447 protein-coding genes, 9 tRNA genes, 2 other RNA genes and 1 pseudogene (2 of these 459 cut by a window edge) are annotated in these 449,808 nt (G+C 60.7%); 237 read left to right on the forward strand and 222 right to left on the reverse strand.

Annotation, left to right across the window (positions count from 1 at the left end; all coding sequences use genetic code 11):
• From AAC850_RS00770 to AAC850_RS00800, 7 genes are all read left to right on the forward strand, one after another.
• Positions 1-888, forward strand: partial view of an MFS transporter gene (locus AAC850_RS00770; RefSeq protein WP_340586434.1) — the 3' portion only. It extends 675 nt beyond the left edge of the window; the window shows 888 of its 1,563 coding nt (coding positions 676-1,563); its start codon lies beyond the left edge, outside the window; it ends in the stop codon at positions 886-888.
• Positions 881-2,269 carry an alpha-amylase family glycosyl hydrolase gene (locus tag AAC850_RS00775; RefSeq protein WP_340586437.1) on the forward strand — a complete coding sequence of 463 codons (1,389 nt, stop codon included), beginning with the start codon at positions 881-883 and terminating at the stop codon, positions 2,267-2,269. The genes AAC850_RS00770 and AAC850_RS00775 overlap by 8 nt, the downstream gene beginning before the upstream one ends.
• A gap of 463 nt (positions 2,270-2,732) precedes the next feature.
• Positions 2,733-3,716, forward strand: coding sequence for a hypothetical protein (locus AAC850_RS00780; protein WP_340586440.1), 984 nt, complete (start codon positions 2,733-2,735; stop codon positions 3,714-3,716).
• Positions 3,717-3,747: 31 nt separating this feature from the next.
• Positions 3,748-4,224, forward strand: a complete 477-nt coding sequence (locus AAC850_RS00785) for a hypothetical protein (RefSeq protein ID WP_340586441.1) — start codon at positions 3,748-3,750, stop codon at positions 4,222-4,224.
• 72 nt (positions 4,225-4,296) lie between these two features.
• Entirely contained in the window at positions 4,297-5,361 is a 1,065-nt protein-coding gene (locus tag AAC850_RS00790; protein WP_340586444.1) for a hypothetical protein, read from the forward strand.
• A gap of 47 nt (positions 5,362-5,408) precedes the next feature.
• Positions 5,409-10,508, forward strand: coding sequence for a hypothetical protein (locus tag AAC850_RS00795; protein ID WP_340586447.1), 5,100 nt, complete (start codon positions 5,409-5,411; stop codon positions 10,506-10,508).
• Positions 10,509-10,576: 68 nt separating this feature from the next.
• Positions 10,577-12,508, forward strand: coding sequence for a proprotein convertase P-domain-containing protein (locus tag AAC850_RS00800; protein WP_340586450.1), 1,932 nt, complete (start codon positions 10,577-10,579; stop codon positions 12,506-12,508).
• A gap of 89 nt (positions 12,509-12,597) precedes the next feature.
• Here the strand turns inward: AAC850_RS00800 and AAC850_RS00805 are convergent.
• Positions 12,598-12,683 (reverse strand) — tRNA-Tyr (locus AAC850_RS00805).
• A 146-nt stretch (positions 12,684-12,829) separates the two neighbouring features.
• On the opposite strand from AAC850_RS00805, the gene rlmB reads away from it, so the two are divergent.
• Positions 12,830-13,615, forward strand: a complete 786-nt coding sequence (gene rlmB, locus AAC850_RS00810) for a 23S rRNA (guanosine(2251)-2'-O)-methyltransferase RlmB (protein WP_340586453.1) — start codon at positions 12,830-12,832, stop codon at positions 13,613-13,615.
• A gap of 107 nt (positions 13,616-13,722) precedes the next feature.
• On the opposite strand, the gene AAC850_RS00815 is transcribed toward rlmB, so the two are convergent.
• The 9 genes from AAC850_RS00815 to AAC850_RS00855 all read right to left on the reverse strand — a co-directional run bounded on the left by AAC850_RS00815 (position 13,723) and on the right by AAC850_RS00855 (position 23,910).
• Complete coding sequence (locus AAC850_RS00815; protein ID WP_340586454.1) at positions 13,723-13,995, reverse strand: HU family DNA-binding protein; 273 nt, start codon at positions 13,993-13,995, stop codon at positions 13,723-13,725.
• 236 nt (positions 13,996-14,231) lie between these two features.
• Complete coding sequence (gene lon / locus AAC850_RS00820) at positions 14,232-16,622, reverse strand: endopeptidase La (RefSeq protein ID WP_340586457.1); 2,391 nt, start codon at positions 16,620-16,622, stop codon at positions 14,232-14,234.
• Between the two features lie 151 nt (positions 16,623-16,773).
• Entirely contained in the window at positions 16,774-17,655 is an 882-nt protein-coding gene (locus AAC850_RS00825) for a hypothetical protein (RefSeq protein WP_340586459.1), read from the reverse strand.
• A 40-nt stretch (positions 17,656-17,695) separates the two neighbouring features.
• Positions 17,696-18,034: a YbaB/EbfC family nucleoid-associated protein gene (locus AAC850_RS00830; RefSeq protein ID WP_340586462.1), complete on the reverse strand. Its 339-nt coding sequence runs from the start codon at positions 18,032-18,034 to the stop codon at positions 17,696-17,698.
• 17 nt (positions 18,035-18,051) lie between these two features.
• Entirely contained in the window at positions 18,052-19,932 is a 1,881-nt protein-coding gene (locus AAC850_RS00835; protein WP_340586465.1) for a DNA polymerase III subunit gamma/tau, read from the reverse strand.
• A 49-nt stretch (positions 19,933-19,981) separates the two neighbouring features.
• An RNA gene (gene ffs / locus AAC850_RS00840) (signal recognition particle sRNA small type) lies at positions 19,982-20,076 on the reverse strand.
• Positions 20,077-20,148: 72 nt separating this feature from the next.
• Entirely contained in the window at positions 20,149-20,430 is a 282-nt protein-coding gene (locus AAC850_RS00845) for an ETC complex I subunit (protein ID WP_340586468.1), read from the reverse strand.
• A 15-nt stretch (positions 20,431-20,445) separates the two neighbouring features.
• Positions 20,446-22,878: an ATP-dependent helicase HrpB gene (gene hrpB / locus AAC850_RS00850; RefSeq protein WP_340586471.1), complete on the reverse strand. Its 2,433-nt coding sequence runs from the start codon at positions 22,876-22,878 to the stop codon at positions 20,446-20,448.
• 9 nt (positions 22,879-22,887) lie between these two features.
• Complete coding sequence (locus AAC850_RS00855) at positions 22,888-23,910, reverse strand: polyprenyl synthetase family protein (RefSeq protein ID WP_340586473.1); 1,023 nt, start codon at positions 23,908-23,910, stop codon at positions 22,888-22,890.
• A gap of 95 nt (positions 23,911-24,005) precedes the next feature.
• On the opposite strand from AAC850_RS00855, the gene AAC850_RS00860 reads away from it, so the two are divergent.
• Positions 24,006-24,299 (forward strand): chorismate mutase, encoded by a 294-nt coding sequence (locus tag AAC850_RS00860; protein ID WP_340586476.1) that lies wholly within the window; start codon positions 24,006-24,008, stop codon positions 24,297-24,299.
• 19 nt (positions 24,300-24,318) lie between these two features.
• On the opposite strand, the gene AAC850_RS00865 is transcribed toward AAC850_RS00860, so the two are convergent.
• The 4 genes from AAC850_RS00865 to AAC850_RS00880 all read right to left on the reverse strand — a co-directional run bounded on the left by AAC850_RS00865 (position 24,319) and on the right by AAC850_RS00880 (position 27,628).
• Complete coding sequence (locus AAC850_RS00865; protein WP_422723163.1) at positions 24,319-25,788, reverse strand: sensor histidine kinase; 1,470 nt, start codon at positions 25,786-25,788, stop codon at positions 24,319-24,321.
• Positions 25,739-26,416, reverse strand: coding sequence for a response regulator transcription factor (locus AAC850_RS00870; RefSeq protein ID WP_340586478.1), 678 nt, complete (start codon positions 26,414-26,416; stop codon positions 25,739-25,741). The genes AAC850_RS00865 and AAC850_RS00870 overlap by 50 nt, the downstream gene beginning before the upstream one ends.
• Before the next feature lie 88 nt (positions 26,417-26,504).
• Positions 26,505-26,828: a hypothetical protein gene (locus AAC850_RS00875; protein WP_340586481.1), complete on the reverse strand. Its 324-nt coding sequence runs from the start codon at positions 26,826-26,828 to the stop codon at positions 26,505-26,507.
• 83 nt (positions 26,829-26,911) lie between these two features.
• Positions 26,912-27,628 carry an SIMPL domain-containing protein gene (locus AAC850_RS00880; RefSeq protein ID WP_340586483.1) on the reverse strand — a complete coding sequence of 239 codons (717 nt, stop codon included), beginning with the start codon at positions 27,626-27,628 and terminating at the stop codon, positions 26,912-26,914.
• A 109-nt stretch (positions 27,629-27,737) separates the two neighbouring features.
• On the opposite strand from AAC850_RS00880, the gene AAC850_RS00885 reads away from it, so the two are divergent.
• Both AAC850_RS00885 and AAC850_RS00890 read left to right on the forward strand, forming a co-directional pair.
• The gene (locus AAC850_RS00885) at positions 27,738-29,555 is read left to right on the forward strand and encodes an ABC-F family ATP-binding cassette domain-containing protein (protein WP_340586485.1); all 1,818 of its coding nucleotides are present in this window, start codon (positions 27,738-27,740) and stop codon (positions 29,553-29,555) included.
• A gap of 76 nt (positions 29,556-29,631) precedes the next feature.
• Entirely contained in the window at positions 29,632-30,933 is a 1,302-nt protein-coding gene (locus tag AAC850_RS00890) for a hypothetical protein (protein WP_340586488.1), read from the forward strand.
• A 30-nt stretch (positions 30,934-30,963) separates the two neighbouring features.
• Here AAC850_RS00890 and AAC850_RS00895 read toward each other — a convergent pair whose 3' ends face one another.
• Positions 30,964-31,437 carry a DUF6456 domain-containing protein gene (locus AAC850_RS00895; RefSeq protein ID WP_340586490.1) on the reverse strand — a complete coding sequence of 158 codons (474 nt, stop codon included), beginning with the start codon at positions 31,435-31,437 and terminating at the stop codon, positions 30,964-30,966.
• Positions 31,438-31,556: 119 nt separating this feature from the next.
• Here AAC850_RS00895 and AAC850_RS00900 point away from each other — a divergent pair, with 119 nt between their 5' ends.
• Both AAC850_RS00900 and AAC850_RS00905 read left to right on the forward strand, forming a co-directional pair.
• Positions 31,557-32,129: a helix-turn-helix domain-containing protein gene (locus AAC850_RS00900; protein ID WP_340586493.1), complete on the forward strand. Its 573-nt coding sequence runs from the start codon at positions 31,557-31,559 to the stop codon at positions 32,127-32,129.
• Positions 32,130-32,142: 13 nt separating this feature from the next.
• A complete protein-coding gene (locus tag AAC850_RS00905; RefSeq protein ID WP_340586495.1) occupies positions 32,143-33,336 on the forward strand; it encodes a glycosyltransferase in 1,194 nt (397 codons plus the stop codon).
• On the opposite strand, the gene secF is transcribed toward AAC850_RS00905, so the two are convergent.
• The 3 genes from secF to yajC are packed head-to-tail and all read right to left on the reverse strand — an operon-like array spanning position 33,333 to position 36,270.
• Positions 33,333-34,310: a protein translocase subunit SecF gene (gene secF / locus AAC850_RS00910; protein ID WP_340586498.1), complete on the reverse strand. Its 978-nt coding sequence runs from the start codon at positions 34,308-34,310 to the stop codon at positions 33,333-33,335. The two genes, AAC850_RS00905 and secF, sit on opposite strands and share 4 nt — an antisense overlap.
• A 15-nt stretch (positions 34,311-34,325) precedes the next feature.
• The gene (gene secD / locus AAC850_RS00915) at positions 34,326-35,927 is read right to left on the reverse strand and encodes a protein translocase subunit SecD (protein ID WP_340586501.1); all 1,602 of its coding nucleotides are present in this window, start codon (positions 35,925-35,927) and stop codon (positions 34,326-34,328) included.
• Between the two features lie 22 nt (positions 35,928-35,949).
• Positions 35,950-36,270, reverse strand: a complete 321-nt coding sequence (yajC, locus tag AAC850_RS00920; protein WP_340586504.1) for a preprotein translocase subunit YajC — start codon at positions 36,268-36,270, stop codon at positions 35,950-35,952.
• A 192-nt stretch (positions 36,271-36,462) separates the two neighbouring features.
• Here yajC and AAC850_RS00925 point away from each other — a divergent pair.
• The 5 genes from AAC850_RS00925 to accC all read left to right on the forward strand — a co-directional run bounded on the left by AAC850_RS00925 (position 36,463) and on the right by accC (position 39,550).
• Positions 36,463-36,539: transfer RNA gene (locus AAC850_RS00925), tRNA-Pro, on the forward strand.
• 128 nt (positions 36,540-36,667) lie between these two features.
• Positions 36,668-37,081 (forward strand): holin family protein, encoded by a 414-nt coding sequence (locus AAC850_RS00930; protein ID WP_340586506.1) that lies wholly within the window; start codon positions 36,668-36,670, stop codon positions 37,079-37,081.
• Positions 37,082-37,173: 92 nt separating this feature from the next.
• Complete coding sequence (gene aroQ / locus AAC850_RS00935; RefSeq protein ID WP_340586508.1) at positions 37,174-37,608, forward strand: type II 3-dehydroquinate dehydratase; 435 nt, start codon at positions 37,174-37,176, stop codon at positions 37,606-37,608.
• 75 nt (positions 37,609-37,683) lie between these two features.
• Positions 37,684-38,175 (forward strand): acetyl-CoA carboxylase biotin carboxyl carrier protein, encoded by a 492-nt coding sequence (gene accB, locus AAC850_RS00940; RefSeq protein ID WP_340586509.1) that lies wholly within the window; start codon positions 37,684-37,686, stop codon positions 38,173-38,175.
• 10 nt (positions 38,176-38,185) lie between these two features.
• Positions 38,186-39,550 carry an acetyl-CoA carboxylase biotin carboxylase subunit gene (gene accC / locus AAC850_RS00945; RefSeq protein ID WP_340586510.1) on the forward strand — a complete coding sequence of 455 codons (1,365 nt, stop codon included), beginning with the start codon at positions 38,186-38,188 and terminating at the stop codon, positions 39,548-39,550.
• Positions 39,551-39,556: 6 nt separating this feature from the next.
• On the opposite strand, the gene AAC850_RS00950 is transcribed toward accC, so the two are convergent.
• Together AAC850_RS00950 and AAC850_RS00955 are read right to left on the reverse strand one after the other, a co-directional pair.
• The gene (locus AAC850_RS00950; RefSeq protein WP_340586512.1) at positions 39,557-39,988 is read right to left on the reverse strand and encodes a GFA family protein; all 432 of its coding nucleotides are present in this window, start codon (positions 39,986-39,988) and stop codon (positions 39,557-39,559) included.
• 1 nt (position 39,989) lies between these two features.
• The gene (locus AAC850_RS00955) at positions 39,990-40,457 is read right to left on the reverse strand and encodes an Lrp/AsnC family transcriptional regulator (RefSeq protein ID WP_340586514.1); all 468 of its coding nucleotides are present in this window, start codon (positions 40,455-40,457) and stop codon (positions 39,990-39,992) included.
• Positions 40,458-40,660: 203 nt separating this feature from the next.
• Between AAC850_RS00955 and AAC850_RS00960 the strand changes: the two genes are divergently transcribed.
• Genes AAC850_RS00960 through AAC850_RS00970 form a run of 3 tightly spaced genes read left to right on the forward strand, consistent with a single transcriptional unit; the run spans position 40,661 to position 44,438 of the window.
• Positions 40,661-42,328: a histidine kinase dimerization/phospho-acceptor domain-containing protein gene (locus AAC850_RS00960; protein WP_340586517.1), complete on the forward strand. Its 1,668-nt coding sequence runs from the start codon at positions 40,661-40,663 to the stop codon at positions 42,326-42,328.
• Positions 42,329-42,358: 30 nt separating this feature from the next.
• The gene (locus tag AAC850_RS00965) at positions 42,359-43,351 is read left to right on the forward strand and encodes a polysaccharide deacetylase family protein (RefSeq protein ID WP_340586520.1); all 993 of its coding nucleotides are present in this window, start codon (positions 42,359-42,361) and stop codon (positions 43,349-43,351) included.
• 49 nt (positions 43,352-43,400) lie between these two features.
• The gene (locus tag AAC850_RS00970) at positions 43,401-44,438 is read left to right on the forward strand and encodes a LacI family DNA-binding transcriptional regulator (RefSeq protein ID WP_340586523.1); all 1,038 of its coding nucleotides are present in this window, start codon (positions 43,401-43,403) and stop codon (positions 44,436-44,438) included.
• 70 nt (positions 44,439-44,508) lie between these two features.
• On the opposite strand, the gene AAC850_RS00975 is transcribed toward AAC850_RS00970, so the two are convergent.
• Positions 44,509-44,585: transfer RNA gene (locus tag AAC850_RS00975), tRNA-Pro, on the reverse strand.
• 141 nt (positions 44,586-44,726) lie between these two features.
• On the opposite strand from AAC850_RS00975, the gene AAC850_RS00980 reads away from it, so the two are divergent.
• A complete protein-coding gene (locus AAC850_RS00980; protein WP_340586526.1) occupies positions 44,727-45,125 on the forward strand; it encodes a thermonuclease family protein in 399 nt (132 codons plus the stop codon).
• 20 nt (positions 45,126-45,145) lie between these two features.
• Here the strand turns inward: AAC850_RS00980 and AAC850_RS00985 are convergent.
• The 3 genes from AAC850_RS00985 to AAC850_RS00995 form a co-directional block, all read right to left on the reverse strand.
• Positions 45,146-45,221, reverse strand: a tRNA-Ile gene (locus tag AAC850_RS00985).
• A gap of 98 nt (positions 45,222-45,319) precedes the next feature.
• A complete protein-coding gene (locus AAC850_RS00990) occupies positions 45,320-46,705 on the reverse strand; it encodes a M20/M25/M40 family metallo-hydrolase (protein ID WP_340586528.1) in 1,386 nt (461 codons plus the stop codon).
• A 119-nt stretch (positions 46,706-46,824) separates the two neighbouring features.
• The gene (locus tag AAC850_RS00995) at positions 46,825-47,346 is read right to left on the reverse strand and encodes a DUF421 domain-containing protein (protein WP_340586531.1); all 522 of its coding nucleotides are present in this window, start codon (positions 47,344-47,346) and stop codon (positions 46,825-46,827) included.
• A 132-nt stretch (positions 47,347-47,478) separates the two neighbouring features.
• On the opposite strand from AAC850_RS00995, the gene ettA reads away from it, so the two are divergent.
• The 4 genes from ettA (at position 47,479) to AAC850_RS01015 (ending at position 52,656) form a co-directional block, all read left to right on the forward strand.
• On the forward strand, positions 47,479-49,152 hold the full coding sequence (gene ettA / locus AAC850_RS01000; RefSeq protein WP_340586534.1) for an energy-dependent translational throttle protein EttA: 1,674 nt from the start codon (positions 47,479-47,481) through the stop codon (positions 49,150-49,152).
• A gap of 92 nt (positions 49,153-49,244) precedes the next feature.
• Entirely contained in the window at positions 49,245-50,687 is a 1,443-nt protein-coding gene (locus tag AAC850_RS01005; RefSeq protein ID WP_340586539.1) for a GGDEF domain-containing protein, read from the forward strand.
• A gap of 100 nt (positions 50,688-50,787) precedes the next feature.
• Positions 50,788-51,297 carry a hypothetical protein gene (locus AAC850_RS01010; protein ID WP_340586543.1) on the forward strand — a complete coding sequence of 170 codons (510 nt, stop codon included), beginning with the start codon at positions 50,788-50,790 and terminating at the stop codon, positions 51,295-51,297.
• Between the two features lie 213 nt (positions 51,298-51,510).
• The gene (locus AAC850_RS01015) at positions 51,511-52,656 is read left to right on the forward strand and encodes an RcnB family protein (protein ID WP_340586545.1); all 1,146 of its coding nucleotides are present in this window, start codon (positions 51,511-51,513) and stop codon (positions 52,654-52,656) included.
• 79 nt (positions 52,657-52,735) lie between these two features.
• Here the strand turns inward: AAC850_RS01015 and AAC850_RS01020 are convergent, their stop codons facing one another.
• The gene (locus AAC850_RS01020; protein ID WP_340586547.1) at positions 52,736-53,287 is read right to left on the reverse strand and encodes a cytochrome b; all 552 of its coding nucleotides are present in this window, start codon (positions 53,285-53,287) and stop codon (positions 52,736-52,738) included.
• A 77-nt stretch (positions 53,288-53,364) separates the two neighbouring features.
• Between AAC850_RS01020 and AAC850_RS01025 the strand changes: the two genes are divergently transcribed.
• Positions 53,365-54,048, forward strand: coding sequence for a prolyl hydroxylase family protein (locus AAC850_RS01025; protein ID WP_340586549.1), 684 nt, complete (start codon positions 53,365-53,367; stop codon positions 54,046-54,048).
• A gap of 5 nt (positions 54,049-54,053) precedes the next feature.
• Here the strand turns inward: AAC850_RS01025 and AAC850_RS01030 are convergent, their stop codons facing one another.
• On the reverse strand, positions 54,054-55,682 hold the full coding sequence (locus AAC850_RS01030) for a lysine--tRNA ligase (RefSeq protein ID WP_340586552.1): 1,629 nt from the start codon (positions 55,680-55,682) through the stop codon (positions 54,054-54,056).
• Between the two features lie 142 nt (positions 55,683-55,824).
• On the opposite strand from AAC850_RS01030, the gene AAC850_RS01035 reads away from it, so the two are divergent.
• A complete protein-coding gene (locus AAC850_RS01035) occupies positions 55,825-56,667 on the forward strand; it encodes a mechanosensitive ion channel family protein (RefSeq protein ID WP_340586555.1) in 843 nt (280 codons plus the stop codon).
• On the opposite strand, the gene AAC850_RS01040 is transcribed toward AAC850_RS01035, so the two are convergent.
• Positions 56,668-57,690 (reverse strand): hypothetical protein, encoded by a 1,023-nt coding sequence (locus AAC850_RS01040; RefSeq protein WP_340586558.1) that lies wholly within the window; start codon positions 57,688-57,690, stop codon positions 56,668-56,670.
• A 185-nt stretch (positions 57,691-57,875) separates the two neighbouring features.
• On the opposite strand from AAC850_RS01040, the gene AAC850_RS01045 reads away from it, so the two are divergent.
• Positions 57,876-60,629 carry an ATP-dependent DNA helicase gene (locus tag AAC850_RS01045; RefSeq protein ID WP_340586561.1) on the forward strand — a complete coding sequence of 918 codons (2,754 nt, stop codon included), beginning with the start codon at positions 57,876-57,878 and terminating at the stop codon, positions 60,627-60,629.
• A complete protein-coding gene (locus AAC850_RS01050; protein ID WP_340586564.1) occupies positions 60,626-61,159 on the forward strand; it encodes a SixA phosphatase family protein in 534 nt (177 codons plus the stop codon). The genes AAC850_RS01045 and AAC850_RS01050 overlap by 4 nt, the downstream gene beginning before the upstream one ends.
• Before the next feature lie 12 nt (positions 61,160-61,171).
• Here the strand turns inward: AAC850_RS01050 and AAC850_RS01055 are convergent, their stop codons facing one another.
• From AAC850_RS01055 to rpmF, 5 genes are all read right to left on the reverse strand, one after another.
• Positions 61,172-61,609, reverse strand: coding sequence for a MerR family transcriptional regulator (locus AAC850_RS01055; protein ID WP_340586566.1), 438 nt, complete (start codon positions 61,607-61,609; stop codon positions 61,172-61,174).
• Positions 61,606-61,905: an integration host factor subunit alpha gene (locus AAC850_RS01060; protein WP_340587221.1), complete on the reverse strand. Its 300-nt coding sequence runs from the start codon at positions 61,903-61,905 to the stop codon at positions 61,606-61,608. Before AAC850_RS01060 ends, AAC850_RS01055 begins: the two co-directional genes overlap by 4 nt.
• 107 nt (positions 61,906-62,012) lie before the next feature.
• On the reverse strand, positions 62,013-62,978 hold the full coding sequence (locus AAC850_RS01065; RefSeq protein ID WP_340586570.1) for a beta-ketoacyl-ACP synthase III: 966 nt from the start codon (positions 62,976-62,978) through the stop codon (positions 62,013-62,015).
• Positions 62,975-64,057: a phosphate acyltransferase PlsX gene (gene plsX, locus AAC850_RS01070; protein WP_340586572.1), complete on the reverse strand. Its 1,083-nt coding sequence runs from the start codon at positions 64,055-64,057 to the stop codon at positions 62,975-62,977. The genes AAC850_RS01065 and plsX overlap by 4 nt, the downstream gene beginning before the upstream one ends.
• 27 nt (positions 64,058-64,084) lie before the next feature.
• Positions 64,085-64,267, reverse strand: coding sequence for a 50S ribosomal protein L32 (gene rpmF, locus AAC850_RS01075; protein WP_197921703.1), 183 nt, complete (start codon positions 64,265-64,267; stop codon positions 64,085-64,087).
• Between the two features lie 208 nt (positions 64,268-64,475).
• On the opposite strand from rpmF, the gene AAC850_RS01080 reads away from it, so the two are divergent.
• Positions 64,476-64,868 (forward strand): MAPEG family protein, encoded by a 393-nt coding sequence (locus AAC850_RS01080; RefSeq protein ID WP_340586580.1) that lies wholly within the window; start codon positions 64,476-64,478, stop codon positions 64,866-64,868.
• On the opposite strand, the gene AAC850_RS01085 is transcribed toward AAC850_RS01080, so the two are convergent.
• Entirely contained in the window at positions 64,865-65,530 is a 666-nt protein-coding gene (locus AAC850_RS01085) for an MBL fold metallo-hydrolase (RefSeq protein WP_340586582.1), read from the reverse strand. The two genes, AAC850_RS01080 and AAC850_RS01085, sit on opposite strands and share 4 nt — an antisense overlap.
• 115 nt (positions 65,531-65,645) lie before the next feature.
• Complete coding sequence (locus AAC850_RS01090; RefSeq protein WP_340586585.1) at positions 65,646-66,098, reverse strand: hypothetical protein; 453 nt, start codon at positions 66,096-66,098, stop codon at positions 65,646-65,648.
• A gap of 132 nt (positions 66,099-66,230) precedes the next feature.
• Between AAC850_RS01090 and AAC850_RS01095 the strand changes: the two genes are divergently transcribed.
• Positions 66,231-66,692 (forward strand): GNAT family N-acetyltransferase, encoded by a 462-nt coding sequence (locus tag AAC850_RS01095; protein ID WP_340586587.1) that lies wholly within the window; start codon positions 66,231-66,233, stop codon positions 66,690-66,692.
• Here the strand turns inward: AAC850_RS01095 and AAC850_RS01100 are convergent.
• Positions 66,689-67,321, reverse strand: coding sequence for a S24 family peptidase (locus AAC850_RS01100; RefSeq protein ID WP_340586590.1), 633 nt, complete (start codon positions 67,319-67,321; stop codon positions 66,689-66,691). The two genes, AAC850_RS01095 and AAC850_RS01100, sit on opposite strands and share 4 nt — an antisense overlap.
• Before the next feature lie 147 nt (positions 67,322-67,468).
• Here AAC850_RS01100 and AAC850_RS01105 point away from each other — a divergent pair, with 147 nt between their 5' ends.
• Together AAC850_RS01105 and AAC850_RS01110 are read left to right on the forward strand one after the other, a co-directional pair.
• Entirely contained in the window at positions 67,469-67,657 is a 189-nt protein-coding gene (locus AAC850_RS01105; RefSeq protein WP_340586593.1) for a hypothetical protein, read from the forward strand.
• Positions 67,647-68,006, forward strand: a complete 360-nt coding sequence (locus tag AAC850_RS01110) for a hypothetical protein (RefSeq protein ID WP_340586595.1) — start codon at positions 67,647-67,649, stop codon at positions 68,004-68,006. The genes AAC850_RS01105 and AAC850_RS01110 overlap by 11 nt, the downstream gene beginning before the upstream one ends.
• Positions 68,007-68,080: 74 nt before the next feature.
• Here AAC850_RS01110 and AAC850_RS01115 read toward each other — a convergent pair whose 3' ends face one another.
• From AAC850_RS01115 to AAC850_RS01145, 7 genes are all read right to left on the reverse strand, one after another.
• Complete coding sequence (locus tag AAC850_RS01115) at positions 68,081-69,514, reverse strand: aldehyde dehydrogenase family protein (RefSeq protein ID WP_340586597.1); 1,434 nt, start codon at positions 69,512-69,514, stop codon at positions 68,081-68,083.
• Between the two features lie 21 nt (positions 69,515-69,535).
• Positions 69,536-71,191, reverse strand: a complete 1,656-nt coding sequence (locus AAC850_RS01120; RefSeq protein ID WP_340587222.1) for an acetolactate synthase large subunit — start codon at positions 71,189-71,191, stop codon at positions 69,536-69,538.
• A 72-nt stretch (positions 71,192-71,263) separates the two neighbouring features.
• Complete coding sequence (locus AAC850_RS01125; RefSeq protein ID WP_340586600.1) at positions 71,264-72,208, reverse strand: D-2-hydroxyacid dehydrogenase; 945 nt, start codon at positions 72,206-72,208, stop codon at positions 71,264-71,266.
• Positions 72,205-73,644 carry a cysteine--tRNA ligase gene (gene cysS / locus AAC850_RS01130; protein WP_340586603.1) on the reverse strand — a complete coding sequence of 480 codons (1,440 nt, stop codon included), beginning with the start codon at positions 73,642-73,644 and terminating at the stop codon, positions 72,205-72,207. Before cysS ends, AAC850_RS01125 begins: the two co-directional genes overlap by 4 nt.
• A 212-nt stretch (positions 73,645-73,856) precedes the next feature.
• Positions 73,857-74,366 carry a DUF2939 domain-containing protein gene (locus tag AAC850_RS01135; RefSeq protein ID WP_340586606.1) on the reverse strand — a complete coding sequence of 170 codons (510 nt, stop codon included), beginning with the start codon at positions 74,364-74,366 and terminating at the stop codon, positions 73,857-73,859.
• Positions 74,363-76,183 carry a cobaltochelatase subunit CobT gene (gene cobT / locus AAC850_RS01140; RefSeq protein WP_340586607.1) on the reverse strand — a complete coding sequence of 607 codons (1,821 nt, stop codon included), beginning with the start codon at positions 76,181-76,183 and terminating at the stop codon, positions 74,363-74,365. Before cobT ends, AAC850_RS01135 begins: the two co-directional genes overlap by 4 nt.
• Positions 76,184-76,236: 53 nt before the next feature.
• Positions 76,237-76,944, reverse strand: coding sequence for a DUF4197 domain-containing protein (locus AAC850_RS01145; protein WP_340586610.1), 708 nt, complete (start codon positions 76,942-76,944; stop codon positions 76,237-76,239).
• Between the two features lie 52 nt (positions 76,945-76,996).
• Here AAC850_RS01145 and AAC850_RS01150 point away from each other — a divergent pair, with 52 nt between their 5' ends.
• From AAC850_RS01150 to AAC850_RS01180, 7 genes are all read left to right on the forward strand, one after another.
• Positions 76,997-79,168, forward strand: coding sequence for a primosomal protein N' (locus tag AAC850_RS01150; RefSeq protein WP_340586613.1), 2,172 nt, complete (start codon positions 76,997-76,999; stop codon positions 79,166-79,168).
• A gap of 75 nt (positions 79,169-79,243) precedes the next feature.
• Positions 79,244-80,221: an ArsR/SmtB family transcription factor gene (locus AAC850_RS01155; RefSeq protein WP_340586615.1), complete on the forward strand. Its 978-nt coding sequence runs from the start codon at positions 79,244-79,246 to the stop codon at positions 80,219-80,221.
• Entirely contained in the window at positions 80,218-81,159 is a 942-nt protein-coding gene (gene metF / locus AAC850_RS01160; RefSeq protein ID WP_340586617.1) for a methylenetetrahydrofolate reductase [NAD(P)H], read from the forward strand. The genes AAC850_RS01155 and metF overlap by 4 nt, the downstream gene beginning before the upstream one ends.
• A complete protein-coding gene (locus AAC850_RS01165; protein WP_340586619.1) occupies positions 81,156-82,202 on the forward strand; it encodes a homocysteine S-methyltransferase family protein in 1,047 nt (348 codons plus the stop codon). The genes metF and AAC850_RS01165 overlap by 4 nt, the downstream gene beginning before the upstream one ends.
• Positions 82,203-82,225: 23 nt before the next feature.
• Complete coding sequence (gene metH, locus AAC850_RS01170) at positions 82,226-84,829, forward strand: methionine synthase (protein ID WP_340586622.1); 2,604 nt, start codon at positions 82,226-82,228, stop codon at positions 84,827-84,829.
• An 82-nt stretch (positions 84,830-84,911) separates the two neighbouring features.
• Complete coding sequence (locus AAC850_RS01175; protein WP_340586624.1) at positions 84,912-86,543, forward strand: tetratricopeptide repeat protein; 1,632 nt, start codon at positions 84,912-84,914, stop codon at positions 86,541-86,543.
• A gap of 98 nt (positions 86,544-86,641) precedes the next feature.
• Complete coding sequence (locus AAC850_RS01180; protein WP_340586627.1) at positions 86,642-88,216, forward strand: cryptochrome/photolyase family protein; 1,575 nt, start codon at positions 86,642-86,644, stop codon at positions 88,214-88,216.
• Positions 88,217-88,359: 143 nt separating this feature from the next.
• Here the strand turns inward: AAC850_RS01180 and AAC850_RS01185 are convergent, their stop codons facing one another.
• From AAC850_RS01185 to AAC850_RS01195, 3 genes are all read right to left on the reverse strand, one after another.
• On the reverse strand, positions 88,360-89,112 hold the full coding sequence (locus AAC850_RS01185) for a CPBP family intramembrane glutamic endopeptidase (protein WP_340586630.1): 753 nt from the start codon (positions 89,110-89,112) through the stop codon (positions 88,360-88,362).
• Positions 89,113-89,187: 75 nt separating this feature from the next.
• Positions 89,188-90,222, reverse strand: a complete 1,035-nt coding sequence (locus AAC850_RS01190) for a bifunctional transcriptional activator/DNA repair enzyme AdaA (protein WP_340586633.1) — start codon at positions 90,220-90,222, stop codon at positions 89,188-89,190.
• A complete protein-coding gene (locus tag AAC850_RS01195; RefSeq protein WP_340586635.1) occupies positions 90,215-90,685 on the reverse strand; it encodes a DUF1203 domain-containing protein in 471 nt (156 codons plus the stop codon). The genes AAC850_RS01190 and AAC850_RS01195 overlap by 8 nt, the downstream gene beginning before the upstream one ends.
• Before the next feature lie 66 nt (positions 90,686-90,751).
• Between AAC850_RS01195 and AAC850_RS01200 the strand changes: the two genes are divergently transcribed.
• From AAC850_RS01200 to AAC850_RS01240, 9 genes are all read left to right on the forward strand, one after another.
• Positions 90,752-92,344 (forward strand): trypsin-like peptidase domain-containing protein, encoded by a 1,593-nt coding sequence (locus tag AAC850_RS01200; RefSeq protein WP_340586637.1) that lies wholly within the window; start codon positions 90,752-90,754, stop codon positions 92,342-92,344.
• Positions 92,345-92,480: 136 nt separating this feature from the next.
• Positions 92,481-93,044, forward strand: coding sequence for a F0F1 ATP synthase subunit delta (locus AAC850_RS01205; RefSeq protein WP_340586640.1), 564 nt, complete (start codon positions 92,481-92,483; stop codon positions 93,042-93,044).
• A gap of 23 nt (positions 93,045-93,067) precedes the next feature.
• Positions 93,068-94,597, forward strand: coding sequence for a F0F1 ATP synthase subunit alpha (gene atpA, locus AAC850_RS01210; RefSeq protein ID WP_340586643.1), 1,530 nt, complete (start codon positions 93,068-93,070; stop codon positions 94,595-94,597).
• Positions 94,598-94,624: 27 nt separating this feature from the next.
• A complete protein-coding gene (locus AAC850_RS01215) occupies positions 94,625-95,494 on the forward strand; it encodes a F0F1 ATP synthase subunit gamma (protein ID WP_340586646.1) in 870 nt (289 codons plus the stop codon).
• A gap of 12 nt (positions 95,495-95,506) precedes the next feature.
• A complete protein-coding gene (locus tag AAC850_RS01220) occupies positions 95,507-95,839 on the forward strand; it encodes a hypothetical protein (RefSeq protein ID WP_340586648.1) in 333 nt (110 codons plus the stop codon).
• Between the two features lie 43 nt (positions 95,840-95,882).
• Positions 95,883-97,340 carry a F0F1 ATP synthase subunit beta gene (atpD, locus tag AAC850_RS01225; RefSeq protein WP_340586651.1) on the forward strand — a complete coding sequence of 486 codons (1,458 nt, stop codon included), beginning with the start codon at positions 95,883-95,885 and terminating at the stop codon, positions 97,338-97,340.
• 5 nt (positions 97,341-97,345) lie between these two features.
• Positions 97,346-97,603 (forward strand): ATP synthase F1 subunit epsilon, encoded by a 258-nt coding sequence (locus AAC850_RS01230; protein WP_340586653.1) that lies wholly within the window; start codon positions 97,346-97,348, stop codon positions 97,601-97,603.
• Between the two features lie 235 nt (positions 97,604-97,838).
• Positions 97,839-98,804 carry a phosphatase PAP2 family protein gene (locus AAC850_RS01235; RefSeq protein ID WP_340586655.1) on the forward strand — a complete coding sequence of 322 codons (966 nt, stop codon included), beginning with the start codon at positions 97,839-97,841 and terminating at the stop codon, positions 98,802-98,804.
• A 144-nt stretch (positions 98,805-98,948) separates the two neighbouring features.
• Positions 98,949-100,439 (forward strand): ArnT family glycosyltransferase, encoded by a 1,491-nt coding sequence (locus AAC850_RS01240; protein ID WP_340586658.1) that lies wholly within the window; start codon positions 98,949-98,951, stop codon positions 100,437-100,439.
• On the opposite strand, the gene AAC850_RS01245 is transcribed toward AAC850_RS01240, so the two are convergent.
• Positions 100,440-101,345, reverse strand: coding sequence for a DMT family transporter (locus AAC850_RS01245; protein ID WP_340586663.1), 906 nt, complete (start codon positions 101,343-101,345; stop codon positions 100,440-100,442).
• Positions 101,346-101,512: 167 nt separating this feature from the next.
• Between AAC850_RS01245 and AAC850_RS01250 the strand changes: the two genes are divergently transcribed.
• From AAC850_RS01250 to AAC850_RS01265, 4 genes are read left to right on the forward strand one after another with little or no spacing between them, the layout of a single operon-like run.
• The gene (locus AAC850_RS01250; RefSeq protein WP_340586666.1) at positions 101,513-102,520 is read left to right on the forward strand and encodes a glycosyltransferase family 2 protein; all 1,008 of its coding nucleotides are present in this window, start codon (positions 101,513-101,515) and stop codon (positions 102,518-102,520) included.
• The gene (locus AAC850_RS01255; protein WP_340586669.1) at positions 102,517-104,196 is read left to right on the forward strand and encodes a hypothetical protein; all 1,680 of its coding nucleotides are present in this window, start codon (positions 102,517-102,519) and stop codon (positions 104,194-104,196) included. Before AAC850_RS01250 ends, AAC850_RS01255 begins: the two co-directional genes overlap by 4 nt.
• Positions 104,197-104,199: 3 nt before the next feature.
• Positions 104,200-104,970, forward strand: a complete 771-nt coding sequence (locus AAC850_RS01260) for a class I SAM-dependent methyltransferase (RefSeq protein ID WP_340586672.1) — start codon at positions 104,200-104,202, stop codon at positions 104,968-104,970.
• The gene (locus AAC850_RS01265) at positions 104,967-105,923 is read left to right on the forward strand and encodes a lysylphosphatidylglycerol synthase transmembrane domain-containing protein (RefSeq protein WP_340586675.1); all 957 of its coding nucleotides are present in this window, start codon (positions 104,967-104,969) and stop codon (positions 105,921-105,923) included. The genes AAC850_RS01260 and AAC850_RS01265 overlap by 4 nt, the downstream gene beginning before the upstream one ends.
• Here AAC850_RS01265 and AAC850_RS01270 read toward each other — a convergent pair.
• Positions 105,871-107,001: a glycosyltransferase gene (locus tag AAC850_RS01270; RefSeq protein WP_340586677.1), complete on the reverse strand. Its 1,131-nt coding sequence runs from the start codon at positions 106,999-107,001 to the stop codon at positions 105,871-105,873. The two genes, AAC850_RS01265 and AAC850_RS01270, sit on opposite strands and share 53 nt — an antisense overlap.
• A 184-nt stretch (positions 107,002-107,185) precedes the next feature.
• Here AAC850_RS01270 and AAC850_RS01275 point away from each other — a divergent pair, with 184 nt between their 5' ends.
• Positions 107,186-108,718, forward strand: coding sequence for a TadA family conjugal transfer-associated ATPase (locus AAC850_RS01275; RefSeq protein WP_340586680.1), 1,533 nt, complete (start codon positions 107,186-107,188; stop codon positions 108,716-108,718).
• Between the two features lie 32 nt (positions 108,719-108,750).
• Here the strand turns inward: AAC850_RS01275 and AAC850_RS01280 are convergent, their stop codons facing one another.
• Entirely contained in the window at positions 108,751-108,981 is a 231-nt protein-coding gene (locus AAC850_RS01280; protein WP_340586683.1) for a hypothetical protein, read from the reverse strand.
• 74 nt (positions 108,982-109,055) lie between these two features.
• On the opposite strand from AAC850_RS01280, the gene AAC850_RS01285 reads away from it, so the two are divergent.
• Both AAC850_RS01285 and AAC850_RS01290 read left to right on the forward strand, forming a co-directional pair.
• The gene (locus tag AAC850_RS01285) at positions 109,056-109,982 is read left to right on the forward strand and encodes a DMT family transporter (protein ID WP_340586684.1); all 927 of its coding nucleotides are present in this window, start codon (positions 109,056-109,058) and stop codon (positions 109,980-109,982) included.
• Positions 109,983-110,056: 74 nt separating this feature from the next.
• The gene (locus AAC850_RS01290) at positions 110,057-110,185 is read left to right on the forward strand and encodes an Entericidin EcnA/B family protein (RefSeq protein WP_340586686.1); all 129 of its coding nucleotides are present in this window, start codon (positions 110,057-110,059) and stop codon (positions 110,183-110,185) included.
• Positions 110,186-110,245: 60 nt separating this feature from the next.
• On the opposite strand, the gene AAC850_RS01295 is transcribed toward AAC850_RS01290, so the two are convergent.
• The 8 genes from AAC850_RS01295 to AAC850_RS01330 form a co-directional block, all read right to left on the reverse strand.
• A complete protein-coding gene (locus AAC850_RS01295; RefSeq protein WP_340586687.1) occupies positions 110,246-110,839 on the reverse strand; it encodes a DUF938 domain-containing protein in 594 nt (197 codons plus the stop codon).
• Positions 110,836-111,303, reverse strand: a complete 468-nt coding sequence (locus tag AAC850_RS01300; RefSeq protein WP_340586689.1) for an ABA4-like family protein — start codon at positions 111,301-111,303, stop codon at positions 110,836-110,838. The genes AAC850_RS01295 and AAC850_RS01300 overlap by 4 nt, the downstream gene beginning before the upstream one ends.
• Positions 111,300-112,001, reverse strand: a complete 702-nt coding sequence (locus AAC850_RS01305) for an NAD-dependent epimerase/dehydratase family protein (RefSeq protein WP_340586691.1) — start codon at positions 111,999-112,001, stop codon at positions 111,300-111,302. Before AAC850_RS01305 ends, AAC850_RS01300 begins: the two co-directional genes overlap by 4 nt.
• Positions 111,994-113,154: a deoxyguanosinetriphosphate triphosphohydrolase gene (locus AAC850_RS01310; protein ID WP_340586692.1), complete on the reverse strand. Its 1,161-nt coding sequence runs from the start codon at positions 113,152-113,154 to the stop codon at positions 111,994-111,996. Before AAC850_RS01310 ends, AAC850_RS01305 begins: the two co-directional genes overlap by 8 nt.
• An 83-nt stretch (positions 113,155-113,237) precedes the next feature.
• The gene (locus tag AAC850_RS01315; protein WP_340586693.1) at positions 113,238-113,930 is read right to left on the reverse strand and encodes an aspartate/glutamate racemase family protein; all 693 of its coding nucleotides are present in this window, start codon (positions 113,928-113,930) and stop codon (positions 113,238-113,240) included.
• A 68-nt stretch (positions 113,931-113,998) separates the two neighbouring features.
• Positions 113,999-115,453, reverse strand: a complete 1,455-nt coding sequence (locus tag AAC850_RS01320; protein WP_340586695.1) for an NAD(P)(+) transhydrogenase (Re/Si-specific) subunit beta — start codon at positions 115,451-115,453, stop codon at positions 113,999-114,001.
• A complete protein-coding gene (locus AAC850_RS01325) occupies positions 115,454-115,735 on the reverse strand; it encodes an NAD(P) transhydrogenase subunit alpha part 2 (protein ID WP_340586696.1) in 282 nt (93 codons plus the stop codon). It lies immediately after the preceding gene.
• 5 nt (positions 115,736-115,740) lie between these two features.
• Complete coding sequence (locus AAC850_RS01330) at positions 115,741-116,862, reverse strand: NAD(P) transhydrogenase subunit alpha (RefSeq protein ID WP_340586698.1); 1,122 nt, start codon at positions 116,860-116,862, stop codon at positions 115,741-115,743.
• A gap of 355 nt (positions 116,863-117,217) precedes the next feature.
• On the opposite strand from AAC850_RS01330, the gene AAC850_RS01335 reads away from it, so the two are divergent.
• A complete protein-coding gene (locus tag AAC850_RS01335) occupies positions 117,218-118,636 on the forward strand; it encodes a sigma-54-dependent transcriptional regulator (RefSeq protein ID WP_340586699.1) in 1,419 nt (472 codons plus the stop codon).
• On the opposite strand, the gene folP is transcribed toward AAC850_RS01335, so the two are convergent.
• Together folP and AAC850_RS01345 are read right to left on the reverse strand one after the other, a co-directional pair.
• Complete coding sequence (folP, locus tag AAC850_RS01340) at positions 118,633-119,745, reverse strand: dihydropteroate synthase (protein WP_340586702.1); 1,113 nt, start codon at positions 119,743-119,745, stop codon at positions 118,633-118,635. The genes AAC850_RS01335 and folP overlap by 4 nt on opposite strands.
• 213 nt (positions 119,746-119,958) lie before the next feature.
• Positions 119,959-121,098 carry a site-specific DNA-methyltransferase gene (locus AAC850_RS01345; protein ID WP_422723164.1) on the reverse strand — a complete coding sequence of 380 codons (1,140 nt, stop codon included), beginning with the start codon at positions 121,096-121,098 and terminating at the stop codon, positions 119,959-119,961.
• Positions 121,099-121,312: 214 nt separating this feature from the next.
• On the opposite strand from AAC850_RS01345, the pseudogene AAC850_RS01350 reads away from it, so the two are divergent.
• A pseudogene (locus AAC850_RS01350) lies at positions 121,313-121,579 on the forward strand (sulfotransferase family protein); the annotation flags it as partial.
• Positions 121,580-121,606: 27 nt separating this feature from the next.
• On the opposite strand, the gene AAC850_RS01355 reads toward AAC850_RS01350, so the two are convergent.
• Entirely contained in the window at positions 121,607-122,245 is a 639-nt protein-coding gene (locus tag AAC850_RS01355) for a ribonuclease HII (protein WP_340586703.1), read from the reverse strand.
• On the opposite strand from AAC850_RS01355, the gene AAC850_RS01360 reads away from it, so the two are divergent.
• The 6 genes from AAC850_RS01360 to AAC850_RS01385 all read left to right on the forward strand — a co-directional run bounded on the left by AAC850_RS01360 (position 122,244) and on the right by AAC850_RS01385 (position 127,099).
• Entirely contained in the window at positions 122,244-123,446 is a 1,203-nt protein-coding gene (locus AAC850_RS01360) for a PQQ-dependent sugar dehydrogenase (RefSeq protein WP_340586705.1), read from the forward strand. The genes AAC850_RS01355 and AAC850_RS01360 overlap by 2 nt on opposite strands.
• 66 nt (positions 123,447-123,512) lie before the next feature.
• A complete protein-coding gene (locus tag AAC850_RS01365) occupies positions 123,513-124,034 on the forward strand; it encodes a GNAT family N-acetyltransferase (RefSeq protein ID WP_340586707.1) in 522 nt (173 codons plus the stop codon).
• 27 nt (positions 124,035-124,061) lie between these two features.
• Complete coding sequence (locus AAC850_RS01370) at positions 124,062-124,607, forward strand: DUF1285 domain-containing protein (RefSeq protein WP_340586708.1); 546 nt, start codon at positions 124,062-124,064, stop codon at positions 124,605-124,607.
• Positions 124,604-125,206, forward strand: a complete 603-nt coding sequence (locus AAC850_RS01375) for a CoA pyrophosphatase (protein WP_340586710.1) — start codon at positions 124,604-124,606, stop codon at positions 125,204-125,206. Before AAC850_RS01370 ends, AAC850_RS01375 begins: the two co-directional genes overlap by 4 nt.
• Positions 125,199-126,368 (forward strand): CCA tRNA nucleotidyltransferase, encoded by a 1,170-nt coding sequence (locus tag AAC850_RS01380; protein WP_340586712.1) that lies wholly within the window; start codon positions 125,199-125,201, stop codon positions 126,366-126,368. Before AAC850_RS01375 ends, AAC850_RS01380 begins: the two co-directional genes overlap by 8 nt.
• A gap of 236 nt (positions 126,369-126,604) precedes the next feature.
• Positions 126,605-127,099: a hypothetical protein gene (locus AAC850_RS01385; protein ID WP_340586714.1), complete on the forward strand. Its 495-nt coding sequence runs from the start codon at positions 126,605-126,607 to the stop codon at positions 127,097-127,099.
• Positions 127,100-127,159: 60 nt separating this feature from the next.
• Here the strand turns inward: AAC850_RS01385 and parC are convergent, their stop codons facing one another.
• Complete coding sequence (gene parC / locus AAC850_RS01390) at positions 127,160-129,457, reverse strand: DNA topoisomerase IV subunit A (protein WP_340586715.1); 2,298 nt, start codon at positions 129,455-129,457, stop codon at positions 127,160-127,162.
• A gap of 105 nt (positions 129,458-129,562) precedes the next feature.
• Here parC and AAC850_RS01395 point away from each other — a divergent pair, with 105 nt between their 5' ends.
• Positions 129,563-130,123 (forward strand): type 1 glutamine amidotransferase domain-containing protein, encoded by a 561-nt coding sequence (locus tag AAC850_RS01395; RefSeq protein WP_340586717.1) that lies wholly within the window; start codon positions 129,563-129,565, stop codon positions 130,121-130,123.
• A gap of 63 nt (positions 130,124-130,186) precedes the next feature.
• Here AAC850_RS01395 and AAC850_RS01400 read toward each other — a convergent pair whose 3' ends face one another.
• Genes AAC850_RS01400 through AAC850_RS01410 form a run of 3 tightly spaced genes read right to left on the reverse strand, consistent with a single transcriptional unit; the run spans position 130,187 to position 132,695 of the window.
• Complete coding sequence (locus AAC850_RS01400; RefSeq protein ID WP_340587224.1) at positions 130,187-130,516, reverse strand: 2Fe-2S iron-sulfur cluster-binding protein; 330 nt, start codon at positions 130,514-130,516, stop codon at positions 130,187-130,189.
• A 5-nt stretch (positions 130,517-130,521) separates the two neighbouring features.
• Positions 130,522-131,610, reverse strand: a complete 1,089-nt coding sequence (locus AAC850_RS01405) for a cysteine desulfurase family protein (protein WP_340586719.1) — start codon at positions 131,608-131,610, stop codon at positions 130,522-130,524.
• 44 nt (positions 131,611-131,654) lie between these two features.
• Positions 131,655-132,695, reverse strand: a complete 1,041-nt coding sequence (locus AAC850_RS01410; protein ID WP_340586720.1) for a cysteine desulfurase family protein — start codon at positions 132,693-132,695, stop codon at positions 131,655-131,657.
• A 102-nt stretch (positions 132,696-132,797) separates the two neighbouring features.
• Here AAC850_RS01410 and AAC850_RS01415 point away from each other — a divergent pair, with 102 nt between their 5' ends.
• Positions 132,798-133,454 carry an alpha/beta hydrolase gene (locus AAC850_RS01415; protein WP_340586722.1) on the forward strand — a complete coding sequence of 219 codons (657 nt, stop codon included), beginning with the start codon at positions 132,798-132,800 and terminating at the stop codon, positions 133,452-133,454.
• Positions 133,455-133,609: 155 nt separating this feature from the next.
• Positions 133,610-134,296, forward strand: a complete 687-nt coding sequence (locus AAC850_RS01420; RefSeq protein ID WP_340586724.1) for a TonB family protein — start codon at positions 133,610-133,612, stop codon at positions 134,294-134,296.
• Position 134,297: 1 nt separating this feature from the next.
• Here AAC850_RS01420 and AAC850_RS01425 read toward each other — a convergent pair whose 3' ends face one another.
• Positions 134,298-134,504: a hypothetical protein gene (locus AAC850_RS01425; protein WP_340586726.1), complete on the reverse strand. Its 207-nt coding sequence runs from the start codon at positions 134,502-134,504 to the stop codon at positions 134,298-134,300.
• A gap of 93 nt (positions 134,505-134,597) precedes the next feature.
• Between AAC850_RS01425 and AAC850_RS01430 the strand changes: the two genes are divergently transcribed.
• The gene (locus tag AAC850_RS01430) at positions 134,598-136,469 is read left to right on the forward strand and encodes a DUF885 domain-containing protein (RefSeq protein ID WP_340586728.1); all 1,872 of its coding nucleotides are present in this window, start codon (positions 134,598-134,600) and stop codon (positions 136,467-136,469) included.
• 58 nt (positions 136,470-136,527) lie between these two features.
• Here the strand turns inward: AAC850_RS01430 and AAC850_RS01435 are convergent, their stop codons facing one another.
• The 3 genes from AAC850_RS01435 to AAC850_RS01445 all read right to left on the reverse strand — a co-directional run bounded on the left by AAC850_RS01435 (position 136,528) and on the right by AAC850_RS01445 (position 139,130).
• On the reverse strand, positions 136,528-137,034 hold the full coding sequence (locus AAC850_RS01435; RefSeq protein WP_340586730.1) for a DUF937 domain-containing protein: 507 nt from the start codon (positions 137,032-137,034) through the stop codon (positions 136,528-136,530).
• A gap of 1 nt (position 137,035) precedes the next feature.
• On the reverse strand, positions 137,036-137,392 hold the full coding sequence (locus tag AAC850_RS01440) for a hypothetical protein (RefSeq protein ID WP_340586732.1): 357 nt from the start codon (positions 137,390-137,392) through the stop codon (positions 137,036-137,038).
• A 118-nt stretch (positions 137,393-137,510) separates the two neighbouring features.
• On the reverse strand, positions 137,511-139,130 hold the full coding sequence (locus AAC850_RS01445) for a phosphoenolpyruvate carboxykinase (RefSeq protein ID WP_340586734.1): 1,620 nt from the start codon (positions 139,128-139,130) through the stop codon (positions 137,511-137,513).
• A gap of 321 nt (positions 139,131-139,451) precedes the next feature.
• Here AAC850_RS01445 and AAC850_RS01450 point away from each other — a divergent pair, with 321 nt between their 5' ends.
• The 7 genes from AAC850_RS01450 to AAC850_RS01480 are packed head-to-tail and all read left to right on the forward strand — an operon-like array spanning position 139,452 to position 144,688.
• Positions 139,452-140,177 (forward strand): response regulator transcription factor, encoded by a 726-nt coding sequence (locus tag AAC850_RS01450; RefSeq protein WP_340587225.1) that lies wholly within the window; start codon positions 139,452-139,454, stop codon positions 140,175-140,177.
• Complete coding sequence (locus tag AAC850_RS01455) at positions 140,170-141,741, forward strand: stimulus-sensing domain-containing protein (RefSeq protein ID WP_340586736.1); 1,572 nt, start codon at positions 140,170-140,172, stop codon at positions 141,739-141,741. Before AAC850_RS01450 ends, AAC850_RS01455 begins: the two co-directional genes overlap by 8 nt.
• Before the next feature lie 10 nt (positions 141,742-141,751).
• A complete protein-coding gene (locus tag AAC850_RS01460) occupies positions 141,752-142,171 on the forward strand; it encodes an HPr kinase/phosphorylase (protein ID WP_340586737.1) in 420 nt (139 codons plus the stop codon).
• Between the two features lie 44 nt (positions 142,172-142,215).
• Positions 142,216-143,124 carry an RNase adapter RapZ gene (gene rapZ / locus AAC850_RS01465; protein WP_340586738.1) on the forward strand — a complete coding sequence of 303 codons (909 nt, stop codon included), beginning with the start codon at positions 142,216-142,218 and terminating at the stop codon, positions 143,122-143,124.
• 55 nt (positions 143,125-143,179) lie between these two features.
• On the forward strand, positions 143,180-143,584 hold the full coding sequence (locus AAC850_RS01470; protein WP_340586739.1) for a PTS sugar transporter subunit IIA: 405 nt from the start codon (positions 143,180-143,182) through the stop codon (positions 143,582-143,584).
• 14 nt (positions 143,585-143,598) lie between these two features.
• Positions 143,599-143,874 carry an HPr family phosphocarrier protein gene (locus AAC850_RS01475; RefSeq protein ID WP_340586740.1) on the forward strand — a complete coding sequence of 92 codons (276 nt, stop codon included), beginning with the start codon at positions 143,599-143,601 and terminating at the stop codon, positions 143,872-143,874.
• Positions 143,875-143,887: 13 nt separating this feature from the next.
• A complete protein-coding gene (locus AAC850_RS01480) occupies positions 143,888-144,688 on the forward strand; it encodes a TrmH family RNA methyltransferase (protein ID WP_340586742.1) in 801 nt (266 codons plus the stop codon).
• Here the strand turns inward: AAC850_RS01480 and AAC850_RS01485 are convergent.
• Positions 144,685-145,413, reverse strand: coding sequence for a hypothetical protein (locus tag AAC850_RS01485; RefSeq protein WP_340586743.1), 729 nt, complete (start codon positions 145,411-145,413; stop codon positions 144,685-144,687). The two genes, AAC850_RS01480 and AAC850_RS01485, sit on opposite strands and share 4 nt — an antisense overlap.
• Entirely contained in the window at positions 145,410-146,852 is a 1,443-nt protein-coding gene (locus AAC850_RS01490; protein ID WP_340586744.1) for a DNA recombination protein RmuC, read from the reverse strand. Before AAC850_RS01490 ends, AAC850_RS01485 begins: the two co-directional genes overlap by 4 nt.
• 93 nt (positions 146,853-146,945) lie before the next feature.
• Here AAC850_RS01490 and AAC850_RS01495 point away from each other — a divergent pair, with 93 nt between their 5' ends.
• Complete coding sequence (locus tag AAC850_RS01495; protein ID WP_340586746.1) at positions 146,946-147,350, forward strand: four-helix bundle copper-binding protein; 405 nt, start codon at positions 146,946-146,948, stop codon at positions 147,348-147,350.
• A 114-nt stretch (positions 147,351-147,464) separates the two neighbouring features.
• Entirely contained in the window at positions 147,465-149,549 is a 2,085-nt protein-coding gene (locus AAC850_RS01500) for a spermine/spermidine synthase domain-containing protein (protein WP_340586748.1), read from the forward strand.
• A 77-nt stretch (positions 149,550-149,626) separates the two neighbouring features.
• Here AAC850_RS01500 and AAC850_RS01505 read toward each other — a convergent pair whose 3' ends face one another.
• Positions 149,627-150,193, reverse strand: a complete 567-nt coding sequence (locus AAC850_RS01505) for a peptide deformylase (RefSeq protein WP_340586749.1) — start codon at positions 150,191-150,193, stop codon at positions 149,627-149,629.
• A gap of 35 nt (positions 150,194-150,228) precedes the next feature.
• A complete protein-coding gene (gene recR, locus AAC850_RS01510) occupies positions 150,229-150,825 on the reverse strand; it encodes a recombination mediator RecR (RefSeq protein WP_340586750.1) in 597 nt (198 codons plus the stop codon).
• A gap of 59 nt (positions 150,826-150,884) precedes the next feature.
• On the opposite strand from recR, the gene fmt reads away from it, so the two are divergent.
• The 3 genes from fmt to AAC850_RS01525 are packed head-to-tail and all read left to right on the forward strand — an operon-like array spanning position 150,885 to position 153,645.
• The gene (gene fmt / locus AAC850_RS01515) at positions 150,885-151,775 is read left to right on the forward strand and encodes a methionyl-tRNA formyltransferase (protein ID WP_340586752.1); all 891 of its coding nucleotides are present in this window, start codon (positions 150,885-150,887) and stop codon (positions 151,773-151,775) included.
• Positions 151,772-152,536: a tRNA pseudouridine(38-40) synthase TruA gene (truA, locus tag AAC850_RS01520; RefSeq protein ID WP_340586753.1), complete on the forward strand. Its 765-nt coding sequence runs from the start codon at positions 151,772-151,774 to the stop codon at positions 152,534-152,536. Before fmt ends, truA begins: the two co-directional genes overlap by 4 nt.
• A complete protein-coding gene (locus AAC850_RS01525; RefSeq protein ID WP_340586755.1) occupies positions 152,533-153,645 on the forward strand; it encodes an alcohol dehydrogenase catalytic domain-containing protein in 1,113 nt (370 codons plus the stop codon). Before truA ends, AAC850_RS01525 begins: the two co-directional genes overlap by 4 nt.
• A gap of 15 nt (positions 153,646-153,660) precedes the next feature.
• Here the strand turns inward: AAC850_RS01525 and AAC850_RS01530 are convergent, their stop codons facing one another.
• From AAC850_RS01530 to AAC850_RS01545, 4 genes are all read right to left on the reverse strand, one after another.
• Complete coding sequence (locus tag AAC850_RS01530; RefSeq protein ID WP_340586757.1) at positions 153,661-155,862, reverse strand: transglycosylase domain-containing protein; 2,202 nt, start codon at positions 155,860-155,862, stop codon at positions 153,661-153,663.
• A 234-nt stretch (positions 155,863-156,096) separates the two neighbouring features.
• Entirely contained in the window at positions 156,097-157,044 is a 948-nt protein-coding gene (locus AAC850_RS01535; RefSeq protein ID WP_340586758.1) for a leishmanolysin-related zinc metalloendopeptidase, read from the reverse strand.
• Positions 157,045-157,241: 197 nt separating this feature from the next.
• On the reverse strand, positions 157,242-158,897 hold the full coding sequence (locus tag AAC850_RS01540; protein WP_340586760.1) for a M28 family peptidase: 1,656 nt from the start codon (positions 158,895-158,897) through the stop codon (positions 157,242-157,244).
• A 97-nt stretch (positions 158,898-158,994) separates the two neighbouring features.
• Positions 158,995-159,978 (reverse strand): AAA family ATPase, encoded by a 984-nt coding sequence (locus AAC850_RS01545; RefSeq protein ID WP_340586761.1) that lies wholly within the window; start codon positions 159,976-159,978, stop codon positions 158,995-158,997.
• Between the two features lie 71 nt (positions 159,979-160,049).
• Here AAC850_RS01545 and AAC850_RS01550 point away from each other — a divergent pair, with 71 nt between their 5' ends.
• From AAC850_RS01550 to AAC850_RS01570, 5 genes are read left to right on the forward strand one after another with little or no spacing between them, the layout of a single operon-like run.
• Positions 160,050-160,409 (forward strand): DUF1428 domain-containing protein, encoded by a 360-nt coding sequence (locus AAC850_RS01550; RefSeq protein ID WP_340586763.1) that lies wholly within the window; start codon positions 160,050-160,052, stop codon positions 160,407-160,409.
• Positions 160,409-161,206: a VOC family protein gene (locus AAC850_RS01555; protein ID WP_340586764.1), complete on the forward strand. Its 798-nt coding sequence runs from the start codon at positions 160,409-160,411 to the stop codon at positions 161,204-161,206. The genes AAC850_RS01550 and AAC850_RS01555 overlap by 1 nt, the downstream gene beginning before the upstream one ends.
• A complete protein-coding gene (locus AAC850_RS01560) occupies positions 161,206-161,688 on the forward strand; it encodes a VOC family protein (RefSeq protein ID WP_340586766.1) in 483 nt (160 codons plus the stop codon). The genes AAC850_RS01555 and AAC850_RS01560 overlap by 1 nt, the downstream gene beginning before the upstream one ends.
• Positions 161,689-162,294 (forward strand): glutathione S-transferase family protein, encoded by a 606-nt coding sequence (locus AAC850_RS01565; RefSeq protein WP_340586767.1) that lies wholly within the window; start codon positions 161,689-161,691, stop codon positions 162,292-162,294.
• 40 nt (positions 162,295-162,334) lie between these two features.
• A complete protein-coding gene (locus AAC850_RS01570; protein WP_340586768.1) occupies positions 162,335-163,192 on the forward strand; it encodes an oxygenase MpaB family protein in 858 nt (285 codons plus the stop codon).
• Here AAC850_RS01570 and AAC850_RS01575 read toward each other — a convergent pair.
• Entirely contained in the window at positions 163,189-163,779 is a 591-nt protein-coding gene (locus tag AAC850_RS01575; protein ID WP_340586770.1) for a J domain-containing protein, read from the reverse strand. The two genes, AAC850_RS01570 and AAC850_RS01575, sit on opposite strands and share 4 nt — an antisense overlap.
• A gap of 55 nt (positions 163,780-163,834) precedes the next feature.
• Here AAC850_RS01575 and AAC850_RS01580 point away from each other — a divergent pair, with 55 nt between their 5' ends.
• The 5 genes from AAC850_RS01580 to AAC850_RS01600 are packed head-to-tail and all read left to right on the forward strand — an operon-like array spanning position 163,835 to position 167,141.
• Positions 163,835-164,113, forward strand: a complete 279-nt coding sequence (locus tag AAC850_RS01580) for a BolA family protein (protein ID WP_340586772.1) — start codon at positions 163,835-163,837, stop codon at positions 164,111-164,113.
• Positions 164,110-164,817 (forward strand): glutathione S-transferase, encoded by a 708-nt coding sequence (locus AAC850_RS01585; RefSeq protein ID WP_340586774.1) that lies wholly within the window; start codon positions 164,110-164,112, stop codon positions 164,815-164,817. The genes AAC850_RS01580 and AAC850_RS01585 overlap by 4 nt, the downstream gene beginning before the upstream one ends.
• A 13-nt stretch (positions 164,818-164,830) precedes the next feature.
• Positions 164,831-165,718, forward strand: a complete 888-nt coding sequence (locus tag AAC850_RS01590) for a pirin family protein (protein WP_340586776.1) — start codon at positions 164,831-164,833, stop codon at positions 165,716-165,718.
• Between the two features lie 26 nt (positions 165,719-165,744).
• Entirely contained in the window at positions 165,745-166,245 is a 501-nt protein-coding gene (locus AAC850_RS01595; protein WP_340586777.1) for an FKBP-type peptidyl-prolyl cis-trans isomerase, read from the forward strand.
• A 2-nt stretch (positions 166,246-166,247) separates the two neighbouring features.
• Positions 166,248-167,141, forward strand: coding sequence for an alpha/beta fold hydrolase (locus AAC850_RS01600; RefSeq protein ID WP_340586779.1), 894 nt, complete (start codon positions 166,248-166,250; stop codon positions 167,139-167,141).
• Here the strand turns inward: AAC850_RS01600 and AAC850_RS01605 are convergent.
• A complete protein-coding gene (locus AAC850_RS01605; RefSeq protein ID WP_340586781.1) occupies positions 167,138-168,220 on the reverse strand; it encodes a DUF2332 domain-containing protein in 1,083 nt (360 codons plus the stop codon). The genes AAC850_RS01600 and AAC850_RS01605 overlap by 4 nt on opposite strands.
• A gap of 42 nt (positions 168,221-168,262) precedes the next feature.
• Between AAC850_RS01605 and hisG the strand changes: the two genes are divergently transcribed.
• The 8 genes from hisG (at position 168,263) to AAC850_RS01645 (ending at position 177,026) form a co-directional block, all read left to right on the forward strand.
• Positions 168,263-168,943 (forward strand): ATP phosphoribosyltransferase, encoded by a 681-nt coding sequence (hisG, locus tag AAC850_RS01610; RefSeq protein WP_340586782.1) that lies wholly within the window; start codon positions 168,263-168,265, stop codon positions 168,941-168,943.
• Positions 168,943-170,238 carry a histidinol dehydrogenase gene (hisD, locus tag AAC850_RS01615; RefSeq protein WP_340586784.1) on the forward strand — a complete coding sequence of 432 codons (1,296 nt, stop codon included), beginning with the start codon at positions 168,943-168,945 and terminating at the stop codon, positions 170,236-170,238. Before hisG ends, hisD begins: the two co-directional genes overlap by 1 nt.
• Positions 170,235-170,687 carry a transcription antitermination factor NusB gene (gene nusB, locus AAC850_RS01620; RefSeq protein WP_340586786.1) on the forward strand — a complete coding sequence of 151 codons (453 nt, stop codon included), beginning with the start codon at positions 170,235-170,237 and terminating at the stop codon, positions 170,685-170,687. Before hisD ends, nusB begins: the two co-directional genes overlap by 4 nt.
• 22 nt (positions 170,688-170,709) lie before the next feature.
• A complete protein-coding gene (gene thiL / locus AAC850_RS01625) occupies positions 170,710-171,579 on the forward strand; it encodes a thiamine-phosphate kinase (RefSeq protein ID WP_340586788.1) in 870 nt (289 codons plus the stop codon).
• A gap of 133 nt (positions 171,580-171,712) precedes the next feature.
• Positions 171,713-173,872 carry a sodium-translocating pyrophosphatase gene (locus AAC850_RS01630; protein WP_340586790.1) on the forward strand — a complete coding sequence of 720 codons (2,160 nt, stop codon included), beginning with the start codon at positions 171,713-171,715 and terminating at the stop codon, positions 173,870-173,872.
• A gap of 156 nt (positions 173,873-174,028) precedes the next feature.
• Positions 174,029-175,219 carry a GNAT family N-acetyltransferase gene (locus tag AAC850_RS01635; RefSeq protein ID WP_340586792.1) on the forward strand — a complete coding sequence of 397 codons (1,191 nt, stop codon included), beginning with the start codon at positions 174,029-174,031 and terminating at the stop codon, positions 175,217-175,219.
• Entirely contained in the window at positions 175,216-176,100 is an 885-nt protein-coding gene (locus AAC850_RS01640; RefSeq protein WP_340586794.1) for a cupin-like domain-containing protein, read from the forward strand. The genes AAC850_RS01635 and AAC850_RS01640 overlap by 4 nt, the downstream gene beginning before the upstream one ends.
• A gap of 32 nt (positions 176,101-176,132) precedes the next feature.
• Positions 176,133-177,026: an acyl-CoA thioesterase gene (locus AAC850_RS01645; RefSeq protein ID WP_340586796.1), complete on the forward strand. Its 894-nt coding sequence runs from the start codon at positions 176,133-176,135 to the stop codon at positions 177,024-177,026.
• Positions 177,027-177,040: 14 nt separating this feature from the next.
• On the opposite strand, the gene AAC850_RS01650 is transcribed toward AAC850_RS01645, so the two are convergent.
• Both AAC850_RS01650 and uvrC read right to left on the reverse strand, forming a co-directional pair.
• Positions 177,041-177,853: a universal stress protein gene (locus tag AAC850_RS01650; RefSeq protein ID WP_340586798.1), complete on the reverse strand. Its 813-nt coding sequence runs from the start codon at positions 177,851-177,853 to the stop codon at positions 177,041-177,043.
• Between the two features lie 66 nt (positions 177,854-177,919).
• Positions 177,920-179,875 carry an excinuclease ABC subunit UvrC gene (uvrC, locus tag AAC850_RS01655; RefSeq protein WP_340586799.1) on the reverse strand — a complete coding sequence of 652 codons (1,956 nt, stop codon included), beginning with the start codon at positions 179,873-179,875 and terminating at the stop codon, positions 177,920-177,922.
• Positions 179,876-179,952: 77 nt separating this feature from the next.
• Between uvrC and AAC850_RS01660 the strand changes: the two genes are divergently transcribed.
• From AAC850_RS01660 to AAC850_RS01670, 3 genes are all read left to right on the forward strand, one after another.
• Positions 179,953-181,242, forward strand: a complete 1,290-nt coding sequence (locus AAC850_RS01660; RefSeq protein WP_340586801.1) for an APC family permease — start codon at positions 179,953-179,955, stop codon at positions 181,240-181,242.
• A gap of 4 nt (positions 181,243-181,246) precedes the next feature.
• A complete protein-coding gene (locus tag AAC850_RS01665) occupies positions 181,247-182,428 on the forward strand; it encodes a BaiN/RdsA family NAD(P)/FAD-dependent oxidoreductase (protein ID WP_340586803.1) in 1,182 nt (393 codons plus the stop codon).
• Positions 182,429-182,541: 113 nt separating this feature from the next.
• On the forward strand, positions 182,542-183,648 hold the full coding sequence (locus AAC850_RS01670; RefSeq protein ID WP_340586804.1) for a GGDEF domain-containing protein: 1,107 nt from the start codon (positions 182,542-182,544) through the stop codon (positions 183,646-183,648).
• A 15-nt stretch (positions 183,649-183,663) separates the two neighbouring features.
• Here AAC850_RS01670 and AAC850_RS01675 read toward each other — a convergent pair whose 3' ends face one another.
• Positions 183,664-186,591 carry a TonB-dependent receptor gene (locus tag AAC850_RS01675; RefSeq protein ID WP_340586806.1) on the reverse strand — a complete coding sequence of 976 codons (2,928 nt, stop codon included), beginning with the start codon at positions 186,589-186,591 and terminating at the stop codon, positions 183,664-183,666.
• A gap of 234 nt (positions 186,592-186,825) precedes the next feature.
• Here AAC850_RS01675 and infA point away from each other — a divergent pair, with 234 nt between their 5' ends.
• The 5 genes from infA (at position 186,826) to AAC850_RS01700 (ending at position 188,970) form a co-directional block, all read left to right on the forward strand.
• Positions 186,826-187,077: a translation initiation factor IF-1 gene (infA, locus tag AAC850_RS01680; protein WP_047094177.1), complete on the forward strand. Its 252-nt coding sequence runs from the start codon at positions 186,826-186,828 to the stop codon at positions 187,075-187,077.
• 11 nt (positions 187,078-187,088) lie between these two features.
• Positions 187,089-187,682, forward strand: a complete 594-nt coding sequence (locus AAC850_RS01685) for a Maf family protein (protein ID WP_340586810.1) — start codon at positions 187,089-187,091, stop codon at positions 187,680-187,682.
• Positions 187,675-188,643 (forward strand): Rne/Rng family ribonuclease, encoded by a 969-nt coding sequence (locus tag AAC850_RS01690; protein WP_340586812.1) that lies wholly within the window; start codon positions 187,675-187,677, stop codon positions 188,641-188,643. The genes AAC850_RS01685 and AAC850_RS01690 overlap by 8 nt, the downstream gene beginning before the upstream one ends.
• On the forward strand, positions 188,640-188,804 hold the full coding sequence (locus tag AAC850_RS01695) for a DNA gyrase inhibitor YacG (protein ID WP_340586814.1): 165 nt from the start codon (positions 188,640-188,642) through the stop codon (positions 188,802-188,804). Before AAC850_RS01690 ends, AAC850_RS01695 begins: the two co-directional genes overlap by 4 nt.
• A gap of 91 nt (positions 188,805-188,895) precedes the next feature.
• A tRNA-Phe gene (locus tag AAC850_RS01700) sits at positions 188,896-188,970 on the forward strand.
• A gap of 30 nt (positions 188,971-189,000) precedes the next feature.
• Here AAC850_RS01700 and AAC850_RS01705 read toward each other — a convergent pair.
• Positions 189,001-189,918, reverse strand: coding sequence for a bestrophin family ion channel (locus AAC850_RS01705; RefSeq protein WP_340586816.1), 918 nt, complete (start codon positions 189,916-189,918; stop codon positions 189,001-189,003).
• Between the two features lie 207 nt (positions 189,919-190,125).
• On the opposite strand from AAC850_RS01705, the gene AAC850_RS01710 reads away from it, so the two are divergent.
• The gene (locus AAC850_RS01710; protein WP_340586818.1) at positions 190,126-190,647 is read left to right on the forward strand and encodes a hypothetical protein; all 522 of its coding nucleotides are present in this window, start codon (positions 190,126-190,128) and stop codon (positions 190,645-190,647) included.
• A gap of 100 nt (positions 190,648-190,747) precedes the next feature.
• Here AAC850_RS01710 and AAC850_RS01715 read toward each other — a convergent pair whose 3' ends face one another.
• Positions 190,748-191,152 carry a hypothetical protein gene (locus AAC850_RS01715; protein WP_340586819.1) on the reverse strand — a complete coding sequence of 135 codons (405 nt, stop codon included), beginning with the start codon at positions 191,150-191,152 and terminating at the stop codon, positions 190,748-190,750.
• A gap of 221 nt (positions 191,153-191,373) precedes the next feature.
• Between AAC850_RS01715 and purC the strand changes: the two genes are divergently transcribed.
• Together purC and AAC850_RS01725 are read left to right on the forward strand one after the other, a co-directional pair.
• Complete coding sequence (gene purC, locus AAC850_RS01720) at positions 191,374-192,183, forward strand: phosphoribosylaminoimidazolesuccinocarboxamide synthase (protein WP_340586821.1); 810 nt, start codon at positions 191,374-191,376, stop codon at positions 192,181-192,183.
• Positions 192,184-192,333: 150 nt separating this feature from the next.
• Positions 192,334-195,195 (forward strand): M16 family metallopeptidase, encoded by a 2,862-nt coding sequence (locus AAC850_RS01725; protein WP_340586823.1) that lies wholly within the window; start codon positions 192,334-192,336, stop codon positions 195,193-195,195.
• A gap of 59 nt (positions 195,196-195,254) precedes the next feature.
• Here the strand turns inward: AAC850_RS01725 and AAC850_RS01730 are convergent, their stop codons facing one another.
• The gene (locus AAC850_RS01730; RefSeq protein WP_340586825.1) at positions 195,255-196,484 is read right to left on the reverse strand and encodes a bifunctional alpha/beta hydrolase/OsmC family protein; all 1,230 of its coding nucleotides are present in this window, start codon (positions 196,482-196,484) and stop codon (positions 195,255-195,257) included.
• 128 nt (positions 196,485-196,612) lie between these two features.
• Here AAC850_RS01730 and purS point away from each other — a divergent pair, with 128 nt between their 5' ends.
• Both purS and purQ read left to right on the forward strand, forming a co-directional pair.
• Entirely contained in the window at positions 196,613-196,849 is a 237-nt protein-coding gene (purS, locus tag AAC850_RS01735; RefSeq protein ID WP_340586826.1) for a phosphoribosylformylglycinamidine synthase subunit PurS, read from the forward strand.
• Complete coding sequence (gene purQ / locus AAC850_RS01740) at positions 196,846-197,511, forward strand: phosphoribosylformylglycinamidine synthase subunit PurQ (protein ID WP_340586828.1); 666 nt, start codon at positions 196,846-196,848, stop codon at positions 197,509-197,511. The genes purS and purQ overlap by 4 nt, the downstream gene beginning before the upstream one ends.
• Positions 197,512-197,513: 2 nt before the next feature.
• On the opposite strand, the gene AAC850_RS01745 is transcribed toward purQ, so the two are convergent.
• The 4 genes from AAC850_RS01745 to glmU form a co-directional block, all read right to left on the reverse strand.
• Positions 197,514-199,862 (reverse strand): putative bifunctional diguanylate cyclase/phosphodiesterase, encoded by a 2,349-nt coding sequence (locus AAC850_RS01745; RefSeq protein WP_340586829.1) that lies wholly within the window; start codon positions 199,860-199,862, stop codon positions 197,514-197,516.
• A gap of 70 nt (positions 199,863-199,932) precedes the next feature.
• Positions 199,933-201,756, reverse strand: a complete 1,824-nt coding sequence (gene glmS / locus AAC850_RS01750) for a glutamine--fructose-6-phosphate transaminase (isomerizing) (RefSeq protein ID WP_340586831.1) — start codon at positions 201,754-201,756, stop codon at positions 199,933-199,935.
• Between the two features lie 21 nt (positions 201,757-201,777).
• Positions 201,778-202,089 (reverse strand): hypothetical protein, encoded by a 312-nt coding sequence (locus AAC850_RS01755; protein WP_340586833.1) that lies wholly within the window; start codon positions 202,087-202,089, stop codon positions 201,778-201,780.
• The gene (gene glmU, locus AAC850_RS01760; RefSeq protein ID WP_340586835.1) at positions 202,086-203,444 is read right to left on the reverse strand and encodes a bifunctional UDP-N-acetylglucosamine diphosphorylase/glucosamine-1-phosphate N-acetyltransferase GlmU; all 1,359 of its coding nucleotides are present in this window, start codon (positions 203,442-203,444) and stop codon (positions 202,086-202,088) included. The genes AAC850_RS01755 and glmU overlap by 4 nt, the downstream gene beginning before the upstream one ends.
• A gap of 62 nt (positions 203,445-203,506) precedes the next feature.
• On the opposite strand from glmU, the gene AAC850_RS01765 reads away from it, so the two are divergent.
• Together AAC850_RS01765 and AAC850_RS01770 are read left to right on the forward strand one after the other, a co-directional pair.
• Positions 203,507-204,184 carry an HAD-IA family hydrolase gene (locus AAC850_RS01765; RefSeq protein ID WP_340586836.1) on the forward strand — a complete coding sequence of 226 codons (678 nt, stop codon included), beginning with the start codon at positions 203,507-203,509 and terminating at the stop codon, positions 204,182-204,184.
• A gap of 79 nt (positions 204,185-204,263) precedes the next feature.
• Positions 204,264-205,319, forward strand: coding sequence for a hypothetical protein (locus tag AAC850_RS01770; protein WP_340586838.1), 1,056 nt, complete (start codon positions 204,264-204,266; stop codon positions 205,317-205,319).
• Between the two features lie 49 nt (positions 205,320-205,368).
• Here AAC850_RS01770 and AAC850_RS01775 read toward each other — a convergent pair whose 3' ends face one another.
• The 4 genes from AAC850_RS01775 to AAC850_RS01790 are packed head-to-tail and all read right to left on the reverse strand — an operon-like array spanning position 205,369 to position 208,332.
• On the reverse strand, positions 205,369-205,728 hold the full coding sequence (locus AAC850_RS01775) for a DUF2794 domain-containing protein (RefSeq protein WP_340586839.1): 360 nt from the start codon (positions 205,726-205,728) through the stop codon (positions 205,369-205,371).
• Positions 205,728-206,462 carry a serine O-acetyltransferase EpsC gene (gene epsC, locus AAC850_RS01780; RefSeq protein ID WP_340586841.1) on the reverse strand — a complete coding sequence of 245 codons (735 nt, stop codon included), beginning with the start codon at positions 206,460-206,462 and terminating at the stop codon, positions 205,728-205,730. Before epsC ends, AAC850_RS01775 begins: the two co-directional genes overlap by 1 nt.
• A gap of 29 nt (positions 206,463-206,491) precedes the next feature.
• Positions 206,492-207,097, reverse strand: a complete 606-nt coding sequence (locus AAC850_RS01785) for an HdaA/DnaA family protein (RefSeq protein WP_340586844.1) — start codon at positions 207,095-207,097, stop codon at positions 206,492-206,494.
• A 20-nt stretch (positions 207,098-207,117) separates the two neighbouring features.
• Positions 207,118-208,332 carry a heavy-metal-associated domain-containing protein gene (locus AAC850_RS01790; RefSeq protein ID WP_340586846.1) on the reverse strand — a complete coding sequence of 405 codons (1,215 nt, stop codon included), beginning with the start codon at positions 208,330-208,332 and terminating at the stop codon, positions 207,118-207,120.
• Positions 208,333-208,463: 131 nt separating this feature from the next.
• Between AAC850_RS01790 and purM the strand changes: the two genes are divergently transcribed.
• Genes purM through AAC850_RS01805 form a run of 3 tightly spaced genes read left to right on the forward strand, consistent with a single transcriptional unit; the run spans position 208,464 to position 211,731 of the window.
• Positions 208,464-209,561 (forward strand): phosphoribosylformylglycinamidine cyclo-ligase, encoded by a 1,098-nt coding sequence (gene purM, locus AAC850_RS01795; protein ID WP_340587226.1) that lies wholly within the window; start codon positions 208,464-208,466, stop codon positions 209,559-209,561.
• Positions 209,554-210,531 (forward strand): phosphoribosylglycinamide formyltransferase, encoded by a 978-nt coding sequence (gene purN, locus AAC850_RS01800; protein ID WP_340586848.1) that lies wholly within the window; start codon positions 209,554-209,556, stop codon positions 210,529-210,531. The genes purM and purN overlap by 8 nt, the downstream gene beginning before the upstream one ends.
• 39 nt (positions 210,532-210,570) lie before the next feature.
• The gene (locus AAC850_RS01805) at positions 210,571-211,731 is read left to right on the forward strand and encodes a sulfotransferase family protein (protein WP_340586849.1); all 1,161 of its coding nucleotides are present in this window, start codon (positions 210,571-210,573) and stop codon (positions 211,729-211,731) included.
• 11 nt (positions 211,732-211,742) lie between these two features.
• On the opposite strand, the gene AAC850_RS01810 is transcribed toward AAC850_RS01805, so the two are convergent.
• The 6 genes from AAC850_RS01810 to AAC850_RS01835 form a co-directional block, all read right to left on the reverse strand.
• Positions 211,743-212,165: a nuclear transport factor 2 family protein gene (locus AAC850_RS01810; protein WP_340586852.1), complete on the reverse strand. Its 423-nt coding sequence runs from the start codon at positions 212,163-212,165 to the stop codon at positions 211,743-211,745.
• A gap of 141 nt (positions 212,166-212,306) precedes the next feature.
• On the reverse strand, positions 212,307-212,729 hold the full coding sequence (gene ndk, locus AAC850_RS01815; protein WP_340586854.1) for a nucleoside-diphosphate kinase: 423 nt from the start codon (positions 212,727-212,729) through the stop codon (positions 212,307-212,309).
• 90 nt (positions 212,730-212,819) lie between these two features.
• Positions 212,820-213,317, reverse strand: coding sequence for a hypothetical protein (locus tag AAC850_RS01820; RefSeq protein ID WP_340586855.1), 498 nt, complete (start codon positions 213,315-213,317; stop codon positions 212,820-212,822).
• A gap of 53 nt (positions 213,318-213,370) precedes the next feature.
• The gene (locus AAC850_RS01825) at positions 213,371-213,808 is read right to left on the reverse strand and encodes a DNA polymerase III subunit chi (protein WP_340586857.1); all 438 of its coding nucleotides are present in this window, start codon (positions 213,806-213,808) and stop codon (positions 213,371-213,373) included.
• Entirely contained in the window at positions 213,805-213,960 is a 156-nt protein-coding gene (locus AAC850_RS01830) for a DUF2256 domain-containing protein (RefSeq protein ID WP_340586858.1), read from the reverse strand. The genes AAC850_RS01825 and AAC850_RS01830 overlap by 4 nt, the downstream gene beginning before the upstream one ends.
• Positions 213,961-214,002: 42 nt before the next feature.
• The gene (locus AAC850_RS01835; RefSeq protein WP_340586860.1) at positions 214,003-215,466 is read right to left on the reverse strand and encodes a leucyl aminopeptidase; all 1,464 of its coding nucleotides are present in this window, start codon (positions 215,464-215,466) and stop codon (positions 214,003-214,005) included.
• Positions 215,467-215,600: 134 nt separating this feature from the next.
• Between AAC850_RS01835 and AAC850_RS01840 the strand changes: the two genes are divergently transcribed.
• The 8 genes from AAC850_RS01840 (at position 215,601) to AAC850_RS01875 (ending at position 225,016) form a co-directional block, all read left to right on the forward strand.
• Positions 215,601-217,841: an LPS-assembly protein LptD gene (locus AAC850_RS01840; RefSeq protein WP_340586861.1), complete on the forward strand. Its 2,241-nt coding sequence runs from the start codon at positions 215,601-215,603 to the stop codon at positions 217,839-217,841.
• Between the two features lie 140 nt (positions 217,842-217,981).
• Positions 217,982-219,331: a peptidylprolyl isomerase gene (locus AAC850_RS01845; protein WP_340586862.1), complete on the forward strand. Its 1,350-nt coding sequence runs from the start codon at positions 217,982-217,984 to the stop codon at positions 219,329-219,331.
• Positions 219,332-219,335: 4 nt separating this feature from the next.
• Positions 219,336-220,271, forward strand: coding sequence for a 4-hydroxythreonine-4-phosphate dehydrogenase PdxA (gene pdxA, locus AAC850_RS01850; RefSeq protein WP_340586864.1), 936 nt, complete (start codon positions 219,336-219,338; stop codon positions 220,269-220,271).
• Positions 220,264-221,106, forward strand: coding sequence for a 16S rRNA (adenine(1518)-N(6)/adenine(1519)-N(6))-dimethyltransferase RsmA (gene rsmA, locus AAC850_RS01855; RefSeq protein WP_340586866.1), 843 nt, complete (start codon positions 220,264-220,266; stop codon positions 221,104-221,106). Before pdxA ends, rsmA begins: the two co-directional genes overlap by 8 nt.
• A gap of 66 nt (positions 221,107-221,172) precedes the next feature.
• Entirely contained in the window at positions 221,173-222,384 is a 1,212-nt protein-coding gene (locus AAC850_RS01860) for a hydrolase (RefSeq protein WP_340586868.1), read from the forward strand.
• Positions 222,381-223,394, forward strand: a complete 1,014-nt coding sequence (locus AAC850_RS01865; protein WP_340586870.1) for an arginine N-succinyltransferase — start codon at positions 222,381-222,383, stop codon at positions 223,392-223,394. The genes AAC850_RS01860 and AAC850_RS01865 overlap by 4 nt, the downstream gene beginning before the upstream one ends.
• Positions 223,391-224,644 (forward strand): N-succinylarginine dihydrolase, encoded by a 1,254-nt coding sequence (locus tag AAC850_RS01870; protein WP_340586872.1) that lies wholly within the window; start codon positions 223,391-223,393, stop codon positions 224,642-224,644. Before AAC850_RS01865 ends, AAC850_RS01870 begins: the two co-directional genes overlap by 4 nt.
• Before the next feature lie 117 nt (positions 224,645-224,761).
• Complete coding sequence (locus tag AAC850_RS01875; RefSeq protein ID WP_340586873.1) at positions 224,762-225,016, forward strand: hypothetical protein; 255 nt, start codon at positions 224,762-224,764, stop codon at positions 225,014-225,016.
• Here the strand turns inward: AAC850_RS01875 and AAC850_RS01880 are convergent, their stop codons facing one another.
• From AAC850_RS01880 to mscL (AAC850_RS01895), 4 genes are all read right to left on the reverse strand, one after another.
• Complete coding sequence (locus AAC850_RS01880; RefSeq protein ID WP_340586875.1) at positions 225,017-225,763, reverse strand: CPBP family intramembrane glutamic endopeptidase; 747 nt, start codon at positions 225,761-225,763, stop codon at positions 225,017-225,019.
• A gap of 61 nt (positions 225,764-225,824) precedes the next feature.
• Positions 225,825-226,169, reverse strand: a transfer-messenger RNA (tmRNA) gene (gene ssrA / locus AAC850_RS01885).
• A gap of 19 nt (positions 226,170-226,188) precedes the next feature.
• Entirely contained in the window at positions 226,189-226,656 is a 468-nt protein-coding gene (gene mscL / locus AAC850_RS01890; RefSeq protein ID WP_340586876.1) for a large conductance mechanosensitive channel protein MscL, read from the reverse strand.
• An 88-nt stretch (positions 226,657-226,744) separates the two neighbouring features.
• Entirely contained in the window at positions 226,745-227,215 is a 471-nt protein-coding gene (gene mscL / locus AAC850_RS01895; RefSeq protein ID WP_340586878.1) for a large conductance mechanosensitive channel protein MscL, read from the reverse strand.
• Positions 227,216-227,351: 136 nt separating this feature from the next.
• Between mscL (AAC850_RS01895) and AAC850_RS01900 the strand changes: the two genes are divergently transcribed.
• From AAC850_RS01900 to AAC850_RS01920, 5 genes are read left to right on the forward strand one after another with little or no spacing between them, the layout of a single operon-like run.
• Entirely contained in the window at positions 227,352-227,957 is a 606-nt protein-coding gene (locus AAC850_RS01900; RefSeq protein ID WP_340586880.1) for a LemA family protein, read from the forward strand.
• Complete coding sequence (locus AAC850_RS01905; protein ID WP_340586881.1) at positions 227,954-228,811, forward strand: TPM domain-containing protein; 858 nt, start codon at positions 227,954-227,956, stop codon at positions 228,809-228,811. The genes AAC850_RS01900 and AAC850_RS01905 overlap by 4 nt, the downstream gene beginning before the upstream one ends.
• Entirely contained in the window at positions 228,811-229,485 is a 675-nt protein-coding gene (locus AAC850_RS01910; RefSeq protein WP_340586883.1) for a TPM domain-containing protein, read from the forward strand. Before AAC850_RS01905 ends, AAC850_RS01910 begins: the two co-directional genes overlap by 1 nt.
• Before the next feature lie 21 nt (positions 229,486-229,506).
• Positions 229,507-230,055, forward strand: coding sequence for an NUDIX hydrolase (locus tag AAC850_RS01915; protein ID WP_340586885.1), 549 nt, complete (start codon positions 229,507-229,509; stop codon positions 230,053-230,055).
• A gap of 2 nt (positions 230,056-230,057) precedes the next feature.
• Entirely contained in the window at positions 230,058-230,894 is an 837-nt protein-coding gene (locus tag AAC850_RS01920; protein ID WP_340586887.1) for a kinase, read from the forward strand.
• 193 nt (positions 230,895-231,087) lie between these two features.
• Here the strand turns inward: AAC850_RS01920 and AAC850_RS01925 are convergent, their stop codons facing one another.
• From AAC850_RS01925 to AAC850_RS01940, 4 genes are all read right to left on the reverse strand, one after another.
• Positions 231,088-231,633: a response regulator transcription factor gene (locus AAC850_RS01925; protein WP_340586889.1), complete on the reverse strand. Its 546-nt coding sequence runs from the start codon at positions 231,631-231,633 to the stop codon at positions 231,088-231,090.
• A gap of 199 nt (positions 231,634-231,832) precedes the next feature.
• A complete protein-coding gene (locus AAC850_RS01930; RefSeq protein WP_340586891.1) occupies positions 231,833-233,617 on the reverse strand; it encodes an ATP-binding cassette domain-containing protein in 1,785 nt (594 codons plus the stop codon).
• Positions 233,607-234,080: a lasso peptide biosynthesis B2 protein gene (locus AAC850_RS01935; protein WP_340586892.1), complete on the reverse strand. Its 474-nt coding sequence runs from the start codon at positions 234,078-234,080 to the stop codon at positions 233,607-233,609. The genes AAC850_RS01930 and AAC850_RS01935 overlap by 11 nt, the downstream gene beginning before the upstream one ends.
• 251 nt (positions 234,081-234,331) lie before the next feature.
• Complete coding sequence (locus tag AAC850_RS01940) at positions 234,332-237,682, reverse strand: amidohydrolase family protein (RefSeq protein ID WP_340586893.1); 3,351 nt, start codon at positions 237,680-237,682, stop codon at positions 234,332-234,334.
• Positions 237,683-237,896: 214 nt separating this feature from the next.
• On the opposite strand from AAC850_RS01940, the gene AAC850_RS01945 reads away from it, so the two are divergent.
• Positions 237,897-240,119: a CHASE2 domain-containing protein gene (locus tag AAC850_RS01945; RefSeq protein ID WP_340586894.1), complete on the forward strand. Its 2,223-nt coding sequence runs from the start codon at positions 237,897-237,899 to the stop codon at positions 240,117-240,119.
• Between the two features lie 20 nt (positions 240,120-240,139).
• Here AAC850_RS01945 and AAC850_RS01950 read toward each other — a convergent pair whose 3' ends face one another.
• From AAC850_RS01950 to AAC850_RS01965, 4 genes are all read right to left on the reverse strand, one after another.
• Positions 240,140-241,114, reverse strand: a complete 975-nt coding sequence (locus AAC850_RS01950) for a FecR domain-containing protein (RefSeq protein ID WP_340586895.1) — start codon at positions 241,112-241,114, stop codon at positions 240,140-240,142.
• Positions 241,115-241,117: 3 nt separating this feature from the next.
• Positions 241,118-241,552 (reverse strand): hypothetical protein, encoded by a 435-nt coding sequence (locus AAC850_RS01955; RefSeq protein ID WP_340586896.1) that lies wholly within the window; start codon positions 241,550-241,552, stop codon positions 241,118-241,120.
• 89 nt (positions 241,553-241,641) lie between these two features.
• Positions 241,642-242,862: a saccharopine dehydrogenase family protein gene (locus tag AAC850_RS01960; RefSeq protein WP_340586898.1), complete on the reverse strand. Its 1,221-nt coding sequence runs from the start codon at positions 242,860-242,862 to the stop codon at positions 241,642-241,644.
• Between the two features lie 138 nt (positions 242,863-243,000).
• A complete protein-coding gene (locus AAC850_RS01965) occupies positions 243,001-243,357 on the reverse strand; it encodes a UrcA family protein (protein ID WP_340586900.1) in 357 nt (118 codons plus the stop codon).
• 268 nt (positions 243,358-243,625) lie between these two features.
• On the opposite strand from AAC850_RS01965, the gene AAC850_RS01970 reads away from it, so the two are divergent.
• The 7 genes from AAC850_RS01970 (at position 243,626) to AAC850_RS01995 (ending at position 252,319) form a co-directional block, all read left to right on the forward strand.
• Complete coding sequence (locus AAC850_RS01970) at positions 243,626-245,203, forward strand: winged helix-turn-helix domain-containing protein (RefSeq protein ID WP_340586902.1); 1,578 nt, start codon at positions 243,626-243,628, stop codon at positions 245,201-245,203.
• A 483-nt stretch (positions 245,204-245,686) separates the two neighbouring features.
• The gene (locus AAC850_RS01975) at positions 245,687-247,111 is read left to right on the forward strand and encodes a site-specific DNA-methyltransferase (protein ID WP_340586904.1); all 1,425 of its coding nucleotides are present in this window, start codon (positions 245,687-245,689) and stop codon (positions 247,109-247,111) included.
• Positions 247,112-247,178: 67 nt separating this feature from the next.
• Positions 247,179-247,793: a DUF5681 domain-containing protein gene (locus tag AAC850_RS01980; RefSeq protein WP_340586906.1), complete on the forward strand. Its 615-nt coding sequence runs from the start codon at positions 247,179-247,181 to the stop codon at positions 247,791-247,793.
• The gene (gene terL / locus AAC850_RS01985; protein ID WP_340586908.1) at positions 247,790-249,250 is read left to right on the forward strand and encodes a phage terminase large subunit; all 1,461 of its coding nucleotides are present in this window, start codon (positions 247,790-247,792) and stop codon (positions 249,248-249,250) included. The genes AAC850_RS01980 and terL overlap by 4 nt, the downstream gene beginning before the upstream one ends.
• Before the next feature lie 84 nt (positions 249,251-249,334).
• On the forward strand, positions 249,335-249,766 hold the full coding sequence (locus AAC850_RS13950) for a phage terminase large subunit family protein (RefSeq protein ID WP_422723165.1): 432 nt from the start codon (positions 249,335-249,337) through the stop codon (positions 249,764-249,766).
• A gap of 161 nt (positions 249,767-249,927) precedes the next feature.
• Complete coding sequence (locus tag AAC850_RS01990; RefSeq protein ID WP_340586909.1) at positions 249,928-250,893, forward strand: flavin reductase; 966 nt, start codon at positions 249,928-249,930, stop codon at positions 250,891-250,893.
• A gap of 145 nt (positions 250,894-251,038) precedes the next feature.
• Positions 251,039-252,319, forward strand: coding sequence for an NAD(P)/FAD-dependent oxidoreductase (locus AAC850_RS01995; protein WP_340586910.1), 1,281 nt, complete (start codon positions 251,039-251,041; stop codon positions 252,317-252,319).
• Here the strand turns inward: AAC850_RS01995 and AAC850_RS02000 are convergent.
• Genes AAC850_RS02000 through AAC850_RS02090 form a run of 19 tightly spaced genes read right to left on the reverse strand, consistent with a single transcriptional unit; the run spans position 252,316 to position 269,645 of the window.
• Positions 252,316-253,848: a FadD3 family acyl-CoA ligase gene (locus tag AAC850_RS02000; protein WP_340586911.1), complete on the reverse strand. Its 1,533-nt coding sequence runs from the start codon at positions 253,846-253,848 to the stop codon at positions 252,316-252,318. The genes AAC850_RS01995 and AAC850_RS02000 overlap by 4 nt on opposite strands.
• Positions 253,849-255,051, reverse strand: a complete 1,203-nt coding sequence (locus AAC850_RS02005; RefSeq protein WP_340586913.1) for an acetyl-CoA C-acyltransferase — start codon at positions 255,049-255,051, stop codon at positions 253,849-253,851.
• On the reverse strand, positions 255,044-255,427 hold the full coding sequence (locus tag AAC850_RS02010; protein WP_340586915.1) for a nuclear transport factor 2 family protein: 384 nt from the start codon (positions 255,425-255,427) through the stop codon (positions 255,044-255,046). The genes AAC850_RS02005 and AAC850_RS02010 overlap by 8 nt, the downstream gene beginning before the upstream one ends.
• Entirely contained in the window at positions 255,427-255,894 is a 468-nt protein-coding gene (locus tag AAC850_RS02015) for a MaoC family dehydratase (protein WP_340586917.1), read from the reverse strand. The genes AAC850_RS02010 and AAC850_RS02015 overlap by 1 nt, the downstream gene beginning before the upstream one ends.
• Positions 255,895-255,898: 4 nt before the next feature.
• Positions 255,899-256,681, reverse strand: a complete 783-nt coding sequence (locus tag AAC850_RS02020) for an SDR family oxidoreductase (protein WP_340586918.1) — start codon at positions 256,679-256,681, stop codon at positions 255,899-255,901.
• The gene (locus AAC850_RS02025) at positions 256,678-257,856 is read right to left on the reverse strand and encodes an acyl-CoA dehydrogenase family protein (protein ID WP_340586919.1); all 1,179 of its coding nucleotides are present in this window, start codon (positions 257,854-257,856) and stop codon (positions 256,678-256,680) included. The genes AAC850_RS02020 and AAC850_RS02025 overlap by 4 nt, the downstream gene beginning before the upstream one ends.
• A complete protein-coding gene (locus AAC850_RS02030) occupies positions 257,853-258,908 on the reverse strand; it encodes an acyl-CoA dehydrogenase family protein (protein ID WP_340586921.1) in 1,056 nt (351 codons plus the stop codon). The genes AAC850_RS02025 and AAC850_RS02030 overlap by 4 nt, the downstream gene beginning before the upstream one ends.
• 1 nt (position 258,909) lies before the next feature.
• Positions 258,910-259,815 (reverse strand): SDR family oxidoreductase, encoded by a 906-nt coding sequence (locus AAC850_RS02035; RefSeq protein ID WP_340586923.1) that lies wholly within the window; start codon positions 259,813-259,815, stop codon positions 258,910-258,912.
• A gap of 2 nt (positions 259,816-259,817) precedes the next feature.
• Entirely contained in the window at positions 259,818-260,270 is a 453-nt protein-coding gene (locus AAC850_RS02040) for a nuclear transport factor 2 family protein (protein WP_340586925.1), read from the reverse strand.
• Complete coding sequence (locus tag AAC850_RS02045; protein WP_340586926.1) at positions 260,270-261,421, reverse strand: acetyl-CoA C-acetyltransferase; 1,152 nt, start codon at positions 261,419-261,421, stop codon at positions 260,270-260,272. Before AAC850_RS02045 ends, AAC850_RS02040 begins: the two co-directional genes overlap by 1 nt.
• Before the next feature lie 12 nt (positions 261,422-261,433).
• The gene (locus AAC850_RS02050) at positions 261,434-262,366 is read right to left on the reverse strand and encodes an acyl-CoA dehydrogenase family protein (protein WP_340586928.1); all 933 of its coding nucleotides are present in this window, start codon (positions 262,364-262,366) and stop codon (positions 261,434-261,436) included.
• Between the two features lie 9 nt (positions 262,367-262,375).
• The gene (locus AAC850_RS02055) at positions 262,376-263,539 is read right to left on the reverse strand and encodes an acyl-CoA dehydrogenase family protein (protein WP_340586930.1); all 1,164 of its coding nucleotides are present in this window, start codon (positions 263,537-263,539) and stop codon (positions 262,376-262,378) included.
• 1 nt (position 263,540) lies between these two features.
• Entirely contained in the window at positions 263,541-264,290 is a 750-nt protein-coding gene (locus AAC850_RS02060; RefSeq protein WP_340586932.1) for an enoyl-CoA hydratase family protein, read from the reverse strand.
• Positions 264,290-265,378, reverse strand: coding sequence for an NAD(P)H-dependent flavin oxidoreductase (locus AAC850_RS02065; protein WP_340586934.1), 1,089 nt, complete (start codon positions 265,376-265,378; stop codon positions 264,290-264,292). The genes AAC850_RS02060 and AAC850_RS02065 overlap by 1 nt, the downstream gene beginning before the upstream one ends.
• Positions 265,379-265,383: 5 nt before the next feature.
• Positions 265,384-266,283: an enoyl-CoA hydratase gene (locus tag AAC850_RS02070; protein ID WP_340586935.1), complete on the reverse strand. Its 900-nt coding sequence runs from the start codon at positions 266,281-266,283 to the stop codon at positions 265,384-265,386.
• On the reverse strand, positions 266,280-267,083 hold the full coding sequence (locus AAC850_RS02075) for a CoA-transferase subunit beta (protein ID WP_340586937.1): 804 nt from the start codon (positions 267,081-267,083) through the stop codon (positions 266,280-266,282). The genes AAC850_RS02070 and AAC850_RS02075 overlap by 4 nt, the downstream gene beginning before the upstream one ends.
• Entirely contained in the window at positions 267,083-267,964 is an 882-nt protein-coding gene (locus AAC850_RS02080) for a CoA transferase subunit A (protein ID WP_340586938.1), read from the reverse strand. The genes AAC850_RS02075 and AAC850_RS02080 overlap by 1 nt, the downstream gene beginning before the upstream one ends.
• Complete coding sequence (locus tag AAC850_RS02085) at positions 267,961-268,884, reverse strand: VOC family protein (RefSeq protein ID WP_340586939.1); 924 nt, start codon at positions 268,882-268,884, stop codon at positions 267,961-267,963. The genes AAC850_RS02080 and AAC850_RS02085 overlap by 4 nt, the downstream gene beginning before the upstream one ends.
• Before the next feature lie 5 nt (positions 268,885-268,889).
• Positions 268,890-269,645 carry an SDR family oxidoreductase gene (locus tag AAC850_RS02090; protein WP_340586941.1) on the reverse strand — a complete coding sequence of 252 codons (756 nt, stop codon included), beginning with the start codon at positions 269,643-269,645 and terminating at the stop codon, positions 268,890-268,892.
• A 170-nt stretch (positions 269,646-269,815) separates the two neighbouring features.
• On the opposite strand from AAC850_RS02090, the gene AAC850_RS02095 reads away from it, so the two are divergent.
• Genes AAC850_RS02095 through AAC850_RS02125 form a run of 7 tightly spaced genes read left to right on the forward strand, consistent with a single transcriptional unit; the run spans position 269,816 to position 276,520 of the window.
• A complete protein-coding gene (locus AAC850_RS02095; protein WP_340586942.1) occupies positions 269,816-271,030 on the forward strand; it encodes an acyl-CoA dehydrogenase family protein in 1,215 nt (404 codons plus the stop codon).
• Positions 271,031-271,039: 9 nt separating this feature from the next.
• A complete protein-coding gene (locus tag AAC850_RS02100) occupies positions 271,040-271,864 on the forward strand; it encodes an alpha/beta fold hydrolase (RefSeq protein ID WP_340586944.1) in 825 nt (274 codons plus the stop codon).
• Positions 271,851-272,627, forward strand: a complete 777-nt coding sequence (locus AAC850_RS02105) for a fumarylacetoacetate hydrolase family protein (protein ID WP_340586945.1) — start codon at positions 271,851-271,853, stop codon at positions 272,625-272,627. The genes AAC850_RS02100 and AAC850_RS02105 overlap by 14 nt, the downstream gene beginning before the upstream one ends.
• 10 nt (positions 272,628-272,637) lie before the next feature.
• Positions 272,638-273,582: an acetaldehyde dehydrogenase (acetylating) gene (locus AAC850_RS02110; protein ID WP_340586947.1), complete on the forward strand. Its 945-nt coding sequence runs from the start codon at positions 272,638-272,640 to the stop codon at positions 273,580-273,582.
• The gene (gene dmpG, locus AAC850_RS02115; protein ID WP_340586948.1) at positions 273,579-274,634 is read left to right on the forward strand and encodes a 4-hydroxy-2-oxovalerate aldolase; all 1,056 of its coding nucleotides are present in this window, start codon (positions 273,579-273,581) and stop codon (positions 274,632-274,634) included. Before AAC850_RS02110 ends, dmpG begins: the two co-directional genes overlap by 4 nt.
• A complete protein-coding gene (locus tag AAC850_RS02120; protein WP_340586950.1) occupies positions 274,627-276,087 on the forward strand; it encodes an FAD-dependent oxidoreductase in 1,461 nt (486 codons plus the stop codon). Before dmpG ends, AAC850_RS02120 begins: the two co-directional genes overlap by 8 nt.
• Positions 276,080-276,520: a nuclear transport factor 2 family protein gene (locus AAC850_RS02125; protein ID WP_340586952.1), complete on the forward strand. Its 441-nt coding sequence runs from the start codon at positions 276,080-276,082 to the stop codon at positions 276,518-276,520. Before AAC850_RS02120 ends, AAC850_RS02125 begins: the two co-directional genes overlap by 8 nt.
• Positions 276,521-276,551: 31 nt before the next feature.
• On the opposite strand, the gene AAC850_RS02130 is transcribed toward AAC850_RS02125, so the two are convergent.
• Entirely contained in the window at positions 276,552-278,786 is a 2,235-nt protein-coding gene (locus AAC850_RS02130) for a TonB-dependent receptor (protein ID WP_340586954.1), read from the reverse strand.
• Positions 278,787-279,056: 270 nt separating this feature from the next.
• On the opposite strand from AAC850_RS02130, the gene AAC850_RS02135 reads away from it, so the two are divergent.
• Complete coding sequence (locus AAC850_RS02135) at positions 279,057-279,695, forward strand: nuclear transport factor 2 family protein (protein WP_340586956.1); 639 nt, start codon at positions 279,057-279,059, stop codon at positions 279,693-279,695.
• A gap of 27 nt (positions 279,696-279,722) precedes the next feature.
• On the opposite strand, the gene AAC850_RS02140 is transcribed toward AAC850_RS02135, so the two are convergent.
• From AAC850_RS02140 to AAC850_RS02150, 3 genes are read right to left on the reverse strand one after another with little or no spacing between them, the layout of a single operon-like run.
• A complete protein-coding gene (locus AAC850_RS02140) occupies positions 279,723-281,405 on the reverse strand; it encodes an FAD-dependent oxidoreductase (protein ID WP_340586958.1) in 1,683 nt (560 codons plus the stop codon).
• 12 nt (positions 281,406-281,417) lie between these two features.
• Positions 281,418-282,194 carry an SDR family NAD(P)-dependent oxidoreductase gene (locus AAC850_RS02145; RefSeq protein WP_340586959.1) on the reverse strand — a complete coding sequence of 259 codons (777 nt, stop codon included), beginning with the start codon at positions 282,192-282,194 and terminating at the stop codon, positions 281,418-281,420.
• Positions 282,191-283,420, reverse strand: coding sequence for an NADH:flavin oxidoreductase (locus AAC850_RS02150; RefSeq protein WP_340586961.1), 1,230 nt, complete (start codon positions 283,418-283,420; stop codon positions 282,191-282,193). Before AAC850_RS02150 ends, AAC850_RS02145 begins: the two co-directional genes overlap by 4 nt.
• Positions 283,421-283,524: 104 nt before the next feature.
• On the opposite strand from AAC850_RS02150, the gene AAC850_RS02155 reads away from it, so the two are divergent.
• The 13 genes from AAC850_RS02155 (at position 283,525) to AAC850_RS02215 (ending at position 298,098) form a co-directional block, all read left to right on the forward strand.
• On the forward strand, positions 283,525-284,283 hold the full coding sequence (locus AAC850_RS02155; RefSeq protein ID WP_340586962.1) for an SDR family NAD(P)-dependent oxidoreductase: 759 nt from the start codon (positions 283,525-283,527) through the stop codon (positions 284,281-284,283).
• 21 nt (positions 284,284-284,304) lie between these two features.
• Positions 284,305-284,811, forward strand: coding sequence for a nuclear transport factor 2 family protein (locus AAC850_RS02160; RefSeq protein ID WP_340587227.1), 507 nt, complete (start codon positions 284,305-284,307; stop codon positions 284,809-284,811).
• Positions 284,812-284,944: 133 nt separating this feature from the next.
• Positions 284,945-285,817: an SDR family NAD(P)-dependent oxidoreductase gene (locus AAC850_RS02165; protein WP_340586964.1), complete on the forward strand. Its 873-nt coding sequence runs from the start codon at positions 284,945-284,947 to the stop codon at positions 285,815-285,817.
• An 11-nt stretch (positions 285,818-285,828) separates the two neighbouring features.
• Entirely contained in the window at positions 285,829-287,463 is a 1,635-nt protein-coding gene (locus AAC850_RS02170) for a class I adenylate-forming enzyme family protein (RefSeq protein WP_340586966.1), read from the forward strand.
• Entirely contained in the window at positions 287,463-288,335 is an 873-nt protein-coding gene (locus AAC850_RS02175; RefSeq protein WP_340586967.1) for an amidohydrolase family protein, read from the forward strand. The genes AAC850_RS02170 and AAC850_RS02175 overlap by 1 nt, the downstream gene beginning before the upstream one ends.
• Positions 288,336-288,438: 103 nt before the next feature.
• Positions 288,439-289,566, forward strand: coding sequence for a Rieske 2Fe-2S domain-containing protein (locus AAC850_RS02180; RefSeq protein WP_340586968.1), 1,128 nt, complete (start codon positions 288,439-288,441; stop codon positions 289,564-289,566).
• Positions 289,566-291,083 (forward strand): amidase, encoded by a 1,518-nt coding sequence (locus tag AAC850_RS02185; RefSeq protein WP_340586969.1) that lies wholly within the window; start codon positions 289,566-289,568, stop codon positions 291,081-291,083. Before AAC850_RS02180 ends, AAC850_RS02185 begins: the two co-directional genes overlap by 1 nt.
• A complete protein-coding gene (locus AAC850_RS02190) occupies positions 291,080-291,841 on the forward strand; it encodes an SDR family NAD(P)-dependent oxidoreductase (protein WP_340586970.1) in 762 nt (253 codons plus the stop codon). The genes AAC850_RS02185 and AAC850_RS02190 overlap by 4 nt, the downstream gene beginning before the upstream one ends.
• Positions 291,841-293,112, forward strand: a complete 1,272-nt coding sequence (locus AAC850_RS02195; protein WP_340586971.1) for a spinster family MFS transporter — start codon at positions 291,841-291,843, stop codon at positions 293,110-293,112. The genes AAC850_RS02190 and AAC850_RS02195 overlap by 1 nt, the downstream gene beginning before the upstream one ends.
• 58 nt (positions 293,113-293,170) lie before the next feature.
• Positions 293,171-293,650: an Lrp/AsnC family transcriptional regulator gene (locus AAC850_RS02200; RefSeq protein ID WP_340586972.1), complete on the forward strand. Its 480-nt coding sequence runs from the start codon at positions 293,171-293,173 to the stop codon at positions 293,648-293,650.
• Positions 293,647-294,114: an Lrp/AsnC family transcriptional regulator gene (locus AAC850_RS02205; RefSeq protein WP_340586973.1), complete on the forward strand. Its 468-nt coding sequence runs from the start codon at positions 293,647-293,649 to the stop codon at positions 294,112-294,114. The genes AAC850_RS02200 and AAC850_RS02205 overlap by 4 nt, the downstream gene beginning before the upstream one ends.
• Positions 294,115-294,241: 127 nt before the next feature.
• The gene (locus AAC850_RS02210; protein ID WP_340586974.1) at positions 294,242-295,321 is read left to right on the forward strand and encodes an aromatic ring-hydroxylating dioxygenase subunit alpha; all 1,080 of its coding nucleotides are present in this window, start codon (positions 294,242-294,244) and stop codon (positions 295,319-295,321) included.
• A gap of 221 nt (positions 295,322-295,542) precedes the next feature.
• A complete protein-coding gene (locus AAC850_RS02215; protein WP_340586975.1) occupies positions 295,543-298,098 on the forward strand; it encodes a TonB-dependent receptor in 2,556 nt (851 codons plus the stop codon).
• A 92-nt stretch (positions 298,099-298,190) separates the two neighbouring features.
• Here the strand turns inward: AAC850_RS02215 and AAC850_RS02220 are convergent, their stop codons facing one another.
• On the reverse strand, positions 298,191-298,943 hold the full coding sequence (locus tag AAC850_RS02220; protein ID WP_340586976.1) for an SDR family NAD(P)-dependent oxidoreductase: 753 nt from the start codon (positions 298,941-298,943) through the stop codon (positions 298,191-298,193).
• Positions 298,944-299,024: 81 nt separating this feature from the next.
• Here AAC850_RS02220 and AAC850_RS02225 point away from each other — a divergent pair, with 81 nt between their 5' ends.
• Complete coding sequence (locus AAC850_RS02225) at positions 299,025-300,089, forward strand: alkene reductase (RefSeq protein WP_340586977.1); 1,065 nt, start codon at positions 299,025-299,027, stop codon at positions 300,087-300,089.
• Between the two features lie 9 nt (positions 300,090-300,098).
• Here the strand turns inward: AAC850_RS02225 and AAC850_RS02230 are convergent, their stop codons facing one another.
• A complete protein-coding gene (locus AAC850_RS02230; RefSeq protein WP_340586978.1) occupies positions 300,099-300,791 on the reverse strand; it encodes a Crp/Fnr family transcriptional regulator in 693 nt (230 codons plus the stop codon).
• A gap of 78 nt (positions 300,792-300,869) precedes the next feature.
• Here AAC850_RS02230 and AAC850_RS02235 point away from each other — a divergent pair, with 78 nt between their 5' ends.
• The 13 genes from AAC850_RS02235 to AAC850_RS02295 all read left to right on the forward strand — a co-directional run bounded on the left by AAC850_RS02235 (position 300,870) and on the right by AAC850_RS02295 (position 314,113).
• On the forward strand, positions 300,870-302,684 hold the full coding sequence (locus AAC850_RS02235; RefSeq protein ID WP_340586979.1) for an acyclic terpene utilization AtuA family protein: 1,815 nt from the start codon (positions 300,870-300,872) through the stop codon (positions 302,682-302,684).
• A gap of 16 nt (positions 302,685-302,700) precedes the next feature.
• Positions 302,701-303,507: a Coq4 family protein gene (locus tag AAC850_RS02240; RefSeq protein ID WP_340586980.1), complete on the forward strand. Its 807-nt coding sequence runs from the start codon at positions 302,701-302,703 to the stop codon at positions 303,505-303,507.
• Positions 303,508-303,524: 17 nt separating this feature from the next.
• Positions 303,525-303,956, forward strand: coding sequence for a cupin domain-containing protein (locus tag AAC850_RS02245; protein WP_340586981.1), 432 nt, complete (start codon positions 303,525-303,527; stop codon positions 303,954-303,956).
• Positions 303,957-304,028: 72 nt separating this feature from the next.
• Positions 304,029-304,835, forward strand: coding sequence for a class II aldolase/adducin family protein (locus AAC850_RS02250; RefSeq protein ID WP_340586982.1), 807 nt, complete (start codon positions 304,029-304,031; stop codon positions 304,833-304,835).
• Positions 304,832-305,644, forward strand: coding sequence for an SDR family oxidoreductase (locus tag AAC850_RS02255; RefSeq protein ID WP_340586983.1), 813 nt, complete (start codon positions 304,832-304,834; stop codon positions 305,642-305,644). The genes AAC850_RS02250 and AAC850_RS02255 overlap by 4 nt, the downstream gene beginning before the upstream one ends.
• Positions 305,634-307,235 carry a flavin-containing monooxygenase gene (locus AAC850_RS02260; protein ID WP_340586984.1) on the forward strand — a complete coding sequence of 534 codons (1,602 nt, stop codon included), beginning with the start codon at positions 305,634-305,636 and terminating at the stop codon, positions 307,233-307,235. The genes AAC850_RS02255 and AAC850_RS02260 overlap by 11 nt, the downstream gene beginning before the upstream one ends.
• Before the next feature lie 52 nt (positions 307,236-307,287).
• Positions 307,288-308,202, forward strand: a complete 915-nt coding sequence (locus AAC850_RS02265) for an alpha/beta hydrolase (RefSeq protein WP_340586985.1) — start codon at positions 307,288-307,290, stop codon at positions 308,200-308,202.
• Positions 308,203-308,241: 39 nt separating this feature from the next.
• Positions 308,242-309,024 carry a glucose 1-dehydrogenase gene (locus tag AAC850_RS02270; protein ID WP_340586986.1) on the forward strand — a complete coding sequence of 261 codons (783 nt, stop codon included), beginning with the start codon at positions 308,242-308,244 and terminating at the stop codon, positions 309,022-309,024.
• Positions 309,025-309,041: 17 nt separating this feature from the next.
• Entirely contained in the window at positions 309,042-309,797 is a 756-nt protein-coding gene (locus AAC850_RS02275; protein WP_340586987.1) for an SDR family NAD(P)-dependent oxidoreductase, read from the forward strand.
• Positions 309,798-309,904: 107 nt separating this feature from the next.
• Entirely contained in the window at positions 309,905-310,915 is a 1,011-nt protein-coding gene (locus AAC850_RS02280; protein WP_340586988.1) for a rod shape-determining protein, read from the forward strand.
• An 809-nt stretch (positions 310,916-311,724) separates the two neighbouring features.
• Positions 311,725-312,030: a DUF3489 domain-containing protein gene (locus AAC850_RS02285; protein WP_340586989.1), complete on the forward strand. Its 306-nt coding sequence runs from the start codon at positions 311,725-311,727 to the stop codon at positions 312,028-312,030.
• Between the two features lie 2 nt (positions 312,031-312,032).
• Complete coding sequence (locus AAC850_RS02290; RefSeq protein WP_340586990.1) at positions 312,033-312,452, forward strand: DUF2924 domain-containing protein; 420 nt, start codon at positions 312,033-312,035, stop codon at positions 312,450-312,452.
• Positions 312,449-314,113, forward strand: coding sequence for a recombinase family protein (locus AAC850_RS02295; protein ID WP_340586991.1), 1,665 nt, complete (start codon positions 312,449-312,451; stop codon positions 314,111-314,113). Before AAC850_RS02290 ends, AAC850_RS02295 begins: the two co-directional genes overlap by 4 nt.
• A 238-nt stretch (positions 314,114-314,351) precedes the next feature.
• Here the strand turns inward: AAC850_RS02295 and AAC850_RS02300 are convergent.
• A tRNA-Ser gene (locus AAC850_RS02300) sits at positions 314,352-314,442 on the reverse strand.
• A gap of 164 nt (positions 314,443-314,606) precedes the next feature.
• Here AAC850_RS02300 and hspQ point away from each other — a divergent pair.
• Positions 314,607-314,987, forward strand: coding sequence for a heat shock protein HspQ (hspQ, locus tag AAC850_RS02305; protein WP_340586992.1), 381 nt, complete (start codon positions 314,607-314,609; stop codon positions 314,985-314,987).
• A 54-nt stretch (positions 314,988-315,041) separates the two neighbouring features.
• Positions 315,042-315,656 carry a hypothetical protein gene (locus AAC850_RS02310; RefSeq protein ID WP_340586993.1) on the forward strand — a complete coding sequence of 205 codons (615 nt, stop codon included), beginning with the start codon at positions 315,042-315,044 and terminating at the stop codon, positions 315,654-315,656.
• Here the strand turns inward: AAC850_RS02310 and AAC850_RS02315 are convergent.
• Entirely contained in the window at positions 315,646-316,548 is a 903-nt protein-coding gene (locus AAC850_RS02315) for an ABC transporter permease (RefSeq protein WP_340586994.1), read from the reverse strand. The two genes, AAC850_RS02310 and AAC850_RS02315, sit on opposite strands and share 11 nt — an antisense overlap.
• 84 nt (positions 316,549-316,632) lie before the next feature.
• On the opposite strand from AAC850_RS02315, the gene AAC850_RS02320 reads away from it, so the two are divergent.
• Complete coding sequence (locus AAC850_RS02320) at positions 316,633-317,310, forward strand: GcrA family cell cycle regulator (RefSeq protein WP_340586995.1); 678 nt, start codon at positions 316,633-316,635, stop codon at positions 317,308-317,310.
• Positions 317,311-317,661: 351 nt separating this feature from the next.
• On the opposite strand, the gene AAC850_RS02325 is transcribed toward AAC850_RS02320, so the two are convergent.
• Positions 317,662-318,438: a helix-turn-helix transcriptional regulator gene (locus tag AAC850_RS02325; RefSeq protein WP_340586996.1), complete on the reverse strand. Its 777-nt coding sequence runs from the start codon at positions 318,436-318,438 to the stop codon at positions 317,662-317,664.
• A 302-nt stretch (positions 318,439-318,740) separates the two neighbouring features.
• Here AAC850_RS02325 and AAC850_RS02330 point away from each other — a divergent pair, with 302 nt between their 5' ends.
• Complete coding sequence (locus AAC850_RS02330; RefSeq protein ID WP_340586997.1) at positions 318,741-319,259, forward strand: DUF1993 family protein; 519 nt, start codon at positions 318,741-318,743, stop codon at positions 319,257-319,259.
• Here the strand turns inward: AAC850_RS02330 and AAC850_RS02335 are convergent.
• From AAC850_RS02335 to AAC850_RS02365, 7 genes are all read right to left on the reverse strand, one after another.
• Positions 319,256-319,939, reverse strand: coding sequence for a spermine/spermidine synthase domain-containing protein (locus tag AAC850_RS02335; protein WP_340586998.1), 684 nt, complete (start codon positions 319,937-319,939; stop codon positions 319,256-319,258). The two genes, AAC850_RS02330 and AAC850_RS02335, sit on opposite strands and share 4 nt — an antisense overlap.
• Before the next feature lies 1 nt (position 319,940).
• Positions 319,941-321,017, reverse strand: a complete 1,077-nt coding sequence (locus tag AAC850_RS02340; protein ID WP_340586999.1) for a succinylglutamate desuccinylase/aspartoacylase family protein — start codon at positions 321,015-321,017, stop codon at positions 319,941-319,943.
• 141 nt (positions 321,018-321,158) lie between these two features.
• Positions 321,159-322,220: a class I SAM-dependent methyltransferase gene (locus AAC850_RS02345; RefSeq protein ID WP_340587000.1), complete on the reverse strand. Its 1,062-nt coding sequence runs from the start codon at positions 322,218-322,220 to the stop codon at positions 321,159-321,161.
• Positions 322,221-322,398: 178 nt separating this feature from the next.
• On the reverse strand, positions 322,399-324,681 hold the full coding sequence (gene pnp, locus AAC850_RS02350) for a polyribonucleotide nucleotidyltransferase (RefSeq protein ID WP_340587001.1): 2,283 nt from the start codon (positions 324,679-324,681) through the stop codon (positions 322,399-322,401).
• A 172-nt stretch (positions 324,682-324,853) separates the two neighbouring features.
• Positions 324,854-325,123 carry a 30S ribosomal protein S15 gene (rpsO, locus tag AAC850_RS02355; protein ID WP_340587002.1) on the reverse strand — a complete coding sequence of 90 codons (270 nt, stop codon included), beginning with the start codon at positions 325,121-325,123 and terminating at the stop codon, positions 324,854-324,856.
• A gap of 27 nt (positions 325,124-325,150) precedes the next feature.
• Entirely contained in the window at positions 325,151-326,131 is a 981-nt protein-coding gene (gene truB, locus AAC850_RS02360; RefSeq protein ID WP_340587003.1) for a tRNA pseudouridine(55) synthase TruB, read from the reverse strand.
• Positions 326,124-326,810 carry a site-2 protease family protein gene (locus tag AAC850_RS02365; RefSeq protein ID WP_340587004.1) on the reverse strand — a complete coding sequence of 229 codons (687 nt, stop codon included), beginning with the start codon at positions 326,808-326,810 and terminating at the stop codon, positions 326,124-326,126. The genes truB and AAC850_RS02365 overlap by 8 nt, the downstream gene beginning before the upstream one ends.
• Positions 326,811-326,907: 97 nt before the next feature.
• Between AAC850_RS02365 and AAC850_RS02370 the strand changes: the two genes are divergently transcribed.
• Positions 326,908-328,494, forward strand: coding sequence for an AbgT family transporter (locus AAC850_RS02370; RefSeq protein WP_340587005.1), 1,587 nt, complete (start codon positions 326,908-326,910; stop codon positions 328,492-328,494).
• Positions 328,491-328,982: a flavodoxin family protein gene (locus AAC850_RS02375; protein WP_340587006.1), complete on the forward strand. Its 492-nt coding sequence runs from the start codon at positions 328,491-328,493 to the stop codon at positions 328,980-328,982. The genes AAC850_RS02370 and AAC850_RS02375 overlap by 4 nt, the downstream gene beginning before the upstream one ends.
• 7 nt (positions 328,983-328,989) lie before the next feature.
• On the opposite strand, the gene AAC850_RS02380 is transcribed toward AAC850_RS02375, so the two are convergent.
• The 11 genes from AAC850_RS02380 to pspF form a co-directional block, all read right to left on the reverse strand.
• On the reverse strand, positions 328,990-329,517 hold the full coding sequence (locus tag AAC850_RS02380) for a hypothetical protein (protein ID WP_340587007.1): 528 nt from the start codon (positions 329,515-329,517) through the stop codon (positions 328,990-328,992).
• Between the two features lie 19 nt (positions 329,518-329,536).
• Positions 329,537-330,118: a thymidine kinase gene (locus AAC850_RS02385; protein ID WP_340587008.1), complete on the reverse strand. Its 582-nt coding sequence runs from the start codon at positions 330,116-330,118 to the stop codon at positions 329,537-329,539.
• 60 nt (positions 330,119-330,178) lie between these two features.
• Positions 330,179-330,571: a 30S ribosome-binding factor RbfA gene (gene rbfA / locus AAC850_RS02390; RefSeq protein WP_340587009.1), complete on the reverse strand. Its 393-nt coding sequence runs from the start codon at positions 330,569-330,571 to the stop codon at positions 330,179-330,181.
• Positions 330,571-331,110, reverse strand: coding sequence for a DUF1697 domain-containing protein (locus AAC850_RS02395; RefSeq protein WP_340587010.1), 540 nt, complete (start codon positions 331,108-331,110; stop codon positions 330,571-330,573). Before AAC850_RS02395 ends, rbfA begins: the two co-directional genes overlap by 1 nt.
• On the reverse strand, positions 331,110-331,547 hold the full coding sequence (locus AAC850_RS02400; RefSeq protein WP_340587011.1) for a PaaI family thioesterase: 438 nt from the start codon (positions 331,545-331,547) through the stop codon (positions 331,110-331,112). The genes AAC850_RS02395 and AAC850_RS02400 overlap by 1 nt, the downstream gene beginning before the upstream one ends.
• Before the next feature lie 42 nt (positions 331,548-331,589).
• On the reverse strand, positions 331,590-334,112 hold the full coding sequence (gene infB / locus AAC850_RS02405; protein ID WP_340587012.1) for a translation initiation factor IF-2: 2,523 nt from the start codon (positions 334,110-334,112) through the stop codon (positions 331,590-331,592).
• A gap of 31 nt (positions 334,113-334,143) precedes the next feature.
• Complete coding sequence (locus AAC850_RS02410) at positions 334,144-334,887, reverse strand: DUF448 domain-containing protein (RefSeq protein ID WP_340587013.1); 744 nt, start codon at positions 334,885-334,887, stop codon at positions 334,144-334,146.
• A complete protein-coding gene (nusA, locus tag AAC850_RS02415) occupies positions 334,868-336,532 on the reverse strand; it encodes a transcription termination factor NusA (protein WP_340587014.1) in 1,665 nt (554 codons plus the stop codon). Before nusA ends, AAC850_RS02410 begins: the two co-directional genes overlap by 20 nt.
• The gene (rimP, locus tag AAC850_RS02420; RefSeq protein ID WP_340587015.1) at positions 336,532-337,092 is read right to left on the reverse strand and encodes a ribosome maturation protein RimP; all 561 of its coding nucleotides are present in this window, start codon (positions 337,090-337,092) and stop codon (positions 336,532-336,534) included. The genes nusA and rimP overlap by 1 nt, the downstream gene beginning before the upstream one ends.
• Positions 337,093-337,246: 154 nt before the next feature.
• Entirely contained in the window at positions 337,247-337,537 is a 291-nt protein-coding gene (locus AAC850_RS02425; protein WP_340587016.1) for a hypothetical protein, read from the reverse strand.
• An 82-nt stretch (positions 337,538-337,619) separates the two neighbouring features.
• Positions 337,620-338,645: a phage shock protein operon transcriptional activator gene (pspF, locus tag AAC850_RS02430; protein ID WP_340587017.1), complete on the reverse strand. Its 1,026-nt coding sequence runs from the start codon at positions 338,643-338,645 to the stop codon at positions 337,620-337,622.
• 154 nt (positions 338,646-338,799) lie between these two features.
• Here pspF and AAC850_RS02435 point away from each other — a divergent pair, with 154 nt between their 5' ends.
• The 13 genes from AAC850_RS02435 to AAC850_RS02495 all read left to right on the forward strand — a co-directional run bounded on the left by AAC850_RS02435 (position 338,800) and on the right by AAC850_RS02495 (position 343,290).
• On the forward strand, positions 338,800-338,955 hold the full coding sequence (locus AAC850_RS02435; protein ID WP_340587018.1) for a hypothetical protein: 156 nt from the start codon (positions 338,800-338,802) through the stop codon (positions 338,953-338,955).
• Positions 338,952-339,791, forward strand: coding sequence for a phage shock protein PspA (pspA, locus tag AAC850_RS02440; RefSeq protein WP_422723166.1), 840 nt, complete (start codon positions 338,952-338,954; stop codon positions 339,789-339,791). Before AAC850_RS02435 ends, pspA begins: the two co-directional genes overlap by 4 nt.
• Before the next feature lie 2 nt (positions 339,792-339,793).
• The gene (gene pspB / locus AAC850_RS02445) at positions 339,794-340,090 is read left to right on the forward strand and encodes an envelope stress response membrane protein PspB (protein ID WP_340587019.1); all 297 of its coding nucleotides are present in this window, start codon (positions 339,794-339,796) and stop codon (positions 340,088-340,090) included.
• Positions 340,087-340,464, forward strand: a complete 378-nt coding sequence (gene pspC, locus AAC850_RS02450) for an envelope stress response membrane protein PspC (protein ID WP_340587020.1) — start codon at positions 340,087-340,089, stop codon at positions 340,462-340,464. The genes pspB and pspC overlap by 4 nt, the downstream gene beginning before the upstream one ends.
• 26 nt (positions 340,465-340,490) lie before the next feature.
• Positions 340,491-340,802, forward strand: coding sequence for a hypothetical protein (locus tag AAC850_RS02455; protein WP_340587021.1), 312 nt, complete (start codon positions 340,491-340,493; stop codon positions 340,800-340,802).
• Entirely contained in the window at positions 340,802-341,149 is a 348-nt protein-coding gene (locus tag AAC850_RS02460) for a hypothetical protein (protein WP_340587022.1), read from the forward strand. Before AAC850_RS02455 ends, AAC850_RS02460 begins: the two co-directional genes overlap by 1 nt.
• Positions 341,149-341,463, forward strand: coding sequence for a hypothetical protein (locus tag AAC850_RS02465; RefSeq protein WP_340587023.1), 315 nt, complete (start codon positions 341,149-341,151; stop codon positions 341,461-341,463). The genes AAC850_RS02460 and AAC850_RS02465 overlap by 1 nt, the downstream gene beginning before the upstream one ends.
• A complete protein-coding gene (locus AAC850_RS02470; protein ID WP_340587024.1) occupies positions 341,463-341,756 on the forward strand; it encodes a hypothetical protein in 294 nt (97 codons plus the stop codon). Before AAC850_RS02465 ends, AAC850_RS02470 begins: the two co-directional genes overlap by 1 nt.
• Positions 341,756-342,007 (forward strand): hypothetical protein, encoded by a 252-nt coding sequence (locus AAC850_RS02475; RefSeq protein ID WP_340587025.1) that lies wholly within the window; start codon positions 341,756-341,758, stop codon positions 342,005-342,007. Before AAC850_RS02470 ends, AAC850_RS02475 begins: the two co-directional genes overlap by 1 nt.
• A gap of 21 nt (positions 342,008-342,028) precedes the next feature.
• Positions 342,029-342,274, forward strand: a complete 246-nt coding sequence (locus tag AAC850_RS02480; protein WP_422723167.1) for a hypothetical protein — start codon at positions 342,029-342,031, stop codon at positions 342,272-342,274.
• A gap of 24 nt (positions 342,275-342,298) precedes the next feature.
• The gene (locus tag AAC850_RS02485) at positions 342,299-342,703 is read left to right on the forward strand and encodes a SufE family protein (protein WP_340587027.1); all 405 of its coding nucleotides are present in this window, start codon (positions 342,299-342,301) and stop codon (positions 342,701-342,703) included.
• Between the two features lie 4 nt (positions 342,704-342,707).
• On the forward strand, positions 342,708-343,055 hold the full coding sequence (locus AAC850_RS02490) for a YbaN family protein (RefSeq protein WP_340587028.1): 348 nt from the start codon (positions 342,708-342,710) through the stop codon (positions 343,053-343,055).
• Between the two features lie 76 nt (positions 343,056-343,131).
• On the forward strand, positions 343,132-343,290 hold the full coding sequence (locus tag AAC850_RS02495; RefSeq protein ID WP_340587029.1) for a YqaE/Pmp3 family membrane protein: 159 nt from the start codon (positions 343,132-343,134) through the stop codon (positions 343,288-343,290).
• A gap of 70 nt (positions 343,291-343,360) precedes the next feature.
• Here AAC850_RS02495 and AAC850_RS02500 read toward each other — a convergent pair whose 3' ends face one another.
• Genes AAC850_RS02500 through AAC850_RS02510 form a run of 3 tightly spaced genes read right to left on the reverse strand, consistent with a single transcriptional unit; the run spans position 343,361 to position 344,759 of the window.
• Positions 343,361-343,762, reverse strand: a complete 402-nt coding sequence (locus AAC850_RS02500; RefSeq protein ID WP_340587030.1) for a hypothetical protein — start codon at positions 343,760-343,762, stop codon at positions 343,361-343,363.
• 10 nt (positions 343,763-343,772) lie between these two features.
• Positions 343,773-344,291, reverse strand: a complete 519-nt coding sequence (locus tag AAC850_RS02505) for a sterol desaturase family protein (RefSeq protein WP_340587031.1) — start codon at positions 344,289-344,291, stop codon at positions 343,773-343,775.
• 42 nt (positions 344,292-344,333) lie between these two features.
• Positions 344,334-344,759 (reverse strand): acyl-CoA thioesterase, encoded by a 426-nt coding sequence (locus AAC850_RS02510; protein WP_340587032.1) that lies wholly within the window; start codon positions 344,757-344,759, stop codon positions 344,334-344,336.
• A gap of 99 nt (positions 344,760-344,858) precedes the next feature.
• On the opposite strand from AAC850_RS02510, the gene leuC reads away from it, so the two are divergent.
• From leuC to AAC850_RS02555, 9 genes are read left to right on the forward strand one after another with little or no spacing between them, the layout of a single operon-like run.
• A complete protein-coding gene (leuC, locus tag AAC850_RS02515; protein WP_340587033.1) occupies positions 344,859-346,295 on the forward strand; it encodes a 3-isopropylmalate dehydratase large subunit in 1,437 nt (478 codons plus the stop codon).
• Complete coding sequence (locus AAC850_RS02520) at positions 346,282-346,797, forward strand: DNA-deoxyinosine glycosylase (protein ID WP_340587034.1); 516 nt, start codon at positions 346,282-346,284, stop codon at positions 346,795-346,797. The genes leuC and AAC850_RS02520 overlap by 14 nt, the downstream gene beginning before the upstream one ends.
• A 6-nt stretch (positions 346,798-346,803) precedes the next feature.
• A complete protein-coding gene (locus AAC850_RS02525; RefSeq protein ID WP_340587035.1) occupies positions 346,804-346,959 on the forward strand; it encodes an isopropylmalate isomerase in 156 nt (51 codons plus the stop codon).
• Positions 346,959-347,564 (forward strand): 3-isopropylmalate dehydratase small subunit, encoded by a 606-nt coding sequence (leuD, locus tag AAC850_RS02530; RefSeq protein WP_340587036.1) that lies wholly within the window; start codon positions 346,959-346,961, stop codon positions 347,562-347,564. The genes AAC850_RS02525 and leuD overlap by 1 nt, the downstream gene beginning before the upstream one ends.
• A gap of 35 nt (positions 347,565-347,599) precedes the next feature.
• Positions 347,600-347,923 (forward strand): DUF1476 domain-containing protein, encoded by a 324-nt coding sequence (locus AAC850_RS02535; protein WP_340587037.1) that lies wholly within the window; start codon positions 347,600-347,602, stop codon positions 347,921-347,923.
• 4 nt (positions 347,924-347,927) lie between these two features.
• Positions 347,928-348,161, forward strand: coding sequence for a BolA/IbaG family iron-sulfur metabolism protein (locus AAC850_RS02540; protein ID WP_340587038.1), 234 nt, complete (start codon positions 347,928-347,930; stop codon positions 348,159-348,161).
• Positions 348,162-348,192: 31 nt separating this feature from the next.
• Positions 348,193-348,537: a Grx4 family monothiol glutaredoxin gene (gene grxD / locus AAC850_RS02545; RefSeq protein ID WP_340587039.1), complete on the forward strand. Its 345-nt coding sequence runs from the start codon at positions 348,193-348,195 to the stop codon at positions 348,535-348,537.
• A gap of 52 nt (positions 348,538-348,589) precedes the next feature.
• Positions 348,590-349,498 carry a hypothetical protein gene (locus AAC850_RS02550; RefSeq protein WP_340587040.1) on the forward strand — a complete coding sequence of 303 codons (909 nt, stop codon included), beginning with the start codon at positions 348,590-348,592 and terminating at the stop codon, positions 349,496-349,498.
• Positions 349,499-349,505: 7 nt separating this feature from the next.
• The gene (locus tag AAC850_RS02555; protein ID WP_340587041.1) at positions 349,506-350,123 is read left to right on the forward strand and encodes an SOS response-associated peptidase; all 618 of its coding nucleotides are present in this window, start codon (positions 349,506-349,508) and stop codon (positions 350,121-350,123) included.
• Between the two features lie 519 nt (positions 350,124-350,642).
• Here the strand turns inward: AAC850_RS02555 and AAC850_RS02560 are convergent.
• The 4 genes from AAC850_RS02560 to AAC850_RS02575 form a co-directional block, all read right to left on the reverse strand.
• A tRNA-Arg gene (locus AAC850_RS02560) sits at positions 350,643-350,719 on the reverse strand.
• Positions 350,720-350,963: 244 nt separating this feature from the next.
• The gene (locus AAC850_RS02565) at positions 350,964-351,176 is read right to left on the reverse strand and encodes a PspC domain-containing protein (protein ID WP_340587042.1); all 213 of its coding nucleotides are present in this window, start codon (positions 351,174-351,176) and stop codon (positions 350,964-350,966) included.
• A complete protein-coding gene (locus tag AAC850_RS02570; RefSeq protein WP_340587043.1) occupies positions 351,173-351,301 on the reverse strand; it encodes a hypothetical protein in 129 nt (42 codons plus the stop codon). Before AAC850_RS02570 ends, AAC850_RS02565 begins: the two co-directional genes overlap by 4 nt.
• Before the next feature lie 41 nt (positions 351,302-351,342).
• Positions 351,343-351,471 (reverse strand): hypothetical protein, encoded by a 129-nt coding sequence (locus AAC850_RS02575; protein ID WP_340587044.1) that lies wholly within the window; start codon positions 351,469-351,471, stop codon positions 351,343-351,345.
• A gap of 223 nt (positions 351,472-351,694) precedes the next feature.
• Here AAC850_RS02575 and recF point away from each other — a divergent pair, with 223 nt between their 5' ends.
• Complete coding sequence (gene recF, locus AAC850_RS02580) at positions 351,695-352,780, forward strand: DNA replication/repair protein RecF (protein ID WP_340587045.1); 1,086 nt, start codon at positions 351,695-351,697, stop codon at positions 352,778-352,780.
• Here the strand turns inward: recF and AAC850_RS02585 are convergent.
• Complete coding sequence (locus AAC850_RS02585; protein WP_340587046.1) at positions 352,777-353,520, reverse strand: arylesterase; 744 nt, start codon at positions 353,518-353,520, stop codon at positions 352,777-352,779. The genes recF and AAC850_RS02585 overlap by 4 nt on opposite strands.
• Before the next feature lie 27 nt (positions 353,521-353,547).
• Between AAC850_RS02585 and AAC850_RS02590 the strand changes: the two genes are divergently transcribed.
• Together AAC850_RS02590 and AAC850_RS02595 are read left to right on the forward strand one after the other, a co-directional pair.
• The gene (locus AAC850_RS02590) at positions 353,548-354,258 is read left to right on the forward strand and encodes an ABC transporter ATP-binding protein (RefSeq protein ID WP_340587047.1); all 711 of its coding nucleotides are present in this window, start codon (positions 353,548-353,550) and stop codon (positions 354,256-354,258) included.
• Positions 354,255-356,765, forward strand: a complete 2,511-nt coding sequence (locus tag AAC850_RS02595; RefSeq protein WP_340587048.1) for an ABC transporter permease — start codon at positions 354,255-354,257, stop codon at positions 356,763-356,765. Before AAC850_RS02590 ends, AAC850_RS02595 begins: the two co-directional genes overlap by 4 nt.
• 92 nt (positions 356,766-356,857) lie before the next feature.
• Here the strand turns inward: AAC850_RS02595 and AAC850_RS02600 are convergent, their stop codons facing one another.
• Together AAC850_RS02600 and AAC850_RS02605 are read right to left on the reverse strand one after the other, a co-directional pair.
• Positions 356,858-357,319 (reverse strand): DUF805 domain-containing protein, encoded by a 462-nt coding sequence (locus AAC850_RS02600; protein WP_340587049.1) that lies wholly within the window; start codon positions 357,317-357,319, stop codon positions 356,858-356,860.
• A 144-nt stretch (positions 357,320-357,463) separates the two neighbouring features.
• Positions 357,464-360,175 (reverse strand): TonB-dependent receptor, encoded by a 2,712-nt coding sequence (locus tag AAC850_RS02605; RefSeq protein WP_340587050.1) that lies wholly within the window; start codon positions 360,173-360,175, stop codon positions 357,464-357,466.
• Between the two features lie 357 nt (positions 360,176-360,532).
• On the opposite strand from AAC850_RS02605, the gene typA reads away from it, so the two are divergent.
• Complete coding sequence (gene typA / locus AAC850_RS02610) at positions 360,533-362,368, forward strand: translational GTPase TypA (RefSeq protein ID WP_340587051.1); 1,836 nt, start codon at positions 360,533-360,535, stop codon at positions 362,366-362,368.
• Between the two features lie 104 nt (positions 362,369-362,472).
• Positions 362,473-363,642, forward strand: coding sequence for a glycosyltransferase family 4 protein (locus AAC850_RS02615; RefSeq protein WP_340587052.1), 1,170 nt, complete (start codon positions 362,473-362,475; stop codon positions 363,640-363,642).
• Here AAC850_RS02615 and AAC850_RS02620 read toward each other — a convergent pair.
• From AAC850_RS02620 to AAC850_RS02630, 3 genes are all read right to left on the reverse strand, one after another.
• Complete coding sequence (locus AAC850_RS02620; protein WP_340587053.1) at positions 363,634-364,080, reverse strand: hypothetical protein; 447 nt, start codon at positions 364,078-364,080, stop codon at positions 363,634-363,636. The genes AAC850_RS02615 and AAC850_RS02620 overlap by 9 nt on opposite strands.
• 31 nt (positions 364,081-364,111) lie before the next feature.
• On the reverse strand, positions 364,112-364,570 hold the full coding sequence (locus tag AAC850_RS02625; protein WP_340587054.1) for a hypothetical protein: 459 nt from the start codon (positions 364,568-364,570) through the stop codon (positions 364,112-364,114).
• Positions 364,571-364,638: 68 nt separating this feature from the next.
• On the reverse strand, positions 364,639-365,535 hold the full coding sequence (locus tag AAC850_RS02630; protein WP_340587055.1) for a PadR family transcriptional regulator: 897 nt from the start codon (positions 365,533-365,535) through the stop codon (positions 364,639-364,641).
• Positions 365,536-365,671: 136 nt separating this feature from the next.
• On the opposite strand from AAC850_RS02630, the gene AAC850_RS02635 reads away from it, so the two are divergent.
• The gene (locus AAC850_RS02635) at positions 365,672-366,991 is read left to right on the forward strand and encodes a replication-associated recombination protein A (RefSeq protein ID WP_340587056.1); all 1,320 of its coding nucleotides are present in this window, start codon (positions 365,672-365,674) and stop codon (positions 366,989-366,991) included.
• Complete coding sequence (locus tag AAC850_RS02640; RefSeq protein WP_340587057.1) at positions 366,981-367,853, forward strand: hypothetical protein; 873 nt, start codon at positions 366,981-366,983, stop codon at positions 367,851-367,853. Before AAC850_RS02635 ends, AAC850_RS02640 begins: the two co-directional genes overlap by 11 nt.
• 9 nt (positions 367,854-367,862) lie before the next feature.
• On the opposite strand, the gene AAC850_RS02645 is transcribed toward AAC850_RS02640, so the two are convergent.
• Entirely contained in the window at positions 367,863-368,804 is a 942-nt protein-coding gene (locus AAC850_RS02645) for a glutaminase (protein ID WP_340587058.1), read from the reverse strand.
• A 105-nt stretch (positions 368,805-368,909) separates the two neighbouring features.
• On the opposite strand from AAC850_RS02645, the gene AAC850_RS02650 reads away from it, so the two are divergent.
• Positions 368,910-368,985: transfer RNA gene (locus AAC850_RS02650), tRNA-Thr, on the forward strand.
• Between the two features lie 43 nt (positions 368,986-369,028).
• Here AAC850_RS02650 and AAC850_RS02655 read toward each other — a convergent pair.
• Positions 369,029-370,333, reverse strand: a complete 1,305-nt coding sequence (locus AAC850_RS02655; RefSeq protein WP_340587059.1) for a UDP-glucose dehydrogenase family protein — start codon at positions 370,331-370,333, stop codon at positions 369,029-369,031.
• Positions 370,334-370,437: 104 nt separating this feature from the next.
• Positions 370,438-370,905, reverse strand: a complete 468-nt coding sequence (gene queF / locus AAC850_RS02660; protein ID WP_340587060.1) for a preQ(1) synthase — start codon at positions 370,903-370,905, stop codon at positions 370,438-370,440.
• Between the two features lie 105 nt (positions 370,906-371,010).
• Between queF and AAC850_RS02665 the strand changes: the two genes are divergently transcribed.
• From AAC850_RS02665 to AAC850_RS02710, 10 genes are all read left to right on the forward strand, one after another.
• On the forward strand, positions 371,011-371,556 hold the full coding sequence (locus tag AAC850_RS02665) for a hypothetical protein (RefSeq protein WP_340587061.1): 546 nt from the start codon (positions 371,011-371,013) through the stop codon (positions 371,554-371,556).
• 36 nt (positions 371,557-371,592) lie between these two features.
• Entirely contained in the window at positions 371,593-372,462 is an 870-nt protein-coding gene (locus AAC850_RS02670; RefSeq protein WP_340587062.1) for a sulfurtransferase, read from the forward strand.
• Entirely contained in the window at positions 372,459-373,670 is a 1,212-nt protein-coding gene (metC, locus tag AAC850_RS02675; protein ID WP_340587063.1) for a cystathionine beta-lyase, read from the forward strand. The genes AAC850_RS02670 and metC overlap by 4 nt, the downstream gene beginning before the upstream one ends.
• Entirely contained in the window at positions 373,670-374,893 is a 1,224-nt protein-coding gene (locus tag AAC850_RS02680; RefSeq protein WP_340587064.1) for a mechanosensitive ion channel family protein, read from the forward strand. Before metC ends, AAC850_RS02680 begins: the two co-directional genes overlap by 1 nt.
• Before the next feature lie 66 nt (positions 374,894-374,959).
• Positions 374,960-375,577, forward strand: coding sequence for a hypothetical protein (locus tag AAC850_RS02685; protein WP_340587065.1), 618 nt, complete (start codon positions 374,960-374,962; stop codon positions 375,575-375,577).
• Between the two features lie 70 nt (positions 375,578-375,647).
• Positions 375,648-376,403, forward strand: coding sequence for a uroporphyrinogen-III C-methyltransferase (cobA, locus tag AAC850_RS02690; RefSeq protein WP_340587066.1), 756 nt, complete (start codon positions 375,648-375,650; stop codon positions 376,401-376,403).
• Positions 376,400-376,696, forward strand: coding sequence for a DUF2849 domain-containing protein (locus tag AAC850_RS02695; protein ID WP_340587067.1), 297 nt, complete (start codon positions 376,400-376,402; stop codon positions 376,694-376,696). Before cobA ends, AAC850_RS02695 begins: the two co-directional genes overlap by 4 nt.
• The gene (locus AAC850_RS02700; protein ID WP_340587068.1) at positions 376,696-378,330 is read left to right on the forward strand and encodes a nitrite/sulfite reductase; all 1,635 of its coding nucleotides are present in this window, start codon (positions 376,696-376,698) and stop codon (positions 378,328-378,330) included. Before AAC850_RS02695 ends, AAC850_RS02700 begins: the two co-directional genes overlap by 1 nt.
• On the forward strand, positions 378,323-378,775 hold the full coding sequence (locus AAC850_RS02705) for a DUF934 domain-containing protein (protein ID WP_340587069.1): 453 nt from the start codon (positions 378,323-378,325) through the stop codon (positions 378,773-378,775). The genes AAC850_RS02700 and AAC850_RS02705 overlap by 8 nt, the downstream gene beginning before the upstream one ends.
• The gene (locus AAC850_RS02710; RefSeq protein ID WP_340587070.1) at positions 378,768-379,559 is read left to right on the forward strand and encodes a phosphoadenylyl-sulfate reductase; all 792 of its coding nucleotides are present in this window, start codon (positions 378,768-378,770) and stop codon (positions 379,557-379,559) included. The genes AAC850_RS02705 and AAC850_RS02710 overlap by 8 nt, the downstream gene beginning before the upstream one ends.
• Before the next feature lie 60 nt (positions 379,560-379,619).
• Here the strand turns inward: AAC850_RS02710 and AAC850_RS02715 are convergent, their stop codons facing one another.
• The 32 genes from AAC850_RS02715 to AAC850_RS02870 all read right to left on the reverse strand — a co-directional run bounded on the left by AAC850_RS02715 (position 379,620) and on the right by AAC850_RS02870 (position 412,828).
• Complete coding sequence (locus AAC850_RS02715) at positions 379,620-380,024, reverse strand: hypothetical protein (RefSeq protein ID WP_340587071.1); 405 nt, start codon at positions 380,022-380,024, stop codon at positions 379,620-379,622.
• A 116-nt stretch (positions 380,025-380,140) separates the two neighbouring features.
• On the reverse strand, positions 380,141-381,328 hold the full coding sequence (locus AAC850_RS02720) for a cupin domain-containing protein (protein WP_340587072.1): 1,188 nt from the start codon (positions 381,326-381,328) through the stop codon (positions 380,141-380,143).
• A gap of 101 nt (positions 381,329-381,429) precedes the next feature.
• Positions 381,430-382,110: a hypothetical protein gene (locus tag AAC850_RS02725; protein ID WP_340587073.1), complete on the reverse strand. Its 681-nt coding sequence runs from the start codon at positions 382,108-382,110 to the stop codon at positions 381,430-381,432.
• Between the two features lie 108 nt (positions 382,111-382,218).
• Entirely contained in the window at positions 382,219-383,127 is a 909-nt protein-coding gene (locus AAC850_RS02730) for an NAD-dependent epimerase/dehydratase family protein (RefSeq protein WP_340587074.1), read from the reverse strand.
• Between the two features lie 13 nt (positions 383,128-383,140).
• Positions 383,141-384,274, reverse strand: a complete 1,134-nt coding sequence (gene proB / locus AAC850_RS02735) for a glutamate 5-kinase (RefSeq protein ID WP_340587075.1) — start codon at positions 384,272-384,274, stop codon at positions 383,141-383,143.
• A 72-nt stretch (positions 384,275-384,346) separates the two neighbouring features.
• Complete coding sequence (gene obgE, locus AAC850_RS02740) at positions 384,347-385,411, reverse strand: GTPase ObgE (protein WP_340587076.1); 1,065 nt, start codon at positions 385,409-385,411, stop codon at positions 384,347-384,349.
• A 233-nt stretch (positions 385,412-385,644) separates the two neighbouring features.
• Positions 385,645-385,720 (reverse strand) — tRNA-Ala (locus AAC850_RS02745).
• Positions 385,721-385,813: 93 nt separating this feature from the next.
• A complete protein-coding gene (locus AAC850_RS02750) occupies positions 385,814-386,761 on the reverse strand; it encodes a hypothetical protein (RefSeq protein ID WP_340587077.1) in 948 nt (315 codons plus the stop codon).
• A 161-nt stretch (positions 386,762-386,922) separates the two neighbouring features.
• Positions 386,923-387,702 (reverse strand): Bax inhibitor-1/YccA family protein, encoded by a 780-nt coding sequence (locus AAC850_RS02755; RefSeq protein WP_340587078.1) that lies wholly within the window; start codon positions 387,700-387,702, stop codon positions 386,923-386,925.
• A 129-nt stretch (positions 387,703-387,831) separates the two neighbouring features.
• A complete protein-coding gene (locus AAC850_RS02760) occupies positions 387,832-388,632 on the reverse strand; it encodes a pyrroline-5-carboxylate reductase family protein (protein WP_340587079.1) in 801 nt (266 codons plus the stop codon).
• A gap of 10 nt (positions 388,633-388,642) precedes the next feature.
• Entirely contained in the window at positions 388,643-389,149 is a 507-nt protein-coding gene (locus AAC850_RS02765) for a type III secretion system chaperone family protein (protein WP_340587080.1), read from the reverse strand.
• Between the two features lie 147 nt (positions 389,150-389,296).
• Positions 389,297-390,910: a tetratricopeptide repeat protein gene (locus AAC850_RS02770; protein WP_340587081.1), complete on the reverse strand. Its 1,614-nt coding sequence runs from the start codon at positions 390,908-390,910 to the stop codon at positions 389,297-389,299.
• 71 nt (positions 390,911-390,981) lie between these two features.
• Positions 390,982-392,700, reverse strand: a complete 1,719-nt coding sequence (gene ftsZ, locus AAC850_RS02775) for a cell division protein FtsZ (RefSeq protein WP_340587082.1) — start codon at positions 392,698-392,700, stop codon at positions 390,982-390,984.
• Between the two features lie 119 nt (positions 392,701-392,819).
• Positions 392,820-394,115 carry a cell division protein FtsA gene (gene ftsA, locus AAC850_RS02780; protein WP_340587083.1) on the reverse strand — a complete coding sequence of 432 codons (1,296 nt, stop codon included), beginning with the start codon at positions 394,113-394,115 and terminating at the stop codon, positions 392,820-392,822.
• Positions 394,115-395,026 (reverse strand): cell division protein FtsQ/DivIB, encoded by a 912-nt coding sequence (locus tag AAC850_RS02785; RefSeq protein ID WP_340587084.1) that lies wholly within the window; start codon positions 395,024-395,026, stop codon positions 394,115-394,117. Before AAC850_RS02785 ends, ftsA begins: the two co-directional genes overlap by 1 nt.
• A complete protein-coding gene (locus AAC850_RS02790) occupies positions 395,026-395,985 on the reverse strand; it encodes a D-alanine--D-alanine ligase (RefSeq protein WP_340587085.1) in 960 nt (319 codons plus the stop codon). The genes AAC850_RS02785 and AAC850_RS02790 overlap by 1 nt, the downstream gene beginning before the upstream one ends.
• Before the next feature lie 3 nt (positions 395,986-395,988).
• Complete coding sequence (murB, locus tag AAC850_RS02795) at positions 395,989-396,945, reverse strand: UDP-N-acetylmuramate dehydrogenase (RefSeq protein ID WP_422723168.1); 957 nt, start codon at positions 396,943-396,945, stop codon at positions 395,989-395,991.
• Between the two features lie 4 nt (positions 396,946-396,949).
• On the reverse strand, positions 396,950-398,386 hold the full coding sequence (murC, locus tag AAC850_RS02800) for a UDP-N-acetylmuramate--L-alanine ligase (protein ID WP_340587086.1): 1,437 nt from the start codon (positions 398,384-398,386) through the stop codon (positions 396,950-396,952).
• Entirely contained in the window at positions 398,383-399,576 is a 1,194-nt protein-coding gene (gene murG / locus AAC850_RS02805; protein ID WP_340587087.1) for an undecaprenyldiphospho-muramoylpentapeptide beta-N-acetylglucosaminyltransferase, read from the reverse strand. The genes murC and murG overlap by 4 nt, the downstream gene beginning before the upstream one ends.
• Positions 399,573-400,805, reverse strand: a complete 1,233-nt coding sequence (locus AAC850_RS02810; RefSeq protein ID WP_340587088.1) for an FtsW/RodA/SpoVE family cell cycle protein — start codon at positions 400,803-400,805, stop codon at positions 399,573-399,575. The genes murG and AAC850_RS02810 overlap by 4 nt, the downstream gene beginning before the upstream one ends.
• Positions 400,802-402,178: a UDP-N-acetylmuramoyl-L-alanine--D-glutamate ligase gene (gene murD / locus AAC850_RS02815; protein ID WP_340587089.1), complete on the reverse strand. Its 1,377-nt coding sequence runs from the start codon at positions 402,176-402,178 to the stop codon at positions 400,802-400,804. Before murD ends, AAC850_RS02810 begins: the two co-directional genes overlap by 4 nt.
• Entirely contained in the window at positions 402,175-403,245 is a 1,071-nt protein-coding gene (mraY, locus tag AAC850_RS02820; RefSeq protein ID WP_340587090.1) for a phospho-N-acetylmuramoyl-pentapeptide-transferase, read from the reverse strand. The genes murD and mraY overlap by 4 nt, the downstream gene beginning before the upstream one ends.
• Before the next feature lie 23 nt (positions 403,246-403,268).
• The gene (locus AAC850_RS02825; protein WP_340587091.1) at positions 403,269-404,726 is read right to left on the reverse strand and encodes a UDP-N-acetylmuramoyl-tripeptide--D-alanyl-D-alanine ligase; all 1,458 of its coding nucleotides are present in this window, start codon (positions 404,724-404,726) and stop codon (positions 403,269-403,271) included.
• The gene (locus AAC850_RS02830; RefSeq protein ID WP_340587092.1) at positions 404,723-406,195 is read right to left on the reverse strand and encodes a UDP-N-acetylmuramoyl-L-alanyl-D-glutamate--2,6-diaminopimelate ligase; all 1,473 of its coding nucleotides are present in this window, start codon (positions 406,193-406,195) and stop codon (positions 404,723-404,725) included. Before AAC850_RS02830 ends, AAC850_RS02825 begins: the two co-directional genes overlap by 4 nt.
• On the reverse strand, positions 406,195-407,958 hold the full coding sequence (locus AAC850_RS02835; RefSeq protein WP_340587093.1) for a peptidoglycan D,D-transpeptidase FtsI family protein: 1,764 nt from the start codon (positions 407,956-407,958) through the stop codon (positions 406,195-406,197). Before AAC850_RS02835 ends, AAC850_RS02830 begins: the two co-directional genes overlap by 1 nt.
• The gene (locus AAC850_RS02840; RefSeq protein WP_340587094.1) at positions 407,955-408,494 is read right to left on the reverse strand and encodes a hypothetical protein; all 540 of its coding nucleotides are present in this window, start codon (positions 408,492-408,494) and stop codon (positions 407,955-407,957) included. Before AAC850_RS02840 ends, AAC850_RS02835 begins: the two co-directional genes overlap by 4 nt.
• Positions 408,491-409,441, reverse strand: coding sequence for a 16S rRNA (cytosine(1402)-N(4))-methyltransferase RsmH (gene rsmH / locus AAC850_RS02845; RefSeq protein ID WP_340587095.1), 951 nt, complete (start codon positions 409,439-409,441; stop codon positions 408,491-408,493). Before rsmH ends, AAC850_RS02840 begins: the two co-directional genes overlap by 4 nt.
• On the reverse strand, positions 409,438-409,932 hold the full coding sequence (locus AAC850_RS02850) for a division/cell wall cluster transcriptional repressor MraZ (protein ID WP_340587096.1): 495 nt from the start codon (positions 409,930-409,932) through the stop codon (positions 409,438-409,440). The genes rsmH and AAC850_RS02850 overlap by 4 nt, the downstream gene beginning before the upstream one ends.
• A gap of 198 nt (positions 409,933-410,130) precedes the next feature.
• Positions 410,131-411,000: a motility-associated ABC transporter substrate-binding family protein gene (locus AAC850_RS02855; protein WP_340587097.1), complete on the reverse strand. Its 870-nt coding sequence runs from the start codon at positions 410,998-411,000 to the stop codon at positions 410,131-410,133.
• Positions 410,984-411,382: a hypothetical protein gene (locus AAC850_RS02860; RefSeq protein WP_340587098.1), complete on the reverse strand. Its 399-nt coding sequence runs from the start codon at positions 411,380-411,382 to the stop codon at positions 410,984-410,986. Before AAC850_RS02860 ends, AAC850_RS02855 begins: the two co-directional genes overlap by 17 nt.
• 18 nt (positions 411,383-411,400) lie before the next feature.
• Positions 411,401-412,414, reverse strand: coding sequence for a cysteine synthase A (locus AAC850_RS02865; protein WP_340587099.1), 1,014 nt, complete (start codon positions 412,412-412,414; stop codon positions 411,401-411,403).
• A 96-nt stretch (positions 412,415-412,510) separates the two neighbouring features.
• Positions 412,511-412,828: a 2Fe-2S iron-sulfur cluster-binding protein gene (locus AAC850_RS02870; RefSeq protein WP_340587100.1), complete on the reverse strand. Its 318-nt coding sequence runs from the start codon at positions 412,826-412,828 to the stop codon at positions 412,511-412,513.
• 83 nt (positions 412,829-412,911) lie between these two features.
• On the opposite strand from AAC850_RS02870, the gene AAC850_RS02875 reads away from it, so the two are divergent.
• Positions 412,912-413,529: a DNA-3-methyladenine glycosylase family protein gene (locus AAC850_RS02875; RefSeq protein ID WP_340587101.1), complete on the forward strand. Its 618-nt coding sequence runs from the start codon at positions 412,912-412,914 to the stop codon at positions 413,527-413,529.
• A 23-nt stretch (positions 413,530-413,552) separates the two neighbouring features.
• On the opposite strand, the gene AAC850_RS02880 is transcribed toward AAC850_RS02875, so the two are convergent.
• Entirely contained in the window at positions 413,553-415,880 is a 2,328-nt protein-coding gene (locus AAC850_RS02880) for a TonB-dependent receptor (RefSeq protein ID WP_340587102.1), read from the reverse strand.
• A 219-nt stretch (positions 415,881-416,099) separates the two neighbouring features.
• Between AAC850_RS02880 and AAC850_RS02885 the strand changes: the two genes are divergently transcribed.
• The 3 genes from AAC850_RS02885 to AAC850_RS02895 all read left to right on the forward strand — a co-directional run bounded on the left by AAC850_RS02885 (position 416,100) and on the right by AAC850_RS02895 (position 419,839).
• A complete protein-coding gene (locus AAC850_RS02885; RefSeq protein ID WP_340587103.1) occupies positions 416,100-418,067 on the forward strand; it encodes a S9 family peptidase in 1,968 nt (655 codons plus the stop codon).
• Between the two features lie 82 nt (positions 418,068-418,149).
• Positions 418,150-418,965, forward strand: coding sequence for an SDR family oxidoreductase (locus AAC850_RS02890; protein ID WP_340587104.1), 816 nt, complete (start codon positions 418,150-418,152; stop codon positions 418,963-418,965).
• A 46-nt stretch (positions 418,966-419,011) separates the two neighbouring features.
• Positions 419,012-419,839: an SDR family oxidoreductase gene (locus AAC850_RS02895; RefSeq protein ID WP_340587105.1), complete on the forward strand. Its 828-nt coding sequence runs from the start codon at positions 419,012-419,014 to the stop codon at positions 419,837-419,839.
• A 4-nt stretch (positions 419,840-419,843) separates the two neighbouring features.
• Here AAC850_RS02895 and AAC850_RS02900 read toward each other — a convergent pair whose 3' ends face one another.
• A complete protein-coding gene (locus AAC850_RS02900; protein WP_340587106.1) occupies positions 419,844-420,146 on the reverse strand; it encodes a 4a-hydroxytetrahydrobiopterin dehydratase in 303 nt (100 codons plus the stop codon).
• Between the two features lie 62 nt (positions 420,147-420,208).
• On the opposite strand from AAC850_RS02900, the gene ccmA reads away from it, so the two are divergent.
• Positions 420,209-420,793, forward strand: a complete 585-nt coding sequence (gene ccmA / locus AAC850_RS02905) for a heme ABC exporter ATP-binding protein CcmA (protein WP_340587230.1) — start codon at positions 420,209-420,211, stop codon at positions 420,791-420,793.
• On the forward strand, positions 420,790-421,452 hold the full coding sequence (locus AAC850_RS02910; protein WP_340587107.1) for a heme exporter protein CcmB: 663 nt from the start codon (positions 420,790-420,792) through the stop codon (positions 421,450-421,452). Before ccmA ends, AAC850_RS02910 begins: the two co-directional genes overlap by 4 nt.
• A 6-nt stretch (positions 421,453-421,458) precedes the next feature.
• On the opposite strand, the gene AAC850_RS02915 is transcribed toward AAC850_RS02910, so the two are convergent.
• Positions 421,459-421,812: a hypothetical protein gene (locus AAC850_RS02915; protein ID WP_340587108.1), complete on the reverse strand. Its 354-nt coding sequence runs from the start codon at positions 421,810-421,812 to the stop codon at positions 421,459-421,461.
• Between the two features lie 157 nt (positions 421,813-421,969).
• Here AAC850_RS02915 and AAC850_RS02920 point away from each other — a divergent pair, with 157 nt between their 5' ends.
• Positions 421,970-422,389: a hypothetical protein gene (locus AAC850_RS02920; RefSeq protein ID WP_340587109.1), complete on the forward strand. Its 420-nt coding sequence runs from the start codon at positions 421,970-421,972 to the stop codon at positions 422,387-422,389.
• Between the two features lie 61 nt (positions 422,390-422,450).
• Here AAC850_RS02920 and map read toward each other — a convergent pair whose 3' ends face one another.
• Complete coding sequence (map, locus tag AAC850_RS02925; protein ID WP_340587110.1) at positions 422,451-423,278, reverse strand: type I methionyl aminopeptidase; 828 nt, start codon at positions 423,276-423,278, stop codon at positions 422,451-422,453.
• A gap of 53 nt (positions 423,279-423,331) precedes the next feature.
• Positions 423,332-424,189: a DUF4163 domain-containing protein gene (locus AAC850_RS02930; protein ID WP_340587111.1), complete on the reverse strand. Its 858-nt coding sequence runs from the start codon at positions 424,187-424,189 to the stop codon at positions 423,332-423,334.
• 48 nt (positions 424,190-424,237) lie between these two features.
• Here AAC850_RS02930 and AAC850_RS02935 point away from each other — a divergent pair, with 48 nt between their 5' ends.
• From AAC850_RS02935 to glnA, 5 genes are all read left to right on the forward strand, one after another.
• Positions 424,238-425,620 (forward strand): leucyl aminopeptidase family protein, encoded by a 1,383-nt coding sequence (locus AAC850_RS02935; RefSeq protein WP_340587112.1) that lies wholly within the window; start codon positions 424,238-424,240, stop codon positions 425,618-425,620.
• 97 nt (positions 425,621-425,717) lie between these two features.
• Positions 425,718-426,086: an SH3 domain-containing protein gene (locus tag AAC850_RS02940; RefSeq protein ID WP_340587113.1), complete on the forward strand. Its 369-nt coding sequence runs from the start codon at positions 425,718-425,720 to the stop codon at positions 426,084-426,086.
• Entirely contained in the window at positions 426,086-427,018 is a 933-nt protein-coding gene (gene argC / locus AAC850_RS02945) for an N-acetyl-gamma-glutamyl-phosphate reductase (protein WP_340587114.1), read from the forward strand. Before AAC850_RS02940 ends, argC begins: the two co-directional genes overlap by 1 nt.
• A 304-nt stretch (positions 427,019-427,322) precedes the next feature.
• The gene (locus AAC850_RS02950) at positions 427,323-427,661 is read left to right on the forward strand and encodes a P-II family nitrogen regulator (RefSeq protein ID WP_340587115.1); all 339 of its coding nucleotides are present in this window, start codon (positions 427,323-427,325) and stop codon (positions 427,659-427,661) included.
• Positions 427,662-427,725: 64 nt separating this feature from the next.
• Positions 427,726-429,135 (forward strand): type I glutamate--ammonia ligase, encoded by a 1,410-nt coding sequence (gene glnA, locus AAC850_RS02955; RefSeq protein ID WP_340587116.1) that lies wholly within the window; start codon positions 427,726-427,728, stop codon positions 429,133-429,135.
• 99 nt (positions 429,136-429,234) lie between these two features.
• Here the strand turns inward: glnA and AAC850_RS02960 are convergent, their stop codons facing one another.
• Positions 429,235-429,900 (reverse strand): hypothetical protein, encoded by a 666-nt coding sequence (locus AAC850_RS02960; RefSeq protein WP_340587117.1) that lies wholly within the window; start codon positions 429,898-429,900, stop codon positions 429,235-429,237.
• Positions 429,897-430,103 carry a helix-turn-helix transcriptional regulator gene (locus tag AAC850_RS02965; RefSeq protein ID WP_340587118.1) on the reverse strand — a complete coding sequence of 69 codons (207 nt, stop codon included), beginning with the start codon at positions 430,101-430,103 and terminating at the stop codon, positions 429,897-429,899. Before AAC850_RS02965 ends, AAC850_RS02960 begins: the two co-directional genes overlap by 4 nt.
• A 137-nt stretch (positions 430,104-430,240) precedes the next feature.
• Here AAC850_RS02965 and AAC850_RS02970 point away from each other — a divergent pair, with 137 nt between their 5' ends.
• The 3 genes from AAC850_RS02970 (at position 430,241) to AAC850_RS02980 (ending at position 432,616) form a co-directional block, all read left to right on the forward strand.
• A complete protein-coding gene (locus AAC850_RS02970) occupies positions 430,241-430,885 on the forward strand; it encodes a lysozyme (RefSeq protein ID WP_340587119.1) in 645 nt (214 codons plus the stop codon).
• Positions 430,886-430,960: 75 nt separating this feature from the next.
• Positions 430,961-432,031, forward strand: a complete 1,071-nt coding sequence (locus tag AAC850_RS02975) for a hypothetical protein (protein ID WP_340587120.1) — start codon at positions 430,961-430,963, stop codon at positions 432,029-432,031.
• Positions 432,032-432,043: 12 nt separating this feature from the next.
• Positions 432,044-432,616, forward strand: a complete 573-nt coding sequence (locus AAC850_RS02980) for a fasciclin domain-containing protein (protein WP_340587121.1) — start codon at positions 432,044-432,046, stop codon at positions 432,614-432,616.
• Here the strand turns inward: AAC850_RS02980 and AAC850_RS02985 are convergent.
• The 4 genes from AAC850_RS02985 to AAC850_RS03000 form a co-directional block, all read right to left on the reverse strand.
• Positions 432,610-436,833 carry a translocation/assembly module TamB domain-containing protein gene (locus AAC850_RS02985; protein ID WP_340587122.1) on the reverse strand — a complete coding sequence of 1,408 codons (4,224 nt, stop codon included), beginning with the start codon at positions 436,831-436,833 and terminating at the stop codon, positions 432,610-432,612. The two genes, AAC850_RS02980 and AAC850_RS02985, sit on opposite strands and share 7 nt — an antisense overlap.
• Positions 436,833-438,929: an autotransporter assembly complex protein TamA gene (locus AAC850_RS02990; protein WP_340587123.1), complete on the reverse strand. Its 2,097-nt coding sequence runs from the start codon at positions 438,927-438,929 to the stop codon at positions 436,833-436,835. Before AAC850_RS02990 ends, AAC850_RS02985 begins: the two co-directional genes overlap by 1 nt.
• A 43-nt stretch (positions 438,930-438,972) precedes the next feature.
• On the reverse strand, positions 438,973-439,824 hold the full coding sequence (locus AAC850_RS02995; protein ID WP_340587124.1) for an arginyltransferase: 852 nt from the start codon (positions 439,822-439,824) through the stop codon (positions 438,973-438,975).
• Between the two features lie 173 nt (positions 439,825-439,997).
• Positions 439,998-441,218 carry a threonine ammonia-lyase gene (locus AAC850_RS03000; protein ID WP_340587125.1) on the reverse strand — a complete coding sequence of 407 codons (1,221 nt, stop codon included), beginning with the start codon at positions 441,216-441,218 and terminating at the stop codon, positions 439,998-440,000.
• A 103-nt stretch (positions 441,219-441,321) separates the two neighbouring features.
• On the opposite strand from AAC850_RS03000, the gene AAC850_RS03005 reads away from it, so the two are divergent.
• From AAC850_RS03005 to AAC850_RS03015, 3 genes are all read left to right on the forward strand, one after another.
• On the forward strand, positions 441,322-442,215 hold the full coding sequence (locus tag AAC850_RS03005) for an NAD(P)-dependent oxidoreductase (protein ID WP_340587126.1): 894 nt from the start codon (positions 441,322-441,324) through the stop codon (positions 442,213-442,215).
• Complete coding sequence (locus tag AAC850_RS03010; protein ID WP_340587127.1) at positions 442,212-443,915, forward strand: amidohydrolase; 1,704 nt, start codon at positions 442,212-442,214, stop codon at positions 443,913-443,915. Before AAC850_RS03005 ends, AAC850_RS03010 begins: the two co-directional genes overlap by 4 nt.
• 79 nt (positions 443,916-443,994) lie before the next feature.
• The gene (locus tag AAC850_RS03015; RefSeq protein ID WP_340587128.1) at positions 443,995-444,231 is read left to right on the forward strand and encodes a hypothetical protein; all 237 of its coding nucleotides are present in this window, start codon (positions 443,995-443,997) and stop codon (positions 444,229-444,231) included.
• Positions 444,232-444,339: 108 nt separating this feature from the next.
• Here the strand turns inward: AAC850_RS03015 and tatC are convergent, their stop codons facing one another.
• From tatC to argS, 8 genes are all read right to left on the reverse strand, one after another.
• Positions 444,340-445,191 carry a twin-arginine translocase subunit TatC gene (tatC, locus tag AAC850_RS03020; protein ID WP_340587129.1) on the reverse strand — a complete coding sequence of 284 codons (852 nt, stop codon included), beginning with the start codon at positions 445,189-445,191 and terminating at the stop codon, positions 444,340-444,342.
• Between the two features lie 3 nt (positions 445,192-445,194).
• Entirely contained in the window at positions 445,195-445,686 is a 492-nt protein-coding gene (tatB, locus tag AAC850_RS03025) for a Sec-independent protein translocase protein TatB (protein ID WP_340587130.1), read from the reverse strand.
• A gap of 24 nt (positions 445,687-445,710) precedes the next feature.
• The gene (locus tag AAC850_RS03030) at positions 445,711-445,953 is read right to left on the reverse strand and encodes a twin-arginine translocase TatA/TatE family subunit (RefSeq protein ID WP_340587131.1); all 243 of its coding nucleotides are present in this window, start codon (positions 445,951-445,953) and stop codon (positions 445,711-445,713) included.
• A 34-nt stretch (positions 445,954-445,987) separates the two neighbouring features.
• Positions 445,988-446,656, reverse strand: coding sequence for an SMC-Scp complex subunit ScpB (gene scpB, locus AAC850_RS03035; RefSeq protein ID WP_340587132.1), 669 nt, complete (start codon positions 446,654-446,656; stop codon positions 445,988-445,990).
• Complete coding sequence (locus AAC850_RS03040) at positions 446,653-447,456, reverse strand: segregation and condensation protein A (RefSeq protein ID WP_422723169.1); 804 nt, start codon at positions 447,454-447,456, stop codon at positions 446,653-446,655. The genes scpB and AAC850_RS03040 overlap by 4 nt, the downstream gene beginning before the upstream one ends.
• Positions 447,457-447,458: 2 nt before the next feature.
• Positions 447,459-448,478, reverse strand: coding sequence for a beta-N-acetylhexosaminidase (gene nagZ / locus AAC850_RS03045; protein WP_340587134.1), 1,020 nt, complete (start codon positions 448,476-448,478; stop codon positions 447,459-447,461).
• Positions 448,479-448,562: 84 nt separating this feature from the next.
• Positions 448,563-449,273 carry an SPOR domain-containing protein gene (locus AAC850_RS03050; RefSeq protein ID WP_340587135.1) on the reverse strand — a complete coding sequence of 237 codons (711 nt, stop codon included), beginning with the start codon at positions 449,271-449,273 and terminating at the stop codon, positions 448,563-448,565.
• A gap of 3 nt (positions 449,274-449,276) precedes the next feature.
• On the reverse strand, positions 449,277-449,808 hold the 3' end of the coding sequence (argS, locus tag AAC850_RS03055) for an arginine--tRNA ligase (protein ID WP_340587136.1). The gene runs 1,217 nt beyond the window's last position; 532 of the gene's 1,749 nt are visible here — the last part of the coding sequence; its start codon lies off the right edge, out of view; the stop codon is at positions 449,277-449,279.

The raw sequence follows: 449,808 nt of genomic DNA on the forward strand, positions 1-449,808 counted from the left end.
ATGGCCGTCTTCGAGGCCGAGCGTGAGGTGGAGCAGGCCGCGGGCGTTAGCGCCCTCGCCGCCAAGGGTTACACCGGGCCGCTCGCATGGATAGCAGCGGGCGCGCTCGTCGCACTGTTGGTTGGCCCCCTCGAACTGGAGAAGGAAATTTTCCTGCTCGGCGGCTTGTTGGCGACCTACGGGGTCCTGAGCGGTATCGGCATCTGGTTGGCGAAGCAGGGCAAGAGCGCCAACATGCTCTCCAGCATCGTCGGCGATTTTTCCGGAATGCCCGACACGATGAAACGGCTCGCGCTGGTGCAGTTCTTCAGCTGGTCGGCGCTTTTCATCATGTGGATTTATTCGGGCCCGATCGTCTCGCAATATTACTTCGGCAGCGCCGATCCGACGACCGAGGCCTACAACCAGGGCGCGAACTGGTGGAACCTGATTTACACTGTGCAGAACGGCGTCGCCGCCGTCGCCGCGCTGCTGGTCCTCCCTGCTCTAAGCCGCAAATACGGCAAGGCGCGCACGCATATGACCTGCCTGCTGCTCGGTGCTCTCGGCTTCCTCGGGTTCTTCGTGCTGCGTGAACCGAACCTGCTGATCATCTGCGAAGTGCTGAAAGGGATAGCCTGGGCCTCGATCCTCGCCATGCCCTACGCCATTCTCGCCAGCGCCCTGCCGCAGAAGAAGCTCGGTATCTACATGGGGCTGTTCAACATCTTTATCGTCGTGCCGCAATTGCTGGTCGCGACGGTGATGGGCAGCGTGATGAATGCGTTCTTCCCGGACGAGCCGATCTGGACGATGCTGTTTGCCGCCGCCAGCTGGACGCTCGCCGCCTTCGCCATGCTCCGCGTGACGGTGCCTGGCGAGGACAAGCGGGACACGGTCGATGCGTAAGCTGGCCACTGCAATTGCACCCCTGCTGCTCGCCGCTTGTGGCGGAGATGATCTGGCCACCACCGATCCATGGGCCCCGCAGTCCTTTGTGCAGATCGAGAACCCGGAGTGGAGCCGCGACGCTGTACTCTACCAGATCAACACACGCCACTTCACGCCGGAAGGCACCTTCGCAGCGGCCGAGCAGCAATTGCCCCGGCTGCGCGAGCTTGGCGTCGACATCTTGTGGCTGATGCCGATCCATCCGATCGGGGAGGTCAACCGCAAGGGCACTCTGGGCAGCCCGTATTCGGTGCAGGACTATTACGCGGTAAACCCCGAATTCGGGACAGAGGAGGAATTCCGCAGCTTCGTCGATGCGGCGCATGAACAGGGCTTCCACGTCATTCTCGACCTCGTGGCGAACCACACGGCCTGGGACAACCAGCTCGCCGCCGATCATCCCGAATGGTACGAAAAGACCTGGGAAGGCGACTTCCGCCCAACCCCGTGGTGGGACTGGTCCGATATCATCGACCTTGACTGGTCGCAGCCCGGCGTGCGCGAGCATGTCGGCGGCGCGATGGAATATTGGGTGCGCGAGTTCGGTATCGACGGCTACCGCGCCGATGTGGCGGGATATGTCCCGGTAGATTTCTGGGAGACCATGCGCACAAGGCTCGACGCCATCCGTCCTGTCTTCATGCTTGGCGAGGTTCAGCAAACCGCATTTCACCGCGCCAGCTTCGATGCCACCTATGCCTGGGACTGGCACCACACGAGCAAAGCTATCGCTCGCGGTGATGGCAACGCCACCAGCCTGTTCGGCTATTATGCGGAGAACGAGAGCCTGTGGCCGCGCGAAGCCATGCGCATGACCTATATCGAGAACCACGATTCCAATGCGTGGGAAGGGACGATTTACGAGAACTACGGACCCGCGCTCGAGGCAATGACCGCACTCGCCTTCACCGGCGAAGGCCTGCCGCTGATCCACAACGGCATGGAGGCCTGCAACGCCAAGCGGCTGGAATTCTTCGAGCGTGATCCGATCGACTGGAGCCAGGGCGACGATTGCACCTACGGCGCGCTACTGGCTGACCTGATCGCTTTCCGCGATGCCAATCCGGCGCTGCACAATGGCAAATGGGGTGCACGGATGCATCAGGTGGTGAACGACCAGCCGCAGCAGCTGTTTGCATGGGTGCGCCAGCAGGATGGCAACAAGGTGGTTGGCCTGTTCAACCTGTCAGGCAATCCGGTCACAGCGACGCTGGCGGACGGGTTGGCCGCCGGGTCCTACAGCGAATTCCGCACGGGCGAGGATGTGACACTGGCTGAGGGCGACACTGTTTCGCTTCCTGCATGGGGCTTCAGATTGCTTTCTCGAAGCTCAAACTGAAGCAGACCTTGGTAAACTGGTTTAATTTTGAACATGTTGCTTGGCTTATCTCACACTATTTCTAATTTCCGCTGAAATTATTCTAAATCCATCCGCACTCCACAATTGGACTGATCTGGCTGCCAGAGTTTTCATCCGGCTACATCACGATCAGGTGATAACTAGGTCGAATCTGCTTTATATTTTTCATTTATCAGGCTGATTTTTAACCTTTTATACTGCCTCCATGTTCTGGCGCCCCCATTTTGGCGAAACCATTGAGCGCGGCACACTACTCCGGCCAACGTGATACAGGCGGTACGCAAGCGCGAGTTCTGCCTCCAACCTCCCTGAAAAGTTACATCATTTTACGAAAATGTATCAAAAATTAACGCTGAAACCGGCGTAAATCCAACATTGTTATCGATCTCATTCGCCACTGCGTTAACTTTTTTTTAGCGGTGTTTACCTAGTTCTCTGCGGCATGAAAAAAACGGTCGCAAAATTTTTGCCTCTCGCAGGCACTACCATTCCTATTGCTCTAATTCTGGCCAGCCAGCCCGCTTATGCAGAGGGCGTGTCTGCCGGGACGCTGATCGAGAATACGGCGAACGCAACGTTCGACGATGGCTCGGGCACGAGAACGATAGATTCAAACACTGTGGTCGTGCAGGTCAACGAGCTGCTCGATGTTACGGTTACGTCACTGAACACCGGACCAGTTGCGGTCACACCGGGCTCGGCAGTTCTGACCTTCGAGATCACCAACACGGGCAACGGGCCGGAGGCATTTCAACTGTCCGCCAATCCGTCGGTCGCGGGCAATGATTTCGACACGGTAGTCGACAACATCGCCATCGATCGGAATGGCAACAATGTTTACGATCCCGGTATCGACGAGATCCTGACAGGACCAGCCACCACGGAATTGCTGGACGCGGAAGCCAATCTCACCGTCTTTGTTCTTGTCACCGTTCCCGATGGCGTAGCTGACGGGGAAGAAAGCGATGTCGATCTGCTTGCAGAAGCGGTCACAGGCACCGGCACGCCGGGTACCACGTTTGTCGGTCAGGGCGTAGACGGCACGAATGCGATCGTCGGCCTAACCGGCGCAGACGACAATGCCATCGGCTCGATGGTTGTCGGCCTCACCAGCGTAGACCTGATCAAGTCGGCAACGATAAGCGACCCATTCGGCGGATCTGCAGCAGTTCCTGGCGCGATCGTCACCTATACCGTGACAGCCAATGTTTCAGGATCCGGTGCCGTCGATGAACTCATAGTCACGGACCGATACCCTGCCGGAACTCGCTATCGCGCGGGCTCGCTTGCCCTCGATGGTACCTCGCTCACCGACGCTGTGGGCGACGATGAAGGCGACGCCGATACCACGCAAATCTCTGTCGATCTCGGGACCGTCGCCGGTGGCACAGCACGTGTCATCACCTTCGACGTCATCGTAAACTAAATTCGAGTTATCGAGCATAAAGGCTTCAGATATGTTGAAAAAATACTTCATTCCAATCACCGCCACTCTCTTGGCGATCTCCGCTCCTGCAATGGCGGCGCAGGATAGCCCGCTGGTGCTGGAAGGCGATGTCCATCTCGTGCGCGTCGTGACTGATGAGAACGGTGTGCAAACGACCGAGATGGTCGAGCCCGATGTGATCGTCCCTGGCGACCGGCTGCTGTTTACGACTGACTACCGCAATATCGGCAGCGACCCGGTCAACGATTTCGTACTCACCAACCCGGTCCCGGCAGCTGTCCGCCTCGCGCCCGATGCCGATACCGGTCTGGAGGTGTCTGTCGATGGCGGCGAAAGCTGGGGTGCCCTGGCAACGCTGACAGTGGAGTCAGAGACTGGTGAAACGCGCGCGGCCGAACATGCCGACGTCACCCACATTCGCTGGACGCTCGGCGTGGTCGAACCCGGCCAGAGCGGCCGCTTGGAATATCCCGCCATCATTCGCTGATGAGCTGGATTTAACCGTCACTCCCGCGGGCGGCAGGATTTGCGCGGGGCTAAGTAAGAGAGGAACAGTACAATGAAACGCACAAAGCAGTTGCTGGGTGCGGTGAGTGCAGGAGCACTCGTCGCCGTCAGCACCGTACCTGCGATGGCAGCCGATCTCGGCACCGACGCAGGCACGGGGATCCAGAATACAGTTACGGTAAGCTTCAGAGTCAATGACGTCCAACAAACCGATGTCCAGGACACCGATACGCTGACCGTTGACCGCAAGGTCAATGTCCTCGTCGCCGATGTCGGTGGCACGACTACCGTTGTGCAGGACCAGCAGAATGCTGCCGTTGCCTTCCAGGTAACGAACACGACCAACGATACAGTTGATCTTGTCCTGTCGGTGGATCAGTCCACGACCGACAATTTCGATATCGCGAACGTGCAGTTCTACGTCGAAGACGGCACCACTGCCGGGTTCCAGGCGGATGAAGATACGCTTGTGACCTATCTCGAAGACGTGGCCGAAGACGAGACCCGCACGGTCTATGTCGTCGGCGATATCGACCAGGCCGGACTTGCTGCAGGTAACACTGCCGTGGTCAATCTGGTTGCAGACGTGCACGCAACTGCAGCCGGTACCGGCACAGGCGCGGGCGCGAAGTTCACTGACACGGCAGGTGCAAACACCACCGGTGTCGATACGGTTCTCGCCGATGCCGCGGGTACGGTCGACAACGCCAATGCCGGCGATCACTCGGATGCCAACACATTCGTGGTGGCAGGTGCAGGCGTGACAGTCAGCAAGACCAGCCGCGTGATCAGCGATCCGGTCAATGGAACAACCGATCCGATGGCGATCCCGGGTGCAGTTGTTGAATACTGCATTGCGGTCGTAAACGGCGGCAGCTTTGCAGCGACCAACATCACAGTATCTGACCCGCTGCCTACGCAGGTGACGTTCGCGCCGAATTCCTACGGCACGACCGGCGACATCGTGATCAATGGATCGGCATCGGCCGGCGTTTGCTCCGGCGGCACGCAGACCGACAAGTCGTACGACTTGACGACTGCTACGGTTTCGAATGCTCTGGAAAACATTCCGGCAGGCGAAACCCGTTCGCTCTACTTCCAGGTCACGATCGACTGATCGCGAACGAGTAGAACGACGTGCGTTTTGGTTCTTCTCTTCGTCGTTTGGCGGCAGCACTCATGGTAGTGCTGTCGCCATTCGGCGTGCCCGAAGGATCGGCAAGCGCACAAAGCACGATCGACAATATTGCCGAAGCGAGCTGGGTATTCGGGGGCACGGTTTCCGGGACCGAATCCAATATCGTTTCGATTCCTGTCGAAGACAGCACACCGATAATCTCGACATTCCACCAGGTCCGCGACGGTTCATTCGACCTGAGCTATTATGCACCGGTGTGTGCGGTCAACGCAGGTCGCCAGGCTGCTCCGCAAAATGCGGCGCAAGTTACCTCGACAGTCAGTCGGACCAGCGTCATAACCGCGGGCGAAGACCTGATTTTTCGGGTTGATGCCGCCTCGGCCAATCTAGATTCGCAACGGGTTGAAAGCCTGCAGGCGACGCTTCGGACATCGTCAGGCGATAGCGAACAGATCACGATATACGAGACTGGTCCGAACACGGGTCAGTTCGTTGGCCGCATTCCGACCATCAGGAATGTGGGACAGCCCGCACGCGACGATTGCCGCCTGAGCCTTGACGATGGAAACACCATCGAGATTTCCGTCACCCGACCGGGCCAGACCGCAGTCATCGTCAGTGCAGATGTCGATGTCCTCGCCGATCCCTTCGGCGTCGTGTTTGACAGCGAGACCGGCGAACCCGTTACAGGGGCGGTCGTTTCCCTGGTTGATGCCCGGACCGGGCAGCCGGCAGTGGTCTTCGGACCCGATGGCGTAACTCCGTGGCCCTCGACCGTCATTTCGGGAGAGCCGGTTACCGATGCGGCAGGCAATGTCGTTCAGATGGGGCCGGGTGAATACTGGTTCCCGTTCACATCTTTGGGCCAATACCGGCTGACGATCGAGCCGCCTGCCCCTTACACCGCGCCATCCATCGTGACTCCCGGACAATTGGCAATGCTGACCCGGCCTGATGGACGCGCATTCGTCATTCTCGATGCCTCCTACGGCGGCGAGTTTACCCTTACCGACCCGACACCGGTCCAGATCGATATTCCGCTCGATCGTCCGAGCCTCTCCGTCAGCCTGACCAAGACGGCCTCACGCCAGACTGCTGAGCCGGGCGATGTGGTGTTCTACACCATTGAAGTCCGCAATCAGGATGCAACGCGCGCCAAGCGCGATGTGACCCTCGTCGATACGCCCTCGCCCTGGCTGCGCCTGCGCCGCGACTCCATCCGCATCGACGGGCAAAGCTCGCCCGACGCCATCGAGATTGCGCCTGACGGCAGCCTGCTGACCATCGCTCTTGGCGATATTGCCGGCAATGCCACCCGCCGTGTCGTATATGCGATGACCGTGCGCCCCGATGCAGCGCCCGGCCTTGCGGAAAACCAGGTGCAGGCAACGGATTCACTTGGCCGCACTTCCTTTGCAACCGCATCGGTCGATATCGAGCGCGACACGATTGCCGGCCGGATGACCATTATCGGCCGCATCACCGCCGGTCCTTGCTCGGTCGACGACCCACGGGTCGGCATCCCCGGCGTTCGTGTCATGATGGAAGACGGCAGTTTTGCCATTTCCGATGCCGACGGACGCTATCACTTCGAAGGCGTCGTACCCGGCACCCATGTCGTGCAGGCAGCCGGGATGACTTTGCCGGAAGGCGCCGAGTTCGTCGATTGCCATCGTTCCACTCGCAACGCCGGTAGCGCCTCCTCGCGCTTTGTGACTGGCTGGGGCGGCTCGCTGATGGTCGCAGATTTCCACGCGGTCGTTCCGCTGGAATATATGGAACTGATCACCGCTGAAGCTCCCAGCGACGATCCAGCGTTCACCGCCGAACCGGTAACAGGTAATCTTGGTGCTGATACAACCGCATCAACAACTGGATCGACCGATGGCGCGGTAGGTGAACCGGCGCGCGCACCACGGACCAACTGGCTGGCGCTGGGCGATGGACCCGATGGCTGGCTCTCCCCTGAACTCGACCACAATCCCCGTGCGCCCGCGGTTCACGCCGCCATTCGACATCGCCAGGGAACCACGGTGACCCTTATGGTCGATGGCAATCCGGTCGAGCCACTGGCGTTTGAAGGAACCAGGAATGCGGTTGAAGGCGATTACGCGGTCAGCCTGTGGCGCAATGTGACGCTTTCCGACGAACGCACTGTCCTGACCGCACGATTCGTCAATTCCGAAGGCCAGGTGGCCGACACGATTGAACGCGTGGTCTATTTCACCTCGACACCCGCACGTGTCCAGTTCCTGCCGGACCATTCGAGTCTTATAGCAGACGGCCGCACGCGTCCGGTCGTGGCAATCCGGGTGCTGGACCACAATGGGCGTCCGCTTCGCGAGGGCGTGTCCGGCGAATTCACGATTGCCTCGCCTTATCAAAGCGCCGAACAGCTCGAGCGCCAGCAACTCGACCAGCTCACAGGCATCGGTCAGACCTCTTCGGCGCGCTGGCTCGTTACGGGCAACGAGGGCATCGCCCGCATTGAACTCGCCCCGACCATGGTCAGCGGATCGCTGCGCCTCGATTTCCGCTTCGACGACGGCGAAATCGCGCGCGATCAGGCGGTTGAAGCCTGGATCGAACCGGGCGACATCGAATGGACCATCATCGGTCTTGCCGAGGGATCAATCGGCGCTCGCACCGTGGCGGACAATATGGAGCGGTCGGGCCGCTTTGACAGCGACCTCGGCGACAACGCGCGCGTGGCGCTCTATGCGAAGGGTCGCGTGCTGGGCCGCTATCTGGTCACGGTCGCCTACGACAGCGCCGACCAGCGCGACGACCAGCGCCTGCTCGGGACTATCGATCCCAACGCCTATTACACGGTCTTCGCTGACGCATCGAGCCGCCGCTTCGATGCCGCGAGCCGCGAGAAACTCTATGTCCGTATTGAAACCTCGAGCTTTTATGCTCTCTATGGCGACTTCGAGACCGGCTTCAACGAAACGCGCCTCGCTCGGTACAACCGCACGGCAACTGGCGTAACCGGGGAAGCACGTATCGGCCAATTCGGCGTGCAGGCTTTCGCCGCCGAGATCGGCACACGCTTCCGCCGCGATGAAATCCAGGGCCAGGGTATTTCCGGTCCTTACAGCCTGTCGAGCCGCCGCCTGGTAGCGAACAGCGAGCAGGTGGTGATCGAAACACGCGATCGCTTCCGTTCCGAACTGGTCGTGGAAAGCCGCACGCTTACGCGCTTTATCGATTACGATATCGACCTGCTTTCCGGCACGATCAGCTTCAAGCAGCCTATCCTGAGCCGTGATGTAAACCTCAATCCGCAATTCATTGTAATCGATTATGAAATTGATGAACTTGGCGACGGCGAACTTAATGCCGGACTGCGTATCGACTGGACCAGCGACGATGGTGATCTGCGCATCGGTGCAACTGCCGTCACTGACAAAGGTGATGGGCCACGAACCGAAATGGGCGGCATCGACCTGCGCGCACGCATAGGGACGGCAACGGAAATCCGCGCAGAAGCCGCGCTTAGCCGTTCGCAGGGCGACACCGCGACAGGCTGGTCAGTAGAACTGCAGCACCAGACCAACGCCCTCGACATTCTTGCCTATGCCCAGTCACTCGATGGCGAATTCGGTGTCGGTCAACAAAATGGCGTTGAACTGGGTCGCCGCAAATTCGGTTTCGATGGACGGCTGCGTCTCGACGAGCATTTCTCCATCCTCGGAAGCGCATGGCAGGACGACGCAATCGATGACGATAGCCGCCGCCGCGCCGTTCAGGTGCAGCTGGGCTACCAGTCCCAGGACACCGATCTTACCGTAGGTATCGCCTATTTCGACGATCGACTGGCTGACGGAACGCGCAATCGGTCGACGGTCCTTGAAGGCGGCGTGACTCACCGCTTGCTCGACAACGACCTCGAGGTGAGCGCCACGAGCAGTCTTGCGCTGGATGCTACAGAATCGATTGACCTGCCCGCTCGCCATCGTCTGGCCGCGCGCTATGCGATCACCGATAATGTGCGTCTTGTCGGTCTGTACGAAATCGCTGAGGGCGAAAATGTGGAAGCTCGCACCATTCGCGGCGGTTTCGAAATTGTGCCCTGGCAAGGTGGGCAGATTACCTCCTCGCTCGGACAACAGCGTATAGATGAGTTCGGCAATCGCAGCTTCGCTGCTTTTGGCTTGGCGCAAACGCTTCAAGTAAGCCCGGAGCTTTCGATCGATGCGACGATTGATGGTAGTCACACGCTTGGCGGGTCGCCAGATGTGTCTGACGTCGTCAATCCGCTTCATCCCGTGTCCGGTGGTGGCCAGTTTGGCCCGGGCGGCGCGCTGTTCGAGGACTTCACCGCTGTCACCCTGGGCGCTGCATGGCGGCGTGATCGCTGGAGCGCGACAGCGCGCGGCGAGTACCGCGATGGCGAATTTGCCGACCGTACCGGCTTTACCTTCGGCGCGATCCGTCAGCTTGGCGAAGGCAGCGTGGTCGGTTCGGGCTTCACCTGGACCGAAGCGGATGGCGAGAATGGCGCGACCAGTGAAATTTTCGATGCCGCCCTCGCTTACGCGCACCGTCCCGACGATTCCGAATTCGCCATGCTCGGCAAGCTGGAATATCGCAGTGACGAGGTCACTGGTGCAGTCTTTGGCGAGACCGGTGCAGCCGGTCGCACCGCCCTCACGGTCAACGGCGATGCCGTTTCCCGCCGCCTTATCGCAAGTGTTTCGACCAATTGGTCGCCGCGAGGTTGGGAAGAGGATGAGAACGGCGTCGATCAACAGGTCCGCCGTGACGAATTCGGTCTGTTTGTCGCCGTGCGTCATAATTTCGATGAGTTCGAAGGATTCGACCTGTCGGGAACGTCATTGCTTGCAGGTGCAGAAGCGCGGATCGGCATCGGTGACCGGGTCGAGGTCGGCGCCATGGGAACAGTGCGCACCAATCTCGATGACAATGTCACCAGCTTCGCGGTCGGTCCGCAAATCGGATTCGTACCTGCAGACGGCGTTCTGTTGACGCTTGGCTACAATATCGAAGGTTTCCGCGACGAGGATTTCTCCGCCGCACGCAACACCGATCGCGGTGTCTATGCCGCAGTACGGATGAAATTCGACGCCGACACCTTCAGCTTCCTGGGATTGGGCCGATGACCACGCAACCTCCCCTTCCTGCCACAATTTTACGTCGGATTAACCATAATCGGCCAGGGGTGCACCTGATGATCACGCGCATCTTTTTCTGGTTGGCAGGTGTGCTGGCAACGCTGCTCTTCGCCGATGCGGCACAGGCACAGCAGACGTTTACCTACGTCAATACGGTCAACGGCACGATCAGCCCAACAGCATCGCCCTGCACCAACCCGCTGGTGCGCACTTACAATGTCACCCAGAACTTCGTTCTTGCAGATGTCGATATCGGAGCGCGCGGCGCGCACACATATCGCGGAAACTTGCGGTTTACGCTTCAACATCCGGACGGCACCCGAGTACGGGTGGTCAATGAGAACGGAAATATTTTCGGCGACAATTTCAACTGGCGCCTGAATGACGAGGGCACGCAAGTCGTAAACTCGGATGGCAATGGCAACAATTATTCAACGGCAGCCGTGAACGGTGGATTCCAGCACAATTTCATCCCTAACGCAGCCCTCTCCGCCTTCGATGGCAAGAACAGCCAAGGCACCTGGCGGCTCGAAATCTGTCATGCATCCGGTCCCAATCGTACTGGCGAATTCTATCACTCCGAACTCTATCTCACTTCGCAACCGACCGGACCGTTTGCAGATCTCTCGCTGCAGAAGACGGTCAACAACTCCTCGCCCGCAAGCGGATCCAATGTCGTTTACTCGGTAACTGTGAGCAACGCGGGAAATTCCACCCAGTCTGCAACCGCTACGGTCCTCGACCAGCTGCCGCCCGGTGCATCCTATCTCAGCCACTCCGGCAGCGGATCCTATGCGCCTGCTACCGGCATCTGGAGCCTACCGACGCTTGCTCCGGGTCAATCGACCACATTGACGATCACCGCGTTGGTGACAGCAACGGCAGGCGCCACAATTACCAACGTTGCCGAAGTCAGGACATCGGACAGGAACGATTTTGATTCCACACCGGGCAATGGCTCTATTGCAGAAGACGACAACGACTTCGCCAGTTTCACTGTCAGCGGCACACGCCAGGCGGGCATCCCGCCTACGCTGGCGTGCCCGGATGGTTTTCTGACCTTTGATTGGGCGGGACGAAACTGGCCAGTAGGCAGCACCACGAACAATTATACGCTCACGGGTCTCGGCGCATTCAACTGGTCACTTTCCTCACCCGCACCGTGGCTGGACGTGGCCTCGCTGGGCGGCCAGCATCCCCGTTTGACGACTGCGGCGCAGAACACGACGTCGCTTTCGAAAGCGATCGACTTTGACAATGCGACGCAGTTTGCGACCACGACCGTCACGCTCGGCCAGCCTGTCGATGGTGCCCAGTTCACGATCTTCGATGTCGATTACGCAGCGAACGATTTTGCTGACAGGGTGACCGTGACGGGCCGCTTGGGAACTGATGTTGTCATCCCGGTACTGACAAATGGGACTGCCAATTACGTGATCGGAAACTCAGCCTATGGCGATGCCGGTTCGGCAGCCGATCAGCCCAATGGCAATGTCATAGTCACCTTCGATCAGGCTATCGATTCAATCATCATCGAATACGGAAACCACGCATTGGCTCCGGCCAATCCTGACGGACAGGCAATCCAGATGAGCGGCGGGATCCAGATCTGTCGACCGTATACCGATCTCATCGTGGTCAAGAGCAGTGCTCCGGTCGAGGATCCGGTGAACGGAACCACAGATCCCTTGGCCATACCCGGCGCCCGTATCCGGTATTGCATTCAGATCACCAATACCGGTTCTGCAACAGCCACGGCAATTACGGCGGTCGATAATCTCCCGACCGAAGTAACATACCTGGCGGGCACGATCCTCTCTGGCTTGACCTGTGAGGCTGCGAATACCGCTGAAGATGATGACGCGGCCGGGGCCGACGAAGCCGACCCTGCAGGAGCAAATTTTGCCGCCGGAACTGTGACCTACTCACGGGCCAGCCTGTCAGGCGGCAGCACTGCGGCGTTCACTTTCGAAGCTACGATCAATTAGGGCTAAGGCCAGGCAGTCTGCTTGAAGACAACGGGAAACCGGTTGTGGACCGACTACGGCCCTTGCCTTGTGCCAACTGAAGGCGGCGGTGGTGGACAGGGCTGGATTCGAACCAGCGTACGCTTGCGCGGGCAGATTTACAGTCTGCTGCCTTTAACCACTCGGCCACCTGTCCACACCGGTGCCGGAATGCGGGATTTCGCCCGCGGGATGAGGCGCCTTGATGCGGCGCCTTCCAGCCGAGAGGCGCCCCTTTGGCGAAGCACTGCTTGCCTGTCAATGGGGCTGCTGGCAGGAGCGCTCGCAAGGAAAGGCAAAACTATGGCCAAAGCTGGCAAGAAGAAGCTGCGCGGACGCGCCGGACGCATGCAGGGTGGACGCGGATCAGGCCGTGCTACGAAGGGAAATGTGCGCTTGTGGGGTCGCCACGCGGTGGAAGCTGCGTTGATGAATCCGCGCCGACAGCATCGCAAATTATGGGCCACGCTCGACGGGATTGATTCGCTCGACGGCGAATTGCCGCCCGATTTCCCACTCGAGCGCGCCGAAGTGGCGGACCTTGCCCGACTGGTCGCCAAGGATGCGCCGCACCAGGGGCTGGTTCTTGAATGTGAAGCCCTGCCCGACCTCCACCTGGCAGACGTCCTCGACGGCGATGCGGCCCGGCCGATCGTCGTACTCGACCAGGTCACCGATCCGCACAACGTCGGCGCCATACTGCGTTCGGCCGCTGCCTTCAACGCTGCTGCCATCGTGACACAGGATCGCCATGCCCCGCCCGAAAGCGGCGTGGTCGCCAAGTCCGCATCAGGCGCGCTGGAGACGGTTCCGTGGGTGCGCGTCGTCAATCTCGCGCGCGCCTTGGAAGAAATGGCGGAAGCAGGCTACTGGCGGCTCGGACTGGCCGGAGAGGCCGAGGCAAATTTCGCGGAAGCCTTGCCAGCTGGCCCGATAGCCGTGGTTCTCGGCGCAGAGGGTGAAGGGATGCGGCACAATGTGGCGCAGCACTGCGACGCCCTCACCCGCCTTCCTATCAGCGAGGCGATGGAGAGCCTGAACGTTTCGAACGCCGCCGCAATTGCCCTGTACGCTATTGCCACTCGGTAGCCGGCGGCCGCTCGGTCACAAAAGCAAAGGGCCGCCCCATCGGGACGGCCCTTTTCTTAAGTCAAGCGCCGCTCGGGTCGCTCGACTTCCCCCCACCCTCGAGTGGATTAGTTCACTGCGTCTTTCAGACCCTTGCCAGCCTTGAATTTGGGCTGTGTGGATGCCTTGATCTGCATCGGTTCGCCAGTACGCGGATTGCGGCCGGTCGATGCCTTTCGCTTGGCGCAGGAGAACGTGCCAAAACCGACCAGGCGAACCTCATCGCCTTTCGAAAGCGTGCCTGTGATGGTGTCAAACACGGCTTCAACCGCCTTCGTCGAATCGTTGCGCGAAAGGCCGCTGGACTCTGCGACGGCTCCGATCAGTTCGTTCTTGTTCATTGTCAGGTAGACCCCCTCACTCAATGTGAATGTCAGCAATTTTGGAATCGCGGACGCGATGGCGGGAATTGAGCGAGTTTTGCCGCCGCTGTCAAAGGCATTCCCGGCGAGGAACGGCCTTTTTTCAGACGAATCGAAGAAAAAGCGTTTGTGGGTTACCAGAATTTACCCAAAGCGCCGGATTTCAGGCGAATTTCGAGCGGTCGACGAATCGTGCCGACTGCTCGAACCTGCGTTCAATGTGCGGTTGTTGTCGGAGTCGCGCCGCTCGACGGGCCATGCGGCTGGCTCGCCAAATCATCTTCCTCGGTCCATTCGATCGGTGCCGGGATAGCGGTAAGCGCCTGTTCCAGGACCTGGTCGACATGGCTGACCGGGATGATCTCCAGCCCTTCCTTCACATTGTCGGGAATCTCGGCGAGATCCTTCTCGTTCTCTTCGGGGATCAAGACCGTCTTGATGCCGCCGCGCAATGCAGCGAGCAGCTTTTCCTTCAAGCCACCGATGGGAAGCACGCGGCCACGCAGCGTGACCTCGCCCGTCATCGCGACGTCGGGACGCACGGCAATGCCGGTGAGCGTGGAAACGATGGACGTGACCATCCCGATACCCGCGCTCGGACCATCCTTGGGCACTGCCCCTTCGGGCAAGTGGATATGGATGTTCTTGCGCTGAAAGATGCTCGGCTTGATGCCATAGGCAGGCGCGCGGGCCTTCACGAAGCTGAAGGCTGCGGCGACGGATTCGTTCATCACTTCGCCCAGCTTGCCGGTGGTCTTGGCCTCGCCCTTGCCCGGCGTAGTGACGCTTTCGATGGTGAGCAATTCGCCTCCGACCGAAGTCCACGCGAGGCCCGTAACGGCACCGACCTGCGGTTCTTCTTCGGACATGCCGTGCTTGAATTTGCGCACACCGGCAAAGTCGCCAAGATTTTCGGGTGTGATGGCGACGCTCTCGACTTCCTTCTCGAGGATCTTGCGCAGGCTCTTGCGTGCCAGATTGGCGATTTCACGTTCGAGCGTACGCACACCGGCCTCACGCGTGTAATAGCGGATCAGGTCGCGTAGGCCGTCCTCGGTCAGCTCGAATTCCCCGTCCTTCAGGCCATGGTCCTCCACCTGCTTGGCGATCAGGTGACGCTTGGCGATCTCGACCTTCTCGTCCTCGGTGTAGCCCTCGAGACGGATGATCTCCATCCGGTCGAGCAGCGGTTGCGGCAGGTTGAGGCTGTTCGCCGTGGTGACGAACATGATGTCCGACAGGTCGATATCCAGCTCCAGGTAGTGGTCCTGGAACTTGTTGTTCTGTTCGGGGTCGAGCACTTCGAGCAGCGCCGAAGCCGGATCACCGCGGAAGTCCTGTCCCAGCTTGTCGATCTCGTCGAGCAGGAACAGCGGATTGCTGGTGCCGGCCTTTTTGAGGTTGGACACGATCTTACCCGGCAATGAGCCGATATAGGTGCGGCGATGGCCGCGGATTTCGGCTTCATCGCGCACGCCGCCCAGCGACTGGCGGATGAACTCACGCCCCGTGGCGCGTGCAATCGATTTGCCGAGGCTGGTCTTGCCGACACCGGGAGGGCCGACGAGGCACAGGATCGGGCCCTTCAGCTTGTTGGTGCGCGCCTGCACCGCGAGATACTCGACGATGCGGTCCTTGACCTTGTCGAGCGCATAGTGATCGGCATCCAGTACTTCCTGCGCCTTGGCGATGTCTTTCTTGAGGCGGCTTTTCTTGCCCCATGGCAGGCCGAGCAATACGTCGAGATAGTTGCGTACCACGGTCGCCTCGGCGCTCATCGGCTGCATAGAGCGAAGCTTCTTCAGCTCGCTCTCGGCCTTGGCCTTGGCTTCCTTGGAAAGTTTGGTTTCCTCAATCTGCTTGGCCAGTTCGGCCAGCTCGTCGCCGTCCTCGCCATCGCCGCCCAGCTCGCTCTGGATCGCCTTCATCTGTTCGTTGAGGTAATATTCGCGCTGCGTCTTTTCCATCTGTCGCTTCACGCGACCACGGATCTTGCGTTCGACCTGCTGGACCGAAAGCTCGCTCTCCATGGCGGAGAACACCATTTCCAGCCGCTTCATCGCGTCGGTTTCGGCGAGCAGCATCTGCTTCGATTCGACCTTGGCCGAAAGGCTGGCGGCAATCGCATCTGCCAGCTGGCCGGCATCCTCGATATCGGCGAGCTCGCTTTCGATATCTTCGGGAAGCTTCTTGTTGGTGCGGGCGTAGTCGGAAAACTGTTCGAGCGCGCTGCGCATCATCGCCGCGACGTCGGTGCCGCTGGCGGTGGTTTCATCAAGCGCCGCGGTCTGGGCGAGATAGAAATCGCCATCGAGCCGCATGTCGCTCATCTTGGCGCGCGCCTTGCCTTCGACCAGCACGCGGACTGTGCCATCGGGCAGCTTGAGCATCTGCTGCACCTGCGCGACCGTGCCGATATCGTAGAGATCACCGCGTTCGGGATCATCGGTGGCGGGATCGGTCTGCGCGACGAGGAAAATATCGCGCTCTGCCTCCATTGCCGCTTCAAGCGCCGCCACCGACTTGTCGCGCCCCACGAACAGCGGGACGACCATGCCGGGAAAAACGACGATGTCGCGCAGGGGAAGAAGGGGGTAGGCGTTCATGCAAATATCCGTGTGTTGGGCAGCAATTCAGGCGCTGCTATGTCTTGGCACGGAATATGGGGGCGCAGGTGCGAAGCTGCAACGGGTGTGGATGGTTAGGTGTGGATTGGAAGGCAATTGTGCGAACAACGCGTAATCGTCAGGTTGTTACTTATATCATGTTGGTAAACCAGAAGCCGTAGGTTGGCTCGCCATTTGCATCGAGAGCCGGGTCAAAGCGGGCGTACTCGACAAGCGCGGCGCATGCGACTGCTTCGAAATCTTCATCACCTAGCGCGTTGGGCGAACGACAGCGTAAAACTCTACCATCTGGTCCCACAAGTAGGACCACGGGAAAGGCTGTGTTGCGGCTTCGGCGAAGCCCTGTGCGTGGATAGTGGTTTCTCACTCGCGCCCTCCACCTGTCCTCAAGCACGGGTGTAGGTGAGGAAACCGACCGTCGCAGTTCTTCAGGCTCTATTCCCCAAGTTTGAACAAGGTCAGCCATGCAAGTATCCATAGCCTGAAGAGGAGCGTCCATCTCGCCCGTGTGAAGCACAACGGTTTCATCGAAAACACTGGCAACTTGAATGCCTGAGATTTGTGGCAGGCCGTCGATCGGCTCCTCATCTGCGTTTGGAGGGATTTGCGACGGGCGGGACCGCAACAGATCAAGGGAAAGCATGGTAACAAACGCTCGAACGCTTCCATCTTGGCTGACAAAAGTTTCCGCTTCCTGGTCGAAAGGTTCGCGCGCCGGGAAGATGGAGATGTGAGGGCTTCGGTCTGTCAATTCCAAGTGGCTGCTGCCTACCGACAGACGAGCTTGGCCCACCGGCGCAATTCGGCGGAGTTCGAACCAAACTTCTCTCTCTCCGTCCACGAAACTCCGGAACAAGGAACAGCTGTCTTCCGCGTAATCCACTATCCAAGGTCTGGCAGCGTTGTATTCTCTCGTTGCCGAAGGCCGTGCTGCTTGGTCCTGCGCAGCCGCTGGATGACACACCAACAATAAACTGGCGATGACCGCTAAAGTGTTCTTACGGTTACGCATTTTGCCAATATGACGCTCAGACGAATAGCCGTCAACATGCTCACATCCCCGGCAGGTTGAACCCTGGCGGCAGGCCCAGCCCTTGCTGCATCTCTGCCATGTGCTCGCCCGCCTTGCGGTCGGCCTTGTCGCGGGCGTCATTGAAGGCGGCGGTGACGAGGTCTTCGAGGATCTGCTTGTCTTCGGGCTTGATCAGGCTTTCGTCGATCTCGACGCCCAGGATGCGGCCGCGTGCACTTGCGCGCACCTTGACCAGCCCGCCACCGGCGGTGCCCTCGACCTCGATCGTGTCGAGCTTGACCTGCGCATCCTGCATCTGCTGCTGAATCTTGTTGGCCGCTTCCTGTGCAGCCTTCATCATTTCTTCCATGTTTTCCATCGGGTGTTCCTCAAGTTTCAGGCGCGGCGCGACCAGTCTTCGCGCCCGCGCGGGGGATCTGTTGTTTCAACCAATTGCGCATCGGGGAAGGCATCGAAAGCAGCAGCAACCAGCGGGTGGTTGCGGATACGCTCTGCCTCGGCCTTTCTCGCGGCTTCGACAGCTTCGTAGAACGTCGGCTGGCCTTCGCCATCGCTGCGTACCACTTCCCACTTCCCGCCGATGCTTTCCTGCAATCCCTGCCGGACCTGCTTGGTGATATCCTCGTCATAGCCGGGTGGCTGGGTGTATTCGAGCTTGCCCGGCGCCAGCGAAATTACGCGGATTTGGGCCTTGAGCAGGCTGGCAAAGGACAGCGAGCCGGGCGCGCCCGAGTTTTCGATCCGGTCGACCAGCTCGTTCCACGAAAGAGACGCGGTTGCACCTCCGCCTGCCGCGCCACCCTGCGCACCCGCTCCGCTTCCGCCGCTTAGCGCGGCATCCTTAAGCTGTTTGGCGAGCTTCCCGGGATCGGGCATGTCGGCGGCGTGGAGCACGCGCAGCAGCGCCATTTGCGCCGATACGAGCGGGTCAGGCGCGCTCTTGACCTCGTCATGGCCCTTGAGCAGCAATTGCCACAGGCGGTGGACCTGTCCGGCCGACAGCCGTTCTGCCCATGCACCGATAACTTCGCGCTCCTCGGCAGAAGGCGCATCGACCTCGCCGATCTGGCCGATGGCAACGCGGTGGGTGAATTCCATCAGCGAGCGCATCAGTGCCAGCGGCTCCACCCCGAGCGCATATTGATCGGCAATTGCGTCGAGCAGTTTCTGCGGCTCGCCTTCAAGCAGGTGCTGGAACAGCCGCCGCTGCGCCCCGCGGTCGGCCAGACCGAGCATGTCGCGCACCTTTGCAGCGCGCACCATGGTTTCCGAGCCATCGCCATCCATATCGGCATGAGCAATCGCCTGGTCGAGGATTGACAAGCCGTCGCGCACCGAGCCTTCCGCTGCCGCCGCGATCATCGCCAGCGCCTCGTCCTCCGCGCCGACACCTTCCTGCTCGCAAACAAAGGCGAAATGCTTTTCGAGCAATTCGGCCGGAATGCGGCGCAGGTCGAACCTTTGGGTCCGGCTGAGAACGGTAACGGGCAGCTTCTCGACTTCGGTGGTGGCGAAAAGGAATTTTACGTGTTCGGGCGGTTCTTCCAGCGTCTTGAGCAGCCCGTTGAACGCGGCCTTCGACAGCATGTGAACTTCGTCGATTATGTAGATCTTGAAACGCGCGCTGACGGTGGCGTAGCGGACCGCCTCGATAATCTCGCGAATGTCATCGATGCCAGTGTGGCTGGCAGCGTCCATTTCGATCACGTCGATATGGCGGCCTTCGGCGATTGCGGTGCACGGTTCGCACTGGCCGCAGGGATCGATGGTTGGTCCGCCCTGCCCATCCGGCCCGACGCAGTTGAGCGCCTTGGCGATCAGCCTTGCGGTGGAGGTCTTGCCGACCCCGCGAACGCCGGTCATCAGGAAGGCGTGGGCCAGCCGGTCGCGCTCGATCGCATTGCCCAGCGTGCGCACCATCGGTTCCTGCCCGATAAGCTGGCTGAAGGTTTGCGGGCGATATTTGCGCGCTAGCACACGGTAAGGCTGGGCCGTTTCGGCAGGCGGTTTTGGCAAAGGTGCCGCATCGCCGCCTTCCAGTGCGGCAGGCTTTTCCGGAGCCGGAGTTGCAGCGACGGGGGGCTCTACGTCAGGCGCATTGTCAGCCGTGGGTTGCGAAGAAATTGCTGGTTCGGGCTCCCCGAACAATGCGTTCTGGCCCGCAGCTTCGAGTTCGGCGGCGGAGGGCTTTGCCTCCGCCTCTTGCGTATCATCGGCCCATGGCGGGGTATCCGGGTTTTCCGGGGAATCACTCATGCAGCAAGACTAGGCGCTCACCGCACGAATGTCATTGCAACAATGTCGTGGAAAAGGAGCCGAGCGACCCGCTGCCATCTACCTGGGCTGCTTCCTTCCGGATCTGACCCGGTGAGCAGACGCGAACGTCCACCCGACTCCCGCGGCGCATATGGCGAGGTGTCGGCGGAAATTCAACCCGAAAGGTTCACATGCCCCAGCCCGACCGCGCAGCGCTTAGCGGAAGTTGTCGGCGTAGGCCTGGAGCTTCAGTTTCTTTGGTGGGACCGTATGGACGCGGGCGGCGATGCCGTATTTCTCGGCATAGGCCTGCGCGGCCTCGCAAGTCGGGAATTTAAGCTGCACTTGCTGGCGCGTGTCGCCACTGCCGGCCCAGCCCATCAGCGGATCGGGCTTTTTCGCTTCTGCGGGCACGAAATCGAGCACCCACTGATCGATGAGCGCCTTGCCCGATTGCATCGCGCTCTTGGGGCGCTTGTAGATACGTGCTTCTGCCATGGATGAGCCTCTAGGTCAGTCGTTCGAGTTTTTGAAGGCGTTTTTGGTCTTGAGGCTCGGCTTTTCGGTCCACGGCTCCTCCGGCCAGCGGTGCTTGGGATAGCGGCCCTTCATTTCCTTGCACACATCTGCCCAACTGCCGCGCCAGAAACCCGGCAGGTCGCGGGTTGCCTGGATCGGCCGACCGGCTGGGCTGGTAAGATGGATGAGCAGCGGCGTGCTGCCGATCATCGGATGGCGATCAAGCCCGAACAGCGCTTGCACCCGCACCTCGACACTGGGCGCATGTTCGCCTGCATAATCGATGGCATGGCTGGTGCCAGCCGGGCTGGTGAAGTGGCGCGGGGCGCGCTTATCGAGCTGCTGGCGATCCTCCCAGGACAGCAAGTTGAGCGCACCCTCTGCGTAACGCGAAGGCGGCAGGTCGAGGTTGCGGCGTCCTGCCAGCAGCGGGGCAAGCCATACGTCAGCACGCTGCGCCAACTCCTCATCCGAAAACGCTTCTATTCGCGCAAACCGCGCTCGCGTCAGCAATCCGCGCGGGAGAAGTTCCCCCAGCTTCTCCACGGCCTTTTCCACAAGGATATCCACAATCGCTTCAGGGTCCGGGTCAGGATCGGGGCCGCTTGCCAGCGCAATCGCGCCCAGACGCCGCTCACGCCGTGCTTCCACCCGATTTTCGGCGTTATTCCAGATGGCTGTCGTGCGTTCGTCAATCAGATTCGCAAGATGTTTTTCGACATCTGCGCGCTGCAATTCAGCCGCTGCGGTGATGCGCGCGCCCTTGGCTTGCCCCGTTGCATCCGCAATCACCAGCCATTCTGCACGCGCCAGTGAGGATGCAGGGTCAAGCATGAACCCGCGCCCGCCAGCAGAAATCCAATGCTCGCCTGACGAATCGCGCCGCCGCGCCACGAAATCAGGCCTTGCGAGGGCAATAAACACCGCCGGATCGAGCGACTGGCTCTTCCCGCTTGCGACCAGCCGTTCGGCTGCCCTCGCCCAGTTCCGCGCCAGCTTTCGCGATGCCTCCGCCCGCTTGCCCCGATTGGTATTCCAGCGCAGCAAGCGCGCAGCCAGATCCTCTCCGCGACCGCCCAGCCCGCGTTCCTGCGCCAGCAATACCAGCCGCGCGGCATCCTCGGCCTGCGATGATTTGGCACCGAACAGGATTGCAGCTGCGCCTTCTGGGTCGAGTGGCAAGGACGCCACCTGCTCGCCCCAAGATGTGATTGCGCCGCCCGCATCCAGCGCGCTCATCTTCTCCAGCCTCTCGCGCGCACTCGCCACCGAAGCCTCCGGCGGCGGATCGAGCCATTGCAGGCTCGCCGGATCGGTTACGCCCCACGCAGCAAGGCTGAGCACGAGCGGTGCGAGGTCCGCGCTAAGCATCTCAGGTGTATCGAATTCGGGCCGCCCGGCGTGGCCTGCCTCTTCCCACAGTCGATAGGCGACACCGGGTCCTTGCCTCGCAGCACGCCCGGCCCGCTGCGTCGACGCTGCCTGGCTGGCGCGCTGGGTGACAAGATGCGTGGTGCCGGCCGCCCTGTCGAACTGTGCCTTGCGTGCCAGCCCGCTGTCGATCACGACCGAGACACCATCCAACGTCAGCGAAGTCTCTGCAATGCTTGTGGCAAGCACGATACGCCGTTGCCCGCCTGCATCCCGCCGGATCGCGGCGCGCTGGTCTTGTGGTTGAACCTGTCCATGGAGCGGCAGGACCGGCACGTTCGGCAGCTTGTCAGCCAGCCTTTCGCGCGTTCGCTCGATTTCACCAACACCGGGGAGGAAGGCGAGGATATCGCCGTCCTGCTCGCGCCACGCGGTGAGCACGGCGGAGGTCATGGCATCCTCAATCCGCTTTTCCGGCGCTGCGCCCAGCCATTTGATGTCGAGCGGATAGGCCTTGCCCTCGCTCGCAATAACCGGGGCGTCGCCGCCCATCAGCTTTGCAAATCGCGCGCCATCGATGGTCGCGCTCATCACGCACATGCGCAGGTCTTCGCGCAGCACGCCCTGCGTCTCCAGCGCCAGCGCGAGGCCCAAATCGCTGTCGAGATGCCGTTCATGCGCCTCGTCGAACAGCAAGGCGGAAACGCCTGCCAGCCCCTGATCTTCGAGCAGACGGTTCACCAGGATCGCCTCGGTTACGACAAGAATGCGCGTCGCCTTGCTCGTCTTGCTGTCGAGCCGGGTGAGATAGCCAACCCGCTCGCCCACCTTCTCGCCAAGCAAGTGCGCAATGCGTTCTGCTGCCGCGCGCGCAGCCACGCGGCGCGGACTTGTGAGGATGATTTGTCCGTCACACCATTCCTCGTCCAGCAATGCAGGTGCCACCGCAGTAGTCTTGCCGGCACCCGGAGGAGCGACAAGCACGGCAGAAGGCCCCGCGCGCAAGGCTGCAAGCAGGTCCGGCAGGACAGCGTGAATGGGAAGTTCAGCGGTCACGCGACCGCCTTAATAGCCCCGCGCGACTGCGAATTGCGCCGCTTCCACCATTGCGCGGCGGGCGGCGGTGTCGGGGAATATCGAAAGTGCGTCGCAGGCCCGCTGTGCATAATGGCGGGCGCGTTCGCGGGTTGCGGAAACGCAGTCGTGCTTGCGGATGAGTTCAATCGCACGCGCGAGGTCTTCGTCCTCGGTGCAGAAGCCCGCGATGGCATCACGCCAGAAACGGCGCTCTTCCTCGTTTCCGCGGGCGTAGGCGAGGATGACGGGCAGCGTCATCTTGCCCTCGCGGAAATCATCGCCGCGCTCCTTGCCCATTTCGGCAGCTTCGGAATCGTAGTCGATGGCATCGTCCACCAGCTGGAAGGCGATGCCGAGATTGCGGCCGTAATCCTCGAGCGCCATTTCTTCTGCCTCGCCGCATTCGGCGACGACCGCGGAGATGCGGCTCGCAGCGGAGAACAGGGCAGCGGTCTTGGCGCCGATGATGTGGAGGTAACGCTCTTCGCTGGTTTCGATCTTGCGCTGCGCCGTCAGCTGATCGACTTCACCCTGAACAATGATCGCGCTGGCGCCGGAAAGGATCTTCAGCACCTTCAGGCTGCCGTCCTCAACCATCAGTTCGAACGCGCGGCTGAACAGGAAATCGCCGACCAGCACGGTTGCGGGATTGCCGAATACGATATTGGCGGCTTCCTTGCCGCGGCGCATTTCACTCCCGTCGACCACATCATCATGCAGCAGCGTGGCAGTGTGGATGAATTCGACTGCCGCAGCCAGCTTGTGATGGCGGGTGCCCTGATATCCGACAACCTCAGCGCCGGCGAGCGTAAGCATCGGACGCATCCGTTTACCGCCACCCGCAATCAGGTGGCCTGCAAGCGCCGGAATCAGCGGAATTTCGCTCTGCATACGGTCGAGAATGATGGCATTGACCGCGTTCATCGGCGTGGCGGTCAGCGACAGGATCGGCGCGAGCGAAGGCCGCTCTTCGCCGCTGGCGCGCTTCAGGGGGACGACGTTGTCGCTCATGGTTTTCCAATGGGGATGTCAGAGGGTGTTGGCAAGCTGGCATTTCTGCCGCATTGGATAACGAAACTTGCCAATTCGCGAGACAAAGCGCCTCCATGACCGATCCCGCCACCGACGAACAACTTGCCGCCTTCCGTCGCAGCATCGACAATATCGATGCGGCGCTCATTCACATCCTGGCAGAGCGGTTTCGCATCACGCAAGCCGTCGGCCAGTACAAGGCGAAGACAGCCCTCCCCCCTGCCGATCCGGACCGCGAAGCCAGGCAAATCGAACGGCTGCGAACACTCGCGGCAGAGGCCGATCTCGATCCTGAATTCAGCGAGAAATTCCTGCGCTTCATCATCGATGAAGTGATCCGCCACCACCAGAAGGCGCGCGGCGAGTAAGTCCGCTTCACCGGATCGACTAAGCGATATTGCCCACGCGCGGCAGGGTCAGCTTCACCAGCAAGCCGCCAAGATCCTCGCTCTCGTGCAGTGAGACGCTTCCACCGTAGATTTCCGCCACATCGCGCACGATGGCGAGGCCCAGGCCGGTGCCCGGCTTGCCCGTATCGAGCCGCGCACCGCGCCCGAATATCTCGTCACGCGCCTTTTCGGGAATGCCCGCGCCATCGTCCTCTATCCAGATTTCGCAGACCTCGGCGTCAGGTTCGGCATCGATCGTTACGAACACGCTGCCGCCGCCGTACTTCGCCGCATTCTCGATCAGATTGCCGAGCAATTCATCGAGGTCCTGTCGCTCCATCGCGACTTCTGCATCCCTGCCGTCGATATCGAAGCGAACGTGGTGGTAGAGCCGCGAAACGGCACGCTCCACGCCGCGCGCGCTTTCCATGGCGTTGGTCCGCGCAAGGCCGGTCGCCCTGCGTCCAACTGCGCGGGCACGGGCGAGGTGATGGTCGACATGGCGCTGCATCGTGTCGGCTTCGCGCAGCACCGTCTCATCCAGATCGGGCGATTGCGCGTGCGCGGCATTGTTGAGGACGGTGAGCGGGGTCTTGAGCGCATGGGCCAGATTGCCCGCATGGGTGCGTGCTTCTTCCGCCTGCTTTTCCGAGTGAGCGAGCAGCGCGTTCAGCTCGTCCACCATCGGCTGCACTTCCAGCGGCAAGGGTTCGGTCACGCGGTTGGTGCCGGTCGAGCGGATACGCGCAATGGCCTGACGTACGCGGCGCAAGGGTCCAAGGCCGTACCAGGTCTGTGCCATCGCCATCAGGAACAGGCCGATCCCGAGGATGGCGAACGACCAGGCCAGCGTGGCGCGTACGGTGGCGATCTGGTTGTCGATATCCTCGCGGCTCTGCGCCACGACGAATTGCCAGTTCACATCGCTTCCCGGCAACTGGATGGTACGTTGGGCGATGCGCAAAGGTTCGTCTGGAAATTGATCTGAATCGTAGAATATCGGGTCCGCCGCGTCGACATCGCGTACAATCAAACGGTCGTCCCACAGGCTGCGCGAGGGATAGGGCTCGTAACCCTCCCCGCTGATCTGCCAATAGGAACCGCTGCCAGGCTCCAGGTAATTCTGGTCGCCCAAAATCGAATTGAACGTGACGCCCCACACCGGATCGACTTCCGCCGATCGCAGCATGGAATTGAGCGGGATGGTCAATCGGCTATCGAATTCGCTCTGCAACTGGCTGGTCAGCACCCTGTCGAGCGCGACACCGCCGACCGACAGCAGGATAACGATCCAGCCAGCCGCGATCAGCATCATGCGCCTCGAGAGGCTGCCGGTATGCGTGACAGCTTCAGGCGCGCCGGCGTCCTCCGCCAGCGCGTCCTCTTCCTCTAGGGAGACATCTCCGGCGACCTCTCCGCTATTCGCGGGGAGCGTCGTCGGGGTCGTCGAGGCTGTAACCGAGGCCACGGATTGTCGTGATCACTTCTGCGCCAAGCTTCTTGCGGATGCGGGTGACAAACACTTCGATCGTGTTCGAATCCCGGTCGAAATCCTGATCGTAGATATGTTCGATCAGTTCTGTGCGGCTGACCACCTTGCCCTTGTGGTGCATGAGGTAGCTGAGCAGCTTGTATTCCTGCGCCGTCAGCTTGACCGGCTCTCCTGCCAGCGTGACGCGACCGGAACGTGTATCCAGCCGCACCTGTCCGGCAGTCAGCTCGGAAGAGGCATTGCCCGATGCGCGGCGGATCAGTGCACGGAGGCGGGCGATCAGTTCTTCGGTCTGGAACGGCTTTGCAAGATAATCGTCCGCGCCTGCGTCAAGTCCGGCGACCTTGTCGCTCCAGCTATCGCGCGCAGTCAGCACCAGCACCGGGAAGGTGCGGCCTTCCTTACGCCACATGCCGAGCACGGTCAGTCCGTCAATCTCGGGCAGGCCGAGGTCGAGGATAACCGCATCATAGTCTTCGGTACTGCCCAGAAAATGGCCATCTTCGCCATCGGTCGACAGATCGACCGCATAGCCGTTCTGTTCCAGTGTTGATTTGAGCTGTTGGCCGAGTGTCGGCTCATCCTCAACGATCAAAATCCGCATTGATTCATCCCTGCTTGCACGAGCGCATTGTGTTGCTCTTGCAACATGAACGCGTCAAGCAGACCTGCGGTTTCCAATGGGGAGAGGATTAGCGCGAAACGCGCAGGACACGCGCCGTCTGGGCATCAACATCGACCCAGATCATCCGGCCGTTACGGATGAACTTCAGGCGATAGGCCTGTGCGGTCGGATCATATTCGAAGCCGATATATTCGTCACCCGAGCGCATTTGCGGGATAATCCGCCGTTCGATCTCGCGAATTGGCATGTTGCGCCCGGCCTGCATTTCGGCGCGGGCACTGTTCTGGTCACCACGGCCACGGTCCTGCGCTTGCGCCGATACAGCCGATGGAACGGCTGCCAGCGAAATCGCCAGCGCAATGGCGGCAAGAATGGCAGGGGGGCTTTTCATGTTGGCTATGTGCCTAAAGCAGCAGCCTTGAACAAGAAGTGAATTCCCCCGATGCCGGGCGTTCAGCTTGATCGCATTTAAGCTCAGGGCACCATCTGGTAACTGAAATTCACGGTAATTCCAGCCTGCACCTGTCCCGGCCTTACCGGTGTCATGCTATCCCGCGATGCGCCCGTTAAGACAATCTCGGACTGGTACGGCATCGGCTGGCTGCCCATCACATTTTCGCTGATTTCGAGGAGGCGGACATTTCCGAAGCCCGACATGCGCGCATAATCGAATGCGCGGGTGCGGGCGTTGGCGTATGCGGCCTGGCGTGCCTGCTCCACCGCGGGCTCGGGATCATCCACCGCCCAGCCGATGCCGCCGATATCAGTTGCTCCGGAAGCCACCAACGCGTCCAGCACTTCGCCTGTCCGGTCGATATCGCGCAGTTTCACCGTCACCCGGTTGGCAACGCGGTAGCCGCGAAAAACCTGTTGCTGGGTCGACTGGTTGTAACTGTATTCCGCGTTGAGATTGACACCGCTTGTCTGGATATCGTCCTCGTCAATGCCAAGCGCCTCGATCCGGTCGATCACCCGGTTCATCGCCCGCGCATTGGCGCGCATTGCTTCGACCGCTGTCGGCTCTACTGTTGTGACACCAGCGCTCAGATTGGCGATATCGGGATCGAGCGACACCGTCTCGGTAACCGACAAGTTCACCACCGGCCCTTCGCTGGCAATCTGGACCTGCGCAAAAGCGGGAGTGGCGATCAACGGGGTGGCGCACAGCGCCAGGGCATAACGAAGCATCATTGTCTCTCCAATTTGCAGCGTGATTACAGGAATTTCGCAAGGATAACGCTCATTGCGGCAATCACGTTCCTTGCCAGTAGCGCCGCTGGGCACTACCTGCCGCGCCACTATGGCCGAACCACCGATCCTCTCCCTTGAAGGGCTGGGCCTGCAACAGGGCGGGCGCTGGCTGCTGGGCGATCCGGGCGAAAGCGACGGGCTGGACCTGCACATCGGCCCGCGTGACCGGATGGCGCTGATCGGGCGCAACGGCGTGGGCAAGACCACGCTGCTGCGGCTCATCACCGGAGAGGTCGAAGCAGATCGCGGCGTTCGCAAGGTCAAGCCTCACGCCAATATCGTGTGGCTGGAGCAGGAACCGGACTTTTCCCGGCACGCAACGCTGATGGATTTTGCCTTGTCGGGCGATCACGCTCCGCCCGAGCACGCAGTGGAATCCATTGCTGGCCAGCTTGGCATCGACATGACGACAGATGCGGCGACCGCAAGCGGGGGCGAGCGCCGCCGCGCCGCAATTGCCCGCGCGCTGGCACAGAAACCGGACCTGTTGCTGCTCGACGAGCCGACGAACCACCTCGACCTTGCCGCGATCGACTGGCTGGAAAGCTGGCTCGACCGCTACAAGGGCGCCTTCATCGTCATCAGCCATGACCGGACCTTCCTCAAGCGCCTGACCCGCGCCACATTGTGGCTCGACCGGGGTGCGCTGCGCCGCAAGGAAGTCGGCTTCGGTGGCTATGAAGCATGGGAAGAGCAGGTTTACGCCGAGGAAGCGCGCGCGGCGGAAAAGCTGGATGCGAAGCTCAAGATCGAAGCGCACTGGCTGGAACGCGGCGTCACCGCACGACGCAAGCGCAATCAGGGCAGGCTCGAGAAACTCTGGGATATGCGTGCGCAGCGTGCCGCGATGATTTCTCCCGGCGGCACGGCCAAGCTCAAGCTGGCGAGCGACGAGGATTTCAAAAGCAAGTCCGTTATCGTCGCGGAGGACATCAGCAAATCCTATGGCGACCGCCCGATCATCAAGCCCTTCTCGCTCCGCATCCAGCGCGGCGACCGGATCGGCCTTGTCGGGTCCAACGGCGCGGGAAAGACCACGCTGCTTAAGCTGCTGACCAAGGAGATCGAGCCCGACAGCGGAACCGTGACGCATGCGCGCACGCTTTCGGGCGTTATGATCGACCAGCAACGATCATTGCTCGATCCGCAGAAAAGCGTGCGCGATGTGCTGGCAGAGGGCGGCGACTGGATCGACGTGCGTGGCAACCGCAAGCATGTGCAGGCCTATCTCAAGGACTTCCTGTTCGATCCCGGACTGGTCGACGCCAAGATCGGCACATTTTCCGGCGGCGAGCGCAGCCGTTTGCTGTTGGCGCGCGAATTCGCCCGCACGTCCAACCTCCTCGTGCTGGACGAGCCGACCAACGACCTTGACCTGGAAACGCTCGACCTGCTGCAGGAAGTGATCGCCGACTACGAAGGTACGGTGCTGCTTGTCAGCCATGATCGCGACTTTCTCGACCGCACGGTGACGGTGACACTCGGCCTTGATGGCAGCGGAACGGTCGATATCGTGGCTGGCGGCTACGAGGATTGGGAAGCCAAGCGCAAGAAGCGGCCAGCGAAAAAGAATGGCTCTCTAAATGACGCAGAGGCAGCGGGGAAGACCGCCCCGCCCGCTCCGCCACCGCCGAAATCGACCAAGCTGTCTTACAAGGATCAGCGCGATTACGAGCACCTGCCGTCCCGCATCGAGGAACTGGAAGATCTGATCGCCAAGGGCGAGGCCGCGCTGGCCGACCCCGATCTTTACGCGAAAAACCCTGACAGATTCTCCCGCATCAATGCCTCGCTGCAACTGGCGCGCGAGGAAAAGGATGCCGCCGAAGAACGCTGGTTGACCCTTGCGGAGCAGGTCGAAGCCTGACGTCGGGCGCGCGTAAACAAGCCATTAACCACGTCTGCTCATAGCGTTTGCACCTTAGCACGGCAAAAGACGCTTCATGGGCACTGCTGCTTCTTCCGCGCTTCGGACCGATCCTGCTGTCAACGGGCCTGCTTACGGCAGTCTCGAGGCGCTTGGCGGCCCGCGCAAGTTCAAGAAGAAGCCGGTCCTCGTGCTCGATCCCGATGAGCTCGAAAAAGCCCATGCGATGTTCCACGAAGCATCTGCTGAAATGCTCGGCGAAGATGTAGAACGCGCACCGCGTGCAATCGGCATCCTTGGTCTTGCTCCGATGGTGGACGACGATCCCGAGGAAATGGGCGAAGCCGACGATGTCGAGGCTGGCGCCGAGGACGATCTGCCCACGCCCGACGCTGTTCTCGCGCTCACCCGCCGCAAGACTCCGCCGCCGCCGGTGGATGGTTTTGCCGAGGACGAACCGTTCGAAGATTCGGGCGACATGGGCAGCATGGACGGAATGATCAATTCGGCGACGGGCGGTTCGATCGATGATGACATCGACCTCGAAAACCGCATCTTCCCTTCGCTTCCAATACAGCCCGATCTGGCGGAAGAAGAAGACGTTGTTCCCGCATCCGCCGAACCGGTCGAAACTGCCAAGCAGGATTCGCCCATCGAGCCTGTCGAACAGGCCGAACCGCCGGTTCCGGTCGAAGAATCCATGCCGGAGCCGGAGCATGAGTTCGCGCCAGAGCCGGAGCCGGAAACAGCCTTCCCCGAACCAGCTTCGGATGAACCGGACCCCGTAGAAGCAATGGCAGAAATGCCCGAAGAGCTCGACGAGCTCCCGGCCGAGCCTGTTGATGCGTTCGCCAGTTGGAACGCAGAATTCCCGCGTGACGCCGTGCACTTGGATGCTGCAACCGACTTGCCATTCCCGTCCGAGGACTGGTCGGAGCCTGAACAGCAAGATTTCGATCCCGCGCCCGAGCAAGAGCCCGCGCCGGAGCCATCAAACGAAGCTGCATCCCTTCCGGACCTGCCGCCCGAACCCGGTTTCGAACTGCCGCCGGAACTTGAGGTCGCGGCTGAGGCCGACGAAGCCAGCGAAGAAACGTGCGAAGACATCTCTTGGGATGAAGTCGCTGCTGAAGACGACAATTCCGATTACACCGTCACCGATAATGACCGGGTCGATGGCTATGCCTTCATGCGCGATCCGCGTTCGCGCCGGTCCGCCGTCTTGGCGGCACAAGAAGGCCGCCAGAGTGCATTGCGCGCCAGGCTGCTGCGCGAGGCCGCCGAAGACGCTGCCGAGGCCGAACGCGCGAATGGCTCAAAATCGCTGCTTGCTGCGATGTGGAACTGGTTGCGCAGCCTGTTCACCCGCAAGGGCTAAGCCACCCAGCGGCATGCGACCTGCGCCCGCTCACGTGATCCGATAGAAATCCGCGACCCTGTCGAGCGCCAGCCGCAGTACCAGCTTGCCGCTGCGCGCAGGCCACTTGAGCGCCTTCTCGGCAACCGGAAGCGTTTCGCCAGCGCACGCCACGCGCCACAGGATATCTTGCAGCCCCTTGCCGGCCTGCGCCAGCGCGCCATCGAAACGCGATCGCGCCGCGATCTGGCGTTCGGTCTGTGTCAGGCCTTCATCGCCCGTACCGCGGATACGCACCGGGTCCCACCGCATGGTGATGTTTGGCCCCATCTGCGCGCGCTCGTAATCGGCGCGTAACCGCTCACCGGCGTCGAACAGGCGATCTTCCAGATGCCCATGCGCGTGAAGCCAGCCGAGCGGGCTTTCTGCGACATTTACCGTGACGCTGCGGCGCTGGCGGGCGACCCCGCCGCTGCGGCGCGGACCCTCGGAAGTTAGTTCACGTTCGACGAACTCGCGCTGCATGCTTTCCCCTTTTTCGACAGGCACGCCCCTTGCAAAATCGAATCGGTTGTAGGAAAGCACTATTTCCAACCAATTCGGTTAAATGAGTCGAATTGGAGCGCAGTCAGGAGCAAGAGCGCGTGATCAATCGCATCCGGGATATCCGCAAGAGCAAGGGCATGACGCTCGCCAAGGTCGCCGCCGCCTGCAACCCGCCCACCACCGCGCAGACCATCGGTCGATTGGAAACCGGAATGCGCAACCTTTCGTTGGACTGGATGAACCGGATTGGCGCGGCACTCGGCGTGGATCCGGAAGCATTGGTGAAAGCCGACAAGACGGCCCAGCCGCAGGTCATCGCGCGCCTGACTACGGCCGGTGCCGAAAGTCTCGCCACGCCGCGTGATGCCATACTGCCGACAGAACTTGTCGATAGCGGCGCACTGCTGTGTCTTGAAATCGAGGCAGGCCAAGGTGAATACCGGCCCGGCGACCAGCTGTGGATGCGCCAGCTTTCGCCGGAAGACGCAGGTCAGTTGGTCAATCGCGACGTGCTTGCGCCGCGATCGGGCGGACGCTTTGCCTTCGGACGGTTGATCGACCGGCAAGGCTCGCTCATCGGACTGCTGCCGCCGGGCATCGGACAGCGCCAGATCGTTATCGACAGTCCTGCGTGGATTGCCGTTGCGGAAATGCTGGTCCGCAAGCTGTAGGGGCAGAGCGCCGATGCCCCGCATCCTCTCTATCGCCACGCTTTTTCCCAACGCCTTCCTTCCGCGATTCGGAACGTTCGTAGCGCGGCAGATGGAAGCGCTGGCGGCGCGCGAGGGGTGGGATGTAACCGTCATCAATCCCATCGGCGTCCCTCCTATCGCGGCGGGCCGGTACAAGGCACTGGCCGAAGCCGCGATCAGCGGTGTGGAAGGTGGAGTCGACGTACGCCGCCCGCGCTTCACGCTTATCCCCGCGGTCGGCGGCCCGTTCAATCCGGCGATGATCGTAAAAGCCGTGCTCCCGCTGGCGAAGCGCCTGCATGAAAGCACGCCCTTCGATCTTGTCGACGCGCAGTTTTTCTATCCTGATGGTCCTGCTGCTGCACAGATCGCCAGGGCTCTCGACCTGCCTCTCAGCATCAAGGCGCGCGGGGCGGATATTTCGCATTGGGGACAACAGACCTACGCGCTCAAGATGATGAAGGCGGCGTCCGAAGCGGCGGCGGGAATTCTCACCGTAAGCGCCGCTCTGCGCCGCGACATGGGTGCGATCGGCTTGCCCGAGAACAAGATCACGGTTCATTACACCGGCCTCGACCGTGACCTGTTCTGTATCGGCGAGCGTAAGGAGCAACGCCTCCAGCTCAGCGAGCAATTCAACATCCAGTTGGCCGAGGACGAGTCGCTGTTGTCATGCGTGGGCGCCTTGATCCCGCGCAAGGGACAGGAACTGGTGCTGCGCGCCATGGCCCGCTTGCAGGGCGTGCATTGCGCCTTCGTCGGGACCGGGCCGGATCGCGATGCGCTTGGCAAACTCGCCTACGAGCTGGACATACCGCACCGTGTGCATTTCCTCGGCAGCCTTGATCACGGGGCGCTGCCGATGGTGCTCGGGGCGAGCGATGCCATGGTCCTGCCGTCCCTGAGCGAAGGACTGGCCAATGCCTGGGTAGAGGCGCTCGCCTGCGGCACACCGCTGGTGATTACCGATGCAGGCGGAGCACGCGAGCTCGTCACAACACCCAGCGCCGGACGGATCGTCAAACGCGACAGCGACGCAATCGCCGACGGGATCGTGGAAGTGCTGCAAGCCGGTTACGATCGCGAAGCCGTCGCCGCCAATGCCGCGCGCTTCAGCTGGGAGATGAATGCGGCGGCACTGGCAGAATATTACGACGACCTGATAGCGGCCGATAGCGCGGACTAGATCTCGCCGCGGGCCTTGCGTTCCTGACGGTCGGCCACGGTTTCCTGCGGCACGAAGCTGTCGCTCGTCACACCCAGCCAGATCAGGATCGGCGCGGCCATGTAGACCGAGCTGTAGGTACCCACGAAAATGCCCAGCGTGATTGCTGCGACCAGACCGAACAGGCTTGCCGGACCGAACAGCAGCAGCGGCAGCAGCGCGACGAGCAGCGTCAAACTGGTCATCACGGTACGCGCCAGCGTCTCGTTCACCGACAGGTCGAGCAACTCTGGCAGCGGCATCTTGCGATACTTCTTCAGGTTCTCGCGGATACGGTCGTAGACGACGATGGTATCGTTCAACGAGTAACCGATGATCGCGAGGATAGCGGCGATGATCTGCAGGCTGAATTCGAGCTGGAACAGCGCGAACATCCCCAATGTTAGCGACACGTCATGGAACAGCGCGAACAGTGCGCCAACCCCGAATTGCCATTCGAAGCGCACCCAGATGTAGAGCGAGATCGCCAGCATCGCGCCGAGCAGTGCCCAGACCGAACGCTCGCGGAATTCGCCTGCGACCTTGCCCGAAACCGTCTCGTTCGCATCGCGGCGGACGTTTTCGAATTCGGACTGGATTTCGCTTACCACCTCTTCACCGATTGCATTGGCGGCACCCGGCTGGTCTTCAGTGCCTTCGGGCAACTGGACGCGGATCGACACGGAGTTGGCATCACCAAACCGCTGGATCGTTGGCTCACCATAGCCGAGCGTGCCGAGCTGCTGGCGCAATTCGGAGATCGGCGCGGTTTCGCGGTCTTCAAAAGTGACGCGCACTTCCTGTCCACCGGCGAAGTCGACGCCGAAGTTGAGGCCTTGAGTCAACACCAGACCCCAGCTCGCGATGATCAGCAGGATGCTGACCACGTAGAAGGGAATGCGGTATTTGAGGAACTTGATGTTCGTGTCGTCGGGGACGAGCTTGAGCAGTCGCATGATTGTCTCCTTCCCCTAAACGATCAGTTCGGTGGGGCGCTTGGCACGCAGCCAACTCGCAACCCACATGCGTGTGAGGAACACAGAAGTGAACACTGTCGTGATCAGGCCGATGATCAGGACGATGGCGAAGCCGCGCACCGGCCCTGAGCCGAAGCCCAGCAGCAGCGCACCGGCAATGAAGTTGGTGATGTTCGCGTCATAGATCGCACGGCTGGCTTCCTTGTAACCATTCTCGACCGCAGCGATGACGCGCCGACCGCGATTGCGTTCTTCGCGTATTCGGGCGTTGATAAGCACGTTCGCGTCGACCGCCGCACCCACCGTCAAAACGAAGCCCGCAATGCCCGGCAGGGTCAGCGTGGAATTGATCAGCGCCATGATCCCCAGGATCATCAGCACGTTCAGCACAAGCGCGACCGTGGCGTAGACGCCGAAGCGGCCGTAGCTGGCGATCATCAGCAGGATGACCAGCAGCGAGCCTACCGCCATCGCGATGCCGCCCTTGATGATCGAATCGCGGCCAAGGTCCGGCCCGACGGTACGTTCCTCGATCACGGTGAGGTCGACCGGCAGCGCGCCCGACCGCAACTGAATGGCGAGACTGTTGGCAGTCTCGACCGAGAAGCCGCCGGAAATCTGCGCCGAACCACCGAGGATCGGTTCGTTGAAGTTGGGCGCCGAGATCACATGGTCATCGAGGATGATGGCAAAGCGCTTGCCGACGTTCTGCGTGCTGAGCTGCGCAAAACGCGCCCCGCCTTGCGGATCGAACTGGATGTTGACGACAGGCTCGTTTGTCTGCGGATCGAAGCCCTGCTGCGCGCCGGTCAGCCGGTCGCCGCGAATACCGCCAAGCCGCCTTACGGCCTCGAAGCCGCCGGCGAAGTCGGAGTCTTCTGCATACGGTACGATTTCGCTGCCCGGATTGGCAATTCCCTGCGCCACATCGCTGGGCAGCGCATTGGCATCGACCAGCTTGAATTCGAGATTGGCGGTCTGGCCGAGCAGGTCTTTCAGCGCCTGCGGGTCTTCGAGGCCAGGCACCTGCACCACGATACGCGTGTCGCCCTGCCGGATGATCGTCGGTTCGCGCGTGCCGAGCGCATCGATACGGCGGCGGACCACTTCGGTCGCGCTTTCCATCGCGCCTTCAACCGCCTCGTCCAGCCCTTGCTCGGTCTGGGTGAGAATCATGCGGTTGCCATCGACCACGTCCAGCCGCCACTCGGCAACCAGGCCCGAACCATTGAGCACGTCGCGCAATTCCTCACGCGCGCGGTCGATGTCGGACGGGTCTTCCAGCATGAAGGACAGCCGGTTGTTCAGCGTCGAAACGTCACCGATGTTGATGCGCGGTTCGGCATTGGCCATCAGGTCACGAACCGATTCCTCGGTCGATTCAAGCCGCTGTTCGGCAACCTGCGAAGGGTCTGCCTCGAGCAGGATGTGGCTGCCACCGGCGAGGTCGAGCCCGAGATTGATCTCGGGCTGGTCGTCGAGGAAGCTCGGCAGGTTCATGCCTGTCAGGCTGGCGATGGAAGGTAGCGCGGCGACCGCGAATACCAGCGTAATCGCCCACAGCATGATGCGCTTCCAGAGCGGAAAATCGAGCATGGACTTGGGTCCCCGCCTTCTCTCAGTCGTTAGCCGGCTTGCCGCCGGGCTGCAGGATGTCGCCGATAGTGGATTTCACCACCTTGATGCGTGTGCCCTGCGCGATTTCGACCTCGGCATAGTCATCTTCGACCTTGGTCACCTTGCCGACGATACCGCCCGCGGTCACGACCTTGTCGTTCTTCTTGAGCCCGCCGATCTTCTGCTGGTGCTCTTTTGCGCGCTTCATTTGCGGGCGGAACAGCAGGAACCAGAAAATCAGCACCATGCCGATGATCGGCAGGAACTGCACCCAACCCGGCGGTGCGTCAGCTGCACCGGCAGCGGCGAGAATATCAAGCATGTGTTCGATCCATCCGGAACGTGAGTGAAAACCAGAGTGCCGAAAAGATGAAGGCCAATGCGGTTTTCACCGCGACTTGCCCGCTCCCTCCCCGACGTGTGGGGGCCGCGCCTAGCAGCATTGCCGATAGGTGGCAATCGAGGCGCTTGCTATCAAGGCCCGTGCTTTCTATAGGCGCGCTTCCACTGGTTTCGGGAAGTAGCGCAGCCTGGTAGCGCATCACACTGGGGGTGTGGGGGTCGCAGGTTCGAATCCTGTCTTCCCGACCAGTGGTTTCACCCCCCTATAGCAATCCACGCGGCGAATCGCTGAGATCAGCCGCGCACACGCATCTTTCCTACACTAACCGATACGGTTCACCGCCCATTGCGAATCCAACCGCAACGGAGCATTACCTATGGCCATCGTCGAATCGCTTATCGGACCCATCGCCTCGATCATCGACAAGATCATTCCCGACAAGGAAGCGCGCGAACGCGCCAAGATCGAACTTATCCGCCTCGAAGGCACGCAGGACATGCAGCAGATCGAGGCGCGGCTGTCGGCCATTGTGGCGGAAGCGAATTCCAACGACCCGTGGACCAGCCGGGCGCGGCCCAGCTTTCTCTACGTGATGTATACGATCATCCTGTTCTCGCTCCCCATGGGAGTCCTCTCGGCCTTTTCCGCCGACGCGGCCAGCCAGATCGGCGGAGGCATCACCGCCTACCTTCGCGGCCTGCCGGACGAGCTTTATGCCCTCTTCGGCACCGGATATCTCGGCTACACGGCTGCGCGCCAGTGGGGCAAGGTGAAGGGCGTGGAGAAATAGTCCCTGGACTGTGCTCCATGTGCTCCACATTAGGTGAGCAAGTGTGACTTTGCCCTTGGCCGCCGCCCATCGCAGCGGCTAAGGGCCAAGCCATGACAGACACGATATTCATTCTCAACGGCCCCAATCTCAACCTGCTGGGGGTGCGCGAGCCCGAAATCTACGGGTCGGAAACGCTGGACGACCTCGCCACGCGCGCAGAGGAACGGGCGAAGACGCTCGGCCTTGAAGTCGATGTGCGCCAGTCCAACCACGAAGGGCATCTGTGCGACTGGTTACACGAAGCGCAGGCAGAAGGGGCCAAGGCGGTCATCCTCAATGCCGGCGCGCTCACCCACACCAGCCTTGCGCTATATGATGCGATCCGCTCGATCCGCACGCCGGTAATCGAAGTGCATATTTCGAATCCCGCAGCGCGCGAAGCTTACCGCCACAAGAGCTACGTCGCGATGGCCGCCATGGGTTCGATCGCCGGATTTGGCACCTATGGATACGAACTGGCGCTGGAAGCAGCAGCAAAGCTGTAACGCGCAAGACTTGCCATGGCGCGCGGCAGGTTATAGCTCCCGCGCCAATCTGTTTTACTCTGAATTGGGGATTTCATGGCCGAGAAAAAGGCTCCCGCGCCGCGTCGCAGTGGCATGAGTGTTGATCCGAAGCTCGTTCGCGAGCTGGCGGATATGCTGGGTGATACCGGCCTCACCGAAATCGAGGTTGCCGAAGGCGACAAGCGGATTCGCGTGTCGCGGGCTGGCTCGCCTGCTGCAGCGCCTGCACCAGTCATGGCGGCACCTGCTCCGATACCGGCGCCCGCTCCGGCGGCTGCGGCCGATGCGCCAGCCGCACCGGCGGCAGACATTGCCAATGCCATTAAATCTCCGATGGTGGGCACCGTTTACCTCGCACCCGAACCTGGCGCAGACAATTTCGTTGCCGTGGGCGATGCTGTGAAGAAGGGTGATACCTTGCTCATCGTGGAAGCGATGAAGGTGATGAACCCGATTACCGCTCCAGCCGATGGCACGGTCCAGCAGCTGTTGATTGACAGCGGAGAGCCGGTCGAGTTCGACCAACCGCTCATCGTCGTCTCCTGAGCCTGCCTGTATGAGTATCTCACGCATATTAATCGCCAACCGCGGTGAAATCGCCCTGCGCATTCATCGTGCAGCGCATGAAATGGGTATCGAAACCGTAGCGGTGCACTCCACCGCCGATGCCGATGCCATGCATGTGCGGCTTGCCGACCATGCAGTGTGCATCGGCCCGCCTGCTGCGTCCGAGAGCTATCTCAACATCGCCGCGATCATTTCGGCTGCGGAAATCACCGATGCCGACGCAATTCATCCCGGCTACGGCTTCCTGTCGGAGAATGCGCAGTTCGCCGACATCGTCGAAGCGCACGACATCAAGTGGATCGGCCCCAAGCCCGAACATATCCGCACGATGGGCGACAAGGTGCAGGCGAAGAAGACTGCCGGCGCGCTCGGCCTGCCACTGGTCCCCGGATCGGATGGCGCGGTGTCGGATTTCGACGATATGCGCCGTGTCGCGGAAGAAATCGGCTTTCCTGTAATCGCCAAGGCCGCTGCAGGCGGTGGTGGCCGTGGGATGAAGGTCATTCCCAACGCCGACAAGCTGGAATCGCTCGTCCGGCAGGCCATGAACGAGGCAAAGTCCGCGTTCGGCGACGACACGATGTATCTGGAAAAATACCTCGGTAATCCACGGCACATCGAATTTCAGGTCTTTGGCGATGGCGAAGGCAACGCGATCCATCTGGGTGAGCGCGATTGCAGCCTGCAACGCCGCCATCAGAAAGTTTTCGAGGAGGCCCCCTCCCCCGTCATCAATGCCGAAGAGCGCGACCGCATGGGCGGCATCGTGGCAAAGGCGATGGCCGACATGGGCTACCGCGGCGCGGGTACGATCGAGTTCCTGTGGGAAGACGGCGAGTTCTATTTCATCGAAATGAACACCCGCCTGCAGGTCGAACATCCGGTAACCGAAGCGATCACCGGAATGGATCTCGTGCGCGAACAGATCCGCATTGCCGACGGCAAGCCGCTATCGGTCAAGCAGGAAGACCTGGAGTTCAAGGGCCACGCCATTGAATGCCGGATCAATGCCGAAGACCCGTTCACCTTCGCGCCATCGCCCGGCAAGGTAAATTACTACCACCAGGCCGGCGGTATGCATGTGCGTGTGGATAGCGGACTCTACGCTGGTTACACGATCCCGCCCTATTACGATTCGATGATCGCCAAGCTGATCGTCTATGGGCGGACCCGCGAAGGTTGCCTGATGCGCCTGCGCCGCGCGCTGGAGGAAATGGTGATCGACGGTGTGAAGACCTCGATCCCCTTGCATCAGGAATTGATCCACCAGCCCGATGTGATCAGCGGCGATTACACGATCAAATGGCTCGAAGAATGGCTGGCAGAGCGGGACGCCGAAAAGGCGCAGGACTGACCGTCGTCAGTCGAAGGTAAACCCGCCCGCCTTCGCTTCGGCAATCACCTCTTCTCCGGTCTGCTTCGGGTGATCGCCCTCACCCGCGCACCAGGCGACCTTGCCTTCGATGAAGATCTCCTTCGAGATCGGCAGATTGTCAGCACCGTCGAACAGGCCGGCCGCGAAGCTGCGATTGCCGGTCGGCAGGAAGTGAAAGAACAGCGTGCTGCCGCATTGCTTGCAAAAGCCGCGCTCAGCCCATTCGCTCGAGCGGTAGACGCCGACATGTTCCTCGCTTGCGAAAGTGAAGCCTGCACCCTCAAGCGCGCCATAATATGCGCCGCCCGTCCGGCGACACATGTGGCAGTGGCAGACCTCGACATGATCCTTGGGATTGAAGAGCGTCACGCGGACAGCGCCGCAAAGGCAATGTCCTTCAATCGAGTCGCGGCCCATGTCAGACGTCCAGCGGGACGCCGGGTTCGTGCTTGGCAGTGCGAATAGTCAGGCTGGTCTTGACGCTCGCGACATTGGGAGCTGGCGTCAGTTTACTGGTGAGAAATTCCTGGAAACTCTGCAAATCGCGGCTGACGATCTTGAGGATGAAATCGATCTCCCCGTTGAGCATGTGGCATTCGCGCACTTCGGGCAGCGTCTTGATGTGATCTTCGAAGGCCTTCAGGTCCTCTTCCGCCTGGCTGCGCAGGCTCACCATGGCAAACACGGTGATGGCAAAGCCCAGCTTCGACGCGTCAAGATCGGCATGGTAGCCGCGAATGACGCCGTCCTCCTCCAGCGCACGCACTCGGCGCAGGCACGGAGGTGCAGTCAGGCCGACCCGGCTCGCCAGATCGACATTGGTCACACGCCCTTCGGACTGCAATTCTGCCAGCAGTCTGCGATCAATCGAATCCAGCGTAGCCATCGCCAAGGCCCCCTATTGTTTCCGCAAGTGCGTTAGTCGCGCGGGAAATATCTGGCACGTAATATGCCTCCGGTTGGAACTATTATTGTGTATGGCGGCAATTGTCCCTTTTTGCAACGCACTCTCCAGCACGCATGTGCGGGTGGCCGGGTCTGTCTATGGCGCAGGTAAGGAATCCTTAACCTTCGCCTGACGGAGACCCAATGCAGTTCGATGACCGCCTCGCTACCGTACTGCGCACCCGCGCAGAAAGCGAAGCGGTATTGCGCATACAATTCAGGCAATTGCTCGATCTTCTTGGCACCGCGCGCAATGACAGCGACAGCGAATTGCGCGATCAGGCTTATGCCCGCCTTGGGGAGCTGACTGAAAAGCTGCCACAAGAGGATCAGTCGCGAATCCTGCGGGAGCCGGGTGTTCGCCTTCGCAATCCGCAGCTTGTGGCTTTTCTCGCAGAAGGCGATTCCAAGCCTTCGGCTGCAGTAATGGCCACCGCGCGGCTAACCGAAAAACAATGGCTCGACCTGATTCCGCACTTGCCGGTAACCGCACGCGGATTCCTGCGCCATCGCCGCGACCTTTCGTCCGGGGTAAGGGAAGTGCTGGCGCGGTTGGGGGTTGGCGATCTGGTCCTGCCACAACCCGGTGCCAGCGCAATCGCCGCCTCGCTTGCCGAAGCAGCCGCAAAAATGCCGCCTGCTCCCGCCACCCCATCGCCCACTGCGACCGGGCTGGATGACGGGATCGGTGCCCTGCTCAAACGGATCGAGGCCTTTCGTGAAGGTCGCCGCACGCAGACCGCCGCGCCGCGCCCGCCATATGGCGAAGATCACGGAGTCCAGCGCAGCGGTTCGATAGATTTCGCGTGCAATGCGTCAGGCATAGCGATCTGGGCGAGCGACGCCTTTGCGCCGCACATCGTCGGAATGCGACTAACCTCGCCTCATCCGGGTCCGCTGGTAAGGATGGAAAGCGACACCAGATCTGCCCTCGCCGGTCGCCAGCCGATCCAGGGGGCACATGTCACGATCGACGCTGCTGCAAAAGTGTCCGGCGAATGGCGGCTGGATGCCGCACCTCTGTTCGATCCCTTGACCGCCAGCTTTACGGGCTATCGCGGCTGTCTGCGCCGCCCGATCATTGATGAACAATCAGACGGGGACAGCGAAGCCGACCAGATGCGCCAGGTGCTGCACGAATTGCGGACTCCGGTGAACGCCATCCAGGGTTTCGCCGAAATTATCCAGCAGCAATTGTTCGGCGCCGCCCCGCACCAATACCGCGCCCACGCTGCCGCCATTTCTGTCGATTCGGCCAAGCTGCTTGCCGGCTTTGATGAAGTAGACAGGCTGGTGAAGCTGGAGGCCCAGGCGATGGAGCTGGAAGCGGGCCAGGCGGACTTGCGCTCTGCTGTTTCGGAAACCGTGCAGCGGCTTCAGGCGGTTCTGCGTCCGCGCAATGCTGGGTTCTCGCTGAATGTTAGCGGAAGCGATTTCATCACCGCGCTCGATCGGTCCGAAGTGATGGCGCTGTGCTGGCGCTTGCTGGCAACTGCGGCGGGCGCTCTCGGGCCCGGAGAAGAAGCTGACATCGTACTCACTAGCGACGGGATTGAAATCCGCCTTGAGCTGGAAGCCCCGCGCGCTCTGGCAGAGGACGGTAAGGCCGATCCGAGCGACAAAAACCGACAGGGAGCGGTCAACGCAGGCATGTTCGGGCCGTTCTTCGCATTCCGCCTTGCTCAGGCAGAAGCGCATGCAGCGGGTGGATTTTTAATTTGTAAAACAAAACGCGTGATACTGGTTCTTCCTGCCTTGACCGCCCATCGGGGTACTCCTAGCGCGAGGACGGGACGCATCGGCGGGTCTTAGCTCGCGACTAGTATTGGGAAGGACGTGGCGATGCGGAGTCTGCTCGATCTGCCACCAGTTGGTAGCGAAGCGCGCTTTCGGGACCGCATTCCGCGGTTCCTGCTGACCGTCGATACCGAGGAGGAATTCGACTGGGACAAGCCGCTGACCCGCGACACTCACGGGACCGATCACGTCGGGCGGCTAGCCAAGTTTCAGGAATTTTGCGAGCGTCAGAAGGTCGTACCGGTCTATCTGGTCGATTGGCCCATCGCCAATGCCCGGCTCGCGGCAGAAATATTGGGCGAGCCGCTGGCAAATGGTCGTGCGGAAATCGGTGTGCAATTGCATCCGTGGGTGAACCCACCGTTTGATGAGGAGGTCACGCAGGAAAATTCCTTTGCCGGCAATCTTCCGAGGGAACTTGAAGCGACAAAGTTTGGCAAATTGCGCGAAACGATTGAAAAGAATTTCGGTGTCGCCCCGCTCATTTACCGCGCCGGACGCTATGGCGCAGGGCCTTACACTGCGGAGATACTGGCTGAACACGGTCTCGCCATGGACAGCAGCGTGCGACCGAAATTCGATTATTCTGCCGCTGGCGGTCCTGATTATCGTGAGCACCCGATCCGTCCCTACTGGGTGGATGACGAACATACGCTTCTCGAATTGCCGCTCACGACCACATTCTGGGGCATGTTGCGCAAACAGGGGGCCTATATCTACCCTCGCCTGTGGCGAACCCCGGCGGTTCGCGGCGTGCTGGCGCGCCTCGGGCTGCTCGAACGCGTTCCACTTACGCCCGAGGGCGTAAGCGTGGATGAAGCGATACGCGGAATCGATATCGCGCTGGACGAAGGTGTGCCGCTGCTAAATTTCTCATTCCATAGCCCTTCGCTCCGCCCGGGTAACACGCCCTATGTCCGCAATGAGCAGGATCTCGACGACCTCTACGACTGGTGGCGACGGATATTTGCCTATCTCGAACAGCGCGGGGTCAAGCCTTCAAGCGTAAGGGATGTCATGCATTCGGTAGAACGCTGATCGACGGGGTAGTGGACTACGGGAATTCGCTCGCTAGGATGCAGTAACAATGGCCACTGACGTACCACCAACTTACCGTGTGACCTCTTTCGAGGTGGCAGAGCGTGCGGGCGTCAACCAGTCCACCGTGTCGCGTGCATTATCGGGCGATCCTTCGATCACCGACCAGACCCGCGCCCGTGTACAGGAAGCGGCGGACGCGCTAGGTTACCGCGTTGATGCCCGCGCCGCGCGATTGCGCAGCGGCAAAACCCGGACAATCGCGATTGTGGTGATCGCACGAACGGGCATGGACGTGACAGAGATCAATCCGTTTCATTACAATTTGCTCGGCAGCACGTGTGCTGCGGCCTCGAGCCTGGGGTACCAATCGCTCGTCAGCTTTCAGTCGGAGCCGGAGCATTTCGACCGCGACTTCATCGAAACACGGCAAGCCGATGGCATGGTCCTGCTCGGCACGAGCGCCAATGATGCCGCGTGGGAATACCACCATCCGATTCTCGACCGCAAAGACGTCGCAAGCTGGGGTTCGCGCTTTACCGATCACGATCGCACCGATTCGGACAATCGCCAGGGCACGCGCATTGCTGTCGAAAGGCTAATGGCAGGCGGTCATCGCAAGCTCGCCTTCATCGGTGATATCAGCGAATCGCAGAACCAGTTCCGTGAGCGGTTCGAAAGCTATTGCGAAGTTCTGAAGGAAGCCGGGCTGGATTGCGGCAAACCGGTTTTCGAGTCAGCCTCAACTCGCATGGAGCAAGGCAGGCGATCGGCCGCTGACCTGATCGAGAGCGGGCGCGATTTCGATGGCATCTTCTGCGCGAGCGATTCGCTAGCCCTTGGCGTGCTCGACATGCTGCGCGAACGCGGCATAGCCGTGCCGGATGATGTCGGGGTCATCGGCTTCGACGGGCTGGATAACGGCGCTTACAGCTATCCACCACTCACCTCGGTCGAGCCCGATTTCCGCGAGGCCGGTATGTTGCTGGCGCAAAAGGCGCTGGGCAAGCGGGACCGCGATGACAAGGCGCGTGTTCCGGTGAAACTGATAGAGCGCGACAGCGTGCGCAAGCCTGCCAAAGGCTGAGTTTATCATCGCTGATGGGCTGATGGGCGGACCGGGAACCACTCGCCGGATGGCTCCCTAAGGTCGTAAATGGTCGGGGAGACAGGATTCGAACCTGCGACCCTCTGTTCCCAAAACAGATGCGCTACCAGGCTGCGCCACTCCCCGGACCGGCACCGCCCTTAGGATTAGCGCCGATCTGGTGCAAGCAAGAAACCCGAACTTCTGTCGAAAGTCTTCACCGCACTACGCAATTATACCTGTTCTAAGGCTCCGTATCGGAGCGTGACTGGCGCGGGTGCCGGGGAAATGCCGCCTACCCTGGCCAGCATGATAGCAGAAGCCATTGCACTCGCCCTCGCCTGTTCGGTCACCGATGGTGACACCATTCGCTGCGGAGACGAACGCATTCGCATCACCGGAATCGATGCTCCCGAAACACGCGCTTGTCGGCAAGGCAGGCAATGTGTCGAGGGCGACGGGCAGGCTGCGACCCGCACGCTGGAGAACGTGGTGTCGGAACGGTCGCTCAGCATCATCCGGCTGGGCCGCGATCGTTATGGCCGCACGCTGGCCGTGGTTTACGCTGATGGATCAAATATCGCCTGCGCCCAGCTCGCCGCCGGGCAGGCCCATTATGTTGCCCGCTGGGACAACCGCCGGCTGGTGGCCGCCGATTGTCCTGATCTCGCGGTGGAACAATCCTGAAGTGAAAACGCACGAATGGCTGGTGGGCCCGGCAGGATTCGAACCCGCGACCTAGCCGTTATGAGCGGCCAGCTCTAACCACTGAGCTACAGGCCCCTGAAGCGCGATCTTGCTTCAGCATGATCCAGCCATTCGTGCGGGCGTGCCAGTAAACCGTGCTTCCGCGAGGGGCAAGCATGCTTACCGATTCGGCATCATTCCTCTGCGATCAACCCGGCGCCCGCTATGTCGCCCGGCTCGTTCGCAAGCACCGCTGCAACTGCGGTCCAAACCGCCACATTCTGCGCCAGCTCGCCCGGGTCGACCTTGTCGAGCGTGTCGTTGGGTGTGTGGTGCAGGTCAAAATAGCGGCTGCCATCTTGTTGCAAATCGATGATCGGGCCATTCTGGTCGCGCATGATATTGAGGTCGGCCCCGCCGCTCGCCCTAATCTGCGCGGCAGGCAGGACTCCGTATACTCCGACCGCATCGGCCAGACGCTGGAACAGCCCGGGGTTGGAGCGCGAGAAGGTCGTTTCCAATCGCCAGATCAGCCCGGCTCCGAAATCGCTTTCGAGCCCGACGCCCATTTCCTCGTCGGCGTGCGCCGCAGAATATGCGCGGCTGCCCCACAGGCCGGTTTCCTCCGCGCCTGCAAACAGCACGCGAATGGTGCGCAATGGCTGGCCTTGCTCGGCGACGCGCAAGGCGGCGGTGGCGGCAATCGCGCAGCCCGCGCCATCATCGAGCGCGCCGGGAGAATTGTCCCAGCTATCGAGATGACAGGCGAGCAGCACCGGCGGCAGCGAAGGATCGCTTCCAACGATTTCGCCGGTGACATTGCCGCTCATCGTTTCACCAAGAAATTGCGGGGTAAGCAGCAGGTCGAAGGACACCGGACCATCCGCTCGCTCCAGAATACGCTCAAGCTGGTCGGCGTCGGGGTTGCTGAGCGCAGCCGCCGGGATCGGCGTGACGCCTTCGGGCCAACTCGTCGCACCGGTATGGGCAATGCGATCATTGTCTGTGCCGATTGAGCGGATGATGATGCCAGCCGCACCCTTTTGCGCAGCAACCCCCGGACCCTGGCGACGCGGCGATCCGAAATATCCGTAATGCGAGCCATCCTGCGTCGTACGCATGGCATTGCCGAGATAGACGATCTTGCCCGCAAGGCTCCCGTCAGGCGCGGCATATAGCTGTGACATGCTCGTAAAATGAACGATGTCAGCGGTAATGCCGGTGGCTGGCGTCGCGCCGGAAAAGCCCAGGGCTGTCAGCACAACGTCTTGCGGGAACGGCGATGCGATGCGTCCGCGCTCCTCACCGCGCACCCATGTCTGGATCGGGAATGGCTCGTTGAGGACATTCTGGAAGCCGCGCGCTCGCAGCCATTCCATCGCCCAGTCGCGGGCGCGCGCCTCGTCCGGCGTACCTGCAAGTCGCGGTCCGACCTCGGTCGTGATGCCCTCGAGAAAGTCCCACGCAATTTCGTCATGCGCCCCCGGTGCCAAGCCGTAGCGGGCATCGTAGCGTTGGGCAGAAGCGGTTGCGGGAATGGCGAGGCTGAGCGCGGCGAGCGCGAGAATGGTCTTTTTCATGCGCGGATGGCTAATCGACTGGTGCGCCGCTGCCAAGGGGCGCGACTGCAATTTCACGCGATAAGTGGCAAGGCGGAACGAGGATCGGTCAAACCGGCATGACTCTCGCTAAGCCCCTCCTAAGACGAGACTTTCTGGACATCCCTTATGAGGGCTTCGTCCAATACGTCGCCATGCAATACCGAGATATCGCCTGTTGTCTCGAGCACCACGGCGCGTACCGAGCCGTAGTCCAGCACATTGGCTTCGCGTAATTTGGCGCGCAGATCGCTCTCCGCCACACGCGTTTTTTTAAGGCCAGCTTCCAGCACCTGCCCGTTGCGCATCAACAGCACCGGTTCGTTCTGCATGATGTCTTCAGCCAGATCGGAATCCTTGCGTAACCGTGCGGCAGCCCATTGCAGAATGAACAGGCCGGTCATCGCCAGCATCGCTTGCACGAAACCCGTCCACTCGCTCGACTGCGCAGCGCCCGCCACCAGCGAGCCGAGCGCAACCGTCATTACGAAGTCAAAACTCGTCATCTTGGATAGCGACCGCAACCCGACGATGCGGATCTGGATCACAACAAAGGACAGCGCAATCATGCCGAGAATGAGAGAGCGCAGCAGCAGGTCGAGGAGCGTGTTTTCGAGGAACATGACAAACTAACTGGCGGCGCAAGCACTCCGTTCCGCATCTCTGCTCCAAACGCCTTGCCCGCTGCGACGCCAGCCCCTATCTGGCAGTCCAAATCCACTTCCACGAAATACCCGAGACGAAGGACCCGCCCGATGGCCGCTCAATACGCTTATGTCATGAAGAACATGACCAAGACATTCCCCGGCGCAAGCAAGCCGGTGTTGTCGGACATCAATCTGCAATTCTATCGCGGCGCCAAGATCGGCATCGTCGGGCCGAACGGCGCGGGTAAATCAACGTTGATCAAGATCATGGCGGGGATCGACACCGATATCAGCGGCGAGGCATGGCCGGGCGAGAACATCACTGTTGGTTATCTCGAGCAGGAGCCGGAACTGGACGAGAGCAAGACCGTGCTCGAAAACGTCAAGGACGGCGCACGCCACATCGCCGACAAGGTCGACGAATACAATTCCATAGCCGCGCAGATGGCCGAGCCTGACGCCGATTTCGAAGCGCTGGGTGATCGCATGGCCGAACTCCAGACCGAAATCGATGCGGTCGATGGCTGGACGCTCGACAACCAGCTTGAAATCGCGATGGAGGCACTGCGCTGCCCGCCGTCCGATGCAGAAGTCACCAATCTTTCAGGTGGTGAAAAGCGCCGTGTCGCGCTTACGCGCCTGCTGATCCAGAAACCCGATATCCTGCTGCTGGACGAACCGACCAACCACCTCGATGCCGAAAGCGTGCAGTGGCTTGAAAACCACCTCAAGGAATACGCCGGCGCCGTGCTGATGATCACCCACGATCGCTACTTCCTCGACAATGTGGTGGAATGGATCCTCGAACTCGATCGCGGCTCTTACTATCCGTACGAAGGCAATTACAGCACCTATCTGGAAAAGAAGGCCAAGCGCCTCGAACAGGAAAGCCGCGAGGAATCGGGTCGCCAGAAGGCGCTCACCCGCGAGTTGGAATGGATGCGGCAGACGCCCGCGGCTCGCCAGACCAAGAGCAAGGCGCGTATCCGCAAGTTCGACCAGCTTCAGGAAGAGATGTCCAACCGCAAGCCGGGCAAGGCGCAGATCGTCATCCAGGTGCCCGAACGTCTCGGCGGCAAGGTGATCGAAGCCAAGAACATCTCCAAGGCCTATGGCGACAAACTGTTGTTCGAAGACCTGTCCTTCATGCTGCCCCCGGGCGGCATTGTCGGCGTAATCGGGCCGAACGGTGCGGGCAAGTCCACTCTGTTCAAGATCCTCACCGGCAAGGAAGAGCCTGATAGCGGCACCGTCGAAATTGGTGAGACCGTACACCTTGGCTATGTCGACCAGAGCCGCGACCACCTGAACCCGAAGAACAATGTGTGGGAAGAAATCTCCGACGGGCTCGATTACATGAAAGTCAACGGTCACGACGCCAGCACCCGCGCCTATGTCGGTGCCTTCAACTTCAAAGGACCGGACCAGCAAAAGAATGTCGGCAAGCTGTCGGGCGGTGAACGCAACCGCGTTCATATGGCCAAGATGCTGAAGGAAGGTGGCAACGTGTTGCTGCTGGACGAACCGACAAACGACCTCGACGTGGAAACGCTTTCTGCGCTGGAAGACGCCATCGAGAACTTCGCCGGCTGCGCCGTAGTGATCTCGCACGATCGCTTCTTCCTCGATCGCCTTGCTACGCATATCCTGGCGTTCGAAGGCAACAGTCATGTCGAATGGTTCGAGGGCAATTTCGAAGCCTACGAGGAAGACAAGCGCCGTCGCCTTGGTGACGCGGCGGATCGGCCTACCAAGCTGCAGTACAAGAAGCTGACGCGGTAATTTTGGGATACAGCGTCACCAGTTGCACAGCATCAGGCAATTTTTGTCCCACAGTTAACAGCTACTTAGGCAAATGACGCGATAGCGGCTCCATGAACGGAGTCGCTTCCAAGATCGATAGTCATTTTAAAGCCGCGTTGTTCACGCTGGCTTATCTCCTGGCTGCCTGCACGGCCCTGCTGCTGACCAATGGCGAGTCCGGCGTGGCCGCCATCTGGCCTGCCAGTGGCATTGGACTGGCGGGCGCGCTGCTGCTCGACCGCATGGCTCGCAGGACGCTGTACGGTGGCATATTCGCGGCGAGCATCGTCGCGAATATCCTGATCGACTTGAGCCTGTGGTCGGCCATTTTGTTCAGTATTGCAAATGTGGCTGAGGCGATCGTTGGTCGTTTTCTGATCCAGCGCTTCCGCCTGCTCAGCAAGGACTTCACCTCGCTTCGGACTATCCTGATAACAGGCGCGGGCGCTGTGTTCGTGGCGGTTTTCAGTGCGCTTGTTGCATCAAGCCTGACGCTGCAGGTCAGCGTCGCATTTGTCGCTTCTTGGGCTTCCACAGTGTTCTTCGGATTGATCACGATTACACCTGCAATGATGTTTATCGCGATTGACGTGCGACAGCATAGCCGCTCGGCTCTGTCGCTCGTCATCACGGCATTGCTGATCGCATCCACGGGCATTTTTGCCTTCTGGCAAACTGCGGTTCCGCTCCTCTGGCTCACTATCGCGGCGGCGGGCTTTGCCACCTATCGCCTCGGCCTTACCGGCGCGGCATTGAGCCTGCTCGTGCTGACATTGACCGGGGCAATCTATTCTTCGGCGGGTATCGGCATTGCGGTGCTGAGCGATTCGGCATTGAGCAGCACGCTGTTCCTGCAGGTCTACCTGACCGGTGTCTTGCTGGCGCTTTTGCCGCTCGCGACACTGCTCAACAAGTACCAGACGAGTGTCCGGGAACTGTCGATTGCCAAGCGCGAGGCTGAGAATCGGGCTGAAGATGCGAGGCGCATGGCCGAAACCGATTTCCTCACTGGCGTGGCCAGCCGTGGCAAGGTCATCGAATGCCTGGACAAGGAAATCGAACACGCTTCTGCAACAGGCGACAACCTTTCGGTGATGATGATTGACGCCGATCACTTCAAGACCATCAATGACCGTTTCGGACACGCCAAGGGCGACCTCGCGCTGATCGAGATCGCCAGCAAGTGCAAGGCATTCGCGCTGGCCCACGGACATTTCGGCCGCGTCGGCGGTGAGGAATTCCTTCTTGTGCTTCCAGGACACGTTCTGGAGTCGGCCATCGAAATAGCTGATGATCTGCGAGCAGAATTGCAGGAGCTTCCATGGGAAGAGAACGGACTGGCTCCGGTCACTGTGAGCATCGGAATCGCGCAATATCGCATTCGTCAGAATTCATCGGGATTGCTGCGCGACGCCGACAGGAATCTCTACGTGGCCAAGCGTGCCGGCAGGGACCGGATTTTTGCCGGAAAGCTGGAAGCCAGCGATATTCACGAGCTTAAACGCTTCGCTTAGGGCGCCCGCCTTACCGGTCCCGCTTCCTGTTTTGGTCCTGCGACCTGCAAGCCCGATGCGGAAAACCGGATAAATCTGCCCTTTCGCGCATTACGATGGCATGGCTTTCACATCCTCGTTACGCAATCACCTCTGGTCCACCGGCACATTCTTCGCAGTTTGTGCGATCGGATACGGGGCGCGGCGAGGCATCGGAACAATCTATTCGACGGCCGAAGCAACGCAACTAATCGAAGCGCTCAGCCGCGCAGGGCTGTATCTCGGCTCCGCGATTGTAACGGCCTCGGCGACGACCCTTGCTCTCATGCTTACCCTGATCGGGATGATCCGGCGCATGGAAAAGGATTTCGACACGGAAACCTATCGCGACGTCGACCTGATTGCCCGGCTGGCAACCGCGTCACTGCTAATCAGCCTGATGGTCCTGCTGGCATTCACCCTGCCAGTTGGCGAGTTCGAGGAACTGCCGCAAGATTGGTTCATCCATCTCTATAACGGGATGTTCGCCGCTTGCGTTATCATGGTGGGGCTGGTCGCAGCGACAGTTTCGGTACTCTATCGCACGGTGCGGCGGGTGATCGTCGGCATCACTCCCGGTGACGAGATCTAGCGCCAATCCGGCCCGCTCAGCCTGCTTCAGATCGCATTCAAACATGTTCAGCTAAAACCACATCAACATGAACAGGAGCCTAAACGGCCGGTTCAGTTACGGGTCAGGACGAATCGTTACAACTAACGACGTCGAATACACATTTGAGACAATTTTTGCTTAATCAGGGCCGCAGCACTCGGGCGGCATTGGTCAACATAGGGAGATGTTGCAATGCAACTCGCAGAACTATTGAAATCTAGCGGCCTGGCCGCTCTGGCGGTCGCGATGGCGGTACCCGCTATCCCCGCTGTGGCCTCTGCCGCCAGCATGGAAAGTGCCGCTGAGGAACAACAGCAGCGCGATCGCCAAGCTCGCCAGGATCGTCGTGGCAATCGGGAAGCACGCCAGCAAAGGCGCGGCAACCGGGAGGCGCGGCAGAACCGGAACAATCGCAATGAACGCTCCACGCAGCGTCGGGAAAACCGGAATGAACGCGCTTCCCAGCGTGGTGACAACCGCAACGAACGCGCTACACAGCGTCGCGGAAATCGCAACGAGCGCGCACAGCAGCGTGGTGCCAATCGCAATGACCGTGCACAGCAGAGCCGTGCGCAGCAACAGCGCGTCACTCGCGACCGCGTGAACAGCGACCGTCGTGCTGCCGCTCGCCGCGTTGATCGAGAACGGCCTGTGCGTGTGCGCAATGCCCGTAACGCGGATTACGGTGCCAATAACGTTCGCCGGGCAACCGAGCGGGCTGTAGAGGCACGGCAGGACCGTCGCCGGGCGGAGCGTAACCGTGATGCCCGCCGTGATCGGGATCGGGATACGCGTCGGGACCGCCGGGATACGCGTCGGGATCACCGGGATACGCGCAACGACCGCTACCGTGACGCACGCCGCGACCGTCACCGCGACGAGCGCCGCTACGACCGCCGTGAGTCGCACCGTGAACATGACGCACGTCATGAGCGTGACCGTCAGCACCGCAATTATCGGGAACGTCGCTCTTCCTATCGCGATGGTTATCGCCAAGGCCGCCAGCAGGCGCGCCGCGACTATCGCCGGTGGGATCGTCACAACTGGCGCAACGACCGTCGCTACAACTGGAATCACCACAGGTACAACAACCGCAACGTATTCCGCCTGGGCCGCTATTATTCGCCCTATCGGAACTACAGCTACCGCCGCCTGAGCATCGGTTTCTACCTAGATAGCCTGTTCTTCGGCGACCGGTACTGGATCAACGATCCGTGGCAGTATCGCCTCCCCGAGGTCTACGGTCCATATCGCTGGGTCCGCTATTACGACGACGTATTGCTGGTGGACATCTACACCGGTGAAGTAGTCGACGTGATCTACGACTTCTTCTGGTAAGCGAGCTTTCGCTCATTGCCGGAGCGAGTGGCCGGCAGTGGCCCCCCGCCCTCCTCGGAGGGCGGGGGGTTTCGCGCGTCTAGCGCCGGGGCTTTCCCACGGGCAGCATTTTCCAGAGGTTGCCATCCTTGTCGATGAACATGTGTTTGAGAACGCCGAGGATATGTAGCCCCACGAGAATCAGCATGATCTTCCCGCCGTTCTGGTGCAGGTCGAAAATCGCCTTTCCGGTATCGGGGTTCTCACTCACTGACAGAGCCGGCAAGGTAAACAGCCCGAAGACATTCACGCCCTGCCCGAAATAGGAAGACGCAAGCCAGCCGCCGAGCGGCAGGCCGATCAACATGACATAGAATATGATATGAACGGAGCGGGCAAGGATGCGCTCCCACGGGGCATAGGTGCGGGAAAGGGCAGGTGGCCGATGCGTCAGTCGCCACCCCAGCCGCATCAGGGTGAGTACGAGGATCGTAATGCCCAAGGCCTTGTGATTGGCCATCACGGCTGAAGCCGCTTCGCGCGATGCTTCATTCTCGGCCGCTTCGGCTATTCTCCAGTTCACGATCACGGCGATCGCAATCACCCAATGCAATGCCATCGCCACACCGGAATACCGTTTTGCGTCGGTCATTCGAATTCCTCCTTGCGCGATCTTCCGCAAACCTGCCCTTGCAACCTGCGCGAAGCAATGGAAAAGCTGGCGTTACGATGACGAGCAAGACCGCCAAGAAATTTCCACCCAATGCCGACCAGTCGGGCCTCATGCGCGTAGGCCGCAAGGTAAGAGAGCGACTTTCGGCCAATCCCGCAGCCTACCGGGTGCCGAGTGAAGAGGTGGAGTTGTTCGCCGTGGGCGACTTCATGACTTCGGCCGAATGCACCCGGATGATGGAACTGATCGACGCGACAGCAAAGCCCAGCCGTGTCTTCGATCTCGACTATTCGGAAGGCTATCGCACGTCATACTCTGGCGATGTCGATCCGCACGATCCCTTCGTGAAAAAGATCAGCCGCCGGATCGACGACCTGCTCGATATCGATTCCAGTTTCGGTGAGACCATCCAGGGCCAGCGTTATATGCCGGGCCAGGAATTCCAGCCGCATCACGACTGGTTCCACCCCGATACGACCTATTGGGAACTGGAGATGAAACGCGGCGGCCAGCGCAGCTATACCACCATGGTGTTCCTCAACGAGGTCGAAGCTGGCGGGACGACCGATTTCACCGAGCTGGGCCTATCGATCGAGCCCAAGCCGGGCGTACTCCTGGCGTGGAACAATGCCGATCCAGAAGGGCTGACCAATCCCAAGACGATGCACGCGGGCCGCCCGGTTCAGCAGGGCAGCAAATACATCATCACCAAGTGGTATCGCACCAAGAAGTGGTTTTGAGCTTCCTAACGCTCGAGCGCTTCGGCGATTAGTTTTCGCGAGTTTTCCACGCCATACAGGGCGATAAAACTGCCCATGCGCGGCCCCTGTGCGGAGCCGAGAAGGGTCTCGTAAAGCGCGCGGAACCAATCGCGCAGGCTCTCGAAACCATGCGCTTCGTCCTTGCCGATTTCGTAGACAATGGTCTGAAGGTCCTCTGCCGCCATGTCCGGATCGACCTTCGCAAGCTTCGCATCGAGCGCGCGCAGGGCACCCGCCTCGTTCGGCTCGGGAGCGCGCTTCTGCAAGGTCGGCGCGACAAAATCGCGGTTGTAGGCCAAAGCCTTTTCGACCAGCACATCCAGATCGGGATGCGCTTCAGGCCGTGCGTCGTCGACATAGTTGGCAAGATATGACCACACCTGCTCGCGGTCCGCCCCGGCACCAAGCACGCCCACCAGATTGAGCAGCAGGCCATAAGTCACTGGCAAGGTATCACCCGCCCCGACCGGAGGCTGCGCTCCGCTTTCGTCCTTCACGCGCAGCAGGTTCCACGCCGGATTGCCGAGCTGCTTTTCAATCGGCTGGTCCGGGATATTGCCGCGGAACTGCCAATATTCGTCCACCGCCCGCGGAATCACGCCGACATGCAGCTGCTTCGCGCTCTTGGGATTGGCGTAGATGTAATGGCCGAGGCTTTCCTCGCTGCCATACGTCAGCCACTCCTCGATGGTCAGGCCATTGCCCTTGGACTTTGAAATCTTCTCACCATTCGCATCGAGGAACAGTTCGTAGATCAGCCCTTCCGGCTTGCGTCCGCCAAGTACCTTGGCGATGCGGCCCGACTGGACGCCGGTATCGGTAAGGTCCTTGCCGTACATCTCATAGTCGACACCCAACGCGACCCAGCGCATGGCAAAGTCGACCTTCCACTGCAGCTTGGCCATTCCTCCCAACGCGATTTGCTCGACAAGGCTTCCGTCTTCATCGGTAAAACGCACAAGCCCAGCATCGGGATCGATCACCTCGACCGGCACTTGCAGTACTGCGCCGGTGGTCGGGCTGATCGGCATGATCGGTGAATAGGTCGCCGCACGTTCGGCGCGCAGCGTGGGCAGCATGATGTCGAGTATCGCCTGGTTGTGGCGTAACACGTTTTTCAGCGCATCGTCGAACGCGCCCGAATTGTAGCGGTCACTCGCGGCGACGAACTCATAGTCGAAATCGAACCGGTCGAGGAATTCGCGCAGCATCGCATTGTTGTGATGTGCAAAGCTTTCAAACTTCTCGAATGGATCGGGGATGCGACTGAGCGGCTTGCCCAGATGCTCGGTCAGCATCGCCTTGTTGGGCACATTATCCGGCACCTTGCGCAAACCGTCCATGTCGTCAGAGAAGGCCACGAGCCGCGTGGCAGCAGGTTTTCCGTCCGCGTCCGCGGCGACAATTTCGTAGGCCTTGCGCACCAGCGTTGTCCGCAGGACCTCCTGGAAAGTGCCGATATGCGGCAATCCGCTTGGACCGTAACCCGTTTCGAACAGCACTGGCGACCCGTCGGGCTTCCCGTCGCGATAGCGTTTGGCAAGCCTTTGTGCCTCCTGGAAAGGCCAGGCCTTTGAACTACGGGCGGCTTCGATTAGGTCTGTGCTGAACATGCGGTGGCTTATGCCCAAGCCTGCCGACTTCGCAAGTGCGAAAGAATTTGGAACCTAGCGCACCGACGCGTGGTTATATGTGAAAACAGGACGGGGAACCCACGTGAATTACATCGAGACGTTGCAAAATCAGGTACAGGACATGGCGCGCGGATTTGTCGCTATCCTGCCAAATCTCGCCATTGCCCTCATTGTCTTGTTCATCACGTGGATGGTCGCCAAATTCGCGACCAAGATTGCCGACCGGATCATCGGCAAATCGTCGCTGCGTCCTAGTCTGAAAAAACTGGTCGAGACGCTGGTGAAGCTGGCAATCTGGCTCATCGGCCTGCTGATCGCCGCAGCCGTGGCAATCCCCGGTTTCACGCCCGCCGGCGCCATCGCTGGCCTGGGCATTGGCGCGGTCGCCATCGGCTTTGCGTTCCAGGACATTTTCGAGAATTTCCTCGCCGGTGTGCTGATCATGCTGCGCGAGAAAATGCGGATCGGTGACGTGATCGAGGTCGAGGGCATCCTCGGCCGCGTCGAGAACATCACCCTGCGCGAAACGCATCTGCGGCAAATGTCCAACGAACTGACGATCATGCCCAATGCCATGATTTTCAAAAGCCCGGTCAAGATCCTCACCGACGACCAGCGCGCACGCACCGAAGTCGTCGTTGGTGTCGATTATGACGCAGACCTTGATCAAGCCGAGAAGGCGCTACGCGGTGCAGTCGAAGGCCTAGACGGTGTCGACATGGAAAAGGGCGTGGAGGTCTACGCCATCGAATTCGGCGGAAGCTCAATCGACTTCAAGATCCGCTTCTGGACCGGTTCCAAGCCGCGCGAGGGTTGGCAGGCGCGTCATCTAGCGATCAAGTCGATCAAGAAGGCGCTCGACAATGCCGGGATCGGTATCCCCTTCCCCATCGTCACAAATATGTTCCCCGAAGCACTTCAGATCGAACAGGCAAGCGCCGGGGAAGCCCGCCAGCAGGCCTGATCAGTTCCAGTCGAAGGAAATCTTCCGGTTCACTGCCGGAGGCGGTGCGCGCCTTCTTGCTCGCGCCTGAGCCTCCGCCCTTGCCCGCGCTTCGGCTTCGGCCCGTTCGCGCTGCTTTTGCGCCGGATTGATTGTTACCAGCCCGCTGGACGGAAGACGTGTTGTAACCATCCCGCCGTTATTATCCCCAACCGGTGCAGCAGGCCTGCGCGCCTGCACCAAACCGGCATCGCGATTTGGAGCAGCACTAACGGGTGCAGGTTGCGAAGCCGGCGCGGGACGCGGAATTGGCGCCGGCGACGGTCGGGGTTCCTGCGCTTTCGCCGGTGATGGTGGAATGTAGGGCTTGATCACTTCTTGCGCGGTCGGACCGACAGTCTGCACACGCGATCGTGCGAATACCCACAGCGCAAGCAATGCAAGGCCCAGCAAAGCCAGACCCGATATGATGAAAGCAAAGCCAGTCCAGCCCATGCTGCCGCTTTCTTCGATTTCCTCCACCTGAGCAGGGGCGGATACGACCGAACCTTGCGCTGAAGGCCTTACTTCAGCTGCGGCGGGACTGTCGCCCTCTGATGCAACTGCTCCCGGTGAGGCTTCCGGCAATTCAGTCGTGGTCGCGGATCGCGAAGGAGCAGCTATCGCCCGTGCAGGAGGTTGTGTTGGTCGCTCCGTCGAGGCGCGCGGCGTATCCGTAGCAACCGGCGCGGCCTCACGCGATTGCGGCGCAGGCTGCGCTTCGGCCAAAGGTTGACGCGTGGTCGTGGGCGCTGGTTCAGGCCGCTGTTGCACGGGTTCGCGAGCTGGTGCATCGGCAGGTCGAGCCGGGCCGATGACCGGCGTTGCTTCGCGCCGGACCGGAAGCGAAAAATCACCCGGGATCGCGGGATTGGTCAGAACCGGGGCGGACGTTGCCGTGGGGCTCGGCGTAGCCTCTTGCGCCACCGCAGCGAGCGGAATGCACAGCGTCATAGCCGCGCACAGGGTTACAGCCGCTAAACGGATATCTCGGTTCGCCTCCATGCGCTGCACTATAGAGAGGTTGCCCGTAGCTTGCCTGAACAAAATGTCAGGACTTGTGCTTTCACGCGATGGCCAGAGAAGCTTACACGGCGAGCCGAACGGCGATAAGCCTTATGGCGCGGTTTCGCACGGAGAACGGCCTGGCAGATGTTTACATTTCGTTCTCTTGCGGGATAGTGGCACTGATGGCTGCCCCACCGCCCCAGACTGCTCCGCGACCTGTGCCCCTGCCCGCGATCCACGCCAGCCATGCCGGCAGTTGGGTGCGCGATCCCAACGGCGCGACGCGCGGTGTGGCGAAGGGCGAAGCGGTGATGGCCGCCGCCGATACACCTCACCTCCTGATCAACGCCCCTCTGGTGGCGACACGGCTGGGCTATCCCGATCTCTCGGGACTCGACCTGCTCGAATTGTTCGCCTTCATCCATCCGGCCCGCTTTTGCGTGCCGACCGCGAAGGGCCTTGCCCATGCGCTCGATCTGGCGGAGCCAGAGGACGGAGCCGATGTGCCCGAATTTCTCCAAATGGCGGCGGGCGTATTGCTTGCACGTTGCGAGCAGGCGGACTGGCCCGAACGCGAGGGTGCGTGGAGCGCGCTGCAATCGCTCGCAAGATTGCGCTGGCCTTGGGCGCAGGTGATCGCGCCGCATATCGCCAAGCCCGAAAAGGCGGAGAAATGGCTGTTCTCGCGCCTCCCAGAATGGGAAGAAGCGGCAGAACGTCCTCAGCCTGCGCAAGTTACCCTGTCCGAAGATGCAATACATGGTCAGTTGGACCGGCTGACCGGAACCGGCGCGGAAAAGCGTGACGGCCAGCGCAGCTATGCAGGTGCAGTTGGGTCGATCTTCGCGCCGCGAGAGAAACGGGCCAAGCCGCATGTCCTGCTGGCAGAAGCGGGGACCGGCATCGGCAAGACGCTGGGCTACCTCGCCCCAGCCTCGCTTTGGGCGCAGGAAGCGCAAGGGACGGTCTGGGTCAGCACCTTTACCAAGAACCTCCAGCGCCAATTGCGCGCCGAAAGCAAGCGCGCCTGGCCCGAACGTCGCAGTGATGGTTCACCACCAGTGGTGGTCCGCAAGGGCCGCGAGAATTACCTCTGCCTCCTCAACCTGGAAGATGCGCTGCAGGGCGGATTTGGCGGGCGGGCGGCGATCCTTGCACAGCTCGTGGCGCGCTGGGCTGCCTACACCCGCGATGGCGACATGATCGGCGGCGACTTGCCGGGTTGGCTCGGCACCCTTTTCCGCCAGCGCGCTATCCGCAGCCTGACGGACCAGCGCGGCGAATGCATCTATGCCGGGTGCCCGCATTACCGCAAATGCTTCATCGAACGAGCTGCGCGGGCAAGTGCGCAGGCCGATCTGGTAATCGCCAATCACGCGCTGGTCATGGTCAATGCTGCCCGGGGCCGCGACCATGCACAGCGCCCCACCCGGATCGTCTTCGACGAAGGCCATCACATTTTCGATGCCGCCGACTCTACATTTGCCGCTGCGCTGACGGGACAGGAGGCAATCGAGCTGCGTCGATGGATCGTCGGTCCGGAGCGGGGTTCGAAAGGAAGGCGACGTGGTCTTGCCGCAAGGCTCGCCGATGTCGCCAGTTATGACGAGGCAGGCGGCGAAGCCATCGACGCAGCCTGCGAAGCCGCGGCAGCATTGCCCACCGAAGGCTGGCTTGGCCGAATCGCCGAAAACGCGCCTTCAGGAGAGATCGAAACGCTGCTCGCCGCTGTCCGCGCGATCACCTACGCCCGCGACGAAAGCGGTGCGCTGGGTGCCGGATACGGCATCGAGACAGAGGCTGCCGGACTCGGCGGACCCTTCATCGAGCACGCACAAACTGCCGCGCAGGCGCTTTCGCAAATCCGCGTGCCGCTGATCAAGCTGGGAATGCGGCTCGAAGCCATGCTGGAGGACCCGCCCGACTGGCTCGACGGGCAAGGCCGTGCTCGCATCGAGGGTGCGCGGTTCTCGCTCGTCTGGCGGATAGACACGCTCGCCGCGTGGGAAGCCTTGCTGCTGCGCCTTGGCGGACCCGCTGACGGCGATTTCGTCGATTGGCTGGCGGTCGACCGCAATGAAGCGCGCGAATTCGACATCGGCCTCCACCGCCGGTTCCTCGATCCGATGAAGCCTTTTGCCCATACCGTGCTCGATGGTGCGCATGGCGTGATGCTGACCAGCGCCACGCTAACGGACCGCGCGCCCGAGGGACGTGACTGGCCTACTGCGATCGCCCGCTCCGGCGCGCCGCACATCGAGGTCCAGCCGCAAATTGCCGAAGCAGACAGCCCGTTCGATTATGCGAACAACGCCGAGGTGCTGATCGTCACTGATGTCAAAAAGGGTGATCTGGCGGGCCTTGCCGGAGCCTATGCGCGTATCATCGAAGAGAGCGAGGGCGGCGTTCTGGGCCTGTTCACCGCCATCCGCCGGATGCGGGCTGTACATGGCCGCATCGCCGACCGGCTCGCCCGCGTCGGCCTACCGCTCTACGCCCAGCATGTCGACCCGATCGACACGGGCACACTGGTGGACATCTTCCGTGACGAACCACGCGCCAGCCTGCTGGGCACCGATGCGCTCCGCGACGGGGTGGATGTGCCGGGCGAATCGCTGCGATGTGTGGTGATGGAACAGGTGCCGTGGCCCAAGCCGAGCATCCTCCACCGTGCTCGTCGTGCCGCTGGTGGCGGCTCCGCATACGACGATTCGATCATTCGCGGGCGCTTAGCACAGGCTTTCGGTAGACTGATTCGCAGCCGTGACGACAAAGGACATTTCATCGTCCTCTCACCCGCCTTCCCCTCGCGCCTCCTGTCAGCCTTCCCTGCCGGAGTACCTGTCACGCGATTGACGCTGGACGAGGCTTTACAACGCGTCGCTGCGGGTGTTTCCTGCACGCAGGCCGAACACGAAAAGGATACGCCAGTTTGAAACGTCTCGGCCTGTTGCGCCACGCGAAATCCGATTGGGATGATATGAGCTTGCGCGACTTCGATCGCGGGTTGAACGATCGCGGTCGCAAGGGCGCGAAGCTGATGGGCGAACATATCCGTGAGAGTGGCGCGAAGTTCGACCTCGCAGTCGCCAGTCCTGCAGAGCGGGTGAAACGAACGCTGGAGGCGAGCGAGCTTGGCCTGCCGGTGCAATTCGAGGAAACTGCCTACCTTGCCGACGCTGCAACCCTGATCGGCCTGCTACGCGCAGTGAAAACCGATCCCTCCGCCATACTGCTGGCGGCGCATAATCCGGGTCTGCAGGAACTGGCGCTGACATTGGTCCCGCCCGATGGCGAGGACGCGCTGTTTGACGAGGTCATGCAGAAGTACCCGACCGCGTCATACGCGGTGTTCGAGCTCAATATCGAAAGCTGGGACGAGCTGGAGCCAGGCTGCGGCAAGATGATCCACTTCGCCCGGCCACGTGATCTCGACCCCGAACTTGGCCCGCAAATCGGCGGGTAATTGCCTTAAAAATCAGTCGAGTGCGGCTGCCAGCCGGTCACGAATAGCGCGCAACTGCTGCGTTACTTCCAGCCCTGGCTGGCGCGCGGGTGCATCGGGTGACAGCATCGCGGCAGTTTCCGCCTGCGTGACTGCGGCACCCTGCCGCTGTTCGGAATTTGCGCTGTCGGCCTTGCCCGAAGCGATCGCCTTGCGCGCGCCCTTCAGCGTGTAACCCTCTTTATTGACCAGCCTGTCGATGGTGGTGACCATGGCAATATCCTCGGAACGGTAAAGCCGCCTGCCACCACTTCGCTTCAGTGGCTTGAGCGAAGGGAATTGCTGTTCCCAATAGCGCAATACATGCGGCTTTATCCCGAACGCGGCCGAAACCTCGCCAATAGTGCGCATGGCACCATCGGCCTTGCCATCATCGAAAAGCGGCCCTGCGGAAGAGCCGGCATCGCTCATGAGGCGTTCGCAATTCGCTCTTTAAGCTTGTGGCTGGCACGGAATGTCATCACCCGGCGCGGCGTAATCGGCACTTCGACACCCGTTTTCGGGTTGCGTCCGATCCGTTCTTTCTTGTCGCGCAGCACGAAGCTGCCGAAGCCGGAAATCTTCACGTTTTCGCCGTCAGCCATCGCGCTGCACATATTCGCGAGAATCTCTTCAACGAGATCCAGGCTATCCGCACGCGAAAAGCCCATCTTGTGATTAATTGTCTCTGCCAGGTCGGCGCGAGTTAAAGTCCCTACGGACCGCATGGAATCCATGGCGTTCCCACTCCCAAAGTTTAGCTCCCCACGGACCTTTTATGAACCTGCATGTCAGCAAAGGCAAGGAAAGTAAGACTTTAAGCTAGGGAAAAATCCTACGCGCGCAAAAGGCTCGCGCCCCAGGTGAACCCGCCGCCCATTGCTTCGAGCATCACAAGGTCGCCCGGTTTGATCCGGCCATCGCGTTTCGCGACGTCATATGCGAGAGGAACGGAGGCTGCCGACGTGTTGGCATGGCGATCCACGGTCACTACCATTTTTTCCATCGGAAGGCCGAGTTTCTTGGCGGTCGCATCGAGAATTCGCTGGTTGGCCTGGTGCGGCACGACCCAATCGACATCGCTCGCTTCGTGGCCGGCCTGCTCCAGAACTTCGCGCAAGACACCCGACAGATTGACGACCGCATGGCGGAAAACTTCGCGTCCCTTCATCCGTAACTTGCCGACTTCGCCCGTGGTAGACGGGCCGCCGTCGACATAAAGCAGATCGCAATGTTCGCCCTCGGCATGAAGCTGAGTAGCGAGCAGTCCGGGGCCGTCTTCGGCAACGTCCCGCGCTTCGACAATGAATGCGCCCGCGCCATCTCCGAACAATACGCAGGTGCCACGATCTTCCCAATCAAGGATGCGGCTGAATGTCTCGGACCCGATGACAATGGCGCGTTTCGCCATGCCCGACCGGATCATCGCATCAGCCGTCGCCAGCGCATAGAGGAAGCCCGAGCAGACCGCGGCCACGTCAAACGCCGGAAACCCCTTGCCGCCCAGCGCGGCCTGCACCGTCGTGGCAGTTGCGGGGAAGGTGCGGTCGGGCGTGGCGGTCGCCAGCACGATCAGGTCGATATCTTCAATTGAACAACCGGCATCTTCCAAAGCCGCGCGCGCTGCGGCCGTGCCGAGCGAGCCGGTAGTCTCGTCATCACCTGCAATATAACGTTGGGTGATTCCGGTACGATCGCGAATCCATTCGTCGCTGGTATCGACTTCGCGCGCCAGTTCTTCATTGCTGACGCATCGTTTGGGCAGAGCGGAACCGCTGCCTGTGACGACCGAACGGATCATTGTGCTGCCTCTTCTTCCGACTCGCCATTGGCGTCGCCATGCCTGGCAGTTCCGCGCATTTCCGCACTGACTTCGGCAAGATCGGCGGTGATACGGTCGGTGATATCGTCTTCGAGCAGGCGGGCTGTCACATCGACAGCATTGGCGACACCCTGCGCATTGGCGCTGCCGTGCGATTTCACGATCACGCCGTTCAGACCGAGGAAAACCCCGCCGTTGTGATTGTTGGGATCGAGGTGATGCTTGAGCAGTTCGGTCGCCGGGCGCGAAACAAGGAAGCCGACTTTCGACCGAATGGAACTTGTAAATGCGGCCTTCAGCAGGTCAGTCACGAACCGCGCCGATCCTTCGATGGCCTTGAGCGCGATGTTGCCTGAAAACCCGTCCGTCACGACTACATCGACTTCGCCGCGGTTGATCTTGTCCGCTTCAATAAATCCGTCGAACTGCATGGCGAGGCCGGTGGCGTCACCCAGACGCTGGCTTGCCTCGCGCAAGTTGTCGGTGCCCTTTATGCTTTCAGTGCCAATATTCAGTAAGCGAACGCGAGGCGCCGCCTTGCCGGTTACAATGCGCGAATAGGCTGCGCCCATGATCGCGAACTGCACCAGATTGCGTGCGTCGCAATCGGTGTTCGCTCCAAGGTCGAGCATGACGACATCGTCTTCTAGCAGTGTCGGCATCAGTCCCGCGAGCGCCGGACGATCGATGCCGGGCATGGTGCGCAAGGCCAGCTTGCCCATCGCCATCAGTGCGCCGGTGTTACCCGCACTCACCGCAGCACCACAATCGCCGCTTTTCACGGCCTGGATGGCGAGGCCCATGCTGGTCGTCTTGGCACGGCGAATGGCGCGGCTGGGCTTTTCATCGCCGCCGACCACGTCATCACAATGCAATATTTCGGATGCAGCACGCATTCCGGGATGCTCGTCGAGCGCCGCGGCAATGCGTTTCTCGTCGCCCACGAGCAGGAAGCTGAACTTGTCATGGCGACGGCGCGCCATGGCAGCGCCGTGCACCATTACGCGCACACCTTCATCCCCGCCCATCGCATCAATGGCGATACGCGGTAGGCTCATGCGCTCAATCCTTCCTGTAGAGGAGGCTTAAAGACCCTTGGGCTCGATCACCTGGCGACCATTGTAATGGCCACAGGCGTTGCAAAGCATATGCGGGCGCTTCAGCTCGCCACAGTTGGAACACTCGTGGAAGGCTTCTACCTTCAACGAATCGTGTGCCCGGCGATTGCCCCGGCGATGCGGCGATACTTTTCTCTTAGGGACAGCCATTTCGGCACCTGTTCCTTGAATTCTTGCAAAAACTGTTCGGGTGCCGCCCTAGGCGATGCCCAGCCACCGCGCAAGCACGGTGAAGAGGGTTACCTCGGATACGGCGAAGGCGCGCGCTATAACTGGTTTTTGCATGTTTGCAAGCATTGCAACGACCATGTAGCCCCAAAATCTGCGACTTTCCGCAAACTGATGAAAGAACCCTGCCATGATCTTGCCCGCCACTACCTTGCTTGCGGTGGGAGCCGCCCTGCTCACCATGTGGCACATGAGCCGTATTGGCCGGGTTAGAATGTCAGAAAAGGTCTTGCACGGCAGCGGAGGCAATGAATTGCTCGCACGCCGGATGCGCGGCCAGCTCAATTTCGTGGAAAGCATGCCGTTCGTGATCGCACTGGCGCTGGTCATCGAATTGGCCGGAGCGGGCGGCATGTGGCTCAAAATCGTTGCCGGGATCTTCCTTGCCGGCCGCGTGGCGCATGCGATCGGGATGGATCACGATTACCCTCACAAGGGCCGCCAGTTCGGTACGATCGTCACCATGCTGACGCTGCTGGTTCTGGCGATTGTCGCGAGCCTTGCCTCTTTCGGCGTGATCTAACCGCGCGCAATTGCGGCGTCGCCCACGAACGGATTGGTCTTGCGTTCCTGGCCAAAGGTGCTGGTCGCGCCGTGGCCTGGGACGAAAGTGATATCGTCGCCCAATGGCCAGAGCTTTTGCGTAATCGCATCGAGCAGCGACTGGTGATCGCTCATCGGGAAGTCGGTACGCCCGATGCTGCCCTCGAACAGAACGTCACCGACAAAAGCGAAATTTGCGCCCTTGTGGACAAAGACGACGTGGCCGGGCGTGTGGCCAGGGCAATGGATGACATCCAGCGTGACTTCGCCAATGCTGACCGTGTCGCCATCGTTTAGCCAGCGCGTTGGCTCGAACACGGCACATTGCATGCCGAAGCGTGGGCCATCCTCGTCGAGGCGGCTTATCCAGAAACGGTCGGCCTCGTGCGGACCCTCGATCGGCAAGCCGAGTTCATCCGCCAACATGCCAGCCTGCCCGCAATGGTCGGCATGACCGTGGGTGAGCAGGATCTTCTCGAGGGTTACGCCAGCCTTGGCGACCGCTTCCTTGAGCTTGTCCAGTTCACCGCCCGGATCAACCAGCGCGCCGCGCATGGTCTTGGTGCACCAGACCAGCGAGCAATTCTGCTGGAACGGCGTGACAGGAACGATGGCGGCGCGGATCGGAGATGGGGACGTCATGCGCGTCAAATGGCGCGGCAAAGCGCCGCATGCAAGTGCATCGGTTAGATGTGCCTCAACAAGAGCGACCCGCCAGCGTTCCCCCAATTGGTCTCGCTGGCTGGTCTAATGGGCTCTATTCGAACCACTGTCCCGTGCCGCTGGAGGCGTTCTGCGAATGCCAATCCAAGGTGAGAAGCCCGGCGCGCCCTTCGATGTCACCCCGGCCTTCCATATAACCAACACAAGCAAGCGGCCCATTGGTGCCTTCGCCGCGCCAATCACAGCCATAAACGATCGAGGTTGTGCCGGTTTCACTGGTCGCCTCGCAAGACATATGCATGTCGAACATACTTCCGCTGGGCTGATCCATTCCTACGCAATGCATGGATCCTTCAACCGTGCGGCCATCTTCGTAATTCGCCGTGAAATTGCCATCGACAACGCCAGCCGCAGAAGAGCGTTCAGGCCCGACACCGCCAGTCATTTCGACATCACCCCAGGTGACTTCGTAAGTAAATTGCTGCGCTTGGGCTGGTGCGGCGATCAATAGGGCCGCAAACGCTGCGGCTGCCAGATAGGTCTTCATGTCAGGAACTCCCCCCCTGATTACGCGACCCGGTCACGGTGTTAGCAGAGCGCGGGGAAAATGGCCATTTTCGCGGGGGCGCGCTGGGCAAAGGGCGGTGACGCAAGCGAATTGCAAGCCTATTGAGGCCACATGGACCAACTCACTTATCGCGACGCGACCGAAGCTGACCTGCCTTTTCTCGATGCACTTGCGGCTGAAGACGATGTGGGCACAGCGCGCGATCCGTTGCGGCCCGATCATGCCGAACAGGCGCTCGAAGGGCTGCGCGCCATTACTGCTGACCCGAACCACAGGCTCTACATAGTCGAGTGGGCGGGCGAACCAGTCGGCAGTTTCCAGCTCAGCTTCATCCCGGGCGTTGCGCGGCGCGGCGCATGGCGCGGACAGATCGAAAGCGTTCGCACTCGGGAAAACCTGCGCGGGCAAGGCATCGGCGAAGCAATGATGCAATGGGCAATGGATCGCTGCAAAGACCGCGGCTGCGGGATCGTGCAACTGACCAGTGATCGGAAGCGCGAAGCGGCGCATCGCTTTTACCAGCGATTAGGGTTCGAGCCGAGCCACACGGGGTTCAAGCTGAAGTTGAGCTAGACCCGCCCGCTTTTCCATACCACGCGACCGACAACCTCCAGTTCCTCCGCATCAACATGGATCGGCGGGTAGGCGAGGTTCTGGCTGAGCAGTGAGAAGCGCCCTGCCCCCTGATTGGCGACGCGTTTGACGAACAGTGTGTCGTCGATGCGGACGACGTAGATCCCGTCGCGAAAGGGTTGGTCGCGGCGGTCGACCAGCACTTCATCGCCTTCGCGCAGCAGCGGCTCCATCGAGTCGCCGACTACGCGGATGGCGGAAAGCTGCGCACCATCCAGCCCCTGTTCGATAAGCCAGCGGCGCGAGAAGCGAAACGCATCGAAAGCCCGCTCCTGCGCGCCCAGCGCGCCCGGTCCTGCAGAAGCATCAATCTCGAGCCGCGGTACATCTATCCAGTCGCGGCTCTGTGGTTTTACGTAGGATTTTTCCTGCGGTCCACCAAGCTCCGATTCGTCCAGCCCCAGGAATTGCGCAAGCCTGCGCCGGTCGTCCTCCTCAAGCTTCCGCGGGCTACCCTTGGTTATATATTGCTGTAGATACGTGCCATTACGCCCGATCATCCGCGAAAGCGCAGCAAGGCTGCTACCCTTGATGCGGGCGGCCCGAGCCAATCTTTCGCGTGCATCCATGGGCAATTCCCTACGTAGTGAACAAAATCTTCCTACACGATGTATTTTTCCTAGACAAGTAGGATTTTGCGCGCTGTTTTACATCCATCGAATCGATGCCGAGTCGCGGGATCGATGGGTTCAGAACACTGCCAAGGGGAAACGCGCGTGCTCATCCGCAAGATCGAAGTCTTCCTGCGCCACACCAGAATGCCGCCGACCAAGTTCGGTCGGCTTGCCACAAGCGATCCGCGCTTCGTGCTCGATTTGCGCAATGGCCGCACACCGCGCCCACATACGGAAAAGCGGATAGAACATTTCATGAACACTTATCGCGAGACGACAAATGCGTATTGATCCCAAACCAGTCATCGCCAAGCAAAAGCGTCGCAATCGTCGCGGCCCGACCGAACGACTGTCCGAAGCCCTTATCGCGCTCGCGGAAGGCAAGGCGCGCATTGCCAAGCATTCCGAGAAAGGCTGGGCGAGCATCACCTTCGCCGGCGCGCGGCACCGGGTAGAAATTGTGTTCAAGGGGGCCGACGCAGTCGAAGCGGGCGAATGCTTCATCGCCTTCCTGCCCGAACATGAATTCACCATTCCCGGCCAACTCGTTGCCGACGCGGCGGTCACCGAGGTCGATCACATAGTCGAGCCACCTAGCATGGTGGTGATTTGCGAAATCCTGATGCTGGAGGAAGGTTGAAGCTTGCCGCGTTCAGGGGTTAGCCAACCTTCCAGATACAATCCCACGAGTGCTCGCTTAGCGTCGGCTGATTCCTAAGTCCGCCGCACCACAAGGTTACGGATTTCGGTCATGTCCTCCATCGCGAACTTGATCCCTTCGCGGCCAAGGCCGGAATCCTTGACCCCGCCATATGGCATGTTGTCGACGCGGTAGCTGGGCACGTCGTTGATCACGATGCCGCCCACTTCCAGCCGATCCCACGCGTCGAACATGGCGAACAGGTCGCGGGTGAAAATCCCCGCCTGCAGGCCGAACTCGCTTCGGTTCACCTCTTCCAGCGCCTCGTCCATGGTGGCGAAGGGTTGGAGGACGGCAAGCGGGCCGAAAGCCTCGTCGTTGAGCGCCTGTGCGTCTCTGTCCACGCCCTCCAGCAAGGTGGCTTGCAACATGCTTCCGTCCAGGTCGCCGCCGCACAGCAGCGTCGCGCCACCCGCCACGGCTTCGTCGATCCAGCCTTTGAGTCGCTTCGCTTCTCCTTCGGAAATCATCGGGCCGATAAAGGTTTCGCGGTCTTTCGGGTCGCCCGACTTGAGCGTCCTGGTCTTCTCGACCAGCATAGCCTTGAAACGGGCGTAAACTTCCTCGTGGATCAGGATGCGTTGGACGCCGATGCAGCTTTGCCCGGATTGGTAGAACGCTCCGAACACGATCCGCTCCAGCGCATCGTCCAGATCGGCATCGCGGTCGACCACTACGGCTGCATTTCCGCCCAGTTCGAGCACGACCTTCTTCTTGCCGCTCTTGGCCTTCAGCGCCCAGCCCACGGCGGGCGAACCAGTGAAGCTGAGCAGCTTGAGCCGCTCGTCCTCGGTGAACAGGTCAGCGCCATCGCGGCTGGCGGGAAGAATGCTGAAGGCGCCTTCGGGAAGGTCGGTCTCGGCAAGGATTTCGCCAATTATGATCGCACCCAGCGGTGTCTTGCTGGCGGGCTTCATAACAAATGGGCACCCCACCGCTATGGCAGGCGCGACCTTGTGCGCGGCGAGATTGAGCGGGAAATTGAAGGGAGAAATGAAGCTGCACGGCCCGACTGGATAACGCTTCCAGATGGCCTGGTAGCCCTTCGCCCGCTCGCTGATATCGAGCGGCATTACCTCGCCATACATGCGGGTCGATTCTTCGGCAGCGATCTGGAACGTATCGATCAGCCGCGTGACTTCGCCCTCGCTGTCCTTGATCGGCTTGCCTGCCTCTACGCACAGGGCATAGGCCAACTCGTCAAACCGTTCGCGGAAACGCTTCACGCAATGTTCGAGCACCGCCTTGCGTTCATAGCTGGCCATGCGCGCCATCGGCTCTGCCGCGCGTACCGCGCCCGCAATGGCTTTGTCGATGATCTCCGGATTGGCGAGAGCGGTTCGGAATGCGACCTCGCCGGTGAACTTGTCGGTCACTTCGAGGTCGGCATTGGGCTGCACCGCCTTGTTGTTGAGATAAAGCGGATAAGTGTCTTTCAGCTTGGGCATCGGGCCTCCTGCGAGATCAAGTCAAAGCGCTGCGCTGAGTTTCTTGATGTCGTGGTTCAATATCTGGTCGTTCTCGCTGTAATCTACCGGGCAATCGATCAGATGGACACCCGGCGTATCGCGGCAATGGGCCAGCAATTCGCAAAAATGCCCGGACGATGTCGCACGGTGACCCTTCGCGCCGTAACTCTCCGCATAGGCAACGAAGTCGGGGTTTCCGAATGTCAGGCCGTAATCGGCAAAGCCCATGTTCGCCTGTTTCCAGCGGATCATGCCATAGGCATCGTCGCGTAGAATCAGCACGGTAAGATTGAGGCCCAGTCGGACCGCAGTTTCCATCTCCTGGCTATTCATCATGAACCCGCCATCGCCGCAAATCGCCATCACCTTGCGGTCGGGGTAGAGCATGGCGCTCATCATGGCGCTGGGCAGGCCTGCGCCCATCGTGGCGAGTGCATTGTCGAGCAGCACAGTGTTGCCGAGGTAGGCGCGGTAACAGCGCGCGAACCATATCTTGTAGATGCCATTATCGAGGCAAATGATGCCGTCTTCCGGCATGGCTTCGCGCACCTTGCGCACCAGATAGGGCGGGAAGACCGGGAAGCGATCGTCGGCGGCGAGTTCTGCGGTGTGGGCATCCTCCGCCTCGCGATACTGCACCATGCAATCGGTATCCCAGCGGTCCTGCGGCGTGATCGCTTCCTTCATCTGCCAGATCGCATTGGCAATATCGCCTATCACCTCGATCTGCGGGAAATAGACCGGATCAACCTCTGCCGTGTTGGTGGACACGTGGATCACCATCGTTCCATCGCGGTCCATAAAGAAGGGCGGCTTTTCGATGACGTCATGCCCGAAATTGACGATGCAATCGGCGACTTCGATGGCGCGATGGACGAAATCGCCCGACGACAGGGCTGCACAACCAAGAAACTTGGGATGCCGCTCGTCGATCACGCCTTTGCCCATTTGCGTGGTGACGAAGGGAATTCCCGTTTTCTCGACGAACTGCAGCAGCATCCGGCTGGTCATACGGCGGTTGGCGCCTGCTCCGATGACGAGCACCGGACGCTCGGCCGCTTCGAGCGCTTCCACAGCCTGCCGCACTGCCTTGCCTTCGGCAGATGGTCGCCGCGCAAGCGATGCCGGGATCGGGCGGGAGGTGCATTGTTCCTCCGCTATGTCTTCGGGAAATTCGAGATGCGTCGCGCCGGGCTTTTCTTCTTCCGCCAGACGGAAGGCTTCGCGCACGCGGCTGGGAATGTTTTCGCCCGCGTGAAGCTGGTGGGCGTATTTCGTGATCGGCCCCATCATGTCGACCACATCCAGGATCTGGAACCGGCCCTGCTTGCTGGTCTTGATCGGCTTCTGCCCGGTGATCATCAGCATCGGCATTCCGCCAAGTTGAGCGTAGGCTCCGGCGGTCACCAGATTGGTCGCGCCTGGCCCCAGAGTTGCAAGGCACACTCCCGTCTTGCCGGTGTGCCGCCCGTATGTCGCCGCCATGAAACCAGCACCCTGTTCGTGCCGGGTCAGTATCAGCTTGATGGAGTCACTGTTCGAGAGGCTCTCGAGAAAATCGAGGTTTTCTTCGCCCGGAACGCCGAAGACATATTCGACCCTTTCCATTTCAAGGCATTGCACGAAAAGGTCGGAAGCTTTGGTCGTGTCCGGCATGATTTCCCCCCATGGCTGCACGCTATGCCGGTAACTCATACACAAATTTGACGGGCTTGCCCGAACCTTTTGTCAGTATCCGCGGCCGGGGTCGAATATCGGAGACATTGGCTCACCGGCGATAAATCGCTGCAGGTTGTCAACGAACCGCTCCGCAGAGCGGACATACATCTTGTCCTGTGCCCGTCCGGACAGGTGCATGGTCACATGGGCATTTTCCAGCTGCCAGAGCAGGTGGTCTTTGGGAAGCGGTTCCGGCTCGGTCACATCGAGCAGTGCGGCCTCTATTGTCCTGTCCTCCAGCGCCGTGACGAGCGCCGCCTGATCGATGAGGCTGCCGCGCGCGATGTTCACCAGCACTGCCTCCCGCTTCATGGCCGAGAGTTCGCTGGCACCGATCATGCCTTCGGTTTCCGGAGTGGCGGGCAGCGCCAGGATGATCCAGTCGAATTCGCCCAATCGCACGCGCCATTCATCGGGTCCGATCACATTGGCATCATCACTGGCGGAGCGCCTGACGATGGTAGTTTGCACGCCGAAGCCGGCAAGCCGCTTGGCAACTTCCTGCCCTATTGCGCCATACCCCAACAGCAACGCCCGGCTCCCTGCCAGTTCGCGCTTGCCCGGCGAATCGAAGAGCCACTCGCATCGATCCTGCGCCCGCACGACTTCGCGATAGCCCTTGGCGTGGGTGAGCATCAGCATCAGCACATATTCGGATATCGCGATGGCATTGATGCCTGTGCCATTGGTGATCGTAACGCCGCGCTGCTGCAACAAGTCCAGCGGGAGGAAATCCAGCCCGGCATACATCGAGTTGAGCCAGCGCAATTTTCCGGCACGCTCTACCGCGTCGATCATCGGAGGTATTTCATTGACATCAAACCAGCCGATTTCGGCTTCGGGCGCGAGATCGAGCATCTCGTCTATCGAGGTGTAAAAGCGCCCTTCGATGCCATCGGGCAGGTGCGGCTCGACAAATTCGCGGACAAGTTCGTTGATGACCGCAACGGTCACAGCTTCCATTCCCAGCCGAGCGGGTCGCCGTCCATCACCTCCACGCCTTTGGCCGCGAGCTCGTCGCGCAGTGCGTCGGAGGTGGCGAAATCCTTGGCCGCGCGGGCTTCCTTGCGGCGAGCCAGTGCGTCTTCGATCTCCGCCTCGGCGATGGTCGCGTCCTTCGGGCGAATGCGCATATCGGCGCGCGTAAGCCCGAAGAGATCAAGGCCGAGCACGGCGTCCATTTCCTCGACCACGGCGCGCTTCTCGCCCGCGTCGACCTTCTTGACCGCAAGAGCTTCCTCCAAAGCAGTGAGCGCAATAGCCGTGTTGAGGTCGTCCGACATGGCTTCGGCAAACTTGGTGCGATAGTCTGCGAATTTGGGATGCGCCGGGTCGGCACTTTCAGCATCGGCGAGCCGTTCGACCGCCATCACAATCCGCTTCAGCCTCACCAGCGCGGCCTCCAGCCCTTCCCACGAAAATTCCAGCTCGCTGCGGTAATGCGCCTGCAGGCACATCATGCGGTAGGCGAGCGGGTGGTAGCCCTTGTCGATCAGCAACTGCAGTCGCAGGAACTCGCCGGAAGACTTGCTCATCTTGCCGCTGCGCTCGATCAGGAAGTTGTTGTGCATCCAGATCTTCGCGCCCGAATGGGTTGTCTCGTCGAGTGAGCCGCAACCGCAAAAAGCCTGATTCTGCGCGATTTCATTGGGGTGGTGGATTTCGCGGTGGTCGATGCCGCCGGTGTGAATGTCGAAGGGAAAGCCGAGCAAATTCTCGCCCATGACCGAACATTCCAGATGCCAGCCGGGTGCGCCCTTGCCCCAGGGCGAATCCCATTCCATCTGGCGCGTCTCGCCAGCGGGTGTCTTGCGCCAGATCGCGAAATCGGCTGCGTTACGCTTGCCTTCGACCGTCTCGATCCGGCCTTCGCCCTCCTCGGTCACGGCACGCGCCAGCCGCCCGTAGTCAGCGACGGTGGAGGTGTCGAAGTAGAGCCCACCTTCCAATTCGTAGCAATGCTTGTCCGCAATACTCTTTGCGAAGTCGAGCATCTCCTCGATGTAGTCGGTGGCGACCGACCATTTGGCGGGTTCACGGATATTGAGCGCCTTCACATCGGCCCAGAACGCCTCGGTGTAATGCCTGGCAATATCCCAGATCGACTGCGCGCGTTCGGCGGCGGCTTTCTCCAGCTTGTCCTCGCCCGCATCGGCATCATCGGTAAGGTGCCCGACATCGGTGATGTTGATGATGTGGGTGAGCTTATAGCCCTTCCAGCTCAGCGTGCGACCAAGGATGTCGGCAAAGACATAGGCTCGCATATTGCCGATATGCGGATAGTTATAGACCGTCGGCCCGCAGGTATAAACGCGCGCCTCGCCTTCGTGGACAGGCGCGAAAGTCTCGATCTGGCGGGTGAGTGAATTAAAGAGCTTGAGGTCGGTCATTGCGCGTTCGCATAGGTCGGGGCTGCGCGCTGGGCAAGGGAGCAAGTGCTTCGAGGTGGGGTAATGTGGAGCACATGGAGCACAGTCCGGAGTGCAAAAAACGGGGCCTGTGCAAACCTCCAGGGATGGCGGAAAACTGCGGGTTAGCGGGTTAGCGGCTTGCATCGCAGAACACTGCGCACGGCGCACGCTTGTAGGAAAATATCCGAAGCCTAGGCAGCACCCGGCAATTCGAACCCGGTGAGTTTCCAGCCCAGCCCGTCGCGTGCGAAAATGAGTGTCGGGCCGGCGGTGCCATCTTCGAACGTGCCAATGGCGCGGAAGTTCTCCAGCCCCTCGCGCTCGACATCCCACGATATTTCCTGCCCGCGCAGCCGTTCGGGCAACAGGCCTGCTGCGAGTGCGCCGTTTGAGACCATATTGCCGACCGCCTCTGGCGTCAGCGCCCGATTGGCAACTTCGCGGCCGACACGTTCCGCCACTGCGCCACCAATCTGGTCCAGCAACCCGCCATCACCCACACGGCGTCGCGTCGCCTCGCTGATCTGGTCCGACGCCGAAGCGCGCAAGGCAGGGAAATCGACCCTCTCCTCCAGCGCCGCAACATCACCATCCTGCGCCGCATCGGCGAGACCCTTCATGGCGAGCCAAGGCGAGACGAAATACCAGCCGCCGATGACGAGGGCGATGAGGATGAGGAGGGTAAGGAGTTTGCGCATCATTCTACCTCAAACAAGTCTGCAAGCTGCTCGATGATCGTGCCGCCAAGTTGCTCGGCGTCCATGATCGTGACCGCGCGCTTGTAGTAGCGGGTCACGTCATGGCCGATGCCGATCGCGACCAGCTGCACGGGCGACGCTTTTTCGATCCATTCGATCACCTTGCGCAGATGGCCTTCGAGGTAGCCCGCACTGTTCACGCTGAGCGTCGAATCGTCGACCGGTGCACCGTCGGAAATCACCATCAATATGCGGCGGTCTTCGGGGCGGGCGAGCAGGCGTTCGTGCGCCCACAGTAGAGCCTCGCCGTCGATGTTCTCCTTGAGCAATCCTTCGCGCATCATTAGGCCGAGGCTGCGGCGCGCGCGGCGCATCGGCTCGTCGGCCTTCTTGTAGATGATGTGGCGCAGATCGTTGAGGCGGCCGGGGTTCGGCGGGCGACCATTGGCCAGCCATTTCTCACGTCCCTGCCCGCCCTTCCAGGCGCGGGTGGTGAAGCCGAGTATCTCGACCTTCACTCCGCAGCGTTCCAGCGTGCGCGCAAGGATATCGGCGCTGATCGCGGCGATGGAAATGGGCCGACCGCGCATCGAGCCGGAATTGTCGATCAGCAAGGTGACGACGGTGTCCTTGAAGTCCTGCTCCAACTCAACCTTGTAGCTGAGCGAGTGGCCGGGGCTGATGACCACGCGGGCGAGCCGCGCGGCGTCGAGCAGGCCTTCTTCCTGGTCGAAATCCCAGCTGCGGTTCTGCTGTGCCATCAACCGCCGCTGGAGGCGGTTGGCAAGCCGCGTGACAACGCTCTGCAATCCGGCAAGCTGGCTGTCGAGATAGGCGCGAAGGCGCGTAAGCTCCTCGGTGTCGCACAGCTCGGTCGCTTCGATCACCTCGTCGAATTCGGTCGTGTAGGCGTTGTATTCGAAGGTGTCGGGAAGATCCTGCCACGGCGCGTTGCGGCGCTGCGGGAGCATGAAGTCGTCGCCATCCTCGCCGGGTTCGCCTTCGGTGAGGTTTTCATCGCCGCTGGCTTCGTCCTCGTCCTCGCCCTCGCCTTCTTCGCCCTCTGCCCCTTCGGAGCGGGTGTCGGGCTGGTCGCTGTCTGCGCCTTCGCCTTCTTCCTCTTCGGGCTGTTCTTCCTCGCTCGCGTCTTCCTCGTCATCGTCGAGGTCGAGGCCATCTTCGGGCTCGACTTCGGCAGGCACCATGTCGAGATGGCGCAGCATGTCGAGGCCGAGCTTCTGGAAGGCGCGCTGGTCGTGCAAGGCGTCCGCCAGTTGCTCGAAATCGTCGCCGGTGCGGCTTTCGATATATTCGCGCACCATATCGACGCCCGCTCGCGCTGCTTCGGGAATCGGCTGGCCGGTCAGCTCTTCACGCAGCATCAGACCGAGCGCGGTGTGGAGCGGTACATCGTCGCTGCTTTGTGCGCGGGCGATCGCGCTTCCCGCCACGCGCCGTTCCTGCATCGCGGCAAGATTTTCGCGTATTCCGGCAAATTCGGTCTCGCCAAGCGCTTCATACCGCGTCCGCTCGATGGCATCATAGCAAGCGCGGGCATCGGCATCTTCGGGGCGGTGACGCGTGTGCAGCCCGGCATTGTGGTGGCGCAGGCGCAGCGCGAAACTGTCGGCAAAACCACGCGCCTCTTCCGCCTCTGCCGCCGTGACATTGCGCGAAGGCATCGGCACGCGGGCGGTCTTGCCCTGCTCGGAAGCGGAATCGGCAGTGAAACCGACCTCCACCTCCGCATCACGCGCAATCGCACGTGCCGCGCCGGTCAGGGCGAGCTTGAAGCGATCGAGGGGAGATTCGTCTGCCATATGCCGCGCTGCCTAAAGCACCGCGCGCAGGGCGCAAGGGGTCAAAAGCGCCGTTACAGCAGGCTGCCCCCGCCCAGCACGCCGATCAGCACCGGATCGTTGGTGGCGCGCGGGTTGGCGCGGATGGCCGCTTCCTCAACGCCCATCTCAGTCCAGATCGCAGTGTCGATCCGGTTGGAGAGGTTCTGCGCGACGCCGGAGATGTTGATGCCGGTTAAACCAGCAAGCAATTCGCCAACCAGAGGTTCATTGGCAATGCGCATGGCTTGGCCCAGCTCTGGCACCATGGCTTCGATCAGCGATGTCGCCATGCTTTCGCGCAAGAAACCGGTGGCGGCCGTTGGCCCGCCGTTGATCAGCGCGATGGCGTTCTCGATGCCGATGAGACGCACTGCATCAGTTACGATCGGAGCCGCACGTTCGGCACCCTCAATGGCGATATCGGCAAAGGCATGTTCCAGCCGATCCTTGAACAGCGTCGAGGTGAGGATATTGGCGACCACCCCGCCGCGCGCGCCGATCATGTTGGACAGGCCGATGGCGGCTACCTGTTCGTCCCAGAACCCGCCGGGAGCGGTCAGGCGTGCAAAGGCGCGTTCGCTCGACAGGTAAAGCAGTCGCCGCACGGCATCGGTTAGGCTGAACCCGCCAAGGCTTTCGCAGCCGGGCAAGGCCAGCACGGCACCGGTCGCGCCGATTCCGGCGAGAAATTTTCGGCGGCCAAGGGTCTTGGCGGTGGAGGTCGTGGCGAATTCGGTCATAAAACGTGTCCTCTTCTTGCCGCCGGTGCGGCGCAATGGCCATATAACGCAGATGCCCGCAACCCGTGCCCGATTGCTTGTAATGAACGCTGCGCTTGGCCCGTTGGACTATCGCGTGCCCGAGGGCATGTTAATCCAGCATGGATCGGTCGTTGTGGCACCGCTTGGACCCCGGCAAGTTACCGGAATCATTTGGGAAGAGGAGAAATTGCCCACCTCTCCCGTACCCGAATCCAAGCTACGGCCATTGCTGGCCATAGTCGATGTTCCACCCATCCGCGCCGAGTTGCGGCGGCTGATCGAATGGACGGCGGATTACTACATCGCCCCGCTCGCCTCGGTTGCGCGAATGGTCATCTCGAGCGGCGGAGCCTTGCGCGGCCCCGCCACGATGATCGAATATCGCCTGTCCGGCGGAATGCCCGAGCGCATGACGCCGCAGCGCGAACGCGCAATCGCAGCGCTTGAGGGCGAGCAGGCGACGATCCGCGAGCTGTCGGGCCTTGCCGGAGTGTCCGAAGCCGTGCTGCGCGGACTGGTCAACCAGGGCGTGCTGGAACCGGTCGAAGTGGATATCGACCGCCCTTACACCGGCGCGCGCCACGATTATGACGAGCCGGAATTGAGCGAGCAGCAGACCGAAGTCTCGGCGCGGCTGGTCGAGGCGGTGGCTGCGGAAAAATTCGCGCCGATCCTGCTCGACGGCGTGACAGGGTCTGGCAAGACCGAGACATATTTCGAAGCCGTGGCGCAGGCGTTGAAAGGCGACCGCCAAGTGCTCGTCCTGCTGCCCGAGATTGCGCTGACCGAAGCCTTCCTCAGCCGCTTCGAGGCCCGCTTCGGTGCCGCGCCGATTACATGGCATTCCTCACTCAAATCGACCGAACGCCGCCGCGCATGGCGCGCTATTGCCAGCGGCGAAGCGCAGGTCGTGGTCGGGGCGCGCTCGGCGCTGTTCCTTCCCTATGCCAATCTCGGCCTGATCGTTGTCGATGAAGCGCATGAAATAAGCTTCAAGCAGGAAGACGGGGTCCGCTACAACGCCCGCGATGTCGCTGTGATGCGTGGGCATTTCGAAAGTATTCCGGTGGTGCTCGCCAGCGCCACGCCTGCGCTTGAAAGCCTCCACATGGCCGATAGCGGCACCTACGAGAAACTGGTCCTGCCTGCCCGCTATGGCGGCGCGCAATTGCCCGATATCCAGCTCGTCAACTTGAACGACGAGCAACCCGGCAGGGGATCATGGATCGCCCCGCCGCTGCGCCGCGCGCTGGAAGATCGGCTGGAGCGCGGCGAGCAATCGCTGCTGTTTCTCAACCGCCGCGGATATGCCCCGCTGACACTGTGCCGCAATTGCGGGTTCCGCTTCCAGTGCCCCAATTGCAGCGCGTGGCTGGTCGAACACCGGCTGAGCAAGCGGCTGGCCTGCCACCATTGCGGGCACGAGACGGCACCGCCCGAGAAATGCCCGGAATGCGGCGAGCCCGATTGCCTGGTCGCGTGCGGCCCCGGCGTCGAACGCATCGCCGACGAGGTGGCCGAAATACTGCCCGATGCCCGCGTGGCGCTGGTCACGTCCGACACACTCAATTCGCCCGAGAGGGCCGCCGAATTCGTTGCCATGGCAGAGGCGAAGGCGATCGACGTGATCGTCGGCACGCAGCTTGTCACCAAAGGGTTCCACTTCCCCGAACTGACATTGGTCGGCGTGATCGACGCTGACCTTGGCCTTGAAGGCGGCGATTTGCGCGCGGCGGAGCGAACATACCAGCAAGTCGCGCAGGTCGCCGGGCGCGCGGGGCGCGGAGCCAAGCCGGGCGAAGTGCTGATCCAGACCCGCCACCCCGAGGCGCCGGTCATCGCCGCGCTGGAAGCAGGCGATCGCGATGCCTTCTATGAAGCCGAGACTGACGCACGCCGCCACGCAGGCGCTCCGCCATTCGGACGCTGGGCGGCGATCATCGTGTCGAGCGAGGACGATGCCGAAGCGCGCATGGCCGCGAACCGCATCGGCGATACACGGCCCCGGCTGGACGATGTCATGATCCTCGGCCCCGCTCCTGCCCCGCTTTCCCTGCTGCGCAATCGCTACCGCTATCGCCTGCTGCTCAATGCAAGGCGCAGCGCGCAATTGCAGCAGGTGATCCGCGACTGGCTGAGCCGCGTCGATCACCCGCCCGGCGTGCGCGTGGGCGTCGATATTGACCCCTACAGCTTCGTCTGATCAGCGGCGGAAATCGTTTCCAAAGAAACCGCATTTTCGCTAGCCATATAACAATTTTGTTATATGCTTATGTCCATGCAGCTCGAACCCGCCTTTCGCGCCCTTTCCGATGCGTCACGCTTGCGCGTGATGCGTCTGATTGCGCAGATGGAATTGTCGGTTGGAGAGATCGCGCAAGTGCTTGGCCAGAGTCAGCCGCGCGTTTCGCAACATGTTGCCCGGCTGGTCGATGCCGGACTGATCGAGCGGCGGCGTGAAGGCAATTCGGTTTTCCTGCGCGAAGTGGCGCATTCCGCAATGGGCGATGCCCTTGCCCGCCTGCTGGCACTGGGCGAGCGCGAGGATGCGACGCTGGCCGAACAGGCCGATGCCGATCGCACCCGCCTTGCCACCATCCGCGCCGCGCGCGAGGTCGAGGCTGATCGCTATTTCGCCCGCCATGCTGACGAGTGGGATGCGCTGCGCGAGATCCACGGGCCGGAAAAGGCCAGTGAGCAGGCCTTGCTCGAGGTGCTGGGCGATACCCCGCCCGGGCGACTGCTGGATATCGGCACCGGCACCGGCCGCATCGCCGAATTGCTGGCCCCTCATGCTGACAATATCGTGGCGCTCGACAAGAGCCTCGACATGCTGCGCGTCGCCCGCGCCCGGCTTCAAGGATTGGGACCGGACAAGGTCGAACTGCAGCAAGGCGACTTCACCGACCTGCCCTTCCCCGCGCATCATTTCGATACGGTGCTGCTGCACCAGGTGCTGCACTTTGCGCAGGACCCCGCACTCGCCCTGCGCGAAGCGGCACGGGTGACTCGTCCCGGAGGCCGCATCGCGGTGGTCGACCTTGCCCGCCACGAACGGGACGAACTGCGCGAACGCCACGCCCATGCGCGCCTCGGCTTTGCGGACGCGGCGATGGAGAAGCTGCTCAGAGAAGCCGGCTTCGATCCCGCCGAGCCTGTCGAAGTGCCCGGCCGCGAACTCACCGTCAAAATCTGGGCGGCAACGCGCCAGACCCATCCTTCATCCGCTCCCGATACCCGAAAGGCCGCCTCATGAGCGTGCAGACCGCCGATTGCCTCGATCCCGCGCACGAACAGCGCACCGCACATGACACGCCGCTTTTCAGCGGTTTGCCGGGCGATATTGCCGTGAGCTTCGAATTCTTCCCCCCCAAGACCGAGAAGATGGAAGAGAAATTGTGGGAGGCCGTGCAGCAGCTTGCCCCGCTTGCGCCCGAATTTGTCAGCGTCACCTATGGCGCGGGCGGTTCCACGCGCGAACGCACGCACAACACCGTTGCGCGGCTGATCAGCGAAGCGGGCATTCCGGCTGCCGCCCATCTCACCTGTGTCGATGCCAGCAAGGCGGAAACGCAGAAGATTGCAGAAGCCTATTGGGAAGCAGGTGTGCGCCATATTGTCGCGCTGCGCGGTGATGCCGGCGAGCCGGGCGCTCCCTTCGTTCCGCATCCCGATGGCTACAACAATGCAGCCGAACTGGTCAGCGGGTTGAAGGAAGTTGCCGATTTCGAGATTTCGGTCGCGGCCTATCCTGAAACCCATCCCGACGCCGACTGTCCGCAAGCCGATCTCGACAATCTCAAGCGCAAGATCGACGCGGGCGCGACGCGCGGCATCAGCCAGTTTTTCTTTGCGGCTGAAACGTTCTTCGACTTTACCGAGAAATGCCGCGCCGCCGGTATCGAAGCGCCAATGGTCCCGGGCATCCTGCCGGTCACCAATGTGGCGCAGGCGCGCAAATTTGCCGGACAATGCGGCGCTGTGATTCCCGACTGGATGGACGGGTTGTTCGAGGGGCTCGACGAACGACCCGCCTCGCGCCAACTGGTCGCCGCGACCGTGGCTGCAGAACTGTGCCGCCGCCTATATGCCGGCGGGGTACGCCAGTTCCATTTCTACACCCTCAACCGCGCCGACCTGGCCTATGCCATTTGCCACCTGCTTGGCCGCCGCCCCCTGGAGAAGTCATCATGAGTGCGCGTGAACAATTGCAGCAGGAAGCCGCCAAGCGCATCCTGATCGCCGATGGTGCATTCGGGACGCAGATCCAGAACCGTCGTCTGTCCGAGGATGATTTCGCGGGCGACCTTGGACTGAACGCGGACCAGAAGGGCAATAACGACATTCTCGCCCTGACGCGGCCCGATGTGATTGCCGATGTGACTCGCGCTTATCTCGACGCCGGATCGGATATCGTCTCGACCAACACCTTCTCCGCCAACCGCATCAGCCAAGCCGATTATGCCGCCGAGGGACTGGTGCGCGAGATCAACGTCGCATCGGCCCGCATCGCGCGCGAAATCGCCGATGAATTTGCCGAGCGCGATGGTCGCCCGCGCTTTGTTGCAGGAGCCATCGGCCCGACCAACAAGACCCTCTCGCTCAGCCCCGATGTCGAGGACCCCGGCTTCCGCGAAATCGATTTCGATTATCTGACGCAGGTGTATCTCGAACAGACGGAGGCGCTGGTCGAGGGCGGCGCGGACTTTATCCTGATCGAGACCATCTTCGACACGCTTAACGCCAAGGCAGGCGTGATGGCGGTTCGCCATTTGTCGGACAGATTGAACCGTGATGTGCCGATCATGCTTTCGATGACGCTTACCGATTTGTCGGGACGTAATCTCTCGGGTCATACGGTGGAGGCGTTCTGGAACGCGGTGCGCCACGCCAATCCGGTGACCATCGGGCTCAATTGCAGCTTCGGCGCCGACCAGTTGCGCCCCCATGTGCAGCACTTGTCAGGCATCGCCGATACCTTGCTGATGGTCTACCCTAACGCCGGCCTGCCCAACGAACTGGGCGAATATGACGAGCAACCCGAGACAACCGCAGGCCTCATCGGCGATTGGGCTGACAACGGCCGCGTCAACATCATCGGCGGCTGCTGCGGCTCGACACCTGACCACATCGCCGCCATGGCGAGCCGCGTTGCCGGACTGGCCCCGCGCGCAATTCCGGAAAAATGCACCAAGATGCGGCTGGCAGGCCTCGAATCCTTCACGATCGCCGCCTGATCAACCTAATTTCAGTAGAGAATATGACCGACCAACCCCAGACCGCGACCTTCGTCAATATCGGCGAGCGCACCAATGTCACCGGCTCTGCCCGGTTCAAGAAGCTCATCATGGGCGGCGATTATGCGACGGCGGTCGAAGTCGCACGCCAGCAGGTCGAGAACGGCGCGCAGATCATCGATATAAACATGGATGAAGGCCTGCTCGACGCGGTCGAGGCGATGACCACCTACCTTAAGCTGATCGCCGCCGAACCCGACATAGCGCGCGTGCCGATCATGATCGACAGTTCCAAATGGGAAGTGATCGAGGCCGGGCTGAAATGCGTTTCGGGCAAGCCCATCGTCAATTCGATCAGCATGAAGGAAGGCGAGGAGCAGTTTCTCGAACAGGCGCGAAAGTGCCGCGATTACGGCGCAGCCGTGGTAGTCATGGCGTTCGACGAGACCGGCCAGGCCGACACGAAGGAACGCAAGGTCGAAATCTGCTCGCGCGCTTATGAGCTGCTAACCGGGATCGGCTTTCCACCCGAGGACATCATTTTCGATCCCAACATCTTTGCCGTCGCCACCGGCATTGCCGAACATGATCGCTACGGGCTTGATTTTCTCGAGGCCGTGGCGGAGATCAAGTCGCGCTGCCCGCATGCCAAGACCAGCGGCGGCCTCTCCAACCTCTCCTTCAGCTTCCGCGGGAACGAGACGGTGCGTCGCGCGATGCATTCGGTGTTCCTCTACCATGCGATCCCCGCCGGGCTCGACATGGCGATCGTCAACGCGGGCCAGCTCGATGTCTATGACGCAATCGACCCGCAATTGCGCGAATTGTGCGAGGACGTGATCCTCGCCCGCCGCCCTGATGCTTCCGAGCGGTTGGTCGACCTTGCGGAAAGTTATCGCGGCTCGACCGAAAAGGACGAGAAGGCAGCGGCAGAATGGCGCGCCCTGCCCGTCACCAAGCGGCTTGAATATGCGCTGGTCAAAGGGATCGACGCACATATCGTCGAAGATACTGAAGAAGCGCGCCAGAGCGCGGATCGTCCCATCGAGGTGATCGAAGGGCCATTGATGGACGGCATGAATGTCGTTGGCGACCTGTTCGGCAGCGGCAAGATGTTCCTGCCGCAGGTGGTGAAATCCGCCCGCGTCATGAAGAAGGCCGTCGCGCATCTCATCCCCTTTATCGAAGCCGAGAAGGACAAGCTCGCGCCCGAGGATCGCAAGGCCAAGGGCAAGATCGTCATGGCAACCGTGAAGGGCGACGTGCACGATATCGGCAAGAATATCGTCGGCGTCGTTCTGCAATGTAACGGTTATGAAGTGATCGACCTTGGCGTCATGGTGCCGTGGTCCACGATCATCGACACCGCCCGCGAGGAAAACGCCGATATCATCGGCCTGTCGGGCCTCATCACACCCTCGCTGGACGAAATGGTGACGGTGGCCGAGGAAATGCAGCGCGCAGGTCTTGATCTGCCGCTGCTGATCGGCGGCGCAACGACCAGCCGGCTGCACACCGCGCTCAAGATCGACCCCGCTTTCGATGGTCCGGTGCTGCACGTACTCGACGCCAGCCGCGCGGTCGGTGTTGCGAGCCGATTGCTGTCGGACACGCAGAAGGATGATCTCGTCGCCGCGACGGCTGACGAATACCAGGTCATGCGCGACAAGCGTGCGGGCAAGACTGCCAGCAAGCTGCTGACGCTGGACGAAGCGCGTGCCAATTCTTTCAAGCCCGACCTCGCTCGAAAAGCACCTGCCCCAGCGCAGCCAGGCGTGCACATATTCGAAGACTGGGATTTGGCGGATTTGACCGAAGTGTTCGACTGGACGCCATTCTTCCGCAGCTGGGAACTGGCTGGCACCTATCCGGCAATCCTCGACGACGAAATCGTGGGCGAAAGCGCCCGCGCGCTGAAGGCCGATGCCGATGCCATGCTGGAACAGATCGTCAGCGAAAAATGGCTGACCGCCAAGGCGGTATGTGGTTTCTGGCCATGCAAGCGCGAGGATGACGATATCCGGCTCGACGACGGCACGCTGCTTCCCATGCTGCGCCAGCAAGTCGCCAAATCGCGCGACCGCGCCAATTACTGCCTGACCGACTTCATCGACCCCGCAGGCGACTGGATAGGTGGCTTCGCCGTCGCCATCCACGGCATCGAGCCGCATCTGGAGCGTTTCCGCGCTGATACTGACGACTATTCCGACATCCTGCTCAAGGCACTGGCTGATCGCTTCGCCGAAGCCCTTGCCGAGCGCCTGCACCAGCATGTGCGCACCACGCTGTGGGGCTACGCACCCGACGAGACCCTCATTAACGCCGATCTGATCCGCGAGGAATATGCCGGAATCCGCCCCGCGCCCGGCTATCCGGCCTGCCCCGATCATTCGCTCAAGCCGATCCTGTTCGACCTGCTTGGCGCGGAAGCGAACGCGGGAATGGAGCTGACCGAAAGCTGCGCCATGCTGCCCACCAGCGCTGTGAGCGGGCTGTATTTCGGCCATCCGCAATCGAGCTATTTCGGTGTTGCGCGGATCGGCCGTGACCAGCTCGAGAATTACGCAGCAAGGCGCGACATGCCGCTGGAAGAGGCCGAACGCTGGCTGCGGCCCAATCTGGACTAACCCGCCCTGCACTTGCACGAAGCGGTCAACTGGTTACAAGTGCAGCCATCTCCAGATAGCTAACGGGACGGGCACTGGCACAATGGTTCGCGCATTTTTTGCATTTGCATCGCTATTCATCTTCACATTCATCACCACGAACGACGCACAGGCGCGGGACTGGTACCGGGCGGAAAGTAACCACTTTATCCTCTATTCCGAGGATTCCGAGCAAGACACGCTCGAGTTTGTGCAGGATCTGGAACGACTCGACGAAGTGCTCCGCATCATGACGGGTGTTGGCCTTGGCGAAGATTACTTCCCGAGGTCCGCTAAAGTCACCGTTTTCCGCTTTGGTGAAACACGTGACATGTCTGCGTTGGCAGCGGGAAATCTTAATACCGGTATTGGCGGTTTCTTCATTCCGCGCGCAACGGGTTCGGTCGCTTTCGTGCCCCGGCAGCTCAACCGCCGCCGGACACGCAGCACAAGCGGTGGCTTGCCGCGCGAACTGCAGCTCGACCCCAAAGCAGTCCTTTTCCACGAATATGTGCACTATTTCATGTACCAGTATCGCGATGCGCCATATCCACTCTGGTACACTGAAGGCTTTGCGGAGCTGTTTTCCAACGTCGAATTCAACGATGATAATTTCGTCATCGGCAAAGTTCCCACGGTGCGGAGCCCGTTTCTCGCGACGCAATCAATAGACCTCGAGGAAATGTTCGATCGCCCGGGAAGGCTGGCCGGGCGGGCGACAGAGCGCGATTATGCACATGGTTGGCTGCTTGCGAGCCACCTTAACTTGAATGCAGAACGTCGCGGACAAATGGGGACATATCTCAATGCTTTGCTCGGGGGAAATCCTCCGATGGTAGCTGCTGAGATCGCGTTCGGGGACCTCGAAGTCTTGCACGAAGAGCTCGAAGAATTTCGGCAGGGGGCCGCACGCCCTCTTCGCGTTCCTCACGCGGTAAATGCCGATCCGCAAGTCGATATTCGTCGTCTGACGGAAGACGAAGCAGCGCGAATGGAATTGATGATCACCTCCAAGCGCGGAGTTGACGAGGAGGGAGCTGAAAAGCTGGTCGCCGATGCTCGTCGGCTAGTTGCAGAATACCCCGACAGTGCGGCTGTACTATTGGCCGCCACCGAAGCCGAGTTTGATGCGCGAAACTACGACGAAGCCGAAGCATTGGCACAACGCGTGCTGGCGATAGATGCGCAATCAACGGAGGCGACGATTTATCTCGCAGACGTTGCACTGCGTCGTTCATACGAAGACCCTTCGCAATTTGCAGAAGCGCGCAGGCTCTTTGCTGCGGCAAATCGGATGGAGATCGATCATCCATACCCGCTCTATGGCTTTTACATGTCGCATCTTCTCGACCCAGAAGCCGACATGACAGACAACGCATCCGCCGCGCTTGAAGAAGCCTTCGCCCTGGGCCGCTTTGATAGTGGCATCAGGCAAGCAATTGTACACTGGCTGCTAACAGTGGATCGTGTCGCAGATGCTCGCATCGTTGGCGCTGAATATGTCATGGGCAACGGTCGACAGGCATGTGTGAACCGAGCGAAATTTACACTACTGGAAGAAGGCGAGCCGGACCGGCTTCTGGAATCAGCTCTCCCTGATCATCCAGGTAAAGTCCTGACTGATGAAGAGCGTGAAGCCGATCGAGAGGAATTCGAAGCCGAGGTTGAAGAATTCGGCTGCGAACTCGACGACTGATCACAACTGACCGTTAAGTCTCCAAATTTGCGGGCGGTGTGCGCTCCTCGCTCTTCATGGGCAGGAACCGCATGCCGCCCGCTGTCATTTGGTAAGCTATGCCCAGAGAAAACCGCAGCCCCGTTCTCGTACCCGTCCTGGGCGACCAGCTGACCCGCGACCTTGCTTCGATCTGGGGCCGGACCAAGGATGATACCGTCATCCTGATGATGGAGGTGTGGGACGAGGCGACCTACGTCAGACACCATAAGCAGAAGATCGCGCTGATCTTTTCCGCCATGCGTCATTTCGCCGCCGAATTGCGCGATGCCGGATGGCAGGTCGATTATGTCAGGCTTACCGATCCGGATAATGCCCACAGCTTCACCGGCGAAGTCGCCCGCGCGGCGGAACGGCACGAGCCACGCGCAATCCGCGTCGTCGAGGCAGGCGAATGGCGCGTTCAGCAGGCGATCGAGGAATGGCCCGACAAGTTCGATTGCCCGGTCGAGATCCTGACGGACGACCGCTTTATCTCCAGCATCGGCGAATTCCGCGAATGGGCCGAAGATCGCAAGACATTGCGCATGGAACATTTCTACCGCGAAATGCGCCGCAAGACCGGCCTGCTGATGGAGCCGGACGGCAAGCCGGTTGGCGGGGAATGGAACTACGACCAGCAGAACCGCAAGCCGCCCAAAGGCGAGATGGACGCACCCGAGCGGCCGCTGTTCGAACCGGACGCGATCACCAACGAAGTCATCGCGCTGGTCGAAGAGAAGTTCGGCGACCATTTCGGATCACTCGACAATTTCGGCTGGCCCGTCACCCGCGAAGAAGCTGAATTGGCCGCCGACGCTTTTTTCGAAGAACGGCTGGGCAAGTTCGGCGATTATCAGGATGCGATGGTCCATGGCGAGGACGATCTGTGGCATTCGATGCTGTCGACCAGCATCAATCTTGGCCTGCTCGATCCGCTCGAACTGTGCCAGCGCGCCGAAGCAGCTTTCAAGGATGGCAAGGCCCCGCTGAACTCCGTTGAGGGTTTCATCCGGCAGCTTATCGGTTGGCGTGAATATGTGCGCGGGTTCTACTGGCACTTCATGCCCGGTTTGCAGACCGACAATGCGCTGGATGCCCACCGCCCGCTCCCCGAATTTTACTGGACCGGGGAAACCGAGATGCGCTGCATGGCCGATTGCGTGCGTTCCACGCGCGACAATGCCCACGCCCATCACATCCAGCGGTTGATGGTGCTCGGCAATTTCGCGCTGCTGGCCGGACTCGATCCGCAACAAGTGCAGGACTGGTATCTGGTGGTCTATGCCGATGCCTATGAATGGGTCGAATTGCCCAACGTGGCGGCGATGATCCTCTATGCCGATGGCGGCAAACTCGCCTCCAAGCCCTATGCAGCGAGCGGCAATTACATCAACAAGATGAGCGATTACTGCAAGGAATGCACCTATTCGCCGTCCATCAAGACGTGCGAAGGCGCCTGCCCGTTCAACCCGCTATATTGGCACTTCATGCACCGCCATCGTGACAGACTGGAAAGCAACCCCCGCATTGGCCGAATCTATTCGACATGGGACCGAATGGGCGAACAGAAACAGGCGGAATACCTGGACAGCGCGCAAGAGGTACTCGATACGTTGGAGCCGGCCGGCAAAGGCTGGGCGCGCGGTCAGTAGGCGGTTATCGCCTCGCCCTTGCGGCTCCACATCGGCTTGACGATGCGGCCCCTGCGATAGGCCAGAACGAGCATTCCGATGCCCGCCCCTGTGGCTACGACCAACGCGAAAATCGTCGCCTCCAGCCCGAATCCGCCACCTGCTTACAGCCACGGCCCATCCAGCGTTGCGGCAATGGGGCCACTGGTCGGGTTGCCGGATACCGGTACATCCCACAGCGCTTGCACCACGTTCCACCCGGCGTGAATGCCGATGGCGAGCCACAGCGAGCGCGTGAGCATATAGGCAGCGCCGAGCAGGATACCCGCCTCGATAGCGATGGCGAGCGAACTGAAGACTGTCGCATTGTCGTTGGCCGCGTGCCCGAACCCGAAGATCAGTGCGCTCAACACCAGAGCGATCCAGCTTCCGGCGAACTCCTCAAGCCAACGCAGGATGATGCCGCGCGTCACCAGTTCTTCAAAAAAACCTGCGTAGATGCCGAACCAGAAAATAATCTGGACTCCATCCGCGAAATTGTCTGTCCCCGTGATGCGATAAACGCCCGCCAGGGCGGCCAGGCCCACGCAAACCGAGATCAGCACTGCGCCAAGGCCGAAGCCCGCCGCCGTATCGCGCACAGCGCGCATATCGAGCGGCAAGTCATCGTGCTGCTTGGGGCCGAGCTTGCGGACGAGCAATTTGTAAGTCAGCCCGCACAGGGTGACGATCAGGAGAACAGCAAGGATATCCACGATCGGACCGTCGAGATTGGGAGCGATCACGAAGCGGACGATGACGGATGTGACTGCCGCAGCAGCTAGGATCAGCACGAGGCCGACAATCATCGCGACCAGCGGGAATTGCCAAATCCGCTTTGCCATCGAGCGGCTTTCTGTCTGTATTTCGCTATCCATGCCGACCCCTTTTGCTTAGGCCTTAGGTGCAGGCAGCGTCGCACCAACGCAAGCGCGCAAAAGTGGCATCGAATATTAGCCGCTCTTTTCCTCGCGTTTGAGCAGTTCGCTCTTGATCTCGAGGCCATAGGCATATCCGCCCAGCGAGCCGTCTGCCGCGATCACGCGGTGGCACGGGATAAGCACGGCGATGTTGTTAGCGCCGTTCGCGCTGCCCACAGCGCGGCTGGCCTTGGGGTTGCCGATCGCAGCTGCCTGCTCTCCGTATGACCGCGTCTCCCCGGGAGGTATCTCGCGCAAGGCCTGCCAGCAGCGTTGCTGGAATGCGGTGCCTTTCACATCGAGCGGGATGTCGCGCCCGGTCCCCGGATGCTCGACGGCTTGCGTCACTTTTTCGAAAAGCGCGCGAAATTCATCCCCGCCCTCGAGCAGCTTGGCCCTGGGGAAGCGTGCCCGCAATTCCTCTTCGCCTTCGTTGAAGGACAGGCAGCACACACCTTTTTCGGTGGCCGCGACGAGCATGTCGCCAAGGCTGGTGGCGATCACGCTCCAATGCACCTGGCGTCCGGCCCCGCCGTCCTTCCACTCGCTGGCGCTCATGCCCATTCCTTTCCGGTCCTCGTAAAAGCGCGACGGTGCCGAATAGCCCGCCGCATAGATTGCATCGGTCACGCGACTTTCCTCGCCCAGTGCTTCTCCCACTCTTTCCCGCCGCAATGCGCGGGCATAGGCTGCGGGGGACAGACCCACGGCACGGGTGAAGACGCGTTGGAGGTGGGTCGGCGAATAGCCGGTCACCACGCCCAGCTTCTCGAGCGAAACCGGCTCCTTTGCCTCGCGCAGGATGCCGATAACTTGCAGCACTGCGGCTTCCTCGCGGCTCTGCTGGTCGGGAGCGCAACGTTTGCACGCCCGCAACCCCGCTGCTTCCGCCATGTCTGGCGTGGGATAAAACCGGACATTCTCCCGATTTGGAGCGCGCGCGGGGCATGACGGGCGGCAATAAATGCCGGTCGAATGCACGCCGGTCACAAACACGCCATCGAACCGCCGGTCCTTGGCAAGCGCGATCTGCCAGCGGTCATCGTCAGTCAAAACGTGTTCAGACATGGCGCGTCACCCGTGCGGCAAAGCAACCGTAAGCAGCGTTGTGCGCGTCGATATAAGCGATTTGCGGGTTGTCGAGCATTTGCCGGATAGTTTCGTCCGCCTTGTCCGGCATTGCAAGCTCCGCCGCTTCCAGCATTCCGCCAACAGTATAACCGCGCAATGCGATCGGGCGCCCCTGCATGACGGGCGGCACCTCGTCGACGAAGCGCGCGGCCTCCCCGGCATTGGCGCGGACATAAATTGCAAAGGCATTCCTGTATGGCGTCTCGACGTCATGATTCACATGATTGATGAGCAGCAGCTCCTCGCCTTCTTCGGCATCATGCAGGCTGACGCGGCAAGGAAAGCCGGTGCCAGAGGTTGCAGTCATCCGTCGCGCGCGGTGGTCTTCCAATGCCTTGTCATCCAGCCCGAAATACGAAGCGAACTGCGCCGGATCGAGGCCACTTATACAATAGGTCATGCTCTTGCTCCTTCGCCGCCTTGATACTGCCATTCCCTCGCGGCCGCGTCCCGAAGCTTGCGGTCAATGTCGCAGCCAGTAGAGAGAATGGCGATGACCCGCTTTTGCGCCTTTCTCGCCCTGTTGCTCGCCGCCATCGCGCTGCGCCCGGATCCGGCGCTCGCTGACCCCGCAGATATAGAAGCCGCCAGCCGCGGCGTGGTGCGCGTTGTCATCATCGGGCGCGACGGGGAGCAGTTGTTTCCGGTTTCGCACGGAACCGGCTTCGCGGTCGGGCGAGAGCGGATTGTCACCAATGCCCATGTCGTGCGCGAGGCGATCGAGGATGATCGCCTCACCATCGGTATCGTGCCGGCAGATGGCGAAAATGCGGTCTATGCGCGGCTGGTGTCGGTAAGCCCGCGAAACGATCTGGCGCTGCTCGAGGCGACCGAACCGCTGGGCCTGCCGGCGCTTACCATCGCGGGCAATCCGTCGCAGAACGGTACGGTGACCTCAATCGGCTACCCGCTCAATGTCGACCGCGCACAGGGCCTTTCGTTCAGCGATATGTTTCGTGCGCAGCCTCCGGTAACTTCGACAGGCTTCCTCTCCGGTCGCAGGCCGAGCCGCGAATTCGATACGCTGTTGCACACTGCGCCTATTGCTGCCGGAAATAGCGGCGGTCCATTGGTCGACCAGTGCGGCAGGGTTCTGGGTGTCAATTCCTTTGGTGCGGAGAGCCAGGGATCGGATGCGGAATTCTTCTTCGCCATCTCTACACGCGAGTTGTTGCCCTTCCTGCGCGCCAATGACGTAAGCCCGCGACTCAATTCTTCGGAATGCCGCAGCCTTGAAGTCCTCGACGCCGAACAGCGCGCTCGCGAAACTTCGGCACGAGAGGCGCAGGAGCGGATTGCGCGCGAACGCGCCGCCGCCGCAGCTCTGCGTACCGAGGAAACCCGCCGCCTGGTCACTTACGAGGTGATGGAATCGCGCGATACCAAGCTGGCGATTGCCTTCCTGTTCCTCTTGGTTGGCGCTGGAGCCGGCGGCTTGGCCACTTTCGCGCATATCCAAAAGGATTACCGTCTGAGGGCAGCTTCCGGGGCGGTCGCCGTACTCGCACTGGTGGGGGCCAGCGTTGCATGGTTCACCCGACCATCATTCGCGGATATCGATTCGCTGGTGGAAGACCGCTTGCGCGAAGAGATGGAAGAACCCGACACCGGCGCGATCACGCCGATGGCTTCCGTTTCGGGAGAATATACCTGCACGCTTGATTCGCAGCGCAGCCGCGTGGTGGGCGACCCCGCCGAAGACATGACGTTTACTTGGAACGAAGGCGGCTGCGTCGACGGCCGCACGCAATATGGTCTCGACAATGGCGAATGGACGCGCGTGCTCGTGCCAGCAAGCGATGCGGCAGTATCGATCAACAGTTTCGACCCCGCGGCGGGTGAACTGGTGATGGAGCGCTATTTGCTCGGGCGAGAAGCGATGACCGATGCGAGAGCGGCGCGCGGCGCCTATCAGGCTCCCAGTTGCGAAGCAGGCGAAGAGGCGGCCCGGGCTCTGGGTGGAAACCAGTCCGCGATTACCACTGCGCTCCCTTCGCGCCCGAACGAGCGGCTGGTTTATCAATGCTCCTTATCGGCAGGCGATTTGCCAACGGAGTAGGCAACACCGGCCCCAGCGGGTTGCATCCACTGTCACCCGATGCTAGGCGCGCGCCAGCTTTGGAACGCTGCTTTGTGCAACCACTTCCTCTGCTATCGATTCTTTCCGTTTCTCGGACCTAAGAGGACCTTCGCGCGTGGAGCTTTCCGCCGGTATTCAGGCAAGCCTGGCAGGACGTTATGCCAGTGCCCTTTTCGATCTCGCCAGCGAGGCGGGGACCGTGACTGCGGTCGAGTCCGATCTCGACAGGCTCGACGCTGCACTTTCCGAATCGGAAGACTTGCGCGCGCTGATCCGCAATCCGGAAATCAGCCGCAGCCAGATCGCAGGCGCGATGGATGGCATCGGTGCTCATCTCGGCCTGTCCGAACTGACGCGCAATTTCCTCGGCGTGCTTTCCGACAACCGCCGTGTTTCCGCCCTTCCCGGCATGATCCGTGCGTTCGCCACCATTGCCGCTGCCCAGCGCGGCGAAGTGCAGGCCGAAGTCGCCAGCGCCCACGCGCTGACCGATGACCAGATCGCTACGCTGGAAAGCAAGCTGCGCGCCCGCGAAGGCCGCACGGTCAAACTCAAATCACGCGTCGATCCCGACCTTCTGGGCGGGCTCGTCGTCACCATCGGTTCGCAGCGTATAGACAGCTCGATCCGCACCCGTCTCAACTCTCTTGCACAAGCTATGAAAGCCACCGGCGCCTAAGCGTCGGCATAGAAAGGTCACTCATGGAAATCCGCGCCGCAGAAATCTCCAAGGTCATCAAGGACCAGATCGCCAATTTCGGCACCGAAGCCGAAGTCAGCGAAGTTGGCTCCGTCCTCTCCGTAGGTGACGGCATCGCCCGTATCCACGGCCTCGATAAGGTGCAGGCCGGTGAAATGGTCAAGTTCGCCAATGGCGTCGAAGGCATGGCCCTGAACCTGGAAGCCGACAATGTCGGTGTCGTGATCTTCGGGTCGGACACAAACATCAAAGAAGGCGACACCGTCAAGCGGACCGGCACCATCGTGGACGTTCCCGTCGGCAAGGGCCTGCTCGGCCGCGTTGTTGACGCGCTGGGCAACCCGATCGACGGCAAGGGCCCACTGACCGACGTGAAGCGTGAGCGCGTTGAAGTGAAGGCACCGGGCATCATCCCGCGTAAGTCGGTGCACGAACCCGTGCAGACCGGTCTCAAGGCCATCGATGCCCTCGTTCCTGTCGGTCGTGGCCAGCGCGAGCTGATCATCGGTGACCGTCAGACCGGTAAATCGGCTGTCGCGATCGACACTTTCATCAACCAGAAGGGCGTGAATGCCGGTGATGACGAGAGCAAGAAGCTCTACTGCATCTATGTAGCCGTCGGCCAGAAGCGTTCGACCGTAGCGCAGATCGTGAAGAGCCTCGAAGAAAACGGCGCGATGGAATATTCCATCGTCGTGGCCGCAACCGCTTCGGAACCTGCTCCGCTGCAGTACCTCGCACCCTACACCGGTTGCGCCATGGGCGAGTTCTTCCGCGACAACGGCATGCACGCAGTGATCGTGTATGACGATCTTTCCAAGCAGGCTGTTGCCTATCGCCAGATGTCGCTGCTGCTGCGTCGTCCTCCGGGCCGTGAAGCCTATCCCGGTGACGTGTTTTATCTCCACTCTCGCCTGCTCGAACGTGCGGCGAAGATGAATGAAGATAATGGCGGCGGTTCGCTGACCGCGCTGCCGATCATCGAAACGCAGGCAGGCGACGTGTCGGCCTATATTCCGACCAACGTGATCTCGATCACCGACGGCCAGATCTTCCTCGAAACCGACCTGTTCTTCCAGGGCATCCGCCCGGCGATCAACGTCGGCCTCTCGGTGTCGCGTGTGGGCGGTGCCGCCCAGACCAAGGCGATGAAGAAGGTGGCCGGCTCGATCAAGCTGGAGCTGGCGCAGTACCGCGAAATGGCGGCCTTCGCCCAGTTCGGTTCGGACCTCGATGCCTCGACTCAGAAACTGCTTAACCGCGGTGCGCGCCTGACCGAGCTGCTCAAGCAGCCGCAGTTCTCGCCCATGCCGTTCGAAGAGCAGACCGTGTCGATCTTCGCCGGTACCAACGGTTACCTCGATAACGTCGCGGTGGACCGTGTGACCGAGTATGAAGCGGCCATGCTCAGCTTCATGCGCAACGAGCACGCAGATGTGCTGACGGAAATCCGTGAAACCGCAAAGTTCGAAGGTGACACCAAGGACAAGACCGTCGCCGCGCTTGACGCTTTTGCCAAGCAGTTCGCCTGAGCCTGTAGAGACGATTAGGGAGCCGATATGGCCTCGCTGAAGGAACTCAAGGATCGGATCGGGTCGGTTAAATCGACCCAGAAGATCACCAAGGCCAAGCAAATGGTCGCCGCTGCAAAGCTGCGCAAGGCGCAGGCTGCGGCCGAAGCTGCGCGTCCATACGCCAACCGCCTTGCCGATGTGATGGGCTCGCTCGCCAGCAAGGTGAGCGGCGACAGTGCGCCCTTGCTGCTGCGCGGCACCGGTGCTTCGCAAAAGCACCTGCTGGTCGTCGTGAACACCGACAAGGGCCTGTGCGGTGGCCTGAACTCCAACATCGTCAAGGAAGCCAAGCTCCAGGCCAAGGCGATGATCGCCGAAGGCAAGGACGTGTCTTTCTACCTCGTCGGCAAGAAAGGCCGCGCGCCAATCAAGCGTGACTATGCCGACCGCATCGAGCATCATTTCGATACGTCGGAAGTGCGCAATATCGGTTTCGATGAAGCCGAAGCCATTGCAGACGATCTGGTAGAGCGGTTCGAAAAGGGCGAATTCGATATCGCCCACCTCATCTATCCGACTTTCAAGAGCGCGCTGGCGCAGGATCCGACCACGGTCCAGCTGCTGCCGGTGCCCTCGCCAGAGACATCGACTGCATCGGATGCTGCGGTTGAATATGAGCCGGACGAGGAGGAAATCCTCGCCGAGCTGCTGCCGCGCTACGTGAAAACCCAGCTGTTCGGTGCCCTGCTCGAACGCGAGGCTTCGGAGCAAGGTGCATCGATGACCGCGATGGACAATGCTACGCGCAACGCAGGCGAGCTGATCGACAAGCTGACCATCCAGTACAACCGCAGCCGCCAGGCCGCGATCACGACCGAGCTGATTGAAATCATCGCCGGCGCAGAAGCCCTATAAACGAGACGTATCATGAAGAAACTTACCTTCCTCCTTCCGATCCTTGCTCTTGCAGCCTGCGGTGAAGAGCCGGCACCCGAACCGGTTGAAACCGTAGCGCCGGTCGAGGTTGTCGGGCTTCCCGCGCCTACGAAAGAAATCTTTGCCACTGCTTTTGGCGAAGCCTGCCCCGATGCGGAAGCGGTCAACGTTGCGCTTTGCCGCCGCGGAATGGGCGCTGAAACTGCCGCATGCGAATACGGGCTCGGCGATGACGAATATATGCGCAACGATGCAACGCTGGCGGTCAACGAAGCTGGCGACGGCTGGATGATCCAGGACCCCGAAGCGGTCTGCGCCCAGTAAATTTCACGAATTTCAACTCATTAAGACGCCACAGGAAACCAACATGGCCACCGCACCTGCACTTAACCAGACGACCAACGGCACCATCAGCCAGGTCATCGGCGCCGTCGTCGACGTCGCTTTCCCCGGCGAACTGCCGCCGATCCTCACCGCGCTGGAAACCAAGAACGGCGACAACACGCTGGTCCTCGAAGTCGCCCAGCACCTTGGTGAGAACACCGTGCGTACCATCGCGATGGATGCCACCGAGGGTCTTACCCGCGGGCAGGAAGTCGTTTCCACCGGCAACCAGATCAGCGTGCCCGTCGGCCCCAAGACGCTGGGCCGCATCATGAATGTCACCGGTCAGCCGATCGACGAACGTGGCCCGATCGGTTCGGACATGTCCGCCCCGATCCACGCCGAAGCCCCGGCCTTTGTCGATCAGTCAACCGAAGCCGACATCCTTGTCACCGGCATCAAGGTCATCGACCTGCTCGCACCTTACGCAAAGGGCGGCAAGATCGGCCTGTTCGGCGGTGCCGGCGTGGGCAAAACCGTGCTGATCCAGGAACTGATCAACAACATCGCCAAGGGCCACGGCGGCGTGTCCGTCTTCGCCGGTGTGGGTGAACGTACCCGTGAAGGTAACGATCTCTACCACGAGTTCCTCGACGCTGGCGTTATCGCCAAGAACGATGCTGGCGAAGCCATCTCCGAAGGTTCGAAGGTTGCCCTCGTCTTCGGCCAGATGAACGAACCTCCCGGCGCCCGTGCCCGCGTGGCGCTGTCCGGCCTGACCATGGCGGAGTATTTCCGTGACCAGGAAGGGCAGGACGTGCTGTTCTTCGTCGATAACATCTTCCGCTTCACGCAAGCGGGTTCGGAAGTGTCGGCACTGCTCGGCCGTATTCCTTCGGCCGTGGGCTACCAGCCGACCCTGTCGACCGACATGGGTAACCTTCAGGAACGCATCACCTCGACCACCAAGGGCTCGATCACCTCGGTGCAGGCCATTTACGTGCCTGCCGATGACTTGACCGACCCTGCGCCAGCCACCTCGTTTGCTCACTTGGACGCAACGACCACGCTGAACCGCGCAATTTCGGAGCTGGGCATCTACCCGGCGGTTGACCCGCTCGACTCCACCAGCCGCGTTCTCGAACCGCGCGTTGTCGGCCAGGAACACTACGAAACCGCTCGTAAGGTTCAGGAAACGCTGCAGAAGTACAAGTCGCTGCAAGATATCATCGCCATCCTCGGCATGGACGAACTTTCCGAAGAAGATAAGCTCACCGTTGCCCGTGCTCGCAAGATCCAGAAGTTCCTCAGCCAGCCGTTCCACGTGGCAGAGGTCTTCACCAACATCCCGGGCTGCTTCGTGCAGCTCGAAGACACGGTGAAGAGCTTCAAGGCTGTTGTCGAAGGCGAATACGATCACCTTCCCGAAAGCGCCTTCTACATGGTCGGCGGCATCGAAGACGTGGTCGAAAAAGCCAAGAAGATGGCTGACGAGGCCTAAGCAAGATGGCACTTCACTTCGAACTCGTAACCCCGTCCAAGCTCGTCCGCTCGGAAGACGTCCACATGGTGGTCGTCCCCGGTGCGGAGGGCGAGTTCGGCGTGCTGGAGGGCCATGCGCCCTTCATGTCGACCATTCGCGACGGCGCGGTGCAGGTCTGGAAGACCGAAGGCGGCGAGCCGGAAAGCATCGAAGTGCGCGGCGGCTTCGCCGAAGTGGGCGAAAACGGCCTTACCGTCCTTGCGGAGCATGTCGAGGGCTGACGGATATTCTCGCAAGGGGGCAGTTCTACTCCCTGCCAAGACTTCGTATCCTAACGAGCAATCGCATTCGTGTCAGATTGACACGGAGTTTTGCTCTCCCGATTGCGGTTTCGACCGGCCCTTGATATCCGATAAGCTCGATAGCTATGATTGGCATCGATGCTGTTGCACAATTCGGGGGGATGATGTGCATTCGAGACTCAAGGTTATACTTGTTGTTGTCGCTTTGCACTTCTTGGCTGCTGCAGCAATCGGAGAGCGCCGCCTGGCTGACTATTTCACGGTGCCTTGGTTCATCGAAATTTTTACCGTTCTGGTTCTCCCGTTCTTTGTTTGGGTTTTGTATCACAGCATTCAAGCTGCGCGAAATAGCGTCGCGCGACCGATACAATATCTGATTTCAAAAATAGTCGATGATCGAAGACGGTTTCAAAATGCCGCGATCCTATTACTTTGCTTCGCGATCGTAAATCGATCCTATCGCGCGTTAAAGGTCGCGATTCCAAGATTAAACCAATACTACGCAGACACAATTTATGCCGAGTGGGACCGATTCATCTTTGGCGTCGATCCTTGGCGAATAACGCATGAATTCATTGGGCCGGCAGGTACGACCTTCATCGATTCTGCGTACTTTATTTGGTTCAAGGTCATCCATGTCACGTTTGCTCTCGCTGCATTCTCACGTGACGAGAAATTTCAGCTCCAATCGTGCTTCACATATTTTCTTATTTGGATGCTGCTCGGAAATGTTCTGGCTATCTATATGTCCGCGGCAGGACCCTGTTATTATGAGCACTTCTATGGGAGCGATCGCTTTGCGCCCCTGTTCGCTAAGTTGTCTGAGATGAACCTCGCTGCCCCAATCTTGCAGGGGTATCTGTTGGACTTAGTTGGTGACGAGTCGATTGGGTCGGGCATAAGCGCAATGCCGTCCCTCCATTGTGCACTCACCATGTTCATCGTCCTTCTAGCCTATCGCAAGTTTGGCTTTGGTTGGCAGTTTGCGACTGCTCTCGCCTACCACATAGTAATCCTTATCGGATCAGTGCACTTGGGTTGGCATTACGCAGTTGACGGCCTCCTTTCGACAATTTTGGTGCCGCCGATCTGGTGGAGCGTCGAGAAAGTCCTATTCGGTTTCGATGCAAACCGGCGCTCGAACCCTGATGGGCCACGTCTAGCATCCGAACCGTTGTAAATCGGCATTCTACGACACAAGTATAAGAACGCTGATGTATCGATTGTGGCAGCGGATTAATCGCAAAGATGTCCGGGCCTCGAATGAAGCGATATCTTAACCACGTTTGCGCCATGGCTACCCGAACAGGAGGCAAAGGGCGCGATGAGCACTTTGGCGGCAACGCCGCACGACCATGACCGGCCAAGTTTCGCGGCGCTGTTGCGCAGCGATACCCTGCCGCTTGCCCTGCTTGCCGTGCTGGTGCTTGCCACGCGGGCGATCTGGTTTGGCGATCCGGTCGCGGATTTCGACGAACAGCTGTACAGTTTCATAGGCTGGCGCATGAGCGAGGGCGAATTGCCATTCGTCGACTGGTGGGACCGCAAACCCTTCGTACTGTTTGCCATTTACGCCGTGAGCCATGCCCTGCTCGGCCCGGGGCCGCTCGCCTATCAGCTGATGGCGTTTGCTTTTGCCCTCGCGGGCGCAGTGCTGACCTATTATCTCGCGCGGCGGCTGGTCGGTCGGTTTTCCGCCATGATGGCGGGCGCTATCTCGACAATGCTGCTGTGCGCCTACGCCAGCTATTCGGGGCAGAGCGAGGTGTTCTTCCTGCCCTTGATGCTGGGCATGGCGACGCTGCTGGTCGATCCCGACCATCCCAGATTCACCCGCCGCGCAATGTGGGCGATGCTGCTTGGCGGGCTGGCGTTGCAGGTGAAGTATACCGTGCTGCCGCAATGCGCCTTCTTCGGGCTCTACGCGCTGTGGGTGGAGCATCGTCGAGGCAGCACCCTCCCCCGGCTTGCGAAGCTCGCTTCCGCCTTCGTTGCGTTTGGCCTCCTGCCGAGCGCGCTGGTTGCTCTGTTCTACGCCGCTGTCGGTGAGTTCGACGCCTTCCTGTTCGCCAATGTCCTCTCATTCTTCGATCGTATGCCCGCGCCGCAAGGCCGCTGGGCTCCCGATCACTGGCTCGGAGTCTCTCCGCTTGCCGTGCTGGCTGTGGGCGGTTTCTACGCGGCCTTCCGCATGAAGCGACCCGAACCGTTTGCAACATGGGTGTTCTTTTGCGGCTGGGCTGCAGCGAGTGTGCTGACGGTGCTGCTGCCGGGCACGGTCTATCTTTACTACTACGCCGCCGTGGCCGCGCCAGCCGCATTGGTGGCGTTGCCATTGCTCGACCGCCGTGCGCCACTGCGCGCCTTTCCGGCGCTGGTGCTGTCGGCCGGGTTCTTAGCCCTGCTCGCCCTGCCTGACCGGTACGAATATTCGTTGGAGGAACGTCAGGCCGCCGACGAGCTTGCCGCCGCCATTGCTCCGCATGTTGGTGCTGACAGCGATTGTCTGTGGTTGTGGGACGGGCCGACCGCGCTCTACCGCATGACCGGCAGCTGCGTGCCGACAAAATTCGTCTATCCCGATCACCTCAACAATGCGCTCGAAACCGACGCGCTCGGCGTCGATCAGGCCGGAGAGGTTGCCCGAGTCCTGGCAACCCGTCCCGGCGCGATTGTTACAGCCAGTCGTCCGATGACCCTGCAGAACGAGCAAGCTACTGCACTGGTCGAAGCCGCTTTGGCTGCCGATTACGAAGAGCGCCTGTCGGTCGAAATGCACGACCGCACGCTCACGGCATGGATTCGGCGCAACTGATCAGCCGCTTTCGGCCGGCACAGAGCGTTGCCGGCTATCATGCCACAACCACAGGCCCGACCCGACGATCAGCACTGCTCCCAGCATCGAAATGAGATCAGGCGCTTCGTCGAAGGATATCCAAGCGAGCACGATGGCGATCAGTAATTGGCCATAGGTCATCGGAGCGACTGTGGCCGCACCCGCACGCTGGGTGCCTTTGAATATGAGCCAGTGCGCGGTGCTGGCGATAACAGCGATGGCACCAGCGCGCGCCAGCACATGCCATTCAGGCCAGAAGAAGCGCACCGCATCATAGCCGCTCGCATGCGCGATCGTTGCCGTCGGGACAAGCAACGCCGCCGCGCCGACTGCAACATAGGCCTGCGCCGCGAGCGCGCTACCACCGCCACGCGCAGCACGGTTGGCAATGATGAGGATAGACATGCCGAATGCGCAGACCAGCGGCAGCAAGGCTGCAAGGCCAATCTCCGCAAAATTCGGGCGCAGGATCACCAATACGCCGATAAAGGCCACGATGGTCGCCAATATGGTCGTCAACCGCAGCCGTTCGCCAAGGAAGACACTGGCGAGCAGAGCGGTCAGCATTGGCTGAGTGAATGTGATCGCCACGACATCGGCCAGCGGCATCAGCCAGACGCTGGCAAAGAACGTCACTGTTGCCAAGCCAACGCCAAAACCGCGCAGCGCCTGGATTGCAGGCCGGGGGATCTCGCGCAGGGGCTTCACGCCTTCGCGCATGACGAGCAGCGCCGACAGACCGATGGCACCAAGCGAATAGCGGAATGCCGCCAGCGCAGTCGGTGTCCACTCATCGGCAATGCTCTTGGCGACAATGTCACCGACCGACAGAAGGCAGAATCCGGACAGCGCGAATAGCAGGCCTGCCCTGTCCGATTGTTGCATGAAATGGTGCCCTTGCGCCGCGGCCCGCTTGGCCTCGGTTCGAGCGGCTTTAGGGGGCCGTTGCAGCCGGTTCAATCGCTTTGTCCGACCTTTACCGAGCGTTAAACACTCATGCTTAACAAGTCCCTATATCGGCCTCCCATCCCGGAGCCGAGCCAGGGGTATGCATGACCAAGCTCATCATCCAGATTCCGTGCCTGAACGAGGCCGAAAGTCTGCCTGCAACGCTGGCCGCCCTGCCGCGCCGTGTGGAGGGCGTGGATACGGTAGAGTTTCTCGTAATCGATGACGGCAGCTGCGACGGGACCGCGCAGGTGGCGAAGCAGTGGGGCGTGCATCACGTAGTATCGCATCGCCGTAATCGCGGACTTGCTGCCGCATTCCGCAGCGGTATCGACCGCGCGCTGGCAGAGGGCGCGGATATCGTCGTGAACACAGATGGCGACGGGCAGTATGAGGGCGCGGACATCGCTGCTCTGGTGGCACCCATCGTCGAAGGCCGGGCCGACATCGTGATCGGTGATCGGGGTGTGGCGCAAAACGCGCATTTCTCGCCGCTCAAGCGCCTGATGCAGCGCGTCGGCAGCGGCGTGGTGCAGAGCCTTGCGGGCACGCATGTGAGCGATGCTGTCAGCGGTTTCCGCGCAATCAGCCGGGACGCGGCGCAGCGGATCAACATCACCACCGAATTTTCCTACACTACCGACATGCTGATCCAGGCAGGTCGCAAGAAGATGGCGATACTGACGGTGCCGGTGCGCACCCATGCCGCTGTTCGACCCAGCCGCCTGTTCAAGTCCATCCCGCGCTTCATCATGCAGACGGGGATCACGATGGCGCGGGCGTTTACCGCTTACAAGCCGCTGCGCGCATTCGTCGGCACGGGATCGCTTATCGCCTTCATCGGCCTGCTACCGATCCTGCGATTTCTGTGGTTCTATGCCAGCGGAGACGGCGCAGGCCACGTGCAATCGCTGGTCATCGGCGGCGCACTGCTGGTGCTCGGAACGCTGGTGGCGATCCTTGGCATGGTGGCCGATCTGATCGCTGCGAACCGCAAGCTGATCGAGGAAAACCTCGCCCGCACACGCGCGCTGGAAGATCGCATCGCCGATCTGCAACGGCAGCAATCAGGGCCGCAGCAAAGCGAAAAAGCCCGCCGGACCGCCGCATGACAACGCTCGCCGCCGAAGAGCGCAGCGCGCCTTTGAGGGCGGCGCTGCCTGCGCAGAACTCGATCGTCTGGCCAGTCGCAGCGCTCGTCGTAGTATTCGCGCTGCAATTGCATCTGGTGTTTACCCGCTCGATCAATTGGGACGAATTCCACTACCTCGCGCTGGTGCATGAATTGGCGCGCGGCGAGCTTGCCCACCCGTTGCAGAGCTTTCACGCGCGCCTGTTTGCCTGGCTTCCCCTGCTCGAATTGCCGTGCGTCGATCAGGTGGTGCGCGGACGCCTGGTAATGTGGCTGTGCGAGATCGCAAGTTGCGCCGCTATCACCGTGATTGCGCGCCGATTTGTTACGCTGGACCGCGCGCTGTGCTGCGCCCTTGCCTACGCTTCGGTCATCTACGTGATGCAGCACGGCTTCGCGTTCCGCTACGACCCGCTTGCAGCCGCGCTGTGCATGGTGTCGCTGGCAATACTCGCACGCAGTCGCCTCAGCTTGGCAGCATTGGCGGCGTTTGCCGTGTTGATGGGCGTGGCCTTTCTGGTGACGATCAAAATCGTACTGCTTTTGCCCGCTTTTGCCGGTGTAACTTGGCTTCGCTGGTCCGATGCCGGGTTTGGACGCGCAACCCTTCTGCGTTTAGCCGCCGCCCCCGTGCTTGCCGCGCTGGTCGCCGGACTGCTTTACCTTTGGCATATCGCCGACATTGTCGAACCCGCCAGCGATAGCGCTACGCTCAATCGCTCAAGTAGTGCGATGTTCGGGTTCCTGCTGACAGGCAAGCTGGGCTATCTGGCACAAGCCGTGTTGGCAGGCATCCCGTTCTTCCTCACGCTGGCGCTGGCTATTCGTGCGATTGCACGTGGCGAGCGCTTTTCGACCGCAGAGCGCGTCGTCTTGGCTGGCCTTGCCGCGCCGATCCTGTGGGTGCTGTTTTACGAAAACACCTACCCCTATTTCTATACCTTCATGCTTGCGCCCGTTGCGGTTGCCCTGGCGGCAGGGATCGGGCCGATCGCAGACCGGTATGGCAGTGCGAAATTCGCCGTTTTCTGCGCTGCAATCGCCAGCGTCACCTGGGCAGGAGATGGACCGAGCCGCCTGGACACCCAACGCGATCTGCAAGCCACGATCAGCGATATGTTTGCAGAGCCGGTGAACTATTTCGACTTTCCCGATTTCCTGCCTGACCATCGCAAGGCCAATTTCTTCATGACCAATTGGGGGATGGAGAATTACATCCAGCGCAGCGAGCCGGAGTTTCGCGATACGATGCTCGAAACCGAGGTTCCGCTCCTCCTGACTATTGAAGAAGCGGCCAATCCCACTCTCTTCGCCGTAATGCACGATCTCCCACAAAGCCGCTTGTTCCATCCTGCCGACATTGCTGCATTGCGCGAAACATATCGTCATGTCTGGGGTCCGGCATATCTGGCTGGAACGGTGTTGGAACCGGGGGAAACACGTGTGTGGACGGTCTTCGTCCCCGGAACCTACACGGTCGAAGGTTCCCTCGAAATCGAAGGCCAGAGCTATAGAGATGGCGCACTCGTGACACTCGGACGCGGCAGTGTCGTCCTCATCGGTGATGACATCGCCCGGTCCGGCCTGCTGTGGGGCGATCACATCCAGATACCCGCTGCTTCTGCTCCAGCACGCCCCTATTGGACGGGATTCTGAGCATTGGCGCACCACATTCCCAAGCAGGATCACCCCTCACCGCCCGCGCTCGCTCCCGGCGCGATGATGCGATGGCATGCCGTTTCTTCCGGATTGCCCGAGCGGCTGGGTGAGGTACTCGAGATCGGTTGCGGACGCGGCGGCTTTGCGGCCAGGATTGCACCGCGTTGTCGCCGTTATCTGGCGCTTGAGCCGGACAATACTTCGCGTGAGATCGCCACCGGCACTGCCGGACATTGCGCGGAGATTTCCGGACAATTTGTAGAGGAATTGCCCGACACAGCACGCTTTGACATGGTCTGTGCATTCGAGGTCCTCGAACATCTGGAAGATGACGCGGCTGCGCTGTACCAATGGTCAGAGCGCCTGCGCCCTGGCGGACGCCTCATCATCAGTACTCCTGCCCATTCCAAGAGGCTGGGTGAATGGGATCGCATGGTCGGCCACCATCGCCGTTATGATGTCGAACAGATGCGCGAACTCCTCATCGCCGCTGGACTGACCGATGTGCGTGTCATGCTTTACGGTTATCCTGTGGGCAATGTGCTGGAGGCTGTCCGCAACCGGATCGCTGCGCGTCGAATGCGGCGCGCAGAATCGGCCAGCGATGACTACGCAACACGCACCGCATCATCGGCGCGCCTGCTCCAACCCTCTGGGCTGATGGCCTCGGCTGCAATGCGTCTCATTGCGCTCCCGCTTGCGATGATGCAAAAATTATTTCCCGGACGCGGAATTGCGCTGATCGCTTCGGCAACGATGCCCGAACAATGACCTCGCTCACGACACCTGACCGGAAATCTCGCGAAAGGCCGCAATGGGTGGCAATTGTTCGCGGTATCTTCGTGGGCGCAGCTCTCATCGCGCTTGGCGCCTATATCTGGCAGGATCGCGAAGCCATGAGCACCGCGATTGGCGAACTCTCGCCACTGCCTCTGCTGTTTGCCGGCGTAATGGCGGCAGGGTTCACGGTGACATCCTGCGCTGCGTGGCGGCTCCTGGTGACCCGCAACGACAAGTCGATCACCGTGGCCGAGGCATCACGTATCTATTTTCTCGGCCAACTGGGCAAATACCTGCCGGGCGGCGTCTGGCAATTCTTCGCAGCCGCCGAGCTCGGACGCGATGCCGGACTACCGCGTCTGCAAATTGTCTCCAGCTTCGCGTTCGCGCTCGCAGCAAGCCTGGCTGCAGGGAGCGTGGTGGTGCTGGCTGCCTTGCCGGAAGCACTACCGATGTTGGGATTGCAGCCACGAATGGCGCTGTTGGCGGCAGCATTGATCCTCGCCGCGCTGTTACATCCGGCTGCTCACCGCATCATTGCCAGGATCATCCGGACCGAGAATGCACCACAAGGGCAGCGGCTAGCTCTGTCGGTCACCGTGTCCCTTGGGACCTGGCTGTTCGGTGGCTTGCATCTGTGGTTTCTGGCCAGCGCGCTCGGGCAATCATTGTCGTTCGCCGATATGTTACCCCTCGCTGGCTGCTTTGCGGCAGCGTGGATTGCCGGGTTCCTGGTGATGATCGCTCCGGCAGGTGTCGGCGCGCGCGAGGCAACGCTGATATTGCTGCTGTCACAAACCATGAGCATCGCGGAGGCGGCCACAATTGCCATCGGCTCACGCCTGCTGATGACCTTGGCCGATGTGGGCGCCGCAGGCCTCGCGATGGCCTTTACGCACTCTCCAACTTCGCCAGCAGGCGCGCCACGCCCGCTTCGGGACTGAGTTCGCGCATTGCTGCATCCGGAAGCCCGGTCAGCCGATCTGCGCGGCCCAAAGCATTCCTGACCGCATCGGCCAGTGCCTGAGGGTCTTCCGGCGGCACGGTGATGATGGTCTGCGGGTGCTGCTGCGCCAGTGGGCTCATCGCCGGACCGCTGCGCGTGACGACCGGTTTACCCATGGCAAGGCATTGAAAAACCTTGTTCGGAATGACGCGAGAAGCCTTGTCCGAACCGCCAAAGATACCGAGACACAGATCGGCACGGGCAATCATGGCTGGCAGGCGCTCGTATTTCACCCATGGCAGATACAGAAGTCGCCGACTGCCCTTTTCGGCGAGGAAATGCCGCATGATCGGCTCCTCCTGCCCCTTGCCGATGATCACCCAGTGGATAGGATCATCCTGTGTCAGGCGCACAGCTTCCAGTATCGTGGCCAATCCATGAAGCGGGATAAATTGCCCGTAGAACAATACGACCGGTGAGCCGTCCTGGTGTGGAACGAGATGGTCGACTGATGGCAGATCCGGCTGCGGATCGAACAGGGTTTCGGCCCCGACGTGCACGGTAATGAAGCGATCGGCCGGTATGGCGTATTCGCGCGACAGGAAATCGCCATGCGCGTCGGTGTCGACCAGAATAACGTCGGCGCACATCAAACCCGCCTTCTCGAAAAGGCGCAGAAACCGCGCTTCCAAACCACGCTCGCTCGCCAACTTGCGGTCGCGAACGATGGTATCGTGGATAGGCAGGAAAGCATCGAGCACCACAGCGCGGCCGTTGATCCGTGCGAGCAGGCTCGCTGCGAAAATATCGGGCGTGCCGGGATAGGGCAGCAGCACGCCGGCATCGCCGGGCAATCGCGCCAGCCGCCAAAGTGCCCGCGGCATCCCTGTCAGATAGCGAAACGCCGCGCGGAACAATTGCCGCTTTCCGGCGACCGACTTGTCCGCAACATCGCTCCAGACAGGCACGTGGATCTCTGCTTCCAGGCGCCCTGCCTTTCGCAAGGATTCGAGCAGGAGCCGGACACGCGGCTTGCCGTCATCATAGGCACCCCAGGCAACGAACCGCTTATTCATGGTATCGAGATATGGAGGAGCAGCAAGGCAGTGCCAAGCGCATAATCGTCGCTTTAGTCGACAGATTTCCCTTCTGATTCCGAAAAGGTTTGCGAAATATTTACCAAACTCGGCGACATCGGTTCGTGATTAGCCGGTTTTCCATTTGGAAGGCCGGTTTGTGGGACAGACTGAGGAATTTCGAATGAGCGCTTTCGGAAGAAAGAATGGATCAGGCGGCATGGCCAAGGGCGCGCGCCCCAGCTTTGGCGTGGCCAAGCCGATGCGCGGAGGTTCGCCCAGTCCCAAGAATACCAAGGAGGAAACCCCTCCCCCAGCTGGTGGTGAGCAATTCCCGCCCGTCCCCGCGGAGGGCGCGCCCGTCGGCGGCGGCGCTGGCGGACAGCAAGATGACGCGATGAGCCGTCTGGCCGACCGCGCCAACGCCGTTCACGAACAGCAGGAAGTCGGCGGCTTCGAAGCCAGCGTCCACAAGATCAAGGAACAGGTACTCCCGCGCCTGCTCGAACGTGTCGACCCCGAAGCCGCAGCTACCCTTTCGAAGGAAGAGCTGTCCGAAGAATTCCGCCCGATCATCATGGAAGTGCTGGCCGAGCTGAAGGTCACGCTCAACCGCCGCGAACAATTCGCGCTGGAAAAAGTGCTGATCGACGAATTGCTCGGTTTTGGTCCGCTGGAAGAACTGCTCGGCGACCCGGACGTGACCGATATCATGGTCAATGGCCCCGACCAGACCTACATTGAAAAAAACGGCAAGCTGACCATCGCGCCGATCAAGTTCCGCGACGAAGGCCATCTGTTCCAGATCGCCCAGCGCATCGTGAACCAGGTCGGCCGCCGCGTCGACCAGACCACGCCGCTGGCCGACGCCCGTCTCAAGGACGGTTCGCGTGTCAACGTGATCGTGCCGCCGCTGTCGCTGCGCGGCACCGCGATCTCGATTCGTAAGTTCTCCGAGAAACCCATCACGCTTGATATGCTCAAGAACTGGGGCTCGATGAACGAGAAGATGTGTACCGCACTCAAGATTGCCGGTGCCTGCCGCATGAACGTTGTCATTTCCGGCGGTACGGGTTCGGGTAAGACTACCATGCTCAACTCGCTGTCGAAGATGATCGACCCGGGTGAGCGCGTGCTGACCATCGAGGACGCCGCCGAGCTTCGCTTGCAACAGCCGCACTGGTTGCCGCTCGAAACCCGTCCGCCGAACCTTGAAGGCCAGGGTGCCATTACCATTGGCGACCTTGTGAAGAACGCCCTGCGTATGCGTCCTGACCGCATCATCCTGGGCGAAATTCGTGGCGCCGAGTGTTTCGACCTCCTCGCCGCCATGAACACCGGCCACGATGGCTCCATGTGTACGCTTCACGCCAACTCTCCGCGTGAGTGCCTTGGTCGTATGGAAAACATGATCCTGATGGGCGACATCAAGATTCCGAAGGAAGCCATCAGCCGCCAGATCGCCGAATCCGTCGATCTGATCGTGCAGGTGAAGCGCCTTCGCGATGGCTCGCGCCGCACCACGAACGTCACCGAAGTGATTGGCATGGAAGGCGATGTGATCGTGACGCAGGAGTTGTTCAACTTCGAATATCTCGACGAAGGCGACGACGGCAAGATAATCGGCGAATTCCGCTCGAGCGGCCTACGTCCCTACACGCTTGAAAAGGCGCGCCAGTTCGGCTTCGATCAGGCGTATCTGGAAGCCTGCCTGTAATTTGAGGGCAGTTCACCGCTAGGCCGGGCAACCTATCCGCTGATCAATCCCACGAAGCCGAATGCGAGCAGTGCCAGCCCGACAAATGTGCTGAGCACGCCAATATCGCGCCACGGCATGATCCCGACATCATCGGGATGCTTCCTGCGCGCACGTCGCCTTTCGCCCCACATCGCCACCGCTGCCAGTGCCAGCATCACCGCACCCGCGAGGGTATAGCGCATCGCATCGCTGGCAAAGAGGATGAAATCGGGCCACTCCATGGCGCGCCATATGGATAGCCCGGCTCTTTGCGACAATGCTTGATTGCAAGCCGCGCAAGCCTATGGCGTGGCGTGTGAATCAAACTGCATCCGATGACGCCGGCGACCGTCCGCTGCTCGCGCTTGTCATGCGGCTTGCCGGGATTGCCGGATTCGCAGTCATGGCGGCGTGTATCAAGCTGGCATCCGAGAGCGGTATCCATCTGGCAGAACTGATGTTCTGGCGGCAATTCATCTCGCTCCCGATCCTGCTGGCATGGGCAATGCTTGCCGGCGGGCTTGGCACACTCGCCACCAAGCGTCCGCGCGCGCACGCCATGCGGGCAGGCTATGGCATCGCCGGCATGGTCCTCAATTTTGGCGGCGTGATCCTGTTGCCGCTGGCCGAAGCAACGACGTTCGGTTTCACTGGCCCCTTGTTCGCCACGCTCCTGTCGATTGTAATCCTGCGTGAAACTGTCGGTATCTGGCGCTGGTCTGCGGTTCTTGCGGGATTTGCCGGTGTCGTAATCATCGCGCAGCCGGGGGGAGGCAATATCCCGCTATTCGGCGCTGCAGTCGCACTTGGTGGTGCATTCATGATTGCGCTGATCTCGATCCAGATCAGGGACCTTTCCCGGACCGACAAGCCGCTCGCCATCGTGTTCTGGTTCAGCGTTGCCACCGTCGTTGCCACGCTGCCGATATTGCCGTTCGTCCATAATCAGTTGAATACAGGACAATGGCTGCTCCTGCTGGGGATCGGTCTCGCCGGCACCTGGGGGCAAGTGCTGATTACGATGGCGCTGCGGTTCGGCAAGGTCTCGAGCGTGATCGTGATGGATTATTCCAGCCTGATCTGGGCTACGCTGCTGGGTTGGCTGATTTTCTCCAACCTCCCCACCATTTACACATGGTTCGGTGCGCCCCTGGTGATTGCGGCTGGCATCATCATCACATGGCGGGAACACGTACTGAGCAAGCAACGGCTTGCCGAACAGGCACGATTGCCCGGAACCTGATGGCCGCTTAAGGATTGTTTGCCTACAGGCCCGCCGTTCAAATTCTCGCGGGTGCAATTTCAAGGAGCCAGAAAATGGCACGCAAGATCATTCTAGCTTTCGCGGTTGGCGCTCTCGCCCTGTCCGCCTCTGCCTGCAACACGGTAAAGGGTCTGGGTAACGACATTGAATCCGTCGGCGAAGCTGGCGACCGCGCCATCTGACAATTCAATAACCCTGTTTCAGGGTCGCAAGGTGTCCGTCGGAGCAATCCGGCGGACGCCTCACGTGCGTCTGTATACCAGCATGATATTGTTGGCAGGCATCGCCACACGGCGCGTTCGCGCCAATCCATTCTTGGCTGCCAGCGCATCGATCCATTCGGTATCGCGCAGGCCCCAGCGCGGATCGCGTGCTTTCAGGCTTTCATCGAATGCCAGGTTGGACGGTGCAGTGTCGACATCCGGTTCCTTGTACGGGCCATAGAGCAGCAAGGGCCCCCCATCCTTCAGGATATGTCCTCCACCAGTCATCAGGCCCTCGCTCGCTTCAGGCGGGCTGATATGGATCATGTTCACGCATAGCAGTGCGTCGGCGGATTCCACTGGCCAGCGTCCGGCGGACGCGTCGAGGCGCAGGGGCGGCTCCAGATTGGCCAGTTCCGCTTCACTCGCCCAAGCGGCTATCGATGCGACCGCCTCCGAATCGGGATCGCTTGGTTGCCATCTAAGTGACGGAAAACGTCGCGCGAAATAGACGGCATGTTCGCCCGAGCCACTAGCCACTTCGAGTACGATGCCCTCGTCGGGCAATTCTTCTGCCAGGACCGCCGCAATAGGATCGCGGTTGCGCTCTGTCGCGGGTGCATAACGCTTCAATTGATGCGCCTCGGCCCGGCAGCGGCACGGGCGCGGCGCTCGCGCATTGCAAGCCACCACAGCAAACCCGCGGGGCCCGCAACCACAGTCAAAAGCAGGACCGGAGCCTGCAACCAGCGCGAAAAGCCCTTGTGGTCCGCATCCTTCGCAATCCATGTTCCAACAAACAGGTCAAAAGCGAGGTAGTGGATCCAGCCTACTGTCACGCCGCCGTCACTCAAAAATATAGCTCGAACCCCCGAAATATCGGTGAAAGAAACTGATTTCGGTTCTCCATGTGGCACGGGGTCGACCAAGTCCCATTGCAGGAGGATCAAGAGCACTGTGTAGGCCAAACACAGAAGGCCTACTCCCACATACATGACGATCGACTGGGTCAAATGCGTTCGTGGCAACACAATCAGCACCAGCCATGCGAGCACAGCCAGCAGGTTGGCGATGGCGAAAATTGTATCCCAACTCATTCGTGAGCCCCTTCGAAACGGTTGGCGAGGCGCTTGATCGCGTCATGTTCATGCACGAACTGGCCACCGGCCTTCTCCGCCGTGCACTGAAGCGCTGCTGCGGCGACAATGTGCCCGGAGATGGAGCGGTATTTCGTGGCATTGCCGTGCAGCAACAGGTCTGTCACCGGCGCGAGTGCGCGACCGATCCCTTCCAGAGGGCGCAAGTCATTTTGCCGCCAACCGCGCAGCAGTCCGGGTCGAAGGACGTCGAGGCGGGTAAAGCGGAGCGACTTGAGGTCGCGCTCCACCTCGCCTTTGGTGCGCAAATAGAGCGTTCGCGATGCCGTGTCCGCACCGACCGACGAGATGTGGACGAAACTGCGCGTGCCAGCTTCCTTGGCGGCGCGCGCCACATGCATCACCAGCTCGTAATCGACCGCGCGCATCGCTTCCCCGCTTCCTGCCTTGGAGCGGGTCGTACCAAGGGCACAAATCACCGCGTCGGGTGCGAGATCCTCTACTACGCCGCCCCAGTCTTCCGGCTGGGCCAGCACCAGTTCCATGCGCGCACCTTCAGGGAAAGCCATCTCCCGCCGTGCGAGCCCTTGCAAGATCACCTCGGGCATACCCGGCGTGCGTTCAATCACGCTGCGTCCGATCAGGCCGGTCGCGCCAACCACCAGTACGCGGCGTTTCGCAGACGCATCGTCAGACATTGGAAAGCCCCTCTGGCACCGATCCGAAGATCTTCTGGTATTGGCGGATGGCGTAGTGATCGGTCATCCCGGCGATAAAGTCAGCAATAAACCGCGCACGTTCGGGCTCGCCGTCCGGGAAGCGGCCGGACCAGTCCTGCGGCATCAGGCCGGGGTCCTGATCGAAGGCGGCATAAAGTTGCGCGATGACATCTTTCGCAAGGCCTGCGGTCCGCAACTGCTCCTCGTGATGGTAGAGCCTGTCATACATGAAGCGTTTCAGCTCGCGTTCCTGTTTCGCCATGCCGGGCGAGAAAGCCGCCAGTGCGCGGCCAGCGCTGCGCACGTCTTCGATGCTGGTGACGCCCACGAGATTGGCGCGCGTCGTGTCCAGCACATCATTGACCATCACGCCGATCTGCGTGCGCACCAGTTCGCGCAGCATTTCCTCGCGCGCGGCGTGCGGGAACCGGCGTTCGACCTCGCGCCATTGGTCGGCGATGAAATCGAGTGTGAGCAGGTCATCAAGCTGGAGAAAACCGGCGCGCAGGCCATCGTCAATGTCGTGATTGTCATAGGCAATATCGTCCGCCAGCGCGGCAACCTGCGCTTCGAGCGAGGGCCAGCGATCGAGGTCGAGCGGATATTGTGCGTCGAGCGCCGCCAGCGCCCACTGCGGATCGGCAAGCGGCCCGTTGTGCTTGGCCAGGCCTTCAAGCACTTCCCAACTCAGGTTAAGCCCCTCCATCCCGCAATAGGGGCTGTCGATCCGCATCACCGTCCGCAGGGTGTGGCCGTTGTGGTCGAAACCGCCGCGCAGCTGCAGGGCAGCATCCAGCGCATCCTCGCCCGAATGGCCGAACGGCGGATGACCGAGGTCATGCGCCAGGCACAGCGCCTCGGTCAGATCCTCATCGAGATCTAGGACACGCGCGATAACGCGGCCGATCTGGGCGACTTCGAGGCTATGCGTCAGGCGGACGCGGTAATGATCGCCATCGGGCGCGATGAAGACCTGCGTCTTGCCTGCAAGCCTGCGAAACGCAATCGAGTGAATAATTCGGTCACGATCGCGCTGGAAAGCGCTGCGCGGTCCGCGCACGCTGTCGCCAGGAGGAGAGAATTCGCGCCCGCGGCTGTGGGCGGGGTCGGCTGCAAAGGGCGCGCGGGACATGAGTTAACCGCTACGTCGCCGCCCGCCGCCTGACAACGGGAACAGCGCGAGAACGCCGCGTGAAATGCCCTGTTCGCCGCCGATTATCCGCCGATAATCCAATCGGCTGCGGCATCGGCATGGATGCGCATGCAATCATAGATGGGAACGACATTGGCATCGATGTCGACAATCAGTTCCAGCTCGGTGCAGGCCAGGACGACAGCCTGCGCTCCCTGGTTCTGGTAAAGCGTGAACATCGATCGCAAGGTTCGCTCGGATTCCTTGCGCGCCTTGCCGACCATCAGCTCTTCGTAAATGATCCGGTCGAGCTGTTCGACATGATCCATTTCAGGCGGCAGAAGATCGACATCGTGCGAGACAAGCCGCCGGCGGTAGAAGCCTTCTGTCATCACATTGCGCGTGCCCATTAGCGCGGCACGCTTGATGCCATCCGCTTTCATTTTCTCGCCGACACACTCGGCGATATGCAGGATCGGAACATCGACCTGCGCCTGCACTTCGCGGTAGACCTTGTGCATGGAATTGGCACCGATTACGAGCATTTCCGCACCCGCATCGACCAGACGCTGCGCCGCCTCCGCGATCACCTTCGCGCCGCGCTCCCAGTCCTCTTCGCTCTGCAACTGGTAGATTTGCGAGAAGTCGAGGCTCTCGATCAGCATCGGTGCCGAAGCACGCGCGCCCACTTCGCGCTGGACGCGTTTGTTGATGCGTTCGTAATAGCGATGGGTCGAGACCCAGCTCATCCCGCCGATCAAGCCCAGCTTGCGCAAATCATTCCCCTATATGCCCTGCAGCGCGCAGGCGCCCGCAATCTGGCATCGTATTAGTGGCAGCACTCCTAATCGAGTGACTTGACGATTTCCTCAACCATCTTCTTTGCATCTGACAGAAGCATCATGGTCTGGTCCATGTAGAAGACATCGTTGTCCACGCCGGCATAGCCGACACCGCCCATGCTGCGCTTGATGAAGAAAACCTGCTTGGCCTTGTCGACATCGAACACGGGCATACCGTAGATGGGTGAGGACTTGTCGGTCTTGGCCGCCGGATTCACCACGTCGTTCGCGCCGATGATGAAGGCAACGTCCGCCTGGGCAAACTCGCTGTTGATGTCCTCCAGTTCGAAGACCTTGTCATATTCGACGCTGGCTTCGGCGAGCAACACGTTCATGTGGCCCGGCATACGCCCTGCGACGGGGTGGATGGCGTACTTAACCTCGACACCCTTTTCCTCGAGCAGATCGGCCATTTCGCGCAAGGCGTGCTGAGCCTGTGCGACTGCCATGCCGTAGCCCGGGATGATGATGACCTTTTCGGCCTGCTCCAGCATGAAGGCGGCGTCGGCTGCGCTACCCTGTTTGTAGGGGCGCTGTTCGCCAGCTTCCCCGCCGCTTGCACCGCCGCTATCCGCGCCGAAGCCGCCCGCAATCACGCTGATGAAGCTGCGGTTCATTGCCCGGCACATGATGTAGCTGAGGATCGCACCCGACGAGCCGACAAGCGCACCGGTGATGATCATCGCGGTATTTCCCAGCGTGAAACCCATCGCCGCTGCGGCCCAGCCCGAATAGGAGTTCAGCATCGATACCACGACGGGCATATCCGCGCCGCCGATGGGGATGATGAGCAGGAAGCCGATGATGAAGGCCGCCGCTACGATGGCCCAGAACAGCCAGCCCTCGCCCGCACCCGCATCGGGAGCCATGGCGTAGAGCGCCGTACCGACAATGATCGCCAGCAGCGTGCCCAGATTGATGACATGACGCCCGGGCAACATGATCGGCGAACCGCTCATCCGGCCTGACAATTTGGCAAAGGCGATGACCGAGCCGGAGAAGGTGATGGCACCGATCGCTGCGCCCAGCGTCATCTCGACCCGGCTGACCGCGGTGATGTTGCCGCTCGCATCAAGCAGCCCGAATGCATCGGGATTGAGGAAGGCCGCAGCCGCCACTAGCACGGCGGCAAGGCCGACCAGCGAGTGAAACGCAGCGACCAGTTCCGGCATCGCCGTCATGGCGATCCGCCGCGCGACTGTTACCCCGATGATACCACCAAGGAAAATGGCAATCGCAATTTCGACAATGTTGGCAATGTCATGCGTCACCAGCGTGGTGATGACGGCAATGCCCATACCGATCATGCCGTTGCGATTACCTGCACGGCTGGTGGCCGGGCTGGATAGTCCGCGCAGGGCGAGGATGAAGAATACGCCCGCGATCAGGTAGGCCAGCGCAACCCAAGGGTTCACCGCGCCGCCTTCGGCACCGGCTGCAAGGAAGGACAGGCTCATTTACTTATCCTTCTTCTTGTACATCGCGAGCATGCGCTCGGTCACGGCAAAGCCGCCGAAAATATTGATGCTCGCGAGCACCACGCCGAGCAGGCCGAGCCATTTGGCGATGTCGCTTCCGGCTTCCGCCGCCGCAATCAGCGCGCCCACGATAATCACCGAGGAAATCGCATTGGTTACAGCCATCAGCGGAGTGTGCAGCGCCGGAGTAACCGACCACACCACGTAATAGCCGACGAAACAGGCCAGCACGAAGATCGAGAGGATTGATATAAAGTCCATCTGGCTTACCCCTTCAGCCTCTCGTTCACGATCTCACCGCCCTGCGTAAGCCGCACGGCGTCGCCGATCTCTTCATCGAGCAAAGGCTTGCCCGCTTCCTTGTCCCAGAAAGCGTTGAGAAAATTGTACAAATTGCGGCTGAACAAGGCGCTGGTATCTGCTGCCAGATGCGCCGGCGTGTTCGAAAATCCGATGATTTTCACGCCGTGCTTCACGACTGTCTCATCCGGCTTCGAGCCTTCGACATTGCCGCCCTGTGCTACCGCGAGATCGAAAATCACGCTGCCTTCGCGCATCGTCGCAATCTGCGCGTCCGAAATCAGGCGCGGAGCTGCGCGACCGGGGATCAGCGCTGTGGTGATGACGATATCCTGCTTGGCGATGTGGCTGGATACCAGCTCGGCCTGCGCCTTCTGGTATTCCTCGCTCATTTCGGTGGCATAACCGCCCGAACCTTCACCCTCGATACCCTCGACGCTTTCCACGAAGACAGGCTTCGCGCCGAGCGACATGATCTGTTCCTTGGTGGCGGAGCGGACGTCCGTTGCCGAAACCTGCGCGCCAAGCCGCTTGGCTGTGGCAATCGCCTGAAGGCCCGCGACGCCGACACCCATCACGAAGACCTTGGCAGCACTCACGGTACCCGCTGCGGTCATCATCATGGGGAATGCGCGACCATAGGTGTCTGCCGAAGCGAGAACTGCCTTGTAACCGGCAAGGTTGGACTGGCTGGAAAGGACGTCCATGCTCTGCGCACGGGTGATGCGGGGCATGAACTCCATCGACAAGGCTTCAAGCCCTGCCTTGGCATAGGCTTCGACACGGTCCTTGTTGCCGAACGGGTCAAACGTGGCCGCGACCCATGCGCCGGGCTTTGCGCCCTGCAAGGCAGCCGCGTCGGGTGCCTGGACACCAAGCACGATGTCCGCATCCTTGACCACCGCGCTGGCCGGGCCGACCTCGGCTCCAGCCTTGCGATAGGCCTCGTCGGTAATCGACGCAGCCGCGCCCGCACCTTCTTCAACCGCCAGCGTAGCGCCGAGAGCGGCGAACTTCTTGACAGTTTCAGGCGTGGCAGCGACGCGGCTTTCGCCCGCCGCGCGCTCTTTCAGAACCGCTATGCGCATTCGCTCAGGCAATCAGCAGGACGACGATGAAGGTGATAACTGCGAGCAGCGGAACCGACCATTTCAACGTGCTGATGAAGCTCGAATACGTGCCAGTTGCGGCTTTCATATCGTGCGGTTTGGCCATTTTGGAAACTCTACCCCTCGGTTAGCGATATCTATGTGCGCAATTCTCTATCGCCCGTTTGCGCTACGCTCAAGCCCCGCTCAACGCGCATTGCAATGCATTCTCGGCAAAAGCTGCGCGGCAAAGGGTTAACACCCCGCAAAGCCGTGCTTAATCGCCCTTTTACATCTGCTTGGTACCCAAGGTGCTTCCCGCCCGGAATTTCCCGGGCCAGCTTGGTGTAAGTGCATGGCAGAGCCTGAACAACGGCTATTGATGCTGATTGATGACGAACCGGCGCAAAGCCGGCTCATCTCTGCGCTTGCCGGGCGTGAAGGCTGGCGCACGCTGGTTGTCAGCGATTCCGAAACCGCGATTGCAACCTTGGGCACGCGCCAGGGGATGCAACTCTCCGCGATTGTGCTCGACCAATGGGTGCCGGGTGACCGCGCCTGCGAGCTGATTGCCGAGCTGAAGGAACGCCGCCCGGGGCTTCCGATCCTCATGCTTACCACCAGCACCAGCCCGCAACTCGCCGTCGAGGCGATGCGCGCAGGTGCGACCGATTACCTCGTCAAGCCCGTGGCTCCCGACCGGCTGATGCAAGCGCTGCTCAATGCTGTCGATCGCGAGACTTCGCAGGACGAGCTTACTCCGCTTAGCGAGAAGATGGATGCCGATCTCGATTTCGATGCGATGGTCGGCACGGCTCCGCCCTTCCGCGATGCCCTGGCCAAGGCGGCGAAGGCAGCGCGCGGTCATGGCCATGTGCTGATCGAAGGCGAAAGCGGGACCGGCAAGGAAATGCTGATCCGTGCAATGCATGGCGCCAGCCCGCGCGCCAAGACTGCCTTCCGCATGTTGAGCATCGCTGGTGTCCCGGCGAGCAGCCTTGAATCGGTACTGTTCGGACATGAGAAGGGCGCGTTTCCCGGAGCATTCGAACAGCAGGTCGGCGCCTTGCAGCATTGCGATGGTGGCACGCTGGTGCTCGACGAGATCGACCGCCTTTCGATGGACCTGCAGGACCGCCTTGCCGACGTGATCGAGAGCGGGCAGGTCAAGCCGATCGGCGCGCAATACAGCTTCAAGATCGATGTGCGCATCATCGCCGCCAGCAATTTGCCGCTCGCCGATCTCGTGGCGACCGGACATTTCCGCGAAAGCCTGCTGACAGCCCTCTCGCGAACTTCGATCGAGCTGCCCCCGCTTCGCGAGCGCGCCGGCGATGTGCCTGCCCTCGCCCGCCATTTCCTCGAACGGATCGGCGAACAGCCGGGCCTCAGGCCGCTGGGCATCACGAACGATGCACTCCAGCTCCTTTCGGCATTCGAGTGGCCGGGCAATGTCCGCCAGCTCCAAAACGTCCTCTTTCGCGCCGCGGTCTTCTGCGATGGTGATGCCCTGACCGCCGGAGACTTCCCGCATCTCAGCGAGATAGTCGGCGAATTCGAGCCGCCCGAAGTGCCGGTGCGCGAAAGCTCGGGCGTGCAACTTTACGCCAGCGACGGCAATCTGCGCCCGCTTGAAGAGATCGAGGCTGATGTCATCCGCCTCGCCATCGGTCACTATCGCGGCCGTATGACCGAAGTCGCCCGCCGCCTCGGCATCGGACGCTCGACCCTTTACCGCAAGCTGTCAGACCTAGGCATCGACAACGCGGCCTAGCCTTCCAGCCCGCTGAAATCGGTCAGCGCCGCATCGCGTAGACCCCGCCACACATTACGCGCCTGCACCGTCTCGAACACATCGTGGACGCGCAGCAATTGCACGCCTGCATTCATGCCCAGAGTCGCCAGCGCCAGCGATCCGCCAAGCCGCTGGTGCGCCGCCGCTTCATTGCTCAGCGCGCCCACCATGCGCTTGCGGCTTGCCCCGAGGAGCAGCGGACAACCCAGCGCATGATACATCGGCAGATGGTTGAGGATGTTCAGATTGTCAGCGAGAGACTTGCCAAAACCCAGCCCCGGATCGAGCACTATTCGCTCCTGCGAAATACCCCCCGCAATCGCCCGGTCACGAGCTTCCTTCAGGAAATCGAAGACATCGAAAGCAACGGCATCATAACTGCCATCGGCGTGCAGATCATCGCCCGCTCCCGGCGCGTGCATCAGGATGACGGGCTTGCCGGTAGAGGCCGCAAATTCGAGGCTACGCGGATCGTAGCGCAAGGCGGAAACATCGTTGATGATATGCGCGCCCGCCTCCATCGCGGCCTCCATCACCGCAGGGCGGCGCGTATCGACGCTGACCGCCGCACCCATTGCCACGCAATGTTCGACAGCCGGGCGCACCCGTTCGCTTTCTTCGCCTTCCCACACTGCCTTCGCGCCGGGCCGTGTGCTCTCGCCGCCGATATCGATGATCGCCGCACCCGCTTCGTGCATCTTGGCGGCGTGCGCCTGCATTTCCTCGGGGTCATCCATGAACTTGCCGCCATCGGAAAAGCTGTCCGGCGTGACATTGAGAATGCCCACCACCTGTGGCTGGTCGAGCCTGATCGTGCGCCCGCCAAGCTCCAGAGGTGGATGCGACATACGCAGCGCCGACCATTGCGCTTCGGCCTCTGTGCCCAGCCCTTCCGGCAATCGCGCAAAGGCATCTTCGATATTTGCCGAGGTCACGATCTCGCGGCTGACCACCGCACCTTCGCGGCGCAGCGTCACTGCGAATTCACGCGCATAGACCATGCCGCCAGCCAGTCGCACCGCATCGCCTTCGACCGCTTGCGGTCCCGAAACGAAGGTAAGCGGCTGGATATAGAGCGAATCGGTCATGCGTTTGCTTTCAATGGCTTGGCGCTAATTTGGAGCACATGGAGCAGTGTCCTGGACGAGAAAACTGCAAGAGCGGATTGGCAATGATACAAACCCGTTGCTTGCCGAAACTCGGCGCCAGGATTGCGTAATGTCATGCAGCCCTTGAAGCACGAAAATGGGGCGTAGGGAAATACTACCCACCAGCCACGGTCCTCCCGCTACATGCGCGCCTCAATCCTCCGCCGCGAGCAGGTAGAAACTGCGCACGGCATCGATCGGCCTTACCTCGCCGCCAGCCTCGTAATGCCAGAATGTCCAGCCATTGCAGCTCGGCGCGTCCTGGATTGTCTTGCCGACACCGTGGATCGAGCCAGTCTCCTTCCCGCATTCGATGCTGCCATCTGCGCGCACCGTGGCTTTCCAGCGGCGCTTCTTGTCGAAGATTTCTGTGCCCGGCTTGAGCAGGCCGGCTTCTACCACGGCGCCAAAGGCGACACGCGGCTGGGTCTTGCGGCTCTGCATTGTGGTCAGCGCGCTTTCGTCGAGCGGCAATTCCTTCTCGATCCGCGCCTTGGCCACCTTGCGATAGTCCGCCTCGCGCTCGCAGCCGATCCAGTCACGGCCTAGGCGTTTGGCAATCGCGCCGGTCGTACCGGTGCCGAAGAACGGGTCGAGCACCACGTCGCCAGCCTCGGTCGTTGCCAGCAGGACACGGTATAGCAGCGCCTCCGGCTTTTGCGTGGGATGAGCCTTGTGGCCGGTTTCGTCTTTCAACCGCTCCCCGCCCGAGCAGATCGGGAAGGTCCAGTCGGACCGCATCTGCAATTCGTCATTGAGCGTTTTCATCGCCCGGTAGTTGAAATGATAGCGCGATTTCTCGCCCTGCGAGCACCACAGCAAAGTCTCATGTGCGTTGGTGAAGCGCGTGCCGCGGAAGTTGGGCATGGGATTGGTCTTGCGCCACACGATATCGTTCAGAATCCAGAACCCCAGATCCTGCAGGATGGAACCTACGCGATAGATATTGTGGTAGCTGCCGATCACCCACAGCGCGCCATCGGGCTTGAGAACGCGCCTGCACTCTGTCAGCCAATCCCTTGTAAACTGGTCATATAGAGCGAAACTGTCGAAGTGATCCCAATCGTCGGTCACGGCATCGACATGGCTGCCGTCCGGCCGGTTGAGATCGCCGCCAAGCTGAAGGTTGTACGGCGGATCGGCGAACACGAGATCGACGCTGGCGTCGGGCAGTTTGCGCATTGCGGTCACGCAGTCGCCCGCAAGGATTTGCCCCAGCGGCAATTCGGATTTGTCGACCTTGGCTGCGCGCGCCTTGACCTTCGACGCGCGAATTTTCGTCAGATTACCCACGGAATACCCCTCAAGTTATCCACAGGGTGTGAGTCCTCGGACTCGATGGGTCAAGCAGCAATTTTGCGCTGTGCCACCAGAGCTAGCGCGGAACGAAACGAGTCCGGCACAAGATATTGAGACTGTTGCTCTTCACGGGACTCGATATGATGGGGTGTGGCCGCAAGGACTCGCTCGTGTCGTTTCGGGCTTTTGGGGGGAATAATTCACGGCATTGGAAGTTATCGCTGCGGGTCTTGGCCGCAACGCGACGTTCTCGATGAAATTTGCATTGGAAGAGCTGGGCTTCGGGCCTTGCCACCATATGGCCTAGGTCTTCGCCGATGCGCGGCGGCAGATACCCCTGTGGATCGAGGCGTCACGCGGCAATCCCGATTGGGACGAGATTTTAGAGGGATTCCGCTCCACTGCCGACTATCCATCGGCATCGTTCGGGCGGGAGCTGGCGGACTATTATCCGCAGGCAAGAGTTGTGCTGACTACGCGCGATCATGCCTATCGCGTTCGGTTAAAGCGCCATTTCCAATTGCGCGACCGGTGCAAACGAGCGCCTGTGCAGCGGAGTTGGGCCATGTATCCGCAAGGCCTCCATATGCTCTTTCGAGCCGTAGCCCTTGTTCCGCTCCCATCCGTAGTGCGGATGTTCGCGGGCCGCTTCCACCATCATGCGGTCGCGCCAGGTCTTGGCGAGAATGCTGGCCGCGCCGATGGCCGGTTCGCGCCCGTCGCCGCCGACAATGGCCTCGGCAGGCCAGCGCCAGCGGTCGCAGCGCCCTTGCGGGGTAAAATTGCCGTCGATCAGCGTGTGACAATCATCAAGGCCGAGCGCCTCGCACAGCTGCTCCATCGCCAGGCTCATCGCCAGCATGGTCGCGCCAAAGATGTTGAGCGCGTCAATCTCCGCCACATCGACCACGCCGATGCCATAGGCGCAGGTGGCGCGGATTTTCTGCTCGGCTTCCTCGCGTGCCCTGGCGGTGAGTTTCTTGGAGTCGTCCACTCCCGGCGGCCCGGGCTTGCACAGCAGCACGGCAGCAGCCACAACCGGCCCGGCAAGCGGCCCGCGACCCGCTTCGTCGACACCGACGACAAGCGGCTGCGGGCCAAGTTCGGCACAAAACTCTCGTGAAGGCGTTCCCGATAACATGCGCAATCTCTTCCTTAGCTCCGCCATATTCTCCGCCTCGCTCGCTCTCGCAAGTTGCACCGGCGCGCAATCGGGGGATACCGCCCCGCCCGCCAGCGCCACCAATTCGGGTAACGTCGTCGCCGGCGATCCTGTTGAATTGCAGGGCACCTCGCCCTTCGTCGCCGCCAGCTACGGCACCTTCGCAGAGCCTTGGGCGCTTGCCTTCGAGCCTGTGACGGGCGCGATTTTCATTACCGAAAAAGCGGGCACGATGAAGTTCTTCGAGCCTGCCAGCGGGCGGCTAGGCACCGTCACCGGCCTGCCTGATGTCGCTTACGAGGGCCAGGGCGGCCTTGGCGATGTCGTCTTCGCACCTGACTATGCCGATAGTGGCACGATTTACCTTAGTTGGGCCAAGGATGCCGGAAATGGCGAAACCCTTGCGGCTGTAGGGCGTGGGATGCTGGTATGCGATGATGCCGATGCCTGCCGGATCGAAGGACTGACGCAAATCTGGCAGCAAAGCCGTGGCGGCGAGAGGCGTGGCCACTATTCTCATCGCATCACTTTTTCGCCCGACGGGCAGCACCTCTTCATCACCAGTGGAGACCGGCAGGAGCAGACACCGGCGCAGGACTTGACGAATACTCTCGGCACGGTCGTCCGGCTGAACCTCGATGGCACTCCGGCGGCGGGCAATCCGTTCGCTGACCGAGGCTCCCCGACCAATCAGATTTGGTCCTATGGCCACCGCAACCTGCTAGGCATCGCCTTCGATCCGCAGGGCGAGCTGTGGGAAATCGAACATGGCCCGGCTGGCGGGGATGAACTGAACCGCGTGATGCGCGGCGCCAATTACGGCTGGCCAACCCGATCAAACGGTGACAATTACAACGGCTCCGACATTCCCGATCACACCCCGGACGATGGCTTTGCCAAGCCCGCGATGAGCTGGAACCCGGTCATCGCGCCGGGCGGGATGTTATTTTACAGCGGCGCCATGTTTGGCGACTGGCGAGGCCAGGTGCTGGTTGCCAATTTGCGCACGACCTCGATCTCCCGCATCACCACCAATGCCGCAGCCAACAGCGCGGACGAGGTGGCACGGTACGAATTTCCCAACCGCCTGCGCGGAATTGCGGAAGCCCCAGATGGTGCGATCTGGGTGATCGAGGACGGCGAGGAAGGGCGTCTGCTGCGCCTTACTCCCGCCAACTGAGACGAGCCGCAAGTATCCAAGGAAACATTTGCACGCACGCCCGCCCCGGCCTATCGGCGCGCCGCCATGACTGCTGATGCCACCGCCACGCTGATTCCACTCGCACAGGTCGATCCTGCAATGGTCGAGCAATTGCTCGACCGTGCGTTCGGGACCGATCGCCACAACCGCACAGCCTACAAGGTGCGCGAGGGTGTCGACTGGCTGCCCGCGCTCAGCTTTGCTGCAATCGACGAAGCGGAAATGCTGGTCGGCACGATCCAGGTCTGGCCCGTCGCGCTTACCGACTCCGAAGGTCGACGCCATCCGCTGCTGATGGTCGGCCCCGTCGCGGTCGTGCCCGAGCGTCAGAGCGAAGGCTTCGGTCACGCACTGATGGCCGCCATGGCAGGCGCGCTCGACCCGCAAGCGAGTCTCCCGCAGGTGATGGTAGGCGACCCCGACTATTACGAGAGGTTCGGCTTTTTTGCCGCGCCCACGCAAGGTTGGACACTGGCCGGTCCCTACGAGCCCGACCGCCTGCTCGTGCGTGCGGATAATCCCGCCGTGCTCCCCGACGAAGGCACGCTTGGCCCTTGGATTGGCTGACGCGCTCTGGCATCGGGGTTGGCAGATATGCCTTACGAAGCTCCGCCAGAACTCGCCGGATTGTCGCTTGCCGAAGTGGCCGAGCAGGTCGCCGCGCGCCAGCTGCCTCCGATCGCGTCATGGGACCCTCCCGAAGCCGGTGACAGCAAGATGCGTATTGCTTCGGATGGGCGCTGGTTTCACGATGGCGGGGAGATCACCCGCCCGGCGATGATGCGCGCATTTGCGAGCCTGCTGCGGCGCGAGGATGACGGGCGCTACTGGCTGGTCACTCCGCATTACAAGCAGAGCATCGAAGTTGAGGACGCGGCCTTTGTCGCGGTCGATCTTAAGGCAGACGGCGGCGCGCTGACCTTTCGCCTCAATACCGATGAACTGGTGATCGCCGGAGCGGACAATCCACTACGCGCCGAGGGCGATCCCGAAAGCCCCGCCATCTATCTCGCGGTGCGCAATGGCTGCGAAGCCCGGCTCGACCGTTCGACCTGGATGCAACTGGCCGAGATCGCTCTGGCTAACGATAGGCTCGAAGTCGAAAGCCAGGGCGCGAACTTCTCGCTGGTGCCGGCATGAGCACGCTGTTCGACCGCATCTCGCGCCTGTTCGAACAAAGCCACCATATCGGCATCGAAGGAATTCGCGATGACAGCGCATGGGCTGGCGGAAGGTTGCGCGATGCCGCCGTGCTGATGGCAATTACCGACTGCGCCGACCCCGGCTTGCTGTTGACCCACCGCCCGCAAACCATGGCCAACCATCCGGGGCAAGTGTCCTTCCCTGGCGGCAAGCTCGAACCGGGCGAAGACGCGGTCGCCGCTGCCCTGCGCGAGGCGGAAGAAGAGTTGGCGATTCCCGCCCGTGAAGTGCGGATCATCGGAAGCGCGCAGCATTTCGTAACCGGAACGGGTTTCAACCTGACCCCGGTGCTCGGCATCATCCCGCCGGGCTTGCCAATCACTCCCGACCCGCGCGAAGTCGATGGATGGTTCGAAGCGCCGCTGCGCTACGTGCTGGACCAGCGCAACCACGTGCTCAAAATGGGTGACTTCGGCGGAGTGCAGCGGCCCTATACGGAAATCGTGTGGGAGGGGCATCGAATCTGGGGCATCACGGCCGGGATCGTAGCCAATCTGTCGCACCGGCTGGCATGGGAGGAATTGGTCAATGGCTAAGCTCCCCAAGGCTGACTGGACACAGCGGGAGGACCTTGCTCGGCTCGTCACGGCGCTCGGTACGGATAACATGCGCTGGGTCGGCGGAGCAGTACGCGACACCTTGCTTGGCGTACCAGTGCGCGATGTGGATGCGGCCACCACGCTGCGTCCCGAAGACGTGATGAAACACCTGAAGGATAAGGGGATCAAGCCGATCCCCACCGGACTGGACCACGGCACGATCACTGCACTGCTTCCGGAGGGCAATGTCGAGGTGACCACCTTGCGCAAGGATGTCGCCACCGATGGCCGTCGCGCAACGGTAGCCTTTGCCGAGCAATGGGAGGATGACGCCGCGCGGCGTGATTTCACCATCAACGCCCTCTACGCCCATCCCGAGACTCTGGAGATTTCCGACTATTTCGGCGGTCTAGCCGATCTGGATGCGCGCCGCGTGCGCTTCATTGGTGATGCACATGATCGCATCCGCGAGGATCACCTGCGTATCCTGCGCTATTATCGCTTCCAGGCGCGCTTCGGCGCCGAACTGGATGAAACGGCGGAGGCAGCTTGCGAGGAACTCGCCTCGACCTTGAAAGGGCTCAGCCGCGAGCGTGTGGCGATGGAATTGCTGGCAATTCTGGCGCTGCCCGATCCGTATGCCACGGTGGCGCGGATGCAAGCGAAGGGCGTTCTGCCGGTTGTCCTGCCCGAAGCAGGCGATGCAGGGTTGGGACGGTTTGCAGACCTGCTGGAGCACGAGCGGCAGCAGGGTGCCGCGCCCTCCTCCATCCGGCGCCTTGCCGCCTTGCTGCCACCCGATCGCAAGACCGCAGAACAGGTCGCCGCAAGACTGCGTCTGTCCAACGCACAGCGAAAACACCTCGCACGATTGGCGCAGCGCAGCAATTTTCTCGAAGGTCCACGCGCACTCGCATACCGTGAAGGGATGGAACTGGCACGCGACCTACTGTTGCTCTCGGGCCTTCCGCTCGAACAGGTCGAAGACTGGCAACCTCCGGTTTTCCCCTTGAAAGGCGGCGAAATTGTTGCGCGCGGTGTTGCCGCAGGGCCGGAGGTTGCTCGCCTGCTCCAGACGGTCGAAACTCGCTGGATAGCCGAAGGCTTTCCCGATGCGGAGCGAGTGGCGCAATTGCTCGACGAAACCTTGTCCCGCTAGGCGACAGGCAGTGAAAACGGAATGGACTCGGGGGTTGAAATTGCCTGCACTTCTGGTGCAGGGCGCGTTCAGGCAGATGCTGTATAAGCACTGCTGACGGGTTCGGACGCGTCGATACGTCTACCTGCGCCCGCCTTTGAAAAGGTGCGCCGCCCGCCACTCGATTTCCGACCATCGTCGGAGGAATTTTGAATTCGGGCTGCCTTACCCGCAGCCCGGCAGTAAGGAAGTTTTGCATGTCACGCTTTGTATTTGCCGCCGTCGCAGCCGCGACTACCGCTCTCGCCGCCCCCGCCATGGCACAGGATGCCGGCGTAACCATCATGGGCAATGACGATGCAGCGGTCGGCACCGTGCTTTCCAACGACGGCGCAACCGTGGTTGTCGACACCGGCACGCACCAGGTTCCGCTCGGCGCCGATGCCTTTGCCGAACGCGAAGGTGCCTGGACGCTGAACACGACCAAGGTTGAGCTCGACACCGCCTGGGCGCAGGTTGTCGCTGAGCAGGAAGCCGCGCTTGCTGCTGCTCTCGTCGTAGGTGCCGAAGTCAAGACCGCCGACGCACAGACGCTTGGCACGATCGAGGAAGTCAACGAGGAAGCTATCCTCCTGACCCACGCCGGCCAGCCGATGGCGCTGCCGAAGAACCTTTTCGCGCTGGATGCAGAAGGCACCGTGATCGTCCTGGCCAACATGGCCGACATCATGGCCGCCATGAACGCCGGCTAAGCCGCCTTTACCTGGACAAAAGAAAGGGCCGGTGGAGCGATCCACCGGCCCTTTTCTGTGTCAGAAGCGGTTATCCTTGGGGAAGCCCTGTGGCGGCAAGCGACCGGCCGCGCCGCGCGCCACCTTCCACATGCCGATCTCGCTTTCAGTACGTGTGCGGTCGCCCTTGCCGCCCATCTGCCAGCTTAGCCCCTCGGCCAGCGTGAAGGTGGTCGCGTCGGACAAGCCGCCGTCGCGATAGCGTTGCAGGGTCACGCCTTGACCGCGCGTCATCACTGGCATCTCTTCCAGCGCGAACACCACCAGCTTGCGGTTTTCGCCCACCACGGCGAGGTGATCGTGCTCGGGCGCGATAGCGCGGGCGACAGTCAGCTTGGCATCGCCTTTCAGGTTCACGACCTGGCGCCCCTTTCGCGTTTCGGCGAGCAGTTCGTCGGTCACGGCGACAAAGCCCTTTCCGATAGTGCTGGCGAGCAGCACCTGCTTGTCCTTTTCATGGACGATAAGCGCGATGATCGTGGCAGACGCATCGATGTCGAGCGTGTTGCGCAAGGGTTCGCCAAAGCCGCGTGCACCGGGCAGCTTGTCCGCACCAAGCGTGAAGAAGCGCCCGTCATCGCTGGCGAGCAGCACCTTGTCCGTCGTCTGGCAGTGGACGGCGAAGGCGGGGCCATCGCCCTCCTTGTACTTGAAATCGCCGCAGCCATCCTCGCCCAGTTCGACGTGGCCCTTCGCGCCGCGCACCCAGCCCTTCTGGCTTAGGACGACGGTGACGGGCTCTTTCTCGATCATGGCATCTGGGTTGAATTCGACCGTCGGCACAGCTTCGGCAATCGTCGTCCGGCGCGCGCCCAGCGCGGTGTCCTCGGCATATTCCTTGCGCAGCGCGGCCATGTCCTTCTTGAGCCGCGTTTTCTGGCGGGCAGGAGAGCCGAGCAGCAGTTCAAGTTCGCCCTTTTCCTTCAGCAGCTCGTCCTTCTCGGTACGCAGCTGCATCTCTTCCAGCTTGCGTAATGACCGCAGCCGCATGTTGAGGATGGCCTCGGTCTGCCTGTCGGTCAGCCCGAATTCCTTCATCATCACCGGCTTGGGCTCATCCTCGGTACGGATAATCTCGATCACCCGGTCGAGATTGAGGAAGGCGATGATATAGCCTTCGAGCAATTCCAGCCGATCGGCGATCTTGGCGAGGCGATGCGATGTGCGGCGCTGGAGGATCTCGATCTGGTGGACCGTCCAATTGGTCAGCAGTTCCTTCAGCCCCATCACCATCGGCGTGCGCGTATGGTCGAGCACGTTGAGGTTCAGTCCGAAGCGCGTTTCGAGATCGGTGAGCTTGTAGACGCTTTCCTTGAGCAATTCCGGATCGACATTGCGGCTGCGCGGGACGAGCACGATGCGCACCTGCTCGTCGCTCTCGTCGCGCACATCCTCGAGGATCGGCAGCTTCTTGTCCGAAATGGCCTGCGCGATCTGCTCGATCAGCTTGCCCTTGGGCACCTGGTAGGGAATTTCGGAGATGACGAGCTGGTATCCGCCGCCCTTCTGCCGCTCGATCCCCGCTTCACGGTCCTCGGCATTGTCCGCCTCTGCCGCGTGAAAGCGCCCGCGCACCCGGAAGGAGCCACGCCCGGTTTCATAGGCTTTGGAGATCGCATCCGCCCCATCCACCACCAGCCCGCCGGTGGCGAAGTCGGGTCCGTGGAAAACCTGCATCAGCTCTTCGTGGGTGACATCCTTGTTGAACAGCACCAGCTCGGCCGCATCGAGCACTTCGGCAACATTGTGGCTGGGGATGCTTGTCGCCATACCCACCGCGATCCCGCTCGCGCCATTGGCGAGCAAATTGGGGAACAGGCCGGGCATCAACTCGGGCTCTTCCTCTTCGCCATTGTAAGTCGGGATGAAGTCGACCGTGCCTTCATCCAGCCCCTGCATCAGCTGCATGGCGGTGCGCGTCAGCCGCGCCTCTGTGTAGCGGTAGGCGGCGGCATTATCGCCATCGATATTGCCGAAGTTGCCCTGCCCTTCGACGAGCGGATAGCGCAGCGTGAACGGCTGGGCGAGGCGCACCATTGCGTCGTAAACCGCGACATCGCCATGCGGGTGATACTTGCCGATCACATCGCCCACCACGCGGGCTGATTTCTTGAAGGCATTGTCCGGCGACAGCTTCAACTGCCGCATCGTCCACAACAGGCGGCGGTGGACCGGCTTCAGCCCGTCGCGCAGATCGGGCAGCGAACGCGCGGTAATCGTGGACAGGGCATAGACCAGATACCGCTCCGAAAGCGCGCTTTCGAAGGGTTCGCGAATTATGCCCTGTTCGGAATCGGAAAGCTCTTCAGGGGTGACCATGCGGCTCGCCCTATCACCGCCACGCCTCGCGGGACAGCACGGAACAAAGCGATTTCCCCACCCGTTGTGAGATCAGAAACGCAAATCACTCCAAGGACATCTTTAATGACCCAACGTATCATGATCCTCTCGACCAATGGCTTCGAACAATCGGAACTCGAAGACCCCAAATCCGCGCTTGAAAAAGCCGGTTACGAAACCACCGTCGTCAGCCCAGAAAGCGGCGAAATCCGCGGCTTTTCGAGCGGTGAATGGGGCGACCCGGTAAAGGTCGACATGTCACTTGAGGAAGCCGACGCCAGCAAGTTCGACGCGCTTGTCCTGCCCGGCGGACAGATCAATCCCGATATCCTGCGCATGAATGACAAGGCCGTGCAACTCGTGCGCGATTTCAACGAAGCGGGCAAGCCGGTCGCGGCGATCTGCCACGCACCGTGGATGCTGATCGAGGCCGGAATGGTCGAAGGCCGCACTCTCACGAGCTGGCCCTCGGTTCGCACCGATCTCGAAAACGCTGGCGGCAAAGTAGTCGATCAGGAAGTCGCCATTGATGGCAATGTCATCACCAGCCGCAATCCGGACGATATCCCTGCGTTCAACGAAGCGTTGATCAAGCAGTTGAAAGAGCAGGCGAGCAAGAGCGAACTGTCGCTCGAAAGCGCCTGATACAAGTCACTTGTTATGATGTTGAAAGGCCCCGTCGCAGACAATGCGGCGGGGTTTTTCGGTCTAGAACCCCTGCGCGTCCACGCTGTCGGAGGGGATGCTGACGGTCATGCCGTCCAATTCGTCAGTCAGGACAATCTGGCATGAAAGGCGGCTGGTGGCCTGCACATCGGCGGCCAGGTCGAGCATGTCTTCCTCTTCCTCCGCGGCCTCGGGCAATTTGCCGAACCATTCGCGCGCCACGATCACGTGACAGGTGGAACAGGCCATCTGCCCTTCGCACGTTCCCTCAAGAGGCATTCCGGCGGCTTGCCCGACCGCGAGCAGGTCTTGTCCGGCGGACGCTTCAGCTTCCACCTTCTCGCCGTCGCGGGTGATAAATGTGATCTTGATCGTGGCTATCCTTGCTGCGCTGCAGCATTGATAATCACTTTGGCGGCCGCTTCAAGGTCTTCGACCGCCGAGTAGCGTCCCCAGCCCAGCCGGATTGTGCTCTTCGCCTGCGCATCCGACAGGCCGATGGCCTTGAGCACATGGCTCGGTTTGCCCGACCCGCTGGCACAGGCAGAGCCGGCGGAGAACATTACATCGCGGCAATCGCTCATCAAGCGTGCGACATCGAGTCCGTCCTTGCGAATGCTCAGATTGGCATGGTTGCGCAATTCCCTGCTGCCGTTCACTTCCCACCCCTCGAACAGATCGAGCGCGCGGTCCCACAGGCTGCTTGCGAGCGCCTTGTCCGCTTCCAGCCGTTCTGCCGCGAGTGCAGCAGCAGCGCCGAAACCCGCACACAGCGCGGTGCTGAGCGTGCCAGAGCGCAGCCGTTCCTGCAGGCCGCCGGTGATTTGAGGATCAATGTCCACCCCGTCACGCACCCACAAAGCGCCGATACCCTTTGGGCCGTAAATCTTGTGGGCCGAGATCGCGATCATGTCTGCCCCGCCCGGAGCAGCAAACTTGCCCGCGCCCTGCACCGCATCACACAGCACCAGCGCGCCGGCTTCGCGCGCACGCTCCGCGATCTGGGCGACGGGCTGGACCGTTCCGATCTCGTTATTGACCTGCATGATGCAGACCAGCGCCGTGTCGCCGGGCAGGTTTGCATGGGTATCAGCGATGCCATCGCGGTCGACAGGCATGATTACCGGATCGTCAATCGCCATGGCAGTATCGCGCACGGCGGCGTGTTCGATGGCCGAAATGGCCACACGGCCCTGCTTCTGCCCGCCCTTCATCACCGTGCCACGCATGGCGAGATTGATCGCTTCGCAGGCATTGCCGGTGAAGTGGACGCTGCCACCCGGCGGAAAGAGCGCGGCGACCTGGTCGCGGGCCAGATCCACCGCAGCAGCCGCCATGCGGCCCATGCGGTGCGGCGAATGCGGATTGCCAAAGCCAGTCCCGTCCGGTCCGTCGAGCCATTTGAGCATCGCATCGCGAGCCTCGGGAGCGAGGGGCGTGGTGGCTTGATAATCGAGATAGATCATGGCTGACTTATAGACTGATTACAGATGAAACCAAGCATACTGCGTCAGGATATCAACCCTTCCCATGTCTCGGCAAAGGCAGCGAGGTCATCGGGCGTCGTATTCCAGCCAAGACTGATGCGGATTGTGCGGCGGGCAGTCTCATCGTCGAGGCCCATTGCTCCCAGCACGTGGCTGGTTTTCATCGTGCCGCTGGAGCACGCGCTGCCCTGGGAAACGGCAAAGCCTTGCATGTCGAAGCGTAGCACTTGTGCGGTGGCGCTCATGTCCGGCATTGCAACCGCCGCGATAAGTCCGGTCGGGTGTGCGAGACGATCGGCCAGCCATGTTCCGCCGGCGTCGCGCACCACCTTTGCAAGAGCATCGAAACTGGCGCTGGTATAGCTTTCGCCGATTGCGCCCAGCGCCGCTGCCATGCCCAGCGCGCCGGGGAGATTTTCCGTCCCGCGCCGGTAACCGCGCTCATGTCCACCTACAGGTTCCAGCATCGCATAATCGCGGACCAGCAACGCGCCGATCCCGATGGGACCGCCGAACTTATGCGCCGACACGATGGCCATGTCGCATAGCGGGAGCGGCATCTTGCCCGCACTTTGCGCGCAGTCCGCCAGAAGCAGTCCACCTTCCTCGCTGACGAGGGGGGCAATTGCAGAGAGGTCTTGCGCGTTGCCTGTTTCCGAATTTACGTGCTGGATCGCCACAAGCGGACGCTCGCGCTGGACGGCCTCGGCAAGCATTTCCATGTCGACCGCGCCATTGGACCTGACGGGCAGGCGCTCGGCATCGGGTACGGTCCCAAGAATGCAATCGTGCTCCACCGCGCTGACCAGCCTAGCCTCTGCCTTGGCATGGAGCAGCGCCAGCGCCGCCGCCTCGCTCGCGCCGCTGGTAAAGATCAGCTCGCCATCCCAACCTAGCGCCGCCTTGCACCGCGCGCGGGCATCCTCCAGCACGGCTCGGGCCTTGCGGCCCTCTGCGTGAGGTGATGAAGGATTGGCCCAGATCGCGAAGCCTTCTTCCATCGCCGCACGCGCCTCGGGGCGCAGCGGAGAGGTGGCAGCATGGTCCAGATAGATACGGGTCATGTCAGAATAATTGCGAAACGCAGCATAATGCCTATATAGCCGCCGACTTCCGCCACGCCAGTAGCGTTGGCGACAACAATTCAGCCAAGGCCCAAACCGCCCATGCCGCACGTCATTTTTCCCGGCCCCGAAGGCCGTCTCGAAGGTCGCTTCTCACCCGGTCCGCGTCCGCGCGCACCCGTCGCCATGATCCTGCACCCGCATTCGCAGGGCGGCGGCACTATGAACGACCGGATCGTCCAGTCGCTGTACAAGACCTTCGTCAACCGCGGTTTCGCGACCTTGCGCTTCAATTTCCGCGGTGTCGGCCGCAGCCAGGGCAGCTTCGACAATGGCATCGGCGAGCTTTCCGATGCGGCGAGCGCGCTCGACTGGGTCCAGCAAATCCACCCGGAGGCGCAGGTAACGTGGGTTGCAGGCGTATCGTTCGGCGCGCTGATCGGTATGCAATTGCTGATGCGTCGCCCTGAAATTCGCGGCTTCATCTCGATTGCTCCGCCTGCGAACATGTATGACTTCAGCTTCCTTGCTCCCTGCCCTGCCAGCGGTATCTTCGTGCAGGGTTCGGCAGACACGGTGGTCCAGCCGCAAGCGGTCGAGAAGCTGGTCGAGAAGCTGCGCACGCAAAAGCACATCACGATCCACCACGACGAAATTCCGCGCGCCAATCACTTCTTCGAGAACGAGCAGGACGAATTGATGAAGTCGGTCGACAATTACCTCGACTTCCGACTCGATCCGAGCTGCCCGATCACCTGATCGCTGATCCGGCACAGGTCGGATCTTTCTCAAATTCAGTGAGACTTTAACCGAGCGTTTCCGCCTGTGCGGGAGCACTCGGCTTGCGTGCGCTTGCCAAACACGCACCTCCTATGTATGTTACAGTATAACATTACTAAAAGAGGAGTGCTGACATGGCCTATCTCGATGCAGGAACCGACCCCGCCGCCCGCGCCAAAGCGACAGCCACGGTGATCGGAATTCACGCCTTGCTGGGTTTCGGACTGGTCGCCGGTCTCGCAGTCACAACGATCACATTCGACGATGACGAGCCGATTACAGGCACGATCATCGATATCGACCCGCCTCCTCTCCCTGACGAGCCTGAAGTCGTGCCGGACACTTCGACCCCCACCTATATCCCGCCGCAGGCACCCAACACGCCGTTTGAATTCGACAGGCCGATCGACATCGATGTGGGTCCGGTCACGGACGGTCCGCGCGATGTAATAATCCGCATTCCCACGCCCACCCCCGGTCCGGTTGCCTCCCCCGGCCCGACCCCCACACCTCCCCCGGCCTTCACCCCCGTCGGCCCGCGCCCCAGCAACAATGTGCAAAGCTGGATAACCGCGAGCGACTATTCGCGGCGCGACCTGATCCGCGGACGCGAAGGCACAGCGCAATACAGGCTGGTCGTGGGTAGCGATGGCCGCGTCGATGCGTGCGAGATCACCAGCAGCACCGGCCACGCCAGCCTTGATAGCACCACTTGCCGGCTGCTCACGCGCAATGCCCGCTTCAACGCGGCGACCGATGGCACGGGCGCGAAGGTCGTCGGCACCTATACCGGCAATGTCACTTGGCAGATCCCGGAGTGACCTAATCCCCCGCGCGGGCGGCGGCATCGGCCAGCGAATCGCCGCCCGCTGTCGGGATCACCCAAATTGCGACATTGGCGATCATCACCACGGCCAGCACTACCATCAATAGCGCCTGCTTGCGCGCTCCGCGGCGGTGCAGGAAGAAAGCCCCGGCAAGCAGCGCGAGAATGGCCAGGATTACGATGGATAGGACATAATCGAACATCGCCTTTCGCCTTAGCGTGCCAGATACTCGCCTGCCAGCCCCGCGGTTGCGCATTGGCTTGACGAAAACCGTTTCATCGGTAACCACTCCCCCATGCAAAAGATCATCGACGCTTCGCTTTCCCGCCGCGCCTTCATGGGTGCGCTGGGCAGTTCCACCGCGCTCGCCGTGCTTCCCGGATGTGTCGCCACGCAGGACACTGTTTCGGTAACGCCGAACATGGTGCCACCCGCAGGCCAGACGGCAGGCCAGCGTCTGCTCGAGGAATTTGCATGGAACCTGTTGCGCCACGAACCCTTACGTGCCAGTTCTCTGGGCGTCGATACCGGCGAGCACGCCTATTTGCGCAGCCAGTTGGGCGACGCATCGCAGGCCGGGCAGGCAAGCTACGCTGCAACCCTGTCCGCCGACCTTGAACGTGCTCGCCAATTCCCGAAGGTCGGGATGGACGCAGCAACGCGCACCAGTTTCGATGTGGTCGAGAGCGCCTACTCGACTGCGATCGAAGGCTTTGCCCTGCCCTATGGCGACATACCCGTCGGCAGCTGGCGTACCGCGCCATATCCGGTGATCCAGAACGTCGGAGCCTATATCGACTTGCCGCGCGCGCTCGATTCCGACCATCCGGTTCGCGATGAAGCCGATGCGGAAGCCTATCTGACGCGACTTGGCGAAATCCCCGGCGTGCTCGAGGGCGAACTTGGCCGGATGCAGGCCGAGCGCGCGATGGGCGTCATCCCTCCCGATTTCCTGCTCGACCGCGCAATCGACCAGATGGGTCGCCAGTTGGCAGATGCACGATCGGGCGGATCGCTGGTGGAATCGCTGGTGCGGCGCACGGCGGAGGAAGGCATCGCCGGAAGCTGGCAGTCGCGTGCGCATGGCATCGTTACCACCAGTATCGCCCCCATGCTGGAAGCGCAGCTTGGCGAATTGCAGACCCAGCGAGGCATGGCGAGCAGCGAGCCTGGAATATCCGCCCGCCCGCATGGCGAAGACTGGTACCGCTGGAGCCTCAAGTCCTCCACCACGACATCGATGTCGCCGGACGAAATCCACGAACTTGGCATGGATACGCTGGCGGACATTCACGGCCAGATGGACCCGATCCTGCGCAGCCTTGGCTATACCGAGGGTAATCCGGGCCAGCGGATGATCCAGTTGTCGCAGGATGAGCGTTTCAAATTTGCCGAGGGCGATGCGGGCCGTGCCGAGATCATGCGCTTTCTCGAAGAACGTATCGAATGGATCCGGGCGCAGATGCCCCGCGCATTCTCCCGCGTCATCGATCCTGAAGTTGCCGTGAGGCGTATTCCGCCGAACGAGGAACTGGGCGCTCCCACGGCCTATGGCGGCGCTCCCGCTGTCGATGGCTCACGCCCAGGCACCTTCTGGATCAATTTGCGCGATACCGACCTGCACCGGACCTACGACCTCGTCACGCTGACGCATCACGAGGCGATTCCCGGGCACGTTTGGGAAGGCGAATATTCGAACCAGTTGCCACTGATCCGCGCGATCCTGGCGTTCAATGCCTTCAGCGAAGGCTGGGCGCTCTACGCAGAACAGCTTGGTGACGAATTGGGCGCCTATGATGACAATCCGGCCTGGCGTCTGGGCTATCACCAGGCAGCGGCCTATCGCGCCGTGCGGCTGGTAGTCGACACCGGCCTGCACGCGAAGGGATGGGGTCGCCAGCAGGCCATCGACTTCTTCCATACCAATAGCGGCGTCGGTGTGGCGGAGACGACCAACGAGATCGACCGCTATTGCAGCTGGCCGGGGCAGGCCTGCGGCTACATGGTCGGGAAGCTGGAAATCCTGCGCCAGCGCGAACGGGCGATGCAGGCATTGGGCAGCGCCTATGACCTGCGCGATTTCAATCTCGCCGTCGTCGAAGGCGGCAACGCACCGCTCGATGTTCTGGCGAACAACATCACCCGTTTTATCGGCAATCCCGGCTGATACGAAAAGGCCCGCGACGCATTGCTGCATCGCGGGCCTGTTTTCAACTGGCGATCCCTCAGCGGCGCGCCATTCCGCTGACGATCGAGCCAAGGATGCCGCCTAGCGGACCTCCGCCGGTAGCGCCGGAGCTGCCGCCCTGACCTGCCTGCCGCGTCATGTATCCGACCACCGCCATGGCGAGGATCGGCAGCATCCGCTTGAGCAGGCTTTCGTCCAGCCCGGTCACCGCGGCGACCTCGCCCGCGACCGAGCGGCTGACATCCTTGGTGCCGAATATGTTGCCGAGGATGTCATTGCCCTGTTCCACCGGCGTCGGCTTGGTACCAAGCACCGCATCCAGCAGGCCGCCGCCAGCCCCGCCGCCAAGCACAGCGCCGGCAAGACTGCCGAGGCCGCCCAGCGGGTCTGACCCGCCGCCCGCGGTGGAGCTGCGCCCCATCCCGGCGACAATCGCGGGCAATAGCGCCCCTGCACCCGTGCGCGCCGTCTGCTCATCGATGTTGAGCTCGCGCGCCATGCTTTCAATGACGCCTGTTTGCTGGAGAACCTGCGCTAGGCTCATCCTACTTCTTCCCGAACAGGCCGCTCGCCATTCCGGCGATATCGTTCAGCGGATTTCCGTCACCATCCTTGTCGAGAATGCCCATCAGGCTGCCCGGATCATCCTTGATGGCGCTTGCAAACTGCGTGAGCGAACCCTCTCCGCCGATCTGTTCGACAATCTGCGACAGGACGCCGCTGTCGAGCCCGGTCTTGGCGGACGCGAGTTCTACCGTGTCGCCCTGCATCTGGTGGGTCTGCCCCAGCGTCGCAATTGCCTTTTCCGCCATGGCCGGATCGATCCCGACCTTTTCCGCCAGATTGGCAACGTCGTCCGGTGCCCCACCGATGTTGCGCAGAATTCCGTCAAGCAAGCTCATGGTCGTTTCTCCTTCGTGATCCGGCTGCGATCCTAGGGCGAAAGCGTGACATGTTAAAGGCCCCGCTCCGGCGTCACACCGGGCGGGGCCCTCCTCTCCAACTGTAAAAACTTGTCTCTCAGGCGGGCTGAGGGTTCGTCTGCGGCGCGGCCTGGCGCACGCCCTCATCGACATGCTCGGCAAACGGGCGGAAGTTGTCGACGAACAATTGCACCAGCTTTTCGGCAGTCCGGTCATACTCGTTGGCATCGGCCCAGGTGCTGCGCGGATCGAGGATCGACTGGTCGATGCCCGCCTCTGCCAGCGCCGGAACGCTGACCGGAACATCGAAGCCGAAATTCGGGTCCTTGCGGTATTCGACATCGTCCATCTTTCCGTCGAGCGCGGCATTGAGCAGCGCGCGCGTTGCCTTGATCGGCATACGGTTGCCGACGCCATACTTGCCGCCGGTCCAGCCGGTGTTGAGCAGCCAGCATTGCACGCCGCCCGAAGCGATGCGTTCTTTCAGCAAATTGCCGTAGACGCTGGGGTGGCGCGGCATGAACGGCGCACCGAAGCAGGTGCTGAAGGTCGCTTCCGGCTCGGTCACGCCGATCTCGGTGCCTGCAACCTTGGCCGTGTAGCCCGACAGGAAGTGATACATCGCCTGGTCGGGCGTGAGCCGCGCAATCGGAGGCAGCACGCCGAATGCATCGGCGGTCAGCATCACGACATTGCTCGGTACCGGGCCGAGGTTCTTTTCCGACGTATTGGGGATATATTCGATCGGATAGGCACCGCGCGAGTTTTCGGCGAGCGAGTTGTCGTCAAAATCGAGTTCACGCGTGGCCGGATCCATCACGACATTTTCCAGCACCGTGCCGAACATCCGTGTGGTCGCGTAAATTTCAGGCTCAGCTTCTTCGGACAGGCGGATCATCTTGGCGTAGCAGCCGCCTTCGAAGTTGAAGACGGACTCGTCCGACCAGCCGTGCTCGTCATCGCCGATCAGCGTGCGGCTAGCATCGGCGGAAAGCGTGGTCTTGCCGGTGCCCGAAAGGCCGAAGAACACGGCCGTCTTGCCGTCCGGACCGGTGTTGGCGCTGCAATGCATCGGCATCACGCCCTTGGTCGGCAGCAAGTAATTGAGAATGCCGAAAACGCTCTTCTTCATCTCGCCGGCATATTTCGTGCCGCCGATCAGGATCAGCTTTTCCGAAAGGTTCACCGCCACCACGGTTTCGCTGCGCGTGCCGTGGCGCTCGGGATCGGCGCGGAAGCTGGGCAGGTCGATAATGGTGTATTCCGGGTCGAAGCCTTCCAGCTCGCTAACCGACGGGCGGCACAGCAGGGTGCGAATGAAAAGATTGTGCCACGCCAGCTCGTTGACCACGCGCACCCGCACCCGGTGTTCGGGCTGCGATCCGCCGAACAGGTCGGCGACATAGAGCGTTTCCTTGTCGCCCAGCGCAGCGAGGAAATCCTCTTTCAATGCCGCGAAATGTTCGGGCGTCATGGAGGCGTTGTTGTCCCACCATACCGTGTCTTCGGTCTCGGCATCGCGGACGATGAACTTGTCCTTCGCACTGCGTCCGGTGTGCTTGCCTGTTTGCACGACCAGCGGACCGCCTTGCGCTAGCTTGCCCTCGCCATTCGCGACAGCGGCTTCGACAAGCTCGGGCCGATTCAGATTGGCGTGGATAGTGGCAGATGTGGCGATGCCCTGAGCAGAAAGCGGGACACTAAGCGAAGCGGACAAGACAAGGCTCCTTTTGAAGCGTTTCAGCGAAAACCGGTATTCTCCACGCATTCGTATGCGTTTGAGTCACGATGCGCATAGGGATGAGGGATTGCGTCGTCAATTTGAGTCACGGACCAATTTTCACGCACTGCCCGATGTTATCGTTCACATCGCGCCAAGGAAGTTTTCGTACTGACCGATGCGCAAGAAAGTTGTGTATCTGCGCTTGAAAAGTTAGTCCGGTGGTCAGCAAGGGAGAGTATGGCGCAAGCAGACGATCAGCAGACCGGCGATGTGCACGAATCTGTCGATAGACAGGTCGGTGCCGAAGCGCATCCGATGTCCGAAAGCCAGCGCGTGATTGCGCTGGTTGACGACGATCGCAACATTCTTACCACGTTGTCGATTGCGCTTCAGGCCGAAGGTTATGTTACCCGAGTCTATTCGGATGGCGAGGCGGCTATCGCGTCACTCCAGGCCAACCCGCCCGACCTTGCCGTGTTCGACATCAAGATGCCGCGCATGGACGGGATGGAACTGCTGCAACGCTTGCGCCAGCATTCCGACCTGCCGGTGATCTTCCTGACCAGCAAAGACCAGGAAGAGGACGAGGAAGCCGGTCTGGCGATGGGGGCTGACGATTATATCGCCAAACCGTTCAGCCAGCGCCTGCTGCTCGCCCGCATACGCGCTATCCTGCGCCGCGCAGCCCCGCTCGAGGATGGTCATGAGCCGGTGGCGGGCTCGGTAGAGACGGCCAATGGACTTATCGTTCGCGGACGCCTGTCGATGGACCCGGCCCGCCACCAGGTTACGTGGGATGGACGCAATGTCAGCCTGACCGTTACCGAATTCCTGATCCTTGAAGCACTCGCCCAGCGCCCCGGCGTGATAAAGAGCCGCAACCAGTTGATGGACGCCGCCTACCCGGATGACATCTTCGTGGATGATCGCACCGTCGATTCTCACATCAAGCGGCTGCGGCGCAAGTTCCGCAGCGTTGACCCGACGTTCGGCGCAATCGAGACTTTGTACGGCGCGGGATACAGCTTCTCCGATGGCTGAAGATGCCGAGGCTGCCGGCCGGTTCGAACGGCTGGCCTTTCCCATCGGGACCTCGCTCACCAGGCGGATCCTCGTCGTCAACCTGATTCCCTTGCTGGTGTTGGCAGGGAGCCTGTTCTTTCTCGATTCCTACCGCCGCCAACTGCTGGATGAGCGATTCAAGCTGGCACGCATCGAAGCACAGATCACGGCAGAGGCACTGGCCGGTGCCCAGCGCGAACGTCAGGAAGCCTTGCTCAGCCAGATCGGCCGAGAACAGAGAATGCGTTTGCGTCTGTATGACGCCAACGGGGCATTGATAGCCGACAGCTTCGAACTGGATGAGCCCAGTTTCCAGTTCGATGATCCGGTAGCGGAGCCATTTCTGGAAGATCTTGCCCGGTGGACCGACGAGGCGGTCGACCTCGTCGTGGGTGCGCGTGAAGCGCCGCCCTATGTCGAGCCCGAGGATACGTCCGCCGACAACTGGCCTGAACTGGCGCGTGTCCGCCAGCAGGGGCTCAGCCAGATAGAGCTGCGCCGCGCACCCGATGGGACACCGGTTATCAACGCCGCCGCCCCCATGGGCAATAACGGCGCGAGCCTGCTAACCACACGCAATGCAGTCGACATCACGCAGGCTGTACGCACCGCTCGCAGCAGCCTGATGACGATCATCCTGCTCGCCCTGCTCGTCTCCACCGTGCTCTCGCTCTACCTCGCCTCGACCATTATCGATCCGCTGCGGCGCCTGGTCCGTTCGACTCAGCGTGTGCGGCTCGGGCGGGAGCGCGATATCGAAGTGCCCCGAATGCAGGAACGCGGCGATGAAATCGGCCTGCTGGCCCGTGCGGTGTCCGACATGACCGCCACCCTTCGCCACCGCATCGACGCGGTCGAAAGCTTTGCCGCTGACGTCGCCCATGAAATCAAGAACCCGCTTGCCAGCCTGCGCAGCGCAACCGAGTCCCTGCCCAAGGTCACCGACCCTGAATTGCGCGCACAGCTGGTCGATATTGCCGCGCATGACGTGCAGCGGATCGACCGCCTGGTGACGGAGATTTCCGAGGCCAGCCGCATTGATGCAGAATTGAGCCGGGCGACGTTCGAACCTGTCGATCTGTGCGAGCTGTTCGCCAATGTGGTTGTGCGCAAATTGGAGCGTGGCGAGACGCGGGGTTGCTCGATAGAGGTCCAACGCGATGTCACCCCAGCGCGTGTTCTGGGCGCGCCGATCAGGTTGGAACGGGTAGCGGAAAACCTGCTCGACAATGCCTTGTCCTTCTCTCCCGAAGGCGGGCGCATCTCTGTCACCTTCAGTCAGGCCAATGGACGCGTACAGGCGCGGGTATGCGACCAGGGCCCGGGCATCCCGGAAGACGCGCGCGAAAAAGTGTTCCGTCGCTTCCATTCGCATCGCCCTGACGAGGAAAGCTTTGGCAAACACAGCGGGCTTGGCCTTGCCATAGGCCGCACGATCGCAGAGGCGCATGATGGTTCGCTGCGGGTCGAAGACGCTCCGCCCGAATTTGGCGGAGCGTGCCTGCTGCTAGAACTTCCTGCGGCGAGGGAATTGAATTCATGAGGAATTGCGGATGAGCGAAGTGTTGGCAAATGTCAGCTGCGTTGCCATGCGCGGTCGCGCGGTCCTCATCACCGGCGCGCCCGGCAGCGGGAAATCGTCGCTCGCGCTCGCCTTGCTCGATCGCGGCGGCGAGCTGGTCGGTGATGATGGCGTGTCGCTTGAATGGGATGGAGAGCGGGTCGTCGCCTCCCCGCCGCCCAATACCGAAGGGCTGATCGAAATCCGCAATGTTGGCCTGCTCGAAGTGCCGGTCACCAGCGCGAAAGTCGCGATCATCATCAATCTGACACACGATGCCGAGCGCTTGCCGCTCGGTCACGGGCAGGCCTTGCTGCTGGGGCGCGAGATACCGCAGGTCGATCTTTATCCGGACACGTTCGTCCTCGCGCTGCGAGCGGAAGCGGCCCTGGAAATCCACGGCCTGCCCTGATGTCACCTCTTCACATTTCATAATTGAAGGCGCACATCAGCGACATGGGAGAGAATTCTCAAGGACAACGGCAACGCATCCTGCTGGTCACCGGAATGCTGGGCGCTGGCAAGACGACCGCGCTTCGCGAGTTGGAAGACCTTGGCTGGGAATCGATCGACAATTTCCCGATCCGCCTGTTGGACAGGCTCGTCGGGAAAGGGAGCGAGCCCTTCTCGCTGGCGATCGGCTTCGATTGCAGGACGCGCGGCTTCATCCCGTCGGACGTGATTGACCAGGTAAAACACTGGGTGGAAGAAGAAAATATTCCGATCACCACGCTGTTTCTCGACTGCGCCGGGAACGAGCTTGAACGACGGTTCAATGAAACACGCCGTCGCCATTATCTGGCGCAGGATTTGCCGGTTGCATCGGGCATAGCGGCGGAGCGCGAACTGCTCGCTCCCTTGCGCCGCTGGGCTGACGTGCTGATCGATACGACCGACTTTTCCACCAATGACCTCAAGCAAACGATCCGAGAGCAGTTTTCGCAGACCGCACCGCAACAGATGACCGTCACCGTCTCCAGCTTCGGCTTTTCACGCGGCAAACCGCCCACGGCCGATCTGGTGTTCGACATGCGCTTCCTCGACAATCCTCACTGGCAGGAAGATTTGCGCGAGCAGACCGGGCTTGATGCACCGGTCGGTGAGTTTATCGAACGAAGCGCGGTGTTTGCATCGACTTTCGAGAAAATCCGTTCACTGCTGCTGGAACTGCTTCCACGCTATGCCGAGCAGGGAAAGGCTTACGTCAACATCGCCTTCGGTTGTACCGGCGGGAGACACCGCAGTGTCTACACCGCCGAGAAGATGGCGCAGGTCTTGCGCGACGGTGGCTTTTCGCCCACGGTCCTGCACCGCAATCTGGGATCGCGCGCAGCGGAACTTGTCGAAGGCACTCAACACCCGTGAATGAAAATCACATCACCCTCGAAAATCAATCGCACCGCAAGAGCATGATTGCCCGATGATCGGAATCATTCTGGTTACGCACGGCCGCCTGGCCGAGGAATTTGTCGCCGCGATGGAGCACGTCGTTGGCACGCAGGACGATGTCGCGACCATCTGCATCGGCCCGCATGATGACATGGAAAAGCGTCGCGCCGATATCGCCAAGGCAATAACTAAGGTCGATAGCGGTGCGGGCGTGATCCTGCTGACAGACCTGTTTGGCGGGACACCTTCGAACCTGGCAATCTCGCTGTTGAAAGCCGGCAAGACCGAAGTAATCGCGGGGATCAACCTGCCGATGCTGATCAGGCTGGCTGGCGCTCGCAAGGAAATGACGCTCGACAAGGCGGCCCAGGCCGCGCGCGAGGCCGGTCGCACCTATATCACCATCGCATCCGAGTTTCTTGGCCAGCACGCGTAGGGGAGGACGCAGGTTTGAACGGACACAGTAAGGACGTCCTGATCGTCAACAAGCGCGGACTTCACGCGCGGGCCAGCGCCAAATTCGTCGCCGCTGCCGCTGGAATGGATGGTAGCACCGTAAAGGTTGCCAAGGACGGCAATTGCGCGCTTGGCGGATCGATCCTCGGTCTGATGATGCTGGGTGCAGCCAAGGGCGATACCGTCACCCTGTCTGTCGAAGGCGAAGCGGCAGAGGAACGATTGGCGGAACTGGTCGAGTTGGTCGAAACCGGTTTCGGCGAAGATTAGGACGCGGCCAGTCATGCGCCGCACCATCACCGGCTTTTCCAATCCCACCGTCAAATATTTGCGCTCCTTGCGGGACAAGAAGCATCGGCGGCGCGAGGGCAAGTTCCTTGTCGAAGGCCTGCGCCTGCTGACCGATGCGCTCGAAAGCGGGCGCGTGCCGGAAATGCTGGTCATGGCCGAGAAGCGCGATCCGCACCCCTTGGTCGATGCACTGGAAAACGCTGTTGAGGCGTCAGGCGGCGAAGTGATCGAGACGTCTCCCGACATTCTTTCCAAGATTACGGGGAAGGATAATTCGCAAGGCGTCGTGGGCGTGTTCGCGGAGTTCGATACATCGCTCTCCGCGCTCGACCGCAGTTCCGCGCCGATCTGGCTTGTGGCACAGGCGTTACGCGACCCCGGCAATCTGGGCACCATGCTGCGCACCGGCGATGCGCTCGGGGCAGGCGGTCTGATCCTGATCGACGACTGCGCCGATCCCTTCAGCGTCGAGGCAGTCCGCGCAAGCATGGGCGCGGTCTTCACCCAAGCCCTCGCCCGCGCACCGTGGGATGAATTCATTACCTGGTTGCGCGGCGGCAAAGGCCAACTGGTCGCCGCGAGCCTGCGCGACGCCGTGCCCTATCGCGGCGCTCCCTATGCAGCGCCGTGCTTCGTGCTCGTCGGCAATGAATCGCGAGGGTTACCGGAGGAATACGAGGCAGCTTGCGACTTGCGCGTGACCATGCCGATGCGCGGTCAGGCGGATAGCCTCAACGCCGCGATCGCCGCTGCTGTTCTGGGATATGAGGTTCTCGCCAGCTTCGAGGGCTAGTCGCCAGCGATGAAATTGGTGATCCGCCAGCGGTTGTTGCGCCGCGTCACGATCAGGCGATAATCGATGATCGAGCGGAGCTTCTCCACTTCGACATAACCCTCGACCGGCGTGTCATCATTGGGATTTATCCAGATCACTTCTGCGAAGCGATCGCCCTCCCGGCGACCCTCCTGCGCCTCGACGATGTTCCACGAAATCTGCCCGAGAACCTCGGAATCTTCCGAAGCTGATCGGTACAGGGGAACATCCTCACCCATGACTATCGCGCCCATGTAGGGGTCGGCTTTAATGTCCTGCGTGAAATACCACGGCATGGTCATGCGCGCGCCATCCGATGCGCATCCCAATATCAGAACTTCATCGAGCGCATTCCACAGGTAGCCACTTTCCTCGGCCAGCCTTTCGCGGAGCAGTTCGGTCCCGGCCCCGCCGCCGAAATCGAGCATGATATCGTCTGCGGACAGCGCCACCAGCGCATCCGCATTGCGCGCGGCAGCAGCGTTGCGCAAGTCGAGCAGGAATTCCGCGGCACCGGGCTGGTCGAGGCATTCGTTGCGCGGCGCATAGGGGCCCTTGGCCTGCCGGGGCAGGTTTTCGCCTTGCACTTCTCCCATCATGTCTTCCGCCGCACGCTCCAGCTTCTTGACCGGCGGATCGGAACGGTCACACGCAGCCAGGCTGGTGACCAGGATTGCGGCTAGCAAGGCGTGGCGAGCGATCATTCGGCAGCGGTCTCTTCCTGCTGGTTTTCGCCGGGGAGAAGAAGCGATTGCTCGTCATCCGTCAAGTCCGCGCCGGTATAACGAGGCGCGCCCTCGACAAGTGGAATTTCGTCGATTTCCTTCTTGCCGATCTCGATTCCCTTTTCCTGCATCCGGCGCGCGGAGGAGAGGACATTGCGCTCGAAGCTGCCGACGAACTTGTTGTAATTGGTGACCGCCGTTTCCAACCCGCCGCCCATGCGCTTGAGATGCGCCGCAGCCGTTTCCAGCCGCGAGTAGAGCTCGGCCCCCATGCGCCCGATCTCTTGCGCTTCGGCCGCCAGCGCATCCTGCCGCCATACCTGCGCCACGGTGCGCGCGATGGCGACCAGGTTGGTCGGTGTGGCCAGCAGCACTCTGTTGTCGAAAGCGTAGTCCCAAAGCTCCGGATCGGCTTCGAGTGCGGCTGCCACGAAATGTTCGCCGGGCACGAACATAACCACGTAATCGGGCGCTTCCTCGAACTGGCTCTGGTAACTTTTTGCGCCAAGTGTCTGGACGTGGTTGCGCATCGACTTGGCGTGCATGGCCATGTGACGTTTGCGCTCGTCATCGTCATCGGCCTCGAACGCGGCCTGATAGGCGTTGAGCGACACCTTGGAATCGATCACCAGCTTCTTCTGGCCGGGCACGTTGACGATGGCATCAGGCCGCATCCTGCCGCCATCTGTTTCCAGCGATTGTTCGAGATGGAAATCGGTATGCTCGGCCAATCCGCATTGTTCGAGCAGGTTCTGCAAAGCCCGCTCGCCCCAGCGTCCGCGCGCCTTGGGTGCGTTGGTGAGCGAATTGCCGAGCCGCTGCGCTTCGCGCCGGACTTCTTCCTGCCCCAGCCGCATCGTCTCGATCTGCTGGTGCAGCTTGGCAAAGGCGTCGGTGCGCTGGCGTTCGAGCGAGCCGACCTGTTCTTCGTATTTCAGCAGCCGGTCGTTCACCGGTTTGAGCAGATTGGCGACCGCTTCCTTGTTGGCCTTTTCCGAATTGCCGAAGCGTTCGGCGGCATCGGCGATGAATTTTTCCTGCGCTTTCGACAGCACTTCGCTGCCCGCCGCGCGAAACTGCGTCATCAATTCCTCGCGCGCTTCCTTCAGCAAGGTGAGCTGCTTTTCGTGGTTTGCTGCATCGGCCTTCAGCGTCGCCAGTTCGGCGCGCAGCCCTTCCCGCTCGGTCCGAACCTCGTCGAGCTGCGTGAAAAGTGCATCGGCTTTCTCCGCGCGAACGCTCGCACCTTCGAGATCGACGATGGCCTTGCGGAATTTCTCGTCCAGCTCGCGCGCCTCGCCGTCGCGGGTGGACAGGCGCTCCTTCAAATCGGCCACCGGACGCGATCCGAAGAAGAAGCCGGCGAAGACGCCCACCGCGAGCGCGACGATTACGAGTATGATTGCTATAGAATCCATGATCGGAACATAGTCGGAACGCACAGCTTCGCAAACACCATTTCGGAACCAATCCCCCGCGCCGTGCGCTGCAATGGCAAAGGAGATAAAGTCATGTCGATCAAGGAAATGATCCAGGAACATCCGCAAGTCGGGTCCGATTACAACGAGCAATTGGGCGAGGCGGTCAAGCACGCCATGTATTGCGCGGCAATCTGCAATTCCTGCGTTGATGCGTGCAATGCAGAGCAGGGCGATATGTCCGAATGCATCCGCAAATGTTCGGATTGCGCAGACATCTGCCAAGCCGTGAGCACCGTTGCCGCGCGGCGCACGCATGGCAATACGGTGGTGATCAAGTCGCTGCTCGAAGCCTGCATCATCGCGTGCAAGGTCTGCGCCGAGGAATGCGCCAAGCATGACAATGCGCATTGCCGCCGCTGCGAAAAGATGTGCCGCGAATGCATGGAAGACTGCGTGAAGGCACTTGAAGGCATGGTGGAAACAGCCACCGCGTAATCTACCGAAATCCTTGCCCGGTCACCTACGCCCCGCGGCGTGATCGGGCGGATTGACGCGATCTTAACCATACCGGCCGTAGTGCAACCCTGACACTGTTCAGGGGACTTACGCGTGCAAATCACCGAGAATGACGTAGCCGGACTGGCTGATATCTGGGACAAGGAAGCCGCAGGCGTCGCGCCCGTTGCAGAAAAGGCCGAAAGCGAAAACGCGGTTGCGACCCGTCTGGTGCTATCCGCTGCGCTGATGCTGTTCGTCGAACTGGCGTTGATCCGCTGGCTCGGCTCCAACGTCGTCCACCTGTCCTATTTCTCCAATTTCGTGTTGCTCGGCAGTTTCCTCGGAATCGGTGCCGGCTTCCTGATCAGCCGCAAGAGCTGGTCGATCTGGCCTTGGTCGCTGCCCCTGCTGACATTGCTGACCATCGGCGTGATCCGTTACCCGATGAGCATCCAGCGCGAAGGCGGCGATATCATCTACTTCACCGCGCTCGAACTTGGCGGCCCGCCTGCATGGCTCGCGCTGCCGCTGATCTTCTGCCTTGTCGCGGTGATCCTTGCCGGTCCTGCCGAGCTGGTCGGTCGCTGCTTTGCCAAGCTTCCTGCGCTCAAAGCCTACCGCTGGGATCTCGTCGGCTCGCTGGCGGGCATCGTGGCATTCTCTGCCCTCAGCTTCCTTCATGCACCCAGCATCATCTGGGGAATGCTTGCTGGCGTTCTTTACGTTGGCCTGTCCGATAAGGCGCGGCGCATGGCGATGATCGCATGGACGCTGCCGCTGCTCGTCATCCTGTTTAACGAAAGCGTGGATGAGGACATCAGCTGGTCGCCCTACTACAAGATTCAGACGCTCGAGAGCGATCCGCCGATCGACGGCGTTTTGAAAATACGCGCGAATGGCGTGCCGCACCAGGTCATGGCTCCCAACAGCCTGCGCCGTGACATGGGCTATTCGATCTATTTCACCCCTTACGAACGCCGTGCTGCGCCAGAACTGGGCGATGTGCTGATCATCGGTGCCGGTTCTGGCTCGGACGTGGCCGTCGCCTTGCAAAACGGTGCGCGCAGCGTCGATGCGGTCGATATCGACCCGCGCATCATGGAAATCGGTGTCGAGCACAATATCGACCGGCCCTACCAGGACCCGCGCGTTACCCGCCATATCAATGATGGCCGCGCATTCCTTGAAGGCACCGACAAGACCTACGACTTCATCCTGTTCGCCCTGCCCGACAGCCTGACACTGGTGAACGGCGCTTCGCAAATCCGTCTCGAAAGCTTTCTCTTCACCGAAGAGGCGCTGGCATCGGTGCGTTCGCGGCTGAACGAAGGCGGCAATTTCGCGATGTACAACTACTACCGCGAGGACTGGCTGATCGACCGTCTGGCAAACACCGCCGCGACCGCTTTCGGCCACACGCCCTGTGTCGACACGTTCGACGGCGCGCAGGCGGTGATAACCGTGGGCCTGACTCCTGCTGACCAAGCGTGCAATGGCACGTGGCAGCCGGTCAGCAGCGAAGCCGACATGGCTCCTGCAAACGACAATTCGCCCTTCATCTACTTCAAGGGCGACAACTTTCCGCCGCTCTACATCGTGACCTTGGGCCTCATCCTTGCCGCATCGCTGCTTACAGTGCGGACTTTGGGTGGCCCATTGCGCGAAATGCGCCCCTATGCCGACCTGTTCTTCATGGGTGCAGCGTTCATGCTGCTGGAAACGAAGAATATCGCGACCTTTGCGCTGCTGTTCGGCACCACTTGGTTCGTGAATGCGCTGGTGTTCGGCGGCGTGCTGATCGTGGTGCTGTGCGCGGTGGAATATACCCGCAAGTTCAAGACCCCGCCGATTGGCTGGTGCTATGCCGCCATGCTGGCATCGCTGCTGGGCGCTTTCTTCATCCCCGAGGAATGGCTGCTGGCAATGAGCTTCGGCCCGCGCCTTGTGGCGGCAACGCTGCTCGCCTTCGTGCCGATCTTCATCGCCAACGTGGCCTTCGCCAAACGTTTCCGCGAAAGCGGCGACACCCGCTCGGCCTTCGCGGTGAACCTGCTCGGCACGATCCTTGGCGGCTGCCTCGAATATGCGGCGCTGTTTACCGGATACAACAATCTGCTGATCGTGGTGGGCGCGCTCTACCTGCTGGCTTTCGTGCTGATCCCCAAGGTTCGCCCGCAAGTGGCGGGTGCCGGTTAGGCCGAACCACCAACTCACAAACGGAAAGGGCCGCCCCGATGGAGCGGCCCTTTTCTTGTTTCTATGGCACGCGAAAACTACGCGGCTTGGCGTGCCTTTGCGAGCTTCTTGAGAGCCATCGAGCGCTTCAGGCGGCTGAGGTGGTCGATGAACAGGATGCCGTTGAGGTGGTCCATCTCATGCTGGATGCACACGGCCAGCATACCGGTCATTTCCTCTTCGTGGGTCTTGCCCTCGAGGTCCTGCCAGCGGACGCGGCAGCGTGCCGGGCGTTCGACATCGGCGAAGATATCAGGAACCGACAGGCAGCCTTCCTGATAGGTACCGGTGTCATCGCTCGGATCGAGAATTTCGGGATTCACGAATACGCGCGGATCGTTGATGATCGGCTTGTGCGTGTGCTTCGTGCCGTCATGCTCGCACTCTTCGGGCTCAGCATCAGGGTCTTCTTCCTGAAGGTCGATAACCAGCAGGCGGATCGGCTCGCCCACCTGAATGGCGGCCAGCCCGATGCCATGCGCGGCGTACATCGTCTCGAACATGTCATCGACGAGCGTTTTCAGCCCATCGTCGAACTTCTCGACGGGAGACGAGACAATTTTCAGCCGGGGGTCCGGCGCTTCCAGGATTTCACGTATAGCCATGGGGGTAATTTAGTGCGGATTGGCGCGTGATTCAATCATGAGAGTGGCCGACGGGCCCGCAAGGCTTGCGCCAGCGTGCCTTCGTCGAGGTAATCGAGCTCTCCGCCGACCGGCAGGCCGTGCGCAAGTTGGGTTATGCGGACCGGAAATTGGTCCAGCCTTTCCGCGATATAATGCGCGGTCGTCTGCCCCTCCAGCGTGGCATTCATGGCGAGCACGACTTCGTCCACACCGCCCTGCTCCACGCGGCCCAGCAGGTGATCGATCGCCAGGTCTTCGGGTCGCACACCGTCGAGCGCGGAGAGCTTGCCGCCGAGCACGTGATAGCGTCCGGTGAACAGCCGCGCACGGTCCAGCGCCCAAAGATCTGCCACGTCCTCGACCACGCAAATGCTTTTCTGGTCGCGCTTGGAATCGGCGCAAATGCTGCACGGATTGCGCGTATCGACATTGCCGCAGGTGTGACATTCGACGAGCTTGTCCCGCACCGCGCCGAGCGCCTCGATCACCTGGTCAAGCGCGGTCTCACGGTGTTTCACCAGCCACAGAACCGCACGCCGCGCCGAACGCGGGCCAAGGCCCGGTAGCCGGGCCAAAGCGGAAGCCAGGTTTTCGATCTCTTGCGATGCCATGTTACGCCAGATAGGGCGGCGCGCGACGGATAGAAAGGTGCAGCTTGCGCATAGTCTTCATGGGAACGCCCGATTTTGCCGTGTCGGTGCTCAATGCGCTGGCCGAAGCCGGGCATGATATCGTCGCCGCCTACAGCCAGCCACCGCGCCGGGCAGGCCGCGGCAAGCAGGAGCGTGCGTCACCCGTCCACGCCCGTGCGCAGGAGTTGGGCATCGAGGTTTGCCATCCCACCAGCCTGAAAAGTGCAGAAGCGCAGGCGGAATTTGCCGCGCTGGATGCCGATGTCGCCGTGGTCGCGGCCTATGGCCTGTTGTTGCCGCAAGCGATCCTCGATGCGCCCAAGCGCGGCTGCCTCAATGTCCACGGCTCGCTGTTGCCGCGCTGGCGCGGGGCGGCACCGATCCACCGTGCTGTGCAGGCAGGCGATGAGGAAACCGGCATCACCATCATGCAGATGGAGGCGGGCCTCGACACCGGCCCCATGCTGCTCAAGCGCGCCACGCCGATCGGTCGCAAAACTACCGGCGCCCTGCATGACGAACTGGCCGAGATGGGCGCGCAATTGATGGTCGAGGCTCTCTCGCGGCTCGATACGCTAGTGCCCGAAAAGCAGGATGATGCGCTCGCCACCTATGCTCCCAAGATCGACAAGGCCGAAGCCAAGCTTGTTTTCGCCAAGCCCGCCGATGTGCTCGAGCGTGAAGTGCGCGGTTTTGCGCCCTTCCCCGGCAGCTGGTTTTCGCTCGATGGCGAGCGGGTCAAACTCCTCCTGGCCGAAGTGGACGATGGAGCGGGCGAACCCGGAAGTGTGCTCGATGATCGCCTGGCCATAGCGTGCGGCGAAGGTGTGTTACGCCCGCTTGTGCTGCAACGCGCAGGCAAGCCGGCCATGAGCGCCGCAGACTTCCTGCGCGGCAATCCGGTCGCCGCTGGCACGCGCCTCGCATGACCCGCTTTGCCCTCACCGTGGAGTTTGACGGGACGCCTTTCTTCGGCCTTCAGCGACAGGACAATGGACCGAGCGTGCAACAATCCATCGAGGACGCTGCACAGCGCGTGACCGGAGAGCGGGTGACGCTGCACAGCGCGGGACGCACCGATAGCGGCGTCCACGCGCTCGCCATGCGCAGCCATCTCGATATCGAAAAGAAGTTCGAACCTTTTCGCCTGATGGAAGCTCTCAACGCCCATTTGCGGCCAGAGCCTGTCGCGATTACCCATTGCGAAGTGAAGCCTGAAGACTGGCACGCACGCTTTTCCTGCACCGGTCGCAGCTACGAATACCGCATCCGCAACCGCCGCGCTCCACTGACGCTAGAGAAGGGCCGCGCATGGCACATTGCTCGCCCGCTCAATGCAGAAGCCATGCATGATGCCGCGCAGGCGCTGGTCGGGCGGCACGATTTCACGACCTTCCGCTCGGCCCATTGCCAGGCCGCCGAGCCGGTCAAGACGCTCGACAGGTTGGATGTGTCGCGAGAGGGGGACGCGGTCATCATCAGGGCCGGTGCCCGCAGTTTCCTGCATCACCAGGTCCGTTCGATGGTCGGTTGCCTCGCGCTGGTGGGGCAAGGACAATGGAGCGTTTCACAAGTCGGGGAAGCGCTGAAAGCGCGCGATCGCGCTGCTCTCGGCCTTAATGCCCCTCCTCATGGCCTTTATTTCGTTGCCGCGCGTTATGCGGATGACACACAGGAGAATTCACAATGACCACGACCGGACGGCAACTTGTATCGAACCTCACCGCAGACGGGAAAATGACCCTCGCGCTCGAAGAAAAGACCTTTCCCGCGCCAACCGGCAATCAGGTGCTGGTGAAGATGGAAGCAGCGCCCATCAATCCGTCCGACCTGTTCCTGATGACGGCGGGTGCCGATCTCGAGAACGCGGAATATTCGCCCGGCAAGATCGAGATGCAATTGCACCCGCAGGTCGCTGCCGGACAAGCTTCACGCCACGGCAAGCCGCAGACGGTCGGAAATGAAGGCGCAGGCACCGTCATTGCCGCAGGCGACGGCGAGATGGCGCAAGCGCTGATGGGTCAACGCGTAGCCTGCGTACCGGGCAATGCCTTCAGCGAATATGCGCTGGCCGATGCCATGATGTGCATTCCGCTCGGCGATCACACGGCGGAACAGGGCGCAAGCTCCTTCGTCAACCCGATGACCGCGCTGGGCTTTGTCGAGACTGCCAAGCGCGAAGGGCATGATGCGATCATCCACGCCGCAGCCGCCTCCAACCTCGGCCAGATGCTCAACCGCATTTGCCAGGAGGACGATGTCGCGCTGGTCAATATCGTGCGCAAGGATTCGCAGGCCGAACTGCTCCGCGGCCAGGGCGCAAGCCATGTGGTCAATTCCTCGGACGATGATTTCGAAAAACAACTGGCGGGCGCTATCGGTGAAACCAGGGCATTCCTTGGCTTCGATCCCATTGGCGGCGGTCAGACCACCGACACCTGCCTACGCGCAATGGAACGCGTCGCGGCCGCGGAAATGACCGAATACAGCCGCTATGGCTCCGACCAGCCGAAGAAAATGTACATCTACGGCCGGCTCGACCTTTCGCCGACGATACTGACGCCGAGCTATGGCTTTGGTTGGACGGTATCGGGCTGGCTGCTGATGCCGTTCCTTGCAAGCTGCGATATGCAGACCCTGATGGGCTTGCGCCAGCGCGTTGTCAGCGGGCTGACCAGCACTTTTGCCAGTTCCTACAAGACACGTGTCAATCTGGAAGAGATGCTGACCAAGGACGCGATCATGGATTATGCGCAGATGAAAACGGGCGAGAAATATCTCGTTACGCCGCACGACTAGGCAATCGGCGGCGCGTCAAGGCCCGGCTTCCATGCCCTCGCGCCGCAATTCCTCCTCCAGGCGCCTCGCGGCGGCTTCCTCGTCGAATTCGAACGAGAAGTCGCCGTCGCGCACACCCACCTCGACCGGAACGCCTTCGACATCGGTGACGATGATCGCCTGGCCATCACGGATGATGAGGCGGCGGCCGTCACCCAGCGGAATATCGTCAAGATCGGGCACGTCCAGTGGCTCGACCGGACCGCTCGGATCGGGCGAAGGTGTAGGTTTGGGCGGAGCAGCTTCTGCGCCGAGGGCACCGCGCATGAACTGGCTCCAGATGCGCGCGGGTAGCCCGCCACCCGAGATCCCGTTCAGCGGCGAATTGTCGTCATTGCCGATCCATACGCCGACCACCAAATCGCCCGCATAGCCCACGAACAGCGCGTCACGATTGTCCTGCGATGTGCCGGTCTTGCCGTAATTCGCGATGGAGAGCGTCGCGGCGCGGCCAGTGCCGTCGTTGATGGCAGAGCGCAGCAATTCCTCGATATCGGCATGGTCACGGTTGCCAAGGCTCCCGCGACCGTTCCACAGCCAGTCGAACCAACCCTCTTCAGCGATCGGGAAAGCGCGCGGCTCGACGGGAAAACCATTGGCCGCGACCCCGGCATAGGCGGCGGTGAGTTCGAGCAGGGTCATGGTCGATGTACCCAGCGCCAGCGACGGATCGCCATCGGGCAAGGGTGACGTCACGCCAAGTTCGCGCGCAGTCTCGATCACGGCTTCGCTGCCAACTTCGTTGAACAGCCGGACAGCAGCCACGTTGGATGACTGCGCGAAAGCCTGCCGCAAGGTGATCCTGTCCGAATAGCGGTCGTTATAATTGCTCGGGCGGTAGCTCCCCTGCGTGAACTCGGTGTTGGGAATGGTATCGTCCGGGCTCCAGCCCGCGCGCAGCGCCGCGAGGTAGACGAACAGTTTGAAGGTGGAGCCGGGCTGGCGACGTGCCTGTGTGGCGCGGTTGAAAGGGCTGGACGCGTAGTCGCGCCCGCCGATCATCGCGACGACCTCGCCATTGGTACGCATCGCCACCAGCGCCACCTGCGCTTCACCCAGCGGAGCGCGTTCGATGGTCTGTCGCGCGATATTCTGCAGGCGCGAGTCGAGCGTCGTGGTCAAGGTGTGGCGCGAGTAGGAAACCTCGCTCAACTCGCGCGCTTCGGGCAGTGCCCAATCGGCAAAATATGTCCCGGTCGGCACATCATAGCGTGTGCGCACATCGAGCGCCGGCACGCCCATCGCGTTCGCCTCATCCTGCGTGATGTAACCCGCAGCCACCAGCGCGCCCTTCACCAGTTCATAGCGGGCAGCGGCCAGGCCCGGATTGCGGGTTGGCGCAAGGCGGCTGGGAGCCTGCAACAGGCCCGCCAGCATCGCCGCTTGCTCGGGACGCAGGTTTTCGGGCTGGCGATAGAAATAATGCAGGCTGGCAGCGCGCAGGCCGTACATGTTGTCGCCGAAATAGGCGTTGGAAAGATAGCGCTCGAGGATTTCGTCCTTGGTCAGCCATGCCTCTAGCCAAAGCGCGATCAACGCCTCGCGAGCCTTGCGGGTCAGCGTTTGTTCGGGACTGAGGAAAGTGAATTTGGCAAGCTGCTGGGTGATCGTCGAACCGCCGCCGTGGCCCGTCCAGGCCGCCCGCGCGACCCCGCGCGGATCGACGCCCCAATGGCTGTAGAAGCGGCGATCCTCGATGGCGAGGAAGGGTTCGAGCACGTGTTCGGGTAGGTCTGCCACCAGCACCGGCTCGTCCACCATCGCGCCATTGCGGGCAATCGGTGTGCCGTCCGCCGCCAGCAGGGTTATCTGCGGCGGAGCAATGGGTTGGAGCGACTTGTTGAGCGGCGCTGTTATCGCAAGATAGGCAACCAGCACGATGAACAGCATGAGGATCGCGGCGATCCAGCGGCTGATCCACCATAACCAGGATCGGCCCTGCAGCTTCTTCGGCAGGAACCGGCGCCACCCCGTGCGATAGCGTTCGGCAGCGGCAAAATCGTCCCAAACGCCTTGCCCATGGGGATAGCGATCCGATGGATAGCCCCGCGCCGGATAATCTTCGTCATCGAGACCGTGAAGCGGCGTCCACGGTGCGTTCTCGAGCGCCAGATCACGCTCGGCCCAATGGTCCGTCGGGTTGTCCCGCTTGCGCCGGGAAAAGGGGTTACTCCACATGCTGCTCACCCAGCTGTATTAACAAAGTAACACAGCAATGGCGAGAGGAAATCTGGCATTGGCCCCAACTGCTACGGCATATTTTGTGCAACATCGTGCTGCAGGTTTGCTGAATAGCAGGTGAGTTCGCGGGGACATACTGTTTCCGACATCACTCGAACCTCTTCGAAAGCAAAAGCGGAGCGGATGCTCCTTGCACCCGCTCCGCTCGTCCCGTCCAACTCTTGCGAGCAATCAGGCGGTGTTCAATTCATCCACGACCATGCGGTAGTTAGAAGCCAGCTCGTAGCCGAGATCGCCGTAGGATGCCGCGCTCATGTAGCTGAAATAGTTGGGATCGGAGATGTATCCGGTCATCAGCTCGTTGGTGTAGGTCGCATCGTCCCAGTGACCGAACGCCGTGCCCTGCCCGCCATCGGTTTCGATCGCGATGTCGCTCGTGCCGAACAGTGCCAGCGATTCGGCCTGCGCCAACGCGCCGCCGAAGGTGTTGTCGGGATTGATGAGGCCAAGGCGATCCCAGATCGTGCCAAAGCCGAGCGCGTGGCCCATTTCGTGCAGCACGATATCGTCGAACAGGCCTGCTGCCGTGAAATCACCGGCGTCGGCAATGTCGAATTCCATGATCGCGGTTGCCGGCAGGGAATTGTCGGTGCGCACCGCAGTCGGACCTGCGCGGCCCAGAACGCCGCCCGATCCATCGATAGTGATGAGCGATGCGGTGATTTCGATATCATCGATCGTGTTCGTCGTTGCCTTCTTGCCGCGGCCGCTCGTCACGGTGACATCCTGCAAGTCGCCAACGATCAATGCGGTGTAGAAATCCGCTGCCGCCACGAAGATGTCGTAAAGCGCCTGGCTCCACTCGCCTTCGAAAACGATCTTGATGTTGAAACCGGCAGATGAATCCGCGGGACCGCTGATGTAGGGATCGGGCACGGTGCCACCACCGCCACCGCCACCGCCGCCGTTGCCGCCACCACCCTTGCCAGGCTTGCCGTCCGGCTTGGCATTGGCGATGTCGATGCCGAAGTGATCGACATCGATCTGCCGGGCGAGGTCTACCTGGGTCAAACCATCGTCAGGTTGCGCGCGCGATCCGCCGTTACCATTGCCCAAACCGGGATGGTTGTAGCCTAACGTGCCAAGCGCATCGGGCTCGGCGAAAAATTTCTTAAACATCTACGTCCCCAAACTTATCTGATTATTGGCAACACAGGCGTGCTGCTGACTCGGATGTTACCGACACTGGTTTCAGTTGCAATAAGTGCTGTGGGTAAGTTTCGGAACGCTCGCCCCGTCACGGCAACGGCTCACCGCATTGCAGAAAAAGGGCGGGAGGCAAGCCACGCAAAATTCGCGCTGCGCCAAGTCGTTGATTAGTCTTGGCCCACCACCGGCCCGCCGAATGTGTCGCCGAAGAAGTCGCCTGCCAGCCACGCCGGACGATCATCCATGTTGCCGACGTTGCGGGCCACCAGATAGGCAATGTCGGCAAACCTGCCGAGCTGCTCGTAATCGATACGGAAGGCCTCATCCGACGGCTGGTGATAATGCGCGCCGAGGAAATCTTCCTGAGCCGCCTCGCCGCCGTTTCCAAACCCCAGGTCCACGTAGACCGCGGGAATGCCCGCCTGCACATAGGAGTACTGGTCGGAGCGAAAGAAGAAGCCCTCGTCGGGATTGGGATCAGGCACCAGCTTGAGATCATATTCGCCAACAGCCGCGCTTACTTGCGGGAAGATGTTGGAGCGGTCCGCCCCGAAGGCGACGACATCGCTGAAGGGCCAGGTGAGGATTGGCATGTCGACATTGACGTTGACCGCCAGATGGCCATCCGTCAGCCCCGGATTGGCCGCGTGATAGCTTGAACCAAGCAGTCCCATTTCCTCCGCACCCAGCGCCACGAACATGACGGGACGCCGGGTTGGCTCTGCCGCGATCAGGCGCGCCATTTCCATCATTGTTGCCACACCAGATGCGTTGTCCATCGCGCCGTTGAACAAACGGTCGTTGTCTTCGCCATGGCCCGGCTCGACGCCGACGTGATCGAGATGCGCGGAGACGACAACATACTGGTCCGCAAACGCCGGATCAGTACCCGGCTGGATTGCGATCACATTGCTGGTATCGAGCAGCGGTTCGCGCTGGTTGGCATAGCTTACCCGTGCGCGGGCGCCCATCTCGAAGCTCGGCATAGATGCCATTTCGTTCGCTTGTGCAAGGGCAATCGCGTCCATGTCGAACGCCTGACCTGCCATGATCTGGCGGGACATTTCGGGCGAGGCGACGAGCTGGAACTCCATGTCGCCCGCACCATCATGCGCCACACCATCCGGCCCGACCCATGTCGTGCTGCTGGTGCGACCGAAGAAATTGCGACCTCTGGTCCAGTTTACCAGCAGGCTAAGTTCGGGAGTCCAAAGCAGGATCGAACCGACAGCCCCCTGCGCGGCAAAGCGGTCTGCCCCGGCCTGCTGCATGTGCATGGCCAGCAGCGGATCCATACCTTCGGGCATGTCGAATACCCAGACCGCGACCTTGCCTTGCAGGTCGACGCCCGCAAAACTGTCGTGACCCAGTTCAGGCATATCGAGGCCGTAGCCGACAAACACCATCTCCGCATTCACCCGGCCACGTCCATCTGCGTCGCCCGCACTCGCGAGCCCGCCGCCAACGAAATCATGGCCGTAGATTGCCTTCATGCGCGCGCCATCCGCACCCACGATCGAAAGCCCTGCATCGTCGGCAGCCGAGTGGCGCACGAGCGAGAAATTCTGGAACCATGTGCCATCATCGCCGCCGGGCTGCAGGCCAAGGCTGTGGAAGCGGTTGGCGACGAAATCTGCCGCCATGTCATATCCCGGCGTACCTGCCTCGCGGCCTTCCATCGCATCGTCAGCCAAGGTGCGCACATCGCTTTCCAGCGTTGCGCGATCGGTGATCGGGTTCTGGCTGGTTGCATCATCCTCCGCAGCGACCGGCGAGGCGATTGCGAAGGCTGCCAATGCGGCAAATAGCGAAAGGTTTTTCATACGGTTAGCACCAGCCCATCGGAATGATTTCTGCGATGGGCTGATTGCTACACACGAAACCGCACCGTGCAAGGGCTGGTGCGGAAATTGGCCGGGCTTACGCCTTGGAAACAACGCTTTCGGGCAATTCCTTGCCGAACACGCGCTGGTAATATTCGGCCACGAGCATCCGTTCAGCCTCGTCACACTTGTTGAGGAAGCTCAGGCGGAAGGCAAAACCGGGATCACCGAATATCTCCGTATTCTGCGCCCAGGTGATGACCGTACGCGGGCTCATCACGGTAGATATATCGCCATTCATGAAGCCCTGGCGGGACAGGTCCGCCACGCGGATCATGTCGGCCACCAGATCATCGCTCAGCGTAGTCTTCGCGCCAACGATCTGGCGTTCGGTCTCGGCCGGAAGGTAGTTCAGGCCGACCACGATATTCCAGCGGTCCATCTGGCCCTGGTTGATCGCCTGCGTGCCGTGATACAGCCCGCTGGTATCGCCCAGGCCAACGGTGTTGGCGGTGGCGAACAGGCGGAAGTGAGGATCGGGCCGGATTACGCGGTTCTGGTCGAGCAACGTCAGCTTGCCCGCCTGTTCCAGCACGCGCTGGATCACGAACATCACGTCCGGGCGGCCAGCATCATATTCGTCGAACACCAGTGCGACGGGGTGCTGCAGGGCCCACGGCAGCAAGCCTTCGCGGAATTCGGTGACCTGCAAGCCGTCGCGCAGCACGATGGCATCGCGCCCGACAAGGTCGATACGGCTGATATGCGCATCGAGATTGATGCGAATCGTCGGCCATTTGAGACGCGCTGCGACCTGTTCGATGTGAGTCGATTTGCCGGTCCCGTGATAACCCTGGATCATCACGCGGCGATTGTGCGCAAATCCGGCCAGGATCGCGAGAGTCGTGTCCGCATCGAACACATAAGTCTCGTCAAGATCGGGCACGCGTTCGTCCGCCTTGGAAAAAGCGGGGACTTTCATGTCGATATCGATGCCAAACGTCTCTCGAACGTCAACTTCGGTATCGGGCGCGGCCATCACCGTGCCTTCGGATTCGCTTGCATTTGTCATATCGTTCATTGCCGCGCTGCCTAGACGCGCGGCCCGCTCGCTGCAACAAGGTATTGGGGCGGTATCAAGGGGAGAGCGTTATGTACGTGCAAGGATTCCTGCTCGCGGTTCCTGCGGACAAGAAGGCCGCTTATGCCGAAATGGCAATGCGCGCCGGGCACAAGTTCAAGGAATATGGCGTCACCGAAATCGTGGAGGCGTGGGAAGACGATGTGCCCGATGGCAAGGTCACCGATTTCCGCATGGCGACGAAAGCTGAACCGGGCGAGAAGATCGTCTTCAGCTGGATGATCTGGCCTGACAAGGCGACCTGCGATGCCGCGCACGCCAAGATGAAAGACGATCCCTTCTGGGAAGAGGACATGGGCGACATGCCATTCGACGGCAAGAGGATGATGTGGGGTGGCTTCACGCCAATTTTCACAAGCGGGAGGGAATGATGGCCAATCAACACGGCGATTTCGTCTGGTATGAATTGATGAGCGGCGATGCCGACGGGGCGCAGGAGTTCTACTCCGGACTGCTCGGCTGGACATTCAAGTCGGGCAACATGGATGGCATCGACTACCGTCCCTTTTCTGCCGGTGGCGGTGGCGACATCGGCGGCCTGCTCCAACTCACCGAGGAAATGACCGAACACGGCGCACGTCCCTGCTGGGTTGGCTATGTGCGCGTCGATGATGTTCCTGCAACGGTGTCCAAGGCCAAAGGCGCGGGTGCTACGGTCCTGATGGAAGGTCATGAAGTGCCCGAAGTAGGTCCGTTTGCCATGCTGCAGGATCCCGGAGGCGCGCCCTTCTACGTGATCGACGATCGTTCGGGGCAGGACAGTGACGCCTTCGCGTCCCACGAACCCCGCATGGGCCATTGCGCCTGGAACGAGCTGATGGCTGGCGATCCCGATGCGGCCAAAAGCTTTTATGGCGATTTGTTCGGCTGGGTGGTGAGCGACACCATGGATATGGGCGAGATGGGCAAATACGAAATGCTGCGCAACGGGGCCGAGCGTGATTTCATGTTCGGTGCCGTGATGAACGCGATGCCCGACATGCCGGTATCGATGTGGTCCTTCTACTTCCGTTTGCCGAGCATTGATGTGGCTGAAGCGTATATCAAGCAGAACGGCGGCCAGGTCATGAATGGCCCGATGGAAATCCCCGGCGGCGAATTCATCATCAACGGCGTCGATCCGCAGGGCGCTATGTTCTCGGTGATCGGTCCGCGCGGAGAGGGATGATGGACGATATCGCAACGTGCCTCTGGTTCGAGAAAGAGGGCGAAGAGGCGGCACGCTATTATTGCGGAGTGTTTCCAGACAGCGGGATCAATGCGGTTCACAAGGCACCGATGGATTGGCCCGGCGGCAGCGTGGGAGACACGATCCTTGTTGAATTCACGCTACGCGGCCGCTCCATGACTGCCCTCAACGGCGGAGCGGGTTCGCCGCATACAATGGCCGTGTCGCTGCAGGTTTTCACCGAAACACAGGAGGAAACGGACCGGTATTGGAGCGCGCTGTTGGCCGATGGCGGAGAAGAGATGGCGTGTTCCTGGCTCAAGGACCGCTGGGGGGTGCATTGGCAAATCGTGCCAAGGGTCATGATGGAAGGCCTGCGTCACGAGGATGAGCAAGTGCGGCTGCGCACCAATATGGCCATGATGCAGATGGTAAAGATCGACCACGCAGGCATCGAAGCAGCCATTACAGGAGGCGATTAAATGACCGGCTACACACTGTTCTACAATCCGATGAGCCGCGCCCTGATCGCCAAATGGGCCTTTGCCGAAGTTGGCATCCAGCCCGAACTCGCGATGGTCGACTGGGGCAACAAGCCCGCCGCGCTGCTGGCAGCGAACCCGATGGGCAAGGTTCCCACGATCATCCATCACGCCGCAGAAGGCGACCACGTCGTGTCCGAAGCGGCAGCGATCTGTCACTACCTAGCCGAAATGGAAGCTCCCGGTCTGCGTCCGCGTGACGAGGAGAAAGCAGACTATTTCCGCTGGATGTTCTTCGCTGCAGGGCCAGCCGAAACCGCGATCACCAACAAAGCGATGGGGTGGGAGCCTGCGGATGAAAAGCAGAAGGCCACCGTTGGCTTCGGCAGCTTCGACCGTGTGGTCAATACGCTCGATAACTGGTTCTCATCACATAATTTTGTCTGCGGCGATCGCTTCACCATGGCCGATGTCTATGTCGGCAGCCAGGTCGATTGGGGCCTCAATTTCGGGACGCTGACAGAGCGTGATAGCCTGAAGGCCTATCAGGCCCGGCTACAGTCCCGCGATGCCTACAAGGACAGCATGGGCACCATTCCCACCTGACCTCTCGCAAATTGCGCCGCTCTGCGCCACATTGGCGATCATGGCGCAGCGTCCCTTCCCCGACCCCGTGGAATTTGCCCGGCTCAAGCTGGTCGAGCGGGTGCGCGGTGTGTTCAACGATGTTTCGAGCGGCGAAACGCCGGTGCCGCCTTCGGATGATGCGCTGTTTGCCAAGGACACCCCGATCCGCATGGTCCATGCCGATGTGGTGAGCATGATGGTTGGCGGCATGGCGGCGCTGCTGTTGCAGATGCTCCACCCGCATGCGCTGCGCGGAGTGCTCGATTTCTCGAATTTCCGCGAGGATATGCATGGCCGCTTGCGCCGCACGGCGCGCTTCATCGCGGTAACGACCTACGGGAATTCAGACGATGCTGAAACGGCCATAGCGCGGGTCAACCGCATTCACTCGGGCGTGAACGGCACGCTGCCCGACGGCACGCCCTATTCCGCCACCAATCCGCAAACGCTGGCGTGGGTGCACGTGACAGAGGCACTGATGTTCCTCGAGGCATGGCTGGTCCATGTCCAGCCCGATATGCCCGTTGCAGAGCAGGACGAATATTTCCGCCAGTTCGCAGTTATCGCGCGCAAGCTGGGCGCCGATCCTGTGCCCGAGACCAAGGCAGAAGCACAGGCGGTTTTCCGCGCAATGCGCAAGGATTTGCGCGCCGGACCGGAAGCACGCGAAATTGCCGAACTTATCCTCGAGGGCAAGTCACCCGGAGCTGTCGGCGCGATCCAGCCTTTGCTCGCCACCGCCGCTGTTTCGCTCCTGCCGCCATTTGCGCGAACCATGCTCGGTTTGGAAGCTCCGGGCCTGGCCGCTCTGCCCTCGAAATTGCTGACCAGCGGACTTGGCGGAACCTTGCGCTGGGCCTTCAAACAAAAAGTCTAGGCAAAGGCCGCCGCCCCGCGCAGCAATTGATAAGATTCCACCACCTGCTGCAAGCGCGCCTCGTGTGTGCGGTCGCCGCCGTTGCGATCGGGATGGTAGCGCCGGACCAACTCGGAATAGCGTTGCCGCAATTGCTTACGATCCGCTTTGGGGCCCAAGCCCATCATCGAAAGCGCCTCACGTTCCCTCGGCGTGAAGCGGCTGTAGTTCTCGTGGTTGCGCCCGGTTGCAGCGCGCCGGATGTCGCCCGCACGCGCACCGATGGCGTCGAGCGGATCGGCAAAGTCGGCCCAGCGCGGCATGCCATCCATGCCCGCTGTAGGACGGAAAGCAGGTGTTTCGGTCTGCCAGCCGGAGCCGGGAGCCTGCGCGCGGTAAATCTCCTCGGCATTCATGCCTTCGAACCAGTCGTAGCCAGCATTGAATTCACGCACGTGCTCAAGGCAGAACCAGCGAAACTCGCCCGGTCCATCGAAGGAATTGCCGCGCGTGCCGGGGGCGCGGAACTCGCCCGCTTCCCGGCAGGTGGGGTGCTCGCACTCTCGCCCATCGCTTTCAAAGCGTCCGTGGAACCGTTCGTTTCGCATGAACGCCTTTGAATGGGGATTGCACCGCGTGTTGGAAACCCCCAAATCATGCGGCATGACAGGAACCGTCCAACAAGAAATCGAAACGCTCCTCACCGAGGCGCTGTCCCCCTCCCATCTCGAAGTCAGCAACGACAGCGCCCAGCACTCGGGCCATTCAGGCGATGACGGCAGCGGGGAATCGCATTTCTCCGTGGTGATCGAAAGCGCCGCATTTGCGGGGAAGAACCGCCTTGCGCGGCAACGCATGGTGCTGGCTGCACTGGGCGACATCCCCGGCAACCGCGTCCATGCCTTTGCGATGAAATGTCACGCTCCCGGTGAACGCGCATGAGCGCGGAGCTGTGGTACTGGCCCGATATTCCCGGGCGCGGAGAGTTCATCCGCCTGTTCTGCGAAGCAGGCGAGATCGACTACACCGACATGGCCCGCGAACAGGGCGCCGATGCGCTGGTCGAGCATATGCACTCCCTCGAAGGCCGCCGTCCCTTCGCCCCGCCCTATGTTGTCGATGATGGCGCGGTTATCGGCCAGACGGCGCTCATCCTGCAATATCTGTCGGACAAGCACGGCCTCGGCTCGGGCGAGATGGATGTCGATCTCGAACTGTTCCAGTTGCAGATCGATATCGCCGATTTCGTCGAGGAGGTGCACTCTGTCCATCATCCGATCGCTAACGAGCTCTATTACGCCGACCAGATGGACGCCGCTTTCGAAAAGGCCGCTTACTTCCGCGCCCAGCGCATCCCCAAATATCTGATCCACTTCGACAATGCGATTGCCGCCAGCGGCGGGCCATTCTCGCTCGGCCAGCAATGGAGCCACGTCGACACCAGCCTGTTCCAGCTCATGGAAGGGCTCGACTATGCCTTTCCCAATTACATGAAGACGATGAAGGGCAGCTGGCCGCATCTCGAAGGCGTGCAAGGCATCGTCCCCGATATCGAGCCGCTGGCCGACTATCTGGCGAGCGAACGCAGGATCGAGTTTTCCGAAGACGGCATTTTCCGCCATTATGAGGAACTGGACGAGCAATAAGGGAGATTTGGCAATGAGCATCCTCAAGACCGTCACCCCCGTCAGCCATGATCTTGGCGCGTTTACCGTGCGTCGGGCGGTGCCGAGCAGGGATTGCCGCATGGTTGGCCCGTTCGTCTTCGTCGACCAGTTCGGCCCCGCACAGCTTGACCTTGGCCAAGGGATGGACGTGCGCCCGCATCCGCATATCAACCTTTCTACCGTGACATGGCTGTTCGAGGGCGCGATCGACCACCGCGACAGCATCGGCACATTCTCGACCATCCATCCGGGCACGGTAAACCTGATGACTGCCGGAAGCGGGATCGTCCATTCGGAACGCAGCCCGCAGGAAGAGCGCAAAAAAGGCCCGTCGCTTTACGGTATGCAGACATGGCTCGCGTTGCCCGATGGCAAGGAGGAGATCGACCCGGCTTTCGAGGCCGTCAGCGATTTGCCGTGGATCGACGACAATGGCGCACGCGCCTGCGTGATCATGGGCGAACTTTGGGGCGAGCGCGCTGCCACCACCTGCCATGCCGAGACGATCTACGCCGAGATCATCCTGCAGGCAGGCGGCACTATTCCTATCGATGACGAGGCGGACGAACGCGCCGTCATGCTGGTGGGCGGCGAGGCTTCGCTCGATGGCGAGGCTATCGCGCTCTACGATCTGGTCGTGCTGAAGCCCGGTGCGGCGATGAAGCTTTCCAGCAGCATTGGCGCGCGGGTGATGCTGCTGGGCGGTGAGACCTTTGCCACAAGACGCCATGTCTGGTGGAACTTCGTCAGTTCCGACCGCGAACGGATCGAGCAGGCGAAGGAAGACTGGCGCAATCGCCGCTTTGCCAAGGTTCCGGGCGACGAGGAGGAGTGGATTCCCCTCCCCGATGGCGAGCCCAAGACTGTGAGCTATCCGTAGCGATATTTCGTGGTTATGGAGTTGCCATGAAAAACGCTCTTCTGACTTTTGCCGCCCTCGCCTTTGCCACACCCGCTATCGCGCAAGATGCGCCCGCACAGCCTGAACCGGGTGCTGCCGGCAGCCTCGAATGGCACAACACCCAGCAGTCCGCCCTGCATTCGCTCAGTGCGGCAGACGGCTGGCACCGGCTGGAAGGCGGCGTCATGTTTCGCCGTATCGCCGGCGACGGAACTGGCCCCGCACCGACGGTCGCGGACGAGATCACCATTCACTACACCGGCAGCTTCACCAGTGGCGACGTGTTCGACAGCTCGGTCGAGCGTGGCGAGCCAGCCACTTTCCCGCTGTCCGGCCTGATTTCGGGTTGGCAATACGCTATCCCCTACATGGGCGTGGGCGACACGGTGGAAATCGCCATCCCCGCTACTTCCGCCTACGGTCTGCAGGGCCGCGGCCCCATCCCCGGCGGAGCGACCTTGCTGTTCACGATCGAATTGCTCGGCATTCCCAGCAAGGGCGTGTGAGCATGACCGAACTGTCGCGCGTCACCCTGCCCAACGGCATCCAGCTGGACGTTTGGGACAGCGGCCCGCGCGATGCGCCGGTGCTGGTCTTCCTGCACGGTTTCCCCGAAAACCACCGCACCTGGCGCCACCAGATCGAACATCTCAACACCCGCTACCGCTGCATTGCGCCCGACCAGCGCGGCTATGGCAATTCCTCGCGGCCCGAGGGTGCCGAACATTACGAAGTCCCCGCACTTGTCGGCGATGTATTCGGGCTGGCGCAGGCGCTTGGCGTCGCCAGCTTCACGATTATCGGCCATGACTGGGGCGGCGCGCTGGCCTGGGGCGTGGCAGCATTCGGGCAAGCAAGCGGTGTGGTGACTCGAACCGTCATCGCCAATGCCCCGCATCCCGCGGTCTTCCAGCGCCTACTGTTTGCCGACGAGGCGCAGCGCGCCGCGAGCCAGTATATGCGCGATTTCCGCGACCCTGCGAATGACGCGCTGGTGCGCGAGCACGGGCTTGCGGCGCTGCTGATGAAGGCGATCAAGTCAGAACGGAAAGTCGGCAATGACCCGGCCGAACAGAAGTTGCTGTTCGAGCAATGGGCCGATCCCGAACGCGCCATCGCAATGCTCAACTGGTACCGCGCCAGCGGCATCGCCGTCCCTCCGATGGAAGAACCGGTCGGCCTGCCCGAGAAATATGCCGATCCTGCGTTTCCCAAGCTCGAAATGCCGACGCTGGTGATCTGGGGAATGCAGGATGAGGCCTTGCTACCCGCCAATCTCGATGGCCTTGGCGATTGGGTGAGCGATCTGACCGTGGAGCAGGTGCCCGAGGCGGGTCATTTCATCCCGTGGGAAGCGCCCGATGCCGTGAACGCCGCGCTGGACGCTTTCCTGAACGACTAGGGCGCGACCCACTCGACCCATGCGCCGTGCGGATGGCTTTCGGTCAATCTGACCCATTCCTCATCGCCCGGCCAATATTTGACCCGGCACTCCTGCCGAAATGTCTCGCGATTGGTTTCCGACATGATCCACGCAAGCGGCTTTTCGGGTGTTGCCTTTGACCCTGCCACTTCCATCGCCTTCGTGATGGCCTCACGCGTGGTATCGGGCAGATATTGCCACATCACCGTGTGAAACAGCACGCGCGTCACGCCATCGTCCTGCGGCGCGTCGAGCATATCGGCAACAAACTGGCCCGCATCGCATTGCACAAGGTCGGGCGCAGCGCGCTCTGCCATGGAGATCGCAGCGTCCAGCCGCGCCATGCGTTCACGCGCCTCGGGCCAGACGTAGGCTTTCAACTTTTCTGACTGAGCGGAATCGGTGAGGTCGACAGGCGCAATGTCGCATCCCTTGGCGCTCACGATATCGACCGGGCCGGTCGGCGGCGGGGCTCCGCGCCATTCGGGCGCAAGGCGAAGGCTGGACATGCCCGGCCCCACTTTCACCCCGCCAAGATCGAACAGGAAACGGCCCATCATCGTGTTGATGCCGGCACTCGCACCGATCTCGTTCAGCGCAAACTTCGAGCCCAGCCGGCCCGAAAGCCACAGCAAGGCGGCCATGATATTGGCCGAGCGCCCTGCCTCATTGGTCTGCGGCGGACCATCGAGCCACGGCAGCAGCCGGTGATCGAATGTCTTTGCGGTATCGACGACCAGTGCATCGACCAGCCCCTGATCTGTCATCAACCCGTTGTAGATTTCGCCCAGCCGCGGCTCTTCGCCGGCAAGAAACAGCGCGTGAAACCCGCCCGCTATGCGCAGCGGCATTGCGTCCTCCAACGTCAAGCCGTGCCAGCTTGCCATGCGCCGCCCGATGGCGGTGTCGGTCTCGAGAACGGCGAGCAACGCGCGGATAAGGCGCGCTGTCCCCGGTGCGCCGGAATTTTCAGCATGATCGGCCTGCCACGCGATCGCTTCGCCAACGCTCTTGATCTCCATCACGCCCCTGTCGTCCGCTGCGCGCGCTTTGCCCATGTGCATTGCCCTTTCGTCGCTTCGCCCCTACATCGCGCGGCCATGACTACAACCTCCGCCAACGCCCCTTACGGACCACTCATTTTCGCCGTTCCCAAAGGCCGCATTCTCGAAGAAGCGGTACCGGTGATGGAGCGTGCAGGCGTAGTGCCCGAAGCGGCCTTTCACGACAAGAAGGACCGCTCGCTCAGCTTTGCCGATGAAAGCGGCGATATGCGCATCTTCCGCGTGCGTGCGTTCGACGTGGCAACATTCGTGGCGTTCGGCGCGGCGCAGATGGGTATTGTCGGCTCCGACGTGATTGAGGAATTCGATTATTCCGAGCTTTACGCTCCCGTAGACCTTGGCATCGGAGCTTGCCGCCTGTCGGTTGCCGAGCCGGTCGAGCCGGTCGAATACAAATATGGCAATGCCAGCCACCTGCGCGTTGCCACCAAATATCCGCACATCACCAGCCGACACTTCGAACGCCAGGGCATCCAGGCCGAGTGCATCAAGCTGAACGGCGCGATGGAGCTTGCTCCGTCGAGCGGGCTTGCCGGGCGCATTGTCGACCTGGTCTCCACCGGGCAGACGCTCAAGTCGAATGGCCTGGTCGAAAAGGACACGATCATGCAGGTTACCAGCCGCCTGATCGTCAACCGTGCAGCCCTCAAGACCGATCCGCGCGTGGCAGATCTGGTCGAGCGGTTCCGCACCGCCATGCTGCAGGACGCCGCCTGATGCGGCACCTCGATGCCAGTGCTCCGGATTTCGAGGAGAAATTCGCGCGGATCGTCAACGACCGTCGAGAAAGCGACGACAACGTCGCTCACGACGTGCGCGAAATCCTGCGCGAGGTGCGCCGTGATGGTGACGCGACATTGCGCAATCTCACCATGCGATTCGACAAGCACGCATTGACCGACGATCCGTCAAGCTGGCGGATTGAAGCAGATCAGTGCGCTGCCGCTTACGGAGAGTTGTCGCCAGAGGCCAAGAGCGCGCTCGATCTCGCAGCCCAACGTATCCGCGCCTATCACGAGGGCCAGTTGCCGCAGGATCGCGATTACCGCGATGACGCAAATGTGCGGCTCGGTGCCAAGTGGTCGCCCGTAGAGGCGGCGGGATTATATGTTCCGGGGGGCCGCGCCGCCTATCCTTCCAGCCTGCTGATGAACGCCATTCCGGCCAAGGTCGCCGGTGTCGAGCGTCTGGTGGTCGCCACGCCAACTCCCAAGGGCGAGATCAACCCGCTGGTGCTCGCCGCCGCGCATCTGTGCGGGATCGACGAGATCTGGCGCATTGGTGGAGCGCAAGCCATCGCCGCGCTTGCCTATGGCACCGACACGATCCAACCGGTCGATGTCATCACCGGCCCCGGCAATGCATGGGTCGCGGAGGCCAAGCGTCAGCTTTACGGGGTGGTCGGCATCGACATGGTCGCAGGGCCAAGCGAAATCCTTGTCATTTCGGATAACAAGTCCGACCCCGATTGGGTCGCCGCCGACCTGCTCAGTCAGGCCGAGCATGATCCGACGAGCCAATCCATCCTCATCACCGACGATGCCGAATTTGCTGGCATGGTCGAGGACGCGGTCGATGTGCTGTGCGCGCAATTGCAAACCCGCAGGGTCGCCCGCAAGAGCTGGGACGATTACGGCGCGCTGATCGTGGTGGAAGACCTGATGCGCGACGCACCGCCGCTCGCCAATCGTCTTGCCGCCGAACATATCGAACTGATGGTCGAGGATCCCGACGACATGTTTGCCCGCATCCGCCACGCCGGAAGCGTATTCCTTGGCCGCCACACTCCCGAGGCGGTCGGCGATTATGTCGCTGGCCCCAATCATGTCCTTCCCACCGGTCGCCGCGCGCGTTTTGCCAGCGGGTTGTCGGTGCTCGACTTCTTGAAACGAACCAGCTTCATCGAGCTGGACGAAACCGCGCTTGGCGCAATCGGCCCTGCGGCCGCGACGCTTGCCGAGATTGAAGGGCTACCCGCCCATGCCGCCAGTGTGAAAGTGCGCCTCAAATGACAACTCCCCCCCGATCCCGCGCCCGCTCCGCCGCGCGCCTTGCCGCTGTGCAGGCGCTTTACCAGCGCCACATGGAAAAGACAGCGCTCGCCAGGCTGCTCGACGAATTCCACCAGCACCGGCTGGGCAAGGAAATCGAGGATGACCAGTACGAAGACGCCGAAGTCGAATTCTTCGACGATGTCGTTTCCGGTGTCGTCGCCCGCCAGGTCGAGATCGACAATGCGCTGACAGCCAAGCTGGCAGAAGGCTGGACGCTCGCGCGCATGGACAAGACCATGCTGCAAATCCTGCGCTGCGGCGCCTATGAACTCATCGCCCGGGCCGATGTGCCGAAGGCGACTGCGATCACCGAATATGTCGATGTCGCGCACGCTTTCTTCGATGAGCGCGAAGCAAAATTCGTCAATGGCATACTTGACGCTGTGGGCAAGGAAGCGCGGGCCTAGCCGATCCGCGATTTGGGGGCACATGACAGAGACCGATTTCATCGCTGCACTGCGCGGACTTCCGCTCCACAAGGGGGCGCGCGGACTGACCGATGATGCTGCCGTCCTGGAAGTAGGCAGCGAAACGCTGGTCATCACGCATGATGCAATGGTCGAGGGGCGGCATTACCTCGCATCGCAGGACATGGCCGATGTCGCGTGGAAACTGGTTGCCTCCAATCTGTCCGATCTCGCAGCCAAGGGCGCAGAGCCGGTTGGCGTGTTGCTGGGTCACGTGCTCGGCAAGGGTGATGCCGATTTCATTGCCGGACTGGACGAAGTGCTGTCGCACTACGGCGTGGCGCTGCTGGGCGGCGATACCGTCGCCTCGGACGGGCTGCGCACACTCGGCCTGACGGCGATCGGCAAGGCTACGCACACGCCCGTCCCCTCGCGCGCCGGAGCGCAGGTTGGTGATGCGGTCTTTGTTACGGGAACGCTGGGCGCAGCCATGCTCGGCTTCGAAGCCCTGCGCGATGGCACCAAGGTCGATCCGACGGCCTACACCCGCCCGATGGCGCGGCTGGTCGAAGGGGCGGACCTGGCCCCGCTTGCCAACGCCATGATGGATGTGTCCGACGGCCTGCTGCTCGATGCCTTCCGCATGGCCGAGGCAAGCGAGGTCTCCATCGCCATCGATAGCGAGACGGTACCCGTTGCGGATGAGGCCCGGCGCATGGAATGCCTCAAATGGGGCGACGATTACGAGCTTCTCTTCACGCTGCCCGATGGCACATTCCCGCCGGTGGCAGCCACGCGCATCGGCAAGGTCGAGCCGCGCGGCTTCGCTCCGATGTTCCTCGATGGCGAGGCAATTACCAACCCGCACGGGCTGGGATATCTCCACAAATAGGCCGATTCCCTCTCGCGAGGGGGAAAAGGCACGATTTACGGTTGTCGAATGGGGAGGATTTCCCTAGCCCGCATTCCTATGCGGACCCGGCAGAACCGGGTCGTTTTTATTTTTGAGAGGGGATTACCGGGTCATGGAACTCGTTTTCATCGCTATTGCCTTGGGTGCGCTCGCCGTAGTTTACGGCTTCGTCACCAGTCGGCAGGTGCTCGGCGCTGATGCCGGCAACGAAAAAATGCAGGAAATCGCTGCAGCGATCCAGGAAGGCGCACAAGCCTATCTGAAGCGCCAATACACTACCATCGCCATCGTCGGCGTGGTCGTGGCCGTGCTGGTCGGGGTCTTCCTCGGCATGATCCCGGTCATCGGCTTCATCCTTGGCGCAATCCTGTCGGGCGTGGCGGGCTTCATCGGGATGAACATCTCGGTCCGGTCGAACCTGCGTACCGCAGCGGCGGCGATGAAGGGCCTGCAGGAAGGCCTTACGCTGGCGTTCCGCGCAGGCGCTATCACCGGCATGCTGGTGGCTGGCCTTGCCCTGCTCGCGATTGCCGTGTTCTTCTGGTACCTGACCGGCCCCGCCGGCCATGCACCGAACAGCCGCGAAGTGATTGATGGCCTTGTCGGCCTCGCCTTCGGTGCATCTCTCATCTCGATCTTTGCCCGTCTTGGCGGCGGCATCTTCACCAAGGCCGCAGACGTCGGCGCCGACCTTGTCGGCAAGGTCGAAGCCGGCATTCCCGAAGATGACCCCCGCAACCCTGCCGTGATCGCGGACAACGTGGGTGACAACGTCGGCGACTGTGCTGGCATGGCCGCCGACCTGTTCGAAACCTATGTCGTGACCGTTGGCGCGACCATGGTTCTGACCGCGCTGCTGCTGTCAGGCCTTGGTGACTTGCTGATGCCGATGATGTCGCTTCCGCTGCTGATTGGCGGTGCCTGCATCGTTACCAGCATCATCGGCACCTATTTCGTTCGCCTCGGCAACGGAACCAACGTGATGGGCGCAATGTACAAGGGCTTTCTTGTCACCGCGATCCTTTCCATTCCGCTGATCTATCTCGTCATGCAGTATGCCCTGGGCGATCTGAATGCCGAAATCGGCGGCACCAATCTTGGCAACGTCGATGCTGGCGCGCCGCTGGCAGAGGAAGGCACGTCCTCCCTCACACCGTTCACCGGAATGGACCTGTTCTGGTCCTCCATGATCGGCCTGCTGCTGACCGGTGCCATCATCTGGATCACCGAGTATTACACCGGCACCAATTTCCGTCCGGTGCGCTCGATCGCCAAGGCTTCGGAAACGGGCCACGGCACGAACGTGATCCAGGGCCTGGCTATCAGTCTTGAATCGACCGCCCTGCCAACGCTCGCCATCGTGGCGGGCATCATCGGTGCTTACCAGCTCGCCGGGCTCATGGGCATTGCCTATGCGGCCACATCGATGCTGGCACTGGCTGGCATGGTCGTGGCGCTCGACGCTTACGGTCCGGTGACGGACAATGCCGGTGGCATCGCCGAAATGGCGGGCCTCGACGAAAGCGTGCGTGAAAAGACCGATGCGCTGGATGCCGTGGGCAACACCACCAAGGCCGTGACCAAGGGCTATGCCATCGGTTCGGCCGGTCTTGCCGCACTGGTGCTGTTCGCAGCCTACACCGCCGATCTGGCCGAGTTCTTCCCGAACTCCGACGTCGATTTCAGCCTCGAAAATCCGTATGTGATTGTCGGCCTGCTGCTCGGCGCGCTGTTGCCATACCTGTTTGGCGCCATGGGCATGACTGCCGTTGGCCGCGCAGCGGGTGACGTGGTGATCGACGTGCGCAACCAGTTCCGCGAGAAGCCGGGCATCATGGATTACTCCGAGAAGCCCGATTACGCCCGCACGGTCGATCTGGTGACCAAGGCCGCGATCAAGGAAATGATCATTCCGTCCTTGTTGCCGGTGCTCGCACCGATCGTGGTCTACTTCGTGATTACCCTGATCGCTGGTCAGGAGAACGGCTTTGCCGCACTTGGCGCGCTGCTGCTCGGTGTGATCGTCGGCGGCCTGTTCGTGGCGCTTTCCATGACTGCCGGTGGCGGCGCATGGGACAATGCCAAGAAGTACATCGAAGACGGCAATCACGGCGGCAAGGGCTCGGAAGCCCACAAGGCCGCAGTGACGGGCGATACGGTTGGCGATCCCTACAAGGATACCGCCGGTCCAGCCGTGAACCCGATGATCAAAATTACCAATATTGTTGCGTTGCTTCTTCTCGCTGCATTGGCTGGTAGCGGCGTCGCCTAAGGCGAAATACTGCCAGATCTGGCGTACAAAGCCCTGTCCGGAGCGATCCGGGCAGGGCTTTTTTTACCCTTTCGCTTAGCCATTCCTTCTGCCCCACCGGCGTAGGGAAAGACCCCGCGGGCAAGACTGCCGGTTCACAAAGGTCAAAAAGCTAAAATGGGTTCAGACCTTACAATTGATCCTCCCATGCCTGCACTGGTGCAGGGTAGGACAATTGCGCCCGCGTCAAACGATGCGCGGCACAACCTGTCGGTACGCAACTGGCGCAGTCTTGATAATCACCTCGACATCGCAGCCTGGGATGCGCTGGCACGCGATAATGCCGAACCCAATCCCTTTTACGAAAGCTGGAACCTGCTTCCGGCACTGGAAGAGTTCGACCCCGATGGGCGCGTAAAGATCTGGACGATGCAGTGCGACGGGCGACTGGTCGCGCTCCTGCCGATCAGGCAAGAAATGGGCTACTACAACTACCCGCTTCCGCATCTCCGCAACTGGACCCACGGAAATTGCTTTTTCGGAGCGCCCCTCGTCGCACCCGGATATGAAAAACTGTTCTGGGCGCGAGTTTTCGGTCAGGCCGATCTGCAGGCAGGTGCATCGTTTTTCCTGCACTTGGCGCAGATGCCCGCCACCGGACCGCTGCAAATCGCCCTCGCGTCGGTGCTTGCCGGCGATGGACAGGATCGCCCGGCGGCAACCGTCATGCGCGAAGAACGTGCCGCGCTGGTGAGCCTGGCCTCGCCAGAGACCTACTTCATGCAAACGCTGACCACCAAAAAGCGCAAGGAATTGCGCCGCCAGCAACGCAGGCTGGAGGAAGAAGGTACGCTGGAGGTTGAACGGCACGCAGACGCCGAGGGCCTGGAGCAATGGACCGTCGATTTCCTCGCGCTCGAAAAACGCGGATGGAAAGGCAAGTCCGGGTCGGCGCTTGCCTGTGACAAGCGAACAGCGCGGCTTTTCACACGGGCACTGAAAGGTGCCGCACTGCGTGGCCGGTTGGAGCGGTTGGCGCTAACCATCGATGGCAAGCCGATCGCCATGCTCGCCAACTTCATCACCCTGCCGGGTGCATTTTCATACAAAACCACTTTTGACGAGGACTATGCCCGTTTCTCTCCCGGTGTGCTGTTGCAGCGCGAAAATCTTGAATTGCTGGCCCGTGATGACATCGCGTGGGCCGATAGCTGCGCGGCCAGCGACCATCCGATGATCGACCGCTTCTGGAGAGAGCGCCGCGCGATTGCCTATCATTCAATCGGCATCGGTGGCCGCATCCGGCGTGCCGTGTTCAAGGCTCTCGCCCGCAAGGAAACGGGCCGACCGGTGGGAGGCCTGTCATGACCCGGCTCACCCGCACACTCCACGGACGCTCCTTGGGCAAGCGCCGCGCATTTCCCGCGAAGGCGCGCCACAAGTTCAAGGCCTGCTACCCTGAGAAACCTCACAAGCTCGAACATGAACTCGCAAGCAACCCCATGCTCGACCTGGATGCACTGGCGATGCTGGGCGAGGCATTGCCCGAAAGCAGCGTGGAATATAACCGCGGCGATATTCCTATCGGCGTGGACGGAAAGCCCGAAGGCAACGGGCTGACCATCGGTGAGACGATCCGCAACATCCGCACTTCGAACAGCTGGGCAGTGTTGAAAAATGTCGAGCAAAAGAAGCCCTACGCAGCCTTGCTTTCCAATCTTCTCGATGAATTGCATCCAATTATCGAGAAGCGCACCGGTGAGATGTTGAAGCCGCAGGCGTTCATCTTCATCTCCAGCCCCAACGCGGTAACGCCCTACCACTTCGATCCGGAGCACAACATCCTGCTGCAGTTACGCGGCAAGAAGACGATTACTGTCTTCCCGGCAGGCAAGGATCATCTGGCACCGGATGAAGCGCACGAAGCCTATCACGTGGGCGGTGCGCGCGAACTCAAGTGGGATGACAGCTTCGCGCAGGAAGGGGCAGCTTTCACCCTGTTCGGCGGCGAAGCCGTCTATGTGCCGGTCATGGCCCCGCATTGGGTAAAGAACGGAGACAGGATGTCGATCTCGCTTTCGATCACCTGGCGTAGCGAGTGGAGCTTCGAAGAGGCCGATGCGCGGGCGTTTAACGCCATGCTGCGCAAGGCCGGAATTGCCCCCTCGCCTCCCGGAAGATGGCCCGCGCGCAACAGGTTGAAGGCAAACGCAATGCGGATCGCTCGCCGGATACCCGGGCTCGCTTGACGACGCGAGGCCCTGCGCGCATGGCAAATGCGATGAACCGGCCTGCTGAAAATACTCCAACACCCGAAAAGATCGTAGCCGATCTGGTCTTCCTGCTCGACCTGGAAGCGAAGGGTCCCGACGTTTTCATCGGCCGCCGTCGTCCCGATGGCACCGGCCGTGTATTTGGTGGACAGGCCATTGCACAGGCGCTCGGCGCTGCCAGCCGCACGGTGGACAGCGGTCGCCGCGCGCATTCGCTCCACGCCTATTTCCTACGGCCGGGAAGCGATGATTTGCCGATCGAGTACCGCGTAAAGCGCGATCTCGACGGGCGCAGTTTTTCCAACCGCCGCGTGGTGGCAAGCCAGCAAGGCAAGCCGATCCTGAACCTGACAGCGTCTTTCCAGATTCCGGTAGACGGCCCCTCTCACCAGCATCCGACCATGCCTGATGTGCCGGGTCCTGACGACCTGATACCCGATTCAGAAATCCGGCTCGATGTCGCAGGCCAGATTCCCGACAGTCCCATCAGGAGGTTGCTGCTGCGCCCGTTCCCGGTCGATTTCCGCTCCGTCGAACCGCGCGACTGGCTGGAACCGCAGGTGCGGCCCGCCACGAGCAACGTGTGGTTCCGGACCGTTGCGCCTCTACCGCCCGAACCTGCTGTGCATCGCGCTGCTTTAGCCTATATTTCGGATTTCCAGATACTTGCCACCGTGCTGCAGCCGCATGGGAAATCGATTCACAGTGGACAGGTAAAAGGTGCCAGCCTTGATCACGCTGTCTGGTTCCATGACGATTTCTCGGTCGATGACTGGCTCCTGTTCGCCACCGAATCCCCGTGGAGCGGGGCGGCTCGGGGATTTGCGCGCGGACAGATCTTCACTCGCGACGGGCGGCTCGTCGCCAGCGTTACGCAGGAAGGCATGTTGCGCCACGTCTGAAAGGCTCGCGCCAATCAGTGCGTCAGCAGGACCGGAACTTCCGGTGCTTGCAGCATTTCCCGGGTGACGCCGCCGAAGACCGTTTCCAGCAAGCGTGGAACGCCATAGGCGCCCATCACGATCAAGCCTGCGCCACGCGCCTTGGCGGCGTTCTTGAGCGCCGCACTGACCTTGCCGCCATCGCGTTCGACTTCGAGAATTTCCGAACTGATGCCGTGCCGATCGAGATAACGCGCACCCGATAGCGCGGGCAGGATTTCGGCATTGCGCGAACGCTTTTCCGATACCTGGACCAGCGTGACGCTGCTAGCCCGCGCCAGCAAGGGGGTGGCTGCCCGCACCGCTCGCGATGCTTCGAGCGATCCGTTCCAGCCTACCAGCGCCGGTGCTTCAGGATCGAATCCGCTCGCTCCATCCGGCGTCACCAAGATCGGGGTGCGGCATTGCAGGGCCAGGATGCCTGCCAGCTGCGAGGCACCCTTGGATTCGCCCGGATCGTCTGCACCGATAATCGCGATATCGCTCAGCGCCGCATAGTTGAGCATTTGCGAGCCAGCCACACCGACGTCGGATATCCAGTCCCACCTGACATCCTCACCCTCGAGCTTGTCGGTGACGCGGGAGTAGAATTCCTCCGCCCGCACCTTGGCCTTGTCCGAAACGTCAACCATCGTGACGCCCCAGGGGTCGGTGGGGACGACCATGGTCATCGGGGTTGCGTGAAACAGCGTCAAATGCCCATCGAACGCACGCGCCAAATCGAGCGCTGCTTGCAACCGGGCATCAAAGCGCGGTTCATCATGGGCGTGGAGTAAAATCGATTTCATGGCAGATACCTCCTGCCATGATACATAGTGTGCCGAGGCATCCCGCGCTTTGATCGCCGTCAAAGATCAATTCGCATGGTAAAAATCGTAGATGGTCTGCGCAACCGCCTCGCTGACACCCGGCGCGCGCTTGAGGTCGTCCAGTGCGGCGGCGCGGACTTTGCTGGCGGTGCCGAAGTGCAGCAGCAGCGCACGTTTGCGCGCAGGACCGATGCCGGGGATCTCATCGAGCGGCGATGCGGTGATGGCGCGGCTGCGCTTGGCGCGGTGCGCGCCGATGGCAAACCGGTGGACCTCGTCACGCAGGCGCTGGAGGTAGAACAGGACCGGTGAATTGGTCGGCAGCGTCTTTTCGCGGCCGTCGGGGAAGTGGAACACCTCGCGACCCTCGCGGCCGTGATGCGGACCCTTGGCGATGGCAATCAGCGGGACATCCTCGATCCCCAACTCCTCCAGCGTATCGCGCACGCTCGACATCTGGCCCTTGCCTCCGTCGATCAGCACCAGATCGGGCCAGGTCCCTGCCTGCTCGCGATCGGGGTCTTCCTTCATCGCGCGACTGAAACGCCGCCGCATCACTTCGCGCATCATGCCGAAATCATCATTGGTTTGCGCGGTCTTGATGTTGAACTTGCGGTACTGGTTTTTCTGGTAGCCTTCCGGCCCGGCCACCACCATCGCGCCCACGGCCTTGCTGCCCTGGATATGCGAATTGTCGTAAATCTCGATGCGCGCAGGAATGTCCGGCAACTCGAGGAAATCGGCCATCTCGCGCATGATTTTCGCCTGCGTGCCGGTTTCGGCCAGTCGCCGGTCGAGCGCCTCCACCGCATTGCGCTGAGCCTGTTGCATCAACTTGCGCCGTTCGCCGCGCTGGGGAATGCTGATCGCGACCTTGCGGCCTGCCAGTTCGCCAAAAGCTTCCTCCAGCAATTCCTGCTCGGGCAATGCGCGGTCGACAAGAATGGTGCGCGGCGGCGGCACCTCTTCGTAGAATTGCGCCAACACGCGCGCGAGCACATCCTCTTTCTCCAGATCCTGCGTGTGGGTGGGGAAGAAGGCCTTGTGACCCCAGTTTTGCCCACCGCGCACGAAGAAGCCCTGGATGGCGATCTGCCCGCCCTTCGCAGCGAGCGCGAAAACATCGGCGTCGCCCACGCCATCGGCATTCACCGCCTGCGAACCCTGGATGAAGGTTGCCGCACGCAGCCGGTCGCGCAGTAGCGCCGCGGTCTCGAAATCGAGCGCCTCGGCAGCTTCCTGCATCTGCGCCTCGATCTTCGCTTGTACCGCGCCCGACTTGCCGCCGAGGAAGTCCTTCGCCTCCTTGATCAGATCGGCATAGCCAGCCTCGTCGATCCGGCCGACACACGGCGCGCTGCACCGCTTGATCTGGTACAGCAGACAAGGCCGGTCGCGGCGGGAGAAAAAGCTGTCTGTACAGGACCTTAGGAGGAACAGCTTCTGGAGAGCATTAATTGTCGTGTTGACCGATCCGGCGCTGGCAAACGGTCCGTAATAAGCGCCCTTCGCCTTGCGAGCACCGCGATGTTTCATGATCCGCGGGAAGTCGTGCCCTTCGCGCAGCAAGATGAAAGGAAAGCTCTTATCATCGCGCAATAAGACATTGTACGGCGGGCGAAACCGCTTGATGAATTGCGCCTCCATCAGAAGCGCTTCGGCTTCCGAATTGGTGGTGACGATTTCCATCGCGCGCGTCTGGCTGACCATGCGTTGCAGCCGGTTCGTCAGCGCCTTGATCTGCGTGTAATTCGCCACCCGCGCCTTCAGGCTGCGCGCCTTGCCGACGTAGAGCACATCGCCGCGCGCATCGAGCATGCGGTAGACCCCCGGCTTGGGCTGCAAGGTCGCCACCACTTCGCGGATGGCCGCGACACCGGCCTCCAGATCCGGCTGCGCGCCTGCCTGGCCGCTGCCCTTTACCGTGTAGGCGGCGCGCTCCTCGTTGAAACGCTCCTTGCCCCGTGGGTCGGGCGGAGAACCTGCTGGCGTACGCGACATCCCAATGCAGATAGGCGGGGGATGCGCGTTTCTCAATCGCTTGCTCATGCCGCGCTTTGCAGGCAACCCTTGCGCGCATGGCAGAACAACAGGAAATCGCCCCACCGCGTACCGTCGGAATTTTCGGCACTTCGCTATTCCAGATCAACGGAATGATCGGCAGCGGCATCTTCGCCCTGCCCGCAATTCTCGTCGCCGCTGTGGGCAGTTTCGCCCCATGGCTCATGATCCTCGGCGGCCTGATTTTCCTGCCGCTGGTACTGGTGTTCGCATGGCTCGCCGCAAGGTTCGATGGGACTGGCGGACCTATCCTCTACGGCAAGACCGCATTCGGCAGCTTCGCCGGATTTCAGGCAGGCTGGGGCCGCTTTGCATCCGGCATGGTGGCGATGGCCGCAAACACGCATGTCATGGTCGCCTATTTCGCGGCGATCTTTCCCGTGTTGGGGAACGAATTGATTACCACGGTGACGGTGGTCGTGGTCATTCTCTCGTTCACTGCGATCAACCTTTTTTCGATGCGCGGCTCGGTAAGTACATTAGGCGGGCTTACCGTGCTGAAATTGCTGCCGCTCGGCGTGCTGGTGGCAGCTGCCATTTTCGGCAATTTCACATCGCCTGCGATAGTCTTGCCGGAATTCAGCGCGGTAGAGACCGTTATTCTCCTGCTGTTCTATGCCTTCATCGGGTTCGAAGGCGTTACCGTGCCAGCAGGGGAAATGCGCGATCCGAAGCGCGACATACCCCGCGTACTGGTGGCCGTTCTGGCAGGCGTCACCCTGCTCTATGCTGTTATCATCTGGGCCTATCTGACAATCGCTCCGGAGCCCGGCATGAACGAAAATGCACTTGCCGGCGCGGCCGATCTGGCGCTGGGCCAATGGGGCGCGTTGATGATCGTGCTGGGGGCGGGGTTCTCGATTGCAGCCAACAGTTTTGGCGGACTGATCATCGTGCCGCGCATGGCCTATGGCATGGCCCAACAGAAGATGCTGCCGCGGTGGTTCGAACTGGTGCACCCGCACTTCCTGACGCCAGCCAATGCTATCGCTTTCTACGGCATTGCCTCGTCATTGTTCGCGATCTGGGGCGGGTTTGCCGCTCTGGCTGCCGCGAGCACACTCTCGCGCCTGCTGACCTACCTGATTACCGCTGCCGCCTTGCCGGTTATCGAGAAGCGGGAAGGCGCGCTCAACCCTTTCCATGCCGTTGTCGCTGCAATCGCGTTCGGGGCTTCCCTGTGGATCGCCAGCCACGCGGATGCCGAAGCCTGGACCATGTTCGGCGTCTTGCTGGTAGTCGGCACAGGGCTCTACTTCATCGCCCGGCGTCGCGACGCGGGCGAGCGCAGCACGACTGCGGTTTGACGGCATGAACACCGCTTTCGATGTGATCGTCCTCGGTGGGGGCGCTGCGGGCCTGTTCTGCGCCGCAATTGCCGGGCAGCGCGGACGGCGCGTGCTGGTGCTGGAACGCAGTGAGAAGGTTGGGAAGAAAATCCTGATTTCGGGCGGCGGACGGTGCAATTTCACCAATATCGACGCCGGGCCTGCCAATTACCTCTCCGCCAATCAGCACTTCGCCAAGAGCGCGCTCAGCCGCTACACCGCGCGTAATTTCCTCGACCTGGTCGAGAAGCACGACATCGCCTGGCATGAAAAGACGCTGGGCCAGCTGTTTTGCGACGGTTCGGCGCGGCAGATTGTCGACATGCTGCTGGATGAATGCGCAGCTGGACCGGGCGAAGTGGTCATCCGTTGCCGGGAGGATATCACCAGCGTTTCACACGATATCGGCGGCTTCGTGGTGGAGACACCGCACGGCACTTTCACATCGCGACAATGCGTGATCGCCACCGGCGGTCCCTCCATCCCCAAGATGGGTGCAACCGACTTTGCCTATCACCTGGCACGCCAGTTCGGCTTAAAAGTCGTGGAACCGCGACCTGCCCTTGTCCCGCTCACCCTAGGCGGCGAGGAAGTGCTGTTCCGCGAACTTTCAGGCGTCTCTGCCGATGTCCAGGCCACGGCCGGCAAGACGCGCTTTCGCGAGGCGGCGCTGTTCACCCATCGCGGATTGTCAGGCCCGGCAATCCTGCAGGTGTCGAGCTACTGGCAGCACGGCGAACCCGTAGCGATCGACTTCTTCCCCGAACGCTCGGCCGGATGGCTGCTCGAAGCCAAGCGAGGAACGCCGTCGCTCCGCTTGCGCAATCTTCTCCGTGATGCCTTGCCCGCACGGCTCGCCGAGGTGCTTGCGGACAACCTGGGCGTGGAAGGCGATCTCGGCAATGCACCCGACAAGGCGTTGCGCCAGGCGGAGGAACGCCTCTTCAGGTGGCAATTCCACCCCAATGGCACCGAAGGTTTCGCCAAGGCAGAAGTCACTGCGGGAGGCATTTCCACGGCGGAGCTTTCATCCAAGACGATGGAAGCCAAGAGCGTGCCAGGCCTCTACGTGATTGGCGAAGCAGTCGACGTAACCGGTTGGCTTGGCGGATATAATTTTCAATGGGCGTGGGCCAGCGCGCACGCCGCCGGTCAGGCTTTGTGAGCCACCAGCTACGCAAATGTCCGTAGAGGGAAGCCACAAGGCATTAGCCGAATTTGCCTAAAGCTCCGGAAGAACGAAACGCCGAGATATATTCTCGCCGTAGGAAGCGACCAGTGCTGGCAAAACAAACACAGACACGGATGCTGCATCGCCTCGGTCTCGGCCGGAGGGCGCGTGATCGGGCATTCGACGCGGTACAGACGCACAATGCCGAGCCGCCATTTTCGGGTGAACCCCTGCTCCGGCAAATCTCTCAATTCCTCACCGGCAATGCTCTCGCCATCACGCCTGCCAACCTGGTGGCAGCGCATGGCATCATGTCAGGTCTCAATCCCGGACTTGGCAGGCGCATCGCACGGCGCGTGGAGTGCGGCCATCCTGTTGACCAGGAATGGCTCGACCAACAATTGGCCTGTGATACGACCGAAGAGGACCCTTCTCTCGGCAAGCTCGCCGAAAAGCTCGAACATTCGATGGCGGAATTCACCCGCAGCGCCAAATTGGCACGCCAGATCGTGCGACTGTATGGCGATGCATTGGTGCGCCACATAGACTCGTTGAAAATCGCGTCAGAGTCCGATGATGTCGCATGGGAACTGCGAGCGTATTCCCGTTCCATGCTCAATCGTTCCCGCCAGGCGGAAGCCGAGCTGACAAAGCGTGAAGAGCAGGCCGTTCAACTTCGGCGCAAGCTTAAACGCGCGCGGACCGATGCTGAGACAGATTATCTCACCGGCCTTCCCAACCGGCGAGCGTTCGAGAAGACACTGGAACAGGAGCTGGCCACTGCTCATGCCCGCGAAGAGAACCTCAGCATCGCCTTCTGTGATATCGACTACTTAACAGCATTCAACGACACGTATGGCCACGCAGCCGGTGACCAGATCATCTGCATTGTCGCCGAACTGCTCAACAAGGCTTGCGACAAGAGCTGCCACGTCGCCCGCCATGGCGGAGAGGAGTTTGTCCTGCTGTTCCGGAACACGGAGCCAGCCGAAGCGGTGAAAAAGCTGGATACCGCGCGCCGGAAGCTCGCCGCAAGCAAGCTGGTCGACCGCCAAACCGAGCAAGCCTTCGCAGCCGTGACCTTTTCCGGCGGCGTTGCCAATGTCACGGCCTACCCGACAACGCGAGAGGCGCTCGCGGCTGCCGATGAGGCGCTTTTCCGCGCCAAGCAGAATGGTCGCAACCATATCGTGCTGGCCAGTGAAAGCGTTTGATCGCTCTCGCCTGGATCAGAACATCTTGCGGAATTCGATCTCGAAGCTGCGACCACGTGGATCGATCAGGAAAGGCTGATAGGCCAGCGGTGTATCGCCATTGCTATCGGTCACGCGCTGGCGGGCGTCGAAGATATTGTCGACATCGAACCCGATGCGCGAGCCTTTCAGGAATGGAATCGCTGCCACCAGCTCGTCCCGTTGGCCCAAATCGACGAAAGTGCGGATATTCACCGTCACGAAATCGTCGAAGAACAGGTCGGTGCTTCCGGCCAGGCCCGATCCGTTGATGCGCGAGGCGCCGGTGTAGGTGCCGGACAGGAATGTACCAAAGCCATCGTAGAATGCCCCAGCGCGCGCGCGAATCGAGTGGCGCGTTTGTCCGCCACCTGACAGGGCATCGCCTTCGAGCAGGTCGAGCACGGGTACACCCGGCGCAATCAGCACGGTGTTTTCAAGGTCCATCGTATATTGCAGATTGGCGAACCAGCGTCCGGTAGGCGGACCATCGCCCCCGCCACCGCCAAAGCGACCGAAGCCGCGTCCGCCACCGCCGCGAGGACCGCCGCCACGATTGCCACCGCGCGCCTGCGGACCGCCCGGAGGGCCGCCAGCCCGGTCGCCGTCGCCGGCTCCACCTTGGCCGCCTGCCATCTGTCCAGCCTCATCGCTGCAGATGCGGGCGTGCATCATGTTGAAACGTTCGGGATCGATCCGCCCGTCCTCGCCTGTAAGTCGCTGGAGCATCCGCGGAGGGATGGTGAGCGGCTCTCCGTCGGCGCCGACCGGTGGCGCTTCGCCATTGGCCTGCGCTTCGAGCGCCTGATTGAAGCGGGCGATCAGGGTTGCAGGTTCGACCTCGCAGAATTCTGCGCGCAACTGCGCCATGCGCTCGGGGTTGCGCGGCCAGCGACGGCCTTCCCCGCGGGCTGCCTGGCCTGCCGGACGGTCGGTTGCTTCACCTCCATCACGCTGGCCTCCCCCACCGCCTCCGCCACGCCGGCCTTCGCCGCCGCCCTGCTCGTTACCGCCGCCGAACTGGCCGGACAGGTTCAGGCCGAATTGCAGTCGCTCGACATCTTGCTCGGCAAAGCTGACAAACCGGCGGTCGACGCCCGTCAGCGTGCCGGATGCGTCGCGCGTGACCCGGTCCGGATAGGCCGCTTCGATGGCCGAAGTGAGCACAGGGAAGCTATCGGTCACATTTTCCGAGTGGTTCCTGAAATACTCGATCTGGAATGTACCGCGTTCGATGAACGGCAATTCCCAATTGAGCCCGAACTTCCAGTCGCTCTGCTTTTCCGGCTCAAGCCCGAGATTGCCGCCGGTGATGACCGTGGCAAGTACAGTTTCGTTGTTCGTGAAATCGAACACCGGCACGTTGAAAGTGGTGATTTGCGGCGCACCGAGCTGGGTGAGCGAGGGCGAGTTTTCGCGCTCGACATAGGTAGCGCTCAGCGCCAGCCCTTCAAATATGCCCCAGTTCAATCCAGCCGATACATCGTAGAGCGTGCCGAAATCCGATTGCTCGAACAGCGCTCCGTTGAGATTGATGGAAATGTCGCCGATCGCGCCGCCGAAATCCTCGTCGCGGCTGGTGATGGGAATGGCGAGGTTAAGGCCTGCCTGCCAGCGTGTGCGGTCGAGATCGGTGACGACATCGGGAGAACCCGTGTCGAAACTTTCGATGCCATTGCCGCGATAGCCAAGAATGCCGGTTACCGCGACTTCGCCCCCTGGCAGCAGTATCGGGTTACCGCGCGCGGTCAGCAGGGCATTGACGGTGTAGGTTTCGCTCTGTGCCTCATCAAAGCCTGCATCGGGGAAACTGCCCAGGTCGGCGTCCAGCGCCAGGTCACCTGCAGCGGCGGCGGTGACCAGATCGCTCGTATCGAGCGCTAGCTGCGAGCGGCTGACGGAATCTGAAAGCGTGGCATCGACAGTGCCCGTTATCTGCCACTCGCCAAGCCCGGCATTCAGCGTCGCACCTGCCGAATAGGAATTGGAGCGCGAATCTACTGCCAGCGGATCACCCGCATTGAAGCTGCGCACGACGCTCGCTCCGACAGGATCGAACAGTGTCACCGTATCAAGACCCTGTAATCGCAGGCTGTCGTCGCGTTCATAGGTGGCATTGGCGCTGATCGAGTTGCCGCTGTCGCCTAGCGCGGTGGTCCAGTTGACGGTCGCTTCCAGCCCGGCGCTGTCGGCGACAAGGCTGCGGTAATCGGCAGGATCGGGGTCACCGGCAACCATCGCCTCGCCGGTGTCGGATTGAATGACGCCGCGCTCGCCCTCTGTCAGCAGGCTGGTATTGTCCCACTCCAGATTGACGTTGAACCTGCTGGACCCGTCGATCCGCAGATACGTGCCCTGCACTTCCTGCTGCGAAAAGCCGCCGTCGAATGGCTGGCCATATTCGAGTTCAATCCGCTGGCTGGAATAGTTGTTCTTGAGGATGATGTTCACCACCCGCTGGTCCGGCGAATAGCCGAAACGCTGCGCAACTTCCTCGCTGAACACCTCGGTGCGCTCGATCGCTTCGGGCGGATAGCTTCGCAGTTCGCGGAAGGATGAAATGCGTACGCCGTTGACGAGGATGACCGGAGCTCCGCTTCCGCCACGTCCGCGGCCACTGGAAACCTGCGGTCCGAGCGCTTCGATCAATTCGGCAATCGACCCCGCGCCATAGGCTGCGATATCTTCCTGATCGAGTTCGAGGATAGGTGGCTGCGGAGCATCGATTTGCCCGCGGATCCGCGCCCCGAACACGATGATTTCGTTGATTTCGCCATCCATCTGGAGCGCATCGCCTTCGCCCGACTGGTCCTGGCTGACATCTTGCGCCAATGGCGGTGCATCCTGAGCACTCGCAATCGCAAGAGGCTGGAATACCAGGACCGCCGCGATTGCCGCGATGCTTGATGAGGTATGGGTGCGCACTGTAAATCCTTGAAGAATCTCGATTGGCCCCCACCTGATGGGAGCCTATGCGGCGCGCTGCGACAGATCACAAGGTGGTGCAAAGTAACAATTTGTCGCAAAATGCTGCGGCATTTGGGTCACAATCGTTCCCGTCGGGATCCGGATTACAAGCAACTCTTCCCTTTTACAGGAGGGGCCGCTATGCGCGCTCGACGCGAAAACTCGCTCATCACAAAGGACTTGAGAAACTGAATGGCTAAAGAAGAACTCCTCGAAATGCGCGGCAAGGTAGTGGAGCTGCTGCCCAACGCGATGTTCCGGGTGGAGCTCGAAAACGGTCACGAAGTCCTTGGTCACACCGCGGGACGGATGCGCAAGAACCGTATTCGTGTGCTGGTGGGCGATGAGGTCCTGTGTGAACTAACGCCTTACGACCTGACCAAGGCGCGCATCACCTATCGCTTCATGCCCGGTCGCGCGGGTCCTCCCGGCTACACGGGCTAACGGCTTCGGGCATGGCTTCGCCCGACCCCATTCCTACACCCAAACTGGTTCTGGCTTCGGCCAGCCCGCGGCGTCGTGAGCTGCTCGCGCGGCTCGGCGTAACGCCCGATGCCATTGCGCCTGCCGATATCGACGAAACGCCGCACAAGGCAGAACTGCCCCGCGTCTATGCCCAGCGCATGGCGCGCGGAAAGGCGCTGGCTGCGGCTTCGGACGATGCCTACGTGCTGGCCGGAGATACGGTCGTTGCCTGCGGGCGGCGCATCCTGCCCAAGGCCGAGGACGAGGCGACGGCGCGCCGATGTCTCGAGCTACTGTCGGGCCGCCGCCACCGCGTGCTCAGCGCCATAGCCTTGGCCGCTCCCGATGGCACGGTCACACAGAAGCTGAGCGAAACCCAACTGAAGTTCAAACGGCTCTCGGTATCCGAGATTGACGCCTATATCGCCAGCGGCGAATGGCACGGCAAAGCCGGGGGCTATGCCATCCAGGGCATGGCCGAAGCGCTGATCCCGTGGATACAGGGCAGCCATTCGGGCGTGGTCGGCTTGCCGCTGTATGAAACGCGGATCCTGCTCAAGTCAGCGGGCTTTGTCCTTGGCTGAGTGGCAAGTCGAGGAAAGCTTCGGCGAAAGCCGCGCACTCCTGATCGAAAACGATCGCGTGCTCGCTGCGCGGCTGGGTTGGCGCACTTCAATCTGTGCCGGCGCCATTGTGATGGCAAAGGTCATATCCCGTCGCCCAAGCTCTTCGCGGGGACTATGCCGCACTGCGGACGGATTTGAAGTCAACGTGCCCGACCTTCCGCGCGAAGCCACCGAAGGCAGCGATGTCAGGCTGATAATCCATCGTGAACCTATGGCGGAAAAAGGCCGTCTCAAGCGCGCACAAGGTCGCCATTTCCACGATCAGGCCCCGCCCTTGCCATCGACTTCGGTTCTCGATCTCGGCAAGCACGTCCATCGCCTGCCACAAGGTATGTGGGAGGAGGTCTGGTCTGCTGCCAGCGATGGCGAATTGCCATTTCCTAACGGCAAGCTGCTGCTGAGCGTGACCCCTGCCATGAGTTTGATCGATATAGACGGTCACGGATCGCCAAAGGAGCTGGCGCTGGCGGCCATTCCGGCGATCTTGCAGGCCATCCACTGGTTTGACCTGGGCGGCTCGATCGGCATCGATTTTCCGACTCTGGAGGCAAAGGTAGATCGCAAGGCCATCGACAGCGCGTTGGCACAGGCGCTGGATGACTGGCCGCACGAGCGCACCGCGATGAACGGATTCGGGTTCGTGCAGATCGTAGCGCGCATGGAAATGCCCTCGCTCCTGCATCGCTTTACCTATTCACGGCCGGATGCCTGCGCCCGATTCCTGTTGCGACAGGCACAGTTGGTCAAGGAACCCGGCGCCTTGCTCCTGACCTGTCATCCTGCAGTCAGGCACGCAATTCCCGACGATTGGCTGATAGAGCTGGCAGAGAGTACCGGGCGCGGCCTGGATGACGTGCGTTTCGAGACCAGGCGCGCACTTGCGCTGGACGCCGGTTTCGCCCAGGCGGTTGCGCGATGAAGACCAAACCCTGCCCCATCTGCAAGAAGCCGCGCGTGGCTGAATTCGCTCCCTTCTGCTCGAGCCGCTGCCGCGATCTCGACCTCGCGAAATGGTTCGGCGATGGCTATGCCGTGCCCGGCAATCCGGTTCCGCCAGAGGATATCGCACGCGAAGATTAAAGTCGGGTCTTGCCAAGCGCGCAATGCTTCGCCATAGGCCCGCTCTCATCCGCTGGCCGGGCGCTTCGAAGATGCCCCAAGCCGATGCGATGCCTGGGTAGCTCAGTGGTAGAGCAGACGATTGAAAATCGTCGTGTCGGTGGTTCGACTCCGCCCCCGGGCACCACACCTTCTCCATGATAACGCATCCGCACCGTCAGGTGGTGGGACAGCCTTCCAGCTTGGCGAGGAGTTCGCGCGCGTCTTCGGAGGTTTCACCGACTTCGCCGCAACCGAGCAATTCGACGAATTTCTCTGCGTTGATCGCAACATCGTCCGGTCCGATCTGGTCGAACGGGTCTTCCAGATGCGTCTGGATATTGTCGAGACCTGCCAGGATAATGGCGAACAGGGCGGGCATGACATAGGTCATTGAAGGCGCTTCGTACTCGACCGCGAGATAGGCAAAATACGGCCCGTAAAGCAGCGGCAGCAGCACGATGAAGAAGTCGCTGAAGGCTCGCAGAGTACGCGGCGTGCGGTACTGGTAAATATGCTTCACGCTTTCGAAGGCGACGATCATCTTGGACAGATACTGGTTACAGCGGCTGCACTCGCCACTGGGCAATCCGTCTTCGCGCAGCATCTTCACAAAGACCGATAGCTCCGAGAAGCTGGCATAGACTTCGCGTTCCGCCGTGGCGACGCAATCGCGTTCACCCTTGAACATCGCGCGGCAGCTCGACAGCAGGTGGATGAGGCAGGCTTCGATGGCATCCAGGCGGGCGCGCCTTGCGGCTTCATCGCCATCGGGCAACCAGTCGCGGGCGGCGAAATACATCGCTCTGCCGTGCGCCTTGATCGTACCGTAGTCATCGAGCGCGTTCTCGCGCCGTTTGTAGGCATGGCCGATCGAGAACACGATCGGGAAGATCACTGCAGTCGAGATGATGGTGAGCGGAAAATCCGCCACCGCGCCGACTTGCAGGCTGACCCATGTCGAAATCACCGCCAGCGCGGCGATCAGCACGGTCTTGCCGTTGATTATCAACCCGATCCGGGAAATCCGTTCCATAATCATGGCGTGGTAATGCCCCCAAATCTGCCATTCGAATTCGACCAGACCTAGCGGCATGGCTTTTCGATATGGTTAAGGATTGGACAACGCGCAGCTCGCACTGGTTTGACAGGTTTCAAATGCCGGGACGTGGGAGCATGTGGCTGGAAAACAGCGAAATTTGTATCACAGCGACATTCTGCGAACTGTGCGCCATTTGCGGTTGATGGGGTCGGAGAACTCCCGTTAGTGCCCTGCCAGTTTTACGGGAAGGGACGAATAACAATGAAGAAAACACTTGCGGCTGCACTGCTCACGGCATCGGTCGGTCTTTCGGGTTGCGCAACTGTGCTCAATGGCACCAGCCAGCCGATCGAGTTCGAATCCGATCCATCGGGCGCTGTCATCGAAACGCTGGCCGGGCAGACCTGCACCACGCCGTGTGCTTTCGAAATGCGCCGTGGAGACGATTCCATGGTGACATTCACTGCCGCTGGTTATGAGCCGGTGACGATCTACCTGCAGAGCCGCACGGGTGGCAGCATGGCGGGCAATCTGCTCGCCGGTGGCCTGATCGGCGGCGTGGTTGATGCCAGCAATGGCGCGGCAAACCACCTCCACCCCGATCCGGTATATATCCGCATGGCGGCCGCTGGATCGGGCGAGGCGGCACTTCTGCTCGACAAGGATGGCGAAGTCATCTCGACTGTTTCGGAGTATAATGCCGAAGTCGCAGAGGACGTACGCGAAGGTATCGTCGAACAGGGCCTTTACGCCACTGTAGACGACGTGCCGCCAGCCGACTGAACGATTTCACTCGCACAAGAGAACGGGGCGTATCGAAAAGCCGATACGCCCCGTTTTTCGTTTGGCTCAAACCCGCCTATTCAGGTTTGGCCAAGGCCAATCAGTCCATGCGGACGACGACCGAAGGCTCATCGCCTTCATCCTCGCCGAGCGACATCCACTGGCCGTCATCGGACATGTGCTCGTTATTGCAGCTCCATTCGGTCTCGCCCTCTTCCATGGTGCAGAAACGCTCGGGCGTTTCCTGCGTCCACTGGCCATTCTCGACAGCCCCATCGGGTCCGGTTGCCGTATAGGTGCCGTCTTCGTTCAGAACCTCGGTCCAGACTTCGCCATTTGCGAGCGTAACCTGGTAAGTGCCAGGTGTAGGCTGGCCGTCGAGCGCCAGAACTTCGGCGGTCGCTTCTTCGACTGCCGCTTCGGTGGTGGCCGGCTCTTCGGTAACTTCAGCAGATTCACCACAGGCAGCGAGCGCAAAACACGCCGCAATTGCAAATTTCTTCATGAAACAGGTCCCCTATCATAAGCGACCCGCAATGCGCATAGCACCCTGCGGGCGGAACGCGAAACGCTTCTTCGCCGCGCCGATCTCCAGCACAATTGCCAGCCTGCACGCTTGGGTGTATAGCACCGCCATCACAACGCCCCGGCCTCGGTGAACCTGGTTCGCCATGCTGGGGCGCTCGCTTTTCTAGCGCCAATGCGCATTGCAATAAGGTTTCTGCCATGTCCCGCCGTCGCCAGATCTACGAAGGCAAGGCCAAGATCCTGTATGAGGGCCCCGAACCAGGCACGATCATCCAGTATTTCAAGGATGATGCCACGGCCTTCAACGCCGAAAAGCGCGGCACGATCAATGGCAAGGGCGTAATCAACAACCGCATCAGCGAGCACGTGTTCACGCGGCTTGCGCATATCGGCATCCCGACGCACTTCATCCGCCGCCTCAACATGCGCGAGCAGTTGGTGAGGCAGGTCGAGATCATTCCGCTCGAAGTGGTTGTGCGAAATATCGCTGCCGGATCCATCGCCAAGCGCCTCGGAATCGAGGAAGGCGAGATGTTGCCGCACACGCTGATCGAATATTACCTCAAGGATGATGCCCTCGGCGATCCGCTGGTGGCAGAAGAACACATCGCCTGCTTCAACTGGGCCAGCCATGAAGAGATGCAGGATATGGCCGCCATGGCCATCCGTGTGAACGATTTCATGTGCGGAATGTTCGCCGCGATCGATATCAAGCTGGTCGATTTCAAGCTGGAATTCGGGCGTATTTTCGATGGCGATTTCAGCCGCGTGATCCTCGCGGACGAGATCAGCCCCGACAACTGCCGCCTGTGGGACTTCACCACCGGCGAGAAGCTCGACAAGGACCGTTTCCGCCGCGACCTCGGCGGCGAGGAAGAGGCTTATCAGGAAGTCGCACGCCGCCTTGGCCTGCTGCAGCAGGACGATGACGGCACGCCCGGCGAGGTGCTCGACATGAGCGCACACCGATCGCGCCTGCGGCCAAGTCCTGCCAAGCCGAAAAAATAGCACCAAAATAACGCGATAGGGCGCGATACGGCCCTTTGTCCTGTTGCGCGAGGCCGCATTGCCGTTACACTCCGTGGCAGGACGTGTGGGAGTGCGCCCGATCGGAATGTTATCCCACATTGAAAGTTTCGATTTGGGAGGACGATTACAATGACCAACAGCCGCGCGTTTCGCGCCACCATTTCCAGCGCCGCTCTGGCCTTCACTCTCGCGCTTGGCGCACCTGCGCTCGCGCAGACTGGGCCGAGCGATGGCTGGGGTCTGGAAGCCACCGATGTGGTGCCCGATCCGACGGTGACGTACGGTCAGCTCAGCAACGGCATGAAATATGCCATCCGCCAGAACGACACGCCCGACGGTGCCGCATCGATGCGCCTGCATTTCAACTTCGGCTCCTTCGGAGAGGCCGATAACGAGCAAGGGCTCGCGCACTTCATCGAACACATGGCCTTCAACGGCACGACCAATGTGCCCGAGGGCGAGATGATCCCGCTTCTCGAACGGCTCGGTCTTGCCTTTGGTCCGGACACCAATGCCTACACCAGCTTCGACGAGACGGTGTATATGCTCGATGTCCCCAATGCTGACGAGTACGGTCTTCAGGTGGCGCTATTCCTGCTGCGCGAGACCGCAAGCGAGATCCTTTTCGATCCGGAAGCAGTAGACCGCGAGCGCGAGATTCTTGTCAGCGAACGACGAACGCGTGACAGTGCCGGCCTGCGCAACTTCCGCGATTTGTTCAACTTCCGCATTCCGGGCACGCGCTATGAGACGCGTTTCCCGATTGGTCTGGATGAAATTTTGCGTGAGGCTCCGGCAGAGCGGCTGCGCGATTTGTACTACCGTTTCTATCGTCCGGAAAACGCCACTCTGGTGGCGGTCGGCGATTTCGACGTTGCCGAGATGGAAGCAATGATCGAAGCGCGCTTTGGAAACTGGCAGGGACGCGGCGATGCGGGCGCCATTCCCGACCTCGGATCGGTCGATTTCGATCGCGAGATTGCCTTTGATACGTTCGTCGATCCTGCAATCAATGAAGGCGTGGCGATTGCCCAGCAGCGCCCCTACACCGATCCGGCCGATACGGTGGCAGAGCGTACCCGCTCGCAGCTCCGCAGCCTCGCAACGATCATCTTCGATCGTCGCATCTCGCGGATTGCCAATCAGGAAAACAGCCCCATTCTTGGTGGCGGTGTCGGGTTCACCGAGGACGAAGGCCTGACCGATTACTCGGTCGTCAGCATCAGCACCCGCGATGGCGAGTGGGCCTCGGGCCTTGCCATTGCCGAGCAGGAGCTGCGCCGCGCGCTCGAATACGGCTTTACCCAGTCGGAACTCGATTACGCGCTCACACAGGTCGAAAGCTCGCTGCGCCGTGCGGTTGCGCAGGCGGGTGCACGCAACAACCGGCAGTTGGCTAGCGCGCTGGTCAATGTCGCGGCAGAGAACGACTTCGTCACTGACCCCGCATGGCGGTATGATCTGTTCGAACAGATCCGTCCGCAACTGACTGTCGATGCCGTCAATGCGAACTTCCGCGAATTGTGGAGCGAGGGCGAACCGCTGGTGCGCGTCACCGCCAAGCAATTGGATGGCGGAGAGGAAGCGGTTGCCGCCGTTTACAATGAAAGCACGCAGCTTGCCGTGGCGGAACCCGAAGACGTAGCCGTCAGCGCATTCGCCTATGACGATTGGGGACCCGCCGGGACCGTCATGGCAGACAGCATGATCGACGATCTCGGCATTCGCACCGTCACCTTCGCCAACAATGTCCGGCTCAATATCAAGCAGACCGATTTCGAGCCGGGCCGCGTGCGCTTCAACGTCCGCATGGACGGAGGTAGCTTTGCGCTGGATGACATGAATGCGACTGCGGCGAGCATATACCTGCAGATTGCCTCGCAAGTCGGCGGCGTCGGCCAGCACAGCTTTGACGAATTGACCGAACTTCTCGCCGGACAGCAGGTTTCGACTGGTATCGGAGCGGGCGAAGACACTTTCGTAGCCGGTGGTGTCACCACACCGGACGATCTCGATATGCAGATGAAGGTCAGTGCGGCCTATCTCACCGACCTCGGCCTGCGCCCTGAGGCCGATGCGCGTTTCGCTGCGGTTATCGATGCCGTTTGGGCACAGCTTCTGTCGCAGCCTGGGCAGGTATTCTCCCTGCGCAGCGGCGAACAGATCGCCGACAGCCCCTATACCGAATTCCCCACGCGGGAAGAGCTGGGCGCCGTCGACCGTGAAGCATTGCGCGATGCAGTGCTGGGAGCAGCAGCGAGTGGAGCAATCGAGATTGGTATCGTGGGCGATATCGATCCCGATGCTGCGATTGCAGCCGTCGCGAACAGCTTTGGCGCCTTGCCCGAACGCAATGCCGACTTTTCGGATTTCGCCGACAAGCGCGTACTGGCTTTGCGCGATCTTTCGGGCGATGAGATCAATGACTACACGCACACCGGTCAGGCCGACCAGGCCCTGGTCGGCAGCATCTGGCGCACGCGAGACGACAGTGATTTCCGCGAGGATATGGGGCTGACGCTGCTATCGGGCCTCGTGCGACTCAAGGGGCTTGAAACCCTGCGCGAAGAACTGGCCGCGACTTACAGTCCTTCGGTCTCGAACTCGACCAGCTCGGACTTCGTCGATTTCGGCACGCTTAGCCTGTCGGCTGTTGTGGATCCTGCGCAGGCTGACGATGTGCGCGCAATCATCACAAGGCTTGCTGCCGAATTGCGCGAAGAAGCGGTGAGCGATGACTTCCTGTTACGCGCCCGCCAACCGCTGCTGGAGAACATTCGCCAGTCTCGCGAAAACAACGGCTTCTGGCTTGGAGTGACCTCGACCGCGCAAGGAGAGGCAGACCGCCTCGATCGTGTGCGCCAGCAGGTCGCCGTACTCGAAAGCTGGACTCCGGAGCAATTGCGTGACCTGGCGCGCACATATCTCGTGCCAGAACGCCGCGCAGATACGCGCATCCTGTACGAAGGGGACGGTGACGCAGGCGAGTAATCAGCCTGATGCGAAAAACAGATTGGCCGGGCCGCGCGCCCGGCCATTTTCGTTTTCAGTCAGCTCTCAGACGACGGGATCGCAGTCGTGTGGATATGCAATTCACCCTCGAGCGTCTTGTGAACCGGGCATTTGTCCGCGATTTCGAGCAGCCTCGTGCGTTGCTCTGGCGTCAGGTCGCCCGATAGCTCGATCGCACGATCCAGCACCTGGATTGGCGCACCGGTCTTGTCGCAATCAATGCAATCCTCATGATGGTCGCGGCTGTGTTCCAGCTCGACGCGAACGCTCTCGAGCGGGATGCCCTTACGGTCGGCATACATCTTGATTGTCATGCTGGTGCAGGTGCCCAGCGCGGCGAGCAGCAGGTCGTATGGTGTGGGTCCATGGTCTGAACCGCCGTAACTCTCAGGCTCATCGGCGATGAACTGGTGCCGCTCGGTCCGCACCCATTGTGCGAACTTGCCGCCCGCCGTCGAGACTTCGACCGTGCCGGCAAAATCCGTTCTTGGCACTTCGGGCAGATGCGTGAGGAAAGGCGTCGCCCAGGCGGCAATGGTCTCGGCTGCATACTCGGCCGCTCCCGGTTCGGTGAGCAGGTGATCGGCACCATCGAGTGCGATAAAGCTCTTGGGATGTTTGGCTGCCTCGAAAATCCGTCGCGCATTGTCGACGCTTACGATTTCGTCCTGCGGTGTGTGCATAACCAGCAGCGCGCGGCCGAGATTGGCAATGCGCTCTCCCTGGGGTTGCTCGCGCCCCTGTTCGATGAAGTCACGCGAAATGCGGAAGGTGCGCCCGCCGAGCGTCACATCACCTTCACCCTCGGCCTCAATCGTTTCCAGTGCCTCGCCGAAATGTTCGAACACGTGGTGAGTATCAAATGGCGCGTTCAACGTGACCACGCCATGTGCCTGCGGAACGTGTTCGGAAGCGGCGAGAACTGCCGCTCCGCCTAGCGAATGGCCGATCAGCAGCACTGGCGGCAGTCCGTGTTCCTCCAGCGCCTGCGCGGCAGCGGTCAGATCTTCGACATTGGTGGTGAAACCGGCATTAGCGAAATCGCCATCGCTTCCGCCCAGTCCGGTGAAGTCAAAGCGCAGCACTGCCAAACCCTTGGCCGCAAGCGCCGCGGCAATACGGGTCGCCGCATGGCTCTGCTTGGTGCAAGTGAAGCAATGCGCAAACAGCGCGGCGCCGCGGGGCTTGTGATACAGCGGCATCTCCAGCCGCCCGTCCAATACCTGCCCATCATTACCAGTGAAGGAAAATTTCTCGGTCGCAATCATGCCTTCCGTCCTTTCTTGTCACCTATAGATCGTTTGAGACGGGGTAACGGTTTCCGCCCTCTTGCGGTAAAAGCGACCACACGCCATAGGCACGCCAAATTGCACATCCGCGCGAAAGGCCATTTTACATGAAAATCCGCATCCATGTTTCGCTCAAGCCCGGCGTGCTCGATCCGCAAGGCCGCGCGGTGCATCACGCACTGGAAGGACTGGGATTCGCCGGTGTCGAGGATGTGCGCATCGGTCGCCTGATCGAACTGGAAGTCGCCGATGACACGAGCGACGCGGCCCTGACCGATATGTGCGAGAAATTGCTCGCGAACACTGTGATCGAAAACTACCGGATCGAAAAGGTCGGCGCATGAAGACCGCCGTCATCACTTTCCCCGGCTCCAATTGCGACCGGGACATGTGGGTTGCGCTGCGCGATGTTTCGGGGCGCGAGCCGGTCAAGGTGTGGCATGGTGATGCGGACCTGCCCGATGGCCTCGACTTTATCGCCCTGCCCGGCGGGTTTTCCTACGGCGATTATTTGCGCAGCGGCGCAATGGCGGCGAACAGCCCGATCATGCGCTCGATCAAGGCCGCAGCCGACCGAGGCGTTCCGGTGCTGGGTATCTGCAACGGATTCCAGGTCCTGACCGAAGCAGGCCTGCTACCTGGTGCCCTGATGCGCAATGCGGGTCAGACTTTCATCTGCCGCACCGTAACTCTCGCTGTCGAGAACACGCAAAGCTTGTTCACCTCGCGCTATGAGGCGGGTGAACAAATAAATATTCCGGTCGCCCATCACGATGGCAACTACTTCGCTGACGAAGAAACGCTCGACAGGCTTGAGGGTGATGGCCGCGTGGCTTTCCGCTATGTCGAAGCCTGCAACGGATCACGCCGCGATATCGCGGGCATTCTCAACGCGGGCGGCAATGTGCTGGGCATGATGCCGCATCCCGAACGCGCCATCGAGGACGATCACGGCGGCAGCGATGGCAGGCGCCTGTTCGAAAGTATTCTCGGCGAACTCGTCTAGTATCAGGCGGCGTGGCGGCGGTTTGCCACGAGTGAGTAGGCCTCGGCAGCAGTCATCGGCCGGCCGAAGTAGTAGCCCTGTATCTTGGTGCAGCCCAGTTCGCGGATAAGGTCAGCCTGCTCGGCTGTTTCCACACCCTCGGCAGTGGTCGACATCTCGAGGCTCTGCGCCATGGCGACAACGGCACGGATGATCGCGAGGCTTTCGGGGCTTTCCTGCGCCGCACCCTGCACGAAGCTGCGATCCACCTTGATGGTGGAGAAGCGGATATTGCGCAGATAGCCGAGCGAAGAATAGCCGGTGCCAAAATCGTCCAACGCCACCGAACAGCCAAGCGCGATGATTTCTTCAAGCGCCTGGTTGGCGGTCTTTCCGTCACGCAGGAACACGCTTTCGGTCACTTCCACTTCCAGCCGTGACGCCGGAAGGCCCGTTTCGGCCAGCGCGGAGACAATGGTGGTGGGGAAATTGGGTTCGAGCAATTGTTCGCCCGAAACATTGACTGCAACCTTCACATCTTCGGGCCAACGCATGGCTTCGCGGCATGCCTGTTGCAGCACCCATTCACCGATGGGAATGATCAACCGCGTATCTTCGGCCATTGGGATGAACTTGGCGGGACTGACAAAGCCGTGCTCTTCGCTGTTCCAGCGCAGCAGCGCCTCGAAACTGACGACTCCTTCGGAGCGGGCATTCACCACCGGCTGATAGTTCAGGCTCAGCTCGTTATTGGCAATGGCATTGCGCAGCGATAGCTCGAGCGTGCGCCGTTCCTCGGCATCGGCGTGAAGCGACGGCACATAAGTGTGGTGCACCCCGCCGCCGTCATCCTTCGAACGATACAATGCAAGGTCGGCGTTCCGCATCAGCGTCTCAACGCTCTGCCCGTCGCGCGGTCCTATTGCGGAGCCGACGCTGGCGCCGATGAAGAGCGTGTGATTGTCGACGATGTAGGGCTTGGAAAGATGCTCGATAATCGTCTCGGCAACGCGGTCGACGCGTGTGTGATCGGTGGCGTCGCGCACCACGACAGCAAATTCGTCACCACCCAGGCGGCCGCATTGCTCATTATCGGTGCAGACCTCGTTAAGACGCTCTGCAACCTTGGTCAGCAGGCGGTCGCCGACGAGGTGGCCGAGTGAATCGTTGACCTGCTTGAACCGGTCGAGATCGATCATCAGGAAGGCACAGCGAGTGCGCCACTGGGCAGAAAAGCGCATTGCCTCACCCAGCGCCTCTGTCAGCATCAGGCGGTTGGGAAGACCAGTCAGTGTGTCGTAACGGGCAAGATAGGCGATCTTCTCGTCACGTTCGCGCTGTTCACTGACGTCAGAGCCCACTCCGCGGAAACCGATGTAATTGCCCGAAGCATCGCGCATCGGCGTGCCTGACAATTCCCACCAACGGCGCTGTTCGCCCAGATGGATTTCGACCAGCAAATTGGAAAAACTTTCGCGTCGCTTCAGCCGTTCGGCGAGATCGTGCAGGCTGCGCGGCACATCACCGCTTTCGAAAGTATGCCCGGCGACAAGCCGGATGAAGCGCTCGCCTTCGATATCGGCAGGCTCGCGGCCCAGTGCATAGGCGAAGCGCGGGCTGACCGAACGCAGGCAGCGGTTGTTATCGACCTGCCACAGCCAATCCGACTCTTTCTCTTCGAATTCGCGCAGCAGGAGCGAAACGACCTCATCCTTCTCGGCAACACCTGCCTCAGCAATTCGCGCCGAGAGATAGGTACGCGCCGAATTGAGCGAGCCCGCCACGATCACGACGATGAAGGCGAGGCTGGCAACGGCAAACAGATAGTCGCCCGAAATTATGAATGATGCAGCACCCGCAACGCCCACGACAAGGTCGAACACCACGGTTGCAACCGGCGCAGAGCTTGACGTTGCAGCGCTACCGGCGACCAACATCGCGGCAAGCGTCCAGATGCCGAAATGCTGTGCGGCATTTCCCATGGGTGCAAAGATCAGTAGCGCGACGATCCAGGGTACCGAACACGCAGCGACGGCTATGGCCTGCCGGCGGAATTCCTCAACCGACATGCCTCGCTTGGATACGCCGATAAATTGGCGATCCACGCGCCCCACGTTGGCGACGCCAGCCACTACCACCACCAACCAGATCCCCAGTGCCCAAGCAGGCAGGGTGCCTACCAACAGGGAAACCGCCATGATTGCGGCAATGCCATGCGCGGCAAGGCGGATGCGGGAAGCCTTGTAAAGCTCGGAATATTGCAGGGCGCGCAGACGCGACCAGTCGCCCTCATCGGGGTCGCGTAATCCGATTACCTGCAGCGGGCCTAATTGCAGCGGCAGTTTCGGTAAGCCAGTAGGGTTCTTGCTCACCCGCCTGCCTTAAACGCATAATGGTTATTGCCCGGTAAACCTGTGTCGTTTCGGGAATTGCCCTTGTGCGTTATTCTACCGTCACGGATTTTGCGAGGTTGCGCGGCTGGTCGACATCGGTGCCCTTGGCCACCGCGACGTGATAGGCCAGCAATTGCACCGGTACGGCATAGACAAGTGGCGCGATCAGGGGATGGACCTTGGGCATTTCGATGGTTGCCATGCAATCCTCGCCCGCCTGCGCAATGCCTTCTGCATCGGAAATCAGCACGACCTGGCCGCCACGCGCCTGCACTTCCTGCATGTTGGACACGGTTTTCTCGAACAGCGGACCCGATGGTGCGAGCACGATCACCGGCACATCCTCGTCGATCAGCGCGATCGGACCGTGCTTCATTTCGCCCGAGGCATAGCCTTCGGCGTGAATATAGCTGATCTCTTTCAGCTTGAGCGCGCCTTCCAGTGCCAGCGGGAAATCCGCTCCGCGCCCAAGATAAAGCACGTCACGTGCGGGAGCGATGAGATGCGCCATGCTGGCAATATCATCGTCATGGTCGAGGGCGGCGTTGAGGCAGGCGGGGGCTTCGAGCAGGTGATCGACGATCTCTGCCTCTTCCTCACGCGACAGATGGCCTTTCTTGACTGCGAAATGCGCGGCGAGTGCGGCGAGCACCGCGAGCTGGCAGGTAAAGGCCTTTGTCGAAGCGACACCGATTTCAGGCCCCGCATGGGTCGGCAGCAGCAAATCCGCTTCGCGCGCCATGGAACTGGTCGGCACGTTGACCACGGCGGCAATGACCTGCCCCTGTTCCCGGCAATGGCGCAGCGCGGCGAGCGTGTCTGCCGTTTCGCCGCTCTGGCTGATGAACAGCGCCAGTCCGCCTTCGGGCAGGATCGGCTCGCGGTAACGGAATTCGCTGGCGAAATCGATATCGACCGGCACGCGCGCAAACTGTTCGAACCAGTATTTCGCGACCATGCCTGCGTAATAGGAGGTGCCGCACGCAACCAGCGTGATGCGGTCGATGGCAGAAATATCGAAATCGATCTGCGGCAGAGCAACCTGTTGCTCGACCGGGCGGAGATATGAACGCAGCGTCTGCGCGACCACGGTCGGCTGCTCGAAGATCTCCTTCTGCATGAAGTGGCGGTAATTGCCTTTCTCGATTGCAGCAGCAGAGGCGCCCGAAGTGCGAACTTCGCGTTCCACCTCGTTGCCTTCGAGATCGCGGATCACCGCCGTGTCGCGCGTGATTGTGACCCGGTCGCCTTCCTCGAGGTAGCAAATCTGCTGGGTAAGCGGTGCCAGCGCGAGTGCATCGGAACCGAGGTACATCTCCCCTTCTCCGTATCCGACGACCAGCGGCGAGCCGAGCCGCGCGCCGATCAGCATGTCGGGAAAGTCGCGGAAAGCGATGGCCAGCGCAAAGGCTCCGCGCAGGCGCGGCAGGACTGTTTGAACAGCCTCTTCGGGAGATGCTCCCCCCTCGATTTCGCGGCTGATAAGGTGGACGACAGTCTCCGTATCGGTATCGCTCTCGAAACTGCGGCCATCGGCACGGAGTTCGTCGCGCAATTCCTTGAAGTTCTCGATGATGCCGTTGTGCACCAGCGCCACGCGCGGTGTTGCGTGTGGGTGGGCGTTCTTCTGCGTCGGAGCGCCGTGCGTGGCCCAGCGCGTGTGCGCGATCCCCGTTTCACCGGGAGCAGGGTTATTCGCCAGCTCCTCGACCAGATTGTTCAGCTTGCCTTCGGCGCGGCGACGAACCAGTTCGCCATCATGGATCGTGCAAACCCCTGCACTGTCATAGCCGCGATATTCCATCCGCCGCAGGCCGTCGATCATCCGCGATGCGACGTGGCCCTGGCCAACAATTCCGATAATTCCGCACATATCTACTGGCTCTCCACCGCATCAATGCGGGAAATTGGTGTCTACGAATTGGTGAGTGAATGTGACAGGGTCCGGCTCAGTTCCGTCTTGCGCGAGAAACTGGACGCGGCCCTTTTGCCAGATTTCGCGTATGCTCGCCTCCATCCCCTCAGGAAACTGCATTCGCGCAACGACGATGTCTTTCCAGCTCCCCTGCGCTTCGAACGATTCACGGAAATGCGGCTCGGCCTCGGTCAGCCACTTGGCATTCGCCTCGTCGAGCCGGCCTATGGCAGACAGCACATAGCTATCGAGCAGGCGCAGGAAAGGCTTGCCTTCGTAACGGTCGCTCACTTGCTTTCGGCTTTCTTCTTTTTCATCGCATCGTGGAAACGGTCGGCCCAGCCGGGTTTGACCAGCTGTTCACCGCGCACCATGCGCAGCTCACCATCGCTGACGTCGCGACTGACCGCGCTTCCTGCTGCTACGATGGCATCCGCGCCGATATTGACGGGAGCTATCAGCGCGCTGTTCGACCCGATAAAGGCGCGTGGTCCGATAGTGGTCTTGTGCTTGAAATAGCCATCGTAATTGCAGGTGATCGTGCCCGCGCCGATGTTTGCGCCCGCCCCGATCGTCGCATCACCGAGATAGGTGAGATGGCTGGCCTTCGCGCCCTCGCCCAGCGTGGCTTTCTTGATTTCGACGAAATTGCCAACCTTGCTGCCCGCCTCCAGCACCGTGCCGGGGCGCAATCTTGCATAGGGGCCAACATCGACATTCTCGCCGACGGTCGCACCCTCGAGGTGGCTGAACGATTTGATGTGCGCTCCAGAAGCGACACTGACTCCAGGGCCGAAGACGACATTGGGTTCGACCACCACATCCGCAGCCAGTTCGGTGTCCCAGCTGAAGAACACGGTGTCGGGCGCGCGCAGGGTGACGCCCGCCTCCATTGCTTCCTCGCGCTTAAAACCCTGCCACTGCGCCTCGGCAGCTGCGAGTTCGGCGCGGCTGTTTATGCCGGTGACTTCGGCTGGGCGATTGGTGTTGACGACCGCACAGGTCTGCCCGTCTGCAATAGCGATATTGACGATGTCGGGGAGGTAATATTCATCCTGTGCATTGTCGTTCTGCACGCGCGAAAGCAAGGGGAACAGGTCTTCGGCGCGCGCAGCCAGCAGGCCCGAATTGCACAGAGTGCAGGCGCGCTCCTCCGCGTTGGCGTCCTTCCACTCGACCATCTTCAATATGCGGCCCTGTTGCGCGATAACGCGGCCATAGCGCAGCGGATCGTCCGGCTCGAAACCGAGCACGACTGAAGCTGGCGTATCGTCGGCATTCAGCCGGTCGAGCATCGCCTGCATGGTGGCAGTCGAGACAAAGGGTACGTCGCCGTAAAGAACCAGCACATCGCCAGAAAATCCGCGCAATGCCTCTTCGGCCTGCTGTACGGCATGGCCGGTGCCAAGCTGCGGTTTCTGCACCGCGTAGGCACAACGTTCGCCCAACTGCTCATGCAATTGTTCGCGCGATTCTCCGACGATGGTGACCAGTCTTTCGGGCTGCAGCGCCTCGACGCTTGCCAGCAGATGTTCGATCATCGGTCGCCCGCCAACTTCGTGCAGCACCTTGTGGCGGTCGCTTTTCATGCGCGTACCCTTGCCAGCGGCAAGAACAATAGCGGCGATAGGTCTGGTGTCGCTCATGCCGGGGGCCATGCCATCATTTGATTGCGGTTTCCATACGCCTGTCTATCTGCCCCCTCATCATGACAAACTTTCCCTTCGACATCATCCTGTTCGATCTCGACGGAACGCTGGTCGATTCCGCGCGCGACCTTTGTCCTGCGGTGAATCACGCTCTTGGCGTGATCGGACGCGCCCCGGTCAGCGAGAGTGCAACCCGCAATATGATCGGCGGCGGGACCGACATGATGCTTACCCGCGCGCTGGAAGCGACAGGCGGGCTGGTGAGCGAGGCCGATTATGAACGCCTGACCGCTGCCCTGCTCGATCATTACTGGGCCAATATCGCGACCAATACGGTGCCTTTCCCCGGCTGCCACGAAGCGCTCGACCTGCTTGACAGGCACGGCTGCGAGCTCGCCATTTGCACGAACAAGTCCGAAAAGCCGGCGCGCGAATTGCTCGACGCGCTTGGCCTGACGCACCGCTTTGCCGTGATCTACGGCGGAGACACGCTGGGACGCGAACGCGCCAAGCCGCTGCCCGACATGCTGCAAGCCGCCATCGCCGATTGCGGCGGCGGACGCGCTGCGATGATCGGTGATTCAACCTATGACATGCGCGCGGGCCGTGCCGCAGGTGTGACGGTGGTGGCATGCCGTTTCGGCTATCACGATGTGCCGGTGTCCGAATTGGGCGGCGACGTTCTAATCGATGACCTCTATCACCTTGTTCCCGCTCTAGAAAACTTGTCCTGTTGAAGCCGTAGGCTGGGTGTATTGACTTAACAACACAGTAGTCTACCTTCCGCCTCGGGACATCCCACAGGGGGAGATGGATATGTACAGCGAACAGGACCTGCGCGATGCCGTAGCGGGCGGCGCTATCAGTGCAGAAAACGCAGATGCCCTGCGCCAACACGTGGCGCACATGCGCAAGATGCCGGTGACGGACGAAGAAAACTTCCGCCTCGTCAACAGTTTTAACGATATTTTCGTGACCATCGCAGCCGTGCTGCTGCTCGTCGCCATGGCGGGTATCGGCAGCGCCCTCGTGGCCGGACTTGCTGGCGCGCTGGTTGCAATCGCTGCGTGGTTCATGGCTGAATTCTTCACCAAGCGCCGCCGTATGGCGCTGCCGTCCATCGTGCTGATGCTGGCCTTCGTGGGCGGTGTGGTTGCCGCTCCGATCGAGATCCTCAGCGAGACTGCTGCCGACCAGAACGAGCGGCTAATGGGCGCGCTTGTGGCCGCCAGCTTCATTGCAGGCGCAATTGGCGCTTACCTCCACTGGCGGCGTTTCATGGTGCCGATCACCATCGCTGCCTTGAGCGCCACGGTAGCCGCATCGGTCATCGCGCTGATCGTGACTGCGATTGGTCCCGAGAGCATCGCCAATCCCGAACGCCTCGTGCTTGCGCTGGTCTTTATCGCTGGCCTTGCGATCTTCGCCTTCGCCATGCGCTGGGACATGAGTGACCGCAGCCGGTCAACACGGCGCAGCGATGTGGCCTTCTGGCTTCACTTGCTGGCCGCTCCGATGATCGCGCATCCGCTGTTCCACTGGCTCGGCATCACCGATGGCAGCATGGTCGGCATAGGCGGCGCCATTGCGGTGCTGGCGGTGTACCTGGCTTTCGGACTGGTTGCGCTCGCAATCGACCGCAGAGCACTGCTGGTCTCGGCCCTCGCATACGTGCTGTTCGCGCTTGTCGAACTATTCGACGAATTCGGCATGGTCGAATTGTCAGTGGCGCTTACCGCACTCGTCATCGGATCGGCGTTGCTGATGCTAAGCGCTTTCTGGCCCGGAATTCGCGGTGTGGTGGTGACCAAGCTTCCCGGCGCCTTGCAAGCGCGCCTGCCTGTTGCTGGCGCGATGCCGCAAGCCGCCTGAATATATACACAGTTGGAGAAGCCCGTCGGTCAGCGACTCGCGGGCTTTTCTATGCCTCCACGGCTTTCACCAGCCGCCGTTCGACAGGGGCCAGCACGCCGCCGAGATCGTGTCCGCGCTTGAGGACTTGCCCCTGCTCGCCGAACAATGTCCACATGCCCTGCTTGTTGCGGAGAGCCGGGCGCTTTTCCACCCGCGTCTGCGGCACTTCGGTAGCGCGGCGGAAAGCTGCGAAAATCGCGCAATCCTTCGTGAAGTCCATCGCATAATCGCGCCATTCACCCGCTGCCACCATGCGGCCGTACAGGTCGAGGATGCGCACCATCTCCTGCCTCTCGAAGCCGATCTGGGAAGGTGCGCGATTGCCGGGGAATGGGAGAATATTGGGAGCGCCGGGCAAGGACCGCATCAGTTCTTGGTGCCGCTCTTGCGCCCGCTGAACAGGTCGGACTCACCGTCTTCAGCCGCAGTTTCGGCCGCTGGCAAAGCCTTGCGCAATACTTCTACCTGTTTCGAAAGTTCTGCGATCTGGTCTTGCAGCGCCTCTACCTGTTCATTCGGCGCGGGATCACATGGCTCGTCGCATGGCGTACCGTATGGGATGAACTCCTTGACCCAGTCTTCCGCCGGGACAAGCGTCGATCGCGCCTTTAGGCCGACCATCGTGGCACCCTCTGGCACGTCTTCGGTGACAACGGCGTTGGCACCCACGCGGGCGCGCTCTCCAATAATAATCGGTCCGATAATCTGCGCGCCGGAACCGATGATGACATTGTCGCGCAAGGTCGGATGGCGCTTGCCGCCCTCACCATTGGTGGGATTGGTGCCGCCCAGCGTAACGCATTGGTAAATCGTGACATTGTTGCCGATTTCGGCTGTTTCGCCGATGACGGTAAAGCCATGATCGATGAAGAAATTCTCGCCGATCTTTGCACCGGGATGAATGTCGATCGCGGTCAGGAAGCGGCTGAAATGATTGACCAATCTGGCAAGCAGATACATTTCCGCTTCGAATAGCCAATGCGCCACCTTGTGCAGGCCGAGCGCAAGGACACCGGGATACAGAAGGATTTCCCAGCGCGAGCGCGGCGCCGGGTCGCGGGCATGGACCGAGTCCAGATAGCTGATCAGCCGTTCGAACATCGCGATATCAGTTTCCCATCAAAACCCGCTCAAAGCAAGCGGGGCTCTTCCGGACCGTGCACAGCCTCCAGTGCAGCGCGCCAGATTCCCTGTGTAGGTGGGGCCTTTCGCTCGAGAGACAAGCGATCGATTGTGGCGACCAGTCGCTCCAGATCGGCCTGAGAGCGGCTTGCGCGCGGGATGAGGTAGTCTGCAGCATCGGCGGGCAAAGGCAGTCCGCGTTCCTCCGCGAGGGACAGAAGCAGTCCTTTCGCCATCTCATCATCGGGCAGGCCGATATCCAACTGGAGCGAACCGCCGAGCCGCGATCTGAGATCCGGCAGGGTGATATCCCAGGGTGGCTCACCGCCGACGATGAGCAATGCCGTGCCGCTTTCCTGTGCGCGGTTCCAGCGGTGGAACACGGCGTCTTCGTCCAGCAAGTGCGCGTCGTCGAGCGATTCGCCAGCACCGCTTTCAGCAAACCAGCGTGCAAAAAGTGATTTACCCGAACGCGGCGTGCCGGTGAGTACGGCGGTACGAAAAGGCCAGCTTGCGGGGGCAGCCAGAGCTTCTGCGACATGCGCATTGCCCGTTCCCACGACGATGCGTGAGGGGCCTGTTCCGGCCTTCAACGGAAGGGCGATCTGCTCCACCGGCTCGCTCCTGCCAGCGCCTAACGCGAAATGCCGAGCGCGTTCGACCCTTCATTCACAGCCCAGCCGCGCGAACGCAAGGCACCCGCCAGTGCGGAGAGCTCGCCATTGTAAGTCACGCGCAGCACTGATGCGCCGCCGATCGCGGTCGAATTCACCGTAACACTGCTGACACCCGGCGTGCCGCGAAGGAGCGACAGGGCAGTGTCAAACGAGGCCGCATCTGGAGTGGCAACTTGCACCGCAAAGGTCGCCGCTGCTGCAGTCGTAGCTGTCGGCTGCGGCGTCGGCTCGACTTCTGTAGTGTCTTCGCCGCCAGCCGGTTCACGCGCCGCGTTGCTCTCGGCCAACTCGCCGCTGCGAGCCTCTTCGAGAAGCGCACGAAGCGCGGGACTGATTTCGACATTGTCGAGTGTCAGGGTCGGATCGGGTCGTAATGTTCCTGCACTCAACGCTGCTGAATAAATCCTGTCGAATCGCTCGATCGCACGGTTGAGCATGGCTGGTAGAGCCGCCTCGCTGTCCGCGCGCAGTGAAAAATCGGCGAGATAGCGGTTGTCCGGACCATATCGCGCCGTAAAGCGCCCTTCGACCGGGCCGCCCGGATACTCCCAATGCAGATTGGCAATCGGCACGAGCACGTCTGCCGCACCAAACTGGTCGAGAATGTTGTTCCACCATGCGCGGCTGCGGCGACCTGTCTGGCCGTAAGTCAACAGCAGCGATTCGCCGCCCGCGCCCGAGGGGCGGACATAATCGATGGCGCTGTTCCCGAACTGGTATTGCGCCCATGCGTGCTGCCACGGATTGCGCACTTCGAACATCGTCTGCGTGCCGCCCGAAATCATAGTCGGCAAGGTCAGCATCGGCGCAGAGCGATTGCGCGAGCCGGTCGAGCCAAGCAGTGCGCCTGCCCTCTGCCGATCGAAAATGACGCCCAACCGAGCGATGTAGCGGCGCGGACCGATATTTTCCTCCTCGACCACGATGGCCGCGACCAGCGAATCGAGCCGGTCATCCGAGATATCCGGCCCGTCGAGTTGTTCCCACGCCTTGCGCTGGGCTTCTTTCCAGCCGTTTTGGCGCGCTTCCTCCGGACTGTCTCCGGTAGTGTTCACCTCGATGCCGCCCACGTCGATATCGCTGCTGCTGGCGACAGGCGCGATGCCTCGTTCCCCTGCAACCTGTGCTATCAACGATGTGATTGCGACAAGGCACAGCAATGCCGCAGCCACGGCCCCTATAAGAGCTGGAAGGTGCCTGGCAGGCGGGCGGAAGAGGATCGAAAGTGTTCTCATCGGGGAAATCGCCCGCCTTTTGCCTAAAGGCGAGTGGAAATCCAAGCACGAAAGCCTATGGGAGCATGATGAGTTCGGACACACCCTCTTATACATACGAGCAAGCCGGGGTCTCGATCGATGCGGGCAATGCGCTCGTCAAGGCGATCGGACCGCTGGTCAAGGCCACCATGCGCCCCGGTGCAGATGGCGAAATCGGCGGTTTCGGCGGCTTCTTCGATCCCAAGGCGGCGGGCTACAAGGATCCGCTGCTGGTGGCGGGGAATGATGGTGTGGGCACCAAGCTCAAGCTCGCTATCGAGAACGACAGGCACGACAGCGTCGGGATCGACCTGGTTGCCATGTGCGTGAACGACCTGATCGTGCAGGGGGCAGAACCCTTGTTCTTCCTCGACTACTTTGCCACCGGCAAGCTCGACAACGGCGTGGCCGAGCGGGTCATCGCGGGTATCGCCGAAGGCTGCAGCGAAGCCGGCTGCGCGCTGATCGGCGGCGAGACGGCGGAAATGCCGGGCATGTATGCCGAAGGTGACTACGACCTTGCAGGCTTCTGTGTCGGCGCGGTCGAGCGGGGGGAACAGTTGACGGGCGAGAGAGTCGCGCCCGGCCACGTCCTTCTCGGCCTCGCGAGTTCTGGCGTTCACTCGAACGGTTTCTCGCTCGTGCGCCGCCTTGCCAGTGACAAGGGCTGGAAACTCGACCGCCCTGCCCTGTTCGATCAGGACCAGTTGCTGATCGACACCCTGATTGCGCCGACGCGAATTTATGTGGAAAGCCTCCTGCCTGTCGTGCGCGCTGGTCAGATCGATGCGCTGGCACACATCACGGGTGGCGGTTTGCTTGAAAACCTACCCCGCGTCCTCCCCGAGGGTGCGCGCGCTGTTGTTGATGCCGATAGCTGGAAACAGCCGCGCCTGATGGCGTTCCTGCAGGCGCAGGGCAATATCGAGCCCGGAGAAATGGCGCGCACGTTCAATTGCGGCATCGGCATGGTGCTGGCGGTCACGCCGGACAAGGTCGATTCGGTGAAGGATGCGCTCGCCGAAGCCGGCGAAACGGTCTGGCAAATCGGCGAGATTGTTGAAGGCCAGCGCGGTTGCACCGTACGCGGTTCGGCGGGCACATGGTCGGCAAAGCAGGACTGGGATGCCGGACACGATGCCTGAGGCAAAAGTGCCGCAAAAGGTCAAGGTCGCTTGCCTGCTATCGGGCAACGGTACGACAATGTCGGCGCTGCTGTTCCAGTCCAAACTATCCGATTGCCCCTATGAAATCGTGCTGGTCGCCAGCAATAATCCCGATGCACCCGGACTGAAGATTGCCGCGGCGGAAGGGATCGCGACCTTTTCGCACGACCATCGCGGCATGGATCGCCGCGCGCACGAAGAGGTAATCGACGCGGCCCTTCGCGATTCGGGGGCGGAGTATCTCGCGCTGTGCGGATACATGCGCATCCTGACCGAAGAGTTCTTCGCCGGATGGGAAGGCCGGATGGTCAATACCCATCCCTCCCTGCTGCCGAAATACAAGGGCCTCGACACCCACCAGCGCGCGATCGATGCCGGAGACGCCTACGGTGGTTGCTCGGTGCATGTCGTGACGCCCGAACTCGATGGCGGGCCGGTGCTTGGCCAAATGCCGGTCGCGATACTGCGCGATGACACTGCAGACAGCCTCGCCAGTCGCGTTATCCTCGCTGAATACCAGCTCTACCCGCGCATTTTTGCCGAATATGTCGGACGGCAGTACCGTGCGGACTGGCTGTTCGACCGCGTGCAGGAACTGGCCATGGCACTTCCCGAAGCCGAGGCACGTGAAAGCCACGGGTCACCTGGCTGGCGCACCGGCGGGAAGAGCGGCAAGTTCTTCGCCCATTTCAACGACCAACACCACGGCAGCGAACATATCGCCGTGCTGGTCAAGACCGGCGGACCGGACGAGGTCATCGGTCTGTCCGAAACCGCGCCCGAGACCTATTTCAAACCCGCCTATTACGGCGCGAGCGGCTGGGTCGGGATCATCCTCAACCGGCCCGGGGTCGATTGGGACAATGTCGCCGAATGGCTTGAGCGTAGCTGGCGCATGGTCGCTCCCAAGCGGTTGACAAAACTGCAGGAAATAGCGGACCAGTTCTGACCGATGCCCCCTCGCCCACACCCGCTGTCCCGCTCTCCCATGGTCGGGCGCAGCTGTGGGTGGCTGGAAAGCGCCTGGTCCAAGGGTGTCTTCTCGCGCCCCTCGCTCGATCCGGAGGCGCTTTTCGACAAGGCGCTGGGTGATGCCCTTGCACACGGCGAATATGGCCTCCGCGCCGCAGATGAGGTGGATGATTTCCGGCTGCGATTGCAGAGCTTGTGCGCAGCGCTCGAAAGCGAGGCGACGCTCAATTCGCTGGGTCTCACCATCGCGCACGGACAGCTTGTTCGAGTTATCCGCCAGCGGCTCGATCTCGGCGCGCTGTGGAGCCAGCAGCCCGACCTTGCTGCTACGCCGCTTGCCCCTCCTATTATCATCGTCGGACAGATGCGTAGCGGTACGACCCGCATTCACCGATTGCTCGCCGCCGATCCGCAATTTGCCGCGACCCGCTTTTGCGACAGTTGGCATCCAGTCCCGCGCAAGCCGGACACGCGGCCAGCATGGTCTGCCCTGTCCCTCGTGTTTGCACGAACACTCGATCCCTGGCTCGATTCGATCCATCCGTTCGGCGTGACACGCCCCGACGAGGAACTGGGCTGGCTCGCCTGCGCGCTCAACCACTGCGCCTATGAAGCGCAGTGGCGCGTGCCGTCCTTCACGGCCTTCTCTGAAAGCCGAGACCCTGCGCCGGTCTATCGTGAATTTGCGCGAATCCTCGCAACCGATGCAGCCAACCATGGCAATGCGCACTTGCCGCGCGTGCTCAAGGTCCCGCAATTTGCGGAGGACCTTTCCGCATTGCTGGCCGAATTTCCCGATGCCCGCGTGATCCTGACCAATCGCTGCGACCAGCAAACCGCCGCGAGCGCTGCCTCGCTCGTCGCCAACCAGATGACGATCCAGTCGGATCATGTCGATATGGCATGGATCGAGAAGGAGATGGCGCGCAAGATCGCTTTGCGACAGGACCGGATGGATTCCGCGCTAGCCGAATTTGCCGGACCGGTCACAAGGGTGGATTTCGATGCGCTGTCCGCGAATTGGGAAGGCCAGGTCGAGCGGATTTATTCGGAACTCCGCTTGCCGATGAGCGAACTCTCGCTCGCCGCTATCCGTAACGAGCATGAGCGCGCAGCCACTTCGGAACACCGTGAACACGCACGCCAATATCGCGCTTTTGCCAGCGCCGAAGCCTGACAGGTCAGCGGCTAAACCCGCGCGACCTGCTCGTTTGAGTGCGCGTCTTCGCTTCCCAAAATTGATTGGAAAGATGATGCCGGATACACGGCGTAAGCCTGCCACTCGCACAGCTTGCGTCCGACGACGCGGGCGCGCCACTGCGTGGCACGCGCCATGCGCGGATCATGGCTGTGCGCCGATCCGCTGATCAACACGTGATCCCTCCGCCTGCTGATTGAAGTCGCATTCAAGCGAAACTCCGGCGAAAGCCGCGACATTCGCTGTAGCGCATCAAGCGACTGAGACTTACCCATGATCGCATTGCACGAACTGTCGATCAGGCAGAAATCCTCATGCACAAGATCTTCCAACGCATCGATATCATGCGCGTTGATAGCCCGGATAAACTTCCGGACGATCGCAACACGAGAAGTCGGACGCCAGATACGCATGAGTGCTCCCCCCTCCGCACGACATGTGCGACTCGTGCGAACTGCGGATTAGCGTCCGCAGTTCGCAACAACACTCAGCAACCTAGTAGATTAGCGCAAAATTCGGAATGGCCGTTGGCCGAGTTGCGCAATTAAATTGCCTTATCCGACGATTTCGTCTTCGTTGAAGAAGAATTCAATTTCGGTCTTGGCATTCTCGTCACTGTCAGAACCGTGGACCGAATTGGCCTCGATGCTTTCAGCAAACGACTTGCGGATCGTGCCTTCATCGGCATCGGCAGGGTTGGTTGCGCCCATGATCTTGCGGTTGCGCGCCACGGCGTCTTCACCTTCAAGAACCTGCACCACGACCGGGCCGCTGATCATGAAGTCGACCAGTTCACCGAAGAAAGGACGTTCCTTGTGGACCGCGTAAAAGCCTTCGGCCTGCTCGCGGGTCATCTGGATGCGCTTGGAAGCGACAACGCGCAGACCGGCCTTTTCCAGCATGTTGGTGACAGCACCGGTCAGGTTGCGGCGTGTGGCATCGGGCTTGATGATCGAGAACGTGCGGGTAACCGCCATGGGAATTTCCTTCGGTAAATCGGGTGAATCAATTGCGCGCGCCCCTAGCGCCACTGCTCCCTTACGGCAAGCCCGGTGCGTATCCGCAGCTTATTCGCCCGGCGCGCGGCTCATGGTCAGCATGGCAGTGGTTCTGCCTTCCGAAGTGCTGGCATTGAAGCTGAATGTCTCGCCGTCCGGCCCTTCACCGCTGATAATGCGGTTTGCACCTGACGTCATTTCCATGCCGAATTCGATCCCTGCGGCAACTGCCTGCCTGCGATAGAACGCAGTCATCTCTTCGACCGACGCGCTACTTGTCATGATGATGAGACTGCCTTGGCCGTCATTGCCGCTCACCACGGTATTGGTGACAACTTCGGCTCCCGGATAGATGCTGAAGCCCTCGGGAAGATCTGCCTCAAGGTCGCTGCGACTTGTTACGAAGGTTTCATTGCCATCATCGTCGGTGAAGCGCATCTCGGCTTCGCCACTATCGTTGTCGGTCCGATATTCTGCCGTGCCATCCTCGGTTTCGATCGTCGTGGTGTCGCTGTCCCCACATGCCGCAAGCGCAAGCGCCCCGACCAATGCCATCAACAAGCGCATGATTTCCCCCTCCAATAACCGACGAGGTCGTGATTGCACACAGGACCGGAAGGTCAAGGCCCTTCGACCCAGCGCCCGTCCTGCTGTTTCCAGAACTTGCGCTCCAGACCCTCGCGGGTTTCAAGCGTTTTCCATGTCTCGCGCGCCTGGCCGCGCGTCGCATCGTCGAACAGGTAGAGCACGCGGCTAAAGCCGTCGCCCGGCTCGCGCCATTGGCCGTCGGCGATCAGCAGGAAACTCGCGCCATTGACGGGTCCCACCTCGTTCGAAAGCAGGATCGGCTGGCGCGCATCATGCTCGTCGCCTGCAAGGCCATTGGCAAGGAATGCCTGAGGGGTCGCCTCCCACAGCGCGCCAGATATTGTATCGAGCAGGTCGAGATCGTCAGCCACCACCAGCAACCGCTCTCCCGCCTCGCGCACCTTGCGAGCGAGCAAGGCGATGGCGGCCGGAGCCGGGTCGCTGGAAAGGAGATAGAAGTCTACTCTCACGAAGCTTTTTCTCCTTTCGATCTACGGCAGCGTTCGGAACAGAACTTCACCTCGTCCCAGTCCCGCTCCCACTTCTTGCGCCATGTGAATGGCAGGCCGCACGCTGCGCAGGTCTTGGTGGGCAGGTCTGCCTTCTTGCGCATCCTGCCCATTCAATGCCGCCCTGCCGCTTCGCTGCCTGAAGGCATGACGCCTTAGCTTTCGACCGTATCGCGCACGAAGCGGTCAATCAGGCGTACGCCATAGCCGGTTGCGCCCTTGTCCCAGGTCGCGCCGGGCTTGTCTGCCCAGACCATGCCGGCAATGTCGCAATGCGCCCAGTTCACGCCATCCTCGATGAACCGCTGGAGATATTGCGCGGCTGTGATCGAGCCTGCCCAGCGCGGACCGACATTCTTCATGTCCGCGATCGGACTGTCGATCAGCTTGTCATACTCAGGCGCAAGCGGGAAACGCCACAACTTGTCACCACTCGTTTTGCCCGCAGCCAGCAGATTGTCCGCCAGCGCATCATCGTTGGAGAACACCCCGCCGTGTTCGTGGCCCAATGCGATCATCATCGCGCCGGTCAGCGTGGCAAGGTCGACCACGGTGTCAGGCTTGAACTCCCGCTGTGCCCAGGTGAGCGCATCGCACAATACCAGCCGACCCTCGGCATCGGTGTTGATGACCTCGATCGTCTGCCCGCTCATGCTGGTCACGACGTCGCCGGGACGCTGTGCATTGCCGTCGGGCATGTTTTCGACAAGGCCGCATACACCGATGATGTTGGCCTTCGCCTTGCGTCCGGCCAAGGCCAGCATCGCACCCGCGACCGCGCCCGCGCCGCCCATGTCCCACTTCATGTCTTCCATGCCCGCACCCGGCTTGAGCGAGATGCCGCCCGTGTCAAAGGTCACACCCTTGCCCACGAAAACGGTCGGCTTGTCGCCTGCATTGCCGCCCATCCACTTAATGACGAGCAGCTTGCTGTCGCGGCGCGAGCCCTGCCCGACTCCAAGCAGCGCGCCCATGCCGAGTGTGCGCATCTCGTCTTCATCGAGCACCTGAATTTCGGCACCAGTGCCCTTGAGACGCTCCTGGCAGCGTTCGACGAAAGACTGCGGATAGATCACGTTCGCAGGTTCTGCGACGAGTTCGCGAGTGAACTCCACGCCGGTCGCCACCGCGCGGGCATCTTCCCACGCCGCTTGCGTGCCATCCGGAGCGCCTACGGCGTCGATTGTTTTCAACGTACGCTTTTGCTCGTCGCGCAGCCTAGTGCGATAGGTGTCCCACCGCCAGCTGCGCAGTCGTGCTCCCATCAGGACAGCAGCCGCGTCTTCTGCCGAAAGGCCGCTATCGCTGAAATCGATGGCCAACGCTTTCTCGCCGCTGGTCAGATATTTCGCGGTCAATGCCGCGCCTGCCTTTTCCAGCGCAGCGAGGCGTCCGGCATCCTTTTTCTTGCCGGCACCAACAAGGGCGAGTCGCACGACATTGCCATCGGCTTCATGGAAACCGTCGAAGACCTGCCCTGCCTTGCCGGTGAAGCGAGAGGCCTTGGCCCCTTCGGCAACGGCACGCGGCAAATCGGCAGGGAGCTTGTCCTGATCGACTATGCGGGCGACGATTCGCGGGCTTTCAGCATCTAGGCTGTCGTGGAATTCAATCTTCATGGAGGCTCCCGGGGACTGGTGTTCTGTGTCTGGAATGCAAGGATTTACGGCCCTGCAAAGCTGACATTGCAGTTAGGAGCGCGTGGTGCGATAGGCAAGCCATGCTCCCCGGCTCGACACATATGCCCCAGGCCATGATCCGACAAATTTCTGCCACTGGCGCGGCAGGCATCGCGCTCCTTTGCGCCGTGCCTCAGGCCGCTGCGCAAGACGAAGATGCTCTCGAAACGCAGGTAACGGCTCCGGCCGTCCCCGAATTCAACGATGATGGCCAGCGCCAGATCGGATTTGAGGCCGATACGCTGGAATATGACCAGAACACCGATACGGTCAGCGCATCGGGTAATGTTATCCTTCGATCGGGCGACCAGTCGTTGCGTGCGGATGAGGTTACCTGGAACCGCCTTAGCGGAGAGATCATCGCGACCGGCACCGTGCGGCTGGTTGATGAGGACGGCAACCAGCTCTTTACCGACAGCCTGACCTTGACCGACGAGCTTGAAGCCGGCGCGATGACGAACCTGCTGCTCGCTTTTCGGCAAGGCGCGCGCCTTGCTGCCGTGCAGGCGACCCGCACCGAAGATGGCGACATTGCGCTGGACCGGGCAGTCTATTCCTCTTGCGCGGTTGTCGATGCCGACGGCTGTCCGAAGAGCCCAAGCTGGCGCATCACGGCAGAGCGGGTGTTTTACGACAGTGAGACCGAACAGATCCGCTTTACCGGTGCCTATCTCGAATTGTTCGGTGCGCGGATCCTGCCGCTACCCGGCCTGACCGTTCGTGCCGATGGACGGGCAAGCAGCGGTTTCTTCGTCCCCGACATCGGTCTGACCGCATCCAACGGTGTCGAGATCAGCGAGAGCTTCTACTGGCGGCTGGCCGACAACCGCGACCTGACCGTAACCGGCTACGTATACACCGAAGCCGCGCCGATGGTGTACGCCCAGTATCGCCACCTCACCGGCAATGGTGCCTTTCAGGTCGAAGGCTATGCCACTTACGGTTCGCGCATACCGCTCAATGCAACAGTGCCGACGTCCGAGAACGACCTGCGCGGCTATCTCGCCGCCAATGGTCGCTTCCAGCTTGACGAGAACTGGACCGCACAAGGGTCGCTCCGGCTCGCCAGCGACCGCACATTCCTGCGTCGTTATGACATCAGCCGCGAGGATCGCATCCGCTCGACCGTCTCGCTCGAGCGGATCGATGACAATTCGCTTGTCTCGATTGCGGGATGGGCAACGCAGGCGCTTCTTGTCAGTACAGATCAGGGACAGGTCCCGATCGCGCTGCCGCTGATCGATGCGCGATACAGGCTGGAAGACCCGGTCTTCGGCGGCCAGGTCGAATTGCAGGCCAATACACTCGCCATAACTCGCACCGAAGGGCAGGACACGCAGCGCGCCTTCACCCGTGCGCAGTGGGACCTTCGGCGCATCACGCCGTGGGGGCAGGAAGTGACCGTCACCGGCCTGCTGCGCGGCGATGTCTACCATTCGGATGGCAATTTGCTCACCAGCAACCCGTTTTACCGCGGCGAAGGGGGCTGGCAGACGCGCGGCGTGGCGTTGGCAGCGGTGGACGTGAAATGGCCATTCATCGGCAGTTTCCTTGACGGAACGCAGATCCTGACCCCGCGTGTTCAACTGGTCGCCGCGCCGGACATCCGCAATCTCGACATCCCCAACGAGGATGCCCGCGCCATCGACTTGGAAGATTCCAACCTTTTCGCGCTCGACCGCTTTCCGGGCTACGATCGCGTCGAAGATGGCGTGCGACTGACCTACGGTGTGGACTGGCAAGCCAACTTCCCCGGCTGGCGAATCGCGAGTTCGATCGGCCAGTCCTATCGCCTCACCGACGAACCCACGCTGTTTCCGGACGGTACCGGCCTCAACGAGCAATGGTCCGATTTCGTCGGGCGGACCGAGGTTCGCTACAACGACTTCATCAAGTTCACGCACCGCTTCCGGCTCGACAAAGACAATTTCGCCGTACGCCGCAACGAAGTGGACGCGACGGTCGGATCGGACAGCACCTATTTCGAGATCGGCTATTTGCGGCTCGACCGGGATATCGACTTCACCTTCGAGGATTTGCAGGATCGCGAAGAATTGCGCGCTGCAGGGCGACTTGCCTTTGCGCGTCACTGGTCGATATTCGGCTCGGCAGTGGTCAACCTGACCGACCGGGAGGAAGACCCCTCCTTCACCGCCGACGGGTTCGAACCCCTGCGCACACGGCTTGGCATTGCCTATGCCGATGATTGCCTCGAATTCGGCCTGACATGGCGGCGCGATTACATTCAACTTGCCGATGCGCAGAGCGGCAACAGTTTCCGCCTGTATTTCAGTCTGCGCAACCTCGGGTTCTGAGCGCAATGCCGGTCAACTCACCCTTGGCGAAAACGGGCGGCTCAGCTAGGGTTCAGCCTTGGTTTCACATCAGCTACACGCATATCGGGCGCACAAGTGACCGCGCCGTCTACAGGATTATGAAAAACGTGAATTTCACCGTGAAAAAAGCAGTTCGTTCGGCCATTGCCGGAATTGGCGCCGCGATTATCGCCGCGCCGCTTTCCAGCACTGGCGCACTGGCGCAGGCCGGGGGCAGCGACGCATTCAACCTGCCCGAAGACGTGTCGTTCATCATGGAGCAGGTGCAGGAGCCCAATCAGCGCCGCGCCACCGCCCGCGTAAACGGCAACATCATCACCGGCACGGATATCGATCATCGCCTTGCGCTGATCCTATCGGCGCAGAATGTCGAACTTGCTCCCGAAGATGTTGCGACGCTGCGTTTGCAGGTTCTGCGGAACCTGATCGACGAGACATTGCAGATCCAGGAAGCCGCTGCGCAGGACATGGAAGTGACGGCGGAGGAAGTGAATGCCTCCTACGAACGCTTCGCCGTTGAATCGCGCGGGATGAGCGTTGCCGAAATGGACGCCTATCTCGCTTCGGTCGGGTCGTCTTCGCGCTCGATCAAGCGCCAGATCCAGGGCGAACTGGCGTGGGAGCGCCTATTGCGCCGCAACGTCGCGCCATTCGTAAACGTTTCCGAAGGCGAAGTGACAGACCTGTGGGAACGCCTGCAGGAATCACGCGGCACGACCGAATACCGTCTCGGCGAGATTTTCCTATCGGCCAATTCGGCCAATAACGAACAGGTCCGCGCCAATGCGCAGCAGATCATCGCCCAATTGCGCCAGGGCGGCAGCTTTGTCGCCTATGCACGCCAATATTCCGAAGCGTCGTCCGCAATCGTCGGCGGCGATCTCGGCTGGATCCAGCTCGAGCAATTGCAGCAGCCGCAACTCGAAGCCGCAGCTGCCCAGATGACTCCCGGCCAGCTTGTCGGACCGCTGGAAATTCCCGGCGGCTATTCGATCCTGCTGATGATTGACCAGCGCCAGATTGGCATGGCCGACCCGCGCGATGCCGTGCTCAGCCTGAAGCAGATTTCCTACGTGTTCGAACCGGGCACCACTCCGGCTGAAGCTGAGCGCCAGGGTGCCGCATTCATTGCCGCAGTGCAGGGAATGAACGGTTGTGGATCGGCAGATGCCCAGGCAGCTGCGGTCGGTGCCACTACGGTCGACAACGATCAGATCACTGCGCGCCAGCTTCCCGAAGCACTGCAGGGCGTGCTGTTGCAGTTGAATGTCGGCCAGGTCACGCCGCCATTCGGTGATCTGAGCGATGGCATCCGCGTGCTGATGCTATGCGGCCGGGACGATCCGCAGGAAACTGCCGGTCCCTCCATTCCGCAGATCATGGCGCAGTTGGAAGATGAACGCATCAACCGCCGCGCCCAGCGCTATTTGCGTGACCTGCGGCGCGATGCGGTGATCGAATATAACTGATCCGGTGAAGCCTCTCGCTGTATCGCTTGGCGATCCGGCGGGAGTCGGACCGGAGATCATCGCGGCAGCATGGGCTGATCGCGACAAGCTGGGGCTGCCGCCGTTCGTAGTCATTGGCGGCAGTCAGATCATGGCCAGCGCTGCGGGCCATGCTGACATCCCCGGCATTGACGGACCGGACGGTGATTACCGCCCTGCCCGGCCTGACGAACAGTCGGCACAGATCGCACTGGCCTCGCTCGAACAAGCCATTGCAGGAACACTCGCCGGCCATTTCAGCGGCGTCGTTACCGCGCCGGTAGCGAAATCCGCGATAGCGCAGGTCTCCCCCGCCTTCATCGGCCAGACCGAATTGCTCGCCGACAGCTGCGGTTTAGGCCGAGAGAGCGCGGTGATGATGCTGGCGGGGCCGAGCCTCAAGACCGTCCCGCTCACCGTCCATTGCGCGATTGCCGATGTGCCGGACCTGATTTCGCAGGATCTTATCATCCACCGCACCCACATCGTGGCGCGCGCGCTGCAAGCCGATTTTGGAATCGCGGCACCGCGCATCGCAATCGCTGGACTGAACCCCCATGCGGGCGAGGACGGGCGCATGGGCCGCGAGGAAATCGACATTATCGCGCCAGCCATCGCCCAATTGCGCGGCGAAGGTATCGACGCGACCGGTCCGCATCCTGCCGACACGCTGTTCGCTCCGCACAAGCGCAGCACCTATGATGCCGTGATTGCAATGTATCACGATCAGGCGCTGGTGCCGCTGAAGGCGCTCGATTTCGACGAAGGCGTGAACATCACGCTAGGCTTGCCGATCGTGCGCACCTCGCCCGATCACGGCACTGCGTTTGACATCGCGGGCCAAGGCATCGCCCGTCCCGACGCTATGATTGCCGCGATCCGCATGGCAGGCGAAGTCGCCTCGCGGCGCGCCAATGGCTGATCTTCCGCCGCTACGCGAAGTCATCAAGACGCACGGCCTCTCCGCATCCAAAGCTCTGGGACAAAATTTCCTGTTCGACGAACAATTGCTGGGCCGGATCGCCGCGATTCCGGGTGATCTGGAGGACAAGGCCGTGCTCGAGATCGGGCCGGGACCGGGTGGCCTGACCCGCGCCCTGCTGAGGGCCGGGGCTCGCGTCACCGCTATCGAGCGCGACAGCCGCTGCATCCCCGCCCTCGCCGAATTGCAGGCAGCCTTCCCCGACCGCTTGCGTGTGGTGGAAGATGATGCACTCGCCATCGATCATGGCAAACTGATGGGCGAACCCTTCGCAGTTGTCGCCAATCTTCCCTACAATATCGGCACTTTACTGTTCACCCGCTGGCTCGCCGAGAGCGCGTGGCCGCCGCGCTGGACCAGCCTCACCCTCATGTTCCAGCAAGAAGTCGCCCGCCGGATTGTCGCTGCGGAAGGATCGGGCGAATATGGCCGCCTTGCAGTTCTCGCCCAATGGCGCAGCCGTGCCAGATTGGCGATGAAGGTGCATCGCAGCGCCTTCACCCCGCCGCCAAAGGTGATGAGCGCCATCGTGCATGTCGAGCCTGATGATGCGCCAGAGGGAGTCACAATCAGGACGCTCGAGCGCTTGACCGAAGCTGCGTTCGGCCAAAGACGCAAGATGTTGCGGCAAAGCCTGAGGGGACTTGAAGGTGGACTGAAAGCGCTTGAAACGGTCGGAGTGGACCCGACCCGCCGCGCAGAAACACTCAGCGTAGACGAGTTCGTTGCACTCGCCCGCGCGTTGGATAACCCAGAGATTCAGTCCGCTTGTTAACAGCTTGGCGCGTTCGGCGGCGGCTCCATTTGACAGCGCGCGATTGCCGCTTCAGGGCTGGCCGTCATGACACAGCTTTCGGACACAGAAACCGCGCTGATCGCGGACATCGACCAGGATCGCATGCTGGAGCGCACCCAAGGCTGGGCGGCGATCAATTCGGGCACCTCCAATCTCGACGGGCTTGAGAAGGTTGCCGCTGCCTTGGCTGAAGCCTTTTCGACGCTACCTGGCGAAGTCACCCTGCGTGCCCCGGCAGCTGTCACCGTGGTGGATTCCGAAGGCCGCGAGGTAGAGAAATTGCATGGCAAGCATCTCGTCTGTTCGGTTCGACCAGAGGCGCAGCGGCGCTTCCTGCTGACCGGTCATATGGATACGGTCTTCCCCGCCGATCACCCGTTCCAGGAGCAGACATGGCTCGATGACGAGACGCTCAATGGTCCGGGAACGGCGGACATGAAGGCCGGCCTTGCGATCATGCTGGAGGCTCTCACCGCGCTGGAAACCGGCGATGCGGCGCGCGATATCGGCTATGACGTGATGATCAATTCGGACGAGGAAACCGGATCGCTCTCTTCCGCCGCGCTGATCGACGAACTTGCACGCGGCAAACACGTAGCCCTGACCTACGAACCTTCCGCCCTGCCCGATGGCACGCTGGCTCATGCACGCGGTGGCAGCGGCAATTATGCCGTGAGCTTTACCGGCCGATCCGCCCATGCCGGGCGCAATCCGCAGGACGGGCGCAACGCCATCGTGGCTGCTGCCGATTGCGCGGTGCGGTTGAAGGCGATGCAGCATGGCGACCTGCCGATCAATCCGGCCAAGATCGATGGCGGAGCAGCGAACAACGTGGTGCCGGACAATGCCGTGCTGCGCTTTAATATCCGCCCCAAATCGACCGAGGCAGCCGAACAGTTCTCTCGCGATCTCAAGGTGCTCTTGAGCGAAATTGAAGCCGCACACGATGTTTCGATCCACTGCCACGGCGGCATTTCGCGTCCACCCAAGCCGGTCGATGCAAAGGCGCAGAAGCTGTTCGACCTCGTACGCGATACCGGCGCTGCACTTGGCCAGACAATCGGCTGGCAAAGCACCGGCGGCGTGTGCGACGGCAACAACATTGCTGCCAGTCACGTACCTGTGGTCGACACGATGGGTGTGCGTGGCGGGAAAATCCACTCACCCGAAGAATTCATGATCGTGCCATCGTTGACGGAGCGCGCGCAGCTATCGGCAGTGGTTCTTCACCGCCTCGCGACAGGAGAGAATTTGTGAGTCATGTGATGCGCGCTGCCACGGCGGAGGATCTCCAGCCACTGTATGAAATGGCCAAGCTGACAGGCGGCGGCTTCACCAATCTGCCTCCCGACCGCAATTCCCTGACCGAAAAGCTCGCCGGGTCCGACGCCGCCTTTGCGCGCGAGGGCGACGAGATCGAAGGCGAGACCTTCGTGCTTGTGCTCGAGAACGCCGAGACAGGCGATGTGCGCGGCACCTGCCAGCTGTTCACAGCAGTCGGGCAGAACTGGCCGTTCTATTCATATCGCATCACCACGCTGACCCAGCATTCCAAGGAGCTTGATCGTACGGTCACCGCCGAACTGTTGAGCCTCGTCAACGATCTGGGCGGATGCAGCGAAGTCGGCGGATTGTTCCTCCATCCGGGCGAGCGCGCGGGCGGGCTCGGCCTGTTGCTGGCGCGCAGCCGCTATCTGTTCATCGCCAGCCACCGCGAACGCTTTGGCGAGCGCATCCTTGCAGAGCTGCGCGGGATCATCGACGAACGTGGCGGATCGCCTTTCTGGGACGCAATCGGCGGCAAGTTCTTCGGCATGAGTTTCCAGGAAGCGGATGAGTTCAACGCCATACACGGCAACCAGTTCATCGCCGACCTGATGCCCAAGCATCCGGTCTATATCGCCATGCTGGATGAAGCGGCGCGCAAGGTGATCGGCCTTCCCCACCCCAGCGGCCGCGCAGCGATGCGGATGCTCGAAAACGAAGGATTCGCCTACCAGGGCTATGTCGACATTTTCGACGGCGGCCCGACCATGCTCGCCCCGACCGACAAGGTCCGCTCCATCGCCGGAGCGCATCAGGGTACGGTCGACAACATCAGCCTCGAAAAGGGGGAGAAGGCATTGCTGGCCACCGGTCAGATGAAGGACTTCCGTTGCTGCTACGGCGCGCGCGAAGTGCGCGAAGACGGGGTCGCCATCGATGCGCAGGCGGCCGACCTGCTCGGCGTGAGTGCAGGCGACCAGGTGTGGAGCATCTTGCGGTGAGCCTTACCGAAATCAATTTCGACGGGATTGTTGGCCCAAGTCACAATTACGCCGGGCTGAGCCTCGGCAATCTGGCTGCGACCAAGAACGCCGGAGCCACCGCCTATCCGCGTGCCGCTGCCTTGCAAGGCATCGCGAAGATGCGCGGCAATATGGCGATGGGTCTGGCGCAGGGCTTCCTCCTGCCACTTCCCCGCCCCGATCAAGGCTGGCTGGAGGAGCTTGCCGCCGACGAGACGACCGATCCCGCGCTGGTCGCGGGCGCGTGGTCGGCCAGTTCTATGTGGACCGCCAATGCCGCGACGGTCTCACCCGCTCCCGATACCGCCGATGGCAAATGCCACCTCACGGTCGCCAATCTCGTCACCATGGCGCATCGCAGCCACGAATGGCCCGATACGCTGGCGCAATTGCGGCTCGCTTTTGCCGACCCTGCGCATTTCGCGGTTCATGGTCCAGTGCCGCCGTGTTTCGGGGATGAGGGCGCTGCCAACCACATGCGCTTTGCCGGATCGCATGGCGGCGCGGGTGTCGAAGTGTTTGTCTACGGGCGCAGCGGCGGACCCTTCCCCGCGCGCCAGCACGAACAGGCCAGCCGCCTTGTCGCGCGCAAGCACGGCCTCGACCCCGACCGCGTGTTGTTCGTCGAGCAGGCTCCCGAAGCGATTGCGACGGGCGCGTTCCACAACGATGTTGTGGCAGTAGCCAATGAAGGTGTGCTGTTCACGCATGAAAAGGCCTTTGCGGACCCTGTAGGCACCTATGCCGCGATCACCGCGAAGTGCCCCGGCGCGCAAGTCGTGGAAGTGCCCGCTAGCGCGGTGAGCTTGAAAGAGGCGGTGGCCTCCTACCTGTTCAACGCCCAATTGCTCACCCCGCCCGATGGATCGGGGATGACACTGGTTGTGCCAGAAGAATGCCGCGAAAGCGTGCCTGTTTGGAAGTGGTTGCAAGACATGCTCGCGAGCAATGGCCCGATCCGCAACGTCAAGGTCGTCGATGTGCGTCAGTCCATGGCCAATGGCGGCGGTCCTGCGTGCCTGCGACTGCGCGTTGTTGCCGATCCCGCTACAGTCGATCCGCGCTTCATGCTCGATGAGACCAAGGCAGGCATGATCGAGCAGGTCATTGCCGCGCATTGGCCCGAGCATATCGAACCTGCGCAGATCGGTAGCAAGACACTGGCAGACCAGATCCGCAATGCCCGTGCCAAGCTATTGGAAGCCTTGGAACTTTCCGAGCTTATCTGAGTCTGATACTTGTGATGTCGGTTTGCTTTACAACCGGCTTTGCATTAACCTTTGCGACCCGCACAAATCCGTGTCTGGCACGGCATTTGCTGTGTGAAAGGTTAAGAAAGGTGTAGGATGTTTCGCAAGATAGGCAGGTTGTTCGTCATCAAGACACGCTGGGAAGCGTATCTGATCATCTACGCGCTCGCCCTTGGTGCGACTGCGCGCGGCGCCGCCTATATTCAGGAATATCCCGGCTGGGGCGGCTACGCCCTGTTCCTTGCCTGCACCGGCGCGGTGTTTCTGGCTGGCGCGAAGATCCTCGACTGCCTGAAATTTGAGGCGGCGGAGCGGGAAGCTGACAATACCCCGGAAAAATCCAAGGCCTGACTAGCTGAGAAATCTGTTGGTCTGCGCAATTGTGTTCGCGACACCGTGCACGATGACAAGCGGCAAGATATTCTGCCGACCAATCTTCAGATAAATCAAACCGAAGACGAGGCCGATACCTCCCGTCACGATCGCTCCGTGCATCCCCTGATAATAGTAATGGCGATAGCCAAAGAAGATGGCCGCTAGCACAACAGCGGCGATACTTGCGATGCGTGTGCCGCCCAGCGCGCCTTCGGATTTGGTGATGATGAACGCGCGAAAAAGCAGCTCTTCGAAAAACGAACCATGCGTCCAAACTAACGCCATCACCAAGAGATATGCGCCAAGGTTTCCGCGGACGAAATCGAAGCGACCGCTGGCGCCGATGTTTTCAAAGAATAGTTCTGCAAGAGCTTGGAATATCACCACCGTTCCCAGAAAGGCGATGAAGATCAGCAGGGCTAGACCAAGCGTGTGCCACCAGCTCTCAGGCCATTTCAATCCCAGGTCAGCCCACGAATATCCGCGCCGATAGAGCAGGAATGTTGCCACAGCCATCGCGGTGAAAGTCGATGCCGGACCGGCATAGACGACCGAATATTGCAATACGCTCTGCTTCACGATGACCAGCACGGCCACAACGATCAGCAGGTCTATCAATGCTGCCGTGCGGCTCTGTGATTTCTCAGCTTCCAAGATCCGCCTCCCTAAGTATTGCGCTGCTTGGACGCGAATGCCCCACGCTTTCAGCAGCCGACTGACCAAGGCGTGAGAATTATCGATGAGGGAAGGTGGGGGTTTCTGTTGCTAGCTACCCCCGGAGCCCCGGAATCCGTTCTGTTGCCCGGTCGGTCCAACCGCGCTTAAGCTTTGTAAATTCAGTCCGTTAGGACGTCAAATTACGCAGCAATCGCGAGTGCTTCATTATCATTGGCACTTGTGTGTTGTGAGCGTTTAACGGGGGATCTCAGCCCGGGCGAAAACAGTGCCTTTCAACACACGTCGATCCTGGTTCGGCCCCATCAGAAGTCGCTGATTTCTCAGCGTTTTTGGTGGAGCCGCCGGGTACTGCCCCCGGGTCCGCTGTGCCTAGTGCACACCGCAATTTATCGCCATATCCCGCCGAAACGGGCAGGACCTATATAGACCCTGCCCGCTTAATGTGAAGTGTATGCTGAAATTGCGGTGTTTTAGCCCATCGGGCCGTTCTGCGGCGCTCCGGGCGCGCCACTCTTCAAGGCATCGCGGATTTCCGCTAGCAATTCGAGCTCGGTCGGACCTGCTTCTTCCTCGACCGTTTCTTCCTTCGCTTCAAAGCGCGCCTGAACCTTGTTGGTGTAGCGCACGAGCATGAAGATGATGAAGGCGAGGATCAGGAAGTTGATCACCGCGGTCACGAACGCACCCCATGCGAGCACGTTGGCGCCAGCTTCGCGCGCAGCTTCGAGCGACATGCCCGGCTCGACCAGATCGCCGCCGCTCAGGACCACATACTTGCTGCTGAAATCGACATCACCGAAAATCATGCCCACGATCGGCATGATCACGTCAGCGGTCAGCGATGCGACGATCACCGCAAAGGCGCCCGCGATGATGACCGCAACGGCCAGTTCCATGACATTGCCCTTGGCAATGAAATCCTTGAATTCTGAAAGCATGTAAAAAGTCCCTCTCCGTATCTGGAGAGGGGCTTTTGTCACAATTGGACGCCTGAAACGAGCGGAGCACGGTTCAAATTATGTAAAATCAGGCGGGCTGTGAATTTTTGCGCATTTCGCCAAGGATTTGCTTGAGTACGTCGAGCTGCGGATCGGTGGGGATATCGTCGGAGCTCGAGCTGTCCTCGGTCTGCTTGGCCTGTTCCTGCATCTCGTCGAGCACGCGGTTGACGGTGCGAATGATGAAAAACAGGGCGAGCGCGATGATCAGGAAATCAACTGTCTGGGTGATGAAATCGCCATAGCCGATCATCGGCACACCGGCCTCTTTCAACTCGGCATAATTGGTCAGGCTTCCCGAGTAATCGGACGGTATCTCGCCAAGCCGGATGAACCAGTTTGAAAAGTCGATATCGCCGAATATCCACCCGATCACCGGCATGAGCATGCTCTCGTTCAATGAGGTTACGATCTTGCCGAACGATGCGCCGATGATGACGCCAACCGCCAGGTCGAGCACATTGCCGCGCGCGATAAATTTCTTGAATTGCTTGACCATGCTGAGGCCCTTCTCCACCATTTTTGCCAATGCCCGCGAGGGCGTACAGAAGCATAAACAGCTCGCGCCTGCCTTGTTTCCGGTCCGCGCCGTGCTATATTGGCAATACACCTACAGGTTTCGGAGGATTTCGCGCATGTTCAAACGTCTCGCCATGCTGGCCACTCTTATATTCGGCAGCCTCGCGCTGGCGAGCTGCGGCATCAACTCGGTGCCGGCGGCAGAAGAAAACGCCAAGGCCAAATGGGCCGATGTCGAGGCCGCTTTCCAGGAACGCGCCAACCTTGTGCCGAACCTTGAACAGATCACCATGTCTTCGGCAGAGCAGGAGCGAGAAACGCTCGAAAGCGTCATCGAAGCACGCGCTTCGGCAACTCGACCGGAAATCCAGATCGACAGCGACGACCTCAACAATCCAGAGGCGATGGCGCAATATCAGCAGGCACAGAACACTTTCGGCGGCGCGCTCTCGCGCCTGATGGCAACCGTGGAAGCCTATCCCGAATTGCGCAGCCAGGAAAATTTCGGTCGGTTCATGACCCAGCTCGAAGGGCAGGAGAACCGCATCCGCGTCGCCATCCGCGACTACAACGAAGCGGTCCGCCAGTATAACACCACTATCCGCACCTTCCCCGATACAATCGGTGCGAACATCATACACGGCGCGGAACCGATGGTCCCCTATGAGGCGGTATCTGAGGGCGCAGAAGTCGCGCCAGAACTGGATATGCGCGGCGAGTGACGCTCAACACGCGCATTTCCCTGCCAATAAGGCAATGGCTTGCCCTTCTGATCGCCGTCTTGGCGGTTGGCTGGGCAAGCGTGGCCGATGCGCAGCCGGATTTCCCCGAGCGGGGGAAAGCGCCGGTGCTCGACCTTGCGAATATCATCGATCCGGGCACCGAGGCACAGCTGACGCAGCAGCTCGAGGACTTTGAACGGCGTAATGAGCGGCAATTCGTGATCGTCACGCTGGATACGCTGCAAGGCTACGATATTGCCGATTACGGCTACCAGCTTGGGCGCCACTGGGCTCTCGGCGATGCGGAGAACAATGACGGTATCATCCTCATTGTCGCGCCCAACGAACGCAAGATGCGGATCGAAGTGGGCTACGGCCTCGAAGGCATCATTCCCGACGGTCTTGCCTTCGAATATATCGAGGGGATGAAGCCTTACTTCCGCAACAATGATTACTCCGGCGGGATCAGCTGGGCGGCGAATGAAATCATCACTCAGCTCGAACTGCCAGCGGAAGAAGCGGCCGCGATTGCAGCGCAGGCGGGTCAGGATCGCACAAGCGAAGGCGGCTTCCCGATCGGCACGCTGATCTGGCTCGCATTCCTGTTTTTCTTCTTCATCCTGCCCATGATCGGCGGGCGCGGGCGTCGTCGGCGCTATCGCAGCGGCGCCGGCGGGCTGGTCGGAGACATCATCCTTTGGGAAGCAGGCAAGGCCATCGCGCGCGGCGCATCGGGCGGCGGTAGCAGCTGGGGCGGCGGAGGCGGCGGCTTTGGCGGTGGCTTCGGCGGTGGCGGCGGCTTCTCCGGGGGCGGTGGATCATTCGGCGGCGGCGGTGCTTCAGGGGGCTGGTGATGGCATATTTCGATGAAGCACAACACAAGATCGTCTCCGACGCGGTCGCGCAGGCGGAACTGACGACGAGCGGCGAGATCGTGCCGGTGATTGCCGACCGTTCTGACGGGTATTCCGATGTCGTGCTGGTCTGGGCGATAGCGGCGGCATTCACCGCGATGAGCATTTTTGCGGCCTTCCCCGACTTTTTCCTCGACAAGGTCGACTGGATCCTCGGCGGCTGGTCATCCGAGCACAGCTATGGCGAGGTGCTCGCCTGGGCAGTCGGGTTCGGCCTGCTGAAATTTCTTGGCGTCTGGCTGTTCCTGAGCTGGGATCCACTGCGGTTCTTCTTCACTCCCGGTCCGGTTAAACGCCAGCGCGTGCATGACCGCGCCGTACGGCATTTCAAGGTCGGGGCAGAGGGTCGTACACACGGCAAGACCGGCGTGCTGCTCTACCTTTCGATGCAGGAACACCGCGCCGAAATCGTGGCCGACGATTCCATCGCGGAATTGGTGCCAGCCGAAGTCTGGGGCGAGGCGATGGCCGATATGCTCGTCGAAATCCGCAAGGGCTGCATCGCCGAAGGCATTGCGGCAGGAGTGCGTGACGTCGGCAAGATTCTGTCCGAACACTTCCCCCGCGGACACGATGACGAAAACGAATTGCCCGACCGCTTGATCGAAGTGTGACGCTTCGATAGCGCAGCGCGCATGAGCACACCCGACGCAGACTTACCCGAAGAGATCGCCTGGCAAGGCAAGTGGATCACCGCGAAGAAGCGTGGCCGCTGGGAATACGTCAGCCGCGCGCGCAATATCCGCGCCGCGGTCATCCTCGCCGTAGATGATGGCGATATCCTGCTGGTCGAGCAATATCGCGTGGCGCTGGGTCGCCGCGTGCTCGAATTGCCCGCCGGTCTGATCGGCGACGATGCTGGCGGCGAGAACGACGATCCGCTGAACGCCGCCAAGCGCGAGTTGGAGGAAGAAACGGGCTATCAGGCCGAGCATTGGGAGGAGATTGGCGAATTCTGCTCATCTCCCGGCATGACAAGCGAAGGCTTTAGCCTGCTGAAGGCGACAGGCCTGAAAAAGGTGAGTGCCGGTGGCGGCGTAGAGGGTGAAGACATCACGGTCCACCGCATCAGACTGGCCGGAATTTCCACAACCATCGCAGATTTTCGCAATGGTGACGTAGCGATCGATGCGCGTTTGCTGGTGGCACTCGGACCCGCACTTCTGGGCGACGTTGTAGGCTGAGAATGATCGAGGAACTGATCGCGAAGGAACGCCTGCCCGAAGATTACATGCAGGTCGTCGAGCAGCACTGGAAACCGCTCGCCACGCGCATCGCGCGCGAAGCGGCCAGCCGCAAACCGCTGATCGTGGGCGTGAACGGGGCGCAGGGCACTGGCAAGACAACGCTCTGCCGCTTCCTTGAGGTCTTGCTCAAGCAGCGTGGGTTGCGTGCTGTCACACTCGCGCTCGATGATCTCTACCTGACGCAATCCGAACGGCTGCAATTGGCCGCCGAAGTCCATCCATTGTTTGAAACGCGTGGCCCTCCCGGCACCCATGCCGTGGCGATGGCCTTCGACATCATCGAGGCCGTACTTGCCGGAAAGCCATTCGAAATCCCGCGCTTCGACAAGTCCAGCGATGATCGCAGCAATGAAGTCACCCGGATCAGCGGCCCGGTCGATGTCTTGCTGTTTGAAGGCTGGTGCATCGGCGCCGCGCCGCAAGAGCCGGATGAATTGGCGAAACCCGTCAATGTGTTAGAGGCCGAGGAAGATCCCGAGGGCGTATGGCGCGCGCTCATCAACCATTGGCTTGGCGCGGAGTACAAGCGCCTGTTCGGCCTGATCGACCTGCTCATCATGCTGAAGGTGGACAGTTTCGAAGCTGTCCTGGCAAACCGGAGGCGGCAGGAGCTGAAGCTGGCCGACCTCAATCCGATCGGCCCCGGCCTGATGGACGAGGAAGCGCTGGTCCGCTTCATTTCCCACTACGAGCGATTGACGCGTCACATTCTGGCAGAAATGCCTGGCCGCGCCGACATCCTCTTCGAGATCGGCCCGGATCAACGCCCGCGCTGATTGCGAAAGGCTTGCTTCAAGGGGAAAAGTCGCATCGCAGCCGGTCGGAGTATGAAGAAGTCGCGAGGCAGGAGGGAATGAAAGAAAACGCCCCGCTAATCCGGCTACGATGCAATTGCAGTAATATCATACGGGTTACAGCGGAATAGATAGACCTTAGGCGGTGTACCTCCACCGCAAGGCGGGCATCGGCCTAGATACCGGCCTCTACCGCCAGCCTGATCATGTCGGCACTGCTCTTTGCCCCAAGCTTTTCCATAGCCAGCCCGCGATGCATCTTGATCGTCTTTTCCGAGAGGCCAAGCTCCCAAGCGATCTGCTTGTTTCGCAGCCCTGCGGCCACCATTGTCATCACTTCAAGCTGGCGCTTGGACAGATCCTTGACCTTTTCCGCAGCACGCGCGCGGCGTGTGAGCATCGGGCTTTCCGCTCCGTCTTCCAGTTCGATTTGGGAGCCATGAAAATATTCCAGCTCGCCAGCCTCATCGAAAACGGGCGCAACCACGACCCCGTTACGGAACGGCGTGCCGTCCTTCTTATAGTTGAGGATTTCGACCAGCACCGATTTCCGGTCGCGTACGCCTTCGCGAATGGCCTCGGTCAGCCAGGGCTCTGTACCTGGACCGGAAAGGAAACGGCAATTGCGACCGAGGATTTCATCTTGCGAATAGCCCGTCAGTTCGATGAATGCCTTGTTACAGGCGATAAGCGGGTTGTCCGGCAATCGCGGATTGCTCACCACGGAAGCGACAGGACTTGTCGCAATCAAATCGTGGGCTTCCGGGTCCGATGAGTAAATGTCATCCCTCACTCGTCGAATACTAGCCTTGCAGACCGGTGAAGGTAAAGCATCCGTTTGCATGGACTTGCAAATTTAGACCCAACACAACTCTGACTCGCCCTGTTTTGCACATGAAGTTCGGGCAAACACGCGGCTGCTAAGCCTGCTCCGCCGCATCCATGACCCGCGCCCTGCCCTGCGCAACATCGATCCGCATGTCGGCATAACCCACTGCGTTGAGCGAGTGAGAGACCATCAGGATGATGCGGTTTGCTATATTTTCGCGCAAGCGACCGATAACGCGGCGCTCGAGATCGGGGTCCATCGCGGACGTTGCTTCATCTAGTATCAACAGGCTTGCGGGCCGGAGCAGCGCACGAGCAAGGCACAGTCGCTGGCGTTCCCCGCCCGACAGGCGCGCACCACCGTCGAGAAGGTCCTCGTCCAGACCGCCAGGCAGGTCGCGCACGATCTCGCTCGCTTCGGCTTGCTCCAGCGCGTGCCATACCGCCGCATCGTCAGCTGAAAGGTTTGGCCAGAGCAGATTCTCTCGCACAGAACCATCGAAGATAAACGGCTCTTGCGGCGCAAAGGAGACTTCCGATTGCCAGGCGCGTCGCTCGCCCGCCTGTAGCAGGAAGTCGCCGCGACGAATCGCCCCTTCGGCTGGGAGATGCAGCCCCGCTATCAGTTCCACCAGCGAAGATTTGCCCGCGCCTGAAGGTCCGCCCACATGCACCAGCGTGCCAGGCGCAATCCGCACATTATCGGTGCTCACGAGCCGAACAATTTCGCCTTCGTCATTGACCACGTCGACGCAGGCTCGCTCGATCAGCAACGCTTCGTCAGCTGGCGGCAGCGGATCATCCGGATTGAGCGGATTGTCGCTGCGCCCTTGCTGCGCCGATTTAAGCTCGGCCTCTGTCTCGCGGATCGCTTCGAACGAAGGAAGCGCGTGGGCTATCGATTGCAGGCCGCTGAAGGTCGAGATGAGGTTGGGCGACAGGCGAAGGACGATAGCCGCCATCACCAGCAGTTCCCCCCCCGTCAATCCGACCAAGCCGTAGCCGACCAGCAGAACCAGCAGTGCCGCCACTGCTCCCACGAGTTGGATAGTGTTACGCAGGCGCGATTGCTGCATTACAAATTCCACCGCCAGCGCGCGGGTTTCGGCGATACGTTGCGCAAAGCGCGTACTCAGTTCGTCTTCCGCGCGCGCTGCCTTTGCGGCCTTCATCCCATCGAGGAACAGGGTCGTTTCGTGCATTACGCCGCGGTTGGCGAAATTTAGCCTTGAGCCGAGACGATGGCTGCGGCGCATCCATGCGATGGCGCTTACCAGCCCGATCGCGACCAGAACCAACAGCGCCAGTCCAAGGACGGCGCTGACCACGAACGCCGCGATCAGGTAGGCAAGCCCCATCGCCAAGGTCACCAGACCGTTCGACAAAGCCTGCATCGTCATCGCGAGCCGTCCGATATTGGTTGTCATGGTGTTGAGAAGTTGCGACTTGCGAAACCGCTTGATGACTGGCCAATCGGTGTGGGCAAGCAGCGTAAAAAATTGCTGGCGGGTATGGTCGACGAAGCCCTGCGCCAGAGCGGTCATCATGATGTCGCGCTTCATCAGCACGTAGGCGCGCAATGCAACCAGCAAGACGAAGCCCAGTCCCATTGTCGCCAATTGGCCGATGACCGTGTCGATACCGATCGAGCTCAGTCCTGCCAGCAATTGACCGGTCACGCCAGCCTGGACAGTTTCATCCTGCGCGAACAGCGTTTCGGCAACGGGCAACAGCAACACCAGGCCAACACCTTCCAGCACGGCCGCCAACGCGACTATGAAAAGCGTCCGACCCATGCGCGGTCCGGCGTAAGCAAAGATGGCACGGAACAGGTCGCGGGCGCCGCTACGCTTTCTGGCGTGTTCGTCAGGCGGCATCGCCGACGTTCCTACTCGCGGAAGCGGTTTTTTCGAAGGTCATGAATTCCTCGCGCTCGCGCTCGCCCTCGCCCATAACCACCACATCGCCAGCCATCAGCCAGGCATGGAAGAGCAGGCCATCTTCGGACGTTCCGCGACGCGACCCAATGATGATGCGCGACGGCAATCCGCCCCGCCCCATCACCCAGCGTGCCGCCATGGCGCGCGGAAGGCACACCGCGTCGAACATGCGGAGACGATTGGCAACCCGGTTCACAATCCGGCCGATATCTTCTGCCTGCTTTTGCTGCTGTGGCGTCAGTAGCGGGCGCTTCGCATCTGCCAGTTCGCCTCCGATAATTCCCAGCGAAGCGCGCCAGCGCCGAAAGGGAACCCACCGGACAAGGAACCGCGCCCACGCCAGGGCGAGCCAAATTTTCCGGCGCAGCGGGTGCTTCTTGAGGGGGCGGATAAGGGCCATCGTAAACTTCGCCTATCAGACATTCGCCAGCGACCACAATGCTGCCCGATCCCGCAACCCCCGCATAGGTGCAGTATGCCGCGCTCGTCGATTCCATCTGCAGCGAATATGAGGTGGAGCAGGACGTATGCCGCGCCGTATTGGCACGGCTCGTCGCTGATCTTGGTGACCGCACTCTGGTCAGAATCGGCTGAACAGCACACTGGATCAGCGGGCTGGCCATCACGACCAGCCCGGTCTGATCTTCTCCCTCAGTCTTCCCACCAATATGGTGCGCGCCGGCTATTCCCGGTCGCGACTTCGTTGAGCGTGGCCGCCTCGTATGCACGTCCGCCCAGCACGACCGTTTCGACCGTTTCGGTATTGCGGATATTGTCGAGCGGATTGCCGGTGAGGATCACCAGATCGGCCAGCTTGCCCGGTTCGAGAGAACCGATCTCGCTGTCCATGCCGAGCGAGCGCGCCGATGCTATTGTTGCGGTCGCAAGCGCCTCGACCGGGCTCATTCCGCCGCGCGCGAATGACCAGATTTCCCAATGCGCCGCGATGCCAGCTTGCTGGCCGTGCGCACCGATGGCGACCTCCACTCCGCGCTCGGCCAGACGGGCTGCCTCGCGCGCGATATCGTCATCTACAAAATCTCCCTCCGGCGCAGTTGTCCGGCGTGCTGTCTGGGCACGCAGTATGGCGGGCGGCGTGTGCGCATTCAGCAAGGGCTGATCGAACACATTGGTCGCCTGCCGCCAGTAGGGATCGCCCGCAAGGCCGCCATATCCGACCACCAGCGTGGGCGTGTAATTGGTGTTCGCGCCGCCCATGAATTGCAGCACGTCCTCGTAAAAACGCTCGACCGGGATATTGTGCTCGAGCGTCGAATTGCCGTCGGCAACGAGGTTCAGATCCATCCCGAACAGCGAACCGCCCTCGGCCACGACGAGCATATTCTCCCGCCGAGCAGCCTCGACCACCATCTGGCGTTGTTCACGGCGCGGCTGGTTGTAGTTCTTGACGCTCGGGGCACCCTCGGCGCGCAAGCGGCGCACATGGTCCAGCGCGTCCTCCAGACTGTCAATCTGTGCATAGGCGTAAGGGTTACGCGCGCCGTAGATGATGCGCCCGGTAGAGAACATGCGCGGCGCCAGGATCATGCCGGTCCGCTGCATGTCTTCTGCGACGAAGAACGGCGAATCGCTGGAGGGATCGTGAATCGTCGTGGTTCCGAGCGCGAGCGCCTGCTGCAACGACCAATTCTGCTGCGGGACCACGCCATCGGCCGATACCGGACCATGCGCATGGGCATCGACCAGACCGGGGATGATCGTGCGACCGCTTGCATCGATAGTCGGTGTGCCCGCGGGAATCGAAACCTCGCCCGCTGCACCGACGGCCGAAATGACATCGCCCGAAATCAGGATCGTGCCGCTCTCTATCACGCCCCCATTATCATCCGCCATGGTGATGATGCGCGCACCCGTGATCGCCAGAGCGCCGCCATGACGGTCTGCAGGGACGGTGCGGAGCATGGAAACGCCGCTGGTTGGCTGGGTGTAATCTGCACGCTCCTCGCCCTCGGCCGGCGGAGCAGACGGGAACAGGTCGCTCAGCATGGCGGTGTAAAGCGTCGGCCCAAGTGACCAGTGCAACCGGTCGCCGCCGCTCGCCCAATGGACGAAATCGGCACCTGAATCGGACACCTCGACCACCGGGAGGCTGCGCGCACTTCCCGAAAGGCTGACGGTCTGCCCGCCTGGCATTAGCGGCACTGCAAAGGCGTCGTAATTCTCGGTGAAAGCCACAAAGCGACCGGTGGGAGAGACATGGTAGCTCGTCACCATTTCGCCGCTCGCGTGGGTGCGTGCAGCCTCGCCGTTGAGGTCGGTCGAGAGCAGCACCTGCGATCCGCCTTCGGAACCGGTCATGAAGATGCGGTCGTTTGCTGCGCCGAAATGCGGGCGCGCATTGCCCCGGCTTACCAGCGTCATCGCGCCGCCCGAGACAGGGATGCGGTAGACACCGGGATTGTCGCTGTATTCGGGCGCAGTCAAGAAACCGCCCTCCCCCTTCTCGAACACGATGGTGCGACCATCGGGCGAGAAATGCGGGCGGGCGTAATGGCCTGGTACGGTGGTAACCGTGCGGCCTCCACGACCATTCGCACCCACCGTCCGGATTTCGCCGAGGCCAGAATCAGTCCAGCGGACATAAACCACTTGGCCTCCATCGCGCGACCAGCTTGGATACAGCTCGCGCGCATCGCCGCTATCGCTGGTCAGCCGCCGCATCGCTCCGCCGCCTGCTGGCATGGTGTAGAGCCGTCCAAGGCTCTCGAACACGACCGTGCGGCCATCGGGAGATACCGAGGCAAAGCGCGGCATGGTGACTTCGACAGTGTCGGCCACCACCGGAATGCGCGGATGTGGCGCGGGCAGCACGCCGCGCGTATCGCTGATGGCGAAGGGTATCTGCGCAAGATTTCCGCCGTCGGCATCGATGCGGTTGATCTTGCCGCCGGCCCAGAACACGATGGACCGGCTATCCGGCGTCCAGTCCATGTTCGGATAGACACCTGTTACCGCCCATGTTTCCTGCACATCGCGGTCGAGATCGTCGTAAATCCGGCGTTCTGCACCAGTGACGATATTGCGGACATAGAGGCCCGATTGCAGGTTTTCGCGGCGGACAAAGGCAATCATCGTCCCGTCGGGCGAAGGTGTCGGGCGCACGGCACCGCCGAGTCCGGAAACCGCCGTAGTGACTTCGCCGCTCTCGAGGTCGTAACGCTCGATATTGAACAGGTCCTGGTTGGAATCCTGCGCGTAGATGAAGGTGCTGCCGGGGGTGACGTTGCGTGTGTAATAGATCGCGCTGCCATCGGGCGCGTAGATTGGCTCGCCCAACTCTTTCTGGTGCTGCTCGTTGGTACGTTCGACCAATTGCACGCCGCTGCCGCCGGAAATGTGGTAGAGCCAGATCTCGCCCGTTCCGAGCGAACGGCCGGTGGTGAAGTGTTTCTTGGCGGCAATGAATTGCCCGTCAGGCGACCACGTGGGCTGATGCATCAGTCGGAAATCTTCGTCGGTCAACTGCCGCATGTCGCTGCCATCGACATTCATCAGCCATATATTGTCGCCGCCACCGCGGTCGGAGGTGAAGGCAATCCGGCGGCCATCAGGCGAGAAGCGCGGCTGCACTTCCCAGGCAAGCCCCTCGGCTATGCGTGTTGGCGTGCCGCCGCTGATCGGCATTGTGTAGATATCGCCCAGCAGGGAAAATGCGATGGTGCGCCCGTCGGGCGACACATCGATGTCCATCCACGTGCCTTCGTCCACGCTGATCGGAACTTGCGAGATGGCCACTCCGGGAGGGTTGTTGACGTCCCACTCGGTGCTTTCGGCCTCTGGCTCTGCATTGGCGACTTCCGGCGTCTCGACGGACTGTCCCGGCGCGGGATCGGCAGGCGGAGCTACGCGTACGTTCTCGTCTTCGGTGACTTCCGTCTCCTCAGGCGGTTGGGCCTGGTCGGCGGGCGGCTGCACCTGAGCATAGGCAGCAGAGGTGGCGAAGAGGCTGGTAGCGGCGAAGAGCGTGAACTTGCGGAGCATCGGGATTCCGTTTCAGTTGAAAGGATATGCTTTCATACGGATCATCGGGCTCTACGCAATGGAACAAACGCTTCAGGCATCAGGCTAACTCGCTGTATTTCCCCGCACTGTGCCAAAATGCCAATTCGCCAGTGCTTGCGCCTTATGCAGGGTGAGGCTTAAAGCTGGCTCCGGGGTGAGGGGGGATCGCGACTTGTTTGAGCAAATGCGGCGAATGGGGCGGCTTGGCCCTGAAATGGCTGGCGTGATCGTTCTCGTGCTCGTTGCGCTTGTCCAGTTTGCAGACTTTGCCCCTCTTGAACGTATTCGCTGGCAGGTATTCGATATCTACCAGCAAGCGGCTCCGCGCGCGCCGGATGCCGACGGGCCGGTCGTCGTGGTCGATATCGACGAAGCGTCGATTGCCGAGCTGGGTCAATGGCCATGGCCACGAACCGATCTGGCCAAGCTGACCCGCCGACTTGGCGAAGCGGGTGCTCACGTGATCGCTTATGATATCGTGTTTTCCGAACCCGACCGTACGTCGCCCGCCCTGATTGCTGAAAGATATGCCCGCTCAGGCGACGAAGCTGCGCTAGGTGCCGAATTCGCCAGCCTGCCCAGCCACGATGCGCTGTTTGCAGAATCGCTGCGAGAAGTTCCTGTCGTCACCGGCTTTTTCCTGGATGCAGGCGAGATCGGACGCGAAGTCGAACCCGCAGCCAGCTTCACCATCAGCGGCACCCTGCCGAGCGAGAGTGTGCGCGAATACGCGGGCGCCCTGCTCCCGCTGCCGGAGATTGAACACGCATCGGCGGGGATCGGATCGGTCTCGATAGATCCCGACGCCGATGGCATTGTGCGCCGAGCGAGCATGGTGGCGATCCATCGCGGAACACTGGTCCCGGCGCTGTCGCTGGAAGCTGTGCGCGTTGCGCAGGATCTGGGCTCCCCGAACCTGCTGACGAGCGATGGATCAGGGCAAACGCTGTCTGCTCCCGGCGCTGCTGTAGCGGTGCGGCTGGGCGAGACCGAAATACCGGTCAATGATGCGGGCGAGATGTGGATTCATTTCCAGCCGGCGAATGCGCTCGGGCTGATTTCCGCCGCTCCGATCATCACCGATGCCATGAGCGATACCGAACTGGCCGAACTGGTTGCGGGCAAGATCGTGTTCATAGGTGGCAGCGCGCAAGGCCTGCAGGACCTCGTCGCGACACCGGTAAGCGATGTGCAGGTGGCCGGCGTCACCGTCCACGCGGCTGCGGCCGAGCAGATCCTCTCAGGCGATTTCCTCGATCGGCCCGATTGGGCGCTGGGCCTCGAAATGCTGCTCGCACTGGTGCTCGGCGGCATATTGGTAGTGGTCCTGCCGCGTATCGGTGCCCTGCCCGGCGCACTGGTGGCTGTAGCCATGATTGCAGCGGTGATTGCGACCAGTTGGCTTGCTTTCACGCAGCTGCGCTACCTTCTCGATCCGACCTATCCGGTTGTCGCGCTCGCCCTCATCTACGTTGTGCAGACAGCGGCAGTGTTCTTCCGCGAGGAGCGGCAACGGCGCTATATCCACTCGGCATTCGACCGCTTTCTCTCGCCCGAAATGGTCCGCCAGATCGCGGCCAGCCCGGATTCGCTCGAACTTGGCGGAGAAGAGCGCGATATGAGCGTGATGATGTGCGACATCCGTGGTTTTTCGCGCATTTCCGAGCAATACACACCGCGCCAGGTTATCGATTTCCTTATCGCGTTCCTGTCGCCGATGAGCGAGATATTGCTCGATCACAAGGCCACGCTCGACAAGTATATCGGCGATGCCATTCTCGCCTTCTGGAATGCCCCCCTCGACGATCCCGACCACCACCGGAACGCAGCGCGTGCCGCGCTGCAAATGATCAAGGTCACCGAAGAATTGAATGCCAGCATGAAGGGGCAAGGCGATGTGGTCTGGCCGGAAGAGGTCAAGATAGGTATCGGCCTCAATTCGGGCCTGTGTTGTGTGGGGAACATGGGGTCACGCCAACGCCTGTCCTATACGTTGATCGGCGATACGGTGAACGTCGCTTCCCGGCTGGAGGGGCTGACCAAGCAATATGGCGTACCCATAATCGCGGGCAGCGCACTTGCCGAGCGGCTCGATGATTTCGCGCTGATCGAGGTTGACCGCGTTCGCGTGGTCGGACGCGATGCTCCGGAAACGATCTTTGCTCTACTGGGTGACGAAGTGATGCCAGGCTCGGAAATCTTTGCACGACTGTCCGAATGTCACGCCAGGATGCTCGACGCCTACCGCCAGCAGGATTGGGACGAAGCCAACAAGCTCCTGAAAGCTGGCCTACCCTTCTATGAAAGCATGGGCGTTCCCGATCTGAATGCACTCTACCGCGAGAGGATCAGGCAATTGCGCGACGCCCCTCCCGCACAGGATTGGGATGGCGTGTTCCAGGCACTTCGAAAATAGCGCAGGGCAAGGCGGGTTACTTAACCTTCAGGCGTGCGCGGTGGTGGCTTTTCCGAGGTATCCGATCCTCCCTGCGGAGGTTGCGGCTGCCGCGGCGGGACGCCGGCGGTCGGCTGATCGTCATTGTGGTCGGGATTATCGACAATTACCGAACCCGGCTCGTCATCATCGCCGCCCGACAGCAGGATTCCCGCAGCGACAGCGCCCACTGCAATCGGGATCAGCGTTTCGAGCAGTCCGCCGCCCCTGTTTGCGCGGGCAACTTCGGGTGCAAGTTCCTCCTGTACATCCGCCAGACCCCTGTCCGAAATACGAAACGGCCCGATGGGAGGCGATCCGTTGAAGGGGATGTAGGTTGCCTGTCCCGGCGCGCTGAGCACCACGGTAACGCCGGCCGCCTCGACCTCGACCAGCCCAAGGGTCAGACCTGCGCCGGTATTGGCACCGGGACCACGCAGGATGACCAGCGTCGCCTCGTCATCATCGCTGCGCATCCCGCCCACAGCGTCTTCATCCTCGGCAATATCCTCGGCTTCCTCGCCGACAAGGACGTCGAGCGCGGTACCCCGGATGCCGATCCGTCCGGCGGGGGTGCGGATATTGGTGTCGTTCCCGTCATCCTGCCTGCCCGACAGGTAACGCAATGCGCCGCGCAGGAACGTCACCACCGTCGAACTGCCAGCGTCGGGATCGTAGACATGCCGGTCTATCCTCACGCGCGAACGGGCGCCGATGCCATAGGATGAGCGGTCGAGCAGCAATATCTGCATTTGCGAACGGCGTTCGGTCTCGATCAGGTCGCCCCACGCTATCCGGTCGCGGCGCCGGACCTCGCGCGGACGGCGCAGGCTGTCGTTGTCGAGCGTAACTTCGCCCACCACTGCTGAGGCATTGCCCACTTCGGTGCGCTGCGCGTGGGCGGGAGACGCCGTCAATCCCGCGGCAAGAACTGTGCCGCAGGCGAGCGAGGCAAGAAGGCGTTTCAGATCGCGCATGGCCTAGTCCTTCTTGCCGTCGGTTTGGGATGGTGCGGCGGGCGAAGCCGGAAACTCGCGGCTCGCTGTGGAACAGCGGGCGCGCAGTTCGACAAGATTCTGCTCGCCGAAATCATCCTCGTCCATATTGTCGATCTCGACGCGCGCACCCTGTTGATCGTCAATCGCGCAAAGATAGTAAGCGTGTAGCATGCGTGCGTTGAGTGAGCGCGGGTGCACCGCCATGACCCGCTCGAGCGTTGCCAAGGCCTCGAGCAAACGCCCGCTGCGCGCCTGATCCTGCGCAGCGGCAATTCCTGTCTCCTCGTCAGCCGAGATGTCGGAAAGCCGATCGAGCTCGGCCAATTCCTGCTCTTGCGCCTGTGCAGGGCTGACGAGCGCCAGCCCGGCAGCTGACAGCAGGACGAACCACGCTGATCTGGTAAAAAAATTCCGCATCAAGCCCCCTTTTTGCGCCAGACGCGATTATGTCACCAAAGCACGTCGCATGGCAACCGGGCCGGGCAATTACACAGCCTGAAGGCCGATCAGGCTTCCTCGATCGCGAATGTGAGGCCCGCGTGCGCTTGCAGACGCTCGACGAGCATATCGCCCATGATCGTTGCCGGGGTCCAGAATCCGCCCGGCACATCATCCGGCACGTCCTTGGCGAGGCAGATGGCCGCCTGGCTCAGCATCTTGGCAGTCGAGCCATAGCCCGGATCGCGGTCGCCGGTGACCCGGCACTTGACTGTGTCGCCGTCTGGCGTCGTGCCTAGGAACACAAGGTCGAATTTACCTTCAAGCTGCTCCTTCTCGCTCGGGCCTTCGCCGGGTTTGGGCAGTATTTTCGTTTCGAGCAGCCAGCGTGTCGGCGGTAGTGCGAGGCCAAGCATCAGCGCGTTCGTGCCCCAGCTTGTCATCCGCGCCATGCGCTTGCCGCGCCCGCCCTTTCCGGTCGCCATGGCTTCTTCGTATCGGAACTCGGTCCCATAGGCATTCCCGCTCAGCGCGTTCGACCGGTGGACGACCCGCGTGTTGATCGGGGCCATGATGAAAGGCGCAATCCAGCTTCCGTATTTCTCATCATATTCCATTGCCACGCTGCGCTGGCGGACAGAGAAATCATGGTCGGGTGGGCATAGGCTGTAGGGATTTTTCAGCTGCCTGCGCAGCTCTGCATCGCCCGATGCCTCCTTGACCATGTTGATCATGCTGGCGATCGTTCCGCCGGAAGCTCCGCCCTTCATTTTCGCCACACGCATCGCGATCCGGTCACAAGTCCGACCGGACTGCTGCTTGGCATGGCGCTGCAGGAAATGAACGCCGAGATCTGAGGGGATGGAATCGAAGCCGCAGCAATGTACGATGCGCGCACCGCTTGCCTTGGCGTCATCCACATGGCGCAATTGCATCTTGCGGATCCACTGCGGCTCCCCGGTCAGGTCGCAATAGTGCGTGCCCGTTTCGACGCAAACCTTCACGAGCGTGTCGCCGTACAGGGCATAGGGACCTACGGTCGACATGACGACCTTGGCCTGCTCGCACATGGCGCGCAATGCCGCCTCGTCGGTAGCATCGGCCACGATGAGCTCGACGCCGGCCAGACCGATGTCATCGCTCAGCTTCTGCAGCTTGCTGCGCGAGCGCCCGGCAATTGCCCATCTGACCGATCCATCGCTGCAATGCCCGTGCATGTAGCGCGTGATAATCTGGCCGACGAAACTCGTCGCCCCGTAAACGATGATGTCGAATTTCCTGTCAGTCATGCCAGCCCCGATCTTTTTTTGAGCCACCAGCTATACAGACTGCGCCCCGGCGGCAAACCCGCCAGGGACTTGGACACCAAGAAAGGGGCAGTCGGTTTCCCGGCTGCCCCCTCGAGGAACGACGATGTCTCGTCGTATTCAGTTCCCTGGGCGAGCAGGCATTTCGGCCACTGCGACACGGGTCGGTCCGGCCGGGTCGATACTCGCAAGGGCGGTCGACGTCGCCTGACGGCTGCACTGGCGGTAAGCAGTGCGCTCGCTCACGCTCTGTACTTCCGTGGTGTGTCCGCAAACTACGCGCACTGCACCGCGGATCCGGCCTTCAAGGGTGTCCCGGCCAGCTTCGCTCTGCAGATTGAGATCACCGAACTCGACAATCACCATGCGGTTACCTTCAGGGTTGACGATGATGTCTTCGGGATCGCTGGCGTTTGCAGCGGTACCTGCAAGTGCAAGGACGGAAGCGGCGGCGATAAGCTTTGCAGTAGTGAACATTTTTCTTCTCCTCGGTTGGTTTCGGCAGATCAAACTGCCTGTCGCCATTGATCGAGGAAGGCCGGGCTAAAGTCCTGATCGCAACTTTAGGATTAGTTTAGGATTTGGCAAATCGTTGAAACAAAACATTATAAAAATAGCTCTGCCTATATGATTTGCTTTCGGGTAAAGGGTTGATGACGGGAGAAACCGCCGGCATGTGCCGGAAAAATTGGAGTATATCGCATTAATTTGCTTTGATGGCCTTGGGGGCAAGCTGTGGCGGGACATGAATAGCGACCAGGAAACTGCGAAACCGTCCTTCTATGAAGGGCCGTTGACGGTCGGCGAAATTGTCGCCGATACATCGCTTTGCACTATCTCGGCCAATCAGGTCACCGTGCGGCTTGAACCGATGGTGATGGATCTTCTGACAGCGTTCATCGAAACGCCCAACGCGGTTTTGTCCCGCGATAATCTCATCAACAAGGTCTGGAGCGACCGTTACGGTTCGGACGAAAGTCTCAGCCGGGCAGTGTCGCTCCTGCGCAAATCAATTCGTTCTTGCGGGGTCACGGATACCTACGTCGAAACAGTACCAAAGCGTGGATACAGGTTGCTGCAATCGGTGAAGCCTGCCAGCACGAGCGCGGCCAACGGCTCTGCCGTACCGGTCGGGGGAAATCGTTTCACCACTGTCACGGTGGTCCCGTTCCAGTTGATCGGAAAGGAGGCGATCAGCGATATCGGACCGGAAATTGCCGACGGCCTGTCGCGCTTCAGCTGGCTGAGAGCGCGGGTTTCGACCGAATCCCGGCCCGACAGCCGGTTCAGGCTCGAGGGGCGGCAATTGCACTCGTCCGGCCACATCCAGATCAGCGTGCGCCTTATCGACCAGATCGAAGATGCCATCATCTGGTCACGCTCTTACGAGAAGCTGGTCACTGACGAGGCTGATGTCGTGCTTGAGATCGAGGGCATCACGCAAACGATCATCGCATCGCTCGGCGATCCGCACGGAAGGCTTATGGCCGCGGTTTTTTCGGACTTTATCGGGTCCGACGATAATCGACCGCTCACCGGGCCCCATGCGGTAGTCCGTACCTTCCTGTTCAAGGAACGCGTCAACGCCGAGGACCATCTGGCGACGCGCACCGCTCTGGAGAAAGCGCGCGAGATCGATCCGACCTGTGCCGACGTCTGGGCTGCATCAGCCTACATCACGATCGAAGAGTACAAGCACGAATTCAATCCCTTGCCGAACAGCGCCAACAGGGCACTGGACATGGCGCGAAAAGCGATCGAGATCGATCCGCGCAATGCCTACGCTCAGTTCTGCCTGGCAGAAGTCTACTTCTTCCGCCGCGATTACGGCGCGTTTCGCTCGGCCGGCGAAAAAGCCATCGAGCTCAATCCCTTCGATTCCGACGCAATGGCGATGATCGGCATCATGATGTTTTATGGCGGCGATTGGGAACGGGGCGTGCAACTCACCTTGCGGGCAATGGAACTCAATCCCGATCACCCCGGCTGGTACCGTTTCGCGCACATCTTCAACGACGTGCTCGACGATAACCTTCACCGTGCGCTGCAATGGGCCGAGCGGGTGCAGATGCCCTCCTATTATGCCGACCCCTACACGCGGGCGATCGTGCTGGGTCTGATGGGTCACACTGACAAGGCGCAGGAAGCCGCGAATGAAATGATAGATTTGTGGGGCACAGACCTCACGGGTTTCCGCGAGAAGGCGGTCGATCGCTGGACTTTCCGCTCACCGGAACTGGCGGAAAAATTTGCTCTTGGCCTCAGGAACGCTGGCCTGCACCTTCCTGAAACTTCGCCCGGTCAAGGCGCGCAAGCTGTCTGATCTTGCCGATGAAGTCTGCGAAATGTGGCGGAGGAGGCAGTCAGCTGCGAACCAGTCTCCACATGCAATTCCCTGCTTCACGGGAATTTACAGGGAAAAGATTGGTTTCCGCCCAAGTATGGGGTCACGTGGGTGCCCGCGAGCCGCAGAAATTAGCCATTTTCGGCGAAGATTTCCCTAAAAACGCTAACAGGGAATTTTCAGACGCGAATAGGGACCAGACCGAGGACGAGCAGGGAAATAAGTTCTCGATTTGCGTGAACTTTTTTTCCCAGCCATCTTGACGATTATGGCGAGCATTCCAACCTCATTGCTGTCCTTTTGAGGTAGAGGCAACGCGCTGTTTCGGCGCACAGCAGCAATTCTCGGGACAACCAATAGAAACCGCCGTGCACTGCACCTGGCGGGACCTTGGTTGTCGCCCCTGTGCTGCAAGCCTCGTCCCTCCTTTTGCTGCCTGCTCGGCAAAAAAGGATATGCCAAATGACAATCCAATCGAATAAGCGGGCCGCCAACGGCATTCGCAATGACATTTCTGCACTCGAGCAGAAGCTCGGTCCAATAGAATATCGGCCGCTCGCCTCGCTCAAGCGATACGAGAACAATCCGCGTAAGCATCCAGAAAAGCAGCTGGTCAAACTCGCCGCTTCCATCAGAGAGTTCGGGTTCGCGATGCCGATGCTGGTCGATGAGCAAGGCATCATCATTGCCGGCGAGGCACGGCTCGAAGCGGCTCGCCGCGTCGGGATGACCGAGGTCCCTGTCATCGTTGCCCATCAATGGAGCGCGGCGCAGGTACGATCCTATCGGCTCGCCGACAACCGGCTGGCTGAACTGGGGGCTTGGGATAGTGAGGCGCTTGCGATCGAGCTGGCCGCAATCATTGAATTTGACGAGACACCGGTCGAAATACTGGGCTGGGAAACGGCCGAGATCGACCTGTTACTCGAGGAAGATTTCGGGTCGAACGATGAGGCCGACACAGACCCTGCTGACGGCCAGATCGAACCACCGACAAAGCCAGTCAGTCGTACTGGCGACTTATGGCTTCTCGGCGAGCACCGCCTGCTTTGTGGTTCCAGCCTCGATGCTGCGAACTGGTCGATGCTGCTCGAGGGCGAGACCGCCGCGATGGCATTCACCGATCCTCCCTATAACGTCCCGGTTTCGGGACATGTCTGTGGGCTAGGCAAGGTGAGCCATGCCGAGTTTGCCATGGCCTCGGGCGAGATGTCGATGGACGAGTTCAGCGCATTCCTGTCAGAGTTCATCGCAGCGATGCTTCCGCACTGCAAGGACGGCGCGGTGCTCGACCTATGCATGGACTGGCGACATCTCGGCGAATTGTTGTCCGCCATCGAGGGTAACGGATTGTCCCTCATCAACCTGTGTGCGTGGAACAAGAACAATGGCGGCATGGGGAGCCTGTACCGGTCGAAGCACGAGCTGGTCTTCATCACAAAAAAGGGAAAAGCCCCGCACACCAACAACGTCGAGCTGGGCAAGCACGGGCGCTATCGCACGAACGTCTGGGACTATGCAGGGATCAACACCTTCGGGAAGGACCGCATGAAGGATCTTGCGGACCACCCGACGGTCAAGCCCACGGCCCTCGTTGCCGACGCGATCCGCGATGTCACCCATCCCGGCGAAATCGTGCTGGATGCTTTCATGGGCTCCGGCACCACGATCCTGGCCTGTGAGCGCACGAAGCGTCGCGGGTACGGCATCGAGATCGAGCCGGGATATGTCGATGTCGCGCTCCGACGATGGCAAGCCTTGACGGGCGAGCAAGCCGTGCTGCTCGGAACCGGCCAGAGCTTCGCCGAAGTTGCTGCGCTCCGCGCCGACAACCCCGTCGAAAATGAAGTTCCGACACCGGTCCAAACGACCACCGACGCTGCCTGAGCAGCACATTGGCGCGCCGCCCCGCTCAAGGGGCCGGCGCGCCTTTCGAGATATCCGGAGACGACCCATGCCATTCATACCTGCTTCCGACTGGATCAGCGCCTTTCCCGAAGAAGACGAGGACCTGCCTCGCCGCTTGCCGTCAGCCAGAAAACGCACCCGCCCGGTGCCACCGATAATAACTCCCGACCCGCATCCGGACGTCGGCTACCCCGAGCCTGCCGAGACCGCCGAGGCCGCCGAACCCGATTTAATCGATGCTGAAGAAGCGCGTCGCGTAGGATCGGCATGTGCAGAGTACGAAGTCGGCTACGGAAAACCGCCGGTGAGTACCCGCTTCAAGCCCGGCCAGTCCGGTAATCCCAAGGGCAGGCCGAAGGGTGCAAAGGGCCTTAATACCATCGTGCGAGAGACCCTGGGCGGCAAGTTGGCTGTTAGAACCGCTGAGGGAACCAAGAAGATCAGCAAGATCGAGGCCGTGCTGCAGAAGACGCTCGAAAAGGCACTCAAGGGCGACGCCCGCGCTCAGTTCGAATTGATGAAGTTATGGAAGAACGCGGTCCCTGATGTCTCCGACGCTGATGAAGTGGCGGGGAATGAAGAGGACCTCTCCTCTGCCGATCTCGCCATATTGGCGGCCTTCGAAGCGCAATTGGCTGAACAGCAAGGAGAGAGGTCATGATTCTGCTCACACCTACCCTCCTGTCCGCCATGCGCCGACAGCAGTTCCAGTTATTCCTGATCAAAGCGTTCGAGACGCTTCATCCCGGAGATCTACCGCTCGATCTGGCGTGGTATCTCGAGGCGATTTGCCATGCCCTGATGCAGGCAAGATCCGGCGAAGAGAGGCGCCTCGTCATCACTGTTCCGCCGCGGCACCTGAAGTCGGTGACCGCGTCAGTGGCGTTTGTCGCTTGGGTCCTCGGGCATGAGCCAAGGGCCAAGATCATGGTTGCAAGCTACAGCCAGGACCTCGCGCGGCATCACTCGAACCAGACCCGCACGCTCATGGAAAGCGAGTGGTATCGGCAGGATTTCCCGGACACGCGAATAAGTGATCGCGGAAACCGCGCCTTAGAAATCGAGACGACCGCTGGCGGCGTTCGCAAGGCAGTCTCGGTACAAGGCTCGATTACAGGCTTTGGCGCCGATATCATCATTGTCGATGACTGCATGAAGGCGGACGAAGCGAAGAGTGCTGTCGAACGACAGAACCTGCGCGATTGGTTCGAGAACACCTTGTTGAGCCGCCTTAATAACAAGGCGACGGGGCGCATAATCTCGATCCAGCAACGGTTGCACGAGGATGACCTACCCGCTTACATGTTGGAGAAAGGATACAGGCACCTCAATCTTCCCGCCATCGCCGAGAAGGAAGAGAAAGTCGCGATCGGAAGGGGGCGGGTACACGATCGATCTGTCGGTGACCTGTTAAGCCCTATACGTGAAAACCGCGAAACGCTCGACCAACTACGGCGGGACCTTGGTCCGGTGGTTTTCTCCGCCCAGTACCAGCAGGAACCGGTTACTGCCGAGGGCAATATGATCCGGCTTGAGTGGTTCGGAGCCTACGAAGCGCCTCCTGAACGACACGACTTCCTCAAGGTCATCCAGAGCTGGGACACGGGAATGAGTTCAGCTCCAACAAGCGATTATTCGGTGTGCACGACTTGGGGTTTCGAGCGTTATCAGCCGAGATGGTACCTACTTGACGTGTATCGCAAGCGGCTCGACTATCCTGACCTGTTCCGGGCGGTCATCGATCTTCACCGGCGCTTCAGGGCCGACAGGGTCATCATTGAAAAGGCTGGTAGCGGGCACGCCCTCATCCAGGAACTGCGCGCGACAAACAAGCTGCGTCCAATTGCGGCCACTCCTGTAACGAGCAAAGAAGACCGTTTTAATGCTTGCCTTGCAGAGGTGGAATCAGGACGGTTTTTACTTCCGCGTGAAGCCGCGTGGCTCGACGATTTCCGTAATGAACTGCGCGCCTTTCCTCATGGCAAGCATGACGACCAGGCCGACAGCTTCAGCCAGTTCGTCCGCCACCAGCTACGACACTGGGTCTGGCTCCTGACCGAATACGAACCTAACGGCAGAGCCCAAAACGTGGTCCGACTGGATCGCAGACCCTGGTAAGAAAACTTGGCACCATCCAAGAGTGAACGTTGGAGCACACCGTGATAGCTGACGAAGGCAGCTAGATGTACAACTGGCGTATCAATGCGATCAGCCACCAGTTGGCCAAGATCAATCGAACTTGCAAGGAACCACGGTGCGCTGGCCTTGCTGATTGAGGATGCAGCATCGGGTCAGCAATTGGTGCAGGTATTGCGGGCCGAGGAACCCGCGGGTGTCCCTTCGCCCATTGCGCGGCGCCCACGGGGCGACAAGATGTCGCGCGTCAAGGGCGCGAGTGCGATGATAGAAGCTGGCCGACTTTACCTTCCCCATCAGACGCACTGGCTCGCCGAGAGCACTGCAGAGCTTCTCGGCTTTCCAGCTGTCAGGCACCCTTGTATGAAGCCAGTCCTTCCAGCTGTACTCGAGTGCCACCACCAGTTCTGGTCCCAGCTTCGGAGGAAGTGCGCTTACAGATGTTGCTGCGCAGCTCGCGATTTCCTCCGCGACCGGTTTCTACATACACCTTTCTAAGGTGCAGTATGCGCAAAATGATACTAGATTATGTCCGCATGTGCCGCATAAACGATTTGTATCTTGACGTTATGCGCTTTAAGGGTATATTTTTTTTACGCATGATGCTAAGTCAAGGCCGCGTTGCATTGCAACCAATTTGAGGGAGGGCGAAGATGTCCATGCCACAAGACGACCAACGCAATTTTCGCAATGCGCTCGGTTCATTCGCTACCGGCGTAACGATCGCAACGACGAAGGACGGTGATGGCAATCCAATCGGCGTCACTGCAAGCAGTTTCAATTCCGTAAGTGTCGATCCTCCACTTGTGCTCTGGTCACTTGCGAAGAACAGTCACTCCCGTGCTGCGTTTTGCCAGAGCGGACATTTTGCGGTTCACGTGCTTTCGGCTTCGCAAGAAAACTTGTCGAACCGGTTTGCCCGATCCGGGGAGGACAAATTCTCCGACGTCGCGTGGTCGCCAGGGAAGCTAGATTCTCCAGTTCTTGATGAGCACGCCGCGCTTTTTCAATGTCGTACTCGCCATCAATACGAGGGCGGCGATCATATTATTCTTGTCGGCGAGGTTGTGGAATATGAGACGCGCGAAGAAGCGCCCCTACTCTTTCATGGCGGCAGCTACGCCGAACGGAGGCCGCGCCCAAAGAATGATAGCGGGGAGACAGTTGATACCGAGCATGGCCGGTTCACCGACGATTTTCTGTTCTATCTGATTTCTCGTGCGCACTTCCAGACGTCACGACCGACCCGCGAAAAGCTTGCAGAGTTGGGTTCTTCGATGGAAGAATATCTTACGCTCGCCGTACTGAGTATGGAGGCACCGCTCACGCGAAACGAGATCGGTCAGCGCCTAAACCACACCGGGCACGCGCCCGCGCCCAGATTGCTTGACTACATGACACGCAAGAAATTGATCCGCGAAGTCGATCGGGTGAAAGGCTTCGATCTCGAAGAGGAGGGACGCAAGCTTTTCGTCGAAACACTCGCATTCGGCAAAGCCTTCGAGGCCGATCTCGCAGACCACTTCACCGCGGCCGAGTTGGCTGAAACGAAGCAGGTTTTGCGGCGTATCATCGAATTGTCCGGCGAGGATGTGCCGATAAACTGGCGCGCGAGGGAAGACTGAACCCCCGATGATCTCCCGGCGAGCGTTGATTGCCGGCGCCGGACTGGCTGGCGGAGCGGCGCTAAGCTTTCGCTGGTGGAACGCTGTACCCCCGATTGCGGAGGCGGATCGCGTTGCGAGGGGCAACGATCTGTATGAGCGGGGGTTGATCGATGTCGATAAAAGCGGGTGGACCAAGCATTCTGCGCCAGTTCGTAGATACGCAGAACTCCAAGAAGATTTATCAACCGACGTGTGCGTTGTGGGTGCAGGTCTTGCAGGAACCTCACTCGCGCTACACCTTGCAGAAGCACAAATCAGCGTTGTCGTCCTGGAAGCCAGGCAGCCTGGCTGGGGCGCTTCAGGACGCAACGCAGGTCATGTGCTTCCGACCTTGAAGAGTCCTGAGCCTTTTTCGCATTTCAAGGATGAGGGCAGACAATTCTTCGACGAATTTGCAGAACACAAATCTATTCTGCTCGACTTGCAGGAAAAATATGAATTCGATGCGGACGCTGTGAGGTCAGGTTATCTCAATGTCGCAACTAGCAGCGATGCAATCCGGGACTTTCGCGCATCGCATTCCTGGATGATCGAGCGCGAAATGCTGACGGTCGAGGAAATTGGGGGTGCGAATCTCAGTCATTTGACAGGAACCCCGGCTTGGAGCCATGCGCTGAATTTCGTCGATGGCGGACGCGTCAATCCGTACCTGATGACAAACGGCATGGCGCAAGCCGCAAGCAATTTAGGCGCTAGAATTATGGGGGGCAGTGAAGCGCTGTCGATAGAACCCGCAGGACTGCGCTGGTGCATCCGCACACGAAATGGCAGCGTAACCGCAGACAAAATAGTATTCTGCACCAACGCTTATCCAACCGACATCATTCCCCAGTTCGCAAACTCGTTTTACCCATTGACCGCATATGGTTTGACGACGAAGCCGCTGTCGTCAGAAGCGCGGCAGAAGATTATGCCTGGCGGGCAAACCTTGGCGCAGGTTCCGATCGATCTTAACCCCATGGTGATTGACGGTCATGGGCGCCTTGTTCTCTCATCAATCCCAGCTGCCGGAATAGCGGAAGACGCAGCATGGCATTTCGCTAACCAGCAGGCTTGGATCAGATACACTTGGCCCGACGCGCCTGAATTGGAATTAGAAACATATTGGACGGGGCGCGTTGCAATGCGCGACCAGGCCTTTCCCGGCATGTTTCAAGTTCAACCGGGTCTGTATGGGCTCATGCATTTCAATGCCTGGGGCAATATAATGGCCCCGTTGATGGGCAAGCTGTTGGCGCAGGGATTAGCATCAGATGATCTGGAGGGATTGTCTTTTCCGATAGATAAGCCGCAAGCGGTTTCTAACATTGGCAAGCAGGACAGGATCATTCGTCACCTTCTGCTTCCGTCAGCGCGGCAGGCCCAACGCTGGGGCATTATTTAGCCTTCGCGAAGTTCAGTCTTCAGCACTTTACCCGAAGCATTGAGTGGCAATTCCGAAACCACTTTGAACTCACGCGGCACTTTGTAATTGGCCATGTTTGCACGTGCCCATGCGAGCAGGCTTTCGGCGGACAGGCTTTTCCCCGGACGGGGAATGACAAAAGCTTTCCCGACCTCACCCAAGCGCTCATCCGGTACGCCGATAACTGCGACCGTCCCAATTTCGGGGTGCTCAGACAGCAGCTTTTCAATCTCAGCCGGATAGCAGTTGAAACCGCCACTGATGTACATGTCTTTCAGCCGATCAGTGATTCGCACGTAACCATCGGCATCCATCGTGCCAATATCACCCGTGTGCAGCCATCCGTCAGCGTCAAAAGCTGATGCTGTGGCGTCCGGATCATCGAGATATTCACGCATGACGCCGTATCCGCGCACGCAGATTTCGCCAGCTTCGCCTCTCGGCAGCTCCTCGCCGTCTTCGTCGATAACGCGCACCTCAAGACCCGGAATGGCCTTGCCGACGCTCTGGGCGATGAGCTCTGCATCATCTCCGCGGCGACAGGCAGTAATGGTGGTGCATTCCGTCATCCCATAGGCGGTGACGGTATCGCGCAGCCCCAGCTCTGCTCGCATCCGGCGAATAAGTTCCGGCGGAACGCTGGCCGCGCCTGTGGCCGCGCCGCGCAGGCTGGAGGTATCAAAGTCATTTTCAGCCTTCGCCGCCAACAACGCTTGATAAATGGTCGGCGGACCGGGCAAGAAATTGATGCGGTCCTGCTCAATCCGGCGAATGACCTCGTCGACATCGAAGTTGGCAACCGGAATGGTGACAGCCCCGGCAACAAGAGCGGCGACCCATCCCGCCTTGAATCCGAAACTGTGAAAAAACGGATTGATGATGAGGTAGCGTTCGCCTTTTTCCAGTCCCATCAATCCCACCCAATGGTGGAACATCGGCACTATGGAACCGTGGGTCGTCACAACGCCCTTGGGAGCGCCGGTAGTTCCGCTGGTGAACATGATATCCGATACGTCGTCCGAGGTTAACTGCTCGAGTGCCGCATCAACGCGCTCGTCCGCCTCACCTGATCCGCGCTTGTCGAGGCCCGGTAGGTCGCGGCCGATCAGAAGCGTTTCGTCCAAATCGGGCAAGTCTTGCTTAGCCAGCAAAGCCGGGTAATCAGTGCCAAGAAAATTATCGACCGTGAACAACATCTTGGCGCTGGTGCGGCGCAAGATGTCAGCTGCCTCGCGGCCTTTCAGGCGAGTATTGAGCGGGACGATGGCCGCGCCCGTTGCCTGCGCTGCCAGAGCGACGACGATCCATTCGCGGCTGTTGGGCGCCCAAATCGCGATTCTGTCGCCTTGGCCGACACCGGATGCGATCAAACCAGATGCCGCCGCGCGCGCGCGTCTCCACAGATCGGCAAAGCTCCACGTTTCGCCAGCCTGGATAATGGCCGGTTCATCGCTCCATAATTCAGCTGCGTGCTTCGCGACGTGGGGAATGGTGGCCGGCTGGCCCATTCAGGCGACCTCGAACAGGCCTGCTGCGCCCATTCCTCCGGCAACGCACATGGACACCACGACATAGCGCGCACCGCGCCTCTTGCCTTCGATCAGCGCATGGCCAACGAGCCTGCTGCCGCTCATGCCGAAGGGGTGGCCGATGGCAATAGCGCCGCCGTTCACGTTCAATTTGTCAGGGTCGATCTCCAACTTGCGCTGGCAATATAATGCCTGGCTGGCAAACGCCTCGTTGATCTCGAACAGGTCAATGTCGGAGATTTTCAGTCCGGCACGGTCAAGCAATTTGGGAATGGCAAAAACGGGGCCGATGCCCATCTCGTCCGCGCCGCACCCGGCGACTTGAAATCCGCGATAGATTCCAAGGACGGGCAGGTTTTCAGCCTTGGCAGTGGCGAGATCCATCACGACCTGCGCGCTGGCGCCGTCGGACAACTGGCTGGCGTTGCCCGCTGTTACATATTTGCCCTCCGCAATCTCCATGCCGTTCTTGTGAACGGGCTTAAGCCCCGCAAGCTTTTCATAGGTGGTGCCAGGACGCACGCCCTCATCGTGAGCCAGCGTCAGCTCTTCCTTGCCAGTTTCGTTGCCCTCTTTGTCGAACAGCGCCTTGGTGACGGTAATTGGCACGATTTCCTCGTCAAATCGTCCGGCTTCCTGCGCAGCAGCAGCACGCTGCTGGCTTGTAGCGGCGAATTGATCCTGATCTTCGCGGCTGACACCATAGCGTTCAGCCACGATCTCTGCGGTTTCGATCATGGCCATGTAGGCAGTGGGGTCAGCTGCCTTGATGAAATCCGAGCGATTGCGGAACTGGGGAATGTGCTTGTTGATCGTGAGCGAGATGCTCTCCATCCCGCCTGCCACCGCGCAGTCGATTTCGTCACAGACAATCCCTCGTGCGGCAAGCGCGATTGTATTGAGGCCGGACGAACATTTGCGATCCAGAGTGAACCCGGCAACGCTGTCGGGCAGGACAGAGCCGTGGACGGTCAAGCGACCAAGGTTATAGCTTTGCGTGCCCCAGTGATTGCCAACACCAAGATAGACATCGTCAACCCGCTCAGGATTGATCCCCGCTCGCTCGATGGCTGCATTGACGACATGTGCCGACAACACAGGCGCTTCAGTGTCGTTGAATGCGCCGCGATAGGCCTTGCCTACGCCGGTGCGGGCGGTGGAGATGATTGCAGCTTCACGCATTGTCGTTTCCTGTCATGTTTTCGGGACCCCAATACGCCCGCATCTCGGTAATTTTGCCGTCATCATTGAGTTGGAACGTGTCGATCACTTCGATGACTACACGCTCACCCTCCCAGTCGAATGTGACGGTGAATGGGAATGCAACGTAATCTCCAGCGCAACGGGGCGTGCCTAGCATCGCCAGCTTCGCGCCAGTCGCAATTGCACCAACATAAAATTGATCGATCTCGGCGCGGCCATTTTTAACCGGTGTTCCCACCGGGTCTTCCAGGCTCGCATTGTCAGCGAACAGATTGGCGAGCGCCTGCGCGTCACCTGCCTCAAAGCCGCGCACATAGGCGTCGACCACTGCCAATTTTTGTTCGGTAGTGACCATTACTCTGCCTCCGGGTAGTAGCGACTAATGGTGTCGATCACGCACGCAGGTTTGTCCTCACCCTCGATCTCGATGGTGATGCGGACAACAGACTGGACACCGCCGCCCTTCTCTTCTGCGCCTAAAATTTCACCGCGTCCGCGAACGCGCGAACCAACTCGCACCGGACTAATGAAGCGCAGGCGATCAGTGCCGACGTTCACACCAAAGCCGAAGCCACGGACCTCGATCATACTCTCAAGGAAATGGCTGGCGAGGCTCATCGTCATATAGCCATGCGCGATTGTACCGCCGTATGGTCCATCCTTGGCCCGCTCGACATCGACGTGAATCCACTGGTGGTCCTTCGTGACCTCGGCAAACTTGTCCACCTGGTCTTGTTCGATAATGACCCAGTCGGTCGGCCCGATTTCGGTGCCGGCCATGGCGATTATGTCTTGCGGAGTATCAATGACGATAGGCTGCATTGGCTTACGCTCTCTGGCTCGAGACCGAGAGCACTTCTCCGGTCATGTAACTGGATAGATCCGAGGCGAGGAAGATCATCGCGTTTGCGACTTCCCAAACCTCTGCCGGGCGGCCGAAAGCTTCCTTGGCGGACAGTTCAGCGAGCATTTCATCCGTCGTCACCTTGGCCAGAAAGGCGTGCATGGCGATTGACGGAGCGACAGCGTTAATCCGCACTCCGTACTCTGCCGCCTCCAGCGCCGAACAGCGGGTAAATGCCATCACGCCTGCCTTTGCAGCGGCATAATGCGCCTGTCCTTTTTGCGCGCGCCAGCCCAGCACCGAAGCGTTGTTGACGATGGCGCCTGCCTTGCGATCCTGCATGTGCGGAAGGAAAGCGCGGGTCATGCGAAACACCGAATTAAGCGTGACATCAATGACGCGGTGCCATTGGTCGTCTGTCATTTCGACCACTGAAGTTTCTCCGCCGAGCCCGGCGTTGTTGATCAAAACATCGACATGACCAAGGCCTGCGACCGCTGCATCGCGCAAGGCATCGACCTGGTCCTGTTGGGTGACGTCGCAAAGATGCGTGAGGGGTCGCTCGCTACCGGTTTCCTCCGCCATGCGGTCGGCAGCTTCATTCAGCCTGCGCTCGTGAAAGTCGGAAATCAGCACTTTCGCGCCTTCTTCGACCGCTCGCTTGCCGACAGCATAGCCGATGCCCGTTCCGGCTGCGGCCGTGACCACGACAGTCTGGCCCTTGAGCAAATTACGCGGCGGCGGATATTTCGGTGTCAGTGTCATTTAACGCCCCTCGGTTCGCGTGGCATTCCCAGTCCGCGTTCTGCGATCAAATTGCGCTGGATCTGGTTGGTGCCGCCGTAAATCGTGTCAGCGCGCGAATAGAGGAACAGATTGGGAAGCGTGCTCCATTCATACTCCGTCCCGTCAGCGATCTCGCCTTCCTGACCGAGCACGTCCATCGCAAGTTCGCCCAAATCGCGACGCCAGCTGGCCCACTGGATTTTGTACGTCAGCGCGGCACCATCGACTTTGCTGTGATCAGTATTGGATAGCATCCGTAGCGCGCCATAGCGCATCAGTCGCAAACCTATTTCGGCCTTGGCGAGGCGCTGGCGGAAGATCGGATCATTCGCTTTCCCATTGGCTTTGGCAGCCGCGACGATTTCGTCCAACTCGTTGCGAAATGCCATTTGCTGACCCAGCGTTGAAACACCGCGCTCGAAGCTGAGCAGGCCCATGGCCACGCGCCAGCCGTCACCAACCGCGCCGATCAGGCTGTCCGCAGGGCAGCGCGCACCATCGAAGAAGGTTTCGTTGAACTCGGCATCGCCGTTGATCTGCTCGATCGGGCGAATGTCGATACCCGGCTGATCGGTCTCCATCATCAAGAAGGTCAGGCCCTTTGGCCCCTTTGTGCCTTCCTCGGTCCGGGCGATGACGAAAATCCAGTCGGAAATTTGCGCCAAGCTTGTCCAGATTTTTTGGCCATCGACTACCCATTCATCACCATCGAGACGCGCCTTGGTGCGCACGCTGGCGAGGTCCGATCCGGCGCCCGGTTCGGAAAAGCCCTGGCAGAAGATTGTCTTGCCCGAAGCGATGCCGGGCAGGAAGCGCTGCTTTTGCTCTTCCGTTCCAAACGCCAGCAGCGTCGGCCCGGCCAGTTCGATGCCGATGTGATTGACGCGTCCAGGAACACCAGCGCGGGCATATTCCTCGGCGAAGATGACCTGCTGGGCTAGGGTCGCATCGCGCCCGCCCCACTTGCTCGGCCAGCCGATGCACGACCACCCGTGCTCGCCAAGATGCTGTTCCCATTCAATCCGCCGTTCGGCCTTTTCGGTAAGCGAAGTGATCCCTCGTATGTCGGAAAATTCGCCCTGCATCTGCGCATTTAGCCAGTCCGAGGCTTCCTGCCGAAAATCTTCTTCCGCCTGTGTGAAACCGAGCTTCATGCCGCTTCTCCAAGGATAGTTTTGGCCACCTGTTCACGGTGCCAGTTGCCGCTGCCGAGCAGCGTCTGGATCGAGCGCGCACGCTTGAAGAACAGATGCGCGTCGTGCTCCCAGGTAAAGCCGATCCCGCCATGCAGCTGAATCATGTCGCCTGCGCATTTGAAGAAAGTGTCGGCACAAAAAGCCTTCGCAGAATTTAGCGCGAGAGCGGCGTCATCCGATCCTTCGTCCATCGCGCATGCCGCCCAGTATACTGCGCTGCGGGCTTGTTCGATTTCGATCATCATGTCCGCGAGGCGGTGCTTGTAAGCTTGGAAGCTTCCGATGGGCCGTCCGAACTGCTCGCGTTCCTTCGCATAGGCCACTGTCCTGTCGAGAGTGGCCTGCGCTCCGCCCAAAGCCTCCGCTGCAAGGCAAATCCAACCGGCGGCCAGTGCCGCATCGCGGGCTGCGTTCCAATTGGATAGAGACTGCGCTTTCGCGCTGTCCAGCGTGACGGTCGCGAGAGGACGTGTCTGGTCCATCGTGGTATGCACGGTGATCGTCACACCCGGATCATCTGTTCGAACCAGCCAGCCTTCACTCTCGGTGCCGACAATCAGCAAATCCGCCACGCCCGCGTGTGCAACCAGACCTGTCGTTCCGGATAGCTGATCTCCCGACACAGACACATCGGCGTCAAATGTGCAGGCGCCGATTGCCTCACCGCCGGCCAGTGCCGCCAGCCAATCCTGTTTCTGATCGTCCGAGCCACCTTTCAAGATCGCATCGGATGCCATTGCGAGGCCGAGCAGCGGAATGGCGGCAACTTGTGCGCCAGCCGCTTCGGCGAGGATGGCAAATTCAACCATCCCTAACCCTGCGCCGCCATGCTCTTCGGGGAGATTTACTCCCCCTAGTCCCAGCTCTTCGCAAAAGGCGGTCCACAAGGCGCGATCAAAGCCGTCAGCGGCCATCGCGGTGCGGGTCTTTTCGCTGGTCGCAATTTCGGAAAAGAATCCTTTAACCGTTTCATCGATCATCCGTTGTTCGTCGGTGAATGCAAAATCCATCTCAGGTTCCCCAAACTTTGCGCGGTGGCACTCGCTCTGCCAGCAATTTGCTCACGGCATCGCCCACGTTGGCAGGGTCCCAGCGGGCACCTTTGTCGACGTGAGGCCCTTCGCGCCATCCATCTTCCAGCATGATTTGGCCACCTTCCAGTTCGAACACGCAGCCCGTCACATCGCGGCTCTCCGTACTGCCCAGCCAGACAACGGCGGGGGCGACATTGGCGGGGTCCATCACATCGAAGGCATCGCCATCAGTGGCCATCTTCTCGGCAAAAGCCTGCTCGGTCATGCGTGTGCGCGCTGCGGGTGCGAGCGCGTTTGCGGTGATGCCGTAGCGACCCAATTCCGCAGCCTGAACCAGCGTGAGCGCGGCGATCCCGCCTTTCGCGGTGGAATATGCAGCCTGCGCCATCGATCCCTGCAAGCCTGCCCCACTGGTCGTGTTGATGATCCGCGCATCCGGATCGCGGCCGTCTTTAGATTTCGTCCGCCAATAGTCGACCGCGTGGCGCGCAGTGCAAAAGTGGCCGCGAAGATGGACATGCATCGTGGCATCCCACTCGTCGAGCGTGGCCGAGACAAACATCCGGTCGCGTACGATACCGGCGTTGTTGACGACCACATGCAGGTCGCCGAATTCGTCAATTGCGGCCTTCACAAGGCGCGCAGTTGCGTCCCAATCGGTGACATCTTCGTAATTGGCGATAGCCCGGCCCTGACCGGCTTCATTGATTGTGGCGACCACATTATCGGCTGCGCTGGTGTCGCGGCCTTCGCCTTCCAGCGAGGCGCCGATATCGTTGACAACCACATTGGCGCCCTCTGCCGCAAAGGCGAGTGCGTAGGCCCGACCCAAGCCGCCTCCTGCACCGGTAATGATGACCGTCCGGCCTTCACAAATTCCCATGGTCAATTTTCCAGTTCTTTTGTCTTTGTCTTGAGATGCTGGCTCGTATCGCCCCAGAAATCGACGGAGGCATATTCGCGGCGAGTGAAGCGCCACACATTATCGACCAGCGCGAATTCGTCCGAATACCGCCCGCTGCCAATTATCTGTAGCGCCAACCCTTCGGTCTGCTGCAAAATCGTCCATTGTGAGACGCATTGCGCAATCTGTCCGTCATCGGACAGGCAGATTTGCGGATTGGTTGTAAGATGGCGTGTCTTCAGCCCGCCGTTTTCATGAACAATGACAAAGCTGCGCCAATATGCCTCGATCTGCTCCGCACCCACGATTTCCTTGCCCTGCGCCATGATCGCACCGTGATCGAACAAGTGCGCAGCGTCAGCCAGCGCGCCTGCGTCCATGAGGTCGGCATAGCGGAAAAGCAGATTGGGAATATCGATTGCGGGATTTGTCATCAAAGCCGCTCGATAATCGTGACATTGGCCTGACCGCCGCCTTCGCACATAGTTTGCAAGCCGTAGCGGCCGCCGGTGTCTTCAAGCGCATGAAGCATTGTCGTCATAATGCGCGCGCCGGTACCGCCGAGCGGATGGCCAAGCGCTATAGCGCCGCCGCGGATGTTTACCTTCTCGTGCGGAACTTCGAGTTCGTGCATCCACGCCATCGGAATGCTGGCGAAGGCTTCATTGCACTCGAAGAGATCGATATCGGCGATCCGCATGCCCGCCTTTTCAAGCGCATATTTGGTCGCCGGAATGGGAGCGGTGAGCATCCATACCGGATCATCCGCCCGGACCGAAAGATGATGAATGCGTGCGCGCGGCTTGAATCTGTGATCTTTCACTGCTTTTTCGCTCGCGACCAGCAGTGCAGCGGCGCCGTCGCAATTCTGGCTCGCAACGCCTGCGGTGATGGTGCCCTTGCCGCCCACTGGATTAAGCTCGGCCAATCCTTCGAGCGTTGTTCCGGGCCGGATCGTTTCGTCTTCGACAAGACCTTCAAGAGGAGCAATCTCGCGCTTGAACGCACCCGTTTGCGTCGCTTCATGAGCGCGCGCATGCGATGCGTATGCAAACTCTTCCATCGCCTCTCGGCTGATGTTCCACTTGTCAGCGATCATCTGTGCCGAAGCTATCTGGTTGATCTCGCCGTCGCCGTAACGCTCGACCCAGCCTTTGGAGGTATTAAACGGATTGTCGAAACCGTAGGGCTGACCTGCCATCATCGCGGCCATGATCGGGATTGCGTTCATCGCCTGGCTGCCACCTGCAACTACGAGATCCTGCGTCCCGCTCATCACCCCTTGTGCGGCAAAATGTAGTGCTTGTTGTGACGATCCGCACTGGCGATCCACAGTCGTTCCCGGCACATGCTGCGGTAGGCCGGCAGCAAGCCACGCGGTACGGCCGATATCGCCCGCCTGCGGCCCGATAGTATCGCAGCAACCCCAAACGCAGTCCTCGACCGCGCCTGGATCTACATCATTGCGTTTGAACAATTCGCGCAGGGGATGCGCAGCCAAGTCTGCCGGATGAACATGCGCAAGGCTGCCCTTTTTGCGGCCCATAGGACTGCGAACTGCGTCGATGATATAGGCTTCGGGCATCAGTTCGGATCCTCAAGCAAAAGTGTTTTCGGGGCCGATTGGATGGGCACCGCCAAGAATAGCGTCGTCGACGCGGCGCTGGTGAAATGCGCGGTCACCCCAAGCGCCAGCCAGCGCCCAGGTGCGTTTCATCCAGAAATGCAGGTCGACTTCGTAGGTATAGCCCATTGCACCATGCACCTGGATCGCGCTTTCGGCAGCGAGGTAAGCAGCGTCCGCGGCGGCCAGTTTGGCATGGCTCACATGCAGGCTGGCGGACCCCGCCTCATCATCGAGAGCCTGCACCGCACGCCACACAACCGGACGCGCAAATTCGAGCGCCACGGCAACGTCTGCAAGGCGGTGCTTCATAGCCTGGAAGCCGCCGATTGGCTGGCCGAACTGCTCGCGAATCTTGGAATATTCGACAGCCTGATCGAGCATGGCCTCGGCCAGTCCGACCAATTGCGCCGCGCTCATCACAGCGCCCAGATCGAGCAGTTGTGCGTCGTCGCTCGCGTTATCAAGCAATGCAGCGAGATTGCGCAAAGGATCCACGCTTTCCAGCGCCTCGCCTTCGCCATCAGATTGCCATCCGTTGATCTGATGCGCCGGAAGGGGCTGAGCTTCGCCTGACAGTACGGCGTCAGCGTCGGCAAGGCCGCCGTTACGCAATTGCCAAGGCACCATAACCAGTGCGCTTTCGACCAGTGGTTCCGCCAGACAGGCACGACCACATTCGCGCGCAACCAGTGCCGCATCGAGCAAGGCAAGTCCCAGCCCGCCGGACTCTTCCGGAACAAGCAGTCCGGTCAGGCCCATCTCAACCAGACCATCCCAGATCGCCGGATCGCGGTTGTCGCCTTCGTCCAGCTTCCGCAACACTTCGGGTCCATGCGTGCCCGCTAGATAATCGCGGACAGCTTCGGCCAGTTCGAGCCGTTCAGGAGCTATCAGGAAGTCCATTGTCAGCCCCTATCCCTTGCCCACGCGCGGCATGCCGAGCAGTCGTTCTGCCGTGATGTTGCGCTGGATTTCGTTCGAGCCGGCGTAAATCGGGCCGGACAGCGAGAAGATGTAGCCTTCCAACCAATCGTTGGCAGTTCCGTCTGCAAAGCGGCGCAGTTCGCCAGCAGCGCCCAACAATTGCATCGCCGTGCGGTGCATGGCGCGATCAAGCTCCGACCAGAATATCTTGTTGAGGCTGGCTTCCGCGCCAATGCTGCCACCTGCCATGATTTTCGCGGTCACGGCATAGGTGTTGTAGGCATAAGCCTGCGTGTCCATCCACGCCTTGCTCACCGCCTCTCGCGCGGAAGGTGTGGCGCTGGCTTCGTGCTTGCGAAACAGATCAATCAGTCGCCGTGCTGTCGCCTGAAAGCGGCCCGGTGAACGCAGCATCAATCCGCGTTCGAACCCGGCGGTCGCCATGGCGACGCTCCAGCCCTCACCTTCGCCAGCCAGACGGTTTTCGACCGGAACGCGCACATCGTCGAAAAACAATTCGGCAAATCCGGGATCTCCATGAAGCTGGCGGATCGGACGACGGGTGATGCCCGCCGATTCCAGATCGAACAGCAGGAAAGACAGGCCTTTGTGGCGTTGGCTGCCTTCCTCGGTGCGGAACAGGCCGAAGCCCCAGTCAGCAAAGCTCGCACGGCTCGACCAGGTCTTCTGACCGTTCAATACATAGTGATCGCCGTCACGCACGGCAGTGGCCTTGATGGCAGCCATGTCGCTGCCTGCGCCGGGTTCCGACCATGCCTGCGCCCAGATCTTTTCGCCTGCCGCCATCGGCGTGAGAAAGCGCTGCTTCTGATCGTCCGTACCATATTCCATGATGGTGGGGCCGAGCAGGAAAATACCGTTCTGGTTGGCACGCAAGGGCGCGCCCGAACCCCAGTATTCCTCTTCAAAAATCAGCCATTCGACAAGATCGAGGCCGCGCCCGCCATAGGCTTCCGGCCAAGTGACCATGCCCCAATTGCCCCTGGCGAGCTTGCGCTCCCAGGCAACGTGCTGATGGAAGCCTTCCTCGCATTCGAGAGTGATAAGTGGTTCAGACGGCTTATTGGCCGCTAACCAGTCGCGAATTTCGGCACGGAAGGCCTGCTGGGATGGCGTATATTGCAGCTCCATCTCAGAAATCCGCCGTCTTGCCCGACTGCACAAAGGCATCGCGCGCCTTCTGGCTGTCTTCGTGCAGATACATTTCCAGCGTGAAACCTTGCTCCCAGCGATAGCCCGCATCGACATCGCGCGGTTCGAGGCCGTTCAGAGCCTCTTTCGCCAGCACCAAGGCCTTGCGGCTCTTGCCCGCTATACGCGCACAAAAGGCGCGGGCTTCGCTTCCAAGGTCGGCGCGAGGAACCACCTTCTCGACCCCGCCGAGCCGCCATGCTTCCTCGGCTTCGATCCGGCCTCCGGTGAAGAATGCAGCGCGAACCTTGTGCAAGGGCAGCATTCGGGAAAGATGGCTGGCCCCGCCCATCGCTCCGCGATCGACTTCGGGTAGGGAGAAGTAAGCGTCATCGGCTGCGATGATCGTGTCGGCCGCACCGCAAATGCCGATGCCGCCGCCAATCACAAAATTGTGTACGGCCACAACAACCGGAACCTCCGCCTCGCGCACGGCGCGGAAGGTGAGAAAATTTCCGCGGTTCAGCTGCGTGATCCGTTCGGGATGCGCCTGCATCTCCTTGATATCGACGCCGCCACAGAAGCCCTTGCCTTCGGCACGGATCAGAACGCAATTCACGTCTTCGCGGGATGACGCAGACTTGATGATGTCCGGAATGCTGAGCCACGTCTCGCTGTCGAACGCGTTGACCGGCGGAACGTCAAAAACGATCTCAGCGATCCTGTCGCTCACGTGAGTTTCGATGCCCATCAGGCTGTTCCCTTCATTGTGTCGGTCGCACCAGTCAGCGCGGCAATCCGTTCGCGCGCGTCACGCTCGATATCGGCGAGAAGTTCGGCGCAGCTTGGTAGGCTGTCGAGCCGGCCAGCGACCTGGCCTGAAGCCATCAGTCCATTGATGGCATCGCCTTCCACAACCGCTTTCTGAAGCAGGATTGGCGCCGCCGCGGCGAGCATGGCTTCGGGCAATGCCATTTCGCCGTGGGATGTCATTTGCCGCGCTGCATTGATCATTTCGGGCCAGCTTGCGCCGGTCTCTTTCTTCATCGCCAATCCGGCAAGCAAGCCGCGACGCCAGCGGGCCAGCGCACCGCCGCTTTCGATGCGATCAAGCATGGGATTGCGGATCATACGCTGGGGAATGCCGTCGATCTTCTTGGTGACGAAAATATCCTGTGTGCCGGCTTTGGTGTATGCAGCCTTCACTTCGGCGGGGACCGGACTGTCGCTCGTCATCATGAACCGGCTGCCCATAGCGATACCGCTGGCACCATAGGCGAGCGCTGCTGCAAGACCTCTGCCATCGGCAAATCCGCCTGCGGCGAGTACCGGCACGTCCACCGCGTCGAGCACTTGCGGAAGTAGGACCGTCGTCGCGACGGAGCCTGTGTGACCACCGCCCTCGCCGCCCTGAATAGTGATCGCGTCGCAACCGAGGGCGACCATCTTTTCCGCATGCTTGAGTGCGCCAACCGTTGGCATACAGACAATCCCGGCAGCGCGAAATTTCGCGATCATCTCCGCATCGGGTCCACGCCCGAAGCTGACCGCCTTCACCCTGTCTGCATTTGCAAGGACGATCTCGACGACCTCTTTCGCACCCGGTTGAAAGCTGTGAAAGTTTACGCCGAAATTATGGGGTGTCAGCCGCGCAGTCTCGGCAACAGCTTGCGCCAGTTCGGCCGGTTTCATCACCACCGCTGCCAGAAACCCGAACGCGCCAGCATTGCTGCTGGCCGCCACCAACTGCGGCGTGGCGATCCACCCCATCGCAGTTTGCACAACGGGCAAACGGCAGCCGAGCATCTGCGTCAATGGCGTGGAGAGCGGATCTGACATGCGGTTCAGCTCTCTTCGGCCTGGCGCTTGTTGCTGTCGGCCATCTTCTTACCGTCGAAGCCACCAATGTAATCCCCGTCCACCAACTGATTGTTGGCGTGGGCGAAGTGGTGATAACCAAATGAAGCGTCGATTCCGGCTTCCTTGCCGGACAAGGTCTCCATGTGGTTGCAAGCCTGTTTTGCAAGCTGCAGCGCCAGTCTCGGCTGCTCAGCAATACGCGCTGTGATGCGGGCAACTTCTGCGGCCAAGTCGTCACGCGCGACCACGCGATTGACCATGCCCATTTCGTAAGCACGCTGCGCGCTCATCCGCTCACCCAGAAACAGGAATTCCTTGGCGATGCGCGGGTTCAATTCATGACAATGCGCGAAATATTCAATGCCCGGAAAGCCCATTTGCAGGACCGGATCCTGAAAGAACGCATCGTCCGAAGCTACGATCAGATCGCAAACCCATGCCAGCATAAGTCCGCCCGCGATGCAGGCACCGTGGACCTGCGCAATGGTGGGCTTGGGAATGGCACGCCAGCGCTTGCACATGCCGAGATACACTTCCTGCTCACGCACATAAGCCTTTTCAGCACCTCCCTTGTTGGCATGGTCATACCACATCAAACGACGATCAAAGCTGGAGTGAAAGTCGCGCCCTGGCGTGCCGATGTCGTGCCCGGCCGTGAAGTGCTTGGCATCTGATTTAAGCACGATACACTTCACATCGTCATCATTGACGGCGCGCTGGAAAGCGTCATCCAGCGCATAGGTCATCTGGCTGTTCTGCGCGTTATGATACTGTGGGCGGTTCAGTGTGACATAGGCCACTCCGTCCTGCACTTCGTACAATACAGGTTCTGCGCTTTCGTATTCGGGTGGCTGATCCACCGGAGGCACGATGGAATCGCTCATGCCGACGCTTCCTGCGTTTCCTGATTTGCTGGCGGATTATCCTTGAGCACCTTGTGACGGATGCCATGCGGATCGAGCTGTTCGATGATACCGAGCTGCTCTTCGCTTGGTGTGGGCGTTTCACCCTCGACGGCATCGCTCAGCTCGAAACCGGTGTTTTCCTGCACTTCGTCGAACGAGACGCCGGGGTGCAGCGTTACGACGCGGATCGCATTATCAGCTCCCCCGAAGTCCATTACGCACAGATTGGTGATGATTTTGCGCAAGTCGATGCCGGAATAATTGCCGCCTTCGATCCGGCGCGCAGGATTATATCCGGGCGAGGATACACGGTCGACTTCGCCTTCGACAAAGACGCGGGTGGAATGGCCGGGAATGAACATCGAATTGGCATGGTAGATGCCGTTACCGGGGAAACCCCGCGCGCCAAGCATCTGGACCTTGGGTTGTTCATGTGTGCCACCAAGCGCAGACAGATTGGTCTGCCCGAACCGGTCAACTTGGGTTGGTGTGACCATCGCGTGGCGACGGCCGGTCCACACCGCGCTGTCGAAGAAACGCGAAAATGGCAGATGGCCTGCAGGTTTGCGATCGTCGTAGGCGCGCGGCCCGAGCGGAACCGGTTGCTCAACCAGATAGGCCTCCCCGTCGGTCATCATCAGACCGGGGCTGTGAGTCATTTTTGCAAGACCCACCCCAAGGCGCGGGACCGGACCGATACCCGTTCCGATGATTTCCCGGTCGGTACGGAAAGTTTCCGCCACCGCCGCGATGCACAGTTCAGCTAGCGTGATGCCCATCAGTATATCGGCAGGGGAAGTGACCCTACCGCCTCCATTCCGCCAACGCTGGCAAGATATTGCTGTTCGTTTTCGCCGACCAGATCGCCGCGCACAGAATCCCAGTCACCCGGCTCTTTCGCCGCGCCTGCGTATTTCTTGAAATAGGGCATGTCCAAGCCGTATGACGGCGGGAACGAGGTTGGATGCGCCCCGCCCTTCGCTTCGGTCACACCGGTAATGAAACAACGCTCGATGATATTAGCCTTGGCGTCTTCCGGATAGGAATCCTCCATCGCCGGAACCAATTCTTCGCAGCTCGCGAAGCACTCTTCCGCTGCCTTGGCGAACCATTCATCGTAATAGCTGTCCGGGCCAAGCGCCTGGATGTTGCCACGGTGATCGGCCCGGTGAACGTGCAGAATTGCCGCATCGAGCTTCAGTGCGGGCATGGCGACCATGACCTCACCATCTTCGTAGGGAGACTTCACCGTCTTTAGGTTACCGAGTTCCAGCAGATCGGTCCCAAGACCCACCCTTGTCGGCAGGAAAGGCACACCAAACGCGGCCGCTTTCAAGCCCCACTGGAACATGCCCTCGTCAAGCTCCAGGACCTCGATCTCGCCGGCTTGCCGGGCTTTGCGAAACCAGGGTTCGAGCGGAATAGCGTCTAGCGATACAAACGCGAAGATAAGTTTCTTCACCTTGCCCGCTGCGCACAGCATTCCGACATCGGGACCGCCGTAAGAAACAATGGTCAGATCGGTGATATCCGAGCGGAGTATTTCTCGGACGAGTGCCATCGGCTTGCGGCGCGGACCCCAGCCCCCGATCCCTAGCGTCATGCCGCTGCGGAGCCGCCCGACAATCCCGGCGGCATCCATACGTTTATCAAGGCTCATTGAGTGGACTCCGATTCTTCCATCGCTTTTTGCCACGACCAGACATGGCCCCACTCGCTGGGCTGGCCGTGCGCCGTCGCTTTCCAGCTACCCGGGTCGATCACCAGTGAATCGCAACCGATTTCCAGATCGAAACCACTTGGTGTCTTCATATAGAAACCCAGCGTCTGATCGTTCTGGTGGCGCCCGATACTGGCGCTTTCTTCTACGCCTGCTCCGCGCATCCTGTCATGACATTTGCCCACGTCGCTAACGTTCTTCATCTCGAGCATCAGGTGAACGCAGCTTGCCGGATTTTGCGGCATTTCTCCGATCGCCAAAGCGTGATGACGGCCATTGTCCGCATGCATGAACGCAAAGCGCATTCCCGGATCTTCAGGATCAGGTGAGAAGCGGAAATGTGGCAGGTCGGTGTCATGAAAACCGATCGTGTCGCGATAAAATGCGTGGGATTTCTCAAAATCAGGTGCGGCAAATACCGCATGCCCCATACCGAATTCGCCAGTTACAAATCCCGAGACATCTTGCGGCGAGACAAAGGGCTGATCGCTCTTGGCATCGCCGACATAGAATTCCAGACCGTTGCCTGCCGGATCGCTAGTGCTGAAGTAAGCCTCTACACCGCGTATTGAAGCGCCAGCGTCATCGCCCCATGCGACGTCACGCTCCGCCGCCTCGATCTTTCCCGCCAACTCGTCGAGCGAGCCACGCGAATCAACCTCGTATGCTGCTGCCGCAAGGCGCTCGACATCGGAATCTACGATACGAAAGCGGAAGACCCGATCATCGACGCGGTAGTGCGCTGCGCCATCGGCGCTTTCGTCAGCCGACATGGCGCCGACCACCTGCGTCATATAGTCACGCCACACGTCCGCCTTCGCGGTTTCGATGACCACATAACCGAGTTGCTTGATAGCCATGACAGCTATCCTCCCTTCACAATATCTAGAAAAAGAGGACGCTCACCGCCCCCGTCGACGTTAAGCCATGCACCGGACACATATTCGGAAGCATCAGAAGCGAGATAAAGCACTGCACGCGCAACATCCTCGCCGCGCGCCATACGGCCCAATGGCAATGACGCGGCGATCTTGGCCTGCGCCTCATCGTCGCCGTATGTTTGCGCTGCGGTTTCAGTTTCGGCGAGTCCGACGATGATCGCGTTTACGCGGATGCCCTGCGGGCCCCATTCCTGCGCGAGGCTTTTGGTAAGGCTGAGCAAACCAGCTTTCGCGGCGCCATAAATAGCGGTGCCTGGCGAAGGCCTGATACCCGACACGCTGGCAATATTTATGATCGCTCCGTTGCCGGATTTTACAAGGTAGGGATGCGCTGCGCGGGCAAGATAATAGGGTGCCAGCAAATTGAGCTGCGCGATTTTGTCGGCGAAGCGAGGGCTGGCAGTAGCGGCATCTGTATTGGGCGAGCCACCGGCATTGTTTACGATGATATCGATGCGGCCATGCTGTTTGTGCACTTGGGCCACAAAGGCCTCGACCGCTTCGGCATCGCGCACGTCAAGCTGCGCAAAGCTCACCCCGTCGGGCAGGCTCTCCGGCTCGCTACGCGCGCAGGCCATCACTTTCGCGCCAGCGTCGGCAAGGCTGAGGCTTATAGCACGGCCCAAGCCCCGGGTTCCCCCGGTGACAATTGCCACGCGTCCGTCAAGCCTTGATGACACCCCGTTCTCCTTAACAATACTCTGACCGTGAATCAGTCAGTCTGCGCTGCTGAAAACCCACATATATAAAAGTAGATCGCTTTTCAATTGACGATTTGCGTATTTTTTGGCAACAAGTTTTACGAATATCGTGCAAATGAACGAATCAACGCACATACAGGAGAGTGACGATGGTAACGGTGACTGCGATGCATACACAGGAAGGGGACATCCCCACCGCGCAGGAACTGGTGGATCGCGCCCGCGCTATGATCCCCACACTCAAATCCCGAGCGCGGAAATGTATTGCCGACCGCAACGTACCCGACGAAACAATCGCCGAGCTGAAGGAGGCAGGCTTTTTCCGGATTCTCCAGCCGAAACGATTCGGCGGCTATGAAATGCACCCCAATGTGTTCTTTGATGTTCAAAAACTGATTGCCGAAGGTTGTATGTCGACCGGATGGATGTTTGGCGTCGTCGGTTGTCACCCCTATGAACTGGCGCTGTTTGAAGACAAGGCGCAGCAGGAAGTCTGGGGCGAGGATTCCGACATGATTGTTTCCTCCACCTACCAGCCTGTTGGCAAAGTCGAACCGACTGAGGGCGGCTTTTATCTTTCGGGCCACTGGGGCTTCTCCACCGGCTCAACCCACTGCGGCTGGGTTTTGCTCGGCGCTCTGGTTCCTCCTTCGGAAGAAGGCGGCGCACCGGATATGCGCACTTTCCTTCTCCCACGCTCGGACTACGAAATCCTTGAGGACGAGTGGCATGTGTTCGGGCTGCAAGGCACCGGCAGCCATGGCATCAAGGTCGATCGCGCCTTTGTACCTGAGTACCGCACGCACCGCGCTCTAGACGGGTTCATGTGCAACAATCCTGGTCAGGAAGTGAATGACAGCCCGCTCTATTCACTCCCTTGGGCACAGGTCTTTGTGCGCTCGGTGAGCACTGCTGCATTCGGTGGAACGCGCGCTGCAATCAACGCTGCCATGAAGATCATGGAAGGCCGCATCTCCACCAACACGGGCAAGGCCTCTAAGGACGATCCGGCGCTACATGCAGCAATTGCTGCCGCTCATGCACAGTCGAAGGAGATGGAACTAACCCTGCGCACGACATTCAAGGAATTGCTCGACACGGCCGAACGCGGAGAAGAGATCACACTCGAGCAACGCGCGCTGTATGCGTACCAGTCTTCCACCGTTGTTCGCCGATTGGCCAAGCTGGTTGATGCTATGGTTGAGCTGTTGGGCGGCCGTGCGATTTACACCTCGAGCGAGATCATCCAGCCGTGGCTGGACATCAACGCTGCGCGTGCGCACGTGGCAAACGATCCCAACAACCGGACCAAGGATGTGGTCGGCACGATGCTCGGTCAGCCTCCCGTCTTCACGTTCATGTAACGCAGAGCGATGACGGAAATCATCACTTCGCGCCACCGCGTATCGGATGGTCAGGAGATCCAACTGGCTACAGCCGGTAAAGGCCCGGCAGTCGTGTTCCTGCACGGCAGCGGTCCGGGCGCGTCTGGCGTCTCGAACTTTCGCGGCAATATCGATGCTTTCGTAGAAGCGGGATACAGGGTCATCCTGCCCGACCTGATTGGCTACGGAGAATCTTCGAAACCAGAAGATACCGACTACACGCTCGAATTGTTCACTTCGACAGTGCGCGAAGCATTACGAGAGCACGGTGTCGATCGTGCGGCTTTCGTAGGCAACTCGCTCGGCGGAGGCATCGCCATCCAGCTTGCGCTTGATGAACCGGACTTCGTGTCATCGCTGGTCTTGATGGCGCCGGGCTGCGTAGCCGAGCAGGCGAGCTATTTCACCATGCCGGGTATCGCCAAGATGAAATCGAGTTTCGGATCACCCGATTTCAGTTTGGAAGAACAGCGCCGGCTGGTGGGCAATCTGGTGCACCCCGATTTCGCAAAGAACATTCCCGACGCACTTGTCGAAGAACGGTTCGCGGTCGCGAAGACACAGCCGAAAGATGTCTTGATGCGGATGAAAACGCCCGATCTGTCACCGCGCCTTGGAGAACTCGATTGTCCGGTGTTTGTTTTGTGGGGGCTGAACGATGAGTTTTGTCCTGTGGAGCATTCCGCTCTTTTTCTGGAGCGCTGCGCCAATGCTCGCACCGTCACATTCGGCCGGACCGGTCACTGGGTGCAGGTCGAGCGCGTGAACGAATTCAACCGTTATGCAACGGAATTTCTGCATGAGTGCGGCTGAAAAATACGGCCAGGAGCTATTTGCCGCGCTGCGCGATTGTCGCACGATTGCACCCATCGCAGGCCGCGATCCTGCCCTTACCGTCGACGATGCCTATGCCATCAGCCTTGATTTCCTCGCCCGGCGGCGCGCTGAAGGCGAGCGGGTCGTCGGCAAGAAAATCGGCGTCACTTCCAAGGCCGTGCAGGACATGCTGGGCGTCCATCAGCCGGACTTTGGTTTCCTGACCAATGCGATGCACGAGCAGGGCGATATTGATGTCGTCAAACACAAACTCATCCAGCCGCGCGCTGAGGCCGAGATTGCATTCATTTTGTCTGACGATCTGCGTGGCCCGGGAGTGACGCCAAAGCAGGTGATCGCGGCAACAAAGGCAGTCGCGCCCTGTTTTGAAATCGTAGATAGCCGCATCGACAATTGGGACATCACAATCGTCGATACCGTTGCCGACAACGCCAGCTGCGGCGTATTCGTGCTAGGGGAGGCCCGCGTCGATCCTCGCACGCTTGATCTGCCATCTCTCAAGGTCACCGTTACCAAGAATGGCGCACCGCTTTCAGAAGGCTATGGCTCGGCGGTTCAGGGGGATCCGGCGCAGGCTGTCGCGTGGCTGGCCAATACATTGGGCACGCACGGCGTCACACTGGATGCGGGCGACATCATTCTCTCGGGATCTTTGGTCCCGCTGGAGAATGCGCAGGCTGGCGACGAATTTGAAATGCACTTGCAGGACGTGGGCAGTTGCACCGCGCGCTTCGTATAGGGACTGGGATATGAGCAAGGTAAAAGCGGCAATCATTGGTTCGGGCAATATCGGCACCGATTTGATGATGAAGATGATCAAATATCCGCAGAACATGGAACTGGCAGCCGTGGTCGGCATCGATCCCGCCAGTGAAGGTTTGGCGATGGCGCGCGAACACGGAGTTGCGACGACCCATGAAGGCATCGATGGCCTGAAGAAGCTCGATTGCTACAAGGATCTGCGCATCGCTTTCGATGCCACCAGCGCCTATGCTCACAAGGAACATGACGCACAGCTGCGTGCCGATGGCATTCGTGTCATCGACCTGACGCCGGCTGCCATCGGTCCCTTCACCATTCCGCCAGTGAATATGGAGGCCAACCTCGATGAGCCGAATCTCAACATGGTGACATGCGGCGGTCAGGCGACCATTCCCATGGTCGCGGCGGTCAGCCAGGTGGCGACGGTTCATTACGCAGAAATCGTCGCTTCAGTCTCTTCGCGTTCGGCTGGCCCCGGCACGCGCGCCAATATCGATGAGTTCACCCGGACTACGGCGCGCGCGATCGAGAAGATCGGCGGCGCCGCGAAGGGCAAGGCGATAATTATTCTCAATCCTGCCGAACCGCCGATGATCATGCGTGATACCGTATTCACTCTTTCCGAAGGTGCGGACGAAGATGCGATCCGCGCGTCGGTGGAGGCGATGGTCGCCAAGGTGAAGAGATATGTACCCGGCTATCGGTTGAAGCAGCAGGTCCAATTCGAGCGATTCGGCGACAACAATCCGCTGACAATTCCGGGCATGGGCCAATTCACCGGAGTGAAAACGATGGTCCTGCTCGAAGTCGAGGGCGCGGGTGATTATCTTCCGTCGTATTCGGGTAATCTCGATATCATGACTGCGGCAGCCAAAGCTACGGGCGAACTTATCGCCGAACGACAAATCGCAGCGAAGGAGCCGGCAGAATGAGCAGTACCTTCAATATCGACGCCGGCGACAAGATTTTCGTTCAGGACGTGACCCTGCGTGACGGGATGCACGCCATCCGTCACATGTACAGCATCGATCAGGTGCGTGACATCGCCAAGGCGTTGGACCGCGCAGGCGTAGACGCCATAGAGGTCGCTCATGGTGACGGCCTGTCGGGTCTCAGCTTCAATTACGGATTTGGCGCACATACCGATTGGGAATGGCTGGAAGCCGTTGCCGATGTGCTGGAAAAGTCGGTGCTGACCACACTAATCCTTCCTGGTGTCGGGACGGTCGAGGATTTGCAGCGTGCCCATGCTTTGGGTGTGCGCTCGGTTCGCGTGGCGACCCATTGCACCGAAGCTGACGTGTCAAAGCAGCACATCGGCTTCGCCCGCGATCTGGGGATGGACGTGTCGGGCTTCCTGATGATGAGCCACATGGTCGACGCCGAAACACTCGCAACACAGGCGGCGATGATGGAAAGCTACGGCGTCCAGTGCGTCTATGTCACCGACAGCGGCGGCGCGCTTGATATGGACGGCGTACGCGATCGCCTGCGCGCCTATGACAAAGTGCTGAAGCCGGAAACGGAGCGCGGTATTCACGCACATCACAACCTTGCACTTGGCGTCGCCAATTCGATGGTAGCTGTGCAGGAAGGCGCTGTTCGCGTCGATGCTAGCCTCACCGGCATGGGCGCTGGAGCTGGCAATGCCCCACTTGAAGTCTTCATTGCTGCGGCCGACCGCAAAGGCTGGAACCACGGCTGCGATGTGATGGCATTGATGGATGCCGCGGAAGACCTAGTGCGCCCTCTTCAGGATCGCCCTGTCAGGGTCGACCGCGAAACGCTCAGCCTTGGTTATGCCGGAGTATATTCCAGCTTCCTGCGACATGCAGAAAAGGCAGCGGAGGACTATGGCCTCGATACCCGCGAGATTCTTGTCGAACTGGGTGCACGCAAGATGGTTGGCGGTCAGGAAGATATGATCGTGGACGTCGCTCTGGACCTGCAAAAGGCGAAAGAGGCACAACCCGCGAATGGTTGACCTGTCATTGCACAGGCCGGTTTCCGCAAGCGAGGTCGGCAATTGGGATGACACCGCAGACGTTGTGGTGATCGGCTTTGGTGCTGCAGGTGCCTGCGCCGCAATCGAAGCCGCTACAGAGGGTGCAGACGTAGCCTTGTATGAGCGCGGATCAGGCAGCGGCGGTGCCTCTGCACTTTCCGGCGGCGAAATCTATATCGGCGGCGGCGGCGGCACAGACGCGCAGCGCGATGCAGGCTTTACCGACGCCACCGAAGACTTCGAGACATATCTCAAGATGGCAGGCGGACCTTGTGTCAACGAAGCCAAGTGCGAAATATATGCACGTGAAGCCCTCGCCCACTACGATTGGCTGAAGGCTCAAGGCGTGCCCTACCGTGGCAATTATGCTCCCGGGAAGATTATCGAACCTGCTGACGATTCCACCTTGATCTGGTCAGGCAGCGAGGCTGCTGCACCGTTCCGGGATGCTGCGAAGCCTGCACCGCGCGGCCATGTGATCCGCTTCACTGGCTGGGGTGGCGGCCGGCTGCTAGTCGATCAATTGGAGCAAAGTGCGCGTGCCAAAGGCGCGCGCATCACGACGGACAGCACTGCTCGTTCACTGATCGTCGATGGTGACCGGGTCGTCGGCGCTGTCTTCATGGAAGAAGGCCAACCAAAATTTGTCCGCGCCCGGCGTGGTGTTGTTTTGGCAACGGGCGGCTTCGTGATGAATGAAGACATGCGCCGCCGCTACTGCCCCCAGACTTTCCTCATCAGCGATCCAATCGGTGAGCGCGACGATGGGACTGGTATCATGCTCGGCATGTCCGCCGGCGGCGATGCCGTGCACATGGACCAGTTCTTCACCACCTGCCCATGGATCATCCCGGCCGAGCAGGCGCATGGAGTGTTCGTCAACACCGCCGGACAGCGGTTCATTAATGAGGATTGCTATCACGGCCGCGTATCGCGAACCTGTATCGATCAGCTTGGCGGAAAAGTTTACTTGCTTCTGGACAGCGCCCATTTTTCGCAACCGGCAGATTTCGCGCGCACCGATATCGCGGCCACAGGCGAGACCTGGGATGAAGTCGAAGCCGAGCTCGGAATGGCAAAATGTACGCTTGCGGCTACGATGGAATTTTACAACGAACACGCCGCAAACGGCACCGATCCCCGGTTCGACAAGCAGGAGCCAATTCTCGTGCCGCTGGATAAGGGGCCCTATGTGGCGCTCGAGCTAAATTTCGAAACGAGCTATTTCAGTTTCTTCACCCTGGGCGGATTGCATACCAGTGTGGATGGCGAGGTTCTTGATCGCGGGGGCTCGTCCGTTCCGGGCCTGTTTGCCGCCGGACGTTGCACACACGGTCTGCCAGCTTGGGGGCACGGCTATTCATCCGGTTTGAGCCTTGCAGATTGCACTTTCTTTGGGCGCCAGGCCGGGCGCAAGGCGAGCCATGGCTGACATTGAGAAGCGGCTAGAGCGGCTGGAGGACAGAGCAAATATCGCCGACCTCATCGCGAGCTACGGTCCATTAGCAGATCGCGGCGCTGCGCATGAACTTGCGGCATTATGGACCGAAGACGGCGAATACCATGTTGGCGGTTTCGGCATAGCGCGAGGGCGCGAGGAAATTGCCGCGCTCATCACCAGCCGCACACATCAGGATCTTATGAAGCAGGGCTGCGCCCATGTCCTGTCACCGCACACCATTGTGATCGACGGCTCGTCCGCTGTCGCGACGGGCTACAGTACAGTCTATCGCACACAAGATTATTGTTTGGAGGCCTGGAGGGTCTCGCGAAATCGCTGGGAACTTGAGCGCGGTAATGATGGTAAGTGGCTGGTCACCCGGCGGATCAATTCACCGATCACGCCGGGCGAAGCTGCCTCATAGAAATTCCGTATCGGCTGGCGGTAACATTCCGTCAGAATTCAACTCCCAGCGTTGCACCGAAAGTGCGCGGTTCGGGGAAATATCCCAACACGATACCGCCGAATGCCGGACCGAAGTCGATGAAGTTGGAAGGATTGTCCTCCTCTGTCAGATTGCGAACCCACAGAGACAGCGAGGCATCCAGTGCCCCTAGCTCAATCCCGGACAAATTGGCGCGCATATTGACGATTGTTCGACCTTCGGATTCGCTGTTCGAAGCAATCGATGCTGTGGGATCAGTCTGGCGAAGCTGGTATGGGAAAGTATAATAGCTCGATACGTAGCTGACATCGCCAATCAGATTGAGCTGGCCCCAATTTCCCTCGATCACGCGCCAATCTGCGCCCAGAGCTGCTGTCCATTCCGGAGCATGCGGGAATGCCCGGTTGTCGGAAACTTCAACGCCATTCTCGATGAAACTTTCATACTGGGTGTCCAGATATGCCAGCGAACCATGGATGGCCAAGCCATCGAATGGGTTGACTTGGGTTTCGACCTCGATCCCTCGAATGGTGGCAGAAGCTGCGTTGAGCACCTTGGAAGCCGCCGCGCCCGTTGCATCGAAAACGGACAGCTGGATGTCACTATGATCGTTCCAGAATGCAGCGATATTCAGGAGAACATTGCCATCGGCCAGAACGCTCTTAAAACCCAACTCATAGCTGTCGACGATTTCAGGAAGGTAGGGCGAACACAACTCGAGCGTGCCGGTCGGGCAATCAGGCGTCGGAGCGGCAAACACATTGGTTTCGCCGTTAAAGCCCCCTGATTTATAGCCGCGGGCATAACGGCCATAAACGCTGATATCCGGCGTAATCTCGTAATTGATCGTGGCAGCAGGACTGAAATCGTCATATCTCGCCTGTTCGACATCGCCAAAATCGACATCAGCAACTGTGAACGGGAGGGCTGCCGGCGGTATCATCGGATCGCTTAGTACCTGAAGGAAGCGACTGATATCCTTGCGTTCCTCAGTGTATCGCGCGCCAAGTGTGAGTGTAAGCGCGTCGGTAATTGCAAAATCAGTTTGCGCATAAAGAGCCCAGGCTTCTGTTAGCGAACCATAACTCGATTCAAACTGGTTTCCGAACGGTCCGAAGACGCCGAAGAAAAGCTGCGGGTTGTCGGTGAAGGCGTTCTCGTCATAATAAAAACCGCCGACCACGAAATTGATGCGATCGTCCCAGGCCGATCCGGTAAGCTGCAATTCCTGGCTGAAACTGTCCATGTCGGTGAACCGCGCAGTTGTCGCGATGGAGATGGGAGTACCGTCAAGATCCAGCCTGTCCTGGAAACGCATGTCGCGCCAGGCAGTAATGGACTTGAGTTCAACATCGCCGATATCGAGCGTTGCGGTCAGGGCATGACCCGACGTCCTCGTTCTTTCGAAGATGTCCGCATCGAGACTTTGCTGTTCACGTCTTTGCGGATCGAGGAAGAGTCCTAGCGGCACACCTGTGTAAGAAGGGCTGTTCGGATCGAAGATGTCGGCCGGGCCGCCGTTCTGGTTGAGGCCAACCAGTTGGCCCGGGCGTGGATGCTGGTCGTAATTGGCGTAATCGAACATGTAGTCGATCGTCAGGCTATCGGTCGGTTCGAACCGCAACTGGACAAGGACACTCTCCCCATCGAGCGAATTGGCTTCTGAAACCTGCGGCGGCGACGCGAAGAAATCTGCGGCGGGAAAAGGGTTTGCGCCTACATCGTAGAATCCGTCGCGGCTGGCCAGCATGCCGGAAACCTTCAGCGAGAACGGGCCGAGTTCGGGCAGATCGAGTGTTCCGCGAACACGTTGATAGTCAAAATTGCCGTATGTCAGCTCAATTTCACCGCCCAGCTCACCGGTCGGCTTTGCAGTTATGAGATTGACAGCACCAGCCAGCGTATTGCGTCCATACAACGTGCCTTGCGGACCGCGCAGGATTTCAACCCGCTCGAGATCGGCCACATCGAAAATGGCACCCTGATTCTTGGCGATATAAACCCCGTCGAGATAAATTCCGACGGCCGGCTCCCAAGTCACTGCCGGGTTGATCGTTACCGATCCGCGGATTGCGACCTGCGCGATGGTCGAATTGCCCGGCGCTCGCTCGATCTTCACATTCGGCGCAATTGTGCCGAGGTTGTCGATCGAAGTAACGTCGCGGCTGTCGAGGAATTCTTCACCCAATGCCGAAATCGCAATTGGCACGTCCTGCACATTTTGTTCGCGCTTTTGTGCGGTCACGACGATGGTACCAATTCCGCCGGCTTGATCAGTGGTGCTCGTTTCCTGAGCCAGAGCAGGGCAACTTGCGCAAATTGCAGTTGCAACTGCTAACGTGGAAACTGGTTGAAATTTCATGGAATGCGTCCTCCCGAGACTCGCAATGCACTAATTGCGTAGAAATTTATATTCTCAACTACGCATACATCGCCTAACGCGCAATATCAAATTGCAATCCGTAACCAGTTGGTTATTAGCTTACGCATACGTGTTTCTCAGTTGGAGTCTTGAATGAGCGATCTCGAAAACCGCATCGACCGACTGGAATCGCTAGACGCCATTCGGCAGCTGCCCGCCAAATACGCCCTTGCGCTCGACATGCGCGATATGGACGCAATGGTTGGCCTGTTCTGCGCCGATGTTCGCGTGGGCAAGGACACGACAGGCCGCGAAGCCTTACGCAGCTATATGGATCGAACTCTGCGCAGCCCGTTCACCGGCACCAGCCATCACATTGGCGGGCATATTATCGAATTCGACGATGCCGACCATGCGCATGGCGTGGTCTATTCGAAGAACGAGCATGAAACTCCGGTCGAGGAAGGTGATGACGAATGGGTCATCATGCAAATGATGTATGTCGACGAATATGAGCGTCAGGAGGGGCAATGGTTCTTCCGCCGCCGCCTTCCGCTCTATTGGTATGCTGTCGACCTCAACAAACCGCCCGTGGGTGCCAACAAGATGCGCTGGCCGGGTGGTGACTGGTCAGAGGGCAACTTTCACAAGCTGTTTCCGAGCTATGCTGAATTCTGGGAACGCGAAGGCGCGCCCGAAGGGCCAGTGCCTGAGCCTGCGCCGGCCGAACAGTTTCTTGCAACAATGCGCCGCGGCAAGGATGCGCCAAAGGTGAAAGTGCGCGCCGACTAAAGCGGCACGGCACCTTCATTTGCCGCCCTAATTGATGCCCAACGCATCACGCGTGGCGAGATAGCCAAATGTCAGTGCTGGGCCGAGAGTCACGCCGGCTCCTGGATAGCTTTCGCCCATCGCCGATGCCGCATTGTTGCCCACGGCATAAAGACCAGGGATCACATTGCCGCCCTGCCCCAGAACTCTGGCGCGGTCGTCAGTAAGCAAGCCTCCGTTCGTGCCAATGTCGCCGGGATAAATCGGCATGGCGTAGAACGGACCCTTTGTTATTGGCGCGAGACTTGGATTTGGTGTTACCGACGGGTCGCCATACATCTTGTCGTAGGCCGCATCGCCGCGGTTGAAGTCAGGGTCCACACCCTTCTCAGCGCCTTCATTGAACCGCGCGACTGTGGTTTCGAGCTTTGCTGGCTCGACACCGATCTGCTCGGCGAGTTCGACGAGAGTACTGCCCTTTTTCAGGATGGTTTTGACCATGCCGTTCTGCGCCCAATCGGGCACCAGCGGCATCAGCGGACCGACCGGATATTTGTGCCGGTAACGGTGATCGAAGACAAACCATGTCGGGCTGGCATCGCAATGCTCGGCCTCACGGTGGGCCATTTGCTGGCCGACGATATGATAACTCGCAGCCTCGTTCAGATAGCGCTCTCCGGACTGGTTCACCAAGATGCAACCGGGCAGAGCACGCTCTATGGTGCAAAGCCGACCGCGATCCTCTCCCGGTACGTAGAACACAGGTGCGGCCCATGCCGACTGGAGGTTCATGGTTTCCGCGCCAACTCTTTGGCCTGCACGGATTGAATCGCCGGTATTCCCGGCAATGCCGCCGGAATAGCGGGCGTTGGGATAAAGCGGGGCGTTTTCATCGCGCATCGACTGGTTCTTGTCGAACCCGCCAGCCGCCAGAATCACGCCCTTACGCGCGCGAATGCGGACTGGCTTGCCGTTTTGCTCGACGACAGCGCCAGTCACTTTGCCATCTTCCTCGACCAGCTCGGTCAGCGGGCTCTCCAGCCAAACAGGTATCTGCTTCTCGTTCATGGCCAAACGCAATCCGCCGACCAGCGCGTTACCCAAAGTGAGGCGGCGATCTTTGCGGCTCTTCAGACGGAACGGCAGATCGAACCAATATCTGGCAAGGCTCTTGACGAGATGCGGAAGCCAACCCTTCTGCCGAAAGAGCAGGACATATGTCTCATCGAAATGCCAGTTGAGGTAGCCGAACAGGCTCGCAGCAGGGCTGGCGAAGCGAAGTGTCTCCACATCTTTTCCGAGCGGTTTCCCGTCGAGCGGCAGTGGCATATGCGTCCTGAATCCGGTGGGGCTGCCGCCCGGATTTTCAGCGTGATAATCCGGATAGGGAAAGGCACAATAGGTGAGCGGCGTGTGCTCGCCCATCCAGCGGAGCATTTCGGCAGCATTATCGACGAAGGACCGGATATTGGCATCGGGGACATTATCTGCCGAGAGTGCGCGAACGTATTTGAACGCGTCATCCGGATTGTCGTCAAACCCGGCTTCGCGGGCCTGATCGCTGGCAGGAATCCAGATGCCGCCGCCAGAGGTCGCCGATGTACCGCCCCATAATGGCTCTTTCTCGACGACGAGCGCGTCAGCGCCATTTTCGGCCGCGACCAGTGCGCTGAGCAACCCGCCCGCGCCTGATCCAACCACCAGGATATCGACTTCCTTGTCCCAGCTCATGCGTGTCGGCTCCTAGCTTGGCAGGTAGAGTTGGGCGGATTTACCGCCATCCACCGGCAGGGCGACGCCGGTGATGTAGGCGGACGCATCCGACAAGAGAAACACGATGGACTGCGCCAGTTCGGTCGGCAGGCCGCCCCGCCCCATCGGAATGGCAGCAACGGTCTTTTCCGCCAATTCGGGCGCCTTGCTCGCGTAATCCTCGTTAGCGGCGGTTTGCACCTGGCCCGGCACAACGCAATTGACGCGGATATTGTCGCGCGCTGTTTCCATTGCCGCGACGGCTGAGAACTGGATCATCGCCGCCTTACTGGCTGAGTAGCTTGACATAAAAGGCGCTGCGCGGATCGCCGTGGTGCTTGAGACATTCACGATGCTCCCGCCACCACATTTGCGCATTGCGATAATCGCGGAGCGGGTGCCCGCAAATACCGCATCAGCATTGACGGCGAAATCCTTGCGCCAGTGCTCCATCTTCAAATGGTCGAGTGGGCCGTAATGGACGCTCATGGCGTTGTTCACGAGCATGTCGAGGCGGCCATGGTCTGAAGCAATTGTCTCGACCAGCGCGCCGTAAGCTTCTGCGTCGGTGAGATCGACGCTGTGAATTTCTGCCGATCCGCCCGCAGCCTTTATGGCATCGCGGGTTGCCTCGAGCTTTTCCATGCCGCGCGCCAGAATCACTACATGGGCACCTCGGGACGCAAGCATTTCGCTGGTGGCTCGGCCAATACCGTCGCTACCGCCTGTCACGATTGCAACGCGGTCTGTCATATCTTGCTGGTTCATGCTGATGCTCGCTGTGTGTTAAGTTCCGGTTCCAACCCGTTGGCGGTGAGCACGCAGCTCGTGCCGCCTGGAGTGTACATCATTGTCACACATTGGTTGCAGGCCGTGCAGCCCGAACGCTCGGTTGCCCCGCTGCGTAATTTGTTCACGAAGTTCGCGTCGAAAACGAGCGAGCGCGCCATCGCGATGGCATCAAAGCCGTCCCCGATGGCCTGTTCGACGCCCTCGCGCGATTGCACGCCGCCAAGGTAGGCGAGCGGCATATCGACCGCCTTGCGCACCCGCAGCGAGAGTTCACGCAGGTAGTTTTCGCGGAACTGGACCTCGGGTGGCTCGGTCAGCGACTGGATGAACATACCCAGCCTGATAATTGGATTGGAAGGCTTGGCACCTGTCTTGGGCAGGGACGATCCGAACAGGGCGCTGATCGATTCTACATTTAGGCCATTTGAAAGGACCGCCATATGCGCCCCCTCGGCCTGCAATCGGCGAGCGACCTGCACGCCATCTTCTATTGTGTTCCCCTTGGGACCGTCGGTCATCGAGTATTTGACGATGACCGCAAGGTCGTTCCCCACGGCGTCTAGCACGCGGCGCAAAACTTGGGCAGGAAACTCGACGCGTTTCTCGATAGAGCCGCCAAATGCATCCCGCCGCTTATTCAGCAATGGCGAAATGAACTGGCTGAGCAGATAGCCGTGACCCATGTGCAGTTCTACCGCATCGAACCCAGCTTCCCGTGCCAGTTTCGAAGCCTCGACGAATTCGGTCGCGATTGCTTCCATTTCATCTTCGGTCATGGCCTTCTTGAGATAGCGGCCAGACATGACCCCGACCTTGTTGAAGCCGCCCGAGGAGGACAGCGGGCGCTTCGTCTTCAACGTATTCTTGTCGAGGAAAGTGAAGCTGCCGGCATGAGTTACCTGTGCACAGGCAGCTGCGCCATGCTTGTGCACGCCATCGGTCAGCGCTCGAAAGTCAGCTAGGGAATCCGTGTTCAATACCGCCTGATCGACAAACGTGCGTCCGTCGAGCGAGGTCGCGCAATAGGCGACAGTTGTCATTCCGGATCCGCCAGCGGCGATGTTTTCGTGGAATTGCGCCAGCCCCTTGCTGACGATGCCGCCCTTGGCCATACCCTCATTGGTCGCAGCCTTGATGAACCGGTTGCGCAATGTGAGCGGCCCGATCGCCAAGGGGCTGAATGCCTGTTCCGAAGCTGACACCAATTTCCTCTCCTCTGCCACCTCGCATCAATCGATTGCCACTGGACCTTTGTCAAGCTTTTGCGTAATTGATAGCACTCAAAATTACGAATATGAGGCAAATTATGGCGTTAGATGGCAAGATTGCGTTGGTGAGTGGCTCCGGACAGGGTGTCGGCCAAGGAATTGCCTTTGCATTGGCCCGCGCAGGCGCCAAGCTGGTGCTGTTTGGCCGGACCAAAAGCAAGCTGGTCACAACCAAGGGAACTATCGAGAAGCGCGGTGGAGAAGCCCTCGTAGTCGCGGGTGACGTTTGCAATGCAAGCGATCTTGAGAGAGCAGTTGATGCCGCTGTTGAGAAGTGGGGCGGAATCGATATCCTGGTCAACAACGCGCAGCAGGTCCCGAACGGGCCGTTGCTCGATGTGACCGACGAAGCGTTCGAACTCGGCTTCAAATCGGGTCCACTGGCAATCTTGCGACTGATGAAACTGGTGCAGCCGATCATGAAAGAACGTGGCGGCGGAGTCATCTTCAACCTCGTCTCCTCAGCCGGGATCCGCTGGGACATGTCCGGGTTCGGCGCCTATGGGTCAGTCAAGCAGGCCATTCGTCCGCTTACCAGTGCTGCAGCTTCGGAATGGGGTCGTGACCACATCCGCGTATTGTCCATCGCCCCTCATGCGAAGAGCCCTGGACTGGAACGGTGGATCGAAAAGAACCCGGAAGAAGCAGAAGCGTTCTTCCGCACCATCCCGCTCGGCAAGATCGGAGAGTGCGAGGAAGATATCGGCTGCGCGGTCGTCGGCCTTTGTGGCCCGGAATTTTCCTATCTTACAGGCGCAACGATCCCCCTCGACGGTGGGCAGGCTAACTTTGATTGATGCGGGGAATCAGTCGTGACGATGGAAGACAGGCTGCGTCGGATTGAACATGACCGCGCCATCCGCGATCTCAAAATGCGCTACTTGCGTTCAGCCGATGCGAAAGACCCCGATGCAATGCGCGATTGCTTTGCGCCCGACGCCCATATCGCATTCCAGGGCTTCCCAGATTTCGAAGACCGTGACAGCTTCATCGATATTTATCGAGAGCTTGGCTGCGCGCCCGGCATTTTTGATATCCACCAAGGCGGCACAGGGATCATCGAGTTTTACGGGGCCACATATGCGACAGGCTGGTGGCCGCTTTACTTCCACAATATCAATTTGGCCGAGCGCACTTTGACGCAGCTCGGAGTTGAATATGATGACCGCTATGAATTGCGCGAAGGCCGTTGGTGGATCGTGGAAAGTCGCTCGCGGCAGAAAAGTTGCCTGATCCACTCGATTGATGAGGACGGTATTTCTAAAGCCATAGCCATTGGGGAAGCTCCAGGCATGTTTGGCGCAACAGACAAACCATCGGACTAATACTGAAATTGGAAACTCCAAACCGAGAACCAAAAATGCGACGAATGCGCAAAAATTAGCGCTTTCAATTTCGCAAATTGAGGCTATTATGCGAAAACATAATAGATTTGCGTGAGCATGGGAGAGATTCGCGATGAGCGATAAGAAGGTAGCACTTGTCACAGGTGCCAGCCGGGGCGCGGGTGCAGGTATTGCGCGTGGCCTCGGTGAACTGGGCTACACTGTCTATGTTACCGGTCGTACCAAGAGCCCAGGCGACGCCAAAGGATGGGACGGAACGGTCTTGCCCGGCACTTTTGCAGAAACAGCGCAGCAGATCACCGAATTGGGTGGCCACGGCGTGGCGGTTCAATGCGATCACGCGGATGACGAACAGGTCGCCGCGCTGTTTGAGCGTATTGCCAAAGACGAAGGGCGGCTGGACATGCTGGTCAACAACGCCACCTATATCCATCATCAATTAATAGAGAAAAAGCCGTTCTGGGAGAAGGAATTGGCGGCGGCAAATATCCTCGATGTGGGCTTGCGCTCGGCCTATGTCGCCAGCTGGCATGCTGCGCGCATGATGGTTCCGCAGGGCAGCGGCCTGATTGCTTTCGGCTCATCCTTCGGCGCAAGTTGCTACATGCATGGCCCCGCTTATGGCGCCCAGAAGGCTGGCGTCGACAAGTTTGCACACGACATGGAGCACGATCTTCGCGGTACGGGCGTGGCGACGGTGTCGATCTGGATGGGACCGCTCATTACTGAACGCTCCAAGATCGCCGCTGAAACGAATCCCGAGCAGTATACCGAGTTTCTTGCCACCGCTGAGAACCCCGAGTTCACAGGGCATATCCTTGACGCTATTGCGAAGGCGCCCAATCTGGACGAGCTTTCCGGAAGCGTGCTTGTGGGTGCCGAAATCGCCAAGGAAATGGGCGTAACCGATCGCGGTAACGAACGGCCGAGTTATCGCGAGATGCTTGGCAAGCCTCCCGCGAAAAATCCGGCCGCGGTATACTAGGCTGCCGATAAATGAGCGCCGCCGATCCTATTTTTGAAGCTGTCACAGCCACGGGGTCTCCGTTCGAATTGACCGAACGCAGGGGTATGAAGTGCTTTGCCAATGCACCCGAAAGCCTTGCCCAGCTGATCGAAGGCTCGCGCAGGTTCGGCCAGGCGGAATGTATTGTCGAAGGTGACAGGCGACTGACTTTCGACGACGTCTTCGGTTTGCGCGACGCGCTGGCCGCGATGTTACAGATTGATCCCGGTGAACATGTCGCCATTTGCATGCGAAACAGCGCCAACTGGCTTATCGCCTTTTTGGCGGTACAGCATGCTGGCGGAGTGGCTGTGCTGATCAACAGCCGAGGGGCTGCTGGCGATCTGGCAGATGCAGTGCATTCCACTAAAGCAGCGCTGGTGTTGGCGGATAGCAAGCGAGCACATTTATTGCGGGACGGCGGCTATGAAGGCCGGTTGTTCGAAGCAACGGATTTCCCAACCGATGCAAAAACATTCGACACCCCGCCGCCGGCGAGCCGAGACGATCCCGCGGTAATTCTGTTCACCTCAGGCACGACAGGCCAGATCAAAGGTGCGGTGCTCACACACGAGAATATTATCACGGGCGTGTTGAGCGTCCAGCTGGCTGGCACGATGGTGCTGTTCAATACTGCAGCCAAGCTCGGTATGACGCCGCAGGAATTGATCAAACGACTGCCGCAGCAGGCCAATCTGCTCGTCTATCCGCTGTTTCATATCTCCGGCCTTGGCGCTTCGTTTCTTTCGCCTTTCCTCGCCGGGTCCAAGATTGTCATCCTGCCGCGATGGGATGCCCACGAAGCCGTAAAGGCAATCGCGCGCGAGAGGGTCACGACATTTTCCGGTGTGCCGACCATGCTGTGGGATATCCTGCAATGCGCGACGGTTGATCACACCGAGCTTTCCAGCCTGACCAATGTGGGCACCGGCGGGCAATCCCTACCGATCAATCTGCTCGACACGATGTGCGAGACCTGCCCCAATGCGGTGATGGGCACTGGTTACGGACTTACGGAGACTTCCGGCTCTGTTGCCATGGCGATGGGAGAGGATTTCCTCCGCAAGCGCGCGTCTTGCGGGCGCAAGCTGCCGCTTGTCGACATGCGTATCCAGGGGCCGGACGGCAAGGACTTGCCACCCGGCCAGGCTGGTGAAATCGTAGTGCGGGGCGCGCAGGTCATGCAGCAGTACTGGGACAGTCCCGACGAAACAGCCGCAGCTGTATCCGCCGATGGCTGGTTCTGCACCGGAGATATCGGAATCCTGGACGAAGAAGGCTATCTCTTCATCGTCGATCGCAAGAAAGACATGGTCATTTCCGGCGGCGAGAACATCTACTGCGCCGAGGTTGAGCGCGTTCTGACGCAAATGCCGCAGGTCACCGAATGCGCGACCTTCGGCATTCCGGACGACCGTATGGGCGAAGTATTGGTAGCCATCGTTCGCGCCGACGGTTTGACTGAAGACGAGGTGCGCGAACATGTGGCCGGGAAGCTAGCGCGTTACAAAGCGCCGGTACGAGTCGCATTCGTCGATGAACGACTGCCAAGAAATCAACTCGACAAGGTCGACAAGATCTCGCTGCGAGCGAAGTGGCCAGAATTTCTGAAGGAACAAAACTGATGGGTATGCCAACCGATATCGGTGTTATCGACTGCATGCTCGGCATTCCCGAGGCGGAAGATCGCGGCGACTGGTTTGAAAGCTTCAAGCCGCTGATCAAGGATGAAGAAACGCTCAAGCAATTCTCCATGCCTGCTCAATACATGTTCAAAGACATACCGGAGTCTGGCCAGCAGGACGATTACACGTCCTGGGTTGTTGAACAGATGGACAAGCATGGCGTTGAGAGGGCGCTGGTGGGCTGGAACGAGAACGAAACCTCACGCCGCGCCAAAGCGAATTACGGTGACCGGTTCTTCTTCGATTTGCCGATTGATCCCAACGGAGGTGTGAATGAAATCCGCCGCATCCGCCGCATTCATGATGAGGTCGGCCTGTCGGCGCTCAGCTGCTTTCCTTCAGGTACTGTCCCGCAGGTCGGCATCGATCACAAATACATGTTTCCCTTCTACTCCTTAGCTTGTGAGCTGGACATTCCGTTTTGCGTGAACGCCGGTATTCCCGGACCGCGCATCCCGATGGCGCCGCAGCGGGTAGAGCTGATTGACGAGGTCTGCTGGTATTTCCCCGAGCTCAAGCTGGTGATGCGTCACGGTGCAGAACCGTGGGAAGATCTGGCGGTCAAGCTGATGCTGAAATATCCGAACCTCTATTATTCAACCAGCGCCTTCGCGCCAAAACATTACCCCAAGGCAATCATCGATTACGCCAACACGCGCGGCGCGGACAAGATAATCTACGCAGGCTATTTTCCGATGGGATTAAGTCTGGAGAGGATATTCCGCGATATGGCGAACGTGCAGTTCAAAGACGAAGTCTGGCCAAAATTCCTGCGCGAAAACGCCATGCGCGTATTTGGTTTGAAGGATTAGATGAGCTTGCGAGATAAGCGGAGCCGGGAAGTCTGCTCCGTCAAGAACCTGACCGCGTGAAAGAGACAACCCCTTCGCGCGATATGTTTCAAGGAATACCAAGATGACCGTTCCAACCGCTGAAGTCGAAGGTGAAGTCAAGAACGCCACTGATGCCCGTACAGCTCCTGTTCTCGTGTGGCAGATGCTCGAAAACATGAGCCGGGAAGAATTGGCCGAGTGGCGCAAGAGCGAACCCAAGAACCGCGCAAGTGTCGAAGAGCGCAACCTCGACATGCCCTTCCCCTATGGCTGGTATCCCGCAATGCTCTCGTCGGAACTTGCACCCGGCGAGGTAAAGCCGCTGCGCTATTTCGCAACCGATCTCGTCATATGGCGGGGCGAGGACGGCGAAGCAAGGATGCTTGATGCCTATTGCCGCCACCTCGGCGCGCACATGGGATACGGCGGCAAGGTGGAGGGCAACAATTTGATGTGCCCGTTCCATTCTTGGCAATACAACGGCGAAGGCGTTGTGGAGAACATTCCGTATGCCAAGCGCATACCACCACAAGTAAAACGTCCGTGCGAAAAGCAATGGCATGTGGCTGAAGCGAACCGCTGGATCTGGTTCTGGTACCATCCCGATGGTGCCGAGCCGATGTGGGAAGTGGAGAACGTTCCCGAAGCATCATCGCCCGACTGGACCGACTACGAGATCTTCGAGTGGGATGTCTGGGGCAGTTTGCAAAACATGGCCGAAAACGGCGTGGATTCTGCTCACTTCAAATATATCCACGGCGCGGCCGATATGCCCGATTACGAATTCGACTGGGGTACCGGCGACCATCGCCGCGGCGCACGTCTATTTGTGAAAATGGGCACGCCCAAGGGCATGGTTGAAGGCGAAATCGCGTACCAGAACATAGGGCCGGGACAGAGTTACACCCGCTTTACCGGAATCTGTGAAACGGTGCTGATCGCCTGCATAACGCCCGTTGAGAAAGACCACGCGGTAGCGCGGTTCTGCTTCACCCAGCCCAAGGCGCAGAAAGACGGACCAGGCGGCGGTGCAGCAAGGGCTATCATCAAAGACATCTGCAAACAGTTCGATCAGGACAAGGTCGTTTGGGATAGGCAACGTTACATGCCAAAGGCGCTGATCTGCGACGGCGATGGCCCGATCGGCAAGTTCCGCGCCTGGTACAAGCAGTTCTACGTCGGACCGAAGTCCGAAGTGGATGCCGCCTGATGAACCTTTCCCGACGCGAATTGCTTGCTGGTTCTGCTGCGACGATCGCCTTGAGCGGTTGTAGTACCGTGACTACGCGAGGGACGATTACCGGCCTCGATTACCGGCAGCACGATGCGCTGTCGCTCGCGGGGCTTGTTTCGCGCGGCGAGGTTACTCCGCTCGAACTCCTGGAAGAAGCCATTGCTCGGACGCAAGCTCAAGATGGTCGGCTCAATTTCCTCGCGCAGGAAATGTTCGACTATGGCAGGCAGAAAATTGCGCAAGGCCTGCCCCAAGGACCGTTCACCGGCGTGCCTTTTCTGGAAAAAGACCTGCACATGCATATCGCGGGCTATCCCAGCGGACAAGGCAGTCGATTTTATGCCAATTATGTGCCGCAGTTCACGTCCGAACTTGTACGGCGACATGAAGCCGCTGGATTGGTCATCTTCGGCAAGACTACTACGCCGGAATTCGGCCTCACCGGCACTACCGAAAGCATAGCCGAGGGACAAACGCGCAATCCATGGGACCTCGGACGCAGCAGCGGCGGGTCAAGCGGCGGAGCGGCAACGGCGGTATCAGCAGGCGTCATTCCGCTGGCCCATGCCAGCGACGGAGGCGGTTCAATCCGCATCCCTGCCAGCAACACCGGCCTGTTCGGTCTCAAGCCGAGCCGCGGCCGCGTTCCCATGGGTCCGCTACGAACCGAAGGATGGGGCGGCAGTTCCACCAACGGGGCAATCAGCCGTAGCGTTCGCGATAGCGCTGCACTGCTTGACGCGACTCATGGGACCGAACTTGGATCACGTTACAGCGCGCCGACACCCAGCGGCACATTCCTGTCGCAGGTCACGCGCGACCCGGGGGAATTGCGCGTCGCGCTGATGCTGGAGCCTGTCTCGGGCGCACCAATCGATCCGCAAGTGATTGCGGCGACGCGCAGTGCCGCACAATTGTGTGAAAGCCTTGGCCATCGGGTCGAGGAGAAATCTTTCCAGTTCGATGCGACGCGTTTGGCTCAAGCCAATTTTGCGATCGTTTCCACAGCACTCGCTGCTGATCTGGATGCAAGGGCAGCAGCTACTGGGATAACCCTCGGCCCTGATGTGCTCGAGCCGGTTACGCTCGCATTCTATGGCATCGGCAAGCAAATGACCGGGACCATGGTCGCCGAAGCCAATGTGACGACGCAAGAAGTGGCCATTGAAGTTGCACGCTTCATGCAGGAGTTCGACGTCATTCTCAGTCCTGTGTTGGCAACCCCTGCCCCGCTGCTTGGCGTCTACTCAATGGACAACCCGGACTTTGCCGCATGGGGCGCTGCAATTGGCGCTTACGTGCCCTTCCCGGGCCTGTTCAACACCACCGGCCAGCCCAGCATGTCTGTGCCGCTTTCGATGTCTCCCGATGGCCTGCCCATCGGTGCGATGTTCAGCGGACGATATGGCGACGAGGCAACCCTATTGCGTCTCGCCGGGCAGCTTGAGCAGGCATCGCCCTGGTTCGACCGTCTTCCAGAAGGAATCTCATGATGCGTGGATTAGCAAATAAAGTCGGCATCGTAGCCGGAGGCGGTCGCGGGATCGGCGCAGCCACGGCAAAGCGTCTGGGGGCTGAGGGCGCGCATGTTGTCATTGGCGACATCGAGGATGAGTGGGCAATCAAGGTCGCCGCCGAAATAGAGGCGGAAGGCGGCAAGGCGCTGGGGGTACACCTCGATGGTACATCGGCGGAAAGCCAGCAGGCCATCGTCTCTGCGGCAGTCGAACATTTTGGCGGGCTTGATTTCTACCATTCCAATCTTGCCGGCGGTACGGTGGGTGACAATCACGCACTCGATTGTTCATTAGAAGTGCTCGAGAAAAGTTTTGCCATCAATGCCAAGAGCCACTTCATTGCGACGCAGGAGGCCCTGCCTGTCATGCTTGAGCGGGGCGGCGGCGCGATGATCTACACGTCTTCAGGAGCGGCCTCAGCAGGCAGTCCGTGGCAAGTTGCCTATCCCATGACAAAGAACGCCATCCATGCTCTCGCCCGCCATGTGGCCGCAAAATGGGGGAAGGAAGGCATGAGGGCAAATGTGATTTGCCCGGGCGTTGTGTTGACCGAAGCAGTGCAAATTCACATGACGGACGAGCAGGTAGAACAAGCTCTACAACGCGTTCCTCACAAACGTTTGGGCGATCCCGGCGATATTGCTGCTGCCATTGCATTTCTAGCGTCTGATGACGGCGCCTGGATCAATGGACAAGTTTGGCATGTCAATGGCGGCTCGCAGATGCGCGATTGATGATGATGGACCTCAAGGGCAAGCCCCTCCCCAACAAATGGATCGTCCTGAGCTTGCTGCTCGGCATCGCCGTCTTCAATCATGCCGACCGGTTCCTGCTGGCCGGGCTTGTCGAGCCGATCAAGGCTGAATTCGGCTTGTCGGATGGTTTCATGGGGCTGCTGATGGGGCCGGCCTTTGCCGTCTTCTACTCCACGCTAGCCATCCCGATCGCCATCATGGCTGATCGCCATTCGCGCATCCGCATCATCATCGCAGGCTGTGTAATCTGGAGCATATTCACGATTCTCTGCGGTTTTGCAGACGGTCCGACCTCGCTCGCTTTTTACCGTGTAGGCGTAGGCGTGGGCGAAGCTGCGTTCCAGGCTCCGGCTTTCTCATTGGTTGCTGCGTATTTTCCGGCTGAGCAACGAGGAAAGGCATTCGCTGTCATCGCGCTCTCGGTCTATTTTGGCCAAATGCTTGGTTACAGCGCGGGCCCTGCAATTGCAGAAGTCGAAAGTTGGCGTTTCGCGTTCATTCTCTTTGGCGCGGTTGGCCTGGCAATCATCGCGGTCGCCTGGCTTGTGATCCGCGAACCTGCCCGCACAGAGCCGCTAACCGTGCGCTTACCGTTTATTCCCCTCGCCAAACGACTGCTCAAGCTTGCCAGCTATCGCAGCATGATGTTCGGTATGGGTCTGGGCGTCTTGTCGGGCATCGCTTTCGGTTATTGGGGACCGGCGCTGTTCTCGCGCAATTACAATATGACAATCACCGAAGCGGGCAGTGCGTTCGGCAGTGCTTTTGTCCTCCCGGGAATGATCGGTGCCATCCTCTTCGGTATCGTCTCAGACAAGCTGATTAAGGCCGGCTACGGCAGGATGCTTCTGCTGGCCGCTATTAGCCTGACCGGGGCGACACTTGCAGTTTTGGGGGCGGTATGGGCTGGCTCGTTGAATAACGCTCTTCTCTGGGCGATCCCGGCTGGAATTCTCGGAGGTGGGTGGGCTGTAGGGATACAGGCTGGATTACAATACATCTTGCCAGACCGCATGCGCGCGACAGGCACCGCCGTGGCACTCCTCACAGTAAATTTGCTGGGGTATGTCGTGGGTCCATGGCTCACTGGCGGGTTAAGCAATTTTTTCGGCGAAGGCGCAACTGGTTTGCAGATGTCGCTCAGCGTGGTCGTTCCGATGGGCCTAATTGGTGCGTTCTTGCTGTGGCGCGGCTCGCTGAAACTGGATGAAGACCGCAAGACGCTACACGCCGGAGAGGTTCAAAACTGAGGATTGCGCTCGCCTTGACCTTCACAAAACCGCAGCGGGCGAGCACTAGCTTCATACTATGAGTGAAGAAATCACAGTGGATGAAATCGACGAAGCAATCATCGCCGAGCTGCGAACTGATGGGAGGGCGACCAACCAACAGATCGCAACGAAGCTGAAGCTGACCGCGGCAACTGTTTCAACGCGCATCAAGCGCATGGAAGATGCAAATGCGCTGCGCGTCGTGGCCGTGTCGGATTTCTCGGCCCATGGATATGGACTCCTCATCCAGGTCGCCGTCGAAGTTGACGGCAGGCCCGCTGCCGATGTTGCTGCCGACCTTGCGGAGTTGAACGAAGTCTTTGCCGTTCATCTTGTCACGGGCCGGTACGACATCGACATGTTGGTGGCGCTGCGCAATTACGATGAACTGTCGGATTTCATGCTGGACAGGATGGCAGATATTGGCGGCATACGTTCGATGCTTCCTGCCATCGCTGTCGACATCCTGAAATACAAATTCGATGTAGCGCCTATTGAGGCGAAGGAGGCATCGTGAGCGAGCCGCAAGTTGATGACCTCGATCTCAAGCTGATCGATATTCTTGCCAAGGATGCGCGCACATCCAACCGCAGGATCGCAACGGATTTGGGTGTGACCGAAGGCACGGTCAGAGGGCGCATCCGCCGGTTGCAGAAAGAAGGCCTGATTGCCTTTACAGCGATTACCAGCTTTCAGCTGGCAGACCACACCAAGATGGCCTTTATCGGGGTACAGACCGATGTCGACAGGGTCCGCGAAATCGCCAATTCGATCGCCATGCTTGATGCGGTCAATGCTGTCATGGTCACAATGGGTCGCTTCAATATCACCGTGGTCTGTCTATTCAGCGAGTTGGAACGCTTGCACGAAATAGCATCGGACCAAATCCTGTCGATGGATGGCGTCCACCACGTCGAAACGTCGATCGCAGTCAAGACGCTCAAATATAACTCCAGAATCGTGCGCATCACCAGGCACTGACGATCTTTGCGTAGCAGTTAGCGTATTGAATTACGCAAACCTGCAATGGAATTGCTTGCTAACCCTACTTTGCGATGGCATATACCGGCTAAGAGTCGTATATATGGATTCGGATGGAGGATTAGTGATGGCTACTACGGCGGACTACCGGCTAGGTGAATATACCTTCCCGCGTGGATGGTTCATGGTTGGATCGTCAGACGAGGCGACGACAGTGCCCAGCGCAGTCCGCTTCTTTGGGGAAGATCTGGTCTTGTACCGAGGCGAGTCAGGTAAGGTCTTTCTCGTCGAAGCCTACTGCCCGCACATGGGCACTCACCTCGCGCTCAACACTACATCATATGTCGTCAAGGACGGGGAGCAGGTCGAAGGTGACAATATCCGCTGCCCCTATCACGGTTGGCGGTTCGGGCCAGACGGTCAGTGCAACCACATTCCATATTCTCCAAAAAATCCTCCCAAACGAGCGTGCCTAAAGAACTTCGCCGTTACAGAGAAAGCTGGCTGTCTTTGGGCTTGGTATGATGCCGAGGGTGGCGAGCCCGATTACGATTTGCCGCAATTCGAAGGTTATGGAGAACCCAGCTGGGTTAGCTGGTCGGTTCGTTGCCTTGGCGAGCTAGACAGTCACCCGCAGGAAGTGGTCGATAACATCGCCGACAAGGGCCATCTGGAGCCGGTCCACGGATCGCAGAACATGGAACTTTTTGAAAACGAATTTGATGGCCATATCTGCCGTCAAATCCTGTCGGCCGGACACCGTACACTAGCCGCTGATGGCGGCGAAGCGATGACCAATGACACTTGGTACACCGGGCCCGGAATCCTTCTATCGAAGATGGTAGGCGAATTCCCATCATTGATGCTTATCGCCCACACGCCAGTCGAAGATGGTCGCGTTAAGGTCTGGTATGGCCTCTCGGTTAAAGTCGCAAATGCCGAGCCGAGTGCGGACGACCTCGCGATCGCCAAAGGCTACGAAGAGGCCGGGGTTGAAGCCTTCGCACAAGATTTCGAGATCTGGTCGAACAAGCGCCCATGTCTCAGCCCGATGATGGTTGCCGGCGATGGGCCGTTCGACAAGGTACGTATTTGGTATCGTCAGTTCTTCAACCCGCGCGATCGCGCGAGCGAATTTCAGACGAGAGTCAACGGCCGCTACATCACACGCGGCACAAGCACGCATCCATGGGAAGAAGTCGCTTAATCAGCGTCTTGGCGGATCGCATTAACGCAACGCAACCGTAACTGCGCCTGTTTTTACGCAAGACGAGTGCGCGATATTTCTGTAGCACATATTTGCGTAATTATAATTGACATTTTCTACGTTTTCAACGAATGCAAGCTCAATGAAAGCGTGCATCGGGTTTTGGGAGGATAACAATGTTCACTAGCCGCAAGGTTTCGCGATACTTTTTGGGTTCAAGCATGCTGGCTTTCATCGCCACGCCTGCCTTAGCGCAAGAAGCGCCTGAACGTGCAGACGACCCAGATGATAATGTCATCATGGTTACCGCCAACAAGCGCGAACAGTCGTTGCAAGAAACCCCGCTCGCGATCACGGCTGTCACCGAAGACACCATTGAGTTGTTGAACATCACCGAAACGGCGGATTTGGGCGCGATCGCTCCAAACGTCGCTGTAAACGGCGGTACAACCAACACCACCTCGGCGATCGTGACCATTCGCGGCATTCCGACGAATGTCGACGAAGCTCTCGGCTATGACTCTCCGATCGGTCTCTACATCGATGGCGTGTATCTCGCGCGCTCAGCAGCCGCTTCGTTCGAAATTGCCGAGATCGAACGCATCGAAGTGCTTCGTGGCCCGCAGGGTACCTTATTCGGCCGCAACACAACTGGCGGCGCAATCAACTATATCACATCACGCCCATCCTATGATGCAAGTGCCGAACTTCGGCTAGGCGCCGGCAATTACGACCGTCGCTATCTTCGCGGCGTGGTCAATTCCGGTGACCTTGGCGGCATTCGTGCCTCTGTAGGTATGCTGCTAAAATCTCGCGACGGGATCGTGGACAATCTCCTTGAGCCTGATGACAGCCGCGATCCAGGCAGCAACGAAACGGCCGGTTTCCGAGCCGCTGTCGAAATCGATCTTGGCGAAAACCTCACCTTTTACAACGTCTTCGATTGGACCGATATTGAAGGCACGCCCTATGCCGCTCAGCTCTCTGGCGTAGGCGATGGCGCCTTTCGTCCCAACATCACCGTCGACGGTAACGAGTTTTCGCAAGTCCAGCCTGCTCCTGTAGGACAATATCTTGCGAACTCCACGATTCTCGAGCCCGGGTGTGGAGATCCGTTGGACAGCGTTTCGACGAGCCGCCTGGATTCGCTTTGTCTCGCGGGTGCGCTCCCATCTGAGGACACTGTTTGGGGCAACATGACCCGCCTCGAGCTTGAACTTGGAAATGTTACAGTTCGCTCGACAACGGCATTCCGCTGGTGGCGCAATGAAGTGAACGGAACCAACCTGAGTGGCTTGGGGACCCTTCAAGGCCCGCTGTTCGACACTAGTACTCTGTTCAACGGCTTTGCCGGCACTGCGGCCGAGCCGCTCTTGCCATTCGTATTTCCGATGGGAACGCCACAGTTCATCATCGATTTCGTTGCAAATTCGCCGGTCCCGACGACCAACCAGCCGCTGTTCCTATCGGAAAACACCCGTGGCCAAGACCAGTTCACGCAGGAAATCGAAATAATTGGTGGCTCTGGCACTTCGTTCGAGTGGGTGCTTGGTGGCTTCTATTTTGACGAGCATGGCTTCGAAAGTAATGATCAGACTTTTGCATTCGTCCTCGATACAAATCAGGCTGTTTTCTCCAATTTCGGTCCGCTCAGCCCGGCATTCCAGGCAAGTAACCCAGCCCGTTATCGCGCTGTGGCCCAGTCCTCGACGCTTGCCTATACGGTCGATGCGCAGTCCTACGCGCTCTACGGACAGGGCACCTGGCGTCCAGGCGGCCCTGATGGCCGCCTCGGCATCACGGTCGGCGCACGTTACACTTGGGATGAGAAGTCGGTTGAGCGTACGCAGAATGGTGCAATGCCTTTCAGCACGGCAGAAGGTATCGCGCTGAACACGCAGGAAGAAAGCTTTTCCGAACCGACCGGACACGTGACGCTCGATTACCGCGCAAGCGACGATGTGAACCTTTATGCACGATTTGCCCGCGGCTATCGTTCAGGTGGTTTCAACGTGCGTCAGGCAACCAACCTCGACAATCCCGCGACCCCGAATATCGATGAATCGGTTCCGCTGATTCCTTTCACGGAAGAGAAAATCAATTCTTGGGAAGTTGGCGCGAAGACTCAATTCGGACCACTGCGCTTCAACGCTGCGGCATTCTACAACGTATACTCGGACTTGCAGTCGACGGTCCTGATCCCGAGCGAAGGTGGCGGCAGCTTCGGCGTCCAGCTCATCAACGCAGGTGAAGTCGAATATCTCGGCGTTGAGCTTGAGGCGTTGTTGCAAGTCACAGACGCGCTTACGCTCGATGCAGCGGTTGGTTACGTCGACAAGAATATCGTCCAGTTCCCATCGAACGACATCAACGGCGACATCCAGAACATTGCTTCGATCTCGCGTGTAACCAACTCGCCCGATACGACGGCAAATGCTGCGATTACCTGGTCAGACTATATTGGCTCGGGTGATACACGGCTCACCGCTCGCGTCGGCTGGAACTACACGTCTGAAAACATCTACTTCTCCAACCCGCTGACGTCGGCTTTCGTAGACGAAACGTCTGCTGATGAGCGCCACCTATTCAGCGCGCAGCTGCGTCTAGACGGCCTCTCTCTTGGTAATGGTGCCGAATTTTTCGTTCAGTTGTGGGGCAAGAACATTCTTGATGAAGAGTATGTCTCACGCGGCATCGATTACGGCCAGCTTGGATACGGCCAGATTATCTTCGGGGATCCGGCGACCTATGGTTTCGATATCGGTATCGAGTTCTAAGCCTGTCGGCCAAGGCCGTTAGCAACAAAAAAGGGGCCGCATCGGGATATTCCGATGCGGCCCCTCTTTTTTGTGCCGGACGATGGGTGTGTTCAAATTGCAGTGGCGCCGCCGTCTATTACCAGCGGATGGCCTGTTACGAAGCTCGACTGGTTGGAGCACAACCACAATACTGCGCTCGCGATTTCCTCTGGCTGCGCCATGCGGCCCATCGGGGTCATCGCCTCGATGGCCGCGCGATATTGCGGCACGGTCGCGATGTCCTTGACCATGGGAGTGTCGACCACACCTGGACAGACCGCGTTCACCCGGATGTTTTCCTTGGCGTATCGCAAGGCGGCAGAACGGGTCAGGCCGATAACGCCATGCTTGCTGGAGACATATCCGGGTTGGCTGGGGTTGCCGACCAGCCCGTTGACCGAAGCAGTGTTGACGATCGCCCCCCCTCCTTTGGCCAACATGGCAGAGATTTGTGCGCGCATGCAGTACATGACCGAGTTCAGGTTCACATTGATTGAAAGCGCCCAGTCCGGAGTGGTCCATTCATCGCTACCAGGCCGGTTTATGCCGGCATTATTGTGCGCGAAATCGAGTGTGCCGAACCTTGAGATCGCAGTTGCGACTAGGTCGTCGACCTGCGCCTCGTCCGACACATCGCAATGCTGAAAATGAGCGGTGCCGCCCGCATTAATGATGAGGTCTACAGTCTCCTGCCCCTTCTCGTCCTGCACATCGGAGACTAGAACACTCGCACCCGACCGACCGAACGCCAGCGCGCTGGCCCTGCCAATGCCTCCACTTGCGCCGGTAACGACTGCCACTTTTCCTTCGAATGGATAAATCATCTAATCCCTCATTTGCGTAAAAATTTAAGCCCTGTATAGCGCATATAGCGCAAAACACTGCAATTGAAACGCGAGATTCGTATGCCAGAAGTCCTGTTCGAACCTACCAAGCTAGGCTCTTTGGCCTTGCGCAACCGCATCGTCATGGCGCCAATGACCAGAGATCGCGCGGGTCCGGGCGATGTTCCTTCGGATATCATGGTGGAATATTACCGGCAGAGATCAGGCGCTGGCATGATCGTGACCGAAGGCACTCAGCCTAGTCTTGAAGGAAAAGGCTACTGGCGTACACCCGGCATCCATTCGGACGCGCAAATTGAAGGATGGCGACGTGTCGCCGACGCAGTGCATTCCGAGGGTGGGACGATTACCATGCAGATCATGCATTGCGGCCGCGTGGTCGTTGCGGACAACCGCGGGTTTGAAGCTGATGTTGTTGCACCGTCGGCGATCGCTTGCCCGGCAAAAGTTCCCGGACCGGACGGCGTGCCGCAAACTCCACAAATGCCGCGTGCGTTGAAGGCGTCCGAGTTGACAGCCTTGGCGCAGGAGTTCGGCGATGCGGCGCGCAATGCGCGCGCCGCTGGTATCGACGGCGTCGAGTTGCACTGCGCCAGTGGCTATCTCATCAACCAGTTTCTCAACCCGGTCAGCAATTTGCGGGAGGACGAATTCGGGGGCTCGCCGGAGAACCGCGCACGTTTTCCGATCATGGTGCTCAAAGCCATGGCCGGTTCGATTGGCGCGGACCGTGTCGGCTTCCGCATTTCGCCGGGTAATAAATATAACGGCATGGATGTGAGCAACCCGTGGGAGACATTCACCCCATTCCTGCGAGAAGCGAACAAGCTGGGTCTGGCCTATCTTCACGTTGTCGATATGGGCGAAGATTGCCCCGACACCTTGGCAATGTGCCGTGAGAGTTTTTCCGGACCCATTATCGCCAACAATGGCTTCAATGCCGAAAGAGCAGAACATGTGCTCGCGCATGGAAAAGCCCAAGCGGTATCCTTCGGGCTAAAGTTCATTGCTAATCCCGATCTGCCGTACCGGTTTCGCAACGATGCGGAACTGGCAAAACCCGATTTCGACAAGATCTATACCGGCGAGGCTGCGGGATATTGCGACTACCCCGCTCTTGCCTGAAAGCGAGAGCTATTGGCGGTTGGCCACGTCATACAACCCATGGCGGTCAACAATTTCGAGCTGGCCGTATCCAATTTTGAGCAACCCTGCCTGTTCAAACGATGACAGGTGCTTGTTCACCGTCTTGCGGGTGAGACCCATCATCTCGCCCAGCAACTCTTGATTAACGCGCAAGACCGGTTTGTCGTCCGGGCTCTCTGTTTCTGCCATCGCCAAAAGCCGGGCCGCTATGCGTTCGCGAGGCCTCAGCGATATGATCTCGGCGGCCATGCGCAGGGCCGCACGCGTGTGTGCATAAGCAAACCCGGCGATGGCGCGCCAGATTTCTGGCGAGCGACTCGCCACTTCGTCCAGCGCAGCTTCCGATATTTCGAGCAACAGACTTGGCTCGACGCAAACGGCCGTCACTAACCGGGGCCCACCGCTGTAGCGGGTGGCGTGCCCAATAACCATGCCGGGACCTACGACCCCGATAAGAACTGACCGGCCACCCGGAGCGGCGCAGTAGGAATGCAGCGAACCTCTGATGACAATGAACAGCCCTGCACGATTGTCGCCCTCGGCTTGCGCCCATTCGCCAACACCCAAACGAATGAGTCGCGCTTCGCTGACAAGTCGCTCGGAAAGCGTGGCCGGATAGTCCTTCAGCCAAGGAACCTCGGACAACACTTGAAGTGCCAATTTTATTTCGTCCAGATTCATTGAGAGATTGTAACCCTCGTGACAATTGCTCGCAAGGGTGCGTGGTAAAGTGAGAACATAAGAAATGGGAGAGAAGGCTTGGACACGCAGGCTGGCGGCAAGATCATACGGATTGGCGGCGCAACCGCGTCGTTTTCCGACACGGCACTTTCGGTGCCGCAACTGCTATCGGGCGGTAAGCTGGACTATCTGATATTCGATTATCTTGCCGAAGGTTCGATGGGAATTTTTGGCCGAATGCAGGCTGCAGATCCGTCAGCCGGATATGGCACCGACTTTCTCACTGTCCATGTTGGTCCGCATCTTCATGAAATCGCATCGCAAAAACTGAAGATCGTTGCCAATGCCGGCGGCGTGAACCCCTCGGGACTCGCCGCTGCATTGGAGAAAATGATTGCAGATGAGGGTCTGTCCCTCACCGTTGCCTTCGTCGAGGGTGACGATCTTCGAGATCGCACTTCCGAACTGCGCGATGCCGATTACCGTGACATGTTCACTAACGCGCCTTTCCCGGAAAATATCATAAGCTCGAATGCCTATCTTGGCGCGTTTCCCATCGCCGCCGCTTTGGCCGAAGGTGCGGACATTGTCATCACCGGCCGGGTCGTCGATAGCGCAGTGGTTTTGGGGCCGCTCATTCACGAATTCGGCTGGAAAGAGAAGGAGTACGACCTCCTCGCAGCCGGAACGCTCGCAGGTCATTTGCTGGAGTGCGGCGCGCAAGTCACCGGCGGGACTTTTACCGACTGGCGCGATGTGCCCGATTGGGCCAACATCGGCTATCCGATAGGTGAGTGTCATGCCGATGGCACTGTCGTGATGACCAAGCCGGAAGACACAGGCGGGCTGGTTTCCATCGGGACTGTCGCCGAACAAATCTTGTATGAAGTGAGCGATCCAGCTGACTATATTGTAGCCGATGTTCGCTGCGATTTCAGTCATGTGCAGCTCGAACAGATCGCACCGAACCGCGTGCGCGTCACCAGAGCCAAGGGCCTCCCGCCTACCGATACCTACAAGGCCTGCATAACCTTTGACGGCGGCTGGCGCACAGTCGCTTACCAGCCGATCATCGGAGAGGATGCTGCCGAGAAAGCAGCGCGTCAGGCAGAGGCGCTGTTCGCCCGCGCACGCACTTTGCTACGGTCCCGCAATTTGCCCGATTATACGCTTACCGAAAACGTATTGATCGGCGGCGAGGCCAGCTTTGGCGCTCATGCGGCAGACACCGGCACTCGCGAAGTGATTTCCAAACTCGTAGTCGACCACCCCACTCAGGAAGGTGCGGGTATCTTCGCTCGCGAGCAATGGGCAGGTATTTCCGGCATGTCCGTGGGCACATCTATTAATCTTGGTACCAACGTGCTGCCGATGACGGGCGTGTTCCTGTTCCTCATCGACAAACAGTCGATCACTCCGTCGGTGACGGTGAACGGAACGAAGTTGGGCCTGCCGAAGGCTCAAGGAACATCGGCTGCTGAAGCCGCGCCCACAACGGACTCCGAAATTGCATTGCCAACCGAACTGGGCACTACTGCAGTCGACCTTGTTAAGCTTGCTTGGGCACGCAGCGGCGACAAGGGTCATTTGTTCAATGTTGCGGTCATCGCCCGCCAACCCGAATACCTCCCTTACCTGAAAGCCGCGTTGACTTCAGAGGCTGTGGCGGAGTGGTACAGGCACCTCGGACCAGACGGTCAGCCTCCACGTGTCGATGACTATGAAGTGCCGGGACTCAACGCGCTAAATTACGTGATCAATGACGCCCTTACAGGCGGGATCAATGCCAGCACCCGGCTTGATCCGGCAGCCAAGGGAATGGCGCAGATGCTGCTGCGATTCCCCGTGAAGGTTCCCTCTGCCCTCGCCGCCGAGCTGGCTAGCGAAGCCTGAATTCAAGGAGACTGATATGCCTGATTATTCATACCTGATGCAGGGCATCAAGAAGGTCGAAACCGACAGCAGCGTGCTTGTCAGCTCGTCCAGATATCTCAACGATGCGCGTGTGCGTGACTGGGTTTCGACGCACCTCTTGCGGCGCAATGGATCGGACGTGCCAACTCCGTCTGATTCCATTCAACTGGTGCAGATCCTGCGCGAAGTTCAGGACATTGACTACATCAACGAGTTGATCGCGGCAGAGCGCAAATCCAATCCGGAATTAGATGCCTGGTTTGCCGAAGGTTTCTCATCCAGCTTCACGCTCGAAGACCTTGGCCAATATGCTCCTGACACGGTTGGCGGGATTTTTTACGCGGAGCTGAGCAAGAATTCGCTCGATGTGAACATCGTTCCGCCATTCGAGCCCAAGAACGACTTCGAATATTTCAATCTTCGCGCCGGCCAGACGCATGATCTGGAACATATCATGGGCGGCGGCGGGTTCGACTTTATTGGCGAGCTGGTGCCCTATTACATGCGGCTTACGAACCTGTTCGTGCACATGAGCCCCGAGCTTGCTGGCGAACTATCGGCTTTCTCGATCTTTGGTTCAACTCGCATTATCACCCGTGCGGTCCTGCATTATCCGCAAACATGGCTGATCACGCAAAACGCGATGGAACGCGGCGCGAAAGTGGGCCGGGAATCCGCTCCGCTCTATATGATGAAGTTCGAGGATGTGTTCGACATGACGCCAGAAGCGGCTCGTGAAAAGCTAGGCATCAAGGGCGTTGAATACGTCGATACCGGTGCTGCCTCGGCGCAGTGGAACTGAGCTGAAGGATAGGCCGCATGAGTAAGATTCACGTTCAGGACGGTGCGGAAAACGAATGGACCCCGATCCGATCCGTCATAGGCCGGGAACTATCCGAACGGATGACCGAGGGCGAGCTTCTGGGCGAGTTCAAACCGCATGATCGCGGCGATCCGGCAGGACTGGAATTGCTGGAAGTTTATTACCCTGCCGATGCCGAAATTTCAGTCCACGCCCATCTAGAAGATGAGATAATATTCGTCGTCGATGGGTCCATCCAGCTTGGAAACCGCACTTACGGCAAGGGTTCTTCACTCTTCGTTGCGCGGCATACTCTTTACGGATTCAAGGCTGGGCCAGAAGGCCTGCATTTGGTGAATTTTCGGGCGAAAGCGGATGCCAGCTTCATTACTTCGCAGGATTTCATGAAGCAGCGCGAACAGGATCGAGCCGATACGGCGGAACAATAGGGTTTGGAAGCCCGGCAATCTTTCGAGGGTCGGCCGCGATAGCCCTCGATGGTCTCAAGAAGGAAACTCGTGATGGAAATGCCAAAACGAAGCAATCCGATGATGGAAAAGCTCGCGCCGAAACCGGGCCGATATGCCTTGCTCCCCGAGCTAACCCCGCAGCAGGAACTCGCCTTACTGGCCCGTGCGTTGCACCGCGAAGGATATGATGATCACATCGCTGGACACATCACGCTGGCACAGCCAGATGGCACATTTCTCGTCAATCCTTGGGAGCTGGCGTGGGATGAAGTCACCGCCACGGATATCATCCGCGTCGATAGCACGGGCAAAGTCATCGAAGGCGATTGGAATGTCACCCCGGCAATTGGCCTCCATCTAGAAGTTCACCGGCGACGGCACGATCTGAAAGTCGTGCTCCACAATCATTCACGGTGGGGTCTTGTTTGGTCTGGCTCGGGGCGCGTGCCGCCGGTTTACGATCAGACCTCGGGCCAGGTCGAAGGCGACCCGATTTACTATGACGAATATGCCGGAACGGTCGATGGTGCTTCCGAAGCCGAAGCCGCAGCCGCGGCACTGGGCGATGAAAAATGGGCCATTCTGAAGAACCACGGCGTGTTTGTGGTCGCCAAGGACATTCGCCAAGCGCATTTGCGCGCCATCACCCTGGAACATCGGTGCCGCTTGGCTTGGCGTGTCGAGGCGCTTGGCGAAGGCCATCCCATTACCGATCCTGAAACCCTGCGTGTGGCGCAGATGTCAGACGATCTGGGCTTTCCCTTCCTTTGGGAAGCGATGGCTCGCAAGGAAATTCGTCTCGATCCGAAAGTACTCGGTGATGACGCTATGGTTTCCACCGAGGAGAGCGAAGCATGACTGTCGCAGTGATTACAGGAGCGGCGAGCGGCATTGGTGCCGGTCTGGCACGTCATGCGGCATCGCTTGGCATGGATCTGGTGTTGGCGGACTGGGATGCAGCCGCTCTGCAAGCAACTGCAGAAAGCCTTTCGACAGAAGTGCTCGCGGTTCCGACCGATGTCCGCGATGAAGCTGCAGTTCAAGCCTTGGCGAAGGCCGCCTACGACAAGTTCGGCTCGGTCGATCTGTTGTTCAACAACGCCGGCGTGCTTTCCAGCGGCCTGACGTGGGAAATCGATTCAGCGACCTGGCAACGCTCGCTCGACATCAATATCGGCGGCGTTGTCAATGTCATCCGCGCTTTCGTGACGCGCCTTATCGAAGCGGATCGCCCGTCGCGCGTCATCAACACCTCATCAATGGGGGGCTTCCTGCCGTCGCCCTTCATGGCGCCCTATACTGCGACCAAGTTTGCGATTGTCGCTATCTCCGAAGCATTGGCTGGCGAACTCGCCGCGATTGGAAGTGGCGTTCGGGTATCGCTGATTGCGCCTGGCGCCGTGAAGAGCGCGATAATGGATGAGCAAGCTCCTGCTGAAACCTCTGAATTCATGACCTTGATGCGCGACATGACGCAGGCAAATGGCCTGACACCCGATGAGTTCGCGCCGCTGGTTTTCGCCGCCATCGAGCGAGGCGAATACTGGATCATGCCGCAATCAGAAGCCCTCGACCAAGGAATACGAGACAGGACAGAAATGATCCTCAAGCGAGAACAACCGAAGAGCTTCCTGGTGGATAGCGATGGAGAGCAAGATGGCCGGTAGTCCCGAAGAATTCGATGTCGTGGTCATTGGGGCCGGTTTTTCCGGTCTTTATGCAATCCACAGGCTTCGCAAAGACTACAGCGTGGTCTGCTTCGAAAGGGGCGATGGCGTGGGCGGTACCTGGTACTGGAACCGCTATCCGGGTGCGCGCGTCGACATCCTGAGCGTCGAATATTCCTACGGCTTTGACGAAGATCTTCAGCAGGATTGGAAGTGGCCGGAATATTTCTCCGCCCAGCCCGAGCTCGAGCAGTATGCCAATCACGTCGCGGATCGCTTCGAATTGCGGGACAATATCCGGCTGTCGAACGCGATTAAATCATTGCATTTCGACGCGGATACCAACCGCTGGCACGTTCAGTCTGCAAATGGCGATTACGTGGTGTGCAAGTACGTTATTGCTGCGACGGGAAGCCTTTCGGCACCGAATATGCCCGACTGGCCGGGCCGCGAGAAGTTTCAGGGCGAAGTCTATCATACCACGCAGTGGCCACGCGAACCGCTGGACCTGAAGGACAAGCGCGTCGGGATCATCGGCACGGGCTCGACCGGTATCCAGGCTGCACCGCTGCTGGCCGAACGGTGCAAGCATCTCACGGTTTTCCAACGCACACCAGCATTCAGTATGCCTTCGGGCAACCGCCCGACGGATCAAGAACATGAGCGCAGCTGGAAGGAGAACTACGGCGAGCGACGCGACAAGATGCTCGACACCTACGGCGTGTCGCTGATCGAATACGGCACCAAGTCGGCGCTCGAATGTACTCCGGAAGAACAACAGGCGATCCTTGAAGAAGGCTGGAACTCGAAAAGCGCTTTCCAACTGATGGTTGCTTTCCCCGATGTCATGACCGATCGCGCGGCCAATGAAGTGGTTTGCGAGTTCGTCCGTGGCAAAATTCGCGAAATGGTTGATGATCCTGAAACAGCCGAGTTGCTTTGTCCGACCGATTATCCGTTAGGCGCAAAACGGCTGTGCATCGATAATGGCTATTTCGAGATGTATAACCGTGACAATGTGTCGCTGGTGGATGTGAAGGCCTCTCCCATCACCGAATTCACCGAAACTGGCCTGAAAACGGCAGATGCAGAATATGATCTGGACGTCGTCGTGATGGCTACGGGTTTCGATGCGGTAACTGGCGCGCTGACCCGGATCGATGTCCAAGGCGTTGATGGACTGAAACTCCGCGACAAATGGCAGGACGGTCCGACCAGCTATTTCGGATTCATGGTCGCAGGTTTTCCGAACATGTTCATGATCCACGGGCCGCTGACACCTGCTGCACTCGCCCAGATGATTACGGCAGGTGAGTGGCAGGTCGATTACGCTGCCGGCGTGATTGATGACATGGAGAAAGGTGGCTTCTCTCGCATCGACACCACCGAAGAAGCGGAACAGTTCTGGGCTGACGAGGTCAACACTGCTGCGTCCCACACTGTCTTCGGTCAGGCAAACTCTTGGTACAACGGCAAGAATATCGACGGCAAGAAGGGCGGCTTCATGATCTATGTCGGCGGCTTTCCGCGATATCGCGAGCTCAGCGAAGACGCCTTGAAAAACGGTTACGAAGGTTTCGTTAGAAGCTGAATTTCCAAACGCGCGCCCTAAATCTTTCAACCGAGCATCGGACCTCAATTTTATGATCGATCCGCATATCCAGGCAATTTTGCAGGCAATGGCCGAGAGCGGGTTTCAACTGCCCGAACCGTTAGAGGCCGGATCGCTTCGGGCCGTTGCAGACGCGCCCATCCCTGCGCCGCCAGTTGAAATTGCCGAGCAGCGTGACCTGACGATTACTGCGGAGGGCCGGGAGCTTGCAGGGCGGTTGTATCATCCGGAGCCGAGCAAAGTTCTGCCGGTTGTGCTGTTCTTTCACGGCGGTGGCTGGGTGCACGGTACGCTGGAAACGCATGATAGGCTTGCCGCCCATCTTGCAGTGCAGGCAAATTGTGCAGTGGTCTCGGTCGACTACCGTTTGGCACCGGAAAATCCCTTCCCGGCCGCGTGGACCGATGCCATAACGTCGCTTCGCTGGCTCAAGGATAACCATTTCGCACTGGGTGTGGATCCAGAACGCATCGCGCTTGCGGGCGACAGCGCTGGAGGCAATCTGGCCGCCGCTGTGGCGCAGGCCTTTGCTGGCGATGCCTCTGTCGTCCATCAACTGCTGTTCTATCCTGTGCTGGACGGGCGCTGCGCGACCGAGTCCTTCGCGCAGGACCATTTCGGCTTCCTATCAACTGACCAGATGCGCTGGTATTGGGAACAATATGCTCCCGATGAGAAACGATCAGATCCGCGTGCCTCTCCTGCCGAAGCTCTGATAGCCGCAAACCTTGCTCCGGCTACAATAATCACTGCTGGCAACGATCCGCTTCACGACGAGGGAACCGCCTATGTGGCAGCGCTTGAGGCAGCGGGCGTGAAATCGAAACTGCACGACTTCCCCGGCGCAATTCACGGGTTTGCCAGCCTGTTCGGCATGGCACCGATTGCGGATGAGGCGATGGCCAAAGCTGCGGACGCGTTAAAATCGGCGTTCGGCTCCAGATAGCCGACACGGCATCAAGCGATTTACCTGAAGGGAGACACCATGCGGCGACTAGATGGAAAGGTGGCATTAGTGACCGGCGGCGCGCGCGGCATTGGCGAGGGAATCGTGCGCCGCTTTGTCGAGGAAGGCGCGCATGTACTGATCACCGATATTCTCGATGACGAAGGGCAAGCGCTGGCTGACGAACTCGGCGCTGGCTGCACCTTCACCCATCACGATGTGACCGATGAGGCTGGCTGGAAACGCGCGTTCGCATACTGCTCGAAAACTTTCGGCAAGGTAGATTGCCTGGTAAACAATGCTGGGATCATCAAATTCGCCAAGCTGGATGATCTTGCCGCAGAAGACATGCGCAAGATCATCGAAGTAAATTTGATCAGCGTCATGATCGGCACGCAGGCTGCGATCCCCTATCTGGAGGCGGTGGGCGGCGGCTCGATCATCAATATGAGTTCAGCCGACGGCATTTCGGGTGCGAACTCGCTGACTGCCTATTGCGCCTCCAAATTCGGCGTCAGAGGCTTCACAAAGGCCGCCGCAATGGAGCTTGGCCCGCGCGGAATCCGGGTGAACTCGATCCATCCCGGCGGTATTGTGACGCCGCTCGCAAATCCGCACAATGTCTCACGCGCAGACTACGACAAGGGATTCCGGATCTATCCGGCGCAGAGAGCCGGCGACCCATCCGATATCGGTGCCGCAGCCGCCTACCTTGCGTCCGACGATGCACTTTATTGCCATGGCACAGAGCTCTCGGTCGATGGCGGCCTTAATGCGGGGCACTATTACATGACTATGCCGGGCGCGCCCGAGCGGACCTGAGCTATCTGGAGCAGATTATGATTCACTATCAAATGGACGGAAAAGTGGCGCTTGTAACCGGCGCCAGTGGCGGCATCGGCCGGTCGGCTGCTCAGGCATTCGCTGGATCCGGCGCCAGTGTTGTCGTCTCCGACGTGCAGGAAGAAAAGGGCGAAGAAACGGTCAAATTGATCACGGACGAAGGTGGCAAGGCGGCGTTCCAGCTCTGTGACGTGTCGGATGAAGCATCAGTCCAGGCATTGGTTGACAGGGCCGTATCGGAATATGGCCGGTTGGACTTCGCGGTGAACAACGCGGGCATCAACGATATCGCAAAGGACGAATACGAATTGGATGTTTGGCAGCGCAGCCTGGACGTCAATCTGACCGGTGTGATGCTCTGCATGAAGGCCGAGGCCGAAGCGATGCTCGCCTCCGGTGGCGGCGCGATCGTCAACACTTCGTCCATCAACGGCCTTATCGGCAATCCGATGCAGCCGGCTTATAATGCCGGTAAGCACGGCGTCATCGGCTTGACCCGTCATGGAGCTTTGAAGTGGGCGAAGGATGGCATCCGTGTCAATTGCGTTTGCCCCGGCTTCATCGAAACCCCTATGACCGATATTATTACTAAAAGTGCCAAACTGACCAATTCCATGAAGCTCATCACACCTATGGACCGCATCGGCAAGCCAGAGGAAATCGCGAGCGCAATGGTCTGGCTGTGCTCAGACGCGGCAAGCTTCGTTACGGGCCATCCTATGGTCATCGATGGCGGCGCTACGGCAATGTAGAAGCTCCCGCAGCTGCGGCAGAACAATCGCAAGGCACACCACGCCATATGATCGCGCAATTGCTCTTTGTTGGCGACACAGATGCCTACTGCGGGTAAACTTCTCGAATGATCCACTTTTTCAATTCATCCCGCCACGCCCAAACCGATTTGGCGATTGATCTGGGCACTGCGAACACGCGCGTTATTCGGCGCGGTGAAGGCGTCATTTTTGACGAGCCCTCACTGTGCTGTTTTTCCGGTACCGCCAGTCGCGCAACATGCGTGGCCGCTGGCAACGAAGTTGGAGCGATGGTGGGCCGGATGCATGCAGGGATGGAGGTACGCCGTCCATTGGCGCGGGGTGTGCTGCAAGACATCCGATCTGCCAGTGCCTTGCTGGAACATGCTCTCAAATCGGTCGGTGGCAAGAGAGGCTTTCGGAAGCCCCGAGCTCTGATCGGCATCCCAGCCGATGCCACCAAGGCAGAAGCCGGCGCCCTGAGAACTGCAGCAAATGACGCAGGCATCGGTGAAGTAAAGCTGATCTCAGAGCCTTTCGCTGCTGCGATGGGAACCGAGATGCCGCTTGGTTCGGCGCGTAGCTCCATGATTATTGAATGCGGAGCGGGCACCACGGAAATCGCGGTGTATTCGCTCAACGGTCTCTGCAAAACACGTTCGGTACGTCAAGGCGGACTTGCACTAGATGCAGGCTTGGCGGATTTCCTCCATGCCAAATATCATTTCCTGATCGGCGGACAGACAGCCGAGCAATTGAAGCGCGAGCTGGTATTGTATTTTGACAGTCAATCGATCGCCAACGATGAGATCGTAGTCAAAGGTTTAGACCTGCAAAAAGGTGGGCCAGCAGCACTAGCTTTGTCCCATAGTGAATTGCTTCCGGTCTTTGAGAAACATGTGGCACCGCTGGTCGATGCCGCCATGACCGTTCTCGGTGAAATTTCGCCCGATCTCGCTGCTGATCTGGTCGCCGATGCGATAGTCATGACAGGTGGCAGTGCATGTGTGGGAATGTTCGCGCACGAACTATCACAGAAAAGCGGCATTGCCGTGGCTGTGGCCGATGAAGAGGCACTATGCGTATCAAAAGGCCTGGAGCGAATGCTGAGCGATTAAAGCGTGTGCCACCCACTCTCAGGCCGTCGCCGCAATTGACTTCACCACGCTCCATCCCCAGATACAATCCATGTCTATTGCCATGACATTCAGGCGATACCGCCACCATTCGGGTCAACTCGCTGCAAGAGTTTGATCCCGGGCACGATTGGCGCGACTCTTGGTCCACTTCTGGCCGCTACCTTAATGTCAGTCTACGGCCCATCGTCGTTCTTCATTTTTGAATCCATCGTTGCGGTTACATACGCGCTATACGTGCTGTATTCGGTGAAGAAGCGTGCAAAAATTTCGCCTGCCGACAGAGAGAAGTTCGTCCCACTGCCAGACATTTCTTCTCTCGCGGTCCGGCTCGATCCCCGGACAGAACCGGACAACTCATATGAAGGTTCAGGACGAGACGGGAGTCCTGATGAGCCTAATTCTTGAATGATGGAAGTTATTCCCAACAGCTGACCTGGCTGTCCGCAATCGGCTCCGTTCAGGTTAGAAACAGGTCGGCAAGTTCCTTTTGATTGACAAAAAGATCTATCGCACCTTTCGTGCGGCGCCCACTTAGCTGCCATTCGGCTCGTGGCTCGAATGCGGATAGATGCGGCTAGTCCGGTTTTAGCTTTGTTGGATCGGCCTCGGATGTAATGCTGAGCCCTTCTTGCCCTTCACATTTCATTCGACTTCTCCAGCATACGAAGCATTGGTGTGCTCACTGGATTCCGGCCGGATCGACCGGCTGCTGCCCCGGCGACGCGCTCGACCGGGGCCTTGGGTGGTGGGAGTAGCAAGTCGCTGCTCCGATCAAAGGAGAACCATTCATGACAAAGGAAACCACGACCAAGCCCAAACGCCGCTATGCGCGCGGCCCTGGAAAGGGCAATGCCGCCGAAGGGCAAACGTCATTTGGTGAAGCAGCAGCACCGAAGCGCGAAACGAAGATCGGCATTGTGATCGCCCTGCTCGAACGCAAGGAAGGCGCAACGCTGGGCGAGATGATCGAGGCAACGGGCTGGTTGAAGCACACAACCCGCGCTGCACTGACCGGCCTGCGCAAGAAAGGCCACGAGATCACGCGCGACAAGCGCGTGGACGTCACCTGCTATCGCATCGCGAAGGGCGTCTGATCATGGCGAAGCTCGATGACCAGCTGCAGGAGCTGGAAGATCTGACCAAGGCAGACCTCAGGGACCGGTGGGCAAAGCTCACCGGTCGCCCGGTCCCTAAGATCAGTGAGAAGCTGCTGCGCCTCGCCCTCGCCTACGAGATACAGGCAAAGGCGCTTGGTGGGCTGCCGCGCAAGACGCGCCAGCGGCTCGATCAGGTCGCCGCGGCGACGACGACACAGACTAAGGACATCCGGCCCGGCATGCGGCTGGCCCGGGAGTTTGCCGGCAAGGTCCACGTCGTGAGCATCGGCGACAACGGCGAGATCACATGGAACGGCCGAGAATGGCGCTCGCTCAGCGAGGTCGCCCGTGCGATCACTGGCACCCGCTGGTCGGGCCCTGCCTTCTTCGGCCTCCGGCAGAAGAGGAATGCGGCATGAACAAGGTTCGCTGCGCGATCTACACCCGCAAGTCCAGCGAGGAAGGGCTGGAGCAGGACTTTAATTCACTCCATGCCCAGCGCGAGGCCTGTGCTGCATACATCCTTAGCCAGGCATCCGAAGGCTGGTCGCTGCTGCCGGACGAATACGATGATGGAGGCCTGTCGGGTGGCACTCTTGAGCGCCCTGCCCTTCAGCGGCTGCTGGACGATATAGGCGCCGGCAAGATCGACATCGTGGTCGTCTACAAGGTTGACCGGCTGACGCGCTCGCTGCTCGACTTCGCGAGACTGGTCGAGACCATGGACAAGGCCGAGGTCAGCTTTGTCTCGGTCACCCAGTCGTTCAACACGACCAACTCTATGGGGCGGCTCACACTCAACATGCTGCTCAGCTTCGCGCAATTCGAGCGCGAGGTGACGGCCGAGCGCATTCGCGACAAGATAGCAGCTTCCAAGGCCAAGGGCATGTGGATGGGTGGTAACCCGCCCCTTGGATACCGGCCTGAAGGACGAAGCCTTGCCATCGTCGAGGACCATGCCGAACTGATCCGCGATCTCTTCAGCCGCTATCTCGAGATCGGCAATGTCCGCCTGCTCAAGCAGCAACTTGACGACGAAGACTTGATGGTGCCCGAGCGGTTCGCGTCAACGGGTCGCAGAATGGGCGGCGTTCCGTTCACCCGCGGGCAGATCTACAAAATCCTCTCCAATTCAATTTACACTGGCAGGATCGAACACAAGGGCGAGGTCTACGATGGCCAGCACGATGCCATCGTCAACGATGAACTTTGGGACGCGGTGCAGGCCACGCTCAAATCCAACCGGCAGGGCGAGCGCACGTCGGCTAATGCCAGATCGCCAAGCCTGCTCGCCGGAAGAGTCTTCGACGCGGAAAGCGAACCGCTGGTGGCCAGCCATGCATGCAAGGGAATGACCCGCTATCGTTACTACGTCAGTCGCTCCCTACAGCACAAGGAAGAAGCACCCAACAAAGGCTGGCGCGTCCCTGCTCACGAACTGGAAAAGACGGTTTGTGAAGGCATCGTCCGCGAACTGCGCCAGCCGCTCGCCTTAGTCGACAAGTTGGGATCCGAGCATTCGCCTCACAAGATAAATGTTTTGCTACGCCAAGCTTCAACGCTCGCCGATCAAGTAGCGAAGCGCCAACGCATGCCAGTTCGCCAACTGGTCGATAGGGTCTGCGTCCAGCGCGATGGTATCGTAATCGACATGCTGGCAAGCGAGTTGGCATCCAACCTCGGTCTCGATAATGCGAGCGATGGTCCTACCACCGTTACCATCGCTGTCCCGGCCAGTCTCAGGCGAAGCGGCCGCGCTATGAAACTGCTGCTAGGCGATGGTATATCCGCCGCAACACCGGAACCGCAACAACACCTTGTCAGGCTGATCCTCCGGGCGAAGATCCTATGGCAGGAAATGCTCGAAAAAAACCTGACGCCTTCCGCGATCGCGAGAGAACACGGCATCAGCTCCTCTCGGGCTTCGCGGCTGATCCGGCTGAACTTTCTTGCACCCGATATCATCGGCGCCATCGCATCGGGCACCCAGCCCGCAGCCCTGGATGCGCAGGGTCTTCTCGACCTGCACGACCTCCCACTCGAATGGTCAGCGCAGAAACAACTGCTCAATATCAACTAGATCATCATCCCGGATGATCTCGGAGCGGCGCTTAGGCGCCGCCCTTTTTCGTTCGCGGGCGCTGCTAGGCGGACCTGCAGGGTGGTCTCACCGAAATGTGGCCCAGAGAAAACGAGCAAGATCTCGCGTATTTTAGCACCGGACAGTTTCTCCGGCAGACCGCCTCGGGCGCGAACTCGCGCGGAACTGCGCGAGTTCTGAAGAGGAACAAAAGTCTTCTATATCAACAGTTTATTATTGGCGGAGAGGGAGGGATTCGAACCCTCGGAACCCCATAGGAGCTCAACAGTTTTCGAGACTGCCCCGTTCGACCACTCCGGCACCTCTCCGCAAGATGAACGGGCGGGATTTTCCCGCCAGGCCTTCTGGAAGCGCGGCGGTTAGCGGATGGACGATCACTTGCCAAGACCCAGTTTGGCTCTCGCAGGCAAAATCGGGTGATTGGTCCAAAGTCCGCCTTGTTGTGCGGCGCAATATCCCTATATTTGCAATTATGGATCGCTCGGAATTCTATTCTTCCCAAGCCGGCCGTTTCGTCGATGCACCGCGTCGTTCAAGGGCGCGATTTGCGATTGGCGATGTTGTGAAGCACCGCAGCCATGATTTCCGCGGTGTCATTTTCGATATCGACCCGGTCTATGCCAATTCGGATGAATGGTGGGAACAGATCCCCGAAGGCCAGCGTCCGCGCCGGGACCAGCCGTTCTACCACCTGTTGGCCGAGAACGATGACAGCTCCTATGTTGCCTATGTCAGCCAGCAGAACCTGCTGATGGACACCATTGGTGAACCGATCGACCATCCGCAGGTCTCCCAACTGTTCGAGGATTTCCGCGGCGGTCGCTATCGCCTGCGCCGCAGCCTGACCCACTGAGGCTGTTTACTCGGCGCAATCGCATGGTAACGATCGCGTGTTAGGGGGTGCATCATGCTCGGTTCAGGCCATCCCTATTCCGATCCGCTAGAAATCGCCCTGCAGCGCGAGCTGGTGGAGGGCGAGCGTGTCATGTGGAAGGCGCGACCACTGTCGCGCATCATGTGGACGGGATTTGCGATATGGCTCTTCGCCGTGCCGTGGACGGCTTTTGCGGTCTTCTGGACCGTGATGGCCTATGCCGGCGTCGACAGCATGACGGATGGAGGAAGCAGCTTGCTGGCCTACGCCTTCCCGCTGTTCGGCCTGCCGTTTATTCTTGTCGGGCTGGCAATGATGAGCGCCCCCTTCGCCCCGCTCCTGTGGGCCAATCGGCGGATGTTTGCCGTAACCGATCGGCGGGTGATCGAATTGCGTCTTGCACGCCAATTGCAATCGAAATCGGTGGATCTTTCAGAGCTTGGCGCGATCGAGCGCACCGAGAGCCGCGATGGGAGCGGTTACCTCAAGATAGCCATCGGCATATCACGCGACAGCGATGGCGACCGGCAGATCGACTATTTCAAATTGGGTGAAGTCAGCGATGTGATGCAGGCCGACGATGCCATCCGCACTGCGCGGGACCGGCTCGCGCAATCCGCGCCGCTTCCAGAGCCGCTCAGCTCTTGATCTTCCAGCCGCTCCGCAACACGCGGTAAGTGATGAAGCCCAGCACCAGGTTGAGAACACCAACGCCGATTGCCGCGCCCAGCACGGCTTCGTTTGTATTGCCAATATCGCTTTGCCCCAGGAATCCGTAACGGAAGCCCGAGATCATGTAGAAGAACGGGTTCGCGCGGCTGATTGCCTGGAAGAAGGGCGACAGGTTTGAAATGACGTAGAACGTCCCTGAAAGCAGGCTCAGCGGGGCGACGATGAAATTGCTGATGGCCGCATTGTGATCGAACTTTTCCGCCCAGATGCTCACCAGGAAACCGAACAATGCCAGCATGGTCGCGCCCATCAGCCCGAACCAGATTATGGCCCACGGATGCGCCACGTGCAGATCGACGCCGGGATAGAGCCACATCGCAAAAGCAACTGCTCCGCCAACCAGAACCGCGCGCGTGACGGCTGCCGCCACGATACCGAGCATCAGTTCGGCGTTGGAGATCGGGGGCATCAGCAGGTCGATGATCGTTCCCTGCATCTTGCCCGCCAGCAGGCTGAAGCTGGAATTGGCAAAGGCGTTCTGCATCATCCCCATCATGATGAGGCCCGGGGCCACGAATGTTCCGAAGCCCACACCCAGCACCTCCCGCCCTTCACGGCCTAGTGCAACGGTAAAGATCACCAGGAAAAGCAGTGTCGTGACAGCAGGCGCCCAGACAGTCTGCGTCTGCACCTTGAGAAAGCGGCGAATCTCCTTAATATAGAGGCTCCACAGCCCGATCCGGTTGATACCGGTGATCTGGGGCTCCCCCTTAGGCGGGAACTGGCGCGCAGCACCCTGGCCGGTGCTGGTCAATTCGGCGGCATTGGCTTCGGTCAATCCGGCGGTTTGGGGTGCTTGTTCGGCCATGGGTGTGCGCCTATCTTGAGCGGGCCGGGCTGGCAAGAATTACGGCGCACCAGCAGTGCGCTAAATACGGATGGACAAGATTACATGAGTTGGACCGAAGAACGCATCGCAACGCTCACCAAGATGTGGGAGGGTGGCTCCACCGCCAGCCAGATCGCAGAGGAACTGGGCGGCGTATCGCGCAATGCAGTCATCGGAAAGGCGCACCGGCTCGGTCTGAAGGCGCGCCCGAGTCCGGTGAAGGCCAAGGAAAAGAAGAAGGCTCCAACCAAGAAGAAGGTCGCGCCTGCGCCCAAACCCCCGGCGAAGAAGGCACCGGCCCCGGCTCGCAGCGCAGCACCTGCCGCGGAAAAGTCAGAAGCCAAGCCAGCTAGTGCTCCAGCCGGCAACCAGAGCCAGCCGTTGCCCAATAAGCAGAATGATTTGCCGAAGATCGTATCCTACGGTCCCGGCGGCTTCCTGCGCCAAGGCCCGGGTGACCAGCAGCCACCAATCCCGCCCGCGCCGCCGCGCCGCCTGGTGCCTGCAAAACCCAGCCCGGAGATTGCCGACAAGACCAGCCTGCTCGATCTCAACGACCGCGTATGTCGCTGGCCGATGGGACATCCGGGTGAAGCGGATTTCCACTTCTGCGGCGAGAAGGTAAACCCTGGTTTTCCTTATTGCGTAGAGCATTGTGGCCGGGCGTATCAGGCACAGCTTCCGCGTGGTGCGCGACGTCCTCCGCCACCTTTGCCGTTTGGCGGACCGCGCGTTCGCTAAGGTAACCGCATTGCACCCGAAAGGTGCACACGAAACCCGCCGCGGCGCTTTCGCCCGGCGGGTTTTTCGTATCTGTACTGCACATGAAAGAACACCCTTGCGGAGGGGGGCTCTGCAAGGGTGTTCAGTTTAGAATTTCGACGAGCATTTTGCATCCCGCCAAAAGAGTTCGGCGTCCCGGATGTGGGTTCCAGGACGCCCAGATATTGGTCTAGTCCACGGTGCGACCCGAAGGCCTTACAATACCTGTGGCGGGGGCTATATGGCCGCGAACCGGTCGGGTCATGTCACGCGATCGCTTGAATCTGGCTGATTTACGCGATTTTACACAAATTATTTCGATTCGCCGCGTCAGGAGTTCGGTCTGTCGAGCTGCTTCGCTGCTTCGGTTAATTGTGCCAGCTCGTCAGTCACAACCATGCCCAGAGATTGGGCGCGCAAACAGGCTGCGGTTCGGTCCGAGACTTCCAGCTTTTTGAAAATACGGCGGATATAGGCATCGACCGAAGACCGCGAGACACCGATGATTTCAGCAATGGCCGGATTGCTCTTTCCCGAACACATCCAGCCGAGCACCTCTGCTTCACGTCCGGACAATGGCACCACTTCGTCGGGATGCCTGAACATCTGGCAATAACGCTGGAAAGCGACTTGCGCGATCTGGTGGACAGCGAGCAACGTCTCGTTCGACGGGCGCTTCGTTTCCGGCCATCCCACGCCAAGAAATCCCGTGCGACCCTGTGGCCCGTAACAGGCGACGCCTATGCCCTGCTCCAATCCAAACCGGGTGGCGATCTTGGTATAACGCCTCTCGTAAGGAGTCAGGTCATCAGGTTCGATATCGTCCGGCCAGAAGAATGCATTAGCAAACCGGGTCGAACGCGTGGGGAGTGGATCGGCATGACGGAGCCGTTTGCGATAGTGACGAGCAGCAACTTCGGGCAGCCCAACTGTAAAAAGGACCGGCTCGATCCGGGAATCACTGGTAATAGGTGCCACGAAATAGGCAATTTTCACGCCGAACAGATCGAGCGCATTATCAACCGCATCGCGGAGTTGCATGAACTCCTGCGCATCGCGCAAAGCGCAAATCGCCTCGGTAGTAGCGTTTTCCTCGATAGTCTCCATCACATCCCCACATGGCATGGATGCGTAAAGTCACCCCGTCACCGGACCGGAGTCGGAGGACTTGTCTTACGGCATCTTGTCATACACAAGACGGTAGCGCAATTGTCCAAGATGAACGCTAACTTTGAATTATTATGCCGCGACAATGTCCAGTTTTTGCAAGTCGTTTGGCATGAGTGTGGCGACGCTGTCTAAAGCTGCCATCGCTGTGGCTTGCACCACCTTGCAACGCCGGCCCGTTGAAGGCAGCAATGACCCAGCAGGTTAAAGACCCCTTCCCGCCTTTCAGGAGAGTCCCACCCATGTCTTTTTCGCTTTACGAAGCCACCATCCCCTCGATGGTCCAGATACTCAATGCAGCGCAGGGGTTGATCGACAAGGCCAAGGAATGCGAAATTTCTGAAGATGAATTGGCCGAAGCCAGAATTCATGACGACATGTTTCCTTTCCCGTATCAGGTGAAAAGCCTGATCACCCATTCGGTCGGAGCAATCGAGGGCGTTCGCAAAGGCAGTTTCTCTCCCGACATGAGCGAACCGGCGGTCGAACTGGAGCAGATGCGGCTGAACCTGGGCGCAGCGGAAAACACCTTGCGCGCGCTATCAAAAGGCGAAGTGGACAGCTTTATCGGCGGAGAGACACGGTTCGTGTTCGAACGTGCCGGGATCGATGTACCCTTCACCAGCGAGAATTTCCTACTTAGCTTCAGCCAGCCAAACTTCTATTTCCACGCTACGACCACCTACGACATCCTGCGCATGAAGGGCCTGAAGATCGGCAAGCTCGACTTCATGGGCCAATTACGCGCAGAGCAGGTCTAACCGCGTTTGCGGGCAAACCAGATCGTGTGGTGCGGGCCCTTGTTGTTAGGGCGGGCACGGACGGTGCGTACTTCCACATCGAGCCGCGCATCGCGCAGGCGGGACGTGAACTTGTGATCGGGCGCGGCTGACCAGATCGCGATGATCCCGCCGGGATTGAGCGCATCACGCATCCGCGCGATACCCGTGCGGGTGTAGAGCCGTTCATTGCCTTCGCGCACGATACCATCGGGGCCGTTGTCGACATCGAGCAGGATCGCATCATAATGCGGCGTTGTGCCATCCACAGCGTCGTCGATCAGCGCAGCGACATCGGCCAGCACGATCTCACCGCGCGGGTCGTCGAGGCAGTCGCCGGTGAGGTGCGCCAGTGGCCCCCTCGCCCAATCGAGGATTTCAGGCACGACTTCGGCCACCGTGACGCGGCCGTCTTCTGGAATGTCGGCAAGCGTGGCGCGATAGGTGAAGCCCATGCCGTATCCGCCGATCAGCACGCTCGGCGCTGGGATTTCGAGCTGTTCCAGCGTCAGCCGGGCGAGTTGCTCCTCGCTGAATTGCATGCGCGTGCCCATCAGCTCATCACGGCCAAGCATGATGATATGGTCGCGGCCATGGCTGACCAGAGTCAGCGTCTCGCCGCCGGGGATCTGTGCGGTGGCTAATTCTTCGCGTGGTAACATTTCACATAATCTCGTCTTCATCGAACAGTGGATCGTCAATTATGGCTTCTTCAATGGCGGACAGGCGCGCATCCGCAGTTCCCGGCAAGCGCACCCTCGCAATATGCACCAACGCATCGCCCTGGTTGACCACCGGCATGACGCTGCGACCGATTATCAGGCCTGTGATCGGTGCAATAACGGGCGTATCATGGTCACCGAACGGATCGCTGATGTAGCCGATCTGTTCGTTTTCAAGAACCATCGTGCCGGTATTGCGCATGGCGCGAAAAATGCCGCCCTCTTCTGCCCGGACCCAGCGGCTACCTTCGCTCCGCACTGGCTCTGCCGCCGGAGCGGGTTGCTTGCGCACTCCCATCTCCAGATGCGCCATCACGCGCAATATCCCGCGCACACCTATCCGGATGGCATATTCGTTGAACCGCAGCGCCTCTCCTGATTCCATGAGCAGCATTGTGCAATTCGCCTCATCCGCAGTCTGTCGTAGCGAGCCAGGGCGAAGCGGAGATGCTATAATCGCCGGCGCTCCGAAAACGTCAGCCAGTACAGAGGCGCGGACATTATCCGGGCTGTAGCGGATTTGCGGCAAATTTTCGCGGTTGGTGCCTGCGGAATGCAGGTCGATACCATAGTCACTGCGGGCGAGTATTTCCTTGCTGAAGACATTGGCCAACTGCGCCGCCAAAGACCCGCGTTCGCTTCCCGGAAACGTGCGATTGAGATCGCGACCATCGGGCAAATACCTGCTGTGCGCGGTGAATCCGTAGGCATTGACCACGGGGATACACAGCAAGGTTCCGGCAAGTCGCTTCGCGGAAACATTTTTCAGCAACCGGCGGATCATCTCCACGCCGATAATCTCGTTGCCATGCACAGCAGCGCTTACAAACAAGGTCGGCCCGGGCTTGGCACCGTGCAGCACGCGAACGGGCATGTTGATTTCAGTGCGCGTGGACAAGCGGCTGATGGGCAGGTCGATAGTACGCGAATGCCCAGCCTCGACGGTCTCGCCGCCCAGTGAGAATGGCTCTCGAGACGGTGGACGCCTGCGGGGCGACTTCGGGGGCTTACTGTCCAAGAAAAATTCTCCGGTCGTGCGCAGACATGCGATGCAAGAACAGCGGACAGGGAGCAACCCGCACTGCAAATAGCGTGGTGGGTATTAGCAGTCCCGCGCGATTCCGCACTCAGGAAATTGGTAGCGTGCAGGGAACTCCAGCTACGCCGTGATTTCCAGCACCATGTTGGTGGGCGTTTCCGAAGCGCGCCTGACTTTGCCGAAGCCGGCTTTGGTCAACACATCAGTCAAGCGCTTCTGGCCAGCCTGCGCGCCAAGGCCCAGCCCGACATCTTGCGCCAGGCTTGCTGGTGTGCAAACCGTGGTGGAGAATGCATAGAAGATCTGCCCGATCGGATGCATGTTTTCCGCCATCGTGTCGCCCGCCAGCGGCTCCACCAGCATGAAGGTCCCATCGTCCTTCAACGTCTCGCGGATATGCCGCGCCGCCCCTACCGGATCGCCCATGTCGTGCAGCGCATCGAAAATACAGGCGAAGTCGAAATCATCGCCCGGATAATCCTGCGCGCTGGCCACTTCGAAGCTGACATTGTCGATCCCGGCGTCGGCTGCCTTGCGGCGCGCCTCTTCAATGGACGGTTCGTGGAAGTCAAAACCGATGACCGTCGAATTGGGATAGGCCTCCGCCATGAGGATGCTGGATGAGCCGTGGCCGCAGCCGATATCGGCGATCTTCGCTCCGGCTTTCAGCTTGTCCTCCACCCCGCCAAGCGAGGGTATCCATTCGCTGGTGAGGTTGGCGGCATAGCCCGGCCGGAAGAACCGGTCCGTCCCGCAGAAGCAGCATTGGGACTGGTCGCTCCACGGACGGCCCTTGCCAGACTTGAATGTCTCGACCGCCTTTTCGTGGCTCTCGTATTGCGAAACGACCGCCTGGATGAAGCCCTGCATGCAGGCCGGCTGCCCTTCGCGCGTGAAGATCAACGCCTGTTCGGGCGTGATAGAGAAGGTGTCATTGTCCGCATCATAGGTGACATAGCCAGCAGCACTGACCGAACCGAGCCATTGGTGCAGGTATTTTTCGTTCAAGCCGGTCTTTGCAGCCAGGTCGGCGACGCTCATTGGGCCCTCGCCATCCATCGCCTCGAATACGCCGGCCTGATCGCCAAGATAGGCCATGAACAGGCTCAAGGACGCCGCAACGTCGCCCACGACCTTGCCAGCAAGCTCCTCGACGCGTGCCATGTAGATGTCTTCTGCCATTGTCCGCTCCTCCATCATTACGGAAAAGCGACCCGGTCGTCGTGGCCCCGCTGTTGCGAATACGGGCTCTCGACTCGTCAGACTCGATTTTTAGCACATTTAGGAGCGGCTGGCGCACAAAGAAAAAGGGCCGCGATTTGCTCGCGGCCCTTTTGATTCTCAATGAAGTTGACTGGAGTCAGTCGTCCTTGAGGAAGGCAGGCATGTGGTCAGCACTGCCGCCACTGTCCTTGTCGCCGCCATCACGGCCACGACCGCCGCCACGCGGGCCCCGATCGCCGCCTCGGCCACCGCCGCGCGGTCCACGACGGTCGCCACCGCGGCCGCCTTCTTTCTTCTCACGCGGAGGACGGGTGTCTTCCAGCTCTTCGCCGGTTTCCTGATCGACAACGCGCATCGACAGGCGAACCTTGCCGCGCTGGTCGATTTCGAGAACCTTGACCTTCACTTCGTCCCCTTCGGAAACGACGTCGGTCACCTTCTCGACCCGCTCGTTCTTCATTTCGGACACGTGGACGAGGCCGTCCTTGCCACCCATGAAGTTCACGAATGCGCCGAAATCGACGATGTTCACGACCTTGCCATTGTAGATCTTGCCAACTTCGGCTTCTTCCACGATGCCTTCGATCCACTTCTTCGCAGCTTCGATTTCATCGGAGTTGGAAGAGCTGATCTTGATCACGCCTTCATCGTCGATATCGACCTTGGCGCCGGTTTCAGCCACGATTTCGCGGATGACCTTGCCGCCGGTGCCGATAACGTCACGGATCTTCGACTTGTCGATCTGCATCGTTTCAATACGCGGCGCGTGCTTGGAAACACCGGTACGTGCGGAACCCAGCGCCTTGCTCATTTCACCCAGAATGTGGGTACGGCCAGCCTTGGCCTGTTCGAGCGCGGACTGCATGATTTCCTGCGTGATGCCGGCAACCTTGATGTCCATCTGGAGCGAGGTGATGCCTGCTTCCGAACCGGCCACCTTGAAGTCCATGTCGCCAAGGTGATCTTCATCACCGAGGATGTCCGACAGGACTGCGAAGTCTTCGCCTTCGAGGATCAGGCCCATGGCGATGCCCGAAACCGGGCGTTCGATCGGAACGCCGGCGTCCATCATCGACAGACAGCCACCGCAAACGGTCGCCATCGAGGACGAGCCGTTGGACTCGGTGATATCCGACAGAATGCGGATGGTATAGGGGAAGTCTTCATGGTCGGGCAGCACCGGGTGCAGCGCGCGCCATGCCAGCTTGCCGTGACCCGTCTCGCGACGGCTGGTGAAACCAAAGCGGCCCACTTCACCGACCGAATAGGGCGGGAAGTTATAGTGCAGCATGAAGTGGTTGTAGGAGAGACCTTCCAGACCATCGATCATCTGCTCGGCATCCTTGGTGCCCAGCGTGGTCGTGCAGATCGCCTGCGTTTCACCGCGGGTGAACAGCGCTGAACCGTGCGTACGGGGCAGCAGGCCGACCATTGCTTCGATCGGGCGGATCTGATCGAGCTTGCGACCATCGATACGCTGCCCGTCCTTGAGGATGGCACCGCGCACGATTTCCGCTTCCAGCTTCTTGACCGCCTTGTTGGCGACCATCTGCGTCTGCGCTTCTTCCTCGGCGAAAGCTTCTTTCGCCTTTGCACGCGCTTCATTGAGCGCATCCGAACGGGCCGACTTGCTGGTCAGCTTGTAAGCTGCGGCGATATCATCACCGACGATGCCACGAAGCTTTTCCTTGATCGCGGACGTGTCGTCCGACGTATCGATTTCCCACGGATCCTTGGCAGCCTGTTCGGCCAGGTCGATGATCGCACCGATAACCTTGCGGCTTTCTTCGTGTGCGAACATGACGGCGCCGAGCATTTCCTCTTCGGAAAGCTCCTTGGCTTCGGACTCGACCATCATCACCGCGTCGTTGGTTGCAGCAACCACGAGGTCGAGGCGACCTTCGTCGAAGATGGTATTGACGCTGGGGTTGAGGACGTATTCGCCATCAACGAAGCCGACGCGTGCGGCACCGATCGGGCCCATGAAGGGAACGCCCGAAATAGTCAGCGCAGCCGACGCGGCGATCATCGCAACGATGTCGGGCTCGGTTTCGCCATCATACGACAGGACCTGCGCAATCACGTTGATTTCGTTGTAGAAACCTTCGGGGAACAGCGGACGGACCGGACGGTCGATCAAACGGCTGGTCAGCGTTTCCTTCTCCGTCGCGCGACCTTCGCGCTTGAAGAAGCCACCGGGGATGCGGCCGGCGGACGAGAATTTTTCCTGGTAGTGAACGGTCAGCGGGAAGAAGTCCTGCCCTTCACGTACACTCTTGGCGGCGGTCACGGCGCACAGCACCACGGTTTCGCCATAGGTGGCCAGAACGGCGCCGTCTGCCTGACGGGCGATCTGTCCGGTTTCGAGGGTGAGGGTCTTTCCGCCCCACTCCAGCGATACGGTTTTCTTATCGAACATATATTTTCCTAAAATGACCCGCACGGCCTGATTGCGGTGCGGGGCCTACTGTTCCGGGTAATCCGTCCCGGTCCGGTGCGGGGCGCTTGTAAGCCCCAAGGATGGCAGCCGGATGCCGCCATACCCCAAATGTGAGAAAGGCGGCCCGCAGGAGCCGCCTTTCACGAAACTCTTATTTACGAAGACCCAGCTTCTGGATCAGCGCGTTGTAGCGTTCCAGATCGGTCTTTTTGAGATAGGCAAGCAAGCTGCGACGCTTGTTGACCATCTTGAGCAGACCACGACGGGAATGGTTATCCTTGTGGTTTGCCTTGAAGTGGTCGGTCAGGTTGCGAATGCGCTCTGTGAGGATCGCTACCTGCACTTCGGGGGAACCGGTGTCGCCTTTGCCCTGCGCGTTTTCGGCAATGACTTCGGCTTTACGCTCGGCTGTAATCGTCATAAAAATCCTACCTTCTGCAGTATCATTTTACAGGTTGAACCCCCGCACGACTTTCATCGTGCCCCCGTCGAGTTCGACCAGCGCCACTGGAACATCGTCCAGCTTGGCAAAGTAGAGCCCATCGGGGTGGGGCAGATCAGAAACGACCCGGCCTTGTCTGGCCGCCTGCGCACTTGTCTGATCGAGAGCGAGGGCCGGGATACCGTCCAGCCCCGCCTCCAGTGACAGGAGGTGGTCTTGAAGTGGCGCGCCCTTACCGATTTCGTTGAGTTTGTCCAGCGAAATCGCCTGATCTTCGGTGAAAGGGCCAGCTTTCGTGCGCCGTAGATAGGTGACGTGCCCAAGCGTTCCAAGGGCGTGTGCGATATCCCGTGCCAGACTGCGGATATACGTCCCTTTCGAAACGCGCGCGACCAGCGTGACCGCATCGGCCAGCTCGAGCGGAGCCTGCGGGTCGTAGGGATCGGGTCGGCCGGCGGTCGTCTGGAAGGTGGAGCGCAGGTCGGAAGGACCCTCGCCATGCAGCGGGCCAAGCGAGTGGATTGTCACCCGCCGCGTTTCCAGCTCCACATCCTCGCCTGCGCGGGCGAGGTCGTAAGCGCGCTTGCCATCCACTTTCAGCGCCGAATATTTGGGTGGCACCTGGTCGATCTCGCCGGTGAAATGCTCGCATATCGCCGCCACGGCGGCGAGCGGCGGACGGCGATCGGTCGTCGCGACCACCTCCCCCTCGGCATCGAGCGTGTCGGTCTCTTCACCGAACTGGATGGTGAATTCATAAACCTTGTCGGCATCGAGCATCCGGCCTGAAAGCTTGGTCGCTTCGCCCAGCGCAATCGGCAACACGCCTTCTGCCAGCGGATCGAGCGTGCCACCGTGGCCGACCTTGACCTTGGGATAGCCGCCCTCACGCAAATTGCGCTTCACCGCGCCAACAGCCTGCGTCGAGCCGAGCCCGCGCGGTTTGTCGAGGATCAGCCAGCCATGGGGTGCGTCGCGATCAGACACCGGCGATCCATTCGCTTAACGCGAAATACTTGCCCATCGCCCATTCTACCGGCGGCAGGACGACGTTCTCGATGATATTGGCCTGCGGGAAGACGTAGGGCACCACCAGCAGCAGGATGAACAGCAGCGGGAAGCCAAACGGGCGCAGCCGGTCATAGACGCGCGCCGCGCTCGGCGGGAGCAGGCCCTCGACCACGTGGCTGCCGTCGAACGGCGGGATGGGCAGCAGGTTGAACAGTGCGAGGAAGATGTTGATGGCGATGAAATAGCTCAGCGCCGTGACCGCCAGGCCCGGGTCCTGCCCATCGGGAACGCCTGCTGAAGGGATGACAAGCCCCAGCAAAACCGCTCCCACCAGTGCCAACACGAAATTGGTCCCCGGCCCGGCCGCCGCCACAGCCATCATGCCGAAGCGCGGATTGTTGAGCCGCTGCTTGATCACGGGAACCGGCTTGGCCCAGCCGAACACCGGCAGTCCCGCCAGCGCCAGTCCTCCTGGTACTAGCAATGTGCCCACCGGATCGACATGGCGGATCGGGTTGAGGCTGAGCCGGTTGCGCTCCTTGGCGGTCGGATCGCCGAGCATCAGCGCAGTCCAGCCATGCGCGACTTCGTGGAAGACGATAGCGATGATCAGGCAGGGGATCAGGATGCTGGCGAGCAGGAGAGTTTCGGTCATTGCGATCCTAGATGGGGAAGGCAGCGGCAGCGGTAAAGACCTTGCGCGATGCTCATGCTAATCGAAGCGCGATTGCAACTCGAAGCGGGGTACGGGAATGAGCGCAGCAACGGTCGCATCAGCGGAAACGCAAAATGGTTTTCTCGGCTGGATCGAACGCACCGGCAACCGCCTGCCCGATCCGGTTTTGCTGTTCGTCTATTTCATCCTCATACTGATCGTGCTGTCGATAGTGGCGAGCCTGGCTGGCTGGTCCGCGGCGCATCCCGCAGAGATTGATCCTGATACTGGCACCAACCGCATCATCACTGTCGAAAGCCTGCTCTCGGCCGAGAATTTGCGCAATCTGCTCACACTGGTGCCCGAAACCTTCACCCACTTCCCGCCACTGGGAATGGTGCTGACGGTCATGCTCGGCGCAGGCGTCGCCGAGCGTTCGGGCCTGTTTACCACCGCAATGCGCGCCAGCGTCGCCAAGGCCTCGCGCTTCTGGCTAACGCCTTCCGTGGCGCTTGCCTGTATGTTGGCGAACCACGCGGCCGACGCCGCCTTCGTGGTGATGATCCCGCTCGCCGCGATCATCTACTATGCCGCCGGTCGCCACCCGCTTGTCGGCATCGGGGTGAGCTTTGCCTCCGTGTCAGGAGCCTTCAGCGCGAACCTGCTGCCCGGCCAGCTCGACGCACTGCTGCTCGGCATTACCGAGGCTGCGGTGCAGACCGTGTTCGGCGACTACACGATCAATATCGCGGGCAATTGGTATTTCATCGCCGCGATGACCTTTGTTTACCTGCCGGCCATCTGGTTCGTGACCGACCGCGTGATCGAGCCCCGGCTCGGCACCTATGACGCCTCACTCGCGGGAGAGGCTCTGGCGAGCGATGTGCCCGAAGGCGTTACGCCCGAGCAGAAACGAGGGTTGCGCAATGCTGGGCTGGTCGCGCTGGGCCTTGTCGCGCTGTGGGCTTTCTTGGTGCTTGGCCCCGTCGCGCCTCTGGTTGATCCGAGCGCCCCGCCCGAAGCGCAAATGAACCCGTTTTACCGCAGCCTCCTGCCATTCTTCCTGCTGGTCTTCCTTCTGCCCGGATACGCCTATGGCCGCGCGGCGGGCACGATCGGCGACCACCGCGACCTGATCGGCAAGATGTCAGAGGCGATGAAGGACATGGCCTATTACCTTGTGCTCAGCTTTGTCGCGGCGCATTTCGTGGTGATGTTCGCCTGGTCCAACATGGGCATCGTGCTGGCGGTGACGGGCGCGGATGCGCTCAAGGCGAGCGGACTGCCGATGTGGGCCATGCTGATCGCAATTGTGCTTTTCGGCGCCTTCCTCAACCTCATTATCGGCTCGGCCAGCGCCAAGTGGAGCGTGCTTGCACCCGTGCTGGTGCCGATGCTGATGCTGGTGGGCGTCTCGCCCGAAATGACCACGGCGGCCTACCGTGTGGGCGACAGCGCGACCAATATCATCACCCCGCTGATGGTCTACTTCCCGCTGATCCTAATCTTCTGCCAGCGCTGGAACAAGAATTTCGGCCTCGGCAGCTTGACCGCGCTGATGATGCCCTATTTCTTCGGCATCATGGCCGCTGGCCTTCTGGTGACAGTCAGCTGGGTGGTGTTCGACCTGCCGCTCGGACCGGGGACGAGCGTGTTCATGGAGCTACCTTCGGCGGCCCCATGAAGACCCTCCTGATCGTCTGGTACAGCTTCACCGGCGGCTCCCGCCAATTGGCCGAGGCTGCGCGTGATGGCGCGGTGGAAGCTGGCGGCGCGGAGGTGCGGTTCGTTTCTGCTGACCAGGCGCAATCCGCCGACCTGCTCGAATGCGATGGCTACATCTTCGCCTGTCCCGAAAACCTCGCCGCGATTGCAGGGGTGATGAAAGCCTTCTTCGACCGGACCTATTACGACGTGCTCGGCCAGATCGAAGGCCGCCCCTACGCCGCGATGATCTGCGCCGGATCGGACGGGAGCAATGCCCAGCACCAATTGGAACGCATCGCTACCGGCTGGCGGCTTAAGCGTGTGGCCGACACGCAGATCGTCAATGTGAACGCGCAGACGAAAGAAGAAATTCTCAGCCAGAAAGAGATTGGCGAGGCGGAACTGCGCGCGGCACGCGAACTAGGCGCAACGCTGGCGGCGGGGCTGGAGATGGGAGTGTTTTAGAGTCAGCCTATTGCACGTACCCAAACCCCAAAGAAGCAATTTCCTCCCAGCTCCCATCCGGCTGTTTTTCGTAAATCCAGCTGTAATCATAGCCGCCACGAAATCCATTAACTTCATATGCTACACTCGCACGATTGCCATCGATCACGATTAGACTGATTTGTGCCTTTCCGGTTGTGCACAACAAACGATCGCTCCCCAGTCGGAGATGATGCGGTAGAATATCAGCAGGTATTTTCACGACATCGTCGAGAAGAATTTCAGGTATGTATAATTCTTCTACATGTTCTTGAACGATCGCTGGAGGGAGGCCACGCAATTCCGGAGCAACGCACATTCTAGTGACGAGCAGCCAGTCGGACCACTTTCTTGCACGTGGATGCTCTTCGATAAATTCTCGGTGACCTGCAGGAACGTCGGGCAATTCGGCAAGTACGAGTTCGAGAATTGCGCGCTGATCGATGGTAAGTTCAGACTGAGGCTGCTGCCCGCAAGCACCGAGAAATACAATCGAAACGAGGACTAAAAGGCGCATTCTCGCAGCCTAACGTTGTCTACCGATACATGTCCAATTTTTCGGCAAAGTGCCTTCTACACAGCGCGAGGTAGCGTTCGTTGCCGCCAATCTCGGTTTGCTCGCCCTCGCCCACCGCCTCGCCGGTGTCAGAGACGCGCAAATTCATCGTTGCCTTGCGCCCGCAATGGCACACTGCCTTCAGCTCCTCGAGCACGTCGGCGATGCCGAGCAGGACCGCCGAGCCGGGAAACAGATCGCCACGGAAATCGGTGCGCAAGCCGTAGCATAGCACCGGGATGCCGCCCTCATCTGCCAGCCGTGCACATTGCCACGCCTGCATCGCGGTGAGGAATTGCGCTTCGTCAATCAGCACGCAGGCGAGCGGCGATTGCTCATGCTGCGCCATCACCTCGCGCCACAAATTCGTTCCGGGGGTATAGCGGTTCGCGTCGGCCTCCAGCCCGATCCGGCTGGCAATCGCGGCATCGGCGCGGGTGTCGATAGCGGCGGTCCACAGCATGGTGTCCATGCCGCGCTCGCGATAGTTGAAATCGGCTTGCAGCAGCGTGGTCGATTTGCCCGCATTCATGCTGGCGTAGTAGAAATAGAGCTTGGCCATGACCTTGGCTAAAGCCAAAGCCGCGCGCTGGACAAGGGGCGCGGTCGCGCTGTCGGGGACTTATTCCCCGTCGATATCGCGACGCACCTTGGGATCATCGAGCAATTGTTCGATCCGGCTTGCCTCATCGAAACTTTCGTCGGCGCGGAACTGCAGCTTGGGCGCGAATTTCAGGCCGAGCCTTTGCGCGACCTCGCGCTGGAAGAAGGCTGTGTTGGTCCGCAGCGCCTTCACGACCACGGACTCGTCCTCACCCAGCAGCGGCTTCACATAGACCTTCGCATTTCGCAGGTCGGGCGACATGCGCACTTCGGTGACCGAGATGTTGGAGGCGCGCAGGGTGTCGTCATGCGCCTCACCGCGTGCGAGCAGTTCGGACAGTATATGACGCACGCGCTCACCCACCTTGAGCAGGCGGACGGACTGGTCTTCGGGGGCGGAGTGGCGGGCCATTATTCTTCCATCTTGTCCAATATTCGCTGCAACGAGCGCATGTTGCGGGCGGTTCCACGCGTGCCGATCCGGCGTTCGATAAAATCACCGGTGAGCCTGCTGGTGCCCACGCCTTCGGCATAATCGATATAGAGACAGCGCGGCCCCTTGGCGATACGTTCGGGTCCGCGCCCTTCGTGATCGGCTAGTAGCTTCGCAAAGCCTTCCTCATCGACCTCGCCATCGAGGAACAGCGTGTGGACGAGCTTCTCCTCGCCGGTGTCGCGAAACGGATTGTTCTCGATCGCGGCGCGCACTTCAGCAGCATTGCGCACGGCGGCAAAGGTTTCGAAACGGAAGTGATCCTTCACGATGAAGGCGAGCATTTCGGACAGGCCGTCGGTCGGGCGGTCATCGTAGGAAAACAGCACATTGCCGCTGGCAACGACCGTTTCGATGTCTTCCAGCTCTGCCCGCTCCAGCGCTTCGCGCAGCTCGGCCATCGTAAGGCGGTTACCGCCGACATTCATGCTGGCAAAGAAGGCGACGTAGCGCGGCATCAGGCGTCGGGCCCTTGCTCCTGCTGCTTGTCCGCGCCGGGCCATCCGGTCATCATCGTGGTGGCCGTAGCGCGCGCGCAGAGCTTGCCGTTCACATCGAACAGCTCGCTTTCGACATAGGTCACGCGGCGACCGGTTTTCACCGCCCGCGCCTTCACGGTCATGCGTTCCATCGGCACGGGCCGCAGCAGCGAGAGATTGATGTCGAGCGTCAGCTGCAAGCCGCCATTGGTAGCAACGAACACTGCCGCGCCCATCGCTTCGTCCATCGGCCCGGCCAGCAGCCCGCCCTGCACACAGCCACGCATATTGGCGAAGCCTTCGGGCGGGATAAACGCCATTTCGACTGTGCCGTCCGCTTCGTCATGCGAAACGAATTCGGCACCCATCAGCTTGGCCGACGGCCATTGCAGGATATTGTTCGGCGGTTTGGTCATCTAGCGTCCCGTTACTCCCGCTCGCGGGAGGTGAGAGCGGACTCAGAGAGTCCGCTCTTCCTCGTTCACCTCGAACACTTCAAGCTGGTCGCCCGGCTTGATATCGTTGGTGTCTTCCAGGACCACGCCGCATTCGAGACCGGCGCGGACTTCGTCCACATCGTCCTTGAAGCGTCGCAGCGAAGCGATGGTGGTGGCAGAGACGATGACGTCCTCGCGGGTGAGGCGAGCGTGCAGGCCCTTGCGGATGACGCCTTCCTCGACCAGCAGGCCAGCCGCCTTGTCGCGCTTGCCGGACTTGAACACCTCTTTGACCTCGGCGCGGCCAACCACGTTTTCGACCTTGAGCGGGCCGAGTTCGCCGAGCAGTTCCTTCGTGATCTCGTCGGTCAGGTGATAGATCACATCGTGATACATCATCCGGACGCCGTCACGCTTCACCAGCTCGCGCGCCTTGGCATTGGGTCGCACGTTGAAACCGACGATCGGTGCCTTGGAGCCTGCGGCAAGCTGCACATCGCTTTCGGTGATGGCACCCACGCCCGCGTGGAGCACGCGCACCTTGATATCATCGTTCGAAAGATTGTGCAGCGCCGTGGTAATGGCCTCAACCGAACCTTGCACATCCGCTTTCACCACGACCGGCCATTCGATCACGTTCGATGTGTTGAACATCGTGTCGAAGCTGGTCGGGGCGAGCGCGGTGCGCTTCTCGGTGGCTTTTTCCTTGCGGTATTCAGCGACTTCGCGGGCACGCTGTTCGTTTTCGACAACGGTCAGCAACTCGCCTGCGGCAGGCACGCCGCCAAGGCCCAGCACTTCGACCGGCATCGATGGACCGGCTTCCTTGATCTGCTTGCCCTGGTCGTTGACCAGCGCACGGACCTTGCCGCTTTCGGTGCCGACGACGAAAGTATCGCCGCGCTTGAGCGTACCGCGATTGACGAGCACGGTGGCGACCGGGCCACGGCCCTTGTCGAGCTGCGCTTCGACCACGGTTGCAATCGCATCGCGGTCAGGGCGCGCCTTGAGTTCGAGCAGCTCGGCCTGCAGCGCGATCTTCTCGATCAGTTCGTCCAGGCCGGTACCCTTGGTGGCAGAAACTTCCACGTCGAGCACTTCGCCCGACATTTCTTCCACGATCACCTCATGCTCGAGCAGGCGCTCGCGCACTTTCTGGGCGTTGGCTTCGGGCTTGTCGATCTTGTTGATTGCCACGATCAGCGGGACATTCGCCGCCTTGGCGTGATTGATGGCCTCGATCGTCTGCGGCATGATGCCATCGTCGGCAGCAACCACCAGCACCACGATATCGGTGACATTGGCACCGCGCTGGCGCATTTCGGTAAAGGCGGCGTGACCCGGCGTATCGAGGAACGTCACCTTCTGCTTGTCCTTGGTGGTCACCTGATAGGCACCGATATGCTGGGTGATCCCGCCAGCTTCGCCGCGCGTCACATTGGTCTTGCGGAGTGCATCGAGCAGGCTGGTCTTGCCGTGGTCGACATGGCCCATGACCGCGACAACCGGCGGACGCGGCTGCTTGGTTTCTTCGGCATCGTCGTCCTCGGTCGTATCGATATCGATATCGGCCTCGGAAACCTTCTGAATGTTGTGACCGAACTGTTCGACCAGCAATTCCGCAGTATCCTGGTCGATCGTCTGGTTGACGGTGACCATCATGTCGAGATTGAACAGCTCCTTCACGAGGTCGGCGCCCTTCTCGCCCATGCGCTTGGCCAGTTCACCCACGGTGATGGCTTCAGGAACGACGACATCGCGGACCTGCTTTTCACGCGGTGCGCTGGAGCCGCCGCCCTGGGCGCGGCGTTCTTTCTCGCGCGCACGCTTGAGCGCAGCGAGACTGCGCGCACGGCGGCCCTCGTCCTCGTTGAGTGCCTTGTTGACCGTCAGCTTGCCCGAACGGCGCTTGTCGGCAGCGGATCCGCCACCTCCAGCACCACGCTTGGGCTTTTCCTCGCGCTTCTTTTCAGGGCGCTTGGGCTCTGGCCGGGCAACCGGCGTGAACTTGCGCGCGGCCGGCGCGCTCTTCTTGTCATCCGGGGCGACGGAGGCGTCGGCCTGCGCTTCCTCGGCAGCCTGTTCGGCTTCGGCAGTAGCTTTCGCGTCTTCCTTGGCCTGCTTCTCAGCCTCTTCCTTGGCCTTGGCGTTCTCTTCGGCGCGCTTCTTCTCGTCCTCGGCAGCTTTCTTGGCCTGCTCTTCCTCGCGCTTGCGCGATTCCTCGGCCTGGCGCAGCCGGTCTTCCTCGGCCTCGCGCTGCATACGTGCGACGCGTTCCTGCGGAGTCTCACCAGCGGGCGCAGCCTTCTTGGGAGCGGCCTTCTTTGCAGCCGGCGCGGGCGGCGGCGGGGGCGGAGGAGGTGGCGGCGGCGGTGCAGCCGGTTCTTCACCGGGCTTCACGAGCTTGCGGCGACGCTTTACCTCGACCGCAACCTTGTTGGTGCGACCGTGGCTGAAGGTCTGCTTGACCTCACCTGCATCGACCGAGCGCTTGAGCCCCAGCGGTTTGCGGGTGCGCTTCGGTGTGTCGTTTTCTTCGCTCATGTGCTCGTACTATTCCTTCAAAATCAATCAGTCATGCGGAGAGGCCGGCGGCGGTCTCACCGCCAGCTTCTTCGCTAGTCCCGGCCGCTTTCACGGCCCCCAGAAAGGTCTGCAAGCGCCCCAGCGGGATCGCTACCCGCTGTGCCGATCTGGCATCGGCAAGCGCCAGGTGGACGACATTGTCGCGGCCCAATGCCACAGACAGGGCCTCCCGGTCCAGTGGCAGACGCACGCCTTGCACGCCTGAACCTTCCGCATCGCTCCCCACGCGCCATGCCTGGTCGAGCTTCTTGCACCCGTCCTCACTGGCGTCGCCAGCGTGATAAAGCGCGGCGACCTTGCCCATGCGGGCATCCTGCGCGATGCGATCGGAACCCAATATAAGCCTCCCGGAGCGCATTTCGAGGCCAAGCCTTTGTAGGACAGCCTTTTCCAACGCTGCCTTCGTCTGTTCAGGCAAGTCATCGGGTATGGCAATCTTGCCGGTCTTGAACGCCCGCGACAGCGCGCCGCGCAGCTGGCCCGATGCAATCGCTGCCGCCAGCTCATCGCGTGTCACGCCGATCCACGCGCCGCGTCCGGGCGCCTTGGCCAGGGCATCGGGCAGGATATGGCACATGCCATCTGCGTCTTCAGGCGACAGTGCCAGGCGCACCAGATCATCGCGTGCAGAGCTTTGACCGCTCAGCACGCAACGACGCTCGCTCCCGCCTTCGCGGGAGACGCCACTCTCGGTTTTAGGCGAACCTAATGGGTCATGTTGAGGATTCCGCATCGGCGGCCTCCTCTGCTTGGGGCTCGGCTTCTGCGGTCGGAGCCGCTTCTTCCTCGTCCTCGAACCAGTGCGCACGCGCAGCCATGATGATCTCGTTGCCCTGCTCTTCGGACAGGCCGAACATGCCGAGCACGCCGCCCTTGTCCTCGGTGCGCTGCGGACGACGCGTTGGCGGACCGTCTTCGGTCTTGCGACGGCGCGGCGCTTCGCGCTTCTTGGCGATCAATTCGTCGGTGGCGAGATCGGCGAGGTCGTCGAGCGTCTTGATGCCGCCCTTGCCCAGCACCACGAGCATCTGCTCGGTGAGGTGCGGAAGTTCGGCGAGGTCATCCTCGACACCCAGCTCGCGGCGGGCAGCGCGGTGCGCTTCTTCCTGACGCTGCAAGGCTTCCTGTGCACGGCTTTGCAGTTCTTCGGCCAGTTCCTCGTCGAAGCCTTCGATGCTGGCGAGTTCGGCCAGTTCGACATAGGCAACTTCCTCGAGCTCGACGAAGCCTTCGGCCACGAGCAGCTGCGACAGCGTTTCGTCGACGTCGAGTTCTTCCTCAAACATCTTGGAACGCTCTGCAAATTCCTTGCTACGCTTCTCCGAGGCTTCTTCCTCGGTCATGATGTCGATCTGGCTGTCGGTCAGCTGGCTGGCAAGGCGCACGTTCTGGCCACGGCGACCGATAGCGAGCGAAAGCTGGTCGTCGGGAACGACGACTTCAATGCGGCCTTCTTCCTCATCCAGCACAACGCGACTGACGGTGGCGGGCTGGAGCGCGTTGACCACGAAAGTCGCGGTGTCTTCGCTCCACGGAATGATGTCGATCTTTTCGCCCTGCAGTTCCTGCACGACGGCCTGCACGCGGCTACCCTTCATGCCGACGCAGGCGCCGACCGGGTCGATCGAGGAATCATGGCTGATAACGCCGATCTTGGCGCGGCTGCCCGGGTCGCGGGCTGCTGCCTTGATCTCGATGATGCCATCGTAGATTTCGGGCACTTCCTGCGCGAACAGCTTTTTCATGAATTCGGGATGTGCGCGGCTGAGGAAGATCTGCGGACCGCGGTTGTTGCGTTCCACCTTGCTGATGAGCGCGCGGACACGTTCGCCAACACGGGCAGCTTCGCGGGGAATCTGCTGGTCACGGCGGATCACGCCTTCGGCACGACCGAGGTTGACGATTACGTGGCCGAATTCGACCGACTTAATGACGCCGGTGATGACTTCGCCGGCGCGATCCTTGAATTCCTCGAACTGACGCTCACGCTCGGCATCGCGGACCTTCTGGAAGATCACCTGCTTGGCGCTCTGCGCGTCGATACGGCCAAGGTCATCCATGGCAGGAAGCGGATCGACGATGAAATCGCCGACAGCCGAGCCCGGCTCCAGCTTTTCGGCCTGCGCCAGATCGACCTGCTTGAAATAATCTTCGACTTCCTCGACCACTTCGACAACCCGCCACAGGCGCAAATCGCCGGTGACCGGGTCGAGCTTGGCGCGAATGTCGTTTTCCTGGCCGAAACGCGCGCGCGCGGCCTTCTGGATCGCTTCTTCCATCGCTTCGATAACGATGCCCTTGTCGATCATCTTTTCCGATGCGACGGCATTGGCGATTGCAAGCAGTTCCGCCTTGTTGGCTGAAATGGGGCTGGCCATCAGGATTGAGCCTCTTCTTCCTCGTTGGATTCCAAAATATCTTCGACACCGCTCATGTCGAGCGGCTGTGTGGCGGCGATCAGCTTGTCTGTCAGGACGAGCTTGGCCGAATGAATTGTACCGAGCGGAACCGCAACCTCGCCCGCAGAATTATCCGCGATGGTGACGGTTTCGCCTTCTATCCCGACCAGTTCGCCGCGCAGATTGCGGTGACCGAAAACCTTTTCGGACAAGGCGATCTTCGCTTCGTGTCCGGCCCACCTTGCATAATCCTTGGCGCGGGTGAGCGGGCGATCAATGCCGGGGCTGCTGACTTCTAGGTTGTACGCACCGCGCACCAGTTCCTCTCCAGCTTCCTCGATCGCATCGATTCGGTCCGAAATGGCGCGCGAAAGCTTCGCACATTGCTCGACAACCAACTGATCGGTGGCGGGATCTTCAGCCATCACCTGCAAGGTGCGCTCGTCTCCGCTGCCGGTCATCTTCACGCGTACGAGTTCGAAACCCAGAGCCTCGGCTTCGGGTTCGATCACTTCAACAAGGCGCGCAATATCGGCCATCAACACTCCATCGGGTCGGCATTATCACGACAGCGGGTTTGTGGCCGGCCCCGTATGGCGCCAGCCCCTCCAGTGTCGCGACAATGTCGGGATGCGTGCTATTTAGGGCGAGCCGCGCAGGAAAGCAACAAGGGAGTTTGCATGCGGCAGGAGATCACTCAACGCCGGCCCAATCGTCGGTCGGTTCGTTCTCGAAATCACCGTCGAAGAGTTCGCGCTCGGCCCGGCTTTCCTCGGCAAAGCCATCTTCATCTTCGTCGTCGTCAGGGTCGGAAATGCCGGTTTCGAGTTCACCCAAGTCCTGCGAGTCGCGCAAGCGTTGCTGCGTCTCGTCATAGGCTTCCTGATAGACCTGCTCACGGTCGTCCGCCGTATCATCGAACGCGGTGAAGATGCCAATGAACACCATCATCAGAGCTACCACGGCGATAGCTTTTACTGCCATGCTGTTCACAAGACTTCCCCTCCAGCGCGCAGCTCAAGTGCTGCGTATTCGCCGAGAATAGGCGAAGAGGGTAAATTCAGCCCTAATTCGACGCGATATCGTGTTTCTTGATGGCGTGGCGCAACTGATCGTAGGTGAGGCCGAGCGCCTTGGCGGTTTGCCGCTGGTTCCAGCGATTGGCGCCGAGAGCGTGCTCGACAATCGCCCGTTCGTGCGCGTCGACCGCGGCGCGCAAATCGTCGATCTTGTCGAAGCGCGGTGAAGCGGGGGCGGTCTGCGAAGGCGCGGGTTTGCCCTCCCCCTTTATGGCAGGAGCGTGTGTTTCAAGCGGTTTCCACGGGCTGTCGAAGGGATCGAATACCACCTCTCCGATGGGCTGTTCCCAATTGTCCCAGCGATACACCGCGCGCTCAACGACATTGCGCAGTTCGCGGACGTTGCCGGGCCACGGGTGTTCCTCCATCGCATTGGCAACATGTTCGGCGAAGCCGGGCCATTGCTCCCAGCCCAGTTCGGCGGCCATGCGGCGACCGAAATAGTCCGCCAGCACCTGAATATCGCCTTCGCGCACGCGCAGCGGCGGCAGGGTAATAACCTCGAAACTCAGCCGGTCGAGCAGATCGGGGCGGAACGTCCCTTCCTCGGCGCGGCGTGGCAGGTCTTCATTGGTGGCGGCGACGATGCGGACATCGACTTGCGTGGGACGCGATGAACCGATCCGCGTGACCTCGCCATATTCGACTGCGCGAAGCAAGCGTTCCTGCGCGCCCATCGACAATGTGCCCAGTTCGTCGAGAAATAACGTGCCCCGGTCGGCTTCTTCGAACCGTCCCTCGCGCGCTCTGGTAGCACCCGTGAATGCTCCCTGCTCGTGACCGAACAATTCTGCCTCGATCAGGGTTTCGGGAAGCGCGGCGCAGTTCATGATGACGAGCGGGCCTTCCCAACGGTCGGACAGGCGGTGCAGGCGTTCTGCGATCAATTCCTTGCCCGTCCCGCGCTCTCCGATCACGAGGATCGGGCGTGACATCGGCGCGGCGCGGCTGGCGCGTTCGACAGCGTCGAGAAAAGCGCCGGACTGGCCGATGAACTGGTTCTTCTGCTCCACGCGCCAAGATATAGGGAAATTTCCCACATCTTGGCAAGAGAAACCATATCGCGCGACGCCGCCATGTCAAAAAACTGCGAAAATCCGCCAATCATGCGATTTGGCACGACCATTGCAGTTCATCGTGCATACATGATTTCAGGAGGGTTTCAGAATGTTTGATCGCAGCTTCTTCTCCAGCAAGGTGGGACACGCCGCGCTGGTAAGCGTGATCGCGATGGTTGCATTCACCGTTTTCGCGCAGATGCAGGCGGATGTCAGCGGAGCCAACATGTTGGTCAGCGCATCCATTACCGGTGAGCTGGCGTGAGCGACCAGAACAACAACCCCCTTACCCCGCTGGGCAAAGGACTGAAGCGCGCAGGAACCCGCCTCGATCAGGAGATCGAGCGCCTGCGCACCAGCCCCACCCCCACGTCGGGCGCCAATTACTCTGGAGGAAACTGGATGGGCATTTTCAGCCGCACCCGTGATATTATCGCTGCCAACTTCAACGAACTGCTCGACCAGGCGGACGACCCCGCGAAGATGATCCGCATGATCATCCTCGAAATGGAGGAAACCCTGGTCGAAGTCCGCGCGAGTGCGGCGCGCACGATCGCCGACCAAAAAGAAATGCACCGCCACACGGTCAAGCTGGACCGTCTTCAGGCCGATTGGGCCGAAAAGGCGCAACTCGCGCTGTCAAAGGACCGCGAAGACCTGGCCCGTGCCGCGCTGATGGAAAAGCGCAAGGCGACCGACATGATCGACCAGTTACGCCAGGAAATCGCCGTGCTCGACGACGCCCTGCGCGCTTATGAACAGGACATCGCAAAGCTGCAGCACCGCCTGCGCGAGGCCCGCAGTCGCCAGAGCCAGATCGCCGCACGCCTCGAAAGCGCGGAAAACCGCGTCAAGCTGCGCAGCCTGATGACCAACGAACGTGTGGACGATGCGCTGACCCGCTTCGACCAACTCGAACGCCGTGTCGACTATGCCGAAGGCCGCGCCGATGCGCTGCAGATCTCGAACAACAGCGGCAACAGCTTGGCCGATGAATTTGCCGCGCTCGAAGGCGGCGACAAGGTCGATGAGGAATTGGAAGAAATGAAGCGCGCGCTCGGCAAGGGCAGCAGTGCTGAGAAGAAAGACGAAGGGGAATAACCGTGGAAGAAGTTATCATCATCCCGATGGTCGTGATTGGCCTGCCCTGGCTCATCCTTCATTATGTGACCAAGTGGAAGACCGCCGCCACCATCACCACCGATGACGAGGCGCTGCTGGAAGACCTCTACAGCCTTGCAAAACGGCTCGACGAACGGATGGACACGGTCGAACGACTGGTTGCCTCCGACAATGCCGACTTCAAGCCGGCACGTATCCAGCATGACAAGGAAGTGGACAATGTGCCGCTTCGCGAACTGGAAGAACTGATCGCCGAGAAGAGAGGAGAACGCGCATGAATACCCCCCGCACCACGCTGTACCGCGATAAGCAGAACGGCAAGTTCATGGGCGTATGCGCTGGCGTTGCCGACTATACCGGCGTCAACGCCTTCTGGATCCGGCTTGGTTTGGTCGTGTCGATCATCACCATGGGTTGGCCGATACTTGCCTACATCGTCATGGGCGTATTGCTGAACAAGAAGCCGGCGCATCTCTACTCCGCCGATCCGGGCGAGAACCAGTACTGGCAGCGCGTGCGGCAGAACCCGAAGCGTACCGCCCGCGAAATCCGCGCGCAGATGAAGGACGTCGACCGGCGCCTGGCCGAGGTGGAGAGCTACTACGTCAGCTCCAACCCGCGCCTGACCTCGGAAATCGAGCGCCTGCGCTGAGCCAATCGAATTGAGGGGAGTGGAAAATGGGTGATTTGATCGGATTGGTCGCAGTTTCTGCTCCATTCCTGATGGTGTTCGGCATCGTCTGGATCAGTAGCCAGAAAAAGCTTGAAGAAAAGCGCATTGCGGCCACGGCCGAAGCGACCAGCGAGAAAGCTGCGCAATATGCGAGCCACGTCCAGGAATTAGAAAGCCGTGTCCGTGTGCTCGAACGCATCGTCACAGACAAAGGATATGACGTCGCCAGCCAGATCGAGGCGCTGCGCGATGTCCGCGCTGTCGAGGAAAAAGGCAGCGGCGTGCAGATGAATTTTGACCAGAAGGAAAAAGCATAATGGATTGGGGAGGACCGGGTTTCGTCGTAGCGATCATCGCGATCAGCACTATCGGTTGGATCGTGAACAACTGGATCCGCGCAAAACATGGCTACTCGCTCGAAGACGAGTGGGGCGGCAAGACCGAGAAGGCTTCCGAACGCGATGATGCCAAGCTGCGCGAAATGAACCAGCAACTGATGCAAACGATGGAGAAGATGCAGGACCGGATGATCGTGCTCGAACGCATCGTCACCGACAAGGGCTATACCGTGGCCGAGGAAATCGAGGCGCTGCGTGACAAGCCCGCCAACAATGCCAGCGCAGCGGGCGTGCCATTGAACTTCGACAAGAAAGAGCAAGTCTGATGGATTTCCCACTCACCGAAACCGCCGTCATCGTCGGCATCGGCACGATCACGCTGGGCTGGGTCGCCAACACCTGGATGCGTATCCGCCACGGATATCCGCTGGAAAACAGCTGGGGCAAGGCGGTCTATCCGAAAAGCGCCGAGAACGAGGAGCGGGTGAAACTGCTCAGCCAGGAAAACGCTGCCCTGCGCGCCGAACTCGGATCGATGAAGGATCGCCTCGCCAATGTGGAGCGGATCGTCACCGATAGCGGATACCAGTTGACCCATGAGATCGAGACACTGCGTGGCGCGCAGAAGGAGGCAAACTGATGGACGGTGATCTACTTCTTATTTTCGGTTTTGTCGTCGCGCTGGCACTCATCGTGTTCCCGTTCGTGATTCTTACGCACCGCCGTGTCGTGCGACACGAGGAGCGCAAGCTCGAACTGGAATTGCAGATCGAGCAGGCCAGGAAGGGCCAGGCTGCCAAGAACGATCAGTCGTTCCAGCAGCTGGAGGACCGCCTGCGCGTTCTCAAACGTATTGCCACCGATCCATCGGCCGACATTTCGCGTCAGATCGAGAACCTGCGTGAAATCAAGGCCGAGGGAGAGAAAGTGTAATGGGATTCTGGACCGCCATCGTCCTGATCGTGCTGATCATGGCCATCACCGGCACGCTGGGAAGCCGCTCCAAGCGCAAGTCGCGCGATCGTGTCGAGGAGCAGGACCAGCCGACCTTGCCGAGCAATCGGGAAAAGGAACTGGAAGACGAAGTCGTAAGCCTGCGCGAGCGCGTCAAAGTGCTTGAACGCATAGCCACCGACCCGGCGCGTCGCACCGCCGAGGAAATCGAGAAACTCCGGGACGAATAGGGGACCAAGGGCAAGGAGAACATGATGATGATGGAAGTCGACATGCTTGTTGCCGCAACCGCGCTGGTTGGGCTGGTCATCACGGCAGGCACTGCATTGCTGGGCTGGCAGGGCTGGCTCGCATACAAGAATCGTGAATTGGAAATGCGCAGGCTGCCGCCCGAGATGGAAAACGGCTCGCCCGAGGGCATGGCGCGGATAGAGATCGCCGACCTCAAGGAACGCATCCGCAAGCTGGAAGCAATCGCCAGCGGGGTGGACCTCTGACGCGAAGTGACTATCTGCGCTGACATGCGCACACTTGATGACATTCACGAAGAGTATGATTTTCTCGAGGGCGATGAACGCTATCGCCTGCTGATCGAGCTGGGCCGCGAGCTGGAGGACATGCCCGCCGCGCTCAAGACCGATGCCACGCTGGTACGCGGCTGTTCGGCGCAGGTGTGGGTCTATCCCACCGCTGATGGCGACCGGCTGCATTTCCTGGCCGACAGCAACGCCGCGATTACCAAGGGCATCGTCGCGCTGGTGATCTCCGCCGTGCAGGACAAGCCTGCCGCAGAGGTTGCACAGATGGACATTGCAGGGGCGCTCGAACCCTTCGATCTCAGGAACCAGCTCAGCTCCAACCGCACGCAGGGTGTCCCCAACATGATCGCGCTGGTGAAAGAACACGCGGCGCGGATCGAAAGCTGACCGCGTGCGCCGGCTCTATCTTGCTGGCGGACTCATCTGCGTCGCTTTGGGCGCAATCGGCGCGGCGCTGCCGATCATGCCGACGGTGCCGTTCCTGCTGCTCGCCACCTATTGCTTTGCCCGCAGCAATCCGGCGCTCGAGAAGAAGATCCTCGATCACCCGACTTGGGGTCCGCAGGTGCAGGACTGGCGCGAACGCCGCGCGATTTCCCGCCGGGCCAAGACCATGGCTATCGGCGCTATGGCCACGGGCGCTGTCGTGACGTGGTACACGCTGGGCGATCCCTGGTACTGGATCTCGGTCGCCGTACTGGTGATTTGCGGGACGTGGATCGCCACCCGAAACGAATAGCAAATCGGAACATCGCGCCATGCGATGCGTTGAATTTGCATAGGGTTGGACGGGAAAACGCAAGGAATAAAATGACATGGCAATTCTCGTACTGATTGCAACCATCCTGCTGCCGCCGCTCGGCGTTGCCGCCAAGCACGGCCTCGGCTCCACCTTCCTCATCAATCTTGTGCTGACGCTGCTGGGCTTCATTCCCGGCCTGATCCACGGTCTGTATGTGAATTACGCTCGGTAAGTCCGGCTGGAACTGACCAACTAAAAAGGGGCCGTGCGCTTGGGCGTGCGGCCCTTTTTCATGGCGCAACCTAACGCTTGGTGGTCACAGCTTCCTTGCGCTCCACTTTCGCCTTTGCGCTGCGCTGGCGCGTCATTTCGAACGTGCCGTTCATGTCGAGCAGGCTCCATACGCCGGTAATACGCTCGCCCTTGTCGGTCAGTTGACCAACGTAATCGACCGGGTTTTCATAACCCATTGCGGCCTTGCGGTATGTCTTAGTGAAATCCACCGCATATCCTGCAATCACGCCGACAAGCGTGGCCTCTGCCGCATTGCCCGACAGATACAGGTCCGGTTCCATGATGGTGCCGGTGAAACTGGTCCCGCGCTGGGTGATGGTGGCGAGGAAAGGTGTCACTGGCCCGTCGCCTGCGGGATAGGTGAACTGGCCGTCCCACTGGCCTGAGATATTCTCGGGAGCAGACGCCAAGCGCGGAGCCTCAGGCCCCGGCGCTTTCGCGCACGACGGCAGTGCCCGCCTCGCGCTGCTGGCGCAATTCGGCTTTGAGTTTGCCGGGGTCGCGGGCGAACAGGAAGCCGAAGCTCACTCCGCCCTCCTTGCCGATCGTTGCGTGATGCAGCTTGTGCGATTGCACCAGCCGCTTGGCGTAGCCGCGCTTTGGCACCCAGCGGAAATAGCGCTGGTGCACCAGCCCGTCATGGATGAGCGTGTAGATGATGCCATAGACAAGGATGCCGAGGCCAATCCAGGTCGCCGGAATCCACGCCGCCTCGCCCAGCACAAGCGGACTGCCCAGGGCGAACATCGAAATGCTCATCACTGCGCCCACAAGGCCGAACAAATCGTTCTTTTCGAAGGTGTTGTCATGTGGTTCGTGGTGGTCGCGGTGCCACGCCCAGCCGAAGCCGTGCATGATATATTTGTGGCTCGACCACGCGACGAATTCCATCGCCACGACAGTCGCCAGCACGATCAGGATGGGGACGAGTATCTCCATGCCGCTCAATATAGGCGCACCTGCACCGTCACGCAAAGACAGTCAGTCGCCGGTATGGCGTTCCTGTTTGCGCGGCATGCCGAAATGCGTCTCCGCAACTTCGCGGTTGATGCGGGCCGGGCGTAGTGTCGTGCTGTCGATGCAGCACCACATGCTCTGCACTTCGGCCAGCACCTCTTCACCGCGGCGGATCACCGTGTTGTAGAAACTGCGCGCACCGGCGATCTTCTCCAGAACGGTTTCGGCGATCACCTCGTCATCGAGGAAAGCCGGACGGCGGTAGGTAATCTCGTGCTTCAGCGCGACCCACGCCTTGCTCGCCACTTCCTCCGCCGGCGCCAGCTTTTGCCAATGTTGCAGCACGACGTCCTGCACCCAGCCCAGATAGCGGGCATTGTTCACGTGGCCCATGAAGTCGATATCTTCGGGCAGGATGCGAATGGGTATCGCGAAGGGTTTGATTGACATGCCTGTTAGTTGGGGATGAAATCTTAACTTTCAAAGACAATCGAAAGCCTTTTGGCGATTATCTTGGCGGTGCCACCGCCCCGCGCTATTGGAAGCGCGATGAAACCGCGCACGCTCTATGAGAAAATCTGGGATTCGCACGTTGTCGAACGGCGCGATGATGGCACCTGCCTGATATTTATCGACCGCCACCTGGTCCACGAAGTCACCAGCCCGCAGGCGTTCGAGGCGCTGCGTCTGGCCGGGCGCAAGGTGCGCCGTCCCGAGCTTACTCTCGCCGTTCCCGATCACAATTTGCCGACTACTGCGCGGGTGGACGCTGAAGGGGAGCGGCTGCCCATCAGCGATCCGCAAAGCGCGCAGCAACTCGCCTCGCTCGAACAGAATGTCTCCGATTTCGGGATCCGCTATTTCAACGCAACCGCGCGCGAGCAGGGCATCGTCCATGTGGTCGGTCCCGAGCAGGGCTTTTCGCTGCCCGGCACGACGATTGTCTGCGGAGATTCTCACACTGCCTGCCATGGCGGCATCGGCGCGCTCGCCTTCGGCATTGGCACAAGCGAGGTCGAACATGTCCTCGCCACGCAGACGCTGTTGTTGCGGCAATCGAAGAGCATGGAGGTGCGCGTCGAAGGAGCGCTCGGCCCCGGCGTCACGCCCAAGGACCTGATCCTGCACATCATCGGCGTGCTCGGAACTGCGGGCGGCACCGGCCATGTCATCGAATATCGCGGCCGCGTGTTCGAGGAAATGAGCGTCGAGGGCCGTCTTACCGTATCGAACATGAGCATCGAGGCTGGCGCACGCGCCGGCCTGATCGCGCCCGACGAAACGACTTTCGCTTATCTCAAAGGTCGCCCCCTCGCCCCGCAAGGTGCCGATTGGGATGCAGCTGTTGCCTATTGGCGAACCCTGCACAGCGACAAAGGCGCGCAGTTCGATACCTCGGTCGTGATCGACGCTGCCAATATCGCGCCCACCGTCACCTGGGGAACCAGCCCGGAAGATGTCGTGCCGATTGGCGGGTGCGTTCCTGATCCGGCCAGCTTTGCCGATCCGTCCAAGCAGGAAGCTGCCCGCAAAAGCCTCGATTACATGGGGCTTACTCCGGGCACGGCTATGCAGGATATCGCGGTCGAGAACATCTTCATCGGCAGTTGCACCAACAGCCGGATCGAGGATCTGCGCGCCGCGGCAGAAGTGCTGCGCGGTCGGCGGATCGCTGACAATATCCGCTGGGCTATCGTCGTGCCGGGGTCGGGCCTTGTGAAAATGCAGGCCGAGGCTGAAGGGTTGGACAAGATCTTCGTCGAAGCTGGCATGGAATGGCGCGAACCGGGCTGTTCGGCCTGTCTCGGCATGAACCCGGACAAGGTGCCCGCGGGCGAACGCTGCGCCAGCACCAGCAACCGCAATTTCGTGGGCCGGCAAGGCCCCGGCAGCCGCACCCACCTCGTCAGCCCCGCAATGGCGGCGGCGGCGGCGGTCACCGGAAAGCTGACCGATGTGCGCGAATTGACGCATGAACCGGCGTAAGGCCTCTTTTTCGCCTGCCACTTCGCCCGATGCACGCGTACTGATCCTCGGTAGCTTGCCGGGTGAGCGATCACTGGCGCAGCGGCAGTATTACGCCCATCCGCAAAACCGGTTCTGGCATCTGGTCGGCAAGGCCATTTCGGTCGATCTCGTCGCGATGGATTACGACACGCGGCTCGCCGCGCTGCGTGCGCATGGCATCGGTCTGTGGGACGTTGTCGCCTCCGCGCACCGCACAGGTTCGCTCGATGCCTCGATACGCGAGGCCAGGCCCAATGCACTTGGCAAACTGGTTTCCGAACTCCCGCAACTGCGGGCCGTTTGTTTTAACGGCAAGACGTCGGAAAAGATCGGCAGGCCTCATTTGGCCGATACACAGGTCGAACAAATATCGCTCCCCTCTTCCAGCCCCGCCTTTGCGGCGATGCCCCTCGCTGAAAAAGAGCGGTCCTGGATGGGTTTGCGCGAATTTCTTGAAACACCTGGCGACAAGGCGCATTGAATAAGCATGACAAACAACATCAAAGGTAAGGCTGCCATCGGTGCAGCCATCGGCTCGGCAGCGGTTGCTGCCGCATTGCTGTATGTAAACAAGCGCAAGAAGAAGAACGAGCCGACCCAGCCCGGCCCGATTCCCAGCGGCGAAAAGCCGGAGACCGATTAATGGAGCCTTTGCGGCAAGTTGAAGGACGTGCGATTCCGTTCGGCCGCAAGAATGTCGATACCGACCTGATCATCCCGGCACGTTGGCTCAAGACCATCACCCGTGAAGGCTTGGGCGAAGGAGCGTTCGAGGCGGTTCGCGCCAGCGACCCCGACAACATTTTCGACCAGAGCGAATTTGCCGGCGCGCCAATCCTGATCGCGGGCGACAATTTCGGCTGCGGGTCGAGCCGCGAACACGCGGCGTGGGCGCTGCTCGACATGGGACTGCGCGCCGTGATCGCGCCCAGCTTTTCGGACATTTTCGCAGGCAATGCGTTCAAGAACGGTATCCTGACCGTCGCCCTGCCGCAGGAACAGATCGACCGGCTGCTCGAAGTCGCGGTGAGCGATCCGATCTACATCGATCTGGAAGCGCAAAGCGTGACAACGCCTTTCCAGGATCGCTTCACCTTCGAAATTGATGCGTTCCGCAAAGATTGTCTGCTGCAAGGTCTGGATGAGGTGGGCCTGACGTTGGAACGTGATAAGGCTATAAGCGATTACGAGGCGCAGCTGGAAGCGGAGCATCCGTGGCTGGCGCGCGGGACAAACCTGGCGGCATGAGCCGGACGTAAGACAAGTACAAGGACACACTCATCATGACCGATTTCAAAGACCGCGAACGCGCCGAGGAAGCCAAGTTTGCAAGGGACGGCGAATCCGAATTCCGCATCGCGGCTCGCCGCAACCGCTTGCTCGGCGAATGGGCAGCGGGGTTGATGAAGCTCACGCCCGAGGAAACCGAAGCATACAAGAAGGCCGTCGTGCAGGCCGACTTCGAAGAAGCGGGCGATGAGGACGTGATCCGCAAGCTGCTCGGCGACCTGACGCAGGCCGGATGCGATGTGGACGAGGCGACCGTGCGAACGCAGCTTGAAGAAAAGAACATCGAGGCCAAGCGCCAGTTGATGAGCGAGTCCTGATCCCATGCCCATGCCTGCAGAGCAGATCGCGGCGCTGATCAAGGAAGCTATCCCCGATGCCACGGTCGAGATGGAAGCGCTGGTCGATGACAACGATCATTGGCTGGCGCGCGTGACCTCTGCCCAGTTTGCCGGGAAAAACCGCGTGCAGCAGCACAAGATGGTGTTCGCGGCGCTGGGCGATCGGATGGGCGGCGAACTTCACGCCTTGCAACTGCATACAAGCGTACCCAACTGACCTGTCATACAGACAACACCGGGTGGGACTAATGAGCGAACTCAGCGCCGAAACCAAAGACCGTATTTCGAAGATCGTCAGCGACAAGGATGTCGTGCTTTTCATGAAGGGCACGCCGCTTTTCCCGCAATGTGGCTTTTCCAGCCGCGCGGTCGCCATTCTCGATCATTGCAAGGTCGCCTTCGACAGTGTCGACGTGCTTCAGGACATGGAAGTGCGTCAGGGCATCAAGGCCTATTCCGATTGGCCGACCATCCCGCAGCTCTATGTGAAGGGCGAATTCGTCGGCGGTAGCGACATCATGATGGAAATGTTCGAAGCAGGTGAATTGCAGCAGCTTATGGACGAACAGCAGGTCGCCAAGGCCGAGGACTGATCGCGCCGGGCAGTCCGCTTGCGTTCAGCTTCGATGCGCATAGACATCGCGCATGACTTTTGACGGAGACTGCATGATCCGCTTGCTCGCCTGCACCCTCACCGCTGCACTTGCTGTTAGCGCACCCCTCGCGGCGCAGGAGGCTCCCGATCTCGAGAGCCGCGTGCAAACCGCGCAGCAATCGCAGGAAATCGCACAACTGATGGGCGATGTGCAGGAAGCCGTCACCGCAGCGCAGATCCAGTATGCGGGCATGGTCGCAGGCCGTCCCGGACCCGGCTATCAGGGCGCGATCGCACTTCCCGGCGAGACTGAAGGCCATTGGCAAGCGATCATAGTCGGCCAGCGAGGTGATGCGCCCGATGCGCCCTATCTCGCACTGGCCGAATATGAAATTGTCGGTGGTCGGATTGTTGGCGAAGTGATCCATCCGGCAGGCGAACTTCCCGAACTTGTCGGCCCCGCATCTGCCATGGCGCAGGCACGCAGCTTCGCGCCACGCGCGGTCATCGCGGCGGGCCACTCCAGCTTCTGCGTCGCCGAGGATGGCGAAGAGGGCGAGCGGCCGTCGGTCAGCTTTGCCACTATCGTCCTGCCGCCGCGAGACGACGGCACGTTCGATGCCTATGTCCTCAACGGTCCGATCGAGGCAGGCGCGATTCCGCTGGGCAAGCATTTCCGCGTGAGCTTCGACAGTTTCGGCCTCGACGGAGAGCCCGAGCTGGTTACCGACACTTGCGAATTGGTGACCTGGGATACGCAAAATTCCGAACTCGCCATGAGCGTCTATGTCACCGAATTTGATGGCGCCGATGCGCCCAGCCCGATCCACGCCTTCGTCTCCAGCCTGATGCCGATGAGCATGGGGGTGGTGACGGGCGATATCATCTGGCCGATGACGGGTGGCATCATCGCTGCCCCCGTACCTGCCGCCGAAGCCGGGTACGCGCCGCAGGAGTAGCAAGGCGATGTGCAACCTCTACAAGATGTCCAGATCGCAGGACGAGGTCGCGCATTTCTTCGACGCAATCCAGCAGGACATGGCCACCTCTCCGGGCGGCAATGCGCCCGAAATGGTCTATCCCGGCTATCCCGGCATGGTGCTGGCAGATGGCACATTGCAGCAGATGGTGTGGGGCTTCCCGCTTCAGCGCAAGGGCGCGAAGGGACAGCTGCTCAAGCCAAAGCCGGTCAACAATGCCCGCACGGACAAGCTCGGCAGCTCCTTCTGGAAACCGAGTTTCGAAAATCGTCGCTGCCTGATTCCCGTGTCCGCTTTCGCAGAGGCCGAGGGACAGAAAGGCAGCATGACGCGGACCTGGTTTTCGCCCGGCGACGCTCCGCTGTTCGCTATTGCGGGCTTCTGGCGCGCCACCGCCGAATGGGACCGCGCTTATACGATGATCATGACAGAGGCGAACGAGGTGGTGCATGGCACACACAACCGGATGCCCGCGATCCTCGGTCCCGATGACTGGACCACCTACCTGACCGGCGAGCCACGCGACGCCTATGCGCTGTGCAGGCCCTATGCAGGTGCGATGACAGTCGACCGCACTGACGAGCCCTGGGCAGGTCGCCGCTAGGAAGAACTTTCGAATTTTGGGGTTGAAGGCTTCGGGGAGGCGGGGCCGGGAGACTGGTGGGGACCATTGTAGCGGCCCCGCCTCTATCGAAGACTGTGGGTACACCGATAATATTGCACACCGCGTGCCAGTTTTGCCGATCCGCGGTTTCCTGCGGCAGACGATGGTTGGCGAAAAGTTAAGGTCGGAGCGGGGTGTAAGATTTTTCGACGTTTCTTGTTGGCCTCAAGCGCCGGCGTTCGCATCCGCTCACTTGGCTATCCTCGCCTGAATCCCTCCGGCTGCGCCTGCGAGGCGGCTCCGGGCGCGCGGTCGCGCTTGCGGACCTGCGGTCCGTTTTCTCCGGTCAATAAGCAAGCTAGCGCTGAAATCGGGCGCGACCAGCGACCGACAGAGGGCGACTGCCCTCCCACAGGTGCCACGCAACGAAGGCGCAGCCGAGTTGAGGAAATAGCACCGAGGACGCTCGCCCGGATGGGTGAGCGCAAAACAAAGACCATTCCATGCAAGTGCATGGAATGGCGCGCCCGGCAGGACTCGAACCTGCTGCCTCAAGATTAGAAGTCTCGCGCTCTATCCAGATGAGCTACGGGCGCGTCTCCATCGCCATTAGCGATGTTTGCAGCTCACGCAAATGTGCTCTCTGTCTGGGATTGGGCCTCAAGAGCCCATAAAGACGGGGTGGGAAGCGCTCCTCACCCCGGTGACATATCGGGTCATGAAATTCCTCAAGCGGAGCGAGAAAGTCAAAGTGTTCAATAGCGAAACCGGTTTCTCGGCATTTGCAGCTCGCGATAGCCGCGCTTGAGAGGGGGAGGCTGCTGGCGGCAACCGAGTCGATTACTTGGCCAGCAACCAGATCGCGAGATAGATAAGGATGAAGCTGCCGAAACCGGCGACTGCACCTATTGCGAAGACCAGCCGGACAATCAGCGGATCGATGGCGAAGTAGTTGGCGATGCCGCCGCATACTCCGCCGATCTTTCCGTCCACCCGGTCGAGGCGGAACTTGTTGGCTGGCGGACCACCGTTACGGTTGCTGATATTGCTCACACCAGCATCCCGGTGAAAGTGGTCGCAGCCGGGTTCGCGAAGCTGCTGACGAGCAGCGTAGCGGTGATGGCCATTGCGCCGATGGCGGCGAAGAGCCGGCTGGTGAAGTTCTGTGTATTGGTCATTTTCATCTCCTGTTGGTTGGGTCGATTGGTCGTGGTATCGATCAGGCAAGCAAGCCGACAACGCTGGTGGCGTTGGGGTTGGCGAAGCTGCTGACGAATAGCGTCACCGTCATGGCGACTGCACCGAAAGCGGCAAAAAGCCTGGTGGCGAATTCATTCGAGTTGGTCATTTTGTGTCTCCTCACTGTTACATTCAAACTGCTGTGTCCCATGCACCAAACATTGCAGGAGGCGTGCCAATTGGGAAAAACGGGAGAATTCTGCCAATCTCGTTCATTCTGGCGAAAGGTTACATCTGAACCGAAACCAAGAGTTGGGGTTTTACACCATTTTACGGGAACGCTATTTCAGGTGGAATGCATTCGCCCGCTCGCTTAGGGATCGGAGCATCCCATGGCGCTCGACCGCATCACCCTCTCGACCTTTCGCAACCACGCCGAAACACGGCTCGATGGCACGCGGGCGATCAACCTGCTCGTTGGCGAAAACGGTGCGGGAAAGACCAATGTACTCGAAGCCCTCTCGCTGTTTGCGCCGGGTCGTGGACTCCGCCGCGCGGCGCTGGCGGATATGGCTGCCCAGTCGGCTCAGGCCGGATTTGCAGTAAGCGCATCGCTCGACACGGGAGACGGCGGCGAACCCGTCAGGCTTGGTACCGCAATGCGGCCCGCGCGTCCCGGTCGCCGCGTGGTGCAGGTCAACGGCGCGGAAACGAGCGCGATCAGCCTTGGCGAATGGCTCGCGATTGGCTGGCTCACCCCGGCAATGGATCGCCTGTTTGCCGAAAGCGCGGGCACACGGCGGCGCTACATGGACCGGCTGGCTGTTGCCATCGATCCCGCTCACGCACGCCATGCCAGCCGCTATGAAGCGGCACTGCGCGAGCGTAACAAATTGTTGTCAGACGATCAGGCGCCCGATCCCGCATGGCTCGATTCCATCGAGGCACAGATGGCAACATCCGGCGCACAACTGGCCCAGTGCCGTGCGCGGCTGGTAGAAGCCTTGTCCGACGAACTGGCTGCATTACCCACTACGCCATTCGCCCGCCCCGCCCTCACCCATGTCTCGGGCGGTCCGCTTCAAGAAGCCGAGATGATTGCCGCGCTCGCCGGCAACCGGACACGCGACCGCGCTGCGGGCCGTACGCTTTCCGGCCCGCACCGCGACGAATTGCAGGTGGTGATGGAAGGCAAGGCAATGCCTGCCGCCGAGTGTTCAACCGGCGAGCAGAAGGCAATGCTGATCGCGATCACTCTCGCTCATGCCGCGCTTGCCGCGCGCGGTCGGGCGAGCCTGTTGTTACTCGATGAGGTTGCCGCGCATCTCGATCCGGTACGGCGCGATGCCCTGTTCGACCGGCTGCGCGGTAGCGGAACGCAGGTCTGGCTCACCGGAACCGAACCCGGCCCCTTCGAAGGCATTCTCGGCGAAGCGGCTTGCTGGCGCGTTGCCGACGGCACTATCGAACGGTTCTAGCCGCCCTCGTTTTCTGCAGGAAGCGCGGCAACCACCGTATCAACCGTTGCTGCGACCATTTCCTCTACGCCTTCGGCAGTGGGATGAATGCGGTCGGGCAGCAGTAAATCGGGGCTCTCCGCCAGCGGCTGCATGAAGAACGGCACCAGCGCCGCATCATATCGCGCAGCGAGTTCGGGGTAGAGCCCGTCGAATTGCGCCTGATACTGCGCGCCGTAATTGGGCGGAGCGCGCATACCCATCAGCACGATCGGGATATCGCGCGCGGCCAGCGCATCCATGATGCCGACAAGGTTTGCGCGGGTCTGATCGGGACTGACGCCGCGCAGCAGATCATTGCCGCCAAGCTCGACGATGGCGAGGTCGGGCACTTCATCCAGATTATCGAGCACGAAGGCGATGCGCTGCAAGCCAGCCGCCGTGGTGTCGCCCGAAACGCCCGCGTCGATAACCCGCGCGTTCACGCCGCGCGCACGCATGACCGCTTCCAGCCGTTCGGGATAACCTTGCGCTTCTTCAAGGTTGTATCCTGCCATCAAGCTGTCACCAAAGCCGAGGATCGCCCGCTCCGGCCCCATGACCGGCAGCACCTCCTCTATCGGGGCATCGGCCTCACTGGTTGGCTCCGCAACCGGAGCCGAGGCACCGCATGCGGACAGCAGCAATGCCAGCGAGGCAGCGGGAGCAATCGACAAAGCGCGTATCGCGCTCCGCCACGGTCTTTCGTATGGCTTGTTCATAGCCCCTAGCTATGCCATCGCGCCCTTGTGACAAGCCCTTCCGATAGCTCACCCGTAATTTCCGCACGCGACCTGCGCCTGACTTTGGGTGAAGGCGAAGCAGCAGTCGAAATCCTGCGCGGAATCGACCTCGACGTTGCGCAGGGCGAAACGCTCGCTCTGCTAGGCCCATCCGGCAGCGGCAAAAGCTCGCTGATGGCAGTACTGTCCGGGCTGGAGCGCGCAACTTCCGGCCAGCTCACGGTTGCAGGAGAAGACTTCACGCAGCTCGATGAAGACGCGCTAGCCATGGCTCGGCGCGGGCGCATCGGGATCGTGCTGCAGGCCTTTCACCTCCTGCCCACCATGACCGCCATCGAAAACGTCGCCACCCCGCTCGAGCTCGCAGGGATCAGGGGCGCATCGGGCCGTGCGAAAGAGGAACTTGCAGCCGTTGGCCTCGGTCATCGCCTGACCCACTATCCGGCGCAGCTTTCCGGCGGTGAGCAGCAACGCGTGGCCATCGCCCGCGCCATTGCATCGCGCCCGCCGCTGATTTTCGCCGACGAACCCACCGGCAATCTCGACACCACCACGGGCGCCAGCGTAGAGGATTCGCTGTTCGAACGCCGTGCGGAAACCGGCGCGACGCTGATTATCATCACCCATGATCGCAAGCTGGCCGAACGCTGCGACCGCGTGGTGACACTCGCCGATGGCATGATCGCCAGCGACACGAAAGCCAGCAAGGCAGCATGAGCTGGAGCCGCGCCTGGACCATCGCAAAGCGCGATTTGTCGAGCGGATTCCGCGGACTGCGGCTGATGCTCGTCTGCCTGTTCCTCGGCGTCGGCGCGCTGGCGGCCATCGGCTCGCTGACCTCGGCCATCCAGACCGAACTCGATACGCAAGGCCAGGCACTGCTGGGCGGCGATTTCGAAATCGAGCTGTGGCAGCGCTCTTTGAGCGCGGAAGAGACTGCCTTCCTCGAGCAATATGGCACTCTTTCACCCGGATATCGCCTGCAAGCCATGGCTAGCACGCCGGAGGTCGCGGTTCCGGTCGAATTGAAAGCAGTCGCCGACAATTATCCCATGTACGGCACGCTGCTGCTGCAAGGGAGCGGTGCGGCCTCTGCCCCCACGGGCAACGAGGCATTCCTTGCCCCCGGCGCGGCCGAACGGCTGGGTGTCGGCACTGGCGACAGCATTACCATCGGGACGTTGCAGGCCCGCGTGGCGGGTATTATTGCCGAAGAGCCCGACCGGCTGAGCGAGGGCTTTGCGCTCGGCCAGACGATCATTGTGCCGGCATCCTTCCCGGAGGCTGCGGGCCTCACCGCACCGGGTTCCATGTATGAGAGCAAGACGCGGCTGGCTTTCAACGGCAATTACGACCCCGAAGAACTCGAAGAAGCGCTAAAAGATGCCTTTCCCGGTGTCCCTTACGACACACGCAGTGCCGAGCGCGCATCGCCGGGGGCCGAGCGTTTCGTCAGCCGCATGGGCGAATTCCTGACGTTGGTCGGGCTGGCCGCGCTGGTGATTGCGGGCATCGGTATCGGTGGCGGGGTCAATTCCTATCTTGAAGCGCGGCGCAATTCGATCGCCACGCTCAAGATCCTAGGCGCGACTTCGCGCGACATCGCTCGTATCTACGCGCTCGAGGTCGGTGCAGCGGCGCTTGCGGGATCGCTTGCAGGGCTGGTCGTGGGCGTTCTGGTGACGCCATTCCTCGCGAGCCTTCTTGGCTCTCTCCTGCCCGTCAGCACATCGCTTTCCATCGACGTCTGGGCGCTGCTGCGCGCTCTCGCCTTCGGGCTACTGGTAGCCTTGATCTTTGCCGCACCGCCGCTGGCTCGCGCAAAATCCTTTCCGGCAATGGCGCTGATGCGGGCGCGCGTGTCGCCGCTCGCCCGCCAATGGCGCGGCGCGGCGCTGCCGGTCGGTCTTAGCCTCGCAGGGATAGCCATCCTCGCCATTGGCTTTTCTGCCCAACCGCTGATCTCGGCCATGTTCCTTGGCGGAGCGGCGGCGGTACTCGGCTTTCTCGCCCTGCTCGGTCGCGCCATCCGCGCTGCGGCGTCACGCGCCCCTCGCGCCCGCAATCCAATCATCCGTGCAGCCATTGCCAATCTGCACCGCCCCGGCGCGGCAACCGGCTCGCTTGTCACGGCCCTCGGTTTCGGCCTCGCCGCTTTCGTGCTGCTGGCTGCGATCCAGTCCAGCCTTGACGGCAATATCCAGCGATCGGTGCCCGAACGCGCGCCCGATTACTTCGTACTCGACATTCCCAAGGAAGGGCTCGAGCAGTTCTATACGATCCTGGCCGGCGTCTCGCCCGATGCTGAGGTCGATGCGGTGCCGACCATGCGCGGTTCGATCGTATCCTATGGTCCCGAAGATGCGCCTATCGTGGTCGCCGAGCTGGAAGAGCTTCCAGAAGGCGCCTGGGGTCTGAGCGGCGAGCGCGGGCTGACCTATGCGGCAGAGCTTCCCGAAGGCAATGTGATTACGCAGGGCGAATGGTGGGAACCGGGTCATGACGGCGAGCCGCTGGTGTCGGTAGATGCAGAACTGGGCGCGGCCGCGGGCATGGCGATCGGCGATGTCATCACCGTCTCCATCCTTGGCATCGAACGCAGTGCAAGGATCGCCAATTTCCGCCGGGTGGATTGGGAAAGCCTGGGCTTCAACAACGTCTGGGTCTTCTCGCCCAATACGCTGGAGGACACGCCGCACAATCTGGCCGCGACCATCGACCTTCCCGAAGGCACTCAGTCGGGCGGATTGCTGCGCGAATTGGTGCGCGCATTTCCATCTTCAAGCGTGATCGAGGTGGGCCCATTGCTGACCGAAGCGCGTACCATCCTCGACCAGGTTTCGCTCGCCATACTTGCCGCCGCATCGGTAGCGGTGCTGGCGGGTATCGCAGTGCTGCTGGGCGCGATTGCCGCAGCCCGCGCCGCACGGATTTACGACACGGTGATCCTGCGCGTGCTGGGCGCAAGCCGGAACCAGCTGCTCGCGCTGCAATTTGCAGAATTCGCCTTGCTCGCCGCACTGCTAGCAGGCGTTGCGCTGGCGCTGGGGAGCGGGGTCGCCTGGCTCATCGTCACGCAGCTGTTCGAATTCGACTGGCTGCCTGACTGGACCGAGGTCCTTGCCGTGCTAGGTGGCGGGCTGGTGCTGGTGCTCGCCTTCGCGCTTGGGGCATCGCTGCCGCTGCTGCGCGCCCGGCCTGCGCAAACGCTGCGGTCGCTTTAGGCTTGGACTAGCGATCAACGCCGAACAGCCAAAAAGAAAGCGGAGGGAAACGTCCGTTCCCCTCCGCCAACAATTTCACTCAAAGTTGCCGCTCAGGCAAATGTCTCGGCACTGCTTGCATCCTTCGGATCTGGACCGAAACGGTTCGGACCGTCCGTTCCCGGAAGCAGCATCAGAACGAGATAAGCGATTGCAGCGATGATTCCGACCAGCGGGATCATACTGGCAACGACAAAGCCCAGATACCACCAACCGGACATATCGCGATCATGCAGACGCCTGACGTTAACGGCGATACCGGGGATCAGCACGACCAACCACCAGAGCACGAACAACAGGCCCAAACCGCTGAAGAACCCGCCATAGATCGTCATCGGATTGGCTGGGTCATAACTGTCCAGAAATCCGCCGCCAGCGCCCATGATGCCGAACACGAGGATTGCGAGCACGGCGTATACGATGATGTTGAGCAGTGCGAACATCCAGTATTCCATCCGACGCGAACGGCCGGTGAATTCGGCATACCTCTTAAAAGGTAAGATCATCCATTCCATAAAAGTCCCCTTCCCTTGTCCGGTATCTAGCGACCATAATTCGCCCCTCTAGGCAAGGCGGTTTTCAACAGGCACGAAAAAGGGGGCCCGAAAGCCCCCTTCTCCTGTTCCGTTCGTGCCGCCGCAAATTTGCAGCTGCCGTGCCTACCAGCGGAAACGGCCGGTGATGCCGTAGGTAGCCGGATCGTTCGGATAACCCGAAACGCTCTGCGGCTGTGCCGGGCTGTCGAAAACCGTGCCGAGGTAGCGGTCGTCGAGGATGTTGCGGCCCCAGATCGAAACCGCAAAGCCGGCTTCGGATTCGTAGGTCAGCGAAGCGGTCAGATTGTTCTGGCGACCGGTGAATGGCAAGCCCGCGTCGATTGCCGGCTGGCCGTCGGCGATCGTGCCATCGGGGTTCCGCACGGCGAAGGCGGGAAGACCCTCGACCAGCTGGTATTCCGAAGACCAGAGGTAGTTGACGCGCGGGATCACAAGGCCGTGACCCAAGTCAGCTTCGTACTGCGCACCCACGATCACGGTCCATTCGGGGATACCCGAAGGTGTCGTGCCCGAGATATCGCCCTGTGCCGACTGCAGGAAGCTGTCGAACACCGGATCGAGGTAGGTCACGGCGGTGTTGATGGTCAGGCCATCTACCGGATAGAACAGACCTTCATATTCAACACCGAAGGTCGACTGGCTACCAGCGTTCGCCAAGACGAAGCCGGAACCGGTGAAGATGTTAGACTGGAAGCCTTCGATCTCCTGCTGGAACACGGTCAGGTTAAGCGACGCCATGTCGAAGTTGGCCTTGATACCAGCTTCGTAGACGGTCGATTCTTCAGGAGCCGTGAAACGCGAACCATAGGTCTGGTTCGGCTGGTCGAGGCCTGCTGCAATGATCGCAGCGCGGTCTGCCAGTGTCGGGCGAGCGTCGCGCGACAGGTTGACCGAACCGGCCTTGAAGCCCGTTGCGTAGCTAAGATAGACATTCACATCGGGCGTCACGTCATAGGCGAGACGCGCGGTGTAGCTGAAGTTGTCGTCAGAAAGCGTTCCGGGTTCAACCGAGTTCGGCACGTTGACGAACGGCGGCAGGAATTGCAGCGGACGAAGCGGGTTGAGCGGATTGGCCAGCGGGTTGTTGACGTTGGCGGCAGCAAATTGCCCAGCCTGAATCTGGATTTGCTGGAATGCTGCAAACTGCGCCGGCCCTGCCGTCGCAAAGGCCTGCACTTCGGCAGCTGTCGCCCCGCGGCCGAGGCCGAGCACCTGGCCTACCGCCTGGGATACGAAACCCTGCCCCAGCAATTGGCCGCGGAACGGAGCAAGCTGCGGAGCGTCGAAATCGATCGATGAGAAGACATCGGTCGATACAGCATTCTGGGTGAATGTCTTGCTGTCATCGGTGTAGTTGCCACCCAAGGTCAGCACGAGGCCGTCAACCAGTTCGATATCGACCTGGCCGAAAATCGAATAAGCTTCGGAATCAAGCGTGTAGGCTTCGGTAAAGCCCTGGCCCTGGACGAAGAACTGGTTGATGTAGTTCTGGCCGAAGGCACCACTGAAGATTTGCTCGAGCAGCGGAATGGAAAACGCTCCGCCCGAACGCGACTGCACAGTTACATCGGCATAATTACGTGCGTCCGCACCCCAAAGCAGTTGATTTGACTGATCGACGTCTTCGTTGATGTAGAACACACCGAACAGCAGGTCGACACGATCGGCGATCGAACCTGTGATACGGAATTCCTGCGTGAAAGTGTCGATCCGCAAATCCTGCGAGTTCGGATAAATCAGATCGGCGGTGGAGAAGTCCGAATCCTGCGCGGTAATCGATTCGGTCGTACGCGTGGCCGTGATCGAGGTGAAGGTGAAGTCACCGAAATCGTAATCCAACTGCGCTGAAAGACCATGATTGACGATATCGTTGGTGGAATCGAAATTGTTGTAAACAACGTCAGCAAATGGATCGTTGGGGTTGGTCACCTGACCGCCAACAGCCATGATGGCCGCCGTCGCCGGACCGCTTTGCGCATTGACCACGCCGCAGCAGATTTCGTCGATGCTGTCGTAATCGGCGATGATCCGCAGGCTCAGGTTCGTACCATTGTCGACGAGGACCTGGCCGCGCGCATACCAACGATCGCGGTTGCTCGCCAGGCTGCCGGTGCCAAGGTCTTCGAAGAAGCCTTCGCGAGAGTTGATGCCGGCGCCAACGCTGACTGCGACGTTTTCGGACAGCGGGCCCGTTACATAGGCGCGTGCGACCAGCGCGTCGTAATTGCCGTAGGTCAGCTCTGCCGAACCACCGAAGTCGAACTGCGGCTCCTCGGTAACGACCGAGATAACACCGGCCGACGCATTCTTGCCGAACAGGGTCGACTGCGGACCGCGCAGCACTTCTATGCGCTGCACGTTGGGAAGGTCGCTGATGGAAGAAGCGGTACGGCTGCGATAAACGCCGTCGATGAACACGCCGACCGAAGGTTCGATACCGGCGTTGTTCGCGCCGTTACCGAAACCGCGAATGAAGAAGCCGGTGTTTGCGCTCGACTGACGCTGGCCGACTGTGAGCGAGGGAACGACCGTCTGCAGGTCGCGGATGTCGCGGATCTGGTCACGCTCGAGCGTTTCGGCACCGGTCACGGACACAGCGACCGGAATTTCCTGCAAGGTGGCTTCACGCTTGGTAGCGGTCACGACAATCGTATTGCCCTGCGCCTGCGCCTCTTCCTCTTCAGGATAGATGTCCTGACCGGTATCGGCTTCGTCCTGCGCGAAAGCCACTCCGGGAATTACCAGCGCAGCAGCGGCAACGCCGCACAGCAGCGAGCGCGAAATACCGGCAGTGCCGGCGTAAACCTTAGTCATCGAATTCTCCATCTCTCCCTCGGGATCGGGCGCTGCCACTTTTATGAGTGATCTGCGCCCAGGCCCTAGCGACCTAATATCGGTCTTGCGTCAATAGGCGCGCCAATGATGGCGCACAATCGGCGTAATTGCCCTATACAAACAATGTGAAATCACCTGTAACAATATCGCAACAGGTAGATACCTCACCTATACGTAAAGCAAAATTTGCGAATTGCCAGTCAAAATGTCTGCCCGCATGACCTTGCGGGATGGATCGATACGGGCTAGACGCGCGCTCATTCGCAGGTGCAGCATAGTGCCCTGCCCAGTTTCGGCCCAGTTTCGGCTGTGCCCTTGATCCAGGAATACACCAGCATGTCCGCGCCCCTTCGCAACGTGGCGATCATCGCCCACGTTGACCATGGCAAGACCACTCTTGTCGACCAGCTCTTCCGCCAGTCCGGCACTTTCCGTGAAAACGAGCGCGTGGAAGAACGCGCCATGGATTCCGGCGACCTGGAAAAAGAGCGCGGAATTACCATCCTAGCCAAACCCACCAGCATCGAATGGGCGCCCGAAGGCGGCCAGAATAATTACCGCATCAACATCGTCGATACACCCGGACACGCCGATTTCGGCGCAGAGGTGGAGCGTATCCTCAGCATGGTGGACGGCGTCATCTTGCTGGTCGACGCAGCCGAAGGCCCGATGCCGCAGACCAAGTTTGTGACCGGCAAGGCGCTCGGCCTCGGTCTCAAGCCCATCGTCGTGGTGAACAAGATCGATCGCAGCGATGCCCGCGCTTCCGAGGTCCTGGACGAGGTGTTCGACCTGTTCGTCAATCTCGATGCCAATGACGAACAGCTCGACTTCCCCGTTCTCTACGCCAGCGGCCGTTCGGGCTATGCCAGCGAGGACATGGATGCGCGCGAAGGCGATTTGATCCCGCTGTTCGAGCTGATCGTGAACCACGTGCCCGAACCCGATCTCGATCCTGACGGCGAATTCGCCATGCTCGCCACCCTGCTCGATCGTGATGCCTTCCTTGGCCGTATCCTGACAGGCCGCATCGAAAGCGGCAGGCTGGAAACCGGTATGCCTATCAAGGCGCTCGACGTGAATGGCAAGCAGGTTGAAGTCGGCCGCGCGACCAAGGTGTTCGCCTACAACGGCCTCGACCGTGAGCCGGTGTTGCACGCGAAAGCGGGCGACATCGTTGCCATCGCAGGCCTGACCGACGCGACCGTTTCAAACACGCTGTGCGCGCCGCATGTCAGCGTGCCGATCCACGCCCAGCCGATCGACCCGCCCACGCTGAGCATGACCTTCTCGGTCAATGATAGCCCATATGCAGGCCGCGAAGGCGACAAGGTGCAAAGCCGCGTCATCCGCGACCGCCTGGAGCGCGAAGCCGAAGGCAATGTCGCAATCCGCATCACCGAAGCTGCCGGCAAGGACGCGTTCGAAGTGGCCGGTCGTGGCGAGTTGCAACTTGGCGTGCTCATCGAAACCATGCGCCGCGAAGGATTCGAATTGTCGATCAGCCGTCCGCGCGTGCTCTACCGCGAAGAAAACGGCCAGCGCATGGAGCCGTATGAAACCGTCGTGGTCGATGTGGACGAAGATTATTCGGGTACAGTTGTCGAGAAAATGGCGACCCGCAAAGCCGAAATGACCGACATGCGCCCGAGCGGCGGCGGCAAGACGCGTCTGACTTTCCTCGCGCCCAGCCGCGGCCTGATCGGCTATCACGGTGAATTCCTGTCCGACACGCGCGGCACCGGCATCATGAACCGCCTGTTCGACAGCTACGGCCCCTACAAGGGCAAGATCGAAGGCCGCCAGAACGGTGTGCTGATCAGCATGGAACAGGGCGAAGCCATGGCTTACGCGCTCAACATGCTGGAAGAACGCGGCGTCCTGTTCATCAACCCGGGCGAGAAACTGTACCAGGGCATGATCATCGGCGAGAATGCCAAGCCCGACGATCTCGAGGTGAACCCGCTCAAGAGCAAGCAGCTCACCAACTTCCGCGCCAGCGGCAAGGATGAAGGCATCCGCCTGACCCCGCCGCGCAAGATGACGCTGGAACAGGCCATCGCCTATATCGGTGATGACGAGATCGTCGAAGTCACGCCCGAAAGCATCCGCCTGCGCAAGGTCCATCTCGACCCGCACGAACGCAAGCGCGCCAAGCGGGCGGCGGGTTAAACCGGGTCGACAATACGGGCGGGCACGCAAGGCGTTAGGCAAACTGGCCTTTCCGGCGCGCTCCCCTCTCGCCTTCCGCGCATCTCTCGCCTAAAGGCTGGCGCATGGATGTGACCGACCTTCGCGTGGCCCTGTTCAGCGGCAACTACAATTACGTTCGCGACGGTGCGAACCAGGCGCTCAATCGCCTAGTCGAATATTTGTTGCGGCAGGGCGCGCAGGTGCGCGTCTATTCGCCCAAGGTCGATGAGCCCGCGTTCGAGCCTGCCGGGGATCTGGTGGGCGTACCCAACGTGCCCATTCCCGGTCGCGGCGAGTACCGCGTGCCGATGGGCTTCAACGCGGATGTGAAGGCCGATCTCGCCCGTTTCGCGCCCAACATCATGCACGTCTCCTCGCCCGATTTCACCGGCCATGCAGCAGTGCGCTGGGGCCGTAATCGCGGCCTTCCGATCCTCGCGAGCGTGCACACGCGATTCGAAACTTACCCGCGCTATTACAAGATGGCCTTCCTCGAACCGGTTGCAGTCGCAATCCTGCGGCGCTTCTACAATCGCTGCGATGCGCTGGTGGCTCCGTCGGAGAGCATGGCGGAAGTGCTGCGTGAACAGGGTATGGGCGATGACATCGCGATCTGGGCGCGGGGCGTCGATCGCGATATCTTCAATTCCGGCCAGCGCGACATGGAATGGCGCCGCAGCCACGGCATCGGCGATGACGAGGTGGCGGTCGGCTTCCTCGGCAGGCTGGTGCTTGAAAAGGGACTGGATGTCTTTGCCGAAACCGTCGAACTGCTGCGCAAGCGCGGCGTTGCGCACAAGGTGCTGGTTGTAGGCGAAGGCCCAGCCAAGCCATTCTTCGCCCAGCACTGCCCCGATGCTGTATTCGTTGGGTTCCAGCAGGGCGCGGATCTCGGCCGCGCGGTTGCCAGCATGGATATGCTGCTTAACCCTTCAATCACCGAGACCTTCGGCAATGTGACGCTCGAAGCCATGGCTTGCGGGATTCCGGTGGTTGCAGCACGCGCGACAGGTTCCACCAGCCTGGTGAAAGACGGTGTGACCGGGCGGCTTGTTACACCGGGCGATGCCGATGCGTTTGCCGATGTGGTCAAGGCCTATGTCGACGATCCCGCACTGCGCGAAGCGCACGGCCGTGCGGGCGAGGCGCGTAGCCGTGAATACGCTTGGGACGCGATCAATTCAGCGGTGGCCGACGCCTATCTCCGCCTCGTGAGCGAACGCGGCGGTGCCAAAATGGCTGCGTCAGCGTAAGACGCCGGTTGCCGCCATCCTGCGCGCGTACAGGAACAGGCCGATTGTTATCACCCATATCGCGAGTGCGAAAAGCAGGTGGCCCGTTGTATCGAGGCTAGCGGGCAATTCGCTCGCAACACGCTGGTAGAATGTCGTTCCGATCAGGCCCACGATCGAGATGCCGAAGACCGTGACCGCAAGCTTGCGGCGCAGCAGCAACAATGCGGACCCGATAAAAGCTCCCCACACGCCAACCGCCCAGAAGGCCACGGACCAGGCAGGGAAGTTGGCGAAATAAGTCAGTTGCTCGGGCGGCATCTCCATAGCCTCCAGCTGGCCAAGCTTGGTCGCCATATAGCTCATCACACCGCCGCTGTTCCACAGTAGCGAGACGACGCCTACCACCCAGAGGTGCCAAGGCGCTTTGGTCGTTGCAAAGCGTCCGGTCGTTTCCATATTCTGCTCCCCTAAAAGGTTGCCCGAAAGCTCAACGCAAGACGCCCCGCTCGGTCATCTTGCGCGCATAGTATGCCAGCAGGATTGTGATGATCACGATGGCGGCGCTGAACAGCCATGCCCAGGTGGTCTTGAGTTCGGCCGGCATGTCGCTCGTTGCCGTAAAGACGGTCGTACCGGCGATGCCGAGGATCGAGATCAGGAACGCGTGAAATGCGTATCGGCTACGGATCAGCAGTAGCAGCGATCCGACGAACGCGCCCCATACTCCCAGCGCCCAGAAGGCATTGGCCCAGGCCGGGAACGCAGTGTAATAGGCAACCATCACATCAGGATCGACCCCGGCTGTCTCGGCTGCGGAAACGAGATAATCCATGTTGCGGGTTTGCGTCATGACGTAGTCATAGGCTCCGCCTGAATTCCATAGCAGCGAAACTAGCCCAATTACCCAAACATGCCACGGTGTGGCCACACGTTGTGTGTGTTCCATATCATCCTCCCCCGAGAAACGACCCGGGGGAGGAGTATCACGCTTCAGATAGGTTGCAAAACCGGGCGCTAGAGCCGTTCGATCTTGCGGGCCAGTTCGTCAATCAAATCAATAACCTGATCCTTGGTCATGTCACTGAATTCGCCTTTGGACGCCTTGTTGGTCAGCACTGAGGCAAGGTTGCCGAGCGAACGGAACAGGTCGGATGACCCGGTCGGACGGGCGCGCTGGGCCTTCCGGCCGAGGCGTTCCCATAGCTCTTCCAGTTCGTCTGCCCGTTCTTCCAGTTCGGCAAGACCGGTTTCGGTCGCCTGGTAGAGCTTGCGCGCATCCTCGCTTTCCTGAGCCGCGATCACGCCTTCGTCAGCGAGCATTTGCAGCGTGGGGTAGATGATGCCCGGACTGGGCGAATAAACGCCATCGGTCATCTCTTCCAAGGCCTTGATCAGCTCATAACCATGACGCGGTTCCTCACCGAGCATGGCGAGCAAGACCAATCGCAGTTCGCCAGACGCGAACATGCGCTGGCGCTTGCGCATCTGACCGCGTGCGTGCCGTGGCCTGTGACGCCCGCCACGCTTCCCGCCCTGACCGAACAATCCGCCGGGGCCGAAAAGACCCTGCGCCCCGAAGGGTCCGCTGGCTCCAAACGGGCCGCTTGCACCGAACGGGCCATCGGGTCCGAACACGCCATCGGCACCGAACAGCTTTTCGCCCTTGAATTCGTGGCGATAGGTGCGGCTTCTGCGCCGCGGTCCATTGCCGACCTCGACCTCGATTTCGATATCGGCATCGTCGTCCATGTCGTTATCGGTATCGTCCATCTCGTCGACTTCTTCGATGTCCTCGGGTTCGATCACTTCTTCCTGCGCCTTCGTTGAACGACGGCTTGTGGTGGATTTGCGCTTGGGCGCAGCCTTGCGTGTCTTGCGCTTTTTCGCGCCGTCTTCGAATTTCTTGGCCATGACAAACTCCAATCTCGTCCCATCGCTAAGATATATCTTAGAGCTATCTTAACAAGAGGCTTCGGCAAATATATTCAGGGCAAAATCCGGTCACGCCGCTAACCTCGCAAGCAGGCTTACGCTAAGGATATGAGAAATGGCCGATCTCTTTGCCGATGATGCCCCGCAGCAACCTGCCCGGGATGAGCCTGCCGCCGATGCGCCGCTGGCGGACCGGCTGCGTCCGCGCACTCTGGACGACATAATAGGGCAGGAACACCTGACCGGCCCCGAAGGTGCCATCGGCCGGATGGTCGCGGCAAATCGCCTTTCCAGCACGATCTTGTGGGGGCCGCCCGGTACGGGCAAGACCAGCATCGCGCGGTTGCTCGCCGATGCCGTGGGTATGCGATACGAAGCGGTGAGCGCGGTGTTCAGCGGGGTGGCGGACCTCAAGAAGGCCTTTGCAGCCGCCGAAACCGCCAAGAAAGCGGGCCAACGCACGCTGTTGTTCGTGGACGAAATCCACCGCTTCAACCGCGCCCAGCAGGATGGCTTCCTTCCCTTCGTGGAACGCGGCGTGGTGACGCTGGTCGGTGCGACCACGGAAAACCCCAGCTTCGAACTCAACGCTGCCCTGCTCAGCCGTGCGCAAGTGCTGATTCTGCATCGCCTCGATGCAGAGGCGCTGGGCAAACTGCTCGACCGTGCCGAGGAACTGGAAGGCCCCCTCCCCCTCACTCCCGAAGCGCGCGATGCGTTGGTCGCCAGCGCCGATGGCGACGGACGCTTCCTGCTCAACCAGGCCGAAACGCTCTACAACGCCAAGATCGAAGCGCCGCTCGATCCCGCCGCGCTCGGCCAGTTCCTGCAGCGCCGCGTTGCCGTTTACGACAAGGATCGCGAGGGGCATTACAACCTCATTTCCGCCCTGCACAAAGCCGTGCGCGGGTCCGATCCGCAGGCGGCGCTGTATTATCTGGCACGCATGATGGTGGGAGGCGAGGAGCCGCTGTTCCTTGCCCGGCGGCTGGTACGCATGGCGGTGGAGGATATCGGCATGGCCGACCCCGCCGCACTCACACAATGCATGGCGGCAAAGGACGCTTACCAGTTTCTGGGTAGCCCTGAAGGCGAGTTGGCGCTTGTCCAAGCCTGCATCTACCTCGCCACCGCGCCCAAATCGAACGCGGTCTACAAGGCGCAGAAAGCCGCATTCCGCAGCGCCAGGGACACCGGAAGCCTCATGCCGCCGATGAACATCGTCAATGCGCCCACCAAGCTGATGAAGGATGCAGGATACGGCGCAGGTTACAGCTACGATCATGATGCGGATGATGGCTTTTCGGGCGACAATTACTGGCCAGATGAAATGGAGCCGCAAGAGTTTTACCAACCCGTCCAGCGCGGGTTCGAACGCAAGGTCCAGGAACGGCTGGACTATTGGGCAAAATTGCGGGGGGAGCGTGGCACCTAGGCACTTCGAACATTTCGTCGCGATCGACTGGTCGGGCGCGCAAGGCGCCCGGCACACATCGATTACCATGGCCATCGCCCATGCCGAGGGCGGCCCGCCCGTGCTGGTCGAGCGGGAGCGCGGCTGGACACGGCAGGAAATTGTCGAGCTTCTCGGAGAAGCCTTGCCCGACAATACGCTGGTCGGCCTCGACCTTGGCATCGCCCTGCCCTTTGCCGATGCGGGTGCCTATTTTCCTGGTTGGGACCAAAGCCCCGCTGATGCCAAGTCGCTGTGGGCCATGATCGATGCCGAGTGCGAAGGGGACGAGCACCTGTCCGCCTCCAGCCTCGTAGATCACCCGATCGCAAGCGCCTATTTTCGCCGTCATGGCGGGCGCGAGGGCGAGCTATTCGGCGGCGGACGGGGCCGCTTCCGCGTGACCGAACGCGCGCAGGAAGCGGCGGGCTGCAAACCCTATTCCAACTTCAACCTCGTCGGCGCGGCGCAGGTCGGCAAATCCAGCCTGACGGGGATGCGCGTGCTCAACCGGTTGCAGGGCAGATTGCCGGTGTGGCCGATCGACCCGCTACCCTTCACGGGAAGCGTGATTGTGGAAATCTATACGGCACTGGCAGCGATAGCGGCTGGGCGCAGCGCCGGCCGCAGCAAGATGCGCACATTCGATGAACTGAATGACGCACTCGAAAAGCTTGGTAGCCCGCCGGTTGCAGGTCACGGCGCGGTGGATGACCATGCATCTGATGCGTTGCTGACTGCGGCATGGCTGCGCGGGGCGGCTCGATCGCTCGACCTGTGGTCACCCACGGCGATGACGCCAGCTATCGCCCAAACCGAGGGCTGGACCTTCGGCGTTCCCTGACACGGCGTATCAATGCCTCATGGACTCGCCGCTGAAGACCGACCACCCGGTTTGCCGGGCAATCCGCCCCAGCGCCATTGCGCCCAGCATGCTGGTGCCTGACCGATTGAGACCCGGCGACCAGACTGCAATTGCGGCCTTGCCCGGGATGCTGGCAAGGATGCCGCCGCCAACGCCCGACTTGCCAGGAAAGCCGACCTCGAAGGCGAACTGGCCGGAATTGTCGTAATGACCACATAGCAGCATCAGCGCGTTTATTCGTCGTGCGCGGATCGGATCGCACATCACCTGCCCGCTTACCGGATCGGTGCCGTCCGATGCGAGGAAAAGCGATGTCTCAGCCAACTGACGACAGCTCATGGCGAAGGCGCATTGGCGGAAATATACCGACAGCACCTCCTCCACCGGATTCAGCAGGCGACCGAAATCTGCAATGAAGAATGCTAGGCTGCGGTTGCGCGCGCCTGCATCGGACTCGGAGCGGGCAACGCGTTCGTCGATCGTCACCGCATCATCGCGTGCCATACGGCGCAAGCGTTGCAGCAGGTCGGTCACAGCATCTTCGGGCCCGCGATCATCGATAAACCGATCCGTGGTGACGATGGCACCGGAATTGATGAATGGATTGCGCGGAATCCCTTTCTCACGCTCGAGTTGGACGATGGAATTGAACGGATCGCCGGAAGGTTCGCGCCCGACTGCATCCCACAAGGCCGGACCTTGGCGCTCCAACGCCTGCGCCAGAACGAAGACTTTGGAGATAGACTGGATTGAGAAGGGTTCATCGGCATCGCCCGCGCAATGCACTGCGCCATCGGGTGTCGCTAGAGCGATGGCAAATTTGTTGGGATCAACCTCCGCCAGCGCCGGAATATAGGTGGCGAGCGTGCCGCATCCGCGCTGATCGGCCAGCGTATTCCACGTATCATCGACTATCTGCTGCAGGTTCATGGCGCCGCTGATAGGTGATGGAAAACAGCGCGGCAAACAATCGTGCAAGACAGGGCTAGATTTTTGATCCGCTTTGCCTCTACAGGGGCATCCGCCTGACCATGTGCCGGCTTAGCTCAGTTGGTAGAGCAGTTGATTTGTAATCATCAGGCCGCGGGTTCGACTCCTGCAGCCGGCACCATTTTCACCCACATCGGTCAGCTCGCTTTTGCCGAACCTTCGCCCTAGCGCCCTACTGCAACGTAGGTGAAGCCGTGATCCTCGACATCGCGGCGCGAATAGAGGTTGCGCAGGTCCACCAGTAGCGGTGTCTTCAGCAAGCCCTTGACCCGTTCGAGATCCAGCGCGCGGAAGGTGTCCCACTCGGTCACGATCACGGCGGCGTCCGCACCGTCGAGGGCTTCATAGGCGCCTTCGCAATAGGTGACGTTGGTCAAGACCTTGGCAGCCTGTTCCATGCCTTCAGGGTCATAGGCCTTCACCTTGATCCCGGCATCCTGCAACGCCTGCACCACGCTGATCGCAGGGCTGTCACGCATGTCATCGGTGTTGGCCTTGAAGGTCAGGCCGAGCACGGCGACGGTCTTGCCGTGCTGGTCGCCGCCGCCCATCGCCTGGACAACCTTGCGGCCCATCGATCGCTTGCGCTGGTCATTGCTGGCAACAACGCTTTCGACGATGCGCAACGGCGCTTCGTAGTCCTGCCCTGTCTTGAGCAATGCCAGCGTATCCTTGGGGAAGCACGAGCCGCCATAGCCCGGCCCCGGCATCAGGAAGCGATTGCCGATCCGGCTGTCGAGCCCGATGCCCTTCGCCACATCGCGCACATCGGTCCCGACCTTTTCGCAAAGGTCGGCAATTTCATTGATGAAGCTGATCTTGGTCGCGAGGAATGCGTTGGCCGCATATTTGGTCAGTTCCGCACCGCGCCGGCTCATGGTGATGAGCGGGCTTTCGTTGCGGGTCAGCGGGCGGTAGATTTCCTCAAGCACACGCTCAGCGTGCTCGTCATTGACACCGATGACCACGCGATCGGGCCGCTTGAAGTCGTCGATCGCCGCGCCTTCGCGCAGGAATTCGGGATTGGAAGCGACCGAGAATTCGAGCTCGGGCGCGACTTCGCGAATGATTCGTTCGACCTCGTCCCCCGTCCCGACTGGCACGGTGGACTTGTCGACCACGACTACGCCCTTGGGCAGCAGCGGTGCCATCTCGCGTGCGGCGGCATAGACATAGGACAGGTCAGCATGGCCATCGCCGCGGCGCGACGGTGTGCCGACAGCAATGAACACCGCATCTGCACTGGGCAGAGCTCGCGCAAGGTCAAGCGTGAAGGACAAGCGGCCGGCTTCGACGTTCCGGGCCACCAGTTCGTCCAGCCCCGGTTCGAAAATTGGCATTTCGCCGTTCAGGAGCGCGTCGATCTTCGACTGGTCCTTGTCCACGCAAACGACATCATGGCCAAAATCGGCGAAGCAGGCTCCTGACACGAGGCCCACGTAACCGGTGCCGATCATCACGATATGCATGGATTTTCCTTTGCACGAAGGGAGGAGGAGCAGGCTCTACTGCCGGGAAGCTAAGAAAAGGCTCCTAGTCTATGGACTTGATTGCAGGCAAGACCGCCTTCGCCTCAACCACGACCCCGATAGGAAGCAACACCCTGATCGGGTAGCCACAGACCTTCGGGCGGCGCGCCGCTTTGCCAGAACACGTCGATTGGAATGCCGCCGCGCGGATACCAGTAACCGCCAATGCGCAGCCATTTTGGCTGCATTTCGGCGAACAGGCGCTGGCCGATGCCGACCGTCACATCCTCGTGAAAGCCATTGTGATTGCGAAACGCGCCGAGAAACAGCTTCAGGCTCTTTGATTCGACGATTGTTTCACCAGGTGCATAATCGATCACCAGATGCGCGAAATCGGGCGCGCCGGTTACGGGACAAAGGCTGGTAAATTCCGGCGCGGCAAAACGCACCAGATACAGCGTTCCGGGGCGCGGATTGGGCACATAGTCCAGCACCGCCTCTTCCGGAGAAGCCGGGAGAGGTGTTTGCTGGCCGAGGAACTGCGGCCTGTCAGGAGTGTCGTTATCGCTCATGATGGGCACAGATGGCGCGAAGCCGGGCGCAGCACAAGGGCGCACAGACACGCAAAGCTCGCTGGTGCTATGCAGGGGACGCATTGGAGCCTATTCAGAGCCGCTATGGATATGGGGGACGATCAAGAGGAAGGACCTGCGCAGCATGTTGCGCAAGATCCGGCGCTGGAGCTGGATTTGCATCCCACACGCCTCTCGGTCGGGCCCACGCGGGTGCTTTTGAACTGGCGGCTTGATCTTGCCAACACCTCAGGATCACACATCATCGCTCTGCGCGTCTGGAGCGATATGGTGAGCGCACACAGTTCCGTCCCTAGCGAGGAGCAACTTGGCGGACCGGATATGGAGGAGGCAAGGCTCAATACGATAGCGCAGCTTGAACCGGGTACGAAAGCGAACCTGATGGGTGAATGGCAGATCTCGCGCAATGCAGTGCGGGCAGTCGAAAATTCTCGCGACTCGTTGATTTTGCCGCTGGCTCGTTTCAGGCTCGTCGGCGCAGGCATCACTCCGCAGCGCCGCGCTTTCGTGATCGGAAGCCCTCCAGCTCCTGGCGAGAAGCGCCTGCGCGCATTGCAATTGACCGGCGAGATCCAAATCCTTGCGCGGCTGTCGGCGCGTGAAGTCACCCAGGCACCCGTCCCTCAATGATTTACCTGCAACTGCGTAGCGGCTAGTCCGGCAGATATGGAACCACTCGTTTCAACCCGATGGCTGGCCGATGCACTGGGTTCGCCCGATCTCGCGGTGCTTGATGCCTCCGCCCACCTCCCCGGTGCCGAGCGCGATGCGCGGGCAGAATTCGCCGAGGCACACATTCCCGGTGGACAGTTCTTCGACCTCAAGTCGCTGACCAATCCGGACAGCGACGTCCCCTCTGCCTTGCCAACGCGGATACAGTTGGAAGACCGACTGGGCGCGCTGGGAGTAGCGTCGAGCGACAGGATCGTGCTCTACGATAACAGCGCCTTGCGGTCTTCGGCGCGCGCATGGTTCATGTTCGACCTGTATGGCTGGAAGAATGTCGCGCTGCTTGATGGCGGGTTGCAGAAATGGATCGCAGAAAAACGACCGGTCGAAAGCGGTGCAGAAACTGCGGAAGCTCGAAACCAGACGGTCCCGGTCCAGCCATCGGTAATTGTCATGGGCGATAACGAAGGGCGTGTGCGCTGCAAGGCAGAAATGCTCGCCAATATCGATGCCAACGCCGAACAGGTGGTCGATGCACGCGATGCTGCGCGCTTTCGCGGCGATGCGCCCGATATTCGTTCCGGCGTGGCGGCGGGCCATATCCCCGGCTCGTGCAATCTGCCCTTCGGCATTGTGTTGAACGAAGATGGCACGTTCAAGGGCGATGCGGATATCCGCGCCGCCTTTGCCGATGCGGGTGTGGATCTCGATCAACCCATCGTAACGACCTGCGGCAGCGGGATCACCGCCTCTGTCCTCCTGTTCGCACTGCATCTTATCGGCAAAAGCGGCGCGCTCTATGATGGAAGCTGGAGCGAATGGGGTTCCGATCCCTCCCTCCCCGTCGCGACCGGAGAACCGGCATGAGCGAAAAGGATCATAAGCCCGCCACAAAATTGGTCGAAGCCGGGCGGCGCAAGGAATGGACAAGTGCCCCCGGACAAAAGGGCGGAGTTGTCAATCCGCCCGTCTGGCGCAGCAGCACGCATCTTTACGAAGACACCGCAGACCTCGCAAAGGGGCGTCCGAATGCCGATGGACACTTCTATTACGGCCGGCGCGGCGGGCCAACGCAATGGGCATTGGCCGATGCGCTGACCGAACTCGAACCGGGCGCGGACGGGACTGAACTGTTTCCCAGCGGAGTGGCGGCAATCGGCTGCACTTTGATGGCGCTACTGGCTCCCGGCGACGAATTGCTTTTCACCGATAATGCCTACGAACCAACGCGCTCCATTGCGATGGGAATGCTGGAACGCTTCGGCATTTCCGCCCGGCCGTTCGATCCGCTCGATCCCGACGGGCTGGCGGCGATGATCGGCAATCGGACCCGGGCGGTCTTGCTGGAAAGCCCCGGCAGCCTGACGATGGAAGTGTGCGATGTGCCTGCCCTTGCCGAGGTTGCGCGCGAGAAGAACCTTGTCTCGATCATCGACAATACCTGGGCATCACCGCTTGGCTTCCCGGCACTGCAACACGGCTGCGATGTGAGCATCATGAGCCTGACCAAGCACGTTGGCGGCCATTCGGACCTCATGATGGGCAGCGTCTCTGCCAGAAAGCCGTTGATCGGCCGAATTCGGCAGCATTCGCAATATATGGGGCAGGTCGTTTCACCCGATGATGCAGCCTTGGCGCTGCGCGGGTTGCGTACGATGCAAGTGCGGCTCGATCGCACGACCTCAAGCGCGCTTGAGATATCCAAGTGGCTGGAATCGCGTGAAGAAGTTTCCGCCGTGTTATGCCCCATGTTGCCCGGAGCGCCCGGCCATGAGCTTTGGAAGCGCGATTTTGCGGGTGGCTGCGGGCTTTTCAGCTTCATTTTCCGCGATGCCGACAAGTCTTCGCGAGCGCGCTTTATCGATGAGCTCGACCTGTTCGGCATCGGCTTCAGCTGGGGCGGCTACGAAAGCCTCATCATCCCGGTCGATCCGGGCCGCATCCGCGATCACCACGAATGGCCGCCGGGGATCGATAGCGGATGCGGGCTTGGCGTGCGGCTCGCCATCGGGCTAGAGGACTCCCAAGACTTGATTGCCGACCTTGAGCGCGGGTTTGCCGCCATGAGAGATTGATGAGTACCAGCCCCATCCCCACGCCTACAGTGTCCCAGTCGGCAGCCGCTGAAGCCGTCCCCTTGCGCGATCCGCAAACCGGAGAGCCGCTGCTCGATCCCGAAACGGGCGAACAGTTGATGGGCATTCCCCAATCCGGTGCTGTGCAAGTCCTGGACCCTGAAACGGGCGAGCCCATGCTCGACCCTGAGACCGGAGAGCCGCTTTTCGCTGTCCCTGAAATTCCCGAGCCCGATCCCGAACCAACCGATCCGATCTCATCCTCCGACGATTTGCGCGAAGCTGTTTCCGAGCAGAGCGAAACCGCAGCCGGATTTGTCGATACGCTGGATGCCATCGCGGTCGAAGTCGGCTCCTCGCGTATCTCGGTGTGGGACGTGCTCGTAATGGTCGGAGTGCTGTTGCTGGTCCTTGTTGTGGCATGGATGCTGACACGGTTGAGCCGTACGGGCCTGCGCCGTGTGACATCGCTCGACAGCTCGCAACGCCTGCTTGCCGAGAAACTGGTGACGATTGTAATCTGGTCTGCGGCCTTCCTGGTCGGGATAGACACGCTGGGCATCGATCTCACCGCGCTCGCGGTGTTCTCGGGCGCGTTCGGCCTCGCCATCGGTTTCGGCCTGCAGAAAACCTTCGGTAATCTGATCGCCGGGATCATCCTGCTGATGGACAAGTCGATCAAGCCGGGCGACGTGATCAACATCGCAGATCAGGCGGGCAACGAGACATTCGGGCAAATCCGCAAGATCGGCATCCGCGCCGTCTCGATCACGACGCGCGATGAACGCGAATATCTGATCCCGAACGAGAACCTGATGATCAACCAGGTTGAAAACTGGTCATATTCCAGCCGCAAGGTGCGGATGCAGGTGCCCGTCGGCGTCTCTTACGCCTGCGACATGAACCTGGCGCAGGAATTAATGTTGCAAGCGGCCAAAGATTGCAGCCGTGTCCTCAAGACCCCTGCTCCGACCGTATGGATGGCCGAATATGGCGACAGCAGCGTCAATTTCGTGATCCATTGCTGGATCACCGACCCAGAAATGGGCGTGGGCAATGTGCGTTCGGCAGTGCTGACGCGGCTGTGGGACCTGTTCCAGGAAAACAATATCGAGATTCCCTTCCCCCAGCGCGATCTCAACCTGCGCGGGAACGAGGAATTCCAGCAACTCGTGGCGGCGATCTCGCAGCGGGTTGGAGACGGCGGCAAGAAACCCGAATAGGCCTCTGCTGGGGCACGTTCTTCGCCATTTACCCTTTGGCACACTCACGGTGCTATAGTGCGCCGGATGAGCCAGAAGTTTGACGCCAGCACCTGGACCGGCCTGACAAATGACGGGCGCATCCCCGACGTGCGGGAAGCGCAGCACCCTGTCAGCGGCACACCGGCCCAATTGCCCGTGAAGACGTTTCGCGGGCGGATATTCAACTGGTCAATTCTCGCGCAGCTATCCCTCATGTGGTTCGCAATAGCGCTGGTATCGCGCGATTGGACCTCAGCGAACCTGCTCGCGATGTCCGCGACCATCTTTGGCGGCTTCGTCATCGTCTCGGTCGGAATGCATTTCTGGTCACGACATCGTCGCGAAACCGTGGCGCTTCGACTTTCGGAAGACGGTCTCCACCTGCCGCTGAGCTATACAACGCCTGTGCCCTGGCAGCATATCGGCTGGATCGAACAGCACTTGTGGCGGGGATTCCGGACCATCGCCATCCAGGTTGACCCGCAATTCCAGCTTGAGGCCAAGCCACCGTGGCCGCTGTCTCTTTTCCGCCTTCCCAACGTCAAGAGCAGGGCCGTGCCGCTGACATTGTCATGCTGGGCCATCAACGCCGGGTGCGACGATCTCATCGCAGAACTGCGCCAGTATCGCGACAATTACTGCGCGGCCGGCCCGCGGGCCTGATAGTTCAACTAAACCTGCCCAAAACCATTCTCGCTGGCGCGTCGCCGCATGGTCCGCCATTTCGAGAGCCATGCAAAATGGTACCATCTATCTTGTCGGCGCAGGTCCGGGTGATCCCGACCTGCTGACGCTGCGCGCGGCGCGGCTGATCGAGCGCGCACCGCTTATCGTGCATGACGGGCTGGTCGATCCGGCCATTCTCGCGCTCGCTCGTCCTGATGCGCGGCTGGTTTCCGTGGCCAAGCAACGCGCGCGCCATACGCTTCCGCAAGAGGATATCAATGCCCTGCTGGTGCGCGAGGCGAAGGCTGGGCGTGACGTTGTGCGGCTGAAGGGCGGCGATCCATTCGTTTTCGGGCGCGGCGGCGAGGAAATGGAAGCTGCACAGGCCGAGGGCGTGCGCGTCGAAGTGGTCCCCGGTATCTCTGCTGCCAATGGCGCTGCGGCGGCTGCCGGAATTGCCCTCACCCACCGTGAAAGCGCCAGTGTCGTCAGCTTCGTGGCAGGCCAGTGCAAGGGCCTTTCCGAACAGAACTGGGCCGGACTTGCCGGCATGGGCCGGACGTTGGTGATCTACATGGGTGTAAAGACCGCCCCGCAGATTGCCGAAAAGCTGATGGCCGATGGCCTCGCTCCCGACATGCCGCTCGCGGTAGTCGAGAATGCCTGCCGCCCCGAGATGCGCGTTCTGCGCGGCCCGCTCGCCGCCCTGCCCGACCTGGTCGAAGCCGAAGCGGTCAAGAGCCCCGCACTGATCATCATCGGCGAAGTGACCGCGAGAGAAGACCTCGCACTCGCGCAAATCGTGACGGAGGCGGCACAATGAAAATCCTTACCGGCAATGATCTCAAAAGCGGCGCAGTCGTGTGGTGGGATGGCCAGGACTGGTCGCTCCACATCGCCGACGCCGTCGATGCAGGCGATGGCGCTTCCGAAATCCTGGCGCGCGAGGAATCCGCGCGCCGCGTGAACGCCGCCTATGCCATCGACGCCGAATTGACCGGCGATGGCCCGCGCCCTGCGCATATCAAGGACCGCGTGCGTGCGCTCGGCCCCACTGTCCGCCCTGATCTTGGGTACAAGGCAGCCGAACAGAACGGCTGGGATTGGGTTATCTGATGTATCAATACGACCAATACGACCAGGCCATGGTCGATGCCCGTGTCGAGGAATTCCGCGACCAGTGCCGCCGCCGCCTCGAAGGCAAGCTGACCGAAGACCAGTTCAAGCCGCTCCGGCTGATGAATGGCCTCTATCTGCAATTGCACGCCTACATGCTGCGCGTGGCCATTCCCTATGGCACGCTCAGCGGTGCACAGATGCACGCGCTGGCAGACATCGCCGACAAGTATGACAAGGGCTATGCCCACTTCACCACGCGGCAGAATGTCCAGTATAACTGGATCAAGCTGGAAGAAGCGGGCGACATTCTGGCGGACCTCGCCAATGTCGAAATGCACGCCATCCAGACCAGCGGCAATTGCATTCGCAACATCAGTTCGGATCATTTCGCGGGCGCTGCCGGGGATGAACGGGTCGATCCGCGCCCCTACGCCGAATTGTTGCGGCAATGGTCGAGCTTCCACCCCGAATTCAGCTATCTGCCACGCAAGTTCAAGATCGCGGTGATCGCGTCCGACAAGGACCGTGCGGCGATGCGGCTACACGATATCGGTATCAATATCGTCCGCAACGATGCGGGTGAGCTTGGCGCAGCGTTCTACGTTGGCGGCGGCATGGGGCGCACGCCGATGATTGCCCCCCTAATCCGCGATTTCGTTCCGCTCGACCAGCTCGTGACCTATTCGGAGGCGTGCCTGCGCGTTTACAATCGCCACGGTCGCCGCGACAACAAGTACAAGGCGCGCATCAAGATCCTCGTCCACGAAATAGGCGCGGAAGAATATACGCGGCAGGTGGAGGAAGAATTCGCCCATTTGCTCGAACAGGGCATTGAGCCGCCATTGGCAGAACTGGAACGGATCAAGCCGTATTTCGCGGCTCCTGAATTCGCCAGCGGGCTAACCGATCGCGCCGATCGCTCCGATCCCGACTTCGGGCTCTGGATCGATCGCAATTGCCAGCCGCACAAGGCACCGGGCTATGTCTCCGCCGTCATCAGCCTGAAGCCCGTTGGCGGCATCCCCGGCGACGCCAGCGCCGAGCAGATGCACCTGATGGCCGACCTCGCTCGCGAGTACAGCTTCGACGAGTGCCGCGTGATGCACACGCAGAACATCGTCCTGCCGCATGTCGAGATCGGACGGCTCTACGAGCTTTGGCAGAAGCTGGACGCGGCGGGCCTCGGCGCGCCCAATCTCGACCAGATCGGCGATATCATCGCCTGCCCCGGCCTCGATTATTGCAGCCTCGCCAATGCGCGCTCGATCCCCGTCGCACAGAAGATTTCCGAACGCTTTGCCGCCAGCGGCAAGGGTGAAGCTCTGGGCGAGCTGAAGCTCAAGATCTCGGGGTGCATCAACGCCTGCGGGCACCACCATGCGGGCCATGTCGGCATACTCGGTGTCGATCGCAAAGGCGTCGAGAATTACCAGCTGTTGCTCGGCGGGAGCGAGGCGGAGGACGTCTCGCTCGCCAAGATCACCGGCCGCGGGTTCGACGAGGCCGGCATCATCGCTGCGGTCGAAACGGTCGCCGATGTTTATCTCGAAAAGCGCCACGATGGTGAGCGCTTCCTCGATACCTACCGCCGCATCGGCATGGATAGTTTCAAGGAGGCGCTGTATGACTGAAAAACTGGGAACCGGCCGCGACGAAGTGCAACTGCGCTTTCGCGACGACGCCATGCCAGAAGGATCGCAGGTCACCGTCGACGCCTTCCTCGAACAGGCCGATGCCGAGGCTGTGCGTATCGAACCCGGCGACGATGCGCGCGCCTTGTTGCCACACCTCAGCCGCATCAGGCTCGTCGAGGTGAACTTCCCGACATTCGGCGACGGTCGCGGATATTCGGCTGCAAGAGTGTTGCGCGAACATGGCTACACTGGCGAATTGCGCGCCGTGGGTGACGTGCTGGTGGACCAGCTTGCCTATATGCGCCGCTGCGGCTTCGACAGCTTCGCGCCCGAACAGGCGTTCAACGAGGCCGACGTCGAAACCGCCCTGTCGCGCTGGCCGCATGTGTACCAGCCCGCTGCCGATGCGGCGGTGCCGATCTGGGACTTGCGCCATGGGTGAAGCGGCCCGCAAGATCGACCGCATCGATACTGCGCCTGCCTTCACGCAGGACGATGCCGATGCGCTCAACGCGCGTTTCGAGAACGTGCCCACGCTCGATATGTTGCGCACCTTGTTTGCCGAGGACACGCTGGGCAAGGTCGCGGTCGTATCCAGCTTTGGCACCGAAAGCGCGGTCTTGCTCGACCTCGTCGCGCAAGCTGATCCCGACGTGTCGGTGGTGTTTGTCGATACGCTCAAGATGTTCGACGAGACGTTGGCCTATCGTGAAACGTTGATCGAACAGCTTGGCCTGCGCAATTCCTCGGTAGTGCAGCCCGATCCGGCGGTATTGGCTGAAAAGGACGAGACCGGGCTGCGTTGGTCCTACGATCCTGACGGTTGCTGCGAAATCCGCAAGGTCGAACCCTTGGCACGCGCCAAGGCGGGCCTCGACAGCTGGATTTCGGGGCGCAAGGCGTTCCAGTCGGTCACGCGGCAGGATATTCCGCGTTTCGAGGTCGAGGATGGTCGGTTGAAGATCAATCCGCTCGGCGACTGGGTTAAAGACGATCTGGAAGCCTATTTCGAAGCGCGTGACCTGCCCCGCCATCCACTCGAAGCGCAAGGCTTCCTGTCGGTCGGCTGCGCGCCCTGCACTTCTCCCGTTGCACCGGGCGAAGACCCGCGCGCCGGGCGCTGGCGCGGGTGGGACAAGACCGAATGCGGCATCCATTCGCCGAACAATCCCGATGCCGATACGGGCGCTGGTGAATTGCCTCCAGGTTACGAACCCTTCCTCTAGGCACGAAAAAGGCCCGCGAGCAGTGTGCTGGCGGGCCTTTTTATTAATTGGTCAGGATGATCAGCTCTCGATACGCTCGAGCGTGCTGACGGTCTGATCGCTTTGGTTGGTCGAGGTCCAGACGCCGTTCTCGTCAAGCGCCTCGTCATAGCAGGTTTCTTCGCCGTCGAAGGTGTCGCACCATACTTCCGGGCTATCCTGGCGCCAGGTTCCGGTCATCTCCTCACCTTCGTCATTGGTAACGACCACGGTGCCATCTGCGCGGGCATCATAGGTGATCACTGAGCCATCTTCGTCGGTTACACGGTATGTGCCTACGGAAGTGCCGCCGTCGATTGCCATGCTTTCGGTTTCCACTGCCGCGACCTCTTCTGCCGGCGCTACTTCTTCTTCGACATCAGCCGTTGCGTCACCGCACGCTGCAAGTCCGAAAGCAAGCGCGGATACCAGTAGAATTCTCTTCATTTACAGTCCCCCTGAGACGAAAAAAGTAATGCGGCCCGCGGCTTGTTACGATGGGAAGGGGAGATTGGCAACTACAGCAGGTTTCACCAAAATACAGTCTGCGAATTTGAATTGCGTTATTCGCGTATCAAGAGACCATAGGCGACCAATGTGCCGATCACGTCATCCAGTTCTTCAACGTCACTGACGGTAAATTCGTTCTTGGCGAGTGTGCTGGCGAGCAGCCGTTCCTGCAATTGCGCGCCCAGCTCGTCCGAAAGCGGGATGCTGGCGCCGGCGAGCACGATCTGCAATTCCTGCCCCTCGCCATCGGGCGTGGGGGTAGTCTCGAAACTGTAGAGGATATGATCGCGCACGCGCAGATTGTCGTCCGCGCGGATTCCGTCGGCCAGGGCCAGCAAGGCTCCGCGCAAACGCGGCCCCTGTGCGCGCACGAAATTGCCGGAAAAGACGTTCAGCGTCGCTTCGAAATCAGCCTTTGAGGCGATCTCTTTGGACAGGTGGCGGAACATCTCGGCGTGATCAGCAAGCGCACTCTCGCGTTCGAAAAACAGGTTGCGCGGAAGCGAGTTGCGCATCGCCGGGATGCGCAGGCTCGCCTCTGCCACAGCCTCCAGCATAAATTCGGCCCAGGTCTGCACGAGTATGCCCACGGTGATGTGCAGGCTCGGCTCGTCGCCGTGATTGGGCGCCCGATGCGCGGTGCCGCGCGGCACGTAGAGGCACTCGCCCGCTTCCAGCACGAATTTCTCTTTCAGCTCGCCGGTCTCGTCCACGCCCTTGCGGAAACCCTCACCGCGGAACGGCAGGCCGTCGCGGTCGCCGTAGATTTCCCATTCCTTCGCGCCTGCAATCTGGATGACGAAGACATCGTGATTGTCGTAATGCACGCCAAAACCATGTGCGTCCGGCGGAGTGAGGTAGACATTGGTTTGTATCCGCGCGCCGAATGCGCGCTCCAGCCCGAGGCAGAAGCTGTAAAGCTTGCCATCTGCGAAATGGAGCTGCGGCAGGATGATCGTCGCGCCATTGCGATAGTTGTCGAGCACCGCGCCGCGATCGACCACATTGTTGGCAAAGACATATTCATCCTGCGGGATGCCCTGACCCGATTTCGCCAAGTTGATGGCGCTGGCGGGCAATTCGCTGTCCGAAATGATTTCATCGATACGGTCGAGGCTGAGCAATCCCTCGATCTCTGGATGCTTGACCGGGCTGCGATAGAACTGGCGCTCGTAATATCGGCCGAAGAATTCTTCCGGGGTGAGCGGCGCGATCAATTGTTCGAGTGCTGCGGTGGGCATGGATGGTCCCGTCATTGCGCTTGTCTAACAACATCTAAAAGGAAAGGGACGGAAAACCGCCCCCCGGTTCCCGTCCCAAACTTTGATCTCTCTCTACACGATCAGCTGGCGCAGGATCCCCGTCCACGCCCGTAGCCTGCACTATCAGTGGGATCGGAATCGGAACGGCCTGTGCGACCATAGCCGCTCCGATCGGCGTTGCCGCCGGAATCACTATCAGTGGCGCCTGTGGGGGTTCCACGTCCGCGCCCGCCGCAATCGCGGTTGGAGCCGGTGTCAGAATCCGTTGTGCCAGAACTGCCACGGCCATTGCCAGCGGGATCAGCATTGCCACCGGAATCGCTGTCGGTGAGGCCCGATTGACGGCCTCGACCGTTGCCTGCGGGGTCTGCATTACCGCCGGTGTCGCTGTCCGTAAGCCCCGAGCGGCTGCCGCGACCATTGCCTGCAGGATCGGCATTGCCGCCGGAATCGCTATCGGTGAGGCCAGACCGGCTTCCACGCCCATTGCCAGCGGGGTCGGCACTTCCACCAGAATCGCTGTCCGTCAGGCCGGAGCGGCCACTACGACCGTTGCCGGCCGGATCTGCATAAGAACCGGAATCGCTGTCGGTAACACCAGAGCGCCCCCCGCCAACCGGATCAGCGCCAGCGCCAACATCACCATCAGTATAGCTGCGCTGTTGCCCAGCTACCGGAGAGCTAACCACAGTCGCTGCGGCCGCGCCGGTAATGAGGCCGACAAACGATCGCCGCGAAACCGGCCGTGCTTTCTTCGCCATAAAATCCCCCTTGTCCCTTCTCGAACAACTTTGTCCGAAAAGCCCTGGGGATACCCTAACAATCGAAAACTTAATGGCAAGTAAGGGGCACGGATATTTCCAGAACGGTCACATCCAGCCGGCTGTTCGATACCATTGCGCAGTGGTGCTAAGTCCTTGATACGTCTCGATTGCTGGCCGCCAGAGCGCGGGCGGCACCTGCCTTTCGGGTTCTGACACCCAATCGGGATGCGACATGTAGCGTGCCCGGTCCGGCGTCAGCTTGGCCTTGTCTCCGCGCAGGAAGCGATCAATGCGCGCTGCGCCCAAGAGCAATTTGCGCGGCAGGCTGGGTGCCCAGACATTCCTGCCGACGGCCTTCCCGATCGCCCGTGCGAGTTCCTTGTGGGTCCAGCCTCCCGCCCTGCCATCATCGGGCTCGAAGATCCGCTCTGCGACCAATGGTGATGATTCGACCAGGTCGAGCAGCAAACGCGCCAGATCATCGACGTGGATGATCGAGGTGCGTCCGGGTGGCGGCATGGGCACAAAGCGCCAGCGGGCCGCGCGAAACAGTTCGAACATTTCGCCATCACGCGGTCCGTAGACGGCTGGAGGCCGCGCTATCGTCCAATCCAGGCCGCTGACCTGCACCACCTCTTCTGCCAGCCGCTTTGAATGGCCGTATTCGGAAAGCGTCGGTTCGCGCGCCGCCAGCGAGGAAACCAGCACGAACCGTGGCACGCCAGCCTGACGCGCCGCCTCGACCACGTTCTTGGTGCCGGTGACATTGCCTTGGGTAAACCCCGTCGCATCGGGCGCATTCACGACACCGGCAATGTGGAGGACAGCATCGCTGCCCTGTGCAAGCTGCAACAAGGCATCATTGTCCGTCAGGTCCCCGGCAATCCATTCGACCCCTTGGCGCGGTTCCTGCGCCTTGCGAGTCAGCGCGCGTATCGCAATCCCGCGCCGGGCAGCTTCATCGAGCACCGCCTGACCGACGAAACCGGTGGCGCCGGTGAGCGCCAGTGTCACGCGGACGCGCCTGTCACATCAACACCAGGTGATCGCGGTGGATGACGGCAGAGCGCGGCGAATGGCCCAGGATCGGCTCAAGCTCGGCGCTTTGCCGCCCCATGATCGCCTCGACATCGTCGGCGTCATATTCGACCAGGCCCTTGGCGACTTCGCGCCCTGCCACATCGAGTACCTGGATGATGTCGCCGCGCACGAAGTCACCGTCGACCTTCGTGATTCCGGCCGCCAGCACGCTCTTGCTGTCGCGCAGGGCGCTCACGCAGCCATCGTCCACCGTAATCGAGCCGTTGAAGCGCATTCGCCCGCCGATCCATGCGCGTTTGCCGCTTTCCTCGCGTTGCGGCAGGAACAAGGTTCCGGTCTGCGCAGCCATCGCGCGGGCAAGCGGCATTTCAGGTCGGCCATCGACAATCGCGAGCGCAATACCGGCACGTTCGGCAATTTCGGCGGCGAGCAGCTTGGCGGTCATCCCGCCCGAACCCAGGCCGGAGCCGGACCCGGTATCCGCCATGGCGTGAATTTCGTCTGTCACGCCGTCGACCTCGTTCAACCGCTCGGCATCGGGATGGCTGGGATGGCGGTCATACAGGCCATCGACGTCGGTCAGCAGGATCACGCCATCGGCATTGCAGGCCTGCGCCACGCGCGCGGCCAGCCGGTCATTGTCACCAAAGCGGATCTCGCCGGTGGCAATCGTGTCGTTTTCGTTGACCACCGGCACCACTCCGCTCCGCAGCAAACGACGGAACGTGGCAGAGATGTTGAGATAGCGCTTGCGGCTCTCAAAATCGTCGAGCGTCAGAAGCATCTGCGCCGCGACCAGCTGGCGTTCGGCCAGCAACCGCGACCAGACCGAAGCCAATTCGATCTGCCCGACCGAAGCGGAAGCCTGCGCCTCTGCCAGCGAACGTCGACCACCCTTCTCGAATTCGAGCTTCTTCGCACCGATGGCGATCGAGCCGGAGCTGACCACCACCACTTCGATACCCATTTCGCGCGCTGTCCAGATCTCGTTGACGATGCCGCGCAGCCACTCGACCTCGACCTGCCCGCTGTTATCGACCAGCAGCGCACTGCCGATCTTGATGACCAGTCGGGTACAGATTTCAGGATCGCGGAAGTCGAGGAGGGTCTGGATAGGCATATTGCGGGCTTGTTAGAGGATCGCAGGGCGCGCGGCCACCGTCGTCATCACGGTGGCCGGCAACAATTACTATCAGATCGGCGACCACGGCTTGCCATCCTCGACCACGCCATCGTCGTCGATTTGGGCAGAGGGTTGCTCGGTCATGGTGCATTCGGGAAGATGGCCCAGCACGGCATCCATCAGTGCTTCGATCCCGGCGCCGGTGGCTCCTGAAACAGCGTACACTTCATCCGCGCCTGCAGCCTTGAGTTCCTCGGCGAATGCCTCGCCCAGTTCGTTGTCGGCAAGGTCCATCTTGTTGAGCGCGATGAGGCGCGGCTTATCTTCCAGCGCCTCGCCATAGGCTTCCAGCTCGCCTTCAACCACGCGCATCGCTTCGACCGGGTCTTCCCCGTTGATGTCGATCAGGTGGATCAGCACGCGGCACCGTTCGATATGGCCAAGGAACCGGTCACCGATACCCGCGCCTTCTGCCGCGCCCTCGATCAGGCCCGGAATATCCGCCAGCACAAATTCGCGGCCCTTGTGGTGGACCACGCCCAGCTTGGGAATGAGCGTCGTGAAGGCATAATCGCCAACCTTGGCGCGGGCATTCGAAACCGCGTTGATGAAGGTCGATTTGCCTGCATTGGGCAGGCCGACAAGGCCAACATCGGCGAGCAGCTTGAGCCGCAGCCAGACCCACATTTCCTCACCCGGTTCGCCCGGCTGGTGCTGGCGCGGGGCGCGATTGGTGGAGCTTTTGTAGCTGGCATTGCCACGGCCGCCCATGCCGCCCTGCAGCAGCACTTCGCGCTGCCCTTCATGGGTGAAGTCGATCAGCACCTCTTCCTTGTCTTCCGACAGGACCTGCGTACCGACGGGCACCTCGATCACGAGGTCCTTGGCCCCTGCCCCATAACGATCACGGCCCATGCCGTGCCCGCCGCGCTTGGCCTTGAAGTGCTGCGCGTAGCGGAAGTCGATGAGCGTATTGAGGCCCGGCACGGCAACCAGCACGACATCGCCGCCCTTGCCGCCATTGCCGCCATCGGGTCCGCCGTATTCGATATATTTCTCCCGCCGGAAGCTCACCGCTCCGGGGCCGCCGGGACCGGATTTCAGGAATATCTTGGCTTGATCTAGGAAATGCATTGGGGGGCCTTAAACGGAATCGCGTGTGAAAATCAGAAATTTTTGCATTTCGCTTCCACATCCGTGGAAGCGTCCTCGCTAGATGCGCAGGCAAGCTGCGCCCGCTGCGGGCGGCCAGTCGGCCTAAGTCGGACGCGATCGCGCTCGATTCCAGCGCAGCATCGCTTGCTAGCTGTGGAACATGGGCGGAGGCTCGCAAGCGCGGAAGCGCTTTCGAAAAAACGACCATCAACTGGTGGAGCCGAGCGGAATCGAACCGCTGACCTCGTCATTGCGAACGACGCGCTCTCCCAACTGAGCTACGGCCCCGCCCCGGTGTCCATCCACGCGTGGCGACAGCGGACAGAATACCGACTCACTTGTCCGCTTGGAAGTCTGAAAAAAGCCTGGCCGCGCCTCGCGTCAGCTTTCCTGCACTGTGTCGCCTGTCGCAGGTGGCGGCACGACCACATTCTCGCCCGGCAGGGGCTGCACCACGGGCGTGCTCGAGCTGGTATCGTCGATCGGCACGACGGGGATCGCAGCGCCCGTATCGGTGTCGGGCACGGAAACAGGATCCTGCGGGAAGAGACCGGTCGTCGCGACGCCCGCTGCCTGCTGCTGGGCGCGGTTGCCATAAATGGCCACCCAACCCGGCTGTGACGCGCCATAGCGCGCTCCGTAGCGGGCATCCCAATCGGCGGAAGCGGTCTGGTACTGCTCGTATGCCGTGAAAAACCTTTCAAACGCCATTTCGTAGCGTTGCAGACCGGTGACGGCGAAAGTCGTGAAATCGGCAGGTGGCGTCGTCAGATACTCATTTGCGACCACCAGAGCCGTGTTGCAGAACTCACGACGCGCCGGGGGCGAAGCGAAGTAATTATACAATTCGGTCGAGTGCGTCTCACGCGCCAGCAGCGCCTCGCGGCGGGTGCCTTGCTGCGCGCGGAATTGCGCTTCGACCCGGTCGTTCACGCCGCGTAGCAGTGTGGCCTGCTGCTGCAACATGGAGGCATAGGCATCGAGGATCGGCTGGTGAACGTCCCGCGTGCAATTGAGCGCGGCGACATTCCAGCCTGAGCGGAAGTGCCACACGGCTTCGTCCTGTGGCAGCAGCGTATTGATCGTCTGCCGCGTGCCGAAGGCGTCCTTCGCCGGAATGGTCATCTGGTACGCGGCCTGCGGCGGGGGAAGCGGCCGGTATGGCACGGCCTCGACGACCGGCGGCGGAGGAGGCGGTGGCGGAGGAGGCGGTGGCGGAGGCGGCGTAACGCAGCCTGCGAGAAGAGCGGTTGCCATGGTGGCCACGATTGAGCGCGTTGCAATCGTCTTGATTGTGACCGGCGGCGTAGTCTTCGATGAAGCAGTCATTATTGTTTGCATTCCTCTCGCCGGAGATAATTCCCCGCAGCGCGTTAAGCCAAGCTGACTAACGCGGTGCCGGAACAAAGAAAATGCCCGGAGCGCAGATATGCACCCCGGGCACGTTCAAACGAATCCTGCGTGCGACCAACGGGGCCGCAGGCTCTTTCCTATTCGCGGCTGGCGCCCATGAAACGCAGCAGGAAGAGGAACATGTTGATGAAGTCGAGGTAGAGCGACAGTGCGCCCATCACGACCATCTTGCCCATCGGGAAGGCCGCAGCCGCCGTGGGGTTGGTCATCTTGATCTGCTGGATCGTGAGATACTCGGTCTTCAGGCGCTGGGTGTCGTAAGCCGTGAGGCCCGCGAACACGAGCACGCCGATGAAGCTGACTGCCCACATCAGGGCTTCAGACTGCAGGAACATGTTGATCACACTGGCGATGATCAGGCCGATCACGCCCATGATCAGGAAGCTGCCCCAACCGCTGAGATCCTTCTGCGTAGTGTAGCCGAACAGGCTCAAACCGGCGAAAGCGCCCGCGGTGGCGAAGAATGTCGCCGCGATCGAACCGCCGGTGTAGACGAGGAAGATGGTCGAGAGCGAGAGGCCCATCAGGACCGCGAAGCCCCAGAACATCGCCTGCAGCGTGGTGGTGGAGAACTTGTCGCGCCCGAAGCTCATCGCAAATACGACGGCGAGCGGCGAGAGCGCTACGATCCACATCAGGAGGCCGCCCTGCATGAAGGTAATGGCCAACCCGCTCTGAGCGGTCAGCAGCGCGACGATACCCGTCAGCAAGATGCCCGAAGCCATGTAGTTGTAAATGGAGAGCATGTGCTTGCGCAGGCCTGCATCAAAGCTCGTGCGGCCAGCGAGATCGCCCGTCTGGCTCGGCGTCGCACCGAGGCCGTCCTGGCGGGTGCGTTGGTCGTTCCAGTCTGCCATGTTTTCTCAAACTCCTATGCCCGGTCGCCACTTACGGACCGGTTCAGGGGCAATATCGGCATTTTGCGCGTGTTTTTCAAGCTAAACCGGGGGTTTTCCGGTGATCACGCCGTTAACCGTGCAAACCGCTCAATCGCGCGCTTCGCGGGCCATTTCCACGCTGCGATCGCGTGCTGCACGCAATGTATCAGTCATCAATCGTGTCAGCGCCTCGCCATCGTCGAGCACATCCATGCCCTTGCGCGTCACCCCACCCGGACTGGCAACCTTGTCCGCCAGCCTGCCCGGCGGGTCATCTGAACTGGCTGCGAGCGAAGCTGCACCTTCGGTCATCGCGATGGCGAGCTCGCGCGCCTGGTCCTCGGGCAAGCCAAGCCGCACCGCAGCTGCGCCCAGGGAGTCGATGAAACGGTAGACGAAGGCAGGTCCGCTGCCAGCAAGCGCGGTAACGAGGTCGAACTTGTCCTCGCCCACCCATGCAGGCGTACCGAGATGATCGATGAACCCGAACAGCTCCTCGCGCCCCGCTTCGTTCAACCCCTCTTCGGCCAGCGCGACCGGTGATTTTCCGAGCGCGCAGGCGAGGTTGGGCATCACTCGCACGACTGCCCCTGCATCGGGGAAGCGTTCACGCAGTGTATCGAGTTGGACACCGGCCAGCACCGAAAGCACCGCCGTCTGCGCGCCGCACAGGCCTTGCAGGGTTGGAGCGATATCGGCGAGCATGTGCGGTTTGAAACCCAGCAGCACGACATCAAAGTTCCGGCCTTCGGGAACTTCGCGCAGAAGTTCGACATCGCCGGGCACGATTTCGCGCGTGGGGGTAAGGACGCTGAACCGCTCTCGCGGCAGTCCGGCAGCCAGCCAGCCTTCGAGCATGGCACCGGCCATGTTGCCGCAACCGACGATCAATATTGATTCGTATGTCATGGAGGGCCGTTTAGGCTTCTCCGACGGCATCCACCAGTGCCGCGTCAAGCGCTTCACGAGGCCCCTTGTCGCCCCACAGCAGAAACTGAAACGCCGGATAGAAACGGTCGCATTCGGCCACGGCGGATTCGATCGCGTGCTGCGCCATGTCGATGCTCAGCATCCCGTCATCGCCCAGCATCAAGCCGTGGCGATAGAGCAGCATTCCGCCCTGCGACCAGATATCGAAATGGCCAAGCCAGAGCTGTTCGTTGATCATCGCCAGCAATTCGTAGGCGACGCCGCGCTTTTCGTCCCCGACGCGGATTTCCGGCAGGCACAGCATTTGCAGGACGTGATCTTCACGCCGCCAGATGGCGCGAAGCTGGTAAGTCGTCCAACTCCCTGGAATCTCTACAGTAACCTCGTCTTCGGAGACCTGCTCATGGCTCCAGCCATGCGCTTCGAAAAGCGCGGTGAGCATCTCCACAGGAGCGGCATCCTCGGTCGGTTCCAGGGTCACGCGTTCGGTGTTCATCGGGGGCAGGCAGCTTTGCAAGTCATGACACGCTTAATGCGTTGGCAGGCATGTTTCACGCAAACGAAGTGGCCCAAACGGTCGGGCAAAACTCGACTGGCTTGTTTACAAGATGTGCACAAATCGCCTCGGCCCGAGGAGGGCCCGTCAATCGAGCGGAGCTACCTCTTCACCATCGGCGCTGGTGAAACGGAATGAATCGATACCGGCCTCGCCCAATTCGGTGACAAACTGGTTGGCTGCGCTGCGCGAATCGAACGGCCCCGTGACCAGCCGGTTGGTCTGGTTCCACGTCGCCGTGAAAGCATCGCGCCCATCGAGCAGGCCGTTCGCATTGCGCACGATCCGCCGCCAGTCGAAGCGGAACGCGCCGATGTCCTGGCCGGTCGCAACCTGTACCCAGTGCCGGCTGGGGTGCGCCGGCGGAGGCGGCGGCGCAGGTTCGGGTTGCGGTGCGGGAGCGCGCGCCGGTTGGATCGCGGTGACATCCACCGCGCCCGCGCTCGGCCTGACGGGCAGATTTTCACCCGGTAAGGAGAAATCGGCAAAGGCTTCGGCAAGGTCGAGCTGGCTTGCAGCTTGCTGTGCCTGTGCTGGTTGCGATGCGGGCGCAGGTGTCGGCGTCGATTGGACCACCGCCTCCGAGACGGAGAACGACGGGCGCGCCTCCTCGGCTGGCGGGAAGTTTGCCTCATCGCCCAGTGTCGCGACGACGACCGGAGAGCGTTCGCGTGGTGGCGGGGCTGGTGGCTGCTCGACCGATTGCGGAGCGGGCCGCGTTGCCACTTCCTGTGTCGTCACCGCGGGAAGCTCACCGCTGCTGGTGCGCGCCGCTGGAGTCGACGCTTGCGGGTTAGCGGCGGGTTGCTGCGCCGGACCAAGCGCTTCACCGCGAGGGGTCAGCCGGTCGCCGCGCGAAGCAGGCGAGCTGGCAGGCGTCGCATCTTCATTGGCCAGAGCAGCAATCTGCGGCGAATCCTGGCCGATCTGCGATGCCGCCGGGAAACGTCCGAGATTGGCAGCGGCAGCCTGCTGTGCGCGGGTCAGGCGCGGCATATAGCGCAAATAGGGCGCAAGCCGCCCCGAAAGGCGCGGGGGCAGCATTGTCTCGGCAATCGTGATCGCCTCGTTATCGCGGCCCAATATGGCAAGAGCGAAAGCCCGGCTGCGGTAGGCGCTGCGGTCCTGTCGCTGAAGTAATGGCAGCAAGGTCGCTTCCGACGCGGCAGCATCACCGGAAATCGCGTAGGACAGCGCCAGACGGCGGATCACCTCGTCGCTCGCTTCGCGCGAGAGGGATTGCCGATACAGGCGCTGGGCGCGGGCATTGTTGCCGATCAGGTCATAGGCCAGACCACGCTCTGCCGCGACAGGCGACATTGAAGCGCCTGCAGCATTGGCATTGTCGAACAATTGCACAGCTGTCAGGCCTTCACCGCGTCGCACCGCGACCATGGCAAGGCCAAGCAGCACGCGGCGATCGTCGGGCCGGCGTGCCTGCGCGCGGTTGTAGAAGCCGAGCGCCCCGTCCACGTCACCCAGTGCCAGCGACGCATCACCGGCATCGAGCAGCGCGGTTACATTGTTGGGGCTTTGCGACAGGCGACGCAGCGCATCGGACAGTTCATTGCTGGCCGGATTGGGCAGCGCCTGCACGACTTCCTGCGCCACCGCGGCCTGTAGATGGCCAGCAGATGCAAGCGCCACAGAGCACAGGGCGCTGGACACGATCAGGCGACGAAGATGGCGGGCCGGTTTCATAGGCCGCGTCCTATAGGCTGTTCGCTGAACCGGGTGATAACGTTTTCGCCCGGCAGTTTATGAGCTGCGATCTACTGGTTGTTCTGGCGACCGAGGAAGCGCGGAATACGCATGGCGCTGCCATCGTCATCGTCATCCTCGTCGTGATCATCCTCGCCCTTGTTCTGGCGCGATAGATTGGCCATCCGCTCGAACAAGGTCGTGCCCGATCCGGCCCCGGCTGCAGGCGGAGCGGATGTCGCGAAGGGCTTGGATGGCGCTTCGTCCTTGGCAGCATCGTCACCCGCTGCACTATCCTGCTCGCCATCGCCTCCAGCGGCACCGTCTTCCTGCGCCGCTGCTGCAGCACCCAGCATCCGCGCACGGCGACCGCCCGTTGGCGTTTCATCCTGGTCGTCGTACTCCTCGGCAGCCTTGAGCAGCATCTCGTTACTGGACAGTCCATCGTCCTCACCGGCGAGGTCTTCCTGATCGGAGAAATCCGCGGTTTCGGGTTCCGCGGCCGGTTCTTCAGCCGCAGAGGTCAGGTCGAACGTGTCATCTTCCGGCTCTTCGGCTTCCGACGCAGCATCTTCGCCCGAAGTGTACCCGTGGTCATCCATGCCGAAGCCTTCATCGTCGGCAGGGTCGGGAATATGTTCCGCAGTGTCCTCTGCCGCGAACTCGGTCTCGTCGTTCGCCTCTTCCATTGCGCCAAGGTCGAGCGCTTCTTCCTCGACCTCATCGCTGTGGTCATCGTCGGAGGGAATGGGAATCGACGGACGCGAAGGGCCCCTGGCCCCGCTCAGGCTGACAGGGCGCGATGCCTGCTCAAGCTGTTCGGCGCTCTGTTCGATGCCGGTCGCGACAACGCTGACACGGATTTTCCCGTCGAGATCGGGGTTGAATGCACTGCCCCAAATGATGTTGGCCTCGGAATCGACCAGCTCGCGGATATGGTTTGCCGCCTCGTCCACTTCGAGAAGCTTCATGTCCTCGCCGCCGATGATCGAGATGATCACGCCCTTGGCACCCTGCATCGACACGCCGTCGAGCAGCGGGTTGGCGATGGCACGTTCGGCGGCTTCGAGTGCGCGGTTGTCGCCCTCACCCTCGCCCGTACCCATCATGGCCTTGCCCATTTCGCCCATGACCGAACGCACGTCGGCAAAGTCGAGGTTGATGAGGCCCGGCATCACCATCAGGTCGGTGATCGAGCGGACACCTTGCTGCAACACTTCATCGGCCAGCAGGAAGGCTTCCTTGAAAGTCGTGTCGGCCTTGGCAACGAGGAACAGGTTCTGGTTGGGAATGACGATCAGCGTATCGACGTTCTTTTGCAGTTCCTCGATTCCGCTTTCGGCGCTGCGCATCCGGCGCGTGCCTTCGAACAGGAACGGCTTGGTCACAACGCCTACGGTTAGGATACCCTTGTCGCGCGCCACCTTGGCGATCACGGGAGCCGCGCCGGTACCGGTGCCGCCGCCCATGCCAGCCGCGATGAACACCATGTTCACGCCGTCCAGCGCACGTTCGATTTCCTCAGTCGTTTCTTCCGCCGCCGCGCGGCCCACTTCGGGACGCGATCCCGCGCCGAGGCCCTGCGTGATATCCGGCCCGAGCTGGATGCGATGTTCGGCAGTCGCGATATTCAGCGCCTGCGCATCGGTGTTGGCGACGATGAAATCGACACCTTCGATTTCCGCCTCCATCATGTTGGCGATGGCGTTGCCGCCCGCTCCGCCGACACCGATCACGGTGATGCGCGGACGAAGTTCTTCAACAGAAGGCGGGCCGATATTGATGCTCATTATATTGTTCCCTCGGGAAGCAGGTAAAACTCTTCGAAAATCACTGTGCCACAAAGCGAATCAGCACGTGAACGAAATTCCGACACTATCCACAATTGCGCCATCGATTTTACAAGGCGCTAGAAATATTCCTTCATCGCGCTCCACACGCGCATAACCGTCTCCACCGGCCCGAAAGAGGTCGCGCTGGTGTAGCGCGACCCGACCGAGCGGATGTCTATCGGATCTTCTGCGGCGTAGAGGACAAGTCCGGCCAGCGTAGCAAATCCGGGCGCCGAATGCGCTTCGGGCAGCCCCTTCAGCGCAACCGGGCGACCAATCCGCACCGGCACACCCAGCGTGCTTTGTGTATAGTCCGCCAGACCGGCGAGTTCCGCGCCGCCACCGGTAATCACCAGCTGGCGCGCGGTCGATCCCGGCTTGCCGCCGGCAAAGCCCATGGCTTCAAGCGATTTTCCAATGTCGCGCATCAGTATATCCAGCTCGCCCGTAATCACGCCGATCAGCTCCGCACGCGGCACTTGGTTGCGATCATCCGCACCGCGCGCCACCGGGCCGCGGCCTTCTTCGCCGGGAGCGGTTACAGGGATCATTTCGCGATGATCGGTGGGGCTGGCGATGGCCGAGCCATTGACGCATTTCAGGCGTTCTGCCTGAAAGCGGCGGATCGAGAATGCGCTGGCGATGGCATCGGTAATATCGTTTGATCCACGCGGAATGGCTGTCAATCCGACCAGCATCCCCCCGGCATAGACCGACACATTGGTCACTTCGCCGCCGAATTCGACCATGGCGACGCCCAGGTCGCGCTCCTCGGCGGTAAGACAGGCGTATCCGGTCGCCAGCGGAGATGCGACCACGCCTTCGACATCGAAATGCGCGTTCTGCACCGCTTCGGTGACATTCCGGATGGGCGCGCCATCGGCCATCATTACGTGGATATCGACGCCGAGCCGTTCTGCGTGAAGCCCCTTGGGGTTGGCCACACCATGCGCGCCATCGAGGAAATAGCAGGCGGGCTGGGCGTGCAGGACGCTGCGGCCATCGGGCGAGATTGCATCGCGCGCCGACAGCAGCAGCGCCTCGATATCCTCGTCTTCGATGCGCCGACCCCCGATGGGAATTTCGACGGGGCGTATCTCGCTCGCCAGACCTGCGCCCGAACAGCCGATCCACACGCTTTCAACGCTGGTTCCCGCGAGCTTTTCCGCCCGGTCGAGCGCATCGCGTGCGGCATAGGTCGCCGCTGCCATATCAACGACATAGCCGCGCGAAATGCCCTGACTGGCGCGGTGTCCGCTGCCGAGCACTTGCATCTCGCCGTTCTCCATCAGCGCGGCGATCATCGCCGAGACGCGGAACGATCCGATATTGACTGCCCCAAAGACGCGCGTGACGCGCTGCCCACTCGACATCAGCTCTCTTCCCCCATTGCCAATTCCTGTGCCTCGGCCCGCCCCGGCACGTGCATGTACATTCGCGGAGCATTGCGCAGGTCGAAACTTGCTGCTTCCCCGCCGATCAATCGGTTGACCCCGTCGGCCTGCGCAAAACTGATGAGCGCCGCTGCTGCGCGCTCCTCACCCTCGGGCAGGGCAAGGCGCTGGTCGGTGACGAAAGTCAGGTTCCAGCGCCGGTTGCCAACCCATTCGGCACCCTTGACCTGTGCCTGCAAGGCTGGCGCTGCATCAAGCAGCGTGGTCAGTTCCTCGACCTGGTCCTGTGCGCCCGGCCCTTCGATCAGCAGATATTCCGCCGACGCTTCCCGGTTGATAGGCTCCAGTTCGACACCTGTAGGGTCAATCAGCATCAGCCGGTCGGGCCGTCGCAGCACGGCGTGGGGTTCGCGTTCGATGATATCGACCACCAGCGTCGCGGGAAGCTGGCGCGATACGCGCGCGTCGCGCACCCATGGCAGCGCCAGCAACTGGTCACGCAGTCCATCGAGATCGACCCGCGTCATGGCCAGATCCTGCTGGCCGAAGGCGCGTTCGTAGACGCTCATCTCATTCATGCGCTGGGTGCCGTTCACTTCGACATGGGCGACCTTGTATCCGGCGTTGGAGGCAACATGAGCGAAGCGGTCGGACACGACTGCCGATGCGCCCGAGATGTGAGCGAGGAACAGAACGAAGCCGAGGCCACCTGCCAGAATCAGCACGGTAAATGTCTTGTGCAATTGCTCTTCGGTGAAGGGCAACATGCCGAGCATTCGCCAGATGAACGAGTGCCCCTTGTTGCGCGCACTGCGGACCTTGCGGCTGGTGCCTTGCGCGCGCGCCTGTCGCCGCACGCCCTTGGTATTGCGGGTGACCTTGCGCGCCATCAGGACAGCTTCCCGGCGCGGCGCAGCGCGTCTTCGACGATCATTTCGCACAGCGTCGGATAATCGATACCGCAATGGCGCGCTTGTTCGGGCACGAGGCTGAGCGGCGTCATTCCCGGTTGGGTGTTGGTCTCGAGCACGAAGAGGCCACCCTCGCCGCGCTCGTCATCCCACCGGAAATCGGTGCGGCTGGTGCCGTGGCAACCCAGTGCGCGGTGCGCCTGCTGTGCATAGCGCAGGCAGAGAGCGGCAATGTTGTCCGGAATGTCGGCGGGAAAGACGTGAGTGGTGCGTCCCTCGGTATATTTGTGCTCGAAATCATAGAAGCCGCTGTCGATGATCAGTTCGGTAACGCCAAGCGCCTTCACGCCATTGGCCGTGTCGATCACCGCCGAGGTCAATTCGCGCCCGCGGATATAGGGTTCGGCGAGCAGGCTTTCGAAATCCTGCCATGGCCCCTTGGCATCGCGAGCAATCGGATTGCCGCAATTGCTGTCATCGGTGACGATGGCTACGCCAACCGACGATCCTTCGTTGACCGGCTTGAGCACATAGGGGCGCGCGATCGGATCGCCTTCGAAAAGTTCCGCGCTCCTGACCACGCGGCCACCCGGCATCGGCACACCCTGCGGTACCAGCGCCTGCTTGGTCAGTTCCTTGTCGATCGCGACGACCGAGGTCGCGAGGCCGGAATGGGTATAGGGCACGCCCATCAGGTCGAGCATTCCCTGCACCGTGCCGTCCTCTCCCGGAACGCCGTGCAGCGCGTTGAACACCACATCAGGAGAAGCTTTGGCAATGCGCGCCGCTACGTCGCGGTCCATGTCGAGCCTTGTGACACGGTGCCCGGCACTTTCCAGCGCATCGGCCACGCCCTTGCCCGACATGAGCGAGACTTCACGTTCATTGGCCCAGCCGCCCATCAGGACGAGGATGTGGAGGGGAGACAGTCGTGCCATAACTTACGGACGCCCTACCCGCTTGATTTCCCATTCGAGCGCAACGCCGGTCTTTTCGGCAACGCGGCGGCGTACTTCTTCGCCCAGCCCTTCGATATCGGAACTGGTTGCTTCGTCCTTGTTTATCAGGAAATTGGTGTGTTTCTCGCTCACTTGCGCTCCGCCCATGCTGAGGCCGCGACAGCCTGCCTCGTCGACAAGCTGCCAGGCTTTCCGCCCTTCGGGGTTCTTGAAAGTCGATCCACCGGTCTTGGTGCGCAGCGGCTGCGAATTCTCGCGTTCTTCGGCGATCCGGTCCATTTCCGCGCCGATCGCCTCGGGATCGCCCGGTTCGCCCTTGAAGCGGGCGGCGACAACTATGGCACCTTCGGTCAGGCGCGAATGGCGGTAGCTATAATCGAGGTCGGACACGGGAATGGTCACGCAATTGCCATCGGGCATCACGACGTCGCAATCGACAAGGATATCGGCAACTTCGCGGCCATATGCACCGCCATTCATGCGCACGAATCCGCCGACAGTTCCGGGTATGCCGCGCAGGAACTCCATTCCCGCAATACCCGCATCGCGCGCCTTGGAGGCGACGAGTATGCCCGGCGCGCCGCCACCGCATTCGACCACGTGCTCGCGCTTCACCTCGACACTGGAAAAAGGCTTGCCCAGCCGCACCACCACGCCGGGTACGCCGCCATCGCGAATGATGAGGTTGGAGCCGAGGCCGAGAGCCATCACCGGCGTGCCGGGCTCGAGGCCGGACAGGAATGTGGTCAGGTCTTCAAGGTCAGCCGGCTCGAACAGCCAGTCGGCAGCGCCGCCGCTCTTGAACCAGACGAGCTTGGCCAGCGGCGCATCCTTCTTCAGGTCGCCGCGCACGCCCGTTGGCACGCTTCCGCCACCGACTGGCTCTTCGTGAGAGCCGGGTGCTGGTTGTGCGTGCATCTGGTCATTGGGTTGAATCATTGAATCAATCGCGTCCTTCCGACGCCCGGTATCTGGCAACATCGCTGGCTAGGTTCGCTGCCCACTTGGTAATGTCACCCGCGCCGAGGCACACGACCATGTCGCCCGGCGCAAGCTCGCGCGACAGCTTTTCCGCCAGATCGGCAGGACCATCCACCGCTTCGGCATGGCGGTGGCCACGTGCCTTCATGCCGGCGACGAGCGCATGTTCGTCAACGCCCTCGATCGGCTCTTCACCGGCGGGGTAGACGGGAGCGGCATAGATCAGGTCGGCATCGCCGAAAGCGCCTTGGAAATCCTCCAGCAAATCGCGTAGCCTGGTGTAACGATGCGGCTGTACCACCGCGACAACGCGCCCCGATGCAGCGTCATGCGCGGCGGAAAGCACGGCGCGGATCTCGACCGGATGGTGCGCGTAATCATCGATCACCTTCACGCCGATGTCAGCGCCAAGGTCGATATCGCCGACGTGCGAGAAACGCCGCTTTACACCGCCGAAGCGCGAGAAACCGTCGCGGATCGACTGCGCATCGCAGCCCATCTCCAGCGCCACGGCAATTGCCGCGCAGGCATTCTGCACGTTGTGGCGGCCGGGCATGGGAAGAACGATGCCATCGATCCGTGTTTCAGTGCCGTCGCGGCCTGTCTGCACCGCGTCAAACCGCGTAACGGCCCCGTCAGGTTCAACATTCTCGGCGCGCACATCGGCATGGGCGGAAAAGCCGTAGGTGATAACCCGCCGGTCACGCACCTTGGCGATGACATTGCGGACTTCGTCATGATCGAGGCACAGCACCGCCGCGCCGTAGAATGGCACGTTCTCGATGAAGGTGACGAAAGCATCCTTCACCGCATCGAAGTCGCCGTAATGGTCGAGATGTTCGGGGTCAATATTGGTGACCACGGCAATCGTGCCATCGAGCCGCAGAAAGCTGCCGTCGCTCTCGTCCGCCTCGACCACCATCCACTCGGAATCGCCCAACCGTGCGTTGGAGCCGTAGCTCTCGATGATACCGCCATTAATGACCGTGGGATCAACCCCGCCTGCATCAAGAAGGGCGGCGATCATGCTGGTGGTCGTAGTCTTGCCATGCGTGCCCGCCACGGCAACCGTGCTTTTGAGGCGCATGAGTTCGGCGAGCATTTCCGCACGCTTAACTACCGGAACACGGTTTTCGAGCGCAGCCGTGACTTCGGGATTGGTCCGCTTCACCGCTGTTGATGTGACGACGACAGCTGCATCGCCGAGATTGGCAGCGTCGTGGCCGATGGCGATGTGCATTCCGCTGGCGCGCAAAGCCTCGACCCGCGCGCTCTCGCTGATATCGCTGCCCTGCACCTTGTAGCCCAGATTGTGCATCACCTCGGCAATGCCGGACATTCCGATCCCGCCAATGCCGACGAAATGGATTGTGCCAATGTCGGTCCCGACGCCCTTCACTCGGAACTCTCCCGGGCAGAGCCATTGGCCGCCGCTTCCTGCGATGCGCCGCGCGCATTGTTCTCACCCACGCGGATCACGTCCATCATGTCCGCTCCGCCGAAGCTTTCGACAAGGTCTGCCAGGTCACTTGCCGCCTTGGGTCGCCCGCAATTCCATGCCGCATGAGCCGCGGTCGCCAGCGTTTCAGGCTTTTGCGCCATCGCATTGATCTGCTTGGCCAGTTCCTTCGCCTGAAAGCGCGATTGGCGGATTGAGCGCGCACCGCCCGCCTTGACCATTTCGCGCGTATTGGCAGCCTGGTGATCGTCGGTTGCAATGGGTAGCGGGACAAGGATTGCCGGGCGACCGACGGCGGTCAGCTCCGCAATTGTCGAAGCGCCTGCGCGACCGATGAAAAGGTGCGCATCGGCCAGCGTTGCCGCCATGTCCTCGAAATAGGTCGCCAGTTCGGCGGGAATATCATGGCTGGCATAGCGTTCGCGCACGGCATCGAGATCTTCCGGACGGCATTGCTGCGTGACCTGCAAACGGCTGCGCAAAGCAGTCGGCAACATCGAAAGCCCGTCAGGCACGACTTCAGAAAGCACACGCGCGCCTTGACTGCCGCCGGTCACGAGCACGCGGAACAGGCCTTCCTCTGTAAAAGCGGGGAATGGTTCGTCACGAAGGCTGAGTACGCCGGGGCGCACCGGGTTGCCCACGAGATGGACCTTGCGTTCGTGCTTCGGCTTGAGCCGGTCGACATCGGGATAGGCAATCGCGATGGCATCCACGCGGCCCGCCATAAGGCGATTGACCCGCCCCAACACGGCGTTCTGCTCGTGAATGACGGTCGGAATATTCATCGACTGCGCGGCAAACAGCGCGGGCAGTGCGGGGTATCCGCCAAAGCCGATCACCGCGCTAGGCTGGAATGTTTCGAACAGGCGCTTTGCCATGCCCTTGCCCTTGAGCACCGACCGCAGACCACCAAACCAACGCAGCGGGTTCTTGCCGAAACGCCCGGCGGGAAGGACATGCGCGGTGAGGAAGTCAGGCTTGCCGGGAATGGCAGCGCCGCGCTCATCGGTGATCAACGCAACATGATGGCCGCGACGTTCCAGTTCGTGCGCCAGCGCAAAGGCAGGCGTCAGATGGCCGCCGGTGCCCCCGGCAGCCAGTACGAAATGGCGTGCAGATGCGGTCATAGGTCATCGTCCTTCTCGAAAGAGCCGCGGAAGTCCAACGGCTCGCGCTCGAGATAGGGGTTACGCCTCGTGACCGCCAGCAGCAGTCCCACGGTAAAGCAGATCGCCAGCGTGGACGATCCGCCGTAGCTCACCAGCGGCAAGGTCATACCCTTGCTGGGAAAGAGCTGCAGATTGACGAGGATGTTGATGAAAGCCTGCCCGCCGAACAGCGCGGTAAGGCCACTGGCGGCAAGGATGATGAACAGCCGGTCTTCCTCGACAAGGCGGATAAGCACGCGCAGCACGATGGCGAGATAGAGCAACACCACCAGGCCGCAAACGAGCAGGCCGAATTCCTCTCCGATCACGGAGAAGATGTAGTCGGTATGCGCTTCGGGCAGACGCATCTTCTGTTCGCCCAACCAGAAACCGCTGCCTGTCCAGCCGCCACCCTGCAGCGTGCGACCGGCGAGATCGACGTGATCGAATGCGGTCGGTCCGCCGAGGAAAGAGTCGATGCGATTGCGCGCATTGTCGTAGAACAGATAGGCTGCCAGCAGCAGCGCCAGCCCTGCTCCGGTCAACATGCCGATGCGCTGTAGGGGCAGGCCAGCCAGCATCACCATCACGAACCAGGCCCCGACAAAAAGTATGGCGCCGCCGAGATTGGGCTGGAGCATCATCAGCAGCACGATCATCCCGAGCAAGGCGCCTGATACGCCGATCACCGGAAGTTTGGGATCACGTAACTGCCACGAAAGGATCCACGCGAGCGTCATGGTGAAAGCCGGTTTGAGGAATTCGCTGGGTTGCAAAGAGATGCCGACATTGAGCCAGCGCCGCGCACCGTTCACCTCGTGACCGATGAACGGCACGAGGATGAGGCCGACCAGCATCAGCGCGGCCAGCGCAATGGAGCCGCGGCGCAGCAGATTGACCGGCAGCAGCGATGTTCCGATCAGGACGCACAGGCCGAGCAATTGCATCCGCACGTGCGCCCAGAAGAAATACAGATCGGGCAAGGTCACGCTGTCGGTCGAAAGGCGTCCTGCACTGGCGGGGGAAGCCGCCGCGACGGACAAGGTGCCGAGCAACATCAATGCAATTATGAAGCCAAGCAGCCAGCGATCGACTTCGCGCCACCAGATACGCAGCTCGCGCTTCCAGTCGCGCTTGATGCGCGGCCCGTGCGGCTTGCGGCTCCCGCGCTCACCAGGGCGGGGAATAAAGATGGGGCTGGTCGTCATGCCGCCGACCTCCCGTTGAATTCACTGGGCTTCCCATCAGTCGAACGATCACCGCCACAACCCAGTTCGATCACCAATTCGCGGAAAGTATCGCCGCGCACTTCATAATCGCGGAACTGGTCGAAGCTGGCGCAGGCCGGGCTGAGCATCACCACATCGCCATCGCGCGCGTTTGCGACTGCGCGGCGGACGGCCTCGGCCATCAATTCGCACCGGTCGACCGGAATGTTCGGTTCGAGGATTTCGGCAAACATGACGCCCGCTTCCCCGATAGTATAGGCGCGGGCGACATTGCCGAAAAACGGCGCGCAATCGTCGAGATTGTCTTCCTTGGCCAGTCCGCCGCATATCCAGTGAATGCGCGGGGTGCCGTCATCGGCGGGCGCGTAGGCTGCCAGTGCAGGAGCGGTGGACGCAGGGTTGGTCGCCTTGCTGTCATTGATGAACAGGATGCCGTTGCTCGTCGCGATGCGTTCCATGCGATGCGGCAGTCCGCCGAAGCTGGCGAGCCCTTGAAGCACCTGGTCGTGGGTAAGCCCCAGTTCCTGCACCAGCGCGGCAGCGATGGCGGCGTTCTGCAAATTGTGCGGACCTTGCAGGCTTGGCCATTCCGACTGGTGTGACGACCATGCATCAAGGTCGACGCACACGGCCCTGCCGGGCGCGCGGCGCGCGGTTTCAGCCTGTTGCACTGCGCTGGTCGGTGCATCGGCGCATCCGAACACGGCGAACTGTCCCGAACCCTGCATCGCAAGAAGCCGCCCCTTGGAAAAGGCATAGGCCGCAAAACCGTCGTAGCGGTCGAGATGATCGGGCGTGATATTGATGAGCGCAGCAGCCTCGCACGCCAGCGATCGCGTCAGGTCGATCTGGTAGCTCGACAGTTCCAGCACGTAGACACCGCCTTCAGGCAGCGGGTCTTCGGCAAGGATCGGAAGACCGATATTGCCGCCCATTCGTGTCGGGACACCGGCTTCGGCAAGAAGATGATGGACCAGCGCGGTCGTGGTCGATTTGCCATTGGTACCCGTTATGCCCACAACCCTGTGCGGCGGCAGCTCTGACCGCGCGAGCGCGAACAATTCGATATCGCCGATGATCGGCACGCCGGCCTTGGCGGCCCTTTCGGTCAGCGGATGGGTATTGAGCGGCACACCGGGAGAGACGATGATGGCATCGAACCCGACGAGGTCGATTTCCAGCGGATCGGCAATCGTGGCACGGCCTTCCAGCGGCCGTCGCGGTTCGCCCCGCCTGTCCCAAACGGTAACGTCGGCCCCGCTTTCGAGCAGCGACTCTGCCACAGCCATGCCCGAGCGCGCCAGGCCCAGCACCATGTAGCGCTTGGCTGCAAAGGCGCGCGCCGTAATCACCTTACCTTCAACGTCGCAAGACCCAGCACGGCGAGCACGATGGCGATGATCCAGAAACGGATCACGACCTTGCTCTCGCTCCAGCCGAGCTGTTCGAAATGGTGGTGGATCGGCGCCATGCGGAACACGCGCCTTCCGGTCCGCTTGAACCAGAATACCTGGATGATGACGCTCGCTGCCTCGAGCACGAACAGCCCGCCCACGATGGCCAGCACGATTTCGTGATGGCTGGCAACGGCGATGGCACCCAACGCGCCGCCCAGCGCGAGCGAACCGGTATCACCCATGAACACCGCTGCAGGAGGAGCGTTGAACCACAGGAAGGCAAGGCCCGAACCGATGATCGCGGCACACATGATAGCCAGTTCGCCCGCGCCCGGAACATGCGGGATGCCCAGATATTCCGAGAAGTCGACGCGCCCCACGAGGTAGCAGATGACGAGGAAAGCGGCTGCTGCGATCACCACCGGCATGGTCGCCAACCCGTCGAGCCCGTCGGTCAGGTTTACCGCATTGCCCGCCCCCACGATCACGACAGCGGCGAAGACGTAATAGAACCAGCCCAAGGGGATATATTCGTTGAACACGAAGGGGACATAGAGGTTGGTATTGATCTGGCTGACGATCAGATAGCTGGCGATACCTGCGACGATAAATTCACCCAGCAATCGAGCCTTGCCCGACAGGCCGTGATGGCTGCGCTTGGTGACCTTGTCGTAATCGTCGAGAAAACCGATCAGGCCAAACCCGATCGTGACGGCCAGACATGCCCATACGAAGGGGCTGGCAAGGTCCATCCACAACAGCATGGATATGGTAAGCGCGGTCAGGATCATCAGCCCGCCCATAGTGGGGGTTCCGACCTTCTTCTGGTGCGACTCGGGACCGTCCGCACGGATCGGTTGGCCCTTGCCCTGCCTCACGCGCAGCATGTTGATGAAGCGTGGTCCGATGATCAGGCCAATGAAAAGCGCGGTCATCATCGCCGCACCGGCGCGGAAGGTCTGATAACGGATGAGGTTGAACAGACCTTCGAAGTCGAGCATTTCGGCGAGAAAATAGAACATGTTTGCGCGCGCGGGCCCTTGTGTCAGCGTTTTCGGGCGGCGAAGTGATCAACCACACGGGAAAGCCCTACCGAATTGGAACCCTTGACCAGCACGGCGTCTCCGCCTGCCAATCCGAATTCCTGTAGCGCCGCGATGGCTTCACCCGCATTCTCGCAATGGGCAAAGCGGAGCGAATTGCCAAGCGTATCGCGAGGAAGTTTCCCCATCTCACGGGCGAGTGCTGTCATTTCCGCGCCGACCAGCACGGCAAAGTCGACGCCAGCTGCGGCCACGGGCTGTGCCAGCTGGGCATGGAATGCCTCGCCGAAGTCGCCAAGTTCCTTCATGCTGCCGAGCACCGCGACGCGCCTTGTCGCAGGCGTTTGCCCAAGTTGCTGCAAGGTTGCGCGCATACTGGCGGGATTGGCGTTGTAGCTTTCGTCGATCAGCACGGCATGGCCGCCCGGCACTTTGACGCTGAGCCGCGCGCCGCGCCCTTTCAGCCCGCCCATTTCGGCTAGCGCGAGTCCGGCAGCGCCGAAATCGCCGCCGGCCGCATGGACAGCGGCCATGACGCAGAGCGAATTGTCGATCCAGTGCTCACCCGGCTCGGCCACGGTGTAGCAAAGCCCGATATTGCCCATTGCTGCGGTGACGAGCGCGCCGCCATTGTCCTGCGGCACCGCATCCATCAGCCGCATATCGGCATGGGAAGCGCGTCCAAAGCTGATGACCCTCGCACCCAGTTTGACCGCCGTATCGCGCAACAGCTCGAAATGCTCACTATCGGCGGGGATAACCGCCGTTCCGCCCGGCTCCAGCCCACCGAAGATTTCGGCCTTGGCAGCGGCGATTGCCTCCATGCTGCCGAGGTTCTCGATATGGGCAGGGGCAATCGTGGTGATGACGGCGACATGCGGGCGAACCTGCACGGTAAGGTCGGCGATTTCGCCTGCATGGTTCATGCCCATTTCGAACACACCGTAGCGGCTGCGCGCAGGCATGCGTGTCAGGCTGAGCGGAACGCCGACATGATTGTTGTAGCTGCGGACCGAGCGATGCGCACAGCCCCTGCTGGCGCGCTCTAGCGAGGTAAAGATCGCCTCTTTGACGCCGGTCTTGCCCACCGATCCGGTAACACCGACAACCCGTGCGGATGTCCGATTGCGCGCCGCATGGGCCAGTGCGTGCAAGGCGGTGGTGGTATCCTCGACCAGAATGTGCGGATAGTTGACCGGGCGATCGACGATGGCAGCGGCGGCGCCATTGGCAAAGGCTGCATCGAGGAAGCGATGCCCGTCCATCGCCTCTCCCTTGAGCGCCACGAACAGGTCGCCTGCCTGCACGTCGCGGCTGTCCATTTCGACGCCGCTAACCTGAAATTCACCATAAGCGGTCCCGCCTGTAGCGGCGGCGATCTCGCCAGCCGACCACAGCGCAAGACGCACCGTATCGCTGCGCAGGCGCGGCCAGGCCAGGGCTTGTGCGAGCGCGGTCATTGCGCCCCGTCCGCTGCAAGCTCGGCAGCGCATTCGCGCGCAACGGTCACGTCATCAAACGGCAACACCCGCATATTCTCTCCCGATCCCACGATCTGTCCCTGTTCATGTCCCTTGCCCGCGATCAGCACGATGTCGTCGCGGCCTGCCTCTGCGATTGCGGCGGCAATGGCCTCGCGCCGCCCCCCGACTTCACGCGCCCCGTGCGCTCCGGAAAGCACCTGCGCGCGAATGGCCGCCGGGTCTTCTCCGCGAGGATTGTCGTCCGTCACGATCACGAGATCCGATCCGGCCATCGCCGCTTCGCCCATCGGCGCACGCTTGCCCGTGTCACGATCCCCGCCCGCGCCGAACACTGTAATCAGGCGACCCGCAACATGAGGTCGCAGCGCTGCGATCGCGGCGGACAAGGCATCGGGCGTATGCGCATAATCGATATAGATCGGCGCGCCTGACGCAGCGATGACCGCGCGTTCCAGCCGCCCGCGTACCGGTTGCAACCGTGCAACCGCATCGAAGACCTGCGCAGCCGCGCTACCGGTGACCAGCGCAAGGCCAGCAGCGGTCAACGCGTTGGATACCTGGTAAGCGCCAATCAGCGGGAGCCGGAGGCGATAGGTTTCGCCTGCGTGCTCGACCTCCAACTCCTGCCCCAACTGCGTGGCGGTCCGGGAAAGGATGCGGATATCATTCCCCTTTTCGCCAACAGTGAACAGCTTGAGGCCGCGCTCGTTCGCGACATCGCAGACACGCTGTGACCATTCATCGTCGGCCCAGACAACCGCCGCGCCGCCATCATCGACCACTTCGCCGAACAGCCGCATCTTGGCCGCGAAATAGTCTTCCATATCGGCATGATAATCGAGGTGATCGCGGCTCAAATTGGTGAAGGCACCAGCGGCAACCGGCAGGCCTTCATTGCGATATTGCGAAAGGCCATGGCTCGAAGCCTCGTAGGCGACATGGGTAACACCTTCGCGCGCAAGTCCGGTGTTGTTGCCGAGGAAGGTGACGATATCGGGCGTGGTGAGGCCAGTGGACACGCTTTCGTCGGGCGTGGTGACGCCAAGCGTGCCGATGCTCGCGGCACGCAGACCGCACATGCGCCAGATCTGGCGAGTCATCTCGACTGTCGAGGTCTTGCCGTTGGTGCCTGTTACGGCGACCACGACTTCGGGCGTCGGACGGAAATAGCGTGCGGCCAATTGTGCGAAGAGCTTGCGCGGTGTGGCATCGGCAATGTGCAACGCGCCCTCGACCTTGGCTTCTGGACGCGCAACCACGGCGACGGCGCCACTGGCGATCGCGGCGGGGATGAAGTCCTCGCCATTCACGACCGCGCCCTGGAAAGCACCGAAGACATTGCCCGGAGCGACCTTGCGATGATCGATCGCGAAACCGGTCAGAACCGTGTCACCCGCATTTCCCGCATCAATGGCTATGGTCTTGGCAAGATCGGCCAACCGCATCAGTTAACGTCCCCGACCAGCGGACGCAGGTCAGTCAGATCGATATCGCGGTGGGCATCGGGCATCACGCCCAATTGCGGGCCGATACGCGGGACAAGGCGGCCCACGATGGGGGCAGCGTTCCATGCTGCGGTGCGCTGGTAGGAACTGGCGACCGTACCCTGCGGCTCATCGAGCATGGCGATCACGACGTAGCGCGGATTGTCCATCGGGAAGGCTGCTGCAAAGGTCGAAACCAGCGTAGTCTGGCGATAGCCGCCGACACCGGGCTTTTCTGCACTGCCGGTCTTGCCGCCAACGCGGAAGCCCGGCGCATCGGCATTCCGGCCCGTGCCATAAACCGCGATCATGCGCAGCAACTGGTTCATCCGTGCGCTGGTGCTGGCACGGAACACCCGGCGACCGCGCGGAGCTTCGCCCGGTGCGATCCGGTGGAGCGTTGCCGGACGCCAGATGCCGCCATTGACCATCGCCGCATAGGCGCTGGCAAGATGCAGCGGAGTGACCGAGATGCCGTGACCGTAACCCACTGTAATCGCGCGAATACGCTGCCAACTACCCGAGGCCCAGAGCGGGAAGCCGCGGGCAGGCAGTTCGATATAGGGCCGCTCGTTCATGCCCAGCTCGACCATGTAGGAGCGCAGCGTTTCGGCCCCCATTTCGTCGACGATATGGCCGGTGACGATATTGCTCGAATGGATCAGCATCTGCGGCGTGTTGAGCGTCGCACCCAGCGGATGGGAATCGCGGATCGTGTGTCCCTGCACCTTATAGGGTGTGGCACTGTAGCGGCGCGACAAGTCAGTGATTGCGCCGCTGTCGATGGCCGCTGCAACGGTCAGCGGCTTGAAGGTGGAGCCCAGTTCATAGACCTGGTTGGTGACACGGTTGAACGCCGGTGCGGTGATGCCGCGATCATGCTGTTCCTGCGTCACCCGCACATCCGAGGATTCGACCTGGTTGGGATCGAATTCGGGGAGCGAAGCCAGTGCAAGCACTTCGCCGGTGTCCACATCGAGCACGATGCCCGCTGCACCCACCGCATTGACCGACAGCATCCCGCGCCGCAATTCGTCTTCCAGCGCGCCCTGCACGCGCATGTCTATGCTGAGCGCAACCGGCTCGGCACGGCGCGCCGGGTCGAGCAGTCGGTCGTTGAGCACTTGCTCCATGCCTACCCGGCCATCGCCGTCTGCTGCGACATAGCCGAGCACGTGCGCGGCAAGCGAGCCTTGCGGATAGTGGCGATCTTCTTCCTGCGGCAGCTCGAGTGCGAGTTCGCCGATATGCATGACCTTGTTGGCATCTTCAGGCAGGACGCGGCGGCGCAGATAGCCTGGGCGACCCGAAGCCAGCTGCTGCGTTACTTCATAGGTATTGAGGTCGGGGAAAATTGCCTTGAGTTCCTGCGCCACGGCTTCAGGCGAACGGACCAGCGGCGGGCCACCTTCGTTGCCTTCGGTCATGGCGGCAGGATTGTACCACAGGGCATAGGCAGGAAAAGCGCGCGCGAGTGGCACCCCATTGCGGTCGGTAATCTCGCCGCGCGGAGGCAGGAGCGCGTCGGCCATGCTCTGCTGCGCCGGTCCGGGCTGGACCAGCCCGACGAAAGCGATCTTCACCAGCGCGGCAAGCGCGACAAGGACGAAGACCACGATGACAAGCAAGAGGCGCAGGCGTGCGATCAGCAGCGAGCGCCGGCGCTGGTCGACCAGCCCGGCCTGCCCGGCAATAATCGTACGCGGTACAGCGTAGGCGTTCACCGCTGGGCAACTCCCACGCTGGCTTCGGCGATCCCGGCAATAGGAACGCGCAGCGGTCCGGGCGCGATGGTCACGGCCAGTGCTCCATTGTCTTCACGTTCTTCCTCGAGCAGATTGGCCTTGATCGGCCGACCCGTGAGCGGGGATACGATTTGCGGGAATGCAGGAACATCCTCACCCGAACGCAGGCCCGCCAGGCGGATCGGCGCCGGTGCGCCTTCGGCAGGTGCGCTGCCATACTGGGCAAGCTGGCGCGGGCTGTTGATGAACTGGTCCGCGGTCGGAGACTGGAAGCCGAAATCGACGCGGTTCCAAGCGGCGAGCTGCACCTGGTTGGAGCGGGTCAGAAACTCGGTTTCGAGCAGCATGTTCTGTTCTTCGAGCGAAACGATCTGGCGCTCGGCCCGTACCACCTCGGCGTGCACCGCGGTAACCTTGATGTGCAGCAGCGCGTAGAGCGCGAGACAAGTGCCGAGCGCCGCAAACCAGCCGATGCGACGGAAACCGCGCAATCCGTTATTGGTCATCTGGTTCATGCGACATTCTCCCGGGCAGGTGCGGCAGTGCGTGTCGCGGCGCGTAATGTGGATGATCGCGCTCGCGGGTTGCGGGCGATTTCGGCGGCAGAAGGCCTGATCGCCTTGCTCAGTTGCCCGAAGCGCGGGGAAGGGGCTGTCCGCGCTTCGGGCAGGTGACGCGAGCCGCGCGGGTTCATGTTCGCGGCATCGCGGAGGAAGGTCTTCACGATACGGTCTTCGAGGCTGTGAAAGCTGACGACGGCCAGGTGACCGCCCTCGCCGAGCAATTGTTCGGCGGCGTTCAGGCCCGCGTGAAGCTCGTCCAGCTCGCCATTCACATGGATGCGGATGGCCTGGAAACTGCGCGTCGCAGGGTCCTTGCCGACGCCCGATTTGTAGCGCAGCGCACGGCGGACAACATCGGCCAGCTCGCCGGTGGTGGACAGCGGACGCGCAGCCACGATGGCGCGCGCGACGCGGCGCGACTGGCGTTCCTCGCCATAGCGGTAAAGAACGTCGGCGATGTCGCCCTCGTCAGCCTCGTTGACGAAATCGGCCGCTGTCGGGCCGGATTGGCTCATCGTCATGTCGAGCGGGCCATTGCTGGAGAAAGCAAAGCCACGTTCCGGCTGGTCAAGCTGCATCGAGGACACGCCGATATCCATCGTGATACCATCGACCTGCGCGATGCCGGCTTCGGCCATGCTCGCAACCATTTCGGAAAAGCGGCGCGGGTGGAGCACAAGGCGGGGGGCATCGCCTTGTGTCTCCGGCCATTGCTGGCCCGCCGAAATCGCGTCGGGGTCGCGATCGAACGCATGTACGGTCGCGCCAGCATCGAGCAAGGCGCGGGTATAGCCGCCCGCGCCGAAGGTCGCGTCGATGATGACGTCGCCCGGCTGCGGTGCGAGTGCTTCGATGACTTCGTCGAGCAACACGGGAATGTGGGGTTCGGCCGCGGTCATTTGCGCTTGGCCTCTGCCTTGGCCATTTCGGAACGGCACTTGGCCTGCGGACCGCGGAAGCTGGATCCTTCCTGCGCCAGCAGAACCTGCGGGTTCCACATGGTGATGAATTCGCCCACGCCCTGGAAATAGAGCGCGTCGGACACGTCGAACATGCCAATGACGGTATCGGGGAGGACGAAACGTCCGCTCTTGTCGAAGGGGACTTCTTCGAAATCCCACAGGTTGAGCATCATCTCGTCGCGGTCGAATTCCTTGCCCAATTCGGTGGCAATACGCTGTTCGCGATCGAGGATATTGTCGAACTGGTCCTGGCGGTCGAGGCCGAACCCCGTGAGGCATGGCCATTTGGCATGCTGGCCGATGCACAATGTGCGTTCGCCGGTGATTTCGAAGATGCGGTTGCGCAGCTTGGGCGGCAGGACGAAGCGATCCTTCTCGCCGCGAAGCGAAAAGCCCTGCCCTCCATATCCTGTCGGCCGCTGCGGCACGTCCCAAACCCCTCGCTCAAAAGCTCCCTTCCGGACACACCTTCCCCGCATCCAGCCGCGCGGAAACGCAGACAGATGGCCCGATAGTGGGCGCAGCACGGTTGGCTTGTCCGATGGAAGGAATGAATAACGCGGGTTAACGCGGGATGGAAGGGGAAATTGCGGGAAATTGTGGGAGAATGGCGTAAACCATTGATTCTATTGGGGCGGATTCTCCCCATTTGCGCCATGCCAGTGTGCCGCCTCACTCACGAATTCTGGCGGATTTCCGTCGTTTCCGCCCGTGACCTCCGGCGATTCTGCGTGAATTCCCGTATTTTCCCGCATTTGTGGAAAAATCCGCGCCAGCAACGACTCGAGACCCGACTCGGCGTGCGGATAAGGGCCTGCGGCATCAAGAATGGCGGCGTCCGCCATGATCAGCACTTGCCCTTGATCGATCCGGCAGTCGGCGAGCAGGCCTGACAATTCAAGCTGGCAGCCCCCGTCTCCAGCAAGAAGCCTGAACGTGCCCGACGAGTCGATCGGCAACATCTGTCCGTCATGGTCGATATTGTGCAGTCCGCCGCCCAGCGCATGATTATATTCTTCCAGGTCCAGTCCCCAGTGGGTCAGTATGGGCGACAGCAAGGCGACATCCTGCGGGCGACGACGGTCACCGATGTGAAACCGCGATTCCCCGGTCATCCACGGGTCGGCGAACAGCAGCAGCCGTCCACCTTCGCGCACCCAGCTATCCAGCGCGACATTCTCTTCCCCGCTCAAGCCCCGCGGTTGCGCAAGCAGCAAATAGCGGTGCGGCGCGAGCGCATCTTCGGAGAGGTAATCGAGTGGGGCGAGTTCGGCGCGTCGCTCCAGCACTTCGCGCGCCCAGTGCGCCGGTGCGGTGCCAGATAACAATTCGTCGAACCCGGCCGCTTCGCCCCAATAAATGGGGATTGTGCCCATCAGGGCGATAACCGGCTCGCCATCGCGATCCTGCGCGGCGGGATCGTCTTGCGCAAGCGCGGGCATTCCTGACAGCGCGAGCAGCAATCCGGCACAAATGGCCTTACTGGAGCGGAGCATTCTGCACATTCGACGGAGGAGGCACATCGCCGGTCGGATCGGTTGTGGGCGCGGTAGGCGTCGCAACAGGTCCGGCAGGCAATTGCGGGGCCACGCCGGCATCGACCAGCGGATCGCTCGGCGCGCTCGTGGCCGTGGCCACGACGGTAGGCGCAGCTTCGGGAACGGCGTTCGCCTCTGTTTCCTGCGCGCGGCTGTTGACGATATCGGCCAGCGCAATCACCAGCACCATCATCATGACCCCCGCACCCCCGATCTGGAGGCGCTGGAAACGTTCCTGTCGCGTGCCACCCAAGGGCACGGTCAACACTTCTGCCGGTGCCGATTCGGTGTCGGGCGCAGCAGGACGGGGCCGAAGCAGATCGCGCGGGTCGAGAACCATGACCGCAATCCTACAAGATCAAGATGAACCTAGCCAGTCGAATACCGGCAGTCCCTTTTTTGCCAGCCACTCTGCATTGTAGAGCGTGGAGAGATAGCGGAACCCGCTATCGCACAGCATGGTCACGACACGTGCATCCTCGCGCCCATCGGCCACCAAATGCTGGCCGAGCGCCACGGCGCCTGCCACGTTGATGCCCGAGGACAAGCCTAGGCACAGCCCCTCTTCACGCAGGAGCCGTGCGACCCAATCCATGCCTTCCTCGTCGGAGATGCGGAATTGTGTGTCGATCGGCGCATCTTCCAAATTCGCGGTAATGCGGCCCTGCCCGATGCCTTCTGCTACGGATGAGCCTTCGGACTTGAGTTCTCCGTTGGCGTAATAGCTGAACAGCGCCGCACCGTGCGGATCGGTCAAAGCGATGCGGATGTTTTCATCCTTAGCCTTCAGTCCCATGCCCACGCCAGCCAGCGTGCCGCCAGTACCCACGGCACAGGTGAAACCGTCCACGCGGCCATCCATCTGTTGCCAGATTTCCTCTGCCGTGCCCTCGATATGAGCGCGGCGGTTGGCGACATTGTCGAACTGGTTGGCCCAGATCGCGTTCTCGGTTTCCTCGGCAATCCGCCGGCTGGTATGAACGAAGTGGTTTGGATCGGCGAACTTGGTCGGCGGAACGGTGACAAGCTGCGCACCGAGAGCGCGCAAGGTGTCCATCTTTTCCTTGGACTGGTTGTCCGGCATCACGATCACGGTCTTGTAGCCCAGCGCATTGGCCACCAGCGCAATCCCGATACCGGTGTTGCCAGCCGTACCCTCGACCACGGTGCCGCCTGGTTTGAGCTCTCCGCGCGCCTCGGCATCGCGTACGATCCACAAGGCGGCGCGGTCTTTCACGCTGGCGCCCGGATTGGCGAATTCGCACTTGCCCCAGATCTCGCAACCCGCAGCCTCGCTGGGGCCGGACAGGAGGACGAGCGGCGTATTGCCGATGAGATCGAGAGTGTCGGTGCGCACGGGCGGGTTTGTCATGCGCACTGAATTAGGACGCGTTAGGCCCTAGCGCAACGCGAGAAGGTCTTGGGGTCGCGAAAGTCTGGCTACACAGGCAGTCAGACCATCCGTCCTTCAGTCTTCTTCCGCGATCGTAACTTTCAATCCGCTCAGGTCACCGGTGAACGGAATCTGGCACGACAGGCGCGAATTTGCGTCGCGATAATCGCTGGAATCGAGCAGGTCGTCCTCGTCCTCGCTCATAGCCGGTAGCTTGTCCTTGAATTCGGGATCGACATGCACGTGGCAGGTCGCACACGAACAGCAGCCGCCGCACAATGCCAGCAGCTCGTCAAACCCGTTGTCGCGGATGGCTTCCATCACGGTGAGGCCGTCTTCAACCTCGATAGTGCTTTCTTCGCCTGCGCGGTTGACGACGGTGAGCTTTGGCATGGATGTGTATTCCTCTGGTGAACTTCCCCGCGGCTGCTAGGGAAACGAACAAAGATTGGCAAGCATGGGCACGAGGACACGCGATGGGATTGACGGCAGGGCAGATCAAGTCGGCGCTAGATGAAGTGGCCCGTCGCGAGCCAGCCATCGCCCGTGCGCTGAAAGTCGCAGGCTATCCCGAAACGCGCATTCGGGACACCGGCTACAAGACCTTGCTTCGCACTATAGTGGGTCAGCAGGTGAGTGTCGCGGCAGCCACTTCGATGTGGAACAAGCTGGAGGCAGAACTGGGCGCGGATTTTACCCCCGCCTGCCTGCTCGAACGCGATTTCGACACGCTGCGCGCCTGCGGACTCTCGCGCCAGAAGCAGGGTTACGCACGGTCACTATGCGAATTGGTCCACGCCGAAGAACTGGACCTGACGAACCTTCCTGCTGACGATGAAGAGGCGATTGCCGAACTGACGCGCATCAAGGGCATTGGCCGCTGGTCTGCCGAAATCTACCTGCTGTTTGCCGAAGGCCGCCCTGACATCTGGCCCGCAGGCGATCTTGCCGTGATGGCCGGTATCGGCAAGATCCTCGGGCTGGACGAGCGGCCGGACGAAAAGGCCACTCGCGCGCTAGCCGAACCGTGGCGCCCGCATCGCGGCGCGACCGCGATATTCACCTGGCACTGTTACAACAATCCGGCGCTGTGAATCTCCCGGTCGAAAGTCCCGCGCTAGAAACGGAACCCCGCTGACACGCCCCATGTCGCTGGCGCGGCCCACACGCTGCCAATGCCCAGCGTGTTGAAGAGCACCTGCGACTGGTAGCGCTGGCCGGTGACGTTATCGCCATAGACCGCGAGCGAGAACCGCTCTGATGCATCGACCCATTCGGCCCGCAAGGTCAGCAATTCATAGCCGTCCTGGCGAAACTGCTGTTCGGGATCGAAAAAGAAGGACGAGGTATAGAACAGATTGCCCGACAGGTTGATGCTTCCGCTGCCATCCAGATCGATGGCGTAGCTCGCGCCGATATTGCCGGTGAATTCGGGTGAACGCTGCATCTTGAAACCCGATGCATCAATGGTTGTCTGCACGAGGGCGCCAGGACCGGCACCGCCCAATGACTGCGGTACGCACCAGAGTGGCGTGAGCGCGGCTGCAGCCGGGTCGCAGAAGCTGTAGAACGGTGCATTGGGGAAGGATTCGTAGCGCGCATGCGTCCACGCAGCCCCGCCGAAAATGCTGAAGCCATCAGCCGGGTTGATGCTGAACTGGCCTTCCAACCCGTAGATTTCCGACGATGCAGCATTGCGGATTTGCGCGGCCCCGCTTTGGAAGCTGGAAACCTGCAGATTTGTGTAATCGTAATAGAAGCCCGCGACGGAGAACGATGCCACCCGGTTATCGAACTTGTAGCCCAGTTCGAACGCATCAATTTTTTCGGGTTCGACCGGCTGCTGGGACAGGCCGCCGACATTCAGGATGCCCGCCTTGTAGCCCTGCGTATACGAAGCATAGATGCTCGATTGATCGTCCGGCTCAAAACGGACCACGAAGCGCGGCGTGAAGCTGTCGTCGGTCAGCTGGTCGACCGCAATCCGCGTGCCCGGCGTGCCGTTGAACGGTATCCTTTCGCCATTGGGCCCGGTGTAGAAGGTGGTGAACGGATTGGCCGTGAAATAGGCATCGTCCACGATATCGTGGCTGTACCGACCGCCCGCCGTGACAAACAGGCTATCGGTCAGTTGGTAGGTCAGGTCGACGAAGGCTGCGTAGCTTTCAGTGGTCGTGCTCGATCCGCCGAAATCGTTGAACGGTGACAGGCCGAATGACGCATCGACATCCCAAGTGTCGCGGTAGTTGAAATAGTTCAGTCCGGCGGTCCATTGCAGGCGCGAGCCCGGCTTGGAGTTGAGCAGGAATTCCTGCGACCAGTTCTCGTCGTCAACGCCAACGAAGATGTTGAAGAACGGCAGGGCGGTTGCGTCCAGATCGCCAAAGTAGGGCGTCTGGTCATTGCGGTACTGGCTGTAGGACGTCAGTTCGGCAAAGCCGAGATCGGCGCTGATGGTCAATTGCACACTGTCGGTGTTGGCCTCGAAGCTGACCGGCGGGTTGAGGAGAACGTCACCAGGTTCGGTGGCGAATGTACCTTGCGGCGCATAGAAATAGACCAGTGGCAGTCCCTGCGAGCTGGTGGCGCCGTATATGGCCTGCCCTGCTGGCGACACCATCGAGAGAAAGCCCGCTTCACCGCTTTCGTCGACATAGGCGTTCACCAACTGCGTCGTCGGGTTGGATGCTTCGGAATGGGTGAGGCGCAGCAATACCTCGACATTTTCAGTGAGTTCGGCCCTGATTCCGCCACGAATAGACCAGCTATCATATTCGCCGATATCTTCGCTGCCCGTAGTGAGATCGGTGAAATGCCCGTCGCCGCGGCGGAACTGGCCTTCCAGATCAACCGCGATTGTATCGCTTAGCGGACCGGTGACGTATCCCTGCGTTGAGATCGCACCGAAGCGGCCATGGCTGGCGCGCACTTCGCCGCCCGGCGTGAAGGACGGTTCAGCCGTGGTGAGCAGGATAGCGCCACCGGTGGTGTTTCGCCCGAATAGAGTGCCCTGCGGTCCCTTCAGCACCTGAATGCTCTCGACATTCAACAAATCGAAGTCGGAGACATATGTGTTCGGCTGGAAGAACCCGTCGACATAGATACCCACGTTCGGCCCGCCGCCCGATGTGGTGATCGCCGTGCCCACACCGCGGATCGTCGGCTGGACCGCCGGACCTTGGCTATCGAACCGCAGTCCGGGCGTCAGCTTGGTTATATCGGACAATCGCTCTACCCCCGCATTGGCGAGAAGGTCGCCATCGAGCACGGTCAGGCTGATCGGCACATCGACCGAAGCTTCATCGCGGCGCTGCGCGGTCACGAAAATCGAACCGACTTCGCTGTCGGAAGCTCCATCCTGATCGTCCTGAGCGAGTGCAGGCGTGAAACTGGCAGCGCTGCAAATGGCGGCAAATACTGCGGTCGAGACAAATTGGTGGCGCATTATAACCCCTCATCCGATTGCATTCGGCAGCAATCTCTTCGCTCAACATGCAGGGGTCGCAGCACGAAGAAAGCCAAATTCGACTTTCGCAGCCATCAATCGCGAGAGCGATCTGGCTAGGAGTGAGAATGCGGTGGCAAAGCGATTATGCAGAGGTGCAGGCTACATTGCTTTTTCGCCGCCAATACCTAACTCCCACCCCTCAATCCGGGAGAGAACATGACCACCGCAACCGCCACTCATTCCGCCGCCGACCGTATCGCGGACACTCCGCTGATCCCGCGCGATCATCTGTTCGGCAATCCAACGCGCTCGGGAGGCAAGATCAGCCCCGATGGCAAGTGGGTCAGCTGGATGGCACCGTGGGAAGGCGTGATGAACGTCTTCATGGCCCCGGCTGAAGACGAGACCGATGTGCGCCGCATGACAAGCGCCAAGGACCGCCCGATCCCGACTTATTTCTGGGCGCCCGACAGCCAGAGCGTGCTGTATATCCGCGACAAGGAAGGTGACGAGAATTACCTGCTTTACCAGGTCGATCTGGAAGGGAAGAACGAGAAGTGCCTGACCCCGTTCGATGACACGCGCGTCCAGATCGTCGGCGCGTCCGACACGATCAAGGACAAGCTGCTGCTGGGCCTCAACAACCGGGACTCGCGCTTTCACGATGTCCATATGCTCGATTTGACGACGGGCGATCTGACCTTGGTGTTCGAGAACAATGAATGGGCCGGGTTCGAAGCCGATGACAGCCTGATGCTTCGCTGGGCCGTGCGGCAGAATGCCGAAGGCGGCGCCGACATGCACGAGATCACCGATGGCGTGGTGGCCGACACTCCGCGTGAGGTGACAGGGCTGGACGATGCGCTCACCACCCATATGGCGGGCTACACAACCGACGGGTCGATCCTCTACTGGCTCGACAGCCGTGGTCGCGATACTGCCGCCCTGTTTGCCGAAGATACCGCAACTGGCGAGCGCACTCTGATTGCAAGCCATGACAAGGCCGATATCGGTGGAACCATGCGCGATACGAAGACCGGTGTGGTCCAAGCCTGGAGCGCAACCTATCTGCGTACCGAGCATCATCCGCTCAACGATGAGATCGGCAAAGCACTGGGTTGGCTACGCGATCGGCTCGATGGCGACTTCGGCGTGCAATCGCGCACTGATGACGACCGCCGCTGGCTGGTCTGGCACGACCCGCTGACCGGCCCCATCGCCAGCTACCTGTTCGACCGCGACGAGATGAGGCTGCGCCAGTTCTACGTCACCAAGCCCGAACTGGAAGGCGCACCGCTCCAGCCGATGCATCCGCGCGAGATAAAGGCGCGCGACGGACTTGTCCTGCCAAGCTATCTTACCCTCCCCCCGCAATGCGATGCCGATGAAGACGGAGTGCCCGACGCGCCCGTACCGATGGTGCTGGTGGTGCATGGCGGCCCGTGGGCGCGCGATGGCTATGGCTACAACCGCACCCACCAATGGCTCGCCAACCGCGGCTACGCCGTGCTGAGTGTCAACTTCCGGGGCTCGACAGGCTTCGGCAAGGCATTCATCAGCGCGGGCGACAAGGAATGGTCGGGCAAGATGCACGATGACTTGATCGACGCGGTCGATTGGGCGGTCGAGCAGGGCATCGCACAGAAGGACAAGATTGCCATCATGGGCGGTTCCTACGGCGGCTATGCGACGCTGGTCGGCCTGACGTTCACGCCCGATGTCTTTGCCTGCGGCGTCGATATCGTTGGCCCGTCGAACCTCGAGACATTGCTCGAAACCATCCCGCCCTATTGGGAACCGATGGTAAAGCAGTTCCACGAACGCATGGGTGATCCGACAACGCCCGAAGGCCTGCAGTTCCTCAAGGACATTAGCCCGCTCTACAAGGCGCGCGAAATCACCAAGCCACTGCTGATCGGGCAAGGCGCGAACGATCCACGCGTCAAGCAGGCCGAGAGCGACCAGATCGTGGAAGCCATGGAGCGCGAAGGCGTGCCAGTAACCTACGTGCTGTTCCCCGACGAAGGTCACGGCTTCCACCGGCCCGAAAACAACATCGCCTTCAATGCCATCGCAGAGAACTTCCTCGCCGAATGCCTCGGCGGACGCGCGGAACCTGTAGGCGACGTGCTTGAGGGTTCGACGGCAGATATCCGCACAGGGCGCGAACATGTCGGGCTCTAGATACGACCTGGAGCCTGCGCAGGCTTGAAATTAACAACAATGTCAGTAGTGGTAACGCCTGCACATCAGTGAAAGAGGCAACATGACCGACTACAAGAGCATTCTCATTACCGGCGGCGGATCGGGCATCGGCCGCGCCGTGGCGCAGCGGTTTTCGCGCGGCGGCTGGTTTGTCGGTCTGGCCGATATTGATGAAGCAGGCATGGCAGAAACGGGCGCCCTGCTTCCCGATGGCACTTGGTCTGCGCACAAGCTCGACGTGCGCGATCCCGAACAATGGGAGCGCGCGCTCAAGGATTTCCATGATGCTTGCGGTGGCCGCATTGATGTACTCGCCAACAATGCCGGTGTCCCGCTCGGAGGCAGACTGGTCGACCTGACGACAGAGGAAATCGACCGCACGCTCGACATCAATCTGACGGGCGTGATTTACGGAGCGCGGGCGGCCTATCCCTATCTCAAGGAAGCCGGACCGGGATCATGCCTTGTCAACACTTGCAGCGCGGCAGGCCTCTATGGCCAGGGTGGCATGACGATTTATTGCGCCAGCAAGATGGGTGTTCGCGCGCTGACCGAAAGCCTCGACATCGAATGGGCGCCCGACGGCATCCGCGTTACCGACGTCATGCCCAGCTATATCGACACGCCGCTGCTCGCCCAGTCGAGCCATGCCGGGAGCAACAAGCCGATCCGCGACAGCGTAAGCAATGCCGGGCTGGAATTCACTCCTGTCGAAGATGTCGCCGAGACATTCTGGCGCGCGGTGCATGGCGACAAGCTGCACAACCCTATTGGCAAGACCGCTCGCAAGATCGCGACCGCAGCGCGCTGGATGCCGAGCTATATCCGCCGCAAGTCTCGCGAACTTGCCAGCTCTGGCCTTAAGCCGATGGGTTGACGCGCCAGCCGCTCCCACAGATACCGGCAGCCGAGAGGAAACAGCCATGCAGAAGAGCATTTTCATCACCGGCGGCGGATCGGGAATCGGACGCGCCATGGCGAAGAAATTCGCAGACGAAGGCTGGTTCGTCGGCATTGCCGATCGCAACCAGGCCGGGATGGAAGAAACCAGCGCGATGCTGTCCGAAGGCCAGTGCCGGACATACAAGTTCGACGTGACCGACCGTGCCGCGTGGGACGATGCCTTGTCCAGCTTTACCCAGCACACCGGCGGCAGGCTGGATGTGCTCGCCAATAACGCGGGTCTGCCATCGGGTGGCCCGCTGACCGAGGTGACCCATGAAGAGCTCGACCTGCTGCTCGACGTGAACTTGCGCGCGGTTTTTTACGGCGCGAAAGCCGCTTTCCCCTATCTCAAGGCTGCTGCACCCGGCTCATGCCTGCTCAACACTGCCAGCGCCGCCGCTATCCACGGCATGGCCAACCAGAGCGTTTACGGCGCGACCAAGGCCGGCGTGAAATCGATGACGGAAAGCCTCGAAGCCGAATGGATGGAGTACGGTATCAAGTCACGTTCCATCATGCCGAGTTTCATCGATACGCCGCTGCTGCAGAACCCGCCCAACCGCAGCCGCAACACGCCGATCCGCGATTCGGTGATGAAGGCGGGCTTCGAATTCACCCCGGTCGAAACGGTTGCGCAGGAAGCGTGGAACGCGGTGCATGGTGATGCAACTCACGTTCTGGTGGGAAAGACCGCCAAGAAAATGAGCTTTGTCGCGAAGTGGTGGCCCGGCTATCTCAAGCGCCGCGCCAAATCGCTGGCCAAGGCACATGAAAAGAGCGAGGGTCGCCCAGCTTCGGCTGGCTAGAAGCTCAGCTCTCCGAAGCCAGTAACTGCTCGATCGACCGCGCCATCTTGATGTCGCGCATCGAAAGGCCATTCGCATCATGCGTGGTCAGTTCGATCTGCACCTTGTTGTAGACGTTGGACCATTCAGGATGATGATCCTCTTGCTCGGCAATCATCGCAACCCGCGTCATGAAGGCGAAGGCCTCGCTGAAATCGCCGAACTTGAACGTGCGGCTGATGGCATCGCCATCGCGGGTGAACGTCCACCCTTCCAGTCCCGCAACCAGCTCTTCCGCTTCAGATCGAGCCAATCCTTCAACTGCCATTATAAAACCCCAATTCTCGAGTGCTTGCCTATAACACAGTCCATGCCCTAACGCGGCCCGTGATGGAACCGTGCCGATTAGTCGCGACTGAACTGGCCTGCCGCCGCGGCGACCGGGTGCTGTTTTCAGGCCTCTCGCTGGCACTGGAAGCGGGCGAGGCGCTGCATGTCACCGGACCCAACGGCACCGGCAAATCGAGCCTTATTCGCATCCTTGCAAGGCTGCTGCGCCCCTATGCAGGGCAAGTCGAGCATCAAGGTTCGCTGGCGCTGGTTGACGAGCGACTGGCGCTGGACGAGCACCTGCCACTGGGCCGCGCACTTGCCTTTTGGCAAAATCTTGACGGCTGCAGATCGCCCGGCGCTGCATTGCATATGCTGCAATTGGAAGACCTGCTGGAAGTGCCCGTGCGTTTTCTCTCGACCGGGCAACGCAAGCGTGCCGCCCTCGCCCGCCTGCTTAACGGCGGACGAAGGATCTGGCTGCTCGACGAGCCATTGAACGGGCTGGATAGCCAGGCACGGGGCGCAGTCGAGGCCTTGCTGGCGCTCCATTGCGGTGGTGGCGGTATCGCGCTGGTCGCCAGCCACCAGCCAATTGCGCTTCCGGGCAAGCAAAGCTTGCACCTGCCGGATTTCGCGACATGAGCGTGCTTGCAACCCTGTTGCGCCGCGACCTCGCGGCCTTGCTGCCCGGTTCGGCGCGCGGCAATTCGCTGCTGCCGCTGCTGTTCTTCCTTGCCGTGGCCATGCTATATCCCTTTGCCATCGGGCCTGAGCCGCAATTGCTGGCCGCGACCGGTGGCGGAGTGATCTGGGTGGCCGCCCTGCTCGCCGCCATCCTTCCGCTCGACCGGCTGCTTGCGACCGATGTCGAGAACGGCTTCTTCGATCAATGGACCTTGCGCGGTATTGCCGAGGAGGTTGTCGTGGCGGTGCGGCTGCTGGCGCACTGGTTAAGCTTTGGCCCGATCATCATTGCTGCGGCAATTCCCGCCAGCGCACTGGTCGGGATGGACGGGGAGACCTTGCGCATCGTCCTGATCGGCCTGCTCGCCGGTACACCGGGCCTTGCCGCCATCGGCATCATCATCGCGGCTGTGACAGTTGGCTTGCGCGGCGGTGGTGCCGCGCTTTCGGGTCTCTTGATGATCCCGCTAGCAGTGCCGCTACTGATCTTCGGTGCCGGGTCGCTGTCGAGCGGCGGTGAAGGCGGGCTGGCGTTGACCGGAGCGATCAGCCTGGTGCTGGTGGCGATCGCGCCCTTCGCAGGCGGCGCGGCGATCAGGGCTGCGCGGGAGGGCTAGCGCGGATCAATACGGCGGGTGGTAGTCATCGCGACGCAAAGTCAGCATGTAATCCGCCAGCAACTCAGCTTCGTCCTGCTCGAGATAGAAATCCATCTGGTCCGGATAATTGTGCGCCTCGGTCAGCCACGTCAGCAGCGTTTCGCGAGTCAGACCGGGCGTATTGGCGATCACCGCCCATTCGGGAGCCTGCGGATTGGCCGACAAGCCATAGGGTTCAACCATGTGGCATCCCCCGCAAGCCGCCTGCGCCAGCGCCCGGCCTTCATGCTGTTCATAGGCTGACTGCGGCGCGGCGTGCTGGCAGGAGCTTAGCAGAAGGGAAGAAAGGGCAAGAATGGCGGGGCGTGAAATTGGCATGGGCGACTACTCCTAAAGGTACGACCATCTTGCCCGCATTTTCAGCCGCACGCTTTGCGCCAGATCAAATGCGCCCAGCAAAGTTCCCTCATCCAAGACAAAACAGCCTCCATCCGCTATCCCAATTCTGGGTCGCGAATCAGTGAGGAGGATTTCCATGAGGAAATTGATTCCGGCGATAGCTGCCGTCGCGTTGCTTGGCGCGTGTACCGAAGTTGAAGAAGCAGACCCGGTGGTTGAAGAAACGGCCGACGCAGAATCCATGACCGACGCCAATGGCGAGACAATGGAAGCATATCTGGGCGAATGGGACGTTACCTACCCTGACGGCACCACAGGCGTAACCACCAACAATGCCGACGGCACCTATTCAGCGGTGCTGCCAGACGGATCGACGATCGACGGAAATTGGACTTTCGGTGCGGATGAATCGTGCTGGGTACCGAATGCCGAAGGCGTGGAACCGGCTTGCTACGCGGTGGGTGCTGCCGACGAAACCGGCGCACGCGTCCTGTCCATGGCCGATGGCACGAGCATCACCGTCAGTCCGGTCGCGTCTTCAGACACAGCTGAATAGGCAAACCGACAGCGCAGGCGGCGGTCGCATTGGATCACCGCCGCGCCTGTCACCTTGTCGGTCAGCTGTAAGGCGGCTTGTGCAACCCGGTCGGCGACGAGGTGAATATCTCTGCGCCGTCTTCGGTGATGCCGATCGAATGTTCGAACTGCGCGGAAAGCGATTTGTCACGCGTCACCGCGGTCCAGCCATCGTTGAGCAGTTTCACATGCGGACGACCGAGGTTGATCATCGGTTCGATGGTCATAAACATGCCGGCTTTCAGCTCCGGCCCCGTGCCCGCGCGTGCCGCGTGGACGACTTCGGGTGCATCGTGGAACAGACGGCCAAGCCCGTGTCCGCAGAAATCGCGCACCACGCCGTAACGGTGGCGCTCTGCGATCTGCTGGATGGCAGCGCCAATATCGCCCAGCCGCGCGCCCGGGCGAACCTGGGCAATGCCTGCCATCAGGCACTCGTAAGTGACCTCGACAAGCTTCTTCGCCTTCAGCGGTACATCGCCGACGAGGAACATGCGGCTGGTGTCGCCATGCCATCCGTCGAGCAGCGGTGTCACGTCGATGTTGACGATGTCCCCGTCCTTCAGCTTCTTGTCGCTGGGGATGCCATGGCACACGACATGGTTGATCGAGATGCAGCAGCTATGGGTATAGCCGCGATAGCCCAGCGTTGCAGGAACCGCACCGCCATCGAGCGTCATCTCGCGGACAACCGCGTCCAGTTCTGCCGTCGTGACGCCGGGCTGCACCCGCGTCGCCATCTCGTCCAGGATGCGTGCGGCCAGCTGGCCGGCCTTGCGCATGCCTTCAAACCCTTCGGGTCCGTGCAGTTTGATCGTGCCGTCCCGATAGACGGAGGTATCACCCGATACGTGTTGATATTGCGTCATGGAAATCCATGTAGCGACTGGAACGGCCAATTGCGAGCCGGACCTTGCCTGCCCTAGTTGCGGACCGTGAAATCCTCGCGATATGCAGGGCGCACGATGGCCAGCAGGTCCTCATCCATATCGAAGGTAAATTCGTAGGAGCCTTCCGCATAAGGCCCCGCCAGATAGGGCGCTATCTGTATGCCGATACGGTCGAATGTCCGGCCGTTGGTGGATGCGAGCAGCAGATTGGTTTCATCGGGCTTGATGCAGGCATCGAAGGAATCAGTCGAACCTTCCTCGATCGGCGTTCCGCGTCGTTCTTCGCGTTCCGCATTGAGAGCACCGCACAGGCGCTCCCCAAGAGCTTCATCCAGCGCCTCGGGTGAAGTGAAGAAGGCGATAGGCTCCAGCGTGCGGTCGTTTTGCTTGTCCCACACGATCGTGTCGAACCCATAATTGGGATGCGCGCCGCCACGGTAGCTGTCGAGCGCTGCCGACAGGCTCAGCCAGCGCGGGAGATCGGCAATGACTTCCCAGCTTGTCCCGCTGGAATACTTGTTGAAGGGAAAACCGTTGTCGCGAGCCTGTGCGCGTCCGCGCGCTGATTCGCCTGCCAGCGACTGGCGCTGCCGGTCCAGCCGCCGATCAAGCCACGCCGCGAGACCCGGCAGATCGCCCGCCGCCTTCGGATAGCTGTATTCGAAACGGAAATTGTCATTTTCCTCGATCACTTCGCGGGCGCCACCGATGGGCGTTTCTTCACCGTTTATGTTGCCGCTTCCGGGCGTATTCGACGGGTCTGGGGTATCGGCTGAGCCAGGGGTTTGCGAGTCATCGGGATTGCCCCCGCCGGAGGACAGATCGCACCCTCCCAACAGCAGCGCCGGGGAGAACAGCAAAACCACAATTCGAATGAATCGTCGGATCATCACACCCGAGCCTTTCCAAATGCGAACGAAAACGGCAAGCGTTATTCTATGAGCATTGCAGACAATTTGATCCAGCCGGATCGCGGGCAGGAAGCCGTTGCGATCCACCTCGTCAACAAGGAAACCTTCGACAGTTTCGCAAAAGGACTGAGCGGCCCCCAGCGTGCCGCAATCGCTGCGCAGAAGTTTTCTGGCGGCGGTTACCAGACCGCAATCGTGCCCGATGGTGATGGATGGTTCGCTGTCGGCGGGGTTGCCGACCCGGCAGAACTGTCCAGCTGGTGTCTCGCCAAACTGGCAGAGAGCCTGCCCGCCGGAACCTACCGTCTGCATGGCAGCCAGCCCGGCCCCGCGTTGCACGGCTGGCAGACCGCGCAATATACATTTGAACGATACGCCAAGGATGAGGAGGCCGAAGGCCCGCGCATCCTGCTGACCGAAGATGTCGCCAAGATCGACCTTTCGGTGGCAGAGGCTGTCGCCGCATGCCTGGTCGCTGACCTGGTGAATACTCCGGCTGAGGACATGGGTCCGGCCGCACTCGAGGCCGAGGCCGAGCGGATTACCAAGGCGCACAAGGCCAAGCTGGAAGTCGTGCGCGGTGACGCGCTGGAAACCGGTTATCCGATGATCCACGCCGTTGGCCGAGCTGCGGATCGCAAGCACGCTCCGCGCCTGCTGCATTTCACCTGGGGCAAGGAAGACCACCCGCGCGTAGCCATCGTTGGCAAGGGAGTGACTTTCGATTCAGGCGGTCTAGACGTGAAATCGGCGACCGGCATGAAACTGATGAAGAAAGACATGGGCGGCGCGGCCCATGCGCTGGCGCTGGCCGAACTGATCATGAAGGCTGGACTGAAGGTGCACCTGCATTGCGTCGTACCCACGGTCGAGAACGCGATCGCGGGCAATGCCTTTCGTCCGGGAGACGTGCTCGACAGCCGCAAGGGGCTCACCGTCGAAATCGGCAACACCGATGCCGAAGGTCGCCTGATCCTGGGCGATGCTCTGACCTTGGCAAGCGAAAGCGACCCTGAACTGATTATCGATTTCGCCACCCTCACGGGGGCCGCACGTGTGGCTGTCGGCCCTGACCTGCCCGCGCTCTTCACACGAAGGGACCAGACCGCGGACCAACTGATCGAGGCTGGCCGCGCTCATGACGATGCGCCGTGGCGCCTGCCGATCCACGAAGCCTATGGCGAATGGCTGAAATCGGACATTGCCGACATCAACAATGCCCATGGCAACGCCTTTGCCGGTGCCAGCGTGGCGGCATCCTTCCTCGACAGGTTTGTCGGAGAGGATATCGACTGGGCGCATTTCGATACTTTCGCTTGGCGACCTTTCGCCAAGCCGGGCAGGCCCAAGGGCGGCGCGGCACTGGGCCTGCGGGCCGCCTTCCACGCACTACGCGGACGCTATGGCTGACAGGTTTTTGCGCCCCGATGCGCCTTGCCCGCGTGCCTTGGGGTGTATAAGCGCGCTTCTGAATTCATACTGATCGAACAAAACAAAGGGTGGCCGATTGAGCCGAGCTGAAAACACTACCGACGCCAGCCAAGCGCCCAACCACGGGCAGGGACCATATGTTCTTTCCGGACCTTCCGTGCGGCCGGATCCGCGCAAGGTGCCGATCCGCGGCGACCTGGCGCACATCGGGCTCGCCGGGAAGTATTTCGTACCACATTATGCGGTGCCACAGCCGCGCACTGTCATGCCGGGCGGTGCTCCACTGCTCGCCCAGCCATCCGAAGACGCGGAAGAGCTGTGCATCCTGATGGAAGGCGACAGTTTCGAAGTGCTCGATGTCACGGGCAAATGGGCTTGGGGATGCCTCTCGCTCGATGGCCCTGTCGGCTATCTTCGGGCAGACCGGCTGGAGACCATCGAATAATGGCTCATACGGTCTTCATCGACGGTGCAGAAGGCACGACCGGGCTCGAGATCGTGGACCGGCTTGAGCAGCACGACGCTTTCGAGCTGGTGCGGCTCAGCAACGCCGAGCGCAAGGATATCGACTGTCGGCGCGCCGCGCTCAACTTCGCCGATTTCGCGATCCTGTGCCTGCCGGACGATGCCGCGCGCGAAGCCGTCGCCCTGCTCGACGAAGACGCCGGCACCCGCATTATCGACGCCTCCACCGCGCATCGCAATGCATCGGGCTGGATTTACGGTTTTCCCGAACTCGTCGGGCCGAGCGTGATCGCAGGTGCCGCGCGGGTGGCCAATCCGGGTTGCTACCCTACCGGCTTCCTTGCGCTGGTCGCACCGCTGGTGCGCGCGCGACTGCTGCCGCGTGACTGGCCCTATACCGTTAACGCCGTGTCCGGCTATTCCGGCGGCGGCAAGTCGCTGGTCCAGCGTTTCGCCGAAGAACCCGATATCGCCTATCGCGCCTATGGCTTTTCGCTCGATCACAAGCATCTGGAAGAGATGCAGAAGAAGGCGGGGCTGGCGCACCAGCCGGTGTTCGCTCCCGCTGTAGTCCCTGCATTCCGCGGTATGCTGGTCGAAGTGCCGCTTGCCATCGCGGCCATGCGCTCCGCTGCGGAACCGGACAAGCTGCGCGAAGAGCTGGCGAGGTATTACGAAACATCCGCCCTCATCACCGTGCACGACGACGAAGAGCCACCCGCAGAATTAATATTGCGGACCGATTCCGCGCCGTCGGACCGGCTCGACCTGTGGGTTTTTGCCGATGCCCAGGGCCAGACCGCCCGGCTCGTCGCGCGGCTCGACAATCTCGGCAAGGGCGCCAGCGGGGCAGCGGTGCAATCGCTCAACCTGATGGCGGGCTGCGATGAACTTGCGGGCCTGAGAGTCTGATCCTTGCCATTCGCTGCCCAGCATTTGGGCAGTCCTGCCTATAATCGCGCCAGCCAGCTAGCGCCGATCAAACTGTCCACGCACGAATATTCCGCGCGCGAGCCTTTATCGCGAGATAATCTTGCGAATCCACCCTTTCGCGCAAGCGTTTGATTGTCTACTCCCCACAGACGCGCTCTGGCATGATTCTTGATACTGTTTTTTGCAGGCACTGGTTTCAAATCCATGCGGACCGAAAAGGCGTACTCTCGCAACGAGAGCGCGGGGCGCCAAGGATGCTAACAGGGACGGTAAAACAAACGACGTGAAAAAGATCGAAGCCATCATCAAACCCTTCAAGCTGGACGAAGTGAAAGACGCGCTGCACGAAGTGGGCGTATCGGGGATCACCGTGACCGAGGCCAAGGGCTTTGGTCGCCAGAAAGGCCATACCGAACTTTATCGCGGGGCCGAATATGTCGTCGATTTCCTGCCCAAGGTAAAAATGGAGATCGTCGTTCCCGATTCGCTGGCAGACCAGGTCGTGGAAGCGATCGCAGGCGCCGCGCAAACGGGACGTATTGGCGACGGCAAGATCTTCGTGACCGAAGTCGTGACAGCAATCCGCATTCGCACCGGTGAACAGGACGACGCTGCGCTTTAAGCCCGGCAGCCCGACGCAACTTATTCATTAACAACACGAATTATATCTCAGGAGAATACCCAAAATGGCCAGTGCAGCGGATATCATCAAGCAGATCAAGGACGAGGAAATCGAATGGGTCGATCTGCGTTTCACCGATCCCAAGGGCAAGTGGCAGCACCTGTCCATGGTCGCCAGCGCGCTCGACGAAGACCAGCTTGAAGAAGGGTTGATGTTCGATGGATCGTCCATCGCCGGCTGGAAGGCGATCAACGAATCCGACATGATCCTGCGCCCCGATCTGGACGCCACCTATATCGATCCGTTCAGTGCCACGCCGATGATGGTCATCTGCTGCGACATCGTGGAGCCCTCCACCGGCGAAGGCTACAACCGCGATCCGCGTTCGACCGCCAAGCGTGCCGAAGCCTATCTCAAGAGCACCGGCATCGGTGATACGATCTACGTCGGCCCCGAAGCCGAATTCTTCATGTTTGACGATGTGCGCTTCGAAGACGGCTATGCCGGTTCGGGCTTCCAGATCGACGATGTCGAACTGCCGACCAATTCGGGTGCCGAGATGGAAGGCGGCAACATGGCGCACCGCCCCCGCGAAAAGGGTGGCTATTTCCCCGTCGCTCCGGTCGACAGCGCCGTCGACATCCGTGGCGAAATGGTCGCTACCATGCTCGAAATGGGTCTGCCGTGCGACAAGCACCACCACGAAGTGGCCGCCGCGCAGCACGAACTGGGCCTGACTTTCGGAACGCTGGTGGAAACCGCCGACCGTATGCAGGTCTACAAGTATGTCGTGCACCAGGTCGCCCATGCCTATGGCAAGACAGCGACTTTCATGCCCAAGCCGATCAAGGACGATAACGGTTCCGGCATGCACACCCACATGTCGATCTGGGACGGCGGCAAGCCTACCTTCTCGGGCAATGAATATGCCGGCCTTTCGGAGAACTGCCTGTTCTACATCGGCGGCGTGATCAAGCACGCGAAGGCGCTGAACGCCTTCACCAACCCGACCACCAACAGCTACAAGCGACTGGTGCCGGGTTTCGAGGCTCCCGTGCTGCTCGCCTATTCGGCGCGCAACCGCTCTGCTTCGTGCCGTATTCCTTATGGTACCGGCGAAAAGGCAAAGCGCGTGGAATTCCGTTTCCCCGACGCGATGGCCAATCCGTACCTTGCCTATGCAGCGCTGCTGATGGCTGGCCTCGACGGAATCCAGAACAAGATCCACCCGGGCGACGCGATGGACAAGAACCTTTACGACCTGCCGCCGGCCGAACTCGCCGACGTGCCGACCGTATGCGGCTCCTTGCGCGAAGCACTGCTTGCCCTGCGCGACGACCACGAATTCCTGCTGGCAGGCGACGTGTTCTCCAAGGACCAGATCGACGCCTATTGCGATCTCAAGTGGGAAGAAGTCATCCGCTTCGAAACCACGCCGAGCGCCGTCGAATTCGACATGTACTACAGCGCGTGATCTGATTGTTGCGGAGACGCCATCCGGCGCCTCGCAATTGACACAAAAAAGGCCGCTCGGGAAACCGGGCGGCCTTTTCGTTTCCATCTGTGTTTAACCTCAACGCATTGTGAGCATTCCGCGTTTGGCCGTTACGATGAAGGCTCCAAGCAACATCAGCGCCCAGAACATCGTGAGCCAATCGAGTGGTTGGGGACCGGCGATAAAGCCGAGATGGGCCAGAAGCGACCAGGTTCCGCCAACCAGTAGCAAGAGGTAATAGGTCATAGCCCCGGCCTCGCTACCCACGGCCTTCATCAGTTCGTCCTGCTTTTTCATCGAAGCGATGGAGGTGATCACCGCTACCAGCATGAGCACGGCAAACACGGCAAGCGCCGCGCCTTGCCCGATCGGCCCGGCGGGTGCGGCGATAGCGAGAACCATCAGCGCCACGCCTGCAGTCGCCATGCCAAGTGCGCTATTGCCCAGCATACCTTTTTGTTCGCGCAGTTCTTCGGGATCCTCGACGTTAAGGAATTTCGCCCCTGCCGTGGGACTCATGAGGCCAAAGCCGATCGCAGCGGCTGTCACGACATATAGCATGCCTACGAGCGCAGCGATCTCGCGCGAGGCGTCGAGCGATCCCAGCGCGCCGCTATCGGCCAACTGCATCAGGCCGAACGAGCCGAGAAATCCGACTACGCCTCCCAGTAGCATTGCAAAGACGGTCTTTTTCAGGCGGCGCTTTTTTTCGGCCGCTTCAAGTTCATTCTCGATCTGTGTCATTCGTCCGGCTCCCAATCGTCGATAAACAGTTCCGGCACATTCACGCCGAACAGCTTTGCCATTCGCAAAGCCAAGGGCAGCGAGGGGTCGTACTTGTCGGTTTCGACCGCATTGATCGTTTGCCGCGACACTCCCAGCCGGCGAGCCAACTCGCCTTGGCTCCAGCCGTGTTCTTCGCGGTACGCCTTCAAACGGTTCTTCACCGAATCACCTTCTCTGCCTGTAAAGAGTTCTTTACTGACAAGACCTCTTTACAGTCAAGAGCTCTTGTCACCCCTTTCCTACACTCGCGAACTCTCCCTAGCGCCGTTCGCCGAAGAAGCGCAGGAAGGAAGCTTGTATGGACCGCAAACCACTATTCGATACTTTACGCCGGATCATCGGCCGCCCGTTTCGCCAGAGCGAGGTGGACAGCATCGATACGGCGCTGGATCGTCAATCAGGCGAATTCGAGACGGTAGACGATCATGCCGAAGACACGGCTCCCACCAACGGTGGTGGTTTCAAACCGCGCAAGATCGGGCATGAAGGTGTCGATATCATCCAGCGTTTCGAAGGTTGCGAGAAGAAGCGCCCTGATGGACTGATCGAGGCATATCCCGATCCGGGCACCGGCGGCGATCCATGGACAATTGGCTGGGGTGCGACCGGCCTCGACCACTTCAACAGCGGGCGCATTGCGCGTGGGACCATCTGGACACAGGAGCAATGCGATGCGCGGCTGGAAGCCGACCTTGTGCGCTATGCCAAGGATGTCGACCGGGCGCTGGGCGATGCACCGACAACGCAGGCGCAGTTCGATGCGTTGGTCAGTTTTCATTACAATACCGGAACAATCGGAAAGGCCACTTTGACGCGCAAACACAAGGCTGGCGATTTTGCCGGGGCCGCACGCGAATTCGACCGCTGGTGCTATGCTGGAGGCCGCGTGTTGAAAGGACTGGTGCGCCGCCGCGCCGCAGAGAGCGCACTGTATCGAAAGTAAAATCTTGCACAGCTCGTCGCATTTGCGGAACCAGCTTCTCGGATGCGCCGTTGCCCGTTCATAGGAGTTCTTGTGATGAAGTATTTACTTGCAGCGATATCGACACTTGCGCTTGCCGCAGTACCGGCAATGGCGCAGGGCAACGGTAATGGGAACGGTGGCAACAACGGCAGTGGTGGTGGCCAGCCAGCCCATGCCGAACATGCCAACCACAGCAATGGTGGCGGCAATGCCGAGCGGGGCAACGGCGCGGATCGAGGCAACGGAAATGGCAACGCAGACCGTGGCAACCAGGCCAATCGAAACAATGGCAATGGCAATCGCGATGACAACGTCCGGAATGAAAACCGCGGTAACGGCAACGTAGCCAATCGCAACAATGGCAACGTAAATCGCAACACTGTCAATCGTAATGCCGGAAACGGTAACCGCAACGCCAGCCGCAATGTCGACAACGGCAACCGTGGTGGACAAGACCTCAACCGCGGCAACCGCGGAAATGGTCAAAATCAGGATTTCGACAGGCGTGACGGCCGCGATGGCGGTCTGATTGATCGCATTTTCTACCGCGAAACCGGTTTGATCGACGGGTGCCCTCCCGGCCTGGCGAAAAAGCGCAATGGGTGTTTGCCGCCAGGCCAGGCCCGCCAGCGTGACCGTGCCTATCGCTATGGCAATTATTCGCCAGACTGGTGGGGCCTGCCCTACGGGCGCGGCGATTATTTTTACGAGGACGGCTATCTGCTGCGGTACAGCGGCGACCGGATTTCCGGATATATCCCGCTGCTTGGCGGCGCGTTGAGGATCGGCAATCCGTGGCCGTCCGACTACGGCTACGACCGCGTGCCGGATTACTACACAAACTACTACGGGCTCGGAAGCGATTACCGCTACGCCGACAATGTGGTCTACCGGCTCGATCCGGAAACCGCTGCCATAACGTCCATCGCAGCCCTGCTGACAGGCGACGAATTCACCGTCGGCCAACCCGCTCCGCGTGGTTATGACGTGTATAATGTGCCTTATAGCTTTCGTGACCGGTATCGTGACGGTCCGGACGCATATTATCGCTACAACGACGGCTATGTTTACCAGATCGATCCCGAAACGCGGCTCGTTGCCGCCGCTATCGAGCTACTGCTTTAAAAGGGACTTTCCATGATTTCGAACACACTTTCATGCCGCTGCCTCACCGCTCTGGCATCGAGCGCACTCCTGACTCTTGCGGCATGTGGCGATACTACAGGTGATGCTGAAAGCGGGGCAAACGGGGCGCCAGGAACGCTGAGCCTTGCCGCACTGATTGCCGAGAACGACGAATTGAGCACGGTGGAAACTCTTGTTGAAGAGGCAGGGCTGGCGCAGGCATTCGACGGGATTGCCGCCTACACGGTGCTTGCTCCGTCTGATGACGCACTGGCCGCACTTGGAGAAGACTTCAGCGGAGACGAGGCGCGACCTGCGCTTATCGCAGTGCTGCGGGGCCATATACTGCCGGGCTATCTGACATCGGAAGACATCACCACGGCTATCGAGAGTAATGGCGGGCCTGTGGAGATGCAGACGATGGGCTCAGGCACTTTGACCTTCGCGATGGAAGATGACGTGCTGAAAGTCTCAAGCGATGATGGCGCGACCTCCGCTGCAATCACCGAAGAGATGCTGGGCGCAAATGGCGTTATCCTGCCGATCGACGCAGTGCTGAAGCAGGTCGAAACCCACGATCAGTAATCGCGCCGGTATTCGACAGCCACGCTGTCTCTCCCCACGGTACTTACCGTGGCGAGCAGGTTGAGCCAGCTTGTCACGCGGAATTCCAGATTACTCGCTGAATAGCCCGCGCCGTCGGTGATGATTTCGGCATAGAACCGGCGGCCGAAGTTTTTGCCGAGCGCGATTGATGTGCCACGGTCGAGCGCCGGGTCAGCCGCCACAATGCGCAGCCGGTCGAGCCCGATGGCATTGCGCAGGCGGTTGATCGGTCCGACGCCGGACCCGCCGCGCAGACTTGCAACCGCCGCACCCAGTTGCAGCGCATCGGTCGCCGAAAGGTTCGTGATCGATCCCCCGAACAGCAGTCGCGCAAGCAGTTCTTCCTCGGGCAGCGCAGGTACGGATGTGAAGGAAATCGCCGGCTGGCTGGCGTTGCCGCGCACGTTCACCGCAACAGACAGGCCATCAACCTCCGTTTCGGCGACTAGGTCGATACGTGGATCGATCGGCTGGTTCCGGTCGAAGAATATATCGCCCTGCGTAATTTCGAAACGGGTTCCAGCGAAGGAGTAGAAGCCTTGGCGCGGAACCACGCTGACTTCGCCGCCGAGGCGGGGATCATCGGTCGTGCCGCGGATCTGGAGATTGTTTGTGCGCCATTCGCTCTCCAGCCCCATGCCGTTGACCTGGATATCTCCGGGCGCGTTGACGTCGATGAGATAGCGCCAGGGTCCGGTGTTCGCCGCGCTTGGAGCGACATCGCCGGGCAGATTGATTTCGGTCGTGTTGATGCTCGGCAATTCCGCGATCGCTTCGGCAGTGACACCCAGCCGCCAGCGCACATCACGCGCGCGCAGTCGCCCGGCGATCGTTCCGCCTACACCGTTGGAGACGATCCGCATTGGCCCGGTGACCGTCGCACCCATATTCGTAATGTCGAGGATCTGCGCATTGGTTGCTGCAAGCCGGATATCCATGCTTGGCCCGCGCGAGGCAGTAATGCCCGAAAGATCGACATAGCCGCTACCGCTGACACGCCCGCCATTGGGGGCGGTTCCGGCGAAGCTGGTCAAGTTGAAGCGCGCACCATCGAAGCGCCCTCGCGCGGTAACGCCGGTGACATCGGTACCTGTCAGTGCGCTACGCACCCGCAAATCGTCACCCGAAAGCGACCCGCGCAGGCGCGGCTCACCCAGCTTGCCGCGTACGTCAGCAGCCACTTGCACTTCACCCGTCACATCGAGCAGGTCTATCGCCGCCAGCCGCCACAGCGAAGCCGCCGAACCGGTATAGCGCAGCTGCGCGAACAGATTGCCCGCGTACAGGCGCTGGGCCAGTCCGCCCGATTGCGGCAGGTTCGCGATGCGACCCTGCAACCGGCCATCCACGCCGCTTCCGTCGGAAATCACCGCGCGAGCCTGTGCCAGCGTTTCCGAAAGATCGGCGACCAGCGCAATATCCAGTGGGCGCGAGGTCAGCAGGGAACTCGAGCGGGTCAGTCCGTCGATCATCAAGCGCGCTTCGCCAGTGGGCAAGCCATTGGGGCCGGCTGCAATCTCGACAACGCCCGACACCGTACCGCCAACGCCAAGCTCTCCGGCCAGCGCGTCGGCCAGGCCAAGTGGCATATTGGCAAGTGAAATATTGCCTTCCATCGGCGCATCGCCGCCAAAGCGTCCGCTGGCGAGAAGGAAGCCATCACCAAATGACAGTTGCGAGCGCTGCAAACGCCAGCCACCGTCAGGTAGCTTGGTCAGGACGGCGCGGCGCGGCATGTTGATGTCACGACCGGCGTAGGAACCGTCGACCGCGATGGCGACCTGCTCCTGCGTAGCGGTCCCGTTGACCAGCAGTTCGAAGCGGCTTCCGCGTCGCCCGGTCATCGCGGCATCGAACTCGCCAACACCGTTCACCAACTGCGCGCGCGCGGCGAACCGCCCGATGAAGAGCGAACCGTAGGACAGGCCCTGCAGATTGGCATTGCCGCGCACAGTCGTCTGGTCGCCAGCAATCAGGCCTGTCGCGTCGATCGTTCCGCGATTGATGCCGAGCGGAGTTGCTCCGGCAAAGCGGGCATTGCGTGCTGTGACGTCGATATCGAAGCCCTGCCCGCCATTGCGCACGGCCAGACCGATTGTCCCGTCGATGCCGCCGCGCGACAGGGCAAGGTCGCCCGCCACGCCGCCCTCGACCAGTTGCAGCACGCCAGCCACGCGTGTCTGCGCCACGTCGAGGCGGGTAATGTCGAGGAAAGTGTCGCCATTGTCGGCGATGTTCAGATTGATGAGCCCATCGAACTGGCCAAGCATCGAACCGCCCTGCGTCTCGATAGTGAAACCATCCTCGGATGGCGCAAGCGCGACGCGCACATCGCTCAGCCCGGCCGCTGGCAGCGGATCGGCAAAGACAAGTACCGCGCTCGGTCCGTCGTCGGCGATCAGTGCTTCCACTGTGAAGGGGCCGTAATCGGTATGCCGGCCGCTGCCGACCAGCGTGGTCCCGGCATCGTCCACGCGCCCGTCCAGCGTTGCCGTAACCTTGCTGGCCGTGATGCGCATGGTGTCGAATGCGAGCGGAATTCCCGATCCCAGCGTCAATCCGCCGCGGAAGCGGATATCGCTGCCGGCAAGGTTTTCCAGCGTCGAATTGGTCACTTCGTCGACCCGGCCCTGCAGATCGGCATTGAGACGCCACGGCTGCCCGCCGCCAATGGCAAAGCGGATCTGCGCCCCGGCATCGATTCTGCCGATCCCGTCGAACATGAGGTCGGCGATATTGACCGGCCCGGTGACCTGCGTCAGCCCGGTTTCGAAATTGCTGTTGAGCCCCAGCACGGCTTCGAGCCCGGGGAAGTCTACCGCCAGATCGTCCGACAGCAGCTCGTTTCCGGCATAGACCAGAGTGCCGCCCAGCGTGCCATTGACCAGACGCGGGTCGAACAGTTCGTTACCGCTGACTATCCGCGCGATCGTCGCGTTTACCGGAATGGTGAAGCGCGTCCCATCGTAACTGAGCGTGCCTTCTTGCGTGACCCCGGTCACGATAATCCCGCCCGCGTCGATTTCAGCCGCCGTCAGCCTGTGCGGTACGGTCAGGTCACGGAAAGCGCCGTCCAGCGTCGCGTCGATCTGGGTGCCGTTAAGGGCAATGTCGTCCGAAAACAGCGTCGGATCGAGCAATTGTGCGGACAGTTCCAGCCCCTCGAACCTGTTGTTCGCCAGATCGACCGCGCCCACTCCATCGGCATTGACCCCGCGTGCGCGCAGGACGAAATCGCCTTCGAGCACGCTATCCTCCAGCGTGCCCGATGCCGTCAGCATCACCGTTTCGCCCAGCGCCCGCGCCGCCATCCCCTCGACATAGCTGCCGGGACGCACGCGGCCGACAAGGCGGTATTGACCTGCATCGTTATAGATGTCGAAATCGAGGAGGTCAGTATCGCCCTGCACGGCATCGAGTTCGCCCTGCCACGAAGTCCATGTACCATCGCCGACCAGTTGGACGGTCAGGTCTTCCTGTGCGCCCACCATCGCGGCAAGAAAACCGCCCTGCGGTGCGCGCCAGTCGAGATTGAGGTCGAAGCGGTCGCCGTCCGGCTCGGCATGGACCAGCGCGGTAAACACGTCACCGCCGCCGAATTCACCCTCTGCGTCCAGATAGACCAGTCCGCTGCGAATATCGGCCTCTGCCGCGAAATCAATGACTCTCTCTTCGCCCAGCAGGCCTTCTGCCACGGTCAGGTTCTCGATCCCGAAGCGGTCTATCCGTATATCGAAATCGGGCAGGACGGGGGCGTCGGGATCGCCAGCGATCAGTTCCGGGGCGGCGTATAGTGTTCCGTCGATCAATACGAGGTGACGAACGTCCAGCCCGCTGGTGAACCATCTGTGAGGCCGCCAATTAAGCTCGATAGTTGGCACTTCGAGGAACAGCGTCCCGTTCGCATCGCGGAATTTCACATCGCTCAGCGTCGAGCTCCACAAGATCGACCCGTCGATCTCTCCCACTTCGACAGACAGTCCGGAAGCTGGCGCAACCTTTGCAATCTGGTCGACGATGAACTGCCGTCCGGGCGGCGTATGCAGGAAGGCAACGAACAGCAGGACGAGGATCACCAGTCCCAGAAGCAACGCCATCAAGGCGCGAAGTGGACGGACCACCCAACGACGCTTGCGCCCCTTCACACGCTTGCCCGCTTCTTCCGGCGCTTCGGTTTCGACAATTTCCTCGGCCATCAGAAAGCCTGACCAAGGGCAACGTAGACCGCCACCCAGCTGTCATTGGGACCGGGATTGAGCGGAAACGCGACATCCAGCCGCAATGGCCCGAAACCGGTGGCATAGCGTACGCCCACACCAGCGCCGAACTTGATCGAGCGGAAGTCGGGTGTCGGGTCTTCACCGACAGAACCTGCATCGACAAAGGGCACCACGCTGACAGCACCGTCCATGAATTTCGTGCCGATACGCGCTTCTGCCGAGAGTTCCACCACGCTGCGCCCGCCGGTCGGATCACCAAGGTCGTTGCGCGGACCGATCTCGCGATAGCCGTAACCGCGCACTGACCCACCGCCGCCGGCATAGAGGCGGCGTGATGGAGCGATGGCATCGACCGGTGCGCCCGGAATGCTCGCCAACCGCACGCGGCCTGCCAGCACGGTGTTCTCGCCAATCGACTGGTAGTAGGAGGCGTCGGTCTGGCTGCGCAGGTAGAAACTTTGCACGCCGTCATTGTCGGATACTTCGGGCGACAGGTTGGCGGACAGGCGCCAACCTTCCGTCGGATCGAGCAGATTGTCCGAATTATCAAGCTGGGCGTACAGCGGCAGGGCGGCCACGAAATAGGTTTCTTGGGGCAAGGGATTGCGATCGAGATCGAGCTCGCTCTCCTGCGTTGCCACGAGTTCCAGTCCTACGGACCAGCTGAACTGTTTCTGGAACAGCAAGTTGCTGACCCGTTCGAATGTGGCCACGGCGGAAAGCGTCTGGGCATCGTAGGCAGTGTAGTCGATCGTACTGCCAAAGGCGCTGACGGTGAGGATCCGGTCGCGACCGCGGAAATTGTTCCGGCGGAAGGTGACTTCGGCCAGCTGTTCCTGCGTGCCGAGCACACCGCGAAGGCGCAGCAGGCCTTCGGGCGGGAAGAGATTGCGATGCTCCCACGATCCCTCGACCCTGATGCCGGTTTCCGTGCCGTAACCGATGCCCGCTGTCAGCGAGCGAAGCGGCGCGGGTTCCAGTGCCGCAGCGATATCGACCACGCCGGGCTGGTCGCCCTGCGGTTCCTCGACGACTACCGGCGTAAGCGAAACCGATCCGACAATGCCGGTGGCAAGGATCGCGCGGCGCAGATCCATCTCGTCGCTGCGGCGGTAAAGATCGCCGGGATCCCAGCGGGCAATGCGCGACAGGTGCTCGCTCGACAGGAAATCGGGCATGTCGCTGACGACAACGCCCAGATTGTACTGTCCACCCGGCTCAACCGGCATGGTAAGATCACCTTCGACACGGTCATGGTCGATCAGCAATGACGGGTCTTCAATCGCCGCGAAGGGGAAACCGGTTTCGCCCAGCGCTGTGTCGAGATCGGCCTGCTCCACCTCTATCGCGTCCAGCGAAATCGGGTCACCACTGTCGATTTCGAAAGCTGCCCGCAGCGCATCGTAATCATCGCCGGCGGCAGCCAGGTTGCCGAGGTCGATGACGCCGAAATGATAGCGCTGGCCTGGAACGATATCGAACCGGGCCGCAGGCGGTGAGAGATCGGCTTCCACGCCCTCGTCCACTACGCCGACCGAGCGAATGATCTGCGCATCGTAATAGCCATAAACGCGCAGCATCTGGTGGAGGAGCTCTTCATCAGCGCGCGCCTGCACCCTCAAACGGGCCAGATTGCCATCGTCTTCGAGCTGTTCGATCGTCGAAAGCGCTTTGAAGCGGTCGAGGAACTCATCACGCTGGGGGAACAGCGACTGGTCGGATGGAAATACCAGTACCAATTCCTGAGAAATGCGCTCTTCACTGCCCGGAGGAAGCGGCGGAATCTGCTCTTCGAACGTGGCGAACTCGATCGGTTCTTCGGGTTCGAGCGGCGCAAGTTGTGGCAGGTCGATTTCTTCGGGCCATGGGATGCTGACCTGCGGCATATCGGCGAGCGCGGCGGTAGGATCGAGCGGCAGCGGCGCATCTTCCTGTGCGGCAGCTTCGGCAGAAACGCCTTCCTGTGCCCACTCTTCGGGATTTTCGACCGCCGAATCCGGGATCAGGTCTTCCAGCTCAGGCGCATCCTGCATGTCCTGCGCGGCTACCGGCTGCGCGACAAGCACCAGCACCGCAGCAAGCGCGGTGGCTGCCTTCGTTATGGCAGGTGCGTTTTCAGGCGAGCTTGTATTCGGCCTGCAGGCCGGGAGTGTTGTCTTTCGAACCGCCATCGGGTGCCGGTGATCTTTCTCCGCCCCCGGAGGTAACTCGGTCGATAAGGTCGCGCTGTTCAACGTCCGACAGGCGGCGCCAGCCGTCGGGACCAAGCAATTCCAGCGGGCGAAAACGGACCTTGTATTGCATCCGGTCCGACCCTTCGACCCAATAGCCCAGGTACACATACTGGAGGTCCGCAATGGCTGCCCGGCGAATATGGTCAAGAATGACATATGTGCCAAGCCCGCTGCGTTCCTTATGCTCCGGGTCATAGAAGCTGTAAATCATTGAAAGGCCATCAACCTGCTGATCCATCAGGCAAGCGGCGACCAGGCGACCCGGTTTGTCGTTAACAGAAACCTCTCTGTATTCAACGACAAAGCTGGTGACGCTTGTATGTTCTACCATGTCGGCGAAGTCGACTTCGTCCATCGCCGCCATTCCCCCGCCCGGATGGCGGTGTTCAAGGTAACGCTGGAGCAGGGCATATTGCTCTGCCGTCGCCCATGGGCGGCACTCTGCCGAAACGAGGTCCGAATTGCGCTTCAGATTGCGCCTTTGCGAGCTTGACGGGCGAAAATCCTGGGCTGCCACACGCACCGAGACACAGGCGCGGCAATCGGCGCAGGACGGGCGATAGGCGACTGTCTGGCTGCGACGAAACCCGATCCGGCCAAGCGCGTCATTCAGCTGTTCGGCATGCGGTCCCTTCAGCTCCGTAAACACCTTCCGCTCTGTCTTGCCCGCAAGATAGGGGCACGGCGCGGGGCTGGTTACGAAAAAGCGGGGGAAGCGAACCGGGGCCGTCACAGGTGCTAAATATCCTTCTGGTTATTTTTTGCCAACGCATCTGCGGTGCGTTTTACATCTCCGTCATGCACGCGAGACTCGGGTGTTGGAACCATGTTAACCACAAATTCGCGTTAGTGCAGGCTTAATTTCCACAGCCAGCCTTGCCGAACCTACAAACGCCCCGTTTCGGGTCAGTTCAGTTCGACCTGGCTGACCTTATACCCCTTGTCGGACAAGGATTTAACCAAAGCTTCGAGCTGTTCACGGTCGCGTGCTTCGCACTCGATATCCGTAATAAGACCCTTTGCGGGCAGGTTGGTGAAAATGCGCTGGTGGTAGATCTCGATGATATTGACATTATGCGCCTCGAACTCGCCCATCACCTTTGACAATGCGCCGGGGCGGTCCTGCAAAGTGATCTGGAGCCGGGCCAGGCGGCCAGAACGGGCCAGGTCGCGCAGCAGCACGTTGGCGAGCAACCGCGTGTCGATATTGCCACCGCACAGGACCAGGCCGATATTCTTGCCCTCGAAACGTTCGGGATAGGAAAGCACCGCGGCCAATCCTGCTGCCCCGGCACCTTCGACCACGGTCTTCTCGATCTGCAACAGCAGGCTGACCGCTTCTTCAAGATGCCGCTCGTCCACAAGCACGATGTCGTCGACCAGCCGGTCGATAACGCTTTGGGTGAATTTGCCCGGTTGCTTGACCGCGATTCCTTCCGCCAGCGTGTCACCACCGCACGGCAGGTCTTCATTCTTGTATGAGTTGTAGGAGGAAGGAAATAGCTGCGCCTCAGCACCAATAACCTCGATCTCGCGCTCCTGCGCTTTCGCCACAGTGCTCATCCCGCTGATAAGACCGCCGCCACCGATTGGCACGACAAGGCAATCAATGTCGGGTCCGTCTTCGAGCAATTCCAGCGCAACCGTGCCTGCACCAGCTGCAACATGCGGATCGTCAAACGGGTGCACGAAAGTCAGGCCCAGCTCCTTTTCAAGCTGGCGCGCATGGGCCTGCGCATCGTCGAAAGTCTCCCCTTCGAGCACGACCTTGCCGCCCACGGATTCGGTCTGCATCACCTTCACCACGGGCGTAGTTCGAGGCATCACGATGGTGACTGGCACGCCCAGACGGGTGCCATGATAGCTCAGCCCCTGCGAATGATTGCCGGCAGAAGCCGCGATCACACCGCGCTCGCGCTGTTCATCGGACAATTGCAGCAGCGCGTTGAGCGCACCGCGTTCCTTGTAGGCTGCCGTGAATTGCAGGTTTTCGAACTTCAGCCAGATGTTCGCCCCGGTAATACTGGACAAGGTTTGCGAATGCATCGTCGGCGTTCGCACGACCGCGCCTTCGATACGTTTGGCGGCTTCCTGGACGTCGGCGAGGGTCAGTGAGGTCTGCGTCATAGGGCCATGCGAGTAGCCAGATTGGCGCGCGAGGGGAATAGGCAGCGCACTTGTCGCCCACAAAGATTGCCTTGCGGCAAAACTGCAGGCAGGAACCTGCGGCATGAGCACTATCGCATTTCTCGGCCTTGGCGTGATGGGCGCGCCGATGGCCGCGCACCTCGCCCGCGCCGGGCACGATGTCACCGGATACAATCGCACCGCCGCCCGTGCCGAGGCGTGGAAGAGCGCGCTGGCCGATGAAGGATTGAACGTCGCAACCGCCGCCACGCCGCTCGACGCTGTTGCAGGCAAGGATGTCGTCCTTGCCTGCCTTGGGAATGACGACGACGTTGCCGGTGTCATGTTGGCATACGATGGTGCACTTTTCGCAATGCGGGAAGGCGCGCTTTTCATCGATCACACCACCGTCTCACCCGAACTGGCACGCACAATCGCCGAAGCCAGCGACAAGCGCGGCCTGCTCGCGGTCGATGCGCCGGTGTCTGGCGGGCAGGCCGGCGCAGAAAGTGGCAAGCTGGCGATCATGTGCGGCGGCTCCGACGAGGCGATGGCGGCTGCGACACCGGTGATGGAGGCGTTTGCTGCGCGGATCGTTCACATCGGCGGGCCGGGCGCGGGGCAAGCGTGCAAGGCAGTTAATCAGGTGTGCATCGCGGGCGTGCTTGCAGGCCTTTCCGAAGGCGTGCGACTGGCGCAGGCCACCGGCGTCGATACCGGCAAGGTGCTCGAGGCCATATCGGGCGGTGCAGCGCAAAGCTGGCAGATGGAAAACCGCTGGGAGACAATGGTGCGCGGCGAGTTCGATTTTGGTTTTGCGATAGACTGGATGCGCAAGGATCTTGCCATCGCGCTTGGCGAAGCGAAGGCGGAGGGCATTTCGTTGCCCGTCGCCGCGCTGGTCGATCAATTTTATGCGCAGGTGCAATCTGCGGGCGGTGCCCGGCAGGATACCAGCGCCCTAATCCGTCATTTGCCAGAGGTAAAATCACAGTGAAGCCAGCTTTATTTGCCGTTGCCGCCGCAATCTGCGCGTGGGCCAACCCCGCGTACGCCGACACGTGGATCGACAACATCGAAGGTATTTCGGTCGACCGTGACGGTTCGGTGGACCGCTTCGCCGGGCTGGTGATCGACGAGAACGGGCGGATTACCGAATTGCTCGATTTCGGTGATCGCCCGACGCGCGAGATCGACTACCGCATCGATGGCGAAGGGCGCGTGATGATGCCCGGATTCATCGATGCCCACGCGCATCTGATGGGGTTGGGCCTCGGCACGCTTGTGCTCGACCTGTCGGAAACGCGCTCGCTCGATGAAGCTCTCAGCCGCATCGCCGCCTATGCTGCCGCCTACCCTGACCGCCCGTGGATCATCGGGCGTGGATGGAATCAGGAAACCTGGGGGCTGGGCCGCTTCCCGACCGCCGCCGAGCTGGATGAAGTCGTATCGGACCGGCCCGTCTGGCTCGAACGGGTCGATGGCCACGCAGGATGGGGTAACAGCCTCGCGCTACAAGCGGGCGATATCACGTCGCGCACACGCGACCCGGCCGGCGGACGTATCGAACGCCTTTCAGGCGGAGCGCCCGCAGGCGTGCTGGTCGATTCCGCGATCCCGCTGGTCGCAAGCCATATTCCCCCGCCCCTGCCCGAGGATCGCGATCTCGCGCTCTACAACGCGCAGAATATCCTGCTGCGCCACGGCATCACCGCGATGGCCGATATGGGGACGACGGTAGAGGACTGGATGACGATCCGCCGCGCCGGCGATGCCGGCTGGTTGCAGGTCCGCGTGATGGCCTATGCCGACTCGGTCGATTCCATGCTGCTGATCGGCGGGCCCAGGCCAACGCAGTGGTTGTACGACGACCGCTTGCGGCTGAACGGGGTCAAGATCTATCTCGATGGCGCACTGGGTTCTCGCGGAGCCATGCTGAAGGACGATTACGAGGACGATCACGGAAATCGCGGCCTTCCCATCACCAGTGGTACGCAATTGCGCAATCTCATGAGCCGCGCCGCGCTCGACAATTTCCAGGTCGCTATCCATGCAATTGGCGATGCTGCGAATGCCGACGCGCTCAATGCAATCGAAGAGTTGTCTGCCGACTACACCGGCGACCGGCGTTGGCGCATCGAACACGCGCAAATTGTCGATCCGGCCGATATCTCACGGTTCGGGGAGCATGGCATCATCGCCAGCATGCAGCCTGTACACCAGACCAGCGACATGTTCATGGCCGAAGCCCGACTGGGCAACGACCGACTGGGAGGTGCCTATGCCTGGCGCACCATTCTTGCCAATGGCGGCACGCTGGCATTCGGGACAGACGCACCGGTCGAGCCGGTCGATCCGCTCGCCGGACTGGCCGTTGCCATCAGCAGGACCAATGCGGCGGGCCAACCCTTCGGCGGTTGGCGCCCCGATGAAACAATCACCCGCGAACAGGCACTTGCCGCCTATACAGCGAATGCTGCCTACGCCGGGTTTGCCGACGGCAGGTTCGGACGACTGGCACCGGGCGAGCGGGCGGACTTTGTTTTCCTGTCCGCCGATCCCTTGCTTGCGGGTCCCGAACAGATACGCGAAATACGTGTCGAGGAAACGTGGATTGCCGGCCAGCGCGTTTATGACTCTGGGCTACAAGAACCGTTGATCGAGAGGGGCGAACCCGCGCAAGTCATGGGACGATAGGGTAATTTTAACTCGCCTTCATCATGAACACGCGCTAAGACCCCATTTCGCGACGACCGAATTAAAGGAAGAGAATCCAATGATCGCCAAACTGTTCACCACTGCCACAGCCGCATTGGCTCTATCCGCCACGCCCGTACTCGCACAGGAAGCTTCGATTGATCGCGCTCCCGCGCCGGTCGAAATGCAGAGCGAACAGCTTGAAGGCCAGAGCGGCGGACTGCTTCTCGCACTCCTCGCTGCAGCGGTAATCATCGCAGGTATCATTATCGCCGCTGGCGGTGATGACGACGAACCCCTGCCGACCAGCCCGTAAGCCGGTCGCACAACACGAAATCAAAAACGGGGTCCTGAGTGGCCCCGTTTTTTGTGTGGATTTGGCGAGCCAGCCGGTTTGCACACTGCCGTGCGGTCAGGATGCCGGCTATTTGGCGGGGTCTTCGGCCTTCGCCTTGGGCACTTCACCGTCCGTCGGTGATTCCGACGCTGCATGTTCCGCATCATCCTCTTCACGGCGTTCACGGTCACGCTTCTCGGTCAGCCGCATGAGCACCAGTGAGCCTTCGAACAGCAGGATCAGCGGCGTGGCCAGCATGATCTGCGTCACGGGATCGGGCGGCGTAATGATTGCCGCCACAGCAAACACGCCAACGATCACATATCTGCGTGCCGCAACCAATTGCGCGCGCGACACCAGTCCGGCGCGGTTGAGCAGCATCAGCAGGACCGGCAGCAGGAAACTGACGCCAAATGCCAAGATGAAACGCATCACAAGGTCGAGGTAATCGCCCATCGCGGGAAGCGCCTGCGCCTCCAACCCACCCGCATTACCCTGAAATCCCAGGAACCAGGTGAAGGCAAGCGGCATGACCACGAAATAAGCGAGCGCGCCACCCATCGTGAATAGGACGGGAGTTGCGATAAGAAACGGCAGAAAAGCCCGCTTCTCCCGCGCATAAAGGCCCGGTGCCACAAAGGCCCAAAGCTGGTTGGCGATTATCGGAAAGGCGACAAAGAACGCGGCGAACAGGGCAACCTTGATCTCGACGAAAAATGCTTCGTACAGCCGCGTGTAGATCAATTGGCCCTGCCCTTCGGGAAAGGCAGCAGTCAGCGGCAGGACGAGGAAGCCAAAGATCTGGTCTGCGAAATAGAAACAGACCGCGAAGGCAACCGCCAGGGCCGCGACCGCGCGCACGAGCCTGCGGCGCAGTTCGATCAGGTGATCAAGCAGCGGCGCTTGCGAGTCATCCAGATCCTTGAGCTTGAGCGCCATCGCCTACTCCCCCTTGGCCTGCTCTGGAGGCGTTTCGGGAGCGGATTCCGGCTTATCGGGCGCAGGTTTGTTCTGTGAAGTGCGGCTTTCTGCCGATCCGGCAGTCGGCGGATCACCAGCCTCGGCCGCGGCAGCTTCTTTAGCGGCGATAATGGCCTGTTCGCGCTCTGCCGCAGCAGTGCGACGCAGTTCGGCGGCCTTTTCCTGCGACATTTCCGACGGATAGGCCCCGGTCGGCTCCATTTCCGCCGGCACACCCTCGGGATGTTCGCGCATGATCTTTTCGTTCTGCGCTTTCCACTTCGCTTCCATCTCCTCCAACTCGGCCTCGCGCACGATGTTGTCGAAGCCGGATCGGAATTGCGCGGACATCTTGCGCAGCTTGCCGACCCAGCGCCCGATAGTGCGCAGCGCCATCGGCATGTCCTTGGGGCCGATCACGAGGATCGTCACCACGATAAGGAGGAGGAGTTCGGTTGCGCCGATATCAAACATGGCTGCGGCGCTCTTCCCGGAAGATTAGGAGGCGTTCTTGTCGGTCGTGGACTCGGTAGTCTCCGAAGCTGTCGGCGCTGGAGTGGGCGCAGGTGCTTCGATTTGCGGGCTGGATTCGGACGATGGCTTCTCGTCCTCGTTCATGCCCTTCTTGAAACTGCTGATTCCCTTGCCGAAATCGCCCATCATTTCCGAGATGCGGCCACGTCCGAAGAGAACGAGTACGACGACGGCAACAATCAGGATCTGCCAGACGCTGACACCCATGGAACTTTCCTTGTATTGATTACGTCACACCAATCTAGGCGCTTTGATCACGGTTTTCCAGCATTGCCGCATCTTCGGCATCAGATTCAGCCGCTTCGGCGGCGTCCTCGGCTTCGCGCGCCTGCGCCTCGGCCATCTGCTCTTCCTTCTGGGCCACCATGTCTTCATAGGCATCATCGACCGGATCGAGCAGGCCGGCCGCCTTCATTTCGTCCAGTCCGGGCAAGTCCTTGCGCGTTTCCAGCCCGAAGTGGCTGAGAAAGTCTGGCGTGGTCGCATAAATCACCGGACGACCGGGCACTTCGCGCCGACCGGCAACGCGCACCCAGCCCGCTTCCATCAGCACGTCGAGCGTCCCGCCGCTGGTCTGCACCCCGCGGATGGCCTCGATCTCGGCGCGGCTCACAGGTTCGTGATAGGCTATGATCGCCAGCACTTCGGTCGCTGCACGCGACAGCCGCCGAACCTGCTCCTTTTCGCGCCGCAAGAGGTGCGCCAGATCGGGCGCAGTCTGGAATTGCCAACGCTTGCCACGTTCCACCAGAACGATACCTCGTCCATCATAAGTGGCCTGCAATTCGGCCAGAGCCTCCCGCACGTCGGCATCGCCCAGATGCGCGCTGATCTGCTGGTGCGTCATCGGTTCTTCCGCCGCGAACAGGCAGGCTTCCACCGCGCGGGCAAGGTCGGACGGCTGGCTCATGCAGAAATCCGCCGCAGGTGGAGCGGGCCGAATACATTGTCCTGCCGCAGTTCCGCCCGTCCCATACGTGCCAGTTCGAGCGCGGCGACAAAGCTGGAAGCGAGCGCCGAGCGTTTCAGGCGCGGTTCGGCATCGGCGGGCAGGAAGGCGCGGATCTCCATCCAGTCCACGTTGACGCCCAATATGGCCGACACCCGGTCGAGCGCGGAATCGAGCGTCATCACCGGGCGCTCCGCCACCATATGCACCACAGGTTCGGTGCGCAGCTTGACCTGCCCATAAGCGCGAACGAGCTGGTACCAGTCGCACTGCCACGCGTTCTTGCGCAGCACTTTCAATCCTTCGGGCGCAGCGCGGGCAAACACGTCGCGGCCCAGCCGGTCGCGGCCCATCAGCCGCGCTCCTGCCTCACGCATCGCGCCGAGACGCTGGAGCCGCAATTGCAGCTTGAGCGCCAACTCTTCGGGGCTGGGGTCTTCCTGCTCTTCCTTGGGAAGCAACAGCGCGGATTTGAGATAGGCGAGCCACGCCGCCATCACGAGGTAATCGGCGGCCACTTCAAGCTTCAAGGCCTCTGCCCGCTCGATGTAATCGATGTACTGGTCAACCAGAGCAAGGATGGAGATCGACTTGAGATCGACCTTCTGCCGCCGCGCAAGATCGAGCAGCAGGTCGAGCGGGCCTTCCCAACCATCGAGTTCAAGATAGAGCGCGTTCTGCTCATTGGCCGCAGGGGCGGCAATGCCTTCCCACTCTTCCGCGCCTTCGGCATCGGTTTCGCCGATGATGAGATTGTCCATGCTCATACTTCCGCCTTTGCCAGCGCCAGCAGACGGTCGCGGCTGTCGAGTAATTCCGCGCGCGCAGTTTTATCGTTTACCGTACCGACATTGGCGAGAGCCCTTTCAAGCCGTCTTAGGCCTTGTTCGGGCATTGGCGGCAGCGCTTCGACCGTTCCTGCCATATCATCCAGCTTGGCCCAGCAATTGAGCACGACATCGCAGCCCGCCGCGATGGCGCGGACCGAGCGTTCGGGCACCGTCCCGTCGAGCGCCTGCATGTCGATGTCGTCGCTCAGCAAAAGACCGTCGAAACCGATCCGCTGGCGGATGATCTTGTCGATCACGGTTTCGGACTGCGTTGCCGGCCGTTCTGCATCCCATGCGGTGAAACGGATATGCGCCGTCATCGCCATGGGCGCATCGGCCAGCTTGGCGAAAGGAGCGATATCGATCTCCAGTTCCTCATCTGAGGCCGTGACGATCGGAAGGTCTTTGTGGCTATCCACCTGCGCGCGCCCATGGCCGGGCATATGCTTGATACAGCCCGCAACGCCGCTGCGAGCCAGCCCGTCCAGCACTGCGCGCCCCAAGGCCGCAACCTGTATCGGTTCGCGTCCCAGCGCGCGGTCCCCGATTACGTCATGTGCGCCCTCGACCGCTACATCGAGCAGGGGCAGGTAATCCACCGTGATGCCCACCTCGGCCAGATCGAGCGCCAGCAATTGCGCATTGGCACGAGCCGCCTCGATGGCGCTGGCAGGGGCGATGTCGTAAAGCGCGGCAAAGGCACCCTGCGGGGGATAGGCATCCCACTCGGGCGGCTTCATGCGGGCAACGCGGCCACCTTCCTGGTCGATGCTGATGAACAGCTTTTCGCGCCCGTGGAGATTGCGCAAATCATCGGTCAGGGCGCGCAATTGACCGCGTGTTTCGCAATTCCGGGCGAACAGTATGTAACCCGCCGGATCGGCCTGCTTGAAGAAGGCGCGTTCATCATCGGTCAGCACTGGACCGGACAGGCCGAAGATTGCGGGCGTCATACCGGCATTTACGCCTGAAAAGCGGGCAACCTGCAAGCTGTTTGCCCCAGCGTATCGGGGAAAACAGCCACCTTCGTAGTTAACCTAGCGAAGGTAGCAATCGCCGCCCGCTCCGCGGATGGCACGGCAGGTCGCCTCCGCGCTGTCACGGTCACCGGCAATTGCCTGGAGGCGGAAGACTTTCGCACCGCTGACATCGGCTTCCCTGACCCGGTGCCGCATTCCGGAGAGCGCGCTGTAGCGTTGCGACTGGAGGCTCCAGCCCTGCTCAGCCTCTGCACGGGTGCTGTAGGCCCCGATCTGGACATAGACCGCGCCGGTTTCTGCTTCTGCGGTAGCTTCGGCCTGATCGAGATCGAGCGACGGGCGCGCTTCGGCGGGTTCATCATCATCGCCGGCCATGCGTCCACGCCGTGCCTCGCCCTCGGCAATTTCGAAAGCCTGGTCGCCCGTACCGGCAACTTCGAGGCCGCCCGGATCATCGGGGCGCTGCTTGTACGGGCCTTCAGGCGCTTCAATCGTGCTGCCGTCTGCAACATAGTCAGGTCCACCACTGTCGCGGGTCAGGAACCACGCCATGGTCAGGATCGCACCGATTATTACAAGGCCGAGCATTGCATAGACGATCAACCGCCAGTCGAAGCCGGTATCCTCGTCGTATTCGTCGGCTTCAAGCCAGGGCAATTCCTCGTCGTCATCGGCGAGAGCAAGTTGCTCTTCCTCGCCCCACGGACCTTGCCCTTCTTCTGCGCCGTATTCGTCCAGGTCACTATCCCCGTTGCCCGGATATGCCATCGCTCACAACTCCTCGACCGCCTCGACACCCAATAGCGCCAAGCCGTTCCGGATAACCTGCCCGATTTGTGACGCGAGAAAAAGCCTTGCACTCGAAATGGCGGGGTCGTGTCCCACGATGAAGCGTTTGCCGGGATCGTCATTGCCCATGTTCCACAAGGCATGGAAGGCCGCTGCAAGGTCATAAAGGTAGAACGCGATCCGGTGCGGCTCGCGCGCACGTGCGGCCGCCTCCACCTCACGCGGGAATTGCGCAGCTTGCTTGATCACCGCGAGGTCATGTTCGCCCAGCAAATCGAGTCCATCTGCGCTCGGCGTGATGCCTTCCTCGGCCCCCTTGCGCAGGATCGAGCTGATCCGCGCGTGGGCATATTGGACGTAGAAAACCGGATTGTCCTTCGACTGCTCGACAACCTTGGCGAAGTCGAAATCCATCTGCGCTTCGGGTTTGCGGGTGAGCATGGAGAATCGCACGACATCCTTGCCCACTTCTTCCACCATATCGGCAATGGTGACGAAATTGCCTGAGCGCTTG

The sequence above is a fragment of the Erythrobacter alti genome, assembly GCF_037996805.1.
Classification (GTDB): Bacteria; Pseudomonadota; Alphaproteobacteria; order Sphingomonadales; family Sphingomonadaceae; genus Alteraurantiacibacter; species Alteraurantiacibacter alti.

Bases quoted from the DNA above. Each gene is read 5' to 3' on its own strand.
- AAC850_RS00775 (WP_340586437.1), top strand. From the start codon at position 881: ATGCGTAAGCTGGCCACTGCAATTGCACCCCTGCTGCTCGCCGCTTGT.
- AAC850_RS00780 (WP_340586440.1), top strand. From the start codon at position 2,733: ATGAAAAAAACGGTCGCAAAATTTTTGCCTCTCGCAGGCACTACCATT.
- AAC850_RS00785 (WP_340586441.1), top strand. From the start codon at position 3,748: ATGTTGAAAAAATACTTCATTCCAATCACCGCCACTCTCTTGGCGATC.
- AAC850_RS00790 (WP_340586444.1), top strand. From the start codon at position 4,297: ATGAAACGCACAAAGCAGTTGCTGGGTGCGGTGAGTGCAGGAGCACTC.
- AAC850_RS00800 (WP_340586450.1), top strand. From the start codon at position 10,577: ATGATCACGCGCATCTTTTTCTGGTTGGCAGGTGTGCTGGCAACGCTG.
- rlmB (WP_340586453.1), top strand. From the start codon at position 12,830: ATGGCCAAAGCTGGCAAGAAGAAGCTGCGCGGACGCGCCGGACGCATG.
- AAC850_RS00815 (WP_340586454.1), bottom strand. From the start codon at position 13,995: ATGAACAAGAACGAACTGATCGGAGCCGTCGCAGAGTCCAGCGGCCTT.
- lon (WP_340586457.1), bottom strand. From the start codon at position 16,622: ATGAACGCCTACCCCCTTCTTCCCCTGCGCGACATCGTCGTTTTTCCC.
- AAC850_RS00825 (WP_340586459.1), bottom strand. From the start codon at position 17,655: ATGCGTAACCGTAAGAACACTTTAGCGGTCATCGCCAGTTTATTGTTG.
- AAC850_RS00830 (WP_340586462.1), bottom strand. From the start codon at position 18,034: ATGGAAAACATGGAAGAAATGATGAAGGCTGCACAGGAAGCGGCCAAC.
- AAC850_RS00835 (WP_340586465.1), bottom strand. From the start codon at position 19,932: ATGAGTGATTCCCCGGAAAACCCGGATACCCCGCCATGGGCCGATGAT.
- AAC850_RS00845 (WP_340586468.1), bottom strand. From the start codon at position 20,430: ATGGCAGAAGCACGTATCTACAAGCGCCCCAAGAGCGCGATGCAATCG.
- AAC850_RS00855 (WP_340586473.1), bottom strand. From the start codon at position 23,910: ATGAGCGACAACGTCGTCCCCCTGAAGCGCGCCAGCGGCGAAGAGCGG.
- AAC850_RS00860 (WP_340586476.1), top strand. From the start codon at position 24,006: ATGACCGATCCCGCCACCGACGAACAACTTGCCGCCTTCCGTCGCAGC.
- AAC850_RS00870 (WP_340586478.1), bottom strand. From the start codon at position 26,416: ATGCGGATTTTGATCGTTGAGGATGAGCCGACACTCGGCCAACAGCTC.
- AAC850_RS00875 (WP_340586481.1), bottom strand. From the start codon at position 26,828: ATGAAAAGCCCCCCTGCCATTCTTGCCGCCATTGCGCTGGCGATTTCG.
- AAC850_RS00880 (WP_340586483.1), bottom strand. From the start codon at position 27,628: ATGATGCTTCGTTATGCCCTGGCGCTGTGCGCCACCCCGTTGATCGCC.
- AAC850_RS00885 (WP_340586485.1), top strand. From the start codon at position 27,738: ATGGCCGAACCACCGATCCTCTCCCTTGAAGGGCTGGGCCTGCAACAG.
- AAC850_RS00890 (WP_340586488.1), top strand. From the start codon at position 29,632: ATGGGCACTGCTGCTTCTTCCGCGCTTCGGACCGATCCTGCTGTCAAC.
- AAC850_RS00895 (WP_340586490.1), bottom strand. From the start codon at position 31,437: ATGCAGCGCGAGTTCGTCGAACGTGAACTAACTTCCGAGGGTCCGCGC.
- AAC850_RS00905 (WP_340586495.1), top strand. From the start codon at position 32,143: ATGCCCCGCATCCTCTCTATCGCCACGCTTTTTCCCAACGCCTTCCTT.
- secF (WP_340586498.1), bottom strand. From the start codon at position 34,310: ATGCGACTGCTCAAGCTCGTCCCCGACGACACGAACATCAAGTTCCTC.
- secD (WP_340586501.1), bottom strand. From the start codon at position 35,927: ATGCTCGATTTTCCGCTCTGGAAGCGCATCATGCTGTGGGCGATTACG.
- yajC (WP_340586504.1), bottom strand. From the start codon at position 36,270: ATGCTTGATATTCTCGCCGCTGCCGGTGCAGCTGACGCACCGCCGGGT.
- AAC850_RS00930 (WP_340586506.1), top strand. From the start codon at position 36,668: ATGGCCATCGTCGAATCGCTTATCGGACCCATCGCCTCGATCATCGAC.
- aroQ (WP_340586508.1), top strand. From the start codon at position 37,174: ATGACAGACACGATATTCATTCTCAACGGCCCCAATCTCAACCTGCTG.
- accB (WP_340586509.1), top strand. From the start codon at position 37,684: ATGGCCGAGAAAAAGGCTCCCGCGCCGCGTCGCAGTGGCATGAGTGTT.
- accC (WP_340586510.1), top strand. From the start codon at position 38,186: ATGAGTATCTCACGCATATTAATCGCCAACCGCGGTGAAATCGCCCTG.
- AAC850_RS00950 (WP_340586512.1), bottom strand. From the start codon at position 39,988: ATGGGCCGCGACTCGATTGAAGGACATTGCCTTTGCGGCGCTGTCCGC.
- AAC850_RS00955 (WP_340586514.1), bottom strand. From the start codon at position 40,457: ATGGCTACGCTGGATTCGATTGATCGCAGACTGCTGGCAGAATTGCAG.
- AAC850_RS00960 (WP_340586517.1), top strand. From the start codon at position 40,661: ATGCAGTTCGATGACCGCCTCGCTACCGTACTGCGCACCCGCGCAGAA.
- AAC850_RS00965 (WP_340586520.1), top strand. From the start codon at position 42,359: ATGCGGAGTCTGCTCGATCTGCCACCAGTTGGTAGCGAAGCGCGCTTT.
- AAC850_RS00970 (WP_340586523.1), top strand. From the start codon at position 43,401: ATGGCCACTGACGTACCACCAACTTACCGTGTGACCTCTTTCGAGGTG.
- AAC850_RS00980 (WP_340586526.1), top strand. From the start codon at position 44,727: ATGCCGCCTACCCTGGCCAGCATGATAGCAGAAGCCATTGCACTCGCC.
- AAC850_RS00990 (WP_340586528.1), bottom strand. From the start codon at position 46,705: ATGAAAAAGACCATTCTCGCGCTCGCCGCGCTCAGCCTCGCCATTCCC.
- AAC850_RS00995 (WP_340586531.1), bottom strand. From the start codon at position 47,346: ATGTTCCTCGAAAACACGCTCCTCGACCTGCTGCTGCGCTCTCTCATT.
- ettA (WP_340586534.1), top strand. From the start codon at position 47,479: ATGGCCGCTCAATACGCTTATGTCATGAAGAACATGACCAAGACATTC.
- AAC850_RS01005 (WP_340586539.1), top strand. From the start codon at position 49,245: ATGAACGGAGTCGCTTCCAAGATCGATAGTCATTTTAAAGCCGCGTTG.
- AAC850_RS01010 (WP_340586543.1), top strand. From the start codon at position 50,788: ATGGCTTTCACATCCTCGTTACGCAATCACCTCTGGTCCACCGGCACA.
- AAC850_RS01015 (WP_340586545.1), top strand. From the start codon at position 51,511: ATGCAACTCGCAGAACTATTGAAATCTAGCGGCCTGGCCGCTCTGGCG.
- AAC850_RS01020 (WP_340586547.1), bottom strand. From the start codon at position 53,287: ATGACCGACGCAAAACGGTATTCCGGTGTGGCGATGGCATTGCATTGG.
- AAC850_RS01025 (WP_340586549.1), top strand. From the start codon at position 53,365: ATGACGAGCAAGACCGCCAAGAAATTTCCACCCAATGCCGACCAGTCG.
- AAC850_RS01030 (WP_340586552.1), bottom strand. From the start codon at position 55,682: ATGTTCAGCACAGACCTAATCGAAGCCGCCCGTAGTTCAAAGGCCTGG.
- AAC850_RS01035 (WP_340586555.1), top strand. From the start codon at position 55,825: ATGGCGCGCGGATTTGTCGCTATCCTGCCAAATCTCGCCATTGCCCTC.
- AAC850_RS01040 (WP_340586558.1), bottom strand. From the start codon at position 57,690: ATGGAGGCGAACCGAGATATCCGTTTAGCGGCTGTAACCCTGTGCGCG.
- AAC850_RS01045 (WP_340586561.1), top strand. From the start codon at position 57,876: ATGGCTGCCCCACCGCCCCAGACTGCTCCGCGACCTGTGCCCCTGCCC.
- AAC850_RS01055 (WP_340586566.1), bottom strand. From the start codon at position 61,609: ATGAGCGATGCCGGCTCTTCCGCAGGGCCGCTTTTCGATGATGGCAAG.
- AAC850_RS01060 (WP_340587221.1), bottom strand. From the start codon at position 61,905: ATGCGGTCCGTAGGGACTTTAACTCGCGCCGACCTGGCAGAGACAATT.
- AAC850_RS01065 (WP_340586570.1), bottom strand. From the start codon at position 62,978: ATGATCCGTTCGGTCGTCACAGGCAGCGGTTCCGCTCTGCCCAAACGA.
- plsX (WP_340586572.1), bottom strand. From the start codon at position 64,057: ATGAGCCTACCGCGTATCGCCATTGATGCGATGGGCGGGGATGAAGGT.
- rpmF (WP_197921703.1), bottom strand. From the start codon at position 64,267: ATGGCTGTCCCTAAGAGAAAAGTATCGCCGCATCGCCGGGGCAATCGC.
- AAC850_RS01080 (WP_340586580.1), top strand. From the start codon at position 64,476: ATGATCTTGCCCGCCACTACCTTGCTTGCGGTGGGAGCCGCCCTGCTC.
- AAC850_RS01085 (WP_340586582.1), bottom strand. From the start codon at position 65,530: ATGACGTCCCCATCTCCGATCCGCGCCGCCATCGTTCCTGTCACGCCG.
- AAC850_RS01090 (WP_340586585.1), bottom strand. From the start codon at position 66,098: ATGAAGACCTATCTGGCAGCCGCAGCGTTTGCGGCCCTATTGATCGCC.
- AAC850_RS01095 (WP_340586587.1), top strand. From the start codon at position 66,231: ATGGACCAACTCACTTATCGCGACGCGACCGAAGCTGACCTGCCTTTT.
- AAC850_RS01100 (WP_340586590.1), bottom strand. From the start codon at position 67,321: ATGGATGCACGCGAAAGATTGGCTCGGGCCGCCCGCATCAAGGGTAGC.
- AAC850_RS01110 (WP_340586595.1), top strand. From the start codon at position 67,647: ATGCGTATTGATCCCAAACCAGTCATCGCCAAGCAAAAGCGTCGCAAT.
- AAC850_RS01115 (WP_340586597.1), bottom strand. From the start codon at position 69,514: ATGCCCAAGCTGAAAGACACTTATCCGCTTTATCTCAACAACAAGGCG.
- AAC850_RS01120 (WP_340587222.1), bottom strand. From the start codon at position 71,191: ATGCCGGACACGACCAAAGCTTCCGACCTTTTCGTGCAATGCCTTGAA.
- cysS (WP_340586603.1), bottom strand. From the start codon at position 73,644: ATGACCGACCTCAAGCTCTTTAATTCACTCACCCGCCAGATCGAGACT.
- AAC850_RS01135 (WP_340586606.1), bottom strand. From the start codon at position 74,366: ATGATGCGCAAACTCCTTACCCTCCTCATCCTCATCGCCCTCGTCATC.
- cobT (WP_340586607.1), bottom strand. From the start codon at position 76,183: ATGGCAGACGAATCTCCCCTCGATCGCTTCAAGCTCGCCCTGACCGGC.
- AAC850_RS01145 (WP_340586610.1), bottom strand. From the start codon at position 76,944: ATGACCGAATTCGCCACGACCTCCACCGCCAAGACCCTTGGCCGCCGA.
- AAC850_RS01150 (WP_340586613.1), top strand. From the start codon at position 76,997: ATGCCCGCAACCCGTGCCCGATTGCTTGTAATGAACGCTGCGCTTGGC.
- AAC850_RS01155 (WP_340586615.1), top strand. From the start codon at position 79,244: ATGCAGCTCGAACCCGCCTTTCGCGCCCTTTCCGATGCGTCACGCTTG.
- metF (WP_340586617.1), top strand. From the start codon at position 80,218: ATGAGCGTGCAGACCGCCGATTGCCTCGATCCCGCGCACGAACAGCGC.
- AAC850_RS01165 (WP_340586619.1), top strand. From the start codon at position 81,156: ATGAGTGCGCGTGAACAATTGCAGCAGGAAGCCGCCAAGCGCATCCTG.
- metH (WP_340586622.1), top strand. From the start codon at position 82,226: ATGACCGACCAACCCCAGACCGCGACCTTCGTCAATATCGGCGAGCGC.
- AAC850_RS01175 (WP_340586624.1), top strand. From the start codon at position 84,912: ATGGTTCGCGCATTTTTTGCATTTGCATCGCTATTCATCTTCACATTC.
- AAC850_RS01180 (WP_340586627.1), top strand. From the start codon at position 86,642: ATGCCCAGAGAAAACCGCAGCCCCGTTCTCGTACCCGTCCTGGGCGAC.
- AAC850_RS01185 (WP_340586630.1), bottom strand. From the start codon at position 89,112: ATGGATAGCGAAATACAGACAGAAAGCCGCTCGATGGCAAAGCGGATT.
- AAC850_RS01190 (WP_340586633.1), bottom strand. From the start codon at position 90,222: ATGTCTGAACACGTTTTGACTGACGATGACCGCTGGCAGATCGCGCTT.
- AAC850_RS01195 (WP_340586635.1), bottom strand. From the start codon at position 90,685: ATGACCTATTGTATAAGTGGCCTCGATCCGGCGCAGTTCGCTTCGTAT.
- AAC850_RS01200 (WP_340586637.1), top strand. From the start codon at position 90,752: ATGTCGCAGCCAGTAGAGAGAATGGCGATGACCCGCTTTTGCGCCTTT.
- atpA (WP_340586643.1), top strand. From the start codon at position 93,068: ATGGAAATCCGCGCCGCAGAAATCTCCAAGGTCATCAAGGACCAGATC.
- AAC850_RS01215 (WP_340586646.1), top strand. From the start codon at position 94,625: ATGGCCTCGCTGAAGGAACTCAAGGATCGGATCGGGTCGGTTAAATCG.
- AAC850_RS01220 (WP_340586648.1), top strand. From the start codon at position 95,507: ATGAAGAAACTTACCTTCCTCCTTCCGATCCTTGCTCTTGCAGCCTGC.
- atpD (WP_340586651.1), top strand. From the start codon at position 95,883: ATGGCCACCGCACCTGCACTTAACCAGACGACCAACGGCACCATCAGC.
- AAC850_RS01230 (WP_340586653.1), top strand. From the start codon at position 97,346: ATGGCACTTCACTTCGAACTCGTAACCCCGTCCAAGCTCGTCCGCTCG.
- AAC850_RS01240 (WP_340586658.1), top strand. From the start codon at position 98,949: ATGAGCACTTTGGCGGCAACGCCGCACGACCATGACCGGCCAAGTTTC.
- AAC850_RS01245 (WP_340586663.1), bottom strand. From the start codon at position 101,345: ATGCAACAATCGGACAGGGCAGGCCTGCTATTCGCGCTGTCCGGATTC.
- AAC850_RS01250 (WP_340586666.1), top strand. From the start codon at position 101,513: ATGACCAAGCTCATCATCCAGATTCCGTGCCTGAACGAGGCCGAAAGT.
- AAC850_RS01255 (WP_340586669.1), top strand. From the start codon at position 102,517: ATGACAACGCTCGCCGCCGAAGAGCGCAGCGCGCCTTTGAGGGCGGCG.
- AAC850_RS01265 (WP_340586675.1), top strand. From the start codon at position 104,967: ATGACCTCGCTCACGACACCTGACCGGAAATCTCGCGAAAGGCCGCAA.
- AAC850_RS01270 (WP_340586677.1), bottom strand. From the start codon at position 107,001: ATGAATAAGCGGTTCGTTGCCTGGGGTGCCTATGATGACGGCAAGCCG.
- AAC850_RS01275 (WP_340586680.1), top strand. From the start codon at position 107,186: ATGAGCGCTTTCGGAAGAAAGAATGGATCAGGCGGCATGGCCAAGGGC.
- AAC850_RS01280 (WP_340586683.1), bottom strand. From the start codon at position 108,981: ATGGAGTGGCCCGATTTCATCCTCTTTGCCAGCGATGCGATGCGCTAT.
- AAC850_RS01290 (WP_340586686.1), top strand. From the start codon at position 110,057: ATGGCACGCAAGATCATTCTAGCTTTCGCGGTTGGCGCTCTCGCCCTG.
- AAC850_RS01300 (WP_340586689.1), bottom strand. From the start codon at position 111,303: ATGAGTTGGGATACAATTTTCGCCATCGCCAACCTGCTGGCTGTGCTC.
- AAC850_RS01305 (WP_340586691.1), bottom strand. From the start codon at position 112,001: ATGTCTGACGATGCGTCTGCGAAACGCCGCGTACTGGTGGTTGGCGCG.
- AAC850_RS01310 (WP_340586692.1), bottom strand. From the start codon at position 113,154: ATGTCCCGCGCGCCCTTTGCAGCCGACCCCGCCCACAGCCGCGGGCGC.
- AAC850_RS01320 (WP_340586695.1), bottom strand. From the start codon at position 115,453: ATGAGCCTGTCCTTCCTTGCAGCCGGTGCCGAAGGCGGCGCGGTGAAC.
- AAC850_RS01325 (WP_340586696.1), bottom strand. From the start codon at position 115,735: ATGGACTTTATATCAATCCTCTCGATCTTCGTGCTGGCCTGTTTCGTC.
- AAC850_RS01330 (WP_340586698.1), bottom strand. From the start codon at position 116,862: ATGCGCATAGCGGTTCTGAAAGAGCGCGCGGCGGGCGAAAGCCGCGTC.
- AAC850_RS01335 (WP_340586699.1), top strand. From the start codon at position 117,218: ATGGCAGAGCCTGAACAACGGCTATTGATGCTGATTGATGACGAACCG.
- folP (WP_340586702.1), bottom strand. From the start codon at position 119,745: ATGACCGATTCGCTCTATATCCAGCCGCTTACCTTCGTTTCGGGACCG.
- AAC850_RS01360 (WP_340586705.1), top strand. From the start codon at position 122,244: ATGCGCAATCTCTTCCTTAGCTCCGCCATATTCTCCGCCTCGCTCGCT.
- AAC850_RS01355 (WP_340586703.1), bottom strand. From the start codon at position 122,245: ATGTTATCGGGAACGCCTTCACGAGAGTTTTGTGCCGAACTTGGCCCG.
- AAC850_RS01365 (WP_340586707.1), top strand. From the start codon at position 123,513: ATGACTGCTGATGCCACCGCCACGCTGATTCCACTCGCACAGGTCGAT.
- AAC850_RS01370 (WP_340586708.1), top strand. From the start codon at position 124,062: ATGCCTTACGAAGCTCCGCCAGAACTCGCCGGATTGTCGCTTGCCGAA.
- AAC850_RS01375 (WP_340586710.1), top strand. From the start codon at position 124,604: ATGAGCACGCTGTTCGACCGCATCTCGCGCCTGTTCGAACAAAGCCAC.
- AAC850_RS01380 (WP_340586712.1), top strand. From the start codon at position 125,199: ATGGCTAAGCTCCCCAAGGCTGACTGGACACAGCGGGAGGACCTTGCT.
- AAC850_RS01385 (WP_340586714.1), top strand. From the start codon at position 126,605: ATGTCACGCTTTGTATTTGCCGCCGTCGCAGCCGCGACTACCGCTCTC.
- parC (WP_340586715.1), bottom strand. From the start codon at position 129,457: ATGGTCACCCCTGAAGAGCTTTCCGATTCCGAACAGGGCATAATTCGC.
- AAC850_RS01395 (WP_340586717.1), top strand. From the start codon at position 129,563: ATGACCCAACGTATCATGATCCTCTCGACCAATGGCTTCGAACAATCG.
- AAC850_RS01405 (WP_340586719.1), bottom strand. From the start codon at position 131,610: ATGATCTATCTCGATTATCAAGCCACCACGCCCCTCGCTCCCGAGGCT.
- AAC850_RS01410 (WP_340586720.1), bottom strand. From the start codon at position 132,695: ATGACCCGTATCTATCTGGACCATGCTGCCACCTCTCCGCTGCGCCCC.
- AAC850_RS01415 (WP_340586722.1), top strand. From the start codon at position 132,798: ATGCCGCACGTCATTTTTCCCGGCCCCGAAGGCCGTCTCGAAGGTCGC.
- AAC850_RS01420 (WP_340586724.1), top strand. From the start codon at position 133,610: ATGGCCTATCTCGATGCAGGAACCGACCCCGCCGCCCGCGCCAAAGCG.
- AAC850_RS01425 (WP_340586726.1), bottom strand. From the start codon at position 134,504: ATGTTCGATTATGTCCTATCCATCGTAATCCTGGCCATTCTCGCGCTG.
- AAC850_RS01430 (WP_340586728.1), top strand. From the start codon at position 134,598: ATGCAAAAGATCATCGACGCTTCGCTTTCCCGCCGCGCCTTCATGGGT.
- AAC850_RS01435 (WP_340586730.1), bottom strand. From the start codon at position 137,034: ATGAGCCTAGCGCAGGTTCTCCAGCAAACAGGCGTCATTGAAAGCATG.
- AAC850_RS01440 (WP_340586732.1), bottom strand. From the start codon at position 137,392: ATGAGCTTGCTTGACGGAATTCTGCGCAACATCGGTGGGGCACCGGAC.
- AAC850_RS01450 (WP_340587225.1), top strand. From the start codon at position 139,452: ATGTCCGAAAGCCAGCGCGTGATTGCGCTGGTTGACGACGATCGCAAC.
- AAC850_RS01455 (WP_340586736.1), top strand. From the start codon at position 140,170: ATGGCTGAAGATGCCGAGGCTGCCGGCCGGTTCGAACGGCTGGCCTTT.
- AAC850_RS01460 (WP_340586737.1), top strand. From the start codon at position 141,752: ATGAGCGAAGTGTTGGCAAATGTCAGCTGCGTTGCCATGCGCGGTCGC.
- rapZ (WP_340586738.1), top strand. From the start codon at position 142,216: ATGGGAGAGAATTCTCAAGGACAACGGCAACGCATCCTGCTGGTCACC.
- AAC850_RS01470 (WP_340586739.1), top strand. From the start codon at position 143,180: ATGATCGGAATCATTCTGGTTACGCACGGCCGCCTGGCCGAGGAATTT.
- AAC850_RS01480 (WP_340586742.1), top strand. From the start codon at position 143,888: ATGCGCCGCACCATCACCGGCTTTTCCAATCCCACCGTCAAATATTTG.
- AAC850_RS01485 (WP_340586743.1), bottom strand. From the start codon at position 145,413: ATGATCGCTCGCCACGCCTTGCTAGCCGCAATCCTGGTCACCAGCCTG.
- AAC850_RS01490 (WP_340586744.1), bottom strand. From the start codon at position 146,852: ATGGATTCTATAGCAATCATACTCGTAATCGTCGCGCTCGCGGTGGGC.
- AAC850_RS01495 (WP_340586746.1), top strand. From the start codon at position 146,946: ATGTCGATCAAGGAAATGATCCAGGAACATCCGCAAGTCGGGTCCGAT.
- AAC850_RS01505 (WP_340586749.1), bottom strand. From the start codon at position 150,193: ATGGCTATACGTGAAATCCTGGAAGCGCCGGACCCCCGGCTGAAAATT.
- recR (WP_340586750.1), bottom strand. From the start codon at position 150,825: ATGGCATCGCAAGAGATCGAAAACCTGGCTTCCGCTTTGGCCCGGCTA.
- fmt (WP_340586752.1), top strand. From the start codon at position 150,885: ATGGGAACGCCCGATTTTGCCGTGTCGGTGCTCAATGCGCTGGCCGAA.
- truA (WP_340586753.1), top strand. From the start codon at position 151,772: ATGACCCGCTTTGCCCTCACCGTGGAGTTTGACGGGACGCCTTTCTTC.
- AAC850_RS01525 (WP_340586755.1), top strand. From the start codon at position 152,533: ATGACCACGACCGGACGGCAACTTGTATCGAACCTCACCGCAGACGGG.
- AAC850_RS01530 (WP_340586757.1), bottom strand. From the start codon at position 155,862: ATGTGGAGTAACCCCTTTTCCCGGCGCAAGCGGGACAACCCGACGGAC.
- AAC850_RS01535 (WP_340586758.1), bottom strand. From the start codon at position 157,044: ATGTTTAAGAAATTTTTCGCCGAGCCCGATGCGCTTGGCACGTTAGGC.
- AAC850_RS01540 (WP_340586760.1), bottom strand. From the start codon at position 158,897: ATGAAAAACCTTTCGCTATTTGCCGCATTGGCAGCCTTCGCAATCGCC.
- AAC850_RS01545 (WP_340586761.1), bottom strand. From the start codon at position 159,978: ATGAACGATATGACAAATGCAAGCGAATCCGAAGGCACGGTGATGGCC.
- AAC850_RS01550 (WP_340586763.1), top strand. From the start codon at position 160,050: ATGTACGTGCAAGGATTCCTGCTCGCGGTTCCTGCGGACAAGAAGGCC.
- AAC850_RS01555 (WP_340586764.1), top strand. From the start codon at position 160,409: ATGGCCAATCAACACGGCGATTTCGTCTGGTATGAATTGATGAGCGGC.
- AAC850_RS01560 (WP_340586766.1), top strand. From the start codon at position 161,206: ATGGACGATATCGCAACGTGCCTCTGGTTCGAGAAAGAGGGCGAAGAG.
- AAC850_RS01565 (WP_340586767.1), top strand. From the start codon at position 161,689: ATGACCGGCTACACACTGTTCTACAATCCGATGAGCCGCGCCCTGATC.
- AAC850_RS01570 (WP_340586768.1), top strand. From the start codon at position 162,335: ATGGCGCAGCGTCCCTTCCCCGACCCCGTGGAATTTGCCCGGCTCAAG.
- AAC850_RS01575 (WP_340586770.1), bottom strand. From the start codon at position 163,779: ATGCGAAACGAACGGTTCCACGGACGCTTTGAAAGCGATGGGCGAGAG.
- AAC850_RS01580 (WP_340586772.1), top strand. From the start codon at position 163,835: ATGACAGGAACCGTCCAACAAGAAATCGAAACGCTCCTCACCGAGGCG.
- AAC850_RS01585 (WP_340586774.1), top strand. From the start codon at position 164,110: ATGAGCGCGGAGCTGTGGTACTGGCCCGATATTCCCGGGCGCGGAGAG.
- AAC850_RS01590 (WP_340586776.1), top strand. From the start codon at position 164,831: ATGAGCATCCTCAAGACCGTCACCCCCGTCAGCCATGATCTTGGCGCG.
- AAC850_RS01595 (WP_340586777.1), top strand. From the start codon at position 165,745: ATGAAAAACGCTCTTCTGACTTTTGCCGCCCTCGCCTTTGCCACACCC.
- AAC850_RS01600 (WP_340586779.1), top strand. From the start codon at position 166,248: ATGACCGAACTGTCGCGCGTCACCCTGCCCAACGGCATCCAGCTGGAC.
- AAC850_RS01605 (WP_340586781.1), bottom strand. From the start codon at position 168,220: ATGGGCAAAGCGCGCGCAGCGGACGACAGGGGCGTGATGGAGATCAAG.
- hisG (WP_340586782.1), top strand. From the start codon at position 168,263: ATGACTACAACCTCCGCCAACGCCCCTTACGGACCACTCATTTTCGCC.
- hisD (WP_340586784.1), top strand. From the start codon at position 168,943: ATGCGGCACCTCGATGCCAGTGCTCCGGATTTCGAGGAGAAATTCGCG.
- nusB (WP_340586786.1), top strand. From the start codon at position 170,235: ATGACAACTCCCCCCCGATCCCGCGCCCGCTCCGCCGCGCGCCTTGCC.
- thiL (WP_340586788.1), top strand. From the start codon at position 170,710: ATGACAGAGACCGATTTCATCGCTGCACTGCGCGGACTTCCGCTCCAC.
- AAC850_RS01630 (WP_340586790.1), top strand. From the start codon at position 171,713: ATGGAACTCGTTTTCATCGCTATTGCCTTGGGTGCGCTCGCCGTAGTT.
- AAC850_RS01635 (WP_340586792.1), top strand. From the start codon at position 174,029: ATGGGTTCAGACCTTACAATTGATCCTCCCATGCCTGCACTGGTGCAG.
- AAC850_RS01640 (WP_340586794.1), top strand. From the start codon at position 175,216: ATGACCCGGCTCACCCGCACACTCCACGGACGCTCCTTGGGCAAGCGC.
- AAC850_RS01645 (WP_340586796.1), top strand. From the start codon at position 176,133: ATGAACCGGCCTGCTGAAAATACTCCAACACCCGAAAAGATCGTAGCC.
- AAC850_RS01650 (WP_340586798.1), bottom strand. From the start codon at position 177,853: ATGAAATCGATTTTACTCCACGCCCATGATGAACCGCGCTTTGATGCC.
- uvrC (WP_340586799.1), bottom strand. From the start codon at position 179,875: ATGTCGCGTACGCCAGCAGGTTCTCCGCCCGACCCACGGGGCAAGGAG.
- AAC850_RS01660 (WP_340586801.1), top strand. From the start codon at position 179,953: ATGGCAGAACAACAGGAAATCGCCCCACCGCGTACCGTCGGAATTTTC.
- AAC850_RS01665 (WP_340586803.1), top strand. From the start codon at position 181,247: ATGAACACCGCTTTCGATGTGATCGTCCTCGGTGGGGGCGCTGCGGGC.
- infA (WP_047094177.1), top strand. From the start codon at position 186,826: ATGGCTAAAGAAGAACTCCTCGAAATGCGCGGCAAGGTAGTGGAGCTG.
- AAC850_RS01685 (WP_340586810.1), top strand. From the start codon at position 187,089: ATGGCTTCGCCCGACCCCATTCCTACACCCAAACTGGTTCTGGCTTCG.
- AAC850_RS01695 (WP_340586814.1), top strand. From the start codon at position 188,640: ATGAAGACCAAACCCTGCCCCATCTGCAAGAAGCCGCGCGTGGCTGAA.
- AAC850_RS01705 (WP_340586816.1), bottom strand. From the start codon at position 189,918: ATGCCGCTAGGTCTGGTCGAATTCGAATGGCAGATTTGGGGGCATTAC.
- AAC850_RS01710 (WP_340586818.1), top strand. From the start codon at position 190,126: ATGAAGAAAACACTTGCGGCTGCACTGCTCACGGCATCGGTCGGTCTT.
- AAC850_RS01715 (WP_340586819.1), bottom strand. From the start codon at position 191,152: ATGAAGAAATTTGCAATTGCGGCGTGTTTTGCGCTCGCTGCCTGTGGT.
- purC (WP_340586821.1), top strand. From the start codon at position 191,374: ATGTCCCGCCGTCGCCAGATCTACGAAGGCAAGGCCAAGATCCTGTAT.
- AAC850_RS01725 (WP_340586823.1), top strand. From the start codon at position 192,334: ATGACCAACAGCCGCGCGTTTCGCGCCACCATTTCCAGCGCCGCTCTG.
- AAC850_RS01730 (WP_340586825.1), bottom strand. From the start codon at position 196,484: ATGATTGCGACCGAGAAATTTTCCTTCACTGGTAATGATGGGCAGGTA.
- purS (WP_340586826.1), top strand. From the start codon at position 196,613: ATGAAAATCCGCATCCATGTTTCGCTCAAGCCCGGCGTGCTCGATCCG.
- purQ (WP_340586828.1), top strand. From the start codon at position 196,846: ATGAAGACCGCCGTCATCACTTTCCCCGGCTCCAATTGCGACCGGGAC.
- glmS (WP_340586831.1), bottom strand. From the start codon at position 201,756: ATGTGCGGAATTATCGGAATTGTTGGCCAGGGCCACGTCGCATCGCGG.
- glmU (WP_340586835.1), bottom strand. From the start codon at position 203,444: ATGAGCGACACCAGACCTATCGCCGCTATTGTTCTTGCCGCTGGCAAG.
- AAC850_RS01765 (WP_340586836.1), top strand. From the start codon at position 203,507: ATGACAAACTTTCCCTTCGACATCATCCTGTTCGATCTCGACGGAACG.
- AAC850_RS01770 (WP_340586838.1), top strand. From the start codon at position 204,264: ATGTACAGCGAACAGGACCTGCGCGATGCCGTAGCGGGCGGCGCTATC.
- AAC850_RS01775 (WP_340586839.1), bottom strand. From the start codon at position 205,728: ATGCGGTCCTTGCCCGGCGCTCCCAATATTCTCCCATTCCCCGGCAAT.
- epsC (WP_340586841.1), bottom strand. From the start codon at position 206,462: ATGTTCGAACGGCTGATCAGCTATCTGGACTCGGTCCATGCCCGCGAC.
- purM (WP_340587226.1), top strand. From the start codon at position 208,464: ATGAGTTCGGACACACCCTCTTATACATACGAGCAAGCCGGGGTCTCG.
- purN (WP_340586848.1), top strand. From the start codon at position 209,554: ATGCCTGAGGCAAAAGTGCCGCAAAAGGTCAAGGTCGCTTGCCTGCTA.
- AAC850_RS01805 (WP_340586849.1), top strand. From the start codon at position 210,571: ATGGTCGGGCGCAGCTGTGGGTGGCTGGAAAGCGCCTGGTCCAAGGGT.
- AAC850_RS01810 (WP_340586852.1), bottom strand. From the start codon at position 212,165: ATGCGTATCTGGCGTCCGACTTCTCGTGTTGCGATCGTCCGGAAGTTT.
- ndk (WP_340586854.1), bottom strand. From the start codon at position 212,729: ATGGCGGTTACCCGCACGTTCTCGATCATCAAGCCCGATGCCACACGC.
- AAC850_RS01820 (WP_340586855.1), bottom strand. From the start codon at position 213,317: ATGCGCTTGTTGATGGCATTGGTCGGGGCGCTTGCGCTTGCGGCATGT.
- AAC850_RS01830 (WP_340586858.1), bottom strand. From the start codon at position 213,960: ATGGGCAGGATGCGCAAGAAGGCAGACCTGCCCACCAAGACCTGCGCA.
- AAC850_RS01835 (WP_340586860.1), bottom strand. From the start codon at position 215,466: ATGAAGATTGAATTCCACGACAGCCTAGATGCTGAAAGCCCGCGAATC.
- AAC850_RS01840 (WP_340586861.1), top strand. From the start codon at position 215,601: ATGATCCGACAAATTTCTGCCACTGGCGCGGCAGGCATCGCGCTCCTT.
- rsmA (WP_340586866.1), top strand. From the start codon at position 220,264: ATGGCTGATCTTCCGCCGCTACGCGAAGTCATCAAGACGCACGGCCTC.
- AAC850_RS01860 (WP_340586868.1), top strand. From the start codon at position 221,173: ATGACACAGCTTTCGGACACAGAAACCGCGCTGATCGCGGACATCGAC.
- AAC850_RS01875 (WP_340586873.1), top strand. From the start codon at position 224,762: ATGTTTCGCAAGATAGGCAGGTTGTTCGTCATCAAGACACGCTGGGAA.
- mscL (WP_340586876.1), bottom strand. From the start codon at position 226,656: ATGCTTTCAGAATTCAAGGATTTCATTGCCAAGGGCAATGTCATGGAA.
- mscL (WP_340586878.1), bottom strand. From the start codon at position 227,215: ATGGTCAAGCAATTCAAGAAATTTATCGCGCGCGGCAATGTGCTCGAC.
- AAC850_RS01900 (WP_340586880.1), top strand. From the start codon at position 227,352: ATGTTCAAACGTCTCGCCATGCTGGCCACTCTTATATTCGGCAGCCTC.
- AAC850_RS01910 (WP_340586883.1), top strand. From the start codon at position 228,811: ATGGCATATTTCGATGAAGCACAACACAAGATCGTCTCCGACGCGGTC.
- AAC850_RS01915 (WP_340586885.1), top strand. From the start codon at position 229,507: ATGAGCACACCCGACGCAGACTTACCCGAAGAGATCGCCTGGCAAGGC.
- AAC850_RS01920 (WP_340586887.1), top strand. From the start codon at position 230,058: ATGATCGAGGAACTGATCGCGAAGGAACGCCTGCCCGAAGATTACATG.
- AAC850_RS01930 (WP_340586891.1), bottom strand. From the start codon at position 233,617: ATGCCGCCTGACGAACACGCCAGAAAGCGTAGCGGCGCCCGCGACCTG.
- AAC850_RS01935 (WP_340586892.1), bottom strand. From the start codon at position 234,080: ATGGCCCTTATCCGCCCCCTCAAGAAGCACCCGCTGCGCCGGAAAATT.
- AAC850_RS01940 (WP_340586893.1), bottom strand. From the start codon at position 237,682: ATGCTCCGCAAGTTCACGCTCTTCGCCGCTACCAGCCTCTTCGCCACC.
- AAC850_RS01945 (WP_340586894.1), top strand. From the start codon at position 237,897: ATGGGGCGGCTTGGCCCTGAAATGGCTGGCGTGATCGTTCTCGTGCTC.
- AAC850_RS01950 (WP_340586895.1), bottom strand. From the start codon at position 241,114: ATGCGCGATCTGAAACGCCTTCTTGCCTCGCTCGCCTGCGGCACAGTT.
- AAC850_RS01955 (WP_340586896.1), bottom strand. From the start codon at position 241,552: ATGCGGAATTTTTTTACCAGATCAGCGTGGTTCGTCCTGCTGTCAGCT.
- AAC850_RS01960 (WP_340586898.1), bottom strand. From the start codon at position 242,862: ATGACTGACAGGAAATTCGACATCATCGTTTACGGGGCGACGAGTTTC.
- AAC850_RS01965 (WP_340586900.1), bottom strand. From the start codon at position 243,357: ATGTTCACTACTGCAAAGCTTATCGCCGCCGCTTCCGTCCTTGCACTT.
- AAC850_RS01970 (WP_340586902.1), top strand. From the start codon at position 243,626: ATGAATAGCGACCAGGAAACTGCGAAACCGTCCTTCTATGAAGGGCCG.
- AAC850_RS01975 (WP_340586904.1), top strand. From the start codon at position 245,687: ATGACAATCCAATCGAATAAGCGGGCCGCCAACGGCATTCGCAATGAC.
- AAC850_RS01980 (WP_340586906.1), top strand. From the start codon at position 247,179: ATGCCATTCATACCTGCTTCCGACTGGATCAGCGCCTTTCCCGAAGAA.
- terL (WP_340586908.1), top strand. From the start codon at position 247,790: ATGATTCTGCTCACACCTACCCTCCTGTCCGCCATGCGCCGACAGCAG.
- AAC850_RS13950 (WP_422723165.1), top strand. From the start codon at position 249,335: ATGCGATCAGCCACCAGTTGGCCAAGATCAATCGAACTTGCAAGGAAC.
- AAC850_RS01990 (WP_340586909.1), top strand. From the start codon at position 249,928: ATGCCACAAGACGACCAACGCAATTTTCGCAATGCGCTCGGTTCATTC.
- AAC850_RS02000 (WP_340586911.1), bottom strand. From the start codon at position 253,848: ATGGGCCAGCCGGCCACCATTCCCCACGTCGCGAAGCACGCAGCTGAA.
- AAC850_RS02005 (WP_340586913.1), bottom strand. From the start codon at position 255,051: ATGCGTGAAGCTGCAATCATCTCCACCGCCCGCACCGGCGTAGGCAAG.
- AAC850_RS02010 (WP_340586915.1), bottom strand. From the start codon at position 255,427: ATGGTCACTACCGAACAAAAATTGGCAGTGGTCGACGCCTATGTGCGC.
- AAC850_RS02015 (WP_340586917.1), bottom strand. From the start codon at position 255,894: ATGCAGCCTATCGTCATTGATACTCCGCAAGACATAATCGCCATGGCC.
- AAC850_RS02020 (WP_340586918.1), bottom strand. From the start codon at position 256,681: ATGACACTGACACCGAAATATCCGCCGCCGCGTAATTTGCTCAAGGGC.
- AAC850_RS02025 (WP_340586919.1), bottom strand. From the start codon at position 257,856: ATGAAGCTCGGTTTCACACAGGCGGAAGAAGATTTTCGGCAGGAAGCC.
- AAC850_RS02030 (WP_340586921.1), bottom strand. From the start codon at position 258,908: ATGGATTTTGCATTCACCGACGAACAACGGATGATCGATGAAACGGTT.
- AAC850_RS02035 (WP_340586923.1), bottom strand. From the start codon at position 259,815: ATGGGAATTTGTGAAGGCCGGACGGTCATCATTACCGGTGCAGGAGGC.
- AAC850_RS02040 (WP_340586925.1), bottom strand. From the start codon at position 260,270: ATGACAAATCCCGCAATCGATATTCCCAATCTGCTTTTCCGCTATGCC.
- AAC850_RS02045 (WP_340586926.1), bottom strand. From the start codon at position 261,421: ATGCCCGAAGCCTATATCATCGACGCAGTTCGCAGTCCTATGGGCCGC.
- AAC850_RS02050 (WP_340586928.1), bottom strand. From the start codon at position 262,366: ATGGACTTCCTGATAGCTCCTGAACGGCTCGAACTGGCCGAAGCTGTC.
- AAC850_RS02055 (WP_340586930.1), bottom strand. From the start codon at position 263,539: ATGGAGCTGCAATATACGCCATCCCAGCAGGCCTTCCGTGCCGAAATT.
- AAC850_RS02060 (WP_340586932.1), bottom strand. From the start codon at position 264,290: ATGGGCATCGAAACTCACGTGAGCGACAGGATCGCTGAGATCGTTTTT.
- AAC850_RS02065 (WP_340586934.1), bottom strand. From the start codon at position 265,378: ATGTCAGATCCGCTCTCCACGCCATTGACGCAGATGCTCGGCTGCCGT.
- AAC850_RS02070 (WP_340586935.1), bottom strand. From the start codon at position 266,283: ATGAGCGATTCCATCGTGCCTCCGGTGGATCAGCCACCCGAATACGAA.
- AAC850_RS02075 (WP_340586937.1), bottom strand. From the start codon at position 267,083: ATGGGCATCACGCTAGCTGAACTGTGCATCGCGGCGGTGGCGGAAACT.
- AAC850_RS02080 (WP_340586938.1), bottom strand. From the start codon at position 267,964: ATGAGCCTTGATAAACGTATGGATGCCGCCGGGATTGTCGGGCGGCTC.
- AAC850_RS02085 (WP_340586939.1), bottom strand. From the start codon at position 268,884: ATGGCTATCAAGCAACTCGGTTATGTGGTCATCGAAACCGCGAAGGCG.
- AAC850_RS02095 (WP_340586942.1), top strand. From the start codon at position 269,816: ATGGTAACGGTGACTGCGATGCATACACAGGAAGGGGACATCCCCACC.
- AAC850_RS02100 (WP_340586944.1), top strand. From the start codon at position 271,040: ATGACGGAAATCATCACTTCGCGCCACCGCGTATCGGATGGTCAGGAG.
- AAC850_RS02105 (WP_340586945.1), top strand. From the start codon at position 271,851: ATGAGTGCGGCTGAAAAATACGGCCAGGAGCTATTTGCCGCGCTGCGC.
- AAC850_RS02110 (WP_340586947.1), top strand. From the start codon at position 272,638: ATGAGCAAGGTAAAAGCGGCAATCATTGGTTCGGGCAATATCGGCACC.
- dmpG (WP_340586948.1), top strand. From the start codon at position 273,579: ATGAGCAGTACCTTCAATATCGACGCCGGCGACAAGATTTTCGTTCAG.
- AAC850_RS02120 (WP_340586950.1), top strand. From the start codon at position 274,627: ATGGTTGACCTGTCATTGCACAGGCCGGTTTCCGCAAGCGAGGTCGGC.
- AAC850_RS02125 (WP_340586952.1), top strand. From the start codon at position 276,080: ATGGCTGACATTGAGAAGCGGCTAGAGCGGCTGGAGGACAGAGCAAAT.
- AAC850_RS02135 (WP_340586956.1), top strand. From the start codon at position 279,057: ATGAGCGATCTCGAAAACCGCATCGACCGACTGGAATCGCTAGACGCC.
- AAC850_RS02140 (WP_340586958.1), bottom strand. From the start codon at position 281,405: ATGAGCTGGGACAAGGAAGTCGATATCCTGGTGGTTGGATCAGGCGCG.
- AAC850_RS02145 (WP_340586959.1), bottom strand. From the start codon at position 282,194: ATGAACCAGCAAGATATGACAGACCGCGTTGCAATCGTGACAGGCGGT.
- AAC850_RS02155 (WP_340586962.1), top strand. From the start codon at position 283,525: ATGGCGTTAGATGGCAAGATTGCGTTGGTGAGTGGCTCCGGACAGGGT.
- AAC850_RS02160 (WP_340587227.1), top strand. From the start codon at position 284,305: ATGGAAGACAGGCTGCGTCGGATTGAACATGACCGCGCCATCCGCGAT.
- AAC850_RS02165 (WP_340586964.1), top strand. From the start codon at position 284,945: ATGAGCGATAAGAAGGTAGCACTTGTCACAGGTGCCAGCCGGGGCGCG.
- AAC850_RS02170 (WP_340586966.1), top strand. From the start codon at position 285,829: ATGAGCGCCGCCGATCCTATTTTTGAAGCTGTCACAGCCACGGGGTCT.
- AAC850_RS02175 (WP_340586967.1), top strand. From the start codon at position 287,463: ATGGGTATGCCAACCGATATCGGTGTTATCGACTGCATGCTCGGCATT.
- AAC850_RS02180 (WP_340586968.1), top strand. From the start codon at position 288,439: ATGACCGTTCCAACCGCTGAAGTCGAAGGTGAAGTCAAGAACGCCACT.
- AAC850_RS02185 (WP_340586969.1), top strand. From the start codon at position 289,566: ATGAACCTTTCCCGACGCGAATTGCTTGCTGGTTCTGCTGCGACGATC.
- AAC850_RS02190 (WP_340586970.1), top strand. From the start codon at position 291,080: ATGATGCGTGGATTAGCAAATAAAGTCGGCATCGTAGCCGGAGGCGGT.
- AAC850_RS02195 (WP_340586971.1), top strand. From the start codon at position 291,841: ATGATGATGGACCTCAAGGGCAAGCCCCTCCCCAACAAATGGATCGTC.
- AAC850_RS02200 (WP_340586972.1), top strand. From the start codon at position 293,171: ATGAGTGAAGAAATCACAGTGGATGAAATCGACGAAGCAATCATCGCC.
- AAC850_RS02210 (WP_340586974.1), top strand. From the start codon at position 294,242: ATGGCTACTACGGCGGACTACCGGCTAGGTGAATATACCTTCCCGCGT.
- AAC850_RS02215 (WP_340586975.1), top strand. From the start codon at position 295,543: ATGCTGGCTTTCATCGCCACGCCTGCCTTAGCGCAAGAAGCGCCTGAA.
- AAC850_RS02220 (WP_340586976.1), bottom strand. From the start codon at position 298,943: ATGATTTATCCATTCGAAGGAAAAGTGGCAGTCGTTACCGGCGCAAGT.
- AAC850_RS02225 (WP_340586977.1), top strand. From the start codon at position 299,025: ATGCCAGAAGTCCTGTTCGAACCTACCAAGCTAGGCTCTTTGGCCTTG.
- AAC850_RS02230 (WP_340586978.1), bottom strand. From the start codon at position 300,791: ATGAATCTGGACGAAATAAAATTGGCACTTCAAGTGTTGTCCGAGGTT.
- AAC850_RS02240 (WP_340586980.1), top strand. From the start codon at position 302,701: ATGCCTGATTATTCATACCTGATGCAGGGCATCAAGAAGGTCGAAACC.
- AAC850_RS02245 (WP_340586981.1), top strand. From the start codon at position 303,525: ATGAGTAAGATTCACGTTCAGGACGGTGCGGAAAACGAATGGACCCCG.
- AAC850_RS02250 (WP_340586982.1), top strand. From the start codon at position 304,029: ATGGAAATGCCAAAACGAAGCAATCCGATGATGGAAAAGCTCGCGCCG.
- AAC850_RS02255 (WP_340586983.1), top strand. From the start codon at position 304,832: ATGACTGTCGCAGTGATTACAGGAGCGGCGAGCGGCATTGGTGCCGGT.
- AAC850_RS02260 (WP_340586984.1), top strand. From the start codon at position 305,634: ATGGCCGGTAGTCCCGAAGAATTCGATGTCGTGGTCATTGGGGCCGGT.
- AAC850_RS02265 (WP_340586985.1), top strand. From the start codon at position 307,288: ATGATCGATCCGCATATCCAGGCAATTTTGCAGGCAATGGCCGAGAGC.
- AAC850_RS02270 (WP_340586986.1), top strand. From the start codon at position 308,242: ATGCGGCGACTAGATGGAAAGGTGGCATTAGTGACCGGCGGCGCGCGC.
- AAC850_RS02275 (WP_340586987.1), top strand. From the start codon at position 309,042: ATGATTCACTATCAAATGGACGGAAAAGTGGCGCTTGTAACCGGCGCC.
- AAC850_RS02280 (WP_340586988.1), top strand. From the start codon at position 309,905: ATGATCCACTTTTTCAATTCATCCCGCCACGCCCAAACCGATTTGGCG.
- AAC850_RS02285 (WP_340586989.1), top strand. From the start codon at position 311,725: ATGACAAAGGAAACCACGACCAAGCCCAAACGCCGCTATGCGCGCGGC.
- AAC850_RS02290 (WP_340586990.1), top strand. From the start codon at position 312,033: ATGGCGAAGCTCGATGACCAGCTGCAGGAGCTGGAAGATCTGACCAAG.
- AAC850_RS02295 (WP_340586991.1), top strand. From the start codon at position 312,449: ATGAACAAGGTTCGCTGCGCGATCTACACCCGCAAGTCCAGCGAGGAA.
- hspQ (WP_340586992.1), top strand. From the start codon at position 314,607: ATGGATCGCTCGGAATTCTATTCTTCCCAAGCCGGCCGTTTCGTCGAT.
- AAC850_RS02310 (WP_340586993.1), top strand. From the start codon at position 315,042: ATGCTCGGTTCAGGCCATCCCTATTCCGATCCGCTAGAAATCGCCCTG.
- AAC850_RS02315 (WP_340586994.1), bottom strand. From the start codon at position 316,548: ATGGCCGAACAAGCACCCCAAACCGCCGGATTGACCGAAGCCAATGCC.
- AAC850_RS02320 (WP_340586995.1), top strand. From the start codon at position 316,633: ATGAGTTGGACCGAAGAACGCATCGCAACGCTCACCAAGATGTGGGAG.
- AAC850_RS02325 (WP_340586996.1), bottom strand. From the start codon at position 318,438: ATGGAGACTATCGAGGAAAACGCTACTACCGAGGCGATTTGCGCTTTG.
- AAC850_RS02330 (WP_340586997.1), top strand. From the start codon at position 318,741: ATGTCTTTTTCGCTTTACGAAGCCACCATCCCCTCGATGGTCCAGATA.
- AAC850_RS02335 (WP_340586998.1), bottom strand. From the start codon at position 319,939: ATGTTACCACGCGAAGAATTAGCCACCGCACAGATCCCCGGCGGCGAG.
- AAC850_RS02345 (WP_340587000.1), bottom strand. From the start codon at position 322,220: ATGGCAGAAGACATCTACATGGCACGCGTCGAGGAGCTTGCTGGCAAG.
- pnp (WP_340587001.1), bottom strand. From the start codon at position 324,681: ATGTTCGATAAGAAAACCGTATCGCTGGAGTGGGGCGGAAAGACCCTC.
- rpsO (WP_340587002.1), bottom strand. From the start codon at position 325,123: ATGACGATTACAGCCGAGCGTAAAGCCGAAGTCATTGCCGAAAACGCG.
- AAC850_RS02365 (WP_340587004.1), bottom strand. From the start codon at position 326,810: ATGACCGAAACTCTCCTGCTCGCCAGCATCCTGATCCCCTGCCTGATC.
- AAC850_RS02370 (WP_340587005.1), top strand. From the start codon at position 326,908: ATGAGCGCAGCAACGGTCGCATCAGCGGAAACGCAAAATGGTTTTCTC.
- AAC850_RS02375 (WP_340587006.1), top strand. From the start codon at position 328,491: ATGAAGACCCTCCTGATCGTCTGGTACAGCTTCACCGGCGGCTCCCGC.
- AAC850_RS02380 (WP_340587007.1), bottom strand. From the start codon at position 329,517: ATGCGCCTTTTAGTCCTCGTTTCGATTGTATTTCTCGGTGCTTGCGGG.
- AAC850_RS02385 (WP_340587008.1), bottom strand. From the start codon at position 330,118: ATGGCCAAGCTCTATTTCTACTACGCCAGCATGAATGCGGGCAAATCG.
- rbfA (WP_340587009.1), bottom strand. From the start codon at position 330,571: ATGGCCCGCCACTCCGCCCCCGAAGACCAGTCCGTCCGCCTGCTCAAG.
- AAC850_RS02395 (WP_340587010.1), bottom strand. From the start codon at position 331,110: ATGCCGCGCTACGTCGCCTTCTTTGCCAGCATGAATGTCGGCGGTAAC.
- AAC850_RS02400 (WP_340587011.1), bottom strand. From the start codon at position 331,547: ATGACCAAACCGCCGAACAATATCCTGCAATGGCCGTCGGCCAAGCTG.
- infB (WP_340587012.1), bottom strand. From the start codon at position 334,112: ATGAGCGAAGAAAACGACACACCGAAGCGCACCCGCAAACCGCTGGGG.
- AAC850_RS02410 (WP_340587013.1), bottom strand. From the start codon at position 334,887: ATGCGGAATCCTCAACATGACCCATTAGGTTCGCCTAAAACCGAGAGT.
- nusA (WP_340587014.1), bottom strand. From the start codon at position 336,532: ATGGCCAGCCCCATTTCAGCCAACAAGGCGGAACTGCTTGCAATCGCC.
- rimP (WP_340587015.1), bottom strand. From the start codon at position 337,092: ATGGCCGATATTGCGCGCCTTGTTGAAGTGATCGAACCCGAAGCCGAG.
- AAC850_RS02425 (WP_340587016.1), bottom strand. From the start codon at position 337,537: ATGGCAGTAAAAGCTATCGCCGTGGTAGCTCTGATGATGGTGTTCATT.
- AAC850_RS02435 (WP_340587018.1), top strand. From the start codon at position 338,800: ATGTTTGATCGCAGCTTCTTCTCCAGCAAGGTGGGACACGCCGCGCTG.
- pspC (WP_340587020.1), top strand. From the start codon at position 340,087: ATGAATACCCCCCGCACCACGCTGTACCGCGATAAGCAGAACGGCAAG.
- AAC850_RS02455 (WP_340587021.1), top strand. From the start codon at position 340,491: ATGGGTGATTTGATCGGATTGGTCGCAGTTTCTGCTCCATTCCTGATG.
- AAC850_RS02460 (WP_340587022.1), top strand. From the start codon at position 340,802: ATGGATTGGGGAGGACCGGGTTTCGTCGTAGCGATCATCGCGATCAGC.
- AAC850_RS02465 (WP_340587023.1), top strand. From the start codon at position 341,149: ATGGATTTCCCACTCACCGAAACCGCCGTCATCGTCGGCATCGGCACG.
- AAC850_RS02470 (WP_340587024.1), top strand. From the start codon at position 341,463: ATGGACGGTGATCTACTTCTTATTTTCGGTTTTGTCGTCGCGCTGGCA.
- AAC850_RS02475 (WP_340587025.1), top strand. From the start codon at position 341,756: ATGGGATTCTGGACCGCCATCGTCCTGATCGTGCTGATCATGGCCATC.
- AAC850_RS02480 (WP_422723167.1), top strand. From the start codon at position 342,029: ATGATGATGATGGAAGTCGACATGCTTGTTGCCGCAACCGCGCTGGTT.
- AAC850_RS02485 (WP_340587027.1), top strand. From the start codon at position 342,299: ATGCGCACACTTGATGACATTCACGAAGAGTATGATTTTCTCGAGGGC.
- AAC850_RS02495 (WP_340587029.1), top strand. From the start codon at position 343,132: ATGGCAATTCTCGTACTGATTGCAACCATCCTGCTGCCGCCGCTCGGC.
- AAC850_RS02505 (WP_340587031.1), bottom strand. From the start codon at position 344,291: ATGGAGATACTCGTCCCCATCCTGATCGTGCTGGCGACTGTCGTGGCG.
- AAC850_RS02510 (WP_340587032.1), bottom strand. From the start codon at position 344,759: ATGTCAATCAAACCCTTCGCGATACCCATTCGCATCCTGCCCGAAGAT.
- leuC (WP_340587033.1), top strand. From the start codon at position 344,859: ATGAAACCGCGCACGCTCTATGAGAAAATCTGGGATTCGCACGTTGTC.
- AAC850_RS02520 (WP_340587034.1), top strand. From the start codon at position 346,282: ATGAACCGGCGTAAGGCCTCTTTTTCGCCTGCCACTTCGCCCGATGCA.
- AAC850_RS02525 (WP_340587035.1), top strand. From the start codon at position 346,804: ATGACAAACAACATCAAAGGTAAGGCTGCCATCGGTGCAGCCATCGGC.
- leuD (WP_340587036.1), top strand. From the start codon at position 346,959: ATGGAGCCTTTGCGGCAAGTTGAAGGACGTGCGATTCCGTTCGGCCGC.
- AAC850_RS02535 (WP_340587037.1), top strand. From the start codon at position 347,600: ATGACCGATTTCAAAGACCGCGAACGCGCCGAGGAAGCCAAGTTTGCA.
- AAC850_RS02540 (WP_340587038.1), top strand. From the start codon at position 347,928: ATGCCCATGCCTGCAGAGCAGATCGCGGCGCTGATCAAGGAAGCTATC.
- grxD (WP_340587039.1), top strand. From the start codon at position 348,193: ATGAGCGAACTCAGCGCCGAAACCAAAGACCGTATTTCGAAGATCGTC.
- AAC850_RS02550 (WP_340587040.1), top strand. From the start codon at position 348,590: ATGACTTTTGACGGAGACTGCATGATCCGCTTGCTCGCCTGCACCCTC.
- AAC850_RS02555 (WP_340587041.1), top strand. From the start codon at position 349,506: ATGTGCAACCTCTACAAGATGTCCAGATCGCAGGACGAGGTCGCGCAT.
- AAC850_RS02570 (WP_340587043.1), bottom strand. From the start codon at position 351,301: ATGACCAATACACAGAACTTCACCAGCCGGCTCTTCGCCGCCATCGGC.
- AAC850_RS02575 (WP_340587044.1), bottom strand. From the start codon at position 351,471: ATGACCAACTCGAATGAATTCGCCACCAGGCTTTTTGCCGCTTTCGGT.
- recF (WP_340587045.1), top strand. From the start codon at position 351,695: ATGGCGCTCGACCGCATCACCCTCTCGACCTTTCGCAACCACGCCGAA.
- AAC850_RS02585 (WP_340587046.1), bottom strand. From the start codon at position 353,520: ATGAACAAGCCATACGAAAGACCGTGGCGGAGCGCGATACGCGCTTTG.
- AAC850_RS02595 (WP_340587048.1), top strand. From the start codon at position 354,255: ATGAGCTGGAGCCGCGCCTGGACCATCGCAAAGCGCGATTTGTCGAGC.
- AAC850_RS02600 (WP_340587049.1), bottom strand. From the start codon at position 357,319: ATGGAATGGATGATCTTACCTTTTAAGAGGTATGCCGAATTCACCGGC.
- AAC850_RS02605 (WP_340587050.1), bottom strand. From the start codon at position 360,175: ATGACTAAGGTTTACGCCGGCACTGCCGGTATTTCGCGCTCGCTGCTG.
- typA (WP_340587051.1), top strand. From the start codon at position 360,533: ATGTCCGCGCCCCTTCGCAACGTGGCGATCATCGCCCACGTTGACCAT.
- AAC850_RS02615 (WP_340587052.1), top strand. From the start codon at position 362,473: ATGGATGTGACCGACCTTCGCGTGGCCCTGTTCAGCGGCAACTACAAT.
- AAC850_RS02620 (WP_340587053.1), bottom strand. From the start codon at position 364,080: ATGGAAACGACCGGACGCTTTGCAACGACCAAAGCGCCTTGGCACCTC.
- AAC850_RS02625 (WP_340587054.1), bottom strand. From the start codon at position 364,570: ATGGAACACACACAACGTGTGGCCACACCGTGGCATGTTTGGGTAATT.
- AAC850_RS02630 (WP_340587055.1), bottom strand. From the start codon at position 365,535: ATGGCCAAGAAATTCGAAGACGGCGCGAAAAAGCGCAAGACACGCAAG.
- AAC850_RS02635 (WP_340587056.1), top strand. From the start codon at position 365,672: ATGGCCGATCTCTTTGCCGATGATGCCCCGCAGCAACCTGCCCGGGAT.
- AAC850_RS02645 (WP_340587058.1), bottom strand. From the start codon at position 368,804: ATGAACCTGCAGCAGATAGTCGATGATACGTGGAATACGCTGGCCGAT.
- AAC850_RS02655 (WP_340587059.1), bottom strand. From the start codon at position 370,333: ATGCATATCGTGATGATCGGCACCGGTTACGTGGGCCTCGTGTCAGGA.
- queF (WP_340587060.1), bottom strand. From the start codon at position 370,905: ATGAGCGATAACGACACTCCTGACAGGCCGCAGTTCCTCGGCCAGCAA.
- AAC850_RS02665 (WP_340587061.1), top strand. From the start codon at position 371,011: ATGGATATGGGGGACGATCAAGAGGAAGGACCTGCGCAGCATGTTGCG.
- AAC850_RS02670 (WP_340587062.1), top strand. From the start codon at position 371,593: ATGGAACCACTCGTTTCAACCCGATGGCTGGCCGATGCACTGGGTTCG.
- metC (WP_340587063.1), top strand. From the start codon at position 372,459: ATGAGCGAAAAGGATCATAAGCCCGCCACAAAATTGGTCGAAGCCGGG.
- AAC850_RS02680 (WP_340587064.1), top strand. From the start codon at position 373,670: ATGAGTACCAGCCCCATCCCCACGCCTACAGTGTCCCAGTCGGCAGCC.
- AAC850_RS02685 (WP_340587065.1), top strand. From the start codon at position 374,960: ATGAGCCAGAAGTTTGACGCCAGCACCTGGACCGGCCTGACAAATGAC.
- cobA (WP_340587066.1), top strand. From the start codon at position 375,648: ATGCAAAATGGTACCATCTATCTTGTCGGCGCAGGTCCGGGTGATCCC.
- AAC850_RS02695 (WP_340587067.1), top strand. From the start codon at position 376,400: ATGAAAATCCTTACCGGCAATGATCTCAAAAGCGGCGCAGTCGTGTGG.
- AAC850_RS02700 (WP_340587068.1), top strand. From the start codon at position 376,696: ATGTATCAATACGACCAATACGACCAGGCCATGGTCGATGCCCGTGTC.
- AAC850_RS02705 (WP_340587069.1), top strand. From the start codon at position 378,323: ATGACTGAAAAACTGGGAACCGGCCGCGACGAAGTGCAACTGCGCTTT.
- AAC850_RS02710 (WP_340587070.1), top strand. From the start codon at position 378,768: ATGGGTGAAGCGGCCCGCAAGATCGACCGCATCGATACTGCGCCTGCC.
- AAC850_RS02715 (WP_340587071.1), bottom strand. From the start codon at position 380,024: ATGAAGAGAATTCTACTGGTATCCGCGCTTGCTTTCGGACTTGCAGCG.
- AAC850_RS02720 (WP_340587072.1), bottom strand. From the start codon at position 381,328: ATGCCCACCGCAGCACTCGAACAATTGATCGCGCCGCTCACCCCGGAA.
- AAC850_RS02725 (WP_340587073.1), bottom strand. From the start codon at position 382,110: ATGGCGAAGAAAGCACGGCCGGTTTCGCGGCGATCGTTTGTCGGCCTC.
- proB (WP_340587075.1), bottom strand. From the start codon at position 384,274: ATGCCTATCCAGACCCTCCTCGACTTCCGCGATCCTGAAATCTGTACC.
- obgE (WP_340587076.1), bottom strand. From the start codon at position 385,411: ATGCATTTCCTAGATCAAGCCAAGATATTCCTGAAATCCGGTCCCGGC.
- AAC850_RS02750 (WP_340587077.1), bottom strand. From the start codon at position 386,761: ATGACTGCTTCATCGAAGACTACGCCGCCGGTCACAATCAAGACGATT.
- AAC850_RS02755 (WP_340587078.1), bottom strand. From the start codon at position 387,702: ATGGCAGACTGGAACGACCAACGCACCCGCCAGGACGGCCTCGGTGCG.
- AAC850_RS02760 (WP_340587079.1), bottom strand. From the start codon at position 388,632: ATGACATACGAATCAATATTGATCGTCGGTTGCGGCAACATGGCCGGT.
- AAC850_RS02765 (WP_340587080.1), bottom strand. From the start codon at position 389,149: ATGAACACCGAACGCGTGACCCTGGAACCGACCGAGGATGCCGCTCCT.
- AAC850_RS02770 (WP_340587081.1), bottom strand. From the start codon at position 390,910: ATGAAACCGGCCCGCCATCTTCGTCGCCTGATCGTGTCCAGCGCCCTG.
- ftsZ (WP_340587082.1), bottom strand. From the start codon at position 392,700: ATGAGCATCAATATCGGCCCGCCTTCTGTTGAAGAACTTCGTCCGCGC.
- ftsA (WP_340587083.1), bottom strand. From the start codon at position 394,115: ATGTCGAGTGGGCAGCGCGTCACGCGCGTCTTTGGGGCAGTCAATATC.
- AAC850_RS02785 (WP_340587084.1), bottom strand. From the start codon at position 395,026: ATGGCGCGCAAGGTCACCCGCAATACCAAGGGCGTGCGGCGACAGGCG.
- AAC850_RS02790 (WP_340587085.1), bottom strand. From the start codon at position 395,985: ATGGCACGACTGTCTCCCCTCCACATCCTCGTCCTGATGGGCGGCTGG.
- murB (WP_422723168.1), bottom strand. From the start codon at position 396,945: ATGATTCAACCCAATGACCAGATGCACGCACAACCAGCACCCGGCTCT.
- murG (WP_340587087.1), bottom strand. From the start codon at position 399,576: ATGACCGCATCTGCACGCCATTTCGTACTGGCTGCCGGGGGCACCGGC.
- AAC850_RS02810 (WP_340587088.1), bottom strand. From the start codon at position 400,805: ATGACGACCAGCCCCATCTTTATTCCCCGCCCTGGTGAGCGCGGGAGC.
- mraY (WP_340587090.1), bottom strand. From the start codon at position 403,245: ATGTTCTATTTTCTCGCCGAAATGCTCGACTTCGAAGGTCTGTTCAAC.
- AAC850_RS02825 (WP_340587091.1), bottom strand. From the start codon at position 404,726: ATGACCGCGCTCGCACAAGCCCTGGCCTGGCCGCGCCTGCGCAGCGAT.
- AAC850_RS02830 (WP_340587092.1), bottom strand. From the start codon at position 406,195: ATGCGGTTGGCCGATCTTGCCAAGACCATAGCCATTGATGCGGGAAAT.
- AAC850_RS02840 (WP_340587094.1), bottom strand. From the start codon at position 408,494: ATGAACCAGATGACCAATAACGGATTGCGCGGTTTCCGTCGCATCGGC.
- rsmH (WP_340587095.1), bottom strand. From the start codon at position 409,441: ATGACCGCGGCCGAACCCCACATTCCCGTGTTGCTCGACGAAGTCATC.
- AAC850_RS02855 (WP_340587097.1), bottom strand. From the start codon at position 411,000: ATGCTCCGCTCCAGTAAGGCCATTTGTGCCGGATTGCTGCTCGCGCTG.
- AAC850_RS02860 (WP_340587098.1), bottom strand. From the start codon at position 411,382: ATGGTTCTCGACCCGCGCGATCTGCTTCGGCCCCGTCCTGCTGCGCCC.
- AAC850_RS02865 (WP_340587099.1), bottom strand. From the start codon at position 412,414: ATGACAAACCCGCCCGTGCGCACCGACACTCTCGATCTCATCGGCAAT.
- AAC850_RS02870 (WP_340587100.1), bottom strand. From the start codon at position 412,828: ATGCCAAAGCTCACCGTCGTCAACCGCGCAGGCGAAGAAAGCACTATC.
- AAC850_RS02875 (WP_340587101.1), top strand. From the start codon at position 412,912: ATGGGATTGACGGCAGGGCAGATCAAGTCGGCGCTAGATGAAGTGGCC.
- AAC850_RS02880 (WP_340587102.1), bottom strand. From the start codon at position 415,880: ATGCGCCACCAATTTGTCTCGACCGCAGTATTTGCCGCCATTTGCAGC.
- AAC850_RS02885 (WP_340587103.1), top strand. From the start codon at position 416,100: ATGACCACCGCAACCGCCACTCATTCCGCCGCCGACCGTATCGCGGAC.
- AAC850_RS02890 (WP_340587104.1), top strand. From the start codon at position 418,150: ATGACCGACTACAAGAGCATTCTCATTACCGGCGGCGGATCGGGCATC.
- AAC850_RS02895 (WP_340587105.1), top strand. From the start codon at position 419,012: ATGCAGAAGAGCATTTTCATCACCGGCGGCGGATCGGGAATCGGACGC.
- AAC850_RS02900 (WP_340587106.1), bottom strand. From the start codon at position 420,146: ATGGCAGTTGAAGGATTGGCTCGATCTGAAGCGGAAGAGCTGGTTGCG.
- ccmA (WP_340587230.1), top strand. From the start codon at position 420,209: ATGGAACCGTGCCGATTAGTCGCGACTGAACTGGCCTGCCGCCGCGGC.
- AAC850_RS02910 (WP_340587107.1), top strand. From the start codon at position 420,790: ATGAGCGTGCTTGCAACCCTGTTGCGCCGCGACCTCGCGGCCTTGCTG.
- AAC850_RS02915 (WP_340587108.1), bottom strand. From the start codon at position 421,812: ATGCCAATTTCACGCCCCGCCATTCTTGCCCTTTCTTCCCTTCTGCTA.
- AAC850_RS02920 (WP_340587109.1), top strand. From the start codon at position 421,970: ATGAGGAAATTGATTCCGGCGATAGCTGCCGTCGCGTTGCTTGGCGCG.
- map (WP_340587110.1), bottom strand. From the start codon at position 423,278: ATGACGCAATATCAACACGTATCGGGTGATACCTCCGTCTATCGGGAC.
- AAC850_RS02930 (WP_340587111.1), bottom strand. From the start codon at position 424,189: ATGATCCGACGATTCATTCGAATTGTGGTTTTGCTGTTCTCCCCGGCG.
- AAC850_RS02935 (WP_340587112.1), top strand. From the start codon at position 424,238: ATGAGCATTGCAGACAATTTGATCCAGCCGGATCGCGGGCAGGAAGCC.
- argC (WP_340587114.1), top strand. From the start codon at position 426,086: ATGGCTCATACGGTCTTCATCGACGGTGCAGAAGGCACGACCGGGCTC.
- glnA (WP_340587116.1), top strand. From the start codon at position 427,726: ATGGCCAGTGCAGCGGATATCATCAAGCAGATCAAGGACGAGGAAATC.
- AAC850_RS02960 (WP_340587117.1), bottom strand. From the start codon at position 429,900: ATGACACAGATCGAGAATGAACTTGAAGCGGCCGAAAAAAAGCGCCGC.
- AAC850_RS02970 (WP_340587119.1), top strand. From the start codon at position 430,241: ATGGACCGCAAACCACTATTCGATACTTTACGCCGGATCATCGGCCGC.
- AAC850_RS02975 (WP_340587120.1), top strand. From the start codon at position 430,961: ATGAAGTATTTACTTGCAGCGATATCGACACTTGCGCTTGCCGCAGTA.
- AAC850_RS02980 (WP_340587121.1), top strand. From the start codon at position 432,044: ATGATTTCGAACACACTTTCATGCCGCTGCCTCACCGCTCTGGCATCG.
- AAC850_RS02985 (WP_340587122.1), bottom strand. From the start codon at position 436,833: ATGGCCGAGGAAATTGTCGAAACCGAAGCGCCGGAAGAAGCGGGCAAG.
- AAC850_RS03000 (WP_340587125.1), bottom strand. From the start codon at position 441,218: ATGACGCAGACCTCACTGACCCTCGCCGACGTCCAGGAAGCCGCCAAA.
- AAC850_RS03005 (WP_340587126.1), top strand. From the start codon at position 441,322: ATGAGCACTATCGCATTTCTCGGCCTTGGCGTGATGGGCGCGCCGATG.
- AAC850_RS03015 (WP_340587128.1), top strand. From the start codon at position 443,995: ATGATCGCCAAACTGTTCACCACTGCCACAGCCGCATTGGCTCTATCC.
- tatC (WP_340587129.1), bottom strand. From the start codon at position 445,191: ATGGCGCTCAAGCTCAAGGATCTGGATGACTCGCAAGCGCCGCTGCTT.
- tatB (WP_340587130.1), bottom strand. From the start codon at position 445,686: ATGTTTGATATCGGCGCAACCGAACTCCTCCTCCTTATCGTGGTGACG.
- AAC850_RS03030 (WP_340587131.1), bottom strand. From the start codon at position 445,953: ATGGGTGTCAGCGTCTGGCAGATCCTGATTGTTGCCGTCGTCGTACTC.
- scpB (WP_340587132.1), bottom strand. From the start codon at position 446,656: ATGAGCCAGCCGTCCGACCTTGCCCGCGCGGTGGAAGCCTGCCTGTTC.
- AAC850_RS03040 (WP_422723169.1), bottom strand. From the start codon at position 447,456: ATGGACAATCTCATCATCGGCGAAACCGATGCCGAAGGCGCGGAAGAG.
- nagZ (WP_340587134.1), bottom strand. From the start codon at position 448,478: ATGACGCCCGCAATCTTCGGCCTGTCCGGTCCAGTGCTGACCGATGAT.
- AAC850_RS03050 (WP_340587135.1), bottom strand. From the start codon at position 449,273: ATGGCATATCCGGGCAACGGGGATAGTGACCTGGACGAATACGGCGCA.